The following is a 450,053-nucleotide window of genomic DNA, read 5'->3' on the forward strand; positions in this document are numbered from 1 at the left end:
CGTGATCTTCTGCTGGGGCTCCATCTTCGCCAGCCAGATCGTGCTGCGGCGCCGCAAGGGCGTCACTTCCACCCTGCCCATGCCCGGCTCGCCGTGGACCAGCTGGGCGGGCATGCTGGGCCTGCTCGCCATCACCGTGCTGATCGGGTTCGACACCATGACCAGCAAGGACGGCGAGGTGTTCTACTTGGGCCTGTGGACCCTGGCCACCATTCCGTTCTTCGCGCTGGTCCTGTGGCTGGGCTGGCAGAAGGTCAAGAACAACCAGCCCAAGAGCCAGCTCTTCAGCTAGCCCTTCCGGCCCCAGCAGCACGGACGACGGCGGGACTCCCCTTGGCGGGAGACCGCCGTCGTCCGCGTTTGGGCCACTTGGCCTCGCTCCGTCCAGCCAGGCGGCCCGTCAGCCGCGAAGGTACCTGGCGAAGTGGTCCTCAATGCGCTGCCAGGCTTCGGGCGAGGACTCCGGGTCCGGTCCCACGCCCATGACGCGCATCAAGGGCCGGAGGAGGACCGGACCCAGCTCTTCATCATTGAGGAAGGCGTGGCCGGCGGTAGGGAATTCCTTGACGCTGGCAGCCTGTCCGCGTGCCGGCGGGTCTGGTCATCCAGGCCGAACACCTCGTGGATCATGACGACGGCGGGAAAAGGGCCTTGGCCTTCAGGTACCGCCAGATAGCCGCGCAGGCCGGAGGAGCCGCCCGCGGCGGCGCTCCCTGGGCCCAGGTCAACGATGGTCATCGGCCAAGGCTAACCGGCCGCCCCGGGGAAATCCCGCCTTTTGCGTTCCAGCCCTGAAGGGATGCGGGAAAGATGGCCTGCGGCGCCCGGCCGGGGCAGACTGGGCATGTGAGCGAACCATGGGTGCTGCATGTGGACCTGGACCAGTTCATCGCTGCCGTCGAGGTGCTCCGCCGGCCGGAGCTTGCGGGCAAGCCGGTGATCGTGGGCGGCCGCGGTGATCCCACCGAGCGGGCGGTGGTGTCCACGGCGTCCTACGAGGCCAGGGCCTACGGCGTGGGCTCCGGCATGCCGCTGCGCATCGCCGCGCGGAAAGTGCCGGACGCGGTCATCCTTCCCGTGGACCACGAGGCGTACCTGGAGGCGTCGGAGAAGGTCATGGCAGTGCTGCGCTCGCAGCCCGGGGCAACGGTGCAGGTGCTCGGCTGGGATGAGGCGTTCGTTGGCGTCGAGACGACGGATCCGGAGGCCTGCGCCCGGCAAATCCAGCAGGCCGTCCTGGCGGAAACGCGCCTCCACTGCAGCATCGGGATTGGCGACACCCTGGTCCGTGCCAAGGTTGCCACCGGATTTGGCAAGCCCGCCGGCATCTTCCGGCTGACGGAAGGCAACTGGCTTGACGTCATGGGGGGCCGTCCCACGATTGAGCTGTGGGGCATTGGTGCAAAGGTCTCCCAGCGCCTGGCCAAGCTGGGCATCAAGACTGTCGAGGCGCTCGCAGCCGCGGACCCCGGTGACCTGGTCCCCGAGTTCGGTCCCAAGATGGGTCCCTGGTACGCCCAGCTTGGGCGGGGCGACGGCGCGCGGGTGGTCGACGATACTCCCTGGGTGGCCCGGGGGCACAGCAGGGAGACCACCTTCCAGCGCGACCTGACGGATGCGGCGGAAATTGACGACGCCGTTAGGGAGTTGGCCGCGCGGGTGCTGGCGGATGTTGCTGCCGAGGGGCGGCCGGTGATTGGCCTGACGTTGAAGGTGCGGTACGCCCCGTTCAGCACCACGACCTACGGACGGAAGATCCCCGCGACGTCCGATCCGGGCGAAGTACTGGCCCAGACCTTCGACCTCCTGGCGAAGATCGAGCCGGGCCGGCCCATCCGGTTGCTCGGCCTCCGGGCCGAGATGACCATGCCCGAGGATTCGCGAAAGGGGCACACGCCCACCCGCAGTGGATGGTGAGGGCTGGTGCAGCACGCCGTTTGCTGCGGCCGCACCAGCAAGGAACTAGTCCCGCTTGAACTCGTCCTTCACACTCTCGCCGACCTTCTTGGCATCGGCTTTGACCTGGTCGGCCTGGCCCTCTGCCTTCAGCCGGTCATTGTCGGTCGCGGTTCCTGCAGCTTCCTTGGCCTTGCCGCCAAGGTCCTCTGCCGCGTTACTGATCTTGTCTCCGAGGCCCATGGTTCCGGCCTCCTTTCGTTTCCGTCGATCAACCGTGCTCTCTCACAATATGCAAAGCTTGCTTACTATTTCAAGCCCCTGGCCCTGGGCGTGCTGTCCCTTGTCGGTGCCGGCCGTTAGGCTCGGGCCATGGATAAAGTGCGAGGCAAGGGGGTGGCCAAAGTGGCGCCGCCCCGGCTCTCCCCGGTGGAACTGCAGGGTCTTGAGGACCGCCCGGACCTCGAGTTCCGGCGTGGCGGGAGGCATGAGAACGCCCGGTTCAGCCGTCCCGCCGCCGACGGCCTGGACCTGGGCGGTGCCGTCTTTTCCGAGTGCGCCTTCGAGGCCGCGTCCTTCAATGAGACCCAGCTGCGCGGTGCCTCGTTCCGCGACTGCATCCTGGCCGAACTGTATGCGCCCGTCTTCCGGGGCGCGCGGAGCACCTGGCAGGAGGTGGAGTTCCGCAATCCGCGCCTGGGCTCTGCCGAGCTCTATGAAAGCGGCTGGCGGTCCGTCCGGATCGACGGCGGCAAGCTGGACTTCCTCAACCTCCGCGGCGCCAAGCTCACGGATGTGCTGATCACCGGCTGCATCATCAACGAACTTGACCTTGGTGCCGCCGTGGCAACCCGCGTGAAGCTTGTGGACTGCACGGTGGGATCGCTGGACCTGGCTGGAGCCAAGCTGAAGGACTTTGACCTCAGGGGCACGGAATTCCGCAAAATCAGTGGACTCGGCAGCCTGGCCGGCATGGTGATTGACGATTACCAGCTGGGACTCCTCGCGCCACTCCTTGCCGCCCACCTGGGGGTGACAGTCCTGTAACTGGATGCGCATGCACAGCATCGCCGTGTACCATTTACAGAACGAACGGTCGGTAAGTGGAGGATTCCGCTGTGCCGGCCGCCGATGACAGTGCTGTTTATCGCGTGAAGGGTGTTTCCATGGCTGCAACCGCAGGTCCGCAGGCTTTCCTTGTTGGCGGGGTCCGAACGCCCGTGGGCAGGTACGGAGGCGCGCTGTCCGCCGTGCGCCCGGACGACCTCGCCGCCCTGGTGCTCCGCGAGGCCGTGGAACGCGCCGGCCTGGATCCCGAGAGCATTGACGAAGTAATTCTCGGCAACGCGAACGGCGCGGGGGAGGAGAACCGGAACGTGGCCCGGATGGCCACCCTGCTTGCCGGGCTGCCGCTGCACATCCCGGGCATAACGGTCAACCGGCTCTGTGCCTCCGGCCTGAGCGCCATCATCCAGGCCAGCCATATGATCAAGGCCGGCGCCGCGGACATCGTGATTGCCGGCGGGGTTGAGTCCATGAGCCGGGCACCCTGGGTGCAGGAGAAGCCCACCGCCGCCTTCGCCAAGCCGGGCCAGATCTTTGACACCTCCATCGGCTGGCGGTTCACCAACCCCCACTTCCAGCACGGCGGGCTGTCCCGCGACGGCAAGATGACCTACTCCATGCCTGAAACGGCAGAGGAAGTGGCCAGGGTGGATGGCATCTCCCGCGAGGACGCCGATGCATTCGCCGTCCGCTCGCACCAGCTTGCCCTGGACGCCATCGAAGCCGGCCGCTTCAAGGACGAGATCGTTCCCGTGACCGTCAAGACACGCAAATCCGAAACGGTGGTGGATACGGACGAAGGCCCGCGCCCCGGCACCAGCATGGACGTTCTTGCAGCGCTGAAGCCGGTGGCGCACGGCGGATCCGTGGTGACGGCCGGGAACTCCTCGTCCCTCAACGACGGCGCCTCGGCGATCATTGTGGCGTCGGAGGCAGCCATCGAGCGGTTGGGCCTGACACCCCGGGCGCGCATCATCGACGGCGCGTCTGCCGGCTGTGAACCCGAGATCATGGGCATTGGTCCTGTCCCCGCAACCCAGAAAGTACTCAAGCGCAGCGGCCTGGGCGTCGGTGACCTGTCCGCCGTCGAACTTAATGAAGCCTTTGCCACGCAGTCCCTGGCCTGCATCCGGCGCCTGGGGCTGGAGCCGGAAATCGTGAACCGCGACGGCGGAGCCATCGCCCTGGGGCACCCGCTTGGTTCCAGCGGCTCACGGATTGCCATCACCCTGCTGGGACGGATGGAGCGTGAGGACGCCCGAATCGGCCTTGCCACCATGTGCGTGGGCGTCGGCCAGGGCACCGCCCTGCTGCTGGAGAAAATCTGATGGCGGCCTGGGTGGACTTGGCGGCGGAAGAGTTCACCGCCCTTTTGGTGGAGGAGCGGGACGACCGCGTGGTGGTGCTGCTCAACCGGCCCGAGGTGAAGAACGCAATTGACCAGCAGATGGTGGATGAGCTCCATGTTGTCTGCACAGCGCTGGAACAGAACCCCAAGGTGCTGATCATTGCCGGCGTGGAGGGTGTCTTCGCCTCCGGCGCGGACATCGCGCAGCTTCGCGAAAGGCGTCGGGACGATGCCCTGCAGGGGATCAACTCCACCATCTTCGTCCGGATCGCCAAGCTGCCCATGCCGGTCATTGCCGCACTGGACGGTTACTGCCTGGGCGGCGGGGCGGAGCTTGCCTACGCTGCGGACTTCCGGATCGGCACCCCCAACGTGCGGATCGGCAACCCGGAAACCGGGCTGGGAATCCTTGCCGCGGCCGGTGCCAGCTGGCGGTTGAAGGAGCTGGTGGGCGAACCGATGGCCAAGCAGATCCTGCTGGCCGGCTTTATCCTCGGCGCCGATGAGGCCAAAGCGGCCAACCTCATCACCGAAATCCACGATCCCGCGGAGCTTTTGGATGCAGCCCACGGCCTGGCCAACAGGATCGGGCGGCAGGACCCGCTGGCCGTCCGCATTACCAAATCCGTGTTCCACGCCCCTGCCGAGGCGCATCCGCTGATCGACCAGCTGGCCCAGGGCATCCTGTTCGAATCCCAGGCCAAGTTCGACCGGATGCAGGCGTTCCTGGACCGGAACGCAGCCAAGAAGGCCAACGCCGCCTCCGCCAATCCAGCCGACGGAAAGTAGACCATGAGCAACATTGAAGTCCCCGCCAACCTTCCCACTTACGTGGGAGTGCTGGGCGGCGGCCGCATGGGCGCCGGTATTGCCCACGCTTTCCTGATTAAGGGCGCCGACGTGCTGGTGGTGGAGCGCGACGACGTCTCCGCCCAGGCCGCCCGGGAACGGGTGGAGTCTGCGGCCGCGAAGAGCATTGAGCGCGGCGGTGTGGACGCCAACTTCGAAGAGCTGGTGTCGCGGCTCACCGTCAGCACCGACTACGACTCTTTTGCAGGCCGTCAGCTGGTGGTGGAAGCCGTCCCCGAAGACTGGGACCTCAAGGTGACGGCGCTGCGCGGGATCGAGGAACGGCTGACGGAGGATGCCTGCATCGCGTCCAACACCTCGTCGCTGTCCGTCAACGGCCTGGCCCGTGAACTGAAGCGGCCGGAGAACTTCCTGGGCCTTCACTTCTTCAACCCCGTGCCGGCCTCCACCCTCATTGAGGTGGTGCTGGGTGAGCGCACGTCTCCCGAACTTGCCGCCGCGGCGAAAACGTGGGTGGAGGCACTCGGCAAGACCGCCGTCGTCGTCAATGATGCCCCGGGGTTCGCGTCATCCCGGCTTGGCGTGGCCATCGCCCTCGAAGCCATGCGGATGGTGGAGGAAGGCGTGGCGTCCGCTGAGGACATCGACGCCGCGATGGTGCTCGGCTACAAACATCCCACCGGACCGCTCAGGACCACGGACATCGTGGGCCTGGATGTGCGGCTGGGCATCGCCGAATACCTGCACTCCACCCTGGGCGAGCGGTTCGCGCCGCCGCAGATCCTCAAGGACAAGGTGGCCCGCGGTGAACTGGGTCGCAAGACGGGCAAGGGCTTTTTCGACTGGCCCAGCTAGAGACGCTGCCTAGTCGAAGAAGCCCACAATGTAGCCGATGAAGTACAGGAGGCACAGCAGGACCACGACGCCGATAACGGCGATCCACAGGAACTGCGTGCCCTTCCCGGGCCCGCGCTCCTCATGGCCCTGCGGGCCGACGGTGGATGCTTCCCCCGGCGGAGTTTCGCCCGGCGGAACCCCGCCGCCCGGCTCGAGGCCGGTGATCTTGTCGTCCTCGGGATCCGGGTTGGTTCCTGACACAGTAACTCCCTCGCTCGACGCCGTGGTGCTGCCCCCAAGCGTAACCCGCCTACCGGCGGCCCTAGGCTGGTGCAGTGACTTTCCTTGAACCCCTTACCCTGACCGGCCGCTACGTAATCCTGGAGCCGCTCGCGGAGGAGCACCACGACGGCCTGGTGGATGCGGCCAGTGACGGCGAGCTGTGGAAGCTTTGGTACACGTCGGTCCCGGCTCCGGACGCCATGGCGGCAGAGATCCGGCGCCGCCTGTCCCTGCAGGAGCAGGGATCAATGCTCCCCTTCACCACCCGTATGATCGACGCCGCCAGCGGCGGGCCGGGCCGCATCATCGGCATGACCACCTACATGAACATCGACCCCGCCACGCCGCGCGTGGAGATCGGCTCCACCTGGAACGCCGCCTCCGCGCAGGGCACCGGCACCAACCCGGACTCCAAGCTCCTGCTGCTTCGGCACGCCTTCGAGGTGGTCGGTTGCCCGGCCGTGGAGTTCCGCACCCACTGGCTGAACCACCAGTCGCGGGAGGCCATCGCCCGGTTGGGCGCAAAGCAGGATGGCGTGCTGCGCAGCCACTCACGGACCAGCGACGGGAACCTGCGGGACACCGTGGTGTTCTCCATCCTGGACCATGAATGGCCTGCCGTCCGTGCCGGGCTTGAGTACCGGCTGGCCCGGCGGACGTAGTGGTTTGGCCTGATTACTGCACGGCCAACGGCGCCGAACTAATGGCGCTCCTCACCGCTGACGCATAAGCCCGGTGTCCGGCGGCGTTTGGGTGAAAGTTGTAGTCGGCAGCGAAGTTGTTTGGGTCCAGTCGAAGCCACGGATCCAGGGAGTTGGCGGCATGCCCTGCGAACCGTGCCGTGACGTCGACGTAGCGGGCGTTGGTGCCGTAAAGGCCATTAGCGGTGTCCACGGCACCGGAAATGGTGCCGTTGACCGTCAGCGTGGCCTGGTTGATCAGCATTTGGTTGGTAACGGGAATGGGAGCGAAAGCGCTCGACGGCTCGAAGAGCAGCGGATAACCCAGCACTACGATCCTGGCGTTTGGGGCTGCTTGATGAATAGCGGAGTATGCCTGCACCAGGCCTGTCGTCAGGAAGGCGAGTGCTGCCGGCGATGTGGCCTGCGCAATTGCGGCCTGGCACGCCGTATCCCCATAGAAGGCGCACACACCCAAAACCCGGGAGAAGCCCAAATCGTTGGCTCCGGCCGTGATGGAAACGAGTTCGGTATCAGGGCTGAGCTTGCCGGAGCTTACAAGGCCCTGGAGCTGCTCCTGGACGGTGGGCGTGTAGACAACAGGATCGTAGGTGGGGCTGGCCGTCGACAGGACGGCTCCATGGCAGGCGGCATTCTCCACAAGGTCAACACGGCCGATCTTCGCCACGATGTCCACGTAGCCCGGATGGCTCTGCCAACAGGACACGCCGGCAGGGCGGAGGGCTGCGCCCGCCCCTGTTCCAGCGGTATAGGAATCTCCCAACGCGACATAGTCGATTGGGGGAGGCGCTGCCTGCGCCGGAATGGCCGCAAGGCCCAACGCCATGGCCATGCTGGCAAGGCCGGCCGCTATAGCCGGGAGTCGGCGTCGTAGTACAGCATTTCCCACTGGGGTCCCCTTTGAACATCAGTCACATGAAGTAGCTAGTGCCCGCAACAGTATTGCCCAGCGGGTGGAAGCCAGGAGGCCTTTGTACCCTTCCCTGTTGTGACCTTTTGTGCTGCAGCATTCAGGAGCTTGTGGTTAGCTGTGCGGATGAGTGAGCGTGGCAGGCCCATGGACTGGGACGGAGCTGTCAACGCGTGGCACGTTTCCGGGGGCATCTACCGGATGGGCCGGCGTGAATGGCTGACCGGGGCGGGATGGAAGCAGGTGTTCGACGACGGCGTCCGCACGGTGGTGGATCTCCGTAACACCGCTGAGGGGCGGCGCCGGGACAACGACCCGGTGGTGCCGGAGGAGGCGTGGACGGGGATCGACATGGTGCAGGCACCCACGGAGGATCCGGATGACCCGCGCTTCACCGCGATTACCGGACCCTACCTGAATGATCCCGCGCATTACGCCGCGAATGCCCGTTTTTTCCCCGAGAAGCTGGTGGGCGTCTTCCGGAGCATCGCCCTGGCCGCGCCCAAGGGGAACGTCCTGCTGCATTGTGCCGCAGGCCGGGACCGCAGCGGGCTGGTGGCCGCCATGGTCCAGGACCTCGCGGGGGACTCCGACGACGCGATCGCCGAACGGTACCGGCGGGCTGCCCGCGGCATCAACGAGCGCTACCGCACGCACGGTCCGCCGCACAGCCGGGAACGCTGCCTGCCCGAATCGGAACTGGCTCCGCTGCTGGAGCAACGCGGGCTGGCGGTGGTCGCGTTTGTCCGCGGCCTGGACACCCGGAGCTATTTGCTGGCGAACGGATTGAGCCCTGCGGAATTGGATGCCGCTTCCGGCCTTGCACGCCAAAAGGATACTCTTGTGACTTGAGTGACAGGTGTGGTTGCTGTGACCTGTGCGACCGCGCCGTCATCCCAGCGCGTGTATACGCAGATGCGGACGAGCGGAACGGCGATCCCAATGAAAAGAATTACTGCCACAGGAACGGTAGCCGGCGTGGCACTGGCCTTGGGCCTCGCTGCCGGGCCCGCTGCGGCCTTCCCGGCACCCGCCGGCTCCGAAAACCCGTCGCCGGCTCCGGGAACCTCCGCAGGGACGTTCACGTCTTCCGGTGCAACACCAGGCGCGGGCACAACCACCCTGTCAGAGGCAGCGCTGGACGATGCGGTGCAGCGGGACCTCATGCTGACTCCCCAGCAGTTCGAGGCCGCGGGCGAGTTGGGTGCGCAGGCGGCTGCCGCGGCTGTTCAGTTGCGCCAGGTCCCGGGCTACGCAGGAATCCGGATCGACGGCCGCACCATCATCGTGACCGGATCCGGCGATGCGCTTGGGAGGGCGGTTGCCGCCCTTGCCGGCAATACATTCCCCATGTTGCTCGAAGCACCCGCGGCGGAGCCGCCCACGGCCGCGCCGGCTCCCTCACCCTCGACGGCTGCGGACGGCTCCAGGGCACAACTGGCAGTGAACACGGAGCAGCTGTTCCAGGCATACCTCCGCGACGTCGGCCCGCAGGGTTTGCAGGCCGTCATGTCCGCGGGGGGAAAATTCGTGATCCGAACCGGCGGAATCAACACGCCGGAGGCGCTTTCCGCCGTTTCCCCCGCAGCCGGGGCAGACGCAGCCGGCAAGAGCACCGGCAAGGTTTCCCCTGAACAGTTTGTGTCCCGTTACGCCAACGTGGAGCTCGACGGCGGGACTCCGCTGAAGCCCGAGGCGGACGTTCCCGGCGGCATTGGATACCAGACGGACATCGGCTTCGTCTGTTCCACAGGCTTCTCGGCATTCGACCCCGCCGGGCTTCCCACCGTCCTGACTGCCGGCCACTGCGCATCGGATGGTGCCGCCAAGACAGCAACCCTGGAATTCCAGGGGGTACCGGCCGGGCCCCTGGGAAAGTTCGGCTTCAGCCAGTTCGGTGGCCCGGGCAACTCACCGGTTCTTGATCCCAGTACGCCTTCAGGCCCTGATTACACCGCCATCACAGACCCCGGGAATGTCGGAACGGACATATCTGTCATCCAGTCACTAAGACAGGACATCGATCCGCTTCCTGCTGCCAGTACCTGGGGCGACCCTTCAGCGCCCGGGCCGGACGTGAAGATCATTGGTTCGGCGGACCCGGTGGTTGGGATGCCTGTTTGCCGGTCCGGCAGATCCTCAGGCTGGTCCTGCGGAACCGTCGACGCAGTGGGGATCTTCCTGGTGCCAGGACCTGACTATGAGAAGAACGCCAACGACATCCGGGCCTTTGATGGATTTCTGTCCTACGGAGTACAGTCCAGCGGCGGCGACTCCGGCGGACCATACCTCAGTGGGAACTACGCCCTGGGCACCCACTCCGCGGGGGATACGCCGGATGCGAATGGCAATGTGGTGCAGAATTTTGCTGTCGCAGCAACCCTGCGGGACAGCCTGGCTGTGCTGCCCGGCTACCAGCTGGAAGTGTTCCTCAACAAGCCTGCCATCACGGCACCAGCGCCCGGCGAAACCTACAAGCCCGGCCAGGTCCTTTCCGGCCAGGTTCCTGCCGCGCCCGCTTCGGCCGTCGCTGCCGGGTCCAGCGTCAGGATCACAATCCAGGGGAAGGACCCGTTCGACGTGCCCGTGGACGCGGCCGGAAAGTGGAGTTTCACGGCTCCGCAGGGTGCGGACACGCTACGGTTCACCGCTGAGACGGTCAATGGGTTCAGCCGGTCCGGGGTCAGCAGTTTCGAGTTCGCGGCCGCCACAACGGGACCGCCGACTCCAACGCCAAGCCCGACGCCGACTGCGCCGACAGCGAGCAATCCAGTGCCAAGCAGCCCTGCCCCTGCTCCAACCACACCTGCTCCCATCGCCCCTGCCCCCGCCGACCCGTCGCCTGCCCTGCCGACTGAAACTCCCGCCGTCGTACCTCCGCCGGCGGCCAGCCCGACTCCCAGCGCCCCACCTGCTGACCTTGCCAGCACCGGTGGACACGATGATCGTGGCGCCGGCGGCCTGGCCAACACCGGAGCGTCCGGATTGATTACCGCAGCGGCCTGGGCGGCGGGAGCCCTCGCCGTCGGAATCCTGCTCATGGTCCTTGTCCGCCGGCGGAACAGGCGTGCATCACGGTAACCGGACCCGGGCCTGCCCGCAGCCATAGCGCTGTGGATGGTAACTGCGTGGTTAGTCGTGCTCGTCGCACTTCTCCTTGCCGCCAACCACCTGGACGGCCAGTTTCAAGGTGTTGTCGGCCAGGCTTCCCCACGCGTAGACGATGGTGTTCTTCCCGGCTTCGACGTTGATGTCCGCTGGGCCGATCACGGGATCGGTGGTTCCGGCCGCGGCTACCGCTTCTGAAATGGTCCCGGCCTTCAGCTTCAGGGTGGCCTCGTCCGGGTTGCGGAGGTCCTCGATCACTGCCGATCCGCCGGCCAGCACATCCACGGCGGGGGCTGCGGCCACGTGCCGGACCGTCAGCTTGCCCTTCTTGTCGTTGCGGGGCGCCTTGGTGTCGTTCGTGAACAGCGATGCGGTGGGTGCCCCATCAGCGCTGAGGTGCGCCACGGCAGTGTAGTTGCGGCCCTCGTCGAGTTCCACGTCGACCGGCCCGATCACCGGGTTCTCCGCACTGGTGGCATCCGATGCCGTGACGGCGATCCGGTAGTCGCCGGCAGCCAATTCCAGCGGGCCGGCCAGGGTCCCTGGTGTGAAGTCATCGAGGGTGAGCTCGCCGTTCACCCACACGTCGACGGTCAGGCCGGGAACCCCATGCAGGACGGACAGCAGGGCGGGATCGTCATGGTGGTGCCGGCCGCCTGCCTGGGCGGGGGCGGCGAAAGCCAGCGAAGCGGCAAGGGAAAGCGCTCCAGCGGCGTAGGTCATTTTGCGCATGTCGAACTCCTTGAGGGAAGCCCGGTAGCCGGGCAGAGGATGCTTACGCGCTTACTACCGCCGCAACACCGTCCCTGGATGCACGGCCCGGCATCTTTTTTAAGTCAGCTTTTTCTTTTCATCAGCAGGTTGGTGATGCGCAGGGTGCACAGCCGCTGGCCCGCCTCGTTGGTGATCAGCACCTCGTGCGTGGCCAGGGTGCCGCCCAGGTGGATGGGGGTGGCGGTGATGGTGATCTGGCCTTCGCGTGCGGAGCGGTGGTGTGTGGCGGAAACGTCCACGCCCACCGCCGTCTTGCCCATGGTGCTGGCGTGGATGACGGCAGCCCAGGATCCCACGGCCTCGCCCACGGCAAGGGAGGCGCCGCCGTGCAGCAGTCCGAAGGATTGCCTGTTGCCCTCCACCGGCATGGTGGCCACCACGCGTTCAACGGACTCCTCCAGGATCTTCACGCCCATCTTTTCGTCCAGCTCGCCGAGCGTGATCTTCCACAGCTCGTGCGCATCGGGCTGGTTCCCGGCAGCATCCATGGGGGTTGGGGCGCTCATACGTTCTCCTTTGGGTGGCCGAATTCAGTCCCGGCCTTCTAGTGTGCAGCACGGCACTTCATGTATGGTGAATATATTACCGAACGGACGGTCAGTAATGACCCGTCCTGTTTGCCTGCCCCCTTGTTGGAAGGACCGTCAACGATGACCACCACCGCCACAGCTCCCCAGGCCACGGTCGACACCGTGGAGACAGTGCCCAGCTTCATCATGGATGCATGGTGGACGCCCGACGCCGGGTCGTCGGCTTCGGCAGTCCCCGTCCGTGATGCGAGCACCGGGGAGATCCTGGCGAAGGTGAGCACGGAGGGCCTGGACCTGGCCGCCGTCGTGGACTACGGCCGCACCACCGGCCAGGCCGAACTGGGCAAGCTGACCTTCCACCAGCGGGCGCTCAAGCTCAAGGAGCTGGCGCAGTACCTGCACGCCCGGCGCGAACACTTCTACACCTTCTCGGCCCAGACCGGTGCCACCAAGGTGGACTCCATGATCGACATCGACGGCGGCATCGGCGTCCTCTTCACGTTCGGGTCCAAGGGCCGGCGCGAGCTTCCCAATTCCCAGGTGGTGGTGGACGGGCCCATGGAGGTGCTGTCCAAGGACGGCTCCTTCGCCGGCGAGCACATCTACACCCGGATCCCCGGCGTCGCCGTGCAGATCAACGCGTTCAACTTCCCGGTCTGGGGCATGCTCGAGAAGTTCGCGCCCGCCTTCATCGCCGGCGTGCCCACCATCGTCAAGCCCGCCACGCCTACCGGCTACGTGGCGGCCGCCGTGGTCAAGGCCATCGTCGAGTCGAACATCCTGCCCAAGGGCTCGCTGCAGCTGGTCTCCGGTTCGGTCCGCGGGCTGCTGGACGTCCTGGACTACCGCGACCTGGTGGCCTTCACCGGCTCCGCGTCCACCGCACTTTCCCTGAAGTCCCACCCCAACGTGGTCCAGGGCGGCGTCCGCTTCACCTCGGAAACCGACTCCCTCAATGCCGCCATCCTTGGCCCCGACGCGGTGGAGGGCACACCGGAATTCGACGCCTTCGTCAAGTCCGTGGTCACCGAGATGACGGCCAAGGCCGGGCAGAAGTGCACGGCCATCCGGCGCGCCATCGTGCCGCAGGAACTCGTTCCGGCCGTCTCCGCCGCCATCGGCAAGCGCATCGCCGAGCGCGTCGTCCTCGGTGACCCCCGCGCTGACGGCGTCACCATGGGCGCCCTCGCCTCCGTGGAGCAGCTGAACGATGTGCGTGCGGCCGTGCAGTCCATGCTCGACGCCGGCGGTGAGCTTGCGTACGGAACGCTGGATTCGCCGTCGGTCACCTCAGCCGACGGAACCACCGGTGTGGTGGAGGGCGGGGCATTCATGGCGCCCGTCCTGTTGAACTGGCAGGACCCGGAAGCGGAGGAAGTCCACTCGCTGGAGGCCTTCGGTCCCGTTTCGTCCGTGATCGGGTACAAGGACATTGCCGACGCCGTCCGCCTGGCCGCCCGCGGCAGCGGCTCGCTTGTTGCCTCGGTGTGCACCAATGATCCTGACGTGGCTCGGGAACTGGTCACGGGAATCGCAGCGCACCACGGACGTGTCCTGATGCTCAACCGCGAGGACGCCCGCAGCTCCACCGGGCACGGTTCGCCCGTGCCGCACCTGGTGCACGGCGGTCCCGGCCGCGCCGGCGGCGGCGAGGAACTGGGCGGCATCCGTTCGGTGATGCACCACATGCAGCGCACCGCCATCCAGGGTTCGCCCAACATGCTCACCGCCGTCACCGGTGTGTGGCACACGGGCGCGGACCGCAACTTCACGGTGGAAACCGAGGGGACGCACCCGTTCCGGAAGTCCCTGGAGACGCTGCGGATCGGTGATGCCGTCCGCTCGGACCTGCGGCAGGTCACCCTCGAGGACATCACTGCTTTCGCCAACTCCACGGGCGACACGTTCTACGCGCACACCAACCGGGAAGCCGCCGAAGCCAACCCGTTCTTCCCGGGCATCGTGGCCCACGGCTACCTGCTCCTCGCCTGGGGAGCCGGACTGTTCGTCGAGCCCGCCCCGGGCCCGGTCCTGGCCAACTACGGGCTGGAAAACTGCCGCTTCACCACCCCCGTGGCCGCAGGTGATTCGATCCGGGTGACCCTGACCGCCAAGAAGATCACTCCCCGTGAAACGGACGAATACGGCGAGGTGGCCTGGGACGCCGTGCTCACCAACCAGAACGACGAGATCGTGGCCACTTACGACGTCCTCACCCTCGTGGAGAAGTAACCTCCAACGCCCCATCACCTGCTGCGGGTTTTTCCCCGACGCCCCATCACCTTCCGTCAGGAGGTGGTGGGGCGTTTGGGTTTTGGTGCGGGAGGTGATGGGGCGTTTTGGGTTTTGGTGCGGGAGGTGATGGGGCGTTTGGGGGAGGGTCTTTTCCGGCAGCCCGGGCGTAAGATTCTTCCCGTAGGAGGTGGCCCACATGAACCTTAAACTGAGCACAGCCACAACCATCCTGCCCGTCGATGATGCAGCCCGCGCCCGCAGTTTCTACACAGAAAAGCTCGGGCTCCCGCACCGCGGCAAGGCGGACGACGGAAGCGAATTACTCGGCACCGGCGGCGGCCCCCTGCTGCAGCTGATGCCGGTCGCGGACGGCAAGCACTCCGATCACGCTGCGCTGAGCTTTGAGGTCCCGGACATCGAGGCAACTGTCAGGGACATGGAAGCCAAGGGTGTGGTGTTCCAGGACTATGACCTGCCTACGCTGCGGACGGAGAACCACATCTGCACCACGGACTCGGAGAAGTGCGCCTGGTTCATGGACACGGAGCACAACATCCTGTGCGTCCACCAGAACCTCGGCAGCGCCCTCGAGTACCAGGTCTAGGCGAGTACCAGGTCCGGGCGCGGCAGCTGCAGGCAAGCCCAAACTGAAGCAGCAGAGGTGTCCCGGTCGGATCGGGGCACCCCTGCTGCTTGTCTTGGTTCGCCGGCGTCAGCTTTCGGCGCCGCCGTGCAGGCTGTCGTCGCTGCTGTCATCCTCGCGGCCGGTGCCGTGGCCGTCCTCGCTGCGGTCGGAGAGGTCCATGTTGCCGCGGGCCTCGTCCATGGTGGGGCCGCCGGAGGGAATGCTGTAGGTGTCCGGGCGGACGCCGTGCGACTGTTCCTCGATCAGGGCCTGCTCCTCGCTGAAGCGGATCACGTTGGCCTCGTCGCCGGCGTCGCCGGGAACGTCCTCGCGCATTTTTGAGGGGTCCGGGATGATGAATCCTGCGTCGGGCTCTTCCTTGGGGTGGCTCATATTCTTTTCCTTCCTATCGGGTGGTTGTGCTGGCAGGCCGGTCGCTCAGGTCCACCTTGATATCCAAACTTTGATCGCCGCGCTTGACCTTGAAGCCTACGGTGTCCCCTGGGTTGCGCTTGCGCAGTTCCCCCAGGAGCTTCTCCGGGGTGGTCAGCTCCACGCCCTCCATGGACTGCAGGACGTCGCCCGGCCGGATCCCCGCGCGCCCGGCAGGACCGTCACCGTCGGCAGCGAGCACCACGACGCCGGCCCCTTCCTGGATTCCCAGTTGGTCCGCAATCTGGGCCGTCAGCTCGCCGGGCGTCAGCCCCAGGTAGGCGTGTTTTGCGGTGCCGTTGGCCAGCAGTTCTTCGGCGACGTCCACGGCGGTGGCGGCCGGGATGGCGAAGCCAAGGGAGACCGCGCCGGCTGACGGCGGGATGTAGGCCTCGCTGATCCCGATCACCTCGCCGCGCATGTTGATAACGGCACCGCCGGAGTTGCCGGGGCTGATGGGTGCGTCCGTCTGGATGAGGTCCACCAGGGAGAGGCTGTTGGACGCGGAGCCGGGGATGGAGCGGTGGAGTCCGGAGATGATGCCGGCGGTGGCCGTGTTTTCAAAGCCGAGGGGTGAGCCCAGGACCAGGGCGCCTTCGCCCACCTTGGGCAGGTTGCTTTGATAGGTGGGCTTCGGCAGGCCGGTGCGTTTGGCCTGCACCAGCGCAAGGTCCGTCACCGCGTCGCTGGCCTTCACCGTTCCTTCCACCCGCTGACCGTCCGCGAACCCCACCTCAACCTTGGTGGCGCCGCGGATCACGTGCTCGTTGGTCAGGATCAGGCCGTCGGCCGAGTACACCACCCCGCTGCCCAGGCCGCCCTCCGTGAAGATGGTGACAACCGACGGCGACAGGTTTTCCACGAGTTGCGGCAGGTTTCCGGCCGCTGTCCCGGAGTTGCCGCCTTCCGTCCCGGTCGAACCGGAGGTGGAGGGAGCGGGCGTGGAGTTGGCGGAGGCCGACGGCGACGCCTGGCTTGGGGAGGTGCCGCTGGGGGCCGGGGGGCTTGGCGTACCGGTGCAGCCGCTGAGTGCCAAGGCGGCCGCCAGGGCGCCGCCGGCAAGCACTGTCCGGGGGCGCCGTGAACGCCGTGGATCTGTGGCCTGGCCCATCGGTACCTCCCTGCGGATGCTGGTTTTCTACCACCGTAGCCGGGGAGCAGGAAAATACCAAGCACACTTATTATTGATGCCTGGGCCGGCCCGGCTGCCGCCTACACGTCAGCATGCAGGCCGTCGAACGCCATGGTAATGACGTCGTCAGCCAGCCGCTGCGGGGACAGGGAGCCGCCGGGCTTGTACCACTCGACGATGGAGTTGATCATGCCGAACAGGAGCCGTGAGACGGTCCGCGGGTCGATGTCCTGGCGGAGCGAGCCTTCGTCGCGCGCGGCGGAGATCAGGGCCGCCACCTTGTGGTCGAAGGTGCGCCGGCGCTCCAGCGCATCCCGTTCGATGTCCGTATTCCCGCGGAGGCGCAGGAGCAGCGTGACGAAGGGCAGGCGGTCCACCAGCACCGCCACGGTCTGCCGCAGCACAAACTCCAGCCGTGCGTCGGCTGCCCCGGAGGTAGCCTGGGGCTGCTCCAGGATGGCCTCGAGGCCGCCCAGGGCGTGGTCCAGGGCAAGCTTGAGGAGGTCGCCCTTGGACGGTACGTGGTGGTAGATCGCAGACTTGGAGATGCCCAGGTTCTCGGCCAGGATGCCCATGGAGGTGGCATCGTACCCGTGGCGGTTGAATACGTCGACGGCAATCAGCAGCACCGACTGCTGGTCATACCCGGGCCGGCCGCGCTTTGCAGGAGCATCTGTGGAAGACATAGCCGCCATTTTCTCATGAACGTTCGGTAATCGGCCGGAGCCCGGCCGCCGGGTCCGGCAGCGCTGGAGCCGGTGGCAGCGGCCCCGGCCGACCGTGGAGAACTGACTCCTAGCCCTTTGGGCGCAGGTCGTAGATCCGGCGCAGCTTGCCGTTGGACCGCTCCAGCGACCCCGGCTCCACCACGTCCACCGTGCACGAAGAACCCACGTGGATCTTGATCTGCTCCTTCAAGGTGCGTGCCGCCGTCGTGCCCTGTTCAATGCTCACCGCGTCGCGGCGCTCGATGCGCACGGTCAGCTGGTCCATCCGCTGGCCTTCGGGGCGGGTGAGTTCGAGCTGGAAGTGCGGGCTGAGCTCAGGGATCCGCAGGGCGATTTCCTCGATCTGGGACGGGAAGAGGTTCACGCCGCGCAGGATGATCATGTCGTCGCTGCGGCCGGTGATGCGGCCCATCCGGCGGTGCGCTGGGCGGGCCGTGCCGGGCAGCAGGCGGGTGAGGTCTTTGGTCCGGTAGCGGATGATGGGCAGCGCTTCCTTGGTGAGGGACGTGAACACCAGCTCGCCGTGTTCGCCGTCGCGCAGGACGTTCTCCTTGCCCGCCACCGGGTTGAAGGGGTCGATGATTTCGGGGCGGAAGTGGTCCTCCCAGATGTGGCTGCCGTCCTGGGTCTCCACGGCCTCGCCGGCCACGCCCGGGCCCATGACCTCGGACAGCCCGTAGATGTCGCATGCCTTGAGGTTCATGGTGACCTCAAGTTCATGCCGCATCTCCTCGGTCCACGGCTCGGCGCCCAGCACCGCATACTTCAGCGATGTGGAGGCGGGATCGATGCCCATGTGGGCCATGGCGTCGGCGATGGTGAGCAGGTACGTGGGCGTGGCCAGGATGGCGTCCGGCTTGAAGTCCTGGATCAGCTGGATCTGGCGTTCGGTCTGGCCGCCGGAGATGGGGATGACGGTGCAGCCCAGGGCTTCGGCCCCGGCGTGGGCGCCCAGGCCGCCGGTGAACAGGCCGTAGCCGTAGGCGTTGTGGACCTTCATGCCCGGGCGGATGCCGGAGGCGCGGAAGCTGCGGGCCACGAGCTTCGCCCAGTCTGCCAGGTCCTGCTTGGTGTAGCCCACCACGGTGGGGCGGCCCGTGGTGCCCGAGCTCGCGTGGACGCGGGCCACTTCGTGCTGCGGTACCGCGAACATGCCGAACGGGTACTCCTTGCGCAGGTCGTCCTTGGTGGTGAACGGGAAGTTGCCCAGGTCGCTCAGTTCACGCAGGTCGTTGGGGTGGATGCCGGCGTCGTCGAACTTGCGCTTGTACAGCGGCACGCGCTCGTAGGCGTAGGCCACCGTGTGCTGCAGGCGGCTGAGCTGGAGGGCCTCGAGCTCATCGCGGGAGATGGTTTCCTCGCGGTCCAGGCCGGGGTCGATGCCGGCAGCGGCGGGGGTTTCGGGGGCATGCAGGGTCATGGTTTCCTACTTCTTGGGAATGGTGCGGCTGCGTCCGCGGAACTCGGCGATGAGCTCGCCCGGGGAACTGGGTTGGGTTTCGGAAGCCGGCGCGGCGGCGTCGGCCGCGAAGATCTGGATGTCGTACAGGCCGCTTCGCCCGGCACTGGAGCGGCGGTCTGCGACGGCGGTCAACACCTGGCCGCGGAAGGCGGGCTTGAGGAAGTTGATGTCGACGCCGGAGGCCACGGTGATGGTGCCTTCCTCGCCGGGTGCAGGGTGGATGGGGTTGCACGCGAGGGCGAAGGCGGTGTCCCCGAACGCGAAGATCATTCCGCCGTGGGCCATCCCGAAACCGTTGAGCATTTCCTGCCGGAGGGTCATCCGGATGGTTGCATGGCCGTCGCTGAGGGCGAGGACCTGGATTCCCATCCATTCGGAGGCGTAGTCGTTTTCCAGGATGGGGTGGGTGGCCCCGGAAAGTGTTGCTTCAGCCATGCGTCATTGCCTCCAGCTTTATTTACCGAATGTTCATTAGGTAATCCCATGAGGGGGTCCGGTGTCAAGGGCAGCGTGCGTTGGCCGGGAAGGCATCCGGGGTGGAATGCCCGACGGCGGCGCGCGCCACGGGGCCTGAAGTGCAAGGATGGGAGGACCTGCACCAGCAAGAACAGCAAAGGGCGGACCATGGCCAAAGGCATCTACGTCAGCGCAACCACCCCCGGCTCGGGCAAGTCCCTGGTAGCCCTGGGCCTGGCGGACACCCTGCACCGGCACGCGGACCGGATCGGCTTCTTCAAGCCCGTGGTCCACGGCCCCTCGGCAGCCGAGGACCCCATGGTGGCGCTGATGAAGTCCCGGTTCGCCCTGGACGAGGACCGGTGCCGCGGCGGCCTGACCTACGGGGAGGTCCGCACGCTGCTCGCGGAGGGAAACCGGGCCGAGATCGACGCCAGGTGCGTGGAGATCTTCGCCGACATCGCCCGCCTCTGCGACGTGGTGATCGTCGAAGGCACAGACCTGGTGGGCCAGGACTCCGCCGTCGAATTCGACCTCAATGCCCGGCTTGCCAACAACCTGGCCACGCCCGTGGTGGCCGTTGTGGGCGCCAAGGGGCGGACCGTTCCGGAGACCGCTGCCGCCGTCGAAGTGGCGCGCAAGGAACTTGCCGCGGAAAAGTGCTCACTCCTGGCCATCATGGTCAACCGGGCAAACGCCGATGACCTGGACGCCATTGCGGCGGCCCTGAAGCCCGGTGCCTCCGGCCGGCCCGTGTACATCCTGCCGGAACTGGAGGAGATCGCCCGGCCCACCACCGGGGAGGTGGCCATGGCGCTGGGCGTGCGGCAGATCGCCGGCACGCCGGACATGGAACGCGACGTCAGGGACATCAAGGTGGCCGCCATGAATGTGGGCAACTTCCTGAACGTGCTGGATGAAGGCGCCCTGGTGATCGTGCCGGGGGACCGGGCGGACGTGATGGTGGCCTGCCTGGCATCCTCCTTCTCACCCGAGTTCCCGGTGGCGTCGGCGCTCATCCTCACCGGCGGCCTGGCCCCGGATGCCAACATCTACCCGCTCCTGGCGCAGGCACCGTTCCCGGTGTTCGCCACCGGAGATGACACCTACCAGACCGCCCGCCGGGTCTCCGAGGTCCGCAGCGAGATCTGGTCCGGGCACCGGCGCAAGGTGGCCTCCGCCCTGGGGCTCTGGTCCCGGCGGGTGGATGAAGCCGAACTGGTGGAGCGCCTGCACCTGCCCAGGCCCGAGCGGATGACCCCGCTGCGGTTCCTGCACGACCTCATCGAGCGGGCCCGGTCGCAGCGCCGCCACGTGGTCCTGCCGGAGGGAACCGATGTCAGGATCCTGCGCGCAGCCGAAATCCTGCACCGCCGCGATGTCTGCGACCTGACGCTGCTGGGCCCCGAATCCGCCGTCCGGGAACTGGCCGCCGCGAACGGCATCGACCTCACCGGGATCAACGTCATTGACCCTGCCACCTCCGAGCTGCGGCAGAAGTTCGCGGAAAAGTACGCCGAACTGCGGGCGCACAAGGGCGTTGACCTGCCCAAGGCGCTGGAGATCATGCAGGACGTGAGCTACTTCGGCACCATGATGGTCCAGCTGGGCGTGGTGGACGGGATGGTCTCCGGCGCGGCGCACACCACGGCGCACACCATCCGCCCGGCCCTGGAGTTCGTGAAGACCCGGCCGGGCGTGAAGATCGTGTCCTCGGTGTTCCTGATGCTCATGCCGGACCGCGTGCTGGTCTACGGCGACTGCGCGGTGAACCCGGACCCCAACGTGGAGCAGCTGGCGGACATTGCCCTGGCCTCGGCCGAGACCGCCGCCCAGTTCGGCGTGGAGCCGCGTGTTGCCATGCTCTCCTACTCCACCGGAGGCTCAGGGTCGGGTGAGGCGGTGGACGAGGTGCGGCAGGCCACCGAGCTGGTCCGCCGGCGCCGCCCGGACCTTGCCGTGGAAGGCCCCATCCAGTACGACGCCGCCGTGGATGCCTCCATTGCCGCGTCCAAGATGCCCGGCTCCTCGGTGGCGGGGCAGGCCACGGTGTTCATCTTCCCGGACCTGAACACCGGCAACAACACGTACAAGGCGGTGCAGCAGAGCTCGGGTGCCGTTGCCGTGGGCCCCGTCCTGCAGGGGCTGCGGAAGCCGGTCAACGACCTCTCCCGCGGCTGCACGGTGGAGGACATCGTGAACACCGTGGCCATCACCGCCATCCAGGCGCAAAGTGCTGCGAAAGCCCAGGTGCAGGAACAGGCGCAGGTCTCTGCAGAGGCACCGGCCTCCTAGGGCACCACGCAGAAAACGTACGACGCCGGCACTTTGGTAAGTGCCGGCGTCGTACTTTTGCCTGGCGGCTGGGAAGGCCTAGGCGGCTGCCTTGACCTTCAGCGGCTCGATCTTGCCAATGACGAACAGGTAATTGGCTGCGCCAATGAGGGAGATCGCGCCGATGACGGCCAGCGGCGCCACGAAGGATCCGGTCTGGTCCACCAGCACGCCGATCAGGATCGGCGTGAAGATGCCGGCCAGGTTGGAGGCGAAGTTCTGCAGGCCGCCGATGGAGCCGACGTGCCGTGAACTTGGGGCAACGTCCGCCGGCAGGGACCAGATTCCGGTTGCCGCCACGGTGAGGCTGGAGTAGGCGACGGACAGGAGGGCAAGGGCCATCCAGGCTTCCGGGACCAGTGCGGCAAACATGATGACGGAGCCGCCTGCCAGGCCGCCGGCGATGGCCGTTTTGCGGACCTTGCTGACCGGGGACCCGGCGCGCACGGCACGGTCGGCCAGGTAGCCACCCAGCCAGCCGAACAGGACGGCGCAGATGCCGGGGATGGCGCCGAAGAAGCCGAGCTTGAGGAGGTCGAAGCCGCGTTCCTTGACCAGGTAGCTGGGGAAGAACGTGATGAAGAAATAGATGGCGCTGTTCAGGCAGAAGAAGCCGAACATCATGCTCAGGATGGTGCGGTACTTGAAGAGCGAACGCCAGGGGAGTTTGGCCGCGCTTTCGTCGTCGCTTGCCGCGCCGCGGGCGCCGCCGTCCTGGATGTAGCTGACTTCGGCGGCGTTGGCGCCGGCGTGCTCCTCCGGGCCGCGGTAGTACTTCCACCACACGGCGGCCCAGATGATTCCAAGGACACCGATGATGATGAACACCGCGTGCCAGGAGGTGAAGGCGACGATCAGGGTGACGATCGGCAGGGCGATGACGGCCCCGACGCGCGAGCCGGAGTCCCAGATGCTGGTGGCGAAGGCGCGTTCGCGGACCGGGAACCAGGTGGCCACCACCTTGGCGGCCGTGCTGGGCGCCGGGCTTTCACCCACCCCGAGGAGGAAGCGCGCCGCGAAGAGGGACCAGAAACTGGATGCGGCGGCGGTGACCATGGTGAAGACGGACCACCACACGGCGGCCAATGAGAACGAGCGGCGCGGGCCTACCTTGTCCACGTACCAGCCCGCTGCGAGCTGGAAGAAGTCGTAGGCCCAAAAGAAGGCGGCAAAGATCAGGCCCTGTTGGGTGGCGCTGAGTTCAAAGTCTTTGCCCATGAAGGGCAGTGCGACGCTGAGGCTGGAACGGTCCAGGTAGTTGATGCTGAGGCCTATGAAGGCAAGCCAGATGATCACCCAGCGTTTGCGGGTCATCAGGCGGGGCTGCCGGGCTGGAGTGCCAAGGGTTGTTTTACTTCCGAGCGTAGTCATGCGGTCTCCTTCGACATATACATGGCTTCGGGTGCGGTGCGCACGTGCGGGAGGGGGAGACGCGGAAGATATCTGCGCCAAAATCATATAGGAATCGGGTTAATCATATAGATTTTGTGATCCAGATCAAGTGTTGCTTTTGGAAAGCCTGCGGAGAAGCTGCCGGCGGCGGGTGGCTTATGATTCCCCCAGCAGCTTCACTCCAACCGGCGCCCGTGCAACCGGGTGCCCCGGTTCAACCCGGTCCACTCCAGTTCAAGAGGTAATTGCGTGCCCCCACGTCAACCATCCGAAGTTCCGCGCGGCAAAGCAGCCGTTCCCGACGTCTACACGGCCATGCGCGCCTCCATCCTGGACGGCGGGATTGCTCCGGGCACCCGCATCAACATTGATGCCGTGGCCCGCAGCCTTGGCGTCTCGCAGACCCCGGTCCGTGAGGTGCTCCAGCGGCTCGAGGGCGACAACCTGGTGGTGTACAACCCCGGCCGCGGCTACAGCACCACCCCGCTCCTGGACCTGCCGGAATTGCGCTCGCTGTTCGAGTTCAGGCTCCTGGTGGAGCCTTGGGCGGCACGGGCGGCGGCGGTGGACCGCCTTGCCAATCCGGCCGCCGCGCTGGAAAAGGAGCTGGCGGGCTTCCGGGGCACCATGAAGCGCAGCAAGGACCTGAGGCAGGATCTGGTGGCGCACGACACCCGCTTTCATGACACCATCCTGGCCGCCTCCGGAAATCCGGTGGTCCGGCACGCCTTTGCCCAGACGCACTGCCACCTGCACACCTTCCGGCTCTACCCCGCAGATGTGGACGGCGCCATCACGGTGGCTGAGCATACGGCCGTGCGTGAGGCGATCGAAGCCTGCGATCCGGAGCGGGCCGAGGCGGCCATGACCACCCATATCCGCAACTCCTTCGACAGGTTTGCCCAGGCCTTCGAAGGTGAACTTGCCCCCCTGGAGGACAGCGGTCCGCCGCGCAGGCGGATTATCACCGGCTAGCCCAGTGCGGCGCAGCCCCGGCCCCGCAGGGCCGGGGCTTTTGTGTGCCCGGGCAAGCGAACGCCTGCCGGGCAGGTCTTGACCTGGATCACATGTCCTATATGATTTTAGAAATTCGTATAGGAATCGAATCTTTCCCCTCCCAGCAGTCGTAAACCGAAAGTTGAGTTCCATGCCTTCCATCACGTCCATCAAGACCCAGGACGTACGTTTCCCCACATCCCTCGAACTTGACGGTTCCGATGCGGTCAACGTCGACCCTGACTACTCCGCCGCCTACGTTGTCATCCGCACCGACGCGGGCGATGAGGGCCACGGCTTCATCTTCAGTTGCGGCCGCGGCAATGAAATCCTCACGTCCGCGATTGACGCCTACGCACGCCTGCTGGTGGGCCGCGACATCGACGAGCTGATTTATGACCTGGGCGGCGCGTCCAGGCTCCTGGTCCACGACTCCCAGCTCCGCTGGCTGGGACCCGAGAAGGGCGTGACCCAGATGGCCTGCGGCGCCCTGGTCAGCGCTTTGTGGGACATCCGTGCCCGCCGTGAAAACAAGCCGTTGTGGCTCCTCCTTGCCGAAATGACACCGGAGGAACTGGTCAGCGTGGTGGACTTCACCCACATCCGTGACGCCCTCAGCCCCGAGGAAGCCCTGGAGATCCTCCGCGCCGGCCAGGAAGGCAAAGCCCAGCGCATCGAGTCGCTCCGGAACAACGGGTTCCCCGCCTACACCACCTCCCCGGGCTGGCTGGGCTACAGCGACGAGAAACTGGTCCGGCTGAGCAAGGAGGCGGCCGCGGAAGGCTTCTCCATGATCAAGCTCAAGGTGGGCGGCGACATCAACGACGACCGCAGGCGCATGGCCCTGGCCCGTGAGGCGGTGGGCGCCCTGCCCATCGCCATTGACGCCAACCAGCGCTGGGAAGTCTCCGAGGCCATCGAGTGGGTCAACCAGCTGGCCGAATTCAACCCCTACTGGATCGAAGAGCCCACCAGCACGGATGACATCCTGGGCCACGCCGACATCCGCAAGGGTGTCACCCCCGTACGGGTGGCCACCGGAGAGGCCGTGGCGAGCCGGATCGTCTTCAAGCAGCTCCTCCAGGCCGGCGCCATCGACGTCCTGCAGCTGGACTCCACCCGTGTGGCCGGTGTCAACGAGAACATCGCCATCCTGCTGCTGGCAGCCAAGTTCGGGGTCCCCGTCTGCCCGCACGCCGGGGGAGTGGGCCTGTGCGAACTGGTCCAGCACTTCTCCTTCTTCGACTACGCCGTGGTGGGCCGCAGCCAGGAAAACCGCATGATCGAATTCGTGGACCACCTGCACGAGCACTTTGCCGAACCCGTCCGGATCATCGACGGCCGCTATGCCGCCCCGGCACTGCCCGGCACGGGCGCCGAGATGCTCACCGCCTCCCGCGCCCGCTGGGAATTCCCCACCGGCGCAGGCTGGCAGGAAGTGGGCAACCGGGCCGCCGTCACCGGCGGATCCCTGGCCGCGGCGGCAGGAGCCGGCCGATGACCGCGGCTCCCCACGCAACGGCCGTCCTCGCCGGACCCACCACCGCAGGGGAGCTCGACGCCGCCGTCGGCGCCGCCCACCGTGCCTTCGAGCAGGCCCGTTTGGCGGACCCGCACCGGCGCGCCGGCTGGCTTGAAGCCATTGCCGCCGGCCTGGAGCAGGACGCTGCGGGACTTGTGCAGACCGCCGTGGCCGAAACACACCTGGGGACGGCCAGGCTGGAAGGGGAACTGAAGCGCACCGTGTTCCAGCTGCGGCTCTTCGCGGCGGAAATCCGCCTCGGGGAGCACTTCGACGCCACCATCGACCACGCCGACCCCAACTGGCCCATGGGCCCGCGCCCGGACCTTCGGCGCTACAACGTCCCGCTCGGCGTCGTGGGCGTCTTCGGCGCCTCCAACTTCCCCTTTGCGTTCAGCGTGATGGGCGGGGACAGCGCGTCGGCCCTGGCGGCCGGCTGCGCCGTCGTCCACAAAGCCCACGACGCCCACGCCGGGCTTGCGGCCCGGACCGCGCGGACCGTGATCGATGCGCTGGAAGGTGCAGGTGCGCCGTCGGGCCTGTTCTCCATGGTGACCGGGCGGCAGGCAGGCGAGGCGCTGGTGGACCACCCCCAGGTGAAAGCCATCGGTTTCACCGGCTCCACCGCGGGCGGCCGCGCCCTGCTCGACCGCATCGCTGCCCGCCCGGAGCCCATTCCGTTCTTCGGTGAACTGGGCGGCATCAACGCCGTCTTCGTCACGGGCAGGGCCTGGGCCGCGCGGCGGGCGGACATCCTCGCCGGCTATGCTGCCTCGTTCACCCTGGGCATGGGCCAGTTCTGCACCAAGCCCGGGTTGCTGTTCGTCCCCGCGGGGCAGGCCGATGACGTTCGCCGCGAACTGGCGCAGGCCCTGGCAGGTTTCACGCCCGCCCGGCTGCTCAGCCCCCGCCTGCACGACGGGTACTGCGATGCCGTCAGCCGGCTCCGGGACACCGACGGCGTGGACGTCCTGGTGGAAGGCGACTTTGCCGAGGAGCCGGCCCCCACCGTCCTGCTCACCACTGCCGACGAGGTCCGGAAGAATCCGGAGCTGCTCCGCCAGGAGATGTTCGGGCCGGCCAGCCTGGTGGTCGCGTACGACGACGAATCCGGGTTGCCGGACCTGGCCGGGCTGCTGGAAGGGCAGCTGACCACCACGCTCCAGGCGGAAGCGGACGACGACGTCGCCGCGCTCGCTGCCCGGCTGGCGGACATCAGCGGCCGGGTCCTGTGGAACGGCTGGCCCACGGGAGTTACCGTCAGCTACGCCCAGCACCACGGCGGGCCATACCCCGCCACCACCTCGGCCACCACGTCGGTGGGCACGGCGGCGGTCCGCCGGTTCCTGCGGCCGGTGGCATACCAGGACTTTCCCGCGGACCGGCTGCCCGAACCCCTGCAGGACAGCAATCCCTGGCAGGTTCCGCAAAGGGTGGATGGCGTCTGGCAGCGCCCATCCGGCGCCGCAGCCGGGGTTGTGGCCACCCAGGAGGACAAGCAATGAACGCCACAGGCCCGGAAGACGTCCACGCCATACTCCCCGAGGACGCGGACCAGGCCCTGCTGATCGGGCGGGTCTGGGATGTGGAGAGCGGGGGACCACGCGTTGTGGCCGTCAGCGGGGGCAGCGTCTTTGACCTGCACCGCCTGGCCGGAACGGTCGCGGATCTCCTGGAGCTGCCCGATCCCGCTGCCGCCGTCCGCTCAGCCCTGGCAGATCCCGGCCTGGCGGAACCGCGTTGGGACACGGCCGGCGTCGTCAAGGCGTCCCTGGAGGGTGACAGCACCCGGACCCGGTTGCTGGCCCCCGTGGACCTCCAGGTCATCAAGGCCTGCGGCGTCACGTTCGTGGACAGCATGATCGAGCGCGTCATCGAGGAGCGCTGCGCCGGCGACGCCGGACGCGCGGCCGGGGTCCGGGAACTGGTGGGCCGCGCCCTGGGTGGAAGCATTTCCGCCCTGCGGCCGGGATCGCCGGAAGCCGCCGAAGCCAAACGCGTCCTGATCTCCGAAGGCCTGTGGTCGCAGTACCTGGAAGTGGGGATCGGTCCGGACCCGGAAGTCTTCACCAAGGCCCCGGTCCTCTCCTCGGTAGGCCTGGGCGCGGGCATCGGCATCCCGGCCTTCTCGTCCTGGAACAACCCGGAGCCGGAGCTGGTCCTGATCGCCACCTCCGGCGGCACAGTGGTGGGTGCGACGCTCGGCAACGACGTGAACCTGCGTGATGTTGAGGGCAGGAGCGCGCTGCTGCTGGGCAAGGCCAAGGACAACAACGCCTCCAGCGCGCTGGGACCGCTGATCCGGCTGTTCGACGGCCAATTCACCCTGGATACGCTGCGCGGCGAGGAGATCCTGCTGCGCGTCGAAGGCCCGGACGGCTACCTGCTGGAGGGCCGGAACAGCGTGTCCCGGATCAGCCGGCCCTTCGAGGAGCTCGTGGCGGCGACGCACGGGAAGCACCATCAGTACCCGGACGGATTCGCACTGTTCACGGGGACCCTGTTTGCGCCCACACAGGACCGCGACGTGCCCGGACAGGGCTTCACCCACAAACACGGTGACCGGGTGACCATCCGCAGCCGGCACCTGGGTGCCCTGATCAACCGGGTGGGGCCCTGTGAGGAACTGCCGGAGTGGTCATTCGGCCTGCGCCGGCTGTTCGCATACCTGGCCGCGCAGCAGCAGGAGGCGCGGGCCTAGCTGTGGTGCAACAACGTACGACGCCGGCACTTTGGTGAGTGCCGACGTCGTACGTTGTTCATGGGGTGCTTTGGTGCCTGCGGTGCTTAGCTGTTGTCCGGCTTGGCCAGGCTCTCCTGATCCTCTTCCTTGGCAGGCTCGTCGGAGAGGCCCTGCGGGGTGAGGTCCAGGTCCTCCCGGTTCTCGGGCGCCTCCGGCGCTTCCCCGGTTTCTGCGGCCTTGAGGTTGCCCGTGTCGTCCAGGGCCGGATTGGCGCCCTCCACTCCCGTGGGATCACCCTTGCCGCCGGATCCCGTTCCGGCGTTGAGCGGGGCGGTGCTGCTGGATCCCGTGTTGGTGGGGTCGTTCTCGTCGATCGAATTGGGCTCGTTCGTCATGGAATTGTCCTCTCGGCGTGGTCCAGCCTTGTCCGCCGACCATAGTCACAGCGGGGCCTGATCCGCAAGGAAGGGCCCGACCCGATGTTCCCCTCGGCTAACATCGCTGGCATGCCCGGTACAGCCATCACCACTGCCTTCATCCCTGTCCGCAACCCACACGCCGCGGCCGACTGGTACCGCCGGTTTCTTGGACTCAGCGTCGCGGAGGCGAACACCTTCTCAGCAGTCCTCACCGCTGCGGGAACCGCGTCCGTCACGCTGATTGGCCCGGACAGCGGCATCAAGGCCGCCCCCGGGCTGGCGTGGGCAACCTGCAATTTCATGGTGGACGACCTGACTGGAACGCATGCCGTGCTGGCGGAAAGCGGTGTTCCGGTCGGTGCCATCGAGGGGTCTCCGGAGGTATGCCTCTTCTTCACGGCGCAGGACCCGGACGGCAACACGCTGCTGCTCACCGACCGATAGCGGCTCAACCTATAGTGGGGGTTGAACTGCAGACGCCAGGCTGAGGAGGCCCCGCATGCTCGTGCTCGTCATCAACTCCGGTTCGTCCTCCCTGAAGTACCAGGTCCGTGACGTGGCAGCCGGAACGGTCCTCACCGAGGGGCTGATCGAGAAGATCGGCATGGGCAACGGCGGCGGCGGGGACGGCGAGATCGAGGGCCCGCGGGACCACGCGGAGGCGCTGGAGCAGGTGGACGCGGCCATCCACCGGGAACTGGGCGGCCTTGAGCTCGGTGCGGTGGGGCACCGGGTGGTCCACGGCGGCGAGCGGTTCGCCGAACCCGTCCTGGTGGACAACGAGATCACCCGCGCCATCGAACGCCTCAACCCGCTGGCGCCGCTGCACAACCCCGCCAACGTGCTGGGCATCCGTGCCATCACCAAAAAGTGGCCCAAAATGCCGCAGGTGGCCGTGTTCGACACCGCCTTCCATCGCACCCTGCCCGAGCACGCGTGGCGCTACGCCGTCCCGGACGAGCTGTACACCAACCACGGCATCCGCCGCTACGGTTTCCATGGGACCTCCCATGAGTACGTGGCGCGCCGGTCGGCCGCCCTGCTGGACCTTCCCGCTGAGGAGTTCGACGGCGTCATCGCGCACCTGGGCAACGGTGCCTCCGTGACCGCCATCCGCGGCGGGAAGTCGGTGGACACCTCCATGGGCTTCACCCCGCTGGAGGGCCTGGTCATGGGCACCCGCTCCGGCGACCTTGACCCTTCCATCCTGGTGTTCCTTGGCCGCGCCGGCTGGACGCCCGAGGACATCGACACCATGCTCAACCGGGAATCGGGGCTGAAGGGCCTGGCCGGCAACAACGACATGCGCTCGGTGGTGGAAGCCTCCGAGTCCGGTGACGAAAAAGCCACGATGGCGCTCGCGGTGGCATCCTACCGGCTGGCCAAATACATCGGCGGCTACCATGTGGCCGTCGGTGGGGCCAAGGCTCTGGTGTTCACCGCGGGGATCGGCGAGAACTCCTCCCAGTTCCGGGCGCAGGTGGCGGACCGGCTGGGCGCCCTGGGCATCGAGCTCGACGGCGGCCTGAACTCCCGGCGGTCCAAGGAACCGCGCGTCATTTCCACGCCCTCGTCCGCGATTCCCGTCCTGGTGGTCCCCACGGATGAGGAACGCGCCATCGCAGAGGCAACAGCCGCCGTCGTCTCCGCCGGCCGATAAGCCCCATGCCTGACATTTCCCTGCCGATCCGCACCGAACGGCTGGTACTCCGCCGTTTTGACGGCGGTGACCTTGAAGCCTTCCACGCCTACCACTCGTTGCCGGAGACCGCCCGGTTCCTGCCCGGCCCGGCCAAGAGCTACACCCAGTCGATGGAGCGGGTGGGCCGGTACGCCAACTTTGCCTTCGAGAAGGAGGGCGACTGGGTGGCCCTCGCCATCGAGGCAGCGAATGAGCCCGGGCTGCAGGGGGAGGTGGTGCTCAAATGGCTGCCGGGACTCGGCCAGGGCGAAGTCGGGTGGACACTGGCGCCCGGAGCACGCGGCAAGGGTTACGGCACGGAGGCCGCCCGGGCCATGCTCCATCTGGGCTTCGGGGAACTGGGCATGCACCGGATTGAAGCCCGGCTGGATGAACTCAATGTGGCGTCGGCGTCAGTATGCGGCCGGCTGGGCATGCGGCTGGAGGCGCGGCACATCGACAAGTGGCATTACAAGGGCCAGTGGGCCACCGAGCTCATCTATGCCATCCTGGCCGATGAATGGCGCATCGGTTCCGGCGGTGAGCTTTAGGCCCTGCCCTTGAGGATCAGGTTCCAGTAGATCTTCGGGAACAGGTCCCGGTCCACAACCCATGACAACTTGCTTTCGTTCCAGGTGGGCACCCGCGGAATGGTGGGCATGGGGCGGTAACGGTCATCGAACTCGGCGAACACCACCGTGGCCCGTGACACCGTGAACGGGCACACCGAGTAGCCGTTGTACTTCGCCGGCAGCCGCTTGCCTTTCCGGGCTGCCACCAGGTTCTTGGCCACCACTTTGGTCTGCTTGCGCAGCGCCCCGCCGGATTTGGAGTTGGTGGTGCCTGCGGCATCGCCCAGGGACCACACGTTGGGGTAGCGGAGGTGCCGAAGGGTCTGCCAATCCACCTCCACGAAGCCGCCCGTGTCACCGGCGGCCGGCAGGTCCGTGGCCTTGAGCCAGTCCGGGGCCGACTGCGGCGGGACGGCGTTGAGGACGTCGTAGTGCAGGTTCTCCACGGTACCGGCGGCAAGATCCCGGATGGTGGCTGTTTGGCCTGCAGCATCCACGCCAACCAATTCGCTGTTGGTCCGCAGTTCGATGCCGTACTCCGCAATCTTGCGGTCCAGTTCGCGGTCCACCTCCGGGACCCCGAAAACGGTGGGGTAAGGCTGGACCATCACCACGCGGATCCGGTCCAGGAGGCCCTGTTCCCGCCAGTAGTCGCAGGCCAGGTACATGGGTTTCTGGGCAGCGCCGCCGCACTTGATGGGGCCCGCCGGCATGGTGAAAACGGCGGTGCCGGACGTCATGCTGCGGAGCAGCGTCCAGGCCTTGGACGCCAGTTCGAACTCGTAGTGGGAGGCGCCGGAGGGCGAGTGCACGGCCTCGGCCAGGCCCGGTACCGCGTCCCAGTCGTATTGCAGCCCGGGGCACACCACCAGCTGCCCGTAGGCCACGGTGGAACCGGACGCCAGGGTGACCGTGTTGGCGGCGGCGTCAATGCCCGCGGCGGCGTCATGGATCCACGTCACGCCCTGGGGCGTCACGGATTCCTGCGAGCGGATGGCTTCCTGCGCCTGGGCGCGGCCTCCTGCGATATGCGAAAAGAGCGGCTGGTAGAGGTGATGGTCCTTGGGCTCGATCACAGCCACGTCTTTAACGCCGTACCGCTGCAGCCGGGCCGCCAGGGAGATGCCGGCGTTTCCGCCGCCGATGATGACTACCTCGTGCTGGGCAGCCACGGCGCTACTTCTTCTCGGTCAGCGCGGATGCCTTGTGCGCCGCCCGCGCACCCGTCTTGTCCGACTCCACCACATACTGAGGTTCGTCCTCACTGGCGCGGTGCGTGTTGCCGTCGAGTTCAAAGTCGCTGGTCTTTTTTTCGACGATTTTGCCGTGCGTCTTGCCCTGCGAAGTGTTCCACTCCACGTGCGTTCCCTTGCTCAATGACATGCCTGCTCCTCTGGGATCCCTGCGGAAAACAAGTGCCCCCCAATAGTAAGCATGGTTAGCTTATGGGCGCATTGACAGGGAATTCCTCTGTCACCGCCTCTGAGCAGGTGGGCGGCGGTCCCGTCGCGAAGGGAACCAGCCCTGAAGCAGTGCCTGCCGCAGGGCTGGCGAAGGAAAGCGTACGACGGCGGGACGCGCCCGCCGTCGTACGTTTCAGTCCTGCTTCAGGCCGGCTCCGGGCAGCAGTTCTGTTGCGCCCAGGGAATCGGCGATGAAGGCGTAGTCCCAGGCCCTCTCGCGCCACTGCACGTACCGTCCGGACGCGCCGCCGTGGCCACCGTCCATCTCGATCTTCATCACGATAGGTTCGGACCCCGTGGTCTTGTTCCGCAGTTCCTGCACCCACTTGGCCGGCTCCACGTACAGGACCCGGGTGTCGTTGAAGGACGTCACCGCGGCGATCTTGGGGTAGGCCACCGCCCGCACGTTTTCGTAGGGGGAGTAGGACTTCATGTAGGCGTAGGCCAGCGGGTCCGTGATGGGATTGCCCCACTCCTCCCACTCCAGCGCGGACAACGGCAGGTCCGGATCCAGGATGCTGGTGAGCGGGTCCACGAACGGCACCTGCGCCACGATGGCCGCGTACTTCTCCGGTGCCATGTTGGCCACGGCACCCATCAGGAGTCCACCGGCCGAACCGCCCAGGGCGGCGATGCGGGAGGGATCCACCCAGCCCGAGTCCGCCAGCCAGTCGGTGGCGTCCACGAAGTCGGTGAAGGTGTTCTTCTTGGTGAGCTTCTTGCCGTCCTCGTACCAGTGCCGGCCCAGCTCGCCGCCGCCGCGGATGTGGGCGATCACGAACACCACACCGCGGTCCAGCAGGGACAGCCGTGCTACTCCGAAGCCGGGGTCCATGCTCATCTCGTAGGAGCCGTACCCGTACACCAGGCCGGCCGCCGTCGAATCCTGTTTGACGGCCTTGTGCCGCAGGACCGACAGCGGGATGCGCGTGCCGTCACCTGCGGTGGCCCATTCCCGGGTGGCCACGTAATCGCTTCCGTCATAGCCACCCAGCACGGGGCTCTCCTTGCGGAGCAGCAGTTCGCCGGTGGGCTGCTCCGGGGTGGGCAGGACGAAGTCGTAAATGCGGGACGGCGTGAAGTAGGACGTGTAGCCCAGCCGGATCACGGGTGCCTCGTAGTCCGAACCGCCCACCCCCGCCGTGTACAGCTCCTCGTCGAACGCCGGCTCCACCGGCGCCTGCTCCGCAGGCGTGCCCAGCCCGGCCAGCCCCATCACCTGGACGCGCTCGATGGTGTCCTTGCGGATGGACACGACCAGGTGCGTGGCGGTGACACCGGCGCCGTTGACGCGGACGTCGCCGGAATGTTCCACGACGGTCTGCCAGGTCTGTTCTGCCAGCGGCTTGTGGAGTTCTTCCGCGTCGGCCAGGGAGACCATGGAGTTGATGGCGCCGTGGTTGTGCGTGAGCAGGATTTTCTCGGTTTTCCCGTCGGGGCCGTCGAGCAGGAAGGGCTCGGCCTCATACAGGATGCGTTCATCCCGCGAGATCACCGTGCTGACGGTCCCGGTGGGGTCGTCGAAACGGAGCAGCCGGGTTTCGCTGTACTCCGAGCATCCAATGCCCAGCACCAGGTAGCGCCGGTCCGCCGAGAGCTCGAAGCCCAGCCACATGGCGGGGTCGTCCTCCTGGTACACCACAACGTCGTCGGCCACGGGTGTGCCCAGGACGTGCGCCTTCACCTGGTACGGGCGCCAGGACTCGTCCACCACTGTGTAGAAGATGCGGGTGCCGTCCGGGGAGAACGCCACGCCGTAGAAGATGTTTTCGATGGAATCCGGCAGCAGTTCACCGGTGCGGAGGTCCTTGATCCGGAGGGTGAAGCGTTCGTCTCCGGAGTTGTCCACTGCGTAGGCATAGAGGGTGCCGTCAACCGTGACGGCGGTGCCGCCTATGGAGAAGAACGGCTTGCCTTCGGCTTCCACGTTGCCGTCCAGCAGGATTTCCTCGCCGGGGATCTGCAGGCCGGGTTCCACGGCGGGCGGAGTCCAGTCCGCCACTTTGTCTCCGGTGTCCTGCGCCTTGACCCGGCAGTGGATGCCGTATTCCTTGCCCTCCGCGGAGCGGCTGAAGTACCACCAGCCGTCCTTGCGGTGTGGAACGGAGAGGTCTGTTTCCTGGGTGCGGCCCTTGATCTCCTGGAAGATGGCCTCGCGGAGCGGATCCTGGTGCGCGGTGACGGCTTCCTGGTACGCGTTTTCGGCCCGCAGGTGCTCCACGACCTCCGGCGATTCCTTGTCCCGCAGCCACTCGTAGTTGTCCACGAACGTCTCCCCGTGGTGGGTGCGTTCGGTGGGGATCTTCTTGGCAACCGGGGGCGCCGGGGTGGCAGTGCCGGTGGAATCCTGCAGGGAGGTGGAGGTCATGGATTCAATATATAGACCAGCCCGGACAAGTCGGCAGGCCGTTCGCTACCGGGGGAGAAGGGACGCCCCGAATGGGGCGAAAGACTCTGGGATCCTGCCCGCGGTTCCCGGCACCCTGAAAGGGTCCTGCAGGGAAAAGGAGAAACCATGACCCCCGAATCCGGACCGGCTCCCCGCGCCAAAGCATGGCTGGCGGTGACCCGCTGCATGGGAACGTCGTGCGTGATGCTGGTCCGCAGGCAGGTGCATTTTCCCAAGGAAAACGTGGGCCGGGTGCTGCGCTTCGCTGACGGCAGCACCTCGCGGGTCTACCGGGAGACCGCCGTCGACCGGCAGCCCGGCGAGCCCTGCATCCTGGTGGTGGCCTTCACGCTGCGCCTGGTCCGGGGCCGGGCGCACCGGCTATTCGAGGCGGAAAGCCTGCTGAACACCCCGCTCTTCGTCGGGTTCCCGGGCTTTGTTTCCAAGCTGTGGTGCGCCCACGACACCTTCGGCGCTTACCGCGGCCTGTACGAATGGGACGGTGCCGAGCGGGCGCGAAGTTATGCTGCGGCCCTCTGGCGCGTCCTGGAACTGGTGAGCGTCCCCGGGTCCATCAGCTACAAAGTGGTTCCCGGGCTGCGCCGCGACGAGGTGCTCGCAAACCCCGCCCGGATGCAGGAAGCAGCAGCCACCCAGGACCACGCCTGGTGGCGGCTTCTCGGCCCGGCATGACGGCCGGGCGGGTATGGCAGGCAGGCAACGCACGACGGCGGACACCGACCTTCTGGTGGTAGGCGCCGGTCCCGCCGGGCTCACCACGGCCCTCCAGGCGCACGCCCACGGAGCCACGGTCCGGGTGGTGGACCGGCGCGAACACCGTGTCAGGCCGTCCCGGGCGATGATGCTGCATGCACGGGCACTGGAGGGCCTTCGCCCGCTGGGCGTGACCGACGCGTTGCTGGACCGGGCCGACACCACGCCCCTGGCACGCATACACTTCGGCCGGCGCGTGGTCGAAGCCCGGTTGGGCCACGCGGACCTCCCGGATACCGCCTTTCCGCACCTGACCCTGGTCCGGCAGGCCGACGTCGAGGACGTGCTCTGGCAGGCACTGCAGGCCAGGGGCGTGCCGGTGGACTGGGGCGTGGAGTTCTGCGGACTGGGACCGGAGGGCACCCTGGATACCGGCGGTGGTCCGGGGCCTGGCCTGGTGCATGCGGAGCTTCGCGACGCCGGGGGCGGAGCCGGCGGCCACGCTTCCCGGTTCCTGGCCGGATGCGACGGGCAGTCCAGCACGGTCCGCGGCTTCACCGGCGCGCAGTGGCGGGGTGCCCCGTACCGGGTGGAGGCGGTCCTGGCAGACCTGGAGCTTGATGGCGCCCTGGACCCTGGCCTGCTGCACGTGGCCGTCGGGACCGGGGGACTGGCCTTCCTCTTCGCGCTGGGCGAGGGCGCCACCTGGCGGATGCTGGCCACCCGGCCGGCGCTGCCGCAATCCACCGCCGGCTTCGGCCAGCTGGGTCCGCCCGTTCCGCCGGATGAAGTGGCCCGCCTGATGGGGGAGTCGGAACTGGGTGCTGCGGTCCGGGACGTGCGCTGGTCGGCCCAAGTCCCGCTTCAACACCGCCTGGCCAGTACGTTCGGAAACACTCCGCTCTTCCTCGCCGGCGACGCCGCGCACGCCCACTCGCCTGCGGGCGGGCAGGGCATGAACAACGGCATCCTGGACGCGCTCAACCTCGGGTGGAAGCTCGGTTTCGCCTCGACGGCAGGCGGGCCGCTCCCGGAACTGCTGGCAACCTATGGGCACGAGCGGCGGCTCGCGGCCCGGCGCGTGCTGGCGCTGACGCACGTCATCTTCTTCGGCGAAGCCTCGCCGCACCCGGTGGCCCGCCTGGCCCGGAGCCTCCTGCCCGTCTTCGCTCCGGTCCTGCCGGTGCTGCTCCGCCGGCAGTGGCTCACCTCCCAGGGCATCAGGCTGTTGTCCCAGCCATTCGTTCGCTACCGGAACAGTGCCATCTCCCGGGACGGCACGCCGCGCGCCGCCGGGTGGCCGAGGCCCGGCGAGCGGCTGCCGGATGGGCCCGTGACGGTCGGCGGGCGGGCGGCCCGCCTTCACGAACTGACCGCCGTGCCCGGCGTCCACCTTTTGCTGGAACGCGACGCCGGCCCTGGTGCCTTTGGCGGGAGCCCCACCTTGCGGGCAGGGGCGGGACCCGGTTCCCTGCTCCATGTCCACCGCCTCGACAGCCACCCGGGCCGGGGCGTTGTGGCGGTCCGTCCGGACGGGTACGTCGGTTTCCGCTGCGGGGAGGCAGGCTCCGCCCAGCTGCGCGGCTGGCTGCGGCTGGTCGGCGCCGTCCCGGACCAATCAGCGCTGTACTAAACGGCGCCGGACTGGAGGGTAGTTGCCGGCGGGCCGCAGGCGTATTCTGTTCAGTTCAAGGCACATCCGCCCAGCGTGAGAGGGGAAGTTCCATGACCATCCCGCCAGTGCACGAACCCGAGCCGTTTCCGCCCGAACCCGGTCCGGAGCCCACATCGCCGGATCCCACCCAGCCGCGCCCGCCCGGCCCGCCGTCTCCCAATCCGTTCCCCGCACCGGCGCCCCCAGGCCCGCTGCCCGTCCCGGATCCAGGGCCCGCACCGCTGCGTCCGGACCCCACCAGGGACTGACCGGAGAAGCCAGAACCTAGTCCGGAAGGGGCCTCTTGCACAGCAGGAGCTGTGCAAGAGGCCCCTTCCGTGTGCCCGGGTAAAGGCGGAAATCCGAAGCCTGCAGGACCGAAAAATTCTTCAGGAATCGGCACCCAAACCCCTTGCGGACCTGCTTCCACGGTGCTAAAAAATCTATGTCAGCGAATATAGATCGACTGACGTGGATGTTGGATCAACTCTCACGAGGAGGGAAGCCATGTTGATGCGAACCGATCCGTTCCGCGAGCTGGACAGGCTAACCCAGCAAGTCCTCGGAACCACTGCACGTCCGGCGGCGATGCCGATGGATGCATGGCGCGAGGACCAGGAATTCGTCGTGGCCTTTGATTTGCCGGGTGTCACGGCGGACTCGGTGGACCTGGATGTCGAACGGAACGTCCTGACGGTGCGGGCGGAGCGGCCCGATCCCGCTGGCAAGGATACCGAGCTGATTGCCGCTGAGCGGCCGCGCGGCGTCTTCAGCCGCCAGCTGATTCTTGGCGACACCTTGGACACAGAGAAGGTGAAGGCCAGCTATGACGCCGGTGTCCTGACGCTGCGGATCCCGGTCGCCGAAAAGGCCAAGCCGCGCAAGATCGAAATCGAAACGAAGGGGGAAAAGCAGGAAATCGCTGCCTAGACCTTAAGGACCGGGAGGCGGCCATATCTGTTGACTGCCTTTTTGGGGCGAATCGCCATTCTGTGCACGCCACAGCGCCAAACAGCGCGACGGCAGCGTAGGCCCTGACCTCCCGACACGGCGGCCCCCGGCTTTGGCCGGGGGCCGTCCGCATGTCCGGGCGGTCCACGTCAAGGGTCAGGTGCCCAGTTCCAGCATCAGCGCCGGCAGTTCGTCGGCAAGTTCACGGGCCAGGAACCCCAACGGGCCCAGCCTGCTGGCCAGCCTGTCTGCCGCGGCTGCGTGCAGGTGGGTACCCCAACAGGCTGCCTGCGCGCTGCTGGTTCCCCGGGCACGGACCCCGGAAATGGCTCCGGCCAGCACGTCCCCGCTGCCGGAGGTGCCCAGTCCGCCGTACCCCGTGGTGATCTTCCACAGGTCCGGTTCGTCGGGGTTCAGCCCTGGCGGCTGGGTGATCAGCCCCTGGCAGCTGACCACGGCGTCGAACCGTTCGGAGATTTCGGCCAGGTCCTTCTCGAGGTCATCCGTGTCCCGCCCCAGCAGGATGCCGGCCTCCGTGGGATTCGGTGTGAGGATGAGGCGGCCGCGCCACGGGTCCAACTGGTCCTCCAGGTGTACCAGCGCGGCCAGCGCGTAGGCATCGAGGACGACGGCGGCGCCTTGCTTGCTGCCGGCGCCACCACCGGGGTTGCCGCCACCGCCGTGGTCGCCGCCGGCCTCGCGCTTAAGCAACGCCTCCAGCAGTTCACCGGCAAGGTCGGGGTCGTCCAGGCCGGGCCCCACCAGGAGGGCATCCGCCTGGTCCACGTAGGAGTGGATGCTGTCCAGTTCCGGTTTGACCGAGCCGCCGGCAGTCTCCGGCAGGCCGATGGAACCGCACTCGGGCAGCGCCACCCCCAGCTGGACGGCCACCGACCCGGCAACGGCCAGGGTCAGCTTTCCGGCGCCCGCGCGCAGCGCTGCCGTGCCGGCCAGCAGGGCGGCGCCGGGGGTGGCCCGGGCACCGCCCACCACCAGCACTGAGCCACGGGAATACTTGTCCGCGCCCGGTGCCGGCAGCGGCCAGTCCCGCAGGAGCGACGGCGTCACCAGGGTGGCGCCGGAGGATTCACCGCGGCCGGACACTGGTGTCTCCGGCATGCTCGGTGACGGTGACGCCCTGCTCGGCCAGGTGGTCGGCCACGTTGAAGCTCTCCAGCGTCCACGGCCCAACGCCGGAGGGGCGGACGAACCGGGTCACCGAGGCGTTGAGGATGGCCTCCGTGGCTGCCAGGTCCAGCAGTTCCTTCTCACTCAGCCCCTCCAGCACGTACCGGAACAGCATGATCACGGCGTCGTGGCACACCAGCATCACCCGCTGGCCGTTGCCCAGGCCGTTCAGCTCTGCCAGGACGGACCGCAGCCGCAGCGCCACGTCCGCCCAGGATTCCCCTCCCGGCGGCCGGTAATACAGTTTTCCCAGCCAATCCCTGCGTTCGGATTCCTCGGGGTAGCGGCTCTCCACGCCCAGCCGCGTGAGCCGGTCCAGGATGCCCAGTTCGCGGTCGCGGAGCCGCTCGTCCGTGCGCACCTGCAGCGGCCAGCCGGCTGTTTCCACCGCAATTTCAGCGGTCTGGCGGGCACGGGCATAGGGGGAGGACACCACGGCGTCAGGGCGGAACTCCCCGGCGGTCCGGCCCAGGGCGATACCCAGCGCCTTGGCCTGTTCCCTCCCGGTTGCCGACAGGTCCACGTCTGCATCACGGGCCGGAACCTCGATGACCTCCACTCCGGCCGCACGGGCCTCGGTGGCCGCCACGTTGCCCTCGCTCTCGCCGTGCCGGATCAGGAGCAGCTCCACGGCCCCGGCCTGCTGGACGGCCTCCGTCAGGCCGTCGTCGTTTGCTGATTCACCCTTCAAGAAACCACCCCGTCCTCGCCGTGCCCGAAATGCCGTGCCGATTGCAGGAACACTACCAACGGCGTACCCAGGGGGCGGCGGAAAATAACGGCCGCCGGCGGCCGCGCACCATGGGTGCGCGGCCGCCGTCGGCGCAGCAACAGTGCCGCGGGGGACCCGAAGCTACGGCTCCGGCGTCAGGACCTTGGAGAACACCGTGGCTCCGTTGGCGTTGCGAAGGCTCACGGTGAAGCTGTTGTCCGCATCCAACTGGACGTGCCCGAAGAACTGGTTTTCGCCGCCGCGCGGGGACTCCCCGGCAAAGCGCCCTGCCTTCGAGAACACCACCTCGGGCCCGAACGTGCCGTCCATCGTGTTGGGGCCGAATGATCCCGCGGCGATGGGCCCGGCCACGAACTCCCAGAACGGATCGAAGCCGGTGAAGGCTGCCCGTTCGGGGGAGTAGTGGTGGGCGGCGCAGTAGTGCACATCGGCGGTGAGCCACACCGTGTTCTTCACGCCGTTGCGCTTGAAGGCGCTCAACACCGCGGCAATTTCCAGCTCACGGCCCAACGGGGCGCCGGCGTCGCGGTTGGACAGGCTCTCCTGGTTGACCGGGCCGTCCGGCACCACGATGCCCAGCGGCAGGTCCGCGGCGATCACCTTCCAGGTCGCCTTTGACTTCGAAACTTCGCGGATCAGCCAGTCCACCTGCTCCTGGCCCAGGATGGAGGTGGCGTAAGGCTCCTTGCCGTCCGTGTTGGGCGATTTGAAGGTGCGCATGTCCAGGCAGAAGACGTCCAGCTGCGGTCCGCGGCTGATTTTCCGGTAGATCCGGGCGGGCTGGTACTGGCCGGCGTCGTCGAACGTTCCCGGGCGCCAGACGGCCGAGCTGTCCGCGATGGGCATGTTTTCCTGCCATGCCTGCCGGCCGCGGGCAGCCAGGGTGTTGACGTCCCGCACCGTGTATCGGGAGTCATCGATGATCTGGCCGGGGTACCAGTTGTTGTGGGTCTCGTGGTCGTCCCACTGGGCGATCACGGGGACGTCAGCGAACATGGCCCGCATGTTGGCGTCCATGGAGTTGTACCGGTGCCGGCCGCGGAACTCGGTGAGCGTTTCGGCCACCTTGGAGACCTCCTCTGTCACCAGGTTCCGCCACACCTGGCCGTCCTTTTCCACCACGCTTTCGGCGATGGGCCCGTCGGCGTAAATTGTGTCGCCGGAGTGGATGAAGAAGTCCGGGCGGGTCTGGTGCATGGCCCGGTAGCCGCGCATCCCGCCGATCTCCTCGTTGATGCCCCACCCCTGGCCAGCGGTGTCGCCGGTCCACACAAAGCTTTGCGCAGACGACGCCGGGACGTCGCCGCCGCTGCTGGTGCCACCGGTGCGGCCCGTGCCGTTGATCGTTCCGGCGTCCGGCGCCGTGCGGAAGCTGCCGCGGACCGTCTCGCCGGCCGCCCCGCCGTCGTCCTCGAAGCTGATTTCCAGTGCGAAGCGGGTGTTGGACGGCAGGTTTCCCGCATGGATCTTGGCGGTGAAATCGGACGCCTGGGTGGCCCGGGGCCCGCGGAGCACCCGCTCAAAGGCGCCGCGCCCGCGCAGGACCTGGCCGCCGTCGTCCACGGCCCGCAGGACTGCCGTCATCCGGCCTGCGCTGGACGCGCGGGACCACAGGACGGCTGAATCGGAGGTGACGTCGCCGGTGGCGATGCCGCTGGGCAGGGTCAGGCGGTTGCGGACCAGCGCAACGCCTGACGGTGTGGTGCCTGCCTGGGCAGCGGCCGGGACGGATGCGAGCGCGGCGGCCAGGACCGACCCCTTGACGACGGTGCGGCGTGAAACGGTGGCGCGGGAGTTCTCAGTCATGCCCTCAGGTTCGCTCCGGCGGGCGCACAGACTCTGTCCCGCCGGTGAACCCCGGGTAAGCCGCTGCTGAACAAGGCGTGGCGGCCGCGTCCGGAGCGTATTGCCGCAGTGGCGACGCGCAAATTCCGCTGCGACGCCCAAAGTCATCGGCGCACCCCAAATATTGCCGCGCCGGGGAATATGCGCGTCGCCAGTGACTAAGCGTGTCGCTGGCGTGCCCTAAGGCCTCGCGAAGTCGCCGATCCGGCCCTCCCGAAGTGCCGCCCCCACGGCCGCGATGCCTCCGTAGTCCGGAAACAGTACGGACTGCCCGGCAACGAATCCGGAGCCCGCCGTCGGAAGCGTCATGGTGCCGATGGCGTTAGTATCCAGATTGCGCAGGCTGTAGGCCAGGATCGCTGCCTGGACGGGATCGAAACCCTTGTCCACGGTGAGGCAGCAGGAGGCGAAATCAACCAGCGACCGCACCGCGTTGACGTCGTTCAGGGCACTGCCCCCGGTGAGGCGGGCCAGGATGGCACGGAGCATGATCTGCTGGTCGCGGACCCGTTGGAAATCGCCGTCGGAGAACGCGTAGCGCTCGCGGGAAAATTCCAGGGCGGCCTGTCCGTCCAGGTGGTTCATGCCCTGGGTGAAGACGTGCTGGGTTTCGATCGAGGACTGGAAGGACATCGGCACATTGACGTCGATGCCGCCCAGGCCGTCCACCAGGAGCTTGAACCCGCCAAAGTCGAGCATCAGGGTGTGGTCGATGGTAATTCCCAGCAGCTGCTGCACCGTGGCGGTTTGCAGGTCGATCCCGCCATACTGGAGCGCGGAATTGATCTTGGCGCTGCCGAAGCCCGGGATGTCCACCCAGTTGTCGCGGTTGATGGAGACGAGGTAGAGGTTCCGGCGGTCGGCAGGGACATGGACCACCATCAGGGTGTCCGCCCTCTGGTCTGAGGGTTCACCGGTGGCTGCAGTGTGGGCGGCGGCGTCGCGTGCGGGAGTGTCACGGATGTCGCTGCCGATGACGAGGATGTTCATCGGGGTGGCGGGCAGGTCCGGGATCGGGGCAGGCGGCGGTGGGGGAGCAGGAGCGGGCGGGGGAGTTTCAGAGGGGGCCGGGGTGGGCGTGGGCGTCGGCGTCGGGCTGGGCGACTCGGTTTGGGTGGCTGCAGGCTGTGCTTGCTGGCCGGAGCGGCTCAGGCTGAAGACCGCGACTCCGGCAGCCACCACAAGTGCCAGCACCACCAGGGCGGCGACCCAGCGGCGGCGGCCCAGAGCCGCCAGCCAGGCCGGCCGGTGGGAACCGGAGGAACCCGGCGGCAGGGAACCGGAGTTCCCGGAGTTGCCGGGCCCGGATGGATCAGAACCGCCTGGGATGCTCATGACGCCTCCACCTCATTGTGTTTGGTGGGTTCAGTGTGCGTCGGGCACGCCCCGGTTGGCTACAAGGTTATCCAAACTGTCACCTGCGAAGGTTCCATCCGGTTCGGCGTCGAGCTGCTGTAACGCTGTTCCGCTAGGGCGACTGGGGCGCGGTCCCGGGGACCGGGGCGTTAAGGCGGGCATGGCGCAGGATGGAGACAATGGCGGGGGCCAGTTGGTCCTCCATCTCCCGGTACACCTCCGGCGCACGGCGGTACGGGTCCACGATGTCGTTGTCTGCGGAGTCGGCGGGGAGCGAAAGGTGGCGCACCCCGGCGGCCCGTGCCGGCAAGCCGCGCCACAAGGCGGCGTTGGCAGCCAGCCGGGCGTCGCCGTCGGACGCGTCGCCGCCCGGAAGCGCACCTGGGGAAGATTCGACGGCGGCCCGCTGGGCATCTGTCCCCGCGTCCCGTTGGCCGTCTGTCCCGGAGGCCCGTTGGGCCTCTGTCCCCGCGGCCCGTTGGCCTTCTGTCCCGGAGGCCCGCTGGGCCAGGACATCAAGCATCCGGGCGAACTCGCGGATGGTGAACGTCCGCTTGAGCAGGGAGGCATCAAGCTGCAGGACCTCGCCGCGGTGCCCGGACGTCATGGTGAGCACCAGGTCAACGCCCCGCAGGATCCTGGGCGTGAGCTGCCGTGCCGCGAACCCTTCGGGATCACCGCCAAAGGTCCGCACGATGTCCGCTGAAATGGGCTGCATGGGTTCGCCCACCAGGGCGCGGGTGCCGGCGCTGGACACCTGGAAACCACCCGGCACCACCTGGTCGAGTCCTGCCTGCAGCAGCCGTTCGGCCACCGGCGAGCGGCAGATGTTGCCGGTGCAGACGGTCAGGATTCGTACTGGTGCGGAAGTGTCCAAGGAGATGTCTCTTTTCCCAGCTGCTGGCGGATCCGGTCCGGACCCGTGCCTTTCAACTTAACACGCAACGGCGCGGCGGCGGGCTCCCGAGGTCAGGTGCCGCCGCCGCGCCGCAGGACTGCCCGGCGGCCGGAAGTGCCGGTTACAGGGTGGTCAGCAGCTGCTTCATCTGCGTGATTTCCGCCTGCTGCGCGTCCACGATGTCGTGGCCCAGCTTCACGGCGTCCGGGAATTTGCCGGCGCTGATCTCCTGCTGGGCCATGTCGATGGCGCCCTCATGGTGCCCGATCATCTGCTCGAGGAACAGCCGCGCGGCCTCGGTACCGGTGGCAGACTTCAGCTTCTCGATGCCGTCGTCGTCCACCATGCCGGTCATGCCGTGTCCGGAGTGGTCGCTCATCATGGTGGGCACGTTCCACCCGCTGAGCCAGCCGGTCATCTGCGCGATCTCCGGTGCCTGCGCCGCCTTGATCTTGGTGGCGAGCGCGGTCACCTCTGCGGGCATGTCCGGCTTGGCCAGGATGATGCCGCTCATCTCCACCGCCTGGGCGTGGTGCGGGATCATCATCTGGGCAAACGTGATGTCCGCCTGGTTATGGTCGGCGTTGGCGCTGGGCATGGTGCCGGCGCTTGGCATCGTGCTGGACATGGGGTTGGAGCTGCCGTGGTCCATGGGCATGCCGTTGCCGGAGCCGGCATTGGCCGCGCATCCTGCCAGGCCGAGGGAAGCCGCCAGGGCAGCAGCAATGGACAGGGTTTTGATAGTGGTGTTCATGGGTCCTTCAGGGATCTAGTGGAACTGGGCCGGGGTACAGGGCGCAGTCCGGTTTACGTCCGGCTGATGGAGAGGTCGCACGGTGATGGGCTGGGCGGCAGGTACCCGTAGGAAGAGCCTGGGTTGCCGGCCGCCGGCAGCAACGGAAGGACGGCAAGGGTTGCCTGCGGCGGGAGGACCGTCACGGGGCCGCCGGGGACCGACGGCACGCAGGGCGCCCCCGACTCCTGCGCCCCCGGGCAGGAGTTGCCGCAGGTGCCCGGCGCCAGGGCCGGCGGGTCGGTGGAAGCCGGGGCGGCCGCGTGGCCGGGATGGTCCCCAACCGCGGAATGCACGACGGCGGCGGCCCCGGCCGGTGCCGCGGGGGAGTCAGCGCTGTGGGAGGCCATGCTGTGCGACGCCGCGCTGTGCGTATCCATGCCCTGGGCAACAGGCCCGTGCGAAGCATGCCCGGCGGTCAGCACGTGCATGCCCAGCAGCCCGGAGATGACGGCCAGGGTGGCGGCCAGCAGCCAGGCTGCGCGGAGGAAGGACGCCACGGCGCGGGTGGTCAAGGCTGTCCCTCCTTCCGATCTGTCCATGCTGTTCAACGTACCTCAGACGGGTTCAGTTTCAGGCGCCGGAGCAGCTGGGCGTTCAGGGCCACCACGATGGTGGACGCGGACATCATCACAGCCCCGGCAGCCGGGGACAGAACCACCCCGGCGAACGCCAGGACGCCCGCGGCCAGCGGCACGGACAGGATGTTGTAGCCCGTGGCCCACACCAGGTTCTCCCACATCTTGCGGTAGCTGGCCCGGGACAGGTCCACCATGGACAGCACTGCGCGCGGATCGTTCCCCGCCAGCACCACGCCCGCCGATTCCATGGCGACGTCGGTTCCGGCGCCAATGGCGATGCCCACCTCCGCGCGGGCCAGCGCCGGCGAGTCGTTGACGCCGTCGCCCACCATGGCCACCTTCAGCCCGCGGCCCTGCAGCTCGGCCACCTTCTTGTCCTTGTCCGCGGGCAGGACCTCGGCGAACACTTCGTCAATGCCCAGGTCCGCCGCCACGGCCTGCGCCACCTGGTGCGCATCACCGGTGACCATGGCCACCTTGACGCCCCTCCGCTGCAGGGCGGACACAGCCTGCCGCGACTCCGGCCGCACCGCGTCCTCCATGCTCACGGCACCCAGGACCGCGCCGCCGTCGACAACGTGGAGCACGGCGGCTCCGCGGTCCATCCACGCCCGGGTGCTTGAGGCCAGGGCCTCGGGTTCGACGACGCCGAGCTCGCGCAGGAGCGCAGGCCCGCCCACGTGCACGGTGCGGCCGTCCACGCTGGCCCGGACGCCCCGGCCCGGCAGCGAGGTGAAACCGGTGGCTTGGGGCAGTGGCAGGCTCCGGGCCCTGGCGGCGCGGACGATGGCCCGCGCCACGGGGTGCTCGCTGTCCGACTCGACGGCGGCGGCGAGGGCCAGCACGGCGTCCGCCTCGACGCCGCCGGCCACGGCAACGTCCTTCAGCTCCGGCTCACCGGTGGTCAGCGTGCCGGTCTTGTCGAACAGGACCACGTCGATGGTGCGCATCCGTTCAAGCGCCATCCGGTTCTTGATCAGCACCCCGGCCCGGGCCGCCTGCTCCGTGGAAATGGCGATCACCAGGGGTATCGCCAGACCCAGGGCGTGCGGGCAGGCGATGACCAGGACGGTGACGGTGCGGGTGACGGCGTCTGGAACGCTTCCCAGCAGTGTCCAGGCGATGAAGGTCAGGACACCGGCGCCGGCGGCGAAGTAGAAGAGGAAGGCCGCTGCGCGGTCTGCCAGTGCCTGGGCACGCGACGACGACGCCTGCGCCTCTTCCACCAGCCGCTGGATCCCGGCCAGGGCGGTCTGGTCGCCCACGGCGGTGACGCGCACCCGGACACTGCTGTCCGTGGCCACGGTTCCGGCCACTACCGGGTCGCCGGCGCCGCGTGCCACGGTTTTGGATTCCCCCGTGATCATGGACTCGTCGAACTCAGCCTGCCCGTCCACCACGGTTCCGTCCGCGGGCATGCGGGCGCCGGGGCGGACCAGGACCAGGTCGCCGGTCTTGAGGTGGGAAACGGGGACGGTTTCCGTGCCGCCGTCCGTAATGCGTTCGGCCTCGTCCGGGAGCAGAGCCGCGAGGGCATCCAGGGCGCCCTGTGCCGACCCGAGGGCACGCATCTCGATCCAGTGGCCCAGCAGCATGATGGCCACCAGCAGCGCCAGCTCCCACCAGAAGTCCAGGTCGAAGCCGCCGATGCGCAGGCTGGTGACCCAGGAAGCGGCAAAGGCCACCGTGATGGCCATGCCGATCAGCAACATCATTCCCGGAGCGCGGTCCTTGAGCTCCTGCAGGCCGCCTTTGAGGAACGGCTGGCCGCCGTACAGGAAGATGACGGTGCCCAGGACCGGCGGGATCCAGGCGGAACCGGGGAATTCGGGCGGCATGTAGCCCAAAAGGTCGCCCATCATGGGGCTGAAATAGACCACGGGAACGGCCAGGACCAGCGTCAGCCAGAACCGGTCCTTGAACATGGCTGTGCTGTGCCCGGCGTGCTGGCCGTGCGTGTGGACGGCATGGTCGTCGTCGCTGTGGCCGCCGTGTTGTCCATGCCCGGCGCCGTGCGCCGGCGGCTGGGTCAGGGTTCCGCTGGGTGGCTGGTGATGGTCGTGCGGGCCGCCCTGGTGCTGCATGTCGTGATGGTCCTGCATCATTCCTCCTTCGAGGAAGCCGCTGCCAGGCGATCGGAATTTCCGACGGCGGCAGGGCGCTTTTGTGCCTCAGGCGCGGGCAGGGTGGTGGCCGGTTCCGCGGCGCCGGCAGGGGCGCAGCAGCTGCAGCCGGAGGAGGCGAGGGGGAGCTCGGGGCGGTTCCCGGTGTTCATGTCAGTTCCAATCCGTTGAGGGAATCAAGGGGCGCTGGGGTTGAACGGCTGTGAAGGCCGGTGTGGGCACCAGCCGGGACATACCACTTCACTGACAACACCACCAATATACCCCCTAGGGGTATAAGTGGCAAGGGTTCCTACTCTATGTGTCCGGTGCATCCATAGGGCATCCCGCCCTACCTTCCGGCGCGCGGGGCGACCATACTGGGAGTAGTGACGAGAGCCCGCTCCCATAGGGGGGGCTGGCCGGTGTGCGGGAGGGTGGACCTGTGATGGAGCTCAGCAACCTATACACGTATTCGAGTGCGCTCAGAGACAGTGAAAGCGATGCGGGCATCTTCAGGGTGGAGATGGGGCCTGCAGGCCCAACCTTCCACTGGTCGGACGGGATGTTCCGGCTGCACGGCTACCAGCGCGGCGATGTTGTCCCCAGCATGGAACTGATCTTGTCCCACAAGCACCCGGATGACCGGGAGCGGTGCGAGGAGATCCTGGCGCAGGTATCGACCACCGGCGGGTTCTTCTGCATGTACCACCGGATCGTCGATGCCCGCGGCCGGACCAGGCGTGTGCTCACCTCCGGCGAGGCGATCCTGGCCGCTGATGGAACGCTGGCGGCGTTCGAAGGCGTGACGGTGGACCTCAGCCGGACGCTGCAGCGCGAAACTGAAGAGGCTGCGCGCGAGGCCGTGGTGGGTGCCACCGCAACCCGCACGTTGATCGACCAGGCCAGGGGCATCCTCATGGGGCAGCTGAAGCTCGGCTCCGACGACGCCTTCCAGATGCTGGTCAGCACCAGCAGCCACCGCAACGTCAAGCTGGTGGTGGTGGCAGCGGAGTTGGTGCAGCTGGCCAACTCCCCGGAGGCCCGGACTTACCTCGACCGGGCCGTGCGGGCCATCCAGTTGAACAGCCGGGCAGAACGCATGAACGGCCGGGCAGAGCGCGCCGGGGGCCGCCGCGCCGGGTAGCCGGTACCCGGTAGGATACGTGGAGGTGCGCCGGGAAGTCTGGTCGGCATGGATTTGCCGAACCCGGATTTAAGGACGCCTTCATGACCTCCACCCCGCCCACGCCCAGCAGGAACAAGTTTTTCGGCTCCACCGTCTTCGCCCGCGGCAGCTACGCCGAAGCCCTGCGCATCGGGGAGATCCTCCGCAAGGAAACCGTGGGTGGAGCCCTCCTGGTCCTGGCTGCCGTGATTGCCCTCATCTGGGCCAACTCCCCGGCGTCGAACAGCTACTTTGCCCTCCGGGATCTCAGGGTGGGTTATGAGCCGTGGCACCTGGACCTGAGCCTGGGGGCCTGGGCAGCGGACGGGCTGCTGGCCATCTTCTTCTTCCTCGTGGGCCTGGAACTCAAACGCGAATTCGTTGCCGGCGACCTGCGGCAAGTCAGCAAGTCCATCGTGCCCGTGGCGGCCGCCGTGGGCGGCGTGGCTGTCCCGGCGGTGATTTACGCCGTCGTCAACCTCGCCAGCCCGGAAACGCTGCGCGGCTGGGCCATCCCCACCGCAACGGACATTGCCTTTGCCGTGGCGGTCCTGGCCATCATCGGATCCCACCTCCCCAGCGCCCTGCGGATCTTCCTGCTGACGCTGGCCGTGGTGGATGACCTGATTGCCATCACCATCATCGCGTTCTTCTACTCCAGCGACATCCAGGCCGCGCCGCTGCTCCTGGCCCTCATCCCGCTGGCCGTCTACACCTTCCTGGCCCAGAAGTACCGCCGGTTCTTCGGCCGCCACGCAGTTGCCGCCTGGCTGATCCTGCTGCCGCTGGGTGCCGCGACCTGGGCGCTGGTGCACGCCTCCGGCATCCACGCCACCGTGGCCGGGGTACTCCTGGGCTTCGCCATTCCCGTGATCCGGTCCCGGGCCTCCGGCGGCCCGGAGGCAGGGCCCGGACTGGCCGAGATCTTCGAACACCGGTTCCGTCCGATTTCCGCCGGCGTGGCCGTTCCCATCTTCGCGTTCTTCTCCGCCGGCGTGGCCGTTGGCGGGTGGGAGGGCCTGGGCTCAGCCCTGACGGACCCGGTGGCGCTGGGTATCATCCTGGGCCTGGTCCTGGGCAAGCCGGTGGGCATCATGGGCACCACGTGGATCCTGACCAAGGCCACCAGGGCCAGCCTGGACAGCTCCTTCAAATGGATCGATGTGTTTGGCGTGGCGCTGCTGGCAGGGATCGGGTTCACCGTGTCCCTGCTGGTGGCGGAGCTCAGCTTCGGCCATGGCAGCCTCCATGACGACCACGCCAAGGTGGGCATCCTGGCTGCGTCACTGATCGCCGCGCTGCTGGCCACGGCTGTGCTGCGGACCCGGAACCGGCAGTACCGGGTCGCCGAAGAGCTTGAGAGGGTGGATTCGGACCACGACGGCGTCCCGGACGTCTACCAGGAACGCACCTGACCCTTCGCCGGGCTTCAGGCGGGGGCGAGTGGTTTTGCCTGGGTCTTGGCTGATACCTGGGTTCCCGTTTCGGCGGGGGCTTCCACGTGGCGGATCTCCAGGGCCTCGGGGTCCAGCAGCTTGCGGGTGCCGGTGCGGGCGTCCAGGATCCAGAAGAGTTCCAGGTGCGGGACGACGTCCGTCACCCGTCCCTTGTGGAAGAGCCTGCCGCGGTGCCATGCCTCAATCTGGTCCCCGATGCGGAGCTGGGCGGTACGTACTCCTTGTGCCTCCATGTGGGCTGCCTCCTGCTGTTGTATCCCCGTAAGCACAGCTTGCCCTGACGAGGTTGCCGGAGTGTTTCCGCCCGGTGTTTTTTCTGTGTCAGCAGGGGCGGGCGCACCGATCAGAAGCTTGTTCGTCCATCTGTGCCCTGTAGCTTCGGATGGGCGGACAAGCTTCTGATACGCCGCTGAGCGCGGCAGGCCGGAGCTCAGTCCTCGATCGGGAACGCGACGGCTTCGCCCACAACCCGCAGGCACAGCTCCATGCCGGGCCGCGCGATCGACGCGTTCCAGTGCCGGATGGTGATCACTTCGCCGCCGCCGGGGTAGCGGTGGTCGGCGTGCTCTGCCACTTCCTGGGGCACGTTCAGCTTCAGCCGCACCGTGGTTTCGGGCCCGAAGTAGTCGGTGTCCACCACCACGCCGCGGATGGGGCCGTCTTCGGCGATGCGGATCTGTTCCGGCCGCAGCATCAGCTGCACCCGTCCCTGCGCCGGCGGCCTGCGCACCGGGATGCCGCCCAGGGAGCAGGTGGCCAGGGACCCTTCCAGCCAGGCGTCCAGGATGACGGCGTCGCCCAGGAATTCAGCGGTGGCGCGGTCTGCGGGGCGGGTGTACACCACAAAGGGGTTGCCGATCTGGGCCAGCTTGCCGCCGCGCATCACGGCCACTTGGTCGGCGAAGGAGAGGGCCTCGGCCTGGTCGTGCGTGACCAGGATGGTGGTGACGCCGGCCTCGGCCAGCACCTTGGCCACGGCGCGGCGGGTGGCCACGCGGAGCCCGGCATCCAGGGCGGAGAAGGGCTCGTCCAGGAGCATCAGCTCCGGTTCACGGGCCAGCGCCCGGGCCAGGGCAACCCGCTGCTGCTGGCCGCCGGAGAGCTGGTGCGGCCGGCGCTTGGCCATGGCGGCATCCAGGGACACCATTTCCAGGAGTTCGGCAACGCGTGCTGCCACGGCCCGCCTGCCGCCTTCAAGCTTTGCCGCATCAAGGCCGAAGGCAACGTTCTGGCCAACGGTGAGGTGCGGGAACAGGGCACCGTCCTGCGCCACGTAGCCGATCTGGCGCTTGTGCGCCGGCAGCCAAGCGCCCTCACCCGCCACCAGAGTCCCGTTCAGCGAGATGCTGCCGGTGTCCGGATGCTCAAACCCGGCAATCAAGCGCAGGAGCGTGGTCTTGCCGGAGCCTGACGGTCCCACGATGGCGGTGGTTCCGCCCTTGGCCACGGACAGGTTGACGCCCCTCAGGACCGCCTGCGATCCGAAGTTCTTGGTAACGTCCGTGATCTGCAGGTGGCTGTTGGTGGTTGCGGCCACTGAGGGTGCCACCCGCGGCTCGGGCAGCCTGCGGGTCGATGGTGCTGTCACTGTCCGGCTACTTTCTTGGACTGTTGGAAGAGGAGATAGGTCATGGGTGCGGAAAGCAGGATCATCAGCAGGGCATAGGGTGCGGCGCCGGCGTAGTCGATTTCGCTGCTCTTGCTCCAGAACTCGGTGGCCAGGGTCCGGGTGCCGTTGGGGGACAGGAGCAGCGTGGCGGTAAGTTCGTTGGCGATGGCCAGGAACACCAGGGCAGCCCCGCCCGCGGCGGCCGGAGCCGTGAGCCGCAGGGTGACACGGATGAAGGCCAGCAGCGGCGGCTTGCCCAGGGCCTGTGCCGCCTCGTCGAGTTCCTTGGGCGCCTGTGCCAGGCCGGCCCGGAGGTTCACCAGGGCCCGCGGAAGGAACAGGAGAACATATGCGGCCACCAGCACTCCCGCCGTCTGGTAGATCCCCGGTACCAAGCGGATGCTGACGGTGACGAAGGCCAGGGCCACCACGATGCCGGGCATGGAGCTGGTGACATAGTTGGACAGTTCCAGGGACTTGCTGAACCAGCCGGGCCTCCGGACCGCGAGGTAGGCCATGGGGAAGGCGACCACGATGGTGGCTGCGGCGCCGAGGAGCCCGTACCAGAACGTGGCAAGTAGTGCGGGGAGGAATTCGGAGGCGGTCCAGGCCTCGGCCCCGCCGGCCAGGATCCACTTCAGCACGTAGAACAGCGGGAGGCCGAACGCCAGGGCGGTCAGCGCCAGCAGGAAGAGCTGGGCGGGGACGTGGTAGGCATGCAGGGGGAGCCGCAGAGCCTTGGCCTGCACGCCTGAACCGATCCTCGCGTAGCGTGCCGTGCCGCGGCTGCGGACTTCGGCCACCAGCAGCAGCAGGCAGAAGAACACCAGCACGCTGGCCAGCATGTTCCCGGCGGCGCCGTTGAACGTGGACCGGTACTGGGTCATGATCGCGGTGGTGAAGGTGTCGAAGCGGATCATCGCGAATGCGCCGTATTCGGCCAGCAGGTGCAGCCCCACCAGCAGCGCGCCGCCCGTCAGTGCGATCCGCAGCTGGGGGAGCACAACCCGGAAGAAGGCCCGCCAGGCGCCCAGTCCCAGCGCGGCGGCCGACTGCTCTATGGCCGGGTCCAGCCGGCTCAAGGTGGCTGCCGCCGGAATGTAGACCAGCGGGAAGTAGGAGAGGGTGGAAATCAGGATCCCCGAGCCCAGGCCGCCCAGCGACGGGATGGCCGACACCCAGGCGTAGCTGTTCACGAATGCCGGGACGGCCAGCGGCGCGGCCAGCAGGACTGCCCAGATTCGGTGGCCGCGCAGTTTGGTCCGTTCCACCAGCCACGCCCCCGCAACGCCAAGCAGCAGGCACAGCGGGATGGTGGCAGCCATCAGGAGCAGGGTGTTCAGCAGCAGTTCGCCCACCCGGGGGCGCAGGATGAGGCCGACGGCGGTGTCCCACCCGGTTGCCACCGTCATGTAGGCCACGTACCCCAGCGGGATGAGGGAGAAGAGGGCGATCAGCACCGCCACGACGGACACCGCGGAAACGCCGAAAGGCGGGCGGGGGCGTGTGCCCCGGCCCGCCGTCGTCGTGCTCCGCCGTGGGGGAGCCGATAGATCGGAGGTCACGGAATTACAGTAGTCCTGCCTGGGTCATCAGATCGCTGACCTTCTGGGAGTTGAGTTTCGCAGCGTCCACCTTGGGGGCCTGCAGGTCCTTGATGGGAACCAGCTTGTCGTTGGCAGGCACATCAGAGCCGATGGCGTACTCGAAGGACGTGCCGTTCTTCAGGACTTCCTGCCCCTTCTTGCCGGTGATGAACTTCAGGAAGGCCTGCGCGGCTGCAGCGTTCTTGGACGACTTGAGCACGCCGCCGCCGGAGACGGACAGGAACGCGCCCGGGTCCTCATTCTTGAAGTAGTAAGGCGTGACGTTGTTGGAGTTCTCGCCGGTCTTGGCCTGGTCGCCGTAGTAGTAGTAGTGGTAGATCAGCGCGGCATCCACTTCACCGGCGTTGACTGCCTTCATGGCCGTGCTGTTGCCTTTGTACGCCTTGGAGTTGTCCTTCATGGCCTTGAGCCAGTTCTCGGTGGCGGACTCGCCCTTCAGTTCCAGCAGTGCGGAGACAATGGCCTGGAAGTCCGCGCCGGTGGGCGACGCAGCCCAGCGGCCCTTCCATTCGGGCTTGGCCAGGTCAAGCATGGACTTGGGCAGCTGGTCCTCGGTGAGCTTGGTCTTGTTGTAGACCAGGACGGTGGAGCGTGCGGCGATGCCCGTCCACTTCCCGGTGGAGGGGGTGAATTCGGAGGGGACCTGGGCCAGGGTGTCCTTGTTGACGTCGGCGAACAGGCCGGCGTTCTCCACCTGGGTCATGGCGGGGGAGTTTTCGGTGAGGAACACGTCCGCGGGGGACGCCTGGCCTTCCTGGATGATCTGGTTGGACATCTCCGTGTCATCGCCCTGCCGGAGGGTCACCTTGATGCCGGTTTCGGCCGTGAAGGCATCCACCCATTCCTTGGTGAGGCTCTCGTGCTGGGCGTTGTACACCGTAATCCCGCCCGCGGCGGCGCCGCCGGAAGCGGAAGACGAGCCGTTGCCGGCGGGGGTGGCGCCGCCGCAGGCGGTCAGGCCAAGAGCGGCGGTGGCGGCGAGTGCGATGCCGGCCAGCGCGCTGTTGCGGATCTTCATTGAGGCTGCTTTCGGTGGGGAAAAAGTCTGCTTGAACCTAAGTCCTGATGGGCGCCGGTAAACGGTGCCTATGTCAGGAAACTGTAGGGTAGGCAAACCTAAGCTCCAAGCCGGAAAGCGCTTTAAGTGATGAGGTTCACATCAATTACGCAAACAAGGCGTGACGTAATTCTGATGGTCCACTAGGTGTTCGGGTTGGGGTCGTGGACGTCGTGCTCCCCGATGTCCGCGGCACCCAGGAGGCTCTCCCCGGGGGCGTTTTCGGACGGGTGGAGCCGGACGCTCAGCTCCGGGTGGTGCAGGTCCAGGGCGGGACGTTCCGAACGGATCCGGGGCAGCGAGGTGAAGTTGTGCCGCGGCGGCGGGCAGGAGGTGGCCCACTCCAGCGAAGCGCCGAAGCCCCAGGGATCGTCCACGGTGACCTTCTTGCCGGCGCGCCAGGTGATGTAGACGTTCCAGAAGAACGGGATGAGGGACGCTCCAAGGAGATACGACCCGATGGTGGAGAACTGGTTCATTCCGGTGAAGTTGTCCTCCGGCATGTAGTCCGCGTACCGGCGGGGCATGCCCAGGACACCCAACCAGTGCTGGATGAGGAACGTGGCGTGGAAGCCCAGGAACAGCATCCAGAAGTGGATCTTGCCCAGGCGCTCGTTGAGCATGGTGCCGGTGAACTTGGGCCACCAGAAGTAGAACCCGGCGAACATGGCGAACACCACCGTGCCGAACACCACGTAGTGGAAGTGCGCCACTACGAAGTAGGTGTCCGAGACGTGGAAGTCCATGGGCGGCGAAGCCAGGATAATCCCGGTGAGGCCGCCGAACAGGAACGTGGCCAGGAACCCCATGCTCCAGAGCATCGGCGTTTCGAAGGTCAGCGACCCGCCCCACATGGTGCCGATCCAGTTGAAGAACTTCACGCCGGTGGGCACCGCGATGAGCATGGTCATGAAGGCGAAGAACGGCAGGAAGATCGCGCCGGTGACGTACATATGGTGGGCCCACACCGTCACGGACAGGGCTGCGATGGCGATGGTGGCGTACACGATGCCCTTGTAGCCAAACAGGGGTTTGCGGCTGAAGACCGGGAAGATCTCCGACACGATGCCGAAGAACGGCAGCGCAATGATGTACACCTCCGGGTGGCCGAAGAACCAGAACAGGTGCTGCCAGAGGATGGCGCCGCCGTTGGCCGGGTCGAAGATGTGGGCCCCGAACTTGCGGTCCGCGCCAAGCGCGAACAGGGCGGCGGCCAGCGGGGGGAACGCCATGAGCACCAGGATGGCGGTGACGAGGGTGTTCCAGGTGAAGATGGGCATCCGCCACATGGTGAGCCCCGGGGCGCGCATGCAGATGATGGTGGTGATGAAGTTGACGGAGCCCAGGATGGTGCCGAAGCCGGACAGTGCCAGGCCGAAGACCCACAGGTCACCGCCGATGCCCGGGGTGAACGTCGTGTTCGACAGCGGCGCATAGGCGAACCAGCCGAAGGACGCTGCGCCCTGCGGGGTGATGAAGCCGGACACCGCGATGGTGGAGCCGAACAGGAAGAACCAGAAGGCCAGCGCGTTCAGGCGCGGGAAGGCCACGTCAGGGGCGCCGATCTGCAGCGGCATGATCACGTTGGCGAACCCGGCAAACAGCGGGGTGGCGAACATCAGCAGCATGATGGTGCCGTGCATGGTGAACAGCTGGTTGTACTGTTCCTTGGTCTGCAGGATCTGCATGCCGGGCTCGAACAATTCGGCACGGATCAGCAGGGCCATCACGCCCCCGGCGCAGAAGAACACGAAGGACGAGATCAGGTACATGTACCCGATGGTCTTGTGGTCGGTGGAGGTGATCCAGTTGACGATGATGGTGCCTTTGGAGCGCCGGACCACTGCCGGTGCCGCCGTGGCTGCGGTTCCGCCCATTCTTTGGCCTGTGGTGGTCATGTTCGGTGCTCTCCTTTACTGTGCTGCGTCCGGGGCCTGCGGTGACGGGGCCGACATCGGTGCCCTGTTGTAGTCGGCGCCCAGGTTGCCCGTGTTGCCCTTGGCCTTCAGGTCCGCGATGTGGCTGTCATACTCCTGCTGGCTGACCACCCGGACCTTGAAGAGCATCTCGGAGTGGTACTCGCCGCAGAGTTCGGCGCACTTGCCCATGTATTCGCCCACGCGGTTGGGGGTGATGTTGATGTAGGGGTTGTACTGTTCGTGGCCCGGATACAGGTCGCGTTTCTGCAGGAAATCCACCACCCAGAAGGAATGCTGCACGTCGCGCGACTGCAGGTGCAGTTCCACTTTCTTGCCCACCGGCAGGTAGAGGGTGGGCAGCCGGTCCGGGGTGCCCCAGTCGCCGGTCAGGTGGGCCTGCTGTCCGGCGTCCTCGTGGACCTGTTCCTTGACGTAGTTGAAATCCCAGGACCACTGCTTGCCGAAGACGTCGATCACCACGTCCGGGTTGGGGTAGCGTGCATCGATGGCCCGCTGTTCCCGGTCCGTGAAGACGAACAGGACGCCGATGACGATCAGCGGGATGGCCAGGTAGAACACTTCCAGCGGAAGGTTATAGCTCAATTGCGCGGGGAACCCTACGGTGTTCTTCCGGCGCCGGTAGGCAACGATGACCCAGATCATCAGTCCCCAGGTGATGATGCCCACCACCAGTGCAGCGATCCAGGAGTTGACCCACAGGTCCGTGATCAGCGCGGTGTTGTTGGTGGTGTCACGGTTGCCGGGCAGGAAGCCGCGGGACACTTCGGCGGAGCAGGAGGCCAGCAGCGGCAACACACCAAGGCCAGCGCCCAGTCCTGCCAGGCGCCGCATGCTTTGGTTTTTGAATGGTTTCCTACCCACCTGTGGTCCCTCCGGCATGCTCCAGAAGCCCAACTGCATGAGCCCACTGCTGGCCCCGGGACCAGCAGTTGTGTGCCCCACCCTACGCCGGGGCGGATGCTGATGGGAAGAGGTTTTCGGGGGGCTGCGCTAGCGGCTGCCGGCCCAAACGGACACTGCTCCCGAATGGCCGGTCACGATGCTTTGGTACACCAGGAACAGTCCCGCCAGTACGCCCAGCACCGAGGTGGCGGGGAGCAGCCAGCGGGACTCCAGGAGCCCGCGGAGACCGTGGAAGGCGGGCCGGCGTGTCAGGAGCGTGGGGAAGGCTGCGGTGATCTGGGCTCCCACGGCCACCAGGAACAACACTGTGACGTAGCGGAGGAAACTCCCCTGGTGGGCGTGCTCCTCAACCAGTTGTGACGCGCCCCTTGCCTTTTCCAGCTGTTCCCCCGCTTCGGCGGTAAGGACGGACAGCGGAACCAGCAGCAGTGCCAGGACTCCCATGGGCCAGGCCAGGTAACGCCTGGTGCGCCGGAGCAGGGCGAAAACCACTGCCGAGACCCCGGCCAGCGGAGCCAGGACCACCACGCCGTGGATCAACAGAATATGGGCCGGAAGGCCGGCGATCTCCAGCACGGGAAACTCCTGATCAGTAGCGGGCAGCGGAATGTGGGAAGTGGCTGGGTTCGATAAGGGCTAGGGCGTGTCTCCTAAAGCTGTCAGCCAGATGCTGATGGCCCGGAGGACTGCTCCGCCGCGGTAGGTGAGGGCAAGTTTGTCGTATCGGGTTGCCAGGGCGCGCCACTGCTTGAAGGTGTTGAAGTTTCGTTCGACGACGTTGCGGCCCTTGTAGTCCTCTTTGTCGAAGGCTGGAGGGCGGCCGCCGGTGGATCCTCGTCGTTTTCGATGGCCGATCTGATCGGATGGTTGCGGGATGACAGCGACAATGCCGCGGTCGCGAAGATGGGTCCTGATTGCTCTGGAGGAGTATGCCTTGTCACCGCGTACACGGTCCGGGCGGGTGCGCGGCCTGCCCGGACCTGCGCGGTTGATCTTCAGTTGGTCCATCAGGTGGGTGAACATGGGTGCATCCCCGCCCTGGCCGGGGGCAACGAGCAGCACCAGCGGCCTGCCTTTACCGTCGACCAAGGCGTGAATCTTGGTACTTAATCCACCGCGGGAGCGCCCGATGGCGTGGTCGTCGGGCTCAGCAAACAGATTCATGTAATTCGAGCAGGCCCCCTGTGGTGCGGGGAAGGTTGGTCCCGTGCTGGTGGGCACGGTTCACCGTCGAGTCGACCGAGACCGACCAATCCACTTCACCGCGGGCATCCGCAGTCGTCAGCAGCGCTGCCAGGATGGTGTCCCAGGTGCCGTCACCGCTGTAGCGGCGGTGCCGCTTCCAGATGGTCTGCCAGGGACCAAACTCCGCAGGCACGTCACGCCAGGCGATCCCGCACCGATATCGGTAAATGATGCCTTCGACCACCCGGCGGTCGTCCCGGAAAGGACGACCCCGGCGGCCAGCGGAGGACGGCAGCAACGGCTGAATTTGGGACCATTGCCCGTCAGTCAAAACAGAAGTACGAGACACTCATCAAGCATCTCGGCTAAAGAGCCTGAGATTTAGGAGACACGCCCTAGGCGATGCCGGTGGTGCCCAGGAGGCTTCCCACTGCGAACGTGAAGGCCATGGCAAGCGCCCCGCCAGCCACCAGCCGGATGGTGGCCTTGCGCTTGGAGCTGCCGCCGATTTTGGCGCTGACGGTGCCGGTCAGCGCGAGCGCCAGGATGACGGCGACGAACGTGACCGGGATACGCGCCCCTTCGGGCGGGAAGATGATGGCCAGCATAGGCAGCACGGCGCCGACGGTGAACGCGATGGCGGAGGCGAAGGCTGCGTGCCAGGGGCTGACCACTTCCTCTTCGTCAATGTTCAGTTCGGCAGACAAGTGTGCCTTCAGTGCGTCCTTTGCCGTCAATTCTTCGGCAACTGTCCGGGCCGTGGCTTCGCTGAGTCCCTTTGCCTGGTAGATGTGCGCGAGCTCTGCCAGTTCGCCGTCGGGATCGTCCCTGAGTTCCTGGCGTTCCTTTTCGATCAGTGCCCGCTGGCTGTCGCTCTGGCTGCTTACGGAAACGTATTCGCCCAACGCCATGGACACGGCGCCGCCCACCACCGCCGCGGTGCCTGCCACCAGGATTGGCGCGAGGTCGTTGGTCACCCCGGCCACGCCCACCACAGTTGCCGCCACGGAGACGATGCCGTCGTTCGCGCCCAGGACACCGGCCCGCAGCCAGTTCAGGCGGGATGCCACGCTGCTGTCGTGCGGTTCGTTGCGGCTCAGCTTGAGAGTTTCAGACATGCTGGCAGTAAAGCACTGCAGGGACCCCTCTGCCACGAAGGTTTGCATCCCCTAACCACACGGGCATGCCTGGCGCAGACCCTGTACCAACTGCAATCCTGGGCGTACCTTAAAACAAATAAGTTTACTTACTAGTCCTGAAAAGGCAGGATCCAGGCCTGGACGCTCCATGAGCAGGCAACGGGAGAAGGACGACGGCGATGGACACCTACGGCAATGACGGCAACGGAGGCGCGGGCGCAGGCAGGCGGACGTTCGGCGTCGAGGAGGAGCTGCTCCTGGTGGACCCCGCAAACGGGGAAGCCGTGCCGATGGCCGGAGCACTCCTGAACCTGTACGTCCGCCCCCTGCAGGCCGGAGCCGGGCCCGTCCTGGCCGCTGAGTTCCAGCAGGAAATGATCGAGGTGGTCACCCCGCCCCACGCCACCCTGGCACGGCTGGAACAGGACATCATTGCCGGGCGGGGTATCGCCCGGCAGGCGGCAGGGGACATCGGCGTCAGGGTGGCCGCGTTGGGCACCTCGCCGCTCCCGGCCGACCCGCATCCCGTACAGCTCCGGAGATTCAGGGCAATGACGGAGGAATACGGGCTGACCGCCAGGGAACAGCTCACCTGCGGGTGCCACATCCACGTTTCGGTGGAGTCGCCGGAGGAAGCCGTGGCCGTGCTGGACCGGATGCGTATCTGGCTGCCGGTGCTTATCGCGCTCAGCGCCAACTCACCGTTCTGGCACGGCCAGGACAGCGGCTACGCCAGCTACCGCTCCCAGGTCTGGAACCGCTGGCCCTCGGCCGGTCCGCTGGACATCCTGGGGACCCCGGACGCCTACCACCAGCTGGTGCACGACATGGTGAGCACCGGCGTCGCCCTGGACGAGGGCATGGTCTACTTCGATGCCCGCCTCTCGCGGCACTACCCCACAGTAGAGATCCGCGTGGCCGACGTGTGCCTGCGGCCGGAGAACACCGTCATGCTGGCGGGAATTGCCAGGGGCCTGGTGGAAACGTCCGCGCGGGAATGGCGCGAGGGCATCGAGCCGGTGTCGGCGCCCTCGGCGCTGCTTCGGCTGGCCGCCTGGAAAGCAAGCCGGTGGGGGCTGCGGGGAGAACTGCTGGACCCGCACACGCACCGCCCGGCGTCCGCGCTCGCCGTCGTGAATTCCCTGCTGAACCACATCCGTGGGGCGCTGGAAGACATGGGTGACCTGCCCCGGGTGGAGGCCCTGGTGGACGCGGTACTCAACACCGGCACCGGCGCCGTGCGGCAGATGGAGGTGCTGCACCGCACCGGCGACCTGGAGCAGGTAGTACAGGATGCGGCTGACTGCACTGCCGGCTCCTCCTAGGAGCCGCGTCCTGGACGCAGGCGTCAGTAGGTGGTGGCGTTGGGCAGGATCAATGGCGGCAGCGGTGTCTGGTTGAAGTCGAAGGCGTTGGCCAGATCGCCCAGTTGCGGGTTGTTCTCCCGGACCCCGGGGCGGTTGTCGGGCCGGCCGTCGGTGGCGGGGTCGATCCTTTCGCCGCCCAGGAAATCGTCCTCGATGAATTTGAAGTAGGCGTCCTGGCTGAGGATCTGATGGTCGATGTAGCCCTTCTTCGCGTAGGGGCTGATGACCATGGCGGGGACGCGCAGGCCGTAGCCGCTGTTGTCCACCGCAGGTGGCTGGACATGGTCATAGAACCCGCCCCAGTCGTCCCAGTTCAGGAAGATGGCGGTGCTGTCCCAGTCCGGGCCGCTCATGATCGCGTTGACCAGCCCGGCAACATACTGCTGGCCGGTGCTGACCTTGGCCGGGGGATGTTCGCTGACCTCGTCGCTGGGTGCCACCCAACTGACGGCCGGCAGCCTGCCCTGCCTGGCGTCGTCGTAGAAACCGGCAAGCGGTTTGATGTTGCCTTGCTCGCCGTCCTCCTTGACCGTGTCGAAGTACGGCAGCGGATTCCACCGCCCCGGCGTTTCGGCATCCTGCTCAACGGGGGCGCACGTGGCGGCATCGTTGCGGCAGTCCGGCTCGGTGCCGCTGAAGACGTAGTAGGCCCACGGCACATTGTGTTTGTGGAGCAGGTAGGTCAGGTCGGTCCAGGCGTAATTGGGCTGTTTCAGGTTCTTGGCTGCTGCTGCCAGCTTCTCCTTCAGCGCGGCCGGGAATGGTGCTGCGTCGACGGCGGCCTTGCAGGTGGCGTAGGAATCGGTGCGTTTGCAGCTGGCCGTTGCCAGCTGCTGGGTTTGGACGGCAAGGTCGGGGCCACTGCCTGCCTCCCCGAGGGCGTCGCGGCAGGTCTGCAGGTCCTGGTCTGCCTGGCATTCGCCGATCAGGCTGTCATCGAACTCCGCCTTTTCAGGTTCATTGTCCAGGCCATCCAGTGCATCCACGCACGACGACGGCTCCCCGGGCTTCGTGCACTTGGCCGACCACTCGGACACCATGTAGAGGTGGGCCTGCAGGCTTCCGGCTGCGGCGGAGGTGAACATGTGGTCCTGAAGCACGAAATTGTCGGCGTATGTCCAGTAGGTCGGCAGCTGTTTTCGGTCGTGGTAGCCCATCACGTCGGTGCGCCTGGTCTTGTACGTGCAGTCGGTGGCAGTCGCCTCGCAATGGGCAATGCCCTTTTCCGCCTGGGCCACGAACCCGTCCATGGCACCGTTGTTGATGTCTGCCGCCGCGTCGGCCGGACTGTGCGGGCCGCCGTCGTTGCTGTCTGATGAATCGTAGAACGGCGCAACGCAACCTCCGCGCGCCGGGTCCGGCAGGCAAACGGCAGGCTTGCCGTCCTGCATGGGAATGCCGTCGGCACCCGGGTAGGTGCCGAAGTAGCTGTCGAAGGACCTGTTCTCCTGGGTAATGATCACCACGTGCTTGATCTTGGAGATCCCTCCGTTGGTCCCGGACGAGGTCCCGGTGCGCAGGGCAACGGGAACCACGACGGCGAGCAGCACCAGGGCCGCCACGGTCAAGGCGGCGGCCGGGACACCGGGCCGTCGTCCCTGCCCCGGGAAGCCCATCTTAGGAAGCCTGCCGGAAGACATCGCCGCCAAAGGCCTGCACGCCGGGGTCGCCGGCCATCCCGAGCCGCGGCAGGTGGAAGATGTCCTCCATGGTGGCCAGCAGGCTGTAGTGGTTGTACGGCTGGTCCGATGTGGCCCCTGCCGGGCTGAACGGGGACAGCACCAGGGCACCCACCTTGCCGCCGGCTGCACCGCCTCCGGGGCTCCCGGCGTCTCCGGCGGACGGCCCGGCCGTGTCGCCCTCGGCCTCGTCGAACGTGATGACCAACACGCCGTCCTGCTTGTATGCGGGGGAGGACAGGATGGCCGGCACATGGGCCTTAAGCCACGAGTCCACGGCCCTCAGTCCGCCGCGGGTGCCGTCGGCGCAGGATTCGTCATGCCCGTCGTGGCAGAGGTTGGGCGTGATGTAGGCAAGGTTCGGAGTGGTGGCTGCGGATTTCAGGTCTTTTGCCAGCGCCGAAAAGTTCACCACGTTCTTCACGCAGTCCGGGGACGACGTGATGGCGTGGAAGTAGACGAAGGGGTTGTGGTGCGTGGAGTACATCTCGTCGGCGGTCGCCCGGATGTGGTTGTCGGGTTCGCCGGGGACCGGGTGCTCACAGGGCTGCTGCATGTCCTCCATGTACCCCTTCCACGTCTTGCCAGACGCGCTCAACTGCCCGGCGATGGTCTGCGCCTGGTCCGGGTAGAGGCAGCCGTTGCCCTGCAGGGTGCCGTCCCCGTCGCTGCCCGTGGTGTTGAACTCCGTGTAGGTGCGGCAGTCCTGCTCCGTATTGTCGTTGGGCCGCTGGCCGGAAATCTGGGCCAGGTAGTTGGGCAGCGAGTTGTGGGCGATGCCGTAGTAGTTCTGCAGCAGCACGCCCTTCTTCCGGAGGGTTCCGGACAGGTAAGGCGCGGCGGAGTTGCCACCCCACACGGAGTCGTAGCTCTTGTTCTCCAGGTTGATCACGAATACGTGCCCGGGGGCTCCGGCGGCCGTGGGGGTGCCCTGCGGATCGACGGCGGTGCCTGGGGTCTCTGTGGGTGTTGGTTCCGCCTCGGGGCTTTCGGATGGCGTGGCGCTTTGGGAATCGGGAGGCGATGCCGGTGCTGGACCCTGGCAGGCCACGAGCCCGAACAGCAGCAGGGCCAGCAGTGGCAGCAGCGCGGGTGAGGGCCGCCGCCGAACAGCGGTTGAGCGGGCTGATATTCGGTACACACGCGGCCCCTGTCGTCGGTCTCTACAGCGCCCCAGCGTTGACGCCACTCTTGCATACAGATGCCGAGTTGTGCAGGGGCAATCGCTGTGAGTTGGCAGTGAATCAGGTTCCGGGTTGCCGCCGGTGCCGGGTTCAGGTGAACTTTCGGCGGTACACGGCGGCGGCGACTGCGCTGGCTGCCACGAGAAGTCCCGCCAGCCAGGCCAGGGCCGTCCAAATGCCGCTGCCCACGGCTTCCTGCGCCAGCAGGGCACGGATGGCATCGACGATGGACGTCACCGGCTGGTTCTCGGCGAACCAGGCCACCGGGCCGGGCATGGAACCGGTGGGAACAAAAGCGGAGCTGATGAACGGCAGGAAAATCAGCGGGTAGCTGAAACCGCTGGCCCCGTCCACGGTTTTCGCCAGCAGCCCGGCGATCACGGCGATCCAGGTCAGTGCCAGCGTGAAGAGGGCGAGGATTCCGACGACGGCGAGCCAGGCGGCCACGGAGGCTCCGCTGCGGAATCCCATCAGCAGGGCAACGCCCACCACGGCGGCCAGTGCCCCGAAGTTGGCGGCCAGTGACGTGAGCACGTGGGCCCACAGGACGCTGCCCCTGGCTACCGGCATGGAGGTGAACCGTTCGAATATGCCGCCCTGCAGGTCCAGGAACAACCGGTAGGCGGTGTAGGCGACGCCGGACGAGATGGTGATGAGCAGGATCCCGGGGAGCAGGTAGTTGACGTACGGGCCGCCGGCGCCGGTGTTGATCGCACCGCCGAACACGTAGACGAACAACAGCATCATGGCCACCGGTGTGACGGCGGTGGTGATGATGGTGTCCGGGCTGCGCAGGATATGGCGGAGCGAGCGTCCGGCCAGGACCCGTGTGTCGCTAAGGACATGGGTGGTCATGGCATTTCCTTTCGTGCGCCGGTGGTGCTTTCGGAGCCGTCCTTGGCCGGGTCCCCGACGAGGGCGAGGAAGACGTCCTCCAACGAGGGCTGCTTCTCGACGTATTCCACCGTGGCGGCCGGAAGCAGCCGCTTGAGTTCGGCCAGGGTTCCGTTCCTGATGATGGTGCCCTGGTGCAGGATGGCTATCCGGTCGGCCAGGTGTTCGGCCTCCTCGAGGTACTGCGTGGTGAGCAGCACCGTGGTTCCGCGGGCAGCAAGTTGGCGCACGGTCTGCCAGACGTCAAGGCGGGCCTGCGGGTCCAGGCCGGTGGTGGGCTCGTCCAGGATGATGACCGGCGGGCTGCCAACCAGGCTCATGGCGATGTCCAGTCTCCGGCGCATCCCGCCGGAGTAGGTGGACACCCTGCGGTTCCCGGCCTCGGTGAGGGAAAACCTGGCAAGGAGCTGGCCGGCAATCTCCCCAGGGCTCCGCAGGTGCCGCAGCCTGGCCATCAGCACCAGGTTTTCCCGCCCGGTCAGCACGTCGTCCACCGCGGCGAACTGGCCTGTGAGGCTGATGGAGCCGCGCACGCCCTCCGGCTCCGCGCCGGCGTCGTACCCGTTCACCATGGCGGTGCCCGCATCCGCCCGCAGCAGCGTGGACAGGATGCGCACCAGCGTGGTCTTTCCGGCGCCGTTGGAGCCCAGGAGCGCGAAAATGCTTCCCGGCGGCACGTCGAAGTGGACGCCCCGGAGAACGCGCAGGCCCTTGAACGACTTTTCGATGCCCTGTACCCGGATGGCGGGTGCCGGGGCCTGGTCATGGGTCATGGCCGGTCCTTTCCCTTGGCGGTGGTCAGGCGCCGTCGGCGGCGGCCCGGTTGATGGAGTCCGTCAGGCGCTGCCGCTCCTTGTTGATCCACTGGCCGTCGGAGTAGTTGCTGATGAAGGTTTCGGCGAACTCCACCGGATCGTCCCCCACGATGTCCCGAATGGCCGTACCGTCAGCGGCGGCCCCTTCCATCAGGTCCGCCAGGTCTTCGAGCATTTGCATGAGGACGTCGCCCTTGACGATGGCCCCGGCATAGGTGAAATAGCGCTCAAGGGCGTCAATGGTGGTGCGGTAGCTGCCGGGCAGCTGCTCTTTGCGCGCCTTGTACTGGCGCCAGCGCTTCTTGTCGTCGAACGGGCCGGTGACTTTCTCGATCCATCCCTGCGTCATGGTTGTTCTCCTTTTTCCTGTGGCTGGTTCTTGTTGTGGTGAAGGTGCTCTATCCGTTCGGCGATGAAGCTCCAGGTGCTCCAGAACTCGTCCAGGTAGGCGCTGCCTGCCGTGTTCAGTGTGTAGACCTTGCGGGGTGGCCCCTTTTCGGATGGGACCTTTGCGACGTCCACGAGGCCGCGCTGTTCTAAGCGGACCAGCAGCGCGTACACCGTGCCCTCGACAATGTCGGCGAAGCCCTCCTCCCGCAGCCGGGCCGTTATTTCGTACCCGTAGGCGGGCTGCGCGGCGAGGATGGCAAGTACGATGCCCTCCAGGGTGCCCTTGAGCATCTCGGTCATTTGCTTGCCCATTGGGGGCTCCTCATTACTACTTAGTGGTGCTGACTACCAGTAGATAGTATCACTGAGTACCAGGAGCGCAAGGGCCTCGTAGGTCTTTCTGCCCTAGCACCCCGCTGTTGCCGGGCGTTGACTTAAACCGCGGGAAGCTGGGGCCTGCGGGGCGGACACGCACAGGGCGTGCCGCCCGCAACAGAAAGGAAAGTTCAGTGAAAAAGTGGTATCGGTGGCAGGACTACGTAACAGTCGCCGCCGGTCTCTTCACCGCTATTGCGGTCCTGTGGACGCGGCAGCAAAGCATGTCCACCACGCTCATGCTCCTCTTCGGCGGGCTCCTGGTGGTCAGCGGCGTCATCAACCTGGCCATGCCGGGAATGCCGGCGATGGAATGGGCACAGGCCGTGCTGGCCGCTGCGCTGGTCCTCTCGCCGTGGGTGGGGTCCTACACGGGCGCGACGGGCGCTGCATGGACATCGTGGATCGCCGGGGCAGTAGCGCTGGTGGTCACCGCGGTGGCCATTAAGCCCAGCACGGAAGCCCATCACAATCTCCGCATCTCGCATTAGCGGAGGCATCCGCCATGACTGAAGTGCTGCGTTACGAAGTGGGCTCCGGAACAGTGCTGGTTGAGACTGCGGACGACAGCTACGGCGTGGACCATCCTGCCCGCAATGAACAGGGGATCCTGGACACAGGCAGGCGGCTGGAAGACGCTCTTGCCAGCGTCCGCCCGGCCGCCCGCGCAGCACTGGAGGCCATGGCGGAACTCACCCCCGAACAAATAGAGATCGAGTTCGGGGTGAAGCTCGCGGGGGACGCAGGGGCGGTGATTGCAAAGAGCAGTTCCGACGCCCATTTTGTCCTTCGAATGTCCTGGAGCCCGGCGGCTGGAGCCCTGCCCGGGGAAGAAATCACGCATAACGGGTGATGGCTATGGTTGCGTTTCATGACAGGTCCGACGCCGGGCGGCGGCTGGGTAAACGGCTCGCCCCCCTGCGCGGAAAGGACGTTGTGGTGCTGGGACTGCCCCGGGGCGGCGTCCCGGTGGCGTTCGAGGTAGCCAAGGCCCTGGACGCGCCGCTGGATGTGATCGTGGTGCGGAAACTGGGGGTTCCGTTCCAGCCCGAGGTGGCCATGGGAGCCATCGGGGAGGGAAATGTCCGGGTCCTGGATCCGCGCACCATTTCCATGGCCCGGGTGACCCAGGAGGACCTGCAGCAGGTTGAACGGCATGAACGCGCCCTGCTGGAAAGCAGGGTGGCGCGGTTCCGCCAGGGGCGCCGGCGCATCGACCTCACCGGCCGCACGGCCATCATCGTGGATGACGGCATCGCCACCGGCTCCACCGCCAGGGCGGCCTGCCAGGTGGCCCGGCAACTCGGTGCGGCAAGAGTCATCCTTGCCGTTCCTGTTGCCCCCGCCCGCGCCGTCGTGGAGCTCAAGGAACCGGACGACGTCGTCTGCCTGCTTTCACCCCAAAACTTCCAGGCCGTGGGCTACTACTACCACGACTTCTCGCCCACGGAGGATGGCGAGGTGGTGCAGCTGCTCGACGCCGCCGCGTCCCCGCCCCGCCACCGCGCCGAGGAAGGGGAAGACGGGAGCCTGGAAGAGAATGTTGAGATTCCGGCGGGAACGGTGACACTGCGGGGCAGCCTCTACCTGCCCGCCAGGTGTGACGGCACGGTCCTCTTTGCCCACGGCAGCGGCAGCAGCCGGCACAGCCCGCGCAACCGCTTCGTGGCCTCCGTCCTGCATGGGGCCGGCCTTGGCACCCTGCTCCTTGACCTGCTCACACCCCAGGAGGAAGTCAACCGGGCCAACGTGTTCGATATCGCCCTGCTGGCCCAGCGCCTCTCCTCCGCCACCCATTGGCTGGAAGCGCGCCACGACGGATCCGCCGGCCGGATCGGCTACTTCGGCGCAAGCACCGGGGCCGGCGCCGCTCTGTGGGCTGCAGCCGAGCCCGGCGCCCAGGTTGAGGCCGTCGTCTCCAGGGGCGGCCGGCCGGACCTTGCCGGGCCGCGGCTTCCCGCCGTGAAGGCCCCCACCCTGCTGATCGTGGGCGGGGCGGACACCCAGGTGCTGGCCCTCAACCGCCAGGCCATGGCCCAGATGCATGCCCCCACGCGGCTGGAGATCGTTCCCGGGGCCACCCACCTGTTCGAGGAACCGGGCACCCTGGCCATGGCGGCCACCCTGGCCGCGGACTGGTTCCGGCAGTACCTCCTGCCGTCCCCGGTGGGGCGCGCCCGGCCGGAGGCCAGGGAATGACGGCGGCCCAGGGCAACCGGGATGAACACGGCGGGGAACGGGCGGCGGAAGAAGCCCAAATCCGCAGCCTCGCCCACCCGCTGGCCACCGCCGACGACCTCGAACCGCTGGTCCGCCTCGCCGCCCCGGCCCGTTTCGTGTGCCTGGGCGAGGCATCCCACGGCACCCAGGAGTATTACCACTGGCGGGCGCTGCTGAGCCGCCGGCTGATCGAAGAGTACGGCTTCACCTGGATCGGTGTGGAAGGCGACTGGCCGGACTGCTGGCGCATCAACCGCTGGGTCCGGGGGGAATCCGGACAGGAGATGGACGCGCGCCGGCTGCTGGCCGGATTCGAACGGTGGCCCACGTGGATGTGGGCCAACCACGAGGTGGCCGAATTCCTCACCTGGCTGCGCGAATGGAACCTCCGCCTGCCCGAACACCAGCGGACGGGCTTCTATGGCCTGGACGTCTATTCGCTGTGGGACTCGCTGCGGGAAATCTTCGCCTGGCTGGAGGCCAACGCCGCCGACGCCCTCCCGTCCGCCCTGCAGGCCTGGCACTGCTTTATCCCGTTCCGGGAGGACCCGCAGCGGTATGCCATGAGCAACCGGCTGGTGCCGCAGTCCTGTGAAGCGGACGTGGTGGCATTGCTGGCGGAAGTCCGGCGGCGGACGCTGGGCCGGATGCAGGACGATCCGGCGGCCTTCGACGCCATCCAGAACGCCATCGTGGCCACCAACGCCGAGCGCTATTACCGGACCATGGTGCGCGGCGACCAGCAGTCCTGGAACATCCGCGACCACCACATGAGCGACACCATCGAACGCATCGCCGCCCACCACGGGCCGGCATCCAAAGGGCTGGTGTGGGCGCACAACACGCACGTCGGCGACGCGCGGGCCACGGACATGGCGCTTGACGGCATGGTCAACGTCGGCCAGCTGGTCCGCCAGCGCCACCCGGGACAGGTGGTGCTGGCCGGGTTCGCGTCCTACTCCGGGTCCGTTACGGCCGCCGAATCCTGGGGTTCGCCGGAGTGGACCATGGATGTTCCGGCCGCAGTGCACGGGAGCCACGAGGACCTCCTCCACGAGGCGCTGGGCGAACCGTCGGTGCTGGTGTTCGGGCCGGAACGGGCCGGGCGGTGGCTGACGTCCTGGCGCGGGCACCGGGCCATCGGCGTGGTGTACAACCCACGCCGGGAGAGGGGCAACTATGTGCCCACCCGGATGGGCGACCGTTACGACGCGCTGTTCTGGCATCCGCGGACCGAGGCCCTGCGGCCGCTGCACCACGAGTACCAGCCCGGCGAACCGGAGCTCGAAACCGAGCCCTCGGGGTTCTAGCCCACAGCGGTTCCACCCATAACAAAGGAACATGATGGACCAGAGGAGCACCATGGCCACCGGAACCGAGGGGTCCACGCGCTGGCCTGCCATCACCAAGGACGTGGCAGCCTTCCCGGTCCAGCCCAATTTGGCCGATTATGATGCCGCCCGGCGGGACTTCAGCTGGGACCAGGCACGGCAGGCGCTGGCTGGGCTGCCCGGCGGCCGCGGCCTCAACATTGCCTACGAAGCCATTGACCGCCACGTTGCGGAAGGCCGCGGCGGCAAGGAAGCCCTGCGCTTTGTGCAGGCCGACGGCGGCACCCGGTCCCTGAGCTACGGCGACCTTGCGGACCAGACCAACAGGTTCGCCGCCGTACTTCGAAGCCTTGGGGTGGGGCGGGGCGAGCGGGTCTTCTCGCTCCTGGGCCGCAGCCCCGGGCTGTACGTGGCCGTGCTGGGCACCTTCAAGAACGGCAGCGTCTTCTGCCCGCTCTTTTCCGCCTTTGGCCCCGAGCCTGTCCGGCAGCGGCTGCACCTGGGGGCCGGCCGGGTACTGGTGACCACCAAAACGCTCTACCGCAAAAAGGTTGCGCCGCTCCGGGACACCCTTCCCGAACTCCGCCACGTCCTGCTGGTGGACGCGGACGGCAGCCCCGAACCGGGAACCCTGGACCTGGCCCGGCTCCTGGCTGGGGCTGACCCAATCGACGCGGTCGCGGACACCCAGCCGGAGGACATGGCCCTGCTGCACTTCACCAGCGGCACCACGGGCACGCCCAAGGGCGCCATCCATGTCCATGGCGCCGTCGCGGCCCACTATGCCACCGGCCTCTACGCGCTGGACCTGCACCCCGATGACATCTACTGGTGTACCGCCGATCCCGGCTGGGTGACCGGCACGTCCTACGGCATCATCGCGCCGCTGGTGCACGGGGTCACCGCCATCGTGGACGAGGAGGAGCTGGACGCCGACCGCTGGTACCGCATCCTCGCGGAGCAGCGCGTCACCGTCTGGTACACCGCCCCCACGGCCCTGCGGATGCTCATGAAGGCAGGCGCGGAACGAGCCGCCGGCCATGACCTCTCCGCGCTGCGCTTCATCGCCAGCGTGGGGGAGCCGCTGAACCCGGAGGCAGTGGTGTGGGGCCAGGACGTGCTGGGCCTGCCGGTGCACGACAACTGGTGGCAGACCGAAACGGGCGGGATCATGATCGCCAACTACCCCGCCATGGACATCCGTCCGGGCTCCATGGGCCGGCCACTGCCCGGCATCGAGGCCGCCCTGGTGGCCCGGGACGCCGACGGCAAGCCCGTGCTCCGGGACGGCCAGGCGGTCCTGGTTACCGAGCCGGACGCCATGGGGGAGCTGGCGCTGCGGCCCGGCTGGCCGTCCATGTTCCGCGGCTACCTCAACGAGGAGGAACGGTACCGGCGGTGCTTCGCGGGCGGCTGGTACCTCACCGGGGACCTGGCAAAGCGCGACGGCGATGGCTACTTCTGGTTCGTGGGCCGCGGCGACGACGTGATCAAGTCCTCCGGCCACCTGATCGGGCCCTTCGAAGTGGAAAGCTGCCTGATGGAGCACCCGGCCGTCGCCGAAGCGGGCGTGATCGGCGTGCCGGACCCCGTGGCCGGCGAAGTGGTCAAGGCCTTCGTGGAGCTCAAGCCTGGCAACGAGCCCACGGAGGAGCTGCAGCTGGACATCATCGGGTTCGCGCGGAAACGGCTGGGCGCCGCCGTGGCACCCCGGCTGCTCGACTTCACCGCCACCCTGCCCAAGACCCGCAGCGGCAAGATCCTGCGGCGGCTCCTCAAATCCCGCGAACTGGGGCTGCCCGAAGGCGACACCTCAACACTGGAATCACCGGCAGGACCGGCCGTGACACTGAAGGACCAGCCGTGAGTACCCTCAAGAACCAGGCCGTCCCGGACGCGGAGCATGCCCTCCACCTGCTGCGGCAGATGCTGCGGGTGCGCCGGCTCGAGGAAAAATGCATCGAGCTGTACAGCGCCGCCAAAATCCGCGGCTTCCTGCACGTCTACATCGGCGAGGAAGCCGTGGCGGCCGGGGTGATGGAAACCCTGGCACCCGAGGATGCCGTGGTGGCCACCTACCGGGAACACGGGCACGCCCTCCTGCGGGGCGTCTCCGCCGGAGCCATCCTGGCCGAAATGTACGGCCACGCCGAGGGATGCTGCCGCGGGCGCGGCGGATCCATGCACCTGTTCGACGCCGCCACCCGCTTCTACGGCGGAAACGCGATCGTGGCAGGGGGCCTGCCGCTTGCCGTCGGCCTGGCGCTCGCGGACCGGATGTCCGGGCGCCAGCGGGTCACCGTCTGCTTCTTCGGCGAAGGCGCGGTGGCCGAAGGCGAGTTCCACGAAAGCATGAACCTGGCAGCGCTGTGGCAGCTGCCGGTGCTGTTCTGCTGCGAAAACAACCTTTACGCCATGGGAACCGCGCTGGGCCGTTCCGAGTCCCAGACGGACATCGCGCTCAAGGCCGCCGGGTATGAAATCCCCGCCTGGGCCGTGGACGGCATGGACGTGCTCGCGGTCGAGGAAGCAGCCAGGCGTGCCGTGGACGCCGTCCGGTCCGGCGGCGGCCCGCACTTCCTGGAACTGCGCACGTACCGCTTCCGCGCCCACTCCATGTTCGATCCGGAGCTGTACCGGGAGAAAGCCGAGGTGGCGCAGTGGATGGAACGGGACCCCATCAGCCTGCTGCAGGGTGCCATGCGGGCGGCGGGACGGCTGCCGGAGAAGGACTGGGCCGCACTTACGGCGGACGTGGACGCGGAGATCAGCACCGCCGTCGGGTTCGCCGAGAACGGGACGCCGGAACCGGTGTCCGAACTGGCGCGGTTCGTGTACAGCGACCGGGCGGAGAGTGACAGTGGCGATGTCAGTGCCGGCGACGGGGCCGGGAAAGGCAGGGCGGAAGGATGAAAACCACCTACCGGGAGGCCATGCGTGCCGCGCTGCGCGAGGCCATGCAGCGGGACGAACGGGTGTTCCTGATGGGCGAGGACGTGGGCCGGTACGGCGGCAGTTTCGCCGTGAGCCTGGGGCTGCTTGAGGAATTCGGGCCGGAGCGGATCCGCGATACCCCGCTGTCCGAGTCCGGCTTCGTGGGGGCAGGGATCGGGTCTGCGCTGGGCGGGATGCGGCCCGTCGTCGAGATCATGACCGTCAACTTCAGCCTGCTGGCGCTGGACCAGATCATCAACAACGCGGCCACCCTGCTGCACATGTCCGGCGGCCAGTTCAACGTGCCCATCGTCATCCGGATGACCACCGGCGCCGGCCGTCAGCTCGGGGCCCAGCACTCGCACAGCCTGGAGGGCTGGTACGCCCACATTCCGGGGCTGCGCATCCTTGCCCCGGCCACCCTGGCCGACGCCCGCGGTATGCTCTGGACCGCGCTGCAGGACCCGGACCCGGTGCTGATCTTCGAGCACGGTTCCCTGTACAACATGGCCGGCGAGCTCGACGACGATGCCGGCGCCGTGGACATCGACAAGGCGGCGGTCCTGCGGCAAGGGAACGGAGGCGGGCAGGGCCTGACGCTCATCACCTACGGCGGCACCTTGCCCATGGTGCTGGACGCGGCCGGTCAGCTGGCCGGGGAAGGGATCGACGCCGACGTTATCGACCTCCGCTCCCTCCGCCCGCTGGACATGCACACCGTCCTCGCCAGCGTGGAAAAGACGCACCGCGCCGTGGTGGTGGACGAAGGTTGGCGCAGCGGCAGCATCTCGGCCGAGATCGCGGCCAGGATCGCCGAGCAGGCCTTCTTCGACCTGGACGCGCCGGTGGAGCGGGTGTGCAGCCTGGAGGTCCCTGTCCCGTACGCCAAGCACCTGGAGCAGGCCGCGCTGCCGTCCGTGGAGCGGGTCATGGCCGCCGCGCGAAGGGCCGTGGGCGCCGGTGGCTGAGTTCCGGATGCCGTCACTGGGCGCGGACATGGAACACGGCAAGGTGGTGGAATGGCTGGTCAAGCCCGGGGACTACATCCACAAGGGTGACCTGGTGGCGGCCGTGGACACCGACAAGACCGTGATGGACATCGAGTCGTTCCAGGAAGGCGTGCTGGCCGAGTTCCTGGTGGACATCGGCGACACCGTGGACGTGGGCACCCCCATCGCCCGGATCACCGCCACGCCCGCCGAACTCCCGCCAGCCCCGCCCGCGGACCGCGAGGCAAAGGCAGCACCTCCGGTCCGGCACCTTGCGCACACGCTGGGGGTCGACGTCGGACGCATCAGCGGCAGCGGCACGGACGGCGAGGTGACCAGGGCCGACGTCGAACGCGCGGCAGCGGCGTCCGGCACCAGGGCGCCGGAGCCGGCAACAGCACCCGAAGCGCACCGCATCCGGTCGTCGCCGCTGGCCCGGCGGCTGGCCGCCGAACTCGGCGTCCAGCTGTCCGCGGTCACGGGGACGGGCCCGGGCGGTGCCGTCACCGAGGAGGACGTGCTCGCCGCCGTTCCGCCCCGGGGGCGGCCAGCTAAGGAAGCCGGCGCGGAAAAGCCCGCGGCAGCACCGCCGTCGGAAGCCCAACCGGTGGAAGCCCCAACCGTCGAAGCGCCGCGCGGAACCCCGGAGGAGGAGCAGCCCGGGCGGAACCGGACGACGGCGGCCGGCGGCAAGGCGGAAACCCTGCGGCAGGCCATCGGCGCGCTGATGTCCCGCTCCAAGAAGGAAATTCCGCACTACTACCTGTCCACCACCCTGGACCTGGCGGCGGCGATGGCGTGGATGCAGGCGGCGAACCAGCAGCGGCCCGTGTCATCGCGGCTGGTGCCGTCGGCCCTGCTGCTGAAGGCCACCGCGCTGGCGGCGAAGGAGGAACCGGACATGAACGGGTTCTTCACCAAGGGCGCGTTCCATCCCAGCAGTGCCGTCCACCTGGGCGTCGCCGTTGCCCTGCGGCACGGCGGGATCGTGGCCCCGGCGGTGCACCACGCGGACACCCTCAGCCTGGACCAGCTGATGGACCAGCTGCGGGACCTGGTCGGCCGGGCCAGGGCGGGGCGGCTGCAGCGCGCGGAGATGGCCGATCCCACCATCACAGTGACCAACCTCGGGGACCTCGGCGTGGAAAGCGTGTACGGGGTGATCTACCCGCCGCAGGTGGCCATGGTGGGCTTCGGCAAGGTGCTGGAGCAGCCGTGGGCGCACAACGGGATGCTCGGCATCCGGCACGCCGCCATCGCCACCCTGTCCGCGGACCACCGGGTCAGTGACGGGCTGCGCGGCGGGCGTTTCCTGGCCCGCATCGACGAACTGCTGCAGGCGCCGGAAAAGTTGTGAGCAGCGGGAGCCGGACGGAGGAGGAGCCATGAACGAACAGGATGCGCGCCAGGCGGTGGAGGCCGCCATCGGCAAAGTGGCGCCCGACGTGGGTCCCGAGGACCTGGAGGGCAGCGCCAGGCTGCGCCAGGACCTGGAACTGGACTCGCTGGATTTCCTCCGCCTGGTGGAGGTCATCGCGGAGGGCACGGGAGTGGACATCCCGGAGGCCGACTACCCTGCGGTGGCCACCGTGGACGGCCTGGTCACGTATCTGGCAGGGCACGGATGAAGCTGGGGTTTGTCATCCCGCAGCGTGGTCGCTGCCACGCATCCGGACGGCAACCACGGCGCCGGAGGCTGCGGTAAGGACCGCGACGGCGGCGATCGCGGCGGGGATGCCGTAGAAGTCGGCGAGGACTCCCGAGAGGAGGGCACCGACGGCGAATCCGCCGTCGCGCCACAGCCGGTAGACCCCCACGGAGCGGGCCCGCCAGGCCGGGTGGGCCACGTCTCCGATGGCGGCCAGCAGGGTGGGGTAGACCATGGCGGTACCGAGGCCCAGCACGACGGCGGCGGCGAGCCACGGCCCGAAGCTGTGCGCTGATGCGACCACTCCCAGTGCCACGGCCTGCACCAGCATGCCGGCCGCGATGAACCATTTCCGTCCCCACCGGTCCGACGCGGCGCCGGTGGCCAGCTGGGCGGCACCCCAGGCGGCGGGGTACGCGGCCGCCAGGATGCCGATCTGGCCGAGGTCCAGGCCTGCGCCGGCGAACAGGACGGGGAAGAGGCCCCAGGCCAGGCCGTCGTTGAGGTTGTTGACCAGGCCGGCCTGGCTGGCTGCCGAAAGGGATCGGTCCCTGAAGCTGGTGAGGGTAAACACCTGGCCCGTGGAGAGGCCGGCATGGGCGTTGCTGTGGACGCCGACGTGTTGTGAGGCCTCAGCCATGGCATGGTGGTGGGTCTCCCGGACGGCCAGGACAGTCAGGCCCAGTCCCAGGGCAATGAACGCGGCACCCAGCAGGAACGGGGCCGGGCGGAGGCCGTAGGCAGTTGCCAGGTAGCCGGTGGCCAGCGCGGTGGCGGCGACGCCCAGGTAGCCCGCCGCCTCGTTGAAGCCCATGGCCAGGCCACGCTGCCTGGGGCCCACGAGGTCCATCTTCATGATCACGGCCGTGGACCAGGTGAGGCCCTGGCTGATGCCCAGCAGCACGTTGGCCGCCACGATCCAGCCCCACGATGGGGCGAAGATGAGCATCAGCGGTACGGGCACTGCCACCAGCCAGCCCGCCACGAGGACGGGTTTCCGGCCGTACCTGTCCGAGAGCGTGCCGGCGAAGTAGTTCGTCGCGGCCTTGGACAGGCCGAAGGCCAGGATGTAGGTCAGCGCGCCCGTGTACAGGTCCAGATGGAACGTCCGGGATGCGAGCAGGGGCAGGACGGTGCGTTCCTGGCCCAGGGTGCCGCCCACCAGCGCGTTGACAGCCACCAGCAGCATGAACTGCGCCAGGTTCTGCCGCAGGCCCAGCACGGCACCGGCTGTTCCGGTGGCATCGCGGGGGAGGGTCCTGCCCGGCATGGGGTGCTCCGTTCGTGGGGACGTAAGGTGGCCCGGGCGTGCGGGGGCACGCCCGGGCCGGGTCCGGACACGCGAGGACGCGCCCGGACCTGAACCCGGGCAGGAGGGGGGTCCTGCCCGGGTGGTCTTGGGTGGAGTGGCTAGGCGGCGGGGACGCTGTTCTGCCAGGCGTTCCAGGCGGCGTAGCTGCCATCGAGTTCGACGACGTCGTACCCGGCCCGGCGCAGGGCGCTGACGGCGACGGAGTTCCGGACGCCCGACTGGCAGTAGGACACGATGGTGCCGCCGGCCGGCAGTTCATCCAGGTGCCACATGAGGCGGCCGCCGCTGAGCTGGTACGCGCCCGGGACATGCCCGGCCTTGTACTCGGTCTTGTTGCGGACGTCCAGGAGCATCGCGGCGTCGAACTTCCCGAGTTCCTCCGGCTGGATCAGCTTGGGAGTGAAGGTGGGCAGGCCGTCCATGCCGGTGACGTAGCCGGCCACGTTGTCGATGCCCACCCGGACCAGATGGTCCCGCATGTCCTGGGCCTGGTCCCGGTCCTTGGCAAGGAGCACCAGCGGGTTCTTGTCCGTTTCCGGGTTGACCACCCAGGCGCCGTAGCTGGCCACGGACTTCCCGGCCGGGACGTTCAGGGAACGGGCCACAGTGCCGCGGTGGACTTCGTCATTGGAACGGGTGTCGATGAAGGTCAGCGTGTCCTCCGCCAGGCCCTTGGCCACGACGGCGGTGTCCAGTTCCTTCAGCGGAGCGCGTTCGCCCATGACGGCCGGCCCCACGCGGTTTTCGCGCTTCATGCGGCCGAAGTAGGCGTGGGCGTCGGGCTGGCCGTCCAGGAGTTCATCGATGAAGCCCTGCTCGTCATTGGCGGCGAGGTACGGGCCCCACCAGGCGTAGAGGCGTTCGTAGCCCACGGTGGAGGACGGGATGGCGCCGAGGGCCTTGCCGCAGGCGCTGCCCGCGCCGTGCGCGGGGTGGACCTGGACGTAATCCGGCAGGGTCAGGAACTTGTCGCGCAGGCTGGCGAAGAGCTGCCTGGCGCCCACGAAGCGGGTGTCCACGCCGCCGGCTGCTTCGTCCAGCAGGTCAGGCCGGCCCAGGTCGCCGGAGAACACGAAGTCGCCTGAGAGCAGGTAGCCGGGCTGGTTGCTGAACGCGCCGTCGGTCACCAGGAAGGACAGGTGCTCCGGGGTGTGGCCCGGGGTGTGGACCGCCTTGATGGTGATGTTGCCCAGGGTGATGGTGTCGCCGTCGTACAGCCGCTCGCCGTCGAATTCGTACTGCCAGTCCGGGCCGCCCTCGCCGGAGACGTAGATCCTGGCGCCGGTGGCAGCGGCAAGTTCGCGGGTGCCGGAGAGGTAGTCGGCGTGGATGTGGGTCTCGGTGACGGCCACGATCTTCATGCCGTTTTTCGCGGCGAGGTCCTGGTAGACGGCGATGTCGCGGCGGCCGTCCACCACGATGGCTTCACCCTTGGCCTGGCAGCCGATCAGGTAGCTGGCTTGGGCCAGGTCTTCGTCGTATATGCGTTCGATAAGCATCTGGTGCTCTCCTTCGGGTGAAAGGGGATGGAGGGGTTCTGAATCAAGTATAGATACCCCCCGGGGTATAACGCAACGAGGGGAACTGATGTGGCCGCCAGTGGCTCAGGCGTGCTGGTGGCCGGCTTCGGCGCGGAGTTTGTCCATGTCCAGGTTCTTGACGGCCTGGATGACTTCCTCGAGGCCGGTGGCGTTGAGTGCTCCAGGCTGGGAGAAGACGAGGGTCTTGTCCTTGAAGGCCATCAGGGTGGGGATGGAGGTGATGTTTGCTGCGGCGGCGAGGGCCTGTTCGGCGTCGGTGTCCACCTTGGCGAAGGTGAGGTCCGGGTGGCGTTCGGCGGCGGCGCCGTAGGTGGGGGCGAACATGCGGCACGGGCCGCACCATGCTGCCCAGAAGTCTACGAAGACGATGTTGTTGTCCTCCAGGGTCTGGGCGAAGGATTGCTCGGTGATGTCGATGGTTGCCATGGTCTGTCGTGTCCTTTCGGGCGGGTGGGGTTGTTGCCTCGCGGCAGGGCCTAGGTGGTGGGGAGTCCGGCGCGGGTCCACGCGGTCATGCCGCCGGCCATGGTGTCCGCCTTGTAGCCGACGCCGTTGAGGGCTTCAGCGACGGCGGCACTGCGGTTGCCGCTGCGGCAAATGGCGATCACGGGCACGGCCGGGTCCAGTTCGGACAAGCGGGCCTGCAGCTCGCCCATGGGGATGTGCAATGCGCCGGGGATCATCCCTTCGGCGACTTCGAAGTCCTCGCGGACGTCAAGGATCCGGGCGGTGGAGCGGCGCTGGTCGGTTTCGGTGATGGTGATTTCAGCCATGGTGGTTCTCCTTTGAAGTGGTTTCGGCTGGGTTGCCGGGTGGTGTTGCTTGCCTAGCGGACGGGCTCGCCGGCTTGGCGCCATGCGGCCATGCCGCCGCGTACCGAGTAGGCGTCGTACCCCTTGGCGGCCAGGAGGCGTGCTGCTGAGGCGGACCGTACTCCGGAGGCGCAGACGGCGATCACGGGGCGGGTCTTCTGGATCCCGGCGGTGCTGGCCTGCAGCCGGTCCAGGGGGACGTGCTTGGCCTGCGGCGCCCGGCCGGTCCGCCATTCCTGGGCTGACCTGACGTCGATCAGGGTGGCCCCCGAGCCCAGGAGTTCCTTGGCCTGCGCCACGGATACCGTCTTGTAGGGCTTGCTGAAGGCTTTTTTGAGGGAATCGATGAGTCCCATGGTGTTCTCCTCTTGGTGGGTCAGGCGGTGACCGTGCCGGCGGTGACCCATGCCGCGACGGCGAAGATGAGTACCGCGAATGAGATGCGGATGTGCTTGTCATGCAGGCGGCGGGCCAGCCGCGCGGCGACGACGGATCCCAGGATTGCCGGGACCGCGAACGCCAGGGTGGTGGCCCAGTCGACGGTGTAGCCGGCGGCGTGGGCGCTGAAGCCGGCAGCGGAGTTGACCACGATGATTGCCAGTGACGTTCCGACGGCCTGCTTCATGCGCAGGCCCAGGAAGATGGTCAGCGCCGGGGTGATGAGGAAGCCGCCGCCCACGCCGAGCAGCCCGGTGAGGAACCCGACGAGCAGGCCAACGCCTACGGCCTTCGGGGCGCAGGAGCGGAACGCCCGGTGCGGCCCCGTGCTGCAGGACCCTTCGGTTTCACGGGGTTTCATCAGCATCCGGATGCCTGCGGCCACCATGATTCCGGCGAACGCCAGCATCAGGAGGTTCGGGTCCAGCAGCTTGCCCACGGCCGCGCCGGCCCAGGCCGCCGGAATCCCGGCGCCGCCGACCAGGGCGATCACGGGCCAGTTCAGGCCCTCCCGGATCCTGGGGAGCAGGGCCGTGAGCGAGGATACGCCCACCACCAGCAGCGACGTCGGAATCGCCTGGGCGGGGCTCATGCCCACGCCGTACACCAGGGCCGGAACGGCGATGATGGAGCCGCCGCCGCCCACGACGCCCAGGACGATGCCGACGACAAGCCCCAGGCCCAGGGCCGGAATCATGCCGCGGCGTCCTCTTCTGCTGCCGGAACGGGAAGCTGGAGGATGGCGCTTTCGCGGGTGGGCTCCTTGGCGGCCTTGTTCCACGGCATGGCCGAAAGGGCCTTGCCCATGGCGCAGGTGTTGGTTGCGGCCGAGAACGTCAGGCCGGTTCCGATGGCGCCGGCAAGCATGCGGACCTTGGGGGAGACGAACTTGCCGCCCACCAGGCCCAGCATCACCAGGGAGCCGGCGGCCAGGCGGACCTGGCGCTCCAGGTCCCAGCGGTCCTTGCCCTTGACCACGTCGCCGCCCGCGGCGGCGAAGCCCGGAACGCCGCCGGTGAGGACGTAGGCGGTGTCGAGGCCGACGGTGGCCATCCGCTGCCGTGCCTGCTCGGCGCGGACGCCGGACTGGCACACCAGGACCACGCGTGAACCCAGCCGGGCGGCGAGCTCATCGGTGTGCTCCGAGAGCAGCGGCAGCGGCACGTTGTAGGAGCCGCGGATGTGCATGGACCCGAATTCGGCGGCGGAGCGCACGTCGATGACCACGAGGTCCTGGTGCTCCGTGAACCAGGACCGGAGGGTTTCGGGGGCAAGCGCTGTAACGGCGGTTGCTTTTGAAGGGGAAGTCATTGATGCCTCTCGGAGGGGATGGGCTGGATACCCCACCGAGTATCACAGATACCCCCGGGGGTAGTCAAAACACCCGGAGGGGTATACAGTTGACGGGAGCACCCCATCAATGGAGACCCTTCTTATGGAACTGAACCCAACCGAACTCACGCCCGTGATCAACCGCCTCAAGCGCGCCCAGGGACAGCTCGCCGCCGTCACCCGGATGCTTGAAGAAGGCCGGGACTGCAAGGACGTGGTCACCCAGCTGGCCGCCGTGTCCAAAGCCCTCGACCGCGCCGGCTTCGCCATCATTGCCACCGGGCTGGAGCAGTGCATCACGCAGAAGGACCAGACCATGGACCGGAAGGACCTGGAGAAGCTCTTCCTCTCCCTGGCCTAATCAGCCTGCAATATCAGCGGACCGTCGAATACCCCGAGGAGCACCATGACGTACACCCTGGCCACCACCGTGTCCCTGCCTTGGGCGGAAGCGCTGGAGCGCACCCGCGAGGCCCTTGCGGCACAGGGCTTCGGGATCCTGACGGAAATCAACGTCCGGTCCACCTTCGAAGCCAAGCTGGGCGCCGAGGCCGCGGACGCCGTCGGGGATTACGTCATCCTGGGCGCCTGCAATCCGGCCCTTGCCAGCCGTGCCCTCGCAGCCGAGCCGGAAATGGGTGCGCTGCTGCCCTGCAACGTGGTGGTGCGGCGTAAGGCCGATGCCACCGAGACCACCGTCGAGGCCATTGACCCGCAGGCCATGGTCCAGCTCAGTGACGCTGCCGCGGTCAAAGAGGTTGCGGACGACGCCGGCGCGCGCCTTCGGAAGGCCCTCGCCAGCCTGGGGTGAGGCAGGCGAAGTCCGCACCAGACTTCTTGTGGCGACGCGCTTGAACACCTGCGACGCGCATATTCCCTAGCGCTCGGGCTATTCGGGCAGCGCCGGGGAATGTGGGTGTCGAAAGTGAGCGTGGGCAGCGGGAAGCTCTCGGGAGCGGTGGCGGATCTCCAGCTGGACCACATCGCGCGTGAAGGAATACGTGAGCAGCGCCAGCGCCACCGCCGGGAAGGCGGCAGCCCACGGGATACCAGGGACAAGCGCCACCAGCAGCGCCAGCGGTTGGAAGGCTCCGATGGCCTTGCGGGAAACACTGGGCGGCAGCGGCTCACGCAGGTGCGGCCTGAAGAACGCGGCGGCCGTGAACACGTAGTACATGCCCCCGATCGCCAGTGTCCACGGGCCCGCCACCGCCGCGGCCGCGATGGACAGCACAAGCACCAGCGCGGCGTCGGTGGCGGCATCGAAGCGTGCTCCCGCCGGGGACGCTGTCCCGGTCCGCCGCGCCACGGCGCCGTCCAGCCCGTCCATCAGGAAGGCGACACCGCCCAGGACCGGCACCAGGAAACTGCTGCGCCCGGTGAACAGTTCCGGGACGGCCACCACGGCGCAGAGTGCCACCAGGACGGCACGGAGCAGGGTGACGCGGTCTGCCGGAGTTGAAAAGCGCGGGATGCGCCGCAGGACAGAGCCGACGGCGGCCGCGGTCACCAGGGCGCCTGCACACAGGCCGGCCATTTGGAGGACCGGTCCGGAGGCGGACAGGGATGACAGCCACAAGGCCGGGACCGCGTAGGCGGCCAGGGTTGCCACCGCGTCAGGCATCGCGTGCCCGGACATCGCCCATCCGGCTGCGCCCATCTGCCACCTCCCCCGCATGCTGGCAACGGCCCCGGCGATCGTCACGGCCGGCGACGCCCGGCACGGACCCCCGTGCCGTCGTCGGCCCTTCTCCCGCGGCCGCTACGGACCAGGCCCGCCAGAGCCAGCAGCGATCCCGCCCCTTCGGCGACGGCGCTGAGGGTTTTCGAGAAGAACCATACGGGATCGTACATTGCCGGAATCGGACCTATGGCCGGGATGTCCACGTATCTGTAGAGCATGACGGCGGCGAAGGCGCTCAGTGCCACCGCCAGGGCGAGTGCGTAGGCGGCGCGGCTGCCGCGGACCAGGACATAGAGGCCGGCCACCAGGGCCGCCGCGGCTTCGAGCAGGAACAGGGTGCCCTGGCTGATGGTGCCCGGCTGCGCGGCCTGGTAGCCCGGGGCCAGGAAGAGATGGACGCCGGCATCGATGAACAGCGCCAGGGCGGTCAATAAACGTAGAGCCACGTCTATGTATACGCCCGAAGTTCCCTCCCGGTTCACCCCGGACCCTTATATCTGCGGGTTTTATGGGGAATATTTAGGGGCATCCGCAGTCTTGCCCCTGTAGCGGGCAGCGAAGCCTGCGGCCCTACGAGTAAGGAGAATGACTATGACCCTTCCCCAGGAAATCACGCCGGGAACATGGCTCCTGGACATGTCCCACAGCGAGATCGGCTTCAGCGTTCGACATGCCGGAATCAGCAAGGTCCGTGGCCGCTTTACCCAGGCCAGCGCCGAAGCCAGGGTGGGGCGGTCCCTGGAGGAGTCCTCGGTGCATGCCACGGTGTCCACGGCAAGTTTTGACTCCGGTGACGCCAACCGGGACGCGCACGTGAAGGGCGCGGACTTCTTCGACGTCGAAAAGTATCCCGAAATGACGTTCCGCGGCACCCACATCGAAGGGGACGGGGAGGAATACACCCTGACGGGGGACCTGACCATCAAGGGCGTGACCCGGCCGGTGGAGCTTGAGGTTGAGTTCACCGGCGTCGCCGTGGATCCCTTTGGCGCCACGCGGGCAGGATTCTCCGCGGAAGCCGAAATCAGCCGCAAGGAGTTCGGGCTCACCTGGAACGCCGCGCTGGAAGCCGGCGGCGTGCTGGTCAGCGACAAGGTCAAGATCAACCTCGAGGCGGCGCTGGTCAAGCAGGGCTGACAGGCCGGACCGCGGCAAGGCAACGTCAGGCACCGCCGTGGACCTCCGCCTGGTCCCCCGTGTGCTGTTCCTCCGGGCTGCGTGGCGGAAACGGGACCGCTGGGACGCCGCCCGGATCGCCGCACACCAGGACCATGCCCTGACGGAACTGCGCCGGGCGGCCTACGCCGGCTCGGAGTTCTACCGCCGCCACCATGCCGGCCTGCACGACGCTCCGCTGGACCGGCTGCCGCCCGTGACCAAAGCAGACCTGATGGAGCACTTCGATGAGGCCATCACCACCCCGGACCTGACGCTGGCGGAAGTGGAAGGCCATCTGCAGTCGCTCGTCGAGAGCGGTGGAGACCCCGGACTGCCATGGAAGGGCCGCTGGTGGGCGGCGGCCACGGCCGGGACCACCGGCCGGCGCGGAACGTTCGTCTGGAACCGCGCGGAGTGGGCTACCGTCCTGGCCTCGTACGCCCGCGCGAACGACTGGGCAGGGTTTACCCTGGGGCTGACCCGGCCGCTGAAGGTGGCCCTGGTCAGCTCGCGGGTCCCCACCCACCAGTCAGCCGTCGTCGGCGCATCGGTGCGCTCCGGAGTGGTCCCCACCCTTCGCCTGGACGTCACCGCACCCATGGAGGAGAACGTCGCCGCCCTCAACCGGTTCCAGCCCCGGGTCCTCGTCGGTTACGCCTCAGCGCTCAAACCCCTGGCCGCGGAACAGCTGGCAGGGCGGCTGCACATCGCGCCGCAGGGGGTGATGTCAGCCTCCGAGGTGCTCAGCGCCCAGGCCGCAGCGGAACTGGAATCCGCGTGGGGCAGCGCCCCTTTCGACGTCTACGCCGCCACCGAAACGGCGGGGATCGCATCCCCCTGCACCTACCGGAACCGCCACGTTTACGAGGACCTCCTCATCATCGAACCCGTGGACCAGGCCGGCAACCCCGTCCCGGCGAGGACAACCGGGTCCAAGCTCCTGGTCACCGTCCTGTTCTCCCGGACCGTGCCGCTGATCAGGTACGAGATGTCGGACACCGTAAGGCTCGGCGGCAGGGGCTGCCCCTGCGGACGCAGTTTCACCGTCATGGAGGATATCGAGGGGCGCATCGAGGACGTCCTGCAACTGCCGGGCAGGACCGGCACCGTCAACGTGCACCCGAATGTCTTCCACCAGGTCCTGGACCAGGCGGCCGTCGCAGGCTGGCAGGTCATCCAGGAACCGTCCGGGCTGCGGGTGCTGCTGGCCGGACTCGCACCCGGGCAATCCGAGGAAGGCGTCCGGGCTGCGGTGACCGCCGCCCTTATGGCTGCCGGCGCGGCGCACATGCCCGTGGACATCCGGCTGGTGGAGCGGCTTGAACGGACCGCCCTGGGGAAAGCACCATTCGTGCGCGCCTGGAAAAACCGGCCGTAAGGTGCCCCCGGACGGAAGCAACCGGCCCGTTGACGCCCGGCCTACACCGGTTCCGGCCGCACCTTCACGTTGCCCAGCGAGCGGATCAGAGCGACGGCGGTGATGGACCCGGCCGCCATGATCGAGGCCAGCACCACCACCTGGAACCGGCCGGCCTCCAGGGGTGAGGCGCCGCCGAAGATCGCGCCGACGAATGCGCCGGGGAGGGTGACCAGCCCGGTGGTCTTGGTTTGGTCCGTGGACGGGATCAGGGCCGAGTGCACTGCCTGCCGCGCCTGGAGCAGGGTGGCCTGCCGGGGCGTCGCCCCCAGTGCCAGCCAGCCCTCCACCTGGTCCCACTGCTCCAGGACGGCCTCGAAGAAACGGCGTCCGGCCAGGGTGGCGATGGTCATCGAGTTGCCGATCACGATCCCGCCCACGGCCAGCAGGTACCGCGGCGCGAATTCGATGGCGCCCGTTCCAAACACGACGGCCACCGTCACCAGGATGCCGGCAGCCATTGTCACGGCCACCAGGGCGAAGCGGCGCCAGGACCAGGTGAGCCTTCGTGTTGCCGTCACGGACGCTACGGTGAACATGACCAGCAGGGCCACCCCCACCCATAGCGGGTTGCTGATGATGCCGCCCAGCACCAGGCTGATGGCAGCGAGCTGGGCTGCCCCGCGGAGGATGGCCAGGGCAGGGGAGAGGTACGACGGCGTCCGCGCGCCCCAGAGGATTCCCACCGTGAGTGCCGCCAGGATGGCAAGGGCCACCAGGGTGGGCAGCAGGGTGGAAAGGGCGGGCATGCCGCCAGCTTACTGAGCTACCGCGGCTGCCCCTGCCACGCCCGCTCACACCCGGCAGGTTTTGCTCGAGCGCCCGCCCACGTCTGACCCGCGGAGGCAGCGGGTTGGTCAGTATGGCCGGAGGGGATAAGACTGTGGGTATGGCACGGGGAACGCTTCGGATCTTCCTGGGTGCGGCAGCGGGTGCCGGCACCACGTACTCCATGCTGCGTGAGGCGCACCAGATCCTGGCCGGCGGCAGGGACGTCGTGGTCGGCATCGCCGCCGCACACGGGAGGCCTGACACCGGGCAGCTCCTTGACGGGCTCGACGTCGTGGCGCCGCGCCTTCTGCCCGACGGCAGCGGGGCGGAGGTACCCGAGCTTGACCTGGACGCTGTGCTGGCAAGGAAACCGGAGGTGGCCGTCGTCGACGAGTATGCGCACGTCAATGCTCCGGGCAGCAGGAATACCCGCCGCTGGCAGGACATCGAGGAGCTTCTGGCGGCGGGGACGGACGTGCTGACCACGCTTGCCGTCCAGCATGTGGCATCGCTGAAAGACGTCGTCGCCGCAATCACCGACGAACCAGACGGGGAACCGGTCCCGGACGCCGTGGTGCGGCGGGCAGACCACATCGAGCTGGTGGACATATCGCCCGAACTCCTGCGCCAGAGGGTTGCAGACGGGAAGGTTGTGCCCAAGGACAGGATCGACGCTGCCCTGGCCAACGAATTCCGGCTGGGCAATCTCATTGCCCTGCGTGAAATCGCCTTGATCTGGCTGGCGGACCGGGTGGACGAAGGGCTGGCGGGCTACCGGAAAAGCCAGGGGATCACCGCCACCTGGCCGGCACGCGAGCGGGTTGTCGTCGGACTCAGTGGAGGCCCCGAAGGGGAGCTGCTCATCAGGAGGGCGGCCCGGATCCTGTCCCGGGTCAACGGCGGGGACCTGCTGGCGGTTCACGTCCGGCGCGCCGAAAGCACGGCCGCGACGCGGGGGCAGCTGCTGGACGCGCAGCGGCGCCTCGTCGCCGACCTCGGCGGCACCTGCCATACGGTGTCCGGCGAGGACGCAGCGGGGTCCCTCCTGGAATTCGCCCGCAGCGTCAACGCCACCCAGATCGTCATCGGCGCCTCACCAGGGACGCTCCGGAGCAGGATCCTCGGTATCGGTGCAGGCGCCAAAGTGGTCCGGGGCTCGGGCGATATCGACGTGCACATCGTCTCCCTTCCCCAGGGCGGCCCTGGATTGCCGGGGCCATCTCCTGCGGCGCTCAGCGGCAGGCGCACGCTGATCGGCTTCGTCCTGGCTGTGGTCCTCCCGGTCCTGGTAACGGCGGCGCTGTCCCGCAATCCGGAGCTCAACCTCGCCACCCACGCACTGGTCCATCTGACCGGGGTGATGGCCGTGGCGTTCATCGGCGGCCTGTGGCCTGCGGTGCTCGCCGCCGTCCTGGACTCGCTGCTGCTGAACTACTTCCAGACGGACCCGGTGGGAACGCTCAATATCAGCGACCCGCAAAACGTCTTCGCGCTGCTGGTCTTCCTCAGTGCCGCGGTGGCCGTGTCACTGGTGGTGGGCCTGTCCGCAAGGCGCGCCCGGGAAGCCGCACGGGCCCGCGCGGAAGCCGCCACCCTCGCCGACCTCGCCCACGATGCCCTCCTGGCCGATGACACCGTTGCAGCGTTCATGGGCAAGGTCCGGGAAACCTTCCAGGTCCGTTCGGCCGGGCTCTTCACCACGTCCGGGGACAAAGACGCAGCATGGGAGCTCCAGGCGTTCTCCGGGGAGGCGCCTCCTCCCTCCCCGGACACGGCAGGGTTGACGGACAGCGTGGAACTCGCCGACGAGCGGACCGCCCTGGTCCTCTCCGGACGCACCCTCACCGCCGGGGACCGGCTCCTCCTGTCCGCCCACGGCGCCCACCTCCTGTTGCTGCGCCAGCGCCATGCCCTTCAGCGGACGCTGCAGAGCACCGCGAAGATGGCCGAGGGCAACAACGTCCGCACGGCCATCCTGCGGGCGGTCAGCCATGACCTGCGCACGCCGCTGGCGGGGATAAAACTGGCCGTGACGGCCCTGCGGCGCCAGAGCCGCAGGCTTCCCGATGAGGTGCAGGCCGAGATGCTCGAGACCGTCGAGTCCTACACCGAGCGCCTGGACGCCCTGATCGCCAACCTCCTGGACATGTCCCGGATCTCCAGCGGTTCGGCTGCGCCACTGACAGCGCCCGTCACGTGGCGTGATGCAATCGAGGACGCGCTGCGCGGCCTCCCGGCGGACCGGATCCGGGTGGAGCTTCCCCCGGACATGCCTGCGATCTATGCCGACCTGGGGATGTTGGAGCGGGTCATCGCCAACATCGTGGAAAACGCGCTTAAATACGCGCCGGCGTCCGACGTGGCCATCGTCGGCGTTTCGACGGGAACCAGGGGAGTGGTCGACGGCGGCGCCCCCTTTGGCGAGTTGCACATCGTCGATCACGGGCAGGGCGTGCCCGCTGCCGCCGTCGAGGGCATGTTCCAGCCCTTCCAGCGCCTCGACGACGCCCCCGCGGGACTCGGGATGGGGCTTGGCCTCGCCGTCGCGAAAGGCTTCACCGAGGCCATGGGCGGTCACCTGCTGGCCGAGCCGACCCCGGGCGGGGGACTGACCATGGTCATCCGCCTGCCCCAGGTTGCCGCACCGGACGTTTCTACCCCTCGCCGGAAAGCAGGCACCAGCACCTCATGAGGACCGTATTGATCGTTGACGACGAGCCGCAGTTCCTGCGTGCCCTCCAGGTCAACCTGGAGGCTGAGGGCTACCGGGTGCTGACCGCCCTGGACGGGGTGGCCGCCCTGAAGCACGCGGAAGGCGGCCATCCGGATGCCATGGTGCTGGACCTCGGACTGCCGGACATCAACGGCGTGGACGTGATCACCAGGATCCGCCGCACCAGCAGCATGCCCATCATCGTGCTTTCCGCCCGGCACGGGTCCGTGGACAAGGTCCGGGCCCTGGACGCCGGGGCGGACGACTACGTCACCAAGCCGTTTGGCCTGGACGAACTCCTGGCCCGGCTGCGCGTTGCCGGCCGCCGGAGCGGCACGCTGGACGTGGCGGACGGCGGGGCCGCCATCGATGTGGGTGACTTCCAGGTGGACCTGGCCAACCGGAAGGTGACCCGGGCGGGGGATCCGGTCCGGCTCACCCCCCGCGAGTGGGCCATCCTGGAAATGCTGGTGCGGAATCCCGGCCGGCTGATAACGCAACAGCAGATGCTCGCCAGGGTCTGGGGTCCCGGCTATGACAACGAGACCCACTACCTGCGCGTCTACATGGGCCAACTGCGGCGCAAACTGGAGGCGGATCCCGCCCGCCCCCGCCACCTGCTGACCGAGGCCGGCATGGGGTACCGCTTCGAGCCGTGACCTGCCGCCGGACCGCTCCGGCCGCCGTCGAACATCACGCGTAAAGGAAACATCAAGAATTCCTTTTCTGGCGCTTCCGCCAATTTCGCCGGTGCTAGCTTCGCAATGATCGCGGTGCAACGGGCAGCGCGGAAAGGCAGACATGACCACGTTGAGCAGGCCCCCGGCGGATCCTTCCGCCACCCACCCGCACGGAAGGGAGGCGCTGAAGGACTGGCTGCTGTTCGGGCTGCAGGACAGCAAGGGCACCCACCAGGGCCCCGGCGGTGTTCCCACCCAGCACGAAAAAAAGCACTCGTGGTGGCAGGTCATGTGCCTTACCGGCGTGGACTACTTCTCCACCCTGGGCTACCAGCCGGCCATCGCCGCGCTGGCAGCCGGCGTCATCTCCCCGCTGGCCACCCTGGTCCTTGTGGCCGTGACACTGTTGGGTGCCCTGCCGGTCTACCGCCGGGTTGCCGGTGAAAGCCCCCGCGGTGAGGGCTCCATTGCCATGCTGGAACGGCTGCTGCCCCGCTGGGGAGGAAAGCTCCTGGTGCTGGTCCTGCTCGGGTTCGCCGCCACCGACTTCATGATCACCATGACGCTCTCGGCCGCCGATGCCACCGCACACCTGATCGGCAACCCTGTTGCCCCCGGTTGGCTCCAAAACCAGAACGTCCCCGTAACGCTTTTCCTGCTGGCCCTGCTGGCTGCCGTGTTCCTGCGCGGGTTCAAGGAAGCGATCGGCGTCGCCGTCTTCCTGGTTGTCCTGTACCTGGGCCTGAATGCGGTGGTGGTGGTTGCCACCCTGATGCAGGTGGTCTCCCACCCGGTGGCGATGGGCGACTGGTGGACGAATCTGTGGGTATCCCACGGCAACCCCCTGATGACGGTGGCCATCGCACTGCTGGTGTTCCCCAAACTGGCGCTGGGCCTGTCCGGCTTCGAAACCGGCGTTGCCGTGATGCCGCAGGTCCGCGGAGCGGCGGATGACACGGAGGAGAACCCGGCCGGCCGAATCCGCGGAGCCCGGCGCATGCTCACCACGGCTGCGGCGATCATGAGCGTGTTCCTGCTGACCACCAGCTTCATTACCGTTGTCCTGATTCCGGAACAGGAATTCCAGCCCGGCGGCCAGGCGAACGGGCGTGCCCTGGCCTACCTGGCGCACGAATACCTGGGCGTGGGCTTCGGCAGCGTCTACGACATCAGCACCATCGGCATCCTCTGGTTTGCCGGTGCCTCGGCCATGGCCGGCCTGCTGAACCTGGTTCCCCGGTACCTGCCCCGCTACGGCATGGCCCCGGAGTGGGCCAAGGCTGTCAGGCCCCTGGTGCTTGTGTTCACCCTGGTCGGGTTCCTCATCACCTTCATCTTCAACGCCGACGTCGACGCCCAGGGCGGTGCCTACGCCACCGGCGTCCTGGTGCTGATGACCTCCGCCGCGGTGGCCGTCACGTTGTCGGCGCGCCGGCGCGGGCAACGGAACCTCACCTTCGGCTTCGGTGCCATCTCCGTGGTGTTCGCGTACACCACGGTGGCCAACATCTTCGAGCGGCCCGAAGGCATCCGGATCGCGGCGATCTTCATCCTGGGCATCATCGTCATCTCCCTGCTGTCCAGGGTCCGCCGGTCCTTTGAGCTGCATGCAACCCGGGTGCACCTGGACCAGCAGGCCCTGGAGTTCATGTCCAGCACCCTGGACGGCCCCATCGCGATCATCGCGCACGAGCCGCTGCGGATGTCTGCGGAGGCATACCGGGACAAGCTTGAGTCGGCCATCGAGGTCAGCCACCTCCCGCTGGCGGGCGATGCCCTGTTCCTGGAAGTGATCGTGGATGACTCCTCCGACTTCGAAACGGAACTGTACGTCCGTGGCGTGAACCGCCACGGGTACCACATCCTGGAAGTCCACGGGCCGGTTGTTCCCAATACCATCGCCTCGGTACTGCTGCATATCAGGGACGTCACGGGGCTCATGCCGCACATCTACTTCCGCTGGACTGAGGGAAATCCCATCACCAACCTGGTGCGGTTCCTGTTCCTGGGCGAGGGCGAAATCGCGCCGGTGACCAGGGAGGTGCTGCGTGAGGCCGTCCCGGACGTCACCCAGCGCCCGTGGGTCCACGTCGGCTGACCGGGGGATACGTCGTCGTCCCGTCCCTGTGCGCAGGGGCAGCCACGTGCGGCACTGTTGCCGCCACCCGCGCGGCGTCCGCCAGGCTGACCGGGACGTCCGCGCGGAAGGCGGCCTCGGCGTCGTCCTCCCGCACGCCCGCCGCCAGCACCATTACATGCACCATGTCGCCGTAGGAATCGTTGCAGGCAAGGATGTCGCCGGGCACTCTGTGCCCCTGCCCGCCCGTCGAAGGCCAAGGCTGGAAAATGACCCACCACCCCTCGCCGTCCTGGTCCGGGAAAAGGTAGCCGCCGGCCGGGTGGAGGGCGCGGCCGTTCAGTGCGCGCCCGCCGTAGCCCTCCACGGCCTCGGCTGCCGCGGCAAACCTGACCCTGCCACGGTCATCGGGCGCCTCATCCCACCGCATCTCCGCTCCTTGCCGTCGCGTGCGTGTGCTGACCTGCCTCCATCAAAGGACGGTGCACGCGCGGCCGGGGCGGCAGGGCCGTTTTATTGACGGAATATTTACAGCCTGTCCCGCCGGGGAGGTGCCTGGCCCACCACCGCCGTGGTCGGCCACCATAATGGAACCCATGCACAGCCCCGTCACCATCCGCCCCATGTGCCCCGAGGACTGGGACGCCGTCCACGCGATCTACGCCGCCGGCATCGCCACGGGGGAGGCGACGTTCGAGAGCGAGCCGCCCACCTGGGAGGCGTTCGACGGCGGCCGGTTGCCCGGGCACCGGCTGATCGCCGAGGACGCGGGCCGGGTTCTGGGCTGGGCCGCCGTGACGTCCGTTTCGTCCCGGGAGGTCTACCGGGGCGTCGTGGAGCACTCCATCTACGTGGCGCCGGAAACGCACGGCCGGGGCGTGGGCAGGCTGCTCCTCGGTGCACTGATCGATTCCACGGAGGTGGCAGGAATCTGGACCATCCAGTCCAGCATCTTCCCGGAGAACACGGCCGGCCTGGCGCTGCACCGGAAACTCGGCTTCCGGGTGGTGGGAACCAGGGAACGGATCGCGCGGATCAGCCACGGCCCCAAGGCCGGGCACTGGCAGGACACCCTGCTCCTGGAACGCCGCAGCGCGGTGGCCGGGACGGAGTAAGGCCTACCTCGAAGGCAGCGTCAGGATCTCGGCGCCGTCCTCCGTGATGGCGATGGTGTGCTCGGTGTGGGCCGTCCTGCAGCCGGTGGCGCTCCTTAGCGTCCACCCGTCGTCGTCCGTCACCAGCTGGTCCGTGTCCGCCATGATCCAGGGCTCCAGCGCGAGCAGAAGCCCGGGCCGCAGCTTGAAGCCGCGGCCGGGCCGCCCGGTGTTGGGCACGTGCGGGTCCTGGTGCATGGTGGAACCGATGCCATGGCCGCCGAACTGCGTGTTGACCGGATACCCCGCATCAATGAGGACGCGGCCGATGGCGTACGAGATGTCCCCGATCTTGGCTGCCGGCCCTGCGGCGGCGATCCCGGCTGCCAGGGCGCGTTCCGTCGCCTCGATCATGGCCACGCTCTCCGCCGGCCGTGATTCGCCCACGATGAAGCTGATGGCGGCGTCCGCGGCCATTCCGTTCTTGACGACGGCGAGGTCCAGGGTCAGCAGGTCGCCGTCGGCCAGTGCGTAGTTGTGGGGCAGCCCGTGCAGCACGGCATCGTTGACGCCCGTGCAGATGTAGTGGCCGAAGGGACCCCGGCCGAAGGACGGCGCGTAGTCCACGTAGCAGGATTCCGCCCCCGCGTCGGTGATCATCTCCTTGGTCCACTGGTCGATGTCCAGGAGGTTGGTGCCGACGGTTGCGCGGCTTTTCATCGCCTGCAGGATGTCAGCCACCAGGGCGCCGGTCTCCCGGGCGCGGGCCACCTCAGCCGGGGTGAGGATCTCGATCATGGTGCGCCCTTCGTGTGCGGCGGTTAGCTCCAGGTGCCATCCTATTTGCCCGTGCGCAGAAGGGTGCAAGGGGCTCTTTCGTACAGCGGAATGTTGGGGTTGCCAAAGACATAGATGAGTGTAAATATTTACGTGTGTCTATGTCTTTGGAGTTGACCCCGGTCCAGGCGGTGGCGTGCTGCGCGCCGCTGGCCCGGGAGCCTTTGTCCCTGCCGGAAGCTGAAGGGATCGCCCCCTTGCTGAAGGCCCTGGCGGATCCGGTCCGGCTGCGGCTGATGTCCATGGTCGCCTCGCATGAGGGCGGCGAAGCCTGCGCGTGCGACCTCAACGATGCCTTCGAGCTGTCCCAGCCCACCATCAGCCACCACCTGAAGATCCTGCATGAGGTGGGGCTGCTGGAGCGGGAAAAGCGCGGCGTGTGGGTCTACTACCGGGCCCGCACCGAGGCCCTGCAGAACCTGGCCGCCCTGATCGGCGGGCAGGCCGCATGACCGGTCTGGCCCGGCGTGCCACGGCAGAGTTACTCGGCACCGCGTTCCTGGTGATGGCAGTGGTCGGCTCGGGCGTGATGGCCTCCAGGCTGTCACCGGACGACGTCGGCCTGCAGCTTTTGCAGAACAGCCTCGCCACGGGTGCCGCGCTGGTGGCGCTGATCATGGCACTGCAGCCGGTGTCGGCGTCGTTCAATCCGGTGGTGACCCTGGTGGAGCGGGCGCTGGGGATGATCGACACCACCACGGCGGCCGGCCTGGTTGCGGGGCAGATCCTGGGCGGCCTGGCCGGCACGGTGGCCGCCAACCTGATGTTCGGGCTGGACGCCGTCAGCTGGTCCACGCACCAGCGCACCGGCGTCCCGCTCTGGCTTGGGGAAGTCATTGCCACGGTGGGCCTGCTGCTGGTCATCTTCGGCACCGTCCGGTCGGGCCGTGCTGACCGCGTGGCGTTCGCCGTCGGCGGCTACATCACGGCCGCCTATTGGTTCATTAGCTCCACCAGCTTCGCCAACCCTGCGGTGACCATGGCGCGCACCGTCACGGACACCTTTGCCGGCATCGCGCCGCCGTCGGCCCCTGCCTTCATCCTGGCGCAGCTGCTGGGCGGCGCCGCCGGATTCCTCCTGGTCCGCTTCCTCTACCCCTCCTTTGCTGCTGTTTCCGCCGCCCCGGCGGCCGACCGAAAGGTGCTCTCATGAGCCATAAGGCAAGTTCCGCATCCCTCCCCGTGGCCGTCATCGGCGCCGGGCCCGTCGGCCTGGCCGCGGCCGCGCATCTGCTGGAACGCGGACTGGAACCCGTCGTGCTCGAGGCCGGGCCCACGGTGGGTGCCGCCATCCGTGAGTGGGGCCATGTGCGCGTCTTCTCCACGTGGAAGTACAACCTGGATGCCGCCGCCGTGCGCCTGCTGGAACGGGCCGGCTGGGCAGCGCCCCGCCCCACCGCGCTGCCGTACGGCTCCCAGATCGTCTCCGACTACCTGGAACCGCTGGCCGCCACACCGGAACTCAAGGACCGGATCCGGACCGGGACGAAGGTAGTTGCTGTCAGCCGGCAGGGCATGGACAAGGGCCGCAGCCAGGGCCGCGACGCCGCCCCGTTCCTCCTGCGCATCCAGGACGGCAGCGGGGAAACGTCGGAGCTCCTGGCCCGCGCCGTGATTGACACCTCCGGAACCTGGACCACGCCGGCGCCCCTGGGAGCTTCCGGCCTGCCCGCCCCGGGTGAGACGGAAGCCCGGGCCGCCGGGCTGGTCACCGGGCCCCTGCCGGACGTGACCGGCGGCGGATTCGCCGGCCGCCGCACCCTTGTCATCGGCTCCGGACACTCCGCCGCCAACATGGTCCTGGACCTGGCCCGCGTGGCCCGCGCCAACCCGGGAACGGAAGTCTTCTGGGCCATCCGGGCCGCCACGCCTGCCCGTGCCTACGGCGGCGGGGACGCCGACCAGCTGCCCGCCCGCGGCCAGCTGGGCGCCCGGCTGCACACCGCCGTCGACACCGGTGCCGTCCAGCTCCTCACAAACTTCCACACCGGCCGCCTCGAAACCCGTGACGGCAAGGTCACCGTGCACGCAACGGATGGCCGCAGCCTCACCGTGGACAGGGTCATTCCGGCCACAGGGTTCCGGCCGGACCTGTCCATCCTGTCCGAGCTGCGGCTGGACCTGGACCCGGCCGTCGATGCCCCCAAGGCCCTGGGCCCGCTGATCGATCCTGACTTCCACAGCTGCGGCACGGTTCCGGCCCATGGCGCCAGGATCCTGGAACAGCCGGAAAAGGACTTCTACCTGGCCGGCATGAAGTCCTACGGCCGGGCGCCCACCTTCCTCATGGCCACGGGCTACGAACAGGTCCGCTCCATCGCCGCAGCCCTGGCAGGTGATACCGAAGCCGCGGACACCGTGGAACTCGAACTGCCGGAGACCGGGGTGTGCTCCACCAGCCTCCCTACCGAGGCCGGTGACGCCGCCGACACCGCCGGGGACTCCTGCTGCGGAACGTCCGCGCCGGTGCCCGTGACCATCGGCTTCGCCACGGGCCTGCAGCACGGACGCACCGCCGAACCTGCCAGCCTATGATGTGAACACCGGCTGATGTCCAAGGACGGGAGGCCCCGATGACGGAACGGGACAGTGACCCCGTGAAGGCGGACCTGCTGTGGATCGCGGCCGACTTCCGGAACATCGTCCTGGGCGCCAGCGATGACGAGCTGGACCTCCCGTCCATCGGAACGCGGTGGACCAACCGGCAACTGCTCTTCCACATGGTCCTGGGCCAGAACATCACGCTGGCGGGCATACCGCTCCTGGGGCTGTTCTCGCACCTGCCGCCCCCGGCCTCCCGGACCTGGAGCCGCCTCCTGGATTCGTGCGCCCGCCCGTACAACTGGGTGAACTGGGCCGGAAGCGCGGCCGGGGGCCGGGTCCTGAAGCCAGCCGGCATGCTCCGGATGATGGACCGGACTACGGCGGTGATCGTGAACTGGTACGGCCACGCTAACCAGGATGCGCTGGGCCGCGGCATGACGATGCCCACCGCGTGGGACCCCTATTTCATGCCGTGGATGAGCCGCCGGGACGTCCTGGAGTGGGCGCCCAAGCACTACCGTCACCACCGCGCGCAGCTCAGCCTGACCACGCTGCCGTCCCTGCCCCCAGGTAGGTAGCGCGAACTCACCCTCGCACCGGGCCTGCGCCGTTTTGCTGCGACGCGCCTCTTCATTTCCGACGCGCACATTCCCCTTCGCGGCCCTGATTTGGGCTGCGTGGGGGAATATGAGCCGCGAAGATGAAGTTGCGCGTCGCTGAAGCCAGCCCGGCCGGTGGCTGACCGGCTCAGTCCGTGATGTCGGTGCTCGTGCTCAGCTCCTGCCACTGCTCCAGCTCGGCGCGCTGGGCTTCGGCCACCTTACCGAACGCGCCGAAGGCGTCGGTGCCCAGGACCAGGAGGCCCGGCGGGTTGGCGGATTCGACGACGGCGATGATGGCCCGGGCGGCCTTGTCCGGGTCGCCGGGCTGGTTGCCGTGGGCGGTGTCGTGTTCCTTGCGGCGCTTGCCGGCCGTGTCCGCGTAGTCGTCGATCGCCGTCGAGGACTGGGTCAGCGAGCGGCCCGCAAAGTCCGTCCGGAAGCCGCCTGGTTCGATGGCGGTGACGTTGATGCCCAGCGGTTTCAGCTCGTTGCGCAGAGACCCTGACATGCCCTCCAGCGCCGCCTTGGTGGCCGCGTAGTAGCCGGAGCCGGCGGGGGTGATCCGGGCGCCGATGGATGAGATGTTCAGGATGGACCCGGCCTTGTTGGCACGCATGCCCGGGAGGACTGCCTTGATCATGTCCACGGCCCCGAAGAAGTTGGTGTCGAACAGGCGGCGGATGTCGCCGTCGTCCGCTTCCTCCACGGCGGCCCGGTAGCCGTAGCCGGCGTTGTTGACCAGCACGTCGATGCTGCCGAACTTTTCCTCCGCCGCCTTGACCGCCGCGCTGATCTGCGCCTTGTCCGTGACGTCCAGCGGGAGTGCCAGCGCGGTGTCCGGGAAGCCGGCGGTGACCTCCTGCAGCGTCTCCACCTTGCGGGCGGTGACGACGGCGTTGTGCCCGGACGCGAGCACGGCTTCCGCCAGTGCCCGGCCAAGTCCGGTGGAGCAGCCTGTGATGAGCCACGTTGCCATGGTTTTTCCTTTCATAGGGGGTTAAAAGGGTGAGGCGGGGCTCGGCAGCTAAGCCCGGTGCCGCCGTCGTGCCTGTGCCGTCAGTTCATGGGCGCCGTAGCTGTTGTCGTCGGGGTTGACGGTAACGCCGGGCGCCACCAGCTGGTCGATGCGGTCCAGCACCTCGGGCGCCAGCTTGGTGTCCGCCGCGGGGAGGTAGGACTCCAGCTGCTCCATGGTGCGCGGACCCACGATGGCGGAGGTAACGCCGGGGTGGTTGATCACGAACGCGATGGCCAGCTCGATCAGGGTGACGCCGGCCCATTCGGCCACCTGGGCGAGCTCCTCCACGATGTCCAGCTTGCGCTGGTTGGCGGGCTGGGTCATGTCGAACCGGGCGCTGGGGCGGGCACTGGAAGCGGGCCTGGATGCCGAGTCCTTCCGCCACCGGCCGGAAAGCCAGCCGCCGGCCAGCGGGCTGTAGGTGAGGGTGCCCATCCCGTGCCGCTGCACAGTGGGCAGCACATCCTCCTCGATGCCGCGGGTCAGGATGGAGTACGGCGGCTGCTCGGTGACGAACCGCTCCAGGTTCCGTTCGCGGGACGCCCACTGCGCCTCCACGATCTGGGACCCGGAGTAGGACGAGGAGCCGATGTAGCGCACCTTGCCCTGGCGGACCAGGTCGGTGAGGGCGCCCAGGGTTTCCTCCACATCGGTGTCAGGGCTGGGCCGGTGCACCTGGTACAGGTCGATGTAGTCGGTGTTCAGCCGGCGCAGCGAGTCCTCTACCGCGCGCATGATCCAGCGGCGGGAGCCGCCCCGGCGGTTGGGGCGGTCCTCATCCATGGGCATAAAGAACTTGGTGGCCAGGAAGACGTCATCGCGGCGCCCGGCCAGTGCCTCCCCGACAATCTCCTCGGAGGCCCCGGCGGAATAGACGTCCGCGGTATCGACGAAGTTGATGCCGGCATCCAGGGCGTGGTGGATGATGCGGGTGGCGTCGGCGCGGTCGTTGTTGCCCCACGGGCCGAACATCATGGCACCGAGGCAGAGGGGGCTGACCTGCACACCGGTGCGGCCAAGCGGGCGGTATTCCATGCTGGTTCCTTCTCTTCTTGGGCTTCTAGGTTTCGGGGATGACCATGGCGAACCGCTCGGGGCGGGCCACGTCCGGGTCGGGACCGCTGCGGACGCCGGTGTCCAGGGCGTCGATGGCGGCGAGCTCGGCCGCGGAAAGCTCGAAGCCGAACACGTCGAAGTTCTCCGCGATGCGGGCCGGGTTGGTGGACTTGGGGATGGCGGAGCGGCCCTGCTGCAGGTGCCAGCGGAGCATCACCTGGGCGGGGGTCTTGCCGTGGGCCTGCGCGACGGCGGCGATCGCCGGGTCCCGCATGACGTTCTTCCGGTTCTCGCCCCAGCCCGGGTAGAACGTGATGCCGCCGATCGGCGACCACGCCTGGGTGAGGATGCCGTGCTCGGCGTCCGCCGCCTGGACGTTCCGCTGGGCGAAGTAGGGGTGCAGTTCGATCTGGTTGACGGCCGGGACCACGTCGGTTTCCTCGAGCAGCTGCGCCAGGTGGTGAGGCATGAAGTTGCTGACGCCGATGGCCCGCACCCGCCCGTCCTTGAGCAGGGTCTCCAGTGCCTTGTACGCGGCGATGGTCTTCTCGAACCGGTCCGGGGCGGGCTGGTGCAGGATGAACAGGTCCAGCTGCTCCACGCCCAGCTTGCCGGCGGCCTTGTCCCAGGCGTGCAGGGTCCGGTCGTAGCCGTAGTCGCTCACCCAGACCTTGGTTTCGATGAATACGTCGGCCCGGTCCAGGCCGGAGCGGCGGATGCCCTCGCCAACCTCCCGCTCGTTGCCGTAGGCGGCGGCGGTGTCGATGTGCCGGTAGCCCACCTCGAGCGCTGTCTGGACCGCCGCCGTGGTCTCTTCCGGGGGACTCTGGAAGACGCCCAGGCCGAGCGCCGGCATTGTGATTTTGTTGTTGAGCGTGAGTTCCATAACCATGCCTTTCACGGTATTGGGGTGGACGGGTTTGTGGGAGGGGCTGGCAGTCCCTCCCTTGGGATATTTGCCCGGCGTAGCGTGGGTGCCATGACGAACAGCGATGACGTGCGGAAGTTCCTGACCTCCCGCCGCGCCAGGATCACACCGGACGACGCCGGGCTGCCCGCGTACGGCGGCAACCGGCGGGTTAAGGGCCTGCGCCGGGAGGAGGTGGCCATGCTCGCCGGAATGAGCATCGATTACTACATCCGGCTGGAGCGGGGAAATCTGTCCGGAGCGTCGGACAGTGTCCTGGAGGCCCTGGCCCGCGCCCTGCAGTTGGACGACGCCGAGACCGCCCACCTTTTCGACCTGGCCCGCGCGTCCACGGCTGCTCCGCGGGCACGGCGCAAGCGGAGCCCGCAGACGGTGCGGCCCAGCGTGCAGCGGGTGATCGATGCGATTACGGCGGCGCCGGCCTGGGTCCGCAACGACCGCGGCGATGTGTTGGCGTCCAATGAGCTGGGCCGGGCCCTGTACCTGGAGATGATGACCGACGGCGGCACCCCACCCAACAGCGCACGGTTCACCTTCCTGAGCCCGAAGGCGCGGGAGTTCTTCGCCGACTGGGAGCGCGCCGCTGACGACATCGTGGCCGTGCTGCGGTCCACGGCCGGGAAGAACCCGTACGACAAGGACCTGTCCGACCTGATCGGGGAGCTCTCAACGCGCAGCGGGGAGTTCCGCGTCCGCTGGGCCCGGCACGACGTGAAGTACCACCGCACCGGCCGCAAACGACTCCACCACTCGATCGTGGGGGACCTGGACCTGGCCTACGAGGCGATGGAGCTCCCCGCGGATCCCGGGCTGCGGATCAACATCTACACCGCCGAGCCAGGCAGTCCGTCCGAGGACGCGCTGAAGGTCCTCGCCAGCTGGGCGGCTACGCAGGCGGCGGCCGGGGTTCCGGCCCAGGAGAAGGCCACCTGAGCCAGCCCGCGCTGCGCAAACCCGTTCTCGACGCGCATATTCGGTTGTGAACCCCATATCCGTCCTCGACGCGCATATTCGTAAGCGCACCCCATATTTGGGCCGCGCCAGGGAATGTGCGCGTCGTCAGCGGCTTTGCGCGTCAGGACTGCGCGTTGATGAACCCAATGATGATCGCCGTCCACCAGCAGAGCTGCGAGACCACCAGGCATGACATCAGGTGGACGCGCTGGCCAGTGGATAGATCCTTGAACGCAGTCCTGGCAGGGAGCCGCGCGAGCCGCCGCATCAGGGGGATCAGCATGATTCCGTTCAGGCTGAGCACCAGGACCGCCGCGAGCTTGACCTCTGTCATCGGGCTGTCCAGGTGCGGACTCAGGAACACCCCGGTGGCAAGCATGCCCGCCAGACCACCCCAGATTAACGGTGTTGCTGCCCCATCGAGTCGAATGATTTCACCGAGTGTCCGCCGGCCGATCAGCCACAGGAATCCATGCCAGTCGACCAGGATGATGGCGCCGAAAGCCACAACGAGGAAAAGGTCATGCACCACCAGATCGACGTCGTGGACAAAGCCGTCAACGCTGACCGCGGCTGACAGCAACACGGACAATAGCCACGCCGCGATGGCAACACCGGACAGGGCAGCAACAAGGCGCCGCGTGGACCGCTCGGATTCACGGTGCAGCCTGATGGTGCGTCTGCTGACGGGGACATAACTCATGACATACCTCTGCGAGACCTGTCAGCGATGGCCGTCCCAGCCGGGCCCGGGCGTAGCTCCAACATAGCCCCGTCGCGTGGCCGTCAACAAGGAAAAATCACCCGCTGATGCACCGCTCCTGGCCCCGCTTCGGTGCACGGCTGCCGTTTTCGACGCGCATATTTGTCGTCGCCACGCATGCTCCCTTGCGACGCGCGTATACGGGGCGCGGGAAGGGATATGCGCGTCAGAGGCGGTTTTGCGCGTCGATAACGGCAGAGCGCGTCCGACGGCGGCCCACACCTGCCGCCGCCAGCTTCCGTTCCAGCGTCCCGGGCACCTTGAGGTCGGCCCAGTCCCAGCGCACCACGTTGCAGCCCAGGGCGCGGATCCGGTTTTCGCGCTGCTTTTCAGCCACAACAGCCTGGGATGCGGTCAGGCCCTTGAGGAACTCGGACTTGAGGTACTTTTCCTCGCCGTCGAATTCGCCAACAACCCTGGACTCCTTCCAGTAGAAATCCGAGTAACCAACCAGCCCGTCCGCGTCGGAAAACCGCTGTTGGAGGACCGGGGGTTCGAAGCGGGCCGCATGGATCAGCGCCCGGCTCCAGGACTCCCCGGCCGAGCCTGAAGCGGGATCGGCAAACTCGATGGCCGCCCGGATTCTCCGCGTGGCAGCGGCGGAGTAAATCGATCCCATCCCGCTCTCCAGCTCAGCCTTGGTGATGGCAGGCAGCTGCCGGCGCGGATCCGGCCGGAGCACATGGTCCAGCGGCGCAACGGCCTCGGCGAAGGGGCTGAAGGCCGCCAGGTCCAGGACAGTCCGGATGCGGTCGGTGACCAGGAGGCCCTCCAACCGGACCACCTTCAAATCCGCCCGCGCCGCAAAGTGCCGGCTGACCCCGGCACGTGACCGGCCGCCGTCGTTTTTCAATGTGAGTGCCTTGACCGGGTGATGAAAGCCGATGGTGGGGATTTCCCACACGCTTGCCGCGGAATGGCGGGCGAAAACTGTGGGCTTCTCGAATGCTTCCGCGGCCGCCTGGATGCGGACCCGGTACTGTTCCCACGGTTTCATGGCCCGCCACGCTGGGCCGTCGATGTAGATGCCGTGCCGCACCCGGACCAAAGCGCCGGACCGCACGCGTTTGGCGAGATCGTTGGCACTCAACCCGAGCAGGTTGCGGTCGCGCGACAACAGCAACGGTGGAAGATCGGTCATGCAACCACATTGCCCGGCACACCTTCGCTGCAGTAGTGGAGAGTGCCGCTATGTGGAAAAGCCCCGGCGACGCGGTCGCCCATTTTCGACTCGCATGCTCCCCGGCGCACGCAACATACGGTCTGCGCAGGGGAATCTGCGCGTCGAAAACCGGTCTGCGCCCAACCCGCTACACAGCGGCCGGCTCAACCGAGGCGCGGGAGAGGGACCGCCGCCGCTTGATCCACCGTTCCGCCGCACCCATGGCCCGGGCGGCCCCTGCCCAGTAGAGGACGCCGCAGGCCAGGGACGCCAGCACGGCCAAACCTTTGTCCGCCCGCTCGAAGAGGTCAACGGAATCAAACAGGGGATACACCAGCCAGTGGGTGACGTAGATGTAGAGCGAAGCGCTCGCCAGCAGCGCCATGATCCGGTGGAGTCCCCGGGGCACCCGCAGCGTGGGCAGCCAGAGCAGGATGAGGCATCCTGCCAGGATGGTGGCGCTGCGGTACGGGTTGTCGAAGGAGGCCGGAGCCGCCAGGACGGCGAGAACCGTAACGGCTGAACGCTGCCACAGGGTGCGGGACGCGGCGGCCGCCCAACCCAGCCCGAACAGCCACAGGACCGGCCCCTGCCCCGGATAGCGGCTCTCCACCAGGCCAAAAAGCAGGGGCAGATCCACCAGGACCAGGGCCACCCCAAACGCCCACGGCCAGCGCCGCACCGCCCGGTCAACGGCCGGTACCGCCAGCAACAGGGCCAGGCCCAGCAGGATGTGGACCAGGACCTCCACGAACCAGAACCGCGAGTAGTCGCTCCACCCCGCCGGCCCCACCAGTGAGTTCAACAGGAAAACGTTGTGCAGGGCGTACTTGTCCGTCACGGCGAAGGCCAGCGCGATCACGGCAACGCTCGGCACCACGATCCGCGCGACGCTGCGCAGGTGCCGCCGGAACCGTTCCGTACGCTCCCCCGACAGCTGGAAGCGGGCGAAGTTGTAGCCGGCCACCGCCATGAGCACGTGGGCCGTGCCTTGCCAGTGGAAGAACCCAATATGCGTGGAGACGATCGCGATGATGGCGACGGCGCGCAGCACTATCCCAGTCTCCATCGGCGCGAGCAGCCTCCGCCGGGCCCTGCGCACCCAATTGCCGGAAGCAGTGCCGGAAGGCCCAGCAGTGCCGGAAGGCCCAGCAGTGCCGGAAGGCCCGGCACTGCCGGGAGGCGCGACGGCGGCGGGCACCACGTGCGGCGATGGCGACAGTTCGCAGACCGGCATCAGGTGCCAGCCCCCGGGAAGGTAGCCCAGGGCCCGCTCCAGCCGGACGGACGCCGCCACATAGGACAGTGAATCGCCGCCCAGGGACACGAACGAATCGGTCCCGGCAACCTCGTCCACCTCCAGCACCTCGGCGAAGATGCGCCGCACGTCATCCGAGCCCGCGTCCACAACCCCGGCCGGGCCGCCGTCGTCCGCTTCTCCTCCACCGGCGAGCGCGGCGACGGCAGGATAGTCCGGCTTTCCGTTGCCCAGGCGCGGAATGGCTTGCACCGGGCAAAGGTCGACGGCGGCGCGCGGCAGGCCCAGGCCCTGCGCAAGGGTTTTGGCGAGCAGCGCCACGTCGTGGTCGCCTTCGACGGCGGCCACCACCGCGTCGTCGGAGCCCGCGGCCGCAGCCGTCACCCCCAGGTCCGCCAGCATCCGCTCCACCTGCCCAAGATCCACGCGGAGCCCAACGATCTTCACGAACCTGCTGCGCCGGCCCACAATCTCGTAGAGCCCGTCCGGGCCGCGGCGCGCCAGGTCGCCGGTGCGGAGGTCGGTGACCACCCGGCCCAGGCCGAGGTCCGCCGGCTGTTCGGCGTACCCCAGCATCACGTTGGGGCCGGAGTACACCAGCTCGGACGCGCCCAGGCCGGGCACCGGCTCAAGCCGGAAGGACCCGCCCGGGATGGGCACGCCGATGGCCTCCGGGCGCTCCAGGGCCTGGTCCGGCGGCAGGTAGGCCATGCGGGCGGTGGCCTCGGTCTGCCCGTACATCACGAACAGGTCCCACCCCTGCCGCCGGCCCAGCTCAGCGTAGGCGCGCACGCGGTCGGGGGCCAGCCGTCCGCCGGCCTGGGTGATGTAGCGCAGGCTTGGCACCTCCATGTCCTTGAAGCCCACGCGGTCCAGCAGGTCGAAGGTGTACGGCACTGCCGCGAAGGATGTCACGTGTTCCCTGCGGACCAGGTCCCAGAAGCAGGGGTCCACCACCGAGAGGTCGGTCAGCGCCAGGGATGCGCCCGCCAGGAGGTGGCTGTTCACCACGCTCATGCCGTAGCAGTAGGAGAGGGGCAGGGTGGTGGCCGCGGTATCGCTGGGGCGCAGCTGCAGGTACTCCGCGATCGCGGCTGCGTTGGCCTGGATGCTGTCGGCGGAAAGCCGGACGAGTTTGGGGGAGCCGGTGGACCCGGACGTGCTCAGCAGCAGCGCGAGTTCCGGGTGCAGGTCGTGCCGGGTCTGCTGCCGCCGGACATCCAGGACCGCTTCGCCGTCCGACGCGCTGACAACAACGTCGGGGTCGTAGGCGGCCACCAGTGCGGCCGCGGCTGAGTCCCCCGCGGGCAGGATCAGTAACGGATTGCCGGAGGACAGGGCCGCCAGGTACGACACCAGGGCCGGCAGGGTGTTCCCGGCTTCCAGCGCAATGAGGCGCCGGCCCGGCCCGAACGCCCGGACTATGTCCTCCACCTGCCGGGCCAGTTCCCGGTAGCTCAGCGACCGGCCGTGGGCGCTGACGGCTTGGCGGTCGCCGAAGCGGGCCAGGTCCGCGGCGAACGGAACCCCGGCGAGCTTTGTCTCTGTAGTCACCGGAGAACCATAGAAGGGTAACCTAACCTAACTCAAATGGATTAGGAAAGATTTTTGTGCCGTAAAGCCGTCGGTTAGTGGTGTTCCACCCAGCAGGCCAGGATCGTCGTCGAAAGCTGGTAGGCCAGGGCGTTGCGGGTGATGCTGTCCGGCCCCAAGGTGGGGGGAAGACCCGACGCGTCAACGTGCAGCACGAAGCTGTCCTTCTGGAAGACGGCGGATCCGTCGGCCGTTTCGTATGCCGGAAAACCAAGATTTGCCAGGCCGTCGATGGGTGTTGCGCCTTTTGCGAGGGCCTGCATTGCGGTGAAGTACTTGAGTGCCGATGCCTTGTCCGCCGTTTCCTGGACAGAAATGACAAGCGATCCCTCGGCCAGATGGTAGGTGCAGGTGAAGGTGCTGTCCGCCCAGCTGTCCACGGTGTGCGGGTTCGTAGCCAGGTCCAGGATGGACCGCAGCCTCTCCTTCGGCTGGTCGCCGCAAACCATCAGGGCAGCAGCGCTCGGCCCGCCCGCCGGCGGACCTGGGGATGCTGACCCCTGGGCGTGGTGGCCGCCGCCGTCGTGGCCCACCGCCGGTGACGTTGCCGGTGGGGCCGCCGTCGAACTGCCTGCTGCGGTGACGGATCCCGCCGCTGTTGCACAGCCGGAAAGCAGCAGGGTGCATAGGGCCACGGAGGCCAGCAAGGACTTGTGCTGTTTCACGGCGCATCCAATTCTGCCGGCCCCTGGGAGCGGGGTGCGCGGCTGTTGTCAGGCTTTGAGCTTGGCGTAGATCACGTAGTTGTCATCGAAGAGCCCCGTTGCGGGGTCGTAGCCGTCGCAGGTGATAAGCCGAAGCTCTGCACCGGCAGTGTTGCCGTAAACCTCGAGGGTGGGGAATTCGTTTTTGGAGTAAAGGGCCCCGTGGTCGACGGTGAAGACGGCAGTGCTGCCATCGGCCCGTGAAACGTTGACCTCGGCACCGGGCCCCAGCTTCCGGAGGTCAGCAAACACACCCTTGTGCCCTCCGAGGGCGTTGACGTGGCCCAGGATCACTGAGGGGCCCCGTTCGCCGGGCGTGGGGGAACCGTTGTACCAGCTGGCCGGTGCGCCATTGCCCACATCCTCCGGCACTTTCAGCGAACCGTTCTCCTCCAGTCCCAGGTGGAGAAGGTCCGTCCGCACCCCGATGGAAGGAATGCTCAGGACAGCAGGAGGCGAGGCATCCAGCACGGCCGGCGGCTGCGGCGCAGCCGTGGCCTCTGGTGGAGAAGGGGCTGCTGGTGGAACAGGGGGCGCCGGTGCTGTTGATGTAACCGCGGGGGAAGCAACTTGTGGTGCGGAGGCGGAAGGGGAAGGCCTGGGGTCTGAAGTAGCGGCGCTCCCGGCGGCACAGCCCGCCAGGGAAAGCGCGAGCAGAACCCCGGCCACCGCAGAGGCCCCGGGACCTCCACGGCGGCCGAAATTCCTTGATGTCACAGAATTGATCCGTTCAGCCTTGGCTATGCTGCCGCGTTCCGGCGGCGGACGGCGTAAGCTCCGCCTGCGAGGGCAACCAGGGCCAGGCCGCCGCCGATGGCGAGGGCGCCTGTGTCGGTGCCAGAGCCGGGTTCAGAGGGGATGCCGGTGTTGGCGCCGCCTGCAGGCATCTTCATTTGGCCGGCCGTCAGCGTTCCGCACAGGGCGGGGGACGTAGCCGCCAGCGGCAGTGATGGAACCAGATCACTCTTGGCGGCCTGGCCTGCGGCGCTGAGGGTGGCGGGGTCAAGGCCGTGGACCACAACCACTGCCGTTCCGGATTCCAGGGCCGCCTTGGTTTCGGCGTTCAGTTCGAACGTGCGGTCCACCGTATAGGAAGCGCCCTGTCCGGCGACCTTCAGGTCAAGGCCTGCTGCCTTACTGGTATCGCCGCTGGTGGAAAGGGTGGTGACGATGCCACCGTATGAGGGTGCGCCCTCGGTGGTGGAGATGACTTTGTCGCCGTCCTTGTCCGCAGAAGGGTCGGGGCAGACGCCCTTGGCCCCGCCGTGGATGTGCTGGACGTGGGGGTACGGCGCATCCATGAAGGTGGCGGGCAGGCCCGACACCTTGAGGACGACGTGGGCCTGGTTGCCCATGACATCAACTGTGACGGTGCCCGATCCGGCGCTGCCGTTGATCTGCTTCAGCGTTGACTGGTATGAGCCGTCGGCGGCCATTGCAGGGGAACCGGACAGGGCGAGTGCGGCGAGGGCAAGGGTGGGGACTGCCATAAAGCGAAGTGACTTATTCATTCGGAAAATCTCCTCATTCACGTCCGTGTGATGTTGGCGTCCCCAGAGAGGAGACACCGGTACTTCGCGGCGGCACCATCAGCGGATGGGTGTGGACGTGGCCTGATTCACTTTTTCCGTGTGGTCATTGCTCTTTTGATGGAGGCTGTGAAGGTCACTTCACTATCAACGTCCCGGTCATTCGGGAATGGAAGCTGCAGACGAACCGGTACTCCGCGGGTGAGTCGGGCGCTTTGAAAACTGCGGTTTCACCGGGATCGACTGCAACGTCGAACCCACCATTGTCCTTTGCCGTCACCGTGTGCGGGGCGCTGTCGGCGTTCGTCACCGTCACCATCGATCCCGGTTTGATTGTGGTGGGGACCTCGAACTTGAAATTCCGTATCGTGATCACCGAGGTGGCGGCTTGCGCCGATCCCTCCGCCGACGATTTGGGGGAACCAGTTGAAGGCGAGGCAGGAGTATTACCACTCCCGGCAGCGCACCCGGTGATCCCGATCATGGCGACGGCCACGGTGACGGCCCAGATCCGAGAAGCAGTTTTCATGGCAATACCTTTCAGGAGGGATGCGCCCGTTGCCCGCCGGATGGCGGGCCTTCCGGAAACTACCCCGTGCACCCTATTCGTTGCCCCCGGCCTCCGGGATGGTGTGTCAGTTGGACACGGTGAAGGGAATGACGGTGACCCCGGAGTTGGTGGAGCCCAGTTTGTTGTCGCGGCAGGACGTCCGGAGGTGAAGCTTATGGACGCCGTTGGCCAGTGCCCTGGTGTCAATCGCGATCGGAGCGGCCCCGAAGGGCTCCGGTCCGAAAGCGCCCGCGGAGTCCCAGAGGACCTGCCCCGGGTTGGCCGGAACCGCATGGAAGTCCGGATCGATCGAGATGAAGGAGTGGGTGGCCGGGAGGGAGTTGTTGGGGTGGGTGGTCAGGCCAACTACCGGCGCCCAGGTGCCCGACACCGGAGCATCGGGTATGGGGACGCTGCGGACCGACGACTCACAGTACCCTGCGTGCGTGTACCAGCCCTTGCCTCGCAGGAACGGGTACCGTGAGGCGTCGGACGGGGACTTGCCGTTTTGGATCTCCGTTTGCCAGTTCAGGCTGGCCCGCATTTCGTTGCCGTCCGGTTCAGGGACAAACGCGCGGAGATGGATCTCCTGCAGGCCTGAATGCTTGAACGCCGATATTGGGCGCGAGAACGTCAGCCAGCGCTCACAGGTCCCGGCGCACGTAAAGTCGCCTTTGCCTGAGCCGGACGGTCCGGGGCAGGTGAAGTTCGCTGCAGAAGCCCGCAGGTAGCACTTCTGGACGGCGATTTCGCCATCGGACGTGAGGAACACCATTGAGACGTAATTGGCCTTGCCGGGGTTGTCGTGAAGGATCACCCGGACGTTCACGGTGAGGTTGCCCGAGCTGATGGTTTCCCGTTCCGGGACGCAGGCCCCCAGGTGGAGGTGGCCGGTGTTGGTGACGGCGTTGTTGGCCTGGTCAGCGTCCGGCATCCACCACGACTGCGTATCCACGAACTGCCGGGTCTCCGCGTACATGGTGCCGTCGGCAGGCGGCGCACCCATGCACAGCCCGGCCGCAGCCCTGGCGGTACCGGGACTCAACCCGGTTATGGCAATGAAGGCCAGCGCAACAGCAGATACCAGGGCAAGGAACCGTCTCAAGAGCATCCATCCTTCACGGAGAAACTGCGCGCATTGCTGTCGCCGGCATCGGAACGCCGAACCATGGGATGTTTCGTTATTTTGGCCCGGTAGGGCGTGGAAAGTATATGACCGGACTCATCGCCAAAACCAGAGTTGACAGGCCATAACGACGGCGGCACGCACCTTTCGCAGGACCTGATGGGGCGTTTGGGGAAAGGGTGCAGGAAGTGATGGGGGATCGCGGGAAAGGGGGCAGGAAGTGATGGGGCGTCGCGAGGGGGGAGGGGGACGCTTGACGAGGTCCGGCGCTGCCGCATATCCTGAACGAACGGTCGGTAAATAATTCGGCACGTCCCAGACGGTCTTTGCATAGGAGCAACCATGGCAGCGCAGAACCTGCAGTCAGTGCCCGCTGAGCTAACCCCGGAAGAAGAAGCCGCAGGCCAGGCCCACTTCGACCGGATCATCGCCGAGGACTCGCGCATCGAGCCCCGCGACTGGATGCCCGCGGCCTACCGCAAGACCCTGCTGCGCCAGGTGTCCCAGCACGCGCACTCCGAGATCATCGGCATGCAGCCGGAAGCCAACTGGATCTCCCGCGCCCCCAGCCTGAAGCGCAAGGCCATCCTCATGGCCAAGGTCCAGGACGAGGCCGGCCACGGGCTCTACCTCTACTCCGCCGCCGAAACCCTGGGCCAGTCGCGGGACAAGATGATGGACGACCTCATCGCCGGCAAGGCCCGCTACTCCAGCATCTTCAACTACCCGGCCCTGACCTGGGCGGACATGGGCGCCATCGGCTGGCTGGTGGACGGCGCAGCCATCTGCAACCAGGTCCCGCTGTGCCGCGCCTCCTACGGACCCTACGGCCGCGCCATGGTGCGCATCTGCAAGGAAGAGTCCTTCCACCAGCGCCAGGGCTTCGAGATCCTCCTCGAACTCTCCAACGGCACCCCCGAGCAGAAGCAGATGGCCCAGGACGCCGTGAACCGCTGGTACGCCCCGGCCCTGATGATGTTCGGCCCGCCGGACGACGATTCGCCCAACTCCAAGCAGTCCATGGCCTGGAACATCAAGCGGTTCAGCAATGACGAGCTCCGCAGCCGCTTCGTGGGCATGATGGTGGAGCAGGTCAGGGTCCTGGGCCTCACCCTCCCCGATGACCAGGTCCGCTTCAACGAGGACACCAGGAAGTGGGAGCACGGCCCGCTGGACTGGCACGAGTTCCAGGAGGTCCTGGCCGGCCGCGGTCCCTGCAACGCCCAGCGCCTTGAGCGGCGGAGGGCAGCGCACGACGACGGCGCCTGGGTCCGCGAGGCAGCGGCGGCTTACGCAGCAAAAAAGTCAGCAAAGCAGCAGAAGGAATACGCAGCATGATCCCCACCGACGCCCCAACCTCGCAAGCTCGGCCGGGGACCCCGGTCGGCGTGGCCCCAGCCGGCAACCCGGAAACCCCGGCCAGCTCCGCCACCGAGATCAACCGCGAAGCCCCCAAGGCATCGCCAGCCCCGCAGGAGCACCATGACAAGAGCGCCTGGGGCCTCTGGGAGGTCTTCGTCCGGTCCAGCCGCGGCCTGAGCCACGTCCACGCCGGATCCCTGCATGCCCCGGATGCCGCCATGGCCCTGCGGAATGCACGGGACCTCTACACCCGCCGCAACGAGGGCGTCTCCATCTGGGTGGTCCCGGCGGACGCCATCGCCGCCAGCGATCCCGATTCCAAGGGCTCCTTCTTCGAGTCCCCGCAGGGCAAGGACTACCGGCACGCCACGTACTACACCAAGAGCGAAGGGGTGAAGCACCTGTGAGCACCCCCGAAACCAGCACCCACGAAACCACCGGCCACGGCGACATCTCCACCGGCGTGGCCGGCGGCGACTCCAACGCCTCCGCCACCCGCATCACCCCCGGCAACGCCCTGCGCCCGGAGGACATCGCCCTCGAGGTCCGCACCGGCCTGGTGAAGCCCTCGGAGGACATCGCCGAGTACGCCCTCCGCCTGGGCGACGACGCCCTCATCCTCGCCCAGCGCCTGGGCCACTGGATCTCCCGCGCCCCGGAGCTTGAGGAGGACATCGCCCTGGGCAACATCGCCCTGGACCAGCTGGGCCACGCCCGCAGCTTCCTCACCTACGCCGGCGCCGCGTTCACCAACGAGGATGGCTCGGCCAAGTCCGAGGATGACCTGGCGTACTTCCGCCGCGAGCACGAGTTCCGCAGCGTCCAGCTGTTCGAGCAGCCCAACGGCGACTTCGCGGCCACCATCGCCCGCCAGTTCGTGGTGAGCTACTACCAGTACGAGCTCTACCGCCGCCTCACCGGATCCACCGACGCAACCCTGGCCGCCATCGCCGCCAAGGCCGTCAAGGAAGTGGACTACCACCGGGACCACAGCGCCCAATGGGTGCTGCGCCTGGCCGGCGGCACCGAGGAATCCCGCAAGCGGATGATCCACGGCCTGCGCCTGATGTGGCCGTACGTCAACGAACTGTTCCAGGACGATGACCTGACGCAGCGCCTCGCTGAGGCGGGTGCCGCCGTCGCCCCTTCCTCGCTGAGGGAGGACTTTGACCGCCTCACCGCGGAAATCCTCACCGAGGCCGAACTGGAAGTCCCGGACGTGCCCGCAGCCCCGGGCGGCGGCCGGTACGGCAAGCACTCGGAGTACCTGGGCTACATCCTTGCGGAGATGCAGGTGCTGGCCCGCGAGCATCCCGGGGCCAGCTGGTGACAGCCATGTACATCTCGGACTTCGAAAGCCGCACCCGGACCCCGCAGCAGCGGGCCTGGGACATCGCGGCCACCGTGGTGGATCCGGAGATCCCGGTGCTCACCATCGCGGACCTGGGCATCCTGCGCAACGTGGACGTGCAGGGCAACAGCGTCACTATCACCATCACGCCCACGTACTCGGGCTGCCCGGCCATGGACGCCATCCGCGACGACGTCTACGCCGCCTTCAAGAAGGAGGGCTACGCGGACGTGCACGTGGACCTGGTCCTGGCCCCGGCCTGGACCACGGACTGGATGACGGAGGCCGGAAAGCAGAAGCTGCAGGAGTACGGCATCGCCCCGCCCACCGGGCACAGCAAGGCCGGCGGCCATTCCGGCCCGGTCCGGCTGAGCCTGGCCGTGAAGTGCCCGCAGTGCAACAGCCTCAACACCAAGGAACTCACCCGCTTCGGTTCCACGTCCTGCAAGGCCCTCTATGTGTGCCAGGACTGCAAGGAACCGTTCGACTACTTCAAAGTCCTGTAAGGAAGCCCCATGCCTGTTGTCCGCCAGACCGCCGCCGAAGAGGCTGAGCTGACCGGCCGCCGTCGTCCGTCCTTCCACACCCTCACGGTGAAGGAGGTGCGCCGGCTCACCGACGATGCCATCGAGGTCAGCTTCCATGTGCCGGCGGAGCTCGCCGGCAAGTTCGACTACCTGCCCGGCCAGTACGTGGCCCTGCGCACCACGCTGCCGGATGAGAACGGCGAGCCGAAGGAGATCCGCCGCAGCTACTCCATCTGCGCCGAGCCGCGCAGCTTCGCGGACGGCACCAGCGAGATCCGCGTGGCCATCAAGAAGGACCTGGGCGGGCTGTTCTCCACGTGGGCCAACGCCGAGCTGAAGGCGGGGGACACCCTGGACGTGATGAGCCCCATGGGCGCGTTCGTGTCCAAGCACGGCCGGGACGGTGTGGCCGTGGAGCAGAACGTCATGAACTCCATGAACCACCCGGAGGACCTGGCGGGGGAGCCGGGGAACTTCGTGGCCATCGCGGCCGGGTCCGGCATCACCCCGGTGATCGCCATCGCCCGGACGCTGCTGGCAGCCAACCCGGACACCCGGTTCGACCTGATCTACGCCAACAAGGCCGCCATGGACGTGATGTTCCTGGAGGAGCTGGCGGACCTGAAGGACAAGTACCCGCAGCGGCTGGCCATCCACCACGTGCTCTCGCGCGAGCAGCGGATCGCGCCGCTGCTGTCCGGCCGGATCGACGCGGAGAAGCTGCAGCAGCTGCTGGGCACCGCCCTGCACGCGGACGATGTGGACGAGTGGTTCCTGTGCGGGCCGTTCGAGCTGGTGCAGCTGTGCCGGGACACGCTGGACGAGCGCGGGGTGAAGCCGGAGAACATCCGGTTCGAGCTGTTTACGTCCGGCAAGCCGGACCGCCCGGAGGGGCAGGCCGGCCGTCCCGTGGTGGTGGATGAGTCCAAGGAGACGTACAAGATCACGTTCAAGCTGGACGGCCTGCAGGGCGAGGTGGCCAGCCCCACGCACGCCCGCGAGTCCATCCTCAACGCCGCGCTGCGGGTCCGCCCGGACGTGCCGTTCGCGTGCGCCGGCGGAGTGTGCGGCACCTGCCGCGCCAAGGTGGTCACCGGCAGCGTGACCATGGACGAGAACTACGCGCTGGAGCAGGATGAACTGGACAGGGGCTACGTCCTGACCTGCCAGAGCCACCCCACCAGCAAGGAAGTCACGGTCGACTTCGACGTCTAAGTTGTTACTCACCAAAGGAGCCCCATGATTTCCCTTTCCATCAGCAACGGTGTTGCAGAAGTCGTCCTGGACGCACCGCACAAGCTGAACTCGCTGGATGAGCAGGCGCTGCGGGATTTAGCACAGGCGTACGACGACGCTGCTGCCGCCGCCTCACGCGGTGAGGTGCGGGCGCTGCTGCTGAGGGGAGAGGGCCGCGCCTTCTGCGCGGGCAGGGACATTGCGGGGGTTACCCCGGAGAGCGACGACGCCGCAGCGTACCTGGGCGGGCTGGTGGAGCCGCTGCTGAAGAAGATGGCTTCTTTTCCCGCTCCCACCTTTGCCGCGGCGCAGGGGGCGTGCCTGGGCGTGGGGCTGGGGCTGCTGCTGGCCACGGACGTGGTGTACGTGGCGGAGAACGCCAAGTTCGGCTCGCCGTTCGCCAAACTGGGGGCCACACTGGACTCGGGCGGGCACTGGTACTTCACCGAGCGGCTGGGCATGCACCGCACGCTGGACCTGATCTACACCGCGGACCTGATCTCGGGTGCCGAGGCCGTGGCGCAGGGGATGTTCAGCCGCGCCATGCCGGCCGCCGAACTGCTGGACTCCACCAGGGCCATCGTGGAGCGCGTGGCCGCCGGTGCCACCGAGGCGTTCGTTGCCTCGAAGGAGCTGGTGGCGCACATCCGCGACCAGCGGCTGGGTCTGTGGCAGGCCATGCAGGAGGAGAACGAGGAGCAGGCTCGCCTCTGCAAAACCGACGACTATGCGGAGGGTTTCCGGGCCTTCCAGGAGAAGCGCGAGCCGAAGTTCACGGGGGGCAAATTGCCTTTGTCTGCCGCTGATTTGTAAGGTTCAGCTATGACTAAGGGGAAAGCTATTACCAAAGCCGTCATTCCTGCTGCCGGATTGGGGACACGCTTCCTGCCCGCCACCAAGGCAATGCCGAAGGAAATGTTGCCGGTGGTTGACCGCCCGGCCATCCAGTACGTGGTGGAGGAAGCGATTGACGCAGGCCTCACGGACCTGCTGATGATTACGGGCCGCAACAAGCGTGCCCTGGAGGACCACTTCGACCGCGAGCCGGGCCTGGAGGCCGCGCTCGAGGCCAAGGGGGACAAGGACAAGCTGGGCATGGTGGAGTACGCCTCCAACCTGGGCCCCATCCACTATGTCCGCCAGGGTGAGGCCAAGGGCCTGGGTCACGCTGTGCTCTGCGCCCAGCAGCACGTGGGTGACGAGCCCTTCGCCGTGCTCCTGGGTGACGACCTCATTGACGAGGCTGAGAACCTGCTGGGCACCATGATGGAGGTGCAGCAGAAGACTGGCGGTTCGGTGATCGCCCTGATCGAGGTTGACCCCTCCCAGATCAGTGCCTACGGCTGCGCGGACATCTCGGTTGTTGAAGGCGAGGACTACGTCCGCGTCAACAGCTTGGTGGAGAAGCCGGCGGTCGCTGACGCACCGTCCAACCTGGCCGTGATCGGCCGCTACGTGCTGCACCACTCGGTGTTCGGCGTCCTGGAGAATACCGCTCCCGGCCGTGGCAACGAGATCCAGCTGACCGACGCCCTGCAGACCCTCGCAGCCGGCGAGGGCGAAGGCTCAGGGGTGTACGGTGTGGTCTTCAAGGGCCGCCGCTATGACACCGGTGACAAGCTGAGCTACCTCAAGGCCGTCATCACGCTGGCTTCCGAGCGCGTGGAGTTCGGCGAGGACCTGAAGACCTGGATGAAGGGCTTCGTCGGATAGCCCTGGCGTTCTATTGTTTTTGGGAGGCCCGTTGCCGGAAGGCGGCGGGCCTCCCTTTTTGCACGGCCAGGAGTGCCACCAGGGCGCCGATGACAGCACCTGACGTATTGGTCATGACATCTGACGGGCTTGCAAAACGGCTGTGAAGAAACAGGAACTGTCCCAGTTCGATGCAGCCGGAAACGAGCATTCCGAAAGCGCCGATTTGCCACCATTTTTTGTTGGGAAATGCCAGGGCGCCCACAAAACCAACGGGAAGGAAAAGGCCAACGTTGGCGGATCGTTCCACAAAGTCGTAGTTAAACCAGCGGGGAATACCGTGGTGGTGGATGAAATTCAACACAATGGCTAGCTGCCCTGAGACGGGCTGGTCTACGGGTGTCGGCCAGAAGGCGAGAAGCGCCAACGGAACCACCATGGCCGCGAGGATTAGCTGCCACAGCCGGTGGTTGGTGAGGATTCTCAAAGGGGCCTCAGGACGTCCGTAGAAGGGCGAAGGTGGCGGTGGCGAAGGCACAGGCGGCGAGGAGAACGAGAAGGGCGTAGCCGAGCACCTGTGGGCGGGGGAGCGGGATAGAAAAGTCGTATTCGCGTGGTGCCCTGCGCCAATGTCTCCCCATAGATCAAATAGATACCACACAAAGCAGAAGGTGGGTGCATCTCCGTTTCCGGAAATGCACCCACCTTCGTTGGTGCTAAAAAGCCTTGGTGCTAGGCAGCGACCTCAGCCTTGGCGCGGCGGCGAACCACCACGACGGAGGTTGCACCGGCGGCCAGTGCGCCTGCGCCCACCAGGGTCCACAGGATCAGACCTGAGTCGGCGCCGGTGTTGGCCAGGCCGCCCGTGTTGGCCAGCGGAGCGCCGCCGGCGTTGCCTGCGACGGAGCCGGTGTTTGCCAGGGAAGCAGCCACGGTAACCGTGACGGGGCCAACGACTACACCGGAGGTGTTGCCCTTGGCCGTCAGGGAGTAAGTGCCGGCTTCGCTGATGGAGATCGGCAGGGAGAAGGCGCCCTGGGCGTCGGCGGTTGCGGACAGGGTCTGCGGTGCCTGGAAGACGGGAATCTTCACGGCAACGGAGCGGCCCAGGCCAGCACCGTTGGAGGCCGGAGCCTGGCCCGGCGTAACGGTGATGGTCAGGCCTTCGCCGGCAAGGAAGCCCTGGCCGCGGAAGACGAAGGTTTCACCCGGGCCAACGGTGCCGTCGGAAACGGCGGCCTGCGGCGGAAGCGCCGGGTAGGTTGCGGCCATGGCAGGCGCCGAACCGATGAGTGCGATGGAGCCCGCAAGTGCGAGAGCAGCGAGTGTTTTCTTCATGTATGTCCCCCCGGAGACGTTTAAGTTTTGATTACCCGATTTTGGGGAGATGCCCCCTCCGCACGAGACCATGTGCAGAACTACGGATAGATATCCCAGATAGAAGGTACCATCCCGGATAGGTTGTCACCAACCTCAATCCAGTCGGTTTACATAGTGTTAACGCGATCGTCACTGACCTTGATCACAGGACGCGTTTTCCGTCGGAAGGATAACGTCCTTTACATGCTGCACGGTCGGTGTGACAACCACGTTAGGTTCCATGTGCTGAACTATCTTTCCGAAGGTGAAGTCCACAGTCTTGCTTTCACCAGGCGCAAGCTGCTGAGCAACGACGCCTACCGGTCTGTTGGCATGGATGTAAGGAGCGAAGGGAGTTTTCCGGCCGTCAACCGTGGCTGACTCAACGTTTGCCTGGGCGGGGCCGTAGGCAACGACGTTCGTTTGAACCGTACCCGGGGCAACTCCGAAGGTACCTGCACCCGTGACATAAGCCGGAAGAGAAGTGGCAGCGTCGCTGGGTGCTGTATTAGTGCTGGTCACTCGAACCGTCGTTTGTTCGTAGCCGTCTGCCGGACACTCCTTAATGAGCTTGACCGTACGTTTGACGTAGTAGTCCATTTTCGCGCCAGTGCCGTCATTGAAATAGACACCAAATTGGGCTGGTGAAACACTCGGTCCGGAAATGGAGCCGCTTACGGCATATTTTGAGATTATGGATTGCTCGGCCGCTGCGGCGGACCAGATCAAGACCCGGCCTTCCTCCGTTCCGCGGGTAATGCCGCTGATAAGATCTTTAGTTTCGCCATTTCCGCTGGAAAGTGCTGAGAAGACTTCTTTTGCCACACCAGCGAAGTACGCGTCCTGCAACTTAGGTTGCTTTATTTTCGCGTACACGTCCGAAAGGAGCGTGGGAACCACATTGCTGCCGGTCAGTTCGGTGGGCAATCCCGCTGCCTTGACCCCTGCCAATTCGGAGCCATTGATTGAGACTGGTCCGGTGGACTGAAGGATGTAGCTGAGGACCACCGGATCGATAGAAAGGACTCCATCCACCCGTTGACCAGTCTTCCTTTCCCACATTGCTTGGGCACTACTTGCAGCAGTCGGAAAGTCTGGGGTGAGATTCACGTCTTGCAAATACTTTCCCAGCCGCGTCGAGTAGATCTGCTGCTGTTGCGGATCCACGGATATAGCAGGGGACATAATGCCCATGTCCCCTGCGCTGCCTTGAGCGCCTAAAGAGAGCTTCCCGTGATCCAGTGTGAGAACCGCTACGGCCCCAGGTATGCCTCCTGATGCACGAGCTTCCGCATTGTTTTGGATCATGAGGAGGTAGTTCTTGGAGCCGTCCGCGCCCATCATTGTGGGTAACAGTTGAGCCGCGTCGGAGGCCGATTCCAAAGTATCCGCTGCTGCTGCTAGCTGCTTTTGAGCCGTCTCCAACGGCCGCGCGATTGCCGGAAGAAGATCCATTGAGTTGATGTTGCTCAAACGGTTGGAAGATTCCCTAACGGCGTGGGTGGCAGCTGCCACTTTTGGAGCAGCACGCTGTATGGGCGCCAAATCCGCATCCAGCCGACCTGGGACAATGGATTCCCAATCAAGGGAGCTCAAGACGTCAACTAGTGGCCCGGCTCCCAACTCGACGACGTCATCAGCCGTACGCGCGATCTCAGAAGACGCTCCAAAATTCGCACCAATCCACGGCAGCGCAGATGCCAGACTCCAAATTGGGTCGTCGACAGTTGCCGCAGCGGAGGACGTATGGGCACGGAGGGCTTTGTATGCCGACTCAGCTCCAATCGGGTCCTTTGCTAGTACTCGCTCCTGCAATTGAGGCACCAATGCTGTGGAGGCCTCAAGATCGTTTTTTAGGGCCAAGGCTCTAGAGCCCAACCACGATCCGGTGGCTACGATTCCAACGATTACAAGAGCGCAGAAACCGAAAGTGATCCGCCTACGCCGGCGGAGTCTGCGCGAACTATGTTGCGAGACGCCATCATTGTCGCTTTTTTCCTGGCCTCGACTAACTCGTCTCGCTGCCCTAGTCATGGTCCAACTTCCTCACTTTGGTGGTGTCGCAAGCAGGGTTGCCCTTTTGGCGGGCAATATTCTTGCTGCAATAGACTGGCTACCCCCGGGCTTCCCTCACTGTGTCTCGCTTCGTGGAATTAGTAGGCGCCCGTGCTTCGGAAAACTGCCTGAGCAGTGCGAAGGATGATCATCAGGTCGCCTGCAAGGGACCAATTTTCTACGTAGTAAAGATCGAGGCGGACAGAATCTTGCCAAGACAAATTTGATCGACCGCTTACTTGCCATAGGCCTGTCAGCCCCGGCTTGACAAGCAGCCGTCTTCGGACATCGCGTTCGTACGAGGCCACCTCCCGGGGTAGAGGGGGGCGAGGGCCAACTAAGCTCATGCTCCCACAGAAGACATTGAACAGTTGCGGGAGTTCGTCGAGGCTGTATTTACGTATCGACCGACCAACTCTCGTTACTCTGGGATCGTTCTTCATCTTGAAAAGTACGCCATTACCCTGGTCTTGAAGTTTCAACTTCTCGAGCTGGTCTTCTGCATCGACAACCATAGAACGAAACTTGAGCATTTTGAATGACTGGCCGTTCATGCCCACTCGCTCCTGCCTGAAGAGAATAGGCCCCCTGCTGTCCATTTTAATTGCTAGGGCAACGAGAAACATCACCGGCGTAGCCAAGACAATAAGCAGCACGGATGCAAAAACATCAAAAAGCCGCTTGGCTACTCGTTGTCCACCTTCAAGCGTAGGAGTAGTAACGTGTATAAGCGGAAGTCCCGCTACCTGTTGAGTGTGTATCCGAGGCCCGGCAATGTCAGTGAGGGCAGGTGCCATGATGAGGCCAACGTTTCTCGATGCCAGCTCCCAACCTAAATGTCGCAGGGTTTGTGGGTGCAACTGGACACCTGCAGATATCGCTACGGCGTCGGCCTGGCAAGTCGTGATGGCATTGAGGATATGCTCCGCATCAGCCTGCCGTCCCAAAATGGGCAGTTCGGCGATGGTCTCGGTGACGTCTTCTGCGTTGCCGGGTACATATGCAGCGACAGGTAGGTATCCGGAGAATTTAGCGCCTCTCAGCGATTCCGCTAAATGGGCAACTGCACTGGGGCCCCCTAGTAGCATGAGTCGCGACATGCTTAGGCCACCTTCGCGGTGGACGTTGAGGTGCTGTCGCAGGAGCCACCGCCCGAGGAGTAGACCGAAAAGGCCAACGGGGAGAGCTATACCGACGTAGCCACGTGCTGTGTCGATTCGCAGAGCATACGAAAAAATAGCGACTAAGCCGAATAGCCAAAGAGAGGCTGCTGTAACGCGTTTGTATTCATCTGGACCGGCGCCTAGCACGCGACTTTGTCTGCTATTCCAGGCACCTAGCATCGCCCACCAGATAACTGCGAGTCCTATAGAGAGGCCAGCATAGTTCAGTTCTTTTCCTGAAATGTTCAGTTCTGGTTCGATGCCAAACCTTATTACATAAGCGCCTGCCACTGCCCAAACTATTACAAACGCATCAACGATCCGTAAGAGTCGAGATGTTCTTCGTCGCCAATCGTCTGTGCTCCCCAAATTGCACCCTCCACACCGTTACACGACTGCCAGCCGCGGCTAGCAGTTTTGACTAGAGCCGACTTCCGTTGTTGCTAAGACTAGACTCAGGTTGGCTGCTGCAACGTCCTCGCAGTCATCCGCTAATCGGCAACCGCGGCACGGAGCGACCGCTGGTGTCCGGGCCTAATTATGGACCTCCAGACTGTATCTCCCAACCCGCCAGGTTAATGACCGTGAGCAGCAGATCCAAGAATTGGGGGCGTCAAGCTTTGCTGCTAGGCTTCTGCCGGTCAATCTGGGCGATCTGCCGACGAAAATTGGGGGGAACGTCTCAATGACGGGACTTATAGTACATGAGTGGATCGAGCGCGCCGGCGGGGCTGAAAAGGTGTTGGACGCAATGGCGGACACATTCCCGGACGCGCCGATCCGCTGTCTTTGGAACGATGCTCCTGAACGTTTTGCACACAATCCGCCGGTGGAGTCGTGGTTAGCGCGAACGCCACTAAGGAGCCGAAAAGCCATGGCTGTGGGCTTCATGCCGTTTGCTTGGCGTAACATGCGTGTGAGCAAGCCCGTAGATTGGATGTTGGTTAGCTCTCACTTGTTTGCTCACCACGCCACTCTCCGCGGAGTGGAACGAGATACACCCAAATTTATCTACACCCACACACCCGCTCGGTACATATGGGAACCAGACTTGGACATGCGTGGGCAAGGCTTCGTCCCCCGCATGAGCTCCCCACTTTTTCGCGCGCTAGACCGGCGTCGGGCATCAGAGAACGAAAATATCGCCGCGAATAGCCGCTTCGTCCAAAAACGGATTGAGAACACATGGCAGATGGAATCATCCGTCATATATCCACCCGTGGACGTCGCCCGAATCCAGTCTGTTCATTCGTGGGCGGAGCGACTTACACCAACTGAGGAGAAGATTCTCCAGGGGCTACCCCCAGAGTTTGTTTTGGGAGCCTCCCGCTTTGTTTCCTATAAGCGGCTAGACCAAGTTATAGAATTCGGTAATAAGGCTAGAGTCGCAGTTGTCATCGCTGGCAGCGGCCCAGAGAGTGGGCACCTTAATGCACTGGCAGATAACGTCGACGTGCCTGTCACATTCCTTGATTCCCCGTCCGACGCACTTCTGTTCTCGCTCTATGAACGTGCACTGGCTTACGTATTCCCTGGTGTCGAAGATTTTGGAATAATGCCAGTCGAAGCTATGGCCGTCGGAGCCCCTGTACTCGTAAATAGAGTTGGCGGAGCACCAGAGACAGTGGTGAACGGGGTAACAGGCGTCCATTTTGATTTCACGGAAATGGATGATGCAAAAAATGCGTTATCGATGGTCCAGTCCATCGACCGCACTGCCTGCCGGAGTCGCGCAAAAGATTTTTCGCGCGAAATTTTTGCGGAGCAATTGAAGACCTGGATAGGTGCGCGATGAAAGACATCCTTGTAAATGGGGCCTTTCGTGGCCAGGTCGTAACAGGGCAGCAGCGTTACGCTGATGAAATTTCAAGAGAGCTGCTTCGACAACATCCCGATCGAGTTCGAGAAATTACGCCGCGGCTATGGTGGCAGGGTAAGTCCGAGCGAGCTTGGATTTGGTCTCAGACGCTCGCTTTCCGCACACGCAAGGCGCTTTTGATTTCGCTTACAAGCAGGAGCCCATTACTTGCTTATCGGCACATCCTCGTGGTACACGATATCTTCGTCTTGACGCACCCCGAATGGTACTCTCGCAAGTACGTTTTGACGCATGCTCCAGTACTCAGACTCCAGTTGCGGACGGCCTCGGCAATAATCACCGTTAGTGAACCGGTTTCACGCCAGGTGCTGTCGCTGACACGTAGCGAAACGCCAGTAATAGTCGCCCCCAATGCTCCCGCAGAGGTATTCAGTCGACACATCTGTAAGAGGACTTTGGATAGTATTCTGAGTCGGCTCGCGCTGGAGTCCGGCAGATATATACTTTCTGTGGCCAGCAAGGATCCGAGAAAGAACCTTGCGACCTTGGTTAGGTCTTATTTAGCGCTACCGCAGGATCTCCGCGACCGATACCCGTTGGTCTTGGTTGGAGGTTCCAGCTCGGTCTTCGCAAGCGTCGAAATTCCGATGGACGACTCAGTTCGACATCTAGGATATGTTTCTGATGAAGAATTGGCGGCTCTGTACTACGCCTCAAGCTTCGTTGCTTTCCCTTCATTGGATGAAGGTTTTGGGCTACCAGCGGTCGAGGCACTTAGTGCCGGGGCAAGACTTCTGGTTTCTGATGTCGAAGTAATGAGGTGGGTGTGCTCCGATTTTGCGGAGTACATTGATCCGCAGAATGAGGTCAGCGTGACAAAGGGTCTCAGGTCTATGCTGGAGACTCCGGATAGCCCGACATTGCGGGCGGCAAGGCGCGATTACGCCAACACACGCTTCACTTGGCAAGGCAGTGCAGCACACCTTGCGTCCAGTCTTAACGACCTATACCACCTTAACCTGCGAGACTCGAACCAAACCACAGGCGACTATGTGTAGGCGAAACTGGCGTCTTGTCGAAAGTAGATCAACTCTGCGATGGGTCCCTGTATTCGAAGCTGGCTGTAAAGGGTGAAAGCAAGCAGCAGAAATCCACGACGGATAGCTTGGGGATCGGAGACAAGTCTGAGCCGAGCATCTGTTCGCGGTGGCTTAGTAACGGCAGGGGCTTCATGGATTCGGTTCGGCATCCAGTTTGGGACAACAATTGCTCTCGCGCGACTTCTAGGACCAACGGAATACGGAGCAGCGGCCGTAATCGTGATTTTTGGTGCGGCAGCCGAGCTCCTGCGGGAGTCGGGGTTCTCGACACTCGTTCTACAACGAGCGAACCTCCGTAGAGAGCTGCTCGATTCCCTGCACTACGCCAATGTGATCATAGGTCTCATTCTGGGAGCGTCACTTGCACTGGCAGGGCCTGGTCTAGCACTGGTCTTTGGCAATGATAGATACAGACTTTTTGCTGTTCTGTTGGCGCCAGTCTTCCTCTTTGCCAGCCTGGGATCGATTCCAAACGCGCTTCTAGCTCGGAATTACGAATTTAAGAAGATGGCTTCCATAGAGTTGTTTTCAGTCTTGGTAGGCTGCGCAACGGGCCTGACCGCAGGCGCACTCGGTGCCGGCGCGCTTTCCTTGGTTCTCCAATCAGTAGTATTCATGATTTCACAAGCCGTGCTGACTATAGCCGCATGCCCGTGGAGAGCCCGTAAGTCTGGCAGTGTTCGAGTATTTAGGGCTTCTGTCCCGTTTCTGTGGAACGTTTCTTTTGTTCAGGTTCTCAACTACGTATCGCGTAATATTGACAACGTGCTTGTGGGTGCCTTTTTTGGCGCGCGTGCTGCCGGTCTTTACAATCAGGCCTACCAGCTCATGATTATTCCGCTTCAACAGGTTAACGGTCCCCTGCAGCGCGTCTTCGTTCCGATTCTAAGTCGTACATTTTCTGATCGGGCTCAATATCGTAAATTTGTTCGAACCATTGTGTTTACGGTTAGTTCCATTCTTTGGCCAGCCTTTGCCGTGCTCCTTGTATTCTCTGACGCGTTGATCGTTACTGTATTCGGCGATGCTTGGCGCGAGTCTTCGGCAATATTTGGGGCTCTGGTTTTCGCCGGTGTTGCACAAGCTTTAGGCTACGTGAACTCGTGGATTTTTGTTTCTTCCGGACAGGTACAGCGACAAATGGTATGGTCACTGCTAACCCGCGTACTCATAATAGGTTCTTTCTTTGTTGGCATACCTTGGGGCCCATATGGGATGGCACTCTCATACGCAACTGCCTCCTGCCTCGTAGTTGTACCGGGATTCTTAGTGGTTAGACGCCGCGCCCACTTAGCCCTCGCTGACCTGTTCCGGCCAATCATGTGGCCTGCTGTTCTTACGGGAATCACGGTAGCGGCCGGTTTAGGTCTTAGGCATATGCTTCCGCCAAGTGGAAATTTTCTTTTTCTTGGATTAGATGTCTTCGCTTTGGGCCTTATTCTTTTCGCCTTTGCTTCCTTTGTTCCGGCGTATCGGGTTATAGTTCCTAAAATAGTTTCGCACATTCGCGGCTCATGATGCAAAGATAGTTTTACCTATAGGAGAAGATGTGGAATTTTCGAAGAGGCGCCTCGTTTATTTAGGCTGGCAGGGGTTTAATAATTTTGGTGACGATCTATTGCATGAAGCTTGGAAATATGCGCTGGACGATAACCTTGATATAGAGGCGCCTTTATTTATTAGGGATTACATAAAACGCGGCTTTAGTTTTCTGAAGAGTCGCCTAAAACTGGTGGGATCCGAGTCGCTGATTCTTCTAGGCGGTGGCACAACTATAGGCTTTAGTAGTTGGGCTGGGCATGCACATAACGCGGTCAATTTCTATGGGTCGGCCGGGATTGTTTTGGCTGGTGCTGGAGCTGCAGCTGGGAATGATTCCTATGCGCTGGGCCTGCAGGAGTCGAATTGGAAGCGATGGCGCCAGGTTCCAGGGGCGGTCCTCTTTGGCGTGCGCGGTCCACTGACGGCAGTTGAGTGTGAACTGAATTGGCAGAAGCCGTGCCCCGTGATTGGTGACCCGGCCCTTATGTACCCGACTGTTGCCGGCGTGCTTGTCGACGGCGTTCGCGACCTGGGGACGGTTGGGGTCTGCCTCGGCTCGCAGACGTCCACGCGTTTCAGCGTAGAAACGGTGGCGGAGGGCATCAAAGCTGCGATTGCCAGTTCGAACGAGCTTGTTGAAGCCGTGGTATTCCAGCTAGCAGATAGTGATGCCGAGGTGGCCCAGGAGCTCAGTAAGGAACTTGGGGGTGCGAAGGTCGCTGTGTATAACGGCGACGTGAAGCAAATGCTCCTCCAAATTTCGGAATGTTCTGTTTTCGTTTCGGAACGATTGCACGGGGCTGTGGCAGCAGTCTCCGTTGGGGTTCCTGCCGTGCCGTTGTCCTATGCTTCAAAATGCGACGACTTCTGGCTCAGCGTGGCCGAATCGAAACCCTTAATTCAGGTAGGCCATACTGCGGAGGAACTGGCTTCAGAAATCCAAGCTTGTCAGCAGCCCGAGCGCGTTGCTCGGATTGCGGGCAACCGGGACAAGTTGATTCAGCATCTTCTCAAGTCGGCGTTGGCAATCAAGACCTGGAAGGAAGGAGCGATCTCGGTTTCCGAACTCGTGAAGCGGGCTTTTTTGATGCGTCACGAGGAAGATTTGGTCCGAGGCTCAGTCGTACCCTCGGAGACCTCTCGTTCAGACGATCAAGACCGCGCGGAGGCCACTTCGGCTGACATGGCAGTTGTCGTCCCTTACGGCTCCGGCCTTGAGCTGCTGCGTTTCCAGGTCAAGCGCCTCATGCAGCAGGACTATTCTGGTCGAATCGAGATAGTTGTGGCATGCAATGCTAGCTTTACGCCTGCCGGAGATATGTTCGAAGGGCCTCTCCCGGCAAACATCAGCCTCAGGTCGATTGATGCTACGAGTGTTCCGGGCCCGAGCTTCGCACGGAATGTTGGGTGGCGGGCTACCTCATCGCCAATAGTTGCTTTCTGCGATGCTGACGATGAAGTCGATATCCACTGGCTCTCGGGATTGGCTCGTGCGCTTGCCAAAGCTGATGTTGTTGGGGGGCGACTGAGTTACGATCTGTTGAATGATCCGCACGACGCCTCGTGGCACTATCAGACGACGCAGGGCCTTCCGCGGAAATTCAGGCACCTGGACTTTGTACCCAGCTGCAACTTGGGCGCGAAACGGACTGTCCTTGAGAAGCTTGAGGGCTTTGCTGAAGATACAAGGTTCGGCGAGGACATAGATTTTTGTTGGCGGGCTCAGTACGCAGGATTTCAGCTCTCCTTCGCGCCGGACGCCGTAGTTGAATATCGCTTGCGTACCGGTCTCCGCGAAATTTGGAACCAGTCGTTCAGGTATGGTGCTAGTGATGCCGCCCTTTTAGCCCGACACAGGCTCTTCGGTGCAAGGCGGCCCTTAGCAGACTCGATAGTTGAGGGCCTCGCGACGCCTTGGGCTGCCTTGGCCATGCTCCTCCGTCCTCGGCTTGTACGAAAATTCATCACTCGGGCTGGTAATCAGGCCGGTCGCATGGCGGGAAGGGTACGGGCCAAGGCTGGGGCGCTAGAGTCGCTAACAGACGATCTCGGCTTGTAGTCTCGACAAAACATAGGCGGTCAGACGAATGCATTTGTGCGTTGTTGTTTCCAGCATTGGCAAGACGGAGCGGTTAGCCGCTCTTTTTGAATCCCTCGCTCGTCAAAGCTATAAAGACTTCTCCGTAGGGGTGTGCGACCAAAGCGTAGATTCATCCGTAACCACATTGGCGAACGAGTTTCAAGGCCGGCTTACAATTTTCACGACAACATCTAGTCCTGGCCTTTCTTCAGGCCGTAATGCTGTAATTAGAGCCGCATCTTCTGACGTAAGCCATTTTATCTTTCCAAATGACACGAGTATTTTACCGGAAACTCTTGTTGCTGATCTTTGCCGCAAGCATCCAAAAACGGACTTAGTTGTACTTCGGTACATCGATAACGGGGTTCCTCGTTACCACTTCAAAGACGGCAATTACAGCCTAGATCTGGAAAACGTTTGGCGCGTGATTGAACCGGCCATGGTTCTGTCTCGGACAGCAACAGATGCTGCTGGCGGTTTTGATGAGCTTCTTGGTACCGGGTGCCCAACCCCTTGGCAGTCTGGTGAGGGTACGGACGTACTATTGAAGTTGATGCATAAAAATTTGACTGTGCACTGGGACAATGAGCTAAGTGTCATGGGCGTCTCGGAAAAGCACGGTCTGAGTCAGAAATACTATCTGGCTAAACTTCGGGGATACGGAAGGGGATACGGACGGGTGCATTCGAAGTGGTCTTACCCGATGCTCAAAAAAATAAAAATTTGCGTAACCCCTTGGGCTCGGTTTCTCATGCCCAGTTCGTCCATGAGCTTTACTGAGGCAGCTGCAGTATCACTAGGTAGGCTCGAAGGCCTGATTGGACGTACTGTCGGAAAATGACCAGTCCCATAAGCTCGACCACCACAAGCGGGGTCGGAGATGAATCACGCAAATTTAGGTTATTGCGGCCGCCCAAGGTGCCACTCGGTCGCATGTTAAATCTCAGTGCAGCTATTTTTTTGTATTTCGCACTTGGCCGTGACGCTATAGAAGTCGTCTTGCTTACGTGGTTATCCGTTCTTGCGGTCCAAATTTTCTTTCTGAGGTCTCGTCGTTTGGCGGCAGTACTGTTTCTATCGTTAACGTTGTACGCGTCAACCGCCTACTTGGCTCTCAAGTATGCGCGCCAAAACTTCGAACCTTGGCCCTCGCTTCAGGTAGTCCAATCCGTTACTGCTTTGGACCTGCGGTGTGTGTTCCTAGCCGTGATATTTGTCGAGGTTTTATTTGGGTTCGAGCGCATTGGGGCCGTAGTCTCACGGGCCGCTGGGGCGTGCAGAAATAGTATTGGCTCGGTGCAGTCGAGCCTGCCCGACTTTGTCGTTTCGATCATGTTCGTAACGATAGGCGTGTTTGACTGGCTTAAAATAGCGTCGATTGGATTCGGTAACGTGCTGAGCGGGGAGCGGCGACAGTATGCAACCCAGCTGCTTTTAGGTGGAAACCATAATGTCCAGGTGCTGGTCATGGCTGCCACAGTTTTCCTTGTATGTCGGATCTTCACCCGTTCGATTGGGTCGCTGCCCATCGTTTCGATCGCGATATTGTGGGCTCCATTTTTACTTGTCGGGAGTAGAAAGGAGGCCATTACTACGGGCGCTATTTGTATAATCATGTTGGGTGGGCTGTTGTCGAAGCGCGCAGTTTTGGCATTTGCATCTTGCTCAGTGTTCATTTTCCTTTCTCCATCGCTTAAATCCGGCAGCATTTATGATTCTTTGCATGAGTTTATACTCCCACAATATATGCATTTTTCGATGGCAATGGGATTGGTTCCGCCTGACCTGGGTGGTACGTTCTTGGAACGCTCCCAGTTCCTACTGCCTAATATATTGCGTATCACTGAGATAACCGACTTTGGCCGCGCTTTTTATCGTCTTGGCATCACTGGGGTCGGCCTTGGTGCAAGTCCATTCGGGGAGGCCCAGCTAAGCTATTTCTTTGGTAACACTGAGATCTCATTTGCTATCGTCTTCGTCGCAGCGGTTGCCCTGATGATTTTCTTTGCGCGGAGGGCGCCTATTTATACCGTAGTGGCTTTTGGTCTTCTAGTCGTATACGGTCGTAGCGACTTTTGGACTTATATGTTCTTTGTTTCTTACGTTTCTGCTGCTATATTTCTTTTGTCGAAGTTTCCCGCGTCTAGCAAGTTTCCTTTGGTCTCACCTCGCTACTCTGGCACGGAGTTAGTTTCTTAGCTGTCAGCTGTCAGCTGTGAGCAGTCAGGTCACTGCGATTTTGCGGGCAAGCATTGGCCGATAGTCGTGGTGTTTGGAAATGGCCCTGCAGCAGCATCGAAGTGAAAAGTACGGTGTGGCTGCTACGCAGTCTGCTCGCCGCTGTTACATGGCTATTCGCGGTTCGTGGGGAATTGAGCTGGTGTCGTTGACGACAAGGGGACCCGTGGCCCTGCCCGGATTAGTGTGTCTAGCATTCAACCTGGAACAAGACCACGAGCCGTGATCGAGCCTATCGGGGTCGCAGACGCTGCCACCATTGTTTTCAACCTGCCCGACTACCACGTCATTTCCACCGCTGTTATTGCCGTCCGCCGGCAGGTCATCGTCGAGACCGACCAGCCTCCGGGCTGCCCGAGTTGCGGGGTCATTGCATCCCGGCGGAAGGAACGGCGCCTTCAGCGACTTCGCGATATTCCGGTCGCCGGGCAGGTGGAAGTGCTCTGGTCTAAGTACCGCTGGTATTGCGAAGAGCAGGCGTGTGACGGGCCGTCGTTCTTTGAAGCCACGCCCCAGGTCCCGCGCCGCGTCCGCTCGACGGGCCAGCTGCGGGAGCAGTTCGTTGACGCAGTCATCCGCTCCGGCAGGGCCGTCTCGGAGACCGCCGCTGGCTTGACCGTGTCTGGTGGATGGCTCGGGCGGCGGTGACCGTGGCCTGCCTGCTGCAGCTGCCCGACGTGGACAACCTCAGTCCCCGGATTCTCGGCATTGATGAACACCGGTTCCGCTCCGTGCGCGACTTCCAGGACCCATCAATGAAGGCATGGAACCGAGTCGAACCCACAATGACGACCATCGTAGATCTGGACACCGGCCAAGTCCTTGGCATCGGTGGCGGCCGGAACCACAAGGGAGTCGTGGACTGGCTTTTCGCCCAGCCCATGGAATGGCGCCTGGCCGTGCAGGTCGTCGTGATCGATCCTTCCGCGGCGTTCCGCAAAGCGCTACGGATGTGGCTCCCAGGCACCGCTGTCGCGGTCGATCACTTCCATCTGATCTCCCTAGCCAACCAAGCCATGACCAAGACCCGGCAAAATCTGTCCCAACAGGTTAACGGCCGCCGCGGCCGGGCTATAGACGAGGCCTGGCCCCCGCAGGGACTGCCCCGGCTTTTGTTGACTCGGGGTCTTAGGTCGCTATGAGCGTGGTCCGGTTGAATGTTTCATATTCGATAGGCGTGAGTTTTCCCAGCCGTCTTTGCCGTCGTTGACGGTAGTAAGTTTTTTCGATCCGGGTTGTGATGGCCAGTCGGAGGTCCTGCCTGGTGAGCCACCGACGGTCCAGAACGTTCTCCTGCAGCAGCGAGAAGAACGATTCCATCGCGGCATTGTCCGCGCACGCACCGACCCTGCCCATCGATCCAGTGAGCGCGTGGTGCCGCAGGGATTCGACGAACCGGCGAGACCGGAAATGGAACCCGCGGTCTGAATGCACCACCGTTCCGGCCGGGCGGCGTGAACGAACCGCGGTCTCCAAAGCGGCTCTTCAGAATTGAGAGTGTAGTTTCGGTCTGAATCCGCCGGATTCCAGCAGCGATCTGGCGACATAGTTGGTGAGATTCCGGAAGCCGAGGGCAGATCCTCGTAGGTGTTCGAGTCTCCCATTGATCGCTTCACTTGGGCCGTTTGATGTGCCGGGTCGCTCGAAGTATGCCAGCACGTCCTGGGCCCGTCGTTTGAGGGTGCGCCCGAGAGTTCGGAGCTCGGTCAGCGCGGTGGGGACGCCGCTGCTGAGGGAGTCAATCACGGCTTGCATCATCTGCTGACCTTTGGCCCGGTCTGGTTCCCGGTAAGCGGCAACCATGCGCTGGTAGGCGCCCCAACTGGCTTCGACCTCAACATGCGTATCAGCGGTGAACAGGGTTTCCAGGCGTTGGCGTTGGTTCTCGGTGAGCAGGTCCGCGCCTGTGTGGATGGTCCGGCGAGCCGAATACAGCGGGTCCCCGGCCCGTCCGCGGTGCCCGCACGTCTGCTGCTGAACCCGCCGCCGGCACGAATCAAGGGCATCGCCGGCCAACCGGACGACGTGGAAGGGATCCATCACCGGGACCGCGTCGGGGAGTTCCTCGGCCGCGGCGCTCTTGAACCCGGAGAACCCGTCCATGGCCACGACCTCAACCCCGTCCCGCCATTCTTGGGGGCGTTCCTGGAGCCAGGTCGCGAAGGCTTGTTTCGAGCGGCCCTCGACCATGTCCAGCAGGCGGGACGGGCCCGTGCCATCGCGGATTGGGGTCAGGTCAATGATGACGGTGACGTACTTGTCTCCGCGGCGGGAGTGCCGCCACACATGCTCATCAACACCAATGACCTTGACCCCGTCGAAGCGGTGCGGATCATCGATCAAGACCCTCCGTCCTTCGGCCAGGACGGCCTTGTTCGCGGTATTCCAGGTGACGCCGAGTCCTTCGGCGATCCGGGCGACCGTGAGGTGCTGGCAGACGACGCCTTCCAACGCCCAGCGCAGCCCCCGGCGGGAGAGTTTCGCCCGCGGCTCGGCAGCCTTGGAAGTATCCTGCCGCCAGACGTGCCCGCACCCGGCGCAGCGGTAGCGGCGGATGCTGACCAGCAGTGTGGTCGGCCGCCACCCGAAGGGTTCATGGCCCAGCCGACGGGTCACCGTGTCACGGGGAACGCCCTGGCACCCGCACTTCCGGCACCAGTCATCAGGATCAACAACACGGCAGGCAAGGACGGCGCGGCCCGGGCGGACATGCTGCCCGGTCACTTCGAGTCCGAGTCCGTCGAGGCGGCAGAATGTGGTCAGGTCAGGGCTTTGGAAGGTAGCGTTAAACACGAGGGCCTTGCGGTAGAAAAATCACGATCTAGACAATCCGATTCTCTCCCAAGGCCCTCACCCCAGCCGAAACAACCTCCCCGCCCCGGACTTCTCACGCGGCAGCGCCGATTACACTCTCAATTCTGAAGAGCCTCCAAAGCGGCGACAGCAAGCGATGACTTCATTCGCGAGTCCATCGAGTAGCCAACGATCCTTCCGGAATATACGTCTTTCACCGCGCAGAGGTAGAGCTTGCCCTCTGCTGGTGGGGTGCTCGGTAATGTCCGTCAGCCACAGCTAGTTCGGCGCTGCGGCGGTGAAATCCCTCTCGACCAGGTCGTCGTGAACCGGTGGCCTGGGCTTCCGGTTAAGGCCCCGCTTCTTGGAGAAGACCGACCAGATGCCGTGGTCCCTGCACAGGCGCTGGACCCTGTTCTCACCCGCTGTGATGCCCTTCTCCGGGAGTTCGTCGGCGATGAAACGGTACCCGAAGGCCGGGTCGTCTGCGTGGATGTCCAGTGCGGCGTTGACCAGGTGCGCATCGGCCCAGTCGCGCTCTATCACCGGACTGGCTCGCCATCGGTAGTAGCCTTGCTTGCTGAACTTCAACACCCTGCAGGTCACCGCCACGGGAACACCGTCGGCGGCAAGATCCGTGACCAGCGGGTAGGTCATTTTGGGTTGATGTCTCTGGCCAGATAGTCCGCGGGCCGGCGGAGAATCTCATTCTGCTGTTCCAACAGGCGGTTCTGCTTCTTCAACTCCCGTATCTCGACCTACTCCGTCGTTGCCGGGCCGGCCCCGGCTTCTCTACGCTCGGCGATGGCAATCCAGCGCTTGAGCGTCGTGACCGACAGCCCGAAATCATTCGCAATCTTCGCCAGCGGCGCCTCGCCCTTGCGGGCCACATCTATAACATCCTGGCGGAACTCCGCCCCATAAGCCGTGGGAATGGTCAACATCCTTCCACGAGCACAAGCTCGCTAGGTCAAGGAGTCAACAAACCCGGGGGCAGTCCCTTGCCGGCAACAGCAAAAACGGCTCGGATTACTCACAGCCTTCATCAAGAATGGAACAACCAAGCGCACCGCTCTCTAGGCGCCCTACCGCCCCGAGCCAACAAAGCTGAGGGCAGTCCCATCCGTTAGCCGCTAAGCGTCCAATTCCAACGCAAGCGTCGCGACGACCCACGGAACTCGGCCGACTTCCAGCTGACCTCGTCTTTCAACATCCGCATCGGACAGCGGCATGCTGCTAGAGGCTTAGGTTGAAGGGGTTGGCCGAAGAAGAACCTGGCAGTGTCCGGGGTAAATCAGAGACAGCCTCGATTAGCGCCCCAAAACCTGAGAGGGCGGGTAAGCGACCCAGAGGCTCAGGACGGAGTGGAGTCGTAAAGTGTTAACCCGCCATTTTAGGGCCGGTTGGCATACAGAACTCAGTCGCCAGCTTCGAAGCGCTCCGTGGGAAATCTGTGGGGTGCACGTAAAGGAACAGGCTGTGTCAAATCATGTAGGTCCGACCTGAACTCGGTGAGCTGGTCCTGGCTGCCCCGTTGGCGGCCCGCGCGACGAGTTCGACCAGAAGTGTTGCCCGCGACGTTTTCGGGCCCGTAGGCACCGTAAGAGCCGTAGGAGTAAGCGTCCGGACCTTTCTGAGGTAGACGATTCATGACAACTCCGAGAATGTTGGACCCCACCATAGAAAGGGCACTTAGCGCCTTCTCCAAGTCGTGGTTCCGACTCCTCTGCGCATCGACGACCACAAGCACTCCACCTACATGCTGCGAGAGCACAGCTGCATCTGTGACCGGGAGTAGCGGCGGGGCGTCAATGACTATTGCGTCGAACATTTCCTCCAGGCGCGAAACGAGCTGTTTCATTTCATCAGAGCCAAGAAGTTCACTGGGGTTTGGTGGTATTTGCCCAGATGTCAGAACGTACAAATCACCTTCGCCCCATGGTTGGAGAACGTCGTTGACGTCCGTAGTACCCACTAGCGAGGTCGTTAGTCCGGCGGACATATCTAAACCAAGGTATTCCCCAACCATTGGTCGTCTCAGGTCTGCATCGATCAGACAAACGGACTGACCAGCCTGAGACATCGCAATTGCCAGATTCGTTGCAGTGGTGCTCTTTCCTTCACCCGGAAGGGACGAAGTGATTAGGACAGTTTTGCCATGACTTGAAACGTTGGCGAACTGGAGGTTTGTCCTAAGCTGACGGAACGACTCCGCGCGCGGGCTCTGGAGGCTGGTTTGAGTAAGGAGCGGTTTCTTACTTGTCTCTTGTTCGAAGTGTATTGCTCCGAGTAACGGCGCATCAGTTACTTGCCTAAGGTCAGCCACACTTCGGATCCGCGTATCCAGAATTGAACGCGCCACAGCCCCGGCAACGCCTAGGGCGAGACCGAGAACTAAACCGACGATTAGATTCTGTCGGGTGTTCGGTGCCGACGGCGTCGAGGGCGCTACAGCAGGTTTAATAACGGAGAGGCTGATGGGCGACGGGCCACCGTTCTTTGGTTCTTCCAGGCTCTCTACAGTCTTAATCAGGCTACGGGCGGTTGCCTCGGCGATTGCGGATGCCTGGACCGCTGACGAGTCCGTGACTGTGATGCTGATAAGCACCGTATTAAGTTCCGTTGAAGCTGTAACGCGCTGGGCGAGCTGGCCAGCGCTTGACGACAGTCCTAGCGTATCGATGACGGGTTGTAAGACCGCCGGGGAATCGACAATCTTGACGTAAGACTGTACTCGCGCCTGGCTGAAGGTATTCCCCTGCTGCAACTCTTGGACGGAACCTGAGTTTTGGATCGCAACGAAGAGCTGCGTATCGGCAGTGTAAGTAGGCTTAGTGAGCACCGCGAGTACGCCGCCGCTCAATAAACCCACCAAGGCCAGAGCTAGAATCAACATCCAGTTGCGCCTCAGGATGCGTAGGTACTCACTCAAATCCAAGCCGGAAACCCCCTGTGGCGGATGCTGGAAGCGCAATAGGCGGCTTCCAGGACGGCACTGGCGTGCGGTCCGCTCCATCATACCCGGGCGCTGGAGTCTCATATTCGTGGGTCTTCTACTGGCGTTGAATGCAGACTCCTTTGTTGTGGCTTTTGTTCCCTTCGCCGACACTGCGGACCGAAGTTGGTCGTGCTGGAGTGTGCGCCCGGACGTCCTTGAGGATCCCTCATGCGGAGGTGTAGCACGAGATGTGTGAGGGTCCGTATGGTGGTCCAGGGAGCAACTTTCCGCGTGGATATATCATGCGAGTATGCTCAACGTCGACTGGCATCCGCTCGGATGACTGCGGGCTATGCAACGACAAGTATTTGAGGGTGTCAAAAGCAGGTATTCACTACTCTTACTATCCTTGGGCGGGGCGGCCTAAGTTACTCGAATGGTCACTCGGGAAGCTTACCCAATCACGGTACTCAGGCTTTTTGCTAGCCGCCTCCATTCTCGGCGTAAAGGCGTAGAGGCGGTGCGAAAGGGGAAGGTCTGCGGCATGTGCGGGGTCGCGGAGGCTCGAGGAATATTCCATGGTCAGAGCTCGTGCAGTGCATGCAGAGCCGAGAATGAGAGGGCAAGGTTCGCTCCTCGCTTAGGTTCCTTCGACTAGTAATCTTCACGTCGTTTTTACATTGTTGCTTGGTGGATAAGCGTTCGGTTCGGCAGTCACTGGTCAGGCCAAGGCATGTTACGCTCTCCACCCGGTGGAAGATGACGTTTGTTAAGCTTCTCAGGCTTGAGGATTTCACGGGATTTGGTCAAGCGTTAGTCTCGCGCCGTGCGGAATCGAACCTTGACGAAACATCAGATCCCATCACGTCGGACGGCGCGTGTTCTGCAAAGTACTATCTAGGTCCTGGTGACCGACTGGTCTGTCGGCCTATTGAGGCGGACTGCCCGTCTGAACAGAAAGCTAGGGCTAATGCTGCCTCATCGCGTAATGATTCTTCTCGGTGAGTCCGGGTCGAGCAGGTTGTCCCCTGAACCTATTCTTTTATAAGACTTGCGGTGAACTTCCCGATTCGGGGTGGTCAATGCGAACAGGCGGATCATCTGATCCATGATCGGCCGAATGGACCAAAGGACTCCCTAGTCCTAAACCTCAAGATGACCAACTCCAGCTGAAAAGCGACAGGTATCGATTCGTCATCTTGATAGCGGCAACGTTCCGTTGGCAATCGCAGAGGCGGCTATGCGATTTGCTGGGTAGAATCGGTCACCTAGACGAACGCACACTTCTTGCCGGAGGTACGGAGAAACAATGTCGGAATGGCTCGAAGTCGGCACGGACAACTATTTATTGGTCACCGAAGGATCCCTCCTGAACACGGGCCTGATCGTCGGATCCGAACGCGCCATGGTCATCGACACTGGATGCGGCCCCCGCCAGGGGCGCGAAATCCTGGACGCGGTCAGGGAGAAGACAGACCTGCCGCTCGTGGTCGTCAACACCCACGCGCACTACGACCACTTCTTCGGCAACGCCGTCTTCGCCGAAGCCGGGGTGACAGAATTCTGGGCGCACCAGAACTGCGCCACCGAAATTGACCAGCGCGGTGACCTGCAGCGCCGGCACGTTGGAACGCTCGAGCCGGAGATGGCAGCCGGTGAAGGCGAGAACGTCGAACTCGTGGTCCCCAACGCCATCGTCAAAGACCAGCCCGTCCTGGTGGACCTCGGCGGCCTCACGGCAACCCTGTTCTACCTGGGCCGAGGCCACACCGACGGTGATCTCCTCGTGGGAACGCCCACCACTCTCTACGTAGGTGACCTGGTGGAACAAGGCGCCCACCCCTCCTTCGAGGACTCCTACCCCGAGGAATGGGCCGATGCCCTCAGGCACATCTCGGCTCTACGGCACCGTTACGAATTCCTGATTCCCGGCCACGGCAAGCCTTGCAGCGACCAGTTCGTCAAAACCATGGCCAACACCATGACCACCGCCGTCCGTCAGGCCCGTCAGTCCATCCGCGACACCCCCAACGACGCCACCAAAGCCATTCCCGTCCTGCCCTACGGCCCCGAACAGTCCCGGTGGTTCATCAAGCGGCTCCAGGAGAACTGGCGCAGCAGCCACGACGCCTCTTAACAAACGGCAGTTCCCGGCCAATCTTGAGGTTGGCGTCCTATGGTCAGCGCATGGGCCGCTACGGGGGAAGTTACGACGTTCGCTATTCGAAGCGGGATGCACGGCAGCGCAGGCTGAGGTTCATCTCCTATGTGGCACTGGCCGCCCTGGCCGTTGCCACTATCGGGGTGGTCCTGATGGCTGTGGAGCGGTAAGCGCGCCACCGGCACACAGAACCCTAAATGCAGTCCTGACCTGCACAAACACCCATTCTTGAGTCAACCTTGAGGGTGCACCGCAGGGTAAATTGAGTTCGCCCCGCCAAGGTGGAGGCATGCTCTCACGTCTCCGGGCAGGGAGCGTTGTTCTCACCTGTGCACTGCTTGCCGCCGTCCCATTCCAGCCCGCCACCGCCGCAGCCGCCGCTCCCACCGCAGCACCTGCGGAACGCGTCGCCGCCACCCACACCAACCCGGCCACCGCCCCCGCCAGCCTGGGCTCCGTCTCGGCCATGCCCGGCCAATCCGGCCAGCAGCTCGCCGTCCCGGTGGCCCACGGCCTGCAGCCCGCCCGCATCACCGGCAGCATCGCCGTCACCGGCCAGCCCACCACCGGCACCATCCGCGTCAGCGCCCAGGGCCGCCCCCTCCTCGAAGCACCCGCCAACGGAACCATCGCACTGGACGCCCCCGTCAGCGCGGCGGACTTCACCGACCACCAGCTGGTCCTGGCCCTCGAATACACCCCCGCCGTCCGGGACGTCTGCACCGCCACCCAGTCCACCGCCACCCTCAGCAGCCTCAGCCTCACCACCCAGGGCACCGAAACCGCGCCCACCACCGTGGCCGAATTCCTGGCCCCCTCCGTGCCCGCCATCCTCATTCCCGTCCCGGCCGAGCCCGCCACGGACGTCTCCGTCGGCATCCTCGCCGCCTCCGCCGCCATGGCCCACCGCTACCCGGACGCCGCACTCAAGCTCGTGCCGCCGTCGGACGTGGACGCCCAGGCCGCCGCCCTCCCCGCCGGCTCCCGCATCATCACCATCAGCAGCACGGACGGCGCCGCCAGCACCATGCTCGGCACCCAGGCCGGCCGCCCCGCCCTCACCATCACCGGCACCGGTGAGGGCCTCCGCACCGCCGCCCGCGCCCTGGCAGACACCAAATCCGCCCTGGCGGACGGCGCCACCGTCACCGGCATGACCGCCACCGTCCCCGCCGCCGCCGGACCCGAACAAACCTTCACGGACCTGGGCGCCCAGGCCATCCGGCTGGCCGGCTACGGAACCCAGGAAACCTACCTGGGCGTCAACCAGTCCCAGTTCGGCGGCCCCGTCTCCGCCATCAGCCTCCAGCTCCGCGGCACCCACACCGCCATCCCCACCGGCGGGCAGGCCGCACTCTCCGTCTACTGGAACGACTACCTCCTCAGCTCCCAAACCCTGGACGGTGACACTTTCGACATCACCGCCGACGTCCCCGCCGGCCACATCCAGTCCCGCAACGGGCTCCGCCTGCGCCTCACCGCCCTCCCCGCCGGCGGCGACTGCTCCGGCCCCGCGGGCCTGCTCCCCATGGAACTGACCGTGGACACCACCGGCAGCAAACTCACCGCCCAGCGCGGCCACTCCATTAAGCCCGGCTTCGCCCGCTTCCCCCAGGTCCTGGGCACCACCCTCCCCATCGCGTTCGACGCCGGCGCTACCGCCCAGGAAAACACCATCAACGCCGCCACGCTGGCGTTCTCCCTCCAACGCGACAACGACGCCCTCCTGGACGTCCGCCTCACCACCCCCGCCGCCCTGCTGGACTCCAGCCACTCCGGCCTCCTGGTGGGCGCCACCCCCGCCACCGCCGAACAGGCAGGCGCCCCGCTCCGGCTCGGCGGGTTCCGCACCGTCTCCAGCAAAGACATCGAATACGGCGTAGGCACCACCGCCCCCTACGGCGCCCTGGAAGCCTACGAACACAACGGCCGCAACCTCCTGCTCCTGGGCGGCTGGGCCCCGGACACCACCGGCGGCACGTCCGCGGCAACCGACACCCCCGGAACCCTGCAGGCCAGCCTGGCCAGCTACATCCAGCAGCAGCCCGGCGGCTGGAGCTCCCTGTCCCGCAACCTCCTGGTCACCCAGACCACCGGCAACCCCGTGCTGCTGGAAACCAACGCCATCACCCCCCAGGCCGAAGTCACCGACGGCTTCCGGCCGCTGGCACTCTGGCTCGCCGCCGCAGCCGCCGCACTCATCCTGGCCGCCGGCACCCGGGTGCTGCTCCGGCGTCGCCACCGCCGTGCCGCCCGCGCCCACGCCGACGCCCTGGAACAGGCCGCCGCGGACACCGCCCATGGCCAGTGACCTTCAGGCGGCCGCCGCACCCCTGACGGACGCGCCGGCCGGACCGGCCGCGCCGGCGGGGGAGCGGACCCCATGGCTGCGCCGCACCTGGACCGCCCTGGGGGCCCCGGCTGCCGGGCGCCGCGTCCCTGGGACGGCCGCCATCGCCGTGGTGGCGGCCGCCGTCGGCTTCCTCGCCTGCCTCTACACCACCGGGCAGGGCAGCAACCTGGACTACTCGGACGCGCAAAGCCACCTCACCATCGCCCGGCGCGTGTTCGACAGCAAAGCCCCCGGGTTCGAACAACTCGGCACCGTGTGGCTGCCCATGCCGCACCTGCTGCTCATGCCGTTCATCATCAACCTCTGGATGTTCAGCAGCGGCTGGGGCGCCTGCGTGCTGGGCATCATCGCCTTGGCCGCCACCGCCTCCGGGCTCTACCGGATCTGCGCCCGCGTGGGCTACGGACGCACCGGCCGGCTGGCCGCTGTTCTGGTCCTCTTGGCCAACCCCGCCATCCTCTACACCTACACCACCGCCCTCACCGAACCCGTGCTGCTCATGTGCCTGGTGGCCGGCATGGCAGGCCTGGCGCACTGGGCCACCAGCCGCCGCCGCATGAGCGCCGGCGAGCTGGCCGTGTTCGCCGGGATCCCGTCCGGCGCCGCCGTGCTCTCCCGCTACGAAGGCTGGGCGCTGGTACTCACCGGCACCCTGTTCGTCCTGGTCACCGAGCTGCGCCGCTCCCGCCAGTGGCGCGAGGCCACCAAGATGGCCGCCGCCTACGCCATGGTCCCCGCCGCCGCCGTCCTCTGGTGGCTCTCCTACAACTGGGCCATCTACGGCAACCCGCTGGAATTCATGTTCGGCCAGTACTCCGCCTACGCCCAGCAGAAGAACATCACCGACGGCGGCCTGCTCCCCACCAAGGGCAACCTGGGCCTGACCCTCTGGACGTTCCACTGGTCCTTGCTCGAAACCCTGGGCGTGGTGGTGCTCGCCGCCGCGGCCTGCGGCGCCCTGGTGGTGGTGTACCGGCGCGGGCTGGCCACCAGCACCCTGCTGGTGGCCGTCACCGGCAGCGCCTACGCCTTCGCCCTGGTCAGCCTCTACTTGGGCCAGACCGCCATCAACAACGACCATTCGCTCCCCAGCACCTGGTGGAACAACCGCTTCGCCCTCACCGCGCTGCCCCTGGCCGCCGTGCTGGTGGCGGCGTTCGTGCACCAGGTGACCCGCCGCCGTCGGACCCGTTCCTGGATGGTGGCGTTCCTCCTGCTCGCCCTGGCCGGGCAAAACGCGTGGTGGCTGCAGGACCCCGCCGGCAGGCTGGCCATCCTGGCCGAGGGCCGCATGTCCCACGACTCCAACACCTACTCCTTCGCCGCGGCCCGCTGGCTGAAACAGCATTACGACGGCGGCGGGATCCTCCTGGACGAAAGCGCCCGCGGGAACGCCGTGCTCCCCATGATGGGCATCCCGCTCGCCAACATCTACAACCGGGCCGCCGGCGACCACTTTGGCCCCGCCCTGCAGGACCCGGCCAAGTACGCCAAATGGGTGCTGGTGAACGTCGAAGGCGAGGACGCGCCCCTGGACTCCGGGTTCACGGACCTGGTGCACCAGGCCATCAGCGCCAGCCCCACGTTCAACGCCCGCTACGCCGTGGTGTTCTCCAGCCCCACGCACCGGATCTACGAAAGGACCGTCAACTGATGGCAGAGCAGGCCCCGGTCCTCTCCACCGCCCGCGCCGGTGGTCCCGCCGGTTCCTACGACGACGGCGTGGGCGTGCAGTCCGTGGCGCTGGGCCAGTCGCTGCTCATGGCCGGGCTGATCACCCTGGAGCAGCTGGACCGCGCCCTGGAACGCGCCAACACCGAAGGCGGCCTGCTGGGCCGGCACATCATCCTGGAAACCGGGCTGAACCGGCGGCACGTCTACCAGGTGCTGGCCGAGCAATGGGACGCGCCCCTGGTGGACCTGGTGCACCACCCCTCGGACGACGCCCTGCTGGAACAGCTGAGCTTCACCGAGGTGTCCGAGCCCGGCTGGCTGCCCTGGCACCTGGAAGACGGCGTCCTCACCGTGGCCACCGCCGTCAAACCCAGCGACGAGATCCGCCGCGCCGCCCTCCGCATCCCCGGGGCCGAACATGTGGTGTTCCGCACCACCACCGACTGGGACATCAACCACTCCATCCAGCGTGCCTTCCGCAACCACCTGCTCTACGAATCCGCCGAACGCCTGGCCGAGGAACAACCGGACGGCTCCGCCCGCACCGCCCTGAACCTGTGGCAGCGGCTCCTGCCCGCCGTCCTGCTCAGCTGCCTCCTGGGCGGGCTGCTCCTCGATGCGCAGCTGACCGTGATCGTGCTGCTCACCGCCGTGAACGTAGTGTTCCTGGTGAGCATCGGATTCAAGACTCTGGCCAGCCTCCGCCAGCCGTTCGACGCGCTGCATGACAGGGCCGCCGCCAAGGCACAAGCCCGGGAACTGGAACGGCGCGGCGTGGGGACCGGGGCTTTGGGTGACCCGTTCGGGCTGGCCGGGCGGATCCCCGACGGTGAACTGCCCGTGTACACCATCCTGATTCCGGTGTTCCGCGAGGCCAACATCATCAACAAGCTGCTCGCCAACCTGGAACAACTGGACTATCCGCGCTCCAAGCTGGACGTGCTGGTGCTGCTCGAAGAGGACGACACCGAAACCATCGAGGCCGCCAAGCGCTCCCGGCCGCCCGAATACGTGCGGATCCTGGTGGTGCCCCGCGGCGAGCCGCAGACCAAGCCGCGGGCCTGCAACTACGGCCTCACCTTCGCACGCGGCGAGTACGTGGTGATTTACGACGCCGAGGACCGGCCGGACCCGGGACAGCTCCGCGCGGCCATTGACGCGTTCCGGCAGGACGCCTTCGAACGCCGCTACCTGGCCCCGGACCGGCGGCCGCTGATCTGCGTGCAGGCCGCCCTGAACTACTTCAACGCGGACCAGAACGTGCTCACCCGGCTCTTCGCCATCGAATACACGCACTGGTTCGACTCCATGCTCCCCGGCCTGGACCGCTCCGGCATCCCGCTGCCGCTGGGCGGCACCTCCAACCACTTCGACACCCGGCTGCTGCGGCTCGTGGGTGCCTGGGACCCGTGGAACGTCACCGAGGACGCGGACCTGGGGCTCCGCGCCGCCGTCGAAGGCTACCGGGTGGGCGTCATCAACTCCACCACCTGGGAGGAAGCCTGCTCGCAGGTGCCGGCATGGATCAAGCAGCGGACCCGCTGGATCAAGGGATACATGGTCACCGCGGCCGTGAACACTCGCAACACCGTCCGGTACGTCAAGCGCACGGGGGTGGCCGGCGCCGTCGGCTTCCTGGGCCTGATCCTGGGCACCCCGCTGGCGTTCCTGGCCTACCCGCTGGTGCTCGGCTTCACCATCGTCACCTATGTGGGCTACAACTTTGTGGGCCTGGTGCTGCCCGAATGGCTGCTGCTGGGCGGGGTGGTGTCCATGCTGTTCGGCAACGCCATGATGATCCTGGTGTCCGGCATCGCCACCTGGCGGCGGCATGGCTGGCGGATCGCCATCTTCGCGCTGCTCAACCCGGCGTACTGGGTGCTGCACGCCGTGGCCGCGTGGCGTGCGGCCTGGCAGATGCTCTCCAGCCCGCACAAGTGGGAGAAGACCCCGCACGGCCTGGACGAGGAATACCACGACGACGGGCGGTGGTCCGCATGAACGTGCACCTTTCCGTGCTGGACCCCTCAACCCTGGAGCTTCCGGTCCTGGACCCACAGCGGGTCCGCCACCTGGGGGAGGAACTGGACAGCCCCGCCGGTGCACACGAGTTCCTGGGCGCCTACCTGGAGATGCTGCCGGACCGGCTGGCCAAGGTCAGCAACGCCGTGTGCGCGGCCGACGACGAGACTGCCATGGACCGGGCGCTCAGCCTCAAGGTCACCTCCACCATGGTGGGCGCCCTGCAGCTGGCGGCGCTCGCCGAGGCCATGGAGGCGCTGGTCTGCCGGGGCGACTGGGTAGCCGCGGAACCCCTGCTCGATGTGCTGGCACCCGCCGTCGCCGCCGTTCTGAAAGCCGGTACCGTCGTCGTCAACGGCCTGCTGCAGCCCTGAGGTCAAGCCCACAGGGGCCGGCTCCACCGGACCTTGGCCGGGCGCAACCGTTGTCCGGGACGCATCTGTACGATGTGCCCCGGACAACGTCCCGCCGCGGTTTCAGGCGGGCACGCCTTACCCTGCCAGCGCGTCCGCCACCAGGGTCAGGGTATCGGCGGCATAGTCACTGATGTGCTTTTGCCGCTGTGCCTTCAGTTCCTGGGTAAAGGCGGCCAGCGCATGGTCCTGAAGCTTGCTCACGAGGCTGTCCCGCAGGCCCTGGTTATCAATGTCTCCGGAGCTGCTGTAGGTGGTCACCAGCTTCTCCAGCGTCGCAAAGGGATCGCCCTTGTCCGCGAGGTAGCCCAACCCGTGCTCCTGCAGCGCGCTGCCAGCCACAGGCTTCATGAACGTCACGTCCGGGAGTGAGCCGTCCGCCTTCCTGGGAGCGGTCAGCTGCTGCATGTCCAGGCTCTCGAAGTCTCCGGCAGCCACGCTCAGGCCGCCATCAATCGTCCACGAATTGTTCGTCTCGTTCTCCGCCGGAGTGTTGTCGTTTGAGGTCAACGGGCCGGAGTAGGCCACGTTGTTGTGCAGGACCTCCCGGTAGCCCGGAATGTTCTCCGGGCTTGTTGGACTCACGCGCTCCAGCATGTTGAAATTGGCGCCGTACCCGGGCTTGTAGGCCGTGTTATTGATCCAATTCGCCGATTGTCCCGGCTGATGGTTGGCGTAGAAGTTGTTGGCGCCGTTATCGGCGGCCAGGCTGTTGATAACTGTGTGCAGTGGAATCGGATCGGGGAGCCCGGTGGTGCGGTATGCGTAGCCGCCCACCTTGAATCCGTTCTGGTCACCCACGCCGTTCTGGTTGCCGTGGTGGTCAAACGACCAGTCGTTGATGTAGGCCACCCGGCCTTCTGAGGTGATGCTGTCGAAGCCGTCATCACTGTTGTGCCACGCCCGGTCATTGATGAACCACACGTTCTTTGCGTGGGCACCGAAGCCGTCAGTATTTCCGGCCGACAGGGCGGTGGGGCCGATGTTGTTGTACGAGTCGCTGTTCAGGACAACGCCCGTTCCGTTGAGCGTGTAGTAGAAGCCGATTGCCTCGTTGTCATGGGCCGCCATGTTGAGGAAGTTGGCGCCGCCGGCAATCCTGAAAGCCTCCGATTGCTTTTGGGCGCCCACCTGGACTCCGGTCACATCGAATCCTACGAAGTTCACGCCGGTCACTGCCGTTTCGATGTAGAAGCCGGCCACGCGCTGATCGGTGGGCACGTTGCTGAAATCGAAAACCGGCCGGGCGTCCCCCGGGTATGCCGCGTAGGTGATCCCGCTCTTATAGATGTCATTGACGTAGTGGTACACGTCTTCGAACGGATTGTTAGTTTCGGGTATTTCGAACTGGTTGTAGATTCCGCCACGGATGTAGACGATGTCTCCGGCCGACGCTGCTGCCTGCCCTTTCATCAGCGTCTTGAAGGGAGCGCTCTGTGTTCCCGGGTTGCTGTCGCTTCCGCTCGGCGAGATGAAATAGGCGTGCGCATCCGGTGAGGGCGCTGCCGCCACCGCGCTGAGCATTGACAGGTCCGGGGCCGGAGGCTGTTCCGCCGGACTCGCGCTGGCGGGGTCAACGACGAACAATGCCCCCATCACACAGGCACCGGCCACTGCAGCAGCTATCCGCTTCGATTTTTTCACGCACATTACTCCTTTGTATGTATGTCGAATCATCTGGAAAAAATGCTCTGGGGGAGACCTTTAGGGATGTCCCTTTATCGATGTGACAAAGCGCTGTGCGCACCACAAGAAGGCCGGGAGTGGTGGCCATGGTTCTGGTGCGCCCGGGAAAGGATGGCGGCCCCGCAGCCCCGCTGACATGTCCCGAATCCCGAAGATGGAACGATTCAAACACGGGGAATGCGCTTTCACAAGGGCAATCCAAGGTTTGTTTCGGGGGTGAGGACGCGATTAGCCGGGGGTTTCTCTCCGATCCTAAGAGCCGCCGCGGTCCCCGTGCGGGTGCGGCGAAAAGGCGGCGTCTTGAGGAAACCTTGAGTTTTTGACGCAATTTGTCAATTACGTTCTTGTCTGGTTGGGTCTATACAGGGGGCTCACTATCACCAATGGAGACTGTTGTGGCTTTTGAAGACTATGCCCTGGCGCTCTGCGCACTGCTCGGCACCTTGTTGGTCCCCTTCGCAGTCCTCTACCAAATGCTGCGGCTCAAGCGCCGCGCACTCCGGATCCCCGTCCGGCCCGCACCCAGAGGTAATCAACGCTGACCATGCCGTACGTCGACATCAACCCCCACAAAGGCCGTCCCAAGTGGGTGGGGTACACCATTCTTGCCGTCCTCCTGGTCCTCACCGTCGCGGTGGTAGCGGCCGCCCTCACGCACCACTAACTAAACAGCCTGGCTGGGTAACCCGGTCCCAGCGCCTAGACTTACTGTTTGAACTAGTGCTGCATAACAGTTTGCCGATCGTCCGGGGGGACAGACATGCCAGAACCGGCGGATCAGAATGCAGGCGCCCCAGCAGAGGATGCAGGGCAGCCGCAACTGCGCCGACGCCGCGACCTTCGTCGTGCCGACGGCTCAGTGGACGATGCCTGGACAGGAACCATGCCAGCAGTAACCCCTTCCCCTTCCAGTTCCAACGGCGCCGGGACGCCAGCTACTCGCCGCACGTCCTGGGCGGCAGCGGCTGCCGCAGCCGATGCCACCAAGCCGTCGCGGGCACCATCACCTGCACCGGCCCCTCCTGCGCCACCCGCCGCGGATCCAATCGCGTCTGTTCCCTCCGCGCCGCCGGTCGATGTTTCAGGTGACGCTGCCCGCGAAGCTGCCGCGCCGCCGTCGGACGCTCCTGCCTTCCGCCGCAGCCGTCCTACCGTGGCGGACACGATCGCCGAAGTCCCCTTGCCGGACTTCATCAGTTCGCCGGGCCTGTTCGTCAAGGAGCAGAAGCCCCGACCCAAGGGTGGCATCCGTGGGGCGCTGTACAACCTGACCGGAGGCGCTTGGAACCTTGGCCCGGGGCCCAAGCAGCGGCAGGAGGACGAGCTGGGGCGCCGGATTTCCAGGCAGCTCCAGGGCAGCTACAACACCGCCATCCTCAGCCTCAAGGGCGGCATCGGCAAGACCTCCACCACCGTGGGCGTGGGCCTGACCCTGGCCGAATACCGCGGCGACGCGCCCTGCGCCATCGACGCCAACCCGGACTCCGGCGATTTGGTGGAGCGCGCCCTGGGTGAGGGCATCTACCAGCAGGCCAGCCCGCGGACTATCACGGACCTGCTGGAGAACATTGAATCCATTGACTCGCTGACGGCGCTTGCCCGGTACATGCACCACGCCGGCCGGCTGCACCTGATTGCGGGGGAGCAGGACCCGGAAGTTTCGGACTCGCTGACGGCCGAGGAGTACCTGCGGATCCGCAAGCTCATCTCCGGCTACTACTCGGTAGCGCTCACCGACTGCGGCACCGGCGTAACCCACAACGCGATGAGCGGCATCCTGCAGTCGGCCGACAACCTGGTGATCGCCGCCGGCTATGCGGTGTCCGGTGCCAAGCGGGCCCGCAGCACCCTGCACTGGCTGGCCAGCCACGGCTACGAGGACCTGGCCCGGAACGCCATTGTGGTGATCACGGACAAGGACGAGGTGTCCTCCCGGGTGGACAAGGACGCGATCGAAGAGCACCTGTCTGGGATCTGCCGCGAACTTATCGCCGTTCCTCACGACCGCGGTGTTGCTGATGGCGATCTGGTGACCCTTGACGTGCTGAAGCCGGAGACCCGGCGGGCGTACAAGGAAATTGCCGCTGCGATCGTGGACGGGTACCGGTAGGCCTTCTACCTTTCTGCGAAAGGTCCCGCGTCGGCGCGAGGTTCTGGGCCCCGGATACGCAGGCGACCCGCCGGCCCTAGGCGGTCCCAGCGTCCCATGTCCGAAACGTGACGGAGCCTATTGGTTGTACGGGCTGACATGACCCCATAATTTTGCCTAGCTGTAGGCAGAAACCTGATGGGGGACCTAAATGAACAATGAGTCGGCGCCGGTATATGTACCGCCGATGGGTGGGGATTCCCAACCGAGCCAGCGGAGGCCCCGGAAATGGCCGTTCGTCCTGGCTATCGTCGTGCTGGCTGTGCTCGTAAGCGTCCTCGGTGCAGCGTACGCTTACAGTACTAACTCCGCGGATAAGTGGCGGGCAAGCTCGGACAAGGCTTCACGTAGTCTTGCCTCAATGACCGCGGAGCGCGACGGCTTGTCGGCGAAAAACGCCTCCCTGACGGATCAGTTGAGGACAGCCAACGGTAAGCTGACCGACACCACGAACCAGCTAAACGACGCGAACGCCCGAATCCGCTCCCTAGCGAACGAGAAAGCGCAACTCGGGGACAGTACTGCATTTCTTGCGGAAGTTGTTGTTACGTCTCAAAACGTCAGCACGGAGATGTCCACCTGCATCCGCGACCTGCAAAAGCTGCAAACCTATCTCGTGAACTACACTGCCTACGAGCAAGCCTCGCTGGTTAGTTTCGTGCAGGGCGTGAATTCAGCATGCAACACTGCGCGGGCAGACAGCGACAGCCTTACACGGACCATCCAGGGCTTGAAATGAGTTTCAGGAGACTGCGCATTGCTTGCGCGGTCGTACTTGCTCTGCTGGTGATATCGGGCTGTGGTCTTGCCCCCGTGCCTCCGCCGCCCTCACCGATTCCCTCGCCAACTGTCGCGCCAATACAGTCGGTAGCCGCGCCAACTGCGCCGACCCCGGCTGGTAGCACGTCCGGATTCAGCACCTATGAGCGTGCTGCGCTGCGGGTTCGCAATGTGGGCTGTGGTGGAGTCTCCAGCGGATCAGGGTTCGCCATCGCAGACCATGTGTTCGTCACTAACCGCCACGTTGTTGGCGGGGCAGCGCTCCTGCAGGTGAGCACGTATGACGGCAGAGATCTCACGGTCAACGCGGTAGGCGCGGCCGTTGTCGCCGATCTTGCTCTGGTCTGGACGAAGGAGTCATTACCGGCCACGCTCCAACTCGCGCTATCAAACCCTCAGGCTGGGTCCGAGGTTACGGCGATTGGATATCCCCTTGGTGGCGAGCTAACCACCACGAACGGGAAGGTTCTGCGATACGGTAGCGACCCTCTAGGTTCGTCACCTCTGCAGATGATGTACAACAGCGCACCTATAGAGCACGGCAGCTCAGGCAGTCCCCTTGTCAACTCCTCAGGGAAGCTCGTGGGAGTTGCGTATGCCGGCGGGGGCGGCCAGTACATTGCGGTGCCGGTAGAGGCTCTCAACCAAGTACTCAAGGATCCTTCGAAGTTCTCGAACGAGGCTGGCTGTGATTAAAGATGGGAACCCAACAGGTCGTAGTCTCAGGAACTGCTGGAAGTGGACGGGTGTCTGCCGTCGTAATACTGAATACTGGAACGCTGCTGCCTCGTAACCTCAAATGAGGAAGCCCCCTGCGATCGGTGTCTAGCAGCACGGCCAGAGAACACAGCGCGCATTCGCAGTTCCTGCCCTTCGGTCTTGGATACTCGAAGCATGGTGATTCACATCAGGCTCAGCAGCCTGACTGCAGCGGAAAACGACGACCCGCTTGGGCGCGCATGGTACGGCTATAACCCGGACGCGACACCGGAGGAACTTTGGGATCACAACCGCGGAGATTACCGCTTGGACGCAGACCGCATCGCAAGTGAACGCTGGGCGGCGCTCAATTACCAAGGCATGGTTGTTCTGGTCGCTGCGTTGGACGACCCGAAGCACCAGGTGTTGACAGGCATGCCGGGGAGACCAAAAAAGGCGCTTCTCGGCCATGTCCTGCGTGCTGGAGATTACGTTCACGACGCCCTAATTGGAACACGCGTCACATACGACAGCAGGAACTCAATCCAGTACGGCCTGGACCCTGTGGCTGAGCGCCCCGACGAAGATCCTCTCGAGGCTTGGGACCGGCCCGGAGCAAGCGGCCAAGGGCTCCAAATGGATGCCGCCGCCCGACGAGCAATCGAGAATGCAGCGCAGGACCGCTTGATGCGCTACTACCGGGAGCGAGGCTGGACCGTCACCGATACGCGACTGAACCGTCCGTACGACGCCGTAGCAGTCAGGGGAACGGAAGTGATTTACCTCGAAGCCAAGGGCACACAGAGTGCAGGACAATCCGTTATCTTGACGCGCAATGAGGTGGACCATGCCCGCAAGCACCCCGGGCAGTGCCGAATAGGCGTGTGGTCAGGCATGCGTTTAATAGACGGGGTGGTGGATTTCGAGGCGGGATCATTCAGGGTTGTTGATCTTGCTCCAGAAGATCGGGACCTCCGTCCGCGAGACTTTGACTGGACTCTTCCCGACAGATTGAGCTGAAGGCACCCGTCGCAACGCGCTCGCAACCGGTGCGTGCCGCCGTCGTCCTTCTCCCGTGTCCAAACCCTCCGCCCTGCTGCCGTTTGTCCCGGGTGCATGGGAACAGCGGAAGTGCAGCCGCAGGCGCCTGCCTGCGGACGACGGCGGCGAAGGAACTGGACATGATGACGTCACACCCGAGCGAACGGCACGAGCCCGAAAACGAATGTGGAGCTGACCCCGTTATTCAGCGGGCCGGGGGAGTCCACCCTCTTTCCGCGCTTCACCATTCCGGACGGGGAGTCGCTGCCGGGCACCGCCTACCAGGTGGTGCACGACGAGGTGATGCTGGACGGCAACTCGCGCCTGAACCTGGCCACGTTCGTGGGGCCCGGATGGAACGGGAAGCCTCGCAGTTGTACGCGGAAGCCTTCGACGAGAACTGCCCGCCTCCCGTCGGGGAAGCGGGCAGTTACTGAAGACAGATTCATGCTTCTACACGAGCAGGCTCTCGGGCACGGCTGACGTGCTGCGCCCTGCAAAGATGCTGCTGTCCAGGTCCGCAACGGATGACTTGCCCACGAACCCCATCGCCCCCTTGAGCTCGTCCTGCAGGATGCCGAACACCCGGTCCACGGCAGGCTCCCCGCCCGTGGCGAGGGCGTAGGCAAACGGGCGCCCGGCCAGTGCCGCCTTGGCGCCCAGTGCCACTGCCTTGACGATGTCGTGGCCGCGCCGGATGCCGCCGTCGAGATAGATCTCCGCCCGGCCGCCGACAGCGTCCGCGATGGAGGGCAGCACATCGATGGTGGCGGGCTGGGAGTCGAACTGCCGGCCGCCGTGGTTGGAGACGAAGATGCCGTCCGCGCCCTCGTCCACGGCCCGGGCCGCGTCCTCGGCGTCCATGATGCCCTTGATCACCAGGTTCCCCTTCCACTCGGACCGGAGCCTGGCGAAGTCCTCCCAGGTGGCACCCGGGTTCTTGTTGGTTGCCATCCAGTTGTTCATCTCGTCCATGCGCAGCGGGCGGCCGTTGATCTGGTAGTTCCCGTAGGTCATTTTCCGGCCGGTGAGCCAGCGCCACAGCCAGGCCGGGCGGGTGGCGGCATTGAAGTAGTCCGCCACCGGAGGGCGCGGCGGCATGGACAGTCCATGGTGAAGGTCCCGTTCCCGCTTGCTCGATGAACCCACGTCACCCGCCACCACCAGGGTCTCCACCCCCACGGCCCGGGCCCGGTTGATGTAGCTGGCGGTTTCCTCCGGATCCTTCCAGAAGGCGATCTGCGCCCACAGGTTGTTGGGGGCCACCTTGGCCACCTCTTCCAGCGAGCAGCCGGCCCACGCGCTGTGGATGAAAATCGACCCCGCCCGCACTGCGGCCCGGGCAACGGCAGGATCCGAACCCGGGTGGAAGATGGTGAGCATGCCCATCGGTGCCACCATCAGCGGCAGCGCCAGGGAATGGCCCAGCACTGTGGTGGACGTGTTCAGTCCCCGGAGGTCCACCATTGACCGTTGGCGAAGCATCAGGGCATCGAACCGGTCCTCGTTGGCGCGCATGGTGGTCTCGTCCAGCGCGCCGCCCTCCAAATAGTCCGAGATCATTTTCGGAAGCTGTTTCCGGGAAGCCTTGCGGTAGTCATCGATGCTGACAATCCATTTGTTTCTCAAGGGTCCTGCTCCAATGTGAAGGTCTAAATTACTTTCGCCAAGAATTGTTTGGTGCGTTCATGCCGGGGGTCGCGCAGGACAGTCCGGGGGTCGCCCTGCTCCACGATGCCGCCCCCGTCCATGAAGATCAGGTGGTCGCCCACTTCCCGCGCGAAGCCGATCTCGTGGGTGACCACGATCATGGTCATCCCGCCGTCAGCGAGCTTGCGCATCACGTCCAGCACCTCGCCCACCAACTCCGGGTCCAGGGCCGATGTTGGCTCGTCGAACAGCATCAGCCGTGGCTCCATGGCCAGTGCCCTGGCGATGGCCACGCGCTGCTGCTGGCCGCCGGACAGGGACGCCGGGTAGGCGTGGACCTTCTCGGAAAGCCCCACCCGCTCCAGGAGGACGCGGGCCCGGTCCTGCACTGCCTTCCGGTTCTCCCTCTTCACCCTGACCGGCGCCTCGCAGATGTTCTCCAGCACCGTCATGTGGGGGAAAAGGTTGAAGCTCTGGAAGACCATGCCGATGTTCTCGCGCATCCTCGCCGCCTCGGCGTTGTTCTGCGCGTGCAGCCGGCCTTTCCTGATCTTCACGCCAACCGGCTGTCCGTCCACAAGGATGTATCCGCCGTCGAGCGTTTCCAGCTGGTTGATGCAGCGAAGGAACGTGGACTTGCCGGATCCGGACGGCCCGATAATGCAGGTCACACTGCCCTTGGGGATGGTGAGGTCGATGCCCTTGAGGACTTCGAGGTCGCCGAAACTCTTGGTGACCCCCTGCGCTTCGATCATCACGTCACTCATGGCCGGGCCTCCTCTGGTGTGGTGCGGGGGTTCGCCGCCTTGGGCTTGCGGGGCCGCCGGGGGATGCGTCCGGAAGTGATTCCGCCCCGGTTGAAGTGCCGTTCAATGAAGAACTGCCCAAGGCTCAGAACGCTGGTCACCAGCAGGTACCACATGCTTGCGGCGATAAGCAGGGGAATGGTTTTGAAGTTGGCGCTGTAGACCAGCTGCGCTGAATAGAGCAGCTCGGGGAAGGCCAGGACGCTCACGAGGGAGGTGGTCTTCAGCATGGAGATGGTCTGGTTGCCCGTTGGCGGGATGATGATCTTCATTGCCTGTGGCAGGACGATCCGGGAAAGTATCGCGAACCGGCGCATGCCCAGGGCCGTGGCCGCTTCCGTCTGTCCACGGTTGACGCTCAGGAGCCCTGCCCGGACGATCTCCGACATGTAGGCACCTTCGTTCAGGCCCAGGCCGAGGATTGCCGCCATGAAGGGGGTGATGAGCACGTTGGCATCCACCGAGAAGAACTCGGGCCCGAACGGCACGCCCACCGCAATCCGTGGGTAGATGGCGGCGATAAAACCCCAGAAGAGCAATTGGACGAAGACCGGCACCCCGCGGAAGAGCCAGACCAGGAACGCGGCGGTCCCGGCCACAATGGCGTTCGGGGCGAGCCTGGCCAGCGCCAGCAGGACGCCGACGACGATTCCCACAGCCATGGAGATGGCCGTGAGTCCCAGCGTCCGCAGAAGGCCCGTGAACAGCCGCTCCGAGGTGAACCAGCCGAAGACCACGTTCCACTCGAACCGCGGATTGGTGACGAGGGAGTAGCCCACCAGGAAGATCGCGAACAAGACGATTGCCGCCGTCAGCCACAACCCTCCGTGGCGCTGGTGCGGACGGCCCAGGAGAAGCTGGCGGTCCAGCGCGTCACCGGCGGGTGCCTTGGCGTCGGGTTCCGTGGCTGTGTTGGCCATGTGGCTACTGCGCTTTGTTGAAGGCGAAGTCAGAGATTGCACCGGTGCCCACGCCCCACTTGTCGAGGATCTCCTTGTACTTGCCGCTCTTCGCGAGAGACTCCATGCCCAGCTGCACCGCCTTTTCCAGGCCCGCGCCCTTCTTGAAGCCGATGCTGACGGGGGAGACGTCCTTTTCGCCGAGCAGTTCGATCTGGCCGCCCTGCTTGATGGCGTAGCCCAGGGTGGGTCCGTCGATGTAGACCGCATCGATGCGTCCGGCCGTCAGTGCGAGATTGGGGGCCTGCATATCGGGGTAGGTCATGGCCTCGATGGCTGGGCTGCCGGTGGCAGTGCACGCCTGGGACAGGGCAGGCAGGCGCTTGAGGTCCTGGAATGAACCCTTCAGCACGCCAACACGCTTCCCGCAGAGTGTGTCCAGCGTGAGGTGCTGCGGGTTGCCCGGAGCCACACCAATGCCGCTGCCTGACTGGTAGTAGTCCACGAAATCAAGCACTTTCATGCGTTCCGTCGAGGGGGACATCTGGGAAATGGCCATGTCGAACTTGCCGGCAGCAATACCGGGGATGATGCCGTCGAAGGGGCCGCTCTTGACCTCCGTCTTCAGGCCCAGCGTCTGGCCCAGGGCCATGGCAATTTCCGGGTCAATACCTTGAATGGTTGTCCCGTCGGCGGCCATGAAGTGCAGGGGAGGCGAGCTCTGGCTCATGGTGACGGTCAGGGTTCCCCTGTCCCGCGCCTCCTTGGGGAGGGCTGCGGCGGCGGCTTCGTCGACTTTGACGGCCTCCGCGGAGCTTGGGCTTTTAGGGGCATCGGACTGGGCTGAGCTGGTCATTTCGGGGTTGGAGCACCCGGAGAGAAGCACGCTCGCCATGGAAACTGCGGCGACGGTCACCAACATCGATCGAAACTGAATCATCTACACGCCTTCGGAAGTGGGGGAGGAGGGGTGGTAGGAGAGCTTCCAACCTTGATGGGCAGCTTGGCTGTGGTATAGATCACTTCGCTGTCCGGTATCATGTACCGTACATCATGCACGATTTTCTGCAAACACCCTTTTCGCCGTGTTTGGTTTGTGACGACGCGCTCGTGGAAGTGGTGTTGCGGCTGCATGCGACAGACCGAAAAATTCACATAGGATTCCGAAATGAACGCCGCTTCGCCTGAAGAAGAAGTCCTGATCCCCGGCAGGCCCATGCTGGTCGACCAGGTGTTCGAGGCCATCCTGTCCCTTTTGCTCGACGACAAGATCTCCACCGGATCGCCGTTGAGCATTGACGGATTGGCCAAGCGCTTTAAAGTTTCTTCGACTCCCGTGCGGGAAGCCCTGGCACGCCTGGAAACCACCGGCATGGTCAGGCGGGAAGCCCTGCGCGGCTACAAGGTAGCGCCGGAGCCCACCGCCAGCGACATCGCGGCGCTTCTGACGTCGCGTCAGATCCTCGAGCCTGCATGCACCAGCATCGCCTGCACCAACTCAACACAGGAGCTGGTGGCGGACCTGGAAGGGTTCCACCGCGACCTTGAGGCGTCACGCCATGGCGGCGACACCTTCGCGGGGTACCGGGCCTACTGGAAGGCCGACGAAAACTTCCACCGGCGGATCGTGGAGGCAACGGACAACGAGTTCCTGCTCCGGGCCTACGGGTCCATCGAGGGAAGCATCCAGCGCTTCAGGCTGATGGTGCACAACGACATGAGCGGTGACCACACGGTGCAGGAGCACCAGGTCATCATTGATGCCTTCAAGGCCGGGGACTGCGCAGCGGCGACGGCTGCGATGAACAACCACATCGAGGGGATCAGGTCCCGCTCGCTGAGCCTGAAGAAATTCGGCCGGCAGTAGGTCTCTCCCGGCCCATTGGTACGGTGCGGCCGGCTCCCTGGTGCGTGCCGCCGTCGTACTCCTGCCGCGCCCAAACCCGCCGCCCCTACTGCCGTTTGCTCCGGGTGCATGAATAATACGGAGTGCTGGGAACAGCGGAAGTGCGGCCGCAGGCGCCTGCCTGCGGACGACGGCGGGCGAAGGAACTGGACATGACGAGGTCACACCGGAGCGAACGGCACGAGCCCGAAACGAGCGTGGAGCTGAACCCGTTGTTCAGCCGGCCGGGGGAGTCCACCCTCTTTCCGCGCTTCACCATTCCGGACGGGGAATCGCTGCCGGGCACCGCCTACCAGGTGGTCCACGACGAGGTGATGCTGGACGGCAACTCGCGCCTGAACCTGGCCACGTTCGTGGGGACGTGGATGGAACGGGAAGCGTCGCAGCTGTACGCGGAAGCGTTCGACAAGAACATGATTGACAAGGACGAATACCCGCAGACCGCGCTGATCGAGACCCGGTGCTGGCGGATGCTCGCGGACCTGTGGAACGCCCCGGACCCGGCGGCGGCCATTGGAACCTCCACCATCGGCTCCTCCGAAGCCTGCATGCTGGCCGGCCTGGCCCTCAAACGCCGGTGGCAGCACCGCCGCCGCGCCGAGGGCAAGCCCACGGACGCGCCGAACATCGTCCTCAGCTCCGCCGTGCAGGTGTGCTGGGAGAAGTTCTGCAACTACTGGGAGGTGGAAGCCCGCTACGTTCCCGTGTCCAGGGAACACCCCACCCTGGACGGCCACGACCTGGACCGCTACGTGGATGAGAACACCATCGGCGTGGCGGCCATCATGGGCGTCACCTACACCGGCGCCTACGAACCCGTGGAGCAGATCTCCGCCGCGCTGGACCGCATCCAGGCCGCCACGGGCCTGGACATCCCCATCCACGTGGACGGCGCCTCCGGGGCCATGGTGGCGCCGTTGCTGCAGTCGAAGTGTGGGACTTCCGTCTCTCCACACCCTTACGACCAAGGTGTTGTCGACAGTGACCAATGACCCTTGGACATGCTGAAGCCGGAAACGCGGGCGGCCGCTAACGGGATTGCGGCTGCGAACGTGGACGCTTACCGGTAAGCCGGTAAGGGTGTTGCAGCTAGCGGTGCGAAACTATAAGGCTCCTAATCCGGACCTCTCCACTTGAGTCCGTCGCCTCTCCGGTATCCGAGCTTGTCTGTAAATACATGCCTGCTTTGAAATAGCATGACGAGCAATTCTTACGGTGCATCGCCTTCAGTTCGTCGTTGTAGTAAACGGCGACACTGCCGTCTCCGGCAACTATTTTCAATGTGAAATAGGTGCCGAGGCTGTAATCCCCGTTGAGGGTGTCCATCTTTCCATCTTGCATCCTCGCGTACAGGTGATTCCCGTCAAGCCGAATAATGAGCACGAACTTGGCCGAATCGTGAATTTGTCCGACGACGACGTCAGGCGTAGAACGCGGAAGAAGTGTCACCGCCTGCTCGACCACCATCTCATGTGTTCCGGTTCTAGTGGACCACTTGGCTTCGACCTGGCCGCGTCCGGTCATTTCCCGGAGTTCTGTGCGTGGAAAGTCCGAGCCCGGTTGTATCGTGCCGGCAGCCGGGGTCCGAAAAACTACATCCGTCTTCCCAGGACCAGTGAACATGAATTGGCTGCTGTAGCTATCTAGTGCCGGTTGCTGGACCTCTAACGGATGCCCCTCGTGGTTCGCCTCGACGGGTACCGACAACTTCCAGTTGCTTAAGTCGAGAATTGACGATGGCTTGTCTGGCTTGGGTTGAGCCGTGCAAGCCGATATAGACAAAAGTAACGCTATGGTAATTGCCAAGGGCCTGAGCATCGGGGTGGTCATAAGTTTTCAACGAGCTTCGGTGACCATAAACGCCGCCCCTGGTGAGCGATTCTTATCCAAGAAAATAATACACCGAATATAAGAAGAACCATCGCCACTCCAAACCAAATAAAAGAGAGGATCTGTATGTTCCACTGGCCACCATTGTCTTGAATCGAGTTGCTGCCGTCAAGATAAGCATTTTCAGAGGCTTTGTTGTTGCGGGTTAGAGAATTACCCGTGAGCACCGTATTCGGGGCATCAGATTTATCAATCCGAATGCCGACTCGATTCTCGTATATGCTATTCCGCAAAAATGTGTTGTCACTCGAGGCCGCAGTGACAAGTCCGTCGCCGATGTTATTGTGAACCGCGCTACTCTCAATGACGTTGTATGTTGATGACTGGTCCATCATGATGCCGTTTTCACCATTTGCGAATGCCGCGGAGTTCTTGATCACACTGTCGGTCACGTGATCGGAAAAAATGATCCCGTGAGCACCATTTCGTTCAGCGATTACATTGTCGATGGTCAGGTTTCGGCTATACGTATGTGGATCAAGACCGTATAAACGATTGTTGCGGAAGATGCAGCTAATGAAGCTCAACCTTTCGGCGCGACTCGTATAAACACCGATGAAGCTGTCTTCAAAAACCGATCCCGTGGCGCTCCCAGTCGATCCGTGTACCCAAGATACGCCGTAGCTTGCATTCCAATCCCAGCCCAAATTCGAAAATATGCTGTTACTAATCGTCATCTTAGCGCCGCCTGTAGCCATAACGAAGGGCTGGTACTGGTTATCACTCCTTTGGCCCGCATTGACCGCCCGGATAGTTACGTCTCTGAATTCAAATGTGCCACCTTGGACGCCGATGAATATGCTGGGCATATCGAGCAACTGCACCTCGCGAACTTGTGGAGAACCAATAGTGAAAGAAGATGGAGAGTAGGCGATCAGCGCAGCTTTGAGTGTATATACGCCGGCGCTACCCTCCTCGATCCATGCAGGATTGTTGACTAGGTCCTTCAGTTGTTTGAGGTCCGTGATGGGGTTGGTGAGTGAGATACTGCTCGTAATGACGCCAGCGGCGGTCAGGACAACCTTGTCCGAATATGTTGAAATTGTTCGCACTTCAGGGTTAGCGGGCAAGGCATTTGCGTTGCTCGAGTTTGGCGGCAAGCCCAGCTCCGCAAGGGCAATCGGATCATATGAATGGATGTAGGGACCGCGCTCAACAATCTCAAACCCCTCATCGTTTTGGGGATAGATAGCAATTGCCAGGGATAGATAAAAACCGATTCCTACTAGCAACACGGAAACGATAATCATCATTCCGATAGCTGCGCGCAGAACGTGATTTGTAGATCGTCCGGCCATGGTATCCGCCGCTAATGATGTCATCATTCCCTAGGCCGTCTTCTGCATTGCCTTGTTAGTTTTCTTGATCATGATGAATCGTTTTGGTCGCCCGCGAAGAACGCTATACGAAATGATGAATACGGGGGCTAAAGCGGTGAGGGGAGTAAGAACTGTCGCTATCAATGTCTGCGTGACGCGGAAGCCCCAGTATCTGAATGGATTTGTGCGAAGGCTCCTATTCGGTTCTCCCCCGGAATTGATCCATCCGGTAAAACCGTAGCTGACAAACCAGGATATCAGTGAAGTCCAGAACACCGTGTGGGCCTGAGGTGGAACTTTTGCTATTCCCATGAGCAGTAATACTGCGCCTGTGGTGGATGCGAATATGGACATAAAACCGAGGGCATACTTAGCGCCTTTGAAAATGGCTGCGCCGCGAGGCATGATCTCACGGTGTCCGATTGCATCGAAGTTCCCCCATGTCCAGCGCCATCTTTGGTTCAAGTTCTCCTTGAATGTCCAGGGAGAGACAAGCTGTATCGCCGCGTGGAAGTAGCCCCAGCTCATTCCGAGATGTGCAGCGTTCGTGCCGAAAACAAGATCATCAGACGCAATAATTGGCCTGTTCCACGTTACGATCTTTTCCGTCTTACCTGTGATGCAAAGTCCCTCACCGTGAACGAACAGAGGCTTCTGTGTCAAGCCCTGAGTGCATGAGCAATAGATGAGGCAGTTTCGTGTGCGGATGTTGTCCAGATGGCTGAGTATTATGTGCCGCATTCCGCCTACTGCATACCATCTGCTAGGTACCGTGATACCTTGGCACAAGTCGTAATCGCCCGCAAATGCGAGTTGGATATATCTTTTTGACGGCAATGTGTCGTCATCGACAAAAAGTATTTTGACGTCATCCCTGTCAAGATTCTCGCGGCTGCGCAGCATGCGCGTGTACTCCAGCGCCCGAGCCTTATCTACGGGTTTGCATTTGAAGGAGAGCGGTACAACTATCACCTTGTCAGCATTGACGTAAGCGGCGGGGTGGTTTGGTTCAATGACAACCCAGATCTGGTGCGGCATAGATAGACCGTAACTGCGGATTGTATTGACGGTTGATTGTACGAGTTCTGGCTCTTTTCCCACCGTTGTGATTTGGATGATCAGTTGCTTGAACTTCTCCGGGGATTTTACGTAGCCAAACTGGGCCCAGGCTGCGCCAAAAATTGCGAGCGTAACTTCGATGAGCGGTACCATAAAAAAGACGAGCAGTACCCATTGGAGTGTGTTGTAGAAGGGGTGGTCCGTCATTTGCATCTCATGCGCCTCCGTATTCGCGATTAATCATTTCTACCGCTTCCAGCAGTGACGTATCTACGCCCAACGATGAGGCAAATTTTTGTAACGCTCGTGTGTCTTTCGGCAGGCAAGCTCCGTCGTAAGGACCGAGGTTCTTCGTGCCGTACCTACTATTCCAGAGCCCCTCGGCGCTTAAGGCGCAGATGCTGAATGCTTCATCAATTTCTGCCTGCTCGAGGCCTATACGGACTCCAAGCGCTCGAAACCAGTTGTAGGTGCTGATCTTTATCGCATTCCCTACGTTACTTACGTACTTTTGGTACTCAGCTGCTTCCAGCGGAAGCCAATGCATTTCTGCGCCGAATTCGGACATAATTCCTGCCGCTGTCTTGTGCGCGCGATCATCTTTCTCAAAGCTGGCGAGTGTCACAACACGTGGATGTAGGAAATCTCGCTGCGCGGAAGCCGCGCGAAGATACTCCGGGTTGTAGGCGATGCCGAAGTTTTCTCCCACCGTCTTTCCGGAGGCTTTTCGGAGTATAGGCGCGAGGATGTTGCGCACGGTTCCGGGTACCATGGTGCAGCGGTAAATGATTACTGGATAACCGCTGTTGAGATGTTGAAGTTTGTGCCCGAGAGACTCTGTCGCCATGATCAGATGCGTTAGGTCGATCCCATCTTCGTTTGTAAGCGCTGTGACTGATACGAACACCGCATCGACGTCTTGCAAGACCATGTCATCCGTGGATATTGCGTTGTAGTTAGCAGAACGGAGATGCTCTACTGTTTCTTTCCTGACGTCCACGAACGTCACCTCGTGGCCATGACTGATCAAACCTAGGCCTGTTGCCTTACCTACGACGCCTGAACCGATCACTAAAATAGCTGCCATGTCGGGGGATCCTTAAGAGGTTTGTTCCTAACTGAACGGGAAGAGGTTCGTTCCTAACTGAACGGGCCCCTTACGTGTTGTCGCTCAGGGGTGCGATACGACCGCATACTGCTGTGGCGGTGCTGCTGTCGTAGAGGGGGTGCCGCTAGAAGAGTTCCCCCAAGGCCCCTATTAGGTCTGTGAGAGTCACACCGAGCGGCAAAATCGGTCTATTTCCCCTGTCGGGTCGTTTTTCTAGTGCCGCGGCTTGACACTTCCGTATTCCCGAGGCCTAAAGAGTAAGTCGACTGTCAGAGGTCTCACCCGGTACGAGGTACTCGCTTTTTGCGCGCCGGCCACTTACCTATGTCTACCTAACGGTTCCTTTTCGGCCGCCCGCCGGGACGACTTTGGGCTGAAACCGATTTCCGGGGCGCGCCCAAGTCGTTCTTGAATCTTGGGTCGGGCTAAGAAATTGGGTACCCCCATACGGCATATTCCCGTGCGGGGGCCGTATGACCTTGATTCCGCCGCCAGGGAACGTTTGGGCTTCGATGGCGGCGATGGGCTATCGAACAACCACTTCTCAAATGCATATGAGAGCTGTCGGGCGGTATGGGGTAATACCTTGGCCCGGGTGGTGTCGCCGGGGCGTCGATGGCGGCCTGGCAGCCAGCTTCCTGGCGTGCAGGGAAGGTTTCCTGGATACGAGCAATCCCGCGTGTGCGAATAGAGGCTCACCAGTCCACCGAATAGGAGAGTGGCATCTCCGATTCCAAAGAAGGGGGCAGGATTTGTTGACACGCACTCGTGCTCTGAGGATCCTCGAGCCTACTTAGTTTATGAGGATTGACACCGCTTCACTCCTACAGCACCGCGTCGATTTCGGCGCATCACGCGCGGGGAGGCATCTGACGCCCAAGCTCTATTGCCTGGGCATCCCCGACTAAATTCCAGCGCTTAGTCTCCGTTCGCCCGCCTTCTACGGGACTGGGCGACAGTCAGCAAAATGCTTGGTGAGCAACAGGAGTCATTTATGAGATCCGACCCACCCCTCCGTGAGCAGGCGCGACGTGGACAACGCCCGGGGGACCGTTCGTGGCGCTTTCATTGCAGCGGCAACGCTGGTCTTGTCCCTGTGCGGGCTGACCGTTCCCGCAGCAGCGGTCACCGCAGGTCCTGCGTGGAAAATTGAAGTCCTCATCTATCCATATACAGACATCACTTATTTGACAGCCGGTGTTTCCCACAGGCTCGTTGGGAGCCTCATGCCCGACGAAGTGACCAACATCAAGACCAGCATGATCGGATTCGTCGACACTGACGTTCCGGCCCTTTCCTCAGGTAAGCAGCACCCCAAGCTGACAGTCAAAACAGTCAACAAACCGCTGGACGCCGCGTCCCTCGTCGCGGATGGGGGAGGCGGCTGGACGCCTGATCCGTGGTCAACGAAAGCAGACCAGGATCCGGGATATAACTCGTATATCGTCTTCTGGCAGTCCTACGGTTGGGACTGGGGCATCAATGCGACAGACAATATCGGGCACTACGGAGGTCTCACATGGAACCTTGGCCCAGCCCCCACCTTTTCCGAGATCACTCTTTCCCAGCTTGACTACGGGGGACACAACGTAATCAAACACGAGTGGGGGCATGCAATAACCGGCTTCTACGACGCTACCGGTATTGCGCCGAAGCCCATGGCTGACAACCATCACCCCGAGTCGTCAGTGAACTGCAAGACGGGCAGGGGGTACGTGCTCTTGGACGAGTCAGCCTCGAACCCCATCCCAAACTCCATCTTCAACAACAATTCAGGTTTTACGCACGACTACTATTCGGGGCTAACAGCGCAGGCGAGCAACCCGAGGCACTGTATTGGAATTACGGCCAAGGCTTGGGCGAGTGGAGGGCCGGTATCAAAGCGGTAGCCGTCCGTATGGATTTAGCCCATTAAAACTCACTCGGCATCGCAGCTGGTAAGGATGCGATACACATCCGGCTTCCCAGGGAATTGATGTTCGTCGCCCATAGTGAACCGCAGCTCCGGTAAATTATTACTTGATCGGGGCTTCGGGCCCTTTGCTGGCTCTTCAGAATTGAGAGTGTAATCGGCGCTGCCGCGTGAGAAGTCCGGGGCGGGGAGGTTGTTTCGGCTGGGGTGAGGGCCTTGGGAGAGAATCGGATTGTCTAGATCGTGATTTTTCTACCGCAAGGCCCTCGTGTTTAACGCTACCTTCCAAAGCCCTGACCTGACCACATTCTGCCGCCTCGACGGACTCGGACTCGAAGTGACCGGGCAGCATGTCCGCCCGGGCCGCGCCGTCCTTGCCTGCCGTGTTGTTGATCCTGATGACTGGTGCCGGAAGTGCGGGTGCCAGGGCGTTCCCCGTGACACGGTGACCCGTCGGCTGGGCCATGAACCCTTCGGGTGGCGGCCGACCACACTGCTGGTCAGCATCCGCCGCTACCGCTGCGCCGGGTGCGGGCACGTCTGGCGGCAGGATACTTCCAAGGCTGCCGAGCCGCGGGCGAAACTCTCCCGCCGGGGGCTGCGCTGGGCGTTGGAAGGCGTCGTCTGCCAGCACCTCACGGTCGCCCGGATCGCCGAAGGACTCGGCGTCACCTGGAATACCGCGAACAAGGCCGTCCTGGCCGAAGGACGGAGGGTCTTGATCGATGATCCGCACCGCTTCGACGGGGTCAAGGTCATTGGTGTTGATGAGCATGTGTGGCGGCACTCCCGCCGCGGAGACAAGTACGTCACCGTCATCATTGACCTGACCCCAATCCGCGATGGCACGGGCCCGTCCCGCCTGCTGGACATGGTCGAGGGCCGCTCGAAACAAGCCTTCGCGACCTGGCTCCAGGAACGCCCCCAAGAATGGCGGGACGGGGTTGAGGTCGTGGCCATGGACGGGTTCTCCGGGTTCAAGAGCGCCGCGGCCGAGGAACTCCCCGACGCGGTCCCGGTGATGGATCCCTTCCACGTCGTCCGGTTGGCCGGCGATGCCCTTGATTCGTGCCGGCGGCGGGTTCAGCAGCAGACGTGCGGGCACCGCGGACGGGCCGGGGACCCGCTGTATTCGGCTCGCCGGACCATCCACACAGGCGCGGACCTGCTCACCGAGAACCAACGCCAACGCCTGGAAACCCTGTTCACCGCTGATACGCATGTTGAGGTCGAAGCCAGTTGGGGCGCCTACCAGCGCATGGTTGCCGCTTACCGGGAACCAGACCGGGCCAAAGGTCAGCAGATGATGCAAGCCGTGATTGACTCCCTCAGCAGCGGCGTCCCCACCGCGCTGACCGAGCTCCGAACTCTCGGGCGCACCCTCAAACGACGGGCCCAGGACGTGCTGGCATACTTCGAGCGACCCGGCACATCAAACGGCCCAAGTGAAGCGATCAATGGGAGACTCGAACACCTACGAGGATCTGCCCTCGGCTTCCGGAATCTCACCAACTATGTCGCCAGATCGCTGCTGGAATCCGGCGGATTCAGACCGAAACTACACTCTCAATTCTGAAGAGCCCCTTTGCTCGCTAAGGCGTTGGCTCAACCCGACCTCAAGAAGGAAGTGGCCTACCTGGACGCCCTGACGTCGCCCATGCCCACCGACAAGCACAAGGAGGCGTTCCACCACTAGCCTGTGTCCGCTGCCGCGTTCCGTGCCGCAGTGGCGGGCAAGTATCGCTGTCCGCAGATTGAAGTATCCGTTTACTGGTTCAATTTTCCGGGCAGGCGAATAGCCTTCATCCATGCTGAACACCGTGCTTCGGAGCCTTCGACCCAAGCCGAAATGCAGGCTTTGCGGCCAGGCCTTGCCTCCAACTCCCACCGCGCTATTTTGCTCCCGTGACTGCTACGACCGCTATCAGGCCATGGACCACACCTCCCGCCACTAGCCCTGCCGGGAGGAGCGCACCATGTGCCGGTTGTTCGGGCTGCACGCCGGATCCCGGCCGGTCCGCGCCACCTTCTGGCTCCTTGACGCCCCGGACAGCTTGTCCGAGCAGAGCAGGAAGGAGCCCGACGGCGCCGGGATCGGCACGTTCGATCCCGACGGCGGCCCGCGGGTCACCAAACGGCCGCTCGCCGCATGGGAGGACCATGCCTTCGCCCGGGAGGCGAGGGAGCTGCGGAGCACCACCTTCCTGGCCCACGTCCGGTATGCCAGCACAGGTGCGCACACCCTGGTGAACACGCACCCGTTCGAGCAGGACGGTCGGCTGTTCGCCCACAATGGCGCCTTCCACGGACTCGGCCGGCTCGACGCGCGGCTGCGTGAGTTCGGCGTGGCGGAACTGGTGCAGGGCCAGACCGACAGTGAGCGGCTCTTCGCCCTCATCACGGCAGAGAGCCGCAGGGCCGGCGGGGACGTGGCCGAGGGCATCTCCCGGGCGGTGGGCTGGGTGGCCGCCGAGCTGCCTGTCCTGGCGTTGAACATCATTGTCACGACGGCCACCGACCTCTGGGCGCTCCGCTACCCGGCAACCCACCCGCTGTACGTGCTGGAACGCGACCCCTTGACCGAACCCGCTCCGGTGGCACCGCTGGACGCCAGAAGCCCACGGATCCACTCGCGAAGCACCGAGCTGGCGGAGTCCCGCTCCGTCCTCTTCGCCACCAAACGGATGAACCAGAACCCCGGCTGGCGCCCCATGGCGCCGGGGGAGCTGGTGCATGTTGGCCCCAACCTGGTGGTGACGTCCACCTTCCCCTTCCCGGACCAACCGGCCCACCCGCTCACGCTCGCGGACCTGGAACCGTCCGCGGCGGCGTCGCAAATGCCCTGACGGTGTATCTCGGGAAGGCGCGGCTTACGTGGACGGCGCCGCGGCAGCCTTCTTCGCCAGCGCCTGGGCCATCTTCTGCACCTTGGCACCGTAGCCGCCGTTGATGGCGGTGTCCTTGATCTTGTTCGCCTGGGCATCCAGATCCGCCGGGGCGGCGTTCTTGAGTGCGGTCAGGTCCGCCTGGAGGTTGGCCGGGAGCTTGGCGAACAGCTTGGGGTGGTTGATGAGCTGGTCGGCCACCTTCTGGAGCCCGGCGCCGGGATTGTCGGAACCGAACGCGGTGCGCAGCTCCTGGCGCAGGCCGGCCAGGCCGGTGGCTGCCTTCTCCAGCGCTTCGGCACGCTTCTGGATCTCGGCACCGTACCCGCCGGACAGGGCGGTGGTCTTGATCTTGTAGGCATCCTTCACGCGGTCCGCAGGTGCGGCGTCCTTGAGGGCTGTCACGTCCGCCTGGAGGGCAGCGGGGAGTTTGGCGAAAAGCTTGGGATGGTTGACCAGCGCCGCGGCTGCTTCCGCCGCACGGTCCCCGGCCGCCTGTGGGCTGTCCGCGTTCAGGGTCAGGAAGGCCTTCAGGCCACCGGCGCCCTTTGCTGCCTTGACGTCGCTGGATGCTGTGGTTGAGGTTGCGGACACGGATGTTGGGCTGGGGGATGCGGACGCGGCACCCACGCCCGCGGCGGCCATGGCACCGGCGGCCAGGACTGCTGCCGCCCCGACGCCGATGCGGGCCCTCATTGACGGAATTGATGGCTTCACCACGGTGTGTTCCTCCAAATTTGCGCGTGGGTCCACCCGACGGGTTGGACCGGCAGGGTTCACTGTAGGACCGCAGGCTGGGGAAATGCTGAATGCCGCTCCTGCACCTTTGTCTCCACCTTTATCCGGGCGCGGATTATGCTCGGCCTATGAAGATGCGTGATCCCCAGGCGAAGCCTGTTCCTGCCGGCAAATTGGGTTTTTGGCAGCAGCGGACGTGGCTGTGGATTGTCGCCGCGGGATTCGACGTGTACATCCTTGGCTTCGTCATCGGGTTGCAGCCGTCCGGCCCGCTCTGCGGCAGCCCGTTGCTTCCCAACAGCCGCGCCGCCGAACTGGCTGACCTGGAAGAGGCCGGCAGAGGGGCCGCGGCCACGTGCTACCGGACCATCGACTCCGATTCCGTGCCCGTGTGGAGCCTCATGGCACTGGGAATTGGCCTGGTTCTGGTGGGAGTGGTGGTCCGGATAGTCCGCATCCGGCTTTTCGCCGGCGCTGCCGACGCCGTGAAGGCCGGCTAGGTGCGGTAGGCACCCAAACACACGAAAGCTCCCGGCCTGCGCCGGGAGCTTTCGTGTGTTTGCCGAAGGGACGGATGGTGCCCGCTACTCCGCGAGCTTGGCGACGGACTGCGCCCAGAGGAAGAACTTGTTGGTGCCCAGGTCCTTGACGGTCTTGATGTTCAGCGCCTCTTTGAGCTTCTGCGCGTCGCTTTCGGACAATCCCTTCAGCGCCTCCACGGGCGCCTTCGCCAATTCGTCGATGCCCTTGTCGAGGTACTCCTTGTCGAACTTTGCGTTGATTCCAGCCATAGTGTCCTCCTGGTGCTCGGATGGGTCCTGACTGTGCTCTGGGGCACAGTGGTCATTCAACCACGAACGGACGCACGCGCCGCCGTAGGCGGCTTCTTGACCGTGGCGAGCAGGAAAACGCCGGCGACGGCGGTGGCTCCTGACAGGAGGAACAGGACGATTGCCAGCGGGGGTGCTGCGTCCGCCTCGCCCAGGATGGTGATGCCGATGGCGACGGCGACGAGGGGATCGATGACGGTCAGGCCGGCCACCACGAGTTCGGGGGTTCCCCTTGTGTGGGCGTTCTGGACCAGGAAGCTGCCGGCCAGGGCGGCGATGAGCAGGCCTGCCAGGCATGTCAGCGACAACCACTCGAAGTCGCCCTGGAACAGCCGGGCGATGACGGTCTTGGCCAGGGCCGCGACGAACCCGAAGAGGATCCCGGCTCCGGCGGTGAACACCACGGCACCCGACCGGTGGCGCCACAAGGCGAAGGCCACGGCAACACCGGCCAGGACCACGGCGAGCACGATCAGGATGGTGATCAAGTGCCGGTCGCTGACCTCCACGTCCTCCGCGGACAGCGCCGCCACGGCAACGAACACACCCACGCCGCCAACGCATAACGCCACTGCGGTGAGGGCCCGCCGCCCGGGGGACCGGCGGGTCATCCGGGCCGTTGCCAGGGTGGTGACCACCAGGGCAATGGCGCCGATGGGCTGCACCACGATCAGGGGCGAAAACCGCAGGCTGGTGAGCTGGAGGAGGATGGCGGCGCCGAGCATCCCCGTCCCGGCCAGCCACACCGGCCTCCGGACCAGGGCCTGCAGGCGTCCGCCGCCCATGCTGCCCGCCGCGCGCCCGGCTGCAGCCGGCTGGTCTTCCACGGCACGGTGCTGGAACAGCGTTCCCAAGGCAAGCAGGACGGCGCCGGCCGCGGCAATCGGGATGCCCAGCCAGTGGTAGGACGACAGCGCGGACACGGCCGCAGCCTGCTGGATCATGATCAGACCTTACCCAACCCGGACCCGGCTACCCACCCGGGCGGCCACCCGCCGTCGTGCCTCTTGCCCTGTTACAGCCTGCCCGGTTACAGCAGGCTGGGCCGGCTGGCGAGGATGTAGTCCACGGCCGCAGGGCCGGTCATACACAAATCCGGCCACTCGTTCCGGCCGCCGCGGTGCTGCTGCAGGTACCCTTCCTGCCGTACGGCTGCCCACAGCGACGCGGTGGGGCCGGGCTTCCGGGCATTGAGCAGGCACCAGCTCAGGTACAGCCCGTACAACTCGTCGTCGCTGATGCCCGGCTGCTTTGCCGGGACGGGGACAAGGCATTCGGACAGGAATTGTCGATGATTCGGGGCGCTCATGTTTGGCCCTTCAGCCGGGTGCGGCCGTATGCTCACACATGCTGCATTCGTAGCCGCGGGTGCCCTGGATGGGTCCGCTCCCGGCATTCCTTTGGGCCCGGAAATCGGCCCATACCTCGCCGTGTGCCACGCCGCCCCCAGCTTGCTTATTACTGGGTCTACACCTAAAGTCTACAGTGTAGAGAAATTGTCGACATGGTTTTAGTCAAGGGATCAGAGTTTGCATGGCCGCTATGGCTGCTCACGCATTTCCCAGGAGAACTACATGGCCCCCCTTCTCCTCCCACCCCACGTTTGATTTTCCCTGCCGGGCACTCACAGCTCCCCGCAAACCCGCCCGGTGCACTGTGCAAGGCTCCGGGTTCGAACCGCTGTAGCCGAACGGCGAACAACTGCACCTTGTTTGAAAAGAGCCACCATGGCGCAATCACAGTTCGACCAGTTCCTCACCGAAGCCACCTGCCCGGACCACGAGTCCGGGAGCAGCCTTGACGACGACACCCTGTACGGCCTCTACACCAGCTGGTGCACCCTGTCCCAGCAGGAGCCGCAGGACGAGCACGTCTTCTTTGAGGCGATGAGCCGACGCGTCCGCCCCGACGCCTGCCTGCGCATGACCGGACCGGCGGCCGCCGACTACATCCTGTGCAGCTACCGGGCCGTGGTGTGACAGTTCTCGTCACCCAGGCCTCCAACAGCTACGTGCCCAGGCACACCCTCCAGCCCCACGGAAAACGCCCGTGGTGCGCCCACTGCGACACGGACTTCCACCTGTTCGTTGACTCGCCGCCCGTCCTGAACCGCCGCGCCTCAACAGTTGCCGTGGCCATCCACTGTTCCCAGTGCCGCCATTCCCGGGTCCTGGAGACCACGGCAGAGCACGTGGCGGCGCTTCCCGCGCACACCCCCATTCCGCATGAAACGCAAGGAATTTCACACCCATGATGAACAACACCCATACCCCGCACGGCCCCGCCGCCGCCCGCGAAGCCCGTGCCGCCGTCGAGCATTTTGACCTCACGCCCGCCGGCCTGGCCGACGCGCCTGCCCAGCAGCTGGACCTGGACAGCCTTGTCCACACCGGCAACAGCTAGGAACCGGCGCATGGGCACGCCGCGGACCTTCGACACCATCGCCATCATCTTCAACCCCAACAGCACCGGTGACGCCCCCGCGCTCGCCGAACAGCTCAAGGCCAGCCTCAGCGGCCTGCTTCCGTACGCCGCGGACATCCGGCTGCAGCCCACCAGCCATGCCGGGCACGCCGTCCAGCTGGCGCGCGAGGCTGCCGCCACCGGGCACGTCCTGGTGGTCTCCGTCAGCGGGGACGGCGGGTACAACGAGGTGGTCAACGGCCTCATGCAGGCCGGGAACCCGGACGCCGTGTGCGCCGTGCTGGCCGCGGGCAACGCCAACGACCACAGCCGCAGCACCGGCACCGGGCCGCTGGAACACGCCATTGCCGGCGGCGACGTCCGGCACATCGACCTCCTGCGCATCACCACGGGCCAGCCCGGGGACGCCCCGGACGAGTACGCACACTCCTACATCGGCTTCGGCCTGACGCCCATCATGGCCATCGGCCTGGAACAGGGCAGCAAGGGTGCACTGAAGGAGACGGTGTCCGTTGTGCGCACCTTCGCCAAGTTCAAGCCGTTCGAGATCCTGCCCGACGGCGGCAAGCGGCGGAAGTTCGACAGCCTGGTCCTGGCCAACATCGCCCAGATGGCCAAGTACGCCACCCTCAGCGACGCCGACAGCAAGCTGGCCGACGGCAAGTTCGAGGTGGTGGTCTTCCCCCACAAGTCCAAGCTGCGGGTGCTGCTCACCGCGCTCCGCGCAGCCACCAAGGGGCTGGGGGACCAGCCCAGCGTCAGCAGCTACGGGTTTATCACCCTTAAGCCCATCCCGTACCAGATCGACGGTGAGGTGAGGTCGCTCGACGCCGACACGCAGGTCACCGTCCATAGCGCACCTGCCGCGCTGGCCACTTTAGGGTAGGAACCGCTCGATGGATTTGAACTTGAAAAGGACTGCCGGTGCACGCCGCAACCGACCAACCACCCGCCGCTGAACCCGCGCGCCGCCCGATGCACCTGCCCGGCATGCGGCCCTGCCTTACGCCCCGGATTGTCGCCGCCGGCGGACTGACCTCACACGTGTACCTCCTTGCCGGCCCTGCGGGTTCCCCGCGACCGGTCTTCGTGCTGCTGCACGGCATCGGAATGTCGCACCGCTATTACCGGCGGCTGCAGGCGCTGCTGGCCCGGCACGGGGACACCTACGCCGTGGACCTCCCCGGCTTCGGCGGCACCCCCACCCCGGGCCGGCAGCTGTCCGTGGCCGACTACGCCGCACACACGGCTGCGGTGCTGGAAAAGATGGGTGTCTCCCGCGCAGTGGTGGTGGGGCACTCCATGGGCACCCAGTTTGCCACCGAGCTCGCGGTCCAGCGGCCGGACCTGGTGTCCCACCTGGCGCTGCTGGGCCCGGGTAGTGGACCCGACCCGCCGGACCGTCCTGGAGCAGTCCCTGGCCCTTGGCCTGGACGGGCTGAAGGAGAGCCCGCTGGGCAATGCCATCGTCTTCACCGACTACATCCGTTCCGGGCTCCGCTGGTACCTGACCGAGCTGCCCGTCATGATGGGCTACGACCTGGACGCGCGGCTGGCCCTGGTGAGCCAGCCGGTCCTTGTGGTCCGCGGTTCACGCGACCCCATCGCCCCGAGGGACTGGTGCGAGAAGCTGGCCGCGACGGTCCCCAACGGCACCTTCCTGGAAATTCCCGGCAAGCCGCACATCGTCCAGCACGGTGGCGCTGCCGGGACCGCGGCTGGGATCCTGGGGCTCGCCCGGAGTTAGCGCCTGGCGCCGGGCCACTCCCTCCCCGACGCGCAAGCGCATTTTCGACGCGCGGGTTCATTTTCGACTCGCATCTTCCCGGGCGCAGGCCATATATGGGCCGCGAAAATGGAACTTGCGCGTCGAAAACGTCGAGGTTGTCCCTTCGCAAAACTAATAATCATGCTTACTATTGTTGGGCGCGGGCTGTCCGCTGGGGGCAGAGCACCCGCGCCGCACCGGAGGTCTCTCAAGCATGGACAATGAAATGCGTCCCCTCACTGATGAAGAACTGATGTCGGAACAGGCCACCGCGCTTCCGGACAAGGAAGTGGCATCGGTCCTGGACCTGAACGCTGACCTGGACCTTGGCATCAACGCCGCAGCACCCATCGACCTGGCCGTAGCCGCCAACGCCAACGTGGCGGCACCGATCGACGCAGCAGCCTCGGCCAACATCCTCTCCTTCGGCTCCGACGCGCAGGCACTGTCCAGCCAGGACGCCGCCATTGACCAGGGCATCACTGCCGACGCGAATGCGGACTCCACGCAGGACAGCGTCATCGGCCAGGCTGATGGCACGGCGGACGGGGGTACCACCGACACCGGAACCACGGACGGGACCACGGACGGAACGTCCGGTTCGGTAACGGTCCCCTCCGGCACCGGCGGGCTGACGGATGCAGCGGGCGCCCTGAACGGCAACCTTCTGAACGTCGACGTAAACCTGGACGCCGACGCCGCCATCGCGGCACCCATCAACGGTGCCGTGGCCGCCAATGCCAACGTTGCCGCTCCCATCGACGCGGCGGTGGCCGCGAACATCGGCTCCATCGACAGCCAGGCCTACGCCATCTCGGACCAGAGCGCCACCATCTCGCAGCACATCGACGGCGAGGCCAACGCCACGGCCGATCAGCAGTCCGACCTGCAGCAGTAAGGCAGATGACCCAAACCCACGGCGGCCCGCCTCCCGAGGCGGGCCCGCCGTCGTCACGCGCCACCCTTGCCCAGGACCCCCCGGACCAGACCATTACGACGCCGGCCGGCCACCTTCCCGCCCTGGCCGACGGTGTGCAGCTGCTTGGCCCCGCCGAAGGATCCGGCTACCGCGAACCGCCCGCCCTGGTGCGGCGCGCCGACGGCCAGACCCTGCAGCTGACCAGGCTCCTGTATTTGGTGCTGGAGGCCGCCGACGGGACGCGGGACCTTGAGGGCATCGCCCGGCACGTCAGCGAAGGCTCCGGACGGCTGGTCAGCGCGGACAACGTGCGCACCCTGATGGACACCCAGCTGCTCCCGATGGGCCTGCTCCGGCTCGCCGACGGCACCCAGCCCGAAGTCAGGAAGGCCAACCCGCTGCTGGGCCTGCGGTTCCGCTACATCGTGTCCGACCCCCAACGCACCCGCAGGATCACCGCGCCGTTCGCTGTCCTCTTCAACCCGCTGATCGTGGTGGCCGTGACCGCGGCGTTCCTGGCCGCCTGCTGGTGGGTGCTCATGGTCAAGGGCCTGGGCTCGGCCACCCACGAGGCGTTTGCCCAGCCCGCCCTCCTGCTGCTGATCCTCGCCGTCACCATCCTCTCCGCCGGCTTCCACGAATTCGGCCATGCCGCCGCCACCCGCAAGGGCGGGGCTACTCCCGGGGCCATGGGTGCCGGGCTGTACCTTTTGTGGCCTGCGTTCTTCACGGACGTGACCGACTCATACCGGCTGGGCCGCGGCGGCCGGATCCGCACGGACCTGGGCGGCCTGTACTTCAACGCCATCGTGGCAGTGGCCATCATGGGACTGTGGTGGGCCACCGGCTTTGATGCGCTGCTGCTGGTGGTGGTCACGCAGATCCTGCAGATGGTCCGCCAGCTGATCCCGCTGGTGAAGTATGACGGCTACCACATCCTGGCCGACGCTACCGGCGTGCCCGACCTGTTCCAGCGGATCAAGCCCACCCTCCTGGGGATCCTTCCGTGGCGGTGGGGCAACCCTGAAAGCAAGGTGCTCAAGCCCTGGGCCCGGGCCGTGGTCACCGCCTGGGTCCTGGTGACCGTTCCGGTGCTGCTGTTCAGCATGGTGATGATGGTGCTTTCCCTGCCGCGGCTGCTGGCCACCGGGTGGGCGAGTGCGGTCAAGCAGCAGGAAATGCTGGCGGCGAGTCTGTCCTCCGGCGACGTTTTGGGCGCGGCGGTGCGGGCACTGGCGGTTGTTGTGGTGGCCGTGCCGGTGCTGGGCGTGCTGTACATCGTGGTGCGGCTGCTGCGGCAGCTGGTGACCGGGCTGTGGCAGAAAACGCGCGGCAAGGCGGTGCAGCGCACCGTTGCCATGGCCGCCGTCGCGGCTCTTCTGGCAGGGCTCGCCTGGGCATGGTGGCCCGACGGCGGGACGTACCGTCCGGTCCAGGCTTACGAACGCGGGACACTTGGGGACGCCACCCGGGCAATCCTTCCCCAGCGTGAGCGCGGGGCGCTCCGGCAGGGAGCAACCGGGCAGACCCTTGCGCTGTGGCCGGCCGGCGCCACCAAGCCCACACGGGACAACCCGCAGCTGAGCATGGTGCTGGTACCCGCAGATGCCTCTGGTACCGGGGCGTCCTCCACCGGCGGCGCTTCTTCCGCTGCGGCGCCGTCCTGGGTGTTCCCGTTCGACCGGCCCGCCGCCCCGGAGGGCGACGGAAACCAGGCGCTCGCGGTCAACACCACCGACGGCTCGGTGACGTACAGCGTGGCGTTCGCGCTGGTGTGGGCCGAGGACGGCAATCCCGTCACCACCACCAACGAGGCTTACGCTTTCGCCAACTGCACGGGCTGCGCCGCGGTGGCTGTCGGATTCCAGGTGGTCCTGGTGGTGGGGCAGGCGGACGTCATCGTCCCGCAGAACCTCTCCGCGGCGGCGAACTACAACTGCCTGGACTGCCTGGCCTACGCCCTGGCCAGCCAGCTGGTCCTGACCCTGGACGGGCCGCTGGATCCGGCCAGCAAGCAGCAGCTCGAGGCGTTGTGGGCGCAGATCGCCGAGTACGGCCGGAATCTCCAGGACGTGCCGCTCTCCGATATCCAGGCCACGTTGAACGGCTACAAGGAGCAGATTACGGCCATCGTTAAGGGCACTTCCGGGACGTCGTCCTCCGGGCCGACAGCTCCGGCATCAGCAGGACCCTCCCCGGGCCCCACGACTGCCAGTTCCCAAACCGAACCCACCGGCCCGGCCCAGCCGACGGCCCCGGCCGGCGCCCCCAACCCGGCTCCGACTGAGGTGGCCACAGCGCCGGCGGGCCAGTACGGGGAAGGCGGGCAGCCGACGTCGTCCGTTGACGAGGCAACGCCGGCATCCACCGTGGATTCCGGCGGAGGGGGGACCCCCGCACCAATCCCGACCTCAAGCGCAGGCTGAGCCGTTCACTTCAGGCCAGCATGCCTTTCCTTCAGCGGCATATTGCTATGGTGCGGGCCGTGCTGCAGCTGGAGGGCGCAGTGGATGAGCGGGAAATGGCTGAATGCCTGGGGCGTGTTGCCCAGCTGGCGGCTGTTGCGGGGGTCCCATTCCTCACTGAGCAGGCCCACGTCGTTGCGCAGCGAAAGCAGGCGTTCAAACAGGTCCACGGCCTCGTCCCGGCGGCCGATGCCCAGCAGCGCGTCGGCGAGCCAGAAGGAGCATGCCATGAAGACGCCTTCGGTGCCAGGCAGCCCGTCATTGCTGGCCTCGGGGTGGTACCGCAGGACGAACCCGTCCTCGGTCAGGTTCTTCTGGACCGCGTCCACCGTGCCCACGACGCGGGGATGGTCATGGGGAAGGAACCCGACGCGGGGGATCAGCAGCAGGCTGGCATCGAGTTCGCTGCTGCCGTAGGACTGGACGAAGGTGTTGCGTTTTTGGTCGAAGCCGTGCGTCATGACGTCGTCGTGGATCTGCTTGCGCAGTGCGGCCCAGCGCCCCCCGGGTCCGGGAAGGCCGGATTCCTGGACGGCCTTGACCATCCGGTCCGCGGCCACCCAGGCCATGACCTTGGAATGGGTGAAATGGCGCCGGGGCCCCCGCATCTCCCAGAGCCCGTTGTCCGGCTGGTCCCACGCGCCCTCCAGGAACTCCATCAACGCCACCTGGATATCCCAGGAATCATCCGTGGTGCCAGGGTCCGCGGCCCGGGTGAGGGCCAGGCCGTCCAGGACCTCTCCCCACACGTCCAGCTGCAGCTGCGGGGCCGCGGCGTTGCCGGTCCGGACAGGCTTGGAACCTTCGAACCCTCCAAGCCACGGCAGCTCGGCCTCGGGCAGCCGGCGTGTCCCGTCCAGCCCATACATAATCTGCAAATCCGCGGGGTTGCCGGCCACCGCACGCAGCAGCCATTCCCGCCACGCCGCTGCTTCATCCTTGTAGCCGCAGGCCAGCAGGGACTGCAGCGTCAGGGTGGCGTCCCGCAGCCAGCAGAAGCGGTAGTCCCAGTTGCGGCTGCCCCCGGGGTTCTCAGGCAATGAGGTGGTTGCGGCGGCCACGATGCCTCCGGTCGGGGCGAAGGTAAGTGCCTTGAGGGTGATCAGGGACCGTTCCACCGCGTCTTTGTAGTCGCCGGCCATGGAGTTCCGGCCGGTCCATTGCTCCCAATACTCCTGCGTGGAGGCCAGCGCCTTCTCCGGCTCGGTTTGGTCCGGGACGGCCTTGTAACTGTGTGCCCAGCGCAGGACGAACGGGATGCGGTCACCGGCGTTGACGGTGAATTCACTGACGGTCCGCATGTCCTTGCCCTCCAGCGGCGCGGGGGTGCTGAGGTAGGCGGCGTCAGGGCCCGCGATGGCGCTGATGCCGTGGCTGGTCCGCCGGACCCACGGAACGATCCGGCCGTAATCGAAGCGCAGGGACAGTTCGCCCTGCATGGCAACGCTCCCCTTCAGGCCCTCCACCATGCGCACCACGTCAGCGGAACCATCGCGGACCGGCATCAAGTCCGTTACCCTGACGCTTCCATCCGCCGTGTCCCATTCCGTCTCCAGGATCAGCGTGCCGGGCCGGTAGCGCCGCCGGGTGCAGTCACCGGCTCCGGCCGGGGCCAGCCGCCACCGCCCCGCCTCCGGCGAGTCCAGCAGGGCCGCGAAGCATGCCGGTGAATCGAAGTTTGGCATGCACATCCAGTCGATGGACCCGCTGCGGCCCACCAATGCAGCCGTGTGCAGGTCACCGATGATCGCATAGTCTTCGATCCTTGCCATCTGTTCCTCCGGGGTTTCGTATCCGACATGGTGCGGCTTCCCGCCAGTTGGGAAGCCGGGAAGCTATCCGCCCACCTGGTCCACGGTGAATGCCGCCAGGAATCCCGCGGCGGCGATCAGGCCGGTAAGCAGGTGATGCTCCTCGAAGGCCTCGGGAATCATTGTGTCGGCGAGCATCGCCAGGATGGCGCCGGCCGCAACGGCGGTGATGAAGGCGACCAGTTCCCCGGGGGCGTTCTGCAGGACCAGGAACCCGACCAGCGCGGCAAGCCCGGAGAGGACGGCGATGCCGCCCCACACGCCGAACACGTAGCCAGGCCCGCGGCCGGCCCTTTTCATCCCGGCTGTGCTGGACAGTCCCTCGGGGACATTGGAGATGAAGACGGCGGCCAGCATGGCAGGGCTGACCGCGCCCGCTGTCACCAGCCCCACCCCCAGGACCACCGATTCCGGGATGCCGTCCAGCAGCGCGCCGATGGCGATGGCCGTCCCGCTGCCCGGCTTTTCCTTTTCGGAGGGCTGCTTGCCGCCCGAACGCTTCCGATGCTTCGCGCCCTTGCTGGCCAGTACGGCATTGGCAGCCACATACACCAGGGCGCCGCTGGCGAACCCGGCGATGGTGGGCCACAGTCCGCCGCCGTTGACGGCCTCCTCCACGAGCTCAAACGACAGCGCAGAAATCAGCACACCGGCGCCGAACGACATCACAGAGGACACCACCTTTGGCGGGATCTTCCATTGCCACGCCAGCGCGCATCCCACCACCAGCGCCCCGCCGGCGATGGTGCCCCACATCCATGCCTGCAGCCATGCCGGCATTAGGCACCACCCGCCGTCGAACGTCCGCTTCTCCAGCGCCGTGCGTTCCTCGCCGCCCGGACCGCCGCAAAGGCCAGGCCCGCGGCCGCGCCTGACGCCGCCACGGCAAGCATCCGCCGCGCCGCACGGGTGCTTTCCAGCACGGCCCGGGCATCGGGGCCCGGCTCCGGCCTTCTGCCGGTGACATCGTTCTCATCCAACTCCCAGGCCGACGCGGGAGGAAAGATCCCCGGCGGCAGTTGTTCCTGCCGCAGCTCCCGGCGTACGGCCAGCCGCTCCCGTACCTCCTGGTTGGGGGCGGGCACTGCACCCTCCGCCGCCAGGGCTGCGGGGAGGTCGATGATGTACGGCTCTCCATAGAACGCCGCGGAAGCCACCGAGTCCAGCCATGCATTGGTAGGTGCCGCCACGCCGGCGCGCGCGAAACCTGACTGCAGCATGTCCCGGATATCCGCCAGCCCCCGGCCTTCGGTCTCCCGTGCGACCTCGAAGATCACCGCCTGCAGCAGCGCTTTCTGCCTCCCGCCGGGGTCCTCGGCGCTCGGATCCTGGCCTGTGGGGTCAGGGTCAAGTGGCTTTGCCCCGGAGGGGTTCGCGTTGCCTGGGCTGGTGCTCATGGGCTTCCTTTCGGTCCTGTCATGGTTGGCGGGTACCTGCTTTTACTGGACCCGGTAAGGGCGGGCGTCGGCAGCGCGGAAGGCCAGCCCGTTGCCGGGGACATCCGACGGACGGACCCACCCGCCGTCCGGGTCAAGCGTTCCGTCAAAGAGCATGTTTTCGATCCGGACGTGGTCGTGGAACCATTCCAGGTGCCGGAAATTAGGGGTGGCTGCGGCGACGGCGGCACTGAGGTGGGGTGCGCAGTGGCCTGAGATTTCCAGTCCGTGGGCGGCAGCGACGGCGGCCACGCGCAGCCATTCGCTGATCCCGCCGCACCTGCTGACATCGGCCTGGAGGCAGTCGACGGCGTCCGCGCTGCACATGCGCCGGAAGTACACCAGTCCCGTTCCGTACTCCCCGGCGGCCACGTCGGCGTCGACGGCGGCGCGCACCGCCCGCAGTCCGGCGAGGTCGTCGCTGGAGACGGGTTCTTCGAACCAAGTGACGTGCTCATCTGCTGCGTCCCGCATCACCCGGATTGCCTGCTTGGCGCTGTAGCCACCGTTGGCGTCCACGAACAGTTCCGTGCCGGGCCCGATGGCGGCACGCGCCTGGCGGATGCGCTCCAGGTCCCGCGCGACGTGCGTCCCGCCGTCCTGGCCGATCTTGATCTTCACCCGGGGGATGTGCTGGCCCTGGGCCCAGCCCTGGAGCTGGTCCCGCAGCTGGTCGTCGGAGTAGGTGGTGAACCCGCCGCTGCCGTACACGGCCACGGAATCCCGGACAGCGCCCAGGAGTTTATGCAGCGGCACCTCCAGCAGCCGGGCCTTCAGATCCCACAGGGCACAGTCGACGGCGGACACGGCATAGGATGCCAGGCCGGTCCGGCCAGGGTTGCGCACCGTCCGCGCCATCGCAGCTGCCGCGGCCGGCACGTCCAAAACGCCAATGCCCTGGACGGCCGGGGCCAGCAAGCCTTCCACCAGGGCCGCCGCCGGCACCGGGGCGTAGGTCCAGCCCAACCCGGTCTTCCCGCCGCCGTCCGCTTCCACCAGGACCAGGGTGGTGGAGTCCCAGCTGTAGGTGCCGTCCGCTTCGGGTGCGTCGGTTGGAACCGTGAAGGCGCTTGCCCGGATGGCGGTGACCGGGGTGGCGGCGGCGGACACGGTTCAGCCCTCCTTGTGCGGCAGGAATTCCTGGATCTTGGTCTTGACCCCTTCCTTCACCACGCCCCAGGCGCTGTCGTCACCCTTGACCATGGCCTCCGCAGTCTTCCGCGCCTGTTCAAAGGTGGCGTGCGGCGGGATCGGCGGAATATCGGGGTCGGTGCGGACGTCCAGGAGGGTGGGCCGGTCCGCGGCGAGGGCCTTCTCCCAGGCCGGCCCCACGTCGTCGGGGTCCTCAACGTGGATGCCCTGCAACCCCAGGCTCTCCGCAAAACCCGCGTAGTCGACGTCGGGCAGGGCCTGGGACTCGCGGAAGGCCGGCACCCCGCCCATGGCCCTCATTTCCCAGGTGACCTGGTTCAGGTCATTGTTGTGCAGGACGGCCACCACCAGCCGGGGATCATTCCATTCGCGCCAGTAGTGTTTCACCGTGATGAGCTCCGCCAGCCCGTTCATCTGCATGGCGCCGTCCCCGGCGAAGGCGATGGCGGGCCGGGCCGGAAAGGCGAACTTGGCGCCGATGGCGTAGGGCACACCGGGGCCCATGGTGGCCAGGTTACCGGACAGCGAGCCCCGGACGCCTTCCCGGAACTTCAGCTGCCGCGCGTACCAGTTGGCTGAGGAGCCGGAATCGGCGCTGAGCATCGCGTCCGCCGGCAACCGGGTGGAGAGTTCGGCGAACAGCCGCATGGGGTTGACCGGGTTGGCGCTGACCATGGCTTCGTCGTGCATGGTTTCCCACCAGCGGCTGATGTTCGATTCCAGGTTTTCCCGCCAGGACCGCTCCTGCTTGCGGGCCAGGTGCGGAATCAGGGCGCGCAGGGCGGCAGCGGCGTCGGAGACGATGTTGAATTCGTTGGTGTAGCGCAGCCCGATCATCTTGGGGTCGACGTCGATCTGCACGCCACGCGCCTGGCCCGGTTCAGGCAGGAACTGCGTGTACGGGAAACTGGATCCCACCGTGAGCAGGGTGTCGCAGTCCCGCATCATCTCGTAACTGGGGCGGGTGCCCAGCAACCCGATGGAGCCGGTGACGTAGGGAAGGTCATCGGGCAGGGCGTCCTTGCCCAGCAGCGCCTTGGCCACCCCTGCTCCCAGCAGTTCAGCCACTTCCCGGACCTCCGCGGCCGCGCCCCGCGCCCCTTGTCCGATCAGGATGGCCACCTTGGAGCCTTCATTCAGGAGTTGCGCGGCACCGCGGATCGAGTCGGTGTCAGGCTGGATGTCGGGCCAGCGGACACCGACGCTGGAAGGGACCATCTTGAAGTCGTGGGTGGGGGCGGCATACTCGAGTTCCTGCACATCGGCCGGGATGATCACAGCGGTGGGTGCCTGTTGGGCCTCCGCGATCCGGATGGCGCGGTCGATGACGTTGGGCAGCTGCTGGGGGACGGTCACCATCTGGACGTAGTCGGAAGCCACGTCCTTGAAGAGAGTCAGCAGGTCAACCTCCTGCTGGTAGGAGCCGCCCATGGCGCTGCGTGCCGTCTGTCCCACGATGGCCACCACCGGAACGTGGTCCAGCTTGGCGTCGTAGAGGCCGTTGAGCAGATGGATGGCTCCGGGCCCGGAAGTGGCCATGCACACGGCCACGCGGCCGCCGAACTTGGCGTAGCCCACGGCCTCGAACGCGGCCATCTCCTCGTGCCGTGCCTGGATGAATTTCGGCTGGTTGCCGGCCTTGCCAAAGGCGGCCAGGATGCCGTTGATACCGTCTCCGGGGAAACCGAAGACCTTGTCCACACCCCACTCACCGAGGCGTGCGAGCAGGTAGTCGGCCACTGTGGTTGCCATGATCAGTCTTCCTTTGCGCTCATCGTGGCGCCGCGGCGGGCGCCTTGGACCAGGACGCGGGCGGCGCGGGCCGCCAGCGCCATGATGGTCAGGGCGGGGTTGGCGCTCCCCTGGGTGGGCAGCACGCTGCCGTCCGTGACCAGGAGGTTGCGTACCGCGAAACTGCGGCAGTTCCGGTCGACCACACCGGCGTCCTGGGTGGCTGCCATCCGGGCCCCGCCCACCAAGTGGGCATAGCGGTTGATGGTGATGACTTCCTCTGCCCCTGCAGCGGTCAGGATTTCTTCCATGACCTGCTGTGCTGCGGACATCAGCTGCCGGTCGTTGTCGCACTGGCCGTAGCTGAAGCACGCCACGGGAATGCCGTGCCGGTCCGTCCCGTCAGCCAGCGTTACCCGGTTCTCCTTAAGGGGGAGGAATTCGCACAGGGCGCCCAGGCAGGCCCAGTGCGGGTAGTCGCTCATATAGCGGCGGAGGGTGGACCCCCAGTGCCCTTGCGCGGCAACATGCTCGGCCCAGGTAATGGGCAACGGGGACACGCACTGGATGGAGAATCCCCGCTTGTAGGGCTTTGCCGGGTCCGTTTCGTAGAAGTCCTCCGTGCTGACTTCGGGGGGAGGGGCCTTCCACATCCGCACCTCGGCCTGGAACCGCCCGGCGGTTTGGGGCGCGCCCTGGACCATCAGGTACCGTCCCACCTGGTCGAAGTCGTTGCACATCCCGTCCGGGAAGCGCGGCGTGGCGGAGTTCAGCAGCAGCCGCGGGGTTTCTATCGAGTAGCCGGCCACGGCCACCAGGCGGGCCCGCTGAAACTTCGTGACGCCGCCCTGGACATATTCGACGCCGGTTGCCAGCCCGCTGCGTTCGTCAAAGCCGATCCGGGTGGCCATCGAGTCGGGGCGGATTTCGGCGCCGTGGGCCAGCGCGTCCGGGACGTGCGTGATCAGCGGGGATGCCTTGGCGTTGACCTTGCAGCCCTGGAGGCAGAATCCCCGGTAGATGCAGTGCGGCCGGTTGCCGAACCTGCCGTTGGCGATGGCCACCGGACCCACCTTCGCGGTGATGCCGCAGGCGTTGGCGCCGCGCAGGAACAGCTCGCCGTTGCCGGACACAGGATGCGGCCGGTGCGGGTAGCCGTGCGGGTCGCCCCACGGCCAGCGCTCCCCGGCGACCGGCAGTTCCGCTTCGATGTCTTCGTAGAACGGCCGCAGTTCCGCGTACTCCAGGGGCCAGTCGGCGCCCACCCCATCAGCAGTGAAGGTCCGGAAATCGCTGGGGTGGAAACGTGGCGTGTACCCGGCGAAGTGGACCATGGAGCCGCCCACCCCCCGGCCCGAGTTGTTTGACCCCAAGGGCACGGGATCAGCCCCGGCAATAACCCGTGGTTCGGTCCAGTACAGATGGTGGGATCCGGCTTCATCGCTGACCCAGTCCTGCTCGGGTTCCCAGAACGGACCCGCCTCCAACGCCACCGCCCGCCACCCGGCCCGTGCCAGGCGCTGCAGCAGCGTGGAACCTCCTGCTCCGCAGCCCACGATGACCATGTCCACCTCATCGGTTTCGGCGTACCGCCGCATATTCTCCCGCAGCCGAAGGTTGCTGCCGGGTCCGGAAGGGAGCAGCCACGCGGACTCATTGCGTTCGCGGACCCTGTTCACCGGTCTGCCCCGTGGCCTGCGTCGTGGGTTGGCCCGTGGGTGGGGTCAGCATCGGGGCGGATGTCGCGCACCTCGAACGGCTCCAGGCGGTTCACACCCAGGTTCTTGTAGCCGCGCGGGTAGGCCGGTCCCGCGAAGCCGATTTCGTCCCAGGCCAGGGGATGCGAGTAGAAGGCGGTGCAGGCGTACCGGGTCCAGAGGCTCCACACCCGGTCCGCCGGCAGGCCGTGCCAGAGTTCCCGGTGCAGATTGCAGATGTCCTGCAGGAGCCCGGCCTGCTGCTCTGGATCCAGGCCGGCAAAGGTGGAGCCGGCACGGGAGTGCGCTTCACGGTCCAGCGCCGCGAGCGTTGCCCGCCACGCTTCGCCGTCCCTCGGCATGTTGTCATAGTGCCAGCCGTCGGTTTGCTCATCTGCCAGGCGGGCGTCCACCATGTTCACCACCGGCACCCGGGGCTCGCCCTGCTGGCCCAGTAACTGGTCGAAGAGGGCGCGCGCTGCGGCCTCCTCTGCGGGCGTGAAGAAACGGACGTCCGGCGGCATACCCAGGCGGGACTCGACGACGGCGGCAGTCGCCCGGTCCCAATGGCCCGCCTGGGCGCGGGTGCTGAAGCCGGGGTAGCGGCCGCCGCCGTCGGACATGTCCAGTGGGAGGCTGCTCATGGTTCCCGCCTCAGGACGGAGGCCAGCACCCCCATTCCGCCCACCAGGGTGACCAGCAGCGGCGCGAACAGCGGCGGACCCATCTCCAGGTTGTAGCGCAGGTTGGACAGGCCGCCCGGTTTCTGCCGGATGCCCTGCAGGTGCAGCCAGGTTCCTTGCAGCCCGTTGGCAATGATCGCGGCGCTGGCCAGCGGGAGGGCGGTCTTAGCCATGCGGCGGCTGAATACGCCGGCTACTCCCGCGGCGGCCCCCAGCGGGCCCAAGGCAACGGGAACCCACATCCACTTGTTGCCGAAACTGGCCTTGTCATGTTCCAGATAGATTTCCGCCGCCGTGACCAGGGCACCGGCAGCCGTCAGGCCTGACAAGGAGCGCTCAAACCTCCCCGTCTGCACATTCCGTACAAGCCGGTCGATGCCATTCACCGTGCTGCGGACCGGATCTGCCGGGTGTTGCGTCTTCATGATTCTCCTTCGGGCCGCCTGCGAACAGACGAGGGAAGCTGGCAAACTTTGCGGGACAGCAACCATTAGAGGAAACTGGTGCCCATGGATACATCTGCCGGATCTGCGTTGATCCCTGAACCTTCAAGTCGGGAAGTCGAAGCGGTGATGGGCGCCGCCGACACTCTTCTGCGCGTGGTGGCCCGCTCTGTTGCTGAGGTTGAGGACATCGTCAATACGCCACAGCTGCGGGTGCTGGTCCTTATCCATACCCGCGGACCACAAAACCTCGGCGGCGTCGCCGCAGAGCTTGGCGTGCACGCATCCAATGCCACCCGCATCTGCGACCGGCTGGTAGCGGCTGACCTGCTGCAGCGCCGTGAAGACCCCGCGGACCGCCGATACATCCGGTTGGAGTTGACCAGCAAGGGCAAGGAACTGGTCAACTCCGTGTTGGAGCACCGGCGGCAGGCCATCGCAGAGGTGATTTCCAGGATGCCTGCGGGCCGGCGTCCTGCGCTGGCCGCCGCGCTGGAGGCCTTCGCAGCCGCCGCCGGCGGCCAGGGTACCTCCGACGGTCGCTTTACGTTGGGAGCCGGTACGTGACGTGACCGGATCCTGGTGCGGCAAGCCATGTTTTCATTGAAACCCAATATTTGCGTTTGCGCAATAGTTGGCAAAAGTGGGATGTCTTCTCTGCTGGACCCGGATCGGCGGAGGGAATCCTTCAGGCTGGCTTGATGCCCCACTGTCCGGTGTGGGATTGCCCGGGGTCCAGGGTGATCAGGCCTTCGCCGGAGTTGAAGGCGTCAGGGGCGCACGTCATGGGCTCCACGCCCAGCCCGGTCCGGCGGCAGTCCCGTTGGGGGAGGGTGTCCCCGGTGAAGATCTCCAGGTAGGGGTATGTGTCGTCCACCCACAGCTCAACTCCTCCGGAGCGGTCCGGGCGCAGCAGCCTTACGCGGGCGCGCCCATCCCCGCCGCGGAGAAGGTCGGTGTAGGCCACGTCGATGTGCCGGCCACCAAGTTGCTGGAGTTCACGCAGGTCGTACTTTGTGCCGTCCACACGCTCGTGCCCGGTGGGGATGCCGCGTTCATCCACGGGCAGGTACGTCCGCCCCGGCACCTGGACCAAGGCGGTGTCGATAGCGCCCGCGCTCACCGTTCCTGTGCTGAGGTAAGGATGCGCCCCAGTCCCGTAGGGGCACGGCGAGTCGCTCCGGTTCACCGCCGTGCTCCGCACCGTCAATCCGTCCGGACCGAGTTGATAGTCCAGCCGGCAGTCGAGGACCCAGGGCCAGCCTTGGCAGGCGTGCAGGGTGTAGGCGAAGGAGATGGATTCGTCGGTCTGCTCCACAACCGGGGCATTCCAGTTCCGCCAGCGGGTCAGTCCGTGGATGGCCCCGCCTTTGTCCGGCTCGCTCAGGTCAAGCTGGAGCCGACGGCCTTCCCACTCATAGCTGCCGGCCTTGATCCGGTTCGGCCAGGGGATGAGCGACTGACCGCGTGCGCCCGTGCACATCTCATCCGGTCCATACCCGTCCAGCAAGGTGCGGCCGTCCAGCAGGTAGTCCCGCAATGCCCCGCCAACCTCCGTGAGGTGCGCGGTTTGCCCGCCGTACCGGATTTCGTACTGGAGCCCGGACGGGTGCCGGTGGTCGATGGTGGCTTCTGTTGGTTCCCGGCGGGGAATCATCGCTGGTCGCCTCTGCCGCCGCGGGACTTTTGCAGGTCCAGCACAACCTTGACGTCGTCAGGCCTGTGATGGAAGGCCTCAGCGTAGTTTTCGAGGGGTACCCGGCGGCTGATGAGGCGGCGCAGCCAGTCGGGGTTGGCAGAGGACAGGGCCTTGGCGCCGGCATCGTAGTGGCGCCGGTTGGCGTTGACACTGCCGAAGACCACGCCGTTCATCAGCACTTCCTCGCGGTTGAGGGCGCCGACATCCACTTCCGTTTGGTTCCCGGTTCCCGAGACGCCGGTCAGGCAGGTGATGGCGTCCTGGGCGCGGCAGCGCAGTGCGTCCAGGACCACGGGGGTGACGCCCGTGCACTCAACCAGGACGTTCGGTTTCAGGCCGGAGTCCGGCAGTGATTCGCTGTGGTAGATGGCTCCGAGGTCCCGGACCAGCTCCGGCTTGGGCCCGTCCTTGACGATGTCGAAGACGTGGACTTCCAGGCCCTGCTGGACGCCCAGAAGTGCGGCGAGCAAGCCAACGGGTCCGGCTCCGGTCACCACGGCGATATGAGGGTCGTAGAAAGCCCGCTGCCCGATCCTGGTGATCTGTTCCCAGGCCTTGGCCACGATGGTGGTGGGCTCCAGCAGCACACCCACGTCTTCCAGCCCCGCCTCCAGTTTCACTATGGACTGCGGGTCGGCGCGCCATTGCTGGCGCGCGAATCCGTCCAGGCCTTTGATGCCGTGCTCGGTGTACTTGCCGTTCAGGCACATGTCCCACTCGCCGGCGGCGCAGGCTTTGCAGGGTTCGGGATCGGGCCTGCGGACAATGCCCACCACCAGGTCTCCCTCGGCGAGGCCGGAATCCCGCGGAGCTTCCCGCACCCGGCCCAGGTTTTCATGGCCCAGCACCAGGTAGTCCTGGCCCGGCGGAGCCTCGCCGTAATCTGCCGCGATGATCTCGGCGTCGGTGCCGCAGAGGCCAACCGCCAAGGCATCCACCAGCACTTGTCCTTCACCCGCTGCCGGTTCCGGAATGTCGCGCAGGTGAAGGGAGTCCTTGACTCCCGGGGTCACTGTCAGCGCACGCATGATGTCTCCCTTTAGCCGAGGTTGTCCTGGCCAGTGTCTCGCTTTATTTGCGATGACGCAACAGTGTGGGGGAAGCAAGCGCTAACGTCCATCGAGCCCGCTCAGCAGCCGGGCAGCCAGTCGGCTTTCGCACTCATTGTTCTGCCGCATGGCCGCCGCGGTTGATATCCAGCATGATCACGACCGCGAGGAGAACCACGGAGATGGAGGCGGACGCGAGCGTATCTGTAAACCAGTGATAGCCGAGGTAAACGCGGCTTGCTGCTTCCAGTGTCAGGCCTCCGGCTGCAGCGCTGAAGGCAACGATCACGGAAACCGTGCGGGAGGAGCGGGAATAGAGCAGGTATGCGCCGATCAGCAGAAAGTTTGAGGCACCGACGACGTGCCCGGAAGGAAACGATGAAGTGGCATCGGCGCCCAGCATCATCAGTGCCGCTGGGGGACGGGAACGTCCCACGGCGTGGGCGATGACCTCCGTAATGATGACCCCCGTGAGCATCGACCCGGCGAGCAGCAAGGGGCGCCAAAGACGGCGGGTCAAAAGGGCCCAGGCCGTGGTGGCGAGCAGTGTTATCAGCGGAAGGGCGACCGGGCCGAACACAATGGCGAGTCCCGCCAGAACCATGGTGGCAGCACTGGTCCGGTGATTCACGAACCACTCGGTCATGGGCCCGTCAGCCGCTGTGACGCCATTGCCGTGAAGCACTTCCCCCAGCGTCAGCAAAAAGGAAGCGGCGCCGGCCAGGGCCAGCGCAAGTGACACTGCGCTCAGGACGAGGAACCGGCCTGGGGGAACAATGAATCCGTCGCCTAAGCGAAAAGCCAAGGATTGAGACTGCGACTCTTTTACATCAGGGCGGACATCGTCGTAATCGCTTGCCACGGCGGCACCCATTCCTCCTGCTGGACTGGTTCCTCGTCGTTGGGGAACTTTCGCGGTTTGGGAAGTGAAGCTCGTGAAAAAGCCACCGTTGCTTCACCGAGTATCAATGAACGATAGCGCAATAATTGTAATTGCGCAATGGAATACGGGGCTGGCCCGCCCCCGTCAGCGGAGCATTGACGGTGGTGGCGAGGGAAAAGGGCCGCCTGGGTATTTTGGGGCCGCGGCGTTCATGAGGTGGGCCCACTGGGTGCCGGCGATGTTTGCTCCGTCCAGACCGGCGTAGTACTTTCCGTTGATGGCGATGTGCTCATTTGCCCATTCCGGCCCGAATCCTTTGTAGCTTCCGAACCATGAGGCGGTGGCGATGCCTGTGGTGGCGCCAACGGTCCATGTCTGGGTGTGTCCGTCGGTGGTGCCGGTTTTGGCGAAGATGTCCTGTTCCTTGTTCACGGGAATGTTGTAGCCCGATCCTTTGGTCAGTACTGGCTTCAGGGCGTACGTGACGCCGGCAGCGACGTCCGGGTCGATGGTCTGGGTGCAGTCCGCGGCTGGCACCGGGTAGTGGTGTCCGCCGGGTCCGGTGACCGTCTCCAAGGCGACGGGTCTGCAGCGGATTCCTCCGGCCGCGAAAGTTGCGTAAGCGGTAGCCATGTCCAGCGGCGCGACATCCTGGGTGCCGATCAGGTTGGCGATACTGGAGAGGTCGTAGGGCTTGTTGGTGTGGCCGTCCTTGATGCCCGCCGCTGTGGCCATCTTCTGGATGTTGCAGAAATCCAGCTGCGTTGCTGACTGGAACGTGATGGTGTTGATGGAGTGGTACAGGCCTTCCAGGACACTCATCCGATAGTAGTGGTAGGGGTCGTCGTTGGGCAGGGGTGTCTGGCCGAGGGCGGGATCGTAGGACCCGGCCGTCGTGCCGCAGCTGTTTTTCCATGGGAAGCCGGCCTTGTAGGTGCGGACCGAGCCGTCCAGCCGGACAGCCATGGACCGGCCGGAATTGAGCCATTCAGCAAAGACGAATGGTTTCATCGTGGAACCGATCTGGAAGCCGCCGGCACCATGGAGCGGCTTACCGCGGCTGTCCGTTTCTGGGAGGGCGAAGTTGCCCGTGTAGTGTCCGGGCCCAGGCGCCGGGTTGTATATGGTGTTTTGGGCCATGGCGAGGATCTTGCCCGTCCGGGGCTGGACGCTGACAAGGGCGGCCCCGCGCTGCAGGGGATCCGCCGGGGGAAGCGAGGCATTGACCTGTCCCTGGGCCACTTTTTGCAGGTCCGGGTCCAGAGTGGTGTGGATGGACAGCCCACCCTGGTACAAAAGTCTGCGCCGGGCCGTCTCGTCGGCCCCGAAGGCGGTGTCGTTGAGGATCAAACGTTGGACGTAGTCGCAGAAGTATGGAGAAGTCGCCGCGGCGCATCCTTGGACGGTTGGCTGGACGTTCAAGGCGAGGGGCGCGGCGGTAGCCTTGTCGTGCTGGACCGTGGAGATGTAACCCTGTTGGAGCATTTGGTCCAGAACTTCATTGCGCCGGGCCACCACATGGCCTGGTTCGGTGATCGGATCGTAGTACAGGGGCCTGTTGACCACTCCTGCCAGGGCGGCGGCTTGGGTAAGGCTGAGGTCGCTTGCGGGGACGCCGAAATACTCTTTGGCTGCCGACTGGATGCCGTAGGCTCCGTTGCCGAAATACACCAGGTTCAGGTAGCCCTGAAGGATCTGGTCCTTGGAGTACTTGTCCTCGAGGCTGACGGCGAGTTTCATCTCCCGAAGTTTGTCGCCGATGGTCCTGGCCGCGCTGGACTTGACCTCGTCCGCCCTGCCGCTGGAGATCAGCGCCTGGATGAGCACGTTCTTGACGTACTGCTGGGTGATGGTCGATGCGCCCTGCCGGCCGCCCAAGGTGTCCACGTAGAGGGCCCGGAGAATGCCCGCTGGATCGATGCCGCCGTGCTCATAGAAACGGGAGTCCTCGATGGCCACGATCCCGTCGCGCATAAACGGTGATACCTGCTCCAGTTCCACCGGCACGCGATTCTGCGAATAGAACGTGGCGATGACCGACCCATCTTTAGCCAGCACCTCCGAGTTCCGGGCCGGGGTGTTCAGATCCAGCACTGAGGGCAGCTGCTCTAAAAGCTTGGTGGATGTAGCGGCCAGGGATGAGCCCAACGCCGCCGCGGGGACCAGGAGCCCGGTGACCAGGAAGCCGCCGATGACGCAGGCAGCCATGAAGGCGGCAGCCTTTCGCCACAGTTTGTCTCTAAGGAGCATGCAGGAGAATTCCTTGTCGTGTCGTCACTGCACTTCGATCAACGCGTCGCATGGACAGGGGTGCCTGGAAGCAACCCCTCCTGGGTCTAGTGCCGCTTGTCTCGGAATGATTGCCAATGTGCAAACAATGCTATGTCCCGAATCTGCATCGACAGGGCTGAATCCGATAACAGGAGGGCAACAATTCAGAAAAGTGGAACTTGCTAAGTGGATAGTGATTGCGTTGGCGCAAGTGCTGCGCCACACTGAGGGAGGGGATATATCGGGGAAGCCCACGGATGAAGCCCTAAAGCTAACCACGGTGGGGCAGGGGAAAAGCTGTACTGGGCTGCCAGGCGACCTGCGCCATCTCCGCCGCATTGTCACCTGCAGATCTCATGCAGGCTTCTGTTTTGACCAGCCGGCAGCATCTCAACGCCAGGGAAAGGAACATCCATGAAACCCGCCCACGGCACCATACGGTTTTTCCGCCTCCTGCCCGTCCTGGTGATCTCGGCCCTTCTGGCTACCGGCTGCTACAACCCTTCCGAAGGGGACCGCGATCCCATTGCGCTCGGTTCCGACTTGAACTTTGCCGGGCTGGAGTTGCGAAGCGTTCTGCTTGTGACATCAGGGCAAAATGAACCCGCACGCGTGTTGGGAACGATCATCAACACCACGGCTGCTGATATTGAGATGGTCCTGGCCGACTCCGACGAGCAAGTCCAGGTCAGGATCCCGGCAAGCGGGAACAAGGAGTTTGACCAGACGCCCCTCATTCTCAACAGTGCCGCGGAGGCTCCCGGTGCGCGCACTGACCTGACGGTAAGCGTGAAGGGGCAGGAAACCAGAATCAACGTCCCCATTCAGGACGGGACTTTTGACCAGTACCAGCCTTATGTTCCTTCGCCCAGCCCTTGACGCTGGCAGCAGCCCTGCTGGGCAAGACAGGCGACCGCCCCTCCCGGGCGATCTCTCAAAGAGGAGGTATCCCATGAGGTTAAGACTCTACGCGGCGGCTGGAATGACCGCAGCGGCGCTGACGCTGACGGGCTGTACGGGAAACCCGGCACCGGGGCCCGGTTCCTCCACTGCATCACCGGACGCATCCAAGGCAAGCCTGTCGGGCGGCGGCGGCCTGGCCGCGGTTCCCGGCGTGGTCAGGGAGGTCGAACCATCCGTGGTCACCATCAGGACTGCTGTCGGCCTTGGCAGCGGTGTCATCTACGACGGCAATGGATCCATTGTCACAGACGCCCATGTCGTGGAGGACCAGCAAAAACAGCCCTTTAAGAACGTTGAGGTCCAGTTCGCTGATGGCTCTCAGTCCCAAGGCACAATAGTTGGCGTTGACGACGTCACGGACCTTGCTGTCCTCAAGGTCGACCGCACCGGCCTTCCGGCCGCAAAATTTGCTGCAACAGATCCGGAGGTGGGTTCGATGACCGTTGTCATCGGAAGCCCGCTGGGGTTGGAGGAAACCGTCACTGCCGGAATTGTCTCGAGCCTGCACCGGAACATGCCGCCGTCGAAGGAATCACCCCACGGCGCCATCGACCTGCTGCAGACCGATGCGCCGATTTCCCCCGGTAATTCCGGCGGTGCGGTGGCGAATGCCGGCGGACAGGTAATCGGTCTTTCCGAGGCTTACCTTCCACCCAGCACCGGAGCCGTAGCCATCGGGTTCGTTACGCCATCCTCCACTGTCACCGACGTTGCAGACCAGCTGTTGGCCAGCGGATCGGTCAAACACGCCGCCCTCGGTGTGGTCCCCACCGACATCACGCCGCAACTCGCCCAACGGTTCTCCCTGCCCACGACGGCGGGGGCGCTGATCGTGAGCGTTTCGCAAGGAAGCCCAGCGGAACAAGCCGGCATGAAGGCAGGAGACATCATCACCAAGTTCGCCCAGGCAGACATTGGAAACGTGACGGACCTGCTGGTGGCCCTCAGGAAACAGGACCCCGGGCAGCAGGTGGACGTCATCGTGCAGCGCGGCTCAGCATCCCAGAACCTGCACGTCACCCTTGGCGACCTGGCTAAATGACTTATTGCGTTAACGCAATAGTTGCGTAAAAATAAGAAAATGCTGCTCGGGTAAGGATCGCCAACTCAAGGCGTAAAAGCCTGCAACGTCAGGTCCGCTCTATCCGAACAAGTCCCGCTCGTTCCGCCGCTTGGCGGAAAGCGAACCCCGACGAGGTCCGCGGGAGAGCAGTAGCTTTACTGGGGGGGGGCGGTCTGATCAGCCATATCGCGAAGGAGCATTTCCAATGGCACAGAACGTCAAATCAGCTACGGCAGTGGGCAATGCCCGGTGGAAGCGGTTGATTCCCGTCGCCATTGTCGTCTACATCATTTCGTTTATGGACAGGACCAATATCGGGTTCGCCCTGAACGGACTCCATCAGGACCTGGGCATCGACGCCGCCCAGCAGGGCCTGGCTGCAGGCATCTTCTTCATCGGCTATCTCGTCCTGCAAATTCCAGGCGGCCACCTCGCCGAGCACTGGAGCGCGAAGAAGTTCGTCGGAATCATGGTGCTCATCTGGGGCGTACTGGCCGTTCTTGCCGGATTCATCCAAGATTTCACGCAACTGCTGGTGGTGCGCTTTTTCCTGGGTGTCGCCGAGGCCGGAATCTGGCCTGCGATCCTTGTCCTGATCAGCCACTGGTTCCCGGCCGCTGAGCGGGCACGGGCCTACGCATTCTGGATGATGAACATCGCCATCGCCTCCATCATTACGGCCCCCTCTCCGGCTGGATTCTCTCCTTCTCGGACTGGCGGTGGCTGTTCATCATCGAGGGCATCTTCCCCTTCGTCATCGCCGCACCCCTGTGGTGGGCCCTGATCGCTGACCATCCGCGCGAGGCGGCATGGTGCTCGGTCCAGGAGCGTGAGTACATCGAGAATGGGCTTGCTGCGGATGCAAGGGAACATCCTCAGCAGGAGAAACTGGGCCTGCGCCACGTTATGTCCAACACGGTTGTGTGGCGACTGACCTTGGTGTACTTCCTCATCCAGATTGGCTTCTATGGCATCAACATCTGGCTGCCGCACGTGATCAAGACAATTACCTCCGGATCGTCTATGGAGGTGGGGCTCATCACCGCAGTTCCGTACGTGCTGGCGATGGTCGGCCTCTGGTACAACGCCAAAGCGGCCGACCGTTCCGGCCGCTACTCCACTCACGTGCTGCTGTCGATGGCAGTCGGTGCTGTTGCGCTGGTGGTCTCGGTAGCAACCGGAGACAATATGCCGTTCCTTGCGGTTACCCTCATTAGCATCGCCGTCGCCGGGGCCTTGGCCTACGACGGTCCATTCTGGGCTTCAGCGTCCCGGGCCATGCCGGTGGCCGTCGCCGGCACCGCTATGGGACTGATCAATGCGGTAGGAAACCTCGGCGGATTCGTTGGACCCTACGTTGGTGGTTTCCTGCAGGATGTGACGCACGGCAGTTTCCTGGCCACGTCCATCTTCCTGGCATGTTGCCTCCTGGCTGCAGGCCTGGTGATGCTGACATTGCGGCGAAGCGGTGACAGGCCGCTGTCCGGTGCCCGACTGCAGGGTGCCCTCTCCGGCGGGGCAGAGGCAGAAGCAACCAGGAAGAAAACATCCTGACGGGCGCCCTTGCAGCACGGGCAACTGCGCCGGTAGCGGGATGCCGGTCGCAGCCTCGTCACTGGTAGGCGCTCGTCACGGGAACTCAGCGGTGAGGGTGGGCCATTCCGAGACATGACCCACCCCCGCATCAGTTGCGCCAGTGCAACGGATTGTGGGTTTGTGGGGGAGAGGAGTCCGCATATCCACGCGAACAACTAAGGGCCGGAGAGGGGTCCGGAGGGGTGGGTGTTGGGGGATAAGCCTCCAGGAGGAGGGGATTTTCCTTTCGTTGCGTAGGCCCACCCCGCGCCCGTTCCCGGGATTGCGGGAGTCATGATTGGGTAGGCCGTGCTGCATAAGGGGTGCCCGGGACCCTTATGACGGCCCGGGCGGTTCATGTACTTTGGTCCTGCCGGAGAGTCCTGAGCTGGCAGGATTCGCATTTTGGGGAATCGGCTGGGGACCCAGTTGCGCTGGCCCTCGTCCAGGGCCGGCCGCCCGTCAATCTCCCTTGCCGAATCCAAGGAGCCCCCCGTTGCACAAGCGCACTGTCCCGGTCATCGCTGCCGTTTTTCCGGCACTCTTCCTCTCCGCAGGGCCAGCCCCGGCCACCGCGGGCTATGACGAGGAAGTCCTTAACACCTACGTGGATTGCCCGCTGGAGCGCATCGGCACCCAGCTGGTCCGCTGCGACAACCTTACAGGAGCGGGGGTGAATGCTCCCTTCTGGATACCCGAGCAGAAGTAGGCAGGCGATCTCAGCCGTCGTCATCTCTGCCGCTCCGGGTTGGCGAAGACGCCTGCGCAACCGATGGTTGCGCTTCGGGTGCTGCGTCGTTTAGGCTCTTAGCAACCAATGGTTGCGAAAGGAACTGGACATGCACAACAGCATTGAGCGGGAAATCCACATTGAAGCGGCGCCGGAGATTGTTTTCGAGGTCATCAGCACCCCCGAACACCTGCGCCAATGGTGGCCCGATGAGGCCGCCTTTGACCCCACCGCGGGTTCAAGCGGGGACATAGTCTTCGGCGACCGGACGGCGGCAGATGCAAAAGTGGTGAAGCTGACGGTTGTGGAGGTCGAGCCGTCGCGGCGCTTCTCCTTCAGGTGGGTTTACGACGAAGCCGCGGCATCGCCGGAAAACTCCCTCCTGGTGACTTTTGAGCTGATTCCGCAGGGCTCGGGGACACTGCTGCGCTTTACGGAGGCAGGGTTCCAGGACAAGGGATGGGAGCAAGCTGACGTCGAGCTTAACTACAATGACCACGTCCGGGGCTGGGACTACTTCCTGCCACGGCTTGTGGCCTACATCGGCCGGCTGGTCGCTGCGCAATGACCATCGCTATCGACGACGATCTCTGGTCCGCGGTGGGTGATCCCACCCGGCGGAAGATGCTCGACCTGATCCTGTCCGAAGGCGGCGGCACGGCCACGGGCCTGAGCACCCGGCTGCCCGTGACCAGGCAGGCGGTGGCGAAGCACCTGGAGGTACTGCACCGTGCGGGGATGGTCTATGTCAGGCCCGCAGGCCGGCAACGCGTTTATGAGGTGAACCAGGCAGAGCTTTCCCGCGCCGTTGCCCAGTTGTCGTCGGTCAGCGCTGCATGGGATGCCCGGCTCCAGAGAATCAAGAGCATGGCCGAAGCCATTCAACGAAGCAGCCGGGATCGGGAAAGTCAGCGGCCCCTGCCCTGAAGCAGAATGGCTCCTTCGCCGGTCAGCTCGGCTGCGGATCCCTGCCGCCCCGCAAGGGTGGAGATCAGGGCCGACGCGCTGCCCAGCACCTGAGCGCCGGTGCCGTGCCTCCAGCCCGTGTCCTGGGTGGAGAAGGCAAGCCCATCGATCAGGCCCGGTTTCAGTGAACGCTGGGCCTGGGGCGTGGTGAGCTGGTCCAGGACGATGTTGGCACTCTCCGGCTCTATCACATGGTCGATCTTCAGGGGCCTGTAGATGTCCTCCGCATGTATGACAAGGTGGCTCAGCGGTGCTTCAGGGCCGGCGCCTGGAACCCCGAAACGCTCCGCCTTCGTGCGCCGAAGGGCTGACAGCAGTTCATCCTTCGGGCGGGTGTCCCGGGTGGCCCAGCGGTCCGCCATCCTGTCGAACGCGAACCCGGCTGCGGCCATATTGATGAAGAACCGCGGTAGGGACATTTGGTAGGGCATCAGGAGATGGACGACGACGTCCCTCACCCGCCAGCCACCGCACAGGCTCGGTGAGTTCCAGCGTTCGTCGTCGAGCCTTTCCAGGGCGCCGATGAGGCGGTTCCGTTCGGCGTCGATCAAGGCATCAAAGTCCGTCATTACGTTGGGTTCCTGTTCCCTTGGGCGGTCCGGGGGTGCTTGATCACGCGCCCCTTTGCTGGATCCGCTAGCCAAAGTGTATGTGGGGTGTGTCGTAAGGAGCGTGAACCACACCCCGGCCGGACACGCACCGGCTCCCCGCCGAATAGTCGGTGGGGAGCCGGTAACGCGTCACCTATCCCAGTCCTGAGGAGAGGGTGTCTCTGAACGAGACAGTACCGATCAGGTTCCCCGCCACGTCGGTCAAGCTCTGTGGTGGGGCGTACGCCGGCAGGCCCGCAGGGACACCCGCGTTGAGTGTGCCCGCGCCTGAGCTGCCGTTAGGCGCATTGCCGAGTTTGATAACCAGGGCGTTGTTGGCGGCATCCCAGTTGAGGGTTGAGCCTGTTCCCTGGGCTCCAAAGGTGGCCGCGGCGCCGTTGAGGTAGTCCCCGCCGAGGGATACCGTGCCGACGGAGCAACCGGGGATCGTGACACCCAGTGTGTCATTGCCCGCATTATCAGTGATCGTTGCGGTGCCCGACAATTGGGAGCCGGTCCAGTTGGTGCACACCTTGGCCAGGTCCAACTTTTCCGAGAATTTGAGGGTAATGGTGTCGCCAGCGTCCGCTGAGGCCTGGCGGGTATTGGTCGAGCCGCCGTTGAGCAGCTTGACTGAGGTAACCGTGGGCCCCTGGGTGTCCTTGACCGCTGTGGCCGTGACCGTGCTGCTGTTCCCTGCCGCATCGCTGGTGGTGGCAGTGATGGTGACCGTGACTACCGGAATAACGGTGGACGTCTCCTTCAGGCCCGCCAGGTTGAGGCCGTTGGTTGTCCACTGCGTGCCTGATGCCGTTGCCGGGACACTGGTGGTTGAATCGCTGACGCTCAGGCTGACGGTCAGGCCAGGATCATTGGTGCCGCTGACCTTATAGCTGCTCACGTTGCCCGAGTAGATGTACGCCGGGGTGTCAATGGTCAGCTTCGGTGCCAAAGTGTCTTTCAAACTGGTGGGGCTCGGTGTCACGGCCGAACTGCTGTTGCCTGCGGCGTCCTTGACGGTGACGGTGTAGGTGACCGTTCCATCCTTGAGCGGCGTGAGGTTCAGGTTCAGTGACCAACCCGTTCCGGGGTCAGTGGCCGTGCCTGTGACCGGAGGGGCAGTAGTGGTGTCAGTGGCCGCAACCGTCACAGTGGTCCCGGTTTCGGCGCTTCCGAAGACCCGAACGGAGGAAACGGTGGTGCTGTTGACGTATACCGGCACGCCCACGCCCTGCGCTGGCGCAGGAGCAATGGTGTCCTTGATGCTCGTCGTCGTCCTGGCCGTGCTGGTGTTTCCGGCAACGTCCGTGGCCACCGCCGAGTAGGTCACTGTGCCCTGGTTCAGGCTGGTCAAGTCCAGGCTCGCGGTCCAATTTCCGGTCGCGTCAGCCGTGGCGGTCGCGGGGGGAGCGGAATGGGCGGAGCCGGTATCGCTGGCAGTAAGGGTGATCTTGGCCCCCGCCTCCGCCGTTCCGGTGACGGGTACGGCGGCAACGTTGGCGGAGTTCACAAAGCCGGGAACGCTGAGCCCCGGCCCGGCAGGCGCCTGGGTGTCGATCCGCACCGTCTGGCTCTGCGCCGTGCCGGCATTGCCGGCGTTGTCGGTGGCGAAGTAGGAGACCGTGTGCGTTCCGTCGCCGCTCACCGGGATGCTGGTGACGCTGCCGCCCACAGTCTGCTTGGCGCCGCCGTCGACCGCGTAGGTAATGGAGGCGACGCCGGATCCAGCCGTCCCGTCGTCGGCGGTGATGGTCACGGTGACCGGGCTGGTGCTGTTCCAGCCGGCGGCGTTGGGGGTGGGCGAAATGCCGGACACCGAGGCCACCGGGGCGGTGGAGTCACTGCTGACGCCGGTGCTGCGCGGGCTTTCCGAACCCGTCCACAGCGCGATGGTGGGGGTGACCGTGTAGTACCAGATGCCGCCCGGGACATTCTGTTCGGTGCAGGTGAGCGTGGTGACGGTCCCCGCGCAACCACCTGTTGCCGGTGTTCCGGTGCCGCCCGTGGCCGCCGCGTACCTGGTGACGGTGTACCCGGTGGCCGCCCGGCCGTTGACCGTGGTGCCGGCTGCCCAGCTGACGCTGAGCGAGGCACCGTTGGCGGTGACGGCGGGCTTGGACCCGGCGGACAGCGCGTCGGCAGCGGCGGCCGCGTTGTTGCTGCTGGTGGTCGAGGCCCAGAAGGCATAGGCAGCGGTACCCGTGCCCAGCAGGAGCAGGAGCGCGGTGATGATCCAGGGCACCCGGCGCGACGGGCGGCCGAACAAAGCACGGATGGCGAGGCTCATTTGCGCACCTCCGCCGTGACGGGAAGGTGGAAGGTGGCGCCCTGGCAGGCTGCGAGAGAGGTGGTATCCATGGCGGCCGATCCTGGAAGGGTGAGCAGGGTGGACGAGTTGGCCGGAACGAAGGTGGCCGGGGACAGTGGCGCCGCGCTCCCCACGAAGCTGACTCCGGTGGTGGTGCAGCCGGGGTGTGCCGCGTCCGCGGTGGCGGCCCCGTTGGCCGTGACGCTGTAGACCTGCACGGCGTAGGGGTTGGGGTTGGTGAGGCGGAGGACGACGTCGGCAGTACCGCCGGGAACAAGCGCCGCCTTCGGGCTGTCCCCGGCGACCAGCGCGTCCACGGTGACGGCCTGCATGGTGGCCGCGGCTGCGGACCCGGTGCCGGTGCCCGCGGTGCCCCAGTACCCGTAGGCGGTTCCGGCGCCGGCAGCGGCCAGGAGTCCGGCGAGGGCCGCTGCCCTAACCGCACGACGGCGGGTGGTTGGGTTGGCGGTCATCTCAGTTCCCCTGTCCTGATCCTGAGTAGCTGAGCTGGAGCGAGGCACCCTTGCAGCCGTCCTGGTTGGCGGAGGTGTCCAGCATTCCCACCCTGGGCCACACCGACGGTGCCAAACGGAGCCCGGAAAGGGAGCTGCTGCCCGCCGGAACGGAGACCGGGTAGGGGCCGCTGTACTGCGAGACCACGAAGTCCGCTGCGGTGCAGGAAAGGTTCCTGGCCACGGCGTCCGCGCTGCGGGTGACGCCTGCCACCGCCACTGACATGTTGGTCAGCGACAGCGCCTTGTTGTTGGGGTTGCTGATCTGCAGGTCCAGGCCGGCCGACGTGCCGGGGGACAGGGTGCCGGGGACGTTTCCGGAGAGGACGAACTGCTTGATGGTGGAGTCCAGGACCAGTTGCACGTTGGCGTAGGCGAACTGGGCCTTCCCGGCGGCATCCTTGCCCGTGCCCATGAGGTAGAGGCTGTAGCTTCCGTTCGGCGACGCGGCCGTGGTTGCCACCTGCAGGGTGGTGGAGGTCCCGGTCACCGGATTGGGCGAGAACGTTGCGGCGGCGCCGGAGGGCAGTCCGCCCAGGACGCTGAAGGTGACCGGCCCGGACAGGTTGTTCCGGGTGATCTGCAGGGTGTACACCGCGGTGGAACCGGGCGGGACGGTGAGGGAATCAGGGGAGGCGGCGACTGTCAGGCCGGAGGAGATCTTGTAGTTCACGGTGAGGCCGGCGGTGACGCTGCCATAGACCTTGCCGCTGGTGCCAGTGATGGTCAACGAGCTGGTGCCCGCCGGGGTGGTGGCTGCCGTGCTGACATTCAGGGTGGAGGTTGACGTGGTGCCTGAGCTGAGGGTGACGGACGACGGCGTGAAGGCACCTGCTGCTCCGGCCGGCAGTCCCGCGGTGGTCAGGTTGACCGCACCGCTGAAGCCCCCGGTGGACGTCACCGTCACCGTGTACGCCGCGGACTGCCCCTGCTGGACCGACTGGCTGGCGGGCGAGACCTGGACCGTGATGCCCGCTTTGGTGCTTTGCGTTGCGGCGAACAGCGCCCCCGCGCTGGCCAGCATCACCACAAGCCCGATCAGCGCCACCTTGATGGCCTGCCGCAGGCGATGCCGCGGTTGCCCGTCTTTGTTGTGCACCCCGTGCCCCTTCCACTTTGGTGCGGTTGACGACGAACCGGGGACGGGGTTTTCACCCGTCCCCGGCCCGCTCGTTTGTTAGTTGCTGCCGACGGTCACAGTGATCATGGCGCCCTTGCAGGCGTTTTGGTCCGTGTCAGGGAGATCGCTGAGCGTCAGCGTTCCGGTGCCAAGGCCGGTGGTTGCGCCGGCGAGGACTGTGGTGGGGCCGGCCGGGACTGTGGCCAGGAACCAACCCGGCAGGCACTTTGCGTCGCTGGTTGAGACCTGTGGGTTGACCAGTGTCACCGGGGTGCTGCTGGTGTTCGGGTTGGTGGCCGTGTAGGTGATGCTCTTGGGGGTGCCCGGGGCGACGCCCTGTTCCACCGTCACGGTGATTGAGACCGGCTGGGTAGTGGACGCCGCCGTGGCTCCGCCGGTGCCGGAGCCCGTGGTGCTCCAGTAGGCGTATGCAGCGCCGCCGCCAACAGCCACCAGGGCGGCGGATGCGGCGACAGCGGCGATCTTGTTCTTCTTGGTCATTGGGCGCATGGAAAGACTCCTTGTGAATGTGATTGAGAACCCGTTCCCCCATGAGCGGCCCCATCCTGGTGCCTTTCGGTGGATCGATGACCCAATGTTTTCGGCTGGAGCTCTGCCCAACAACACGTACCGGTACTCGAATTTTCAGGGGAGTGTGAATTCCACTACTGGGATTCGTGCGCCGCTACTCGGGTGGCCAAAGTCAATGCCGGGCCAACGCACTTCAGCCCGCTGTCCGCAGCGGGCGGGGCGACGACGACGGACGGACGTATGCTGTTGGCGTCAGTAACGATGTCTCGCTGGAGAGGAGTTCCGGCATGCTTGACGGTCCTACGGCAGGGGTCAGCATCGGCGCGTTGGTGGCGGTGGCCGTTGCCCTGTACATCGTGCTGGTGGTGCGCCGCAGGAAGTGAACTTCGACGCGCTTCGTGATTTTCGACGCGCATATTCCGTGGCGTGGCTCGAATGTGGGCGGCGAAAGGGAATGTGCGCGTCGTGGGCGAATATGCGCGTCAATCAACGCAGGGACGCGAGCGTACGACGGCGGCGCGTCCCGCCGTCGTACTTCCCGCTTGGGGTGCGGGGGCCGGCGGCTTTTTCGGATCGACGCTGATCCGTGCCTCCGCCGCAGGCCCCTGGTCTTGTGTGGAACGTTAAGTTGGATGCCTGGCGGCGCCCTTGCTTAGCGCCGCCAGGCTTCTGAGACCGTCGGTGTTATCCGACGCAGGCGCGGGTTGACTGGGACCCAGTACCCAGGTGCATCAGCGATGCGCTCCCGTCCTTCACGCATCACTTTGGAGGGAACGCATCAAGGACGTCCCCGGATCCGGTCAAGAATTCATCAAGGTCGGCTCAATATTGGCCGCTTAATTTCGGTGCGCGGCAGCGAGGAAGGCCGGCTTACCGCGTATCCACGTCCTCGAACACCAGGAACGTCTGCGTGTCCAGCACGCCGGGCATGGTCTGCAGCTGGTCGAAGATGACGCGGCGCAGGTCGATGTTGTCCACGGCCCGGACCAGCAGGATCACGTCGAAGTCGCCGCCCACCAGCGCGATGTGGTGCACCTCCGGGATGGCGCCCAACTGGTCGCGGAGTTCCCGCCACGAATCCTGCTTCAGCTTCAGCGTCACGTAGGCGGAGGACTTCAACCCTGCCTTGATGGGATCCACCAGCGCGGTGAACCGGGTGAGCACGCCGTCACCGGTCAGCCGGGCAATGCGAGAATAGGCATGCGCCCGGGAAATGTGCACGTTTTCCGCCACCTGCGTGACGGACATACGGCCGTCCCGGGTGAGTTCGCTGATGATGCGCCGGTCGATCTCATCCAGCGGAACCTCGGCCGCCACATCCTTGCCCGCCATTGTGCACTCGGCTCCCGTCGGTACTCCACCTCACGAATACAAATCGTCTTCCATAGTAGGCAGATTTGAAGAGAGTCTCCGTGGCAGGAGCGCGCGGGAATACAAAACCGCAGCAGGAACGCCGCTGGAACGAATGATGCTCGGCCGGTCGGCCTTTCCCGGGCCGTCCGGGGTGTGGATCAGGACCCGTGGTGGCGGGTCCCGGTCCCCTCCGCTGCGCCGCGGATGAAGTCGCAGTCGCCGGGCGAGAGCACGGTTTCGCCATGCCGGTCCTGTTCGAATTCGACTCCGGTGCTCTTCATGATGGCCGCCGCGACGGTGCGCGGAAGGATCTTGCAGCCGGGATTATCAACCAGCCATTGCCGCGTGTCCGGGTCGAGCCTGTCCCACAATTTGGCTATTTCCATAGCTAACGCCCCCGCCTGTCACTGCTGTTAGGAAAATGCCGCAGTCCCGGATGTCCCGGGACGGTGCGTACCCGCATCATCCGAGTGTGGGCCTTCGGGAGACAGGGGTCAATGCACTTCTTTCCGTTGGCCGCCAGGCTTTCGCGCCCGGATGGAAGCAGGTGCAGTTTCCCTGCCCGGCATTTTGTCCACGGCTCCGGTCGGTAATCCACGTCACAGTTACAAATCGTCTTCCAAAGCAGGCACTTCAGGGCAGCTTCTCCACGATTTGCGCAGGTGCTGGATACGAAACCTCGCCCGGGACAATACTGGGAGGGAATAGTGGCTACCGAAGGACGGACCAATGACGATCTCCGCAGACCACACCGCGCCGGACACCGCCAGCACCGAGCCCGCAGACGATGCGCTCACGGAAGCTGTAAAGAAGTTCGGCATCACGGTGGAGGACTACATGCTCCCCGCCCGGCACCAGATCCAGATGGTGGATCCGGACGGCCGGCTCATCCCGGACAGCGAGCAGGGCACCCAGCCCGGCCACGAATACCCTGTGCCCGGCGATGACGAACTGCTGGCAGCGTACGAACGCCTCGTTGTCGGACGCCGCGTCAACGACCAGAACTCCGCCCTGGTCCGGCAGGGCCGCATGGCCGTCTACCCCTCCAGCCACGGCCAGGAAGCCTGCCAGGTGGCCGCCGCCCTCTGCCTGTCCGAGCATGACTGGATGTTCCCCACCTACCGCGACGCCGTGGCCGTGATGACCCGCGGCGTGGACCCGGTACAGGTGATGACCATCTTCCGCGGCGACTGGCACGGCGGCTACGACCCCCTCAAATACAAGGTGGGCATCCAGTGCACGCCGCTGACCACCCAGTTGCTGCATGCCGTGGGCGTGGCGCACGCCGCCAAGCTCCGCGGCGAGGACACCGTGGTGCTGGCCATGTGCGGTGACGGTGCCACCAGCGAAGGCGACTTCCACGAAGCCCTGAACTTCGCTGCCGTCTTCCACCTGCCGGTGGTCTTCTTCGTCCAGAACAACAAGTACGCCATCTCGGTGCCCCTGGCGCACCAGTCCGTGGCGCCGTCGCTGGCGCACAAGGCCGTGGGCTACGGCATGGCCGGCGAACGCGTGGACGGCAATGACGTGGTGGCCCTCCTCGCCGTCCTGGACCGCGCCGTGAAACTCGCCCGTGAAGGCTCCGGCCCGCTCCTGGTGGAAGCCAACACCTACCGCATGCAGGCCCACACCAACGCCGACGACGACACCCGCTACCGGGAAAACAGCGAGGTTGCGGAGTGGCGGGCCAAGGATCCCGTCAACCGGATGCGGACGTACCTGACGGACCGGGGGCTGCTGGATGACGACGCCGAAGCACGCATCGCTTCCCACGCTGAAGCGGTTGCCGCCCAGCTGCGCGAGGGCCTGAGCGAGGACGTGCAGGTGGACCCGCAGGAACTGTTCCGCCACGTCTTCGCCCGGCAGACGCCGCAGTTGAAGGAACAGTCCGCCATGCTCGCCGACGAGCTGGCCCGCGACGCAGCAGCTACTGATTCACAGGAGGCCGGCAAGTGAGCCCCACCATCACCACCTCGTCCGAAGCCAACGGCAACGTCAGTGCCGCCACCGCCCGGGCCGCAGCCTCGGCCGCCGCGTCCGCCGAAGCCGCGGGTCCCCAGCCCGTCACCATGGCCAAGGCCCTCAACACCGCCCTGGCGGACGCCATGCACGCCGACTCCTCCGTCCTGGTGTTCGGCGAGGACGTGGGCATGCTGGGCGGGGTCTTCCGCATCACCGACGGCCTGACCGCCACGTTCGGCGAGCAGCGCTGCTTCGACACCCCGCTGGCCGAATCCGGAATCGTGGGAATGGCCGTGGGGATGGCCATCAACGGGATGCGCCCGGTGATCGAGATGCAGTTCGACGCGTTCGCCTACCCTGCGTTCGAGCAGATCGTCAGCCACGTGGCCAAGATGCACAACCGCACCAAGGGGGCCGTGAAGCTGCCCATGGTGATCCGCATCCCCTACGGCGGCGGCATCGGGGGCGTGGAGCACCACTGCGACTCCTCCGAGTCCTATTACGCCCACACCGCCGGCCTGAAGGTGTACACCCCCGCCACGGTGGCCGACGGCTACCGGATGCTGCGCGAAGCCATCGACTCCGACGACCCCGTCGTCTTTATGGAGCCCAAGAAGATGTACTGGACCAAGGACTCCGTGGACCTTGCCGAGCTCCGCCGCCTTCACGAGGAAGGTGCTCCCGCGGAAGGCACGACGGCGGGACGCACCTCCGAAGGCCGTGCCGCCGTCGCACGTCCCGGCACGGACGCCACGCTGATTGCCTATGGCCCGTCCGTCCCCACCGCGCTCGCCGCCGCCGAAGCGGCCGCGTTGGAAGGCCGCTCGCTGGAGGTCATCGACGTGCGGACCATCGTCCCGTTCGACGACGACACCGTGTGCGCGTCCGTCCGCAAGACCGGCCGGGCCGTGGTGATCGCCGAGGCGCACGGCTTCGCGTCCGTGTCCTCCGAGATCGTGGCCCGGGTCCAGGAACGCTGCTTCCACTACCTGGCCGCCCCCATCCGCCGCGTTACCGGATTCGACGTCCCCTACCCGGCACCCAAACTCGAGAAGTACTACCTGCCCGGCGTGGACCGCATCCTCGACGCCGTTGACGACCTTCAGTGGGAGAACTGACCATGAGCGAACCACGTGTGTTTTTGCTGCCCGACCTCGGCGAGGGCCTTACCGAAGCTGAACTCGTCTCCTGGCACGTTGCCGTGGGCGACGAGATCGCCGTCGACCAGCCGATTGCCGAGGTGGAGACCGCCAAGTCCGCCGTGGAGGTACCGTCGCCGTATGCCGGAATCGTCACCGAACTGCACGGCCAGCCCGGCGAGACCCTGGACGTGGGGAAGCCGCTGATTACGGTGACGCCTGTTGGTGCTAATGCCGGGGCCGCCGCGGATGATGCCGCCCCCGCCCCTTCGCCGGCCCAGCCGGAAGTCCAGCCCACAGAGACCGAGCTTGCCGAGCCCAAGCCGGCCAATGCGGCAGCCGAAGCCTACCGGGAAGAAGAGAAGGCCGGATCCGGCAATGTGCTGATCGGTTATGGGACTCCCGGCGGACACGGTGTTGCCCGGCGCACCCGTGCCCGGAAGACCGCCGTCGCCCTCGCTGAGCCGGCTGAACCGAAGCCCACCGAGGACGACCTCACCCTCCTGCGCACCCGCGTCCCCGGCAAGCTCGGCGCGGTGATCTCGCCGCTGGTCCGGCGCATGGCCCGGGAGCACGGCGTCGACCTCGGGGACATCTCAGGCTCCGGCGACAGCGGCCTGATCATGCGGCGCGACGTTGAGGCTGCGCTGCGGACCACTGCACCGGTGGAAGCCCCCGCAGCCAAGCCCGAGGAGGCCAAGCCCGCCGAAACGCGGCCGGCCACGGCGCCCCGGGAAGCCGCCCCGGCCAACGGCGTGGACGCCCGCACCGGGCTTGGCATTGCCGCCCGCACCCCGGTCCGTGGGGTCCGCAAGGCCGTGGCCGCCAACATGGCCCGCAGCCGGTCCGAGATCCCGGAAGCAACCGTATGGGTGGATGTGGACGCCACCGCATTGCTGGAGCTCCGCGAGGGACTTAAGGCCAACGGCGCCGAGGCTCCTGGCCTGCTGGCATTCATCGCCCGTTTCGTCACCGCAGGGCTGAAGAAGTACCCGGAGCTGAACACCCGGATCGAAGCTGCGGAGGACGGGTCGCAGGAGATCGTCGCGTTCGACGGCGTCAACCTGGGCTTCGCGGCGCAGACCGACCGGGGCCTGGTGGTCCCGTCCGTCCGCGGCGCCGAGAAGCTCAGCGCCAGGGAGCTCGACGGCGAGATCCGCCGCCTCACCCAGGTGGCCCGGGACGGGAAGGCGACGCCCACCGAGCTGGGCAGCGGCACGTTCACCCTGAACAACTACGGCGTGTTCGGTGTGGACGGGTCCGCGGCGATCATCAACCATCCGGAGGTGGCCATCCTCGGCGTCGGCCGGATCATCGACAAGCCGTGGGTGGTCAACGGTGAGCTGGCGGTCCGCAAGGTCACCGAACTCACGCTGACCTTCGACCACCGCGTCTGTGACGGCGGCACCGCCGGCGGCTTCCTCCGCTTCGTGGCAGATGCCATCGAAAACCCCACGTCGCTGCTGGCCGACATTTAGTGGCCGCTGTTTGAGGGATGAATTCTTGGTGCAATTCGTGGCGCCATTTCCCCTAGTGAAAATCTGAATTAGGGTAAGAGGCACCACGCGGTAAACCTTTGTGGGCCTTTCCAGGGGCCGCCCCTGGCGGGGGTATATATGTGCCATCTGGAAACGAACCAAGGAGATTCTGATGTTGCTTTGGATAGCCATTATCATCGCGGTCCTCTGGCTTCTGGGCCTGCTCGCCAATATCGGCGGGGGACTGATCCACATACTTCTGGTTGTCGCCGTGGTGGTCCTGATCTTCCATTTCCTGCGTGGCAGGACCCGCGCCTGACATTCCTGCAAAGGCCCGTCCGTCACACAAAGGCCCGGTCCCGGTAGTCGGCTAGCACCCGCGATCCAGGGCCGGGCCTTTGCGTGGGCTCGTGCGGGGCCCCGCACCCAAAATGTCAGGGAATCATCATCCTGTAGACACCCGGCAGTCAGCTTGCGCAGGAAAGATATGAGACAGGGGGATCTGTAAGCCAAGAGAAAGGATGAGTCGTGACAAGTCTTGACCCCCATGTCGTTGGATCCTGCAGTGAGCTCGTTTCCGGCGATGCGATTGAAGCTTTCTACCAGAACACGTTGATTCATCGGGGCCCGGTGACGGACACAGACCCGGAATACGGGCGGTTTTGGATTCTGGACACATTGACGGGAAGCAGGTGTCTGCTCGATATCTTTGAACTCGAAATTGTCCGTATTCCGCCGCCTATGGCCGAGTCAGGGACAGGGCTTTTTTCCCGTAACGCGCACCAAAAGGAAACCGGCGCAACCTCATACTGGCGCACGGTATCCCCATTGGGCTGACGCTCCTCCCCGTAATCAACCTAACGCGTAGCCCCCTCAAGGCCCTGAACGGAAATATGAGTACCCACTACTCGTGACCGAATGCGCGGCTTGTCCGTAGGCTGAATTGACTAGGGGGACCAGGCTCCCGTCCAAGGTCTTCTGGGAGGAGCGAAACTCTTGAAGAGGATTCAGCATCGTGCATGGACTTGCGTCGTCCTCGTCTTGGTTATGACGCTTTTATCAGCTGTGGCATGCGGCGACCTCAGGCGTGCTCCAGGTTCATCGCCGCCCCAGGGAGCCGAACCGGAGAGCACGGTCTCCGATTCAGCGCAGGCGGCGACGGACGTCCCTTCCGCGGCCTCTGAGTCAGCACAGCCACCAACAGAGGAGCCCTCGCCTGGTTCGGTACCGCCCCTTGTCCTCGATCGACCCTCAGACCCTTCTGCAGCCTCCCTGTCCGTGCCAGTGGGAGACCTGCCTGGCTGGAGGCAGGTCTTTGTTGAGGACTTCGCCGAAGGAGACGTTGGCACTGGCGGATTCCCGGGCCCCGTCTACGGCACGCGCTGGAGCGCCAACTACGCGGACGGCACGCCGGACACAGCCGCCCAGCAGCAAAACAAGGGCGAACGGACATCCGGGTATTTCCCGTCGAAGGTCCTGAGTGTCCACGATGGCGTCCTGGACTTCTACCTGCATTCTGAAAACGGTGTGGCAATGGGTGCTGCTCCGTCACCGAAACTGGATGGGGCCAGCCAGCGGCCGTACAACAGCTTGGTGTACGGGCGCTATTCGGTCCGCTTCAAGGCCGATGTCCTGCCGGGATTCAAACTGGCTTGGCTGCTGTGGCCGGACAGCAAGCGATGGCCCGAGGACGGCGAGATCGATTTTCCCGAGGGAGACCTGTCAAAGCTCATCTACGCAGCCGTACACGGCGTGGAGAACGGCGTGCACCGTTGGGACGCCCTACGTCCGGAAGTACCGTACGGGGACTGGCATATCGCTACTACTGAGTGGCGTGCCGACGGCATCGAATTCTTCCTTGATGGAAATTCGATCGGCGTGTCCAGGTCGTTCGGACTGAACACACCCATGCACTACATCCTGCAGACCGAGTCCTGCTCGCCAAAATGCCCGCTGCCCGAGACCAGCGGCCACGTCCTGGTCGACTGGGTGTCCATCTGGGCTAGGTCCTAGCCACGGCGAAGGCTTGGACTGACCCAACCAGCCATGGCACGACGGCGGCCCCGCGCCGTCGTCATTCCTTTCAAGTTTTTCGGCACAAGGGTCTTTACGCACTGGCCACATGTTATTAAAGTGGGTTGGGTCATAGTCCGGATGGGCGCCGGGGGCGTCCGGGAAGGGGGAGTGCATCACCACTGACCGTTACCTACAGACAAATGACCACTACGTTGAAAGCCCCTCCTAGGAGGGGCTTTCCCTTTGCCCGGAACAGGACAGGAACCGGCGATGGCTACTCCACGAGTTGACCCAGGCGGGCCCGGAGGGAACGCCGCTCCGCCTCATTGCCGGTGAGGATCAGGGCTTCCTGGAACGCCACCCGCGCCTCCTCCGGGTGCCCAAGCCGGGCCAGGAAGTCTGCCCGCGCCGCGGCAAGATACGGGTACCGGGCGAGCTGCGGCTCGGCACCGAGCGCATCCAGCTCCGCCTGGCCTTCCGCATAACCCACGGCGAAGCCCAGCGCGACGGCCCTGTTGAGCTGGACCACCGGGGACGGCCACCTTTCCATCAGCAGGTCATACAGGACCAGGATCTCCTGCCAGTCGGTGTCGGACCAGGATCCGCTTTCATCGTGCACAGCGGCAATCGCGGCCATCAGGGCGAACCTGCCCGGAGGCCGCGAAACCAAGGCCTCCCGCAACAGCCCAACACCTTCCGCGATGGCACGCCGGTCCCATTTCGACCGGTCCTGGTCCTCGAGCAGAACCTGGTCGTCCTGCTTGTCCACCCGGGCGTCCCTGCGGGCGTCCGTAAGCAGGACCAGGGCCAACAGGCCGGCAACATCGGGGTCAGCGGGGAGCAGGACCCGCAGTGTCCTGGCCAGCTCCAAGCCGCGTTCGGCAAGGTCGCGGCGCATCAGGTCCGAACCTGACGGGGAGGTGTGCCCCGTCGTGTACACCAGGTACACCACCGACAGCACGCCGTCCACGCGTTCGTGCAGCTCAGACACCGGCGGTACCCGGTAGGGGATGCCGGCGGCGGCAATCTTCTTTTTCGCGCGGGTGATCCGTGCCGCCATGGTGGCTTCCGGGACCAGGAACGCGCGCGCCACATCGGCGGTGGACAGTCCGCACAGCAGCCGCAGCGTCAGCGCCACCTGGGCTTCGAGCGCCAGGGCGGGATGGCAGCAGGTGAAAATCAGCCGGAGCCGGTCGTCCGGGATGTCATCAGCGTCCGGCACGTCGTCGCCATACTCCTCAGGTTCCAGCAGCTTGGGCAGGGCCCGCTGGAGGGTGGCCACGCGGCGCCGCATGTCCAGGGCACGCCGTCGTGCCGTAACCGTAAGCCAGGCCCCCGGATTCCTGGGGATTCCGTTCACGCCCCACGTGGACAAAGCACTGGCATACGCGTCCTGGACCGCCTCTTCGGCGGCGTCGATATCCCCGGCAACACGCACCGTGGCCGCCAGCACGAACCCCCATTCGCGCCGGTGGGCGTCGGCCACTGCCGCGGCGACCTCGGAGCTGGCGGCGTGCGGCATCAGCTGACCACCCGAACGGGCCAGACCTCGACTCCAACCCCGGCGGGTACCTCCTTGGCGATTTCGAGGGCTTCATCCAGGTCGGCTGCCTCCACCAGGTAATAGCCGCCCAGGGTTTCCTTCGACTCCGCGAACGGACCATCCGAGACCAGGAACCCGCCCGACCCATCACGCCGGACGGACGTCACGGTCGAGGATGGCTGCAGGGCGGCCCCGTTGATCAGGTTGGAACCGCGCCGCTGCATGAACTCCTGGTAGCTGGCGCTGATCGACTCGCCTTCGGCCTGCCGCGCTACCGCCTCATCCTGGAAAATCAGGATCAAATACTTGGACATGTCGTGCTCCCTTCGCTGTTGGCCGGAGCCCTTCAGTGGAGCCCCTACCCATACGACGCGCACCGGAAGCGAAAATCGACAGCAGCGCGGGAATCCCCTTCCATTTCCAAGGTACCCCGCCGCGGGGGCCTTGCCGCAAGGCCCCGGGGGTGCCGCATACTGGCGATCGACTATTCGTGGATTGAGGGGGACGGCATGCATGACGTGGTGATTGTGGGGAGTGGGCCCACGGGGTTGATGCTGGCGGGCGAGCTGCGGCTGGCGGGGGTGGACGCCGTTGTCCTTGAACGGCGGGAGTCCCAGGAGTTGGCGGGCTCCCGCGGGGGCGGAATCCATTCCCGCACCCTTGAACTGCTGGACCAGCGCGGCATCGTGGACAGGTTCCTTGCCGAGGGCAAAACGATTAACGCGGCCACGTTCGGCAACACACCGCTGGACCTGGGCGGGCTGCCCACCCGGCATCCATACACGCTGGCGCTGTTCCAGAACCACATTGAGCGGCTGCTGCTTGAGTGGGTGGAGGAGCTGGGCGTGCAGGTCCGGCGCGGCGTGGAGGTCACCGGCGTGGAGGCGGACGACGGCGGCGTGGCCGTTCATCTTGGCGCCGGCGGATCGCTGCGGGCCCGGTATGTGGTGGGCACCGACGGGGGCCGCAGCACGGTGCGGCGTTCGGCGGGCATCACGATGGCGGGCCCGGACGCAACCCGGAGCAGCCTGATTGCCGAGGTGAAGGTGGCGGGGGAGCCTGTCCAGCAGGGAAAGGTGGACGCCCGCGGCATCCACGGCCTCTACCCGATGGGGGACGGCACGGTCCGCGTGGTGGTGACCGAGGCTGTGCTCGGTCCAACCACCGAGCCCACCCTGGCGGACCTGCGGCAGGCGCTGACCGACGTGTTCGGCACCGACTTCGGCGTGCACAGTCCCACCTGGCTGTCACGGTTCACCGACGCCACCCGCCAGGCGGAGACCTACCGGAAGGGCCGGGTGCTGCTGGCCGGCGACGCGGCGCATGTCCACTCACCGACAGGCGGGCTCGGTATTGGCCTCGGCGTGCAGGACGCGGTCAACCTTGGGTGGAAGCTGGGGCAGGTGGTGCGGGGCCTCACCGGCGAGGAACTGCTGGACACCTACCACGCGGAGCGCCACCAGGCGGGGGAGCGGGCGCTGAAGTACACCATGGCGCAGTCGCTTTTCCAAAAATCAGACCCCCGGCAGGAGGCGCTGCGCGACCTGCTGGGCGAGGTGCTCCGCGTGGAGGGGGCCGGGGTTCCCATCGCGGCGCTTGTGACAGGGCTCGACGTGGCCTACGACCTGGGCGCCGGCCATCCGCTCCTGGGTCGCCGGATGCCGGACCTGGAAGTCACCACTGCCGAAGGTCCCATCCGGGTCTTCGAACTGCTGCACCAGGCGCGGCCCCTGCTGCTGGACTTCAGCGGGCAGGAGTTGGGTGCGGGCCTTTCCAACGGCAGGGTGCGGCATGTTCCGGCCACGTACGACGGCGGCTGGCAGCTTCCCGTGCTGGGTGCTGTGGGTGCGCCCGCCGCAGTCCTGGTGCGGCCGGACGGGTACGTCGCCTGGGTGGGCGCGGGCTCAGCAGACGGGCTTGCCGAGGCCCTGGACACCTGGTGCGGCAGGGCCGGCGGCTGACCTCTCAGCGCAGGTTACTGCTTCGGCCCGGCGATGTTCACCAGCCACTGGACACCGAATTTGTCGGTGCACATGCCAAAGGTGTCACCCCAGATGGCTGTGTTCAACGGCATTGTCACCGTGCCGCCGTCGGACAACTTCTCCCAGTAGCCCCTGAGTTCCGCGTCGTCACCGCCGCTGAGGGAGATGCTGAACGTGTTTCCGGGCGTGTAGTCCATCCGCTGCGGGGTGTCCGACGCCATCAGGGTCAGCCCCGTTGGGGTATCGAGTTGTGCGTGCATGACCAACTGGTCTTCGGAGGGATCCTGGCTGGCCTGGAATTCCGCGAACGTGCCGATGTTCAGTTCACCGCCAAAGACGTCTTTGTAGAATTCCATGGCTTCACGGGCATTGTTTCGAAAGCTCAGATAGGGATTGAGCCGGGTGGGCATACGGGGACTCCTTTTGTGAGCGGGACTTCGTTGTCGGCACGCGTCATGCTAACAGGGCCCTCCCCAAGCGGGAAGGGGTTGGGGTGAAGCCTCAGTCGTCGAAGTGGGCCTCAGCTGTTCCAGGGCCCGAGAACCGGTCCACCAGCGTTTCGGCGAGTTCGTTGAGCTTTTGGTTCCGGGTGCTGGAGGCGTTGCTGAGAAGGCCGAAGGCGGCATCCTTGCTGCAGTTGTTCTGGGCCATAATGATGCCGCAGGCCAGGTCGATGGCGGTCCTGGTGTCCATGGCCGACTTCAAGTGCTCGGCCCGCTGTTCCGCAGCCACGATCCGGACTGCGAGCCGCAGGGCCTTTCCCGCCATTTCGGCGAACCGGAGCCCATCAGACACCGCCTGCTCAGTGAAGCACCCCGTGGAGGGGGCAAAGAAATCCAGGACTGCCCCGGCGTCGTCATCCATCTTCATGGGGATGCCAAGGGCACTGGTAACCCCCGCGGCAGAAAGGGCGCTCCGGTATTCCGGCCACCGCAGGTCGGACGAAACGTCTCCCAACAGGACGGGAACTCCGCTTTCCAACGCTTCCACGCAGGGCCCGTCTCCCAGCGTTTGTTCAATCCGGTCAAGCACCGCGGCCCTGCCGCTGCTGCCGCCGATGGTGGCCGTACGCTTGCGCCGGTGCAGGGTGACAGCGCATTCGATGGGCACTCCGGTAGTGCTGGTCATGCTGGCTGCCGCGAAGCCGGTGAGTCCATCCAGCACCGACTTGATGTCCTCCGTCCCGGCGATCAGATCCACAATCCCTTCAAAGTCGTCCGCCATGTCCTGGTCCACCATCTTTTCAATGTAGAAGCAGCAGGAATCAGCCACAAGGGCGGGATCAGCGCACCGATACCAGCCTTCTCCAAGCCCGCGCACAGCGCAGTTATGGAAACGTTATATATGCTTGCTTAGTGGTTTTTAGGTCCAGCAGCGGAAATTTGTCAGTATCGGAACGCCCGTCGGCGCCCCAAACGGGGCTGATCGCGGGGCGCAAGCATGCCCTGGATGGGCTCCGGAGCATCGCCGTGGCGGGCGTGTTCTTTTTCCATACCGCCACCGACTCCATGCCGGGTGGATCCATCGGTGTTGACGTGTTCTTCACGCTGAGCGGCTTCGTGATCACGCTGCTGATCATGAAGGAACGGATCGCCACCGGCCGGCTCCACCTGGGCGTCTTCTACGCCAAGCGCCTGGCCCGGCTTTGGCCGGCGCTCCTGGCACTCTGCGCGGTGATCGTCGCCGTCGGCCTTCTGTTCCCGGCGTCAGGCTGGGGCGGCCAGGCGGGGTTCGTCCTTCCCGCTGCCGCGTACGTGATGAACCTGGCGCACTTTGGCATGTTCGGCGAGTCCATCGCGGGTGAAACCCTCGGCCCCACCTGGACCCTCGCCGTGGAAGAGCAGTTCTACCTGGTGTGGCCGCTGCTCCTGCTGCTGATGCTCCGCTTCTGGAAGGTCCGTACCTCAGCCTTGGCCACCGTCGCCCTGGCCGCCGTCTTCGTACTGAACCGGTTCCTGCTGGTGAACGCGGGCGAGCCGCTGGACCGCATCTACAACGGACCGGACACCCGGGCGGACGAACTGCTGATCGGCTGTGCGCTCGCCTTGATGTTCACGGCCGTGCGGGACGGTTCCCGGCTGCACCGCGCACTGGTGTCCGCTGCCCGCTGGGCTGCACCGCTGGCCGGCATCTCCCTGGTGGCAGCGCTGTTCCTGCTTAAGGAGCCGGACACCCCCGGCGACTGGTTCAACCTGTTTTGGACGTGGGGGCCCGCGGCGCTCGCGTTGTTGTCCGCGGTACTGATCGGTTCCCTGGTGCTCCAGCCGGCCGGGTTCCTTTCCCGTATCCTCAGCCACCCCTGGCTGGCCCGCCCCGGCCGCGATCTGTCCTACGGCCTGTACCTCTGGCACCTGCCGGTCTACCTGCTGCTGATGCCCCTGATCCCGGCGCTGCCGCTCCGCATCGCACTGACCGCAGCCCTCACGGTATTGCTGGCGTACGCGTCGTTCCGCTTTGTTGAGCGGCCGCTCCGGGGATGGGCGAACAAAAGGCTGGAGCCCGCCGTCGACCGTTCAACGCCTGCAGGTTCCACTCCCGGGACTCCGGGCCGCGCGCCTTCCGCGCCTAATGCTTCCAAGCAACCAGCGCAGGAACCCGAGCCTGCCGGCCAATTGATCAACTGACGCCTGACCAACCGACGCCTGAAGCTGCAGGTCAGTCCTTTCGGATGCCGGGCATACCCATGGACTCCGGTTTGGCGGCGCTGTAACAGTCCGGGCAGCACGCAGTGTTTTCGGCTTCGTCAGCCACCACGTGGGGAACGGCGCAGCAGGCGTCCCCGCGCCACGCGTTGACGCCTTCACGCACCGCAATGCCGGCGATCACCAGCGCCGCGCCGGCGTCTGCCCACCACCAGCCCAGGGTGCTGTTCAGGACCAGGCCAACCAGCAGCACGGCGGAGAGGTAGGTGCATAGCAGCGTCTGCTTGGAATCGGCCACCGCTGTCCGTGATCCCAGTTCCCGCCCAGCCCTGCGCTGGGTCCAGGACAGGACCGGCATGACGGCCAGGCTCAACGCCGCGATCACGATGCCGGGCACTGAGTGCTGGGCTTCTCCCGCACCCGCCAAAGAGCGGATGGCATTCACAGCCACGAATGCGGCCAGGGCGAAGAATGAGATGGCGATGATCCGCAGGGTCAGATGCTCACGCCGCTCCGGGTCCTTGGCGGAGAACTGCCAGGACAATGCCAGTGCGGAGGCTACTTCGATCACCGAATCCAGGCCGAAGCCGATCAGCGCCGAGGAGTCGGCCGCGCCGCCCGCCCACAGGGACACGACGGCCTCGATGACGTTGTAGGTGATGGTTGCTCCCGCCAGAAGCCGGATTCGCCGGCTCAGCACCCTGCGGCGTTCCACGGTGGGGGAGTTAAGCGCAGCGGTCATGCGAAGCATTCCCCATCAGGGGCGCAGCAGGCTGGGTCCACCGCGAGGACAACATTGATGAGGTCCTTGATAGCGTGGCCGATCCGGGCGTCCGCCAGTTCATAACGGCTCCGCCGCCCGTCCCGCACCGCAACCACCAGTCCGCAGCCGCGCAAACAGGTCAAGTGATTGGACATGCTCTGCCGGGACACCCCTAAGTTGTCCGCCAGGTCGGAAGGATAGGAGGGGGCATCTGCAAGTGCCAGCAGGACTCGGGCGCGGGTAGGGTCCGACACCGCATAGCCAAAGCGGGCCAGCACAGGGGCGTGGGTGAGGGTCTGGATGGGCTCGAGGGTTTGCATGGTCTTAGAGTACATCCATCACTGTATTCAGGTGAAGATGAACTGTAATCCCAGTCCCCGCGACAAGTTTTTCGGCTTGAACAACCGCCGCTGCAGTGGAGGGGGCGGTTCACTTTCGGTGGCCCACCGGCAATTGTCAGACCCCCTTGTCATGATGGGTTTATGGGGAAGGCGGCGGTGGTGAGGGCGTTCGAGGAGATTCGCGCTGCCCTTGCTGTGCTTCAGGCTGAGGTGGACGGGGCGGGTTCGTTGCCGTTCTCGGATATTGATCCGCTGGCCGGTCTGGCCGATGGCTGCCTGGACATCCTCGCCGGGGCCCGGGAGGTCGAGGCGCGGGTTGCGGGGGTGAAGGCGAAGGCTGCGGTGGGGTACGCGGAGGCTGCGCATGCTGTGGCGGGGCCGGAGGTGCCGGTGGTGGCGCAGGAGATGGCGGTCGCGGCGGAGATCGGGTGCGTGCTGGCGTTGGGTCCGCGGGCGGCGGCGTCGTTCCTGGCCACCTCCCACGCCCTGACTGTTTCATTGCCGCGGACTTTGGAGGCGTTGCAGTCCGGGACCCTGTCATGGCAGCACGCGATAGTGCTGGCCGACGAAACGGCGTCCCTTGATGCGGCCGGGGCGGCGGCGTTGGAGGCGCATTTCCTGCCACCCGATACACCGGACCCGGACGCCCCTAACCCGGCTCGCGGCTGCCCGGTTGGGGAGCTGCCGGCGCACCGGTTCCGGGTCAAGGCCCGGACCTGGCGGGAACGCCACCACGCCGAATCGATGGAGAAGCGGCACGCCAGGGGTGTGGCGGAGCGGCGGGTGGAGTTCCGGGCGGACCGGGACGGGATGGCGTGGCTGGGCGCGTACCTGCCCGCGGACCAGGCCATGGCTGGGTGGAACCGGCTCACCGCTGCCGCACGAGGTTTGCAGGGGCCGGGCGAGGACAGGACCATGCCCCAGCTGCGGGCTGACAGTTTCGCCGCCGCGATCCTCGGCAGCGGTAACACCCGGGGCGGCAGTACCAGTCTCAGCCGTGCCAGTGCCAGTGCCAGTGCCACTGCCGGCGTCTTGGCTGCTGCCGGGCCGGGCGCCGGCACCAGCGGCAGCGGGACCAGCGCCGCATCCGGAAAAGGCCACCAGCCGCCATCGGTCCGCGCCGAGGTCCTGGTTACGGTTCCGGTGTTCGCGCTGATGGGCCTGACCGATGAACCGGCGATGCTGGACGGGTATGGTCCGGTGCCGGCGTCGATGGCGCGGCGACTGGTCGCGGACGGGGCGGGCTCGTTCTACCGGGTCCTGGTGGACCCCCGGGACGGGGCGCCGTTGGAGATCGGCCGGAAGAGTTACCGGATTCCCAAGGCGATGCGGGCCTGGCTGCGGATGCGGGACGGGAAATGCCCGTTCCCGGGCTGCAGCAACACCTCCCTGGACACGGAGGCCGACCATCTTCTCGCCTGGCACCACGGCGGCACCACCGGAATCAGCAACCTGGGACAGCCCTGCCCGAAGCACCACCGGCTCCGGCACACCACCGGCTGGAAACCCACCCCGGCCAGCACGAACGAACCACCCGGCTGGACCTCACCCACCGGCCGCCACTACACAAGCGAACACCAGGACTGGGAACCACCAAAGTGGCCGCCAGGGTTCTTGCCCGGCGAACGAAGCCAGTCCCGCCAACGAAGCCTGCCCGGCGAACGATGCCGGACCCGCGAACGAAGCCTCCTGGGGAAGCACGCCTTCAGCCCCATGCCGTGTGAGCCGCCGCGCCGGTAGACCGGCCTGTAGTCCTGCTACCCCAGGGGGTTGGCCGATTGGCAGGTCTGGTCGCTGCCCGTCTGGGCCACCACGCCGCCTGAGGAGTCGGCGGGCGACGGCGGTGCGGCGGGTTTGGTGCCGGCGGCAAAGTCCGTGCCCGCGTACAGTTGCACGCCCTGGATGTTCGCCACCTGCTGCACGTTGCCTGCGGGCAGGCCGAACAGCGCTGCCACGTCCGCGGCCACGTCCTCGAACCCGGCTGAGTAGTAGACCATGGTCTTCTCCTGCGCCTGGGCCTGCAGCTTGGTCAGGTTGGTGAAACCGGCCTCAGAGAGCAGCCCGGCAATGGCATTGCTCCGCCCCGTCACGCCGGTGCCGTTGGCAATGGAGACGGGCTGCAGTGACTTGTCGTAGGCGGGTGCCGCGGGAGTTGCGGGCGCCTCCGTGGGGGAGGCGGAGGAGGGCTGGCTCAGGTCCGGGCTGCTTCGGAGCGCGGCGAAGAAGTTGGAGGCTGTCGGCTCATTCAGTGCCAGCCGGTTGGGGTCCGCCGGCGCCGGCACCGTGGGCGTGGTGATGAAGTTGATGTTGGCCGGGTCGATGTTCTTCAGCCGGTTGGCGATGGTCAGCAGTGATGGGATGGAGGACAGGCCCGAGTCAACGGTCAGGTTCCTGGTGATGGTATCGGCAATGGTCAGGGTCTTCTGCGGATTGCCCAGCGTGCCCTCGGACTTGAGCTTCCGGCTGAGCGAAGCCAGGAAGCCCTGCTGGGCCTGGATGCGCCCCAGGTCCCCGCCGTTGGCAAAAGCGTGCCGGGTCCGCAGGAACGCCAGCGCCTGTTCGCCCTGCACCTGGGACGTTCCGGCAGGCAGGTTCAGCCCGCTGTCCGGATCGTGCACGGCATCGCTGACGCAGACCTCCACGCCACCCACGGCATTGGACAGTTCCTTTACCGCGTTGAAGTCGGCCATCATGAAGTGGTCCACCTCCAGGCCGGTCAGTTTGTTCACGGTGTCCACGGCGCAGCCGATGCCGGCCTGTGCCATGGCGCTGTTGATCATCACGTCCTGGCGGGCGGGATATGCCTGCTTGGTTTTGGGGTCCGTGCACGCCGGCACGTCCACCAGCAGGTCGCGCGGGAAGCTGACCACGTTGACGTGCTTGTTGTCCGCGGAAATGTCCAGCAGCATCATGACGTCGGACTGGCCGTAGCCGGAGGAGTCCTCCGCGCTGCCGTACTGGCTGTTGCTGCCGTCCCGGGTGTCGGAGCCCAGGACCAGGATCTGCATCCGGTCAGTGCTGTCGTTCACGGTCCCTTCGGTCCGCTCTCCACCCGCCGTCAGTTCAGACGTTGTGATGTTCGACTGCAGGCGCCACGCCCAGTAGCCGCCGAAGGCCACGGCACCGACGAGCAGCGCGGACACCACGGCGGTAACGGCCTTGAGCCAGCGCGGGACACGGCGTACAGGCCGACGGCGGCGCAAACTGGCGGCGTACAGCTCGCCTTGGCCGGGGTAGGCGCCGGGGGCGGAGCCAACCTGATCCGGGCCGGGGGATTTTCTGGAACCGAACACGAAAAGATGACCTTCGGGAGGGGACAGGTTTCGGCTACCCTACAGGCCCAAGCTGGCAATTCCCCAAGAACGGCAGCCTGCAGCCGCGCCGTCCCGGTCCTGGCGGCGGCAGAGGGCGTACTCTTTTTTCTCGGCGGGTACCCGCCCCGGAGATGGGCCCGGCCATGGGGGAAGCCCTGCTGTGCAGGCTGAGGAACGGACAGATGAATACAGGACAAAAGCAGCGCGTGGCGGGCCGTCCTGCCCGGCGCGGGCTGGGCAAAGTGGCGGTGTGGCTGGTGGATGACTCCCCGGGACGCCTCCGGCCGCTGATCCTGGCGGTGGTCCTCACGCTCTCGGCGATCGGACTCGTGGAGGTGGCATCGGCGTCGTCCGTGGAATCTGTGGCGGCAGGAAACAATCCGTACGACCTGCCCCTGAAGCAGGCCATGTGGACCGTGGCTGGCGTGGTGATCATGATGGTGCTGGCCCGGATGCCCGTGCGGCGGATCCGATGGCTGGGTTGGCCGCTGCTGATCGGCTCCCTTGTTGCCCTGGTGCTGGTGTTCACACCGCTGGGAATGTCCGTCAACGGCAACCGGAACTGGCTGAGCGTGGGAGGTTTCACCGCGCAGCCCTCCGAGTTCGCAAAGCTCTCGCTGATCGTCTGGGCCGCCGCCATCCTGGACCGCAAGCAGGCCCTCCTGGGGCAGTGGAAGCATGCGGTCATTCCGTTGGCACCCGCCGGGGGACTGATCATGCTGATCGTGGCGCTGGGGCACGACCTGGGCACCACCATGATCATCATGATGATCCTCGCCGCCACCATGTTCTATGGCGGAGTCCGGATGAAGGTGTTCTCGGTTGCGGGGCTGGTCTGCGCGGTGGCAGCGCTGCTGCTCGCGGCCACCAGCGGCAACCGGATGGGGCGGATCTCATCCTGGCTGGGCATGGGATCCGACGAGGACGCGCAGGGAATGGGCTACCAGGCGCAGCACGGCGCGTACGCCCTGGCCTCCGGCGGCTGGTTTGGCGTGGGCCTGGGACAGAGCCGGCAGAAATGGAACTGGATCCCGGAAGCCCACAACGACTTCATCTTCTCCATCCTCGGCGAAGAACTCGGCCTGGCCGGAACCCTGCTGGTGCTGGGGCTGTTCGCCATCCTGGCCATCGCGGTGTTCAAGACCATTGCCCGCACCACGGACACCTTCTCGCGGATCGTGGCCTGCAGCGTGATCACCTGGATCCTGGGACAGGCCGTGATCAACATCGCCATGGTCAGCGGACTGCTGCCGGTGATCGGCGTGCCGCTGCCGTTCATCTCCTATGGCGGATCGGCCATGGTCTCCTCACTGGCCGGCATCGGGGTGATCCTGGCGGTAACTCGTCCGGAAGGTGTACACCCTCACCCCACCCGGTCCCGTCGCGCCGGACCCGGCCGTCCCGTGTCAGCCCGGCCCGTGTCAACCCGAGCTGTGTCCGGCCGGGGCGTTAAGCAGGCCCGGGAGCATGCGTACCAGCGGTAGCGCCGGCGGGACAGCTCCTCCGGCGCCCATGACTGCCATCCGCTTCATCCTGGTCTTCGGGGTGGTCAGTGCGCTGATGGACATGGTCTACGAAGGGGCGCGGAGCGTCACCGGCCCTTACCTGGGTGCGCTGGGCGCGTCCGCGCTCCTGGTCAGCGTGGTCACGGGGGCTGGTGAAGCGGTGGCCTTGGTGCTCCGCCTGGTGTTCGGGCGGCTGGCCGACCGGCCGGCGCTGCGATGGACGCTCGCACTCAGCGGTTATGCCCTGACCGCGCTGTCCGTGCCGTTGCTGGGGATCACCGATGCGCTGTGGATAGCCTGCCTGCTGGTCCTGGCGGAAAGGCTGGGCAAGGCGGTGCGGAGCCCGGCGAAGGACACCATGCTGGCCGAGGCCGGTTCAGCGATGGGGCAGGGCAAGGCGTTCGCGCTGCACGAGGCGCTGGACCAGGTGGGGGCACTGGTGGGGCCGCTGCTGGTGGGGGCGGCCCTGGCGCTGTCCGGCAGCTACGGTCCCGGGTTCCTGCTCCTGGCTGTTCCAGGGCTTGCTGCCATGCTGATTCTGTTCCGCCTCAGGCGACGCGTTCCCGACCCCGGTGTCTACGAGCCTTCCGCCGCGCCGCCAGCCCCACCCAGTCCCGCTCCCGCCAGCCCCGTTCCCGCCCAGGACACAATTGCTGGGAAGCCGGCCCCAATGCCGCGCCAGTACTGGCTCTACGCAGCCTTCAGCAGCCTGACCATGTTCGGCTATGCCACGTTCGGTCTGCTGTCGTTCCATCTGGTGGCCACCGGACTCCTGCCGCCCTCATTGGTCCCGGTGCTTTACGCCGCGGCCATGGGAGTGGATGCCGTGGCGGCATTGGTTTCCGGCTGGCTTTTTGACCGGGTGGGGTTGAAGGTTCTCCTGGCCCTTCCGGTCCTGGCCGCCGCGGTCCCGTGGCTGGGCTTCAGCAACAGCACGGCGCTTGCGGTGGCGGGGGTGCTGCTGTGGGGAGCAGCGATGGGTGTCCAGGAAAGCACCATGCGGGCCGGGGTGGCGGGCCTCGCTCCGGTGGCCCGGCGGGGGAGTGCTTACGGGATGTTCACTGCCTGCTACGGCCTCGCCTGGCTGGCCGGCAGTTTCGTCATCGGCCTGCTCTACGAGATCTCAGTTCCTGCACTTGCGGTTACCGTCACGGTGGTCCAGGCCGCGGCCCTGGCGGTCTTCGCCGTCGTGCGTCCGCACGCCTCCGGCATGGAAGGCCAACCGCCGTCTTCGGGGAACGAAACTACCTAGGCGACCGCCCCGGCAATCTCGGGGCACTCAACGCAGCGGACGTCCGCAACCAGGGACCCGGCGTCGTCCTTTTGGAAATGGGTGACGTGATTGGTGGTCCTGCCGCAGGTGGGGCAGAAGCTCTGGCTTTGTTTTGTCCACATGCATGAATAATACGGAACGCCCCCACAAAGAGAAGATCGCGGGCCAAAGTATGTGGATCGCCGCAGTTTTCCTTTACCGGATCTTGACCAAAGCTGCTGGCGATCCTTCAGGAAATGCTGAGTTTCGCCGCATAGCTTGGGCTCATCAGGCAGTACGGAAGGAGCGCAGGACAATGACCATTACCGATTACTTTGTGGCTCTCGGCGGCATGCTGGCTTCACTCGGAGGTGCAGGGCTGGTGGCGGCCGGCCTTATCAGGGCACGGGCACGGCACTAGGATTTTCGCCGCAGTTCCTACGCGATTGCCGGGGGCTCGAACCGTGTTCCGGGCGTGCCGCTGGGCAGTGACCTCAGGATGTTCTCCGCAACGCTGCGGACCTTCAGGTTCCGGTGCCGCGAGGTGCCGGCAAGCTTGCTGAACGCCTCCGTGTATGAGCAGCGGTTCTGCGCCATGAGCACGCCGCACGCCACGTCGATGCTGGTACGGCTCTCCAGGACCTGTTTCAGGTTGTCCCCGGCGCGGATGACGCCGTGCACGTCGAGGGCCAGCTTCAGGCTGTGCGATGCCACCTCGCCAAACCAGGCTGCCTCGTTGATCACCTTGGCGTTGAAAACGTAGTTTGCCGGTCCCAGGAACACGAGGGCTCCAGCCGAGCCCGGCTGCAATTCCAGGGGAACGGCAAGCGCTGAGCCGAAGCCTTTGTCCAGCAGCCGCCTGCGGTACGCCTCCCAGCGGGCGCCGGCCTGGTTGATCACTGCCGGCGCCATCAGCGGCGAACCAAGAGCGGTGGGGCTGTCCCCGTGCTCGTCCTCCGATGCCACGCTGGCCGCGGCCGGAGTGCTGCCGGCGGTGGCAAAACAGGACCGCTGCCGGTGCAGGACGGCGGCGCACTCCAGTGCCCTTCCGGCGGAAGTGCTGATCCAGCGGGCGGCAGCATCGGTGAGCTTCTGCAGGGACCCTGCATCGCCGTCGGCCCCTGTCACCAAATCCAGCAGGAACCCCTGCCGTTCGGGCTCCACATTGTCTGCCGGGCCAACCGCCACCCTGCACCCCCGTCTCGTCACGCCCCTTGGCCGTGGCGCCGCGGGTTGGAAGAAACTTATTGGGCCGGGACGGTGTGCGGCACGAGTAGCCGGTACTCTACTTTTCCCGTGCCGCCCGCCCGGGTACTTGCCTGCTGCTTCAACGTTGTGGAGGTGGCGGGGGAACAAGTGGGCTACCATGGGTTTGTTAGACAGCCAAGCAAGTAGGATATCGAAGGAATTCGCATGAACCCGCATGGTGCAAGCGAAGGCTACTGGTACCCACCCGTTGAGGGCGTCGAGCCCGGGGCTGTTGATGTCATCAACGCGCTCCGCGAATTCCGGACCTCGGAGAGCGCTATGAGAAGGCGCACCCGCTCGTCCGCCGCAATGGGGGAGACGGACCTCCTGGCGCTGCGGTACCTCATCGATGCAGAGGCTGCCGGCGTGGGAATCCGACCCACGGAACTTGCAGCCCGCCTGTGCATCACGTCCGCCTCCATGACCAGTCTTGTGGACCGCCTGGTGTCCGGCGGCTACGTCACCCGGGAGCCCCACCCCTCGGACCGCCGCGCCGTCATCCTGCGGCCTACTCCCGGCGCCGACGAGGAAGTCCGGCACAACCTGAACCAGATGCACAAGCGCATGCTGGAAGCCGCCGAATCGTTGTCTTCCGAAGAAATCAAGGCCGTCATGCACTTCCTGGTGCGCATGCGGGAAGCAGTGGACGCCGTCAACTCCGGCCCCGGCATTACCGGCCGGTAGACAAAGAGATAATCCTAGTTAGACTAGCTACATTGTTAGTTAACTACCGGACGGCGGATTGCATGACTGCAGTACTTGAACCTCAGGCGCCGGGGCAGTCGACCCGCGTTGAGCATTACGAAGAACTCCCGCTTCAGCCCGCGCCCTCTGTGATTGGCGACCCCGCGGCACCCTTTCACTGCGGCGCAGCGATGGCGGCCGGCCCCGTACCGATAGCGTCGCTGGGGTGGGCACCATTGGAGCTTGGCTCGGCGGAATGGTCCTGCGCATGCGGTTACAGGATCGTCGACGGCGGCACTGCCGGTGATCCGCTGGAGGCCGTCCAATTGGCTTCCGCAAGGGTGGAGAGCCTCCAGTGGGAGCTGGATGCGGCGCAGGAGCGGTTTGAGCATGCAGTCCAGAGCGCCGCGAGGCTGGGTGCAGGGCAGGAGGACCTGGGCAGGGCCGCCGGCCTCACCGTTGAGGAGCTTCAGGACATCCTGGTTGCCAAGGACCAGCTCCGGTAAAACAAAAACTGCTCCACCATCCCGAAGTGCAGCCATCCGTTTGTTCAGATGCAGCTGCACTTCGGGCTGTTGGAGCGGAAAGAGAAGCGGTGGTCGGCCTGCCCTGGCCCGAAAAATGGGCGCGGCGAGCGGCCGGGAAATTTATGCGGCCAGGCGGCCGGCCGTGTGACGCGGATGTCGGCGGTCAGCCAGCACGCTGATGGTGCAGGGAGCCTGTTCCGGATCGATTTTGGCTGGAAGGTGCCTTGTTTCAGAGGCGGCGCGGAGCATTTCCAGTGCTTCCTCGTCCACCCAGGCGCTGGAAACGTCCAGTTCCAGGTCCAGGCCTCCCCTGAGGGAGTTGGCACGCTTTGCCACTACATAGAGGGCGTTGACGCTGTGAATGGTGATATGCCCCGTTGCAATCACCTTGGCCTTGCTGTGGTCCAGATCCACCCGGACTACGATGTTCAGCTTAGAGTTCAAGTTGTAAAGCCTTCCCCGGCATTGGCTGCGACGCTGCAGCTTCTTGCATGGCCCGTTTGCATGAGCCTCAATTAGATTAGGCAACAAATGTGACCTGCGCAACACGGGGGGCCTTTATTACACCGAACGTAGTTTCCTACCAGTTTGAGGAGTGCCATGAGCATCGACCCCGCAGGAAAGCCTTCCGTCCTCTTTGTCTGCGTCCACAACGCCGGCCGGTCCCAGATGGCGGCAGCGTTCCTCACATCCTTGTCCAGGGGAGCCGTCGAGGTGCGCTCCGCCGGTTCCCAGCCGGCCGACAAGGTCAATCCGGCGGCGGTGGAGGCCATGGCCGAGGTAGGCATCGACATGTCCGCAGAGGTCCCCAAGGTACTCACCACCGAGGCAGTGAAAGAATCGGACGTGGTGATCACCATGGGCTGCGGTGACGAGTGCCCGTTCTTCCCGGGCAAGCGCTACGAAGACTGGGTCCTGGAGGACCCGGCAGGCAAGGGCGTTGAGTCCGTCCGTCCAATCCGTGATGAGATCAAGGCACGCGTTGAACAACTGATCACCGAACTCCTGCCCGCGCAGCACGCGGACGCCCAGTAGTACCGCCACCGAAGGACAATCCATGAGCAAAGAACAGCTGATCATCATCGGCTCCGGCCCCGCCGGCTACACCGCCGCCATCTACGCCGCCCGCGCGGGCTTGAACCCCCTGGTCCTGGCCGGCTCCGTCGCCGCCGGCGGCGCGCTGATGAACACCACTGAAGTGGAAAACTTCCCGGGCTTCCCCGGCGGCATCCAGGGCCCTGAGCTGATGGACGGGCTGCAGCAGCAGGCGGAAAAGTTCGGCGCGCGCATTGAGTACGACGACGCCACGTCCGTTAACTTGAGAGGTTCCGTTAAGCGCGTGGTCACCGGCGGCGGGGAGACTTACGAGGCTACGGCCGTCATCCTGGCCACCGGCTCTGCGTACAAGGAACTCGGCCTGCCTGAGGAGAAAAAGTTCAGCGGCCACGGTGTTTCCTGGTGTGCCACCTGCGACGGGTTCTTCTTCCGTGACCAGGACATCATCGTGGTTGGCGGCGGCGACTCCGCCATGGAGGAAGCCACCTTCCTGACCCGGTTCGGCAAGACCGTGACCGTGGTGGTGCGCAAGAACGAGCTGCGCGCCTCCCGCATCATGGCGCAGCGGGCCAAGGACAACCCCAAGATCCGCTTCGCCTGGAACTCTGCCGTTACCGCCATCCACGGCGACGGCAAGGTCACCGGCGTAACCCTCACAGACACCCGTTCCGGTGAGACCCGGCACCAGGACGCCACCGGCATCTTCGTGGCCATCGGACACCTGCCGCGGACCGAACTGGTGGCGGGCCAGGTGGACCTGGACGAGGAAGGCTACATCAAGGTGGACGCCCCCACCACGTGCACAAACCTGCCGGGCGTCTTTGCCTGCGGCGACGCCGTGGACCACCGTTACCGGCAGGCCATCACCGCCGCCGGCACCGGCTGTGCCGCCGCCCTGGACGCAGAGCGGTTCCTGGCCGCACTGGAGGACGCGGCCAGCATCGCCACCGCCCTCGTGGAAGAACCCACGCACAGCTAAGTACTCCTGCCCGGGCACTCACTGTTGCCCGGGCAGGCTTCATTCCGCGGGTCAGACGACTTCGGGAAGCCGTCCGGTTAATACTGAAACTGGAGCTGCGGACCAGCGTTCACGCTCCGGCTCGTAGGAGATCACCATGGACGCGTCGTTCTCGCGCGCCTCGTCGATGGCCAGCAGCAGGGCGTCTTCCATATGCCTGGCATATTCCAGCCGTTCGGGCAGGGACCCCTGCAGCCCGCCGTCGTCAATCAGCACGTGGCCCTTGCCGTCCACGATCACTTTCAATGAATACCCGCTGTCCTCATGCAGGGACCCGCGGGTAGATGAAATCTCCGTGACTCGATCTGCCCGGACCAGCCCGTTGCCCAGCGTGCGGATCCACACTTCGCCCATGAATTGACCTCCCCTTGGCTGCGGGCGCGGATCAGCGCCCATAAGGCGAACGCTACTCCTCCGCGCGGCTTTTGTGACCCCCCGAATCCGCCTGCTGCGCCAGCGGATATGGCAACCAGCGGCCGCCGGATTCAGCTATTGTTGTGCGAGAAAACCCGCACTGGGTATGTGAGTTTTGGAGGAATGCATGTGGTCGAAGTTGGATGCGTACCTCTTTCCGCTGCCGATCACTGCCGTCTGTCCGTCGGGGACCTTTGAGCTGGACGTTGCCTCAGGAAGCATGAACTGGTCCGAGGGCATGTTTGGCATTCACGGGCTGCAGCCAGGTGAGGTGGTGCCCACTTTTGACGTGCTGATGGCCCACAAGCACCCGGGGGACCGGGAACCGGTGCGCGCGCTGTGGGCGGACCTCCTTGAGGGCGGTGGCCAGGGTGCCCTGCTGCACCGGATCATTGACGTCCGCGGCAGGGAGCGGCGCGTCTTTTCTGCGATCCAGGCCGTCGCCGCGCCTTCCGGGCGCGTAGAGCTGGCCCGCGGCTTCATGGTGGATGTGACCCAGAGCCTGCGCATCGAGTCCCAGCATGCCGCGACGGAGGCCATCGAGGGTGCGTTCGGGCACAAGGCGGTCATTGAGCAGGCGAAAGGCATTGTCATGGCCCTGCACAGTGTGGATGCCGAATCGGCGTTCCGGGTGCTGGCCGCCAGAAGCCAGCACGCCAACGTCAAGCTGCACCTCGTGGCGGAGGAATTGACCAGCGCGGCGGCAAACGGGAAGGCCAGGGAAGTCCTGGAGGGTTACTGATTCCCGGTTATCCCATGACCTGCTGGTTCACCCACCGCTCCAGCGACGGGACCAGCAGCAACACCGCGACGCCGGCCACCATCAGGACGTGGACGAACACATTCCACGCCGTGGTCCCGACAGTTTCGCCCCCGCCGATGGCTGCGAACCAGAAGGGCACCAGGGCCACAAGCCCAAGTGCAGCCGACGCGAGGGCCGCATTTTCCCACCAGCTCCACCGGGCAAACAGTCCCCACGTGGCCACCAGGAACCCCAAGACGGTCAGCAGCGCAAGCACCATGGTGATGTTCCACCAGATACCTGACGTGTTGACCCCGCGGGTGGCGAAGGTGGGCGTAATCCACAACCAGCTGCTCCCGGCCATCAAGAGGGCGATGCCGCCCAGGGTGCGAAGCGTAAACATCTTCCACCACCTCCTTCAGCCAGCGTGGTTGCCCTGGGCGTCGGCGAAACAGGGCCGAAGGGCCCGCCGTTGTCCGGTTCGTGGGTCCATGGGTTCTCGGCGGCTGGGCGGTAGGGCCGGGCGGTGGCAGGAAGGCGCCGCCGGGGGACCTTCGGCACTTTCGGGCATGGTCCCTATGCCAGACCCTGTTGCCATGGCGGACAGGACAACCACCAGCCGCAGCGGCAACCTTGGCTCAGCCATCGTCAACGCCCTGCTGCTGTACGGGATCAACATGTGGCCTGGGTGGCAGGTGCTGCCGTTCCTGACAGCCGACATGTCCCGCGTCCTTGACCTCATCAACGCGTCCCTGATCGCGGGCATCATCGTCAACCTCGTCTGCGTGGTGATCCACGCACGTACCCTCGTGGCGCTGGGCAACCTGGTGGTCATAGGCTTCGGGGTTGCCGCCATGCTGCGCCTGTGGGAGGTATTTCCCTTCGACTTCGGCACCGGCTGGTCCGGCTGGCCGGTGCTGGTGCGGGTGCTGCTGGTGCTCGGCATCGTGGGCTCGGCCATCGGGGCGGTGGTGGAAGTCGTCAACCTGTTCCGCGCCCTGGCCGGGTTGGAACCAAGGGCCCGTTGATCCACTCTCCGCGGAGGCCACTGTGAGTCCCTGTCCGCTGCGTCACACTGCAGCCTCCCCAGGGAGGGGGCGGCCATAGGATAAATCTGATGACTTCCCTGGACCCCTCCCAGCCCTTCAGCCTGCGCAGCATTGCGGTCGCCGCTTTCGGACCCACACTGCTCTTCGGAATTGGGCAGGGCGCCATCCTTCCGGTGGTGGCATTATCTGCCCGCGAGTTGGGCGCTTCGGTGGCAGTGGCGGCCCTGATCGTCACCCTCATCGGACTGGGATCCTGGTTCTTCAACCTGCCGGCGTCGCTGGTAACCCTTCGATTCGGTGAACGCTGGTCCATCGTGGGCGCCGCCGTCGCCGGTGGCCTGGCGCTGGCAGCCGCCGCCACCTCCGCCCTGGCCCCGAACGGACTGTGGCTGCTCGCCGTGGCGATGGCCGTCGTCGGGATGTCCGGGGCGGTGTTTGGCCTGGCCCGCCAGAAGTACCTGACGGAGGCGGTGCCGGTGGCCTTCCGCGCCCGGGCGCTGTCCACGCTGGGCGGCGTGAACCGCATCGGCGTGTTCATCGGCCCGTTCGCGGGCGCGGCGGTGATGCAGTTCTTCGGCATCGCCGGCGCCTACTGGGTGGGGGTGGTGGCCATGGCGGGCGCCGCGCTGCTGTCCCTCACCATTCCGGACCTTGCGACGCCGGATGGCCCCTTGGGCGGGGACGCGGGCCCCCAGCCCACGCTTCGGAGCGTCGCGGCGTCGCATGCCGGCGTGTTCCTTTCGCTGGGCGTGGGCATCCTGCTGCTCAGCGCGCTGCGGTCCTCCCGGCAGGTGGTGATCCCGCTCTGGGCCGACCACCTGGGCATGGACGCCACCTCCGCATCCCTGATCTACGGGCTCTCCGGTGCCATCGACATGCTGGTGTTCTATCCCGCCGGGAAACTGATGGACCGGAAGGGGCGGCAGTGGGTGGCGATTCCCTCCACGCTGCTCATGGGGACTGCGCTGCTCCTGATCCCGCTCACCGGTTCCTTTGTGGGACTGCTGCTGGCGGCGCTGCTGATCGGCTTTGGCAACGGCATCAGCTCCGGCCTGGTGATGACGCTGGGCGCCGACTTCTCGCCGGACCGGGGCCGCGGCCAGTTCCTGGGCCTCTGGCGGTTCATGGCGGATGCCGGCTCCACAGGCGGCCCGGTCCTGCTGTCCGGGGTGACCGCCCTGGCCTCCCTGGGCCCGGGGATCTCAGCCACAGGCCTGCTGGGGTTCGCGGCGGCGGCCGTGTTCGGCGTCGTCATTCCCCGCCTGAAGCACCGCCGCAACTACTGACCGCAGGAACTGCTGACCGCCGCAACTGCTGACCGCCGGGACGCCACCCCAAGGCTGGCGTCCCGAACCGGTTCCCCGGGTCAGCGAACGATCTTGAAGTTGAACTCGGGCGTGCCGAGGGCGCCCCAGAGGCGAAGCCAGACAGGGAGGAGCATCTCCGTGCCACGGGCGGTCGAGATGTCCCCGAGGTCGATGACGTCCTGGTGGCCGAAATCCTTCAACAGTTCCGTGACCATGTGCTTGGCGTCCGCGTCGTTTCCGGAGACGAAGACAGTGCTGGCCTCGGGAAGGGTGTCCGGACGCGCCATGAGGTCGGCATTGAGGGTGTTGAGGGATTTCACCACGCGGGCGGTGGGGAAAGCGCGCTGGATCTGCTCACCGAGTGAATCGGTGTCCTTGACGAACAGGGTTGGCGGTATGCCCTGGCTGAAATCGAGCGGGTTGGCGATATCCAGAATGACCTTGCCGTCAAGGTTCTCCGCGCCTACCTGTGCCAGGGCATCCAGGGATCCGTTGCCGTTGGTGGCGTTGACGATGAGCTCTGCCCCGACGGCGGCCTCTGCGTAGCCGGCCAGCGTGACGCCCGGGTTTGCTGCAGCCCAGGTGGCGAAGGGTGCGTTGCCCATGACGTCGGCCTCAGTGCGGCCGAGCGTGGCTTCGGGGCTGCGGGTGCCAATGGTCACGGTATGTCCGAGCTCTGCCAGGCGGGTGGCGATGGTGCGGCCGACAGTGCCGGTTCCGAGGACAGCAGTCTTCATGGTGGTTCCCTTAGCTTCTTATTTATCGGGTCGGATCCGATGTGACGGATCGTTCTCATTAGTTTGTGACGGATCGATCCGTCTGTCAAACTAAAGGCGGTACATTTTTTGGCTTTGGTTTTGGAAGGGTGGGGTTTGCCGTGGCGCGCAAGAGCGGCGAGGAGAACCGGCGCAATGTGCTTGAGGTGGCCACGCGCCTGTTCTACCAGCGGGGAATCCGCGCGGTCGGGATGGATACGGTGGTCAAGGAATGCGGGGTGGGCAACGCCACCATCTACCGCCAGTTCCCCACCAAGGACGCTCTCGCCACAGCGTTCGTTCAGGGACGCGCGGACGCCTGGTTCGAGCGGATGCGGCAGGCGGCCGGGGAACGCGACGACGCCCGGGAGAAACTCATTGCCGTTTTTGAGGTGTTGGCCGGAGATACCGCCGGTGCTACCTACCGCGGCTGCCCGATGCTGAACACGAACACCGAGTTCCCGGAGGGCAACCACCCGGCCCATCTGGTGGCGGCAGCGCACAAGCAGCAGGTGCGGGACTGGTTCCAGTCGCTGGCAGCCGACGCCGGTGCGCAGGACCCTGGCGAGCTGGCCGAGGAGTTGCTCATCGTCCTCAACGGGGCCTATGCAACAGGCGCGGTTCTCGACGGCGCCCGCTACGGCAAGCGTGCCCTGAACCTGGCCCGGCGCCTCGTGGACGACGCCTGCACCCAGCGCTAGTCACGGTGAGGCTGGTCGGGGCTAATACGCCAGGTCCAGCTGCGGCTCCACTTTCCCCCGGACCGTCATTGCGGGAAGTGTCGCAGGAGCGCGTTATTCTCGACACATGAGTGATCCCGGCGCTGAAGCCCGCATCAGCCCGCTGCAAAAAGCCGTGTGGTGGGCGCAGGACTATGTTTATGCCGCGGGCTGGCAGGTCCGCGGATTCCTGTCGCGCGTGCAGCCGGAGTCCTTCCGCAACGGCACCCGGCAGCCCGTGCTGATCATTCCCGGTGTGTACGAAAACTGGCAGTTCATGATGCCGCTCATCCAGGCCATCCACGACGCCGGGCATCCCGTGCACGTGGTCACGGTGCTGCAGCGCAACAAGATGAAGGTCCCGGACGCTGCAAAGCTGGTGGCCCAGCACCTGGAGGAGGCGGGACTGCGCGATGCCATCCTGGTGGCGCACAGCAAGGGCGGCCTGATTGGGAAGTACGCCATGCTGTCCCTGGACCCGGAGCACCGGATCGACCGGATGATCGCCGTGTGCGCACCGTTTTCCGGCTCGCGCTACGCCCGGTACATGCTGCTGCCCAGCCTCCGGATCTTCTCGCCGCGCAACGCCCTGACCCTCCAGATGTCCCGTGAACTGACCATCAACAGCCGCATCACGTCCATCTACGGGCCGTTTGATCCGCACATTCCGGAGGGGAGCGTCCTTCCCGGTGCCACCAACATTGAACTCCCAGTGGCGGGGCACTTCAGGATCCTGGGCGACCCCGGAACCGCGCGGATCATTGTGGAGCAGCTGAACCTTCCGGCCTGACGCCGGCCGGTGTCTGTGTTGCCGTGGATGCCCTGGTTGCTGCGATGCGCCTGGCGATGAACGCTGCGTCCGTGCCTACGCCGTGGACCATAGAGGACGCCAGCGACTGCTGGAAGATGGCGCCCAGGAAGTAGAGCCCCGCCTGCGCTGTAACGCCGCGGTCCTGCTCCGGCTCGCCGTCCGGGCCGAACACTGGCAGACGGATCCACTCCAGCGCGGGCCGGAAGCCGGTGCACCACATGACGTTGGCGACCTCAAGGGTCCGGCCGTCCGCCAGCAACGGGCGGCCGTCCTTGACGCCCTCCGTCCTGGGGACGCGTTCGACGCCGGCACGCACCAGGTCCCGGTTTTTCACCCTGACCAGTGGTCCGCTGTGCGCAAGGATTTGTGGGCGGGCCTTGCGGCCCATCGGCGTGTTGAGCGTCAGGACGTGGGAGAAAGCGAAGAAGACCGCGAGGGTCAGTGGCCTTGCTGCCACGGCGTCGATGGGCCAAGGAATCTCGCCGGGATGCCTGCCGGAGAGATATGTCGTGCGGCTGGTGGCCAGCTCCAGGGCAATGTCCGCGCCCGAATTGCCCGCGCCGACCACCAGGACCGGGCCCGGGGCGAGGTCTCCTGGGTTCCTGTAGCTTGCCGCCGTGAACTGCTGGATGTCCGGGTTCAGGTGATGTGCGAATGCCGGGACTTTAGGCTTCCGGTCCCAGCCGGCGGCCACCACCACGTTGTCCGCCTCGAACTGCCGGCCGCTCTCGGTTTCAATGACGAAGTGATGTCCGCTGCGGCTGAGGCTGGTGACCCGGACGTTGTTCCGGATCGGCAGCGCGAATCTTTCCGCGTAGCTGCTCAGGTAACCGGCAAACTCCTCCCGGGACGGGTAGGACCACGGGGGAGCCGGGTAGCGGCTGCCGGGAAGGGCGTCGTACCGGGCCGGGGTGAACAGCCGGAGGGAGTCCCAGCGGCTGCGCCAGCTGTCCCCGGTACTGGCGTTCTCATCCAGGATGACGTAGGGACGCTTGAGGCGGGACAGGTGGTAGCCCATGGCCAAACCCGCCTGGCCGCCGCCGATGACGACCGTATCGAAGTGCCCTGACATGACGCCTGCCCTTCCGCCCCGGACTGCTGTGAGCCTGCCACGGCGTTGCGGCTTTTGCCGCCGCCTTGCGGGTTCGCTACTGCCTGTCCGGGCTTCCTGCTAAGATTCATCCGAATATACTTCGGATGAAATTAGGGTAGGCCTCCCGATGGATGCAGTCAATGCCCCGGCCCGCCGCTATCACTCGCCGCTCCGGAAGGAACAGGCGGCGGCCACCCGCGACGCCGTGTTGGCTGCTGCCCGTGAACTTTTTGTGGGGGAGGGCTACCGTTCCAGCACCGTGGCCGGCATCGCACGGAGGGCTGGCGTCGCCGTCGACACCATCTATGCCACCATCGGCCGAAAACCGGACCTCCTGCGGGAAGTGGTGGAAACGGCCATCTCCGGGACCGGCCAGGCGGTGCCCGCCGAGCGCCGCGACTATGTAATCCGAATGCGGGAGGCGAAGGCTGCAGCCGAAAAGATTTCCATATACGCCCATGCTCTGGCCCGCATCCAGCCGCGCCTTGCTCCGGTATACGTGGCGTTGCGCGATGCCGCCGGCACGGATCCCGACTGCGCAGCACTGTGGAAGGAAATCTCGGACCGGCGCGCGGCCAACATGCTGAAGTTCGTTGAGGACCTTGCCTCCACCGGGGAACTGCGGACGGACCGGCCTGCCGAAGAGCTTGCCGACGCCGTATGGAGCATGAACGGGCCCGAATACTGGGTGCTGCTGGTGGACCAGCGCGGGTGGAGTCCGGAACGGTTCGCAGACTGGCTGACCGATGCCTGGTGCCGGCTATTGCTGGAGCAGAAATAAGCTGCATTCCGATAGAAGTGCAGGTCAGGTGCTGGTTGAAATTTCAAATAACTTGAGCTTTCGTTGACGTTTTACCCCCTCACTTCCTGAGCTTGGCACGGCAATGTTGTCCCCAGCTAGACAAAACGCACACACAAAAAGTCTGAGGGGACATCATGAAGAACAGCACTCTGATTAAGGGAACCGCAGCCATCGCCGTTGGCGCAGCACTGTTGCTGGGCGGCGGGGGAACCCTGGCCAACTGGAACGCGGCAGATGCCGCGACTCCCGGCATCATCGTGGCCGGTGACCTCAATGTTAAGGCTGGCGCCGGCGTATGGACGGACCGCAACGGTGCCACCATTGACATCAGCACTTACAAAGTGGTCCCGGGTGACAAGCTCACCTTCACCCAGGATCTGACCGTAACCCTGGTCGGCAACAAGATGGCCGCCAACGTTGTTCTCGCCGATGTTCCCACCAGCACTTTCACCACCGACAACGTCATCGTTTCACCGCTCAAACTCACCAACAGCGCGGGCGATGTAACGTCCAGCACTGTCTTGAAGCCCGTTACCGGAAGTACCACCCAGACGGTCACGGCAACAACCGTTTTCGAATTCAAAGGCGCCACGACCGGCCGCAGTGATGTCACCAAGAACTACAACCTCGGAAACGTGAGCTACACCCTGACCCAGGTGAACTCCGCTAACGACGGTCTTTCCTAGCCTTGCGCAGGCGGGTGGCCTCAAGGTCACCCGCCTGGATTGACCGAAGCCAGGAATCAGGACCAGGAGGAACCATGCGCACCAAGCGCAGGCTGCAGGCGGCAGCGCTGACCGCCGTTGCAGTGGTCCTGGGACTGTTCACCGTTCAGGGAACCTACGCGTTGTGGAGCGCGGCGGCATCAGCCTCCCCTGGGACCATCACGTCGGCGTCGTTCGATACGGCGCTGACGGCGGTCAACACGGGACAAACAACCACAATGACCCTTGCTGACGGTTCGGCTGCCACCTTGACCCTTTCTCCCGCAGGGACACTGGGCCCGGGCACCTCGGTCTACGGCGGAGTGGTGGTCACCAACAACACCAATGCCGGCGGCCAGTTCAACACGGCGATCACGGCAGGCCAGCCCACCATCGCAAACGTCAGCGGCGGAACCCTCGCCAGTTACGTCAGCGTCAACGCCAAAACTGCGGCTTCCTCCGCAGAATGCAGCACCGCCACAGGCTTCGGGTCAATCAGTACCGCAGGGCTTGTCTCGCCCACGGTTGCCAAAGGCGGTTCCACCGTCTTCTGTTTCCAGGTGAGCCTGAGCACCAGCGCCCCCTCCACAGTGAAAGGACAGGCAGTGAACATCTCGCTCCAACTCACCGCACGTCAGCTCTGCGGGGTGCCCAGTGGCTGCTGACCTGACCGAACGCCTGCTGGGCGGCGAAGCCGACCCGACAGAACCGCGGAGCGGGACTCCGGCAACCACCCGGCAGCGTGGACGAAGGCGCACTGCCGCCTGGGCCGTCGTCGGACGTTTCCTGAGCATGGCAGCCATGCTGGTGTCACTGTTCGCCGCCCTGGTCCTCATCGTGGTTCCGGTGGCGACGGGTTCGCAGACCTACACGGTGCTGACCAAATCCATGGCGCAGAAGTACCCGCCGGGCACGTTCATGGTGATGAAACCTGCCCCGTTTGATGAGCTGAAATATGGTGACGTCATCACTTTCCAGCTCTACTCAGGCCGGCCCGATGTGGAGACGCACCGGATCGTGGGGTTCGGGTCCACCCAGCAGGGCGAGAAGACACTGATCACCAAGGGCGACAACAACGGCGCCAACGATGAGAACCCCGTCCGCGCCATCCAGGTCAAGGGCAAGCTGTTCTACGCAGTCCCGTACGTGGGTTTCGTGGCCAACTTCCTGGGGAATTCCGACCGTGGGACCTGGACAGTCGTCGCTGCCGTGGCACTCATCGGCTACGGAGCCATCACCGTGTACAGGTCGGTCCGCAAGACCCGTTCCCGGGACAACGCGGCCGCCGGGGCGCAGTAGATGGCACGGATCCGGAATGCTCCCGGTGCGGGCCTCGCCGTCGGGGCCTTCATCCTCACGGTGCTGCTGGGCATAGGCGGCGCCTCGGCCTCGGCCCTCTGGCAGCAGAGCGCCACGGCCACCATGACCGTCACTGCCTCCGGCGCGTGGCCGAACCAATTCTCGGGATTCACCTGCACCAATGACAACCCGCGGCAAACCGCAACCTTGTCAGCGGTGGGGACGACGGCGCCAACGACACTTACCTACGCCGCACTCCAGTCGAACGGCACGTATGGGCCCTCCTACAACGAGTCCGTAAGCCTGGGAACAACCAGCACCATCACCCTGACCATCAACTCGCAGATCGTGCTGGCCAACAGGACCACCACCCCACTGACCATCCGTGTCACAGCGACATACGCGAACCAGGTGCAGACCACCGCGTCAGCCACCGTGTCACTGGAACAAGGAAACAACAGCAACAAAGTCACCTGCTTGTCCACAACCTTCTAGGCGCCGGTCCACCGCCAGCCCGACGGAAGAAGGCGCCGCTGCTAACACCCCCCACGCAGCGGCGCCGCCTCCCGCCGGGCTGGGGCTTGCCCGTCCAGCGGTGGTTCTGCCCGCCCTCGTCACGACGCGCATATTCACTTTCGACCCGCAGTTACCTTTGCGTCCCGGATATTTGGGCCGCGGAGGGGAGTATCCGTGTCGAGAACAACCCTGCGCGTCGAGAACAACCCTGCGCGTCGAAGGCGAGTTGCCGCGCGAGGTGCGTGCCGCCGTCGTGCCTTCCGGTCCGTGTCCGCCCGCACGCAGCCGCGGCCCGTCCGTACACTGGCACCATGTCATGCCGTATCAGCGAACTGGTCCTGAACTGTGCCGACCCGGAACTGCTTGCGCGGTTCTGGAGCGGGGTCCTGGGTTATGTGGAGATCGACCGGGAGGATGGTGCGATTGAGATCGGACCGCCCGATGCCGGCTTTGGCGGTCTGCAGCCCACCATCTTCCTGAGCCCCAGCAGCAATCCGCGGGTGGGGAGGCTTCCGCTGCATATCGACGTCAACCCCGTGGACCGGGACCAGGACGCGGAGCTGGAACGCCTGCTGGCCCTCGGCGCACGGCCGGCCGACGTGGGGCAGACCGGCGACGAGCAGTGGCACGTGCTGCAGGACCCGGAAGGCAACGAGTTCTGCCTCCTGCGCAAGCGGCTCGATCCCTGAGACCTCCGCCGGAGAGGCTGCAAGCGGGAGAACAGTGGGGGTACCGGGCGGCGCCCACTTCAAGACGCCGCCCGGGCACCTGCAACTATCCCGGGCATGGCTCAAGCCAGGGGGTATCAATTCCTCAAGATTTGCTCAAAACCCCGCTGCCGGCGGCCGCTCCGTGCTACTGGGCGCGTCCCGCCGTCGTGCCGCGTAGGCGAACAGGGAGGTTGTGGCAACGGTGGCCAGGTATCCCGCGATCACAATCAGGGAGATGCCTGCCCAGAAGTAGTTGGTGGTGCTGGCCTCCTGCCACGGACTGGGCGCAATCCGGATCAACGAATACACCGCCACCACGGCCGAGGCCAGCCCGATCAGCACCGGCAGCGTAAGCCAGATCCGGGCGGATCCCACGTGCTCGCCGAACCCGTCCCATTCGTTCCATGAACCACGGCGGAGGATCAGCCAGCCGGCAGGGATCATGAACGCCCCCACCAGCAGGAACGCTGCCACCACGTCGGCCGGCCGGTGCCATTGGTTGATCAGCGTGGACACCCCCGAGGCGATGGCAAAGGTGCCGCCAATGAAGCCGGCCATGGGGCGCCAGCGCGGCGACGCCATCAAAAACACCGCAGCCGCCGCGGACGCGGCCAGGGTGGTGTGCCCCGACGGCAGCGAATTCAGCTCCAGCGTCAACACGCCTTTGTCCGGGCGCGGCGGCAGGAGGTCCTTCAGTACCTGGGTTGCCACGTTGGCGCCGACGCACGCGGCCACGGCGATCCCTGCCTCCGTCCAGTGCCGCCGGATCACCGTCACAAAAAGGACCACGACGGCGGCCATCACCAGCGAGATGGTGGGCAGCAGGTCCAGGAACCGGGTGGCGGCCTTGCCGGCGGGGCCGTGGATCTCCACGGCCTCCACCAGCGCGGACTCGTCAATGAACTGTCCGGTGGTGGTCTGGACGAAGAAGTAGTAGGTGGCAACCAGCCCGGCAATGCACGCCAGGGTGGACAGCACGAACAGGAACGCCGAGCCCGGGGCAGGCCGGGCCGGGGTCCTGGTGGGTAGTTGCCGTGAAGAAGTCATCGCGGTTAAGGGTGACACAGAAAGCTGGAAGACCTCTCAAGCGTTGAAACTGGCTCGCACTAACTGTCGTTTTCAGGGCTCAAAACGACAGTTACTGCGAGCTAGTTGGGCCGCGGGGGGTTGATTGGGCCGCGGTGGGTGGGTTGGACCGGGTCCAGCCGGGGGATGCTCGCCGCGGCCGCCAGCAGCGCCAGCACACCCAGCCCGAACGGAAGCGCCGTGGCCGTGGCGATGCCGCCCACCAACAGCGGCCCGCCGGCGTCGCCCAGTTCGCGTCCCAGTTCCGCCGAGCCCATGGTCCTGCCCATCCGTTCGGGGGGTGTGGTGTCCGCCAGGTGGGCGAAACCGAGGGGGGTCACCGCGCCGATCCCAACCCCGATGAACGCCGCGGCAACGAAGATGGTGACCACTCCCGGGGCGGCCGCCACCAGGCCGACGCCCGCGGCAATCAGCAGCAGGCCCGTCGTCGTGCCCCTGTTGTCCGTGACGGCGTGCCGGTCCCGCAGCCGCCCGATCCACGGCTGGGTCAGCACCGAGCCCAGCGCCACCACGCTCACCGCCGCCGTCCCGGCGAAGGCGTCCAGGCCGTGCCGGGTGGCCAGCGCCGGAAGGAAGCCGACGGCGGCACCCAGCGCACCCGTTGAGGCAGCCAGCACCAGCGTGGGGACCAGGAACCGGCGCTCGCCCACCTGCCGCGCCAGGTCCAGCACCGTGTACCGCTTCCGCGGCAGCGGCGCCAGATGCGGCACGGACACCAGCACCCACACCGCAGTGACAGCGGCCAGCGCCGACAGCGTGCCGAACAGCAGCGGGAAGCCGCCGGCCAGGATCAGGCCGGCACCCAAAGGCGGCCCGATGATGTAGCCCAGGCTCTTCCAGGACCCGTACCGGCCAAAGTAGGTTCCCGCCTTCCCGCCGCGGGCCATCCTTGCCACCATGGCGGACGACGCCGGCGAGAAGGCCGACGCCGCCGCCCCCTGTCCCAGCCTGGCCAGGGCAAGGATCAGCGGGTCAGCTGCGCCAAGGCCGATCAAGGACAGGGCGGCAAAAGCGAAGAGGCCGCCGACGACGACGGGTTTGGCGCCGATCCGGTCGCTGAGCGCACCGAAGACGGGCTTCAGGAAGACCTCGGCAACGTCGTAGAGGGCCAGCAGGATGCCCAGGTTCAGCAGGGTCAGCCCGATGTTTCCGCTCTGCGCGCCCAGCCCGGCCGCGATGCTGTGGGCACCGAAAGCGGTGACGAACCCCGCGGCATACAGCGGTGCCGAGGACGAGCTGGCGGCCTTGCCGCTGGACTGGGGGTGGCCGGTGCTCATAGTGGGGACTTTAGTACCTTCATAAATTTGTGAAAACTTCGAAGACTTGAACCATGAACACCGTTGTCCACACAGCGAACCTGCACAAGCACTTTGGGCACGTCAGGGCCCTTGACGGCCTCGACCTGGAAGTCCAGCGCGGTGAGATCCACGGTTTCCTGGGTCCCAACGGCGCCGGGAAATCCACCACCCTGCGCATCCTGCTGGGGCTGGCCAGGCCCACGTCCGGCTCCGCGTCCGTCCTGGGTTTCGAGCCCTGGACACAGGCGGTGGAGCTGCACCGCCGGCTGGCCTACGTTCCCGGGGACGTCCGGCTCTGGCCCAACCTCTCCGGCGGGGAAACCATCGACCTGCTGTCCCGGCTGCGCGGCGGCACCGCCGACGGCGGTGCGTACCGGCGTCGAAAAGACCGGCTCTGCCATATCTTCGACTTCGATCCCGCCAAGAAGGGACGCGCCTACTCAAAAGGCAACCGGCAAAAAGTGGCCCTGATCGCGGCCCTCGCCACCGAAGCCGAGGTGTACCTGCTCGACGAACCCACCAGCGGCCTTGACCCGCTCATGGAGGAGGTCTTCCGCAGGGAGCTGCTCACCGCCGTCGACCGCGGAGCCACCGTGCTCCTCTCCAGCCACATCCTCTCGGAGGTGGAGGTGCTGTGCCACCGGGTGAGCATCATCCGCGCGGGCAGGATTGTCGACGGCGGGACGCTGGACTCCCTGCGGCACCTCACCAGGTCGGAGGTGTCGTTCGCCGCTGACGGTTTGGACCCCGAGGCCCTGGCCCGCCTGGGGGCTGTGCATGACCTGACGGTCGACGCCGGGCGGATCCGGTTCAGCGCCGACACCGACCGGATCGCGGAGGTGCTTCCCGCCCTGGGCGCCCTGGGCGTTCAGGGCCTGACGATTGTTCCGCCGTCCCTGGAGGAACTGTTCCTGCGCCACTACGGCGACAGCGCCGGTACCGCCGGGCCACAGGCTGATGCGCCCGACGGCGGACATGGCTCCCGGCGCCACCTGCTCGGCGCGAGGGGGCGGGGCTGACATGGCCGTCCTCCTGGTCCTCTGGGGCCAGCGGCTGCGCCGGGACCGCTGGCAGCTGCTGAGCTGGGTGGCAGCCATCGGGGCGTTCGCCTGGTTTGCAGCGGCCGCCGTGACCCAGACCTACGGCAACGTGGCCAGCCGCACGGAGATCCTGCAGGTGGCCATCGCCACGCCCGCCATCCTGATGCTGCGCGGCCTGCCCCGTGGCGCCGACCAGGGGGCCTTCACGTTCTTCCTGATCTACGCGTTCCTTGCCCTGCTGGCAGGTCTGATGAGCACCTTCCTCGCGGTCCGCCACACCCGGGCGGACGAGGAAACCGGGACGGCGGAACTGGTGGCCGCCACGCCTGCCGGCCGCCTGCTGCCCAATTCCGCCACCCTGCTGCACGGCGTCACAGCCAACATCCTGGTGGCGCTCGCGGTGTTTGGCGGATTCGCCGCCCAGGGGCTGGACGCGCAGGGTGCCCTGACCGCCGGAGCCGCAACGGGCGCCGTCGGCCTCGCCTTCCTTGGCGTGGGACTGCTGGTGGCCCAGTTCATGGGGACTTCGCGCGGTGCGAACGGGGTCTCGGCCGCGCTGGTTGTCCTGGCCTATGTCCTGCGTGGGATCGGGGACGCCACCGGGACGCCCGGCGCTGACGGGACCACTATGACTGAAGGGGCAGCCAGCTGGTTCTCACCGATCGGCTGGGGCCAGCAGACGTTCGCGTTCTCCGGCAACCGCACCTGGCCGCTGCTGCTGCCGGTGGGGCTCGCCGCCGGCTGCCTCGCCGCCGCCTGGCTCATCCTCCGCACGCGGGACAGCGGGGCCAGCGTCTGGGGTGCCAGGCCGGGACGCGCCGCCGCCCGGCCGGGGCTGCGAAGCCCGGCAGCCCTGGCGCTGCGGCTGCAGTCCGGGTCGATCATCGGGTGGGGGCTCAGCGGGCTGGCCCTCGGGCTGCTGGCGGGGTCGCTCGGAAAGGCGATTGCCGCCGTCGACACCCCTGACACCAACATCACTGCCGTGATGCGGGCCATGCTCCAGTCGCAGGGCACATCACTGACCCAGCTCATGGTGTCGGTACTCTTCTCGATGGCCGGGGTCCTGGCGGCGGCGTGCGCCCTCCAGGCGGTGATCAGGCTGCGGCAGGAGGAAGCCGCCGGAACCGCCGAACTCTTGCTGGCCGCACCGGTGGGCCGGGTCCGGTGGCTGGCCGGCTACCTGCTGCTGGGCGCGGGGGCTGTGGTGCTGGTGGTGGGCCTGGCCGGGGTGGGGGCGTGGGCCACGCTCACCGGTTCCGGGGATACCTCAATGCCGGCCGATGCGCTGTGGGAAACCGCGTTGGCCCAGCTGCCCGCAGCGTTGATCTACCTTGCCGTTCCGGCGCTGGTGTTCGTCCTGTGGCCTGCCGGGACCACCGCCACCAGTTGGGCGTTGCTGGCCCTGGGCGTGATGCTGGGAATCTTCGGGGGCATGCTGGGGCTGGACCAAAGCCTGCGCGACCTGTCCCCGTTCACCCACACACCGGTACCGCACGGGGACGCCACGGACTGGAGCGGCGCATGGTGGATGTTGGCCATCGCCGCGGCTGCCGCCGCGCTGGCCATTGCGGGCATGCGGCGGCGGGAAGTGGGGTCGGCATGAGCACCCGAGCTGAGGTGGCGGCTGCCCGGGACACGCTGGCCGCCGCGGCTTCCACCGCCGCCGCTGCCGAAATAACTGCCGCTGCCTTCGCCGCCGCCGGTTTCCCCAAGATGCCGGCACGGACCCTGCTGGCACTGGTGTCCTCCGAGCAGGGGAGCCTCACGGCTGCGGAACTTTCGGAGCGGCTGGGGGCCAGCGCCGCGGCGGTCTCCGGGGCTGTGCGGTACCTGCAGACGGTGGGCTTCGTCCATCGCGTCTCCCAGCCCGGCAGCCGCCGCGACCTCTACGCCCTGCATGAGGACGAGTGGTACGTGGTGTCCATGCGGAACAGCCCCATCTACGAAAAGCTGGCGGCCCTGACCGACGCCACGGCGGAAACCCTCCCGGAGGGATCAGCGGCCCGGGCCCGGGTGGCGGACATGGCCCGGTTCTACCGGTTCCTCAATGCGCGGATGCCGGCCCTGCTGGACGACTGGGAGCGCGAACGGGCCAGGGAGGCCACGCCGTGACCATCATCGACAACGCCGTGTACGTAAACGGGCTGCGCACCGAGGACCCGGAAGACCTTGACGAGACCTACTTCCTGCTCCGCCAGCGGGAGGGGATGGCGTGGATAGGGCTGTACCGGCCTGACGCAGAGGAACTGCAGTCGGTCGGCGAGGAATTCGACCTCAACGCGCTGGCCATCGAGGACGCACTTGCCGGCCACCAGCGGGCCAAGCTGGAGCACTACGGCGAGTGCCTGTTTTTGGTGCTGAGGCCAGCCCGGTACCGTGACGACGAGGAAAGGGTGGACTTCGGCGAGATCCACGTCTTCGCGGGCGACGAGTACGTGGTCACCGTCCGGCACGCCGAGTCCCCGGATTTGGCCAAGGTCCGCCGCCGGATGGAGTCCATGCCGGAATTCCTGGCCCTGGGACCGGACGCGGTGCTCTACGGGATCCTGGACCAGGTGGTGGACGAATACGAGCCGGTGGTGGCGGGCCTGGAAAACGACATCGACGAAATTGAGGATGACCTGTTCGGTGCGGATCCGGACGTATCCCGCCGCATCTATGAACTGTCCCGGCAGGTCATCACCTTCCAGCGGGCCACGAGTCCGCTGGCGGGGATACTGCAGGCCCTGATCGCCGGAGCCCCGGACCGCGAACAGTCAACCGAGCTTCGGGACCACTACCGCGATGTCCTGGACCACGTCCTCAGGATCAATGAACGCGTGGCATCCTTCCGGGCCCTGCTCCAGAACGCGCTCGCCGTCAACGCCGCCCTCGTGGCCCAGCGGCAAAACGATGAAATGCAGCGGATGACAGAGTCCAGCTTTGAGCAGAACGAGCAGGTCAAGCGCATCTCCTCCTGGGCTGCCATCCTGTTCGCCCCCACGCTGGTGGCGTCCATCTACGGCATGAACTTCGTCAACATGCCCGAACTGGCGTGGACCTATGGCTACCCCTATGCGCTGGGTGTGATGGCGGCCATGGGGCTGGCCCTTTACCTGTCGTTCAAGCACAACAAGTGGATCTGACTTTCCTTCGCTGGCCCTGCGCCTCCTCGACGCGCAAAATTCGCAGTGAGGTGCGGCTACAGTAAACGGCATGCTTGACGAACTCCTGGCCAGCGCGCATGTGGTCAGCCTGCCCATGCGCGTGAAGTTCCGGGGAATCATGGAACGCGAGTCCCTCCTGCTCCGCGGGCCGGCGGGCTGGGGCGAGTTCTGCCCCTTTCCCGAGTATGGCGACGCCGAGGCATCGCACTGGCTGGCCGCCGCCATCGAGGCGGGCTGGCAGGGGTTCCCGGCCCCGCTGCGGGACAGCATCCCGGTCAACGCCACCGTGCCGGCTGTTGCCGCCACCCGGGTGCCGGACGTTCTGGCCCGGTTCGGCCGCGTGGACGCCGTCAAAGTCAAGGTGGCGGAGCAGGGCCAGTCGCTTGACGACGACGTCGCCCGGGTCCGTGCTGTGCGCGCCGCTTTGCCGGACGCGGCCATCCGCGTGGACGCCAACGGCGGCTGGGACGTGCCCGGCGCCGTGGAGGCGTTGACCCGGCTGGCGCCTGTTGGGCTGGAATACGCAGAGCAGCCGGTGCCTTCCATCGAGGGCCTTGCCGAGGTCCGGTCCCGGCTTCGGGACGCCGGGACGCCGGTGTTGATCGCGGCCGACGAAAGCGTCCGCAAGGAAACCGATCCGCTCCGGGTGGCCCGGGCGGGTGCGGCGGACCTGATCGTGGTCAAGGTGGCACCGCTTGGGGGAGTGCGGCGCGCCCTGGACATCGTGGCACAGGCCGGACTCCCCGCCGTGGTCAGCTCCGCGCTGGACACCTCCATCGGCATCCGCGCGGGCCTTGCCCTCGCCGCCGCCCTGCCCGAGCTGCCCTACGCCTGCGGCCTGGGAACAGTGTCGCTGTTTGACTCGGACATCACCACGGACCCCCTAGTGGCCGACGACGGCGCCATCCGCCTGCGCGACGTTGCCGCCGACGCCGGGCTGCTTGAGCGGTTTGCGGCTCCTGCGGAACGCCGCGACTGGTGGCTGGCACGGCTCCGCCGCGTGCACGCCCTCCTCACCCGAGCGACTGCTGAGTAGCTGCCGTTTTCACGCCCCAAACGGCAGTGCCGGCATTGGATGTCGCTGCAGGGTGGCGTCCTGCGGGTGATTGCCGGAGGGTTGCGTGGCTCCTATCATGGTTCCACCGGTTCCTCCCTGCACCGAACAGGGACGTTATTTAAGGTCGCGAGTGCCATGGTGAAGATACCTTTCAGGCATCAGGCGGATGAATCGAAAAAGCGGGAAAACTCCGGGGAGCATCACCGGCTGCACCTGGCGGAATGGCTGAGGCGGGAGGACGAGGGCATCGAGCGTGCCTCCAGCAGTATCTTCCTCAGCAGCCATGACCGGCCACTTGCCCCGCAACGGACCTGCATCCAGGGGCATGAGATCCTGCCGGGGGAGGACCTCTGCTCGCACGGGCATCCCGTGGGTTGAGGAAGACGGCCACCAATCGGGGAGTGTTGTTTCCTCATTTGGCCGGCGCGCACAGCCGGTCAAGGGCCTCGTTAAGGGTTGACTCGATTTGGCCGACCAGGAGTTCGCGCATGTTCTGGGTGGACTCATCCTCCAGCTCTGTCGGAAGCGGCGGGGTGGTGACGGTCATCGCGGCCTGGTAGCGCCCGTCGCTGCTGCTGATCGCCACAGTCTGATAGTCCCAGAAGAGCCCCCTGCCCGCGTAGCGCGGCTGGGGCGAGCAGCCATCTGCGTGTTCCCAGAGGCCCAGCCCGTACGGCGAGAAGACGGTCTTCGCCGTCATCGCGCCCAACGACGCGGCGGAGATTGCCCGGCCCTGGAAAAGGGCCGCCATGAAGTGGTTCATGTCCTCCACTGTCGAAACGGCGCCCACGGCCGGCGAACCGGCACTGAAGATGTTGTCAGTGGTATCGATCCGCTCACCCCGGAGGGTCACATAGCCGTGGAGAAGCCCGGATTCGAGCGGGTCGAGGTGGTCCAGGGTGGTGCTCTTCAAACCAAGCGGACCAAAGATCTCCTCACGCATGACGCTGGTGAAGGGCTTATGCCGCAGTTCCTGGATAAGCAGTCCGAGTGCGAGGTAGTTCGTGTTCGAGTACCTAAAGGAGCCGACGCTGGACCCATCCCACGGGAGGGTGCGGGCCAGCTGCAAACCCCGCTCCATCGTCATCGTCCGGGAAACACTTGGGCGGAAGTCGACGTCGCGCGGCAACGCATCGTTGGCCTCCGGCATGCCAGACGTGTGGCTGAGCAGCTGTCTCACCGTGATGGGGCCCGGAGGATTGAGTGCTGTGAAGCCGGGGATGACATCGTTTACGGGGTCGTCCAGGCCGATGAGGTGGTCGTCGACGAGTTTGAGTACTGCCACGGCCGTCATCGTTTTGGTGACGCTGGCGATCTGCACACGGTCGGTGGCCTGTGCCGGGGTCCTCGTTTCAAGGTCGCGCATGCCAAAGGCCTTGGACCACTCACCTTCCGGCCATTTGACCTGCACGACGGTGGCCACCGCGCCGTCGTTCATGAACAGCTTCACCTGGTTCTCAAGGGAACCGAAGGGGTTGGGGGAGCTTGGGGAGGGGACGGGCTCGTCCGGGGTGTAGGTGCAGCCGGTCACGGCGAGGACGGCGGCGAAGACCGCCCGCCGCCAGGCAGGTCTGTTCGTGCTCATGCCGGGGCATCCGCTCTGGACAGGGTGACGTGTTTGGGCCGCCTGCAGCGCCGTGTCCGGCCAAACCTCTGATGGCGCCGTCCGCCCAGCACTCCAATTTTAAGTCCGCCCACCGCCAGCGGGAAGCAGCCGCGGCATGCTCAGCCAACCCACGGAACGGGCGGTACCACCTGCATTGACGGATGAAACGTTCCTGCAGGTCACGGGCGGTTCACCATAACTTCATCCAATTGATGGCTTCCTGTAGGAACCGGCTGGAAGGGTGATCGGGCACCCCAGCGAGAATTCTTGGAAGGTTCCCATGTCTGAAACTGCCCGCAAGTTCACCCTGCTGCCCATGCTCGGCCATACCAAGGGCAAGCGCAGCCCCGTCACCTGCGCGCTCAAGTGCGACAACGCCTGCGCCGGTGACGTCTGCAACACCAGCTCCAACAGCTACTTCCGCGACATCGCCTCCGCCACCCTGTCCCGCCGCGCCGCCCTGGGCATGGGAGCCGCCGGTGCACTCGCCGTCGTCCTCGGTTCCGCGGTGAGCTCCGCCGAACCCGCCTCCGCTGCGGGCCTGTCCAAGGCCGCCAAGGAAGGCTTCGGCAACTCCAAGCTGCAGTTCACCGCCATCAAGCCCGTGGACAAAGCCGTCGACGCCTTCACCGTTCCGGAAGGTTTCACATGGCAGCCGATCATCCGCTGGGGCGACCCGCTGTTCGCTGACTCGCCGGACTTCGACCTCAACAACCAGACTGCCGCAGCCCAGGCCCGCCAGTTCGGCTACAACAACGACTACACGGACATCGTGGAAATCCCGGGCAGCAAGGGCCGCCGCGCGGTACTGTTCACCAACCACGAATACACCAACGAGAACATCATGGTCCCGGCCGGCTACGACGCCGCCGAAACCCGTGCCATCGGCCGCGCAGCGCACGGCCTGGCCGTGGTGGAACTCGAGCGCAAGAACACCACCAAGCCGTGGAGCTACGTCAAGGGCGCCCCGCTGAACCGCCGCTACCTCTCCGATACCACCTTCGAACTGACCGGCCCCGTCGCCGGCTCGGCCCTCGTCAAAACCGTCGCCGATCCCTCCGGCCGCGCCATCAAAGGCACGTTCGGCAACTGCTCCGGCGGCACCACCCCCTGGGGCACCATCCTCTCCGGCGAGGAAAACTTCAACGGCTACTTCGTGGCCGGCGGCACCTCCGCCAGCGACAAGCGCTACGGCCTCACCGCCAAGCCCACCGCCCGCAAGTGGGAGCTGGACGATCCCCGCTTCGACACCCGCAACGCCGGCTACGAAAACGAAACCAACCGCTTCGGCTGGATCGTGGAAGTCGACCCCTTCGACCCCACCTCAACGCCCAAGAAGCGCTCCGCGATGGGCCGCTTCAAGCACGAGGGTGCCAACGTGATCGTGGCCGAATCCGGTCACGTGGTGGCCTACATGGGCGACGACGAAAAGTTCGACTACCTCTACAAGTTCGTCTCCGCGGAGAAGTACCGTGAGGGCGACCGCAGGCACAACATGGACCTGCTGTCCCAGGGTGACCTCTACGTTGCCAAGTTCACCGGCAACTCTCCCGCGGCAGAAATCACCGGAACCGGGGCGCTCCCCTCCGACGGCGCGTTCGACGGCACCGGAGATTGGCTGCCCCTGGTGGTCGGCGGCAAGTCAGCCGTGCCCGGCATGTCCGTCGAGGAGGTCCTGGTGTACACCCGCCTGGCAGCGGACAAGGTGGGACCCACCAAGATGGACCGGTGCGAGGACGTCCAGCCCAGCCTGCACACCGGCAAGGTCTACGTGGTCTGCACCAACAACTCGGACCGCGGCACCGGCACCAAGGAGGGCGCCACCGAAGTCAACCCGCGCACCCAGAACCGCGACGGGCACATCGTGGAAATCACCGAAACCGGCGACCAGACCTCCACCAAGTTCAACTGGACCCTCCTGATGGTCTGCGGCGACCCGGCGCAGGGCGATGTCACCTACTTCTCCGGCTACCCGGCGGACAAGGTCTCGCCCATCTCCTGCCCGGACAATGTGGCCTTCGACTCCGTGGGCAACCTCTGGATCTCCACCGACGGCGCGCCGTCCGGCATCGGCTACAACGACGGCCTCTTCAAGGTCACCCTGGACGGCGCCGAGCGCGGCAAGGTGGAGCAGTTCCTCTCCGTTCCCCGCGACGCCGAAACCTGCGGCCCGGTCATCCACGACGACGAGCGCATGGTGTTCGTCTCCGTGCAGCACCCCGGCGAGGACGGCACCTTCGAAGCGCCCAACTCCTTCTTCCCGGACTACGTCCCGGCAGGCACGACGCCGGCACCCGGCCAGGTGCGCGCGCCCCGTCCCGCGGTGGTCCAGGTGTTCCGCGGCTAGTCTTCCTTAAGACTGGAAACGCCCGCTCACCTTTGACGGGTTTTCTGGAAACGCCCGCTCACCTTTGACTCCTAATGGGGCCCGGAGGTGAGCGGGCGTTTGGTTTTGGGCGACCAAAGGTGAGCGGGGGTTGGGAGATTGTTTGCCATACATGAGCGGGCGTCGCGGGGTGGCAGACTGGTTGGGTGACTTTGCCGAACGAACCTGCCCCGGAGGCCACCCCTGGATTCCCCGACCAGGATGACCCGGAAGCCCAGTTGAGCGCCCTGGCCGCGGCGCGGATCGCCGTCGACGTCCTGCTCGACGGCGGCGTGCGGCACGTGGTGGTGTCGCCTGGTTCCCGGTCGGCCCCCATGGCGTACGCCCTGGCCGAGGCCTCCGCGGCCGGCCGGGTGGACCTGCTGGTCCGGATCGACGAACGGTCCGCCGGGTTCACGGCCCTGGGCCTGGCCCTGTCCACCGGTTCGCCCGCAGCCGTGCTCACCACGTCCGGGACCGCCGTCGGAAACCTGATGCCGGCGGTGATGGAGGCCAACCATGCTGCCGTCCCGCTCATCGTCCTGTCCGCGGACCGGCCGGAGGAGTTGCGCGGAACCGGCGCCAACCAGACCACCGTGCAGCCGGACCTGTTTGGTGACCAGGTCCGGTTCGCGGCCGACATACCCGCCGGAACCAGTCCGGAGCGGGCCATTCAAACCGGGCTTTCCGCGGCAACCGGCGCCTTCCCGGACCTGCCGCCGGGCCCGGTCCAGCTGAACCTCGCGTTCCGCGACCCCCTGGTCCCGTCCCCCGAAGAAGGTCTGCCGGAGGCGGTGGAACGGACGCGCTACCGGGTGGGCACCGAGCCCTTGGTCATGAACCTGCCCCCGGCAGCGGACAGCCTGCCGGAGCGGCGCACCGTGGTGCTGGCAGGGCACGACGCCGGCCCGGTCGCCGAGGCGTTCGCCCGCGCCCACAACCTGCCGCTGCTCGCCGAACCGTCCTCCAATTCCCGGTTCGGACCCAACGCCGTGGGCCCGTACCGGCTGCTGCTGGAGCATTTCGGACCCAGCTCGGCGCAGCCGATTGAGCGCGTGGTGCTGTTCGGCCGGCCCACCCTGTCCCGTCCCGTGGCCGCGCTGCTGGCCCGCGACGATGTTGAATCCGCCCTGTACCAGCCGGTTCCGGTCGCGTGGTACGAGCCTGGCCGGCGCACCGAGCTGCCGCTGGAGAACCTGGCCGACCTTGCCGATTTCGCCGGCCGGGGCACCTCCGCCTGGCTGGACACCTGGCTCCTCGCCGGCTCGGCTGCCCAGCATGCCCTGGACCAGGTGGTCTCCGCAGAGGCCGCCGCCACCGGCCCCTCCGTTGCCTCACAGGTCTGGAAGCATGCACGCGGCCAGCTGCTGCTCGGGTCCTCCAATGGCATCCGGGATGTGGACCTGGCCGGCGTGCCCGCCACTGATCCGTCCGCCACCGTCTACGCAAACCGGGGCCTTGCCGGGATCGACGGCACCATTTCCACAGCAACCGGCATTGCCCTGGGCGGCCGGCAGGAGACCACCGCCCTCATGGGCGACGTGACCTTCCTCCATGACGCCGGCGGACTCCTCCTCGGCGCGGGGGAGGAGCAGCCGGACCTGCGGATCGTGGTCCTCAATGATTCCGGTGGCGCCATCTTCGGGCTGCTGGAGCACGGGGGAGTCGAGGAGGGCGGCCGGTACGGGGACGTCGTCGAGCGCCTCTTCGGTACCCCGCACTCAGTGGACATCGCGGCACTCGCCGCAGCGTACGGCGTCGCACATTCACTGGTAAGTACGACGGCGGGACTCGCCGAAGCGCTGGCCCGCCCTGTGCAGGGGCGCAGCATCGTGGAGGTCCGGACGGACCGCCGGCAGCTGCGGCAGCTCCACGCCCGCATCAAGGAAGCGGTGGCCGCGGCAGTTGAGGGCGTGCTGGCCGGCCGGTAAGCGCCTGGGGGGCGTGCGCACGTCCTCGACGCGCATATTCCCTCTGGAAGCACAAATTCCCTGGCGCTACCGAGATAACGGCAGCGCCAGGGAATTTGGGCTTCGAAAGCGGACGAAGCTACAGCACGCGGCTGAGGAACTCCTTGGTGCGCGCATGCTGGGGGTTGGCGATGATCTCGCGGGGATCGCCCGACTCCACCACCACGCCGCCGTCCATGAAGGTCAGGGTGTCGCCCACTTCGCGGGCGAAGCCGATCTCGTGGGTCACCACGATCATGGTCATGCCGGACTTTGCCAAGTCCTTCATCACGTTCAGGACGTCGCCCACCAGCTCCGGGTCCAGGGCCGAGGTGGGCTCATCAAAGAGCATGAGCTCAGGCTCCATGGCCAGCGCCCGGGCGATGGCCACGCGCTGCTGCTGGCCGCCGGAAAGCTGGGACGGGTAGTGGCCTGCCCGGTCGCCCAGCCCCACACGGTCCAGCAGCTCAAGCGCCCGCTTCTGGGCCTCGGCCTTCGGCTGGCCCTTCACATGCACCGGTGCTTCCATGACGTTCTGGAGCGCGGTCTTGTGCGGGAACAGGTTGAACCGCTGGAACACCATGCCGATTTCCCGGCGCTGGGCGGCGATTTCCTTGGTCTTGAGGTCGTGGAGCCGGCCGTTGACCTCGCGGTAGCCGATCAACTGACCGCCCACGGAAATCCGCCCGGCACTGATAGTTTCCAGGAGGTTCACGCAGCGCAGCATGGTGGACTTGCCCGAACCCGAGGGCCCGATCACCACTGACACTTCGCCCTGGTTGACGGTCATGTCGATGCCCCGGAGCACATGGTGGTGCCCGTAGTACTTGTGCAGGCCTTCGATCTTGACCAGCGGCTTTTCGGCTGTGATCGTCATCGTGCACTCTCCTCGGGGAAGTCCGTCTTCATTGAGTGGTGCGCGTCAGCACCCGCACCGGCGGCTTTGGCAGCAGCCGGGTTGACGCCGGCTGCCGGGGCCTGGTTGTCCACGCCCCTGCCGTAGTAGGCCTCAAGGTAGTGCTGGCCGACCATCAGGATGCTGGTGACCAGGAGGTACCAGAAGGCGGCAACGATCAGCAGCGGGATCGGCAGGTAGATGCGGTTGGCGAGGGCGTTGGTGGCGAAGGTCAGGTCCAGGGTGAACGGGACGGCGAGGACCAGCGAGGTGGTCTTCAGCATGCCGATCGTTTCGTTGCCTGTGGGCGGCACGATGATCCGCATGGCCTGCGGCAGGATGATCCGCCACATGATCTTGCCCTTGGACATGCCGAGCGCCTCCGCGGCTTCCTGCTGGCCCCTGTCCACGGACTTGAGGCCGGCCCGGAAGATTTCCGCCAGGTAGGCCGACTCGTTCAGGCCGAGGCCGAGGATCGCGGGGATCAGGCCTTTGCTGGGATCGGAGAGCGCATAGCTGAACAGTTCAGGACCAAACGGGATCCCCAGCGTGAAGGCCGGGTAGAGAACCGTAACAAGGCCCCAGAACACCAACTGCGTGTAGACCGGTGTTCCGCGGAAGAACCACACCCAGACCCAGCTGGACCAGCGGAACACGGGGTTGTCGGACTGCCGCATGACTGCCAGCAGGATGGCCAGGACAATCGCCAGAACCATCGACGCCACGGTCAGCAGCAGGGTCCAGCCCACGCCCTGGACAACCTTCACGTCCAGGATGTAGGTGCCCACAATGTCCCAACGGAAGTTGGGGTTGGTGAACAGGCTCTGAAGAAGGCCTGCGACCAGGAGGAGGATGATGGCGGCGCTGATCCACCGGCCGGGGTGGCGCACCGGTACTGACTTGTTCAGTACCGGTGTGTCCCGGTGTTGATGATGTTCCATATGCACGCCTGACTTGTCGTCGGAAACGCGAGAACTCAAGACTTGACCGCCGGGTTGACCTCGGACTTGGTAATGGCGCCCTCAGAGTTGCCCCAGCCCTCCAGGATCTTCTTGTAGGAGCCGTCCTCCATCAGCTTGGTGACGGCTTTCTGGATGACCTCAGCCCAGGCGGTGTCAGCCTTGGCCACGGCGATGCCCTGCGGAGCGGAGTCATAGACGTCGCCCAGCTTTTCCAGCTGTCCATTGGTCTGGGTCAGCGCGTAGCCGATGATGGGGGAGTCGGCGGTCATGGCGTCGATGCTGCCGTTTACCAGGCGGGTGGTGACATCCGTCTGGTTCTTCAGGGTGACGATGTCAATGGGCTTCTTGCCGTCTGCGACGCACTTCTTGTTGCGGTCGGAAAGATCGGGGTCTTCCTGGACGGTGCCGGTCTGCACACCGATGGACTTGCCGCAGACATCGTCCAGGGAGAACTTCTTGGGGTTGCCCTTCTGCACGGCCCAGGCGGTGCCGGCGTTGAAGTAGCTGACCATGTTCACGGCGCCCAGTCGCTCCGGGTTGATGGTGAACGAGGAGATGCCCAGATCGTACTTGGGGCCGAGGGCCGGAAGGATGCCGGTGAATTCGGCAGTCTGGACCTGGACCTTGAGGCCCAGCGTGGCGCCGATGGCCTTGGCGATGTCCACGTCGTAGCCCACGGGAGTCTGGCCGTCCGGACCCAGGAATTCGGCCGGTGCGTAGCTGGTGTCGGAGCCTACCGTGATGGTGCCCTTGGACTTGATGGTGTCCGGGACCATGGCAGCGAGGGCGTCGTCCTTCTTAACCGTGGACGGATCAAAGCTCGCGCTGGCCTTGCCTGAGGACGTGGCCGCGCCGGAGGGACCCGTTTCCGAGGCGTTCGTGCATGCTGAGAGGGCCAGGGCGCTGATGGCGATCATGGTGGCAGCGGTCAGCTTGGAAGTGCCCAGGAGGGTACGGGGAGTCTGCATTTCTTACCTTTTGTTGCAGGGGCTATGAGGTACTAACGCGGCTTATAGTGTAACGCTCAACAAGAGAGGTACGTCACACGCAACTAAGTTTCACTATTGGATAACTGTAGCGGGGGCAAAAGCAAGCCTTTAGGAGCGGGAAGAGTCTGTGATCCCAGACTTCGTGCCCAGTCCGGAGAAGAATCAGCTCTTGATGCCCAGCGATTCCAGCATGGGCCGGAACTTGGCCCACGTTTCGGCCAGCTCGGCTTTGGGCTGCGAGCCGTCAACGATGCCGCAGCCGGCATATAGCCTCACGGTGTCGGTCGACTCGATGACCGCACCGCGCAGGGCGATGCCCCATTCGCCGTTCCCGGCGGCATCCAGCCAGCCCACCGGCCCGGCATAGGGGCCGCGGTCAAGATGTTCCAGCTTCCGGATCAGTTCGCCCGCCGCCAGGGTGGGGGTTCCGCAGACAGCTGCCGTGGGATGCAGGGCGTTGATCAGGGCCAGGCAGGTGGGCACGTGGCCCTCCACCTCGGTGAGTTCCGCCTTGACGTCCGAGGCCAGGTGCCACACGTTGGGCAACTCCAGGATGAAGGGCTCATCATGCGCATTCATGGCCTCCGAGAACGGCGCCAGCTGCCTGGTCAGGGACTGGATGGCAATCTCGTGCTCATGCCGCTGCTTCTCGGAGCCGGCGAGCACGCGCGTAGCGTAATCCATGGGCGGACCGTCCTCGCCGTGCGCGTCGCGGCGGTCCAGGGTGCCGGCCAGCACGCGCGCCTGCGCGGTGCGGCCCTCCACCTGGATCAGCATCTCGGGCGTGGCCCCCACCAGCCCGTCCACGCCGTACGTCCAGCATTCGCGGTACCGTGCGGCAAGTTCGCGCAGCACGTCCGCGGCATGTACGCCGGAAGGAATAGTAGCCACAACGTCCCGCGCCAGCACCAGTTTCTCCAGTGCCCCCGTGCGGATCTCGGCAACACCGGCGGCCACGGCCTCCATCCAGGCTTCCTCACTGAGGGAACCGGTGTGCAGCGTTGCGCCAGCCGCCAGGGGGAGGGGGCGTACGACGGCGCCGCGGGCTTTGCCGGGTACGCCGCCCAGGGAAGCGTCCCCGGCGGAGTCCGCTGCCGCCGTCGTGCCTTCCACGTCCGGGTCTTCGGCGGGAGCACCGCTGAGCCAGCGGTCCAGTGCGGCGAGGGCTGACTCTTCGGTGAGCTGGCCGTCGTCGAACGTCAACTGCGTGAGCCATGCCTGGTTGTCCCGCACGCCCACCACGATCTCCGGCACGATCAGCCGCGACTCGTGGGCGGAAGTCTTGGAAAAGGCAAAGGAGCCGAAGGCGACGGGGCCGGTGCCGGGCAGCTCCACGGAGTCCGCGACCTCAGCCTCAAGGACCAGGTGCCGCCACCAGATGTCCGCCTCCAGGAACCGGTCCGGCCCGGTGGCAGTGAAGCGCGCAATCTCGCCAAACCCGGCCAGCCCGGCTTCCCTGCGGGTCCAGCACAGGACATCGTCCCTGACCAGAAACGAAGGCAGCCCCCCGGGGAACGCTTTGCCATCCAGGGGGACTGTCAAGGTGCGGAACGTGCTCGTCATGATGAGACAACACTACTCCCGCGTACACGGTGGCCTCCCCGGCACCCTGATGCAGGCTTGAGTGGGCAAAAAAAGGGCTGGTCAGCACGCACGGGAACATTTGAGACAATGTCATGGTGAACCGAGCATCCTTGGATAAGCGTCCGGACGAAGTAGCCACGATGTTTGACGACGTCGCACCGAAATACGACGTCGTCAACGATGTCCTCTCCATGGGGCAGACCCGCCGCTGGCGGAAGATCGTGGTGGACGCGATGGAAGTCTCCAAGGGCCAGCGCGTCCTGGACCTCGCGGCCGGAACGGGGACCTCCAGCGAGCCATATGCCGACGCCGGCATAGACGTGGTGGCCTGCGACTTCTCCCTGGGCATGCTCAAGGTGGGAAAGCGCCGCCGCCCGGACATCAACTTCATTGCCGGTGACGCCACCAACCTGCCGTTCGCTGACAACACGTTCGATGCCACCACCATTTCCTTCGGCCTCCGCAACGTGAACGAGCCCAAGAAGGCGCTGCTGGAGATGCTGCGCGTCACCAAGCCGGGCGGCCGGCTGGTCATCGCCGAGTTCTCCCAGCCCGTGGTCCCGCTGTGGCGCACCATGTACACCGAATACCTGATGCGGGCCCTGCCGGCCATCGCGGTCAAGGTCGCCTCCAACCCCGACGCCTACGTCTACCTGGCCGAGTCCATCCGTGCCTGGCCGGACCAGGACCACCTGGCCGCCTGGCTGCAGGAGGCCGGCTGGGAGAATGTCACCTACCGCAACCTGACCGGCGGCATCGTGGCAGTCCACCGCGCCTTCAAGCCCGCCTCGCCGTCCAACGGCGGCGCTGCCGCCATCGCCGCGCACAAGGGCCCGGTGGCCAAGCTGCGCCGCAACATCGTCCGCTGACCTGTGAAGGTACTGATTGTCGGCGCCGGCCCTGCCGGGTCCACCGCCGCGTACTACCTCGCCAAGGCCGGCCTCGATGTCACGGTCCTGGAGAAAACCAGCTTCCCGCGCGAGAAAGTCTGCGGCGACGGGCTCACGCCCCGGGCCGTCCGCGAGATCCAGAAGCTCGGCCTGCCGCACCCTGAGAACGACGGCTGGCGGCGGAACAAGGGCCTGCGCCTGATCGCCGGCGGCCGCACCATCGAACTGCCCTGGCCCGAGGTGTCCGACTTCCCGCAGTACGGCCTGATCCGCACCCGGCTTGGCTTTGACGAGGAACTGGCCCGGCACGCCCAGGCCGCGGGTGCCACCATCCTCGAGCGGCACAGCGTCACCGATGCCCTCCGGGACGACGACGGCCGGGTCACCGGGGTCCGCGCAGCGCTCCTTGACGAGTCCGGACGGAAGACGGGCCAGACGCACGACTTCAGTGCCGACGTCGTCCTGGCCGCCGACGGCAACTCCACCCGCACCGCTGTCTCACTCGGCATCCAGAAGCGCGACGACCGGCCGCTCGGCGTCGCCGTCCGCACCTACTTCACCTCGCCGCGCACCGACGACGACTGGATGGAAGGCTGGCTGGAACTTCCCGGCCGTGACGGCAAGCTGCTGCCCGGCTACGGCTGGGTGTTCGGCGTGGGCGACGGCACCTCCAACGTGGGCCTGGGCATCCTGAACTCCTCCAAGGAATTCGGCAAGCTCGACTACAAGCAGGTCCTGCGTGAATGGACCGCCGGCATGCCCGCCGACTGGGGCTTCACACCGGAAAACCAGGTGGGGGAGATCCGCGGCGCCGCGCTGCCCATGGGCTTCAACCGCACCCCGCACTACTCGCCGGGACTCCTGCTGCTGGGCGACGCCGGCGGCATGGTGTCCCCGTTCAACGGTGAGGGCATCTCCTACGCGATGGAGTCGGCGCGTTTTGCCGCGGAGTTCATCATCGACGCCTCCTCGCGCTCCATGGCAGCAGGCGGAACGTACGACGCCGACGCGCACCTTTCGCGGTACGCGGACTACGTGCGGGACCAGTGGGGCTCGCACTTTACCCTCGGCCGGGCCTTCGCCGCGCTGATCGGCAAGCCGGCCGTCATGAAACTCGCGCTGCGGACAGGCATGCCAATCCCAGTGCTGATGCGGTTCGTGGTCAGGCTCCTTGCCAACCTCACGGACCCCACCGCCAAAGGCTTCGAGGACCGGGTGATCCGCGTCCTGGAATCGCTGGTTCCGGCCACGTCCAATACCCCGTCAGCTCCGAATCAGCGGTATCCGCAACAAAAAGTTAGGGTTAACCCGTGACCAAATCCGCAGACCACAGCTGGACGCACGCCGGGCACGGCCTGCCGGACTCCGAACCCAGCCTCAACACCACCGCCATTGCCACGGGCCTCCAGCTGCCGGCAGGCTTCGCGGCCATCGCGGGGGACGCCGAGCTGGGGCCGGCCATCACCAACAACCTGGCCAAGGTGGAGAAGAAACTCCGGGAAGCCATCGCCAACTCGGATCCGCTGGCTGACGCAACGTCGCGCCACTTGGTGGAAGCCGGCGGCAAGCGCATCCGGCCGCTGCTGACCCTGCTCTGCGCCCACCTCGGGGACGCATCCCTGCCCGCAGTGGTGCAGGCCGCCGTCGTGGTGGAACTGACGCACCTGGCAACCCTGTACCACGACGATGTCATGGACTCGGCCCCGTTCCGCCGCGGCGCCCCTACGGCCCACGAAGTATGGGGCAACTCCGTGGCCGTCCTGACGGGCGACCTGATCTTCGCCAGGGCCTCCATCCTGGTGTCCGAACTCGGCGGGCGTGCGCTGGGCATCCAGGCCCGCACGTTTGAGCGGCTGTGCCTGGGCCAGCTGCACGAAACGGTGGGGCCCCGCCCTGACGAGGATCCGGTGGAGCACTACCTCTCCGTGATCGCGGACAAGACCGGCTCGCTGGTGGCAGCTTCCGGCCAGTTCGGTGCCATCTTCTCCGGCGCCGACGAGGCCTTTGAGGACATCCTGGTGGAGTACGGCGAGAAGGTGGGCGTCGCGTTCCAGCTGGCCGACGACGTCATCGATGTAACCGGCGTGAAGGTGAAGTCCGGCAAGTCGCCCGGAACGGACCTGCGTGAAGGCGTTCCCACCCTGCCCGTCCTGCTCCTGCGCAAGGCTGCCGCTGACGGTGACCAGTCCGCCGTCGACCTTTTGACGCTGATTGACGGTGACCTGTCCTCTGATGATGCACTGGCTGCCGCTGTGGCCGGGCTGCGCGAGCACCCTGTCACTGCTCAGTCCTGGGTGGTGGCACGCCGCTGGGCCGACGAAGCCATCGCTGCCCTGGCCCCGCTGCCCGAGGGCGTGGTCAAGGAGTCACTGTCCAACTTCGCGCTGGCCGTGGTGGACCGCGCCAGCTGATCCTTGGTTTTTAGGAGCCCGGTTCCCCTGGTTCATCCAGTTGGTGCCGGGCTTCTTCTTGTGCCCCCGCTTAACGGGACAGCCCCGGTCCTCAACAACCGAAGCTGCTGTGAACCGGGGCCATCTCTCCGTTCGCATCAGACCCGCCGGAGGCGTTTAGCGGATCCGTGAATAGCTTATGACAGCTTTGTCATAACGCGCAAGTCCCTTGTTACTGCAGGTGTCAAAGATTTTTCAGGGCTGCCTTTGCGGCCGTCGTGGGGCACATCGAAGGCCGCCCCCTGCATACAGGGCTGAACCCGCGGCGGGTCCGTGTCGAAGTGCCCCACGACTGCAGGTTCTCCACATGGCGCGGCCCGGAACTGTCGCTTGCGGCAAGGTGCAGGGGACTGTGGAGCCATGGATATTGAGGCTTTTCTCCGTCGCCGGGGAGGGGTGGCCCGGACTGCAGCACTGCACCGGGCGGGATTTTCCAGAACGCGGGTGGACAAGTTCCTGGCAGCAGGCCTCATCGTGAGGGTCCGGCGGGGTGTTTATGGCCTGCCGGTGGAAGGCGGCGTGCTCGGTTTGGCGCTGCAGCACAATGCGCTCGTGACCTGCCTTTCCGCTGCCCCCGTTTATCAGCTGTGGACCCTGGAGAAGGCGGGTGTGGTCCATCTGAGCCCTGGGCACAGGAAGACAGTGCGGGGCACCCTCACCCACGGCCGGATCCGCCACCCTGTCCATCCCTGGCTGCCGGTGGCAGGCCTGGCCGACGTCCTCATCCATGCCCTGCACTGCCTGCCGGAACTGGAGGCGCTGGTAATGGTCCAGTGCGCCGCGCAACGCGGAGATGTGACGGTGGACTTCCTGCGGCGCAAGCTTCCCGGGAACCGCAACGCCCGTGCCCGGTCAGTCCTGGATCACGTAATTCCGCGGGCGGACTCGCTCCTGGAAGTCTTGGCCAACTACCACTTCCACAGGGCCGGCCTCCATGTCCGCCGGCACGTGGAGCTCCCGGGCGTGGGGGAAGTGGACTTCCTGATTGAGGATTTCCTGGTGGTGGAAACCGACGGCGCCAGCCACCTGGAGGCAAAGCAGGTTAAGAAGGACAGGGCACGCAACAATGCCACAGTGATTGGCGGGCGTCTCTGCCTGAGGTTCGGCTATGCGGATGTGGTCCACCATCCCGGGGTGATGGTGGACCAGGTCCTGGCGGTGCTGGAACAGAGCCGGCGGGGATCATTCAGTGCGCGGTGAGTTCCCGCGGCCGCGGGGCACTTTGGCCGCGACAGTTGGCAAAACAGGCTGGGATCACGGCGTGTCCGTGTCAAAGTGCCCCAGGACCGCAGCAGTGCCCCAGGACCGCAGCAAGGCAGCCCAGCCGAAGCGGGGAGTCCCTACTCTTCCTCTTCGTCCTCGAACGCCCACTCGAACATGTCGAAGACGAATTCGGAGAAGGTGCCTTCCTCGGACTTCCACTGGCCGCGGGCATTGTTGCGGCGGTACACGATGGGATCGGGGACGCTGAGGTCTCCTACGCGGAAGCCCCAGGTGAACTGTTCCTCTTCGTCCTCGAGGAACATGAGGAAGCCCTCGTCGTCGACCTCGAGCTCTTCGGGGTCCCAGAAGTAGTGGTAGGCCTCCATGAGGTCCTCGCAGCCGCCAAGGGCCAGGTAGAACTCGCGCAAAACCAAGGGGATCTGGAACTGGTGCCCGGCGAGGGCCTTATCCAGTTCCTCAGGGGTCAGGCCGTCCTCTTCCTGCCATTCATCCTCGAGATACTTCGGAACAAGCGCACGGAACTTCTCGAGGAACATGTCAGTCATGCTCATATCCTAGCCAATGCGGAGCACCCCAAAATGACACCGGGGCAGCACTCACAGCCCTGGATCGGTGCCGCGCCGGTGCCACCCGCGGACTGCGAGGGGGGCCTGCCAGGAACGCCGCCACGCCAGGACCCGGAACGTGAAAACCACTGCCGCGATGGCGGCCGCCGTGAGGACGTTGAACACGCCAAAGACCCAGAGCACGGCAGTCATGGCAGCCCCTACAAAAGCCGGCAGCGCGTAGATGTCCTTGGGGTTGAACAGTTCGGGAACCTCATTGGCGGTGATATCCCGCAGCAGCCCTCCGCCCACCGCCGTCGTCACCCCCAGCAGCACGGACGCCACCGGGTTAAGGCCCGTGGCCAGCGCCTTGAGCGTGCCGGTCATGCAGAACAAGGCCAGGCCGGCGGCGTCGAACAGGATCAGCAGGGACGTGTAGCGCTGCACGCTGGAGAACAGGAAGAAGACCAGCACGGTGGCCAGCAGCGGCGGGGCCAGGTACGCCGGATTGGTGAAGGCCGCCGGAACAATGGCCAGGATGATGTCCCGGATGACGCCTCCGCCGAGCCCCACCAGGGAAGCGAGCAACAGCGATCCCACAATGTCGATCTGCTTCCGCGCCGCCAGCAGCGAGCCCGAGACGGCAAAGAAAAACACGCCCAGCAGATCCAGCCACACCGGGGAGTTGTCAAAGGCGAATGTCATGGGGCGTCCCCGGTATTTCAAAGAGGGCGGACAGGGCGGCTCCAACGTTACGCTAGCCCCTATGAACAGCCCCATCATGATCGCCTGTGCCCATGGGACGTCCAACACACAGGGGGCCGCGGAGGTCAACGCCCTGCGCGCCGCCATTGCTGAACTGCGGCCAGGCCTCGACGTCCGGGAAGCCTATGTGGACGTCCAGCAGCCGGATCTGGTGGATGTGGTGGCGGGCCTGCCGGAGGGGGAGGCCGCCGTGGTGGTTCCCTTGCTGCTCAGCGTTGGTTACCACGTGAAGGTGGACATCGCGCGGGCCGTGAAGAGCCGTCCGGGCAGTGCGGCCGCCGCACCGCTGGGCCCCGACCCGCGGCTCGCCAGACTGCTGGACCAGCGGCTGCGCGAAGCCGGGACCACGGACAACGACGTCATCGTCCTTGCCGCCGCCGGCTCGTCCAACCCCAACGCCGCCGACAGCGTGGAGGAGTTGCTGCGCCAGCTTCAGGAGCTCCGGTCCAACCGGATCGTGGCCGCCTACGGTGCATCGGCCAAGCCCTCAGTGCCCGACGCCGTCGCGATGCTTCGGGAGGAACTTGAAGGAGGTGCCGGGGCGGGGGAGTCCGCCGGGGCCGTCGACGTCGGCGGAAGGGTGGTGATTGCCTCCTACCTCCTGGCGCCGGGCTTCTTCCACGACCAGCTGGCCAAGGCAGGAGCCGACGTCGTGACCGAACCCCTGCTGCCGTCCCCCGTGCTCGCCGAGATCGCGCTGGACAGGTACGACGCCGCCGTCGCAACGATGAACGGGACCCCTGCGGAAGCACCGGCAGCGGCACCCCTGGAAGCCGCCGCACCGGCCCCGGCCGCACCCGCCACGGATGCACAGGAGGGTGGCATCTTCAAGGCCCTCCGGCGTTTCGTGACGAAATATTTCCCTAGGTGACTTAGCGTTTCCGGCCCTTTGTGACGCAATTCGGGCGGGACCTACAGTCGATGCATGACTGATACAGCTCTAGCCGGAGCGTCCGCGGACTCCGCTGCCACCAAGCGCCCCGCCCGCCCGTCCCGTCCTGCTGCGAAGCCGCACGGGCAGTGGAAGGTGGACGGCAAGACGCCCCTGAATGCCAACGAAACCTGGAAACAGGAAGACGACGGCCTGAACGTGCGCGAGCGTATCGAGACCATCTACGCCAAAGAGGGCTTCGACGCGATCCCCGGCCAGGACCTGCACGGCCGGTTCCGCTGGTGGGGCCTGTACACCCAGCGCAAGCCCGGGATCGACGGCGGCAAGACCGCAACGCTTGAGCCGCACGAGCTCGAGGACAAGTACTTCATGCTGCGCGTGCGGATCGACGGCGGCGCCCTGACCACCGAGCAGCTGCGCGTCATCGGCCAGATCTCCGTGGACTTCGCCCGCGACTCCGCCGACCTCACCGACCGCCAGAACATCCAGCTGCACTGGATCCGCGTGGAGGACATCCCCGAGATCTGGAACCGCCTGGAAGGCGTGGGCCTGTCCACCACCGAGGCCTGCGGGGACGTTCCCCGCGTCATCCTGGGCTCGCCCGTGGCGGGCATCGCCAAGGACGAGATCATCGACCCCACCCCGCTCATCGAGGAGCTGGGGGAGCGGTTCATCGGCAACCCGCTGCTGTCCAACCTCCCGCGCAAGTACAAGACCGCCATCACCGGCCACCCCAGCCAGGACGTGGTGCACGAGATCAACGACTGCGCCCTGGTTGGCGTGAAGCACCCCGAATTCGGCGCCGGCTACGACCTGTGGGTGGGTGGCGCGCTGTCCACCAACCCGATGCTCGGCAAGCGCCTGGGCGCGTTCGTGAAGCCGGAGCAGGCCGCGGAAGTGTGGCTGGGCGTCACCAGCATCTTCCGTGACTACGGCTACCGCCGCATGCGCACCAAGGCCCGCCTGAAGTTCCTGCTGGCTGACTGGGGTCCGGAGAAGTTCCGCCAGATCCTCGAGGACGAATACCTGGGCTACAAGCTGGCCGACGGTCCCGCCGCGCCCAAGCCCACCGCACCGGGCGACCACATCGGCGTGCACGAGCAGAAGGACGGCAAGTTCTTCATCGGCGCCACCCCGCTGGCCGGCCGGCTGTCCGGGGCCCAGCTGGTTAAGCTCGCGGACACCCTTGAGGCCCGCGGCTCCCGGCGCCTGCGCACCACCCCGCACCAGAAGCTGGTGGTCCTGGACGTCGAGAAGGAACAGGTTGAGCCCCTGGTGGCTGAACTGGACGCCCTGGGCCTGTCCGCCCGCCCGTCCGTGTTCCGCCGCGGCACCATCGCCTGCACCGGCATCGAGTACTGCAAGCTGGCCATTGTGGAGACCAAGCACACCGCCGCCACGGCCGTGGCCGAGCTGGAGCGCCGCCTGGCCGACCTCGCAGGCTCGGGCCAGCTGCCGCAGGCACTTTCGCTGCACATCAACGGCTGCCCCAACTCCTGCGCCCGCATCCAGACGGCGGACATCGGCCTGAAGGGCATGATGCTGCCAACGCCCGACGGCGACCCCTCCCCGGGTTTCCAGGTCCACCTGGGCGGCGGCCTGGCTTCCAACGACCGCGAGGAAGCAGGGCTGGGACGCACCGTCCGCGGCCTGAAGGTGTACGTGGACGACCTGCCCGACTACGTGGAGCGGGTGGTCCGCCGGTTCGTGGCCGACCGTGCCGAAGGCCAGACCTTCGCCGAATGGGCCCACGCAGCAGACGAGGAGGCATTGCAGTAATGGCAAAACACCTGGCACCCGCACCCGCCAAGCGTCCCGTCGAGGAGCTCAAGGCGCTGGCTGAAGCCGGCGCGGCCGAACTCGGCTGGGACGCCCCTGCCCGCGATGTCATCGCCTGGGTGGAGCGCAACTTCGAACTGCCCGCCGTCGCCGTCGCCTGCTCCATGGCCGACGCCGTCCTGCCCGCCCTGGTGGCGGACCAGATGCCCGGCGTCGACGTCCTCTTCCTGGAAACCGGCTACCACTTCCCGGAAACCTACGCCACGCGTGACGAGGTGGCCGCGAACCTCCGCGTCAACGTGGTGGACGTGCTCCCCGAAAACACTGTGGAGCAGCAGGACCGGCTCCTGGGCAAGGACCTCTTTGCCCGCGACGCCGCCCAGTGCTGCGCCCTCCGCAAGGTGGCCCCGCTGCAGCGCACCCTGGCCGGCTACGAGCTCTGGTTCACCGGCGTCCGCCGCGACGAAGCCCCCACCCGGACCAACACGCCGCTGATCGGCTGGGACGAGAAGAACGGCCTGGTCAAGGTCAACCCCATGGCCGCCTGGACATTCGACCAGCTGGTCCAGTACTCCGACGACAACCTCCTGCCCGTCAACCCGCTGCTTTCCCAGGGCTACCCCTCCATTGGCTGCCAGCCCTGCACCCGCAAGGTGGCACCCGGCGAGGACCCCCGCGCCGGCCGCTGGGCAGGAACCGACAAGACAGAATGCGGACTACACGTATGAGCACTTCACTTACCGAGGAGACCCAGGTGACTGACGCCGCCGTATCCACGCGCCTGTCCAGCCTGGACACCCTGGAGTCCGAGGCCATCCACATCATCCGCGAGGTTGTTGCCGAGTTCGAGAAGCCTGCGCTGCTGTTCTCCGGCGGCAAGGACTCCGTGGTGATGCTGCACCTGGCCACCAAGGCGTTCTGGCCCGGCAAGGTGCCGTTCCCCGTGCTGCACGTGGACACCGGCCACAACTTCCCCGAGGTCATCGACTTCCGCGACCGCACTGTTGAGCGGCTGGGCCTGAAGCTGGTGGTGGGCTCCGTCCAGGAGTTCATCGACCGCGGCGAGCTGGCCGAGCGCGCCGACGGCACCCGGAACCCGCTGCAGACCGTCCCCCTGCTGGACGCCATCCAGCAGAACAAGTTCGACGCCGTGTTCGGCGGCGGCCGGCGCGACGAGGACAAGGCCCGCGCCAAGGAGCGCATCCTGAGCCTCCGCGACGAGTTCGGCCAGTGGGACCCGCGCAACCAGCGCCCCGAGTTGTGGAACCTCTACAACGGCCGCCACACCGTGGGCCAGCACGTCCGGGCCTTCCCCATCAGCAACTGGACCGAGCTGGACATCTGGCGCTACATCGAGCGCGAGAACATCGAGCTGCCGGGCCTCTACTACGCCCACGAGCGTGAGGTCTTCGCCCGCGACGGCATGTGGCGCGCGGTGGGCGAAGTGTCCCAGCCCCGCGACGGCGAGGAAGTCATCACCAAGACCGTCCGCTACCGCACAGTGGGGGACATGTCCTGCACCGGCGCTGTGGAATCCAACGCCTACACCGTGTCCGACGTCGTGGTGGAAGTCGCCGCCTCCACCCTGACCGAACGTGGCGCCACCCGCGCAGATGACCGCATCTCCGAGGCCGCCATGGAAGACCGCAAGAAGGACGGGTACTTCTAATGACCACCGAAGCAGTTCTCCCGGCAGACCTGGAAACGGCCCTGCCCACCACGCTCTTCCGCTTCGCCACGGCAGGATCGGTCGACGACGGCAAGTCCACTCTGGTGGGCCGCCTCCTTCACGATTCCAAGGCCATCCTGGCTGACCAGCTCGACGCCGTCGCCCGCACCTCGGCCGACCGCGGCTTCGGCGGCGACAAGGGCGGGATCGACCTGGCCCTGCTGACGGATGGCCTGCGCGCCGAGCGCGAACAGGGCATCACCATCGACGTGGCCTACCGCTACTTCGCCACCGACCAGCGCAGCTTCATCCTGGCCGACTGCCCCGGGCACGTGCAGTACACCAAGAACACGGTGACCGGCGCGTCCACTGCGGATGCCGTCGTCGTGCTCATTGACGCCCGCAAGGGTGTGCTGGAGCAGACCCGCCGGCACCTGTCCGTGCTGCAGCTGCTGCGCGTGGCGCACGTGATCGTGGCCGTGAACAAGATCGACCTGGTGGACTTCAGCGAGTCCGTGTTCCGCGGGATCGAAGCCGACGTGCAGCAGGTGGGCCGCGAACTGGGCCTGGGCTCCGACGGCATCAGCGACCTCCTGGTCATCCCGGTCTCCGCTCTCGACGGCGACAACGTGGTGGAGCGCTCCGAGCGCACCCCTTGGTACACCGGCCCCGCACTGCTTGAGGTCCTGGAGACCCTGCCCGCCGCCGATGAACTGGAAAGCCACCTGGAAAGCTTCCGCTTCCCGGTGCAGCTGGTCATCCGGCCGCAGGGCGCCCTGGCCCCCGACGCCGTCGCCGCCGGCCTGGATGTGGAGGCCTTCCGCGACTACCGCGCCTACGCCGGCCAGATCACCGAAGGCTCCGTGAAGGTGGGGGACCAGGTGTCCGTGCTGACACCGGGCCAGGCACCGCGGACCACCACCGTGGTGGGCATCGACTTTGCCGGGGCTTCCCTGCAGGAAGCCGCCGCCCCGCAGTCGGTGGCCATCCGGCTGGCGGACGAGTTCGACGTCGCACGCGGTGACACCATCGCGGCCGCCGGCACCGTCCGCGAGGCTTCCGCCGACCTGTACGCCGCCCTGTGCTGGCTGTCCCCGAAGCCGCTCCGCGAAGGCCAGAAGGTGCTGGTCAAGCACGGCACCCGGACGGTGCAGGCGATGGTCCGCAGCGTCTCCGGCAAGCTGGACCTGGCCACCTTCAAGCTTGAAGGCGCCTCCAGCCTGGAACTGAACGACATCGGGCACGCGCAGCTCCGGCTCGCCGCCCCGCTGCCGCTGGAGAACTACCTGCACCACCGCCGCACCGGCGCATTCCTGGTGATCGACCCGCTGGACGGCAACACGCTGGCCGCCGGCCTGGTCAAGGACCACCCGGGCGACCACGAGGACGAGCGCTACAGCATCTAGGTACTCCTTTCGAAACCGCGGCTTGTTCGCAGATCCGGACCGTGAAGGTTCTGACGCGCGAACAAGCCGCGGTTTTGCCGTCTCGTAAGGTTGTCAGAGGAGGCGAAAGCATGGAGACCATCAGCCCGAAGCTCCTCAACTGGGCGTCCATCCTGGATGACAAGACCCGCGAGCAGGCAGTGATGACCGCGGCCCTGCCGTTCATCTACCCGCACCTGGCGCTGATGCCGGATGCGCACCTGGGCATGGGCGCCACCGTGGGCTCCGTCATCCCCACGCTGCGCGCCATCATTCCGGCCGCGGTTGGCGTGGACATCGGCTGCGGCATGATCGCGGTCCGCACCCAGTACTCCGTGAAGGACCTGCCCAAGGACCGCAAGCGCCTCCGGGAGGACATCGAGCGGGTCATCCCCTTATCGGCAGGGCATAACAACAGGCAGGTCCTTCCCACGGCGCAGCCGCGGATCGCGGAGCTGAAGCAGCGGGCCGCGAAGGCCGGTTTCAACCCTGCCCAGTACGTTCCCAAGTGGGAGCTGCAGCTGGGGTCCCTGGGCTCGGGGAACCACTTCATCGAGGTGTCCGCAGATGAGGACGACGGCGTGTGGCTCTTCCTGCATTCGGGCTCGCGGGGCATCGGCAACAGGATCGCCCAGCACCACATCGGCGTCGCCCGGCTTATCAGCCGCAAGAACCAGATATACCTGCCGCACCCGGACCTCGCGTACCTGGACGAGGGAACCCCGCAGTTCGAGCGGTACATTGCCGAGCTGCGCTGGGCCCAGCACTTCGCCCTGCTGAACCGGGAGGAGATGATGGACCGCGTAAGAACCCAGTTCAGCCACTGGGTGGGCGGGCCGGTCCGCGAACGCGAGCGGATCAACTGCCACCACAACTTCACCGAGCAGGAAACGCACTACGGCAAGTCCGTGTGGGTGTCCCGCAAGGGCGCCATCAAAGCCGCCCCCGGAGATCCCGGACTTATCCCCGGGTCCATGGGAACGGCGTCGTATGTTGTGGTGGGCCGTGGCAACCCGGCGTCGCTGAACTCCTCACCGCACGGGGCGGGGCGTGAGTACTCCCGGAACGCTGCCCGGAAGGCCTTCACGCTGGAGGAGCTGAAGCGGGCCATGCGGGGCATCGAGTTCCGCGCCTCGGAGGCCTTCATTGACGAAATCCCGGCCGCGTACAAGCCGATCGACCAGGTCATGCAGGATGCCGCGGACCTGGTCACGGTGCGGCACAAGCTGCGGCAGCTGGTCAACGTCAAAGGCAACTGAATCTGCGAAACAGGGCAGGAGTGCGGCCAAATGTGACGCTAGATGAACGTGCGTGACCCCCCGTTTCCGCGTCGTTGAACGCGTTTGGGCCACTCCCTATGGTGAAACAATGACTAGTTCCAAGCCCGGGATGACCCGCATCGTGGCAGGCGAAAGCGCGGTTCCCACGCGCAGGCGCGCCGTCGAGGCTGCCTTGGCCATCGGGCTGGTCCTGCTGATCGCCGTCGGCGCCATCGTGGCCTCGAACATTTCCCGCAACAGCGAGGCGCAGGCCGCCGAGCCCACCCCGGCCGCGGAACTGAAGCTGGGCTACTTCGGCAACGTCACCCACGCCGCGGCCCTGGTGGGCATCAAAAAGGGGTTCCTCGCGCACGCCCTGGGCAGCACCAGGCTCAGCACCGAAACTTTCAACGCCGGCCCGGCAGCCATCGAGGCCCTGAATGCCGGTGCCATCGACGCCGCCTACATCGGCCCCAATCCGGCCATCAACTCGTTCGCCAAGAGCCAGGGCCAGTCCGTGCGGGTGATTGCGGGCGCCGCGGCGGGCGGTGCACAGCTGGTGGTCAGGCCTGGGATCAACTCCGCCGCCGACCTCAAGGGCAGGACGCTCGCGTCGCCGCAGCTCGGCGGCACGCAGGACGTGGCCCTCCGGGCCTGGCTTGCCACCCAGGGCTACAAGACCAACGTGGACGGCAGCGGCGATGTCGCCATCAACCCCACAGACAACGCCCAGACCCTCAAGCTGTTCCAGGACGGAAAGCTCGACGGCGCGTGGCTGCCTGAGCCGTGGGCCTCACGATTGGTGCTCCAGGCCGGCGCCCAGGTGCTGGTGGACGAAAAGGACCTGTGGGACGGAACCGGCACCGGCAAGCCGGGCGAGTTTCCCACCACCATCCTGATCGTGAACCAGAAGTTCGCCGCGGACCACCCGGACACGGTCAAGGCGCTGCTGAAGGGGAACGCGGAATCGGTAGCGTGGCTCAATTCGGCGCCGGCCGGCCAGAAGGCGGAGCTCATCAACTCCGCCCTGCAGGAAACCGCCGGGGCAGCACTGCCGGGAGATGTCCTTACCAGGTCGCTGGCCAACATCACCTTCACCCTGGACCCCCTGGCCGGCAGCTACTCCAAGCTCCTCCAGGACGGCGTGGAGGCCGGCACCACCAAGAAGGCCGACATCAACGGCCTCTTCGACCTCCGTGCCCTCAACCAGGTCACCGGCGGTACCGACAAGATTTCTGCGGCCGGACTCGGCCAGGGCTGACCCACCCCCACTACCTAAGGACGGCACCATGCCAGTCGTACTGGAACACCTGGGCAAGCGCTTCGGCGACGGCGCCCCGGTACTGGACGACGTCAACGCCAACATCAAGCAGGGCGAGTTCGTTGCCCTCCTCGGTGCCTCCGGCTGCGGCAAATCCACCCTCCTGAACATCATCGCGGGACTCGAAGCGCCGACGTCGGGCGCCCTGGAAGTACCTAGCGACGGCGCCGCCTTCATGTTCCAGGACGCCGCCCTCTTCCCGTGGCTCACCGCCCGGGAAAACATCGAGCTGGCCCTCAAGCTCCGCGGGGTGGGCAAGGCCGAGCGCAAGGCCAAGGCCCAGGAGCTCCTGGAACTGGTGCACCTGGGGACGGCGGGGGACAAGCGCCCGCACGAGCTCTCCGGCGGCATGCGGCAGCGCGTCTCGCTGGCACGTTCGCTGGCCCAGGACCGGCAGCTGCTGCTCATGGACGAGCCGTTCGCCGCGCTGGACGCAATCACCCGCGACCTGCTGCACGACGAGCTGGAACGCATCTGGAAGGAAACCGGGCGCACCATCGTCTTCGTCACCCACAACGTCCGCGAGGCCGTCCGGCTGGGCCAGCGCGTCCTGCTGCTGTCCTCGCGCCCCGGCCGCGTGGACCAGGAATGGGCCGTCACCGAGGAACACCGAACCGACGCCGGGCTCGCCGGCCAGCTGACCGGGGTCATCACCGCCCGGCTGCGGGAGGAGATTCGCCGCCATGCCAAGTAAGTCCCTGTCCGGCTCCGCGCCGGTGGTTGAGCCCGACGAAACCAAAACCCGCGAGCCAGTCCATGCCGCCCTGACCCGGACGTCCACCGGCAACGAGGACCTCCGGGAGCTGGAATCCGGCCTTGACTCGCTGCAGTCCGACGCCGACCGCAAACACCGGATCGACTGGAGCCGCATCCTCCTGCCCGTAGCCGCGCTGCTGGTGCTGGTGCTGGTCTGGCAGTTCTACGTGTCCCTGGGCGTCAAACGGCGCGACCTGGTTCCCGGGCCGCTGGACGTCCTTGGCCAGCTGGGCGTTCTCTGGGGCGACGGCAAGTTCCAGGAATCAGTCTGGACGTCGCTGCAGCGCGGCGTGGTGGGCTTCCTGATTTCGGTGGCCATCGCCACGCCGGTCGGCCTGCTGCTGGCCCAGGTGGCACCGCTGCGGCGCGCGTTTGGACCGCTCATTTCGGGACTGCAGGTCCTGCCCTCCGTGGCCTGGGTCCCCGCGGCCATTATCTGGTTCGGCCTTACCGACGCCACCGTGTACTTCGTGGTGTTCATGGGCGCCATCCCGTCCATCATCAACGGGCTCATCTCCGGCGTGGACCAGATCCCGCCGCAGTACCGCCGGGTGGGCACGGTGCTTGGCGCGTCCCGGCTGCAGATGGCCCTGCAGATTGTCCTCCCGGCCGCGCTGCCAGGCTACCTGGGCGGCCTCAAGCAGGGCTGGGCCTTCTCCTGGCGCTCCCTCATGGCCGCGGAGATCATCGCTGTGGGCGGCACCATCGGCTTCGGCCTGGGGTCGCTGCTGGACCAGGGCCGGACCCTGTCCGATATGGGCGTGGTCATGGCCGCCATCCTGCTGATCCTCGCAGTCGGCATCCTGATTGAGCTTCTGGTGTTCGGCCCCATCGAGAAGCGGCTCCTGCGCCGCCGCGGCCTCCTGGCCGGCAGCACCCGCTAAGTCAGCCCGCACCCAGGCACCCTGAGAGCCCGACGGCGAGTCCCGCCGTCGGGCTCTCTGCTGTCCTGTGCTCTTCTGTCCTGTGCCCTGACTGTTCTGCGCCCTGCTGTCCTGGGCCCTGACTGTCCTGTGCCCTGACCTGACGGAACCGGGGCACTTTGACACGGACACGCCGGGTTTCAGGGCCGGTTCGACGCCGGAACGCGCCAAAGTGCCCCGGGACCGCCGGCGCCCACCAGGACGGGCCGTGGCAGACTGGCCGGATGACCGCCAGCTTCGAGTGCCGCACCGCGTCCCCGCTCCCCGTGGAGCAACTCTTCGACCGGGCGCGCAGCATTGACATCCACTTGGAGTCGCAGCGGTCAGCGGGCGAGCGGGCGGTGGGAGGGGTGACAACCGGGCTTATCGGGGAAGGCCGGGAAGTAACGTGGCGAGCCAGGCACCTCGGCATACCGCTCACCATGACCAGCCGCATTACCGCCTTCGATTACCCGCGCAGTTTTACCGACGAACAGGTCAAGGGCCCCTTCAAGGCCTTCCGGCACGTCCACGAATTCGCGCCTACTGCCACGGGAAGCCTGATGGTTGACCGGGTGGAGTTCACCGCCCCGCTGGGGGTCCTGGGCCGCGCCGTCGAGCGCCTGTTCCTGGCCCGGTACCTGGAGCGCCTCATCGTCCGCAGGGGCAGGTTCCTCGCCGCCGCGGCTAAACGTTTGTGACGCAGCATTACCTTACGTGAACTGGTGTTGCTCGGCCTTTGTGGGCGAATGTGACGCGGACCTACCGTTGATTCATGGCAATTCAGGACATTTACCCCACGGCGCTGCGGCTGCTCGGCCGCCCGGTGCTGGTGGTGGGCGGCGGCCCCGTTGCCGCCCGCCGCGCCAAGGGGCTGCTCGACGCCGGGGCCGTGGTCACCGTCGTGGCTCCGGTTGCCTCGCCCGCGCTGCTGGAGATGGCCGGCGCCGGCCTGCTCACCTGGGAAGCGCGGCCCTACCTTTCCAGCGACGTCGACGGCGTGTGGTTCGTCCAGACCGCCACCGGCGATTCCGCCGTGGACGCCCAGGTGTCGGCCGACGCCGAGGCACAGCGCGTTTGGTGCGTCAACGCCTCCAACCATGAAGCTTCCGCCGCCTGGACTCCCGCCGTTGCGGAGGTCGACGACGTCAAGATCGCCATCAACGCCGGCGGCGACCCGCGGCGGGCCATGGCCGTGCGCGATGCCGTGGCCACCGCCCTCGAAACCGGCGACCTGCCGCTGCGCCGCCGCCGCGCACACCAGGGATCCGTCGCGCTGGTTGGCGGCGGTCCCGGCGATACGGGCCTCATCACGGTCCGCGGCCGCCGTCTCCTGGGCCAGGCCGACGTCGTGGTCGCCGACCGCCTGGGCCCCCGCGGACTGCTCAACGAACTCGCCCCGGACGTCCGGATCATCGAAGTCGGCAAGACCCCCGGCCACCACCCCGTTCCGCAGGCTGGGATCAACCGGATCCTCGTCGAGGAAGCCCTCAAGGGACACCGCGTTGTCCGGCTCAAGGGCGGGGACCCCTACGTGCTGGGCCGCGGCGGCGAGGAAGCCGAATACTGCCGCCAGCACGGCGTCGAGGTTGAAGTGGTCTCCGGCGTCACCTCGGCAATCTCCGTTCCCGCAGCAGCCGGCATTCCCGTCACCCACCGCGGCCTGGCCAAGGGCTTCAGCGTGGTCACCGGCCACGAGGAACTCTCCGAGGTACCCGCCCGTCCGGACCACACGATCGTCCTGCTCATGGGCGTCGGCCAGCTGCGCGAATCCGCGTCCGCGCTGGGCGAAGCCGGCCTGCCGCAGGACACTCCGGTTGGTATCGTGGAAAACGGCTATTTGCCGGACCAGCGCGTCACCATTGGCACGCTCGGTTCCATCGCCGACCAGGCCCAGGCGGCCGGCGTCGCAAATCCTGCCGTGATTGTCATCGGTGACGTGGTGCGCGTAAGCCCCTTCGCGCCGTCGCACTTCAAAACCGCTGACTACAGCACCACCACCCCGAACAGCCCCCGCAAGACCGTCCTCACCACCTAGCCCCACCCAACTGACTGGCAGTTGTTGTCGTTCTGAGCCGTCAAAACGACAACAAATGCGAGCCAGTTGGGCCGGAACGAAGAAAAGGAACACAGCCGTGTCATCCAGCACCACCGTAGGATCTGCTGCGCGTCCGCTGCGCGTCGCCGTCGTGGGCTCCGGCCCGGCCGGCGTCTACGCCGCCGACATCCTCACCAAGAGCGAAGCCGTCAAAAGCGGCGAGCTGACCGTCAGCATCGACCTCTTTGACCGCTACCCGGCACCCTACGGCCTGATCCGCTACGGCGTGGCCCCGGACCACCCCCGCATCAAGGGCATCGTGAACGCCCTGCACAAGGTGCTGGACCGCGGCGACATCCGCTTCTTCGGCAACGTGGACTACGGCACGGACCTCACCATCGAGGACCTCCGGACCCATTACGACGCCGTCATCTTCGCCACCGGCGCCATCAAGGACGCGGACCTGAACATCCCCGGCATCGAGCTGGAGGGCTCGTTCGGCGGCGCCGACTTCGTCTCCTGGTACGACGGCCACCCCGATGTCCCGCGCGAATGGCCGCTCGAGGCCAAGGAAATCGCGGTGATCGGCAACGGCAACGTGGCCCTGGACGTGGCCCGTGTTTTGTCCAAGCATGCCGACGACCTCCTCACCACCGAGATCCCGGACAACGTCTACGCCGGCCTGAAGGCTTCCCCGGTCACCGACGTGCACGTCTTCGGCCGCCGCGGCCCCGCCCAGGTCAAGTTCACCCCGCTGGAGCTGCGCGAGCTGTCCCACTCCAAGGACGTAGACATCATCCTGTACCCGGAGGACTTCGAGTTCGACGAGGAATCGGACCGCCAGATCCAGACCAACAACCAGACCAAGACAATGGTGGGCACGCTCACCAACTGGATTGCCGAGCAGCCCGAGGACGTCTCCGAGCTCAAGGCGTCCCGCCGCCTGCACCTGCACTTCCTGCACAGCCCGGTGGAGATCTATGACGACGCCGAGACCCCGGGCAAGGTGGCCGGCATCAAGTTTGAGCGCACCGAGCTGGACGGCACCGGCAACGCCCGCGGCACCGGCGAGTACGTGGACTACCCGGTCCAGGCCGTCTACCGAGCCATCGGCTACTTTGGTTCCGCCCTCCCGGACGTGGAGTTCGACCACAAGAAGGGCGTTGTGGTGAACGACGGCGGCCGCGTCCTGGACTCCGACGGCAACCACGTCCCGGGCATCTACGCCACCGGCTGGATCAAGCGCGGGCCGGTCGGCCTCATCGGCCACACCAAGGGCGACGCCCTGGAGACGGTGACCTACCTGCTGGAAGACCGCGAAAACCTTCCCGTCGCTTCGGCACCGGAGGAGGACGCCGTCACCGAACTCCTCGACGCACGCGGCGTGAAGTTCACCAGCTGGGAAGGCTGGCTGGCGCTGGACGCGCACGAACTCGCACTGGGTGCAGCTGCCACTGAGGCCGGGGGATCGCACGGCGTGGAGGTCAAGCGTGAGCGCATCAAGGTGGTGCCGCGCGAGGACATGGTGGACATCTCCCGCGACGGTGTGGCCGCGCAGGTCTAACGCACCGATTCAACGCACCATCAGACAGGAACCGCGGGGCCATTGGTCCCGCGGTTCCTGCTTTAATATGCCCTAACCCTGTTGCTTACCAGCGCCGCCAACGGCCATCAGCTCCAGGCGACGCAGGGTCTCGCGGTTCCGCGCCGAAATCAGCGGGTCCCGCAGGAATTTCGGCATCAGCTTGCCGGGGCCGCGGATGGCATCCTCGGCGATGGTCACCAGGCACTGGTCGCCCCGGTCCTCCAGCGTGATCTCCACCTTGGCCTCGCCCATCGGCCAGCCCCGCGCCACCAGTTCCAGCGAGCGGCCTGGCTCGACGGCCGCCACGCTGGTGCTGTCATCTATCACCAGCGGCCAGGCGCCCACGGAGTGGTGCAGCCGGGAACCCTGCCGGGGCCATTCGGCGTCCACGTCCCTGATCCGGGATGCGCCCACCACCCAGCCGGAATACAGCCAGCCGTCGGCGATGACCCGCCAGACGTCGGCCGCGGGGGAGGTGAACAGCCGCGAGACGGTGGACATGGAGTTCCTTCCGGTTCCGGTCATGCTTTGGTGGGGTGCTTCGGCGGACCCCGTCGGGTGTCCGGGGTCCTTCAAGTGTCCGACGGCGGGAGGTGCGGGCCGCCGTGCGGCCCGGTAGGACGGCTTCCGCAGGCGGCGGGTCCAGGCGTACGTCCGGGCGCCCGGCGGCTGGTTCTCAAGAGGGTCGAAACGCAGCGGGATGTCCGCGGGGTCCGCACCCGCGTTCAGCCGCAGTTCACCGCACGCCCGCCACGGCCCTCCGGGTCTGGCCCAGGACAGTCCCAGCACCCATTCGCCGGAGGCCGGCGACCCCGAAGGTAGGTTCAGCGTCCGCAGTCCCAACAGCACCGGGCCCGTCCGGCCGCGGTACGGCATCAGCGTGGTCAGGGTGGCTCCCGCAATGTCCAGCCGCGGCATCAGGAGGAACCTGCCCGGCAGTCCCCAGCCGGTGGAGGCAAACAGGACGTCCGCGGGGTTGGTACCGGAGGCAGCGGCAGGGGTCGAGGAACCGGCGGAAGCACTGGTCGGCGAAACCCGGAGCGCCAGGCCCAGGATGTCCGGCAGCGCCTGCGGCAGGCCCAGGGACCGTGAAAAGCGGGCCACCACCGGGTCGGTCCCCGGGGAATCGAGCCAGTCGATGCCGCTGGGCTGTGCGGGGTTGCCGGTCCTGGTGAGCTGTCCGGCCAGGCCCAGGCCCTGGGGGTGGATAGGCCGGTCCGGCCGCGCGAGTTTGAGGAGCCGGAAGAGGGCGGCAAAGGCCTGCCCGGCACTCCCGGTGACGGTGGAAAGAACGCGCGGCTGCTGGGTCATACTTCCTTCCTACCCATAAAGCGGCGGACTACATGCGCCCGAACCGGGCCCGGATCAGCGCGAAGATCCCGTAAGCGATGAAGCCGGCGCCAATGGCCACCAGGAGGGTGGGCCCGAACGGGTGGTGCTGCAGGGCCTTGAGGCTGCCGTCCAGGCCGGTGGATTCCTCGGGCCGGTGCTTGGCCGCGGCGATCACGAACAACAGGCCCGTGAGGTCCAGCGCTATCCCTTTGGCCACATGGCCGGTGACGCCCAGGCTGTCGATAAGCCTGCCGCGCCGGGTGCCGTCGAAGTGGAACAGCTCCTCCTTGAAGCCGCGACGGATTCCCTTGACGATGAAGTAGATGCCGATGCCCAGGATGGTCAGGCCCAGCGCCACCAGGACCCACGGCCCCAGGGGGTTGGCCATCAGGCTGGCACTGAAGTCCCGGGTGTTGTCTCCCGAGTCGCTGCGCTGGCCCAGGGCGAAGCCGGCGAACGTAAGGCCCACACTGCCGTATGCGATGGCCAGGAATCCCGAGGAGACCAGCTTGGCCAGCCGTTCCTTGCGGGCCAGGCTCCGTGCGCGCAACGTCGCTTCGCTGGCCTGCCACAGGGCAAGGCCCAGGCATGCCGCCACGCACCCCCACATGACCACGGGTCCCCACGGGTTGTCCGCGAGCTGGGCGATGGCGCCGGTGGGTTCGGCATCGCCCGGATGGCCGAGGGCGATGGCAACGGCGATGGCCCCAACGATGATGTGCAGCACCGCCATGACGGCAAATCCGGTGCGGGCCAGGACGTCCAGGGCCTTGTGGTTGGACGCCTCCTCGACAGCGTCTGCTGCCTGGCTGAGGGTGGAATCGCCGTCGGACATGGTTCAGCCGTTCATGGGCCCTTCGGCCCTCAGCTTCTCCGCGCCCGGTCCCTCCACGTGCACGGTGCAGCGGACCACCAGCTGGCCCGGGGCGTTGTCCAGTTCCACCAGGGAATCGTCCGCGCTGAGGACGGTGAACACCTCGGACCCGGTGACCGCCTCCACGCCCTTGGCTTTGGCGGTTTCCCGCGCATTCCTGAGCGCCTCGCGCTGCAGGCCGTCCACGTAGCCGCCGTCACTTTCACGGGCGGGGTCCCCGAAGGCCCAGCCGAACAATGTTCCTGTTTTTCCCATGGCGACGATATTACGCGGTTGCCCCCGCCCGGGACGGGGTTTCGTAATATTAGTAAGTGTGCTTACCATGGGCGCACCATACCTCGATGGAACAGGCAAGCGAAGTCCGCTGCACAGCGGCAAAACCCGGAACCAGTTCACAACGTTAGGAACGCACATCATGGCAGGAAACCTCATTGCCCGTTCAGTTCACGACCTGACCGCGGCAGCATGGTTTGGCGGATCACTCATGGGCGCCATCGGACTCAACGGCGCGGCGGCCCAGGCCAAGGACCCCGCCGAGCGCACCCGGCTTTCCAGTGCCGGCTGGATGAAGTGGGCGCCGTTCCAGACGGCGGCTTTCGCCTCCCACCTGGTGGCGGACCTCGCCATCGCCTGGGAGAACAAGGGCCGCATCGCCAAGCAGGAGGGCGTGGCCCGCGACACCGTCATCAAGACGGCGGTCACCGTGGTGGGCGCCGCGGTGACCCTGTACTCGGGCATCCTGGGCAAGAAGGTGGAAAAGCTTGCCGGTGAAGGCGCCGAAGGCGCAACGGAGCCGCACGGCGCGGCCTCGGACGAATTGAAGACGGCCCAGCAGCAGCTCAAGCTCCTGCAGTGGGCCATCCCCGGCTTCGCAGCCCTGGTGATCATCCTCGGCGCCAAGCACGGCGAGATGCAGCGGCCCAAGAACGTCTTTGCAGGCCTCCGCGGCGAGTAGGGCGGACACGCAGTAAGAAGCTGACGACGGCGGCCCGGCACGTAAGTGCCGGGCCGCCGCCGTGTCCGGGGTGCTTGGGGCGGAGTCCGCTAGACCGGTTGCGTATTGGCCGGGGGCAGGTCCGGGTTCATGTCCTTCAGGTCCGGGTCCTCGGCTGTCCACACTTGGATGATGGCCCAGGCCACCGCCGCCAGCGGCACGGACAGGACCGCGCCCACGATCCCTGCCAGGATGGTGCCGGCAGTCAATGCCATGAGGATCACCAGGGCATGGAGCTGAAGTGACTTGCCCATGACGACCGGCTGCAGGAGGTCGCCCTCCAGCTGGTTGACCGCGACGACGACGGCCACCACAATGAGGGCCACCACCGGCCCGTTGGCAACAAGCGCCACGAGGGCGGCCAGGATGCCTGCGACCGTTGCCCCCACCAGCGGGATGAAGGCGGTAATGAAGACGATGATGGCCAGCGGAATGGCCAGCGGTACCTGCATGATCAGCAGCGCCGCACCGATGGCCACGGTATCCACCAGGGCCACGATCGCGGTGCCGCGGACGTAGCCGCCCAAGACCTCGAGCGTGCGGCGTCCGGACCGGCGCAGCTTGGCTTCACGCTGGCCGGAGAAGGGGCGGAGAAAGAAGTCCCAGATCTTGGCGCCGTCCTTGAGGAAGAAGAACAGGATGACCACCATGAGGCTGGCCCCGGCAATAAATTCGGTCACCACGGACAGCCCGGTGACCGCGCCGGAGCGGACCTGGCTGCTGGTGGCAAACTGCACCACCGCCTCCCGTGCCTGGTTGAGCTGTTCCTGCTCGATGGGGATGGGCCGCGTCAGCAGGAACTGCTCCAGCTCGTCGAGGCCGGAGGAGGCCTGCGCCGCCAGTTCGCCCCACTGGTTCCGGACGGAGAAATAGATGACGGTGGACACGCCGGCCAGGATCACCAGCAGCGCCACGAACGCCATGCCGGTGGCCAGGCCGCCCGGTATCCCGCGGCGGCGGAGCATGTTCACGAACGGGCCGATCGCTGCTGCCAGGATCAGGGCGATCAGGGCGGGGATCACCAGGAGCTTGATCTGCATCAGCGCGAAGACGGAGACGGCGACCACCAGCACAACCAGCAGAACCTGGGCTGCGCGGGTGCCTGCCCTGCCCAGGCCGTCAGACCAGAGCGCGCCCGGCGGCCTGGAGCCCGATGCTTTCCCGATGGTGCCTGCGCGCTGACCCTGGCGGGCTGCACCGCCCGGCCGCCCGGCATCGGCATGTGCCCCATCGGCAGCCGCTGCACCGTCCTGCGCCTGCCGGAGGGGCTCGTTGCCCAGCTTTTGATCACTAAGGCGTGTTGATCGCGCCATGGGTACTCCTCATCGTCCGGAGGGTGCCCTGCGCCACGGGATGCGGCGCAAGGCAGAACAACCTTCGTCAGATGGTAAGCCTACTGATGGTTTGGGGGGTGCGGAAACCCCGGAGCGGGCCCTTCCCCGCAGGGTGTGCCGCCGGGACTACTCGGCCAGCCACTCCGCGCAGGAGTTCAGGTTCCGGTTCACCGTGGCGACGGCAGCGTCCTCATCGCGCCGCTCGATCGCAGCGAGCAGCGTCTCGTGGCCGTCCCGCGGAAGCCCGTTGAAGCCGGGCCGGCCCTGCTGCTTGAGGAGATCCTGGTGGAACGCGGTTCCGAAGCTGGCGTAGAGCTCGTGCAGCAGCGGGTTCCCGGACGCCCGGGCGATGCCTTCGTGGAAGTGCCAGTCGGCGTCCGCCCAGGCGTCGACGTCCCCGTTGTTCCAGGCCTGGTCCCGGCTGGCGAGCAGGGCACGCAGGGCCGTGACGTCGTCGTCCGTGGCATTGCGGGCGGCCAGCCGGGCCGCCTGGGTGTCCAGGCCCAGCCGCACCTCAAGGATGTGCTGCTCGGTGTGGTCCTGGTACATCCGCTGCGCGGCGCCGGACATCTCGCTTGTGGCGCGCACATAAGTGCCGTCCCCGCGCCGGACCTCCAGCATGCCGCCGTGGGCAAGGGCCTTCACCGCTTCACGGAGGGTCCCGCGGGAGACGCCGAGCCGGGCCATGAGTTCCGGTTCGGGCGGGATGCGCTGGTTCAGGGCCCACTCGCCGGAGTGGACCATCCCGCGCAGCTTGGCCGTGACTTCGGCGGCGAGCGGCGGCCGGACTGACGGGCTCAGGGACATGGCGTTACTTCCTTCCGTCCGCAGCCCGGACCGGAGCTGCCCCTGCGGGCTTTCCGGTCATGGCGCGGCCGGTAATCAGGTGGGATACCACAATCTGTACCAAGGCCAGTGCCAGCAGCAGCACCAGCGGCAGGATCCAGCCGCCCGTGGCGCTGTGCAGCAGGCCCATGCCGAACGGGCCCACCGTGGCCAGCAGGTAGCCCGACGACTGGGCCAGCGTGGACAGTGCAGTGGTTTCGGCGGTGCTGGTGCCGCTGCGGCTGATCATGACCATCACCAGCGGGAAGATGCCCAGGCCAAAGCCCAGCAGGACGGCGGGCACGGCCGCCAGCCCCACGGGAAGGACCAGGAGCGCCAGGATTCCCACGGCCATGGTGATGCTCACCAGGTAGAACGCCGGGCGCAACATCCGCGGGCGGGAACCGATGGCGATCAGCACCATGCCCGCCGGAACGGAGACCAGCTGCATGAGCCCGAACATCAGTCCGCTGTCCGAGGCACTCAGGCCCATGGTGGTGAGCATGTACGGAAACCAGCTGAGCAGGGCGTATGCGAGCAGGGCCTGAAGGGCAAAGATCGCGGTGAGGAGTTGACCTTTGCGGGTCCGCAACAGCGGCCAGGGGGACACGCGCAGGCCCGTGGCCGGGGCGGCGTTGCGGTGCGCGTGCAGTGCCACGGGCAGGAACCCCAGGAAGGCGGCCACGGCAGCGATGCCCACGGCGCCCACCGCGGCGGACGGGGATCCGAGGGCTTGGGCCAGGGGTACGACCAGGACGGAGGTCAGGGTGCCACCGGTGGTCATGGTCACGGTGTAGACGGCGGTCATGAGCGAGGTGCGGGAGGCGAAGTGCTCGCGGATGAAGGACGGCATGGCCACGTTGCAGATGGCCAGTCCGGACATGCCCACCACGCTGCCGGCCACGAGCATGCCGGTGGCGGGGATGCCGCGCAGCAACAGGCCGCCGGCCAGCAGGGCCAGCGACAGCAGGATGGCTTTCTCCACACCCACCTTGCCGCTGAGCCAGGACGTCGCGGCGCCGGCCACCGCGAAGCAGAGTGTGGGAATCGACGGAATGATGGCCGCCACCAACGCCCCGTAGCCCAGTACCGACTGGAGGTCGTGCAGCAGGGCTGACGCCCCGGTGATGCCCGCGCGGAGGTTCAGCCCGATCAGCACCAACGCAATGACACCGAACACGACGGCGGAGCGTGGCTTGGCAGGCGCCATGCCGGGTGCCGGCGCGGCGGGGGCTGCGGTGGGCGCCTGGATGCTTGCGGGCGGGGAAGCGGGGGGAGTGGCGGACATACCCTCCACACTAAAGGTTAGACGTTTGATGTTTGCGCTTTTGTGGCCAACCTCTCCCGGTCCGGCGCCGCTGCAATAGACTGCCAACGGACTGTCGGAGGGCCTGGCGCGGACCAGGTGGCGCGGAAGGACGGCTGTGGAGGCTTCCCGGGGACTCGAGATCGAGAAAAAATACGACGTCGACACTGGCGCCGCAGTGCCCGCATTGGAGCAGGCGGCAGGGGTGGCCCGCACGGGCAAGCCGCATACCGATCTCCTTGAAGCGGTCTACTTCGACACGCCAAAGCATTCCCTCGCCGCCCGGCGCATCACCCTCCGCCGGCGCACGGGCGGGAAGGACGCCGGGTGGCACCTGAAGCTGCCACCCCAGGCCGCCGCCGCAGCCGGGGAAGGCCCGCAGCAACGCACGGAACTGCACGCACCCCTGGGCCGCCCGGACGTGGTCCCGGACGCCCTGCTCACCCACCTGCATGCCTACCTCAGGGGTGCCGTCCCGGTGCCGGTGGTCCGACTGCACACGCGGCGCACCACCTACCCCCTGTACGGTGACGACGGCGTGCACCTCGCCGACCTCGCCGACGACCAGGTCACCGCCGAACGGCTGCAGGATGGGGCCGCAGCCACCCGGCAGCAGTGGCGCGAGTGGGAACTGGAACTGGTCCACGGCGACCCAGGCCTCTTTGGCCCGGTGGAGGAACTGCTTGCCGCTGCCGGCGCCCGCCCCGCAGGCCACGCCTCCAAGCTGGCCCGCGCACTGGGGCCGGGCAAGGCGGCCGGAACGCGGTCCCCCGGCGGCGGGGACGCCGCCGGCCCCGCCGGCGACGAAGGCAGCCCGGCGCTGCTGGCCGGAAAGCGCGCCCCCGCAGCCGCCGTCGTCACCGTGTACGTGGGGGCGCAGATTGAGCAGATCCTTGCCACCGACGCCGCTGTCCGGGGCGAGGAGCCGGAGGCGGTCCATGCCATGCGCTCGGCAACGCGCCGGATCCGCTCGGTCCTGGGCGCCTACGGGAGGCTGTACCGGGCGTCGCCGGTGCGCAAGCTGCGGAGCGAGCTGAAGTGGCTGGGCCAGTTGCTGGGCCGGCCGCGCGACGCTGAAGTCCTGCGGGAGCAGCTCCGCGGAGAGCTGGCCGGGCTGCCGCCCGGGGACGGTGTTGCGGGAGCAACGGCAGGGCTGGAACAGCGCACGGTCGCCGATTACGACGACGCGTACCGGCTCCTGCGCGAAGCCCTGGGAACGGAGCGCTACTTCCGGCTCCTGGACAAGCTCGAGGACTTCCGGGACAACCCACCGGTGCGGGCCGAAGCGGTTACGCCCGGCCGGCGGGCGGCGGCAAAGGCGGTGGACAAGGCCGCCAAACGGCTGCGCCGCTCACGCAAGGCTGCCAAGGGGGCACGGCGCGGCAGGGAACAGGAACTTGCCCTCCACCGTGTCCGCAAGGACGCCAAGCGGCTGCGCCACGTGGCCGAATCAGCCGCGCTGGTGCATGGCAAGCGTGCGGGCAAGGTGGCAAAGGCCGCCCGCCGGCAGCAAAAGATCCTGGGCAGGTTCCAAGACGCCGCAGTGGCCCGCGACCTGCTTGCCGGTGTCGCCGCCGACAACACCGACGCGGCCGCCGCAGGCATCTATGCCCACCTGCTCAGCCGGCAGGAAGAACGGATGTTGGCAGCCCGGGCCGGCTTCCGGAAGGCCTGGAAGAAATCCCGCGACCTGTTGGGGCACGGCGTCATCTGACCCGGCAGCAGGGCGCTGCCGGCCCCTTTTTCCGCCTCCCTGCCTACCGGCCCTGGCGGGCCGACAACCGGGCCACGGCCAGGGCGAGCCACAGCTGCACGCGGTCGGCGGTGACGGCGGGGTCGTACCCCGTCAGTTCGGTGATCTGGGCCAGCCGGTAACGGACGGTGTTGCGGTGCAGCGTGAGCTCCTCCGCCACCGCGGCCACCGAGCCGTTGTTGTTCAGGTAGCTCTCCAGCGTGGCCATCAGCTCAGAGCCGTGTGCGGCATCGAAGGACCGCAGGGGGTTCAGTGATTCGTGGGCCATATCCGCCAGCGGCACATCCTCGCTGGCCAGCAGCAGCGACGTCAGGCTGAGCCGCTCGGGTTCGTTGACGGGCAGGCCGTGGCTGGCGGCGTCCCGGGCCTCGAAGTAGCTCCAGCGCAGGCCGTTCGGCTTGGTGTACGCCCCGCCGATGCCGATCGTGGCGTGGATCCCGGCTTCGGCGAGGTGGTCGCTGAGCTTCCGTGCCAGCGCCGGCGCCGTCCCGCCGTCGTCATTGACCACCAGTACCAGGTCCTTGCCCACGACGGCGGCAACGGCCTTTTCCAGTTCCAGCGGCACCGAGGTGCTCCCCAGGGCCTTGCCGTGGGCGGCCGATACAGCGAGCAGCACCACGTTCTTGCGGGTGCTGTTCACGCCCACGCCGGCCAGGCGGCGCTGCGCCTCGCTGGTCTCCAGCGCGCCGTGGATCACGTCCTCCAGCACCTGGCCGCAGAGGGCACGCTGGGCCTGCCGCTGCTTGACCATGTTGTTCAGCTCCACGCTGATCAGGTTCTGCGCGTAGCCAATGATCCCTGTGTCCTCGAACGGCTGGCGCACCCACAGCGTGCACGCATCGCGCCGCCCGGTAGGGACGGGATAGCTGGACCAGGTCTCCGCCGACGGGCTGGCGGTGCTGCTGTTGTACAGCTGCGCCGTGAACTGCGTGAGCGCGATGTCGGTACGCAGCATGCCCCCCAGGTTCTTCAACAGCTCGGAAAGTCCGCCGCCGGTCAGCAGCGCCCGCGCCAGCACCTGGTGCCCTGCGATCAGCCGTTCCAGCTTGGCGTAGTGGTCCGCCGACTGGGCGTCCGCCACCAGCTTGGTGATGGCGATGAAGGGGGTCTCGTACGGCACCTCCACTACGGGCAGGCCCCAGCGGTTGGCCTCCGCCAGGAGGGCCGGCGGCACCGCCTCATGCGAAAGGCCCACGCCGAAACCGATGCCCACCGCGCCGGCGCGCTGCACCTGGCGGACAAAACGGCGCTGCTCAGGGGCGGAACGCAGCCGCAGGCCGGTAGTGAGGACCAGCTCGCCGCCGTTGAGGAACCGCTGGGGATCCTCCAGCTCCGTGACGGCAACCCAGTTGATGTCCTGGTTCCAGGTAGTCTCCGCCACGCCCGCCTTGGACAGCTTCAGGGAGGACACGCCCACCAGGGCAGCAAGGGAAATGGCCATGAAGCAAGGATAAACGTGAGCTGGGCAACCGCACTAAACCTCTTTGGCAAGGGTGTGCAGGTGGCTATTCACCCCGCTTGGGCGCTGGCATAGGCTCAAGGCAGTTCCATCCATCCGTCGTGGTCTCCGCCCGGCCGCCGATGGCCCTTACGAAAGAGGTTGCACACCGTGGTCCAAACCTTGCAGAACTTCATCAACGGGAAGTTCGTCACCCCCGCCGGCACCACCCTGCTGGACGTGGTCAACCCCACCAACGGCGACGTGGTGGCGCAGGCCCCCGTTTCCGTGCAGGCGGACGTCGATGCCGCCATGGCGGCTGCCAAGGACGCCTTCAGGACCTGGAAGCATGTCACCCCGGGCCAGCGCCAGCTGATGCTGCTCAAGCTCGCCGACGCCATCGAGGCCAACAGCGACGAGCTCGTCGAAGCCCAGCACCGCAACACCGGCCAGGTCCGCTCCCTGATCGCCTCCGAGGAAGTGGCTGCCGGCGCCGACCAGCTCCGCTTCTTCGCCGGCGCCGCCCGCATCATGGAAGGCAAGTCCGCGGGCGAGTACTTCGAGGGCCACACCTCCTACGTCCGCCGCGAACCCATCGGCGTAGTGGCCCAGGTGGCGCCCTGGAACTACCCGTTCCTGATGGCCATCTGGAAGATCGGCCCCGCGCTCGCGGCCGGCAACACCGTGGTCCTGAAACCGTCGGACACCACCCCCGAATCAACCCTGGTCCTGGCACGCCTGGCCGGCGGCATCTTCCCGGCCGGCGTGCTGAACGTGGTGCTCGGCACCGGCGAAACGGGCGCCATGATGGTGGAGCACAAGGTCCCCGGCCTGGTGTCCATCACCGGTTCCGTGCGCGCCGGCATCGCCGTTGCCTCCGGTGCCGCAAAGGGCCTGAAGCGTGCACACCTGGAGCTCGGCGGCAAGGCGCCGGCCATCGTGTTCAAGGACGCCGACATCAAGAAGAGCGCCGCGGCCATCGCCGAGTTCGCCTTCTTCAACGCCGGCCAGGACTGCACCGCCATCACCCGCGTGCTGGTGGAGGAGTCCGTGCACGACGACGTCGTGGCCGCCATGGTGGAGCACACCAGGACCCTGCACACCGGCTCGCAGAACGACGAAGACAACTACTTCGGCCCCCTGAACAACGTGAACCACTTCAACGCCGTCACGTCGGTGGTGGAGAACCTGCCGGCCAACTGCCGGATCGAAACCGGCGGCCACCGAGCGGGGGAGAAGGGCTACTTCTTCGAACCCACCATCATCACCGGAGCAAAGCAGACCGACGACGTGGTGCAGAAGGAAACCTTCGGCCCGGTCATCACGGTGCAGAAGTTCAGCACCGAAGAAGAGGCAGTGGCCATGGCCAATGACGTGGACTACGCCCTGGCCTCCAGTGTCTGGACCACCAACCACGGCACCGCCATGCGGCTGAGCCGCGACCTGGACTTCGGCGCCGTCTGGATCAACACCCACATCCTGCTCACCGCCGAAATGCCGCACGGCGGCTTCAAGCAGTCCGGCTACGGCAAGGACCTCTCCATGTACGGCGTGGAGGACTACACGCGCATCAAGCACGTGATGTCCGCCCTCGACGCGTAAAACCACCCACCGCCAGGCTTCAAAGAAAGGCCTTCCCATGACCACCACCGCATCAGACATCACCTACCGCCTGGAGCAGAAGCGCAACGTCCAGGCCGACTTCCCGGGCCCCAAGTCCGTGGCACTGACCGAACGCCGCAAGTCCGTGGTGGCTGCCGGGGTCGCCTCCAGCGTCCCGGTCTACGTTGCAGACGCCGACGGCGGCATCATCCACGACGTCGACGGCAACTCCTTCATCGACCTCGGCTCGGGCATCGCCGTGACCAGCGTGGGAGCGTCCGATCCCGCCGTCGTCGGCGCCGTCAAGGAAGCGGTGGAGCACTTCACCCACACCTGCTTCATGGTCACCCCGTACGAAGGCTACGTGGCGGTCGCCGAGCAGCTGAACCGCCTCACCCCGGGCGACCACGAAAAGCGCACCGTCCTCTTCAACTCCGGCGCGGAAGCAGTGGAAAACGCCGTCAAGGTGGCCCGCCTGGCAACCGGCCGGGACGCCGTCGTCGCCTTTGACCACGCCTACCACGGCCGCACCAACCTGACCATGGCGCTGACCGCCAAGGCCATGCCGTACAAGACCAACTTCGGACCGTTCGCTCCCGAGGTCTACCGCATGCCCATGAGCTACCCGTACCGCGAGGAAAACCCCTCCATCACCGGTGCCGAGGCCGCCAAGCGTGCCATCACCATGATCGAGAAGCAGATCGGCGGCGACCAGGTGGCCGCGATCATCATCGAGCCCATCCAGGGCGAGGGCGGCTTCATCGTTCCCGCCGAGGGGTTCCTGCCCGCGCTGGCCGCCTGGGCCAAGGAAAAGGGCATCGTCTTCATCGCGGACGAGGTCCAGTCCGGCTTCTGCCGCACGGGCGAATGGTTCGCAGTGAACCACGAGGGCGTCGTCCCGGACATCATCACCATGGCCAAGGGCATCGCCGGCGGCATGCCGCTGTCCGCCATCACCGGCCGCGCCGACCTGCTGGACGCCGTCCACCCCGGCGGCCTGGGCGGCACCTACGGCGGCAACCCGGTGGCCTGCGCCGCGGCGCTGGCCTCCATCGGCTCCATGGAGGAGTACGACCTGAACGGCCGTGCCCGCCACATCGAGGAACTCGCGCTGGGCCGGCTCCGCGGCCTGCAGACTGAACTGGCCGGCTCCGGCACCGCCGTGATCGGCGACGTCCGCGGCCGCGGCGCCATGCTCGCCGTCGAACTTGTCCAGGCAGGGTCCAAGGAGCCGAACCCGGAACTGACCAAGGCTGTTGCCGCCGCCTGCCTCAAGGAAGGCGTCATCATCCTCACCTGCGGCACCTACGGCAACGTCATCCGCCTGCTGCCGCCGCTGGTCATCACCGACGAACTGCTGAACGACGGCCTGGATGTCCTCGCCGCCGCCATCAAGGCCAACGCCTAACCGGAACGACTCCCTCCGGCAACGCAAAGAAGGTGGGCTCCCGGTTGGGAGCCCACCTTCTTTGTCATCGGACGCTTTCTAGGCGGCCTGGCGGAGCGCTGCCCGGCGGGCCACCGAGTTTCTGCGCGCCGTCCGCAGCATGTCCAGGGTCAGCAGGAGCAGTGCCAGCCACACCACCCCGAACCCCATCCAGCGCTCCACGGTCATGGCCTCCCGGAACACCAGCAGCGCTACCAGGAACTGCAGCACGGGGGCAAAGTACTGCAGCAGCCCGATGGTGGTCATGGGCAGCCGCCGCGCGGAGGCGCCGAAGAAGAACAGCGGAACGGCGGTGATCACGCCGGACGCCAGCAGCAGCCAAAAGTGCCCGGGCCCCTGGGAAGTCAGCGTGGAGCTGCCGTTCGCGGCCAGGACCACCATGGCCACGGCGGCCAGCGGCGCCAGCACCATGGTCTCCACGCTGAGGCTGGTGATGGCGTCCACCCTCGACCCCACCCGGTTCTTGACGAAGCCATACAGGCCGAAGCTGAACGCCAGCGTCAGCGCAATCCACGGCAACTTCCCGTAGGAGTAGGTGAGGACGCCCACGGCCACGAAGCCCACGCCCACCGCGGCCCACTGGAGCGGACGCAGCTTTTCCTTCAGGACGAGCACGCCGAGGAGCACCGAGACCAGCGGGTTGATGAAGTAGCCCAGTGACGTTTCCACCGCCTGCCCGGTGGTCACGCCGTAGGTATAGGTCAGCCAGTTGATGGCGATCAGGAAAGCAGCCAGCGCCAGGGAACCAAACACGCGGCGGTCCTTCAGCGCCGCAGCCAGCACACCCCACGCCCGGGTGACCGTGATCAGGAGGGCGCAGAACAGGAGCGACCACACCACGCGGTTGGCCACGATCTCGACGGCGCCGGCCGGCATCAGGATGAAGAAGTACAGCGGGAGCAGCCCCCACAAAACGTACGCGCCGATGCCGAACAGCATTCCCGCCGTCGAATCCCCGGCGACTGCCTTGGGACCCGCGGGCACCGCATCACCTGCCGTGGAGCGTGACGTGGGGGAGGTGGCTACGGGGGTTCCTTCTGGCATGGGCACGCTTTCCATAACAGCAGCCCGCGGGCAGGTATTCCGGGAGGCAGGCGGGAAAACCCGAAAATAGTCAGTAGGCTTTCTTTCATGACATGTGCCCGTACCCCGCAGCCGGCCCCATGAGGCTCCGGCGCAGCAACGCCTCGGGCCGCGGCTACCGCAGGGTACCGGCAGGCAAAGGCTTCAGTTACCGGGACCTGGACGGCTCCACCCTGCCGCCCGGTCCCGTCCGTGACCGGCTGGAGAGCATCGGCATCCCGCCCGCGTGGACGGACGTCTGGATTGCCCCGTTTGAGAACGGCCACATCCAGGCCACCGGGGTGGACGCGGTGGGCCGTCGCCAGTACATCTACCACCCGGAGTGGCGTGAGCGTAAGGATCGGGTGAAGTTCGACCGGTCCCTCCAGCTGGCCGAATCGCTGCCCGCGGCACGCCGCATGGTCACCATGGACCTGCGCAGCGATGGCTTCACCCGCGAGCGGGTCCTGGCGGCCGCGTTCCGGATGCTGGACAGCGGATCCCTGCGCGTGGGGTCCGAACGCTACACCAATGAAAACGGCAGCCGGGGCCTGGCTACCCTGCTGTGCGCCCACGTCCAGGTCCGCAAGGACCGCATCCTGCTGCGCTTCCCGGGCAAGAGCGGCAAGGACTGGGAATCGGAGATCCGCGACCCGGACCTCGCCGTCGTGCTGCGCCTCCTCAAGCGCCGCGGGCCCAACGCCCGGCTCCTGGCCTACAAGGAGGGCAGGACCTGGCGTCCGGTCACCAGCGCGGACATCAACGCCTACGTGAAGGAGCGGACCGGATCGGACTTCACCGCCAAGGATTTCCGCACCCTTCGCGGGACGGTGGCCGCGGCGGCAAGCCTTGCCCGGACCGGCCCCCAGCGCACGGCGGCCAAACGGAAACGGGCCATCAGCCGGGCCATGCACGAGGCCGCGGAGACGCTGGGCAACACACCCTCCATCGCCCGGAAGAGCTACGTGGACCCCCGCGTCCTGGACCACTTCCATGACGGCGAAACCATCGATCCAAAGCGCCTGGACTCGGCGGAGGCCGAACTCCGGGCACTCCTGTACCGCGAAGGCAAGGTGGTGGCCCTGGCCGCCAACTAGAATGGGGGACTGTGCGCTGCATGACGCGGCGCAGTCTCATAAAACGTGAGCAGGACCAGTTCAGAAGGGCTCCCGGTGTCCAACAAGAGCGAAACCGCCAACCGTCCCCTCCGCGTCGCCATCGTCGGCGCAGGACCGGCAGGAGTCTATGCTGCGGACATCCTCACCAAGTCCAGCGGGGTGAAGGACGGCGACTTCCAGGTCAGCATCGACCTCTTCGAGGCCTACCCCGCGCCCTACGGACTGATCCGTTACGGCGTGGCCCCGGACCACCCCCGCATCAAGGGCATCGTGAACGCCCTGCACAAGGTCCTGGACCGCGGGGACATCCGGTTCCTGGGCAACGTGACCTACGGCCGGGACCTTACCCTGCACGATTTCCGGGCCTTCTATGATGCCGTGATCTTTTCCACGGGCGCCGTGAAGGACGCGGACCTGGACATTCCCGGCATCAACCTCCAGGGCTCGTTCGGCGGCGCCGACTTCGTGTCCTGGTACGACGGGCACCCCGATGTTCCCCGGGAATGGCCGCTCGAGGCCAGGGAAATCGCCGTCATCGGCAACGGCAACGTGGCCCTGGATGTGGCCCGCATGCTGATCAAGCACCCCGAGGAGCTGCTGAGCACCGAGATTCCGGACAACGTCTACCAGGGCCTGAAGTCCTCGCCCGTCACGGACGTCCACGTTTTCGGCCGCCGCGGACCGGCCCAGGTTAAATTCACCCCGCTGGAACTGCGCGAGCTGAGCCACATGGACGACGTGGACATCGTCCTGTATCCGGAGGACTTTGAATTCGACGAGGCCTCGGATGAGGCCATCCGCAGCAACAACCAGGTCAAGACCATGGTGAACACGCTCACCAATTGGCTGGTTGAGGAGCACGCGGAGTCGGAGAGCCCCTCCTCCCGCAGGCTGCACCTGCACTTCCTGCACAGCCCCGTGGAAGTGCTCGACGACGGCACGGGCAGGGTGGGTGGCATCAAGTTTGAGCGCATGCAGCTGGACGGGACCGGCAACGCCAAGGGCACCGGGGAGTACGTCGAATACAACGTCCAGGCTGTCTACCGGGCCATCGGCTATCACGGCTCCGCCCTGGACGAACTGGAGTACGACGCCAAGCGCGGCGTCATCCCCAATGAGGGCGGACGCGTCCTGGATGCCGACGGGAACCCCGTCCCGGGCATCTACACTACGGGCTGGATCAAGCGCGGACCCGTCGGGCTCATCGGCCACACCAAGGGCGATGCGCTGGAGACCATCGGCTTCCTGCTGGAGGACCGGCCGAACCTCCCCGCTGCACAAAACCCGGACCCGCTGGCCATCATCGACTTGCTCGAGGAACGCGGTATCGAATACACCACCTGGGAAGGGTGGAACAAGCTCGACGCCCATGAGGCTGGACTCGGGGCCGCTTGGACCGGACCCGAAGGCCTGGACCACGTGGTGCGCGAACGGATCAAAGTGGTGCCGCGCGAGGACATGATCCGCATCTCCCGCGGCTGACTCCGGCCGCACTCCACCAGCAGGTGGTTACTTAGGGAGGGCCATGAGCAGGAACGTCATTCAAACCACTTTTGACGGCTTCATGAAGGGTGCGGGATTCTCGAAGCACAGCGGATCCTGGTACCGCGACACCGATGACGTGATCACTGTGGCCGAATTGCAGAAATCGCAGTATGGACTGCAGTACTACGTGAACATTGCACTGTGGCTGCGCCCTCTGGGAGAGGCGAAAACCCCCAAAGAGCAGGCCTGCCACTTTCGCAGCCGCCTCTCACTGCTTGTTGGAAGCGCGGACGGGCAGCTGGAGGCTCTGGCCGTGAAGGGGCCATCTGATGGGTCGGGCGGGCCCTGGTTGTAAACCTGGCCCTGTGACCTCTGGCCTCAGAGCCGTATTCAAGTTAGTCTGATTAACATGAATATGGCGGGAACCCGTGCCTACGACTCCCGGAAGCGTGCGGCCTCTGCCGCCGCAACCGGGCGCCGGATCCTGCAGGCAACGCTGGACCTCTTCATGGAGGGGCCGCTCGCCGGCGTGACGCTGAACGCCGTTGCTGAACGGGCCGGGGTGACCGTCCAGACCGTCATCCGCCGCTTCGGCGACCGCCCGGGCCTGATCCACGCCACGGCGGAATTCGCGTCAGCGCAGGTTGCCGGCCAGCGCGGTGCCGCTCCTCCCGGCGACGTACCCGCCGCCGTCGACAATCTCCTGGAACACTACGAAACCACCGGCGCCCTGGCCCTGAAGATGCTGGCCGAGGAGGAAACGTCCCCTGTCCTCGCAGAGATCACCGAAGGCGGCCGGCAGCTCCACCGGCAGTGGTGCGAACGCGTCTTCGCGCCCTTCCTCGCAGATGACTTCCTGCCGGACGGGGTAGAGCGGAAGCGCCGCCTTGCCCAGTTCGTCGCCGTCTGCGACGTCTACACCTGGAAGCTGCTCCGCCTCGATGCCGGGCTCAGCCGCGACCACGTGGCCCACTGCCTGCTCGAAATGCTGGAACCCTTCATCCGGAGGCCCTGATGTCCACCGTCCTTGCCTACACCTCTCCCGCCATCGGCCACCTTTTCCCCATGGTCCCGCTGCTCCAGGAGCTGAAGGCCCGCGGCCATGGTGTCCACGTCCGTACCCTGCGCCGGCAGGTCCCGCTGCTCATGGAGGCGGGGTTCCATGCCGGACCGGTGGATGACCGGATACTTGCGGTCGAGGCCACTGACTACCGCGCCAACAACGCGAAGGCGGCCCTGGCTTCCAGCGTGGAGACCTTCACGGCCCGCGCCCGGTTCGACGCCCCGGACCTGCAGCAGGCCATTGATGACGTTCGCCCGGACCTGCTGCTCATCGACATCAACGCCTGGGGAGCCCGCATCCAGGCCGAATCCTCGGGGCTGCCGTGGGCCACCTTCAGCCCCTACACCCCGCCGCTCCAGTCGAGGGGAACGCCGCCGTTCGGACCCGGGCTTGCCCCCATGTCCGGCCCGCTGGGGAGGGCCCGTGATGCACTGGCCCGCCGCCTGGTGACCGGCGCCGTGGAAAAGCTGATGCTGCCGCACATCAACGCGCTGCGGGCTGAGCTGTCCGCCGGCCAACTGCCACCCGTCAGCGGTGCGGACGAGATGTTCCGCACCGCGCTGCTGATGCTTGTGGCCACGTCGCAGCCGTTCGAGTATCCCCATCCGGACTGGGGGCCGGACGTGCGGATGATCGGCGCGCTCGGCTGGGAACCGCCCGCGGAGCCTCCCTCCTGGCTCGGGGATGGCCAGGACCCCGTGGTCCTGGTGACCACATCCTCCGAATACCAGGCCGACGAAGCCCTGGTACGGGCGGCGCTGGCCGGCCTGGCCGCTGAACCCTTCACCGTGGTGGCCACCCTGCCGGCAGCGGACACCGGGTCCGCCGGGGCGCACCGGGCATCCGGCGCCGAAGCCTTTGCGTCCGTCCCGGCCAATGCCCGGCTGGAACACTTCGTGCCGCACGGTCCCGTCCTTGACCGCGCCGCCGTCGCCATCACGCACGGCGGCATGGGGGCGACGCAGAAGGCGCTCGCCAAAGGGGTGCCCGTGGTGGTGGTTCCGTTCGGCAGGGACCAGCACGAGGTGGCGGCGAGGGTGGTGGCCGCCGACGCCGGGGTGCGGCTGAGCCGGAAGCACCTCACCCCGGAAAGGCTCCGCGCCGCCGTCCACCAGGCCCGGACCAAGGCGCCGGGGGCGCGGCGGGTTGCGGAGGGCTACGCTGCCGCGGGTGGAGCAGTGGCAGGGGTGGATGCGCTGGAGGAACTGGTACGGCTAGACTAGCCGCGCCAGAAGCCTGCACTTTCCGGGAGTTCGATGACGAACCTGCTCCAGCCTGAACCGCGCCAGCGCGCCGCGCTGGCAGGTCACGAGCGCCTGGACGGTGCCATTCCAGAGATGCCGGGCCTGGGCGATGCCACGCCCGAAATCCCCGGCCTGCGCAAACTCATCAGGGAATCGTGGCTACGGTCCGCCGGCTTCAAAGCCAATCCTGACAATGCGGCCGCGCCGCTTGCCTTCGACTGGGACGAGCTGGAGGACTACCGCCGGCAGCACCCCCTTGCAGCGATCATGCCGGTCATCAACAAACTCCTGGTCCAGCCCAGCCATGACAGCGGCCTCCTGGTGGCCGTAGGCGATGAGGTGGGCAGGCTCCTGTGGGTGGACGGCGACCCCACGCTCCAGCGCCGCGCCGAAGGCATGATGTTCGTCCCCGGTGCCGACTGGTCCGAGGCCAGTGTTGGCACCAGTGCCCCGGGAACGGCCCTGGCCCTGGGCAAGGGGATCCAGATCGCCGGCGCCGAGCACTACCAGCGGGCCGTCCATCCCTGGAGCTGCACCGCCGTCCCCTTCCACGACCCCGATTCAGGCGCCGTGCTGGGCGTCGTGGACATCACCGGGACAGCCACCGCGGTGGCGCCGCATACGCTGTCGCTGGTGGAGGCCACCGTGGCGGCCGCGCAGGCGCAGCTGCGGGTGGAGCGCCTGCAGCGCGCGGCGGAGCTGGCCAGGAAGCCCGTACGACGGCGGTCCCCGGCGTCCGCCGGCAGGCAGGGCCAGGGTGCCAAGGAAGGCAGCCTCTACCGGAACAGCCTGCAGCTGCTGGGCCGCGACCAGGCGCTGCTCAGCCTGGGCGGCAGGACGGTTTCGCTGTCCGCCCGGCACAGCGAGATCCTGGCCCTGCTCAGCACCCACCCGGACGGGCTCACCGCGGAGGAACTCAGCTCTCTGCTGTATCCCGGGGACGGCCCTACCATGACGCTGCGCGCCGAGATGGTCCGCCTGCGCAAGGTCATCCAACAGCTTTCCCCGGACGCTGTTCCCGGCTCGCGCCCCTACCGGCTGCCTGTCGACCTGGTGCCGGACACCGGCCAGGTGCTTAGTTGCCTGCAGCGCGGTGCACACCGGATTGCCCTGGAGATTTACCGCGGCGGCGTGCTCCCGCGCTCCGAGGCGCCCGGCATCATCGAGCTGAGGAACAGGGTCTCGTCCCTGCTCCGGGAGGCCGTCCTCACGGATGGAAGTGCCGAGTCCCTGCTCAAGTACGCCGCGCTTCCCGAGGCAAGTGACGACGTCGGAATCCGCCGCGCCGCGCTCCGCCTCCTGCCTCCGCGCTCACCCAAGCGGGCCGCCGTCGTGGCCGACCTGGAACGGCTGGAAGCCGAACTGCGCGCCTGACAACGCCCCCCTGTGACACCGGCCACAGGCCTGCAACCTGGCTGCAACCTGCCAACTCCTACGCTGTCTCCAACGGCGAACGGCCCCTGGGGCCCGCCTTCTGCACAGCAAAGGAGCTAAGCACATGACCGTTTACGCACAGCCGGGAACCGACGGTTCGAAGGTCACCTTCAAGGATCGGTACGAAAACTGGATCGGCGGGGAATGGGTGGCCCCCGTGAAGGGGCAATACTTCGACAACATCACTCCGGTGACGGGCAAGGCGTTCTGCCAGGTGGCCCGCGGCACGGCCGAAGACATCGAACTGGCGCTGGACGCGGCGCACAAGGCGGCACCGTCCTGGGGCAAGACCTCAGCAGCGGAACGTGCCGCCATCCTGAACAGGATCGCCGACCGCATCGACGAAAACCTGGAAATGCTCGCCGTCGCCGAAACCTGGGACAACGGCAAGCCGGTCCGGGAGACCCTGAACGCGGACCTGCCGCTGGCGGCGGACCACTTCCGCTACTTCGCCTCAGCCGTCCGTGCCCAGGAAGGCAGCCTCTCCCAGCTGGACGAGAACACCACCGCATACCACTTCCACGAACCGCTCGGCGTGGTGGGCCAGATCATTCCCTGGAACTTCCCCATCCTCATGGCCGTCTGGAAGCTGGCACCCGCGCTCGCCGCCGGAAACACGGTGGTGCTCAAGCCCGCCGAACAGACGCCAAGCTCCATCCTGGTGCTGGTGGAACTCATCGGGGACCTGCTGCCCGCCGGCGTGCTGAACGTGGTCAACGGCTTCGGCGTGGAGGCCGGCAAGCCGCTGGCCTCCAGCTCCCGGATCCGGAAGATCGCTTTCACCGGCGAGACCACCACCGGCCGGCTGATCAGCCAGTACGCCAGCCAGAACCTCATCCCCGTCACCCTGGAACTGGGCGGCAAGAGCCCCAACATCTTCTTCAACGACGTTGCCCAGGAGAACGACGCGTTCTACGACAAGGCCCAGGAAGGTTTCGCGCTGTTCGCCTTCAACCAGGGCGAAGTCTGCACCTGCCCGTCCCGGGCGCTGGTCCAGGAGGACATCTACGACTCCTTCATGGCGGACGCCGTGGCCCGGGTGGAAAAGATGGTCCAGGGCAACCCGCTGGACACCGATACGCAGGTTGGTGCACAGGCCTCCAACGACCAGTTGGAGAAGATCCTGTCCTACATTGACATCGGAAAGCAGGAAGGCGCCAGGATCCTCACCGGCGGCGCCCGCGCCGAACTCCCGGGCGATTTGGCGGGTGGCTTCTACGTCCAGCCCACCGTGTTTGAGGGCCACAACCGGATGCGGATCTTCCAGGAGGAGATCTTCGGGCCCGTGGTGGCGGTGACTAAGTTCAGCGACTACAACGACGCCATGGGCATCGCCAACGACACCCTCTACGGGCTGGGCGCCGGTGTCTGGTCCCGCAACGGCAACGTGGCCTACCGCGCCGGCCGGGAAATCCAGGCCGGCCGTGTCTGGGTCAACAACTACCACGCCTACCCGGCGGGTGCCGCCTTCGGTGGCTACAAGTCCTCGGGCATCGGCCGTGAAAACCACGCCATGATGCTGGACCACTACCAGCAGACCAAGAACCTGCTGGTCAGCTACGACGAAAACAAGCTGGGCTTCTTCTAGGCCAGCACTACCCCCCGCTACAACGACGCAAGGATTTCGCCAATGACGACGACAATGCAAGCAGCAGTAGTAAACAAATTCGGTGCCGACCTGTCCGTCCAGGACGTCGCCATGCCGGTACCCGGGCCCGGCCAGGCACTGGTCAAAGTCTTGACCACCGGCGTATGCCACACCGACCTCCACGCAGCAGAAGGGGACTGGCCGGTCAAACCCGCCCCGCCGTTCGTTCCCGGCCACGAGGGCGTGGGGGAGGTGGTGGCACTGGGTGAAGGCGTCACCGACCTCCGCATCGGAGACGTGGTGGGCAACGCCTGGCTGTGGTCCGCCTGCGGTGACTGCCAGTACTGCCGCACCGGCTGGGAGACCCTCTGCGAGGCCCAGCAGAACGGCGGCTACACGGTGGACGGGTCCTTCGGGGAGTACATGCTCGTGGACTCACGCTTCGCGGCGCGCATACCGGCGGGATCCGACCCCGTCGAGGTGGCGCCGGTGCTCTGTGCCGGCGTCACCGTCTACAAGGGCCTGAAGATGACCGAGACCCGGCCGGGGCAGTGGGTCACCATCTCCGGCATCGGAGGGCTGGGGCACATCGCCGTCCAGTACGCCGTCGCCATGGGCCTGCGGGTGGCCGCCGTGGACGTCGCCGACGACAAGTTGGCCCTGGCCAGGACCCACGGAGCGGAAGTGACCGTCAACGCGCTGCATGAAGATCCGGTAGAGGTGATCCAGCGTGAAACAGGAGGGTGCCATGGGGTGCTGGTTACGGCGGTGCATCCGTCAGCATTCGGACAGGCCATTGGCATGGCCCGCAGGGGCGGCACCATCGTGTTCAATGGACTGCCTCCGGGGGACTTTCCGGCGCCGATCTTCGACATCGTGCTCAAGGGGCTGACGGTCCGCGGTTCCATCGTCGGAACCCGGCAGGACCTTGAGGAAGCGCTGGATTTCTACGCCAGGGGAAAGATCCGCCCCACAGTGTCCGTCCGGGAGCTCTCCGAGGTCAACGCCGTCTTCGATGAGATGAAGCACGCCAAGATCGACGGCCGCGTGGTGCTGAGGTTCTGATGCCGGACCACGGGATGGACGCCGCCGTGACGCTGCCCGGGGAAGACTTTTCCCGGGTGGCGCTCACGCCGGCGGCCGTGGACCTGCTGCGGATGCTCTGGGACCGGCACGGACCGCTCATGTTCCACCAGTCCGGAGGCTGCTGCGACGGGTCCTCACCCATGTGTTACCCGGCAGGGGACTTCATCACGGGGGACTCGGACGTCCTCCTGGGGCTGTTCGACCTGTCCGACGGCCTGCAGCCACTTCCGCTGGAGTTCTGGATGTCCCGGGAACAGTTCAATTACTGGAGCCACACCCACCTGACCGTGGACGTTGTACCGGGCCGGGGGAGCGGCTTTTCGGTGGAAGCGCCGGAGGGCAAACGCTTCCTGATCCGGTCAACGCTGATGGACTGGCCTGCCTAGCAAGTTCGATGCATTACGCCTCGGGGCTCTCCATTAGGAGGGCCCCGAGCGCGTTGGCGGAAGAATATTCGGCGCAGAGGCCGTCTCACTATTCGGGACGATTGGGGCCGTCCAGTGGATGGACACTATCGTTGATAGGTCTGTTTCCATCACAAACCAGGATTGTGACCCCCCTTATGAATCTTCTGCGGACAAAATCCATCGAGCAGTCGATTGCCGACGCCGATGAGCCAGGGCGCAAACTCAAGCGTTCCCTCAGCACCTGGGACCTCATGATCATGGGCGTCGCCGTTGCTGTGGGCGCCGGTATCTTCTCGGTGGGCGCCAAGGCCGCTGCCAACTTCGCGGGCCCCGCCGTCACCGTCTCCTTCGCCATCGCCGCCGTCACGTGCGCGCTGGCCATCATGTGCTACGCCGAGTTCGCCACCGCCATCCCCGTGGCCGGATCGGCCTACGTCTTCACCTACGCCACCATGGGCGAACTCCTTGCCTGGATCATCGGCTGGAACCTGATCCTCGAGCTGTTCACGGCCGCCGCCGTCATCGCCAAGTACTGGGGCATCTACCTCAGCAAGGTGTTTGCCCTCACGGGCCTCGACATCCCGCCGGCCCTCTCGCTGGGCGGCGTGGACCTCTACTGGGGCGCCTTCCTGATCGTGGCCATCTTCACCGTGCTGCTGGTGCTGGGCACCAAGCTGTCCGCCCGCGTGGGAAACATCTTCACCCTGATCAAGATCGGCGTGGTGCTGTTCGTGATCGTGGTGGGCTTCACCTACGTGAAGCTGGAGAACTACAGCCCGTTCGTTCCCGCCGCCCAGCCCACGGCAGGCACCGGCGCCGCGGACGTCCTGAAGCAGTCCTTCTTCGGCTTCCTGACCGGTGCCGCGCCCGCCCAGTACGGCACCATGGGCATCTTCGCCGGGGCCGCACTGGTGTTCTTCGCCTTCATCGGATTCGACGTGGTGGCCACCTCCGCCGAGGAAGTCAAGAACCCGCAGAAGACGCTGCCCCGCGGCATCTTTGGCGGCCTGGCCCTGGTGACGCTGCTCTACATCCTCGTGTCCCTGGCCCTGACCGGCATGGTGTCCTACACCCAGCTGGCCGAGGCCAAGAGCCCCACCCTCACCACTGCCTTCGAGGCCGTGGGCGACACGTCCGCCGCCAAGGTCATCGCCTTCGGTTCCCTGGTGGGCCTGACCACCGTGATCATGGTGCTCCTCATGGGCCTGTCCCGCGTGGTGCTGGCCATGAGCCGCGACGGACTGCTGCCCCGGTCGCTGTCCAAGACCAGCGACAAGCGTTCCACCCCGGCGCGCCTCCAGATCATCTGCGGCGCCGCGGTTGCCCTGGTGGCAGGCCTGACCAACGTGGACCTGCTCGAGGAAATGATCAACATCGGCACTCTGTCCGCGTTCGTGGTGGTCAGCCTGGGCATCCTGGTGCTCCGCAGGAAGCGCCCGGACCTGAAGCCCGCCTTCCGCGTCCCGTTCGGCAAGGTACTGCCGGTTGTCTCCGCGGTGCTGTGCCTGTACCTGATGACCAACCTCGCCGTGGAGACCTGGATCTTCTTTGCCTTCTGGCTGGTCATTGGCCTGGCGATCTACTTCGCGTACGGACAGCGGCACTCCCGGCTCAACGAGCGCTTCGCCGAGGCCAACACCAGCGTCAACGGCGCGGCCGGCGCCGCTGCAGCCCCCGCCGCTGAACGGGACGAGGATGAGCTGAGCCGCACCTGACGGCCTGCCACCCACGCCTCCTGAACTGCCCGCCCGGCCTGTGCCTGGCGGGCAGCCGCAGTTAAGGCAGCCACGTTTCAGGGTGCGGCGTACCGGCCCACCCATTCCACGAGCGGCCGGAGCTGCCGCCACCGTTCCGCGATCCGCTCCTTCGCGGCGGGTGTGGAGACCCACTCCGGCCGGCCCACCTCGACTCCGGCGGAGAGCGATTTGTGCTTGAGCAGTTCGGCGCGGGGATGGTCTTTGTCGAATCCCCGCGGGACGGTTTTCAGCGTCTCGCCCTCGATGGCAAAACCGGCGCCGGCCACGGCATCAACAATGGCCTGAAGGGCGGCGCCGCTGGCGGAAGCGTCGGCGGCCGCGCGGAACCGTGCCAGCTGGGCGGGAGTGTGGGAGTGGTAGCCCCCACCGATCAACAGCCCGTCAGCATTGATTTGGAGATAGAAACCCACGCCTTCCTGGCGCGCAGCGAATGCTCCCTGGGCAGTTTTGTAGGGCGACTTGTCCAGTGAGAAGCGGACGTCGCGGTTGGGGCGGAAAAGCTTGGCCGGTCCGAACTCGGGTTCCAGCTCGGAGAGCAGGAGGGTGAGTGGTGCCTTGACTGATTCCTCGTACGTTGCCTTGTGTGCCAGCCACCAGTCGCGGTTGTTGTTGTCCTCCAGCTGTGCGTAGAAGCGGAAAGCTTCGATGGGGATGCCTGCGAAAGTGTTCATCTACGGAGCGTAGGGCTGCCGCCCGCAACCAGCCAGATCTACGCCGCCGTATGTGCAAAAGCGGCCCGACAGCAGAACACCCCGCCACGGAGGCCCGTGACGGGGTGTTCTTTCGGTTCAGCCGGCAGGAAGCCTGGTCAGCCGACCTTGTTGGCGGACTCTGCGGCCGACGTCGGAGCGGAGGGGGCATCCCCTGCGCCGAGGTTGGCGCGCAGCTTGGCGCCGAGTTCGGCGTCGACGTTGGTCCAGTACTGGATGGCCCGTTCCTTGATGTCGGCGCTCTTGACGCCGCCCACTGCACCGGAGATGGTCTCCAGGAACCGGGCCTTGGCGGCCTCGTCGTAGACCTCGCGGTACAGCGCACCGGCCTGCACGAAGTCGCTGTCCTCCGCGTGGAGGGAGTGCGCGGCAAGGGTCAGCTCGCCGTCGTTCTCCCAGCCGCCGGCCGGGTTCTGCGGCTCAACCGCAGCGGGGCCGCCCACGGAGTTCGGTGCATAGACCGGAACCGACGGGGCGTTGAACAGGTAGCGACCGGCGCCGTCCTGGCTGTAGTTGTTGACCTGGTTCTTGGGCTGGTTCACCGGGATCTGGGCGTGGTTGGTGCCCACGCGGTAGCGGTGCGCATCGGCGTAGGAGAAGATGCGGGCCTGCAGCATCTTGTCCGGCGAGGCGGCAATGCCGGGGACGAAGTTCGACGGCGCAAAGGTGGCCTGCTCGATCTGCGCGAAGTAGTTCTCCGGATTGCGGTTCAGTTCCATGGTGCCAACCTTGATCAGCGGGTAGTCGCCGTGCGGCCACACCTTGGTCAGGTCGAAGGGGTTGAACCTGTAGGTCTTGGCGTCCTCGTACGGCATCACCTGGACGTGCAGGTCCCAGGAGGGGAAGTTGCCGGCGGCGATGTTCTCGGACAGGTCGCGGATGTAGAAGTCTGCGTCGGAACCGGCCAGCTGCTCAGCCTGCTCGCTGGTCATGGAGTTCACGCCCTGGTTGGACTTGAAGTGGTACTTGACCCAGAAGCGCTCGCCTGCGGCGTTGATCCACTGGTAGGTGTGCGAGCCGTAGCCCTGCATTTCGCGCCACGAGGCAGGCAGGCCGCGATCACCCATGAGCCAGGTGACCTGGTGTGCGGACTCGGGGGACAGGGTCCAGAAGTCCCACTGCATGTCGGCGTCACGCAGGTGCGTGCCCGGGAGGCGCTTCTGCGAGTGGATGAAGTCCGGGAACTTGATGCCGTCGCGGATGAAGAAGACGGGGGTGTTGTTGCCCACGAGGTCGTAGTTGCCCTCGGTGGTGTAGAACTTCACGGCAAAACCGCGGGGATCGCGCCAGGTGTCCGGGGAACCGTTCTCGCCGGCGACGGAGGAGAAGCGGATCAGCATCTCGGTCTCGGCGCCCGGCTGCAGGAACGCGGCCTTGGTGTACTTGGAGATGTCCTCAGTGGCCTTGAACGTGCCGAAGGCGCCGCCGCCCTTGGCGTGCACTACGCGCTCCGGAACCCGTTCGCGGTTGAACTGGGCAAGCTTTTCGATGAGGTAGTGGTCGGTCAGGATGATGGCACCGTCGGCACCAACTGACTTCGAGTGAGCGTCGGACGTAACCGGCGCACCTGACTGGGTTGTGGAAACGGCAGTCATTGTTCTCCTATTTCTCTTTTTCTTGCGAGGGACTATGGGGAGGAAGTTGCTGGGCCCGCTGGCAGTCCTGGCAGATGCCCTGGTACATGACATCCGCGATCTGGATGGTCATGGGCTTGGCGTCAGGGTTCCAGTGGGGCGTGAGGCACGGGGCATGGCCGACGGCGCAGTCCACGTCCTCCACCCGCCCGCAGCTGATGCAGATGGCGTGGTGGTGGTTGTCGCCCACGCGTGTCTCGTACAGCGCGGGGGAGTGCGGGGGCTCGAAGCGGCGCAGCATGTGCAGGTCCGTCAGGTCGCCCAGGACCACGTAGACAGACTGGGCCGTCAGCTCGGGCAGTTCGGCCCGGGCGGCGGCCAGGATGCTTTCGGCAGGTGAATGCGGGTGGCGTTCGACGGCGGCAAGGACGGCCAGCCGCTGCTTGGTCACCCTGCGGCCGTGGGCGCGCAGGGCTGCAGCCCACGCTTCCTGGCCGTCAAAGTGCTCCATCATGGCTCCATTGAAACACTTATTTTTAGCAACTCACAATAAGGCGTGGCTTACCTTCCCGTGTCGCCCGCTAGTGTTACGGGGGTGGGGAAACTGCTTGCCGATGTCACGCCGCTCAGGGAAAGCCCGGCATTCCGCCGGTTGTGGCTCGGATCGGCGGTGTCCGCCGTCGGCAGCCAGCTCACCCTGGTGGCAGTGAGCCTCGAGGTGTACCGCCTGACGCAGGACAGCTTCTACGTGGGCCTGCTGGGCATCTTCGCGCTGGTTCCCCTCGTGATCGGTGGCCTGATGGGCGGCTCCATCGCCGACGCCCACGACCGCAGGCGGATTGCCCTGCTGGCCACCACCGTGCTCTGGCTGACCACCGGCCTGATCGCACTGCAGGCCTGGGTGCAGCTCGGCAACGTGTGGGTGCTGTACCTGCTGGTGGCACTGCAAAGCGGGGCCCAGGCCATCAACCAGCCGGCACGCAGCGCCATCATCCCCACGCTCATCCGCAAGGAACTCCTGCCGGCCGCCAACGCGCTGAGCATGCTGACCCTGGGCCTTGCCATGACCGCGGGGCCGCTGCTGGCCGGCCTCCTGGTGGCGTGGCTCGGGTTCGGCTGGACCTACACCATCGACTTCGTGAGCTTTGCCTTCGTCTTATGGGCTGTCTACCGGCTGCCACCCATGCCGCCCACCGGTGGACACAGCAAGGCGGGGATCCGCTCCGTCATCGAGGGGTTCCGGTTCCTTGGTACGCGGCCCAACCTCCGCATGACCTTCATCATCGACCTCATCGCCATGGTCCTTGCCCAGCCGCGGGCGCTGCTGCCCGCCGTCGCGGCCCTCATGATCGGCGGCGGCGAGGCAACCGTGGGCATCCTGCTGGCCTGCACCGCCGTCGGGGCCTTCCTGGCCGGCTTGTTCTCCGGTCCGCTGGGCAGCGTGCGCCGCCAGGGGACCGCCGTCGTCGTTTCGGTGATGGGCTGGGGCGCGTCCATCGGGGCGTTCGGCCTGGTGGTGCTGCTGGCCGGTCCCGCGCCGGCCGGGGCGGTGACCCTGTGGCTCCTGCCCGCCGCCGTCTGCTGTGTCCTTGCAGGCATTGCCGACTCCATCAGCAGCGTCTACCGCAACACCATCCTGCAGGCCGCGGCCCCTGACCACCTCCGCGGCCGGCTGCAGGGCGTGTTCATCGTGGTGGTGGCCGGCGGCCCTCGAATCGGGGACGTGCTGGCGGGTGGCGCGACTAAGATTTTGAATGAGGGCTGGGTCCTGCTGCTCGGCGGTGCGCTGTGTATTGCGGGGGCCTTGCTGGCGGCGAAACTGCAGCCGGGCTTCCGGACGTACGATGCGCGGAACCCGGTTCCCTAGCCGGCCGTTCCTTTTAACGAGGAGGAAACGTGCACAACCATCACAACGGACTGAAGACCGCGGCACTGTTCGGGGTGCTGTGGGCGGTGCTGCTGGGCCTTGGCGGGCTCATCGGCGTGGGGACACGCAGCTCGGCCCCCATCTGGATCATGGCCCTGATCGGCGTCGGCACCACCTTCTACGGGTACTGGAACAGCGACAAGATTGCCATCCGGGCCATGCAGGCCATCCCGGTCTCCGAAGCCCAGGCGCCGCAGCTCTACCAGATTGTCCGCGAGCTTTCGATGCGCGCCAACCAGCCCATGCCGCGCATCTATGTGTCGCCCACCATGAACCCCAACGCGTTCGCCACCGGACGCAATCCGCAAAATGCCGCGGTCTGCTGCACCGAGGGCATCCTCCAGCTCCTGGACGCCCGTGAACTCCGCGGCGTCCTGGGACACGAACTGATGCACGTCTACAACCGGGACATCCTCACCTCATCCGTGGCTGCCGCCGTCGCGGGCGTCATCACGTCCGTGGGGCAGATGCTGCTGTTCTTCGGCGGCGGTGACCGGCGCAACGCCAACCCCCTGGCCATGATCGCCATGGCACTGCTGGCGCCGTTCGCGGCGTCGCTGATCCAGATGGCCATCTCCCGCACCAGGGAGTACGACGCCGACGAGGACGGTTCGCAGCTCACCGGCGATCCGCTGGCGCTCGCCTCGGCCCTGGCCAAGATCGAACGCGGCGTCACCATCGCGCCCCTGCCGCAGGACCAGCGGCTGGTCAACGCCTCCCACCTCATGATCGCCAACCCCTTCCGCGGCGGCGCCATGAACAAGCTGTTCGCCACCCACCCGCCCATGCGGGACCGGATCGCCCGGCTGGAGCGGATGGCCGGCCGGCAGCCGTAGCCGGTTGCCCGCCGTCGGACCTGTATGCCGACGCCCTGCCTTCAGCAGCGACCCGCGCCTTCGCCGGCGACGCGCACCTTCATTTTCGCTGCGCAGATTCCTTGGCGCCCCTGGTATTTCGGGTGCGCCAAGGAACCTGCGCAGCGGTTAGCCTTTGGCGCGTCGGGAACGACGGCGGGGCGGGGCCGGCATGGGCGGTCCCGCTACGCGAAGAGGCCTTCGCCGATGAAGCCGCCGGGCTTCACCCCGCCCGGCACCGCGAAAAGTCCGGAGCCCGTGTGCTTCAGGTACTCCACCGCCAGGGTGTCGCCCTTGGCCATCGCCATCTGCATGGGGACATAGTGGGTCCGTGGATCGGTGACGAACGCAATGAAGAACAGCCCGGCGTCCAGGTGCCCCAGGCCGTCGGAACCGTCGGTGTAGTTGTAGCCCCGGCGCAGCATCCGCACCCCGCTGTTCTGGCTGGGATGTGCCATCCGCATGTGGGAATCGAGGGGGATCAGGGGTTTTCCGCCCTTGCCCTGCCGCGCGAAATCGGGCTCGGTGAACTCCCCGCCGCCGGACAGGGGCGCACCCGTTCCCTTGGTCCGGCCGATCAGGCCTTCCTGTTCGCCCAGGGACGTGCGGTCCCAGATCTCGATGTGCATGCGGATCCGGCGGGCCACCAGGTAGCTGCCGCCTGCCATCCAGGCATCCTGGGGCCGGGCGGCCGCTGCCCACACATGCTGGTCCAGCAGTTGCTGGTCCTCCACCTTCAGGTTGTTGGTGCCGTCCTTGAACCCGAAGAGGTTCCGCGGGGTCTGCTGCGTGCGGGACGTGGACGAGGTCCGGCCGAAGCCCAGCTGGGACCACCTGACCCGCACCTTGCCGAAGCCGAGCCGCGCCAGGTTCCGGATGGCGTGCACCGCCACCTGGGGGTCATCCGCGCAGGCCTGCACCACCAGGTCGCCGCCGCTGCGGGCGGGGTCCAGGTCGTCGCCGGGGAAGTGCGGCAGGTCGGCCAGGGCCTCGGGCCGGCGTCCTTCCAGTCCGAAGCGGGCCACGCCGTCCTTTTCGAACAGGCCGCCGCCGAAGCCGAAGGTCAGGGTCAGCTTTCCCGCGTTGAGGTCCAGCGCCTCGCCGGTGTCCTCCGGAGGGGCGCCATAGGGTCCGTCCACGGCGCCGGTTGCGCCCGCCGGGCGGCCCTCGGTCAGTGCTTCCGCAGCCCGCGTCCAGTCCTTGAGCAGCTGGACCAGTTCCTCACGCTTCGTCGTGGTGACGTCGAACGCGGCCATGTGCAGGCGGTCCTGGGCGGGGGTGGTGATGCCGGCCTGGTGGTCGCCGTGGAAGGGGACCACCGGGCTGTCGGCGGCCGGCGGCGCGGCAGAGGCGGCCACGGCGTCGTGCCCCAGGAAGCCTGCGGCGAGCCCCGCTGCCGCACCGCCCAGTCCGGCGATGCCAAACAGGCCGCGCCTGCTCAGGCGGGCTCCCGCCGTCGGCTGTTCCCGGTCCCCGCCATCCTGCGCCGCCCCAGGTGAAGCGGCAGGTTCATCCGGCGCGGAGGCCTCCGGCGGCCGGCCGCCAAAGGGGCAGCCGGTCACAGGACCACCGCCGCCGTCAGCCGGGACAGCGGTTCGCCGAGCGCGTCAACCAGTGACGCCAGCCGCTGGACCTGCTCAGGGGCCAGCTTGTCGTAGGAGGCGAAGCCGGTGCCCTGGGCGTGCGTGGCCAGCTCCGCCTGCAGTGCGGCGAATTTCTCATCCAGGGAGGCGGCCAGGGCAGCGTCCTTCCGAAGCAATGCGGGCTTCAGGCTTTCGAAGGCGATGCGGGCGCCGTCGACGTTCGCCTGGAAGTCCCAAAGATCCGTGTGCGACCAGATCTCCTCCTCCCCGGTCACCTTTCCGGTGGCAACCTCGTCCAGCAGTTCCTTGGCGCCGTTGCCCAGCATGTCCGCGGAAATCTCCAGGGTGCGGGTGCGCTCCACCAGGTCCTTGGTGTCGGCCACCATCCGGTCTGCGATCGAGGACCGTTCCGCTGCCGTCAACGCCGTGTAGTCCGCCGGCGGGAACAGGTCCTTCTCGGCACGGTGCCAGCCGGTCCACTCCTGGCCCGGTTCGAGATCGGCTTCACGGGCATCAAGTTGCGGGTCCAGGTCCCCAAAGGACTCGGCCACGGGCTCGATCCGTTCCCAGTGCTGGCGCGTTGCGGCGTACAGGGAGCGCGCCTCCTGCGCGTTGCCGGCCGCGAAGGCGGCGGCGAACTGCTGGGTGCCGGTGAGCAGTTGCTCGCTCTGGTCCTTGACGTAGGAGGCGTACTGCCCGGTGGCGGTGTCCAGGAGGTGCTGGAAGTCCGTGTCGGCCGACGGCTGGTTTCCGGACTGGGTGACTTCCAGGGCGCCCCTGATCCCGTCGCCTTCCATGCCCGGCTTGCAGGCTGTCGTATAGGTGCCTGCCGGGGCGGTGACCACCAGGTTGCGGGTCAGGCCGGGGCCGATGTTCTCCACCTCGCCCAGGATGCGCAGCCCGTCCGCTGCCAGCAGGTAGAACTCGGTGACCTCCGTGCCCTCGTTCTTCACGGAGAAGCTGAGGTTTCCGCTGGGCACGCTGCCGGCCGAGACCTTGCACTCGGTGTTTGAGCTGACAACCTCGATGGCGCCACCCGAGGTGTCCGCTGCCTTGGTGTTGTCCGTGCAGCCGGTGAGGAGCAGAGGGACGGCCACGACGGCGGCAGCAAGGGCGGCGGGCTTGTTTCGGAAGACGTACCGGGGTGTTTTGGGCAGGGTGAAGCCGGGCATTGGGTTGTCCTTTGGGTGCGGGTGCGGAGGTCTTTGGGGGTCAGGCAGGCCGTCAGGCAGCGGCCGGGGCTTTGGCGGTGTGGTTGTTGCCGGCCATGGTCCTGCCTGGCGGCACCGACGTGAAGTGCGTGCGCAGGTAGAGGAACAGCACGGGCAGTACGTACACAAGCCACGCCGCGGCTTCCAGCCAGGTGGTAGCCGGGGAGAAGTTCAGGGTGCCCTTGAGCAGGGTGCCGTACCAGGACGACGGCGGTACCGCGGCGCTGATATCGAACGCCAGGGAGTGCAGGCCCGGAAGGAGCCGGGCCTCCTGGAGATCATGGACGCCGTAGGACAGCACGCCGCCGGCGATGACGATGAGGGCGGCGCCGGTCCAGGTGAAAAAGCGGGAGAGATTGACCTTCAGGACGCCGCGGTGCAGCAGGTAGCCCAGGCCGGCCGCGGTTGCCAGGCCAAGCAGGGCGCCCAGCAGTGGCTGGGTGGTCTCACCGGTGGCCTTGGCCGCCGCCCACAGGAAGAGGGCCGTTTCCAGGCCTTCCCGTCCCACGGCGATGGCTGCCACCACGGCCAGGCCCCAGCCGGCTCCGCCTGCGGAGCGGTCGACCCGCGACTTCAGGTCGCTCCCGAGTGTCCGGGCGGTGCGGGCCATCCAGAAGACCATCCAGGTGACCAGGCCGACGGCGAGGATGGACAGGCTGCCGCCAATCGCCTCCTGCGCCTGAAACGTGAGGCCCTTGGGGCCGAAGGTCAGGAGGGCCCCGAACCCGACGGAGACAGCCACGGCCGCCGCAACGCCTGTCCACAGCCGGGGGATGAGGTGGCGGCGGTCCGTCTTGGCCAGGTAGGCCATGAGGAGGACCACCACCAGGGTGGCTTCGAGTCCTTCGCGCAGGCCGATCAGGTAGTTGGCAGTCATGGAGGTTCTTTCGCTCAGGTAAGCCTTACTTAGGCAGGCCTAAGGATGAGATTACCCGGCGCTGGCAATTACGCAAACTAAACGTGCTGTAATCTCGCGTTCGTTACGCATGGCGGGGCCGCAGCGGAATCGGCGACCGGCTCCGCCGTCCGCAAGACGCAAAGCCGCCCGCGACACGCAAGGCCGTCCGCAAGACGCAAAGCCGCCCGCGACACGCAAAAAGGCCGGCGCCCCCCGTATATCGGGTGCGCCGGCCGTTAGGCGTAGCGGAGGAAATTATCCGCGTCGAAATCGACGGCGGGGAGGGCTAGCTGCGGAAGTTCACAAACTGCAGGTCGGCTTCCTCGAAGTCCTTCAGCAGCGCCATGGTGGCCTGCAGGTCATCGCGGGACTTGGAGGAGACCCGCAGTTCGTCGCCCTGGATCTGGGACTTCACCGATTTGGGCGCCTCGTCCCGGATCAGCTTGTTGATCTTCTTGGCCAGGTCCTGCGCAATGCCTTCCTTGATGGAGGCTTCCAGTCGGAACTCCTTGCCGGATGCGTAGGGCTCGCCGGTATCCAGCGACTTTAGTGAGATTCCGCGGCGGATCAGCTTGGACTGCAGTACGTCCAGGACCGCCAGGACGCGTTCCTCGGAGTTGGCCTTCATGAGGATCTTCTCGCCGCTGAAGTCCACCTCGGCCCCGACGCCCTTGAAGTCGTAGCGCTGGGCGAGTTCCTTCTGGGCCTGGTTGAGCGCGTTGGCCACTTCCTGCTTGTCCACTTTGCTTACGACGTCGAACGTTGACTCGCCTGCCATGACTCTCCTTTGTTGATGGGGCGCCCCGCGCGGAACAGGGCCAGGATCACTGGAATCCAGCCTAGTACGGATGCCCGGACCGGTGGGGGCCGCGGATTCACAGTTCCCTCTCAGCGGACGCACCGGGGGAACGAAGGCGCGCTGGCGAGAGTTGGAGCAGTTGTACTGAAGTTCGAGAGGAACACCATGCACCGCAAGGCCGCCCGTTATGTCACCCGGACCACATCAGCAGCAGCGGGGGCGGTGGCCACGGCGGCGACCTCGGTGGCGGCGGCAGCGCTGGCAGCCTCCATCATCTTCAGCCCGGTGGCCGACGCCTCCTCCCGCATGGATGGGGTACGGGCGGACCTTCAGCGGGCCGTGCAGCTGAACCAGATCACCGAGGAGCAGGCCCTGAGCTTCGAGGCCAAGCTGGCCGGACGCATCCTGGGCCAGGAGGCATAAAACAGCGGTTTTCCGGCGCTGTTTCGCGGCTTTTGGGGCTGCCCGGGACTCGATTCGATTCTTCGGCGGAAGTTCTGTAAAGTTGTCTTGCCCGCGGTTACTGAAGCGGAACGGACGGAAACGGACGCTCCGAACACTGCATCAGCGGGTACTTCTTTTGAAGTTCGGCAGATTACCCGAGCGGCCAAAGGGGGCTGACTGTAAATCAGCTGGCAACGCCTACGGGGGTTCGAATCCCTCATCTGCCACCCAAGGAAAGCCTCCGGAACCACCATGAACTGCTCCCCGGAAGTTGGACTGAGAAATTCAGTTCCGACTTCCGGGGAGCAGTTTTATGCATGCACGTAGTTCGTTGTCTGAGGTTCAGCGTGAGGCCGCTGTAGCGTGGTTTGAGAAGGGCATCGCGGATAGTGCGGCGGCGACGTTGCTAGGGGTGTCCCGCCCGCCGATAAGGGTTCTCTATCGGCGGTGGAAGATCCATGGTCGAGGAGCGCTGGTGGCCAAGCCGACGAAACAGGTGTACTCGTTCGAATTCAAGCTCGCGCTGGTTGAACGGTTTATCGCCGGTGAGACTGCCCCGGATCTCGCGGCGGAGGTGGGTTTGTCCTCGCCCACGCTACTGAAGACGTGGGCCCGGGCGTATCGCCGCGAGGGCCCGGACGCATTACGTCCCAAGTCCAAGGGCAGGCCTAAGGCACCTGATGCCCCGCAGCCGGCCGAGGTATCGGAACTGGAGCGGTTACGGCGGGAGAACGAACGGTTGCGGGCGGAAGTGGCTTACCTGGGAAAATTGCGGGCCTTGAGGGCGCAGGAACGACGGTGAAGGTCCAAGCCCTCATCGCTCTCAAGGCTGACTTCCCGCTTCCGGTCCTGCTGCAGGCAGCATCTCTTGCCAGATCGACGTTCTTCTATCATCAGGCACGCATCCAAGGCCCTGATCCGCAGGAGTTCATCAAGGCCGCTGTCAGGGAAATTTTCGAGAAGAACCATGGCCGGTACGGGCACCGGCGGGTCCACACCGAGATGGTCAAGCAAGGGTGGACGGTCGCGAAAAAGACCGTTCTGAAGCTCATGCGGTCCCTGAATCTGGTGTGCAAGGTCCGGCGGAAGAAGCGTTATAACTCCTACCAGGGCGGGCAGGGCCGGGTTGCTCCGAACGTGTTGAACCGGGAGTTCGAGGCTGATGCCCCGAACCGGAAGTGGGTAACGGATGTGACGGAGTTCAGCGTCGGCGACCGTAAGCTCTACCTTTCGCCGGTTATGGATCTTTTCGACCGGCAGATCATCTCCTACTCGATCAGCCCGTCTCCGAATCTGGAGCTCACCAATAATTCGCTGCGCCAGGCCCTTGCCTGCCTTGAGGATAACCAGCAGCCACTCGTGCATTCGGACCAGGGCTTCCAGTACCAGCACGTCTCGTGGCGAAAACTCTTACAGGAAGCCGGCGCGAGCCAGTCGATGTCACGCAAGGGCAACTGCTACGACAACGCCGTGATGGAAAACTTCTTCGGCCACCTTAAGGAAGAGCTCTTCCACCACGTGCGATACCTCAGCACCGACGCCTTGGCAGGGGCACTGCACGAATACATCCGCTGGTACAACACCGAAAGAATCTCGACAAAGCTCAAGGGCCTGAGCCCGGTGCAATACCGGACCCAGACCCTCGCGGCTTAGGCTCTTATTTAGTCAGTCCAACTTCCGGGGAGCAGTTCACCAGGTTCCGGGGGCTTTTTCGTGTCTTCAGGCAGGGTCGGAGGCCGCCTGGAAACGGTGCCAAACCGTCGTCGACACCATGGGGGTGCGGGCGTAGTCTGACAGAATCGGCGCACGTGCCCCGATGCCCTGCGTCGATAAATCCATCGATGAAGGAGGATTCAATGAGTGCTGTACGTGAATTCATGACCACGGATGCGCGATGTATCCGTGAAGGCGAGTCCCTTGTGGACGCCGCCCGGATGATGCAGGACCTGGACTGCGGCGCCCTCCCCATCTGCGGGGATGACGGCAAGTTGAAGGGCATGATCACCGACCGCGACATTGTGCTCAAGTGCGTCGCCGCCGGCCGTGACCCGGGCCAGATGATGGCCCGCGACCTCGCCTCCGGCAAGCCCTACTGCGTCGACGCCGACGCCAACGTCGATGCAGCCATCGACATGATGGAAAAGCACCAGGTCCGCAGGCTCCCGGTGATCTCCGACCACAAACTGGTGGGCATCATCAGCCAGGGCGACATTGCGCGCAACTACTCCGAACAGCGCGTAGGCGAACTGGTGGAGCACATCTCGGAGCGCCACGGGATATAGCGCCGGCAATGCGGCATGGCCTTGTCCGCGGATCCAAGCCGTAAAGGTTCGGACCCGCGGACAAGCTTTTGATAACCCGGCTCAGCTCCCGGGTTCACGTGCCTTCAGTTCAGTGCGATCAGCAGCATCTGGCTTGTGCCCGGGATGCAGGTCTGCAGGATCGCCCGGGGGAAACCGCCGAACACCGCAATCACGTCGTTGGTGGTTCCGGGATTGGGGACCGTCCCGCGCCCCGTTACCGTGAAGGTTCCATAGCCCGGGATGCTCACCGTCTCACCCACGCTGATCCCGGAGAACCGGGCCCAGCCGCCGCAGAAATCATGCTCGGTGATGAACAGCGAATAGCCGTCATTGGGGGTGAAGTGGATGGGCCCGATGCAGGCGTCCACCATGGACTGGCCGCCGGAGCCGGCAACGTAAATGGTCCGGATTGCAGGCGCTGCGGGGACGGGAGCCGGAGCAGGTGCCGGTGCGGCCGCTGGAGCCGGGGCCGCGGCAGGTGCCGCGGCCGGAGCCGGGGCGGGTGCGGCCACTGCGATGGCCGGACCGGTCAGCAGGAGCGTCTGGCCAGGGTAGATGATGCTGTAGGCGCTGAGCCCGTTGGCCGCGAGCATGGCGTTCATGTCCACGCCATGGCCGGCAGCAATCGCGCCCACGGTGTCGCCCGGGACCACGGTGTACACGTTGGGGTCACCGGCAGGCGCGGGGGCCAGTGCGGGCGCAGGTTCCGGCGCAGGTTCGGCTGCTGCCGGTGCGGGGGCAGGCGCCGGGTCGGCGGCCGGCGCAGCAGCCTGTGCCGCCACCGCCGATGCCGCACCCGGATCGCTTTGTCCGGATGCCACGGCGTCCGTGGCTGTTTCGGCTGCGGCGCTTGGCGACGGTGGTGAGGCGGCCTCTGCCACCTGGGCCGCCGCCGTCGTGCTTCCGCCGAGGGTAGCGGGCGGCGCTGCCATGGCGCCCACGCCTACCGCGGCCACAACGGCCGCCGTGGCCATGCCGGCCCATAACTTGTTGCTGATGACCGGCCGGCCGGTGTTGAGGTCAGTCCGTGGTTCGTCGGTGGCGAAGCTTCTGCTGGTGCCCTCGGGGGAGGGAATGAAAGGCTGTTTCATGGAGTTGGCCCATCTGGGTTCGGTCCAGCCAGGTTGTGCTGCTGCACACCGGTGCGCCGGACGGATGGCGAAGTCATGGCACCGCCGGCCCCGGCAGTTGCCGGAGCCGCAGGCGGCACAGGGTGGAGGCATCCGCATACCCAGAAAATGCGGAACTCCGCGTGAAGGCAGGAACGTCCGGAAGCCACCCGGGGGACCTGCCAGTGCGTGTTGGTCCTAGGAATCCCGAGTCTAGGAATCGCCCCAAGGCCGGGGCACCAGTAGGAATTACCCGAGTTTTCGGGGCCGGTACCCGCCCGCGGCAGCGAAGCTACTCAGCATCCGGAAGCCCAATACTTGCCACCGGCCGTGACCTGGAGGGCGCAGGCCAACCACCAAACGGAATCTCTCAATCCCCGCTTCTACGGCGTCCGGCGTTCCCGCAGCTCGGCGATTTCCCGGCGCAATGAGGCAATCTCGGCCACCAGTTCCGTCACTTCAACCCGCAGCGGCTCTTCCACGGCCTCCGCCACCGTTTCCGCTGTATCCTCAACCCGCTGGACGAGCCAGGAGGCAATGGACGCCGTCACGACACCCAGCACGGCGATGCCGCTCATCATCAGCGCCGTGGCCACCAGCCGGCCGATGGGCGTCACCGGGTACATGTCCCCATAGCCCACCGTGGTGATGGTTGCGGTGGCCCACCACAGGGCATCGCCGAACGTGGTGATCTTGGCGTCCGGCGCCCATTGTTCGACGTCCAGCACAGCCAGCGCACCGACAAAAACCAGCAGCGCCGCGGACCCCGCCACATACGTGACCACGCGGCCGCGCAGCGTTTCGCCCACGGTACGGTGCAGGACGGACAACAATGTGACCAGGCGCAGCAGGCGCAGCGGCCGGAAGAACGGCAAGGCCACGATCACCAGCTCGTGCAGGTTCCGGATGAACCACTGCCGCCGGTCAGCCGAGAGCCACAGGTTTGCCGAGTAGTCCAGGACGAAGACGAACCAGGTCACCCACATGACCGCCTCAAGCCAGTCCGCCCCACTGCCCTCGACCCTGCCGATGACCTGCCAGGCGTACGCGCCGAGAAATACCAGTGCCGTCGCCATCAGGGGCCACTCCGCCAGGGCCCGGTAGCGTTGCTGCGTCATGCAGAAAATCCTAAGGGGATGGACCGCGGCACAGCAGGCCAAAAGATGTTACCGGCGGGTAACATTGAGGTATGCACCTGCTCCTGAGAACACTGCTTCTGCTTTTCCGGTCGAAACGGCGGCCGCCGCTCACCGTATGGGAACCGGCATCCCTGCCATTGCGCGTCCTGCCCACGGACATCGACATCGCCATGCACGTCAACAACGGCATGTACCTGTCCCTGATGGACCTGGGCCGGTTCGACCTCATGGTGCGCAGCGGCGTCTGGAAGCGGATGCGCCGCCGCGGCTGGAGCCCGGTGGTGTCGGCGGAAACCATCTCCTTCCGCAAATCCCTGCAGCTGTGGCAGGACTACGCCATCGAGACCCGCATCATCGGGCTGGACACCAAGGCGATCTTCTTCGAGCAGCGCATGGTGGCCGACGGCGAGATTTACGCACGTGCCTACATCGCCACCCGGCTGGTCACCAAGACCGGCCCGGTCAGCCAGGAGGAGATCATCGCGGAGTTCGGGACACCGCCCGGGGACCTGGTGCTGCCCGAGTGGATCCATGAGTGGCGCGCCTCCAGCGCCCTGCCCGGCAGCCGCACGCCTTCCCCGCACCTGTGGGATGCCAACCGCTGAACCCCCGTGCCGGCGTCGTCCTTCCCCTATTCCCGATGACGCGGGGAGCGAACACGGGCGACAGCCGGGGCCCCGGCGCGTAGCGTGGACACATGGCTACCCTCGACATCACAGGTGAACAGTTCGCATCCACGATCGAAGGCAACGACATTGTCCTGGTCGATTTCTGGGCAGAATGGTGCGGCCCCTGCAAGCAGTTCGGCCCCACCTACGCAGCAGTTTCCGAGAAGCACCCTGACGTCGTGTTCACCAAAGTGGACACCGAAGCAGAGCAGCAGCTGGCGGCGGAGGCAGGCATCACCTCCATCCCCACCCTGATGGCCTTCCGTGAAAAGGTGCTGGTGTTCTCGCAGCCCGGCGCCCTGAACGCCCAGCAGCTGGAACAGGTGGTGGACGCGGTGAAGGCACTGGACATGGACGAGGTCCACGCCCACGTGGCCCGCCAGCGGGAAGAAGCGGCAGCGGCGGCCAGCCAGCCTGCCGGCCCCCGGGACGGTACGCAGGACGGCACCCAGATCCCCGACTTCTAAGACTCTGACAGCACAAAAAATGCGGGACCTCCCACTGGAGGTCCCGCATTTTTGCGTTCAGGCTGCGTCAGACGCGTTCCAGCTTGACCGGTTCGGCCAGCAACGCGCTCAGCGACTCGTTCAGGTCCTGCACAGCGGTGCCCTTGGAGTGCTTGTCCAGATCCTCCTCGGACGCCCACTGTTCGGTCAGGACCAGCTTCTCCTCCGTGGCTTCGGTCAGCTCGTAACGGATGCAGCCTGGCTCGTTCACCACCTCATCGATCGCGATTTCCAGGGCCAGCTTGACGCGGAAGAACTCGCCGTCGTTGGGAATGAACGTTGCTATCAGGTCAATGGGTGCACTCATGCGTTTCACAATACCGGGGCTGCAGGTGGCGCCCCGTTGTGTTGCGCCCGTTTCCCCGCCTGTCTTCCTTCTCCTGCAGGGATCCTGTTGGTAGCGTGCCATCATGCGTGCTTATACAGCCGGGGACACTGACGTCCCGCTCCTGGAGGAAACCATCGGCGCGAACTTTGAGCGCGTGGCCGCCCAGTTCCCCCTCCATGACGCCTTGATTGAGGCCGCACCGGTGCCGGGCGCCGATGCCCGCCGCTGGAGCTACACAAAGATGAACGACGACGTCGACCGGCTGGCGCGTGCGCTCCTCGCCCTGGGCATCGCCAAGGGGGAGCGGGTGGGCATCTGGAGCCCCAACTGCGCCGAATGGACGCTGCTGCAGTACGCCACCGCCAAGGCCGGCGCCATCCTGGTCAACGTCAACCCGGCCTACCGCAGCCATGAACTGGAATTCGTGGTCAAGCAGAACGGCATGCGCATGCTGTTCACGGCGCCGTCGGACAACAACAGCGACTACGTGGCCATGGCGCGGCAGGCCCTGCTGACTTGCCCGGACCTGCGGGAGCTGGTCTTCCTGCCGGACCACGGCCTGGAGGGGCTGACGGCCGGGAGCCCCCAAAGCGATGCCGAACTGACGTACGCCGAACTGCTCAAGCGGGCGGACGACGTGAGTCACGCTGCCCTGAAGGCCCGCATGGCCGAACTCCACCCGCACGATCCCATCAACCTGCAGTACACGTCCGGCACCACGGGCTTTCCCAAAGGCGCCACGCTCACGCACCACAACATCCTGAACAACGGCTACGCCATCGGTGAGCTGCTGGGCTACACGGACCATGACCGGGTGGTCATCCCGGTGCCCTTCTACCACTGCTTCGGGATGGTGATCGGCAACCTCAATGCGCTCAGCCACGGCGCCGCCACCATCATCCCTGGCCGCGGCTTCTCGCCGCCGGCCGCGCTTGAGGCAGTGCAGGACTTCGCCGGAACATCCCTCTACGGGGTTCCCACCATGTTCATCGCCGAGCTCGCGCTGCCGGACTTCGCCTCCTATGACCTGTCCACGCTCCGCACGGGGGTGATGGCCGGTTCGCTGTGCCCCATCGAGGTGATGAACCGGGTGATCTCCGAAATGAACATGGTGGATGTGGCCATCTGCTACGGCATGACCGAGACCTCGCCCGTGTCCACGATGACCCGCAAGGGGGACACCCTCCAGCAGCGCACCGAGACCGTGGGCAGGACCATGCCGCAACTGGAGAGCCGGATCGTTGACCCTGCCACGGGGGAGGAACTGGAGCGCGGGCAGATCGGTGAGCTCTGCACCCGCGGCTACGCGGTGATGGCCGGGTACTGGAACCAGCCTGACAAGACGGCCGAAGCCATCGACGCCGACGGGTGGATGCACACCGGCGACCTCGCCCGGATGGACGACGACGGGTACGTGGTGGTGGAGGGCCGGATCAAGGACATGGTGATCCGGGGCGGGGAGAACATCTACCCCCGGGAAATCGAGGAGTTCCTGTACACGCACCCTGCCATCCAGGACGTCCAGGTGATTGGGGTTCCTGATCCCACATATGGGGAGGAGCTGATGGCCTGCATAATCCTCAAGCCGGGCGCGGAACGGCTGGACGCCGCAGCGGTGGCCGAGTACTGCCGGGGGAGGCTGGCCCACTACAAGATCCCGCGCTACGTGGAGGTGCGCGAGAGTTTCCCCATGACGGTCTCCGGGAAGGTCCGCAAGGTCCAGATGCGCGAGGAAGCGGTGGCCCGGCTGGGGCTCTGACTAGCGGGGCTGCTGCACCAGGTCGAATCGGACTTCGCCCTCGCAGATCGAGGTGATCCGGATGGTGTAGCCGTCAAATGTGGCTTCCTGCCCGAGTGCCAACCCCGGAAAGTCTTTCGATGCCGGGCTGCTGACCTCGAACAAGGCTACCGACAGGTCCACCGTCGGCGGGTCATTCTTCAGGTGTGTGCTGGACAGTCGCACGAGCGGTGTGGCATCCGAGCCCCGCGGGGAATCCGGCAGAAGCGGAAAAGAGCCATTTGCAGACGGGATGATCCGGTAAATTCCAGTGTTGGTGCAGCTTGCCGTTGACGTCATGGCTGGCTCCTTTGATGCTTGGGGTGAGTGCTGTTGGGACGGCTCTGCGGAGGGGGAGCAGCCGCTCAGAGAGAGTGCCAGAGGCAAAACCGTGCAAGAGAGAATGCGGCCACGAAGCCGCAGGGCTGGACGCGGCATCAGCGCGCCACCGTGGCATCGCTGAAGAGCTTGGTGAATTCGTCCTGCGAGATGTACATGCGCGGCTCGGAGGGGCCCCATGGGTTTTGAAGGATGATGTTCCCCCGCTCGTCAACTCCGGTAACGAAATAGGCGTGGCCGGCATGGTATCCGTTGGGCGCCTCCTCCGGCGTTTCACCCAGTGTTGTGACCAAGGCCGGACGTCCCCGGCCGGCCGCCTCCCACAGCTTCCCGGCGTCGTCGGTGCGTTCCACGTCCGGTCCTGCCAAAAACTGGAATGCGTCGGGACCCCAGTTGCCTTCAAGGGCGCGGTAGTTGCCTGGCGGATACGCCTGGTCCGGGGGCGCCCCTTCCGCTGTCCCGTCGTTTCTGTCGTCCTCGGTGTAAACCTGTGCCAGCGCTTTCTCGACATAGGCAGGCCAGTTGCCGCCAAACCCTGCTTTGGCTCCCATCTGTGCGCCCTTGCTGTTTGCCGGCAGGTCCGAGGTGACGGTGACCCACTGCTCCTCTCCGTTCTTGTCGAACAGCAGGACGGAAACCGTGCCGTTGCCGTTGTCCGTTACGTGCTCGCGGGCCCAACCCGAATCGGCATTGATCATGGCCCCGGCGGCGGCCAAAACCACGCAGTCCCCGTACTGCCCCTGCCTGATGTCGTCAGTGCCCGGGCGTTGTCCGATCACCGGCCACTTGGGTTCCATCCACCGGTTCGTGCTGCTGGCGTCAGGGCCATCAGGCCTCGCTGCATCTCCCATGGCCTGCCCGTCCGGCTGGGCCCACGGTATGAGGTCCTTCAGGCGCCCCACCTGCTCTGCTGACGCCTTGGACAGGAGCTGGTCCAGCAGTTGCTGACGTTCGAAAGGCGTGGTTCCCTCCCAGTTGAACAGTCCCTTGCCGTCGGTCGCCGCGCCGCTGCCCAGGCTTCGGAGCTCATCATCGGTTAACGACTCCAGCAACTGGTTCAGCTGGGCAGGTTTGAGCCCGGTCAAGGCGTCGCGGAGCTTGTTGACGTCCGAATCGTTGCCCACAAAGAAGTTGTCGCCCGAAGCAGCGTTTCTGACCAGGCCCTGTAGCCTGTCCAGTTCGGGCGCGGCAAGGTTCGCTTCGCCGCGGTCGGGGTGGCGCGCCACAGAATGCTCCCCGCCGGTCAGGTAATCGGACGTCGCATCCCCGGCGGCCTTGCCGGGAGGGCCCCCGGCCGTACTGGTCCGGCCTGACGCGCCACCGGCGCCGCTGGCGCGTTCCTGCTCGTCCGCGTGCCGTGCGGCTGCCTTCCCTGCGTCCGCAAGGGCCTCAATGACGCGGCCCAGCAGGAGGCTGTGCGTGCCATTCCAGTCGTTCCGGAACCTCTCGGCGTCGGCCCCTTTCCAGGTGCCCGGCTCGCCCACGTTCCTCGACAGCGCCGTGGCAGTGGACATCAAGCGCGCGGAAGAGGCGGTAAGGGCCTTTCCCAGGGCGCGAAGTTGGGCGACGTCCGCCCCATAAATGCCTGCCATTATTCCCCCAAATATCCAGGCTCAAGCTTACGCGAGGCGCGCCGCCGGAGGCATGGGGAGAACTGCCCGCTAGCTACTGCGGCCGGTTGGGCGGCGGGATAGCCGTAGCGCCACAACGGCCACGACGGCGCCCGCCGCCAGTGCGACCAAGGCCAGGACCGCTGCCCCGTTCCTTCCGGCCATGGTGGCCTGTCGCGTCCTGCCGCCGGTGACCTCGTTGGCGGGAATGTGCCACTCGGACGGAGCCGGAAGGATCCCCTGCGGCAGTTGGGTCTCGCGCAGTTTCCGTCGGGCGGCCAGCCGCTCCCGCACCGTCTCATCGGGGGCAGCCTCCAGATCGTCGGCGGCGATGGCTGTTGGGTAGTCGATGATGTAGGGCTCACCGTAGAACGCCGACGACGCCACGGACTCCACCCAGGTGAACGGTGGTGGGGCAACGTCCCGCGCGGTGAACGCGGTCAGCAGCATCTCCCGGATTTCCTCAAGGCTCTTGCCCGTGGCCCCGCGGCGAGTCACGTCGAAGATGGCCAGTTGCAGCTTCAATTTGGCATCCCCGTCAGGATCGTGCGCCTCCGGGTCCACCACCGCGGGGTCTTGCCCGGTTGGATCCACGTCCAGGGGTTCCCCGCCGGCGTAGTTGGTGCGTCCAGGATCGGAGCTCATGGATTCCTCTCAATCGTGGTCCGGCCGTGCCTGGCTGGACGCCACACCGTAGCCTTACCCATCGCGGTCCGGATCAAGCACCCGTTGACCTGCCGTGGCAAGCCTCAGTGCCCCCGGTGGTCCTGGATGGTCATCCGCGGGCCAAAAGTGGGCTTGCGGTAACCGGTGCTCTGGATCATCCGGACCACGCGCTGCCGGTGCCCCCGCCAGGGTTCCAGCAGCCGGAGCATCCCGGCGTCGTCCGTCCTGCGTCCGGTGAGCGCCGCCCCCACGTAGGCGGCGAGGTGGTAGTCGCCCACGGAGATCGAATCCGGGCAGCCGTGGGTGCGCTGCACAACCTCGGCGGCGGTCCATACCCCGATGCCCGGAATGACCTGCATCTTCCCGGCAGCCTCCGCGGCCGGCAGCGCGGCGAGCCGTTCAAGTGCGGCGGCGGAGCGCAGCGCGCGCATGACGGTGGCTGAGCGCTGGGGACCTACGCCGGCCCTGTGCCACTCCCAACTGGGAACCTGCAGCCACTGCGCTGCCGTTGGCGCCACCACCAGCCCGGCCGGGGTGGACGTACCGGCCCGGGGCGCCGGGGTTCCGTACCGGTGCACCAGGTAGCGGTAGGCGCGCCGCGCCTCAATGACCGTCACCTTCTGTTCCAGGATGATCGGCACCAGCTGGTCCACCATGCGGCCGCTGGACGGCAGCCGCACCGCCAGGCTGCGCCGCCGGGCCTCCCGGACCATGTGGGGCAGTGTGGCATGGAAGGAGGGTTCGTCGAAACCCCGCCAGTCGTCGTCGTCCCCCAGGAGCCGGGGCGCTGCCCTGACGGCGGCCGCGGCACCGGGACCCCAGGCCTGGATGTCCACCAAGGGGCCGTCTGCTGCCTCGCCGCCCGCCGGGGCGAGCCGCATTGTTGCCGGACCGGCCGGCGTCGTAAACGCATTCCAGATAACGTCGCCTTGAACGCAGAAGGAAGGATCACTGCTGCCCCGCAGAAGAGGCGCAAGCGTGCGGGAAAGGCTGTACGGGGCCTCCGGATACCACCGCAGGGACACGTCCGCCGCGGCTGCCACCCGGGGAGGTGCCTCTGCGATCGTCATGCCTTCAATCGTCCCACGGACCACTGACAGCGGCGGGACAACCAGCCGGCCCATAAGCCAGCCGGGGGAGGAAAACGGCCGGAAGCAAAGGTAGAACGGCCCTAATTCGCCGCCCGGGCAAAACCTAGAATCCACCCTGTGGCGCGGAACAGACTGCGCCGCAACCCGACACGGCAGGAGGGCCATGATGGGCGGAGTGGTGCATTTCGAAATCCCCGCGGACGACCAGGACCGGGCCAGCAAGTTCTACCGGGAAGCCTTGGGCTGGCGGATCGAACCAGTGCCAGGGATGGACTACAGCATGGTCATCACCGCGGACATGGATGACAACGGCCAGCCAGTGGCCGCCGGTGCCATCAACGGGGGCATGATGGCCAGGGAGGGGGAGATCACCAACCCGGTGGTCACGGTGGACGTCCCGGACATCAGTGCCACCCTCAAGAGGGTGGAGGAACTGGGTGGATCAGTGGTGGTACCGAAGAACGAAATTCCCGGCATGGGCTACACGGCCTACTTCAGGGATTCCGAGGGCAACGTGATGGGCCTCTGGGAGAATCTCCCGGCCGAAGGGGACGCCCAGGGCGGCTGACAGCCTTCGCTGTACGCTGCCGTTTCACGGGTGCCGGTCCGGGGCTGCCGTTTCACGGCGGCCCGGAGGTTTACGGCGTGCCGGAAACCAGCCACAGCGCCAGGACGGCCAGCGGCACCGTCAGCACCACGGCCACCAGGCCCGCCAGGGCGAACCCGCCCCACCGGATGGGGACGTTCAGCACCCGCAGCCGCTCATGCCAGAGCAGGGTGGCCAGCGACGCCCACGGAGTCACCAGCGGCCCAAGGTTCACTCCGATGAGCAGTGCCGCAAGCCTTGCCGGCGATCCCGCCACCGGTTCCAGTGCCAGGTAGGCGGGCAGGTTGTTGGCGGCGTTGGCGGCACCGGCACCCAGCCCGGCCAGCTGCAGGAGCGCAGGCAGGCTCTCACCGGAACCGGCAACACCCGCCAGCAGTGCGGTCAGGCCGTGCGCGTGCAGCGCTTCCATGAGCATGAACAGGCCCACCGTCAGCATCAGCGGCCGCCAGGGCACCATTGACCACCGCAGGACGGACGGCCGGCGGCGCAGGAAGACCACCAGGAGGACGGCCGCGGCTGCTATTGCCGGGTACTGCACCGGCACTCCGGACACCAGCGCAGGCAACAGGACCAGGAGCGTGACGGCAGCAGCCTTCAACAGGGTGCGGTCGCGGATGGGATGCGCAGGCTGCGGCCCGTATGTTCCGCGCAGGTCCCGCCAGAAAGCCAGCCACAACAGGACCAGGGGGACCAGCATGCCCATCAGGGCGGGCGCCCACACCAGCCCCGCAAAACGCCAGGGGCTCAGGCCCAGCCGGTCCTGGGCCAGGAGGTTGGTGAGGTTGGAAACGGGAAGCAGCAGTGAAGCGGTATTGGCCAGCCAGATGCTGGTCAGCGCAAACGGCAGCGGCGGGATCCGGGCATGGACGGCCAGCAGGACCACCACGGGCGTCACCAGCACCGCCGTCGTATCCAGGGACAGGAACACGGTGGACACCGTGGCCACCGCCACCACCAGCAGCCACAGCTGGAAGACCCGGCCACGGCCCAGGGCCGCCAGCCTGTCCGTCACCACCCGGAACAGTCCTGCCTCGTCCACCAGTTCGGTGACCAGGGACATGGCCAGCACGAAGGCCAGGATGGGAATGGTCCGGGAAGAAAGCTCCCCGAACGCGGGCAGGGGGAGCGCACCGAGTGCCAGGGTGGCTATACCTGCTGCCAGCGTTCCGCCGGGCAGCAGGTAGCTCCGGGCGGCTTTCAGCCATGCGAACTGCTTCACCGGCCTATCCTCGCATCCCGCACCGGGGCGGGCGCGCAGGAAGCGGTAGCTTAGTACCTATGAAGTACGCCCAGTCCATCCTGGACCTCATCGGCAATACCCCGCTCATCAAACTCAACCACGTGACCGACGGCCTCAAGGCCACCATCCTGGTCAAACTTGAGTACCTGAATCCGGGCGGATCCATCAAGGACCGCATCGCCGCGCAGATGATCGAGGACGCCGAGCGCGAGGGCAAGCTGAAGCCCGGCGGCACCATTGTGGAGCCCACCTCCGGCAACACCGGCGTGGGCCTGGCCCTGGTGGCGCAGCAGAAGGGCTACAAGTGCATCTTCGTGGTCCCGGACAAGGTGGGCGAGGACAAGCGTGCGGTGCTGCAGGCGTACGGCGCGGAAGTGGTGGTCACGCCCACCTCCGTTCCGCCGGACAGCCCGCAAAGCTACTACGGCGTCTCGGACCGCATCACCCGGGAGACGCCGGGCGCCTACAAGCCGGACCAGTTCTCCAATCCCGCCGCCCCGGGCAGCCACTACAAGACCACCGGCCCGGAGATCTGGCGCGATACCGACGGCAAGGTAACGCACTGCGTTATCGGCGCGGGCACGGGCGGCACCATCACCGGCACCGGGCGGTACCTCAAGGAGGTTTCGGCGGACCGGCCGGAGTCCGACGGCGGCGTGGTCAAGATCATCGGCGCGGACCCCGCGGGCTCGGTCTACTCCGGCGGGACCGGGCGCCCCTACTTCGTGGAGGGCGTTGGCGAGGACATGTGGCCGGCCAACTATGACAAGTCGGTCCCGGACGAGGTGATCGCCGTCAGCGACGCCGATTCCTTCGCCATGACCCGCCGGCTGGCGCGGGAGGAGGGACTGCTGGTGGGCGGCTCCTCCGGGATGGCCGTAGTAGCCGCGCTGCAGGCGGCCCGGGACCTGCCGGAAAGCGCCGTCGTCGTGGTCATCCTCCCAGACTCAGGACGCGGCTACCTGGCCAAGATCTTCAACGACCAGTGGATGCGCTCCTATGGTTTCCTCTCCGGCGGCGAGGAAACCTCCGTGGGGGAGGTCATCAAGTCCAAGAACGGCGAACTGCCGGACCTGGTGCACATCCACCCCAACGAGTCTGTCCGCGACGTCATCAACATCATGAACGAGTTCGGCGTCAGCCACATCCCGGTCCTGTCCCAGGAACCGCCCGTGGTCATGGGCGAGGTCCTCGGCGCCGTGGACGAGCGCACACTGACTGCCAAACTGTTCCGGGGCGAGGCCAAGCTGACGGACAAGATCTCCGAGCATATGGGACCCAAGTTGCCCGTCATCGGATCGCTGGAAACCATCTCTGCCGCCAGGGAACTGCTGTCTGACACGGACACCCTGATGGTCACGTTCGTGGGTGCGCCCGTTGGCATCCTCACCCGGCACGACCTGCTGGCCTACCTCAGCAACTGATCTGCGTTACCCGCAAAGGAGCACCATGTCCCTGCCTGAAAACCAAGGTTTCAACACCCGCGCCGTCCACGCCGGCCAGGACTTCGAGCCCCGCACCGGAGCCGTGGTGCCGCCGCTGCACTTCAGTTCCACCTATGCCCAGGACGGGATCGGGGGACTGCGCAGCGGCTACGAATACGGGCGCGGCGGAAACCCCACCCGGGACGCGCTGCAGGAACAGCTCGCGTCGCTGGAACTGGGCACCTCCGCCTACAGCTTCAGCTCCGGCCTGGCCGCGGAGGACGCCCTGATCCGCGCGCTGACCCGCCCCGGGGACCACATCGTGCTGGGCAATGACGCCTACGGTGGCACGTACCGGCTGATCAGCCGGGTGCTCGGCGACTGGGGAATTGGCAACACCCCCGTGGACATGGCCAACCTGGACATGGTCCGCGACGCCGTGGCCTCCCATAAGACCCGCTTCCTGTGGGTGGAGACCCCCTCCAATCCGCTGATGAAGATCACCGACATCGCAGCGCTCGCGGACATAGCGCACGACGCCGGGGCCCTCCTGGTGGTCGACAACACCTTCGCGTCCCCCTACCTGCAGACCCCGCTCGCCCTGGGTGCGGACGTGGTGGTCCACTCCACCACCAAGTACATCGGCGGCCACTCCGACGTGGTGGGCGGCGCCGTCGTGGTGAAGGACGCCGAACTGGCGGAAAAGATCGGCTTCGTCCAGTTCGCCGTGGGCGCCGTGTCCGGGCCCATGGACGCCTTCCTGACCACCCGCGGACTGAAGACCCTGGGCGTCCGCATGGACCGGCACAGCGAGAACGGGCAGGCCGTGGCGGAGTGGCTGCTGGAACGCCCGGAGGTTGAGGCCGTCCTGTATCCGGGCCTGCCCAGCCACCCCGGCCATGAGCTCGCCAAAAAGCAGATGCGGAAGTTCGGCGGCATGGTCTCGGTGCAGTTCAAGGGCGGTGAGGCGGCGGCCCGGAAGGTGGCGGAGTCCACGTCCGTGTTCACGCTCGCCGAATCCCTGGGCGGGATCGAGTCGCTGATGAACTACCCCTCCGAGATGACCCACGCGTCCGTCAAGGGCACCGAGCTGGCCGTCCCGGTCAACCTGCTGCGGCTGTCCTGCGGCATCGAGGACGTGGAGGACCTGATCGCGGACCTGGACCAGGCGTTCTCGGCCATCCCGTAACCACGAAAGGGTCTGGCTTTCTTGAGGAAAGCCAGCTAGGGTTTTCCCTATGCCTCTTCGATCCGACTGGTCCCAACGCAGCTGCAGCATGGCCCGCGGCCTGGACATCCTGGGCGACCCATGGAGCATCCTGGTGCTGCGCGAGGTCTTCTTTGGGAATGGCCGCTTCGACGCCATGAAAAGCCGGCTGGAAGTGGCGGACTCGGTGCTCACCAAACGCCTGGCAGGCCTGGTTGAGTCCGGGCTGCTGGCCAGGAAGGCCTACGACGACGGCGGCCGCACACGCCAGGAGTACGTCCTCACCCCCAAGGGTGAGGACGCCCTGCCGGTGCTGAACGCAGTCACCATCTGGGCGGAAAAACACCTGCCCGCGCCGTCGGACCAGGCCCACCTTTACGTGATCCACACCGGCTGCGGGAAACCCACCACCTCGGCGGACACCTGCACCGAATGCGGCGCGCGGCTGACGGCGGCCAACACCAGCTGGCACAGCCGGTCCAGGTCCGATCAACCCATCCGGCTGTCCACCGCATCCGGGAAGGGAGCGGCATCGTGAGCACCCTGCCCGAGGAAACGGCCGGAACTCCCTCGCAGACCACCGTTCTTCAGGCGCCCGGACCTCGACGCCGCCTGCACCCGGCCTGGATCGTCGCCGCCGTGGCATTCCTTGCCTTGGTTGGGGCAGCCGGATTCCGGGCCGCCCCTGGCGTCCTCATGGTGCCGCTCCAGCAGGAGTTCGGCTGGTCCACCACCGTGCTCTCGGCGGCCGTCAGCATCAACCTGGTGCTGTTCGGCCTCACGGCTCCGTTTGCCGCCGCCCTGATGGAGCGGTTCGGCATCCGGGCCGTCACATCAACAGCCCTGGTCCTGATCGGCATGGGCAGCGCGCTGACCGTGCTGGTCAACCAGTCATGGCAGATCCTCCTCACCTGGGGGCTGCTGATCGGGCTCGGCACCGGCTCCATGGCACTGGTCTTCGCCGCCACCATCGCCAACACGTGGTTTACGAAAAGCCGGGGCCTGGTCATCGGCATCCTGACGGCCGGCAGCGCCGCCGGCCAGCTGGTCTTCCTGCCCTTCATCGCCCTCCTCGCGCAGGATCCCGGGTGGCGCCAGGCCTCCCTGCTGATCGCTGCCGGGGCGCTTGCCGTGGTCCCGCTGGTGCTGAAGTTCCTCAAGAACTCGCCGGCCGACGTCGGGGTGCTGCCCTACGGCGCGGAAGGGCCAGCCATTGAAGAACAGGCTGGTTCCCAGGCAGCGGCTCCGGAAGGCGCCCCGCGCAGCAACGCCGCCGTCCGGGCGCTCCAGGTCCTCAAGCGCGCCAGCAGGGTGCGCACGTTCTGGGCGCTCGCGGCCGGTTTCGCCATCTGCGGCGCCACCACCAACGGCCTGATCGGCACCCACTTCATCCCCTCCGCCCATGACCACGGCATGCCCGAAACCACGGCCGCGGGCCTGCTGGCCGTCGTCGGAATCTTCGACATCATCGGGACCATCGCCTCGGGCTGGCTGACGGACCGCTTCAACCCCCGCGTCCTGCTCGCCGTCTACTACCAGTTCCGCGGCATCGGGCTGCTGGTGCTGCCGCTGCTGCTGAATGCAGACGTGCAGCCCAGCATGATCGTGTTCGTGGTGATCTACGGATTGGACTGGGTGGCCACCGTTCCGCCCACGGCCGCCATCTGCCGTGAAACGTTCGGTGCTGACGGCAGTGTGGTGTTCGGATGGGTCTTCGCCGCCCACCAGCTGGGCGCCGCCGCGGCGGCCATCGCGGCCGGGGCCCTGCGGGATGCCACCGGCCACTACACCTACGCCTGGCTGGGAGCCGCAGCCATGTGCACCATCGCTGCGGTCATCAGTGCCACCATCCGCCGGCACCACAGTTCGCGGGAAGCGGAGCCGGCAGCGGCTTGATCTGGGGCGCGGCTAGGCTGGTCGGATGGAACCCGTCGCACCCGCCCCTGTCCGTCCCGTTGCCCTGGTCACCGGCGTGGGACGGCTTGCCGGCATTGGGGCCGGCATTGCCCGGCAGCTCGCGGCGGACGACTGGGACCTGGCCCTGTCCTACTGGGCCGACTACGACGCCCGCATGCCGTGGGGGAGCGAACCCGAGGACGTGGTCCGCCTCACCGCCGAGCTGGAAGCGATTGGCGCCAAGGTCCAGGTCTTGTCGGCAGACCTCCAGGATCCCGGCGTCCCGGACAGGCTGGTGGCCGAGGCCAGGCAGCTGGCGGGCCCGCTTCAGGGCCTGGTGCTCAGCCACGCTGAATCGGTGGATTCGGGCGTGCTGGACACCAGTATCGAATCCTTTGACCGCCACTTCGCCGTCAACACACGCGCCAGCTGGCAGCTGATCGCCGCCTTTGCGCGGCAGGCACCGGACGACGGCGGCGCGATCGTTGCGCTGACCAGTGACCATACGGCGTTCAACCTTCCGTATGGTGCCTCGAAGGGTGCCCTGGACCGGATTGTCATCGCCGCCGCCCGCGAGCTGGGTCCGCAGGGGATCTCGGCCAACGTGCTCAACCCGGGGCCGGTGGACACCGGCTGGATGTCCCCGGAGGTCCGCCGGGAGCTCACCGCGCGCCAGCCCACCGGGAGGCTCGGCACCCCGGCCGATGTCGCCGGCACCGTCGCGTTCCTCCTGTCCCCGGCCGGCCGCTGGGTATCCGGGCAGCTGATCAAGGCGGACGGCGGCTTCTCGGCCTGAGTGCCCTGTACCCCTCTCCCCACGCCCTCCCAACTGACTCGCAGTAGATGCCGTTTTGGGCCCCCAAAACGGCATCTACTGCTAGCTGGTTGGGGGAGGGGTCAGTGGAAGGCGTCCAGGCCGGTGATGTGCCGGCCAAGGATCAGGGTGTGCACCTCGTCCGTGCCCTCATAGGTGCGGACCGACTCCAGGTTCGCGGCGTGCCGAAGCGGTGAATAGTCCGTGGTGATGCCGTTGCCGCCCAGGATGGACCGCGCCTCCCGGGCCACGGCAATCGCCTCGCGGACGTTGTTCAGCTTGGCCAGCGAAATCTGCTCCGGCCGGATGCTTCCGGCGTCCTTCAGCCGGCCCAGGTGCAGCGCCAGCAGGGTGCCCTTCTGGATTTCCACCAGCATGTTCACCAGCTTCTCCTGCGTGAGCTGGTAGCCGGCCAGCGGCCTGCCGAACTGCAGCCGCTCCTGCGAGTACGCCAGGGCGGCTTCGTAGGAATCCCGGGCGGCGCCCATGGCACCCCAGGCGATGCCGTACCGGGCCTCGTTCAGGCAGGTGAACGGCCCACGCAGCCCCCGCGCTCCCGGGAGCAGGGCCTCGGGACCCAGCCGGACGTCGTCGAACACCACATCGCACTGGATGGAGGCGCGCATGGACAGCTTCTGCCGGATAGGCGTGGCAGTCACGCCGGGGGTGCCCGCCGGAACCAGGAAGCCGTGGACGCCGTCGTCCGTCATGGCCCAGACCACCATCACCCCGGCCACTGAGGCGAGCCCGATCCAGCGCTTGGCACCGTTGAGCACCCAGCCGGCGTCATCCCCGCTGCCATCCCGCTCCGCGAAAGTGGCCATGGAGGCGGGATCTGAACCCGCCGTTGGCTCGGTCAGGGCGAAGCACCCGATGGCCTCCCCGGCCGCCATCCGGGGCAGCCACTCCTGCTTCTGCTCCTCGGATCCCCACGTATGGATGGCCGTCATGGCCAGCGAGCCCTGGACGGACACGAAGGTGCGGATGCCGGAATCGCCGGCCTCCAGTTCCATGGCCGCCAGGCCGTATTCGACGGCGGACCGGCCCGGGCAGCCATAGCCGTCCAGGTGCATCCCCAGGACGCCCAGCTCACCCAGTTCCGTCGCGAGGTCGAGGGGAAAGACGGCGTCCTCATACCAGCGGGCGATGTCCGGTTTGATCCGCTGCCGGGTGAAGTCGCGGACCTTTTGCCGGAGCTCCAGTTCCTCCGCGGACAGCAGGGAGTCGAGGTCCAGGACGTCCGACGGGCCCGCGGTCACGGCTTCACCCGGCATTTTTTCACCAGTCATTTCTTCACCTGGAAGTATCCGCGGGTGGACGGCATGAAACGGCAGGCGGCCGCGAGGACCACGCCCAGCGCCAGCAGCAGCACCCCGCTCACAAAGGCGCCGCCGACACCGAAGATTTGGGTGTCGCCGTACGCCGGGTCCCACATCTGGACCGCCGAGATGAAGAAGGCGGCGGTCAGGAGCAGCGCGCCGGCGAGGGGGAGGATGCCGCGGAACCAGAGGTTGCGCGCCGATGCCCGCAGGGTTCCGCGGAAGTACCAGAAACAGGCGAAGCCGGTCAGGGCGTAGTAGAACGCGATGAAAAGGCTGATGGCACTGATGGAGTCCGCCAGCAGGTTCTCGCTCAGGAAGCTCATGGCCACGTAGTAGGCCGCGGCGGCGCCTCCCATCACCTGGGTGGAAAATCCCGGGGTCTGATTGCGCGGATGCACCTCTGCGAACTTTGCCGGCAGCGCGCCGTGGACCCCCATGGAGAGGGTCCCGCGGGCCGTGGGCAGGATGGTGGTCTGGGTGGAGGACAGCACCGAGGCAAGAACCGCGACGACGATCAGCCAGCCCCACGGGCCCAGCACCACGTCCTTCATGGCCAGGAACACATCGTCCTGGTTGGCCTCGTTGCCCAGGCCGATCCCTTCCGAGCCCACGGTGGCGTACATCATCACCAGCAGTGCCACGGAAACGTAGATTGCCACCAGGACGAACGCCGAGATCACGGCGCCGCGGCCGGGTGTGGTGGACGGGTTCTCGGTCTCCTCGTTCACGGCCAGGCAGGTGTCCCAGCCCCAATAGATGAACAGGGCAAGGAGGGCGCCGTGTACTACGGCGCCGGGGTCGGCAAAGGCGCCGGCCGGGTTGAACCATTCCAGGTCAAAGGCCTGCCCTTCTGGTGCCCCGCCCACGATCCGCACCACGATGGCCAGTGCGAAAATGCCCAGCGCAATGTACTGCACGTAGGTCAGCACGCGCTGGACGTGCTCGCCGAGCCGGATCCCGCGGTAGTTCACCAAGGTCATGAGGATGATGAACAGCAGCCCCGTGCCGGTGACCAGCAAGGTGTTCTCCGCCAGCGATCCGTCGCCCACCAGCAGCCAAAGATACTTCCCCGCTACCTGGGCGAGGTTGGCCAGGACCACGATTCCGGCCAGGGCCACGCCCCAGCCGCCCAGCCAGCCCGCCCAGGGGCCGAAGGCCTGGCGGGACCAGGTGAAGGTGGTGCCGCAGTCCGGGATGGCGCTGTTCAGCTCGCGGAACGCGTAGGCGATGAACAGGACCGGGATGAAGCCCAGCAGCAGGATCAGGGGAGTGTAGTTGCCGTTGACTGCAACGATCAGGCCCAGGGTGGCGGCGAGGGAGTACACCGGCGCGGTGGAGGCCAGCCCCAGCATCACGGAGTCGCCCAAGTCCAGGATGCCGGCCCGCAGTCCCTTGGCCGGCACGGTGGTGCCGGTCCCGCGCCCGGGGCCGCCCGTCGTCGTCATGTCCGTGCTCATGCTGTCACCGGTTTCATAGAACGATTCCTGCCTTGGTGGAGTCCGCCACCGCCGAAAGCGGCGCCGGCGCGTCAATGGTGTTGGGGACGAAGCGGCAGAAGTAGTCCGTGACCGGCCCGTCCGATTCCCGGATGCCGCAGCCCACGGACTCGCCGTCCACCACCCAGAGGCCCAGCACCGGATGGTTGCCGTCGAAGTCCGGCAATGGGTGGTACTGCTGGTAGCACCAGCCCTCCCGCCCGTAGCCGCCGGGCTGCTCCAGGCTGATCCCGTCCGCGTGGATCCGGATGTTGTCGCCTTCACGGCCGTGGAGGGGCTTGCCCACCCACTCCTTCAGCGGCCCCGGATCCGTGAGGTACGCGGGCAGCAGGTTGGGATGGCCGGGGTACAGATGCCACAGGGCGGCCAGCAGGGCTTTGTTGGAGAGCAGCATCTTCCAGGCGGGTTCCACCCAGCGCGGGTTGTGCGCCCGCTCCAGCAGGCGGGGCCCGAACTCCTCCTTCATCATCAGCTCCCAGGGATAGAGCTTGAAGATGGTGTTGATCAGGAAGTTGTCCAGGTCCACGAAGCGGTTCAGGTTCGGGTCCCAGCCGATATCGGACATGTTGATCCCGATGGTGGTCCACCCCGCCTGGCCGGCGACGTCGCGCATGTACGCGGCGGTCATCCAGTCCTCGCCGGATTCCTCCACCTCGGAGTGGGCCACGTGGAGGGTGCTCATGCCGGTGCGGTACTGGAATTTCTTCCACTGCCGGATGAGGGCCTCGTGGATGCCGTTCCACTGGTCCTTCTCCGGAAACACGTCCTGGAGCCAGAACCATTGGGCGACGGCGGCCTCGATGAGTCCGGTGGGGGTGTCGGCGTTGTATTCGAGCATCTTGGCCGGCCCGCCCCGGCCGTCGTAGATGAAGTCGAACCGGCCGTAAACATCCACGTCGCCGGCCTGCAGCGATGCGGCCGCCAGTTCCAGTGCCTGGGGACCGATGCCGATGCTGCCCATGGCCCCGGTGGCCAGGAACTTCGCGGCTTCCAGGCACATCCGGTGCATCTCCTCGGCCGCCACTTCAAGGGTCTCCACCTCGTCCATGGTGAACTCGTAGTACGCGGATTCGTTCCAGTACTCGATCCGGCGCCCGTCGTCCATGGTGGTGGTGGAGAACACCAGGCCCTGCTCTTCGATCTTCTGCTTCCAGCCCGGCCGGGGTTCGGACAACATCCTCTTCATCCGTCAGCCCCCCGAGACCTTGCCGCCGCCACCGCTTGAGCCGCTCTTGGCGCTGGAGCCGAAACCGCCGCGGCTGACCGTGCCGCCCTGGCTGCTGTACCCCGTGGAGGCCTTTGCGCCGCTGGGGACGGTCCGCGTGTAGTTGGGCGCGGTGGACCGGTTCTGGCCAATGGGCGGAACACTTGCCCCGCGGGAGTAGAAGTACCAGGCGTAGATGCCGCCCCCGCGGCCCGCAGAGCTATCGCAGTTGGTGTCCGCCACGCGCTCGCCGGTTTCGTCGTTGAAGCACACCTGCGCGTACTCGGGATCATCCTCATTGCTGGCCACCACGGCTGTGATGGTCCCGGCCAGGAGGGCTGTCACGCCCAGGCCCACCACCACGGTGCGCCGCTGGGAACGCTTCTTCCGTGCGGCCGCGTCATTGAGCTGCTTTTCCCGCTCCCGCGCGAACGGGTCGACAGGGGTGACGGGCTCATTGAGGAGTTCGGGGCGCAGGTCCGGCTTGGGGACCTGCCAGGGCGGAGGCTTGGCGGTGCTGCTGCCGGTTCCCGGTTGCGGCCGGCCGGACGCGCCGTGCTGCGCCTCGGAAGCGTTGTCCGGCTCCTTGCTGGGATCCTCGTTCGGGTCCATGGTGTTTGAATCCACAGCGTCCCCTTCAGTTGTCCACGTGAATTGGGCACAGCGCTGCACCCCCAATTGCAATCCTCGGATCAGCGTAATCCCTGGGCAGGCCGGCTGCGAGTAAAACCGCGCTCGACGGCAGGGGAGAACTGCCCATCCCCGCGCCGCAGGGAGCCAGGGCGCGGGAACCCTAGACTGGATGCCATGGAATCTGGTTCTGTCCTTGCTGTCTGCCGCGTCCACCAGCTCATCGCGGACCAGGGAAACGTTGGCGTGACGGCCATCGACAAGCGCCCGGCGGACGGTCCGGTGAAGGTCCACAAGCTGGGCCTGCGCGGAGACATCCAGGCCAACCGGGTGCACCACGGCGGAGAGGACCAGGCCGTCTACGCCTATTCCCAGGCCGACGCCGACTTCTGGGCGCGCACCCTGGGACGCGAACTGCCGCCGGGCATGTTTGGTGAGAACCTGCGGGTGGCCGGCATCGAAGCCACCCACGCCGTCATCGGGGAGCGCTGGAAGGTGGGGGCCGACGTCGAACTCGAGGTCACCTCCCCGCGCGTCCCCTGCGCCACGTTCCAGCGCCGGATGAAGGAACCGCAATGGGTGAAGCGGTTCACCGAGGAGGGCCGGGTGGGGACCTACCTGCGCGTCATCCACACCGGCAGCATCCGCGCCGGCGACCCCATCCAGCGGACCTTCGTGCCGCGCCACGGCATCACGATCGGCCAGTGGTTCAGTGAGCCGGACGCGGAGGTCATCGAGGCGCTCCGCAGTGCAGAGGCCGACGGCGAGATCCGGCTCCAGGACGAATACCACACCAAGTTTGGGCTGCTGCTGCGGCGGCTGGGGCAGTAGCACCCCTGCCCAGGGCGGGCTGTGTGCGCAAGCTCACCGCCGTCGTCGGGCATTGAATTGGCGGTCAATGGCGTCCGTACCTTACACTTGAAATATCCCCCACTCCGGAAATCCCTTATTCCTGCCCAATTTTTGAGGCAGGACTGGCAAGTGTTGGGGCCTGCACAAGCGATGCGGGCATTTTCATAGGGAGAGCCGGCTAAAGAAAACGCTGTACAGACTGCTGGGATAGCAGCCAAGAGATGCAGCGCGAAGTCCTGCCACGGGATTGCGAAAGCGCCGGACTTCTGTGACCGGCCGGTCAACGTTTGCCCGGCATCAATCGGCACGCGTACTGCGGCTCCGCTCACCTCGGGTAGTGCCGCCTGGCCCCCTATGGATGAGGAATATCCCCCTATGCCCGAAAACCAGAACGAAACCACCGCCGTTGTTGAGGATGCCCCCGTGGCTCCCGCAACCGCTCTCGCCGCCGAGGCTCCTGCCGCTGCGGACGCCCCTGCCGCTGAGGCAGAAGAAAACACCGTGAAGTTCGCCGACCTTGGCATCGACGGCCGCGTCCTGGCCGCCCTGCAGGACGTTGGCTACGAAAAGCCTTCCCCCATCCAGGCAGCAACCATCCCGCTGCTGCTTGAAGGCCGCGACGTCGTGGGCCTCGCCCAGACCGGCACCGGTAAGACTGCAGCATTCGCAGTACCGGCACTGTCCCGCCTGGCCGAGCTCCACGACCTCAACGGCCCGTCCCGCAAGACCCAGGCCCTGGTCCTGGCACCCACCCGCGAGCTGGCCCTCCAGGTGGCCGAGGCCTTCACCTCCTACGCCAAGCACATCGACGACTTCACCGTCCTGCCCGTCTACGGCGGCTCCGCCTACGGGCCCCAGCTGGCCGGCCTGCGCCGCGGCGCCCAGGTGGTTGTTGGTACCCCCGGCCGCGTGATCGACCACATCTCCAAGGGTTCCCTGGACCTGTCCGAACTCCAGTACCTGGTGCTGGACGAGGCCGACGAGATGCTGCGCATGGGCTTCGCCGAGGACGTTGAGCAGATCTTCCAGCAGACGCCGTCGGACCGCCAGGTGGCACTGTTCTCCGCCACCATGCCGAGCCAGATCCGCCGCATGTCCAAGCAGTACCTGAACGATCCCGCCGAGATCTCCGTCAAGTCCAAGACCACCACCGGCGCCAACACCCGCCAGCGGTACCTGCAGGTCATGGGCCCGCACAAGCTCGACGCCATGACCCGCATCCTCGAGGTGGAAGACTTCGACGGCGTCATCGCCTTCGTGCGCACCAAGATGGCCACCGAGGACCTTGCTGACAAGCTGAAGTCCCGCGGTTTCCAGGCCGCCGCCATCAACGGTGACATCCCGCAGCAGCAGCGCGAGCGCACTGTTGACGCGCTGAAGGAAGGCCGCATCGACATCCTGGTGGCCACCGACGTCGCCGCCCGTGGCCTTGACGTGGAACGCATCAGCCACGTCATCAACTACGACATCCCGCACGACACCGAGTCCTACGTGCACCGCATCGGCCGCACCGGCCGTGCAGGCCGTTCCGGTGACGCCATCCTGTTCATGACGCCGCGGGAGAAGTACCTGCTGCGTTCCATCGAAAAGGCCACCCGCCAGCCGGTGGAGCAGATGCACCTGCCCACGGCCGAGACCGTCAACACACTGCGCCTGGGCAAGTTCGCCGAGCGCATCACCGAGACCCTCGCCTCCGAGGACGTCGCGGCGTTCCGGGACCTCATCGCCTCCTACGAGGAGGAGCACAACGTTCCCGCAGCAGAGATCGCTGCCGCCCTTGCCGTGATGGCGCAGGGCGGGCAGCCGCTGCTGGTCAAGGAACTGCCTGCCGCTCCTGAATTCCAGAAGCGCGAGCGCTCCAAGGACGGCTTCGGCTCCCGTGGGCCGACCCGTGCGCTGACCGAGGGCAATGCCACCTACCGGATCGCGGTCGGACGCCGCCAGCGCGTCATGCCCGGCTCCATCGTGGGCGCCATTGCCAACGAAGGCGGCATCTCCTCCGCGCAGATCGGCGGCATCGACATCCGTTCGGACCACTCCCTGGTGGAGCTGCCCGCGGACCTGAGCCCCGACCAGCTGAAGGCCCTGTCCCGCACGCGGATCGGCGGCGAGCTGATCCACCTCGAACTGGACAACGGCCGCAAGCCGTCCGGTGACCGCGGCGCTTACCAGGGCAGCCGCGGCGGCGACCGGGGAGGCAACTTCAAGGGCAACGGCGGGTTCAAGAAGGAATTCCGCAAGAACGACGGCGAGCGGTCCTCCGCTGACCGCGGCGGCCGTTCGTACAGCGAGCGCTCCTTCAGCGACCGCGGCCAGTCGGGCGACTCCCGCTTCGGCGGCCACGGTGACGGCTCCCGCAAGCCCCGCAGCGGCAGCGAGGGCGGGCACCGCGACTTCAACCGCAAGGGCAAGTGGTAAACCCCCGGCGTTGAGGAATTGACGACGGCGATGGGCCGGCTTTCGAGCCGGCCCATCGGCGTTTAACCGCACGGGTGTGGGACTCGCCACATTCGGGCTTCGGCGCGGTGGCGAGGGGCCCTGGGAAGGCGCCTGCCGCCGTCGTCCGCCCTGCTTCCCATCACCCCTCCAGCCCCGGAATTCCGCGGAAAAACACGCTTCCGCAGCCCGGAAAAGCACTTGCCCGACCGTCCGGAAGGGGCTCCGGGCGCCGATTTGTTGGTGCGTAAATCTTCCGGTAGAGTATTTACTCGTTGCCCCCCTAGCTCAGTGGTAGAGCGCGTTCTTGGTAAGAACGAGGTCACCGGATCGATTCCGGTGGGGGGCTCTGAATGAGGGCCTGCGTCAAGGCGGTTTGACCGGCTTGACGCAGGTTTTTCTCATTCGTGGCGGTGTAGCTCAGTTGGTTAGAGCGCACGACTCATAATCGTGAGGTCGGGAGATCGAGCCTCCCCACCGCTACAGGCTAAGCCCCCGTGATCCATGGATCCCGAGGGCTTTCCTGTTTCCCGGATCCGCAGTAGCTTGGCAGCAATTGGCGGACGGGGGATCGGTGGACTTTTTCACGGCGGTGATGGAGCCGTTCCGGTGGCCGGTGTCCGCCGTCATGGTGGCTTTCCACGACGGGCTGGCCGCCGTGGGCATGCCGGCGGCGGGCGGCTGGACCTGGACGCTGTCCATCATCGGGCTGGTCCTGGTCATCCGCGCAGCACTAATCCCGGTGTTCCTGGCCCAGGTGAGGGCCCAGCGCAGGATGCGGCTCCTGCAGCCGGACCTGAAGGAGCTCCAGGACAGGTACAAGGGCAGGACAGACCCTGCGTCCCGGCAGGCCATGGCCCAGGAACAGATGGCCCTCTACAAAAAGCACGGCACCAACCCGTTCTCTGCATGCCTGCCGCTGTTGATCCAGGCACCGTTCTTCCTGGCGCTTTTCCAGGTGCTGTCCGGAATTTCCAACGCCTCGCGGCAGGGCGAAGGCATGGGCGTGATGGGACACGACCAGGTGGTCCAGTTCGATTCCTCCAGCATCTTCGGGGCACCACTGTCCGCCTCCCTGCTGCACGGCGCAGGCGACCCGGCCGCCGTGGCTGTGCTCGCCGTCGTCATGATCCTGGTGATGATTGCGAGCCAGTTCCAGACGCAGAAGCTTGTTGCCTCACGGACCATGGTCGGGCAGGATCCTGACAGCCCGATGATGCGCCAGCAGCAAATCCTTCTGTACGTCCTGCCCGTGGTTTTCGGTGTGGGCGGGATCTTCTTCCCCATCGGAGTCCTGGTCTACTGGACGGTGTCCAACCTCTGGACGCTGGGCCAGCAGTTCATGGTGTCGCGGCAGCAGTAAGGCTTTGCCGGATGCTGCGGTCCTAGCCTTGTTCGCAATGACCCGCGTAGAAGGCACGGATGTGCGAACAAGCCCAGGAATGCCGCAAGCAGCGCCGAAGGCCTATGCGGGCCTGATATCCGGCGGCAGAATGGGGCCATGGCGAAGCTGATCTACTCCGCAATCATGTCCCTCGACGGCTACACGGCAGACAAGGACGGCAACTTCAACTGGTCCGCGCCGGATGTGGAGGTCCACGCCTTCATCAACGACCTGGAGCGGGATGTGGGCACCTACCTCCTGGGGCGGCGGATGTACCAGGTGATGTCTGTGTGGGAAACCATGGGCACGTCCGGGGATCCTTCGGTGATCCAGGACTATGCCCGGATCTGGCAGGGGGCGGACAAGGTGGTGTACTCGACGACGCTGGCCATCGCTCCCACGCCCCGCACCAGGCTGGAGCGGCAGTTCCGCCCGGAGACGGTGCGGGACATGAAGGCCGGCACGGACAGGAACATCAGCATCGGCGGCCCCACGCTGGCGGCACACGCCCTCAACGCCGGCCTGGTGGACGAATGCCAGTTCTTCATCACCCCGGTTGCCGTTGGCGGCGGCCTGCGCTTCCTGCCGGACGGACTGGAGGCTCGGCTGGAACTGCTGGAGGAACGCCCGTTCGGAAACGGCGTGGTGTACCTGCGCTACGGATGTCTTGCCTAGACGGCAGAATGGGTGCATGACACGCATCGCCATCATCGGCGGCCACGGGAAAGTGGCCCTCCTCCTGTCCCAGCTCCTCACCGGCGAGGGCCACTCCGTCACCTCGTTCATCCGCAATCCGGACCATGCGGACGACGTCGCCGCCACTGGCGCCACGCCGTCGGTCCTGGACGTGGAAAATGCCACGACGGCGGCCATCGCCGATGCCTTGGCCGGGCATGACGCCGTGGTCTGGTCCGCCGGGGCTGGCGGCGGCAACCCCGGCCGCACCTACGCGGTGGACAGGGACGCTGCCATCCGCTCCATGGATGCGGCGGCCCAGGCAGGGGTGGACCGGTACGTGATGGTGTCCTACTTCGGTGCGGGCAAGGACCACGGAGTGCCGGAAGACAACAGTTTCTTCGCCTACGCCGAAGCCAAGGCGGCCGCTGACGAGTACCTGCGCGGCAGCGGGCTGGCGTGGACCATCCTGGGGCCCGGGGCACTGACCGACAAGCCGGGGACCGGGCTGATCGACGTGGACCCGTCGCCGGATGGGGACCGTGACACGTCACGTGCCAACACGGCGATCGTGGCCGCGGCGGTGCTGGACCTGCCCCAGACCGCAGGCCGGACCATCGAGTTCCGCGACGGCACGCTGCCGGTGGCAGCGGCCCTGGAACCGGGCGCGTAGACCCCGGCGGGCAAGGGGCGCGTGGCCTCGGTTATGCCGGGGCGACCGGCGCGGCCAGCTCCAGGTCCAGGTCCAGGGAATTCTGCTCCACGTAGTCCAGGGCGCAGCGCACGGCACCCACCGTGACGATTGAGTCGCCCAGCGGGGAGACCGCCACCCGCGCGGGGGTGGCGGTGAAGTCTTTCAGGCGCTCGCTGATGGGTGCAAGGAGTACGCCCGCGGAATCGGCCACCCCGCCGCCGATCACCACCAGCTCCGGATTGAGCAGGGTGGCTACGGTTCCCACCACCCGTGCCATCCTGTCCGCCAGCCGGTCCATGATGCCAAGAGCCACGGCGTCGCCCTGTTCCGCCGCCGCAAAGACCTGCTCAGCTTCCAACCGCCCGTGGGGGACGGAGCGGAGGGCGGTGGGGACCGGGGTGGCCAGGGCTTCGGCGGCCCAGGTCCGCGCCAGGTGGGCGATGCCGTAGGTGTCGCCCACGCCTTCCACCAGGTCCAGGTACGCCAGCTCCCCGGCGCTGCCCCGCGTTCCGTGGACCAGCCGGCCGCCCTCCACGATGCCCGAACCCAGCCGTTCGCTGGCCAGGATCACCACCACGTCGTCAATTCCCGCGGCCGCCCCCTGCCAGCGTTCGCCCAGGGCCGCAAGGTTGGCGTCGTTTTCCAGCAGCACCGTCCAGCCCCGGGTTTCCTTGAGGGCCGCCCCCAGTCCCAGGTCGAACAGCCCCCAAAACTTCTGCGTGGCCACCACCTCCCCGTGCCGGTCCACGGGTGCGGCAACTCCGGCGCAGACGGCCAGTACCCGGCCGGGCTCCGTTCCTGCGGACCGCAGGGCCGCCTGGGCTACGCCGTCGATGAAGGCTATGCGTTCCCGGGAACCAACGTCCCCCGCATGGAAAGGCCGGCTGGACCGTCCCAATGTCTTGCCCCGGAGGTCGGAAACCACCACGATGACCTTTGAATAGCCGATGTCCATGCCCAGGACCACGCCTGCGCGCTCGTTGAGTTCGAACCGGCGGGCGGGGCGGCCCTTGTGGTACCCGCCGAATTCGCGCTGGTTTTCCCGTTCCAGGACCCAGCCGCGCCGGACCAGGTCCTCGCAGACGGCGATGGTGGTGGCGCGGGTCAGGCCCGTGGCGGCCATGACGTCCGTGACGGTCACCGCGGCCGAGGCGCGGAGGAATTCGAGGACCGCGCCGGCACTGACCCGCCGCAGCAACTGGGGAGTCGCCGGAACCAGTTCAGGCATGCTGTTGACCTTCCTGAGCAAAGCACCAGATAATACTTGGGGAAGTAAATTTAGATTCAATATAAATGTACCTGCTGCAAAGAAAAGGACCACCCCTTGTCCACCACTGCCACGCTGGCAACCCTGTCCGACTCCGACCGTCCGGCCGACCCCAACTGGTGGCGCCAGGCCTCCGTATACCAGATCTACCCGCGCAGCTTTGCCGATTCCAACGGCGACGGCATCGGTGACCTGAAGGGCATCACCGCCAAGGTCCCGTACCTGAAGTCGCTGGGCATCGACGCCGTCTGGCTGAGCCCGTTCTACCCCTCCGCGCTCGCCGACGGCGGCTACGACGTTGACGACTACCGCGACGTGGATCCCAAGCTGGGCACCCTGGACGACTTCGACGAGATGGCCAAGGCCCTCCACGAAGCCGGCATCAAGCTGATTGCGGACATTGTCCCCAACCACTCCTCCAACCGGCACAAGTGGTTCCAGGAAGCGCTGGCCTCGCCGAAGGGTTCGCCGGCCCGCGACCGCTACATCTTCCGTGACGGCAAGGGCCCCAACGGCGAGTTCCCGCCGTCGGACTGGGACTCTGTGTTCGGCGGCCCCGCCTGGGAGCGCATCACCGAACCGGACGGCACCCCGGGCCAGTGGTACATGCACATCTTCGCCAAGGAGCAGCCGGACCTGAACTGGTCCAACCGCGAAATCCGGGATGACTTCCTGAAGACGCTGCGGTTCTGGTCCGACCGCGGCGTGGACGGTTTCCGCGTCGACGTTGCCCACGCCCTCACCAAGGACCTCACCGAGCCGCTGCTCTCCAAGCTGGAACTGAGCGCCGCCAACACCGGAGTGGACGGATTCGACGACGGGACGCACCCGTTCTGGGACCGCGACGAAGTGCACGAGATCTACGCCGAATGGCGCGCGGTGTTCAACGAGTACAACCCGCCGCGCACCGCCGTCGCCGAAGCCTGGGTGCACGCCACCAGGCGTGCCCGCTATGCCAGCCCCCAGGGCCTGGGCCAGGCGTTCAACTTCGACCTGCTGCAGGCCGACTTCGACGCCGCCGAGTTCAAGGAGATCATCACCCGCAACCTGGCCGAGGCTGCCGCCACCGGCGCCTCCTCCACGTGGGTGTTCTCCAACCACGACGTGGTACGGCACGCCACCCGCTACGGGCTGCCGCAGGTGGCCAAGGAAAAGGCCGGCGCCAAGGGCCAGGACGGCAAGGACTGGCTGCTGTCCGGCGGCCCCAAGGACCAGCTGGACGTTGAACTGGGCGAGCGCCGTGCGCGGGCCGCCACCCTCCTGATGCTCGCCGTTCCCGGCTCCGCGTACCTGTACCAGGGCGAGGAACTGGGCCTGCAGGAAGTGGCCGAGATTCCCGAATCGGAACGGCAGGACCCGTCCTTCTATCGCAACAAGGGCGTGGAGATTGGCCGCGACGGCTGCCGCGTGCCGCTGCCCTGGAAGGTGGAAGGCACCTCCTTCGGCTTCGGCGACGGCGGCTCCCACCTGCCGCAGCCGGATTGGTTCAGCAAGTACGCCGTGGAGGCCCAGGACGGCACCGAAGGTTCCACCCTGGAGCTCTACCGCGAGGCCCTGAAGCTCCGCCGTGAACTGCAGACGGACGAGGACCTCGAATGGGTTGCCACCGGCAACCGGGACGTCCTGCACTTCAAGCGCCCCAACGGGTGGCAGTCCGTGACCAACTTCGGGAACACCGCCGTCGACCTTCCGGCCGGCAAGGTGCTGGTCAGCAGCGGCCCGCTGGAGGACGGCAAGCTGCCGGCCAACACCACCGCGTGGTTGCGCTGATGGGCGTGAACCGCCGGCGTGGGCGGGCCTGATGCAGGAGGTCATCTACGGATGCATGGGACTGGGCGGCAGCTGGACTGACGAACCACATGGCAGCCACCATGTGGACCAGGCCGCCGCTGCCGTCCAGGCCGCCCTGGACGCCGGGATCACCCTGTTCGACCACGCGGACATCTACCGCAGCGGCAAGTCCGAGGCGGTGTTCGGCGAGGTCATGGCCGCCACTCCGGGTCTGCGGGAACGGATCCGGCTGCAGACCAAATGCGGCATCCGGCTGAACGAACGCGGCCTTCAGACCCACTACGACCTGAGCCGGGACGCCATCCTGGAACGGGTCAACGGCAGCCTGGAACGGCTCCGGACGGACTACGTGGACATCCTCCTGCTGCACCGCCCGGACCCCCTGGCGGACCCCGCGGAGGTGGCCTCCGCCGTCGGGCAGCTCATGGACGAAGGCAAGGTCCGGCAACTGGGCGTGTCCAACATGTCCGCAGCGCAGATCGAGGCGCTGCGGGACCGGCTGGAGACCCCGGTGGTTGCCAACCAGCTGGAAATGAGCCTGCTCAAGCGGGCATGGCTGGAAAGCCAGGTCCTGGTCAACCACCCGGAGCACCTGGACTACAGCTTCCCGCACGGGACGCTTGAGTATTGCACCCGGAACAACGTCACCCTGCAGGCGTACGGCGCCCTGGCCCGCGGCGTCTACACCGGCGCCGAACCGGACAGTCCCACCTCAGCCGATGCGGCAACGGCCGAACTCGTGGCGGGGCTTGCGGGGGAGTACGGCACCTCCGGCGAGGGTGTCCTGCTGGGCTGGCTGATGAAGCACCCGGCCGGAATCGCGCCGGTCATCGGGACCGTCAACCCGGACCGCATCCGGGCCTGCGGCGACGCAGCCCGGGTGGCGCAGGCCCTCACCCGCGCCGACTGGTACAAACTCTGGGTCACGGCTCGCGGGAGCAACATCCCCTGACCCTTCCCATGCGGGCAGCAGCAAGGGCCGTTGTGCAGGTCACAACGGCCCTTTCTGCTGCCCGCATTTAACCGGAGACACAGTCATATCCCGTTTAGTTCGTATTGATCCTCACAAGCTGGCCGATTTCTTCGCCTTGCCGCTTGCGGGGCGGATACTGTAGAAAGCATGACGTCTACCATCGCCGCCGAAACTGTTAGGCCGGAACGCAATATCCCCGCAGAGATCGCCCGTTCCTGGCTGCTGGTCAATGCCATGAAGCCGGAGCTGTTCGACCAGTCGGCCGTTTCCCGCGCCGATTCGATCATCCTGGATATTGAAGATGCGGTGGACCCGTCCCAGAAAGACCAGGCCCGCGCCAACGTGATCGACTGGCTGACCGGCGGCGGCAAGGCCTGGGTGAGGATCAATGACGCCACCAGCCCGTTCTGGGCTGATGACCTTGCCGGGCTGCGCGGCACCCCGGGCCTGCTGGGCGTCATGCTCGCCAAGACCGAATCCGCGGACCAGGTCACCGAGAGCTTCCACCGCATGGACGGCAAGACCCCCGTGATCCCGTTGGTGGAATCCGCCCTGGGCATCGAGGAAGCCAACCATATCGCCAAGGCCCAGGGTGCGTTCCGCCTGGCCTTCGGTTCCGGCGACTTCCGCCGCGACACCGGCATGGCCGCCACCCCGGAGGCCATGGCCTACCCCCGCGCCAAGCTCGTGGTCGCCAGCCGGGTGGGCAACCTGCCGGGCCCCATCGACGGCCCTACCGTCGGCACCAACCACCCCATCCTGCGCGAGCAGACCGGCATCACCGTGATGATGGGCATGACCGGCAAGCTGTGCCTGGCCATTGACCAGACGCCGGTGATCAACGAGGTCATCAGCCCCACGCCGTCGGACGTCGCGTGGGCCACCGACTTCATGAACGACTTCGAAGCCAACGGCCGCGTCATCCGTGACGGCTCCGACCTGCCCCGCCTTGGCCGCGCCGAGAAGATCATGAAGCTCGCCGTAGCCTTCGGGGTGCAGCCCGCGCTGTAGCACCCACCCGCCACTTCAGGAGACCCCGTGACCGATACCCGCTATCTGGTCCACGGGGTCTTTTGGGATGCGCTGCCGGGTTCCGGGGCGCCGGAGGGTTCCAGGGCGCCGGAGGGCTCCAGAGCCGCGGACGACGGCGGCGGCGCGGTTTTGCGCCTCCAGTCACCGGAGGGGGACTTCCGTCAGTTCAGCCTCAGCCCCGGCCGGCGCCTCGGCTTCGAGGTGGTGGAACCGGGCAGGTCCTGCCTGGGCCACATCCGGGTCCAGTCGGCAACCTCGCGGAGCCACGTCCTCTGCGCCTCCGCTGCCCCGGCCCTGCGGGGAAAGCAGTGCGAGCGGTGCTTTGTGCTGGACGAGTCCCGGCTCATGCACGACTTCCACCGGGGCGGCAGGGTCACTCCGGGCCTCCGTGACTACCTGATGCAGGAACACTGGCTGTACGTTGCCACGTTCGCGGGCGGTGCCACCAAGGTGGGAACGGCCTCCGGCCCGCGGAAGTGGAACAGGCTCGCGGAGCAGGGGGCCGCTGCGGCCGCTTATGTTGCCCGGGCCCGGGACGGCCGGGTGGTGCGGATCCTGGAGGACCTGGTGACAGCCGAGGTGGGCCTGACGCAGCAGGTGCGGTCCGCAGCCAAAGCGGACGCCCTCCTGCAGCCGCTCCCGGAACGGGACCTACAGGCCGCCAACGTCCGCGCGGCCGGCGAGGTGCGCACACTGCTGGCACGCACCGCCGTCGACGGTTTTGTAACTGTGGAGGAGCAGTGGGCGAGGCCGGCGCACGCTGAAGCCCTCTACGGGCCCTCCCAACGCCATGCCTACCCGCACGCGCTGGACCAGGGGCAGCACGGCTTCACGGTCACTGCCCTGAGCGGGGCAAATGCTCTGGCCCGGCTGGATGGAACGGACGCCGCGTTCGTGGTCAACCTCTCCCAACTGGCCGCCCGGACCATCATCCTGGGCGGCTACGCCTCGGAGGTCCCGGCGGTGCAGGAATCCCTGTTCTAGCGGGATCCGGCAGGCCCGGCGGGTAGACTTGCACGGTGCTGAACGAATTCTGGGCCACCGCGCCAACCCGTTACAAAGTCCTGGTCTTCAGCGCGATGGGACTGATCGCCGTCGGCATCATCCTGAACATCATCGGCAACACCGGCGGCAACCAAACGCTGGCCTGGGCCTCCCTGCCGCTGATCGGACTGGGCCTTGTCCTGCACGTCGTGGGCATCGTGGTCCGCGGCCAGGCCATCCGGAAGAACCTGCGCCGGTAGCGCCCGCCGTAACGGTTGCGGCGGGCCTTTTCTGCCCGCCAACACGCGGGCGATAGGCTGGAATCCATGACTATCAATCCGGATCTGCAGGGCCGAAGCTACCCTGCCGCAGAGGTGTACGACGTTGGCCGCGAGAAAATACGCGAGTTCGCCCGCGCCGTGAAGGCCACCCACCCCGCGCATTTCGACGTCGACGCCGCCGAGGCGCTGGGCCACACGGACCTGGTGGCGCCGCCCACCTTCGCGATCATCATCGCCCAGCGGGCCGACGCCCAGCTCATCGAGGATCCGGAATCCGGCATCGACTTCTCCCGCGTGGTCCACGCGGACCAGCGCTTCACCCACCACCGGCCCATCATTGCCGGGGACCGCCTCGTCGCGGAACTGCATGTCGACGGCGTCCGGGCCATGGGCGGCGGTGCCATGATCACCACCCGCTCGGAGATCTTCGCCCTCGGTTCCGGCGATTCACGGGAACCGGTCACCACCACCACGTCATCCATCCTGGTCCGCGGAGAGGGACAGTAACCATGAGCCCCAGCTTCAATGAACTCAGCGCCGGCCAGGAAATCGGGAGCCGCACCATCGAGGTCAACCGCACGGACCTGGTCAAGTACGCCGGTGCCTCCGGCGACTTCAACCCCATCCACTGGAACGAGGCCTTCGCCACCAGCGTGGAGCTGCCGGGCGTCATCGCACACGGCATGTTCACCATGGGCTCAGCCGTCCAGCTGGTGACCGACTGGGCAGGCGACCCCGCCGCCGTCGTCGATTTCCAGACCCGCTTCACCAAGCCGGTCCTGGTCGCGGACACCACCGGAACGGACCAGTCCGGCGCCACTATCGAAGTCAGCGGCACCATCGGAAAGCTCGACGCCGACGCACGCACCGCCCGCGTTGACCTCACCGTTGTCTCCGCAGGGCAGAAGGTCCTGATGAAGGCCCAGGCCCTCGTCAAGCTGTCCTGATGCGCGCTTGGTGATGATGGGCAGCACCCGTTGACCTCCGCTCCCAAAACCGAGGCTACCGCCGCCCAGGTCACCCACTGGCGCAACGCCGTCGTGGTGGCCTACGGCGCCAGCGGCCTGGCGTTCGCCTCCTGGGTGTCCCGGCTGCCCGCCATCCGGGACGCGCTGGACCTGAGCCCGGGCAACATCGGCGTGATCCTGCTGTGCATGACGCTGGGCTCGTTCGCCTCTGTCTCGGCTTCCGGGCTGATCGTCCTGCGGTTGGGGTCCAAATCGACCATCCGCACCGGCAGCATCATGGCGGGGGCCGGGCTGCTGACCGCCGGTTTTGGCACAACCGTGCTGGCAAGCCCGGTGGCAACGGCCATGGGCCTGGCCATCATCGGCCTGGGGACGGGGAGCTGGAACACCGCGTCCAATGTGGAAGGCGCAGCCGTGGAACGTGCAGTGGGCCGCCACATCATGCCCCGGCTCCACGGTGCCTTCAGCCTTGGCACGGTGGCGGGTGCGGGTCTTGGTGCCGCTGCGGCGGCAGTGTCCCTGCCAGTGTTCTGGCACCTTGCGGCGGCGGGGGCCGTGGTGGCCGTGTCGGTGGCGACGGCGGCGTCCTGGTTCCGCGCCGACGTCACCCCGGTGGCGGGGGAGCGCACCTACTCCCCGGACAACTTCGAAGACCCCATCACGGGCCCCATCCCCCTGATCCGCGCCGGGAACACGGCGGAGGCGCCGCTGGACAACAAGCGCAAGATCGCGCAGGCGTGGCGGGACCGCCGGACGCTGCTGCTGGGCGTCCTGGTGCTCGGCCTCGCCCTTGCCGAAGGCGCCGCGGGGGACTGGGTGGCCCTGGCCCTGGCGGACGGCCACGGCCAGAGCGATGCCGCCGGCGCCGCCGGATACGGCCTGTTTGTCACGTTCATGACCATCGGCCGGTTCGCCGGGACGCCGCTGCTGGACCGGTTTGGGCGGGTACCCGTCATGCGCTGGTGCGCTGCGATGGCTGTCCTGGGCCTGGCCGTCTTCGTGTTCGCTCCGGCGCCGTGGCTCGCCTATGTTGGCCTCGCCGCGTGGGGCCTGGGTGCGTCCCTGGGCTTCCCGGTGGGCATGTCCGCAGCAGCCGACGATCCCGCGAAGGCAGCGGCCCGGGTATCGGTGGTGTCCACCATCGGCTACGGGGCGTTCCTGTGCGGGCCGCCGCTGCTGGGCCTGCTGGCCGAACACGTGGGCATCCTGCACTCGCTCCTTGCCGTGGTGGTGATGCTGGCCGTGAGCTTCGTGCTGTCCCCGGTGGCCCGGAAGCCCGCCTAGGTTTCCCTAGTATTGTTGATGGGTGACTCCCACCCTGCTTTCCTCCCTGACCACGTCCGCCGTCGGCGGCCCCGCCGGCAAGTTCATTGAGGCCCGGAGCGAGGCAGAGATCATCGACGCCGTCCGGTCCGCGGACGCGGCCGGCGAGCAGGTTCTGATCATCAGCGGCGGGTCCAACCTCCTGGTGTCCGACGACGGGTTCCCCGGGACCGTTGTCAGGATCGCCTCGGAGGGGTTCACGGTCAACGCCGAGGACTCGTGCGGTGGCGTGGCAGTGGTGGTCCAGGCCGGCCATAACTGGGACAAGCTCGTGGAGCACGCCGTCCGCCACGCGTGGTCCGGGATTGAGGCATTGTCCGGGATCCCCGGCTCAACGGGTGCCACGCCGGTCCAGAACGTGGGGGCGTACGGCTCTGAGGTCTCGCAGACCATTGCCGCCGTGCGCACCTGGGACCGGGAACGCAACGCCGTGCAGACCTTCACCAACTCCGAACTGAAGTTCGGCTACCGGGATTCCATCCTCAAGCAGACCACCGTCAACGGCTCGCCCCGGTACGTGGTGCTCACTGTGGAATTCCAGCTGCCGCTGGGACGGATGAGCGCGCCCATACGCTACGCCGAACTGGCCCGTTCCCTCGGGGTGGAGGTGGGCAAGCGCGCCTACGCCAACGACGTCCGCCGTGAAGTGCTCCGGCTGCGTGCCTCCAAGGGCATGGTGTGGGACGCCGCCGACCGTGATACGTATTCCACGGGTTCCTTCTTCACCAACCCCATCGTCCCGGCCGCTGTCGCGGACACGCTGCCCGAAGCAGCGCCGCGGTATCCGGCAGGCCAGGACGGCCTGGTGAAACTTTCTGCCGCGTGGTTGATCGACCAGTCTGGGTTCGGCAAGGGCTTTGGCCTGGAACCGGATGGCGTGGCCGGTGGCCGCGCCTCACTGTCCACCAAGCACACCCTGGCCATCACCAACCGCGGCTCAGCCAGCGCCGCCGACATGGTGGCTGTGGCGCGGGAGGTGCGGGCCGGCGTCGAACGCCGCTTTGGCATCCAGCTGCACCCGGAGCCGCTGCTCATCGGACTGGAACTGTAGGCATCCCGGAACTGTAGGCGCGCTGGAACTGTAGGCATCCCGCCACCGCGGTCCCCGGCCTAGGATGGGCGCATGGCTGCATCTGGTTCCGTGCGCGACCACAGGATGATCGGCAGGCTCCGGCTGGTGTCGCAGCGTCTCACCGGGGACGGTGCCGCCTCAGTACCGGAACTGGTCCGGTGGATGACCGCCATGCAGGCGCAGGACCTGCCGGCGGCGCTGTGGGCAGTGGGGGTCCGGGTACCCGGTGCGGGGATCGCCGACGTCCGCACTGCCATCGATTCCGGGAGTGTGGTCCGGTCGTGGCCCATGCGTGGAACGCTGCACCTGGTTGCCCCCGAGGACCTGCGCTGGATGCTGGACCTCACCGCCGAGCGGCTTACCCGGAGCATTGCGGCCAGGCACCGGCAGCTGGAGATTGCCTGGGCTGATGTTGAGAAGGCGCGCGACCTGGCGCTGGACCGCATCCTGGCCGATGGTCCCGTCAGCCGTTCCGGCCTGTTCAAGGTTTTCGACGCCGGCGGCCAGCCAACGCAGGGCCAGCGCGGCATCCATCTCCTGGGTACGCTGTGCCGGCACGGCTGGCTGGTTCCGGGGCCGCTTTCGGGTAACCAGCAGCTGATCGCGGCTTTCGACGAGTGGATTCCGGCGTCACGCCTTCCCGGGCGCGAGGAGGCCATCGGTGAGTTCATGGTTCGGTACTTCCGGAGCCATGGCCCGGCCACCGTGCGCGACTTTGCCTGGTGGACCCAGCTGCCGCTGACCGAGGTGCGCGCCGCGTTCCAGCACGTGCAGGGCCAACTGGTGGAGCTGGACATCGATGGCACCAGCTACTGGCTCTCACCGGAGGTGGCATCCCTCCTGGATTCCGGTGTTCCCGGAGGCCGCTCCCTTCACCTGCTGCCCGGGTTCGATGAGTTCGTCCTCGGCTACACGGACCGGACTCCCGTCCTGGCGCCGGAGCATTCGGACCTGATAGTTCCCGGCGGCAACGGAGTCTTCAAGAAGACGGTGGTTGCGGCGGGGAAGGTGGTGGGCACCTGGGCGCTCCAGGGCACGGGCAGCAGTGCCGCCGTCGTGCCCGAACTCTTCGACGAGACCCGGCAGCTGGGGCCGGCAGCCCGGGCAGCCCTCACCAGGGCCGCCCGGCGGTATCTAACGTTCCTTGCCACGTGAGCGGTGCTGCCCCGCATAACCGGTGCTGGGCAGCAACGGTATTGCGGGCAAGGGCCGCTCAGGCTACCGACAATGCACATGGCGGTGGGGGCGGCTGTCACCATGCCTGCACGCCAGCGACGCTTGAACGATGAAAGCCGAGACAGTACGTGCCCTGGTTCACGATCGCTGGCCTGAAGGAGCCGTTGCCTCCACCGCACAGCTGGCCGCTGCCGGGCTGGATGACCGGGTGGTGACAGCAGCAGTGAAGAGCGGTGCCCTGCTCCGCGTGCGGCGGGGAGCATATGTCCTTGCCGCACACTGGAACACCATAAAGCCGTGGGACCGGGACCAGCTACGCATCATGGCGCATTTTGAGTCAACCTCGGGACGGGCCCGGTACAGCCATGCGAGCGCGGCACGGCTGCACGGCTGCCATGTGTGGAACGCCGGATCCCTGGTCCACGTGACAACGCAGTACTCCAATTCGCGGGCCAGCGCCGGCAAGGACGTCCAGACCCACCGGCTCCCGCTCACAGAAGAAGAACTGGCTTCGTTGTGGACCCCCGACGGACGCGAAATCCTGGCCACTTCCATCGAAAGGACCGTGCTGGACTGCGCCCGGACCATGCCCCTCGACAAGGCTGCCGTCATCGGCGACCACGCCCTCCGCAAGGGCGCATCATTGGCCACCATGCGGCGGCTGCTGGAGAAAAGCCATGTCACGCGCGGGGGCAGGCGCGCTTCGGACCTGCTGCAGGTTCTGGATGCGAGATCGGAATCGGCCGGGGAGACCAGGACCAGGCTGCTGCTCTGCTCGTTCGGTCTGGCCACATTCAAGCCACAGGTGGAGATCACGACGACTGCGGGCCTCTTCCGGGCAGACTTCGCCGATGCTGAAACCCGGGTGATCGTCGAATTTGACGGCGCCGTCAAATATACGGACCACAAACCGACGCAGGAGGTGCTGCTCGCGGAGCGTTGGCGGGAAAATGCGCTTGTGGAGGCCGGGTGGCGGGTCTTCAGGCTGCACTGGAATCACTTGGACCGGCCTTGGGAGCTCCGTGCCCGACTGGCGGCGTTCCTCGGACAGCCCGGAACACACAAACGGCCCCTGCCCGCATGAACGGCGCTGGGGAGCACCGTTTATGCGGGTAGAGGCCGCTCGTGGGCAGCTCTACGGCTTACAGGTTGCCGGTGGCGATGTTGAGCATGCGGCGCAGCGGCTCGGCAGCGCCCCAGAGGAGCTGATCGCCCACGGTGAAGGCGCTGATGTACTGCGGGCCCATCTCCATCTTGCGGATGCGGCCCACCGGGATGTCCAGGGTGCCGGAGGCGGCCACGGGGGTCAGCTCCGCCATGGAGGCTTCCTTGGTGTTCGGAATGACCTTGGCCCACTGGTTGTCCTCGTCCAGGAGCTTTTCGATTTCGGCGACGGACAGGTCGTCACGGAGCTTGAGCGTCAAAGCCTGGGAGTGCGAACGCATGGCGCCGATGCGGACGCACAGGCCGTCCATGATCACGCGATTTTCCTCGGAAGTGCCCAGGATCTTGTTGGTCTCCACCCCGGCCTTCCACTCTTCCTTGGACTGCCCGTTGCCCAGATCGGCGTCGATCCAGGGGATCAGGGACCCGGCCAGGGGAACGCCGAACTGGGTCGCGTCGATGTCCGTGCGCTGGTGGGCCAGGACCTTGCGGTCAATGTCCAGGATGGCCGACGCCGGGTCGTCCAGTTCCGTGCTGACCTCGGCGTTGAGCGTGCCGAACTGGCTGAGCAGCTCACGCATGTGCCGGGCACCGCCGCCGGACGCCGCCTGGTAGGTCATGGAGGTGCCCCACTCCACCAGGCCGTTCTTGAACAGGCCGCCGAGGCCCATCAGCATGCAGGAAACGGTGCAGTTGCCGCCGATGAAGTCCTTGGTGCCGTTGACCAGGCCCTTGTCGATGACGTCGCGGTTGATGGGGTCCAGCACGATGATCGAATCGTCATTCATGCGCAAGGTGGAAGCGGCGTCGATCCAGAGGCCGTCCCAGCCGCGGCTGCGCAGTTCGCCGTGGACCTGCTTGGTGTAGTCGCCGCCCTGTGCGGTAACGATAATCGGCAGCTTGGCCAGGGCGTCGACGTCGAACGCGTCCTCGAGCTTGCCGGCGCCTTCAGCGAAGGAAGGCGCGGCACCTCCCGCGTTGGAGGTGGAGAAGAACACCGGGTTGATGTTGGCGAAGTCGCCCTCGTCCTGCATGCGCTGCATCAGGACGGAACCGACCATGCCGCGCCATCCGACCAGGCCGACGGAAGGGGTAGCTGCTGTAGTCATTGGTCCAGTTTAGACTTCGGAACCGGCAGGTCGCAGTCGGTTACGTCACGCCGCCGGCAGCCCGGAAAGGTACGACGGCGGCCTGCGTGAGGGGCCCGTTGTCCCGGCTACGCCTTGCGGGTCATTTGCTGACGTGTCCTGCTCCAGGTTCGGGTGCCTGCCGCTCCTTGCGCAGCTCGTTGGCCTGGTCCCGGCAAGCGGCCGGGAAAGTTCGGTGTATCAAGGAACTGCCAGCTCCTAGAATCAGTGGGTGAACCTTTCGCATCTCGGCGCGCCGATCGGGCCGATGATTCGCGTCCACGGCGGGTTCGCCAACCGGGTGTACCGACTCGACACTGACCAGGGGTCGTTCGCGGTGAAGGAGTTGAACCTCGTCGACCGCCGCTGGACCTATCGCGTCGAGGATGTGTTCAGGTTTGAGCGGGCTGCGTTCGCTGCCGGCATTCCGATGCCAGAGCCGATCTCGGCCAGCCACCATACACTCGTTCACCGATGGGTCGAAGGTGAGAAGCTGCCCGAAGCGCCGGTGTCGGCGGAGTTCGCGTTTGAGATCGGTGAGATCCTCGCGCGCATCCATGCACTCGACATCCCATGGACGCAGGTGCCGGTCGAGGACCCGGTGCCACGGGACTGGCCCGAACTCGCAGCGCGGGCGGCGGCGACCGGACAACCGTGGGCCGACGAGCTCGCTTCTCACGTCGAGACGTTCCTCGAGATTGCCCGCTTCGTCGACACCTGCGAACGGCCAGGCCCCGTCGTACTGACCCACGGGGACATCCAACCATGGAACCTGCTCACTAGAGAGCGTCGGCCGGTGGTGCTCGACTGGGAGCTCTCCGGCATGCTCGACCTGTCCGGTGAGCTCGGCTCGACCGCGCTGAGCCTCGCGAAGGGGTGTGGTTTCGACGACATCAAGCCCAGCATTTTCCACTCGGTTCTCGACGGCTATGTCGCGGGGGACGGAACCCTGCCGCCTTCAGGTCCAAGCTGGTTTGTATTCATGATCGGCGGCTGGCTGGGGCACACAAGGTGGAACATCCTCCGGTGCCTCGCCGGTGTCGAGGCGGGCACCGGCCCTGACCTCCCGCTGTCGCACCAGGCTGTGCGCAACGGGGTGCGCGGCCTCCCCGACCTGTTCGGCCGACTTCCGGAGCTCGAGGCGCTGCTCGTTTGACAGCAACCTGCGTGGGTCCGTGGTACGCGGCGTAAGGCGCGCTCCGGATTCCGCTCGGTGCCACCGGCCCCTTGCGGGCAGCACCAAGTCAATGAAGTGAGCGGCGCCGACGCCACTTCTTTTTTCGCGGATGAAGATCTTCACGGCAGACAACCAGAGGCATCGCCTACTCGCCGCTGTGCCGGGACCGCTTTCAGGGCTCCCGCTGCAACTCACAACCCTGGCATAACCGAGCTTGTGGAGCGCATCGCGATTCCTCGCCACACCTAAACCACTTCCTCGCCGCCCCAGCGTGCCAGCGCGACGATCGCCTCGCGCAAGGCGAGCCCCCGGTCGGTCAGCGCATAGGCCCGGGTGTTGTGCCGGAGGGGCAGACGGGACAGTACGCGGGCGGCCTCAAGCTCGCGCAGGCGGGTCGCGAGAATGTTGGTCGGCACTCCGAGGTCGCGCTGCAGATCGCCGTAGCGCTGTGGCCCGTCGAGCAGCCGCTCCACGATGAGCAGGGCCCACCGTGCTCCGACGACGTCGAGGGCCGCGGCGAGGTCGCTCACTCGGTCGGGTCGGTGTCCGGCTTCATCCAAAACGGCGAGTAGTGGTAGCCGTCGGGGTCGTCGAACTGGCGCTGGTACATGAAGGGGTAGTCGTCGGTGTCACCGATCCGCCCGCCGGCTGCGCCGGCGCGTTCGGTGAGCTGGTCGACCGCCTCGCGGCTGCCGAGGTCGAATGAGACCGTGATCTTCGAAGGAGTGTCGGGTCCGCCGACCAGCTCCTCGGCGCCGCCGACGCTTGCGTACATCTCGCGGCTTCCGAGCATGACGTACTGCTCGGGCGCAATCTGGAAACATGACACGTTGTGATCGGACATCTCGGCGTTAAGGGTCCAGCCCAAGGCGGTGTAGAAGGCGGTTGCGCGCTCGACGCTCTCAACCGGGCAGGTGATGAAAAGGCTCATGCGGCTCATACTTGCAAAATGCAAGTACATCGTCAAGCCTCTATGTGTGGAGATAGTGGTCCATGATCCGTCGCCGCCATTCTTCACGGAAAGGGTCTGTACGGTGGGATCCTCGCGGCGGGCGAAGAGTGACGCCGCCCTCTAGGTTGCTGCCAAGGTGCTGCTTGATAACCATGAGGTTGGCTTCGGGATCAGTGAGCCAGTCCGCGCCTTTCCACGCCGGAATGTTGTTGATCTGGCTGCCCAGCTGTGTCGATTGCTGCTGCAGCAGGTCCGCGGTTTTGCTGAAGTGCTGCGCGAGGGTGCGCAGTGGATCGACGTCGGCACCCCACAAAGTCCCTGCCACCAGGATTCCCCCAATTTTCATCCCGCAGCAGTTCAGCGCGCTGCAGGCCCCAGCCTAAGGCAGGATCACTACGGCCGCGTTGGGTTGTCCTGCCCATGCACGGCAGTATGCACTAACCCCGGTCCGACTCCTCCAGCACGGCAGCCTTCCGTGCCCGCAGCGCGAAGAACGCGCCGAAGGCGAAGGCTTGGGTGACGACAACCAGCACGATTGCACCGGCGATCTTGTTGCCGCCCAGGATCATGGTCAGGCCGACGATCGCGGACAGGAGCGCCAGCAGGGGCAGCAGCATGTAGCCCAGGACAAACAGGGTTTCGGGTTTCTTCAGCATGTTCCTAGCCCTCGGTCCGTGACCATTTGGTGAATCGGTAGCGCGTGCCGTTGGCGGCTGTCAGCCAGCCGTCCGGCGGGACGGAGGCGGACGCCACCCAACTGGGACCAAGCTCGGGAGCGAACGTGTCGCCGTCGGCCTTCATGTCGATGGTGGTGACCACGGCAACGTTGGCGAGGTCCGTGGACTGGCGGAAAACATCGCCGCCGCCCAGGATCCAGACCGTTTCGCCGCCGTCGACAAACTGCGACTCAAGGAGCGCGTCATCCAGCGAGGGAACCACGACGGCGCCCTCCGCCTCAGGCGTACTGGCCCAGCTTTTCTGCCGGGTGATGACGATGTTCGTGCGGCCGGGCAGGGGGCGGTACTTGTCCGGGAAGGACAGCCAGGTCTTGCGGCCCATGATGACCGGGTGCCCGGTGGTGAGGCGGGTGAAGTGCTTCAGGTCCTCGGGCAGGTGCCAGGGCATGTCCCCGTCCTTGCCGATGACGCCGTCGGACGTCTGAGCCCAGACCAGGCCGACGCCGGTGATGGAGGCGGCGAGCTCCTCCGTGAAGGACTGGGGATCGGTGAAGTTTTCGGTGCTCATACGGCGATCGGTGCCTTGATCGTGGGGTGGTGCTTGTAGCCCACCACCTCAAAGTCCTCCAGCGTGTAGTCGAAGATCGAGGCCGGCTTGCGGGTGATCTTCAACTGCGGGTATTCGTACGGCTCGCGTTCCAGCTGCTTGAGGACCTGGTCCATGTGGTTCTCGTAGATGTGCACGTCGCCGCCGGTCCAGATGAATTCGCCGGGCTCAAGCCCCACCTGCTGGGCCACCATGCAGGTGAGCAGTGCATAGGAGGCGATGTTGAACGGGACGCCCAGGAACATGTCCGCCGACCGCTGGTAGAGCTGGCAGGAGAGCTTGCCGTTGGCCACGTAGAACTGGAAGAAAGCGTGGCAGGGTGGCAGCGCCATGTCGTTGAGTTCGGAGACATTCCAGGCGGACACGAGGTGCCGCCGGGAGTCCGGGTTGGACTTGAGGTTCTCGATCAGTTCGGCGATCTGGTCGATGTGCCCGCCGTCCGGTGTGGGCCAGCTGCGCCACTGCACACCATAGACCGGGCCCAGGTCGCCGTCCTGGTCTGCCCATTCGTTCCAGATGGTGACGCCCTGGTCCTGCATCCACTTGATGTTGGTTTCACCGCGCAGGAACCACAGGAGTTCAACGGCAACGGACTTGAAGTGGACCCGCTTGGTGGTGATCAGCGGGAAGCTCTTGGCCAGGTCAAAGCGCATCTGGCGGCCGAAAACGCTGGTGGTTCCGGTTCCCGTGCGGTCCGACTTATGGGTGCCGGCGGCCAGGACATCGCGCAGGAGGTCTTCATAGGGAGTAGGGATGCTCACGCCCCAAGTCTACTGGCTGCCTAGTCGTCGAAGGGCTTGAACTGCTCCACCGCCACGACCCGTTTCTTTCCGCCGTTGGCCACGTGGCACACCACCACCTCGCCGGGGGACAGGTAGGGCTCGCGGCCGGGCAGGAGCTTCGCCAAGGGTGCCGGCGTATGGGTGGCCACCTGCTTGAGGACGGTGGGCAGTGCCGGCCGGTGCGTGCAGACAACCACGGGCCGCTGCTTGTCGAAAAGGGATTCGATGACGGCCGCGGTCTTCTTGGGACTGCGCTGGTGCTTGTGTTCGGTCAGGCCTTCCGCCAGCTTCACTTTGGCCCCCGCCGCCCGCGCGTAGGGGGCCACGGTTGCCACGCAGCGCAGCCATGGGCTGGTGACCACCCGCATGGGCTTCCACACATCCAGGAGCCGGCCGACGGCCTGTGCCTGGCGGTTGCCTGTGGCCGCAAGCGGACGCTCGCCCTCTGCCTTGCTCCAGGATGAGCGCGGCTTGGCTTTGGCGTGCCGGAGCACCAGCAGGGGCCACGTGTCCAGGGTGCCCGCTTCGTGCGCGTCCCGCAGGTGTTCAAGGGGCGCGACGTCGGAAGGGTTGGACAGAAGGCCGGCCGCCTTTTCTGGGGCGCACCACATGACGCTGTCCACCTCCTTGCCGTCCGGAACCAGGGTGTTGCCGTTGACTTTGACCGCCCAGTAGTAGACCTTCTTGAGGCCCGACGCCACGTGGTAGTGGATAGGCGGCAGCGGTATGCCCAGGGGCGCGCGGAGGCCGATCTCCTCCCACACCTCACGGACGGCGCATTCGGGAATGGTCTCGCCGTTGTCGATCTTTCCCTTGGGCCAGGACCAGTCGTCATAGCGCGGGCGGTGGATCAGCGCGACTTCCAGGAGGTCCTTGTTGACCCGCCACGGGATGGCGCCCGCAGCGGTTACGGCTACGGGTTCCCCCGGGTGGTCAGTCTGGTCGGCTACGAGTGCATCGCTCGACAACGCGGCTGCCTATCGCCGGCTCAGGCTGCGTTGACGCGGCCGGGACGCCAACAACCAGGACTGGACATCCTCAAGCGGCTTCCCGTCCTCGGACAGGTGGTGCCGGTTCCAGCGGCCCTCGTTGTCCAGGTGCCAGCTGGATGTTTCCGGCGCCATGTAGCGCTTCATGAGGTCCAGGACATAGGCGATGTCGTCCGCGCTGGCCAGCTGGACAAGCGCCTCCACCCTGCGGTCCAGGTTGCGGTGCATCATGTCGGCCGAACCGATGTACACCACGGGATCCCCGCCGTTGGCGAAAGCGAACACCCGGGAGTGCTCCAGGAACCGGCCCAGGATGGACCGGACAGTGATGTTGTCGCTCAGCCCGGGAACGCCGGGGCGCAGCGAGCAGATGCCGCGGACCACCACATCCACCTTGACCCCCGCCTGCGAGGCGCGGTAGAGGGAATCGATGATGGCCTCATCGACCATGGAGTTCACCTTGATCTGCACATGTCCCGGCACGCCGGCCCTGGCGTTGCGGATCTCGGTCTCGATCCGGTCGATAAGTCCCGACCGGACGGAACGGGGTGCCACCAGGAGCCGTTTGAAGGTCGATTTCGGTGCGTAGCCGGAAAGCTGGTTGAACAGCTTGGACAGGTCCTCGCCCACCTGTTCGTTCGCCGTCAGCAGGCCCAGGTCCTCGTAGTAGCGGGCGGTCCGCGGGTGGTAGTTGCCGGTGCCGATGTGGCAGTAGCGGCGGAGCCCGTCCACTTCCTGGCGGACCACCAGCGACAGCTTGCAGTGCGTCTTCAGGCCCACGATCCCGTACACCACATGCACGCCGGCCTGCTCCAGTTTGCGGGCCCAGGAGATGTTGGCCTGCTCATCGAAGCGCGCCTTGATCTCCACCAGGGCCAGGACCTGCTTGCCGGCCTCGGCGGCATCAATCAGCGCGTCAACGATGGGGGAGTCGCCGGAGGTGCGGTACAGGGTCTGCTTGATGGCCTGCACCTTGGGATCCGCCGCGGCCTGTTCCAGGAACGCCTGCACCGAAGTTGAGAACGAATCGTACGGGTGGTGCAGCAGGATGTCGCGGCGGCGCATGGCGGCAAAGACGTTCGCTGCTTTGGAGGTCTCGGACTCATTCAGGTACCGGGACGTGTGCGGCACGTGCTTGGGGTAATGCAGGTCCGCGCGGTCGATTCCGGCGATGACGGACAGGCCGCGAAGGTCCAGTGGAGCCGGCACCGAGTAGACCTCGGATTCCTCCACGCCCAGCTCGCGGATCAGCAGGGCCCTGATGTTGGGGTTGATGTCGTTGGCCACCTCCAGCCGGACGGGCGGGCCGAAGCGGCGGCGCAGGAGTTCCTTCTCCAGGGCCTGCAGGAGGTTTTCGGCGTCGTCCTCCTCCACCTCCAGGTCCTCGTTGCGGGTGACCCGGAAGGTGTGGTGTTCCAGCACCTCCATGCCCGGGAACAACTTGTCCAGGTGGACGGCGATGACTTCCTCCAGCGCAATGAACCGGGCCACCCGCCCGGGCACCGCGCCGGCGCGGGGGCCATCGATGGAGATCAGGCGGGGCAACTGGTCCGGCACCTTCAGGCGGGCGAAGAGCTCCTTGTCGCTGACGGGGTTCCGGACCACCACGGCCAGGTTCAGTGACAGGCCCGAAATGTAAGGGAAGGGGTGGGCAGGGTCAACGGCCAGCGGGGTGAGGATGGGGAAGACTTTTTCCGCAAACATCACGCTCAGCTGCTGCTTGGCGGCGTCGTCCAGTTCGTCCCAGTGCATGAGGTGGATGTGCTCGTAGGCCAGGGCCGGGCGGATCTGGTCAGCGAACACCTGGGCGTGCCGTGCCTGGAGCCGGTGGGCTTCCTCGCTGATCCGCTCCAGCACCTCGACGGGGCTCAGGCCGGCGGGGGAGGGGACGGCGAGTCCCGTGGCGATACGGCGCTTGAGGCCGGCCACGCGGACCATGAAGAACTCGTCCAGGTTGGACGCGAAAATGGAGAGGAAGCTGACGCGTTCCAGCAGGTGCAGGGTGGGGTCCTCGGCCAGTTCCAGGACCCGCGAATTGAACGCGAGCCAGCTCAGCTCGCGGTCCAGGAACCGGTCAGGCCGGATGTCGCCTTCCGGCTGCAGGTTCGGCGCGAATTCAGGGATGTCAATGCGGTCCTGGGTGGCCCTGGAGGCCGGTACCTCGGAGGAGCCGAAGCGTGCCCGTACAGGCGCCGCAACATCCTGGGACGTAGCTGTTCCGGAGGGTTCCGGGTTCATGGCTTCTCCTTTAGCTGGCGCGTTGGTGCCGGCGCTTCCGCCCCGCGCGGTTCCCTTCAACCTTACAAGCATTCACCCACGCCACGGCCCCTGTTTCACGCGGGCGGGGGATTCTTCCGGCTGTCCTGCCTACCCCGCCGCCGGGCCATACATGATGTCCATGTCCCAGCGCGTAAAGCCGAGCCGCCGGTAGAGGGCGACGGCCGCGGCATTGTCGGCGTCCACATAGAGCATGACCCCGTTCAGCCCGGAGTCGCGGAGGTGCCTGATGCCGGCGATGGTCAATGCCTTGCCCAGGCCCATGCCCTGGGCTTCGGGTGTCACGCCCACCACGTACACCTCGCCGATGGCTGGGTGCGAGCCGTGCCGGGGGTGGACTTTGGTCCAGTGGTAGCCCAGCAGGCGGCCGGCCCGGTCCTCCGCCAGGAAGAACCCGGCCGGATCGAACCAGTCCTCCGCCATGCGCGCCTCGAGGTCCGCCCGGGTGAGGTTCCCCTGTTCCGGATGGTGGGCGAAGGCGGCCCTGTTGGCGGCCAGCCAGGCGTCCTCATCCTTGCCCGGCACGAAGGTGCGGATGGCCACCCCGTCCGGGAGGCCGGCGTCGGGAAGCTCCGCGCCCGCCGTCGTCATCCGCATCTTCCACAACTCACGCACCGGCGCGTAGCCGTACCGCGCAGCAAGGTGGGCAGCTGCCTCGTGGTTGCCGTGGGACCAGGCGTTCAGCCCGCCAAAGCCCCGGACCTCCTTGAGGGCCCCCACCAGGCGGTCCGCCACGCCCTGGTTCCGGTAGGAGGGGTGGACGGCGATCTCCAGGATGCCGTGGCCGTCCGGCTCCTCAACCACGACGGCGAAGCCCGCCAGGTCCTGTCCGGTCGCCGGATCGGAGTCCTCGTCGGGTGCATACAGGGCCAGCGTCAGCAGGGTGTGCTCCGCGGAGTCCCCGGCGCGCATGGTCACCAGGGTCTGCTCGGAGATGGAAGGGTTTCCATCCGATTCCTCAGCCGCGGCCAGGAGGTCGCGGCAGTCCTTCAGGAGTTGCTGGTCAACTCCGCCCCGGACGACATGGACGGGCCACTTCTGCGGATGCGCTGGAGTCATGAGCCAAGGCTATACGTCAATGGCGCGCCGGGGCTCAGGCCTCGGTGAGTTCGTCTTCCTGCTGCCGGACGAGGGTGAGGCGGTAGCCGACGTTCCTGACCGTGCTGATCAGGTTCTCGTGGTCCGCGCCGAGCTTTGCCCGGAGGCGCCGGACGTGGACGTCCACGGTGCGGGTGCCGCCGTAGTAGTCGTAGCCCCAGACTTCGGTGAGGAGCTGCTGCCGGGTGAACACGCGGCCTGGATGCTGGGCCAGGTATTTCAGGAGCTCGAACTCCTTGAACGTCAGGTTCAGCGGGGCGCCGTTGACGCGTGCCGTGTAGCTTGCCTCGTCGATGATGACGCCGGCGGCGCGGATCTCACTCGGAGCGTCTTCCTGCTCGGGGACTGCCCGGGCAACGGACAGCCGGATACGCGCCTCCACTTCGGCGGGCCCGGCGGAATCGAGGACGATGTCGTCAACGGCCCACGCGGAGGAAACGGCGGCCATGCCGCCTTCTGTGAGGATCAGGACCAGGGGGGCGCTCAGCCCGGTGGCTTTCAGGAGCTGCGTGAGTGAACGGGCGCCCACCAGGTCCTTGCGGGCATCCAGCAGGACGATGTCGCAGGGGTCTGTCTCAAGGAGGGCCGTGGGCTCGGCCGGGAGGATGTGGACCCTGTGGTTCAGCAATTCGAGGGCAGGCAGGATGTCCACCGAAGAACCGGTGCTGTTGGTCAGTAACAGGATGTGCGACATTGTTCCTCCAAGGGCCGTCCGCGCATCATTGGGCGACTGAACCGGATTCTCACCGGCCGGTACTGGCTTCCTGCACGAGGCTCTGGGCCGTCAGCACGCCGCCGGCCAGCTACCTCAGCAGGGAGCGTAGCTGAACCTTGAGTATACCCGGCGGCCTCCTCCAGGCCACAGATCCAGGCCGCGGACGGGAGCGTTTTGCGACATATGCCCTTCACATAAGGCAGGATTGAAGCAGGGCGGACCAGCCCTGCCATGAGGGGGCGGACCAGCCTTCCGGCCAACGCCAGGATGGGAAAACAGCGCAGTGAGTGCACCGACGAAGCACAGGCCGGGCCCTGCATGACGGCGGACCTGCAGGCACCCGTGCGTTCGCTGGGTTTCTGGACCATCGGCGTTGTCGGCATCGCCGGCCTGGCCGCCATCATCGCCGGGGTCTATGCCTCGCCTGAAGCACTCGTCGCCGTCGGTGTCGCCATCGCCGCCGCAGTGGGGATCGGGTGGCCGCATTTCCTCCGCATCCCCGCCAAGAAGACCCTTGCCGCCGTCATCGCCCTGCCGGGCGCAGGCGCTGCCGTGGCGGCCGGCGTGGCGCCGGCCCCGGGCTACCTGGACTGGACGCCGGCCTTCGTGGCGCTGGGAATGATGGCGGTGTTTGTGGTGCAGTTGGTCCGCGGTACGGGACAGGCCCAGCGGCTGGAGTCCACACTGGGCTGCTGCGCCGGTGTCCTGCTGTCCTGCCTCGGCGCCGGCTGGGTTGCCGGAGCGCGGTTCAACGGCGTCCGCGAAATGCTGCTTGTGGCGGCAATCAGTGCCGCGGTGGCCCTGCTGGCCGGCCTTATCCGCTGGCCGGACAGCATCATTGCTCCGCTGGGCATTGTCCTGGCGGGCCTGGCCGGGCCGCTCGCCGGACTGGTCCTGTCGGACATCGCCGTCCTGCCGGCCGCGGTCTTCGGCGTGGTGGTGGGCGCGGTCCTGGCAAGCTTCCGCAGACTGGCCACGCTCCGCGGCGCCCCGCTGAATTTTGCGGCCGCACTGAGCATGGGCCTGGCCCCCGTCTCAGCGGTGGGATCCCTCGCTTACTTCATAGACAAACTACTCATCTACTAACGGGTTAGGATGGCACCATGTCCGTACTTGCTTTTGAAATCTTCTTCCTTGTCCTGCTCGGCATCGCGAGCCTGTCCATGGCCTGGTTCGCCGGATTCGTGGTCTACCGCCTCTTCAAGGGCCAGAAGTAGCCACCCCTCTTCCGGAGCCGGCCGTATCTCGAGGTAGAACAAATGCCCATTGAGATTCCTACAGATCTGACCCCTGAACTCGTCCCCCTTTCGTGGCTCATTGGCGAGTGGGAGGGCCGCGGCCGGCTGGGCAGCGGCGACGAGGATTCGGAACACTTCCTGCAGCACGTCTCCTTCACCCACAACGGCCTGCCGTACCTGCAGTACCGGGCCGAGAGCTGGTTGACCGACGACGAGGGCACGCGCCTGCGGCCGCTCACCGTTGAGACCGGCTTCTGGGCGCTTGAACGCAAGCAGCTGGATGCCGACGGCGGCCCGGGCCTGGTGCCTGCCGACATCGTCCCGGTGTTGAAGAGTGCCGATGAGGTGGAGGCGCTGCGCAACAAGGACGGCGGCTTCGACATCTCGGTGTCCATCGCCCACCCAGGCGGCATCACCGAGCTGTACTACGGCCAGATCAAGGGCCCGCAGATCCAGTTGACCACCGACATGGTGATGCGTGGCAGCCACTCCAAGGAGTACAGTGCGGCCACCCGGATCTTTGGCCTGGTGGACGGCAACCTCCTGTGGCGGTGGGACGTGGCGACAGGCGGCGAAACCGGCAAGGGCCTTGAAGCCCACGCCTCCGCGTTCCTGCATAGAGTCTCCTGAACAGGAAAGAAACCTCATGGAAGACGGCACGGATCAAGCACGAAAGCCCAGCGGCTACGGCGACCTCAAGGCCGTCTTCTTCAACGGCACCCTGAAGAAGTCGCCGCAGACATCCAACACGGACGGGCTGATTGCCATCAGCCGCCGCATCATGGAAAAGCAGGGTGTCAGCACCAGGGTGATCCGTACCGTGGACCACGACATCGCCAGCGGTGTCTACCCGGACATGACCCAGTACGGGTGGGCCACGGACGAGTGGCCGGATCTCTATCCCGCTGTCCAGGAAGCTGACATCGTGGTGGTGGCGGGCCCCATCTGGCTCGGTGACAACTCGTCGCAGACCAAGAAACTTATCGAGCGCCTCTACGCCCACTCCGGCCAGCTCAATGACAGGGGCCAGTGGGCCTTCTATCCAAAGGTGGGCGGCTGCCTGGTCACCGGCAACGAGGACGGCATCAAGCACTGTTCCATGAACATCCTCTACAGTCTTCAGCACATCGGCTTCAGCATCCCGCCGCAGGCCGACGCGGGTTGGATCGGGCCGGTTGGTCCGGGCCCAAGCTACCTGGATGAAGGCTCCGGCGGCCCGGAGAGCGACTTCACCAACCGCAACACCACCTTCATGACCTGGAACCTCCTGCACCTGGCAAGGATGCTGAAGGATGCGGGCGGCTACCCGGCCTACGGCAACCTGCCCAACGAATGGAACGCCGGTACCCATTTCGATTTCGAAAATCCGGAATACCGTTAGCCTCCAAGGACTTCTACTTCATATGACTACGCCCAGCCCCTTGTTGTCGCGCCCCGGCGCCGTCGAGGCCGGCGGCCCTGACGCCGGAGTCGCCGCCCACTACGGCGAGCCGCTGCGCGAGCAGCGCGCGCTCGCTGCCGGAACCGCCGTCGTCGACCTTTCCCACCGCGGCGTGGTCACCGTCACCGGCCCGGACCGGCTGAGCTGGCTTAATACCCTGTCCTCCCAGCAGGTGGCCGCGCTGAAGCCGGGGGAGTCCAGCGAGCTGCTGCTCCTCAGCGTCCAGGGCCGCATCGACTTTGACGCCCGGGTTGTCGACGACGGCGGGACCACGTGGCTGATCGTTGAGGCCGCCGAGGCAGCGCCGCTGGCGGAGTACCTCAACCGGATGAAGTTCATGCTGCGGGTGGAAATCGCCGACGTCTCGTCCGACTGGGCAGTCGTGGGCAGCACCCGGGCCGTCCCGGAGTGGTCCGGCCGCCTCGCCTGGCAGGACCCGTGGCCGCACGTATCCGCCGGCGGATACTCCTATGCCACCGTGTCGGAGGAGAACCATCCGGGGCTGGAGCGCCCCTGGTTCGAGTACCTCATCCCGGCCGCCGAACTGGAAGAGGCCGTCGCGGGGCGGTCTCTGGCCGGTGTCCTCGCCGCGGAAGCCCTGCGGGTCGCCGCCTGGCGCCCCCGGATCGGTGCCGAGACGGATGACAAGACCATCCCGCACGAGCTTGACCTGCTGCGCACTGCGGTGCACCTGGCCAAGGGCTGCTACAAAGGCCAGGAGACCATCGCCCGCGTCCACAACCTGGGCCACCCGCCCCGCCGGCTGGTCTTCCTGCAGCTGGACGGCTCGCAGCACACCCTCCCCGCCGCCGGCAGCCCGGTCATGGCAGGGGACCGGAAAGTCGGGACCGTCACCTCCGTGGCGCAGCACTACGAGATGGGTCCTGTGGCCCTGGCAGTCATAAAACGTTCCGTGGCCGCGGATGAGATACTGACCGTCCTGGACGGCGATGAGCCGTATGCCGCCGTCCAGGAAATCATTGTTGCCCCCGATGCCGGCCAGGTGGTGGGGCGCCAGACCGGATTCCTGAGGGGGCCACGCTGATGACCGAGCACACCGGGACCACGCCTGCCGGCGTTGGGACGACGGCAGCGGAAGGGCACGACGACGACGCGCTGGCTTTGGCGCAGGCGCTCTTCGAGGCTGCGCGTGAGGGGAGCGACGCCCTGCTGGGTGCCTACCTGGACGCCGGGGTTCCCGCCACCATGACCAACTCCGCCGGTGACTCCCTGCTCATGCTGGCCGCCTACCACGGCCACGCCGGCACCGTTGGGCTGCTCCTGCAACACGGCGCCGACGCCAACGCCGCCAACGACCGGGGCCAGACCCCGCTCGCAGGCGCCGTATTCAAGGGCTACACGGACGTGGCCCGGGTCCTGCTTGACGCCGGAGCGGATCCGGACGCCGGTGCGCCCTCGGCACGCGCCGCGGCGCAAATGTTTGCCCGCACGGAGATCCTGGACCTGCTGGGCTAGCTCTGCCCGGGTTCCGCCCGGCACCAACAAAAACTCCTGAAGGATGACCGAGTGGAAAACGTAGCAAAGCCCTGGCCGGCACTGTGGTCCCTGGTGATCGGGTTCTTCATGATCCTGATCGACACCACCATCGTGTCCGTGGCCAACCCCCGCATCATGGAGGGGCTGGACGCCGACATCAACTCGGTCATCTGGGTGACCAGCGCCTACCTGCTGGCCTACGCCGTCCCGCTGCTCATCACCGGCAGGCTGGGCGACAGGTTCGGGCCCAAGAAGCTCTACCTCTCCGGCCTGGTGGTCTTCACCCTCGCCTCGCTGTGGTGCGGCCTCTCAGGCGACGTCCGGATCCTGATCGCCGCCCGTGTCCTCCAGGGCCTTGGCGCCGCGATGATGACGCCCCAGACCATGGCCGTGATCACCCGGATCTTCCCGCCGGACCGCCGCGGCTCAGCCATGGCGGTCTGGGGCGCAACAGCGGGCATGGCGACGCTCGTCGGGCCCATCCTTGGCGGCGTCCTGGTGGACGGCCTGGGCTGGGAGTGGATCTTCTTCATCAACGTGCCCATCGGCGTCGTGGGCTTCATCCTGGCGCTGCGCAACGTCCCGGCCCTGAGCACCCATCCGCACCGCTTCGATATTCCCGGCGTCCTGCTGAGCGCCGTCGGGCTGTTCCTTCTGGTGTTCGGGATCCAGGAGGGCGAAACCTACAACTGGGGCACCATCACCGGGCCCATCAGCGTGTGGGGCCTGATAATCGCCGGCATCGTGGTGCTGGCTGTCTTCGTCCTGTGGCAGCGGTTCAACAAGGGCGAGCCGCTGCTGCCGCTGGCGCTGTTCCGGGACCGCAACTTCTCGCTGGCCAACATCGGGATCACCACCGTCGGCTTCACGGTGACCGCCTTCAGCCTGCCGCTGATCTTCTACTACCAGCTGGTCCGGGGCCTAACCCCCACACAGTCCGCCCTCATGATGGTGCCCATGGCACTGATCTCCGGCGGGCTTGCACCCGTGGTGGGCAAGCTGGTGGACCGCGTGAACCCGAAGTTCATCACGGCCACCGGGCTGGTGCTCATGGCGGTGGCGCTGCTGTGGAACTCGGTCCTGATGCAGCCGGATACGCCCATCCTGATGTTCCTGCTGCCCAGCGCCGTCCTGGGCTTCGCCAACGCCGGCATTTGGGCCCCGCTGAGCACCACTGCCACCAGGAACCTGCCGCCGCGCCAGGCGGGTGCCGGTTCGGGCGTGTACAACACCACCCGCCAGATCGGCGCGGTGCTGGGCAGTGCGGCCATCGCTGTGTTGATCCAGTCGCGGCTGGCCGCCGAGCTTCCCTCGGGAGGGCCGGGCGGGTCCGCCGGGGAAGGACTGGCAATGGGTGGCTCGCTGCCCGGGTTCCTGCACGCCGGATTCTCGACCGCGATGGGCCAGTCCATCCTGCTGCCCGCCGGAGTGATCCTGGTGGGGGCGGCGGTGGCACTGTTCTTCGCCAAGCCGCAGCCGGTCCAGGGCTGGGGGACGCAGGGCCAGGACCAGGCGTCAGCGAAGGTGGACGCTGGTCTGGATTCCGCCGGCTGAGAGGCCAAGCTGCCTGGCCAGTGCCAGGCAGCCGGTGTTGCTGACGTCCGCACGCCACTGCAGCGTCAGCCCGGCGGCGAGGGCCTCGTGCGCCGCGATGGACGCGGCCAGCGAGCCCAGGCCGCGCCGCCGCCATTCCGGGTTCACCAGTACGCCCATGTTGGCCAGCAGGCCCTCCCATTCGCCGTACGCACCGCAGGCCAGGGGCACGCGCCTGCCGTCCTGCTCATGCACGATGGTGTAGCGGTTTTCGAGGTCGGAGAGCCCCACTTCGTTGACGTCGTCCGGCGGGCAGCGGCCCTCCAGTTCAATGGCCTCCGGGTTCCCGTGCGAGACCGTGAGTTCCCCGGAGGGCTGCTGCAGCGGCAGGTCGTCGGCGAAGAACAGGGCGGCAGCGCCGAGCCCATGGCCGCCCCGGTCCCTGGTCAGTTTCAGCAGCGTGACGTGCTGGGCCATCTCCTCGTCCGGAATGTCCGTTGCGGCTTCGATGACGCTCTGCGGGCCCACCAGCGCGGAACTGCCAAACAACCGGACGAACTCGACGGTCCGGGCCGATTCGTCCGCCCGGACGATCCTTGCCCCGGAGACCAGGGCGTCCCCGAACGCGTCGTCGTCAAGGCCCAGCCGGCGTGCCCACGCCAGCTGGATGATGGCCGCTGAGCCGGGATCGAGTGTCATGGTCCCAGCCTAGGGCGGCCCACTGACTTAGCCGAACAGGACCGCGGCTTCGTCGTAGCGGTTTTGCGGGACGGTCTTCAGCTGGCCCAGGGCCTCTTCGAAGGCAACGTGCCGGATGTCGGTGCCCTTGAGCGCCACCATGGTGCCCCAGTAGCCTTCCACCACGGAATCGATGGCAGCCATGCCAAGCCGGGTGGCCAGGACCCGGTCGAAGGCCGACGGGACGCCGCCGCGCTGGATGTGGCCCAGGATGGTGGCGCGGGTTTCAATGCCGGTGCGTGCCTCCAGTTCGGGGGCGAGCTGGTCCGCGATGCCGCCCAGCCGGGGACGGCCGAAGGTGTCCAGGCCGCGCTCGGAGTGCGGGCTTTCCATGTGCTCGGGTACGAAGCCTTCGGCCACCACCACCAGGGGCGCGCGGCCACGATGATGGGCTTCCTTGACCCATTCGGTGATCTGCTCGATGCTGACCTTCTGCTCCGGTATCAGGATGGCGTGCGCGCCTGCGGCCATGCCGGCGTGCAGGGCGATCCAGCCCACGTGCCGGCCCATCACTTCGGCGATCATGCAGCGGTGGTGGGATTCGCCGGTGGTGCGGAGCCGGTCAATGGCTTCGGTGGCGATCTGCACGGCAGTGTCGAACCCGAAGGTGTAATCGGTGGCGTCAAGGTCGTTGTCAACGGTCTTGGGGACGCCGACGATCTTGAGTCCGGCGTCGGTCAGGCGCTTGGCGGCGGCGAGTGTTCCCTCACCACCGATGGCGATGATGGCGTCGATGCCCAGCCGGTCCATGTGGGCCTTGATGGCCTCCGGGCCGCCGCCGTTTTCGAACGGGTTGGTGCGGGAAGTGCCAAGGATGGTGCCGCCCTGCTTGGCGATGCCGCGGACCATGGTGCGGGGGATGTCGATGATGTCCCCCTCCACCACACCCCGCCATCCATCGCGGAATCCGACGAATTCCTGGCCGTGGACGGCGATGCCCTTAAGCACTGCGCCTCGGATCACGGCGTTCAGTCCGGGGCAGTCGCCACCGCTGGTGAGGATTCCAATTTTCATGTTCGGCTCAAATCCTGGAGAGAAGGTTTACAGGCAGAGCGCCACGCTGAGCTCACCTAGAAGTGTAATGGGGTGTGTGGGGTACGACACAAACCGGTTACATGGGGGTGCCCGGGCCGGGCAGTGCCGGGACAGGAAAGGCCCCTGCTGTCGGAGAGTGTCCGCGAAAGCAGGGGCCGTGGTCCTGGCCGATTTCTGGTGCCGGCGCCAGTGTGTCCGGCGCCGGCGACTTGGCTGGTCAGGGCCGGTTGAGCGACCGGCGGTCCAGGAACGTCTGGAGCAGGATCTCGTTGCGCTGGTCCGGGAGGATCACCCAGGCCAGGAGGTAGAAGATCACGGCAGGTCCGGGGAGCAGGCAGAACAGCAGGAATGCGATGCGGACGTAGGCGACGTCGACGTTGAGCTTGGCCGCGATGCCGCCCAGCACTCCGCCGAGCCACCGCTGTGGGCCGCGCTGCAGGCCAAGGCCCCTGACAATGCTGAAGAACTTATCCATGGTTCAAGACTTCCCTGTAGTTGATGCGTTGTCACGTTTGCGGGCTGAGAGCAGGCCGCCGGCCACCAGGGCCACACCTGCGCCGATCATGAGGCCGATCAGGACGTAGGTGCCATTGAGTGTCACGATGCCCAGCTGCGCCACGATGATGAGTGCGGCCAGCGCCAGGACGATCAGTCCCCACACCACCGTCCCCACCCTCGCCGGTGCCGGTCCGGCGGGGTCTTGGCCCGCCGTCGTCGGAATGTTGCTGCTGTCCATGTCAGTTGCCTTCCTGGATTGTGACGTTGCTGAACGTGCCGTCGATCCGCACCACCAGGTGGTTGCCGGGCTTGTCCGCGTTGTAGCTGCTTTCGCGGGTGGTGGTGCCGCCGCGCTGGCCGGTGGCCTCGTTAAGGTTTCCCATGGTCATGTCCGCCTTGATGTCGACGGGCAGGTTCTGCGGGATCACCACGGTCACGTTGCTGGCGGTGATGTCCAGGGGAACCACGACGTCGGACGTCAGGGGGGCGGTGGGTGACAGGCCCGTGAGGTCCACGGTGCCCCGCCCGGCGGTGATGTCGATGCCGCCGCGTGCCTCCTCAATGCTTGCCGGGTTCCAGTCCACCTGCTGGAAACGCATCCGGCCGTCGTCCAGCGTGTTGTAGATGCCGCCGGTAACCAGGGCGATTACGGCAAAGAGGCTCAGGACGCCGGAGGTGCGGCCGCGGAAACCCGCCACCAGGATGCCCAGGCCTAGCACTGCTGCCGCGCTGGCCCACACGATGGCGTTGGCGGAGCCGCCCAGGTCGATGATGTTTGCGGCATCCAGCGCCTTGAGGCCACCGCCCACTACCAGGGCCGAGCCCGTGGCGATGGCGACGGCGGGAGCGCCGGGGCCGGACGGCCGGGGCTTTGGCGGTTGCGGGGGCACCCACGGTGCGGGGTAGCTGCTTCCACCGGGAACGCCGCTGCCCGGCCCGCCTGTGCCCGGCCCGCCTGGGCCTGTGCTGCCTGAACCGGTGCCGTTTGGGCCGGCGGAGGTGCCTCCGACACCGGTTCCGATAGGAGTGCTGTGTCCGCCCGGGCCATAGATGCCGGTGGATGCTGAGCTGGTGGGGCCGCCGCTGTACCGCGGCGCCGCCGGGAAGCCGGGCGCCGGCCCGGAGGGCGTGCCTGCGGAGAACGACGAGGTGTAGTCCGCGCCCGGGCGTCCGGCCGGGTGGCCTGCGCCGGGGGCTGCCGGCGTGTGGCCGGCCATGGTGGGGTGGGACTTGTTGCGCTGGGAAAGGTAGTAGACCAAATAGATTGCGCCGGCCACCCAGAAGACGGTCCAGAGCAGTCCGCTGAGTCCGTTATGGCTCCAGCCCCAGAAGCCTCCGCCCAGGCCGGTGAGACCCAGGACCGTGGCAATCAGGGAGCCCGTCATGCCACTGGACCAACGTCCGGCGCCGGCTTCCTGGACGTGGATCCGGCCGTCCGGTTCCGGCAGGAACGCCCATGCCAGGCCATAGAAGAACACGCCAATGCCGGCCAGGAGGGTGAGGACAATGAAGGCGCCGCGGATGATGATCGGGTCCACGTTCAGCCGGTGGGCGATGCCGCTGCAGACGCCGCCGACCCAACGGTCGTTGCCCCGGTAAATGCCGTTGCTGCGGATCCAGCCGAAGAAGTCGGTGGAAGGAGTTGGGGCGGTGGGGCTGCTGCGGTAGGCATAGCCCTGGGTGTTATCAGCGGGATCAGGGCCCGGTCCGGCACCGGGATCAGCTGAGGGACCGGCGCCAAGACCGCCTGACCGGCCGGCCGCGGGACCGGCACCCGGGCCAACCTCAGGCTCCGGAGGCGTTGCAGGGGAGGACGGCAGCGGCTCCGTGGGCCGCTCGCTGTCGGATCCGGGGATGGCCCCGGCAGGGTGTTCGTCGTCAGGGGAGGGGGTCTGCGAGTTCATACCTCGATCCTCCCGTCCGGGCGGGTCGCCGCTCTACTGGGGGATACCCTGAACGGCCCCTGAGCTGTCCCCGGTAAGCGGCCGGATACGGTCCGGGCAACCCTGATCCGTGTTTGGATTGATCCATGACAACCCTCCCGGTGCGCCCGCCCCTGGCACGGAGCAGCGACCGTGTCATCGCCGGCGTCTGCTCCGGCCTCGCCGCGCACCTGGGCTGGCCGGTCAAGAATGTCCGGCTGGGCATGGTCCTCGCCTCCTTCGCCGGCGGGGCCGGCCTGGTCTTCTACGCATGGCTCTGGATCATGGTGCCCACCGCGGATGAGGCCGCGCGCCGCAACGCCCGCCGGCCGGCGTCGCCCATTGCTCCCGCCGTCAGCCAGCTGGGACCGGGCCAGCAGCAGCAGGCCCAGCCGGCGCAGGAGACGGCGTCCGACGGCGGAACACCAGCAGGTGCCGATGGGCCCGTTCCGGCCGGAGCGGGAGCCTCCGGAGAGCCCCCTTGGTTCCGGGCGCGCGGGATGCGGTACGGCAAGGAAATCCTGCTGGGCTGCGGGCTCCTGCTGGTGGCCGGCATCATGATTGCGCAGATGCTGGGCGTGGACGTGTCCCTGGGGACGCTGATCCCGGCTGCAGCTGTGCTGGGCGGCGCGTCGATCGCCTGGATGCAGCTGGATGAGACGCGCCGCGCAGGGCTGGTGGACAAGACCAAAGCGGACCAGGCCGGCGGGTGGGGCAGGCTCGCTGCAGGACTGGCGCTGGTGGTGGCAGGGGTCCTGGTGATGGTGTCCGGCTCGGGCTCCTGGGAACAGACCTGGCTGGCGCTGTTGGCGTCCGTGGCCGTCCTGGGCGGCGTGGTGCTGGTCCTGTTGCCGTGGGCGCTGAAGTTCTGGCGGGACCTGGAATCGGAACGAGCCGGCCGGATCCGGGAGACGGAACGGGCGGAGATCGCTGCCCACCTCCACGATTCCGTGCTGCAGACACTGGCCCTGATCCAGCGGCGCGCCGGCAACGAGCATGACGTGGTCCGCCTGGCCCGTGCCCAGGAACGCGAGCTGCGCGGCTGGCTGTTCCAGGACCCCGGCCGTGAAAGCGGTCAGCTTTCAGACCGGATCAAGGCTGTTGCGGCGGAGGTGGAGGACCTGCTTGGCAACGCCGTGGAGGTGGTCACCGTGGGTGACGCCGCCATGACCGAGGCGCACGAAGCAATGGTCCAGGCAAGCCGGGAGGCCATGCTCAACGCCTCGCGGCACGGCGGCGGAACCGTCTCGGTCTACCTTGAGGCATCGGACGGGCAGGCTGAGATCTTCATCAAGGACAGGGGACCCGGTTTCCAGCTGGGGGACGTCCCGGCGGACCGCCTCGGTATCAGGGAATCGATCATCGGCAGGATGAAACGGCATGGCGGCTCGGCGGCCATCCTCAGCACGGGGGATGGTACCGAGGTCCGCCTGAGGCTGCCGGCTGCAGCAGAACACGCGGAAGGAAAATCATGAACACGACCCAGGGGACAAGTACCGGAAGCGCCCGGCCGGCAAACTCCGTGAGGGTGGTCATCGTGGACGATCACGCCATCTTCCGGTCCGGGCTGAAAGCTGACCTCGACGCCGGCATCCAGGTGGTGGGGGAGGCCGCCACCGTTGAACAGGCCATTGCCGTGATCGCCCAGCAGCGGCCCGACGTCGTTCTTCTCGATGTCCACCTGCCCGGAGGACTGGGCGGCGGCGGCCGGGAAGTCATCGCCGGCTCCGCCGCGCTCCTGTCCACCACCCGTTTCCTGGCATTGAGCGTCTCCGACGCTGCGGAGGACGTGGTGGCCGTCATCCGCGCCGGTGCCCGCGGATACGTCACCAAGACCATCTCCGGTGCCGAGATCACCGACGCCGTGTTCCGGGTGGCCGGCGGCGACGCGGTCTTCTCCCCACGCCTTGCCGGGTTCGTCCTGGACGCCTTCGGCACCGCTCCTGCGGATATTGCCGATGACGAGCTGGACAAGCTCTCCGCCCGGGAACTTGAGGTCATGCGCCTCATCGCCCGCGGCTACAGCTACAAGGAGGTGGCCAAGGAGCTCTTCATCAGCATCAAGACGGTGGAGACCCACGTGTCAGCCGTGCTGCGCAAGCTCCAGCTCTCAAGCCGCCACGAACTGACCAAGTGGGCAGCCGAGCGCCGCCTCCTCTAGACGCCCCATCAGATCCTGCGCCTTAAACCCAAACGCCCCATCATCTTTCGGGCCTTAAAACCAAACGCCCCATCAGATCCTGCGCCTTAAACCCAAACGCCCCATCACCAGGTGATGGGGCGTTTGGGTTGTTCCTGCGGAAGGTGATGGAGCGACTACTGGGCCTTGCCCAGGAAGTCCTGCAGGCGCTGGACGCCCGTGGCGAGGTCGTCGTCGCCCAGGGCGTAGGACAGGCGCAGGTAGCCCGAGGGGCCGAAGGCTTCGCCGGGAACCACTGCCACCTCAACCTCGTCAAGGATGAGCGAGGCCAGTTCCGCGGAGGTCTGCGGCGTGGCCGTACCGGACGCGGTCGGGAATTCCTTGCCCAGCAGGGCACGGACGTCCGCGTACACGTAGAAGGCGCCCTTCGGCGTCGGGCATTCCACTCCGTCGATCGCGTTCAGTCCTGCCACGATCGCCTTGCGCCGGCGGTCGAACGCAACCTTCATTTCGTCCACGGCGGTCAGCGGACCCGACACGGCGGCGAGGGCGGCGATCTGCATGATGTTGGACACGTTGGAGGTGGCGTGCGACTGCAGGTTGGTGGCAGCCTTGATGACGTCGGCCGGGCCGATCATCCAGCCCACGCGCCACCCGGTCATGGCGTACGTCTTGGCAACGCCGTTGAGGATGACCACCTTGTCGCCCAGTTCGGGGGCCGCGGTGGCGATCGACGTGAACGGCACGCCGTCGTAGGTCAGGTGCTCATAGATTTCGTCCGTGACCACCCACAGGCCCTTGGCGGCGGCCCACTTGCCGATTTCCGCCACCTGCTCAGGGGAGTAGACGGCGCCGGTGGGGTTCGACGGCGAGACGAACAGCAGGATCTTGGTGCGGTCCGTCACGGCTGCTTCGAGCTGTTCGACGGTCACCAGGTAGTCCTGTTCGGGGCCGGCGAAAACCTCCACGGGGACGCCGCCGGCGAGCCGGATAGCCTCCGGGTATGTGGTCCAGAACGGGGTGGGAACGATGACTTCGTCGCCCGGATCCACCAGGGTGGCGAAGGTGTTGTAGACGGCCTGCTTGCCGCCGTTGGTGACCAGGACCTGGGAGGGGTCCACCTGGTAGCCGGAATCGCGGAGGGTCTTCTCGGCGATGGCCTTCTTCAGCTCGGGCAGGCCGCCGGCGGGGGAGTAGCGGTGGAACTTGGGCTGCCCCGCAGCCTCGATTGCCGCCTGCACGATGTAGTCCGGGGTGGGGAAGTCGGGTTCACCCGCGCCGAAGCCAATAACGGGCCGGCCAGCTGCCTTCAGCGCCTTGGCCTTGGCATCGACGGCCAGGGTTGCGGATTCGGCAATTGCGGAAATGCGTTGGGAAACGCGGGCGGCAGACATGGCAGGTCCGTTCTTCGCTTGCAGCCGGGTGGCTGGAATGTGGGATTCGACGAGTTCTACTCTATGCTGTTCACCGGACCCTCCGGGGAGCCGGTTTTGATTTATGACTGCCCTGCGCAGAACCTTTCAGGCCGGACTTCGGACGGACCGGGCCGGGCTGGTTTTACCTACGCGAAGTTCTTGCGTAGACTGGTTCACCGGTGTTGAAACACGGATGATGACGTGCGCCCCAGTTCAAGCTGGTGTTGGGTCGTCAAAGAGTGGAATTCACTCCATAGGGTAGTGGCGCAATTGGTAGCGCAGCGGTCTCCAAAACCGCAGGTTGCAGGTTCGAGTCCTGTCTGCCCTGCGCAAGCTGCTCCGGGCGAAAGCCCGGGGCAGGCGCAGCAACCATGGTTCTGATCAGGGCCGGGTAATCCACCATTGCAAAGATGAGCGAGGACCAGGTGACCGAAACAGCTGCCAGCAGCTCCAAGGGCCGCCCAGCTAAGAAGGAAGCCAAGGCAAACTTCTTCGCCCGCATTGCACTCTTTGTCCGCCAGATTATCGGCGAACTGAAGAAGGTTGTTGCCCCCACCCGCAAGGAACTGATCAACTACACGCTCGTGGTGCTGGTGTTCGTGGCCATCATGATGGTCATCGTCAGCCTGCTGGACATTGGTTTCGGAACCGCTGTCAGCTGGATCTTCGGCGGTACCGGCCCCAAGGACAGCTAAGGCTGCACAGTCCGCAGGCCGCGTGTTCCATCCGGAAAACCGGAAGGGATGCGCCGGTGTGCGGGATTGAGCCATTTAAATAGGCATGTTAGGCAATGAGGAAGCAGGAGACCAAGTGTCTGAGCAGGAGCTCGAGGTAACCGAGACGGGGCTGGAAGAATCCCCGGACGTCACGGCAGAAGCCGGTGAAGAGTCCGAGGTTGAGTCCTCCACGCCCGAATCCGACGACGCCGCCTCCGACGTGGTAGTTGCTGCCGAAGGCGATGCATCAGACGCTGACGGGGAAGACGAGTCCGCCGACGCCCTCGCCGCCGCGGCAGCAGCTGCAGCCGTGGATCCCGCTGAGGAGTTCAAGGCCAAGCTGCGCCGCCAGGAAGGTGACTGGTACGTCATCCACTCGTACGCAGGTTACGAAAACCGCGTGAAGGCCAACCTTGAAACCCGCATCCAGACCCTGGACATGGAAGATTACATCTTCGAAATCCAGGTGCCCATGGAAGAAGTCGTGGAGATCAAGAACGCCCAGCGCAAGGTGATCAACCGCGTCCGCATCCCCGGCTACGTCCTGGTCCGCATGGACCTGACCGACGCCTCCTGGGGCGCCGTCCGCCACACCCCCGGCGTCACCGGATTCGTGGGCAACGCCCACAACCCGGTCCCGCTGCGCCTTGACGAGGTCTTCTCCATGCTCGCCCCTGTCTTCGAAGAGGAACAGGCCGAGAAGGGCAAGCCGGTCAACAAGCAGAACCAGGCTCCCGTGGCCGTCGACTTCGAGGTCGGTGAATCCGTCATCGTCAAGGAAGGTCCCTTCGAGACCCTTCCCGCCACGATCTCCGAGATCAAGCCCGAGTCCCAGACCCTCGTGGTGCTGGTCTCCATCTTCGAGCGCGAAACGCCCGTCACCCTGGCGTTCAACCAGGTCACCAAGATCTGAGAATCCTAGAATTCGTCCCGGCGCCGCCCGCTTAGCTGCACCGGAACGGCCGGCCGCCTTGCCATGGCGGCCAAAAACCTGAGGCACGCTCCTGTGCCCCAGGACGTTATTGAGAGAAGGACCCTACATTGGCTCCCAAGAAGAAGGTCACCGGCCTCATCAAGCTGCAGATCCAGGCAGGTGCCGCCAACCCGGCCCCGCCGATCGGTCCTGCGCTTGGCCAGCACGGTGTCAACATCATGGAATTCTGCAAGGCGTACAACGCTGCGACGGAAGCCCAGCGCGGAAACGTCATCCCCGTGGAAATCACGGTCTACGAAGACCGTTCCTTCACGTTCATTACCAAGACCCCGCCGGCTGCAGAACTCATCAAGAAGGCTGCAGGCGTCGCCAAGGGTTCAGCAACTCCGCACACCGTCAAGGTTGCCAAGCTGACCCAGGCCCAGGTCAACGAGATCGCCTCCACCAAGATGGAAGACCTCAACGCCACCAGCCTCGAAGGCGCAGCGAAGATCATCGCCGGCACCGCCCGCTCCATGGGCATCACCGTCGAGGGCTAACCACCCTTCCCGCTGTCCAGCGTCAGGTAGTTGACGACGACGGGCGGCACCGCCGGGACACCGGCACCAAACACATTGAAATGTTGGTCATCCGGGCCGGATAACGAACCGGATCACCGACTGTGGCAGGGCCCAGCGCGGTCCGCAGACCACAACTGCACAAGGAGAAATAAGCAGCATGGCAAAGCGCAGCAAAGCATATGAGGCAGCAGCCGCCAAGATCGACGCGGAGAAGCACTACGCGCCGTTCGAGGCAGTAACGCTGGCCAAGGACACCAACCCGTCCAAGTTCGACGCCACGGTTGAGGTTGCCTTCCGCCTCGGCGTTGACCCCCGCAAGGCCGACCAGATGGTCCGCGGCACCGTCAACCTGCCCCACGGCACCGGTAAGACGGCCCGCGTCCTGGTCTTCGCCACGGGCGACAAGGCTGAGGCCGCAATCGCAGCCGGCGCCGACTTCGTTGGTTCCGACGACCTGATCGAAAAGATCGCCGCCGGCTGGACCGACTTCGACGCCGCCGTTGCCACCCCTGACCTCATGGGCAAGGTTGGCCGCCTCGGTAAGGTCCTGGGTCCGCGTAACCTGATGCCGAACCCCAAGACGGGCACCGTGACCCCCGACGTCACCAAGGCCGTCAACGACATCAAGGGTGGAAAGATCGACTTCCGCGTCGACAAGCACTCCAACCTGCACTTCATCATCGGCAAGGTTTCCTTCGACGCCGTGAAGCTGGCCGAGAACTACGCAGCCGCACTGGAAGAGGTCCTTCGCCTCAAGCCGTCCGCATCCAAGGGCCGCTACATCCAGAAGGCCACCGTGGCCACCACGTTCGGCCCGGGCATCTCCGTTGACCCCAACGTCACCAAGGTGCTCACCGAGGCGTAAATCCTCAGCAGCGTCCCGTGCCTTCCGGCACTTCTGAAGGGACCGTCCGGCTACCAGCCGGGCGGTCCCTTCAGGCGTTAAACGCCGCTTGCGCACCCTCGACAGCCGTCCACGGCTGGCTACGCTTGGGGAATGACGCAGCCGAACGCCCTGGTGATTTCCGCCGTCGTTGTTCCTCCGTCAACCGAGGGCGGCAGCGACTTTCAGGACTTCAACGACTGCCGGTCAATGCGGGAAGCGCACGAACTGCAGACATGGGGCGACCTTGACCGTGGCTACACCTACGCGGAGGAGGTGGAACACTGGCGCGGCACCGCATACGAGGCGCGGCACCTCTTTGTCGCCCGGCTGGGCAAGGAACCGGTGGGCATGTGTTCGGTGACGCTGCCCCTGCGGGAGAACACCGCCACGGCAGGGATCAACGTCCTGGTGGCGCCGGCCTTCCGGCGGCGCGGGCTGGGGCGGCGGCTCCTTGACCACGCGGAGAAGGTGGCCCGCGCCAACAACCGGACGTCGCTGGATGGCTACTTTGAACTCCCTGCCCGCCTGGTGGATGACGCGGGTCCGCTGGTACCTGCCATGTCGGGGGCCGGGGGACTTCCTTTGGCTGACCCGGCCACCTCCTTCGCCCTGTCCGCCGGGTACCGGCTGGAACAGGTGGAGCGTTCCAGCCGGCTCGCCCTCCCCGTTCCGGGACAACTGCTGGCGCGGTTGGAGGCTGATGCCCTCAGCCACGCCCGCGATTATGGGCTGACGGCCTGGGACGTGCACTGTCCGGACCCGTTGATCGCCCAGTACGCCGCCCTGCGGGCACAAATGAGCACCGATGCGCCCACCGCCGGGATGGACTGGGAATGCGAGGACTGGGACGCCGCCCGCGTGCGGGACGATGAGCAGGTGCTGGCCAGGAGCGGCGTGCACTCATCCGTGGCGGCGGCCCTGCACCGCCGCACCGGTGAGCTGGTGGCCTATACCGTCCTGACCTGGCGGCCGCTGGTGCCGGGGTCGCTGCTCCAGCAGGACACCCTGGTGTCGGAGGAACACCGCGGCCACCGGCTGGGCATGCTGGTCAAGGTGGCCAACCTCCGCCGCGCACAGGAAAAGTGGCCCCGGGCGCGCTCGGTCCTGACATGGAATGCCAGCGAAAACCAGCATATGCTGGCGATAAATACCGCACTTGGATTCAGGCCCGCTGGCTATGAAGGTGAGTGGCAGAAACGGCTGGGATGATGCCCGAATGGCAATAGACGTAAAGATCGAGCAGCTTTGGATCCCCGACTCACTGGACACCCCCGACGCAGCGGACTTCCTTGCCGCCGTCGAAGTCGGCCGCAAGGTGCGGATGGCCACGTGGGGCAGCGACGATCTGGCTTACGGTCCACTGGAGAAGCTGCTTGAGTTCGCGGATCCGTATGAGCGCCAGCTGATCCTCGTGGCCAAGGTGGATGGCACCATTGTGGGAACGGTGGACATTGCACTGCCGCTGACTGACCACCTGGACCTCGCCGAACTCACTTTGGACATCCTCCCCGAGTACCAGCGGCAGGGCGTGGGACGGCGGCTGCTGGAGGCAGCCGAACAACTGGCAAGGGGGGAAGGGCGCAGCATGATCCTGGTGGACACCAACCACCCCGGCGCGTCCCTGTCTGAGTTTGAACAGGCCCTGCTGGTTCCCGGTACCGGCCAGGGGTTCGTGCCGCTGGAGAGCCGCGAAGTGGAGTTCGCGCAGAAGACCGGATACACGCTGCAGCACATCGAGCAGTTCAGCTCCTGCCGCTTGCCGCTGGACAGCAAGCTGGTGGCGGACCTCCAGGCTGAGGCCGACGAAGCAAACAACGGCAGGTACAGGCTGCACCACTGGACCGACCGCTGCCCGGAACGCTGGCTGGAGGCCGTGGCCGTCCTGGAAAACCAGGCCGGGGCCGATTTGGATCCCTCGCTGGACGCGCCCGTTGAGCAGGAGATGGTGTTCGACGGCGGCATCCTGCGGGAGGCGGAGGACGTCGCCATCGCGCAGGGCCGCAGAACGGTGGTCACCGCCGTCGAGCACATCGCCACCGGAGCCCTGGTGGGACTGACCACCATCACCGTGCTGGCGCACCGGGCCGACGTCGTGTTCCAGGACGACACCCTGGTGCTGCAGGAACACCGCGGCAACAAGCTGGGCCTGCTGATTAAGGTGGCCAACATGGAGCGGCTCAGCGAGCAGTTTCCTGACGCCCGCATCATCTACACCTGGAACGCGCCGGAGAACCGGTACCTCCTGACCGTCAACAGGCAGCTCGGATTCCAGACGGCCGGGGTCACCGGGATCTGGCAAAAGGAGCTCCCCACGTTGCACGCCAGTACCAGCTGAGTCCCCGATTTGGCGGACCGGCAACGCCTCGCGTAAGCTGGGAGTACCAAAGACCGTCGGTTGTTGGAAATCCACTCTCCTGAACATGGCTCAACTCTGTAGTTGTGCTCCGGGGACCACAGTGGTTTTCCGGACGAAGGACCCTCAACGCAGGGCGGCCGGCGCAGGTGAACGAAGCAAAGCTCCGCGGTACAGCCGTGTTGAGCCAAGCCCCGTGCATCTGCGCGGGGCGTTTTTAGTTTTAGCTCTCTTGAGCGGGGACCGTCGAATACCGGCACTATCCCCGGAAGGAGGGTTATGGCAACGCCTACCAAGGTTTCAGCAGTAGCTGAGATCACTAACGATTTCAAGGAATCGAACGCCGCTGTCCTGACCGAATACCGCGGGCTCACCGTTGCACAGCTCAAGCAGCTGCGTGTTTCTCTCGGCCAGGACACCAAGTTCGCGGTCGTCAAGAACACCCTGACCGCCATTGCAGCCAAGGAAGCCGGCGTCGAAGCATTCGACGGCCAGCTTGCCGGCCCCACTGCAATCGCGTTCATCAAGGGTGACGCAGTTGCCGCTGCCAAGAGCCTGACGGATTTTGCCAAGGCCAACAAGCAGCTGGTCATCAAGACCGGTTACTTCGAGGGCAAGGCGCTGGACGCCACCGAGGTTGCCGCACTTGCTGCCCTCGAGTCCCGTGAGCTGCAGCTCGCCAAGGTTGCAGGTGTCCTCAAGGCACCGGCCGCCGCAGCTGCACGCATCATCGACGCACTGCGCCTCAAGCTTGAAGAAGAGAACGGTGCACCGGCAGCTGCCGAAGCGCCCGCCGCTGAAGAAGCCCCCGCCGCTGAAGCTGAAGCTGCCGCTGAAGCTCCCGCTGCCGAAGAGAACTGATTCTCTTACCCCCACCAGACTCCGGTGCCACTCAGGCCATGCGCCATTGCGGACACCACAACAGGAAGGACGCCTACCATGGCGAAGCTCAGCAACGAAGAGCTCATTGAAGCTTTCAAGGAACTGACCATCATCGAGCTCTCCGAGTTCGTCAAGCTCTTCGAAGAGACCTTCGAAGTTACCGCCGCTGCTGTTGCAGTTGCCGGCCCCGCCGGTGGCGGAGCTGCTGAAGAGGTTGAAGAGAAGACCGACTTCGACGTCATCCTCGAAGCTGCCGGCGACAAGAAGATCGCAGTCATCAAGGAAGTTCGCGCCATCACCTCCCTCGGCCTCAAGGAAGCCAAGGACCTGGTTGACGGTGCCCCCAAGGCTGTCCTCGAAGGCGCCAACAAGGAAGCTGCCGAGAAGGCCAAGGAGCAGCTCGAGGCTGCAGGCGCCACCGTTACCCTCAAGTAACAACGCCTTTTCCTCAGGAAACCCCGTCCACTCCGGTGGGCGGGGTTTCCTGCTTTAAACGGGTCTCCCGCGTTACGCGGGGTCGCTGATATCCGCCACAACCGCGTCCAGGGCTGCGGTCAGGGCATCGGCGTCAACGAACGCACTGTAGCCATGGGCGCCGGCCCCCATGGAGATCCGTCGCCCAGTGATCGTGGCATCGGCATAGACCGGCCAGGCGGTGGTGCTCCCCAGCGGAGTGATCGCGCCCCGCTCATAGCCGGTTGCCTCCAGCGCGGCAGCGGCGGGCGGGAGGGACAGCTTATTGACGCCTACCAGGGCGCGGAGCTTGGGCCAGGAGATCTGCCGGTCGCCCGGGACCAGGGCGAACAAAAAGGTGCCGTCCTTGTGCTTGACCACCAGGGATTTGACGATGTCGGCCGGGCTGATGCCCAGGATGCCGGCTGCCTCTTCGAGGCTCTTTGCTGCCGGGCGCTGCACCACGTCAACCTGCAGGCCGCGGGCCGCGGCGTCGGCCAGGAAGCGTTCCCGTCCGACGCCGTCCGTTCCGTTTCCGGATGCGCCCGCCATCAGTCGCGGTACAGCAGGAGGGCCTCGCCCTGCCCGCCCCCGCCGCAGAGGGACACGGCGGCTTTGCCCGTTCCGCGCCGTTTCAGCTCATGGGCCGCATGGGCCGCCAGCCGTGCGCCCGAGGCCCCGATCGGATGTCCCAGCGCGATGGCACCGCCGTGTATGTTGCACTTTTCCAGGGGGTAGTCCAGGTCCTTCAGAGACTGTACCGCCACGGACCCGAAGGCCTCGTTGATCTCGATGAAGTCAAGGTCCGCAGTGCTCCACCCGGCCTTGCCCAAGGCGTTCATGATGGCGTTTGACGGCTGGGAATGCAGCGAGTTGTCAGGGCCGGCCACCTGTCCCGGCTTTCCCACCACGGCCAGGTACTCCAGCCCGTTCTCCTCCGCGTAGCCTCGGGATGCGAGCACCAGGGCGGCGGCGCCGTCGGACAGGGGAGAGGAGTTACCGGCGGTGATGGTGCCATCGGTGACGAACGCTGCGCGCAGGCCTGCCAGCGACTCCACCGAGGTGTTGGGGCGGACGCCCTCGTCGGAATCCACCACCAGGGGCTCGCCCTTGCGCTGCTTCACACTGATGGGTGCGATCTCGCCGTCGAACGTTCCGTTCTTTGCCGCCAGCGCCGCCCGCTGGTGGGACTGGGCGGCAACGTTGTCCTGCGACGTGCGGTCAATGCCCAGCGTGAGGTTCCGTGTTTCCGTGGACAGGCCCATGGACTGGCCGTCGAAGGCATCGGTCAAGCCGTCATGGGCGGCAGCGTCCAGCGCCTGGATGGAGCCGTACGTCCATCCTTGGCGGGACCCCGGGAGCAGGTGCGGCGCCCGGCTCATCGACTCCTGGCCGCCGGCCACCACCACCGCGGCCTCGCCGGCACGGATCATCCGGGCGGCGTCGATCACCGCCGTCAGGCCTGAAAGACACACCTTATTGACTGTGACCGCGGGGACGTTCCAGCCGATGCCGGCGCCGACGGCGCTCTGCCGCGCTGGATTCTGCCCCGCACCGGCCTGAAGCACCTGGCCCATGATCACGGCCTCCACGTCGCCGGTGCCGACGCCGCTGGATTCCAGTGCGGCTTTGATGGCGTGGGCGCCAAGGTCCACGGCGGTGAGACTCGAGAGCTGGCCGTTGATCCGGCCCTGCGGAGTCCGTGCTGCCCCGAGGATGACAACGTCACTGTTGTCGGGAGAGTTGCCCATGGTTTTCACTTTCAGTCCAGTTCCGGTGTAAGCCACCAAGGCTATCGTGACCCTGGTCACCCAACTATTCAAACGCTGGAACCCCTATGTGCATTCCTGAATCAGTTCGTTCCACACGCGGCAGGGGAGAGGTACCCATCGGCAGCGTTGTGCACGACGGCGGCCTCTTGCGTAGGGTGGACGGCGAGGCTTTGCAGGGGCACATGCTTTGCAGGGGGACAGATGGTCCGGAGCCGGGACGGACGGAGCGACACAGTGAAGACGACATCTATCGCGGCAGCCACGGCCGCCACGGCCTTACTGGCGGGCGGAATGATGGCAGGCTGCTCGGTGTCCACCCCGGCGCCGGCGGAATCGGTCCAGTCGACCGCATCGCCGGAGCAGACCCGGGATGCGGCCGGAAGCGGCCCCCTGGCCACCGACGGCACAAGCCAGGGTGCCAGGGCAGGCGGAACCCGGGAAGCCTGCGAGCTCTTCAACAGGCTGGTGGCGGATTACTCCTCTGTTTCACCCACTGATTCCAAGGGCTATGAGGACGTGTACCTGAAGGCCCAGGACGCCAAGGACACTGTCTCCGGGGATCTGCAGGGACTGTTTGCCTCCCTGAGCCTGCTGGCCATCGACCACTCATCCGCGGCGGAGGCCGGAGCCAAGCCGGCGCCGGAGTCCCAGGACGCGGTGCGGGACGCCGTCTTCGCCAACTCCGCGGCTTGCACGGCGGCGGGCGTCACGCTCAGGCTCTAGCATCCGGGGGGGGCGCCCTAGGGGTCCCCAAAAATCAGGTGCTTGCAATCCGGCCGGATGTGGGGTAGACACGTAGATTATTTTGCCGTATCGTAGATATTTGCGTCTTCCCTGTTTACCTTCAGCCTTCATATAGCGGTGGGCTTTGCCTGGCAGCTGGCAATCAACGTGCCGTAACAACGGTCACAGCATAGTCAGTATCAGGTCCCGGGTCATATAGCGGAACCGGATGGTAGCGCTGCGGAGTCACTCCGCAGGGTGCACAGCGGGGGAGATCTGAAAACGCCTGAAGGTCTGTGGAAGGATCCCTCTTGGTCGCCTCGAGCACCTCTAATAACGAAACCGCTAACACTGCCGACAGCACTGATGGTGCCACTCGCCGGCTCTCATTCGCAAAGATTCACGAACCTCTTGACGTTCCGAATCTGCTTGCCCTGCAGACGGACAGCTTTGACTGGCTGGTCGGCAATGAGCGCTGGCAGGCACGCGTGGCAAAGGCTGTCGAAGAAAACGATCTCAGCGTCGCCACCACGTCCGGCCTGTCGGACATCTTCGAAGAGATCTCCCCGATCGAGGATTTCCAGGGCACTATGTCCCTGAGCTTCTCCGATCCGGAGTTCGCTGACCCCAAGTACACCATGGCCGAATGCAAGGACCGGGACGCAACGTACTCGGCTCCGCTGTACGTCAAGGCCGAGTTCATGAACAACAACACGGGCGAAATCAAGCAGCAGACCGTGTTCATGGGTGACTTCCCGCTGATGACCGAGAAGGGCACCTTTGTCGTCAACGGCACCGAGCGTGTCGTCGTCTCCCAGCTGGTCCGTTCCCCGGGCGCCTACTTCGAGCGCGCCGCTGACAAGACCAGCGACAAGGACATCTTCACCGCGAAGATCATCCCGTCCCGCGGTGCCTGGTTTGAGCTCGAGATCGACAAGCGCGACCAGGTCGGCGTCCGCCTCGACCGCAAGCGCAAGCAGTCCGTCACCGTCCTGCTGAAGGCCCTTGGCTGGACAGAAGGCCAGATCCTCGAAGAGTTCGGCCAGTACGACTCCATGCGGGCAACCCTGGAGAAGGACGCCACCGAGACCCGCGAAGACGCCCTGCTGGACATCTACCGCAAGCTGCGTCCGGGCGAGCCGCCCACCGTCGAGGCTGCCCAGTCCCTGCTGGACAACCTGTACTTCAACTCCAAGCGCTACGATCTGGCCAAGGTTGGCCGCTACAAGATCAACCGCAAGCTGGGCATCGACCGCTCCCTTGGCGACAAGGAAGCTTCTGTCCTGCACGTTGAAGACATCGTTGCCATGATCAAGTTCCTCGTCGCGCTGCACGCCGGCGAGAAGACCATCAAGGGCACCCGCGATGGCCAGGAAGTGGACCTGCGCGTCGAAATCGACGACATCGACCACTTCGGTAACCGCCGCATCCGCGCCGTTGGCGAGCTCATCGAGAACCAGGTCCGCACGGGCCTGTCCCGCATGGAGCGCGTTGTCCGCGAGCGTATGACCACCCAGGACGTCGAGGCCATCACGCCGCAGACCCTGATCAACATCCGCCCCGTGGTCGCAGCCATCAAGGAGTTCTTCGGAACCTCCCAGCTGTCGCAGTTCATGGACCAGAACAACCCGCTCTCGGGCCTGACCCACAAGCGCCGCCTGTCGGCCCTTGGCCCCGGTGGTCTGTCCCGTGACCGCGCAGGCATGGAAGTCCGTGACGTGCACCCGTCCCACTACGGACGTATGTGCCCCATCGAAACCCCTGAAGGCCCCAACATCGGCCTGATCGGTTCGCTGGCATCCTACGGACGCATCAACCCGTTCGGGTTCATCGAAACCCCGTACCGCCTGGTCAAGGACGGCGTCGTGTCCGACGACGTCCAGTACCTGACAGCCGACGACGAGGCCGAGGTCCTGATCGCCCAGGCCAACGCGCCGCTGGACGAGAACAACAAGTTCGCTGAAGACACCGTGCTGGTCCGTGCCCGTGGTGGTGGGGGCGAGCCCGTTCTGGTTCCGGCCGCGGACGTTGAGTTCATGGACGTCTCCCCGCGCCAGATGGTGTCCGTGGCTACCGCCCTGATCCCGTTCCTGGAGCACGACGACGCCAACCGCGCACTCATGGGTGCCAACATGCAGCGCCAGGCTGTGCCGCTGGTCCGTTCCGAGGCCCCGTTCGTGGGCACCGGCATGGAGCGCGCTGCCGCCGTCGACGCCGGTGACGTTGTCATCGCCAAGAAGGCCGGTGTGGTCACCGAGGTTTCCGCCGAGCTCGTCATCATGCTCAACGACGACGGCACCGAGACCAATTACCGCATCAACAAGTTCGCCCGCTCCAACCAGGGCAACTGCTACAACCACCGCGTCCTGGTGAACGAAGGCCAGCGCCTGGAAGTTGGCGGCATCATCGCCGACGGCCCGGCAACGGACCAGGGCGAGCTCGCACTGGGCAAGAACCTGCTCGTGGCATTCATGTCATGGGAAGGCCACAACTTCGAGGACGCCATCATCCTCTCGCAGCGCATCGTTGCCGAGGACGTCCTTTCCTCCATCCACATCGAGGAGCACGAGATCGATGCCCGCGACACCAAGCTTGGTGCCGAGGAGATCACCCGTGACATCCCCAACGTGTCCGAGGAAGTCCTTGCAGGCCTGGACGAGCGCGGCATCATCCACATCGGTGCCGAGGTTGAAGCAGGGGACATCCTGGTTGGAAAGGTCACCCCGAAGGGTGAAACCGAACTGACCCCGGAAGAGCGCCTGCTGCGCGCCATCTTCGGTGAGAAGTCCCGCGAAGTCCGCGACACCTCCCTGAAGGTGCCCCACGGCGAGTCCGGCACCGTCATCGGCGTCCGCGTCTTCGACCGCGACAACGACGACGAGCTGCCCCCGGGCGTGAACCAGCTGGTCCGCGTCTACGTGGCCGCCAAGCGCAAGATCACCGACGGCGACAAGCTCGCCGGCCGCCACGGCAACAAGGGTGTTATCTCCAAGATCCTCCCCGTTGAGGACATGCCCTTCCTTGCCGACGGCACCCCCGTTGACATCGTCCTGAACCCGCTGGGTGTTCCGGGCCGTATGAACGTGGGCCAGGTGCTCGAAACCCACCTTGGCTGGGTTGCCAAGACCGGTTGGAAGATCGAAGGCGAGCCGGAGTGGGTCAAGCAGCTGCCGAACCTGCCGCGCGAGAGTGGTCCCACCACTGTTGCGACGCCGGTGTTCGACGGTGCCCGCGAAGAGGAAATCACGGGCCTGCTGGATTCCACCAACGTGACCCGCGATGGTGAGCGCCTGATCAACTCCTCCGGCAAGACCCGCCTGTTTGACGGCCGCTCCGGCGAGCCGTTCCCGGATCCGATCTCGGTCGGCTACATGTACATCCTGAAGCTCCACCACCTGGTGGACGACAAGATCCACGCACGCTCCACCGGCCCGTACTCCATGATCACGCAGCAGCCGCTGGGTGGTAAGGCACAGTTCGGTGGCCAGCGCTTCGGTGAAATGGAAGTGTGGGCGCTCGAAGCTTACGGCGCCGCCTACACGCTCCAGGAACTCCTCACGATCAAGTCGGATGACATCCACGGTCGTGTGAAGGTCTACGAAGCGATCGTCAAGGGCGAGAACATCCCCGAGCCGGGCGTTCCCGAATCCTTCAAGGTCTTGATCAAGGAAATGCAGTCGCTGTGCCTGAACGTGGAAGTCCTTTCCACGGACGGAACCACAATTGAAATGCGTGACTCTGATGACGCAGTCTTCACGGCTGCGGAGGAACTGGGCATCGATCTGTCTCGCGCAGAGCCCAGCTCCGTAGAAGAGGTCTAGCAGGAGGTTTGCGACGGCGGGTGACCACCCGCCGTCGTACGCCCCCTCCCTCATCCCGCACCAAGACTTCAGAATTTAGAGAACAAGAGAGAACAGGGACCATATGTCCAGCGAATCCTCCTTCGGCCTCATGCAGATCGGCCTCGCCACCGCGGAAGACATCCGCGGCTGGTCGTACGGCGAGGTTAAGAAGCCGGAAACCATCAACTACCGCACGCTCAAGCCCGAGAAGGACGGCCTCTTCTGCGAGAAGATCTTCGGCCCGTCCCGGGACTGGGAATGCTACTGCGGCAAGTACAAGCGCGTGCGCTTCAAGGGCATCATCTGTGAGCGCTGTGGCGTTGAAGTCACCCGCGCCAAGGTCCGCCGTGAGCGCATGGGCCACATCGAACTGGCCGCCCCCGTCACGCACATCTGGTACTTCAAGGGTGTTCCGTCCCGCCTGGGCTACCTCCTTGACCTGGCCCCGAAGGACCTCGAAAAGGTCATCTACTTCGCCGCCTACATGATCACCAGCGTCGACGAAGCTGCCCGCCACGAGGAACTGCCCAACCTGCAGGTTGAGCACGACATCGAGAAGAAGCAGCTGATCGACAACCGCGATGCCGACATCGCCGCGATCGCCCGCGACCTCGAAGGCGAAATCGCACGCCTCGAAGGCGAAGGCGCCAAGGCTGCCGACAAGAAGAAGGCCCGCGACTCCGCCGACCGCCAGATGGCCAACGTGCGCAAGCGTGCCGACGCCGACATCGAGCGCCTCGAGCAGGTCTGGGACCGCTTCAAGAACCTGAAGGTCGCCGACCTCGAAGGTGACGAAGGCCTGTACCGCGAACTGCGGGACCGCTACGGCATGTACTTCGAGGGCTCCATGGGTGCCGAAGCCATCAAGAAGCGCCTTGAGAACTTCGACATGCAGGCCGAATCCGACCTGCTGCGCGACGTCATCGCCAACGGCAAGGGCCAGCGCAAGACCCGCGCCCTCAAGCGCCTGAAGGTGGTCAACGCGTTCCTGACCACCAACAACAGCCCGCTTGGCATGGTCCTCGACGCCGTCCCGGTGATCCCGCCGGAACTGCGGCCCATGGTCCAGCTGGACGGTGGCCGCTTCGCGACCTCCGACCTCAACGACCTGTACCGCCGCGTGATCAACCGCAACAACCGCCTCAAGCGCCTGCTTGACCTGGGTGCTCCGGAGATCATCGTCAACAACGAGAAGCGCATGCTTCAGGAAGCTGTTGACAGCCTCTTCGACAACGGCCGCCGCGGCCGTCCGGTCACCGGACCGGGTAACCGTCCGCTGAAGTCCCTGAGCGACATGCTCAAGGGCAAGCAGGGCCGTTTCCGCCAGAACCTCCTCGGCAAGCGCGTCGACTACTCCGGCCGTTCGGTCATCGTCGTCGGCCCGCAGCTGAAGCTGCACCAGTGCGGCCTGCCCAAGCAGATGGCCCTGGAGCTCTTCAAGCCGTTCGTGATGAAGCGCCTGGTTGACCTCAACCACGCCCAGAACATCAAGTCGGCCAAGCGGATGGTGGAGCGCTACCGCCCGCAGGTCTGGGACGTGCTCGAAGAGATCATCACCGAACACCCGGTGCTGCTCAACCGTGCACCTACCCTGCACCGCCTGGGCATCCAGGCGTTCGAGCCGCAGCTTGTCGAAGGCAAGGCAATCCAGCTGCACCCGCTGGTTTGTGGCGCGTTCAACGCCGACTTCGACGGCGACCAGATGGCAGTGCACCTGCCGCTGAGCCCCGAGGCGCAGGCTGAGGCCCGCATCCTGATGCTGTCCTCGAACAACATCCTGAAGCCCTCCGACGGACGCCCGGTCACCCTGCCTTCGCAGGATATGATCATCGGCCTTTACCACCTGACCACAAAGCGTGTCGGTTCAGCCGGCGAAGGCCGCATCTTCGGTTCGGTTTCGGAAGCCATCATGGCGTTCGATGCCCGCGAGCTGCACCTGAACTCGCAGGTCAAGATCCGCCTCGAAGGCTTCGTGCCCTACGCCGGCTGGGAAGCTCCGGAAGGCTGGGAGCCGGGTCAGCCCGCACTCGTCCAGACCTCCCTGGGCCAGGTCCTCTTCAACGAGACCCTGCCCGAGGACTACCCCTGGGTTGAGGCTGTTGCCGACAAGGGCGAACTGTCCCGCATCGTCAACGACCTTGCCGAGCGCTACCCGAAGGTCGTCACCGCAGCAACGCTGGACAACCTGAAGGATGCCGGTTTCTACTGGGCCACCCGTTCGGGCGTCACCGTCGCCATCTCCGACATCGAGGTCCCGGCCGCCAAGCCGGAAATCCTTGCCGGGTACGAAGAGCGGGCCGCCAAGATCCAGGGCCAGTACGACAAGGGCCTGATCGACGACGACGAGCGCCGCCAGGAACTGATCGAGATCTGGAACAAGGCCACCAACGACATCGCCTCGGTGATGCGCGAAAGCCTGTCCCCGATGAACACCATCAACCGCATGGTGTCCTCAGGTGCACGTGGTAACTGGATGCAGGTCCGCCAGATCGCGGGTATCCGTGGCCTGGTGGCCAACCCGAAGGGTGAGATCATCCCGCGCCCCATCAAGTCCTCCTACCGTGAGGGCCTGTCGGTGCTGGAATACTTCATCGCCACGCACGGTGCCCGTAAGGGCCTGGCCGATACCGCTCTGCGTACCGCCAACTCGGGTTACCTGACCCGTCGTCTGGTGGACGTCTCGCAGGACGTCATCGTCCGTGAAGAAGACTGCGGCACCGAGCGTGGCCTGGTCACGCCGATCGCCGTCGCCGACTCCAACGGTGAGCTCGTCCTGGACGAGAACGTCGAGAACAGCGCCTACGCACGTACGCTGGCCGTCGACGTCGTTGACTCCGAGGGCAACGTCCTCGCAGCCGCCGGCACCGACTGCGGCGACGTCGTCATCGCCGAGCTCTTCAAGGCAGGCATCACTGAGGTCAAGGTCCGTTCCGTGCTCACCTGTGAGTCCAGCGTGGGCACCTGCGCCCTGTGCTACGGCCGTTCGCTGGCCACCGGCAAGACCGTGGACATCGGCGAGGCCGTGGGCATCATCGCCGCACAGTCCATCGGTGAACCCGGTACCCAGCTGACCATGCGTACGTTCCACACCGGTGGTGCAGTTTCCGCCGGTGGTGGCGACGACATCACCCAGGGTCTGCCCCGTATCCAGGAGCTCTTCGAAGCCCGTACTCCGAAGGGTGTCGCCCCGATTGCTGAAGCAGCCGGCCGCATCACCATCGAAGAGTCCGAGCGCCAGATGCGCCTGGTCATCACCCCGGATGACGGAACGGAAGAGATCGCTTACCCGGTCCTGCGCCGTTCACGCCTGCTGATCGAAGACGGCGACCACGTCTCCGTCGGACAGAAGCTGATCAACGGCCCGGTGGACCCCAAGCAGGTCCTGCGCATCATGGGTCCGCGTGCGGCACAGAAGTTCCTGGTGGACGAGGTCCAGGGCGTGTACCGCAGCCAGGGCATCGGTATCCACGACAAGCACGTCGAGGTTATCGTCCGCCAGATGCTGCGCCGCGTCACGGTCATCGAGTCCGGCGAATCGGACCTGCTGCCCGGCGAGCTCGCCGAGCGCAGCCGGTTTGAGGAAGCGAACCGCCGCGTTGTGTCCGAGGGCAAGACTCCGGCTTCCGGACGTCCGGAGCTCATGGGCATCACCAAGGCGTCGCTGGCCACCGAGTCCTGGTTGTCCGCAGCTTCCTTCCAGGAGACCACCCGCGTCCTGACGCAGGCGGCCATGGAAGGCAAGAGCGATCCGCTGCTGGGCCTGAAGGAGAATGTCATCATCGGTAAGCTGATCCCGGCCGGCACGGGCCTCCCGCGCTACACCGAGGTCACCGTCGAGCCCACTGAGGAAGCAAAGGCCAACCTGTTCACCGGCCCCAGCGCATTCAGTGACTTCTCGTACGACACCCTGGGCGGTGACGGAGCTCCCGAGTTCCACGCCATCCCGCTGGATGACTACGACCTGGGCAACGACTTCCGGTAACCAACTCCGGTAGAGCCTTACGAGGGGATGGTCCCGCACCGAAAGGTGGGGGACCATCCGCTTTAACCCCCCGATTAAGGCATGGAGCCTGTCCGTGCTAGACTTGTTACCAATTGTTATTGTGGCAGTGGATGAGAGCGCCGGTATCAGCTGAAAAGCTGGACCAGAGCGACGTTTCCGGTTTGCAGGGTTCTTGTGCAACGTATGCCACATTTTTGCATGCCTAGGGACTTGTCCGACGCCAGTCGCCCCCGGGAATGCGATCCGACTATTAAGGCTTCGCCTTCGCCGCCCTGGAGATCTTCTTCAAGGCCCGGGCGGCGGGGCAACGCAACAGGAGAGTGGCCGGAAACAGCCACTCCGGATAAAACGGAGAACACGAGAGTGCCTACGATTAACCAGCTGGTCCGCAAGGGCCGCACGCCTAAGGTCTCAAAGACCAAGGCTCCCGCGCTTAAGGGCAGCCCCATGCGCCGCGGTGTCTGCACCCGCGTCTACACCACCACCCCGAAGAAGCCGAACTCGGCTCTGCGTAAGGTGGCACGTGTGCGCCTCAACGGCGGCGTGGAAGTTACCGCCTACATCCCCGGTGTTGGCCACAACCTGCAGGAGCACTCCATTGTGCTCGTTCGCGGTGGTCGTGTGAAGGACCTCCCGGGTGTCCGCTACAAGATCGTCCGTGGCGCCCTCGATACCCAGGGTGTGAAGAACCGTAAGCAGGCCCGCAGCCGCTACGGCGCAAAGATGGAGAAGAAGTAATATGCCTCGCAAGGGTCCGGCCCCCAAGCGGCCGCTCGTTTCGGATCCGGTATACGGTTCCCCGCTGGTAACCCAGCTCATCAACAAGGTGCTCGTTGACGGCAAGAAGTCCACGGCAGAGCGCATTGTCTACGGTGCACTCGAAGGCGCACGCGCCAAGTCCGGCGGCGACCCCGTAGCAGCACTCAAGAAGGCGATGGACAACGTCAAGCCTTCCCTCGAGGTCCGCTCCCGCCGTGTCGGTGGCGCCACCTACCAGGTTCCGGTTGAGGTCAAGCCCGGCCGCTCCACCGCACTCGCCCTGCGCTGGCTGGTTGGCTACTCCAAGGCCCGCCGCGAGAAGACGATGACCGAGCGTCTCCAGAACGAAATCCTGGATGCGTCCAACGGTCTCGGTGCCGCTGTGAAGCGTCGCGAAGACACCCACAAGATGGCCGAGTCCAACAAGGCCTTCGCACACTACCGCTGGTAATACTCCCCGGACGCCGCCGGCTCAACAGAGCCGGCGGCGAACGCGTAGTCCATCCCAAAAGGAGACCCCGTGGCACAGGACGTGCTTACCGACCTTAGTAAGGTCCGCAACATCGGCATCATGGCCCATATTGATGCCGGCAAGACCACCACCACCGAGCGCATCCTGTTCTACACGGGTGTGAACCACAAGATCGGCGAAACGCACGACGGCGCTTCGACCACCGACTGGATGGAACAGGAAAAGGAACGCGGCATCACCATCACGTCTGCCGCCGTGACCTGCTTCTGGGAAAACAACCAGATCAACATCATCGACACCCCCGGCCACGTTGACTTCACGGTTGAGGTTGAGCGCTCCCTGCGCGTCCTCGACGGTGCAGTCGCCGTCTTCGATGGCAAGGAAGGCGTTGAGCCGCAGTCCGAGACTGTTTGGCGCCAGGCTGACAAGTACAACGTTCCGCGTATCTGCTTCGTCAACAAGATGGACAAGCTCGGTGCTGACTTCTACTTCACCGTAGACACCATCATCAGCCGCCTCGGTGCCAAGCCGCTGGTCATGCAGCTGCCCATCGGTGCCGAGAACGACTTCATCGGCGTCGTTGACCTGCTCTACATGCGCGCCCTGGTGTGGCCCGGCGATGCCAAGGGTGACGTGACCATGGGTGCCAAGTACGAGATCCGCGAGATCCCGGCTGACCTCCAGGAAAAGGCTGAGGAATACCGCGCGACCCTCGTTGAGACTGTCGCTGAGTCCTCCGAGGAACTCATGGACAAGTACCTCGAGGGTGAAGAGATCTCGATCGACGAGCTCAAGGCCGGCATCCGCAAGATGACCATCAACTCCGAGCTGTACCCGATCTTCTGCGGTTCCGCCTTCAAGAACCGTGGCGTTCAGCCCATGCTCGACGCAGTTGTGGACTACCTGCCGAACCCGCTCGACGTCCCCCCGATGGTCGGCCACGATCCTCGCGACGAAGAGAAGGAACTGACCCGCAAGCCTTCATCGGAAGAGCCTTTCTCGGCTCTGGCGTTCAAGATTGCTGCGCACCCGTTCTTCGGCCAGCTCACCTTCATCCGCGTGTACTCCGGTCACGTGGAGGCAGGCGCCCAGGTGGTCAACTCCACCAAGGGTAAGAAGGAGCGCATCGGCAAGCTGTTCCAGATGCACGCCAACAAGGAAATGCCCGTTGAGGGCGCTACCGCAGGCCACATCTACGCAGCCATTGGCCTGAAGGACACCACCACGGGTGACACCCTGTGTGATGCCAACAACCAGATCGTGCTCGAGTCCATGAGCTTCCCGGAGCCCGTGATCTCGGTTGCCATCGAGCCGAACACCAAGGGTGACCAGGAGAAGCTCTCCACGGCCATCCAGAAGCTCTCCGCTGAGGACCCCACCTTCCAGGTGTCCCTCAACGAAGACACCGGCCAGACCATCATCGCCGGCATGGGCGAGCTCCACCTGGACATCCTGGTGGACCGCATGCGCCGCGAGTTCAAGGTCGAGGCAAACGTGGGCAAGCCCCAGGTCGCCTACCGCGAAACCATCAAGCGCGCCGTCGAACGCCACGACTACACGCACAAGAAGCAGACCGGTGGTTCGGGCCAGTTCGCAAAGATCCAGATCGCCATCGAGCCGCTGGACACCGCCGAAGGCGAGCTGTACGAGTTCGAGAACAAGGTCACCGGTGGCCGCGTTCCGCGCGAGTACATCCCGTCCGTTGACGCGGGCATCCAGGATGCACTGAACGACGGCGTCCTGGCCGGCTACCCGGTTGTAGGCATCAAGGCCACGCTGATCGACGGCGCGTACCACGATGTTGACTCTTCGGAAATGGCGTTCAAGATCGCCGGCCGTATGGCTTTCAAGGAAGCTGCACGCAAGGCGAACCCGGTTCTGCTCGAACCACTGATGGATGTCGAGGTCCGCACCCCTGAGGAATACATGGGTGAAGTTATCGGTGACCTCAACTCCCGCCGTGGCCAGATGCAGTCCATGGAAGATGCACAGGGCGTCAAGGTCATCCGTGCGCACGTTCCGCTGTCCGGCATGTTCGGCTACATCGGTGACCTGCGCTCCAAGACCCAGGGCCGCGCTGTGTACTCCATGACGTTCAACAGCTACGCCGAGGTCCCGAAGGCAGTTGCCGACGAGATCATCCAGAAGTCCCGCGGCGAGTAGTCCTTCCGGACTTTCAAAGCGAACACCTCGGTTGGGCAGTCCGCCAGCGGACAGCGCAGCCGGTGCAGGTGGCCGGGCCGGCCGGATTTATCCGGCAAGCCGGTCCGGCCCCTGCACGAACAGGCTCAGGGGATTAGTATTAGTTCCTGAATCTGCAATTTCACCAATCCAAAGCCCCCCAAGTAGACTTGCCTGAGTTCTACCGCGATAAGCGCGGCTGGAGGGCAAGCTATTTGAAAACGTTCTAGGAGGAACCTGTGGCAAAGGCAAAGTTCGAGCGGACTAAGCCGCACGTCAACATCGGCACCATTGGTCACGTTGACCACGGTAAGACGACGCTGACGGCCGCCATTTCCAAGGTGCTGTACGACAAGTACCCGGATCTCAACGAGAAGCGTGACTTCGCGTCGATTGACTCTGCACCCGAAGAGCGTCAGCGCGGTATTACCATCAACATCTCCCACGTGGAGTACCAGACCGAGAAGCGTCACTACGCACACGTTGACGCCCCCGGCCACGCTGACTACATCAAGAACATGATCACCGGTGCTGCCCAGATGGACGGCGCAATCCTCGTGGTTGCCGCTACCGACGGCCCGATGGCTCAGACCCGCGAGCACGTTCTGCTCGCCCGCCAGGTTGGTGTTCCCTACCTGCTGGTCGCGCTGAACAAGGCTGACATGGTTGAGGACGAGGAACTCCTCGACCTCGTCGAAATGGAAGTTCGTGAGCTCCTGAGCTCGCAGGGCTTCGATGGCGACAACGCTCCGGTTGTCCGCGTTTCCGGCCTGAAGGCCCTGGAAGGCGACCCCGAGTGGGTCAAGTCCGTTGAGGACCTGATGGCTGCTGTGGACGAGTCCGTTCCGGACCCCGTACGTGACCGCGACAAGCCGTTCCTGATGCCGATCGAGGACGTCTTCACCATCACCGGTCGTGGCACCGTTGTTACGGGCCGCGCCGAGCGTGGAACCCTCGCCATCAACTCCGAGGTCGAGATCGTCGGCATCCGCCCGGTCCAGAAGACCACGGTTACCGGTATCGAGATGTTCCACAAGCAGCTCGACGAAGCATGGGCCGGCGAGAACTGTGGCCTCCTGCTCCGCGGTCTGAAGCGCGACGATGTCGAGCGTGGCCAGGTTGTCGTCAAGCCGGGTTCCATCACCCCCCACACCGACTTCGAGGCCAACGTCTACATCCTCTCCAAGGACGAAGGCGGACGTCACAACCCGTTCTACTCCAACTACCGCCCGCAGTTCTACTTCCGCACCACGGACGTAACCGGCGTTATCACCCTGCCCGAGGGCACGGAAATGGTTATGCCTGGCGACAACACTGAGATGACCGTTGCGCTCATCCAGCCGATCGCTATGGAAGAGGGCCTCGGCTTCGCAATCCGCGAAGGCGGCCGCACCGTTGGTTCGGGACGTGTTACCAAGATCATCAAGTAGTACTTGCTGACCTGAAGGACAGCCCCGCTGCAGTAGCAGCGGGGCTGTCCTTTTTCGTTAAGGGACCACTGGTACTGTTGCACCACTGAAAGGAGTTCATCATGGGATGGCTTATTTTCCTGATCATCGCGGTGGCCGTTGTAGCCGGGGTGTTCTGGACCAGGAAGTACTTCCGGCGCGAGATTGACCGGGCCAAGCGGATCAACAGGGCAAACAAAAACCAGTAGCAACAGGGGCAGCACGCCGATCTGCCGGTACTCCTTACTCCTACTTTTCGGTATACCTAAATTCGGGGTATCCTCGTCATATCGACGCCCGCAACGACGAGGACACGCAATGGCTGTTTCAACAATGACGGCGGAATCCGCCACCCCCAGGATCTGGTCCCGCCTGCTCCTGCTCGGGCCGGCATTCGTTGCTGCCATTGCCTACGTCGACCCGGGAAATGTCGCCGCCAACCTGACCGCCGGCGCCAGCTTCGGCTACCTCCTGGTCTGGGTCCTCGTTGCAGCCAATGGCATGGCCGTACTGATCCAGTACCAGTCAGCCAAGCTGGGGCTCGCCACCGGCATGAGCCTGCCCGAAATCCTCGGGAAGCGCCTGGGCACGCGGCGCCGCCGCGCCTATTGGGTGCAGGCCGAGATCGTTGCCGGGGCCACTGACATGGCCGAGGTTATCGGTGGGGCAGTGGCACTGAACCTGTTGTTCGGCCTGCCCCTGCTGACCGGGGGCGTCGTTATCGGCCTGGCGTCCATGCTGCTGCTGGCGCTCCAGTCGCACCGCAGCCAGAAATCCTTCGAATTTGCCATTCTTACCCTGCTGGGCGTCATTGCTGTCGGGTTCGTTTCGGGCCTCTTCGTCGCACCGCCTGACGCCGGCGGCGCCCTGGCCGGACTGGTGCCCCGGTTCGAGGGGACCGACACCGTGCTGCTCGCGGCGAGCATGCTCGGGGCCACGGTTATGCCGCATGCCATCTACCTGCATTCCGCCCTTGCCCGCGACCGCCACGGATTCTCGGAAGATCCGGCGGTCAGGACCCGGCTGATCCGAACCACGCGCGTGGATGTCGCCGGCGCTTTGCTGCTCGCCGGCGTCGTCAACATTGCCATGCTGCTGCTGGCTGCCTCCAGCCTTCGCGGCGTGGAGGGTACTGACACCATTGCCGGCGCGCACGCTGCCGTGACGTCCGCACTGGGCCCTGTGATCGGCGTCGTTTTCGCTGTGGGCCTGCTGGCCTCCGGCCTGGCGTCCACCTCGGTGGGATGCTACGCCGGGGCCACCATCATGGGCGGCCTCCTCAAGGTGCGGATTCCCCTGCTGGTCCGGCGGACCGTCACCCTGATTCCCGCGCTGGCGGTCCTGGGCGCAGGGATTGAACCGACGCTGGCGTTGGTCCTGAGCCAGGTCCTCCTGAGTTTCGGCATCCCGTTCGCGCTGATCCCCCTGATCCGGCTCACCGGCAGCCGCAAGGTGATGGGCATCCACGCCGATTCAAAGCCGCTCAAGATCGCCGGTTGGACCAGCGCCACCCTGATCGTGGGCTTGAACTGCGTGCTGATCTTCCTCACGGTGTTGGGACACGGCTGAACCCGCGGCCGCCGCTACGGTGCTGGTGGCGCGCCACTAACCTGGCCGGTGGCGCGCCACTAATGTGGCCGGTGGCGCCGGGCCCTGGACAACGCCTGGTACCAGTAGAAGGACCGCTTGGGCGTCCGCTCCAGTGTCTCGAAGTCCACGTGCACCAGCCCAAAACGCTGCGAGTAGCCGGCCGCCCACTCAAAGTTGTCCATCAGCGTCCAGACGTAGTAGCCCCGGAGATCCACGCCCTCGGCGTGGCCGCCGGGGGCGGTGGCGTCAAGCGCTGCCGTCAGATGTGCGGCAAGGTACTCAACGCGGTCGGTATCTTCCAGTGTGCCGGCGATACGGTCGGGTTCGGGGAAGCTGGCACCGCCCTCGGTGATGTACACCGGCGGGAGGGCCGCTCCGTACCGGTCCCGCATTTCCCGCAGCAGGATTCCCAGATGGTCCGGTGCCACGGGCCAGCCGAATCCTGTGCTGTCGAACTCGGAGTAGCCAACCTCGTGGAAGGGCAGCTTGGCGAGTTGCTTGTGCATATCCGCAGGCAGGGGAGTGATGCCCGGCCCCAGGGCCACCTTGACGGGGAAGTAGTAGTTCAGTCCGTAGAAGTCCAGCGGCTGGTGGATGGTCCGGAGGTCCGCATCGGAAATCCTCCCGATTGATCGCAGCCAGGGCTTAGCGTACAGCGGCAGCGAGGGGTATTGGCCCAGCAGGACGGGGTCGGCATAGATCCTGTTCATGAGCAGGTCGTAGAGATGGGCCACCAGCCGGTCGCCAAGCTTCCTGGTGGCGGGCCTGACGGGGGAGTGCAGGTTGGTCAGGCCGATGCCGCCCGCCACGCCGGCGGCCCGCAGTGCCTGCACGCCGAGCCCGTGCGCCAGGAGCTGGTGATGGATGGCGGGAAGGGCGTCAAACATCAACCGGCGCCCCGGTGCGTGCACTCCAAGGGCATAGCCGTTCAGGGTGACCGAGACCGGTTCGTTGAGGGTGACCCACTGCGCCACACGGTCGCCGAACCGCTCGCCGGCAGCCCTGGCATACTCGCCAAACCGCTCCGCGGTGTCACGGTTCAGCCAGCCGCCGCGGTGTTCCAGGGGCAACGGGGTGTCCCAGTGGTAGAGCGTTGCCATGGGGGAGATGCCGGCCTCAAGGAGTTGGTCGATCAGCCGGTCGTAAAAGTCCAGGCCCTCGGGATTGAAGCCGCCCTGGCCATCCGGCTGGATGCGTGGCCAGGACAGCGAGAACCGGTATGAGTCAACGCCCAGTTCCTTGAGCAGCGCCACATCCTCCGGCAACCTGTTGTAATGGTCGCAGGCCACGGCGGGGGAGTGTCCGTCCTGGATGGCGCCGGGCTTCTCCGCAAAGGCATCCCACCCCGATGGCCCACGGCCCCCGGCCTTGAGTGCGCCTTCAATTTGGAACGCCGCCGCCGCGACGCCAAGCGTGAACGACGGCGGAACGCGTCCGGCCAGTTCGGTCACCGATTCAGTGCCTTCCAGGGTCATGCTCCCTATCATCCAGCGCGTTCGGGTCCGCGGCAATGGCCGGTGACCAGCCCGGACCCGGAGCCGATTCGCATCTGCCGCGGATTTCCGGCATACTAGATGAGTTGTTCAAGCGCTTCTTCGCGTCCCGATCCGGATAATGCCGGGTGCAGGGTCCAAGCTGAAGACCAAACATAACCCACCCCCATGGAACTGCGGATTTATATGTGCGCCCAGCGCGACACGCCCGACCGCGGGGGTCGGTTACGCCGGCAAGGTGAGGAACCCGGATTCATCCGGATTCAGTTTGTGCGGCGGATGGTGGTTACGACCTCAAATGCTTCGGCAGCCATACAACGAGTAAGTGAACAGGGCAGCCCTAAACCGGGGAAGCACAGACTGAAAGAGAGTCAGGCGACATGGCGGGACAAAAAATCCGCATCCGGCTGAAGTCATACGACCACGAGGTCATTGACGTTTCAGCACGGAAGATCGTTGAGACGGTCACGCGCGCAGGCGCAACGGTAGTCGGCCCCGTGCCGCTGCCGACGGAGAAGAACGTGTACTGCGTGATCCGCTCTCCGCACAAGTACAAGGACAGCCGCGAGCACTTTGAAATGCGCACGCACAAGCGTCTTATCGACATCATCGATCCCACGCCGAAGGCTGTTGACTCGCTCATGCGTCTCGACCTGCCGGCTGACGTGAACATCGAAATCAAGCTGTAGGGAGGTGCTGAGAAACTATGACCGCAACCCGTAACGTAAAGGGCCTGTTGGGCACGAAGCTCGGCATGACCCAGGTCTGGGACGAGAACAACAAGCTCATCCCCGTCACTGTGGTCCAGGCAGACTCGAACGTCATCACCCAGCTGCGCAACGCTGAGACCGATGGCTACGTCGCCGTTCAGATCGGCTACGGCCAGATCGATCCCCGCAAGGTCACCAAGCCGCTGGCTGGTCACTTTGAAAAGGCAGGCGTCACGCCTCGCCGCCACGTCGTCGAACTCCGTACCGCAGATGCTGCCGAGTACGAGCTGGGCCAGGAGCTCTCCGTAGAGGTCTTCGAAGCCGGCCAGAAGATCGACGTCATCGGCACCACCAAGGGTAAGGGCTTCGCCGGTGTTATGAAGCGTCACGGCTTCCACGGTGTTGGAGCTTCCCACGGTGCCCACAAGAACCACCGTAAGCCCGGTTCAATCGGTGGCGCATCCACCCCGAGCCGCGTCTTCAAGGGCATGAAAATGGCCGGCCGCATGGGCGCCGTTCGTCACACCACGCTGAACCTCACGGTCCACGCGGTTGACGTCGAGAAGTCGCTGCTCCTGATCAAGGGTGCCGTTCCCGGCGCCCGCGGCCAGGTCGTACTCGTACGCACCGCCGTGAAGGGAGCCTAGTTCAATGGCTAACACTGTCCAGGTTGACCTGCCTGCAGAGATCTTCGACGTTCAGACCAACGTGCCGCTGCTGCACCAGGTTGTCGTTGCCCAGCTCGCTGCTGCCCGCCAGGGAACCCACAAGACCAAGACCCGCGCTGAAGTTTCCGGTGCAGGACGCAAGCCGTTCAAGCAGAAGGGCACCGGCCGCGCCCGTCAGGGTTCCATCCGTGCTCCCCACATGACCGGCGGTGGCATCGTCCACGGTCCCACTCCGCGTGACTACAGCCAGCGCACCCCCAAGAAGATGATTGCTGCTGCACTGCGCGGCGCACTGTCTGACCGGGCACGCAACGGTCGCATCCACGTTGTCGCAGAACTGGTTGAAGGCACCAAGCCCTCAGCCAAGACCGCACTGGCAACGCTCCGCGGTGTGTCCGACCGCAAGAACCTGCTGGTCGTCATCGAGCGCGATAACGACGTTGCCGCACTGTCCGTGCGCAACCTCGCCGGCGTTCACGTTCTGTACGTAGACCAGCTGAACACCTACGACGTTCTCGTCTCTGATGACGTTGTCTTCACCAAGGCTGCCTACGACGCATTCGTTGCCGCTAAGGCAGCTAAGAACGAGGAGGATGCCAAGTGAGTGCAGCCACCATCAAGGATCCCCGCGACGTCGTGCTTGCACCCGTCGTGTCGGAAAAGAGCTACGGCCTGATCGACGAGGGCAAGTACACCTTCCTGGTGGACCCCCGTTCGAACAAGACCGAGATCAAGCTGGCCGTGGAGAAGATCTTCTCCGTCAAGGTCGAATCGATCAACACCATCAACCGTGCCGGTAAGCGCAAGCGCACCAAATTCGGATGGGGTACCCGCAAGAACACCAAGCGTGCGATTGTCACCCTCAAAGAAGGCACCATCGACATCTTCGGCGGTCCGCTCGCGTAGCGGAGACCACTTTAACGAGGAAATAAATTATGGGAATCCGTAAGTACAAGCCGACTACCCCGGGCCGTCGTGGCTCGAGCGTAGCGGACTTCATCGAAATTACGCGGTCGACGCCGGAAAAGTCGTTGGTACGTCCGCTGCCCAAGAAGGGCGGCCGTAACAACACCGGTAAGATCACCACCCGTCACAAGGGTGGTGGGCACAAGCGCCAGTACCGTCTGATCGACTTCCGTCGCCACGACAAGGACGGCGTCAACGCCCGCGTTGCCGAAATCGAGTACGATCCGAACCGCACGGCTCGCATCGCCCTCCTGCACTACGTTGATGGCACCAAGCGTTACATCATCGCTCCCAACAAGCTCTCCCAGGGTGACGTTGTCGAGGCAGGTGCCGGTGCTGACATCAAGCCCGGTAACAACCTGCCCCTGCTCAACATCCCGGTGGGTACCGTTATCCACGCAGTGGAACTGCGTCCGGGTGGCGGCGCCAAGATGGGCCGCTCCGCCGGCGCATCCATCCAGCTTGTTGCCAAGGAAGGCCGCTTCGCCCAGCTGCGCCTGCCTTCCGGTGAAATCCGCAACGTTGACGTGCGCTGCCGCGCAACCGTCGGCGAGGTGGGCAACGCCGAGCAGTCGAACATCAACTGGGGCAAGGCCGGCCGTATGCGGTGGAAGGGCGTCCGCCCGACCGTCCGTGGTGTTGCCATGAACCCGGTTGACCACCCGCACGGTGGTGGCGAGGGTAAGACGTCCGGTGGACGTAACCCCGTCAACCCGAACGGTAAGCGTGAAGGCCGCACCCGCCGCCCCAACAAAGAGAGCGACAAGCTTATTGTGCGTCGCCGTCGTACTGGCAAGAACAAGCGATAGGAGCCTGGACACATGCCACGCAGCCTGAAAAAAGGTCCTTTCGTTGACCAGCACCTCTTTGTGAAGGTAGCCAGGGAAAACGAAAAGGGCACCAAGAACGTCATCAAGACCTGGTCCCGCCGTTCGATGATCATCCCCGACATGCTCGGACACACGATCGCCGTACACGACGGACGCAAGCACATCCCGGTGTTTGTCACTGAGTCGATGGTCGGGCACAAGCTCGGCGAATTCGCTCCCACGCGGACATTCCGCGGCCATGTCAAGGACGACCGTAAGGGCAAGCGCCGCTAGGCGCCTGCGTTTACGTCAAAGACGAGAGAAGGAAAGCAATGGAAGCCAAGGCAATTGCGCGCCACATCCGCGTAACGCCTATGAAGGCCCGGCGCGTCGTCAACCTTGTTCGTGGATTGCAAGCGAATGAGGCTCTGGCAATTCTGAAGTTTGCCCCCCAGGCAGCTTCGGAGCCGGTATTCAAGGTAGTTCAGTCGGCAATCTCCAACGCCCGGGTCCTCGCGGACCGCGACGGCGTGGCGTTTGACGAAGGCGACCTCATCATCAGCGAAGCGTTTGTTGATGAAGGCCCGACCATGAAGCGGTTCCAGCCGCGTGCCCAGGGTCGTGCATTTCAGATCAAGAAGCGCACCAGCCACATCACCGTGGTAGTCGCTACCCCGGAGAAAGAGGAGGCTCGCTAAGTGGGACAGAAAGTAAACCCGCACGGGTTCCGACTCGGCATCACCACCGATCACGTATCGCACTGGTTCGCTGACAGCACCAAGGCAGGCCAGCGGTACAAGGACTTCGTCCGCGAAGACATCCGCATCCGCCAGCTCATGTCCACGGGCATGGAGCGCGCCGGCATCGCCAAGGTCGAGATCGAGCGCACCCGTGACCGTGTCCGCGTGGACATCCACACGGCACGTCCCGGCATCGTCATCGGCCGCCGTGGAGCAGAAGCAGACCGCATCCGCGGCGAGCTCGAAAAGCTCACCGGCAAGCAGGTCCAGCTGAACATCCTCGAGGTCAAGAACCCCGAGATGGAAGCCCAGCTTGTTGCCCAGGGCGTTGCAGAGCAGCTGACTTCCCGCGTGGCATTCCGCCGTGCGATGAAGAAGGCCATGCAGTCCGCTCAGCGTGCAGGTGCCAAGGGCATCCGTATCGCCTGCTCGGGCCGCCTGGGTGGCGCTGAAATGTCCCGCTCGGAGTTCTACCGCGAAGGCCGTGTGCCCCTGCACACCCTCCGCGCGAACATCGACTACGGCTTCTACGAAGCCAAGACCACCTTCGGCCGTATCGGCGTGAAGGTCTGGATCTACAAGGGTGACGTCACCGCCAAGGAACTGGCAGCACAGGCTGCTGCAGCTCCGTCCCGCGGTAACCGTGGCGACCGTCCCGGCCGCCCGGGTGGCGCTGACCGTGGTGACCGCCGCCGTCGCACCGACCGCCCGGCCGCTGACGCAGCTCCTGCTGCCGAAGCACCGGCAGTTGAAGCAGCACCTGCTGCTGCAGAAGGAGGACAGGCTTAAATGCTTATCCCACGTCGAGTAAAGCACCGTAAGCAGCACCACCCGGGTCGTTCCGGCGCTGCTACGGGCGGTACCCAGGTCTCCTTCGGTGAGTACGGCATCCAGGCCCTGAGCCCGGCATACGTCACCAACCGTCAGATCGAGTCCGCTCGTATCGCGATGACCCGCCACATCAAGCGTGGCGGTAAGGTCTGGATCAACATCTACCCGGACCGTCCCCTGACCAAGAAGCCGGCCGAAACCCGCATGGGTTCCGGTAAGGGTTCACCGGAATGGTGGGTCGCCAACGTCAAGCCGGGCCGGGTTCTGTTCGAACTCTCCGGTGTCAATGAAGAGGTAGCTCGCGAGGCCCTGCGCCTGGCAATCCACAAGCTGCCGTTGAAGGCACGCATTGTGCGTCGCGAGGGTGGTGAATAGAAATGGCAGTAGGATCCAAGGATCTGGCTCCCGCACAGCTGGACGGTTTCGACAACGAGCGTCTCGTTGAAGAACTCCGCAAGGCCAAGGAAGAGCTGTTCAACCTGCGTTTCCAGTCCGCCACCGGACAGCTGGAGAACCACGGTCGCCTGCGCGCGGTAAAGAAGGACATCGCCCGCATCTACACCGTTCTCCGCGAACGCGAGCTGGGCATTCGTGCCGAGGTTGCCGCACCGGTTGTGGAAGCCAAGGAAGAGAAGAAGTCCAAGAAGGCTTCAACCAAGAAGGCCGACAAGGCTGAAAAGGCTGAGACCGAGGAGGACGCCAAGTGAGTGAAAAGGACCAGAACGTGACCGAAACTGCTACCGCAGCCAAGGCTGGGCAGCGCGGTTACCGCAAGACCCGTCGCGGCTACGTGGTCTCTGACAAGATGGAAAAGACCATCGTCGTCGAGGTTGAAGACCGCGTGAAGCACGCACTGTACGGCAAGGTCATCCGCCGCACTTCCAAGGTCAAGGCACACGACGAAGAGAACACCGCCGGCATCGGCGACCTCGTAGTCATCGCCGAGACCCGTCCGCTGTCCGCCACCAAGAACTGGCGGCTCGTGGAAATCCTCGAGAAGGCCAAGTAGCACCTGCTGCTTAGCTGTTGCCCCTGCTCCCTCCCGGGAGCGGGGGCTTCCTCGTTTAACGGACAGCGGGCGTGGCCGTCCGTCCCACACAGACGCCCCATCACTTCCTGCACGCTTTTCGGAAACGCCACATCACTTGCCGAAACGTACCAGCGGGAGGTGATGGCGCGTTGGAGGATTTCCTGCAGGTAGTGATGGGGCGTAGTGGACTGCCGGACGACGGCGGCGCCTGGACTGGCGGGGGAGTGGCACCTTTGGTGGGCCGAAAGGCTGCCCTGCGTGACGCCGTCGTCCGTCTTGCGGGGTGGTGGGCGGTGGTGATATGGGGACCGGCGAAAAACGTGCTAGGATATTGAGTTTGTATGGCGCCTTTCGCGCGCCGTCATCAACCTCGTAAACAAGCGTGCCACAGCATAGTGCCCCTGTGCGCCCGGGATCCGTCCCGGACCGGATGGGAGCAACTGCTTCTGGCACGGGCGTTTAGGCCTGGTCTGGCAAAATCCAGGCAGGTCAAGAGACACCCCGATCAACCGTTCCGCAAGGCTCATTCCGTAGCAAGATCACGGCCTGAGAACCGGCGCGACGCAAGGAGTAAATAGTGATTCAGCAGGAGTCGCGACTCAAGGTCGCCGACAACACGGGTGCTAAGGAAATCCTTACCATTCGCGTTCTCGGTGGATCCGGCCGTCGCTACGCAGGCATCGGTGACGTCATTGTCGCCACCGTCAAGGATGCAATCCCGGGCGGCAACGTAAAGAAGGGCGATGTGGTCAAGGCCGTCATCGTCCGTACCAAGAAGGAACGCCGCCGTGCGGATGGTTCCTACATCAAGTTTGACGAGAACGCAGCTGTGATCCTGAAGAACGACGGTGACCCCCGCGGTACCCGTATCTTCGGACCGGTTGGTCGTGAACTGCGTGACAAGAAGTTCATGAAGATCGTTTCTCTGGCTCCGGAGGTGCTCTAGTCCATGGCTGCAAAGATCAAAAAGGGTGACCTGGTTCAGGTCATCACTGGCGCCAAGGCTGAGCGCGGCGGCGACCGCGGCAAGCAGGGCAAGGTTCTGCGCGTATTCACCGACACCAACCGCGTGCTGGTTGAGGGTATCAACCGCGTCACCAAGCACACCCGGGTTGGACAGTCGCAGCGCGGCACCAAGACCGGTGGCATCGAGGTCGTAGAGGCCCCGATCCACATTTCCAACGTGGCCCTGGTTGACCCGTCGACCAAGAAGCCGACCCGCGTGGGCTTCCGCCTCGACACGGTGGAGAAGAACGGTGTCAAGAAGACCGTCCGCATCCGCGTGTCCAAGAGCTCCGGGAAGGACATCTAATGACTGAGACTCTCGAGACTCCGGCAACGAAGATCGTTCCTCGTCTGAAGACCAAGTACGCCGAATCCATCAAGGCAACGCTCCAGGATGAATTCAAGTACGAGAACGTGAACCAGGTACCCCGCCTGGTGAAGGTTGTTGTGAACATGGGTGTTGGAGATGCCGCCAAGGACTCCAAGCTGATCGACGGCGCTGTCCGCGACCTCACCCAGATCACCGGCCAGAAGCCGCAGGTTACCAAGGCCCGCAAGTCGATCGCACAGTTCAAGCTGCGCGAAGGCATGCCCATCGGTGCACACGCAACCCTGCGTGGCGACCGCATGTGGGAATTCGTGGACCGCCTGGTCACCCTGGCCCTGCCCCGTATCCGCGACTTCCGCGGCCTCAGCGGCAAGCAGTTCGATGGCAACGGCAACTACACCTTCGGTCTGACCGAGCAGGTTATGTTCCACGAAATCGACCAGGACAAGATCGACCGCGTCCGCGGTATGGACATCACGGTTGTGACCACCGCCAAGACCGATGACGAAGGCCGCGCGCTGCTCAAGGCGCTTGGTTTCCCGTTCAAAACCGAAGCTTAATTAACTACGTAAAAGGTCCGGCCGCTCCGCTCCATCAAGGAGGGAACGGCGGAAACCGTTACGAGGAAGGGCATGAGCCCACATGACAATGACAGATCCTGTCGCAGATATGCTTACGCGCCTGCGTAACGCAAACTCGGCATACCACGACTCCGTGTCTATGCCTTACAGCAAGCTCAAGGCACGCGTTGCCGACATCCTCAAGGCCGAAGGTTTCATCGCCGGCTGGAAGGAAGAGGACGCTGAGGTTGGCAAGAAGCTGACCCTCGAACTCAAGTTCGGTCCGAACCGCGAGCGTTCCATCGCCGGTGTACGCCGCATCTCCAAGCCGGGTCTCCGCGTTTACGCGAAGTCCACCAACCTGCCTCACGTGCTCGGTGGCCTGGGTATCGCAATCCTGTCCACCTCTTCCGGCCTCCTGACTGACAAGCAGGCCGGCAAGAAGGGCGTGGGCGGCGAAGTCCTCGCGTACGTCTGGTAACGGGAAAGGAAGAGAATAATGTCACGTATTGGACGTCTCCCCATCACCGTTCCTGCCGGCGTTGAGGTCAAGGTTGACGGCTCTGTCGTCAGCGTCAAGGGTTCCAAGGGGGAGCTGACCCACACTGTGGCCAGCCCCATCGAGGTTGCCCTGGACGAGAACACCCTGACCGTCAGCCGCCCGAACGACGAGCGCGCCTCCCGTTCGCTCCACGGCCTGACCCGCACCCTGATCGCCAACATGATCCAGGGCGTCACCGCAGGCTACGAGAAGAAGCTTGAAATCGTCGGTACCGGTTACCGCGTTCAGGCCAAGGGATCTGACCTTGAGTTCGCTCTCGGCTACAGCCACCCGGTCAGCGTTTCCGCTCCGGCCGGCATCACCTTTGCAGTAGAGGGACCGACCAAGCTCTCTGTCTCAGGTATCAATAAGCAGCAGGTCGGCGAAGTTGCTGCCAACATTCGTAAGCTGCGGAAGCCGGACCCCTACAAGGGCAAGGGCATCCGTTACGCCGGCGAAGTCATCCGCCGCAAGGTCGGAAAGGCTGGTAAGTAACCATGGCCATCTCCATTAACAAGAAGCGTACGAACAAGAGCAAGGCTGCTGCCCGCAGCCGCCGCCAGCTTCGTATCCGCAAGCGCATTGCCGGTACGGCTGCCCGCCCCCGCCTGGTGGTCAACCGCTCCGCACGCCACGTATTTGTCCAGGTTGTCGATGACAGCATTGGCCAGACCGTAGCAAGCGCGTCCACCCTGGAAGCTGACCTCCGTGCATTCGACGGTGACAAGACTGCCAAGGCCAAGCGCGTCGGCGAGCTCGTTGCCGAACGTGCCAAGGCTGCCGGCGTCGAGGCTGTCGTGTTCGACCGTGGTGGTAACAAGTACCACGGCCGCATTGCCGCCGTCGCTGACGGTGCACGCGAAGGTGGGCTGTCACTGTGACCGAAGCAAACAAGGAAAAGGACACTGTGTCTGCAGATCAGAAGGCGCCCGAAGCCGCAGCTGCTGAGACCACTGCCCCCGCTGCCGAGGACCGCCGTGGTGGCGCCCGTCGCGGCGAGCGTGGCGACCGCGGCCAGGGCCGCGGCGACCGCGGTGGCCGTGGCGGCCGCGACGGTGGCCGTGAAGCCGAGAAGAACCAGTTCGTAGAGCGCGTTGTCACCATCAACCGCGTTTCCAAGGTCGTCAAGGGTGGTCGTCGCTTCAGCTTCACCGCACTCGTCGTCGTTGGTGACGGTAACGGCATGGTCGGCGTGGGCTACGGCAAGGCCAAGGAAGTTCCCGCTGCTATCGCCAAGGGCGTTGAAGAGGCCAAGAAGTCCTTCTTCCGCGTTCCCCGCGTTGGCAGCACCATCCCGCACCGCGTTCAGGGTGAAGCCGCTGCAGGCGTTGTAATGCTGCGTCCGGCCTCCGCCGGTACCGGTGTTATCGCCGGTGGTCCGGTCCGTGCAGTACTGGAGTGCGTGGGTATCCACGACATCCTCTCCAAGTCGCTCGGTTCCTCCAACGCCATCAACATCGTTCACGCGACTGTTGATGCCCTGAAGCGCCTCGAAGAGCCGGCAGCAGTGGCAGCACGCCGCGGCCTGCCCCTCGACGAGATCGCTCCGGCGGCACTGGTGAAGGCCCTCCTCGCCCCTAAGGCAGGTGTTTAGTCATGGCTAAGAACCTGGTCCCCTCCGACGCTCAGTTGGAGATCACTCAGATCAAGTCCGCCATTGGCGGCAAGCAGAACCAGCGCGACACCCTTCGGTCCCTCGGCCTGAAGCGGATCGGACACACCGTTGTCCGCACCGCCGATGCCGTGACCGTTGGAATGCTCAACACGGTTCCGCACCTGGTAAAGGTAGAGGAGGCGAAGTAAATGGCAGAGAACACTGCTGATAAGGCACAGGCTGCTGAGAAGCAGAACGCCCTGAAGGTTCACCACCTGCGTCCCGCGCCGGGTGCCAAGACCGCCAAGACCCGTGTTGGTCGTGGTGAGGCATCCAAGGGTAAGACTGCCGGCCGTGGTACCAAGGGTACGGCTGCCCGCTACCAGGTGAAGGCTGGCTTTGCCGGCGGCCAGTTGCCGCTGCACATGCGCCTGCCGAAGCTGCGTGGCTTCAAGAACCCGTTCCGGGTTGAGTTCCAGGTTGTAAACCTGGACAAGCTCAACGAGCTGTTCCCGGAAGGTGGCGCAGTCACCGTGGAGAACCTGGTCGAAAAGGGCGCAGTTCGCAAGAACCAGCCCGTCAAGGTGCTGGGCACCGGCGACATCACCGTCAAGGTTGACGTCACCGCCCACGCATTCTCGGCCAGTGCCGCTGAAAAGATTGCTGCAGCAGGCGGAAGCACCACCGCCCTCTAAGGGACGGCGCCAGCTGTTGAACTCCCGGTATCCGCGGGCTTCGGCCCCGGATACCGGGAGTTTTTCACATCCGCCGGGCGATATTTTCCTGCCATCCGGCGCATGCGCGCTGGCGCGGATTGTTCGCACGGCACATTCAACCGTTAGACTCGGTTGTCGGGATTTATCAAGTTCCGCACCCCCACTCTTATTGACACCACAGGAGGACGCTTGCTTAGCGCATTTGGCCGGGCCTTTCGCACGCCTGATCTGCGACGCAAGTTGTTGTTCACGCTGGGAATCATCACCATATTCCGCTTGGGTGCTTTCATTCCCTCGCCAGGTGTGAACTACCAGAATGTCCAGCAATGCTTGCAAAACGGTCAGACCGCCGGCGGGCTGTACCAGCTCGTTAACCTCTTCAGCGGCGGTGCGCTGCTCCAGGTGTCCATCTTCGCCCTGGGCATCATGCCCTACATCACGGCCAGCATCATCGTCCAGCTGCTCCGGGTGGTCATTCCCCGGTTCCAGCAGCTTTACGACGAGGGCGCGTCGGGACAGTCCAAGCTGACCCAGTACACCCGCTACCTCACCATCGCGCTGGGCCTGCTCAACGCCACCACGCTGGTGTCCCTGGCCCGCTCCGGGCAGCTGCTTCCCGGCTGCCAGCTGCCGGTGATCCCGGACAACAGCATCATCACCACCATCCTGATCATCATCACGCTGACGGCCGGCACCGGCCTGATCATGTGGATGGGTGAGCTCGTCACCGAGAAGGGCGTGGGCAACGGCATGTCGCTGCTCATCTTCACGTCCATCGCTGCGCAGTTCCCCACCTCGCTGGGTGCCATCTGGACCTCGCAGGGCCCCGGGACCTTCTTCATTGTCCTGGCCGTTGGCCTGCTCACCGTCGCGCTGGTGGTCTTCGTGGAACAGTCCCAGCGGCGCGTTCCGGTCCAGTACGCCAAACGTATGATCGGCCGGCGCACCGTGGGCGGCACCAGCACCTACATTCCCATCAAGGTGAACATGGCCGGTGTCATTCCGGTGATCTTCGCCTCCTCCATGCTCTACATTCCCGGGCTGATCGCACAGTTCAACCAGCCCCGGAACGGCGAGTCGATGCAACCGTGGGTTGAATGGATCAACAACAACCTCACCCGCGGTGACCACCCGATCTATATGGCGGTTTACTTCGTCCTGATCGTGTTCTTCACCTACTTCTACGTCGCGATTACCTTCAACCCTGAAGAAGTCTCAGACAACATGAAGAAGTACGGCGGCTTCATCCCAGGTATCCGCGCCGGCAGGCCGACCGCTGATTACCTGCAGTACGTGCTCTCTCGGATCACCCTGCCCGGCGCCCTCTACCTGGGCTTCGTGGCGCTGATCCCGTTGGTTGCACTGGTACTGATCAACGCAAACCAGAACTTCCCGTTCGGTGGCACCTCGATCCTGATCATGGTGGGCGTTGGGTTGGAGACCGTAAAGCAAATTGATGCGCAGCTACAACAACGTCACTACGAAGGGCTTTTGCGATGACGAGAATGCTGATTATTGGACCTCCCGGTTCCGGAAAAGGAACGCAGGCGGAGCGGATCTCAGAACGCCTCGGCGTTGTGGCCATCTCCACCGGTGACATCTTCCGGGCCAACGTGAAGGGTGAAACCCCTCTGGGCATCGAGGCCAAGAAGTACATGGACAACGGTGACTTTGTTCCGGACAGCGTGACCAACAAGATGGTCCGCGACCGCCTGGGCGAGTCCGACGTCGAGAACGGCTTCCTGCTTGACGGCTACCCGCGCACCACCGCGCAGGTGGACTACCTGGACGAGATCCTCGCCGACGGCGACGAGAAGCTCGACGTGGTCCTGCAGCTGACCGCCGATGACGAGGAACTGGTCCACCGCCTCCTGGGCCGGGCCAAGGAAACAGGCCGGAGCGACGACAACGAAGCCGTCATCCGCCACCGCCTTGACCTGTACCACGAGCAGACCGAAGCCGTGGTGGCAAAGTACGCCGAGCGCGGCATCCTCACCCAGGTTGACGGGATCGGTCCCATCGACGAAGTCACCAACCGCGTAATGCAGGCCATCAAGGCCGCACAGGCAGCCTGACCCCAGGCGCCCGGTTTATCGAGGCTCCTCCCGGCATCCGGGAGGAGCCTCAGCCATTTGAAAGGACACACCATGGCCTTCGGCCAGCCCCGCATCGAATTCAAGAACAACGCCCAGATGCGCACCATGCATGAGGCCGGCCTGGTCCTCAGCCGTGCACTGGATGCCGCCGTTGCCGCCGCGGTGCCGGGGGTCACCACCAAGCACCTGGATGACGTCTTCGCCGCAGTCCTCAACGAGGCAGGTGCCAAGTCCAACTTCCTGGGCTACCACGGCTTCCCCGCTACCATCTGCACGTCCGTCAATGAGGAAGTGGTGCACGGCATCCCCGGCAGCCGCGTCCTGCAGGACGGCGACATCATCTCCATCGACGGCGGCGCGATCGTCAACGGCTGGCATTCGGACTCCGCCCGCACTGTGATCGTGGGAAACGCGGACCCCGAGGACCAGCGGCTGTCCGACGTCACCCATGCAGCGATGTGGCGGGGGATCGCGGCACTGGCAACCGGCACTCATGTGGGAGACATCGGAGCCGCCATCGACGACTACGTTTCATCTGTGCCGGGCAAACCGCTTGGCATCCTGGAGGACTACGTGGGCCACGGCATCGGCTCCGAGATGCACATGGCACCGGACGTCCTGAACTACCGCACCAACCACCGCGGGCCCAAGATCAAACCGGGCCTGTGCCTGGCCATCGAGCCCATGCTGGTCCGCGGCAGCATTGACACGGCAGTCCTGGATGACGACTGGACGGTGGTCACCACCGACGCCAAGCGTTCCTGCCAGTGGGAGCACTCCGTGGCCGTGCACGAAAAAGGCATCTGGGTGCTTTCAGCTCCCGACGGCGGCGCGGAGCACCTGTTGCCCCTCGGCGTCACCCCCGTGCCGATCCCGTAGGCGACGCGCCGATTCCGTAAGCGACGCGCGCCTTCAGGCACGACACGCAAAAGCCCTGGCGACACCTGTAAATGGGTGTCGCCAGGGCTTTTGCGCGTCGGCCAGGTGCTACGACTTCAGTTTCGGCTTCACGTCGCGGTCGTAGATGCTCTGCAGCGTGTTCTTCAGGTCCGTCATGGTGGACTTGACGTCGCCCTGCTGGGTGAGGATCTTGGCGGCGGCCTTGGCCATTTCCTGGTCGGCGCCCGGCAGGAACACCCGGGCGTTGTCCTGGACTTTGGTCACCGCCAGCTGGTCCATGGCGGTCTTGATCTGTGGCGTCTTGGCCAGGACGGCCGCCATGTCCGCGGACTTGCGGGTGGGCATGTAGCCGGTGGCTGCCGAGAACTCCGCCGTGCTCTCCGGCTGGGTGACGAAGTCCAGGAACTTGCCGGCGGCCAGCTGTTCCTCCTTGGTGATCCCGCTGGGGATGCCCAGCCCGGCGCCGCCCGTGGGGCACACGTTCGACTGGGATTTGGGACCGCCCGGCAGGAAGCCAACACCAACGTTGAACTTGGCCGACTTCAGGATCCCCAGCAGCGAACCGGTGGACGAAATGGTGGTGGAGGTCAGCCCGGCCGAGAAGTCATCCGCCGCTTCCTTGGACGAAACACCGGCCCACTTGTCCTTGTAGATGGAGTCCTGCGCCCACTGCAGGGCCGCCACGGAATCGGTGGAGTCGCACGTGATGTTCCATTCCTTGGACCAGCCGCCGCCCCAGCCCCACAGCATGTTCTGCAGCGTCCAGCCCGCGTACCCGGCGAGTGCGGGGTAGATATAGGCGTACTGCGCGCCCGAGCTTGCCTTCAGCTTGGGTGCCCACTGACTGAACTCGTCCCAGGTCTTCGGGGCACGGTCGGGAATTCCAGCCGCCGCAAAGTGGTCCTTGTTGTAGTAGAACAGCGGCGTTGACCGGCCGTAGGGCAGTGCCCACTGCTTTCCGTCGTATTTGTAGTCATTGACCAGCGACTGCTGGAAGTCGTCCATCTTCATGTCCAGCTGCTTGATAAGGCCGTCAACCGGAATGATGCTGCCGTTGGTGTAGTAGCGGAACCACCAGACATCGGACAGGACCACCACGCCCGGCAGGCCCGACTTAGCGGCCTGGGCGGTCTGGAACTTCTGGGCAATTTCCTCGTAGTTGGCACCGGCGGTGACCAGGTTGACGGTGATGTCCGGGTTCTTGGCGTGGAATTTGTCGATCAGGCTCTTCTCCACCTCCTGGGACTGGCCAGGGTGGCTGGACCAGAAGTCGATCTTGGCGGCGGGCTTCACGCCGTTGAAGTCGATCTCGGCTGCCTGGGAGGTAGCCTGGCCGCCGCCGGTTGTTGATGGTCCGCCGCATGCGGCCAGGGCAGCTGCAGAGGCGGATACCCCTGCCAGGCCCAGGAAATGCCTCCGGTCCAGGTGCAGTGTCATGACGGTTCCTTTCGGTTGTTGCCTTGGTAAAGGTTGGAAAGTACGACGGCGGCCGGCAGCTTAGCCGGTTACGCTGCCCTGGGTGAGGCCCGCAACGATGTAGCGCTGGAGGGCCGCGAAGATGATCAGGATGGGAACGATGACCAGGACCGCCCCGGCCATGAGGACGCCCCAGCCGGCGGCGTTGCTTTCGTTGTTCTGCAGCAGGGTGAGACCCACGGGCAGGGTCATGGTTTCGGGGCGGTCCGTGATGATGAGGGGCCAGATGTAGTCATTCCATTCGGTCACGATCGTCACCAGCGCCACGGTGGCGATGGACGGGACCGAGACGGGAACCACGATCTGCCAGAGCCGGCGCCAGTGGCCGGCACCGTCCACCTCGGCCGATTCCAGGATGGAGGCGGGAAGCGTGCGGAAGTGCTGGCGGAGCAGGAACGTTCCGAACGCGGTGCCAAGGCCGGGGAGGATGATGCCCCACAGCGTGTTCTTCCCGCCGATGCCGGCGATCAGGATGAAGTTGGGCAGGATGGACACCTGCGGCGGCACCATGAGGGCCACCAGGATCAGCAGGAAGATGAAGTTCCGGAACGGGAAGCGGACAAACACCAGGGCATAGGCCGTCAGGATCGCCAGCAGCACCTTGATGGTGGCCCCGGCCAGGGTAACGATGGTGCTGTTCAGGAAGAACTGCCCAAACGGCACCGTGGTCATGGCGGTCCGGTAGTTCTGCAGGTCCAGGCTTTCAGGGAGGATCTTCAGGTCCGTGGTGACGATCTCGCCGGACGTCTTGAAGGAGCTCAGGACCATCCACAGGAGGGGCAGGAACACCACCAGGGTGGCCACGAGCAGCGGCAGGTAGCCGGCCACCACGGTCCGGATGAGGTTGCGGCGGGAGAACGGCCGGTCACGGTGGAGGCTTGGCTCCGGTCCGGCAATGGCGGGAGCTGCGGGGTCGGGGCTGACCGGGGAAAGGGAAGTCACGAGTAATGCACCTTTCGTTCCACGAACCGCAGCTGCAGCACGGTGATCACCAGGAGGATTGCGAACAGGACCACGGAAATGGCTGCCGAGTAGCCGGCCCTGTTGTACGCCCCGAAGGCCTGCAGGTAGGCCTCGTAGATCAGGGTGCTGGTGCCGGTGCCCAGCGGCGTCATGATCCGGATGAGGTCGAAGGCCTGCAGCGAGCTGAGCATGGTGGTGATCAGGAGGAAAAACGTGGTGGGGGACAGCAGCGGCAGCGAGATGCTGACAAAGCGGCGGAATCCGTTGGCGCCGTCCAGGGACGCGGCTTCCATGACATCCGCCGGGAGGGACTGGAGCCCCGCAAGGTACACCACGGCGCAGTAGCCCAGGTTTTTCCAGACGTAGACCAGGATCACCATGACCAGCGAGAGTTGGGGGTCGTTGATCCACTGCGGGCTCTGCTGCCCGATGCCGCGCAGCAGCCAGGCCAGGACGCCGTAGCCGGGGTCGAAGATGAACAGCCACACCAGGCCCACGCCGACGCCGGAGAGTACGTACGGGGCAAAGACGGCCGAACGGGCGAAGGTGGTGCCGCGGACCTTCGCGTTCAGTGCCAGCGCCACCAGCAGGCCCAGCACCATGGAGCCGCCCACCGTGACCACGGTGAACACAGCCGTGGTCCCCAGGACTTTCGGCGCATCATTGCTGGTGAAGAAGGTGACGTAGTTGCTGAGGCCAACCACGGTGGCCGTGGGGGAGCCAAGGGTCCAGTCGAGGGTGGAGTAATAGATATTGCTGAACAGCGGCCGGTAGGTGAAGACGGCGATCAGCACCAGGTTGGGCAGCGCCATGGCCAGGAAGACAAAGAAGTCCCTGCGGGTCCGTGCAGTCCACCGGCGCTTAGGGATTTTCGCGGACCGCCCCGGAGGCCTCTTGGGTTTGGCGGCGGGGTGGGGGGCGAGTTGACGGGTCATGCGTGTCTCTCCCGGGTTGGGAGCCTGCTCGTGGCCGGCCCTGGCTTGATCTAGGGACTACTACACCAGACCGTCAGGGGGCTGAAACCCGCATATGCCCTTGTCAGGGGACTGTTATCCAAGGCTTCGTCGCCCGTTAACGCTGTGTTGAATGCAGTCTCGCACAAAGTCCCGCGATGCGGCAGGGGCGCGCTCACAGAGGGGAGAATAGGGGAATGGGAACCATCACCGACGTGCCGGGCATCCGGGTAGGCCAGGTCCACAAGGACAGCGGGGGCTGGCTGACCGGCGTCACCGTGGTCCTGCCGCCGCCGGGCTGCGTGGGTTCGGTGGAGGTCCAGGGCGGCGGCCCTGCCACACATGAAACGGACGCCCTTGACCCCACCACCCTGGTCAGGGCGGTGGACGCCGTGGTGCTGACCGGCGGCAGCGCCTACGGGCTGGCGTCCGCGGCCGGTGCCCAGCGCTGGTGCGAGGAGAATGGGCGGGGGTTCGCCGTTCCCGGGGGCGTCGTGCCCATCGTCCCCGCTGCCGCGATCTTCGACCTTGGCAGGGGCGGCGACTTCAAGGCACGGCCGACGCCGGACATGGGCTACGCGGCAACGGCCGCCGCGGCAGCACAGAAGGAAGGGCACGTCGTCGAACGCGGCAACGTGGGTGCCGGAACCGGGGCACTTATTGGCAGGGGGCAATACAAAGGGGGAGTTGGCACGGCGTCGGTCACGCTGGAGAACGGGGTAGTGGTCGGCGCGCTGGCCATAGTCAACGCGCTCGGGCTCCCGTTCGACCAGACCAAACCTGGCTTTCCAGCGCCAATCAAAGCAGCGGCCACGACGAACACCACCCTTGCCGTGGTGGCCACGAACGCCGTCCTTGATGCGGCCGAGTGCAAGCGCACGGCGGCTGCCTCGCACGCGGGGATTGCCCGTGCCTTGAATCCCAGCCACACCCTCGCCGACGGGGACACCGTTTTTTGCCTGGCGACCGGTGCCGTGGCACTGGACCGCTCGGACGAAGCTGCCCGGCAGGTCAGCCTTATTACGCTGCAGAGTGCGGCAGCCGACGTCGTCCGCCTGGCCATCCTGGACGGCGTGGCCAGCGCTGCAGGCGTCAGCACTCCAGCAGGCGAATATGGTGCCTACCGCCCGGCGTAGGCTACTATGGCCGATTTAACTTTTACCGGCCAACGGGGTAGTGTTGTTTGTTGGTTGTCTGGACTGCCACGCCCTTTTGGGCCTGGAGGCGGCAATCGATCCAACAAAAACGTTCGTGGTCATGCCCGGTGCATTCCGGCGGGACTGCGGCAACAACAGTTAGCGGAGGGTATGGCCAAGAAGGACGGGGTCATTGAGATCGAAGGCGTTGTGACCGAGGCGCTGCCTAACGCGATGTTTCGCGTTGAGCTCACCAACAAGCACATCGTTCTGGCACACATCTCTGGAAAGATGCGTCAGCACTACATCCGAATCCTCCCCGAGGACCGCGTAGTGGTGGAGCTGAGCCCGTACGACCTCACCCGTGGTCGTATCGTCTACCGCTACAAGTAAATTGCTGGGCGGCTTCAGCACAAGCTGACCGCTGCTCCAGTTGACCACACTGCTACACGCAAAGGAACGCCATGAAGGTCAAGCCGAGCGTCAAGCAGATCTGCGAAAAGTGCAAAGTGATCCGCCGTAATGGCCGGGTCATGGTGATCTGCGAGAACCCGCGCCACAAGCAGCGCCAGGGCTAATTTCCTTCCCTGAAGGAAATCCTGGGTTGCTAACCCACGCAAGTAAATAAAGGCAGCACAAGCTGATCTGGAACATTGAGCTCGAAAGAGTCCGGACAGCTAACCCCCGGTCGGAGGCTGGGGCCGCATGGAACATGCGGGTGTACTGCCTACGACCTCCGGTTTATCAAGGAGTACTGCCACTATGGCTCGTCTCGCTGGCGTAGACATTCCCCGCGAAAAGCGGCTGGAAATTGCGCTTACTTACATCTACGGCGTGGGCAAGACCCGTGCACACGAAACCCTGGCTGCCACGGGCATCAGCGCTGACGTTCGCGTCAAGGACCTGACTGACGCCCAGTTGGTTGAGCTGCGTGACTACATTGAAGGCAACTACAAGGTTGAGGGTGACCTTCGCCGCGAAGTAGCAGCAGATATCCGCCGCAAGGTTGAAATCGGCAGCTACGAAGGCCTGCGCCACCGCAAGGGCCTGCCCGTACGCGGTCAGCGTACGAAGACCAACGCACGTACCCGCAAGGGCCCGAAGCGTACCGTCGCCGGCAAGAAGAAGGCCCGTTAAAATCCCCGCTCGGGATTTACGGACTTTCCCCAATAACTTTCTGTAGGAGAAAAAATGCCCCCGAAGACTCGTGGCGCGGTTCGCAAGCCGCGTAAGAAGGACAAGAAGAATATCGCGCTTGGCCAGGCGCACATCAAGAGCACCTTTAACAACACCATCGTTTCCATCACGGATCCGAACGGCGCTGTTATTTCCTGGGCTTCCTCCGGTGAGGTTGGCTTCAAGGGCTCGCGCAAGTCCACCCCGTTCGCTGCACAGATGGCTGCCGAAGCCGCTGCCAAGCGTGCGCAGGAGCACGGCATGCGCAAGGTAGACGTTTTCGTCAAGGGACCGGGTTCCGGTCGCGAGACGGCAATCCGTTCGCTGCAGGCCGCAGGCCTCGAGGTTGGCTCCATCCAGGACGTCACCCCCGCAGCCCACAACGGCTGCCGCCCGCCGAAGCGCCGCCGCGTCTAATTCTTTTCCGCAGCAGGAGCTTGCCCGGACCAGCGATGGTCCGGGCAAGCCCAGCGCGTTAAGTCTTCAGACCGAATTTCCACCACCTGTGTTGCGTCATATAGCGGATGCTCGCCGAAAGGAAACCTAAGTGCTCATTGCACAGCGCCCCACCCTCTCCGAAGAGGTAGTCTCCGAAAACCGTTCGCGTTTCATCATCGAACCGCTGGAACCGGGCTTCGGCTACACCCTCGGAAACTCCCTCCGCCGTACCCTGCTCTCCTCCATCCCCGGTGCTGCCGTAACCAGCATCCGGATCGATGGTGTGCTGCACGAGTTCACCACGGTTCCGGGTGTCAAGGAAGATGTCACCGAGATCATCCTTAACATCAAGAGCCTGTCGGTTTCCTCCGAGCACGACGAGCCCGTCGTGGCTTACCTGCGCAAGCAGGGCCCCGGAGTCGTCACCGCCGCGGACATCGCTCCGCCGGCCGGCGTCGAATTCCACAACCCGGATCTGCACATCGCCACGCTGAACTCGAAGGGCAAGTTCGAACTCGAACTGACCATCGAGCGCGGCCGCGGCTACGTTTCGGCAGCTCAGAACAAGTCCGGCGATGCAGAGATCGGCCGTATCCCGGTCGACTCCATCTACTCGCCGGTGCTGAAGGTTACTTTCCGCGTGGAAGCAACCCGTGTTGAGCAGCGCACCGACTTCGACAAGCTGATTGTCGACGTCGAGACCAAGCAGGCCATCGCCCCGCGCGATGCCGTCGCTTCCGCAGGCACCACCCTGGTGGAACTGTTCGGTCTGGCCCGTGAGCTGAACACCGCAGCTGAAGGTATCGAGATCGGCCCGTCGCCCACCGACGCTGCCCTGGCAGCCGACATGGCACTGCCGATCGAGGATCTGGACCTCACCGTCCGTTCCTACAACTGCCTCAAGCGTGAGGGCATCCACACCGTGGGTGAACTCGTTGCCCGCTCCGAGGCTGACCTGATGGACATCCGCAACTTCGGTGCAAAGTCCATTGACGAGGTCAAGGCAAAGCTGGTTGAACTGGGCCTGTCCCTCAAGGACTCGCCTCCCGGTTTTGACCTCGCAGCACGCGCCGCAGCAATCGAAGAGGACGACGCCGCCTTCGGCGACGACGAACTCTAAACCAGACCTTGGCCGGAGGGCAGCACCACGGTGTGCCGCCCACGGCTTCCACATGAGGAGAAACAATTATGCCTACCCCCACTAAGGGTCCGCGCCTCGGAGGCGGCCCGGCTCACGAGCGCCTCATGCTCGCGAACCTGGCAGCATCCCTGTTCGAGCACAAGCGGATCACCACCACGGTGACCAAGGCCAAGCGCCTGAAGCCGTACGCAGAGCGCCTGGTGACCTTCGCCAAGCGTGGCGACCTCGCTTCCCGCCGCCGCGTTCTCGGCCTGATCAGCAACAAGGGCATCGTCCACGAGCTGTTCACCGACATCGCCCAGGCTGTGGAGAACCGCGATGGCGGCTACACCCGCATCACCAAGATCGGCAACCGTAAGGGCGACAACGCTCCCATGGCTGTCATCGAACTGGTCCTCGAGCCGGTTTCCGCCAAGCAGGCCGTCGTAGCCGAGGCTACCTCCGCTGCCAAGCGCGATGCCGACAAGAAGGAAGCTGCTGCTGCACCCGTTGCAGAAGAAGCTCCCGAGGCTGAGGCCGTGGAGACCGAAGCTGCTGAGGCTCCGGCTGAAGAGGCTGCAACCGAAGAGGCTCCCGCCGCTGAGGAAGCTCCCGAGGCTCCCGCCGCCGAAGAGAAGGACGCGAAGTAATTCGCTGATTCTCTTCGCATAGACTTAGGTCTGTGAACCACCAAAAACCCGCGGCCCCCGTTCCAGGGGGCGGCGGGTTTTTGCGTATCCGGCTTGACCTTTCGTACGACGGCGGCCCGTTCAGCGGGTGGGCACTGCAACCGGGACGGCGCACCATCCAGGGCGTCCTGGAAGAGGCGATCGCCCTGTTGGTACGCCGTCCGGTGCGTGTCACCGTGGCGGGACGGACCGACGCCGGCGTGCACGCCCGCGGCCAGGTGGTCCACCTGGACCTCACCGAAGACGAGTGGCAGAACCTGCCGCGCGGGCACGAACTGGATCCCGCCGTCGCCATGCTGCGCAGGCTCCGCGGGGCATTGAACCGGGCCCTGGGCGATCTTCACGGGGCCGTGGAAGTGCATGACATCTCGTTGGCACCTGTGGGCTTTGACGCCCGCTTCTCGGCTCTCTGGCGCCGCTACAGCTACCGGATCGCAGACGGGCCCGCCCTGTGGGATCCGTTGGAGCGGTATTTCACGTTGTGGCACAAGAATCCGCTGGACGTGGGACTGCTGAACGAGGGCGCCTCGCAGCTGCTGGGCCTGCAGAACTTCCTGTCTTTCTGCAAGCCGCGCGAAGGCGCCACCACCATCCGGGAACTCCAGCGGTTTGAGTTCAGGCGCGGCGAGGACCGTGTCATTGTCGCCACCGTCCAGGCTGATGCGTTCTGCCACAACATGGTGCGCGCCCTCATCGGCTCCGCGCTGTACGTGGGTGAAGGCGTTGTGGAGCCGGGCTGGCTGCACGAACGGCTGCTGCTGCAGAAGCGGGACGCCAAGTCGGTCTTGGCCGCCCCGCATCCGTTGGTGCTTGAGGAAGTGGCCTACCCCTCGGACAGCGAGCTCCTGGCCCGCGCCGAACAGACCCGGGCGCTCCGCGAGCCCTGACTAGAACGCCGGGGGTGGGCCCTCGGCCGGCAGCGTCACCGTAAACGTGCTGCCTTGGCCCTCGCCGCTCTCGCAGGCGATCGTCCCGCCGTGCCGCTCCACAATCATTCGGGTGATTGACAGACCCAGACCTGCGCCCGGGATGGCGGCCTTCCGGGCGGTCTCGGCGCGGAAGAACCGGTTGAAAGCCCTCGCCGCGTCCTCGCTGGACATGCCCATCCCGGTGTCCGTGATGCTCAGCCGGACCCACTGCCGGTCCGCGTCCGCGCTGATGCTGACCTTGCCGCCGTCGGGCGAGTACTTGATGGCGTTGGAGACCAAGTTGTCCAGCACCTGTCCGATCCGGAGCGGATCCGCGTAGGCCCACAGCGGCGAGGGGACGTCGGCGGCGATCTCCACGTGGGAGCGTTGCGCCAGGGCTTGGGCGGAACCCAGGCTGGTCTCCACCAGGCTGGCCAGGTCGGTCCGCTTTGGGTGGACGTTCAAGGTGGTGGAGGCGGAGGCCGTCAGGTCGGCCACCAGGTCCAGCAGCCGTTCCGCGTTGCGCTGCACCACGAGCAGTCGCTGGGCCACCTGCCGGGGCAGGCTGTCGGCGTCGTCCAGGACCAGGTCCACGTTGCCCAGAATCGAGTTCAGTGGGTTCTTGAACTCGTGCGAGACGTTGGACACCAGCTCCTGGTTCGCGGCCAGGGACTCCACCCAGCCGGTGACGTCCGTGTAGACCACCACTGCCCCGGTCAGCCGGCCGTCCTCGCCGACCAGCGGGCGGGCGGCGGTTGATATGGCGCGCTGCTCCGGGCCTTCGCCGGCCCACACCAGGTAGTCGGCGAAGGACTCACCTGCCATGGCCCTGTTGATGGGCCGCCGGTCCCGGGGGAGCAGCGTGCGCCGGTCCTGTCCAAAGATGAGCTGGTGCCCCTGGCCGGGGAGGGCGTCGTCAGCGCCTGTGACACGGCGGAAGTTGCGCTGGCGGCTGTTGGACACCAGGAAGTGGCCGGAGCGGTCGACGGCGGCAATTCCGACGTCGGTGGCCTCCAATACAGTTTCGAGCAGCTTCTCCCGTTCCCGGCTTGCGGCCAGCAGTTCGCGGAGTTCACGGTCCTTGTCCGCCAGTTCACGCTGCTGCTGCCGGAGGCTTACGCTCGCGAAGCGGATGGCCAGGGATACGGCGAGCATCATCACGGGAAAGAGCAGGACGGTGGTGAGGTCCGAGGCCGTGACGGTGGGGAGATGGCCCACGGCAGATGGAACCATGATCAGGAAGGGCCCCACAAAACTGAGCACCAGGCTGCTGCGCGCCAGCATGCCGGAGGCGGAAAGCCAGATGACCGGGAAGACCACCAGTACCGCGAGGCCCGGCAGGAGCGGAGCGGCGCCGTTGCGCAGGAACCCGATCAGCGCGAAGTCCAGCACGGGGATCAGCAGGTATGGGCGGTGCGCCAGGCGTTCCCAGGGAACCAGGAAGCAGCCCAGGAACAAAACCGCGTTCAGGGCAAGGCCGGCCACGTACAAGGGGGAGTGCATGAGCGAGGGCCAGGCGAAGGGGGTGGCCACGGCAATGACAAGCACAAGGAAGGTAAGGGGGAGCTGGCACAGCGCCACTTGGGCGCGGGTTCCCAGCCGCCGGAAGATGCGTCCGGGTCCACGCTGGAACAACGGCTCGGCCATGTTTCTGACTCGTACCCCTTTAGGTCCGGAAAGCAGGCGCCGCCAAGATGTAGCAATTCCCCCCAGTTACCTTGGCCAGCACCCTTTCCCTTGGATAATGCACATGTCTTGTCATAGTAATTGACTTTTCAATTTTCAGTGTCGATTCGTATGTGAACAGCCGGGCTTACTAGTAGCGTATAAATTGTTGGAGCGGGAATGGCATTGGCGCTGGGCCAATGGGGGGCCATCTCCGCCTGGCGCAGGGGTAGCAATGGACGATCTTGGTGTAGCGGTGGTTATCGAGGACGACGACGACGTACGCAACCTCCTCGAAGGTGTCTTGACCCAGGCGGGCTTCGAAGTTCATACGGCGGCTGACGGACGGGCCGGGGTTGAGGTGGTCCGCACTAAGCAGGCCAACGTTGTGACGCTGGATATCGGCCTGCCGGATATCGACGGGTTCGAGGTTTTGCGGCGAATCCGGAATTTCAGCAACGCGTACGTGGTCATGCTGACTGGCCGGACCGACGAACCGGACCTGCTGTCAGCACTGAATGCGGGCGCGGATGACTATATCGCCAAGCCGTTCAGGCCCAGGGAACTCCGGGCAAGGGTGGCAGCCATGATGCGCAGGCCGCGCCACGAGGTGAACGAGCAGCATGAATCCGCGTCACACGGGGGCCAGGCACCGGTTCCTGCCGCCACGCAGTCCGAGCCCGGCGTCCTGCGGCACAACGGACTCCTGTTGAACCACCGGACACGCACCGTGGAGGTTAAGGGCGAGCCGCTGGGCCTGACCCGCAGCGAGTTCGACCTGCTCCACGTGTTGCTGAAGGGCGGTGGTGCCGTGTGCACCAGGGCGGACCTGGTGCGGGCGGTGCGGGGCGATTTCTATGACCGGGACACCTACATCAGCGAGGCGGACGAGCGGGCGGTGGAGGTCCACGTGGGAAACCTGCGGCGCAAGCTCAAAGAGGACCAGTTGTCCCCGCGCTGGCTGCAGACAGTCCGTGGGGTGGGTTACCGGCTGGCGCCGAGGCGGCCGGACGATGCTTAACTGCTAGCCGTTCTCCATGATGTAGGTTGACTGCAGTTCGGACACGGTGCGTGCCCCGTCCTGGGCCACGCCTGCCATCATCGCCTGCCCCTGGACAAAGTCACCCCGCCGGATCAGGCCCTCCAGGAGTTCGGCGAGCTTTGCCAGCCGTACCCCGCCCACCATGGCGGAACTGATTTTGAGGCTGATGACCGCGTCCAGGGCAGAGTCCCCGTCCCGGCTCAGCACCGCTGTTCCCAGCCGGGCCAGCCGCACGTCCCACATGGCCGCGTAGTCCCTGGCGAAGCGCTGCGCCAGTCCGGACCCGGCCAGCTCATCTTCGAGTTCCGCCAGCACTGCGGCATCAACCAACGGCAAGAGAGCGGCCGCTTCCAGTGAGGGGTCCACGCCGGCGGGAGCGGGAGCGGGAGGAAAACCGACCCCGGACAGCGGGAAGTCCGCAGCGGGGCTCTTTCCGCTGGAACCGGGATCGGGACTGTTCATTGTTCAAGGCTACTTCCTGGAAATGCTTCGGGGTCCTGTTTTTCATCATTCTGTGTAAACCTTGAGACAACCTTGCCGCCGCGCTGAGCATCTTTACTGGCCGCTGAAGGTCACCACTGTATTGATCACGGCCGGCCCCAGAATGGCAATGAAGAGGACCGGAAAAATAAAGAACAGCAGCGGGAAAAGGATCATGACGGGCAGCTTCATGGCCTTTTCCTCGGCCCGCTGGCGCCGTTTGACCCGCATGACCTTCGCCTGGACGCGCAGGACCCGGCTGATGGCGATTCCGTACGTGTCCGCCTGCACCACGGCCTGCACAAAGCTGCGCAGTTCCGGGATGCTGGTCCTCTCGGCCAGGGCGATGTAGGACTCGCGGCGGCTGCGTCCCACCTGCATGTCCTGCAGGGTGCGGACCAGCTCCTCTGCAAGGGGGCCCTTGCCGTTCTCGCCTGCCCGGGCCATGGCGCCTTCAAAGCCCAGCCCAGCCTCAACCGAAATGAGCATCTGGTCCAGGGTGTTGGCGAGTTCCAGCTGCATGGCCTTCTGCCGTTCCTTGCCCTTGCTGTATAGCAGAAGGTCCGGGATGAAGTAACCAAGGAAGAGGACGAAGAGTCCCGCGAGTTTCATCATCGGGCTGCTTCCCACCGCCGCCAAGTAGCCGCCCAAGGCCACCCCGACCAGGCCGAGGCCCAGCTTGGACCCAAGCACCTTGCCCAGCGGCATCGTAACGGGCCTGCCGGCGAGGGACAGCAGCCGGTCCAGGAATGCGACATAGGCCGGGGGAGTCACGCGCCTGCCCAAGGTTTCGAGTAGCCCCGGTGCTCCCACTGGTGCAGCGGTGACTGCCGGTGCGCCGCGCGAGAGTAGCTCGGCGGCGGAGGTCCGGCCCTGCTTGTCCACGGTCAGGACAGACCAGGCAAGCCCCGCAAGGGGCAGGCAGACCAGAAGGACTGAGAGCAGGATGGTCAGGTTCATGTGTCCTCAGAACTTCAGGTCGATGATCTTGCGCATCCAGAGCGCGCCGATGGTCATCAGGACGAACGAGGCTCCGATCATCACCCAGCCCAGGGGATGGGTGAACATCGAATTCATGTAGTTGGGGCTGACGGAAAGCAGCATGGCAACGATACCGAACGGCATGGCTATGAGGATGTAAGCCGAGAACTTGCCCTCGGCGGCGAGTGCCTTAATGTGGCCTTTGATCTCCCCACGCTCGCGGATGGTCTCGTTCACCTGGTCCAGCACCTCGGCCAGGTTGCCGCCGACCTCCCGGTTGATTTGGATGGCCTGCGAGATCCACACGAAGTCCTCGTTCTTCATCCGCTCGGCGGTGTCGTTGAGGGCGGCCAGCAGGTCGCGGCCCAGGCTGGTTTCGGTGATTACACGGCGCATCTCTTCCGACGTTGGCTTCTGCGATTCCACGGCGGCGGCATCGATGGCGCGCAGGATGCTGTGGCCGGCACGGAGGCCGCCGGAGAGCAGTTGCAAGGTGTCGCCGAGTTGGCCGTCGAACGCTGCACGACGCCTGCCGCTCAGGAACCCGAGGACAAGCTTCCCCACGAACGGAGCGAGCAGCGCGAGCAGCAATCCGAGCAGTGGGCCCACAATCACGGCTCCCACCAGCATCCCGACGCACGCGCCGATGCCCACCAGCAGGAAGAATTCGGCCTGGCTTTGGCGCAGGCCCGCATTCTCCAGCTCCGCGCGGGAGAATAGCCTGACGTTGCGGCCACCGAGCAGCCGTTCGAAGGACCTGACGCCTGACAGTGCCAGCCGGGACAGGGAGGATGGCGGTTCCGGTTCAAACGGACGACGGCGGTCCAGCGGCACTGTAGGGGCGCTTGGCAGAAGGATGGCCACGCCGAGGAGGCAGATAGCAGCCAGGAGAAAGACGCTTCCAATGGCGATGATCATGGCCGCGTCCCTACTTGGCGCCCGGGGACAGCGGACCGGCAAAGACGCCCGGCGATACGTGGATTCCCAAGTCCTCGAAACGGTCAATGAACCGGGGCCGGATGCCGGTGGCCACGGGCCTCCCGAGGAACCGCCCCTGGGCGTCCACGCCGGCCGAGTAATCGAAGACGAACGCGTCCTGGAGGGTGACAATGTCGCCTTCCATCCCCTGGACCTCGGTGACGTGCGTGATCCGGCGGGACCCGTCACGGAGCCTGGAGATCTGCACGATCAGATTCACCGCGGAGGCGATCTGTTCGCGGATGGCCCGCAGCGGGAGGTCCATGCCAGCCATCAGCACCAGGGTTTCAAGGCGGGCCACGGCGTCGCGGGGGGAGTTGGAGTGAACCGTGGACAGGGAGCCGTCGTGGCCGGTATTCATGGCCTGGAGCATGTCCAGTGATTCGCCGCCACGGACCTCACCAACCACAATCCGGTCAGGACGCATACGAAGCGAGTTGCGGAGGAGCTCACGGATGGTCACCGCGCCCTTGCCTTCGGTGTTGGGCGGACGGCTTTCCAGCCGAACGACGTGCTCCTGTTGGATCTGTAGTTCCACGGCGTCCTCGATAGTCACGATGCGTTCGTCAGCCGGCAGGAAGGATGACAGCACGTTCAGCAACGTCGTCTTGCCGGTTCCGGTACCGCCGGAAACGATAATGTTGAGCTTGGCCTTGACACAGGCGTTTAGCAGCTCCGCCATCTCCGGCGTCAGGGTGCCAAAGTTTATGAGGTTTTGAACGGTCAGCGGAGTTTTGCTGAACTTACGGATGGTCAACGAGGAGCCCCCCACGGCAAGGGGCGGAATGACGGCGTTGACACGCGAGCCATCCTCCAACCGGGCGTCCACAAGCGGCGAGGACTCGTCGATGCGGCGGCCTACCTTGGACACGATGCGTTCGATGACCTTGCGCAGGTGCTCTTCGGAACTGAACCGGGACTCAGTGAGAACCAGCTTCCCTTTGCGTTCCACGTAAATCTGGTCCATGCGGTTAACCATGATTTCGGTGACTGCGGGATCGTCCAGCAGCCGCTGGAGGGGGCCGTAGCCCAGCACGTCGTCTGCGACGTCCTGGACCAGCCTGGTCCGCTCCTCCGGCGTCAGCGGTACCTGTTCCGCGTCAATGATCCGGGTAAGCTCCTCTTTGGCTGTGCTCCGGAGTTCCTGCTCAGTGACTGCACCATCATTGAACCGGGTGCCCATCCGCTCGAAAAGTGCGGTTGCGGCCCTGAGCTTCATTGCTGCGAAGACATCCACGCCCGGTGCCTTAGGCACAAAGGAAGTGCCGGCCTCGTGCGTTGGATGCGCGACGGCGGTGATGCCGGGAGAGCGAGCTTCCGCACGTTCGGCGGGGGACGGGGAAGGCGCGGTCGCAGGACGCGGCTGCTCGAGCAGCGCGGTGCCGGGTACGGATCCCGGGCTGGTGGAGGATACGTTGCGGCCTTGGACCGCGTTGATGCGCTCGGAGAGTTTCATCAGATAACCACCCTTCGGTGAAGCTTCCGCTGTGCTTGTGCTCGCCAGGCCGGATTAAAGCGCTCCACAAGCTGGCGGAGGCTTTTGACGGCGGGGTCCTTCTTCGAGTCCTGCAGGACAGGGATGCCACGGTTCGTGGACAGGGCCACCGCGCGCGACCTGGGGATGCTGACGTCAACCGGGGCGCCGATGGTGGATTCGACGTCCTGCACGTTCAGGCCTGCCTTGGCGTCCGCCATGTTCAGGACCACGTGCCGGGATTCCGGCATGATTTCGAGTTGGCGGAGGACTTCCAGGCCGGAGCGGAGTCCGCGCAGGCTGGGGATGTCCATGGCGCTCACCCAGACCACATCGGTGCATTTCTCCATTGCGGCGAGTCCGATTTCCGGCATGCCGGGGGCGGTGTCGATGACCACGTACTGGAACTCCTGGGCCAGTTGCTCCAGCAGCCGGCTGACCTGGTCCGGGGTGATGTGGTCCGCGTCCACCGGGTTGGGCGGTGCGCACAGGGCGTAGATGCCGGCCGGATGCACGGTAAGGAAGGCCTTGAGGACCAGGGAGTCCTGGGCGGCGGCGGGGGTGACGGCGTCCGTGACCGTGTGTTCGGGGTTGAGGTAGAGGCCGGAGGCGACGTCCCCGAACTGGAGGTCCAGGTCCACGATGACCACGCTCATGGGGGCGATCCGCCCGAGTCCAATGGCGATGTTCGTGGCCAGTGTGGTTTTGCCCACGCCGCCCTTGGGGGAGAACACGCCGATGACCAGGCCCTTGCCGTTCCCCGACTGTTGTGCCTCGGGGCCGCGGTGCCGGGTGGCGAAGGACTGGCAGGCGCGTTCCAGCAGCACCCGGATTTCGGCGGCGTCCGCCTGGGGGCTGAGGATGTCCCGGATGCCCGCGCGCATAGCGTGCAACAAGCCACCGGGGTCAATGTCACTGACCAGGACCAGGCTGAGGCCGGGCAGTTGGACATCGAAGACCTTGGCGAACCGGAGTGCTTCCTCGTAGGGGACGTCCGGGCCGATGATCAGCACCTCCGGCTGCTCCTGGTTGAGGAGGGCGAAGAGTTCCGCGGGGCCCGCCGGGAGGATGTCCGAGGCGATGGTCTGGACGCTGCCGCGCAGGCCGTTGGCGACGGCGGAACGCAGCTTCAGGTCGAAGTCGCCGTTGGGGGAAAGGAGGACGAAGCGGCTCACTTATACACCGTGTCCTTCTTGGCGATGAAGCCGCCGTTGTCCTTGGCGTCGAGGGGTTCTTTGGTGAGCCAGAGATCGCCGTTGTTTGAGGAGTAAATGATCTTGGTTGCGTCGATGTCGCTCACGGCAACCGTGACCATGAGCGAACCTTGCGGAAGCGTTGTGTCCTGGGGATTGGTGCCGTCCGTGGGCTTCGCGCTTGGTAGTGCCTGCGGGGCCCGCTGGACGGCGGTAACCAAAACCTTTCGGAGGGTGAGTTGGGTGGTTGGCTCGCCTGCTTTTGCTTTTTCCGCAGCGAAGCTGAACCCGATGCCCACATGGTCGCCGGCGTCAATCCTGCCGCCCACCACACGCTTGGGTTCGAGCTCGAAGGTTACTTCCTGCATCCCTATAGGCACTTTGATGGCACCACTGGACTTGGCGTCCACCGGGTCAACCAACCGTTCGGCGAGAAGTTGCTCGCCGGGGACGAGGTCCACTGCGGCGACTTTGCCGGCGGAGGCCTCAAGGGTTTTCAGAGCGGTCTTTGAAACAGCGGTTGCTGGCACCTGCTGTTCAGTAACGGACGCCTTTACGATGTCGAGGGAAGCGCCTGCCGGTACGGCCTTGGTCACCACGAGTACCCCGATGGGATCCAGGTCCTTCATGGCGCGCTGGTCGGCACCCTGGGCGTAGGCGACGATGAGAAGCGCCCCAATGATGGCCAGCACCACTGCTGATACACCGGCCAACATACGTGACTTCAATGACTGCTCCTGTTGCTTTTAGCTATGGGGTGAGGCGCACAACTGAGGCCCCAAAGTTTGGGACGTTACCAAGTTCAAATGCTTGGGCGAGGGATACGAATTTTACGAAGTATCCACGAATCGTCTTGTTTTGGACGTTTCCGCCCGTGCTCCAGGAAATGTCGGCAAAGTGGTAGCCAGTTACATGAAATGCCGCAAAGCCTTTGACGTAGTACTTGCCGGAGGAACCCGTACCGGTGGCCACGTCATAGAGAGGGAGTAGAACTGTCTGGTCGTTCATCTGGTTGAAATCGGCAGCGCTACAGATCGTTGGGGCGCTGGCCCCGGGATCGCTCGCAAACCAGATACCCGCATTGTCGGACTGGCCGGCCGTCATCGTGACGGAGCATTTTGTTCCCGAGGTGGTGATCCACCCGAACCCGCCCGGCAAGCCACCACAACCATTCACCGCCTGCTCGAGAACCTGTACGGCGCCTTGGCTTCCGGCTGGTGGAATGTCCAGTTTGCAGTAAGCAATGGCCAAGGGAAGAATAGCGGGCCCCTTGGACGGGGTACCCCATTGCGCCGAAGCGGCAGCGGTCACTTCTGCTGAAGAGATTCCGAATATTTGAGCGAAAAAGAGGGTGACCTGGTTTGGGCTATTCCCCGTCTGCTGTGATCCTGTCGTAACGGTTACAGTCTGACTGGCCGTATCGGGCGTGGCGGACTTGATGTTACTCAGCCCGTCGGTGGCGTTGCTATTCGCAAGGCTGGCGGCGAGCGGGGAGGTACCCGTGCAGTCCGGGTCAGCGGTACTCTTAGCGCACTTCTGAGCGATGGCAAGCGCAGCCGCGTCAGCGCCGTTCCGAACCTGGGTACGTTCTGAGTACATCATCGAGACATCAACCGCCACGGCGGCAAAACCAAGCAGGGCCACCATCATTATTGCCACGATGACACTCACGGCGCCCTGTTCGGAACGGGAATTTCTGCTGATCTTCTTCAGCCGCCGCACAACATGGCTCCTTGGCCAGTCATAGTGAATGGTCCGGCGATACCCGTCAGCGTGGAGAGTGTATATGTGATTGTGACCGCAATGCGGTTGCCCGATGAGCAGGTTGTAGTGCCCGTGTCGAGGTTCTTGAAGGTGATGTTTGAATCAGCGAGAAGGGGATTTAGGGAGACAGCCGTGTTTTCGGCTGCCGTCCGAGACGCCGCCGGATCATTGGTGATGGCCATTACCCGGACCCCCTCGCGGGCCGCGGCCGAAAGCGATGCCTGGGCGTTGTAGGCCCGGCTGAATTCCATGATGCCAAGGAGCAAACTGATGAGGACAGGCACGACGATGGCGAACTCAACGGCCGCCGCCCCGCGTTCTGATGGCCTCAGCATCTGCTGCGTTCCTCTCGAGTCTGTGTTGCGATGAGTGGATTTGTACACGTGAAACAGCTTGTGCGGTGCAGTTGAGCTGCACCGCACAATAGCCGGGCGCGCTGGGCCTCGGGTCTTGCTGTAGGGGCCGGGTTTTAGAGATTGGCAGTCACATTTGTAAACATCGAGTTGAGCTGGCCACCCAAGGTGGTTACAGCGACGATGATGACGACTGCAATGAGTCCGACCATGATGCCGTATTCGACAGCTGTTGCGCCCTCTTCTTCGTGGAGACGGTTCTTGATGTTGAAGCCGAGGGTCTGAAGGGTGGCGATGAGAGACCGCATTGTGAACTCCTGAGCGAGTGGGTTTGGCTGGCCCTGCACCAGCATTAGGACGAAGTTAGCAAGGCTTGGAACGGTTGACCGGGTCTTGCAGGATTCTGTATTTTGCCGAACCCGCTGTTGTTTGCGGTCACGCCGGCGTTCGCCATGAGGAGCTGTGGCCCGGACGGTGTTCGTCGCGGGAACCCGAGCTCTTTTCGTCCCAGCTAGAGCTTGGCCGTGACGCTGGTGAACATGGTGTTCAACTGGCCGCCCAAGGTGGTTACAGCGACGATGATGACGACTGCGATGAGGCCGACCATGATGCCGTATTCGACAGCTGTTGCGCCCTTTTCGTCGTGGAGGCGGTTCTTGATGTTGAAGCCGAGGGTCTGAAGGGTGGCGATGAGAGAAAGCATTATGAACTCCTGAGCGAGTAGGTTTGGCTGGCCCTGCACCAGCACTAAGACGAAGTTAGCAAGCCTTGATGCGGTGTTGACCGGGTCTTGCAGGATCCTGTGCAAAGGCTTTTCAAGGTGTACCTTTCCTGCGCAATTGCGTGGAAAACCTTGCGGAACTGGAAGGCTTGCAGACTGGGAAGGCGAAGGCGAAGGTGGCACCAGGAATGGATGTGTTGTTTGCTGTATTCGGTGTTGTTGGGTCACACCGGCGTTCGCCATGAGGAGCCGTCGCCTGGACGGTGTCCGTCGTGGAACCCGAGCTGTTTCCACGGTGAAAGTCCTGCGCAAGTACAGGTGGTCAACGCGACAGATTCTCCGCTTGAGTCACTTCGACGGGGTGGCTGGCGTATTCGCAAAGGCTTTTCAAAGTGCATGTTTGGTGAGCAATCACCCGGCAAACCCTGCGATATCGGAAGGATGGCCCAGTTCCGAAAAGGACAGAAGCTGTGCGGCCACTGTCCGCCGTTACGGCAGCAACTTGTAAAACTGGGCACTCCCGATTTGTTCGGCCCGGTAATGGCCTCTCACCCAGTCCACGATTCTTGCCGACTCTCCGCGGCCCTCAAGGGTCAATGGTGGCAGGTCCTGTATGACTACGGACGCCACCTGGTGGTCGGTGACCATACGCTGAAACTGTTCCAGGGTCGGGAAGGGATCAGTACCATCGAAACCGCCAAGCGGCAGCACGGAGCGTAAGCTTGCCAGCTGATAGTTAGCCGCTGTCTCGGAGCCCACCATGGCCGCCGACCACTTGCTGGTGGCCGGCGTGGCACGGAGGCGCGAAACGATTCCGGATTCTGGCAGGTTTCCGAACATGACAGCCATGAAACTGGGTGGCACGTCCGAACCCATCTGCTGACGGTCGGGGTGGTCGGTGCGCACGCCGAGGATACTGGGGCCAGCCACGACGCCTGCACCCTCGTGGGGACTCAGGACTGTATTGACGGACCAAACGGAAGGACCGGCCAATAGCGCGACAGCCAAGAGGCTCGCTGGCACGTTCCGGAGGGCTGGAAACGGGGGCGGGACCGCCAGAAGGGTGATGGCCAACGACCAGACCAGGAGCGCCACAAGAGGACCTTGCGGAAAATCAGCGGTTGAACGATTCGCCGAGAGGAAGGCCAGAACCATCGTTGCCAGGAGCGTCCCGGCCAGCACCCAGCGTGCGTTTGGCTGGTCACGAAGCCGGTACAAGTGCAGCAGACCCGTCCCTGCGAGGCAGCATAACGGTGGTACAACAGTTAGGCAGTAATACGGATGGACAATACCGGACATGAATGCCAACACCGTTGAGGCGGAGAGAAACCAGAGAACGCACAGACTGAGGAACGCCCGATATCGCCGGCTACCGCTCCGCCGCTTGATGTGCCAGATGGCAATGCACATGCCTGCTACGGCCAGAGGCAGGAACCAGCCGAACTGGCCAGAGAATTGCGGTTGCAGGAAACGCTGAAATCCTGGATCGAGTTTTTCCGCCAGGCTCGCGGTGCTGGGAGACATAGTCCGGCTGGCGTCCTCACCGGTCAGGCGGTCCAGGCCGTTGTAGCCCAAGCTCAATTCCACCGCGCTGTTAAGACGGGATCCTCCGACGAAGGGGCGGCTGGCCGCCGGGACCATCTGCACAAGGACAAACCACCAGCCGCCCGTAACCAATGCTGTTAACAGGGCAGCCGCGACGTGCAGCACGCGTTTCACAAGTGGACCGGTGGCAAAAGCGAGATAGGTAACAGCAACCGCAGGCAGGACCAGTGCGATTTGAAGCTGCTTCGTCAGCAAAGCAGCACCGGTGAGGCCACCGGCCAATATCAGCCACCGAACCTTGTCGCTGCGGATAGACGCCAACGCAGCATAGGCCACGCCGATCATCAGCAAGGTGAGCAATGCATCCGGATTGTTATAGCGGAACATCACCACTGCAACCGGGGTTATGGCGAAGAATGTCGCTGCGAGAAACCCCGCGGTGCTTCCGACATAAGTGCGGACCATGCGGTACATCAGGAAGACGCTCGCGACGCCCATCAATGCCTGCGGCACCAAGATGCTCCAGGGATTCAGACCGAAGGCCCAGACGGAAGCCGACATTAGCCAGAGGCTGAGAGGAGGTTTATCGACGCTAATGGCGTTGCCAGGATCCGAGGATGAAAAGAAGAATGCCGTCCAATCCTGTGAGCCTGCCATGGCAGCCGCTGAATAGTACGAATTCGCCCATCCGTTGCGGTCCAGGCCCCAAAGGTAGAGCACCGCTGTCAGGGCCAGGAGGGCCCACAGCATCCAAGTCTCCCTCCGGCGCCCCGAGGATGCCCGATGTGCCGCAAGGGGGGTTTGGCGTGATTGAAGCACCTGCGCTCGAAGCTCAGCGGGGTCCGACGGGTCGGGTGTCAACGCCGTCAAGAGGCGCGTACCGCTTGCGCGCTGGATGCCACAACGCGGCGGGCTGGATCAGTGCCGGGAACACGGAAAACCCAGACGCGCAACATGACGAAGCGCATGAGGGTCGCGAGGATATTAGCCCCTGTCAGTGTCACGAGCTCCATGGTAGGGGAAGCGTGCGGTGCGGAAGTGTGCAATATCAGCAGCGACGATGATGTTATTGACCAGGCCAGCGTAAAAACAACAAGTCCCTGAAACTGCTGGGTAAAGAGCCTGTCCGGGCCGTTCATGCCGAACGTAAAACGGCGATTAGCGGCTGTATTACCCACCGCCGTCAGGAGGAGGGCGAGAAAGTTGGCGGGTTGGGGGCCAAGAGGCTCCTGGAACAGCACATATAGCAGTGCAAAGGCCACAGTGGATATGGCTCCGACAATGCCGAACCGGATAACTTGCCCAAAAAAGCTGGGCCTCGACTGTGCGACCATGGGGCGCCGCCCCAGCTCGGCATATATCGCTTGGACGGGAATGGACCCTTTCACAAGGGAGCCAGCAACGCGGACCAGTCCGCGAATGTCGTCAGCTGCTGTCTGCATGATGTCAACCCGACTGTCCGGGTCGTCGACCCAGTCCACTGGGATCTCGTGGATCCGAAGGCCCGAGCGCTCCGCGATTATCAGCAGTTCCGTGTCAAAAAACCATCCGTTGTCCTCAATATGGGGAAGGAGTTTCTTGGCGACTTCAGCCCGGACGGCCTTGAAACCGCACTGGGCATCGGAGAAACGAACCTGCATAGTGCGTTTAAGCAGAAAGTTGTATGAGCGCGAAATGAACTCACGCTGCGGCCCGCGGCTTACGCGGGAGCTCTGGCCAAGCCTCGTGCCAATGGAGATATCGGAGTGGCCTGACAGCAACGGGGCGACAAGCGGCGGCAGTGCCGCGAGGTCCGTGGAGAGGTCGACGTCTACATACGCCAGGACTTCCGCGGCGGAAGAAGTCCAGGCATCACGGAGCGCCCATCCGCGGCCCTTCACATCAAGCCGCCGGTAAGCGACATTTGACATACTGGCGGCCAGGCCAGCCGCAATGACTGGTGTCTCGTCAGTGCTTGCGTTGTCGGCGATGGTAATCTGCCACGTCACTGACATTTCGTGACGCAGATAATTTGCGAGTTTAGTGATGCTCTTTTCGAGTACGGCTTCCTCATTGAAAACCGGTACAACAATTTCAAGCGCCAGGCCCCCGTGGCTAAGTTTCATGTTAGGTATGCTATAGGCGCACAGGGAGGGCTTCCGGGCAGAATGTCGAAACTTGGGGAATACTGATGAACTACTTGGGGAATCCTTGAACTCTTGGCTTACTGCTCTGCCGGGCTTTGGAATGGCGGCGGCGGTGCTCTTGTTGCCAGGGCTGCTTCTCGGCTGGACGCTGGGGTTGCGGCGTATTTGGATGATGTCACTTGCGCCGGTCCTGACTGCGTCACTTGTTGCAGTCTCCACCTTGGTTTGCTGGTGGGTGCACATTGACTGGCAGTTGGGCGTGTTCACCGTATCCGTCGTGGTGTGCGCCGGAGTTGCGCTTGTCCTTGTCCGCGTAACGGCCAGGCTTTGGCCGAAGTACTTTAATTGGGATCCCGCAGAGAATTCGGCAGGCGCTGCATACTGGCTTGCCTTACTCGCCAGCGGGATCCTTCTGACCCTGCGCTATGCCCAGATTGTCGAGGACCCGGCCAACATCAACCAAGGCATAGACACGCCATTTCACCTTAACCTCGTCCAGCAGATCATTGATTCCCAAGACGGTTCACCCTTCTCTGTGAGGGAGCTGATGGGGGAAGGAGGCGGTTTTTACCCTCAAATATGGCACGCGCTTGCTGCCCTTGTGGCAGAGGCGGCAGGGTTGCCCGTGGTCGAGGCATCGAATGCCCTAAACTTCGCCGTCGTAGCCTTGGCATGGCCGAGCGGTGTACTTCTCCTGGTCCATGTCGTGGTTGGTCCTAAGATGATCGCCTTGCTGGCTGCCGGTACTGCGAGCGCAGGATTTTTCGCTTTTCCTTTTACTGTCATGCAGAGCCAAAAGAGCGACTTCGGTCCGCTGTTCCCGTATATGCTCGCTGTCACTTTCCTGGCTCCCCTGCTGACGGTATCGGCCTCGTTACTTGGGTTCGGCCGGACACCGATGCCTTGGCCGCTAGGCCTCACGACACTGGTTGCCGGACTGCCCGGTCTTGTGGTCACACACATGTCGGCGCTGGTAGCCCTTGTTGCGCTTACATCGGGTTTCGCTGCCATGGCCGCCGTACGTTCGTTCCGGCAACTCAAACAGAGGAAGTCCGATCCTCTTGCCTACCTCCAATGGACAGCACTTTGGACGAGCGTATTTTCCCTTGGCCTGGTGGTCTGGGCCGTGGTGCGGCCGTGGACCACCACCTGGGATCCGATTGACACCCCAGCGGCGGCCATAGGCAGTGTCCTCGTAGTGGCTCCTACACACGGGGACGTCAGCTGGAGCCTTGCGGTGGTCACACTGCTGGGAACCGCCATCATGTTCAGACGCCCAACCGGACGGTGGTTTCTGGCCGCGTACGGAGGCGCCGTCACGCTTTACCTGGTGGCGGCCTCATTACCACAGCCGCTCGCGAGGCAAATCATTATTGGTGCGTGGTACGGGGACCCACCCCGGCTCGCTGCCCTTCTGCCGATGTTCTGGGCTGTGTTTGTCGGTCTGGCAGCGACGTGGCTCTTTGAAGACATCGCCTCCAGCTACCGTGTCAGATGGTTTGTTGCCGCTGGCATCGCAGCCGCGGCCGCTACTACCGTGATGTGGCCAACAAATTCTCAAACCACGCCGGGGAGGGAACGAACCTACGCTCTTACAGCAGACTCACCCTTGCTGAGCCCCGATGAACTTGAATTGCTGGGCCGTCTTAGTGCCGAAGTCCCGGAGGGTGCGGTGATGGCCAACAACCCGTGGGATGGTAGTTCCACAGCCTTCGCCATCGCGAACCGCCGGGTACTCTTCCCGCACGCATACACAGGTTCGAATCCGGACCGTTTGCTGGTGGCCAAGACACTAAATCAAGCCACGGCCGGCTCAGAGGCTTGTGCGGCTGCAAAGAGGGAGAATGTTGGATTCCTCCTTGATTTTGGCGAGCACTACATTGATCCGCTGCGCACCGAGGTGAATGATTTTCCGGGCATTAGCGTTCCCCCGGATTCGTCGGCATTCGTCAAAGTCGACCAACAAGGCTCCGCCATCTTGTATAGATTCGTGGGCTGCGACCTCTAGTCCGCGATCTCCATGGAAACGATCCGAAGAGGAAACCGCCCTCCTATGGTTTCTGTCGGTAAGCCAGCTGCTCGTTTCACCGACTCGGCTGGCCTCTTTGGACGGCAACAACGGACCCCCTCGGTTCTGGGTGCCGAGGGGGTCCGGTCTATGGGGCGCCAGAGGCGCCGGGCTTACGGCCGCTGCTAGGGGATGCCGAGCGCAGTCTTGATCCCGGAGGTGAGATGGTCAAAGAAGCCGTTAAGTGAGAACCCAAATAAGCCGACTCCGGCCACGATGACGACAGCAACGAAACCAACGGTGATTCCATATTCTGTTGCGGTGGCGCCGTCTTCCTCGCACCTTATTCGCCGTGCGAAATTACGGATCAGGAATAGGGACTGTGCAGGATTCCTCATGACTCCTCCTAGGAGAACGCGGCGATGATGTTCATGACTGCCGGCCCCAGCAGGATGATGAAGAGGGTCGGGAAGATGAAGAAAATTAGTGGAAAGAGAATCTTCACTGGTATCTTCATGGCGTGTTCCTCGGCACGCTGTCGGCGCTTCATCCGCATTTCGTGGGCCTGGACTTTCAGCACCTTGGCGATGGCAATTCCGTATGCATCCGCTTGAACAATCGCGCGGATGAATGAGCGCAGGTCGGGGACGTCAACTCGGTCAGACATAGCCAAATAGGCTTCCTTTCGGGAACGCCCCACTTGCATGTCCTGCAGCGTTCGCATCATTTCGTCAGCCAGTGGGCCGCCCCCATTTTGCGCTGTGCGCGCCATAGCGGCTTCAAACCCAAGACCTGCTTGGACAGAGATCAACATCTGGTCCAGGGTGTTCGGCAACTCCAGCCGAATCTTGTCTCTCCTCTTCTCAGCCTTACTGCGAATCAGCAGGTCCGGTGCGAAATAGCCAAACGCAAGAGCGGCAATGAGGAACGCGAACCGTGCCGGCTCAGGCGAGGCGAGGAAGTAGAAAAGAGCCAGAAGTCCGGCACCGAGAGCCAGTAGCGGTTTCGTCACCAGGAGTCGTTCAAGGGGCCACTCCTTGGGGCGTCCCAGGGCAGCGAGCTGTTTGTCCAGCCAAGCGACGTAGCGAACTGGAGTCACTTTGCGGGCCACTGCGCTGAATTCCAGGGTCAAGCTTTGCGGAGCTGCGTTCCTGGCCCGTTGACCGAGGTTCGTTTGGATGTTTCGAAGGGCGAGCCTATCTACGGCTGCTACCGACCACACGAGGTATGTGACAGGCAAAACGATGGCAAGTATGGCTCCGAGTGCAATGGGTGACATGTTGCTCTCCTAATACTTTGGCTTGATAAGCCGGCTGAGCCAGAAGCCACCGGCAGTGAGCATTACAGCCGCAGCGCTCAGCATCAGGTAACCAGGAACGGTGCTCGTGAACGTTTTCGCATATTGACCGTTGATCAGGATCAGGGCGAAGAACAAAACAACGGGCAGTCCCATGAGCACGGCAGCCGACATCTTGCCTTCGGCACTAAGCGCCTTTACCTGGCGGCGTATCTGGTTACGGTCACGGATGGTTTCGCCGACGTGGTCGAGCACTTCCGCCAAATCCCCGCCCACCTCACGGTGGATCTCAATGGCTTGGGAGATCCAGCTGAAGTCCTCGCTGCCGGTGCGAGAAGAAACCTCGTTCATTGAATCCCCAAGGTCGCGGCCGATCCTCGTTTCGTTGACGATCCTGCTGAGTTCTTCCGACATGGGTGCGTCACTTTCACGTGCTGACGCGTCGATAGCTCGCAGGAGGGAATGACCAGCACGCATGCTTCCGGTGAGCATTTGCAGGGTGTCCGGCAGTTGCTCATCGAACTTGCCCTTCCGTCTGGAGGTTAGTACCGAAAGGTAGACGAGCATTCCGGCCGGAACAACTGCGAGCAGAATGATCGCGAAGAAGAGGCCCCCAAGCAGGAAACCGAAGACACTTCCCGCCAGCGCGCCCGCGCCCATCATGAGCAGGAAGTCGGCTGGCTGGGTCTTCAACCCGGCCTGTTCCAGCTTTTCGCGGCTAACCAGAAAGTCTTTTCTTCCTTTCATACGTTTGTTGATGGCGCCAACTGCAGTATCGGTGAGGACAGTCAGCCTGGAAGCACCTGCGGGCACATCCGGGCGGCGTCGTGAGAGCGGAATCGCATGACGGGGTTTCAGTACGACAATGAAAGTGACAATGATCGACGTGAAGATCATTAGCACCCCCGCAACCAACATCATGACCGGAGCTTCTGGAGTTTCCATCTATCGACTCCTTGGCCCTTGCGCACCAAAAACAGCAGGGGAGATTTTGATTCCCAGTTCCTCGAACCTGTCCGTGAACCGGGGCCGGACTCCGGTAGGAATAGGCTTCCCAAGGAATCGGCCGTTCGCGTCAATGCCCGCGGAATAGTCGAAGACGAAGGCATCCTGAAGCGTGACGATGTCTCCTTCCATGCCCTGCACTTCAGTTATGTGTGTCACCCGCCGTGATCCGTCCCTGAGCCGCGAGATATGCACGATCAGGTTTACCGCGGACGCAATCTGCTCCCGGATTGCCCTGAGCGGTAGGTCCATCCCTGCCATGAGGACAAGTGTTTCCAGGCGGGCCACTGCGTCACGAGGTGAGTTGGCGTGGACGGTCGAGATCGAGCCGTCGTGGCCGGTGTTCATTGCCTGGAGCATATCGAGTGATTCGCCGCCACGGACCTCACCGACAACAATGCGGTCAGGCCTCATACGAAGAGAGTTACGGACCAGATCACGAATAGAGACCTCGCCCTTACCTTCAATGTTCGCTGGCCGGCTTTCGAGTCTGACCACGTGGTCCTGCTGAAGCTGCAGTTCGACGGCGTCCTCGATGGTCACGATGCGGTCCGTAGCGGGGATGAAGGAGGAAAGCACGTTCAACATCGTCGTCTTTCCGGTGCCCGTACCACCGGAAACGATGATGTTCATCCGTGCCAATACGCATGCCTGGAGCAACTCGGCCATTTCGGGAGACAGGCTTCCGAAGCTGACCAGTTTTTGTACTGTCAGCGCCTCGCGCCCAAACTTACGGATTGTCAGCGACGCGCCGTTCACGGCCAACGGAGGGATGATCGCGTTAACACGGGATCCATCGGCCAAGCGAGCATCAACAAGTGGGGACGATTCATCGATTCGGCGCCCAATCCGGGTGACAATCCGCTCAATGACCCTACGAAGCGCATCCTCACTACTGAACTTGGTGTCGGTGAGGAAAAGGTGCCCATTTCGCTCGACGTATATCTGGTCAGCCCTGTTCACCATAATTTCTGTGACTGACGGGTCGTCCAGGTACCGCTGCAGCGGTCCATGTCCCAGGACATCGTCGATGATCTCCCGTGTGAGACGCTGTCGCTCACCCTGTGACAGAGGGACCTGTTCCTCATCAACGACTGCCTTCAGCTCATCCTTGACAAACTGATGGAGCTCAGCCTCCTCAAGGGATGAGTCCGTGATCCGGGAGCCCAGCCTCTCATAGAGTGCCTGACTGGCCCGTTCCTTGAGGCCTGTGAGCGCCTCGCTCGCAGTTCCACCGGTTACTTCTATCGTCACCGGGGCTTGGGCCTGCTCAGCTGCTTGAGCCTGTTGAATAGAACCCAAGGTAGATGCGAGGTATGGGGCAGCTTCGGAAGCGGGAGCATCGGACTCGCCACGCAACTTTGCAAAACGGTTGGAGAGACTCACTGCACTACCGCCCTTCTGTGGACCTTCTTGCGTGGCGCTTCCCAATTCGGTTTGAAACGCTCGACCAATTTGCGTAGCCCCTTGGCTGCTCCATCCCGGCTGCCATCCTGAAGCAGCGGGACGCCCTTGTTCGTCGAGAATGGCACCGCGCGGGACTTGGGAAGAACGACATCTACAGGCGCGCCAATGGTGGCCTCAACGTCTTGGACTGTCAGGCCCGTCCGCCGATCCGCCATGTTAAGCACCACGTGCCGGTTATCCGGGAGCAGATCGAGTTCCGAAAGGATCTGGAACCCGGTTCGCAAACCACGAATACTCGGAACGTCCATTCCGCAAACCCAAACAGCGTCCGTGGCCTGCTCCAGTGTGGCCAGCACGTGCTCGCCAAGGCCGGGTGCGGTATCGACCACCACATATTGGAACTCTGCTCTCAGCTGGTGAAGTAGGTGGCTTATATTTTCGCCGGATATCCGGTCCATATCGATTGGATTGCGGGGCGCGCACAGGACGTAAATGTTGCCTGGGTGGAGAGACAGATAGGTCTTGAGCACCATTGCATCCTGGCTCGCTGCACCCACCACAGCCTCCGTGATCGTGAATTCAGGCTCAAGCATCAGGCCGCTTGCTATGTCCCCGAACTGGAGATCCAGGTCGACAACCACGACGCTCATGGGTGAAACCTGTCCCAGACCGATCGCAAGGTTGCTGGCCACCGTCGTCTTACCCACGCCGCCTTTGGGAGACATAACGGCGATGACCCGCCCTCCTTCAGCGGCCGGACGCTCGGCAGTGTTTGGTGCCAAACCGCGCCGGCGTCCGGCGGCCGCAAGGCTCGCCCGTTCCACCAGTGCTCGAATCTGGTCTGAATCTGCTGCGGGCGGGATCAGATCACGAATACCGGAACGCATCGCATTCAAGGCAAGGTCGCCGTCGTCATCCGCTGCCAATACGATGCTGATTTCTGGATATTGCAGGTCCATGACCGCGGAGAATTTCAGGGCTTCCTCCTGCGGAAGCCCAGGGCCAAGTATGAGCACCTCTGGAGGTTCGCCTGCTTGTTGCCGAAGGAGATCTTCAGGGGACTCGGGAAGGTAAGCGGCTTGGAAAAACTGCAATGATCCGCTGAGCGGGGCTACAGATGCCCGAACCTTGCGCTCGTAGTCAAGGGATGGGGAGATCAGAATGAACCGACTCATTTGAATACCTTTGTTTGGTTGACTACACCGTTGGTGCCTTCAGTGGCGTCAGCCGGTTCTTTCGAGAGGTAGACCTTCCCAAATTCGGCGGCATAAACGAGCTTTTCGGTGTCGACTGCATTCCGGGCGAACGTGATCAGGTACGAATCGCTTGTGGCTGGCTTGTTCTCGCTAGCCGCGTTGAGGGCACCCGATGAGCTCCCTTGAGTTGATTGCGCCTGCGTTTGCGCTGCGGCTCCCGAACTGAACTGAACGGCCGTGACGAGAACCTTGTGGAACGTGAGCTGGGTTCCGTTGCCGCCGCCCGAAGGATCTGCCATGGAGATGAACACCCCCACTGTGTCGCCGGCCTGGATCTTGCCGCCGACGACCCGCTCAATCCCCAGACGAAGAGTGATTTCCTGGAGCCCGGTTGGCACCGCAACCCGTGACGGGCCGAGGTAGGCATTTGCGTCTACGAGGCGGCTGCTGAGGAGCTGCTCGCCAGGCACCAGTGCGACGGCGGTGACTGTCGATCCCAACGAGCCCAGATCATGGACTCCATCGGCTGCCACCGCGGTGCGTGGCACTGCTTTGGTAGTAACGTACTGCGAGAGTTGGTTGGCCGGCGTTCCGGCCGGGACGTTCTGTTTGACGACCAGTACGTCCTCTGTTTCGGTGTTTGCCAAGGCGCGTCGATCCGCTCCTTGGACGTAATTGAAGAGAAGGACTGTGCCAAGAACTGCTACCACCAGTGCGGCTATGCCTCCCAGTAGGCGTGCTTTCATTACTTTCCCCTTAGTTGGAACTATTTGATGAGCCGGATTTCCGACGTGCCCAGATTTTGGCCTCCAGGAATGTAGCCACCGGAGCCGATAACCGTGTATTTGACGAATTGGCCGATGACACAGCGGTCGTTTCCGCCTGAGCAGGCTAGGGAGCTTGTCATTCCGGGGTCGTTGGCAGTGTTGCGGAACTCGTAAACTCCGTTGTTGCCGAACTTCCAGCCCCAGATTTTGAATGTTGCGTAACCAATAATGTGGAACGAACCACCCTGCCCCGTGCCAGAGGACGTGTCGAACACGGGGAATTCGACTTTGACTTCCCCTCCTGCTTGGATCGTGGTTTTCCAGGTGCCGAGAATTGTTGCGCAGCCACTTGGCGGGTTATTGCCGGGATCCGAGCCCATATCGTTCGTTCCCACTTGTGTGTCAGCGACACAGGGTGAGTCCTGGTCAAGCCAGCCCCAACCTCCTGGAATTTGTGTTCCGGAGGGGCCTGTGCATGTCCCTCCCGGTTTGTATGACATCTTCTGGACTTCCGCCGTCTGGCTCGCTGAAGTCAGGTTGTAGCAGTTGTTGGACAAAGCCAGCGGGAATCCGGAGCCGCCACCGGGGGGGCCTGCAGCTGCTACGGCTTGGGCGCCAACCGTCACCGGGCCAGCGTTGATTGCATTCGCGAATAGGTTCGTCAGAAAACTGGACGAACCATTTTTCGTGGACGTAGTGACTGTCACTTGACCCGGCGTCGAAAGATCAACGGAAGCCGTGCTGGCGCCATCGTTTGAGTTTGAATTTGCCAAATCATTCGCAAGGGCAGGAGTACAGGAGCCGGCCTGGCAACTGAGAGCAACGGCTAGGGCGCTTGCGTCGGCGCCATTTTGCAGTTGCGCGCGCTCGGCATAAATCTGCCCGACATCAACCGCCATTGCACCAGCGCCTATGAGGACGAGCATCATCACTGCGACTGTCACACCAGCTGCTCCGCGTTCACCCTCGTTCGCACTCCTTGCCTCTTTGACTAGCCGCCACATTGCATAGCCCCTTTACCTGTAACTGTGAGACTCGGGCCGAAAAACCGGCTCTTCAGAATTGAGAGTGTAATCGGCGCTGCCGCGTGAGAAGTCCGGGGCGGGGAGGTTGTTTCGGCTGGGGTGAGGGCCTTGGGAGAGAATCGGATTGTCTAGATCGTGATTTTTCTACCGCAAGGCCCTCGTGTTTAACGCTACCTTCCAAAGCCCTGACCTGACCACATTCTGCCGCCTCGACGGACTCGGACTCGAAGTGACCGGGCAGCATGTCCGCCCGGGCCGCGCCGTCCTTGCCTGCCGTGTTGTTGATCCTGATGACTGGTGCCGGAAGTGCGGGTGCCAGGGCGTTCCCCGTGACACGGTGACCCGTCGGCTGGGCCATGAACCCTTCGGGTGGCGGCCGACCACACTGCTGGTCAGCATCCGCCGCTACCGCTGCGCCGGGTGCGGGCACGTCTGGCGGCAGGATACTTCCAAGGCTGCCGAGCCGCGGGCGAAACTCTCCCGCCGGGGGCTGCGCTGGGCGTTGGAAGGCGTCGTCTGCCAGCACCTCACGGTCGCCCGGATCGCCGAAGGACTCGGCGTCACCTGGAATACCGCGAACAAGGCCGTCCTGGCCGAAGGACGGAGGGTCTTGATCGATGATCCGCACCGCTTCGACGGGGTCAAGGTCATTGGTGTTGATGAGCATGTGTGGCGGCACTCCCGCCGCGGAGACAAGTACGTCACCGTCATCATTGACCTGACCCCAATCCGCGATGGCACGGGCCCGTCCCGCCTGCTGGACATGGTCGAGGGCCGCTCGAAACAAGCCTTCGCGACCTGGCTCCAGGAACGCCCCCAAGAATGGCGGGACGGGGTTGAGGTCGTGGCCATGGACGGGTTCTCCGGGTTCAAGAGCGCCGCGGCCGAGGAACTCCCCGACGCGGTCCCGGTGATGGATCCCTTCCACGTCGTCCGGTTGGCCGGCGATGCCCTTGATTCGTGCCGGCGGCGGGTTCAGCAGCAGACGTGCGGGCACCGCGGACGGGCCGGGGACCCGCTGTATTCGGCTCGCCGGACCATCCACACAGGCGCGGACCTGCTCACCGAGAACCAACGCCAACGCCTGGAAACCCTGTTCACCGCTGATACGCATGTTGAGGTCGAAGCCAGTTGGGGCGCCTACCAGCGCATGGTTGCCGCTTACCGGGAACCAGACCGGGCCAAAGGTCAGCAGATGATGCAAGCCGTGATTGACTCCCTCAGCAGCGGCGTCCCCACCGCGCTGACCGAGCTCCGAACTCTCGGGCGCACCCTCAAACGACGGGCCCAGGACGTGCTGGCATACTTCGAGCGACCCGGCACATCAAACGGCCCAAGTGAAGCGATCAATGGGAGACTCGAACACCTACGAGGATCTGCCCTCGGCTTCCGGAATCTCACCAACTATGTCGCCAGATCGCTGCTGGAATCCGGCGGATTCAGACCGAAACTACACTCTCAATTCTGAAGAGCCGAAAAACCCTGTCAGAGAAGCGCCGCTGTACTTGACCGTTACTACTGCAGTCGATGCTGGCGTTGCTGCCGGGCAGGTCGCTGACGAGAAGTCGAAGGTGAGCAGAGAGGAGTTGATTGAAGGTGCGCCGGCCTTGCCAGCTGCTGTTGCTTTCGTCGCGTCCTTGGTGATGGCCATCGTCCGGGCGGCCTCGCGTGATGCTTGTGTGACAGAGACCTGAATGTTGTATGCATTTGAGAACTCGACGATGGCAATGATCAAAGCGACCAGAATCGGGGCGACTAGCGCGAATTCGACTGCAACGGCACCCCGTTCACCGTTATCAGAAGTTCTGTTGCTGCGTTTCAAAGGGTCCCCCTGGACGGTTGCAGCTTGAAAAGGGACGGTGTGCCGTGCTCGAGAGCACGGCACACCGTTCTTTGGTTGACCTACCAGCCTCCGACGGTGGTGCCGAGGCTGCTGAAGAAGGTGTTCAGGTTTGCGCCGAAGAGCGTGACGCCCGCAACGATAACCAAGGCAATAAGCCCCACCAAGAGTGAGTACTCGGTCGCCGTAGCGCCTTTTTCGCTAGAGAAAATGGAACGAACGGCCACTACCAGCTGGTGAAGAGATACGCTAAATGCCGACATCGCTATGTACCTGGCTTTCTGTGTCTGCCGACCCTTACCAGGCCCCGACCTTCGTGGCGAGGCTGCTGAAGAAGGTGTTCAGGTTTCCGCCGAAGAGCGTGACGCCCGCAACGATAACCAGGGCAATCAGTCCGACAAGCAGAGAGTACTCTGTTGCCGTTGCGCCCTTTTCGGAAGAGACGCGATCCTTGACGCCGGCGACGAAAGCCATCATCGAGACCATGAGAGAAGTCATTGTATTTTCCTTAATTCGGTGAAATTGAATTGATTTTTTATTTCAACGAATTTCCAGCTGCCCCCATAAATCCTTAGCGGCTGGACTTCGCTAAGAAGAGATTGTCATTCAAGCCAACGGGCAACAATGCGTAGTAGTACTCGAATTTTTCGTGGCACGCTGAACTGACGTACTCGAATACTCGGAAAGGTACCTAGGGTGCGATCCGAATGTTCTCTTTACCACTTGGATGGCTGCGCTTCCCTAAAGGGCGGGAGGCGTCCGTAGGGGAGGGTTCCGGCTATGGGATGAGCAGTGCTGTGATGGCCAGGGCGCCCAGCATGGCGGGGCCATGTGCCACTTCCGTGGCCGTACTCCCGCGCTTTCCGCTAATGAGGACAGCTGTGGTGATGCCGTTGACGATGAATCCCAGAAGGCCGCCGTAGAGCAACTGGGTCCAACCTAGGTACCCCAGGTAAAGGCCGACAGGCGCCGCCAGCTTCACGTCGCCCATACCGATGCCACCGGGCGAAATCAACGCCAAAATAAGGTATGCGGCGAACAAAATCGCGGCGCTGAGAAGCGCGCGCAGAAAGTCATCAGCCTGCTGACCAAATATCAAGGGTGCTGCCAACAGGAAAATGCCGGCGATGAGCAGAATCAATACGAGCTGGTTGGGCAATAAATGCAGCGCAATATCCACCCTGGCAAGCTGAACCCCAAGTACGGCCAGAAGTATCAATGCCGGCAGCGCGGCAATATTTCCGAAGCGCAAGACGAAGGCGACGCAGGCTGCGCCGGTGATTGCCGCTGTCGTAATCCGAACCCGCAACGTAGGAAGGCCACCCAGCCGCGGGAGCAGCCGCGCAATCAGGAACTCGGCCGCGGGGGAGAGGATGAACCCCAGGAGGCCGATGGCAACGACCATGAGCCCAGCGAACGGACCGTTGCCCCCTGCTGATACCACTGCGGCCCCCTAAGTAGCTTGGGCCGGCGCGCGATGTACCAGCCGCCGGCTACCCCATTTTGACCCTGAACCCCTTGACGCGCTAATCTTGGTAGTCGTTGTGCGTGTCCTATTCCGATGGTGCGTGCCCGCTTGAGAATCCGGTTGCAGGATAACTACTCAACGTGCACATTCGGAACTTCAGGATGACTGGTTACATGGAGCCCTCACCTCTGTTCCGGTAGCGCGCAGACAGTAGGTGCGCGAGCTAGCGACACCTAAACAAGAACGCCAGAACAAGAACGAGGCAAACACCGTGCGTACGTACACCCCGAAGCCCGGCGATATCAACCGCCAGTGGCACGTCATTGACGCCACCGACGTTGTCCTTGGTCGTCTTGCAAGCCAGACCGCAATCCTGCTGCGCGGCAAGCACAAGGCCACTTTCGCATCCCACATGGATATGGGCGACTTCGTCATCATCATCAATGCTGAAAAGGTAGCCCTGACCGGCGCCAAGCTGGAGCAGAAGCGCGCATACCGCCACTCCGGCTACCCGGGCGGCCTGACCTCCGTCAACTACGCGGAACTGCTGGAATCCAACCCGGTCCGCGCCGTTGAGAAGGCCATCAAAGGCATGCTCCCCAAGAACTCCCTTGCTGCCCAGCAGCTCGGCAAGCTGAAGGTGTACCGCGGTGCTGAGCACCCGCACGCCGCCCAGCAGCCCAAGACTTTCGAAATCACCCAGGTCGCCCAGTAGTCCTGGCCACCAAACAACTTATCTATACAAGGAGAATCGTGGCTCAGAACGAAGAGACCACCGAGGTCGTCGAGGCCGAGGAAAACCTGACCAGCTACACCTCTGAGAGCTCAGCTGCTGAAGCTGCTCCCAAGAAGGAGCGCCCGGCCCTGACCGTTGCCGGCGCAGCTGTTGGCCGCCGCAAGGAAGCCGTTGCACGCGTCCGGGTTGTGCCCGGCTCCGGCAAGTGGACCATCAACGGCCGCGAGCTGGCGAACTACTTCCCCAACAAGTTGCACCAGCAGGACGTCAACGAGCCCTTTAAGATCCTCGATCTCGAAGGTGCTTACGACGTCATCGCCCGCATTCACGGCGGCGGCATCTCCGGTCAGGCAGGCGCCCTGCGCCTCGGCATCGCCCGTTCCCTGAACGAGATCGACGTCGAGAACAACCGCGCCACCCTGAAGAAGGCCGGTTACCTGTCCCGCGACGCCCGTGTCATCGAGCGTAAGAAGGCTGGTCTCAAGAAGGCCCGTAAGGCTCAGCAGTACTCCAAGCGCTAAATCCGCTTGCATGGAAGCCCGTCCCGCCGTTTGGCGGGGCGGGCTTCTTATTTCCTGTAGTGTAGCCGCCGCTCAGAACTGCGAGCCGGCCCGAAATGAAAGCTACTCGCTCAATTCCGAGATCTCAGGTCAAAAACTGTTACTCCATCCACCTCGAAGGAGTGAAACTCGGATTTGACCCAAGCCGAGATCTCGATCAAAGTGGGACTTCTGCCCGGCAGGTCAAGATGGTCCTGATGCCAAACCAGGAAACAGATCTTGCCATTCGTTACCTGGTCCCGAAATTGCTGCAATGAAGGGGCGGGATCCGTCCCCGCGAATCCGCCAAGCGGCAGCACAGGCTTTGCCGCAGCGAGTTGAAGCTTCGCCGCCGATTGTGAGGGGTATGTTGCCGCTGCCCAGACGCACGAGGAACCAGCCTTCGTGAGAGCAATCAGATTTGGGCTCGGATCAAATCCAAAACCCATGTCGTAGGCCCACCCCGGCCCACCCGTGCTTACGCCCTCGAGGAATCGACTTACTGATGCCGGGCTGGTGGTAATTCGACCCGACAAGGGGTTCGAGCCGCTGTGTGCAACGGATGACGTATAGATCGATGTCGCCAGCGGTCCACCCAAAAGGCCCGCTGCTGCAAGGCTGAAGGCCACCGCATTGAGCCACTTTGCGGGCGGCGGGACCACGGTTAGAACGGCTCCGCCGATACCTGCCGCGAGAACCCCGTTCACGAGGACGGGCGACCAGCCTACGACAGAGCCTAAGAGAACCCAAGCGATGAGAGACCCGATGAGGACTGTCAAAGAGGCCAGAAGACGCGCTTTCTGCTCAGACCTCATTACGAGCAGAGCTTCGAGTCCTAGCCCGATTACTAGGGCGAGCGGCGGAGCCAAGGTTGCTGTGTAGTACGTGTGGATTCCATCGCCCATGAAGGAGAGCATGAGGTAGGTTGTCAAGAACCAGCTGACGGAGACAATGACCGTGGATTTCCGCACGGAGCTTGTATGCAGCCCTTTGTTCCCGACGCAAATCCAGATGCAGCATAAAAGTGCAACGGCGAGAAGCCAACTTGCCTCCTGAGCAAAGTTGGCGTTGAAAAGTCGAAAGATGCCTTCATCGCTTTCCGCCGCGCGGTATTGAGCAGGAATCAGACCTACCGTAGGGTCTTTGGTCGCGGGGATCAATCGATTGAGGCCGTTGTACGCCA

448 protein-coding genes, 4 tRNA genes and 4 pseudogenes (2 of these 456 running past the window's edge) are annotated in these 450,053 nt (G+C 65.5%); 254 read left to right on the forward strand and 202 right to left on the reverse strand.

Translation table 11 applies throughout. The features are described from left to right. Positions 1–292, forward strand: partial view of an amino acid permease gene (locus AC6JAM_RS12705; RefSeq protein WP_497934812.1) — the 3' portion only. The gene continues 1,169 nt to the left of window position 1, outside the view; only the last 292 of its 1,461 coding nucleotides appear in the window; its start codon lies off the left edge, out of view; the stop codon is at positions 290–292. 200 nt (positions 293–492) lie between these two features. On the opposite strand, the gene AC6JAM_RS12710 is transcribed toward AC6JAM_RS12705, so the two are convergent. Beyond that, on the reverse strand, positions 493–738 hold the full coding sequence (locus tag AC6JAM_RS12710; RefSeq protein ID WP_497934813.1) for a dienelactone hydrolase family protein: 246 nt from the start codon (positions 736–738) through the stop codon (positions 493–495). A 72-nt stretch (positions 739–810) separates the two neighbouring features. Here AC6JAM_RS12710 and AC6JAM_RS12715 point away from each other — a divergent pair, with 72 nt between their 5' ends. Beyond that, on the forward strand, positions 811–1,917 hold the full coding sequence (locus AC6JAM_RS12715; RefSeq protein WP_497934815.1) for a DNA polymerase IV: 1,107 nt from the start codon (positions 811–813) through the stop codon (positions 1,915–1,917). A gap of 45 nt (positions 1,918–1,962) precedes the next feature. On the opposite strand, the gene AC6JAM_RS12720 is transcribed toward AC6JAM_RS12715, so the two are convergent. Beyond that, positions 1,963–2,139 (reverse strand): CsbD family protein, encoded by a 177-nt coding sequence (locus AC6JAM_RS12720; RefSeq protein WP_018768872.1) that lies wholly within the window; start codon positions 2,137–2,139, stop codon positions 1,963–1,965. Positions 2,140–2,268: 129 nt separating this feature from the next. Between AC6JAM_RS12720 and AC6JAM_RS12725 the strand changes: the two genes are divergently transcribed. The 4 genes from AC6JAM_RS12725 to AC6JAM_RS12740 all read left to right on the forward strand — a co-directional run bounded on the left by AC6JAM_RS12725 (position 2,269) and on the right by AC6JAM_RS12740 (position 5,974). Beyond that, positions 2,269–2,943 carry a pentapeptide repeat-containing protein gene (locus AC6JAM_RS12725; protein WP_497934816.1) on the forward strand — a complete coding sequence of 225 codons (675 nt, stop codon included), beginning with the start codon at positions 2,269–2,271 and terminating at the stop codon, positions 2,941–2,943. Positions 2,944–3,062: 119 nt separating this feature from the next. After that, positions 3,063–4,289, forward strand: coding sequence for a thiolase family protein (locus tag AC6JAM_RS12730; RefSeq protein WP_026265702.1), 1,227 nt, complete (start codon positions 3,063–3,065; stop codon positions 4,287–4,289). Continuing rightward, on the forward strand, positions 4,289–5,098 hold the full coding sequence (locus AC6JAM_RS12735; protein ID WP_497934818.1) for an enoyl-CoA hydratase/isomerase family protein: 810 nt from the start codon (positions 4,289–4,291) through the stop codon (positions 5,096–5,098). The genes AC6JAM_RS12730 and AC6JAM_RS12735 overlap by 1 nt, the downstream gene beginning before the upstream one ends. Before the next feature lie 3 nt (positions 5,099–5,101). After that, positions 5,102–5,974 carry a 3-hydroxyacyl-CoA dehydrogenase family protein gene (locus tag AC6JAM_RS12740; protein WP_018768868.1) on the forward strand — a complete coding sequence of 291 codons (873 nt, stop codon included), beginning with the start codon at positions 5,102–5,104 and terminating at the stop codon, positions 5,972–5,974. 9 nt (positions 5,975–5,983) lie between these two features. Here the strand turns inward: AC6JAM_RS12740 and AC6JAM_RS12745 are convergent, their stop codons facing one another. Further along, the gene (locus AC6JAM_RS12745) at positions 5,984–6,217 is read right to left on the reverse strand and encodes a DUF6480 family protein (RefSeq protein WP_018768867.1); all 234 of its coding nucleotides are present in this window, start codon (positions 6,215–6,217) and stop codon (positions 5,984–5,986) included. 74 nt (positions 6,218–6,291) lie between these two features. Here AC6JAM_RS12745 and AC6JAM_RS12750 point away from each other — a divergent pair, with 74 nt between their 5' ends. Next, the gene (locus tag AC6JAM_RS12750; RefSeq protein ID WP_056392686.1) at positions 6,292–6,900 is read left to right on the forward strand and encodes a GNAT family N-acetyltransferase; all 609 of its coding nucleotides are present in this window, start codon (positions 6,292–6,294) and stop codon (positions 6,898–6,900) included. 13 nt (positions 6,901–6,913) lie between these two features. On the opposite strand, the gene AC6JAM_RS12755 is transcribed toward AC6JAM_RS12750, so the two are convergent. Further along, positions 6,914–7,771, reverse strand: coding sequence for an SGNH/GDSL hydrolase family protein (locus AC6JAM_RS12755; protein ID WP_134164099.1), 858 nt, complete (start codon positions 7,769–7,771; stop codon positions 6,914–6,916). 204 nt (positions 7,772–7,975) lie between these two features. Between AC6JAM_RS12755 and AC6JAM_RS12760 the strand changes: the two genes are divergently transcribed. Both AC6JAM_RS12760 and AC6JAM_RS12765 read left to right on the forward strand, forming a co-directional pair. Further along, positions 7,976–8,701: a tyrosine-protein phosphatase gene (locus AC6JAM_RS12760; RefSeq protein WP_497934824.1), complete on the forward strand. Its 726-nt coding sequence runs from the start codon at positions 7,976–7,978 to the stop codon at positions 8,699–8,701. Between the two features lie 90 nt (positions 8,702–8,791). Next, on the forward strand, positions 8,792–10,930 hold the full coding sequence (locus tag AC6JAM_RS12765; protein WP_497934825.1) for a S1 family peptidase: 2,139 nt from the start codon (positions 8,792–8,794) through the stop codon (positions 10,928–10,930). A 51-nt stretch (positions 10,931–10,981) separates the two neighbouring features. Here the strand turns inward: AC6JAM_RS12765 and AC6JAM_RS12770 are convergent, their stop codons facing one another. Both AC6JAM_RS12770 and AC6JAM_RS12775 read right to left on the reverse strand, forming a co-directional pair. Then, positions 10,982–11,689, reverse strand: a complete 708-nt coding sequence (locus tag AC6JAM_RS12770; RefSeq protein WP_497934826.1) for a DUF4397 domain-containing protein — start codon at positions 11,687–11,689, stop codon at positions 10,982–10,984. Positions 11,690–11,793: 104 nt separating this feature from the next. After that, positions 11,794–12,237, reverse strand: coding sequence for a PaaI family thioesterase (locus AC6JAM_RS12775; RefSeq protein WP_051081334.1), 444 nt, complete (start codon positions 12,235–12,237; stop codon positions 11,794–11,796). Positions 12,238–12,381: 144 nt separating this feature from the next. Here AC6JAM_RS12775 and paaZ point away from each other — a divergent pair, with 144 nt between their 5' ends. After that, complete coding sequence (gene paaZ, locus AC6JAM_RS12780) at positions 12,382–14,493, forward strand: phenylacetic acid degradation bifunctional protein PaaZ (protein ID WP_018768860.1); 2,112 nt, start codon at positions 12,382–12,384, stop codon at positions 14,491–14,493. Positions 14,494–14,692: 199 nt separating this feature from the next. Beyond that, positions 14,693–15,100, forward strand: a complete 408-nt coding sequence (locus AC6JAM_RS12785; protein ID WP_497934828.1) for a VOC family protein — start codon at positions 14,693–14,695, stop codon at positions 15,098–15,100. Positions 15,101–15,208: 108 nt separating this feature from the next. On the opposite strand, the gene AC6JAM_RS12790 is transcribed toward AC6JAM_RS12785, so the two are convergent. The 5 genes from AC6JAM_RS12790 to AC6JAM_RS12810 form a co-directional block, all read right to left on the reverse strand. Continuing rightward, the gene (locus tag AC6JAM_RS12790) at positions 15,209–15,514 is read right to left on the reverse strand and encodes a hypothetical protein (RefSeq protein WP_018768858.1); all 306 of its coding nucleotides are present in this window, start codon (positions 15,512–15,514) and stop codon (positions 15,209–15,211) included. Between the two features lie 13 nt (positions 15,515–15,527). Next, positions 15,528–16,664 (reverse strand): S1C family serine protease, encoded by a 1,137-nt coding sequence (locus AC6JAM_RS12795; protein WP_497934831.1) that lies wholly within the window; start codon positions 16,662–16,664, stop codon positions 15,528–15,530. 101 nt (positions 16,665–16,765) lie between these two features. Further along, a complete protein-coding gene (locus tag AC6JAM_RS12800; RefSeq protein WP_478222944.1) occupies positions 16,766–17,371 on the reverse strand; it encodes a TetR/AcrR family transcriptional regulator in 606 nt (201 codons plus the stop codon). Positions 17,372–17,480: 109 nt separating this feature from the next. Continuing rightward, positions 17,481–18,833: a phenylacetate--CoA ligase PaaK gene (gene paaK / locus AC6JAM_RS12805; protein WP_497934833.1), complete on the reverse strand. Its 1,353-nt coding sequence runs from the start codon at positions 18,831–18,833 to the stop codon at positions 17,481–17,483. A 6-nt stretch (positions 18,834–18,839) separates the two neighbouring features. Next, on the reverse strand, positions 18,840–19,310 hold the full coding sequence (locus tag AC6JAM_RS12810; protein ID WP_018768854.1) for a hotdog fold thioesterase: 471 nt from the start codon (positions 19,308–19,310) through the stop codon (positions 18,840–18,842). Positions 19,311–19,499: 189 nt separating this feature from the next. Here AC6JAM_RS12810 and pta point away from each other — a divergent pair, with 189 nt between their 5' ends. Beyond that, positions 19,500–21,626, forward strand: coding sequence for a phosphate acetyltransferase (pta, locus tag AC6JAM_RS12815; RefSeq protein ID WP_497934834.1), 2,127 nt, complete (start codon positions 19,500–19,502; stop codon positions 21,624–21,626). A gap of 78 nt (positions 21,627–21,704) precedes the next feature. Here the strand turns inward: pta and AC6JAM_RS12820 are convergent, their stop codons facing one another. Next, entirely contained in the window at positions 21,705–23,036 is a 1,332-nt protein-coding gene (locus AC6JAM_RS12820; protein ID WP_018768852.1) for an MFS transporter, read from the reverse strand. A gap of 270 nt (positions 23,037–23,306) precedes the next feature. Here AC6JAM_RS12820 and AC6JAM_RS12825 point away from each other — a divergent pair, with 270 nt between their 5' ends. From AC6JAM_RS12825 to AC6JAM_RS12840, 4 genes are all read left to right on the forward strand, one after another. Further along, a complete protein-coding gene (locus AC6JAM_RS12825) occupies positions 23,307–24,032 on the forward strand; it encodes a GntR family transcriptional regulator (RefSeq protein WP_043424825.1) in 726 nt (241 codons plus the stop codon). 172 nt (positions 24,033–24,204) lie between these two features. Beyond that, positions 24,205–25,554: an L-fuconate dehydratase gene (locus tag AC6JAM_RS12830; RefSeq protein WP_497934835.1), complete on the forward strand. Its 1,350-nt coding sequence runs from the start codon at positions 24,205–24,207 to the stop codon at positions 25,552–25,554. Next, positions 25,551–27,080: an aldehyde dehydrogenase (NADP(+)) gene (locus tag AC6JAM_RS12835; RefSeq protein WP_223992597.1), complete on the forward strand. Its 1,530-nt coding sequence runs from the start codon at positions 25,551–25,553 to the stop codon at positions 27,078–27,080. The genes AC6JAM_RS12830 and AC6JAM_RS12835 overlap by 4 nt, the downstream gene beginning before the upstream one ends. Beyond that, entirely contained in the window at positions 27,077–28,276 is a 1,200-nt protein-coding gene (locus AC6JAM_RS12840) for a fumarylacetoacetate hydrolase family protein (protein ID WP_056392711.1), read from the forward strand. Before AC6JAM_RS12835 ends, AC6JAM_RS12840 begins: the two co-directional genes overlap by 4 nt. Before the next feature lie 86 nt (positions 28,277–28,362). Here AC6JAM_RS12840 and AC6JAM_RS12845 read toward each other — a convergent pair whose 3' ends face one another. Next, positions 28,363–28,653 (reverse strand): hypothetical protein, encoded by a 291-nt coding sequence (locus tag AC6JAM_RS12845; RefSeq protein WP_018768847.1) that lies wholly within the window; start codon positions 28,651–28,653, stop codon positions 28,363–28,365. 111 nt (positions 28,654–28,764) lie between these two features. On the opposite strand from AC6JAM_RS12845, the gene AC6JAM_RS12850 reads away from it, so the two are divergent. From AC6JAM_RS12850 to AC6JAM_RS12860, 3 genes are read left to right on the forward strand one after another with little or no spacing between them, the layout of a single operon-like run. After that, on the forward strand, positions 28,765–29,121 hold the full coding sequence (locus tag AC6JAM_RS12850; RefSeq protein ID WP_497934837.1) for a VOC family protein: 357 nt from the start codon (positions 28,765–28,767) through the stop codon (positions 29,119–29,121). A gap of 55 nt (positions 29,122–29,176) precedes the next feature. Continuing rightward, positions 29,177–30,337, forward strand: a complete 1,161-nt coding sequence (locus tag AC6JAM_RS12855) for an acetate kinase (RefSeq protein ID WP_497934838.1) — start codon at positions 29,177–29,179, stop codon at positions 30,335–30,337. Between the two features lie 5 nt (positions 30,338–30,342). After that, positions 30,343–30,909 (forward strand): GNAT family N-acetyltransferase, encoded by a 567-nt coding sequence (locus AC6JAM_RS12860; protein WP_018768843.1) that lies wholly within the window; start codon positions 30,343–30,345, stop codon positions 30,907–30,909. On the opposite strand, the gene AC6JAM_RS12865 is transcribed toward AC6JAM_RS12860, so the two are convergent. The 3 genes from AC6JAM_RS12865 to AC6JAM_RS12875 form a co-directional block, all read right to left on the reverse strand. Then, complete coding sequence (locus AC6JAM_RS12865) at positions 30,906–32,102, reverse strand: NAD(P)/FAD-dependent oxidoreductase (protein ID WP_497934839.1); 1,197 nt, start codon at positions 32,100–32,102, stop codon at positions 30,906–30,908. The genes AC6JAM_RS12860 and AC6JAM_RS12865 overlap by 4 nt on opposite strands. 4 nt (positions 32,103–32,106) lie before the next feature. Further along, a complete protein-coding gene (locus tag AC6JAM_RS12870; protein WP_056392720.1) occupies positions 32,107–32,313 on the reverse strand; it encodes a hypervirulence associated TUDOR domain-containing protein in 207 nt (68 codons plus the stop codon). 213 nt (positions 32,314–32,526) lie between these two features. Then, positions 32,527–34,761 (reverse strand): S9 family peptidase, encoded by a 2,235-nt coding sequence (locus AC6JAM_RS12875; protein ID WP_497934840.1) that lies wholly within the window; start codon positions 34,759–34,761, stop codon positions 32,527–32,529. 147 nt (positions 34,762–34,908) lie between these two features. Between AC6JAM_RS12875 and AC6JAM_RS12880 the strand changes: the two genes are divergently transcribed. The 3 genes from AC6JAM_RS12880 to AC6JAM_RS12890 all read left to right on the forward strand — a co-directional run bounded on the left by AC6JAM_RS12880 (position 34,909) and on the right by AC6JAM_RS12890 (position 38,080). After that, a complete protein-coding gene (locus tag AC6JAM_RS12880; RefSeq protein WP_497934841.1) occupies positions 34,909–35,475 on the forward strand; it encodes a hypothetical protein in 567 nt (188 codons plus the stop codon). A 13-nt stretch (positions 35,476–35,488) separates the two neighbouring features. Continuing rightward, positions 35,489–37,129 carry an FAD-dependent monooxygenase gene (locus AC6JAM_RS12885; RefSeq protein WP_497934842.1) on the forward strand — a complete coding sequence of 547 codons (1,641 nt, stop codon included), beginning with the start codon at positions 35,489–35,491 and terminating at the stop codon, positions 37,127–37,129. A gap of 528 nt (positions 37,130–37,657) precedes the next feature. After that, complete coding sequence (locus tag AC6JAM_RS12890) at positions 37,658–38,080, forward strand: Hsp20/alpha crystallin family protein (protein WP_018768837.1); 423 nt, start codon at positions 37,658–37,660, stop codon at positions 38,078–38,080. A gap of 177 nt (positions 38,081–38,257) precedes the next feature. Here AC6JAM_RS12890 and AC6JAM_RS12895 read toward each other — a convergent pair whose 3' ends face one another. The 9 genes from AC6JAM_RS12895 to AC6JAM_RS12935 all read right to left on the reverse strand — a co-directional run bounded on the left by AC6JAM_RS12895 (position 38,258) and on the right by AC6JAM_RS12935 (position 47,770). After that, positions 38,258–39,205: an NAD(P)H-hydrate dehydratase gene (locus AC6JAM_RS12895; protein WP_495635723.1), complete on the reverse strand. Its 948-nt coding sequence runs from the start codon at positions 39,203–39,205 to the stop codon at positions 38,258–38,260. Continuing rightward, positions 39,189–39,980, reverse strand: coding sequence for a histidine phosphatase family protein (locus AC6JAM_RS12900; protein WP_134164083.1), 792 nt, complete (start codon positions 39,978–39,980; stop codon positions 39,189–39,191). The genes AC6JAM_RS12895 and AC6JAM_RS12900 overlap by 17 nt, the downstream gene beginning before the upstream one ends. A gap of 162 nt (positions 39,981–40,142) precedes the next feature. Further along, positions 40,143–41,828 (reverse strand): alkaline phosphatase D family protein, encoded by a 1,686-nt coding sequence (locus AC6JAM_RS12905; protein WP_497934844.1) that lies wholly within the window; start codon positions 41,826–41,828, stop codon positions 40,143–40,145. 219 nt (positions 41,829–42,047) lie between these two features. Beyond that, a complete protein-coding gene (locus AC6JAM_RS12910) occupies positions 42,048–43,202 on the reverse strand; it encodes an LCP family protein (RefSeq protein WP_497934846.1) in 1,155 nt (384 codons plus the stop codon). A 133-nt stretch (positions 43,203–43,335) separates the two neighbouring features. Then, the gene (locus AC6JAM_RS12915; RefSeq protein WP_497934847.1) at positions 43,336–44,100 is read right to left on the reverse strand and encodes an arsenate reductase/protein-tyrosine-phosphatase family protein; all 765 of its coding nucleotides are present in this window, start codon (positions 44,098–44,100) and stop codon (positions 43,336–43,338) included. A gap of 142 nt (positions 44,101–44,242) precedes the next feature. Then, the gene (locus AC6JAM_RS12920) at positions 44,243–44,875 is read right to left on the reverse strand and encodes a DUF305 domain-containing protein (protein WP_223992573.1); all 633 of its coding nucleotides are present in this window, start codon (positions 44,873–44,875) and stop codon (positions 44,243–44,245) included. Between the two features lie 53 nt (positions 44,876–44,928). After that, positions 44,929–45,429: a hypothetical protein gene (locus AC6JAM_RS12925; RefSeq protein WP_497934848.1), complete on the reverse strand. Its 501-nt coding sequence runs from the start codon at positions 45,427–45,429 to the stop codon at positions 44,929–44,931. Between the two features lie 32 nt (positions 45,430–45,461). After that, on the reverse strand, positions 45,462–47,597 hold the full coding sequence (locus tag AC6JAM_RS12930; RefSeq protein WP_497935958.1) for a heavy metal translocating P-type ATPase: 2,136 nt from the start codon (positions 47,595–47,597) through the stop codon (positions 45,462–45,464). Further along, entirely contained in the window at positions 47,597–47,770 is a 174-nt protein-coding gene (locus AC6JAM_RS12935) for a hypothetical protein (protein ID WP_018768828.1), read from the reverse strand. The genes AC6JAM_RS12930 and AC6JAM_RS12935 overlap by 1 nt, the downstream gene beginning before the upstream one ends. A gap of 275 nt (positions 47,771–48,045) precedes the next feature. On the opposite strand from AC6JAM_RS12935, the gene AC6JAM_RS12940 reads away from it, so the two are divergent. Both AC6JAM_RS12940 and nhaA read left to right on the forward strand, forming a co-directional pair. Beyond that, on the forward strand, positions 48,046–48,744 hold the full coding sequence (locus AC6JAM_RS12940) for a PAS and ANTAR domain-containing protein (RefSeq protein WP_056392745.1): 699 nt from the start codon (positions 48,046–48,048) through the stop codon (positions 48,742–48,744). 83 nt (positions 48,745–48,827) lie between these two features. Further along, a complete protein-coding gene (gene nhaA, locus AC6JAM_RS12945) occupies positions 48,828–50,180 on the forward strand; it encodes a Na+/H+ antiporter NhaA (protein WP_056392746.1) in 1,353 nt (450 codons plus the stop codon). A 14-nt stretch (positions 50,181–50,194) separates the two neighbouring features. Here the strand turns inward: nhaA and AC6JAM_RS12950 are convergent, their stop codons facing one another. The 9 genes from AC6JAM_RS12950 to AC6JAM_RS12990 all read right to left on the reverse strand — a co-directional run bounded on the left by AC6JAM_RS12950 (position 50,195) and on the right by AC6JAM_RS12990 (position 59,641). Continuing rightward, positions 50,195–50,455: a hypothetical protein gene (locus tag AC6JAM_RS12950; protein ID WP_018768825.1), complete on the reverse strand. Its 261-nt coding sequence runs from the start codon at positions 50,453–50,455 to the stop codon at positions 50,195–50,197. A 197-nt stretch (positions 50,456–50,652) separates the two neighbouring features. After that, a complete protein-coding gene (locus AC6JAM_RS12955; protein WP_186447816.1) occupies positions 50,653–51,810 on the reverse strand; it encodes an ABC transporter ATP-binding protein in 1,158 nt (385 codons plus the stop codon). Beyond that, complete coding sequence (locus tag AC6JAM_RS12960) at positions 51,807–53,396, reverse strand: ABC transporter permease (RefSeq protein WP_026265696.1); 1,590 nt, start codon at positions 53,394–53,396, stop codon at positions 51,807–51,809. Before AC6JAM_RS12960 ends, AC6JAM_RS12955 begins: the two co-directional genes overlap by 4 nt. Before the next feature lie 4 nt (positions 53,397–53,400). Beyond that, positions 53,401–54,456 (reverse strand): iron ABC transporter substrate-binding protein, encoded by a 1,056-nt coding sequence (locus AC6JAM_RS12965; RefSeq protein WP_497934849.1) that lies wholly within the window; start codon positions 54,454–54,456, stop codon positions 53,401–53,403. Positions 54,457–54,638: 182 nt separating this feature from the next. Beyond that, positions 54,639–56,393 carry an aa3-type cytochrome oxidase subunit I gene (ctaD, locus tag AC6JAM_RS12970; protein WP_186447817.1) on the reverse strand — a complete coding sequence of 585 codons (1,755 nt, stop codon included), beginning with the start codon at positions 56,391–56,393 and terminating at the stop codon, positions 54,639–54,641. 15 nt (positions 56,394–56,408) lie between these two features. After that, on the reverse strand, positions 56,409–57,266 hold the full coding sequence (ctaC, locus tag AC6JAM_RS12975; RefSeq protein ID WP_018768820.1) for an aa3-type cytochrome oxidase subunit II: 858 nt from the start codon (positions 57,264–57,266) through the stop codon (positions 56,409–56,411). Positions 57,267–57,425: 159 nt separating this feature from the next. Next, a complete protein-coding gene (locus AC6JAM_RS12980) occupies positions 57,426–57,914 on the reverse strand; it encodes a hypothetical protein (RefSeq protein WP_018768819.1) in 489 nt (162 codons plus the stop codon). Between the two features lie 60 nt (positions 57,915–57,974). Then, a protein-coding gene (locus AC6JAM_RS12985) for an IS5 family transposase (protein ID WP_497934850.1) occupies positions 57,975–58,872 on the reverse strand; the annotation gives its coding sequence in 2 pieces (ribosomal slippage) (positions 57,975–58,520 and positions 58,522–58,872; 897 coding nt in all). 46 nt (positions 58,873–58,918) lie between these two features. After that, positions 58,919–59,641, reverse strand: a complete 723-nt coding sequence (locus AC6JAM_RS12990; protein WP_497934851.1) for a VIT1/CCC1 transporter family protein — start codon at positions 59,639–59,641, stop codon at positions 58,919–58,921. 200 nt (positions 59,642–59,841) lie between these two features. Here AC6JAM_RS12990 and AC6JAM_RS12995 point away from each other — a divergent pair, with 200 nt between their 5' ends. Continuing rightward, positions 59,842–60,987, forward strand: a complete 1,146-nt coding sequence (locus AC6JAM_RS12995; protein ID WP_497934852.1) for a carboxylate-amine ligase — start codon at positions 59,842–59,844, stop codon at positions 60,985–60,987. Between the two features lie 23 nt (positions 60,988–61,010). On the opposite strand, the gene AC6JAM_RS13000 is transcribed toward AC6JAM_RS12995, so the two are convergent. The 6 genes from AC6JAM_RS13000 to AC6JAM_RS13025 form a co-directional block, all read right to left on the reverse strand. After that, a complete protein-coding gene (locus tag AC6JAM_RS13000; protein WP_018768816.1) occupies positions 61,011–62,645 on the reverse strand; it encodes a phospholipase C in 1,635 nt (544 codons plus the stop codon). Position 62,646: 1 nt separating this feature from the next. Continuing rightward, positions 62,647–63,849 carry an alkaline phosphatase family protein gene (locus tag AC6JAM_RS13005; RefSeq protein WP_224084106.1) on the reverse strand — a complete coding sequence of 401 codons (1,203 nt, stop codon included), beginning with the start codon at positions 63,847–63,849 and terminating at the stop codon, positions 62,647–62,649. A gap of 133 nt (positions 63,850–63,982) precedes the next feature. After that, positions 63,983–64,747 (reverse strand): ABC transporter permease, encoded by a 765-nt coding sequence (locus tag AC6JAM_RS13010; RefSeq protein WP_495634770.1) that lies wholly within the window; start codon positions 64,745–64,747, stop codon positions 63,983–63,985. Beyond that, entirely contained in the window at positions 64,744–65,559 is an 816-nt protein-coding gene (locus AC6JAM_RS13015) for an ABC transporter ATP-binding protein (protein WP_018768813.1), read from the reverse strand. Before AC6JAM_RS13015 ends, AC6JAM_RS13010 begins: the two co-directional genes overlap by 4 nt. 25 nt (positions 65,560–65,584) lie before the next feature. Further along, positions 65,585–65,950: a DUF1048 domain-containing protein gene (locus AC6JAM_RS13020; RefSeq protein WP_497934853.1), complete on the reverse strand. Its 366-nt coding sequence runs from the start codon at positions 65,948–65,950 to the stop codon at positions 65,585–65,587. Then, positions 65,947–66,303 carry a PadR family transcriptional regulator gene (locus AC6JAM_RS13025; RefSeq protein ID WP_223992555.1) on the reverse strand — a complete coding sequence of 119 codons (357 nt, stop codon included), beginning with the start codon at positions 66,301–66,303 and terminating at the stop codon, positions 65,947–65,949. The genes AC6JAM_RS13020 and AC6JAM_RS13025 overlap by 4 nt, the downstream gene beginning before the upstream one ends. Positions 66,304–66,500: 197 nt before the next feature. Between AC6JAM_RS13025 and AC6JAM_RS13030 the strand changes: the two genes are divergently transcribed. The 9 genes from AC6JAM_RS13030 to AC6JAM_RS13070 are packed head-to-tail and all read left to right on the forward strand — an operon-like array spanning position 66,501 to position 75,468. Further along, positions 66,501–66,857 (forward strand): SPW repeat domain-containing protein, encoded by a 357-nt coding sequence (locus tag AC6JAM_RS13030; protein ID WP_144601347.1) that lies wholly within the window; start codon positions 66,501–66,503, stop codon positions 66,855–66,857. A 14-nt stretch (positions 66,858–66,871) separates the two neighbouring features. Continuing rightward, positions 66,872–67,219, forward strand: coding sequence for a CU044_2847 family protein (locus AC6JAM_RS13035; RefSeq protein WP_018768809.1), 348 nt, complete (start codon positions 66,872–66,874; stop codon positions 67,217–67,219). Positions 67,220–67,224: 5 nt separating this feature from the next. Further along, complete coding sequence (locus tag AC6JAM_RS13040; protein ID WP_018768808.1) at positions 67,225–68,565, forward strand: phosphoribosyltransferase; 1,341 nt, start codon at positions 67,225–67,227, stop codon at positions 68,563–68,565. After that, positions 68,562–69,896, forward strand: coding sequence for an erythromycin esterase family protein (locus tag AC6JAM_RS13045; RefSeq protein WP_497934854.1), 1,335 nt, complete (start codon positions 68,562–68,564; stop codon positions 69,894–69,896). The genes AC6JAM_RS13040 and AC6JAM_RS13045 overlap by 4 nt, the downstream gene beginning before the upstream one ends. Positions 69,897–69,948: 52 nt before the next feature. Further along, positions 69,949–71,784: an acetate--CoA ligase gene (gene acsA / locus AC6JAM_RS13050; RefSeq protein WP_497935959.1), complete on the forward strand. Its 1,836-nt coding sequence runs from the start codon at positions 69,949–69,951 to the stop codon at positions 71,782–71,784. Continuing rightward, a complete protein-coding gene (pdhA, locus tag AC6JAM_RS13055) occupies positions 71,781–72,830 on the forward strand; it encodes a pyruvate dehydrogenase (acetyl-transferring) E1 component subunit alpha (RefSeq protein ID WP_056392764.1) in 1,050 nt (349 codons plus the stop codon). Before acsA ends, pdhA (AC6JAM_RS13055) begins: the two co-directional genes overlap by 4 nt. Further along, positions 72,827–73,819 carry an alpha-ketoacid dehydrogenase subunit beta gene (locus tag AC6JAM_RS13060; protein ID WP_018768804.1) on the forward strand — a complete coding sequence of 331 codons (993 nt, stop codon included), beginning with the start codon at positions 72,827–72,829 and terminating at the stop codon, positions 73,817–73,819. The genes pdhA (AC6JAM_RS13055) and AC6JAM_RS13060 overlap by 4 nt, the downstream gene beginning before the upstream one ends. Then, positions 73,812–75,197 carry a dihydrolipoamide acetyltransferase family protein gene (locus tag AC6JAM_RS13065; RefSeq protein WP_497934855.1) on the forward strand — a complete coding sequence of 462 codons (1,386 nt, stop codon included), beginning with the start codon at positions 73,812–73,814 and terminating at the stop codon, positions 75,195–75,197. The genes AC6JAM_RS13060 and AC6JAM_RS13065 overlap by 8 nt, the downstream gene beginning before the upstream one ends. 28 nt (positions 75,198–75,225) lie before the next feature. Beyond that, the gene (locus AC6JAM_RS13070) at positions 75,226–75,468 is read left to right on the forward strand and encodes an acyl carrier protein (RefSeq protein ID WP_056392768.1); all 243 of its coding nucleotides are present in this window, start codon (positions 75,226–75,228) and stop codon (positions 75,466–75,468) included. A 12-nt stretch (positions 75,469–75,480) separates the two neighbouring features. Here the strand turns inward: AC6JAM_RS13070 and AC6JAM_RS13075 are convergent, their stop codons facing one another. The 7 genes from AC6JAM_RS13075 to AC6JAM_RS13105 all read right to left on the reverse strand — a co-directional run bounded on the left by AC6JAM_RS13075 (position 75,481) and on the right by AC6JAM_RS13105 (position 80,902). After that, the gene (locus AC6JAM_RS13075) at positions 75,481–76,758 is read right to left on the reverse strand and encodes an MFS transporter (protein WP_495634764.1); all 1,278 of its coding nucleotides are present in this window, start codon (positions 76,756–76,758) and stop codon (positions 75,481–75,483) included. Between the two features lie 140 nt (positions 76,759–76,898). Further along, the gene (locus AC6JAM_RS13080) at positions 76,899–78,299 is read right to left on the reverse strand and encodes an MBL fold metallo-hydrolase (protein WP_497934856.1); all 1,401 of its coding nucleotides are present in this window, start codon (positions 78,297–78,299) and stop codon (positions 76,899–76,901) included. A 105-nt stretch (positions 78,300–78,404) separates the two neighbouring features. Next, positions 78,405–78,767: a thioredoxin gene (gene trxA, locus AC6JAM_RS13085; protein WP_134164065.1), complete on the reverse strand. Its 363-nt coding sequence runs from the start codon at positions 78,765–78,767 to the stop codon at positions 78,405–78,407. A 50-nt stretch (positions 78,768–78,817) separates the two neighbouring features. Continuing rightward, the gene (locus AC6JAM_RS13090; protein WP_018768797.1) at positions 78,818–79,114 is read right to left on the reverse strand and encodes a rhodanese-like domain-containing protein; all 297 of its coding nucleotides are present in this window, start codon (positions 79,112–79,114) and stop codon (positions 78,818–78,820) included. A gap of 53 nt (positions 79,115–79,167) precedes the next feature. Continuing rightward, positions 79,168–79,509 carry a rhodanese-like domain-containing protein gene (locus AC6JAM_RS13095; RefSeq protein ID WP_056392779.1) on the reverse strand — a complete coding sequence of 114 codons (342 nt, stop codon included), beginning with the start codon at positions 79,507–79,509 and terminating at the stop codon, positions 79,168–79,170. A 20-nt stretch (positions 79,510–79,529) separates the two neighbouring features. Further along, on the reverse strand, positions 79,530–80,288 hold the full coding sequence (locus AC6JAM_RS13100; RefSeq protein ID WP_018768795.1) for a sulfite exporter TauE/SafE family protein: 759 nt from the start codon (positions 80,286–80,288) through the stop codon (positions 79,530–79,532). Next, a complete protein-coding gene (locus AC6JAM_RS13105) occupies positions 80,285–80,902 on the reverse strand; it encodes a rhodanese-like domain-containing protein (protein WP_134164064.1) in 618 nt (205 codons plus the stop codon). The genes AC6JAM_RS13100 and AC6JAM_RS13105 overlap by 4 nt, the downstream gene beginning before the upstream one ends. A gap of 124 nt (positions 80,903–81,026) precedes the next feature. Between AC6JAM_RS13105 and AC6JAM_RS13110 the strand changes: the two genes are divergently transcribed. Both AC6JAM_RS13110 and AC6JAM_RS13115 read left to right on the forward strand, forming a co-directional pair. Next, positions 81,027–81,284: a metal-sensitive transcriptional regulator gene (locus tag AC6JAM_RS13110; RefSeq protein WP_018768793.1), complete on the forward strand. Its 258-nt coding sequence runs from the start codon at positions 81,027–81,029 to the stop codon at positions 81,282–81,284. Between the two features lie 45 nt (positions 81,285–81,329). After that, positions 81,330–81,734 carry a DUF302 domain-containing protein gene (locus AC6JAM_RS13115; protein ID WP_134164063.1) on the forward strand — a complete coding sequence of 135 codons (405 nt, stop codon included), beginning with the start codon at positions 81,330–81,332 and terminating at the stop codon, positions 81,732–81,734. A gap of 78 nt (positions 81,735–81,812) precedes the next feature. Here the strand turns inward: AC6JAM_RS13115 and AC6JAM_RS13120 are convergent, their stop codons facing one another. Together AC6JAM_RS13120 and AC6JAM_RS13125 are read right to left on the reverse strand one after the other, a co-directional pair. Further along, positions 81,813–82,583, reverse strand: coding sequence for a CDP-alcohol phosphatidyltransferase family protein (locus AC6JAM_RS13120; protein WP_223992546.1), 771 nt, complete (start codon positions 82,581–82,583; stop codon positions 81,813–81,815). A gap of 41 nt (positions 82,584–82,624) precedes the next feature. Beyond that, positions 82,625–83,053, reverse strand: a complete 429-nt coding sequence (locus tag AC6JAM_RS13125) for a hypothetical protein (protein ID WP_134164181.1) — start codon at positions 83,051–83,053, stop codon at positions 82,625–82,627. A gap of 145 nt (positions 83,054–83,198) precedes the next feature. Between AC6JAM_RS13125 and AC6JAM_RS13130 the strand changes: the two genes are divergently transcribed. Then, positions 83,199–83,744, forward strand: a complete 546-nt coding sequence (locus AC6JAM_RS13130; protein WP_497934857.1) for a YceI family protein — start codon at positions 83,199–83,201, stop codon at positions 83,742–83,744. A 37-nt stretch (positions 83,745–83,781) separates the two neighbouring features. Then, positions 83,782–85,143: a phenylacetate--CoA ligase family protein gene (locus tag AC6JAM_RS13135; RefSeq protein WP_018768788.1), complete on the forward strand. Its 1,362-nt coding sequence runs from the start codon at positions 83,782–83,784 to the stop codon at positions 85,141–85,143. Between the two features lie 41 nt (positions 85,144–85,184). Here AC6JAM_RS13135 and AC6JAM_RS13140 read toward each other — a convergent pair whose 3' ends face one another. Continuing rightward, positions 85,185–85,931 carry an ABC transporter permease gene (locus tag AC6JAM_RS13140; RefSeq protein WP_144601357.1) on the reverse strand — a complete coding sequence of 249 codons (747 nt, stop codon included), beginning with the start codon at positions 85,929–85,931 and terminating at the stop codon, positions 85,185–85,187. Between the two features lie 140 nt (positions 85,932–86,071). On the opposite strand from AC6JAM_RS13140, the gene AC6JAM_RS13145 reads away from it, so the two are divergent. From AC6JAM_RS13145 to AC6JAM_RS13155, 3 genes are all read left to right on the forward strand, one after another. After that, a complete protein-coding gene (locus AC6JAM_RS13145; RefSeq protein WP_497934858.1) occupies positions 86,072–88,645 on the forward strand; it encodes a DUF4118 domain-containing protein in 2,574 nt (857 codons plus the stop codon). Beyond that, positions 88,642–89,325 carry a response regulator gene (locus AC6JAM_RS13150; protein WP_144601359.1) on the forward strand — a complete coding sequence of 228 codons (684 nt, stop codon included), beginning with the start codon at positions 88,642–88,644 and terminating at the stop codon, positions 89,323–89,325. The genes AC6JAM_RS13145 and AC6JAM_RS13150 overlap by 4 nt, the downstream gene beginning before the upstream one ends. Before the next feature lie 142 nt (positions 89,326–89,467). Further along, positions 89,468–91,444: an APC family permease gene (locus tag AC6JAM_RS13155; protein ID WP_018768784.1), complete on the forward strand. Its 1,977-nt coding sequence runs from the start codon at positions 89,468–89,470 to the stop codon at positions 91,442–91,444. Here AC6JAM_RS13155 and AC6JAM_RS13160 read toward each other — a convergent pair. After that, on the reverse strand, positions 91,413–91,853 hold the full coding sequence (locus AC6JAM_RS13160) for a hypothetical protein (RefSeq protein WP_056392795.1): 441 nt from the start codon (positions 91,851–91,853) through the stop codon (positions 91,413–91,415). The two genes, AC6JAM_RS13155 and AC6JAM_RS13160, sit on opposite strands and share 32 nt — an antisense overlap. A 166-nt stretch (positions 91,854–92,019) precedes the next feature. On the opposite strand from AC6JAM_RS13160, the gene AC6JAM_RS13165 reads away from it, so the two are divergent. Then, the gene (locus AC6JAM_RS13165; protein WP_497934859.1) at positions 92,020–92,538 is read left to right on the forward strand and encodes a GNAT family N-acetyltransferase; all 519 of its coding nucleotides are present in this window, start codon (positions 92,020–92,022) and stop codon (positions 92,536–92,538) included. Positions 92,539–92,541: 3 nt separating this feature from the next. On the opposite strand, the gene map (AC6JAM_RS13170) is transcribed toward AC6JAM_RS13165, so the two are convergent. Beyond that, positions 92,542–93,315: a type I methionyl aminopeptidase gene (gene map, locus AC6JAM_RS13170; protein WP_018768780.1), complete on the reverse strand. Its 774-nt coding sequence runs from the start codon at positions 93,313–93,315 to the stop codon at positions 92,542–92,544. A 140-nt stretch (positions 93,316–93,455) separates the two neighbouring features. Here map (AC6JAM_RS13170) and AC6JAM_RS13175 point away from each other — a divergent pair, with 140 nt between their 5' ends. From AC6JAM_RS13175 to AC6JAM_RS13190, 4 genes are read left to right on the forward strand one after another with little or no spacing between them, the layout of a single operon-like run. Next, positions 93,456–93,806, forward strand: a complete 351-nt coding sequence (locus AC6JAM_RS13175) for a metalloregulator ArsR/SmtB family transcription factor (protein WP_497934860.1) — start codon at positions 93,456–93,458, stop codon at positions 93,804–93,806. Beyond that, complete coding sequence (locus tag AC6JAM_RS13180; protein WP_497934861.1) at positions 93,803–94,507, forward strand: aquaporin; 705 nt, start codon at positions 93,803–93,805, stop codon at positions 94,505–94,507. Before AC6JAM_RS13175 ends, AC6JAM_RS13180 begins: the two co-directional genes overlap by 4 nt. Continuing rightward, positions 94,504–95,889 (forward strand): FAD-dependent oxidoreductase, encoded by a 1,386-nt coding sequence (locus AC6JAM_RS13185; protein WP_497934862.1) that lies wholly within the window; start codon positions 94,504–94,506, stop codon positions 95,887–95,889. The genes AC6JAM_RS13180 and AC6JAM_RS13185 overlap by 4 nt, the downstream gene beginning before the upstream one ends. Before the next feature lie 38 nt (positions 95,890–95,927). Continuing rightward, positions 95,928–96,476 (forward strand): DinB family protein, encoded by a 549-nt coding sequence (locus tag AC6JAM_RS13190; protein ID WP_497934863.1) that lies wholly within the window; start codon positions 95,928–95,930, stop codon positions 96,474–96,476. A 169-nt stretch (positions 96,477–96,645) separates the two neighbouring features. Here the strand turns inward: AC6JAM_RS13190 and AC6JAM_RS13195 are convergent, their stop codons facing one another. From AC6JAM_RS13195 to AC6JAM_RS13205, 3 genes are read right to left on the reverse strand one after another with little or no spacing between them, the layout of a single operon-like run. After that, positions 96,646–97,476, reverse strand: a complete 831-nt coding sequence (locus tag AC6JAM_RS13195; protein ID WP_497934865.1) for an oxidoreductase — start codon at positions 97,474–97,476, stop codon at positions 96,646–96,648. Between the two features lie 48 nt (positions 97,477–97,524). Further along, positions 97,525–98,553, reverse strand: a complete 1,029-nt coding sequence (locus tag AC6JAM_RS13200) for an aldo/keto reductase (protein WP_497934867.1) — start codon at positions 98,551–98,553, stop codon at positions 97,525–97,527. 25 nt (positions 98,554–98,578) lie between these two features. Further along, positions 98,579–99,460: an aldo/keto reductase gene (locus AC6JAM_RS13205; RefSeq protein WP_497935960.1), complete on the reverse strand. Its 882-nt coding sequence runs from the start codon at positions 99,458–99,460 to the stop codon at positions 98,579–98,581. A 93-nt stretch (positions 99,461–99,553) separates the two neighbouring features. Here AC6JAM_RS13205 and AC6JAM_RS13210 point away from each other — a divergent pair, with 93 nt between their 5' ends. After that, positions 99,554–100,435: a helix-turn-helix transcriptional regulator gene (locus tag AC6JAM_RS13210; RefSeq protein ID WP_497934869.1), complete on the forward strand. Its 882-nt coding sequence runs from the start codon at positions 99,554–99,556 to the stop codon at positions 100,433–100,435. A 142-nt stretch (positions 100,436–100,577) separates the two neighbouring features. On the opposite strand, the gene AC6JAM_RS13215 is transcribed toward AC6JAM_RS13210, so the two are convergent. From AC6JAM_RS13215 to AC6JAM_RS13250, 8 genes are all read right to left on the reverse strand, one after another. Next, a complete protein-coding gene (locus tag AC6JAM_RS13215; protein WP_018768771.1) occupies positions 100,578–101,159 on the reverse strand; it encodes a hypothetical protein in 582 nt (193 codons plus the stop codon). A 226-nt stretch (positions 101,160–101,385) separates the two neighbouring features. Further along, positions 101,386–102,360, reverse strand: coding sequence for a hypothetical protein (locus tag AC6JAM_RS13220; RefSeq protein WP_497934871.1), 975 nt, complete (start codon positions 102,358–102,360; stop codon positions 101,386–101,388). A 169-nt stretch (positions 102,361–102,529) separates the two neighbouring features. Beyond that, positions 102,530–105,193: an AMP-binding protein gene (locus AC6JAM_RS13225; protein ID WP_497934873.1), complete on the reverse strand. Its 2,664-nt coding sequence runs from the start codon at positions 105,191–105,193 to the stop codon at positions 102,530–102,532. A 74-nt stretch (positions 105,194–105,267) separates the two neighbouring features. Beyond that, positions 105,268–105,897 carry a hypothetical protein gene (locus AC6JAM_RS13230; RefSeq protein WP_478222978.1) on the reverse strand — a complete coding sequence of 210 codons (630 nt, stop codon included), beginning with the start codon at positions 105,895–105,897 and terminating at the stop codon, positions 105,268–105,270. A 48-nt stretch (positions 105,898–105,945) separates the two neighbouring features. Beyond that, positions 105,946–106,407: a sortase domain-containing protein gene (locus AC6JAM_RS13235; protein ID WP_223992519.1), complete on the reverse strand. Its 462-nt coding sequence runs from the start codon at positions 106,405–106,407 to the stop codon at positions 105,946–105,948. Positions 106,408–106,676: 269 nt separating this feature from the next. Continuing rightward, positions 106,677–107,447: a CHRD domain-containing protein gene (locus AC6JAM_RS13240; protein ID WP_026265692.1), complete on the reverse strand. Its 771-nt coding sequence runs from the start codon at positions 107,445–107,447 to the stop codon at positions 106,677–106,679. 154 nt (positions 107,448–107,601) lie between these two features. Further along, complete coding sequence (locus AC6JAM_RS13245; protein WP_497934881.1) at positions 107,602–107,994, reverse strand: cupredoxin domain-containing protein; 393 nt, start codon at positions 107,992–107,994, stop codon at positions 107,602–107,604. A 106-nt stretch (positions 107,995–108,100) separates the two neighbouring features. Further along, positions 108,101–109,126, reverse strand: coding sequence for a hypothetical protein (locus AC6JAM_RS13250; RefSeq protein WP_497934886.1), 1,026 nt, complete (start codon positions 109,124–109,126; stop codon positions 108,101–108,103). 357 nt (positions 109,127–109,483) lie between these two features. Between AC6JAM_RS13250 and paaA the strand changes: the two genes are divergently transcribed. The 7 genes from paaA to galU are packed head-to-tail and all read left to right on the forward strand — an operon-like array spanning position 109,484 to position 115,330. Then, positions 109,484–110,479 (forward strand): 1,2-phenylacetyl-CoA epoxidase subunit PaaA, encoded by a 996-nt coding sequence (paaA, locus tag AC6JAM_RS13255; protein WP_497934891.1) that lies wholly within the window; start codon positions 109,484–109,486, stop codon positions 110,477–110,479. 50 nt (positions 110,480–110,529) lie between these two features. Then, entirely contained in the window at positions 110,530–110,910 is a 381-nt protein-coding gene (gene paaB, locus AC6JAM_RS13260) for a 1,2-phenylacetyl-CoA epoxidase subunit PaaB (protein WP_488315952.1), read from the forward strand. Then, a complete protein-coding gene (gene paaC, locus AC6JAM_RS13265; protein WP_497934893.1) occupies positions 110,907–111,833 on the forward strand; it encodes a 1,2-phenylacetyl-CoA epoxidase subunit PaaC in 927 nt (308 codons plus the stop codon). Before paaB ends, paaC begins: the two co-directional genes overlap by 4 nt. A 5-nt stretch (positions 111,834–111,838) precedes the next feature. Beyond that, entirely contained in the window at positions 111,839–112,360 is a 522-nt protein-coding gene (paaD, locus tag AC6JAM_RS13270; protein ID WP_497934896.1) for a 1,2-phenylacetyl-CoA epoxidase subunit PaaD, read from the forward strand. Positions 112,361–112,369: 9 nt separating this feature from the next. After that, on the forward strand, positions 112,370–113,596 hold the full coding sequence (gene paaE, locus AC6JAM_RS13275) for a 1,2-phenylacetyl-CoA epoxidase subunit PaaE (RefSeq protein WP_497934901.1): 1,227 nt from the start codon (positions 112,370–112,372) through the stop codon (positions 113,594–113,596). A 24-nt stretch (positions 113,597–113,620) separates the two neighbouring features. After that, positions 113,621–114,430 carry an enoyl-CoA hydratase/isomerase family protein gene (locus AC6JAM_RS13280; RefSeq protein ID WP_497934903.1) on the forward strand — a complete coding sequence of 270 codons (810 nt, stop codon included), beginning with the start codon at positions 113,621–113,623 and terminating at the stop codon, positions 114,428–114,430. Positions 114,431–114,439: 9 nt separating this feature from the next. Beyond that, entirely contained in the window at positions 114,440–115,330 is an 891-nt protein-coding gene (gene galU / locus AC6JAM_RS13285; RefSeq protein ID WP_497934905.1) for a UTP--glucose-1-phosphate uridylyltransferase GalU, read from the forward strand. Positions 115,331–115,340: 10 nt separating this feature from the next. Here the strand turns inward: galU and AC6JAM_RS13290 are convergent, their stop codons facing one another. The 4 genes from AC6JAM_RS13290 to AC6JAM_RS13305 all read right to left on the reverse strand — a co-directional run bounded on the left by AC6JAM_RS13290 (position 115,341) and on the right by AC6JAM_RS13305 (position 120,255). Next, the gene (locus tag AC6JAM_RS13290) at positions 115,341–115,748 is read right to left on the reverse strand and encodes a VanZ family protein (RefSeq protein ID WP_497934907.1); all 408 of its coding nucleotides are present in this window, start codon (positions 115,746–115,748) and stop codon (positions 115,341–115,343) included. A 293-nt stretch (positions 115,749–116,041) separates the two neighbouring features. Next, positions 116,042–116,647, reverse strand: a complete 606-nt coding sequence (locus AC6JAM_RS13295) for an LPXTG cell wall anchor domain-containing protein (protein ID WP_497934910.1) — start codon at positions 116,645–116,647, stop codon at positions 116,042–116,044. Between the two features lie 171 nt (positions 116,648–116,818). After that, positions 116,819–118,141, reverse strand: a complete 1,323-nt coding sequence (locus AC6JAM_RS13300; protein WP_497934912.1) for a DUF4012 domain-containing protein — start codon at positions 118,139–118,141, stop codon at positions 116,819–116,821. A gap of 680 nt (positions 118,142–118,821) precedes the next feature. Next, entirely contained in the window at positions 118,822–120,255 is a 1,434-nt protein-coding gene (locus AC6JAM_RS13305; RefSeq protein WP_497934914.1) for a sugar transferase, read from the reverse strand. Between the two features lie 715 nt (positions 120,256–120,970). Here AC6JAM_RS13305 and AC6JAM_RS13310 point away from each other — a divergent pair. From AC6JAM_RS13310 to AC6JAM_RS13345, 8 genes are all read left to right on the forward strand, one after another. Continuing rightward, positions 120,971–121,681 (forward strand): glycosyltransferase, encoded by a 711-nt coding sequence (locus AC6JAM_RS13310; RefSeq protein WP_497934916.1) that lies wholly within the window; start codon positions 120,971–120,973, stop codon positions 121,679–121,681. Beyond that, complete coding sequence (locus AC6JAM_RS13315; protein WP_497934919.1) at positions 121,678–122,763, forward strand: glycosyltransferase family 4 protein; 1,086 nt, start codon at positions 121,678–121,680, stop codon at positions 122,761–122,763. The genes AC6JAM_RS13310 and AC6JAM_RS13315 overlap by 4 nt, the downstream gene beginning before the upstream one ends. Positions 122,764–122,835: 72 nt before the next feature. Beyond that, positions 122,836–124,323: a lipopolysaccharide biosynthesis protein gene (locus AC6JAM_RS13320; protein ID WP_497934924.1), complete on the forward strand. Its 1,488-nt coding sequence runs from the start codon at positions 122,836–122,838 to the stop codon at positions 124,321–124,323. Between the two features lie 31 nt (positions 124,324–124,354). After that, the gene (locus AC6JAM_RS13325; protein ID WP_497934929.1) at positions 124,355–126,406 is read left to right on the forward strand and encodes a polysaccharide pyruvyl transferase family protein; all 2,052 of its coding nucleotides are present in this window, start codon (positions 124,355–124,357) and stop codon (positions 126,404–126,406) included. 28 nt (positions 126,407–126,434) lie between these two features. Next, positions 126,435–127,268 (forward strand): glycosyltransferase family 2 protein, encoded by an 834-nt coding sequence (locus AC6JAM_RS13330; protein ID WP_497934934.1) that lies wholly within the window; start codon positions 126,435–126,437, stop codon positions 127,266–127,268. Between the two features lie 455 nt (positions 127,269–127,723). Next, positions 127,724–128,626, forward strand: coding sequence for a hypothetical protein (locus tag AC6JAM_RS13335; RefSeq protein ID WP_497934939.1), 903 nt, complete (start codon positions 127,724–127,726; stop codon positions 128,624–128,626). A 261-nt stretch (positions 128,627–128,887) separates the two neighbouring features. Continuing rightward, entirely contained in the window at positions 128,888–129,313 is a 426-nt protein-coding gene (locus AC6JAM_RS13340; protein ID WP_497934943.1) for a transposase family protein, read from the forward strand. Then, positions 129,295–129,807, forward strand: a complete 513-nt coding sequence (locus AC6JAM_RS13345) for an ISL3 family transposase (protein WP_497934948.1) — start codon at positions 129,295–129,297, stop codon at positions 129,805–129,807. The genes AC6JAM_RS13340 and AC6JAM_RS13345 overlap by 19 nt, the downstream gene beginning before the upstream one ends. Here AC6JAM_RS13345 and AC6JAM_RS13350 read toward each other — a convergent pair. The 4 genes and pseudogenes from AC6JAM_RS13350 to AC6JAM_RS13365 all read right to left on the reverse strand — a co-directional run. Continuing rightward, positions 129,794–130,147, reverse strand: a pseudogene (locus AC6JAM_RS13350) (integrase core domain-containing protein); the annotation flags it as partial. The gene AC6JAM_RS13345 and the pseudogene AC6JAM_RS13350 overlap by 14 nt on opposite strands. A gap of 3 nt (positions 130,148–130,150) precedes the next feature. Beyond that, entirely contained in the window at positions 130,151–131,458 is a 1,308-nt protein-coding gene (locus AC6JAM_RS13355) for an ISL3 family transposase (RefSeq protein ID WP_497934032.1), read from the reverse strand. A gap of 134 nt (positions 131,459–131,592) precedes the next feature. Continuing rightward, positions 131,593–132,393, reverse strand: a pseudogene (locus AC6JAM_RS13360) (IS3 family transposase); the annotation flags it as partial. 482 nt (positions 132,394–132,875) lie between these two features. Further along, entirely contained in the window at positions 132,876–134,477 is a 1,602-nt protein-coding gene (locus AC6JAM_RS13365; protein ID WP_497934951.1) for a tyrosine-protein kinase domain-containing protein, read from the reverse strand. A 1,228-nt stretch (positions 134,478–135,705) separates the two neighbouring features. Here AC6JAM_RS13365 and AC6JAM_RS13370 point away from each other — a divergent pair. The 6 genes from AC6JAM_RS13370 (at position 135,706) to AC6JAM_RS13395 (ending at position 142,980) form a co-directional block, all read left to right on the forward strand. After that, entirely contained in the window at positions 135,706–136,533 is an 828-nt protein-coding gene (locus tag AC6JAM_RS13370; protein ID WP_497934953.1) for an MBL fold metallo-hydrolase, read from the forward strand. A gap of 50 nt (positions 136,534–136,583) precedes the next feature. Continuing rightward, on the forward strand, positions 136,584–136,727 hold the full coding sequence (locus AC6JAM_RS13375) for a hypothetical protein (protein WP_497934957.1): 144 nt from the start codon (positions 136,584–136,586) through the stop codon (positions 136,725–136,727). Positions 136,728–136,846: 119 nt separating this feature from the next. Next, positions 136,847–138,868: a hypothetical protein gene (locus AC6JAM_RS13380; RefSeq protein WP_497934963.1), complete on the forward strand. Its 2,022-nt coding sequence runs from the start codon at positions 136,847–136,849 to the stop codon at positions 138,866–138,868. After that, the gene (locus AC6JAM_RS13385) at positions 138,858–140,564 is read left to right on the forward strand and encodes a glycosyltransferase family 39 protein (protein WP_497934967.1); all 1,707 of its coding nucleotides are present in this window, start codon (positions 138,858–138,860) and stop codon (positions 140,562–140,564) included. The genes AC6JAM_RS13380 and AC6JAM_RS13385 overlap by 11 nt, the downstream gene beginning before the upstream one ends. After that, positions 140,564–142,585 (forward strand): glycosyltransferase, encoded by a 2,022-nt coding sequence (locus tag AC6JAM_RS13390; RefSeq protein WP_497934972.1) that lies wholly within the window; start codon positions 140,564–140,566, stop codon positions 142,583–142,585. The genes AC6JAM_RS13385 and AC6JAM_RS13390 overlap by 1 nt, the downstream gene beginning before the upstream one ends. Next, entirely contained in the window at positions 142,582–142,980 is a 399-nt protein-coding gene (locus tag AC6JAM_RS13395; RefSeq protein WP_497934976.1) for an Hpt domain-containing protein, read from the forward strand. Before AC6JAM_RS13390 ends, AC6JAM_RS13395 begins: the two co-directional genes overlap by 4 nt. 117 nt (positions 142,981–143,097) lie before the next feature. Here AC6JAM_RS13395 and AC6JAM_RS13400 read toward each other — a convergent pair whose 3' ends face one another. Next, on the reverse strand, positions 143,098–144,663 hold the full coding sequence (locus tag AC6JAM_RS13400) for a right-handed parallel beta-helix repeat-containing protein (RefSeq protein WP_497934978.1): 1,566 nt from the start codon (positions 144,661–144,663) through the stop codon (positions 143,098–143,100). Positions 144,664–145,100: 437 nt separating this feature from the next. Between AC6JAM_RS13400 and AC6JAM_RS13405 the strand changes: the two genes are divergently transcribed. The 5 genes from AC6JAM_RS13405 to AC6JAM_RS13425 all read left to right on the forward strand — a co-directional run bounded on the left by AC6JAM_RS13405 (position 145,101) and on the right by AC6JAM_RS13425 (position 149,353). Further along, positions 145,101–145,247, forward strand: coding sequence for a hypothetical protein (locus AC6JAM_RS13405; protein WP_497934980.1), 147 nt, complete (start codon positions 145,101–145,103; stop codon positions 145,245–145,247). Between the two features lie 341 nt (positions 145,248–145,588). After that, the gene (locus AC6JAM_RS13410; protein ID WP_497934982.1) at positions 145,589–146,815 is read left to right on the forward strand and encodes a MinD/ParA family ATP-binding protein; all 1,227 of its coding nucleotides are present in this window, start codon (positions 145,589–145,591) and stop codon (positions 146,813–146,815) included. Between the two features lie 400 nt (positions 146,816–147,215). After that, positions 147,216–147,593 carry a hypothetical protein gene (locus AC6JAM_RS13415; RefSeq protein WP_134164023.1) on the forward strand — a complete coding sequence of 126 codons (378 nt, stop codon included), beginning with the start codon at positions 147,216–147,218 and terminating at the stop codon, positions 147,591–147,593. After that, on the forward strand, positions 147,590–148,330 hold the full coding sequence (locus AC6JAM_RS13420) for a S1 family peptidase (protein ID WP_497934985.1): 741 nt from the start codon (positions 147,590–147,592) through the stop codon (positions 148,328–148,330). Before AC6JAM_RS13415 ends, AC6JAM_RS13420 begins: the two co-directional genes overlap by 4 nt. A 198-nt stretch (positions 148,331–148,528) precedes the next feature. Further along, the gene (locus AC6JAM_RS13425) at positions 148,529–149,353 is read left to right on the forward strand and encodes a protein NO VEIN domain-containing protein (RefSeq protein ID WP_497934988.1); all 825 of its coding nucleotides are present in this window, start codon (positions 148,529–148,531) and stop codon (positions 149,351–149,353) included. Between the two features lie 474 nt (positions 149,354–149,827). Here AC6JAM_RS13425 and AC6JAM_RS13430 read toward each other — a convergent pair whose 3' ends face one another. From AC6JAM_RS13430 to AC6JAM_RS13445, 4 genes are read right to left on the reverse strand one after another with little or no spacing between them, the layout of a single operon-like run. After that, complete coding sequence (locus tag AC6JAM_RS13430) at positions 149,828–151,003, reverse strand: alpha-hydroxy acid oxidase (RefSeq protein ID WP_134164020.1); 1,176 nt, start codon at positions 151,001–151,003, stop codon at positions 149,828–149,830. A 23-nt stretch (positions 151,004–151,026) separates the two neighbouring features. Then, positions 151,027–151,791: an amino acid ABC transporter ATP-binding protein gene (locus tag AC6JAM_RS13435; RefSeq protein WP_144600897.1), complete on the reverse strand. Its 765-nt coding sequence runs from the start codon at positions 151,789–151,791 to the stop codon at positions 151,027–151,029. Next, on the reverse strand, positions 151,788–152,750 hold the full coding sequence (locus tag AC6JAM_RS13440) for an amino acid ABC transporter permease (protein ID WP_497934992.1): 963 nt from the start codon (positions 152,748–152,750) through the stop codon (positions 151,788–151,790). Before AC6JAM_RS13440 ends, AC6JAM_RS13435 begins: the two co-directional genes overlap by 4 nt. Positions 152,751–152,754: 4 nt before the next feature. Next, entirely contained in the window at positions 152,755–153,669 is a 915-nt protein-coding gene (locus tag AC6JAM_RS13445) for an ABC transporter substrate-binding protein (RefSeq protein WP_497934994.1), read from the reverse strand. Between the two features lie 228 nt (positions 153,670–153,897). Here AC6JAM_RS13445 and AC6JAM_RS13450 point away from each other — a divergent pair, with 228 nt between their 5' ends. Next, on the forward strand, positions 153,898–154,596 hold the full coding sequence (locus tag AC6JAM_RS13450; RefSeq protein WP_497934998.1) for a GntR family transcriptional regulator: 699 nt from the start codon (positions 153,898–153,900) through the stop codon (positions 154,594–154,596). 191 nt (positions 154,597–154,787) lie between these two features. Next, positions 154,788–155,584: pseudogene (locus AC6JAM_RS13455) on the forward strand (pyridoxal-dependent decarboxylase); the annotation flags it as partial. 140 nt (positions 155,585–155,724) lie between these two features. Here the strand turns inward: AC6JAM_RS13455 and AC6JAM_RS13460 are convergent. Genes AC6JAM_RS13460 through AC6JAM_RS13475 form a run of 4 tightly spaced genes read right to left on the reverse strand, consistent with a single transcriptional unit; the run spans position 155,725 to position 159,990 of the window. Continuing rightward, positions 155,725–156,465, reverse strand: a complete 741-nt coding sequence (locus tag AC6JAM_RS13460) for a polysaccharide lyase family 7 protein (RefSeq protein ID WP_224084072.1) — start codon at positions 156,463–156,465, stop codon at positions 155,725–155,727. Beyond that, positions 156,462–157,850 carry a right-handed parallel beta-helix repeat-containing protein gene (locus tag AC6JAM_RS13465; protein ID WP_224084071.1) on the reverse strand — a complete coding sequence of 463 codons (1,389 nt, stop codon included), beginning with the start codon at positions 157,848–157,850 and terminating at the stop codon, positions 156,462–156,464. The genes AC6JAM_RS13460 and AC6JAM_RS13465 overlap by 4 nt, the downstream gene beginning before the upstream one ends. 3 nt (positions 157,851–157,853) lie before the next feature. Then, complete coding sequence (locus tag AC6JAM_RS13470) at positions 157,854–159,110, reverse strand: glycosyltransferase family 2 protein (protein ID WP_224084070.1); 1,257 nt, start codon at positions 159,108–159,110, stop codon at positions 157,854–157,856. A 7-nt stretch (positions 159,111–159,117) separates the two neighbouring features. Next, positions 159,118–159,990 (reverse strand): NAD(P)-binding domain-containing protein, encoded by an 873-nt coding sequence (locus AC6JAM_RS13475; RefSeq protein WP_224084069.1) that lies wholly within the window; start codon positions 159,988–159,990, stop codon positions 159,118–159,120. A 1,052-nt stretch (positions 159,991–161,042) separates the two neighbouring features. Here AC6JAM_RS13475 and AC6JAM_RS13480 point away from each other — a divergent pair. The 3 genes from AC6JAM_RS13480 (at position 161,043) to AC6JAM_RS13490 (ending at position 164,769) form a co-directional block, all read left to right on the forward strand. Then, the gene (locus tag AC6JAM_RS13480; RefSeq protein ID WP_497935002.1) at positions 161,043–161,900 is read left to right on the forward strand and encodes a hypothetical protein; all 858 of its coding nucleotides are present in this window, start codon (positions 161,043–161,045) and stop codon (positions 161,898–161,900) included. 291 nt (positions 161,901–162,191) lie between these two features. Then, on the forward strand, positions 162,192–163,499 hold the full coding sequence (locus tag AC6JAM_RS13485; protein ID WP_497934032.1) for an ISL3 family transposase: 1,308 nt from the start codon (positions 162,192–162,194) through the stop codon (positions 163,497–163,499). A gap of 400 nt (positions 163,500–163,899) precedes the next feature. Further along, positions 163,900–164,769, forward strand: coding sequence for a class II glutamine amidotransferase (locus tag AC6JAM_RS13490; protein ID WP_497935004.1), 870 nt, complete (start codon positions 163,900–163,902; stop codon positions 164,767–164,769). A gap of 24 nt (positions 164,770–164,793) precedes the next feature. On the opposite strand, the gene AC6JAM_RS13495 is transcribed toward AC6JAM_RS13490, so the two are convergent. Next, on the reverse strand, positions 164,794–165,504 hold the full coding sequence (locus AC6JAM_RS13495) for a hypothetical protein (RefSeq protein WP_224084066.1): 711 nt from the start codon (positions 165,502–165,504) through the stop codon (positions 164,794–164,796). A gap of 170 nt (positions 165,505–165,674) precedes the next feature. On the opposite strand from AC6JAM_RS13495, the gene AC6JAM_RS13500 reads away from it, so the two are divergent. Further along, a complete protein-coding gene (locus AC6JAM_RS13500; protein WP_224084065.1) occupies positions 165,675–166,046 on the forward strand; it encodes a hypothetical protein in 372 nt (123 codons plus the stop codon). 84 nt (positions 166,047–166,130) lie between these two features. Here AC6JAM_RS13500 and AC6JAM_RS13505 read toward each other — a convergent pair whose 3' ends face one another. The 3 genes from AC6JAM_RS13505 to AC6JAM_RS13515 all read right to left on the reverse strand — a co-directional run bounded on the left by AC6JAM_RS13505 (position 166,131) and on the right by AC6JAM_RS13515 (position 167,685). Beyond that, positions 166,131–166,337: a hypothetical protein gene (locus tag AC6JAM_RS13505; protein WP_214944708.1), complete on the reverse strand. Its 207-nt coding sequence runs from the start codon at positions 166,335–166,337 to the stop codon at positions 166,131–166,133. A gap of 56 nt (positions 166,338–166,393) precedes the next feature. Beyond that, positions 166,394–167,320, reverse strand: coding sequence for a multidrug DMT transporter permease (locus tag AC6JAM_RS13510; RefSeq protein ID WP_134164007.1), 927 nt, complete (start codon positions 167,318–167,320; stop codon positions 166,394–166,396). An 86-nt stretch (positions 167,321–167,406) separates the two neighbouring features. After that, positions 167,407–167,685 (reverse strand): hypothetical protein, encoded by a 279-nt coding sequence (locus AC6JAM_RS13515; protein ID WP_224084064.1) that lies wholly within the window; start codon positions 167,683–167,685, stop codon positions 167,407–167,409. A 418-nt stretch (positions 167,686–168,103) separates the two neighbouring features. On the opposite strand from AC6JAM_RS13515, the gene AC6JAM_RS13520 reads away from it, so the two are divergent. From AC6JAM_RS13520 to AC6JAM_RS13550, 7 genes are all read left to right on the forward strand, one after another. Next, positions 168,104–168,355: a hypothetical protein gene (locus AC6JAM_RS13520; protein WP_224084063.1), complete on the forward strand. Its 252-nt coding sequence runs from the start codon at positions 168,104–168,106 to the stop codon at positions 168,353–168,355. Then, positions 168,352–168,630, forward strand: a complete 279-nt coding sequence (locus tag AC6JAM_RS13525) for a hypothetical protein (protein WP_018768716.1) — start codon at positions 168,352–168,354, stop codon at positions 168,628–168,630. Before AC6JAM_RS13520 ends, AC6JAM_RS13525 begins: the two co-directional genes overlap by 4 nt. Then, positions 168,627–168,779, forward strand: a complete 153-nt coding sequence (locus AC6JAM_RS13530) for a hypothetical protein (protein WP_018768715.1) — start codon at positions 168,627–168,629, stop codon at positions 168,777–168,779. Before AC6JAM_RS13525 ends, AC6JAM_RS13530 begins: the two co-directional genes overlap by 4 nt. Before the next feature lie 10 nt (positions 168,780–168,789). Beyond that, complete coding sequence (locus AC6JAM_RS13535; protein ID WP_224084062.1) at positions 168,790–169,686, forward strand: diacylglycerol/lipid kinase family protein; 897 nt, start codon at positions 168,790–168,792, stop codon at positions 169,684–169,686. Positions 169,687–169,910: 224 nt separating this feature from the next. Next, positions 169,911–170,822, forward strand: a complete 912-nt coding sequence (locus tag AC6JAM_RS13540) for an alpha/beta fold hydrolase (RefSeq protein WP_497935962.1) — start codon at positions 169,911–169,913, stop codon at positions 170,820–170,822. Next, positions 170,795–171,466 (forward strand): hypothetical protein, encoded by a 672-nt coding sequence (locus tag AC6JAM_RS13545; RefSeq protein WP_018768710.1) that lies wholly within the window; start codon positions 170,795–170,797, stop codon positions 171,464–171,466. Before AC6JAM_RS13540 ends, AC6JAM_RS13545 begins: the two co-directional genes overlap by 28 nt. Positions 171,467–171,471: 5 nt before the next feature. Next, positions 171,472–173,913, forward strand: a complete 2,442-nt coding sequence (locus AC6JAM_RS13550) for a zinc metalloprotease (RefSeq protein WP_224084060.1) — start codon at positions 171,472–171,474, stop codon at positions 173,911–173,913. 5 nt (positions 173,914–173,918) lie between these two features. On the opposite strand, the gene AC6JAM_RS13555 is transcribed toward AC6JAM_RS13550, so the two are convergent. From AC6JAM_RS13555 to AC6JAM_RS13590, 8 genes are all read right to left on the reverse strand, one after another. Beyond that, the gene (locus AC6JAM_RS13555) at positions 173,919–175,724 is read right to left on the reverse strand and encodes a glycoside hydrolase family 15 protein (RefSeq protein ID WP_224084059.1); all 1,806 of its coding nucleotides are present in this window, start codon (positions 175,722–175,724) and stop codon (positions 173,919–173,921) included. Positions 175,725–175,787: 63 nt separating this feature from the next. Beyond that, positions 175,788–176,543, reverse strand: a complete 756-nt coding sequence (locus AC6JAM_RS13560; protein ID WP_224084058.1) for a ZIP family metal transporter — start codon at positions 176,541–176,543, stop codon at positions 175,788–175,790. Then, positions 176,543–177,160, reverse strand: a complete 618-nt coding sequence (locus tag AC6JAM_RS13565; protein ID WP_224084057.1) for a hypothetical protein — start codon at positions 177,158–177,160, stop codon at positions 176,543–176,545. Before AC6JAM_RS13565 ends, AC6JAM_RS13560 begins: the two co-directional genes overlap by 1 nt. 42 nt (positions 177,161–177,202) lie before the next feature. Then, complete coding sequence (locus AC6JAM_RS13570) at positions 177,203–178,309, reverse strand: enolase C-terminal domain-like protein (RefSeq protein WP_224084056.1); 1,107 nt, start codon at positions 178,307–178,309, stop codon at positions 177,203–177,205. A gap of 3 nt (positions 178,310–178,312) precedes the next feature. Continuing rightward, on the reverse strand, positions 178,313–180,103 hold the full coding sequence (locus tag AC6JAM_RS13575; protein WP_224084055.1) for a thiamine pyrophosphate-requiring protein: 1,791 nt from the start codon (positions 180,101–180,103) through the stop codon (positions 178,313–178,315). A gap of 2 nt (positions 180,104–180,105) precedes the next feature. Beyond that, positions 180,106–181,761, reverse strand: coding sequence for a GMC family oxidoreductase (locus AC6JAM_RS13580; protein WP_224084054.1), 1,656 nt, complete (start codon positions 181,759–181,761; stop codon positions 180,106–180,108). Further along, positions 181,758–182,423 carry a gluconate 2-dehydrogenase subunit 3 family protein gene (locus tag AC6JAM_RS13585; RefSeq protein WP_134163994.1) on the reverse strand — a complete coding sequence of 222 codons (666 nt, stop codon included), beginning with the start codon at positions 182,421–182,423 and terminating at the stop codon, positions 181,758–181,760. The genes AC6JAM_RS13580 and AC6JAM_RS13585 overlap by 4 nt, the downstream gene beginning before the upstream one ends. Then, positions 182,420–182,887: a hypothetical protein gene (locus tag AC6JAM_RS13590; protein WP_018768701.1), complete on the reverse strand. Its 468-nt coding sequence runs from the start codon at positions 182,885–182,887 to the stop codon at positions 182,420–182,422. The genes AC6JAM_RS13585 and AC6JAM_RS13590 overlap by 4 nt, the downstream gene beginning before the upstream one ends. A gap of 84 nt (positions 182,888–182,971) precedes the next feature. Here AC6JAM_RS13590 and AC6JAM_RS13595 point away from each other — a divergent pair, with 84 nt between their 5' ends. Further along, positions 182,972–183,472 carry a MarR family transcriptional regulator gene (locus tag AC6JAM_RS13595; RefSeq protein ID WP_051081332.1) on the forward strand — a complete coding sequence of 167 codons (501 nt, stop codon included), beginning with the start codon at positions 182,972–182,974 and terminating at the stop codon, positions 183,470–183,472. Between the two features lie 121 nt (positions 183,473–183,593). On the opposite strand, the gene AC6JAM_RS13600 is transcribed toward AC6JAM_RS13595, so the two are convergent. From AC6JAM_RS13600 to AC6JAM_RS13615, 4 genes are all read right to left on the reverse strand, one after another. Continuing rightward, on the reverse strand, positions 183,594–184,562 hold the full coding sequence (locus AC6JAM_RS13600) for an aldose 1-epimerase family protein (protein WP_224084053.1): 969 nt from the start codon (positions 184,560–184,562) through the stop codon (positions 183,594–183,596). Further along, complete coding sequence (locus AC6JAM_RS13605) at positions 184,559–185,632, reverse strand: glucose 1-dehydrogenase (RefSeq protein ID WP_224084052.1); 1,074 nt, start codon at positions 185,630–185,632, stop codon at positions 184,559–184,561. Before AC6JAM_RS13605 ends, AC6JAM_RS13600 begins: the two co-directional genes overlap by 4 nt. Before the next feature lie 133 nt (positions 185,633–185,765). Beyond that, on the reverse strand, positions 185,766–186,458 hold the full coding sequence (locus tag AC6JAM_RS13610) for a phosphatase PAP2 family protein (RefSeq protein WP_235509848.1): 693 nt from the start codon (positions 186,456–186,458) through the stop codon (positions 185,766–185,768). A gap of 222 nt (positions 186,459–186,680) precedes the next feature. Next, entirely contained in the window at positions 186,681–188,786 is a 2,106-nt protein-coding gene (locus tag AC6JAM_RS13615; RefSeq protein ID WP_497935013.1) for a transglycosylase domain-containing protein, read from the reverse strand. 435 nt (positions 188,787–189,221) lie between these two features. Between AC6JAM_RS13615 and AC6JAM_RS13620 the strand changes: the two genes are divergently transcribed. The 6 genes and pseudogenes from AC6JAM_RS13620 to AC6JAM_RS13645 all read left to right on the forward strand — a co-directional run bounded on the left by AC6JAM_RS13620 (position 189,222) and on the right by AC6JAM_RS13645 (position 194,065). Beyond that, entirely contained in the window at positions 189,222–189,686 is a 465-nt protein-coding gene (locus tag AC6JAM_RS13620; protein ID WP_018768695.1) for a hypothetical protein, read from the forward strand. 73 nt (positions 189,687–189,759) lie between these two features. Continuing rightward, positions 189,760–190,812 carry a S1C family serine protease gene (locus tag AC6JAM_RS13625; RefSeq protein WP_223992434.1) on the forward strand — a complete coding sequence of 351 codons (1,053 nt, stop codon included), beginning with the start codon at positions 189,760–189,762 and terminating at the stop codon, positions 190,810–190,812. A gap of 319 nt (positions 190,813–191,131) precedes the next feature. Continuing rightward, positions 191,132–192,387 (forward strand): annotated as a pseudogene (locus AC6JAM_RS13630) (MFS transporter). Positions 192,388–192,904: 517 nt separating this feature from the next. After that, positions 192,905–193,117 (forward strand): hypothetical protein, encoded by a 213-nt coding sequence (locus AC6JAM_RS13635; protein WP_018768692.1) that lies wholly within the window; start codon positions 192,905–192,907, stop codon positions 193,115–193,117. 130 nt (positions 193,118–193,247) lie between these two features. Then, positions 193,248–193,706, forward strand: coding sequence for an SRPBCC family protein (locus AC6JAM_RS13640; RefSeq protein ID WP_018768691.1), 459 nt, complete (start codon positions 193,248–193,250; stop codon positions 193,704–193,706). Continuing rightward, on the forward strand, positions 193,703–194,065 hold the full coding sequence (locus AC6JAM_RS13645) for an ArsR/SmtB family transcription factor (protein ID WP_018768690.1): 363 nt from the start codon (positions 193,703–193,705) through the stop codon (positions 194,063–194,065). Before AC6JAM_RS13640 ends, AC6JAM_RS13645 begins: the two co-directional genes overlap by 4 nt. Here AC6JAM_RS13645 and AC6JAM_RS13650 read toward each other — a convergent pair. From AC6JAM_RS13650 to AC6JAM_RS13680, 7 genes are all read right to left on the reverse strand, one after another. After that, positions 194,047–194,673: a maleylpyruvate isomerase family mycothiol-dependent enzyme gene (locus AC6JAM_RS13650; protein ID WP_018768689.1), complete on the reverse strand. Its 627-nt coding sequence runs from the start codon at positions 194,671–194,673 to the stop codon at positions 194,047–194,049. The two genes, AC6JAM_RS13645 and AC6JAM_RS13650, sit on opposite strands and share 19 nt — an antisense overlap. 175 nt (positions 194,674–194,848) lie before the next feature. After that, positions 194,849–196,981 carry an OmpL47-type beta-barrel domain-containing protein gene (locus AC6JAM_RS13655; protein ID WP_497935019.1) on the reverse strand — a complete coding sequence of 711 codons (2,133 nt, stop codon included), beginning with the start codon at positions 196,979–196,981 and terminating at the stop codon, positions 194,849–194,851. After that, the gene (locus AC6JAM_RS13660) at positions 196,978–197,475 is read right to left on the reverse strand and encodes a hypothetical protein (RefSeq protein ID WP_497935022.1); all 498 of its coding nucleotides are present in this window, start codon (positions 197,473–197,475) and stop codon (positions 196,978–196,980) included. Before AC6JAM_RS13660 ends, AC6JAM_RS13655 begins: the two co-directional genes overlap by 4 nt. Before the next feature lies 1 nt (position 197,476). Beyond that, positions 197,477–198,613, reverse strand: coding sequence for a COG1470 family protein (locus AC6JAM_RS13665; protein WP_497935026.1), 1,137 nt, complete (start codon positions 198,611–198,613; stop codon positions 197,477–197,479). Positions 198,614–198,691: 78 nt separating this feature from the next. Continuing rightward, positions 198,692–199,144 (reverse strand): hypothetical protein, encoded by a 453-nt coding sequence (locus AC6JAM_RS13670; protein ID WP_488315751.1) that lies wholly within the window; start codon positions 199,142–199,144, stop codon positions 198,692–198,694. An 891-nt stretch (positions 199,145–200,035) separates the two neighbouring features. Further along, the gene (locus AC6JAM_RS13675; RefSeq protein ID WP_018768683.1) at positions 200,036–200,497 is read right to left on the reverse strand and encodes an Lrp/AsnC family transcriptional regulator; all 462 of its coding nucleotides are present in this window, start codon (positions 200,495–200,497) and stop codon (positions 200,036–200,038) included. A gap of 179 nt (positions 200,498–200,676) precedes the next feature. After that, positions 200,677–200,904 carry a hypothetical protein gene (locus tag AC6JAM_RS13680; protein ID WP_056392926.1) on the reverse strand — a complete coding sequence of 76 codons (228 nt, stop codon included), beginning with the start codon at positions 200,902–200,904 and terminating at the stop codon, positions 200,677–200,679. Between the two features lie 343 nt (positions 200,905–201,247). Here AC6JAM_RS13680 and pdhA (AC6JAM_RS13685) point away from each other — a divergent pair, with 343 nt between their 5' ends. The 6 genes from pdhA (AC6JAM_RS13685) to AC6JAM_RS13710 all read left to right on the forward strand — a co-directional run bounded on the left by pdhA (AC6JAM_RS13685) (position 201,248) and on the right by AC6JAM_RS13710 (position 207,110). Continuing rightward, positions 201,248–202,474, forward strand: a complete 1,227-nt coding sequence (pdhA, locus tag AC6JAM_RS13685) for a pyruvate dehydrogenase (acetyl-transferring) E1 component subunit alpha (protein ID WP_056392928.1) — start codon at positions 201,248–201,250, stop codon at positions 202,472–202,474. After that, the gene (locus AC6JAM_RS13690) at positions 202,471–203,598 is read left to right on the forward strand and encodes an alpha-ketoacid dehydrogenase subunit beta (RefSeq protein ID WP_497935031.1); all 1,128 of its coding nucleotides are present in this window, start codon (positions 202,471–202,473) and stop codon (positions 203,596–203,598) included. The genes pdhA (AC6JAM_RS13685) and AC6JAM_RS13690 overlap by 4 nt, the downstream gene beginning before the upstream one ends. 2 nt (positions 203,599–203,600) lie before the next feature. Continuing rightward, positions 203,601–205,097 (forward strand): dihydrolipoamide acetyltransferase family protein, encoded by a 1,497-nt coding sequence (locus tag AC6JAM_RS13695; RefSeq protein ID WP_497935033.1) that lies wholly within the window; start codon positions 203,601–203,603, stop codon positions 205,095–205,097. A gap of 172 nt (positions 205,098–205,269) precedes the next feature. Continuing rightward, the gene (locus AC6JAM_RS13700) at positions 205,270–205,416 is read left to right on the forward strand and encodes a lmo0937 family membrane protein (protein WP_018768678.1); all 147 of its coding nucleotides are present in this window, start codon (positions 205,270–205,272) and stop codon (positions 205,414–205,416) included. Between the two features lie 209 nt (positions 205,417–205,625). Next, entirely contained in the window at positions 205,626–205,934 is a 309-nt protein-coding gene (locus tag AC6JAM_RS13705) for a hypothetical protein (protein WP_186447800.1), read from the forward strand. A gap of 441 nt (positions 205,935–206,375) precedes the next feature. After that, a complete protein-coding gene (locus AC6JAM_RS13710; RefSeq protein ID WP_497935036.1) occupies positions 206,376–207,110 on the forward strand; it encodes a family 16 glycosylhydrolase in 735 nt (244 codons plus the stop codon). A gap of 277 nt (positions 207,111–207,387) precedes the next feature. On the opposite strand, the gene AC6JAM_RS13715 is transcribed toward AC6JAM_RS13710, so the two are convergent. Both AC6JAM_RS13715 and AC6JAM_RS13720 read right to left on the reverse strand, forming a co-directional pair. After that, entirely contained in the window at positions 207,388–208,635 is a 1,248-nt protein-coding gene (locus tag AC6JAM_RS13715; RefSeq protein WP_497935039.1) for an RNA polymerase sigma factor, read from the reverse strand. Further along, positions 208,635–208,970: a YciI family protein gene (locus tag AC6JAM_RS13720; protein WP_018768675.1), complete on the reverse strand. Its 336-nt coding sequence runs from the start codon at positions 208,968–208,970 to the stop codon at positions 208,635–208,637. Before AC6JAM_RS13720 ends, AC6JAM_RS13715 begins: the two co-directional genes overlap by 1 nt. A gap of 195 nt (positions 208,971–209,165) precedes the next feature. Between AC6JAM_RS13720 and AC6JAM_RS13725 the strand changes: the two genes are divergently transcribed. Then, positions 209,166–210,617 (forward strand): FAD-dependent monooxygenase, encoded by a 1,452-nt coding sequence (locus AC6JAM_RS13725; protein WP_497935041.1) that lies wholly within the window; start codon positions 209,166–209,168, stop codon positions 210,615–210,617. A gap of 14 nt (positions 210,618–210,631) precedes the next feature. Here the strand turns inward: AC6JAM_RS13725 and AC6JAM_RS13730 are convergent, their stop codons facing one another. Both AC6JAM_RS13730 and AC6JAM_RS13735 read right to left on the reverse strand, forming a co-directional pair. After that, a complete protein-coding gene (locus AC6JAM_RS13730) occupies positions 210,632–211,048 on the reverse strand; it encodes a VOC family protein (protein ID WP_056392939.1) in 417 nt (138 codons plus the stop codon). 91 nt (positions 211,049–211,139) lie between these two features. Beyond that, positions 211,140–211,877 carry an ANTAR domain-containing protein gene (locus AC6JAM_RS13735; protein ID WP_497935044.1) on the reverse strand — a complete coding sequence of 246 codons (738 nt, stop codon included), beginning with the start codon at positions 211,875–211,877 and terminating at the stop codon, positions 211,140–211,142. A 143-nt stretch (positions 211,878–212,020) separates the two neighbouring features. Between AC6JAM_RS13735 and AC6JAM_RS13740 the strand changes: the two genes are divergently transcribed. After that, positions 212,021–213,262: an acyltransferase family protein gene (locus tag AC6JAM_RS13740; RefSeq protein ID WP_497935046.1), complete on the forward strand. Its 1,242-nt coding sequence runs from the start codon at positions 212,021–212,023 to the stop codon at positions 213,260–213,262. 31 nt (positions 213,263–213,293) lie between these two features. Here the strand turns inward: AC6JAM_RS13740 and AC6JAM_RS13745 are convergent, their stop codons facing one another. Continuing rightward, positions 213,294–214,022, reverse strand: a complete 729-nt coding sequence (locus AC6JAM_RS13745; protein ID WP_497935048.1) for a cation diffusion facilitator family transporter — start codon at positions 214,020–214,022, stop codon at positions 213,294–213,296. Next, positions 214,019–214,363 carry an ArsR/SmtB family transcription factor gene (locus AC6JAM_RS13750; protein ID WP_018768669.1) on the reverse strand — a complete coding sequence of 115 codons (345 nt, stop codon included), beginning with the start codon at positions 214,361–214,363 and terminating at the stop codon, positions 214,019–214,021. The genes AC6JAM_RS13745 and AC6JAM_RS13750 overlap by 4 nt, the downstream gene beginning before the upstream one ends. Positions 214,364–214,525: 162 nt before the next feature. On the opposite strand from AC6JAM_RS13750, the gene AC6JAM_RS13755 reads away from it, so the two are divergent. Continuing rightward, positions 214,526–216,124, forward strand: a complete 1,599-nt coding sequence (locus AC6JAM_RS13755; RefSeq protein WP_497935051.1) for an HNH endonuclease signature motif containing protein — start codon at positions 214,526–214,528, stop codon at positions 216,122–216,124. A gap of 17 nt (positions 216,125–216,141) precedes the next feature. On the opposite strand, the gene AC6JAM_RS13760 is transcribed toward AC6JAM_RS13755, so the two are convergent. After that, positions 216,142–217,677: an LCP family protein gene (locus AC6JAM_RS13760; protein WP_497935053.1), complete on the reverse strand. Its 1,536-nt coding sequence runs from the start codon at positions 217,675–217,677 to the stop codon at positions 216,142–216,144. A gap of 203 nt (positions 217,678–217,880) precedes the next feature. On the opposite strand from AC6JAM_RS13760, the gene ftsW reads away from it, so the two are divergent. Both ftsW and AC6JAM_RS13770 read left to right on the forward strand, forming a co-directional pair. Continuing rightward, positions 217,881–219,182, forward strand: coding sequence for a putative lipid II flippase FtsW (gene ftsW / locus AC6JAM_RS13765; protein ID WP_497935055.1), 1,302 nt, complete (start codon positions 217,881–217,883; stop codon positions 219,180–219,182). Then, on the forward strand, positions 219,166–220,455 hold the full coding sequence (locus AC6JAM_RS13770; protein WP_497935057.1) for an MFS transporter: 1,290 nt from the start codon (positions 219,166–219,168) through the stop codon (positions 220,453–220,455). Before ftsW ends, AC6JAM_RS13770 begins: the two co-directional genes overlap by 17 nt. Here AC6JAM_RS13770 and AC6JAM_RS13775 read toward each other — a convergent pair. Continuing rightward, entirely contained in the window at positions 220,452–220,598 is a 147-nt protein-coding gene (locus AC6JAM_RS13775) for a hypothetical protein (protein ID WP_155845532.1), read from the reverse strand. The genes AC6JAM_RS13770 and AC6JAM_RS13775 overlap by 4 nt on opposite strands. Positions 220,599–220,893: 295 nt before the next feature. Continuing rightward, on the reverse strand, positions 220,894–221,643 hold the full coding sequence (locus tag AC6JAM_RS13780; protein ID WP_018768663.1) for an ANTAR domain-containing protein: 750 nt from the start codon (positions 221,641–221,643) through the stop codon (positions 220,894–220,896). Positions 221,644–221,868: 225 nt separating this feature from the next. Between AC6JAM_RS13780 and AC6JAM_RS13785 the strand changes: the two genes are divergently transcribed. Continuing rightward, positions 221,869–222,387 (forward strand): MarR family winged helix-turn-helix transcriptional regulator, encoded by a 519-nt coding sequence (locus AC6JAM_RS13785; protein WP_018768662.1) that lies wholly within the window; start codon positions 221,869–221,871, stop codon positions 222,385–222,387. Between the two features lie 62 nt (positions 222,388–222,449). Further along, on the forward strand, positions 222,450–222,893 hold the full coding sequence (locus AC6JAM_RS13790; RefSeq protein WP_224084048.1) for a hypothetical protein: 444 nt from the start codon (positions 222,450–222,452) through the stop codon (positions 222,891–222,893). Between the two features lie 141 nt (positions 222,894–223,034). Here AC6JAM_RS13790 and AC6JAM_RS13795 read toward each other — a convergent pair whose 3' ends face one another. Beyond that, the gene (locus tag AC6JAM_RS13795) at positions 223,035–223,358 is read right to left on the reverse strand and encodes an aminoacyl-tRNA hydrolase (protein ID WP_018768660.1); all 324 of its coding nucleotides are present in this window, start codon (positions 223,356–223,358) and stop codon (positions 223,035–223,037) included. A gap of 156 nt (positions 223,359–223,514) precedes the next feature. On the opposite strand from AC6JAM_RS13795, the gene AC6JAM_RS13800 reads away from it, so the two are divergent. Together AC6JAM_RS13800 and trxB are read left to right on the forward strand one after the other, a co-directional pair. After that, positions 223,515–223,949 (forward strand): arsenate reductase ArsC, encoded by a 435-nt coding sequence (locus AC6JAM_RS13800; RefSeq protein ID WP_134163971.1) that lies wholly within the window; start codon positions 223,515–223,517, stop codon positions 223,947–223,949. 22 nt (positions 223,950–223,971) lie between these two features. Next, a complete protein-coding gene (trxB, locus tag AC6JAM_RS13805) occupies positions 223,972–224,949 on the forward strand; it encodes a thioredoxin-disulfide reductase (RefSeq protein ID WP_497935060.1) in 978 nt (325 codons plus the stop codon). A gap of 51 nt (positions 224,950–225,000) precedes the next feature. Here the strand turns inward: trxB and AC6JAM_RS13810 are convergent, their stop codons facing one another. Beyond that, positions 225,001–225,342 carry a thioredoxin domain-containing protein gene (locus AC6JAM_RS13810; RefSeq protein ID WP_018768657.1) on the reverse strand — a complete coding sequence of 114 codons (342 nt, stop codon included), beginning with the start codon at positions 225,340–225,342 and terminating at the stop codon, positions 225,001–225,003. A gap of 187 nt (positions 225,343–225,529) precedes the next feature. Here AC6JAM_RS13810 and AC6JAM_RS13815 point away from each other — a divergent pair, with 187 nt between their 5' ends. Then, positions 225,530–226,144 (forward strand): PAS and ANTAR domain-containing protein, encoded by a 615-nt coding sequence (locus AC6JAM_RS13815; protein WP_056392957.1) that lies wholly within the window; start codon positions 225,530–225,532, stop codon positions 226,142–226,144. A gap of 7 nt (positions 226,145–226,151) precedes the next feature. Here AC6JAM_RS13815 and AC6JAM_RS13820 read toward each other — a convergent pair whose 3' ends face one another. Next, positions 226,152–226,547, reverse strand: a complete 396-nt coding sequence (locus tag AC6JAM_RS13820; protein ID WP_134163970.1) for a hypothetical protein — start codon at positions 226,545–226,547, stop codon at positions 226,152–226,154. Between the two features lie 193 nt (positions 226,548–226,740). Here AC6JAM_RS13820 and AC6JAM_RS13825 point away from each other — a divergent pair, with 193 nt between their 5' ends. Beyond that, positions 226,741–227,172: a hypothetical protein gene (locus tag AC6JAM_RS13825; protein WP_056393166.1), complete on the forward strand. Its 432-nt coding sequence runs from the start codon at positions 226,741–226,743 to the stop codon at positions 227,170–227,172. Positions 227,173–227,261: 89 nt separating this feature from the next. Beyond that, positions 227,262–228,479 carry an MFS transporter gene (locus AC6JAM_RS13830; protein WP_497935064.1) on the forward strand — a complete coding sequence of 406 codons (1,218 nt, stop codon included), beginning with the start codon at positions 227,262–227,264 and terminating at the stop codon, positions 228,477–228,479. Positions 228,480–228,559: 80 nt separating this feature from the next. Here the strand turns inward: AC6JAM_RS13830 and AC6JAM_RS13835 are convergent, their stop codons facing one another. Beyond that, entirely contained in the window at positions 228,560–229,237 is a 678-nt protein-coding gene (locus AC6JAM_RS13835; protein WP_497935066.1) for an NADPH-dependent F420 reductase, read from the reverse strand. A gap of 140 nt (positions 229,238–229,377) precedes the next feature. Between AC6JAM_RS13835 and AC6JAM_RS13840 the strand changes: the two genes are divergently transcribed. Together AC6JAM_RS13840 and AC6JAM_RS13845 are read left to right on the forward strand one after the other, a co-directional pair. Then, entirely contained in the window at positions 229,378–229,956 is a 579-nt protein-coding gene (locus AC6JAM_RS13840) for a TetR/AcrR family transcriptional regulator (protein WP_043424836.1), read from the forward strand. Between the two features lie 106 nt (positions 229,957–230,062). After that, entirely contained in the window at positions 230,063–230,764 is a 702-nt protein-coding gene (locus tag AC6JAM_RS13845) for an esterase/lipase family protein (protein WP_018768650.1), read from the forward strand. Here the strand turns inward: AC6JAM_RS13845 and AC6JAM_RS13850 are convergent. Further along, the gene (locus tag AC6JAM_RS13850; protein WP_497935068.1) at positions 230,733–231,857 is read right to left on the reverse strand and encodes a flavin-containing monooxygenase; all 1,125 of its coding nucleotides are present in this window, start codon (positions 231,855–231,857) and stop codon (positions 230,733–230,735) included. The two genes, AC6JAM_RS13845 and AC6JAM_RS13850, sit on opposite strands and share 32 nt — an antisense overlap. A 148-nt stretch (positions 231,858–232,005) precedes the next feature. On the opposite strand from AC6JAM_RS13850, the gene AC6JAM_RS13855 reads away from it, so the two are divergent. The 6 genes from AC6JAM_RS13855 (at position 232,006) to AC6JAM_RS13880 (ending at position 235,888) form a co-directional block, all read left to right on the forward strand. Next, entirely contained in the window at positions 232,006–232,659 is a 654-nt protein-coding gene (locus tag AC6JAM_RS13855; protein ID WP_478223046.1) for a TetR/AcrR family transcriptional regulator, read from the forward strand. A gap of 155 nt (positions 232,660–232,814) precedes the next feature. After that, positions 232,815–233,366 (forward strand): alternate-type signal peptide domain-containing protein, encoded by a 552-nt coding sequence (locus AC6JAM_RS13860; protein WP_488315767.1) that lies wholly within the window; start codon positions 232,815–232,817, stop codon positions 233,364–233,366. Positions 233,367–233,440: 74 nt separating this feature from the next. Continuing rightward, complete coding sequence (locus tag AC6JAM_RS13865; RefSeq protein ID WP_488315768.1) at positions 233,441–234,049, forward strand: hypothetical protein; 609 nt, start codon at positions 233,441–233,443, stop codon at positions 234,047–234,049. Further along, on the forward strand, positions 234,039–234,683 hold the full coding sequence (locus tag AC6JAM_RS13870) for a signal peptidase I (RefSeq protein WP_497935071.1): 645 nt from the start codon (positions 234,039–234,041) through the stop codon (positions 234,681–234,683). Before AC6JAM_RS13865 ends, AC6JAM_RS13870 begins: the two co-directional genes overlap by 11 nt. Next, positions 234,684–235,178, forward strand: coding sequence for a hypothetical protein (locus AC6JAM_RS13875; RefSeq protein WP_018768644.1), 495 nt, complete (start codon positions 234,684–234,686; stop codon positions 235,176–235,178). Between the two features lie 332 nt (positions 235,179–235,510). Further along, positions 235,511–235,888: a VOC family protein gene (locus AC6JAM_RS13880; RefSeq protein WP_018768643.1), complete on the forward strand. Its 378-nt coding sequence runs from the start codon at positions 235,511–235,513 to the stop codon at positions 235,886–235,888. A 135-nt stretch (positions 235,889–236,023) separates the two neighbouring features. Here the strand turns inward: AC6JAM_RS13880 and AC6JAM_RS13885 are convergent, their stop codons facing one another. Further along, on the reverse strand, positions 236,024–236,956 hold the full coding sequence (locus AC6JAM_RS13885; RefSeq protein WP_134163960.1) for a phosphatase PAP2 family protein: 933 nt from the start codon (positions 236,954–236,956) through the stop codon (positions 236,024–236,026). Between the two features lie 101 nt (positions 236,957–237,057). Next, positions 237,058–238,272: an MFS transporter gene (locus tag AC6JAM_RS13890; RefSeq protein WP_497935075.1), complete on the reverse strand. Its 1,215-nt coding sequence runs from the start codon at positions 238,270–238,272 to the stop codon at positions 237,058–237,060. Between the two features lie 53 nt (positions 238,273–238,325). Here AC6JAM_RS13890 and AC6JAM_RS13895 point away from each other — a divergent pair, with 53 nt between their 5' ends. The 6 genes from AC6JAM_RS13895 (at position 238,326) to AC6JAM_RS13920 (ending at position 243,914) form a co-directional block, all read left to right on the forward strand. Further along, complete coding sequence (locus tag AC6JAM_RS13895; RefSeq protein WP_056392978.1) at positions 238,326–239,312, forward strand: ABC transporter ATP-binding protein; 987 nt, start codon at positions 238,326–238,328, stop codon at positions 239,310–239,312. Between the two features lies 1 nt (position 239,313). Then, positions 239,314–240,936: an ABC transporter permease gene (locus tag AC6JAM_RS13900; protein WP_497935078.1), complete on the forward strand. Its 1,623-nt coding sequence runs from the start codon at positions 239,314–239,316 to the stop codon at positions 240,934–240,936. Beyond that, entirely contained in the window at positions 240,933–241,445 is a 513-nt protein-coding gene (locus tag AC6JAM_RS13905; RefSeq protein ID WP_134163956.1) for a GbsR/MarR family transcriptional regulator, read from the forward strand. The genes AC6JAM_RS13900 and AC6JAM_RS13905 overlap by 4 nt, the downstream gene beginning before the upstream one ends. Next, positions 241,442–242,458, forward strand: a complete 1,017-nt coding sequence (gene corA / locus AC6JAM_RS13910; RefSeq protein ID WP_497935081.1) for a magnesium/cobalt transporter CorA — start codon at positions 241,442–241,444, stop codon at positions 242,456–242,458. The genes AC6JAM_RS13905 and corA overlap by 4 nt, the downstream gene beginning before the upstream one ends. A 70-nt stretch (positions 242,459–242,528) precedes the next feature. Then, positions 242,529–243,515: an o-succinylbenzoate synthase gene (locus AC6JAM_RS13915; protein WP_497935083.1), complete on the forward strand. Its 987-nt coding sequence runs from the start codon at positions 242,529–242,531 to the stop codon at positions 243,513–243,515. Between the two features lie 156 nt (positions 243,516–243,671). After that, entirely contained in the window at positions 243,672–243,914 is a 243-nt protein-coding gene (locus AC6JAM_RS13920) for a hypothetical protein (protein ID WP_478223053.1), read from the forward strand. Between the two features lie 34 nt (positions 243,915–243,948). Here AC6JAM_RS13920 and AC6JAM_RS13925 read toward each other — a convergent pair whose 3' ends face one another. Further along, positions 243,949–245,121, reverse strand: coding sequence for a serine hydrolase domain-containing protein (locus tag AC6JAM_RS13925; RefSeq protein ID WP_497935087.1), 1,173 nt, complete (start codon positions 245,119–245,121; stop codon positions 243,949–243,951). A 301-nt stretch (positions 245,122–245,422) separates the two neighbouring features. Here AC6JAM_RS13925 and AC6JAM_RS13930 point away from each other — a divergent pair, with 301 nt between their 5' ends. Together AC6JAM_RS13930 and menD are read left to right on the forward strand one after the other, a co-directional pair. Then, the gene (locus AC6JAM_RS13930; protein WP_497935089.1) at positions 245,423–247,489 is read left to right on the forward strand and encodes a PhoX family protein; all 2,067 of its coding nucleotides are present in this window, start codon (positions 245,423–245,425) and stop codon (positions 247,487–247,489) included. Between the two features lie 191 nt (positions 247,490–247,680). Then, complete coding sequence (menD, locus tag AC6JAM_RS13935; protein WP_497935963.1) at positions 247,681–249,438, forward strand: 2-succinyl-5-enolpyruvyl-6-hydroxy-3-cyclohexene-1-carboxylic-acid synthase; 1,758 nt, start codon at positions 247,681–247,683, stop codon at positions 249,436–249,438. A gap of 118 nt (positions 249,439–249,556) precedes the next feature. Here the strand turns inward: menD and AC6JAM_RS13940 are convergent, their stop codons facing one another. The 4 genes from AC6JAM_RS13940 to AC6JAM_RS13955 form a co-directional block, all read right to left on the reverse strand. Then, positions 249,557–250,333 carry an amino acid ABC transporter ATP-binding protein gene (locus AC6JAM_RS13940; protein ID WP_497935091.1) on the reverse strand — a complete coding sequence of 259 codons (777 nt, stop codon included), beginning with the start codon at positions 250,331–250,333 and terminating at the stop codon, positions 249,557–249,559. Further along, a complete protein-coding gene (locus tag AC6JAM_RS13945) occupies positions 250,330–251,292 on the reverse strand; it encodes an amino acid ABC transporter permease (RefSeq protein ID WP_497935094.1) in 963 nt (320 codons plus the stop codon). The genes AC6JAM_RS13940 and AC6JAM_RS13945 overlap by 4 nt, the downstream gene beginning before the upstream one ends. A gap of 35 nt (positions 251,293–251,327) precedes the next feature. After that, a complete protein-coding gene (locus AC6JAM_RS13950; protein WP_478223056.1) occupies positions 251,328–252,281 on the reverse strand; it encodes an ABC transporter substrate-binding protein in 954 nt (317 codons plus the stop codon). Between the two features lie 183 nt (positions 252,282–252,464). Next, a complete protein-coding gene (locus tag AC6JAM_RS13955) occupies positions 252,465–253,865 on the reverse strand; it encodes an isochorismate synthase (protein WP_497935097.1) in 1,401 nt (466 codons plus the stop codon). Positions 253,866–253,981: 116 nt separating this feature from the next. Between AC6JAM_RS13955 and AC6JAM_RS13960 the strand changes: the two genes are divergently transcribed. From AC6JAM_RS13960 to AC6JAM_RS13975, 4 genes are all read left to right on the forward strand, one after another. Further along, positions 253,982–254,755 carry a demethylmenaquinone methyltransferase gene (locus tag AC6JAM_RS13960; protein WP_377204606.1) on the forward strand — a complete coding sequence of 258 codons (774 nt, stop codon included), beginning with the start codon at positions 253,982–253,984 and terminating at the stop codon, positions 254,753–254,755. A 3-nt stretch (positions 254,756–254,758) separates the two neighbouring features. Beyond that, positions 254,759–256,090: a geranylgeranyl reductase family protein gene (locus AC6JAM_RS13965; protein WP_018768626.1), complete on the forward strand. Its 1,332-nt coding sequence runs from the start codon at positions 254,759–254,761 to the stop codon at positions 256,088–256,090. Then, a complete protein-coding gene (locus AC6JAM_RS13970; protein ID WP_056392994.1) occupies positions 256,087–257,187 on the forward strand; it encodes a polyprenyl synthetase family protein in 1,101 nt (366 codons plus the stop codon). The genes AC6JAM_RS13965 and AC6JAM_RS13970 overlap by 4 nt, the downstream gene beginning before the upstream one ends. A 399-nt stretch (positions 257,188–257,586) precedes the next feature. After that, positions 257,587–258,426, forward strand: coding sequence for a type IV toxin-antitoxin system AbiEi family antitoxin domain-containing protein (locus AC6JAM_RS13975; RefSeq protein ID WP_497935100.1), 840 nt, complete (start codon positions 257,587–257,589; stop codon positions 258,424–258,426). A 140-nt stretch (positions 258,427–258,566) separates the two neighbouring features. On the opposite strand, the gene AC6JAM_RS13980 is transcribed toward AC6JAM_RS13975, so the two are convergent. Both AC6JAM_RS13980 and AC6JAM_RS13985 read right to left on the reverse strand, forming a co-directional pair. Next, positions 258,567–258,995, reverse strand: coding sequence for a hypothetical protein (locus AC6JAM_RS13980; protein ID WP_056392997.1), 429 nt, complete (start codon positions 258,993–258,995; stop codon positions 258,567–258,569). A gap of 51 nt (positions 258,996–259,046) precedes the next feature. Continuing rightward, positions 259,047–259,700: a trimeric intracellular cation channel family protein gene (locus AC6JAM_RS13985; RefSeq protein ID WP_018769000.1), complete on the reverse strand. Its 654-nt coding sequence runs from the start codon at positions 259,698–259,700 to the stop codon at positions 259,047–259,049. Between the two features lie 61 nt (positions 259,701–259,761). On the opposite strand from AC6JAM_RS13985, the gene AC6JAM_RS13990 reads away from it, so the two are divergent. The 12 genes from AC6JAM_RS13990 to AC6JAM_RS14045 all read left to right on the forward strand — a co-directional run bounded on the left by AC6JAM_RS13990 (position 259,762) and on the right by AC6JAM_RS14045 (position 273,364). Then, the gene (locus AC6JAM_RS13990; RefSeq protein ID WP_497935104.1) at positions 259,762–260,631 is read left to right on the forward strand and encodes a sirohydrochlorin chelatase; all 870 of its coding nucleotides are present in this window, start codon (positions 259,762–259,764) and stop codon (positions 260,629–260,631) included. Positions 260,632–260,685: 54 nt separating this feature from the next. Beyond that, positions 260,686–262,431 (forward strand): nitrite/sulfite reductase, encoded by a 1,746-nt coding sequence (locus tag AC6JAM_RS13995; RefSeq protein WP_497935106.1) that lies wholly within the window; start codon positions 260,686–260,688, stop codon positions 262,429–262,431. Then, positions 262,431–263,159 carry a phosphoadenylyl-sulfate reductase gene (locus AC6JAM_RS14000; protein ID WP_018769003.1) on the forward strand — a complete coding sequence of 243 codons (729 nt, stop codon included), beginning with the start codon at positions 262,431–262,433 and terminating at the stop codon, positions 263,157–263,159. The genes AC6JAM_RS13995 and AC6JAM_RS14000 overlap by 1 nt, the downstream gene beginning before the upstream one ends. Next, entirely contained in the window at positions 263,156–264,100 is a 945-nt protein-coding gene (gene cysD / locus AC6JAM_RS14005) for a sulfate adenylyltransferase subunit CysD (RefSeq protein WP_018769004.1), read from the forward strand. Before AC6JAM_RS14000 ends, cysD begins: the two co-directional genes overlap by 4 nt. After that, the gene (locus AC6JAM_RS14010) at positions 264,100–265,506 is read left to right on the forward strand and encodes a sulfate adenylyltransferase subunit 1 (RefSeq protein WP_497935110.1); all 1,407 of its coding nucleotides are present in this window, start codon (positions 264,100–264,102) and stop codon (positions 265,504–265,506) included. Before cysD ends, AC6JAM_RS14010 begins: the two co-directional genes overlap by 1 nt. A gap of 110 nt (positions 265,507–265,616) precedes the next feature. Continuing rightward, a complete protein-coding gene (locus AC6JAM_RS14015) occupies positions 265,617–266,783 on the forward strand; it encodes an RtcB family protein (protein WP_018769006.1) in 1,167 nt (388 codons plus the stop codon). Between the two features lie 130 nt (positions 266,784–266,913). Beyond that, positions 266,914–268,044, forward strand: coding sequence for an ABC transporter substrate-binding protein (locus AC6JAM_RS14020; RefSeq protein ID WP_497935964.1), 1,131 nt, complete (start codon positions 266,914–266,916; stop codon positions 268,042–268,044). Between the two features lie 28 nt (positions 268,045–268,072). Further along, positions 268,073–268,798, forward strand: a complete 726-nt coding sequence (locus AC6JAM_RS14025; protein ID WP_497935112.1) for an ABC transporter ATP-binding protein — start codon at positions 268,073–268,075, stop codon at positions 268,796–268,798. Beyond that, positions 268,788–269,744 carry an ABC transporter permease gene (locus AC6JAM_RS14030; protein ID WP_018769009.1) on the forward strand — a complete coding sequence of 319 codons (957 nt, stop codon included), beginning with the start codon at positions 268,788–268,790 and terminating at the stop codon, positions 269,742–269,744. Before AC6JAM_RS14025 ends, AC6JAM_RS14030 begins: the two co-directional genes overlap by 11 nt. Positions 269,745–270,007: 263 nt before the next feature. Beyond that, a complete protein-coding gene (locus AC6JAM_RS14035) occupies positions 270,008–270,463 on the forward strand; it encodes an SRPBCC family protein (RefSeq protein WP_268001785.1) in 456 nt (151 codons plus the stop codon). Between the two features lie 74 nt (positions 270,464–270,537). Continuing rightward, complete coding sequence (gene cobA / locus AC6JAM_RS14040; RefSeq protein WP_018769011.1) at positions 270,538–271,800, forward strand: uroporphyrinogen-III C-methyltransferase; 1,263 nt, start codon at positions 270,538–270,540, stop codon at positions 271,798–271,800. 97 nt (positions 271,801–271,897) lie between these two features. Then, positions 271,898–273,364: an FAD-dependent oxidoreductase gene (locus tag AC6JAM_RS14045; protein WP_134163943.1), complete on the forward strand. Its 1,467-nt coding sequence runs from the start codon at positions 271,898–271,900 to the stop codon at positions 273,362–273,364. Positions 273,365–273,436: 72 nt separating this feature from the next. On the opposite strand, the gene AC6JAM_RS14050 is transcribed toward AC6JAM_RS14045, so the two are convergent. From AC6JAM_RS14050 to AC6JAM_RS14060, 3 genes are read right to left on the reverse strand one after another with little or no spacing between them, the layout of a single operon-like run. After that, positions 273,437–274,696, reverse strand: a complete 1,260-nt coding sequence (locus AC6JAM_RS14050; protein WP_018769013.1) for an SRPBCC family protein — start codon at positions 274,694–274,696, stop codon at positions 273,437–273,439. A 28-nt stretch (positions 274,697–274,724) separates the two neighbouring features. Beyond that, the gene (locus tag AC6JAM_RS14055; RefSeq protein ID WP_018769014.1) at positions 274,725–275,552 is read right to left on the reverse strand and encodes a DUF1206 domain-containing protein; all 828 of its coding nucleotides are present in this window, start codon (positions 275,550–275,552) and stop codon (positions 274,725–274,727) included. Positions 275,553–275,555: 3 nt separating this feature from the next. Then, positions 275,556–275,846 (reverse strand): hypothetical protein, encoded by a 291-nt coding sequence (locus tag AC6JAM_RS14060; RefSeq protein WP_026265726.1) that lies wholly within the window; start codon positions 275,844–275,846, stop codon positions 275,556–275,558. A 160-nt stretch (positions 275,847–276,006) separates the two neighbouring features. On the opposite strand from AC6JAM_RS14060, the gene AC6JAM_RS14065 reads away from it, so the two are divergent. Then, positions 276,007–276,546, forward strand: a complete 540-nt coding sequence (locus AC6JAM_RS14065) for a hypothetical protein (RefSeq protein WP_018769016.1) — start codon at positions 276,007–276,009, stop codon at positions 276,544–276,546. Positions 276,547–276,635: 89 nt separating this feature from the next. On the opposite strand, the gene AC6JAM_RS14070 is transcribed toward AC6JAM_RS14065, so the two are convergent. From AC6JAM_RS14070 to AC6JAM_RS14080, 3 genes are all read right to left on the reverse strand, one after another. After that, the gene (locus AC6JAM_RS14070) at positions 276,636–277,898 is read right to left on the reverse strand and encodes an AI-2E family transporter (RefSeq protein WP_497935125.1); all 1,263 of its coding nucleotides are present in this window, start codon (positions 277,896–277,898) and stop codon (positions 276,636–276,638) included. A 147-nt stretch (positions 277,899–278,045) separates the two neighbouring features. Then, a complete protein-coding gene (locus AC6JAM_RS14075) occupies positions 278,046–278,726 on the reverse strand; it encodes a FadR/GntR family transcriptional regulator (protein ID WP_497935129.1) in 681 nt (226 codons plus the stop codon). 4 nt (positions 278,727–278,730) lie between these two features. Continuing rightward, a complete protein-coding gene (locus tag AC6JAM_RS14080) occupies positions 278,731–280,032 on the reverse strand; it encodes an MFS transporter (RefSeq protein WP_018769019.1) in 1,302 nt (433 codons plus the stop codon). Between the two features lie 136 nt (positions 280,033–280,168). Between AC6JAM_RS14080 and AC6JAM_RS14085 the strand changes: the two genes are divergently transcribed. Continuing rightward, positions 280,169–281,764 (forward strand): CYTH and CHAD domain-containing protein, encoded by a 1,596-nt coding sequence (locus AC6JAM_RS14085; protein ID WP_497935133.1) that lies wholly within the window; start codon positions 280,169–280,171, stop codon positions 281,762–281,764. A gap of 43 nt (positions 281,765–281,807) precedes the next feature. Here AC6JAM_RS14085 and AC6JAM_RS14090 read toward each other — a convergent pair whose 3' ends face one another. Then, positions 281,808–283,244, reverse strand: coding sequence for a PucR family transcriptional regulator (locus AC6JAM_RS14090; RefSeq protein ID WP_018769021.1), 1,437 nt, complete (start codon positions 283,242–283,244; stop codon positions 281,808–281,810). 168 nt (positions 283,245–283,412) lie between these two features. Here AC6JAM_RS14090 and AC6JAM_RS14095 point away from each other — a divergent pair, with 168 nt between their 5' ends. Next, positions 283,413–284,843, forward strand: a complete 1,431-nt coding sequence (locus AC6JAM_RS14095; RefSeq protein WP_056393178.1) for an aminobutyraldehyde dehydrogenase — start codon at positions 283,413–283,415, stop codon at positions 284,841–284,843. Positions 284,844–284,880: 37 nt separating this feature from the next. After that, positions 284,881–286,251 (forward strand): 4-aminobutyrate--2-oxoglutarate transaminase, encoded by a 1,371-nt coding sequence (gabT, locus tag AC6JAM_RS14100; protein WP_018769023.1) that lies wholly within the window; start codon positions 284,881–284,883, stop codon positions 286,249–286,251. A gap of 78 nt (positions 286,252–286,329) precedes the next feature. Here gabT and rarD read toward each other — a convergent pair whose 3' ends face one another. Then, positions 286,330–287,334: an EamA family transporter RarD gene (rarD, locus tag AC6JAM_RS14105; protein WP_497935134.1), complete on the reverse strand. Its 1,005-nt coding sequence runs from the start codon at positions 287,332–287,334 to the stop codon at positions 286,330–286,332. Between the two features lie 119 nt (positions 287,335–287,453). On the opposite strand from rarD, the gene AC6JAM_RS14110 reads away from it, so the two are divergent. From AC6JAM_RS14110 to AC6JAM_RS14155, 10 genes are all read left to right on the forward strand, one after another. Then, entirely contained in the window at positions 287,454–288,449 is a 996-nt protein-coding gene (locus AC6JAM_RS14110) for a DNA topoisomerase IB (RefSeq protein WP_134164166.1), read from the forward strand. Between the two features lie 75 nt (positions 288,450–288,524). Beyond that, positions 288,525–289,952 carry an FAD-dependent oxidoreductase gene (locus AC6JAM_RS14115; RefSeq protein ID WP_268003423.1) on the forward strand — a complete coding sequence of 476 codons (1,428 nt, stop codon included), beginning with the start codon at positions 288,525–288,527 and terminating at the stop codon, positions 289,950–289,952. 43 nt (positions 289,953–289,995) lie between these two features. Further along, positions 289,996–290,310 carry a DUF4304 domain-containing protein gene (locus AC6JAM_RS14120; protein ID WP_268001775.1) on the forward strand — a complete coding sequence of 105 codons (315 nt, stop codon included), beginning with the start codon at positions 289,996–289,998 and terminating at the stop codon, positions 290,308–290,310. Between the two features lie 54 nt (positions 290,311–290,364). Then, the gene (locus AC6JAM_RS14125; protein ID WP_134163934.1) at positions 290,365–290,970 is read left to right on the forward strand and encodes a TetR/AcrR family transcriptional regulator; all 606 of its coding nucleotides are present in this window, start codon (positions 290,365–290,367) and stop codon (positions 290,968–290,970) included. Continuing rightward, the gene (locus AC6JAM_RS14130) at positions 290,970–292,241 is read left to right on the forward strand and encodes a glycosyltransferase (protein WP_268001774.1); all 1,272 of its coding nucleotides are present in this window, start codon (positions 290,970–290,972) and stop codon (positions 292,239–292,241) included. Before AC6JAM_RS14125 ends, AC6JAM_RS14130 begins: the two co-directional genes overlap by 1 nt. Before the next feature lie 33 nt (positions 292,242–292,274). Beyond that, a complete protein-coding gene (locus AC6JAM_RS14135; protein ID WP_056393038.1) occupies positions 292,275–293,636 on the forward strand; it encodes a helix-turn-helix domain-containing protein in 1,362 nt (453 codons plus the stop codon). A 124-nt stretch (positions 293,637–293,760) separates the two neighbouring features. Beyond that, a complete protein-coding gene (exaC, locus tag AC6JAM_RS14140) occupies positions 293,761–295,284 on the forward strand; it encodes an acetaldehyde dehydrogenase ExaC (RefSeq protein ID WP_018769031.1) in 1,524 nt (507 codons plus the stop codon). A 42-nt stretch (positions 295,285–295,326) separates the two neighbouring features. Then, positions 295,327–296,349: an alcohol dehydrogenase AdhP gene (gene adhP / locus AC6JAM_RS14145; protein WP_497935135.1), complete on the forward strand. Its 1,023-nt coding sequence runs from the start codon at positions 295,327–295,329 to the stop codon at positions 296,347–296,349. Further along, positions 296,349–296,756 (forward strand): DUF779 domain-containing protein, encoded by a 408-nt coding sequence (locus tag AC6JAM_RS14150; protein ID WP_026265729.1) that lies wholly within the window; start codon positions 296,349–296,351, stop codon positions 296,754–296,756. The genes adhP and AC6JAM_RS14150 overlap by 1 nt, the downstream gene beginning before the upstream one ends. 176 nt (positions 296,757–296,932) lie before the next feature. Beyond that, positions 296,933–298,492: an amino acid permease gene (locus AC6JAM_RS14155; protein ID WP_134163931.1), complete on the forward strand. Its 1,560-nt coding sequence runs from the start codon at positions 296,933–296,935 to the stop codon at positions 298,490–298,492. Between the two features lie 77 nt (positions 298,493–298,569). On the opposite strand, the gene AC6JAM_RS14160 is transcribed toward AC6JAM_RS14155, so the two are convergent. The 3 genes from AC6JAM_RS14160 to AC6JAM_RS14170 all read right to left on the reverse strand — a co-directional run bounded on the left by AC6JAM_RS14160 (position 298,570) and on the right by AC6JAM_RS14170 (position 301,332). Beyond that, the gene (locus tag AC6JAM_RS14160) at positions 298,570–299,205 is read right to left on the reverse strand and encodes a DUF2461 domain-containing protein (protein WP_497935136.1); all 636 of its coding nucleotides are present in this window, start codon (positions 299,203–299,205) and stop codon (positions 298,570–298,572) included. Positions 299,206–299,342: 137 nt separating this feature from the next. Beyond that, a complete protein-coding gene (locus AC6JAM_RS14165) occupies positions 299,343–300,839 on the reverse strand; it encodes a catalase (protein WP_018760545.1) in 1,497 nt (498 codons plus the stop codon). Positions 300,840–300,846: 7 nt separating this feature from the next. Then, positions 300,847–301,332 (reverse strand): Fur family transcriptional regulator, encoded by a 486-nt coding sequence (locus tag AC6JAM_RS14170; protein WP_497935137.1) that lies wholly within the window; start codon positions 301,330–301,332, stop codon positions 300,847–300,849. 81 nt (positions 301,333–301,413) lie between these two features. Here AC6JAM_RS14170 and AC6JAM_RS14175 point away from each other — a divergent pair, with 81 nt between their 5' ends. Next, the gene (locus AC6JAM_RS14175; protein ID WP_497935138.1) at positions 301,414–302,685 is read left to right on the forward strand and encodes an MFS transporter; all 1,272 of its coding nucleotides are present in this window, start codon (positions 301,414–301,416) and stop codon (positions 302,683–302,685) included. Between the two features lie 29 nt (positions 302,686–302,714). Then, entirely contained in the window at positions 302,715–303,581 is an 867-nt protein-coding gene (gene htpX, locus AC6JAM_RS14180; protein ID WP_056393047.1) for a zinc metalloprotease HtpX, read from the forward strand. 203 nt (positions 303,582–303,784) lie between these two features. Here the strand turns inward: htpX and efeB are convergent, their stop codons facing one another. The 4 genes from efeB to AC6JAM_RS14200 form a co-directional block, all read right to left on the reverse strand. Beyond that, on the reverse strand, positions 303,785–305,161 hold the full coding sequence (gene efeB / locus AC6JAM_RS14185; protein WP_497935139.1) for an iron uptake transporter deferrochelatase/peroxidase subunit: 1,377 nt from the start codon (positions 305,159–305,161) through the stop codon (positions 303,785–303,787). Beyond that, positions 305,158–306,354, reverse strand: coding sequence for an iron uptake system protein EfeO (efeO, locus tag AC6JAM_RS14190; RefSeq protein ID WP_497935140.1), 1,197 nt, complete (start codon positions 306,352–306,354; stop codon positions 305,158–305,160). Before efeO ends, efeB begins: the two co-directional genes overlap by 4 nt. Positions 306,355–306,406: 52 nt before the next feature. After that, the gene (gene efeU, locus AC6JAM_RS14195; RefSeq protein WP_497935141.1) at positions 306,407–307,270 is read right to left on the reverse strand and encodes an iron uptake transporter permease EfeU; all 864 of its coding nucleotides are present in this window, start codon (positions 307,268–307,270) and stop codon (positions 306,407–306,409) included. A gap of 307 nt (positions 307,271–307,577) precedes the next feature. Then, on the reverse strand, positions 307,578–308,069 hold the full coding sequence (locus AC6JAM_RS14200) for a YajQ family cyclic di-GMP-binding protein (RefSeq protein ID WP_018769043.1): 492 nt from the start codon (positions 308,067–308,069) through the stop codon (positions 307,578–307,580). A gap of 186 nt (positions 308,070–308,255) precedes the next feature. On the opposite strand from AC6JAM_RS14200, the gene AC6JAM_RS14205 reads away from it, so the two are divergent. From AC6JAM_RS14205 to AC6JAM_RS14225, 5 genes are all read left to right on the forward strand, one after another. Beyond that, a complete protein-coding gene (locus tag AC6JAM_RS14205) occupies positions 308,256–308,513 on the forward strand; it encodes a hypothetical protein (protein WP_018769044.1) in 258 nt (85 codons plus the stop codon). 166 nt (positions 308,514–308,679) lie between these two features. Continuing rightward, positions 308,680–308,761, forward strand: a tRNA-Tyr gene (locus tag AC6JAM_RS14210). Between the two features lie 248 nt (positions 308,762–309,009). Continuing rightward, positions 309,010–309,336: a helix-turn-helix domain-containing protein gene (locus AC6JAM_RS14215; protein WP_018772270.1), complete on the forward strand. Its 327-nt coding sequence runs from the start codon at positions 309,010–309,012 to the stop codon at positions 309,334–309,336. Continuing rightward, positions 309,333–310,187: an IS3 family transposase gene (locus AC6JAM_RS14220; RefSeq protein ID WP_018772269.1), complete on the forward strand. Its 855-nt coding sequence runs from the start codon at positions 309,333–309,335 to the stop codon at positions 310,185–310,187. Before AC6JAM_RS14215 ends, AC6JAM_RS14220 begins: the two co-directional genes overlap by 4 nt. Before the next feature lie 203 nt (positions 310,188–310,390). Beyond that, on the forward strand, positions 310,391–310,816 hold the full coding sequence (locus AC6JAM_RS14225; protein WP_018769045.1) for a CBS domain-containing protein: 426 nt from the start codon (positions 310,391–310,393) through the stop codon (positions 310,814–310,816). Between the two features lie 104 nt (positions 310,817–310,920). Here the strand turns inward: AC6JAM_RS14225 and AC6JAM_RS14230 are convergent, their stop codons facing one another. Both AC6JAM_RS14230 and AC6JAM_RS14235 read right to left on the reverse strand, forming a co-directional pair. After that, positions 310,921–311,928: a LysM peptidoglycan-binding domain-containing protein gene (locus tag AC6JAM_RS14230; protein ID WP_497935142.1), complete on the reverse strand. Its 1,008-nt coding sequence runs from the start codon at positions 311,926–311,928 to the stop codon at positions 310,921–310,923. Positions 311,929–312,329: 401 nt separating this feature from the next. Beyond that, positions 312,330–313,064 (reverse strand): ion channel, encoded by a 735-nt coding sequence (locus tag AC6JAM_RS14235; protein WP_018769047.1) that lies wholly within the window; start codon positions 313,062–313,064, stop codon positions 312,330–312,332. A 71-nt stretch (positions 313,065–313,135) separates the two neighbouring features. Between AC6JAM_RS14235 and AC6JAM_RS14240 the strand changes: the two genes are divergently transcribed. Then, positions 313,136–313,690: an acyl-CoA thioesterase gene (locus tag AC6JAM_RS14240; RefSeq protein WP_056393057.1), complete on the forward strand. Its 555-nt coding sequence runs from the start codon at positions 313,136–313,138 to the stop codon at positions 313,688–313,690. A 92-nt stretch (positions 313,691–313,782) separates the two neighbouring features. Further along, positions 313,783–314,220, forward strand: a complete 438-nt coding sequence (gene trxA, locus AC6JAM_RS14245; protein ID WP_018769049.1) for a thioredoxin — start codon at positions 313,783–313,785, stop codon at positions 314,218–314,220. Between the two features lie 67 nt (positions 314,221–314,287). Here trxA (AC6JAM_RS14245) and AC6JAM_RS14250 read toward each other — a convergent pair whose 3' ends face one another. Further along, positions 314,288–314,566: a putative quinol monooxygenase gene (locus AC6JAM_RS14250; RefSeq protein ID WP_018769050.1), complete on the reverse strand. Its 279-nt coding sequence runs from the start codon at positions 314,564–314,566 to the stop codon at positions 314,288–314,290. A 103-nt stretch (positions 314,567–314,669) separates the two neighbouring features. Between AC6JAM_RS14250 and AC6JAM_RS14255 the strand changes: the two genes are divergently transcribed. Further along, positions 314,670–316,346, forward strand: a complete 1,677-nt coding sequence (locus AC6JAM_RS14255; protein ID WP_478223076.1) for an AMP-binding protein — start codon at positions 314,670–314,672, stop codon at positions 316,344–316,346. On the opposite strand, the gene AC6JAM_RS14260 is transcribed toward AC6JAM_RS14255, so the two are convergent. The 4 genes from AC6JAM_RS14260 to AC6JAM_RS14275 form a co-directional block, all read right to left on the reverse strand. Beyond that, the gene (locus AC6JAM_RS14260) at positions 316,347–316,664 is read right to left on the reverse strand and encodes a hypothetical protein (protein ID WP_018769052.1); all 318 of its coding nucleotides are present in this window, start codon (positions 316,662–316,664) and stop codon (positions 316,347–316,349) included. 137 nt (positions 316,665–316,801) lie between these two features. Continuing rightward, positions 316,802–318,295 (reverse strand): calpain family cysteine peptidase, encoded by a 1,494-nt coding sequence (locus AC6JAM_RS14265; RefSeq protein WP_497935143.1) that lies wholly within the window; start codon positions 318,293–318,295, stop codon positions 316,802–316,804. A 69-nt stretch (positions 318,296–318,364) separates the two neighbouring features. Next, positions 318,365–318,958, reverse strand: a complete 594-nt coding sequence (locus AC6JAM_RS14270; RefSeq protein ID WP_223992354.1) for a hypothetical protein — start codon at positions 318,956–318,958, stop codon at positions 318,365–318,367. 104 nt (positions 318,959–319,062) lie between these two features. Beyond that, positions 319,063–320,049 carry a DNA-3-methyladenine glycosylase family protein gene (locus AC6JAM_RS14275; RefSeq protein WP_497935144.1) on the reverse strand — a complete coding sequence of 329 codons (987 nt, stop codon included), beginning with the start codon at positions 320,047–320,049 and terminating at the stop codon, positions 319,063–319,065. Between the two features lie 184 nt (positions 320,050–320,233). On the opposite strand from AC6JAM_RS14275, the gene AC6JAM_RS14280 reads away from it, so the two are divergent. Beyond that, positions 320,234–320,638, forward strand: coding sequence for a VOC family protein (locus AC6JAM_RS14280; protein ID WP_497935145.1), 405 nt, complete (start codon positions 320,234–320,236; stop codon positions 320,636–320,638). 70 nt (positions 320,639–320,708) lie between these two features. On the opposite strand, the gene AC6JAM_RS14285 is transcribed toward AC6JAM_RS14280, so the two are convergent. Further along, entirely contained in the window at positions 320,709–321,896 is a 1,188-nt protein-coding gene (locus AC6JAM_RS14285; protein WP_497935146.1) for an ArsB/NhaD family transporter, read from the reverse strand. A gap of 59 nt (positions 321,897–321,955) precedes the next feature. Between AC6JAM_RS14285 and AC6JAM_RS14290 the strand changes: the two genes are divergently transcribed. Genes AC6JAM_RS14290 through AC6JAM_RS14310 form a run of 5 tightly spaced genes read left to right on the forward strand, consistent with a single transcriptional unit; the run spans position 321,956 to position 327,240 of the window. Further along, the gene (locus AC6JAM_RS14290; protein WP_018769058.1) at positions 321,956–323,341 is read left to right on the forward strand and encodes a cystathionine beta-synthase; all 1,386 of its coding nucleotides are present in this window, start codon (positions 321,956–321,958) and stop codon (positions 323,339–323,341) included. 25 nt (positions 323,342–323,366) lie between these two features. Next, the gene (locus tag AC6JAM_RS14295; RefSeq protein WP_018769059.1) at positions 323,367–324,530 is read left to right on the forward strand and encodes a cystathionine gamma-synthase; all 1,164 of its coding nucleotides are present in this window, start codon (positions 323,367–323,369) and stop codon (positions 324,528–324,530) included. A gap of 49 nt (positions 324,531–324,579) precedes the next feature. Continuing rightward, positions 324,580–325,086, forward strand: coding sequence for a winged helix-turn-helix transcriptional regulator (locus AC6JAM_RS14300; protein WP_026265732.1), 507 nt, complete (start codon positions 324,580–324,582; stop codon positions 325,084–325,086). Then, positions 325,083–326,444: an MFS transporter gene (locus tag AC6JAM_RS14305; RefSeq protein ID WP_497935147.1), complete on the forward strand. Its 1,362-nt coding sequence runs from the start codon at positions 325,083–325,085 to the stop codon at positions 326,442–326,444. Before AC6JAM_RS14300 ends, AC6JAM_RS14305 begins: the two co-directional genes overlap by 4 nt. 25 nt (positions 326,445–326,469) lie before the next feature. Beyond that, complete coding sequence (locus AC6JAM_RS14310) at positions 326,470–327,240, forward strand: SDR family oxidoreductase (RefSeq protein ID WP_497935148.1); 771 nt, start codon at positions 326,470–326,472, stop codon at positions 327,238–327,240. A gap of 101 nt (positions 327,241–327,341) precedes the next feature. Here the strand turns inward: AC6JAM_RS14310 and AC6JAM_RS14315 are convergent, their stop codons facing one another. From AC6JAM_RS14315 to AC6JAM_RS14330, 4 genes are read right to left on the reverse strand one after another with little or no spacing between them, the layout of a single operon-like run. After that, the gene (locus AC6JAM_RS14315; RefSeq protein WP_497935149.1) at positions 327,342–328,547 is read right to left on the reverse strand and encodes an acyl-CoA dehydrogenase family protein; all 1,206 of its coding nucleotides are present in this window, start codon (positions 328,545–328,547) and stop codon (positions 327,342–327,344) included. Then, the gene (locus tag AC6JAM_RS14320; RefSeq protein ID WP_134163668.1) at positions 328,544–330,037 is read right to left on the reverse strand and encodes an APC family permease; all 1,494 of its coding nucleotides are present in this window, start codon (positions 330,035–330,037) and stop codon (positions 328,544–328,546) included. Before AC6JAM_RS14320 ends, AC6JAM_RS14315 begins: the two co-directional genes overlap by 4 nt. A gap of 13 nt (positions 330,038–330,050) precedes the next feature. Then, positions 330,051–331,262 (reverse strand): glutathionylspermidine synthase family protein, encoded by a 1,212-nt coding sequence (locus AC6JAM_RS14325; protein ID WP_026265733.1) that lies wholly within the window; start codon positions 331,260–331,262, stop codon positions 330,051–330,053. Positions 331,263–331,265: 3 nt separating this feature from the next. Then, positions 331,266–331,907, reverse strand: coding sequence for a Tat pathway signal protein (locus AC6JAM_RS14330; RefSeq protein WP_134163669.1), 642 nt, complete (start codon positions 331,905–331,907; stop codon positions 331,266–331,268). A gap of 180 nt (positions 331,908–332,087) precedes the next feature. On the opposite strand from AC6JAM_RS14330, the gene AC6JAM_RS14335 reads away from it, so the two are divergent. The 7 genes from AC6JAM_RS14335 (at position 332,088) to AC6JAM_RS14365 (ending at position 337,930) form a co-directional block, all read left to right on the forward strand. After that, a complete protein-coding gene (locus tag AC6JAM_RS14335) occupies positions 332,088–332,741 on the forward strand; it encodes an MOSC domain-containing protein (RefSeq protein ID WP_497935150.1) in 654 nt (217 codons plus the stop codon). A gap of 396 nt (positions 332,742–333,137) precedes the next feature. Beyond that, complete coding sequence (locus AC6JAM_RS14340) at positions 333,138–335,180, forward strand: DEAD/DEAH box helicase (RefSeq protein ID WP_497935151.1); 2,043 nt, start codon at positions 333,138–333,140, stop codon at positions 335,178–335,180. Positions 335,181–335,475: 295 nt separating this feature from the next. Continuing rightward, positions 335,476–335,547 (forward strand) — tRNA-Thr (locus AC6JAM_RS14345). A gap of 60 nt (positions 335,548–335,607) precedes the next feature. Continuing rightward, positions 335,608–335,681, forward strand: a tRNA-Met gene (locus AC6JAM_RS14350). A gap of 91 nt (positions 335,682–335,772) precedes the next feature. Continuing rightward, entirely contained in the window at positions 335,773–336,561 is a 789-nt protein-coding gene (yidC, locus tag AC6JAM_RS14355) for a membrane protein insertase YidC (protein WP_497935152.1), read from the forward strand. A gap of 138 nt (positions 336,562–336,699) precedes the next feature. Next, positions 336,700–337,257, forward strand: coding sequence for a dihydrofolate reductase family protein (locus AC6JAM_RS14360; RefSeq protein ID WP_497935153.1), 558 nt, complete (start codon positions 336,700–336,702; stop codon positions 337,255–337,257). A gap of 16 nt (positions 337,258–337,273) precedes the next feature. Next, positions 337,274–337,930, forward strand: coding sequence for an SDR family oxidoreductase (locus AC6JAM_RS14365; protein WP_018769078.1), 657 nt, complete (start codon positions 337,274–337,276; stop codon positions 337,928–337,930). 31 nt (positions 337,931–337,961) lie between these two features. On the opposite strand, the gene AC6JAM_RS14370 is transcribed toward AC6JAM_RS14365, so the two are convergent. Further along, on the reverse strand, positions 337,962–339,179 hold the full coding sequence (locus AC6JAM_RS14370) for an ROK family protein (protein WP_497935154.1): 1,218 nt from the start codon (positions 339,177–339,179) through the stop codon (positions 337,962–337,964). 96 nt (positions 339,180–339,275) lie between these two features. Here AC6JAM_RS14370 and AC6JAM_RS14375 point away from each other — a divergent pair, with 96 nt between their 5' ends. From AC6JAM_RS14375 to AC6JAM_RS14425, 11 genes are all read left to right on the forward strand, one after another. Further along, the gene (locus AC6JAM_RS14375) at positions 339,276–340,988 is read left to right on the forward strand and encodes a glycoside hydrolase family 13 protein (RefSeq protein WP_144600785.1); all 1,713 of its coding nucleotides are present in this window, start codon (positions 339,276–339,278) and stop codon (positions 340,986–340,988) included. Between the two features lie 31 nt (positions 340,989–341,019). After that, positions 341,020–341,961, forward strand: coding sequence for an aldo/keto reductase (locus AC6JAM_RS14380; protein ID WP_497935155.1), 942 nt, complete (start codon positions 341,020–341,022; stop codon positions 341,959–341,961). Positions 341,962–342,129: 168 nt separating this feature from the next. Continuing rightward, positions 342,130–342,993, forward strand: coding sequence for an HpcH/HpaI aldolase/citrate lyase family protein (locus AC6JAM_RS14385; protein ID WP_134163680.1), 864 nt, complete (start codon positions 342,130–342,132; stop codon positions 342,991–342,993). A 27-nt stretch (positions 342,994–343,020) separates the two neighbouring features. After that, positions 343,021–343,998 (forward strand): DUF2797 domain-containing protein, encoded by a 978-nt coding sequence (locus AC6JAM_RS14390; protein ID WP_497935156.1) that lies wholly within the window; start codon positions 343,021–343,023, stop codon positions 343,996–343,998. A 35-nt stretch (positions 343,999–344,033) separates the two neighbouring features. Beyond that, entirely contained in the window at positions 344,034–344,258 is a 225-nt protein-coding gene (locus AC6JAM_RS14395) for a DUF3188 domain-containing protein (RefSeq protein ID WP_018769084.1), read from the forward strand. A gap of 66 nt (positions 344,259–344,324) precedes the next feature. Further along, positions 344,325–344,786 carry an FAS1-like dehydratase domain-containing protein gene (locus tag AC6JAM_RS14400; RefSeq protein WP_056388879.1) on the forward strand — a complete coding sequence of 154 codons (462 nt, stop codon included), beginning with the start codon at positions 344,325–344,327 and terminating at the stop codon, positions 344,784–344,786. A gap of 2 nt (positions 344,787–344,788) precedes the next feature. Then, positions 344,789–345,226, forward strand: coding sequence for a MaoC family dehydratase (locus AC6JAM_RS14405; protein WP_497935157.1), 438 nt, complete (start codon positions 344,789–344,791; stop codon positions 345,224–345,226). A gap of 30 nt (positions 345,227–345,256) precedes the next feature. Continuing rightward, the gene (locus tag AC6JAM_RS14410; protein ID WP_497935158.1) at positions 345,257–346,531 is read left to right on the forward strand and encodes an MFS transporter; all 1,275 of its coding nucleotides are present in this window, start codon (positions 345,257–345,259) and stop codon (positions 346,529–346,531) included. Positions 346,532–346,553: 22 nt separating this feature from the next. Continuing rightward, on the forward strand, positions 346,554–347,621 hold the full coding sequence (locus AC6JAM_RS14415; RefSeq protein ID WP_018769088.1) for a UDP-N-acetylmuramate dehydrogenase: 1,068 nt from the start codon (positions 346,554–346,556) through the stop codon (positions 347,619–347,621). Between the two features lie 72 nt (positions 347,622–347,693). After that, the gene (locus AC6JAM_RS14420) at positions 347,694–348,797 is read left to right on the forward strand and encodes a winged helix DNA-binding domain-containing protein (protein ID WP_497935159.1); all 1,104 of its coding nucleotides are present in this window, start codon (positions 347,694–347,696) and stop codon (positions 348,795–348,797) included. 130 nt (positions 348,798–348,927) lie between these two features. Beyond that, entirely contained in the window at positions 348,928–349,902 is a 975-nt protein-coding gene (locus tag AC6JAM_RS14425) for a type IV toxin-antitoxin system AbiEi family antitoxin domain-containing protein (RefSeq protein ID WP_497935160.1), read from the forward strand. 58 nt (positions 349,903–349,960) lie between these two features. Here AC6JAM_RS14425 and asd read toward each other — a convergent pair whose 3' ends face one another. After that, positions 349,961–351,091, reverse strand: a complete 1,131-nt coding sequence (gene asd / locus AC6JAM_RS14430) for an aspartate-semialdehyde dehydrogenase (protein WP_497935161.1) — start codon at positions 351,089–351,091, stop codon at positions 349,961–349,963. A gap of 250 nt (positions 351,092–351,341) precedes the next feature. On the opposite strand from asd, the gene AC6JAM_RS14435 reads away from it, so the two are divergent. Beyond that, positions 351,342–352,265 (forward strand): phosphotransferase family protein, encoded by a 924-nt coding sequence (locus AC6JAM_RS14435; protein ID WP_497935162.1) that lies wholly within the window; start codon positions 351,342–351,344, stop codon positions 352,263–352,265. 266 nt (positions 352,266–352,531) lie between these two features. Here the strand turns inward: AC6JAM_RS14435 and AC6JAM_RS14440 are convergent, their stop codons facing one another. The 10 genes from AC6JAM_RS14440 to AC6JAM_RS14485 form a co-directional block, all read right to left on the reverse strand. Continuing rightward, complete coding sequence (locus tag AC6JAM_RS14440; RefSeq protein WP_018769093.1) at positions 352,532–352,816, reverse strand: winged helix-turn-helix transcriptional regulator; 285 nt, start codon at positions 352,814–352,816, stop codon at positions 352,532–352,534. Next, the gene (locus AC6JAM_RS14445) at positions 352,813–353,217 is read right to left on the reverse strand and encodes a VOC family protein (RefSeq protein ID WP_488315819.1); all 405 of its coding nucleotides are present in this window, start codon (positions 353,215–353,217) and stop codon (positions 352,813–352,815) included. The genes AC6JAM_RS14440 and AC6JAM_RS14445 overlap by 4 nt, the downstream gene beginning before the upstream one ends. 40 nt (positions 353,218–353,257) lie before the next feature. Continuing rightward, positions 353,258–353,584 (reverse strand): WXG100 family type VII secretion target, encoded by a 327-nt coding sequence (locus AC6JAM_RS14450; RefSeq protein ID WP_268001745.1) that lies wholly within the window; start codon positions 353,582–353,584, stop codon positions 353,258–353,260. 91 nt (positions 353,585–353,675) lie between these two features. Next, a complete protein-coding gene (locus tag AC6JAM_RS14455) occupies positions 353,676–353,894 on the reverse strand; it encodes an NF038396 family protein (protein WP_018769096.1) in 219 nt (72 codons plus the stop codon). 4 nt (positions 353,895–353,898) lie between these two features. After that, positions 353,899–354,483: a dihydrofolate reductase gene (locus AC6JAM_RS14460; protein WP_018769097.1), complete on the reverse strand. Its 585-nt coding sequence runs from the start codon at positions 354,481–354,483 to the stop codon at positions 353,899–353,901. After that, positions 354,480–355,283 (reverse strand): thymidylate synthase, encoded by an 804-nt coding sequence (locus AC6JAM_RS14465; RefSeq protein WP_497935163.1) that lies wholly within the window; start codon positions 355,281–355,283, stop codon positions 354,480–354,482. The genes AC6JAM_RS14460 and AC6JAM_RS14465 overlap by 4 nt, the downstream gene beginning before the upstream one ends. 20 nt (positions 355,284–355,303) lie before the next feature. After that, on the reverse strand, positions 355,304–356,272 hold the full coding sequence (locus tag AC6JAM_RS14470) for an NUDIX hydrolase (RefSeq protein ID WP_134163692.1): 969 nt from the start codon (positions 356,270–356,272) through the stop codon (positions 355,304–355,306). 9 nt (positions 356,273–356,281) lie between these two features. Beyond that, the gene (locus AC6JAM_RS14475; RefSeq protein WP_018769100.1) at positions 356,282–358,531 is read right to left on the reverse strand and encodes an RNA degradosome polyphosphate kinase; all 2,250 of its coding nucleotides are present in this window, start codon (positions 358,529–358,531) and stop codon (positions 356,282–356,284) included. 129 nt (positions 358,532–358,660) lie between these two features. Then, entirely contained in the window at positions 358,661–359,629 is a 969-nt protein-coding gene (gene mshD, locus AC6JAM_RS14480) for a mycothiol synthase (RefSeq protein ID WP_497935164.1), read from the reverse strand. A 34-nt stretch (positions 359,630–359,663) separates the two neighbouring features. After that, a complete protein-coding gene (locus AC6JAM_RS14485; protein WP_018769102.1) occupies positions 359,664–360,362 on the reverse strand; it encodes a winged helix-turn-helix transcriptional regulator in 699 nt (232 codons plus the stop codon). A gap of 339 nt (positions 360,363–360,701) precedes the next feature. Here AC6JAM_RS14485 and AC6JAM_RS14490 point away from each other — a divergent pair, with 339 nt between their 5' ends. The 6 genes from AC6JAM_RS14490 (at position 360,702) to AC6JAM_RS14515 (ending at position 366,113) form a co-directional block, all read left to right on the forward strand. Further along, positions 360,702–361,469, forward strand: coding sequence for a permease (locus AC6JAM_RS14490; RefSeq protein ID WP_497935165.1), 768 nt, complete (start codon positions 360,702–360,704; stop codon positions 361,467–361,469). A gap of 173 nt (positions 361,470–361,642) precedes the next feature. Then, a complete protein-coding gene (locus AC6JAM_RS14495) occupies positions 361,643–362,251 on the forward strand; it encodes a nitrobindin family protein (protein ID WP_018769104.1) in 609 nt (202 codons plus the stop codon). Positions 362,252–362,267: 16 nt separating this feature from the next. Further along, positions 362,268–363,002, forward strand: coding sequence for a flavodoxin family protein (locus AC6JAM_RS14500; RefSeq protein WP_497935166.1), 735 nt, complete (start codon positions 362,268–362,270; stop codon positions 363,000–363,002). 22 nt (positions 363,003–363,024) lie between these two features. After that, the gene (gene ygfZ, locus AC6JAM_RS14505) at positions 363,025–364,107 is read left to right on the forward strand and encodes a CAF17-like 4Fe-4S cluster assembly/insertion protein YgfZ (protein ID WP_056388904.1); all 1,083 of its coding nucleotides are present in this window, start codon (positions 363,025–363,027) and stop codon (positions 364,105–364,107) included. Continuing rightward, positions 364,107–364,538 (forward strand): ankyrin repeat domain-containing protein, encoded by a 432-nt coding sequence (locus tag AC6JAM_RS14510; protein ID WP_018769107.1) that lies wholly within the window; start codon positions 364,107–364,109, stop codon positions 364,536–364,538. The genes ygfZ and AC6JAM_RS14510 overlap by 1 nt, the downstream gene beginning before the upstream one ends. 51 nt (positions 364,539–364,589) lie before the next feature. After that, entirely contained in the window at positions 364,590–366,113 is a 1,524-nt protein-coding gene (locus AC6JAM_RS14515) for a DHA2 family efflux MFS transporter permease subunit (RefSeq protein ID WP_018769108.1), read from the forward strand. Here the strand turns inward: AC6JAM_RS14515 and AC6JAM_RS14520 are convergent. The 5 genes from AC6JAM_RS14520 to AC6JAM_RS14540 all read right to left on the reverse strand — a co-directional run bounded on the left by AC6JAM_RS14520 (position 366,075) and on the right by AC6JAM_RS14540 (position 370,267). After that, positions 366,075–366,791: a GNAT family N-acetyltransferase gene (locus AC6JAM_RS14520; protein WP_497935167.1), complete on the reverse strand. Its 717-nt coding sequence runs from the start codon at positions 366,789–366,791 to the stop codon at positions 366,075–366,077. The two genes, AC6JAM_RS14515 and AC6JAM_RS14520, sit on opposite strands and share 39 nt — an antisense overlap. Before the next feature lie 27 nt (positions 366,792–366,818). Next, complete coding sequence (locus tag AC6JAM_RS14525; protein WP_018769110.1) at positions 366,819–367,844, reverse strand: ATP-dependent 6-phosphofructokinase; 1,026 nt, start codon at positions 367,842–367,844, stop codon at positions 366,819–366,821. 238 nt (positions 367,845–368,082) lie between these two features. Continuing rightward, a complete protein-coding gene (locus tag AC6JAM_RS14530) occupies positions 368,083–368,340 on the reverse strand; it encodes a PspC domain-containing protein (RefSeq protein WP_018769111.1) in 258 nt (85 codons plus the stop codon). 3 nt (positions 368,341–368,343) lie between these two features. Continuing rightward, entirely contained in the window at positions 368,344–368,601 is a 258-nt protein-coding gene (locus AC6JAM_RS14535) for a hypothetical protein (RefSeq protein WP_018769112.1), read from the reverse strand. Between the two features lies 1 nt (position 368,602). Continuing rightward, positions 368,603–370,267, reverse strand: coding sequence for a PspC domain-containing protein (locus AC6JAM_RS14540; protein ID WP_497935168.1), 1,665 nt, complete (start codon positions 370,265–370,267; stop codon positions 368,603–368,605). Between the two features lie 125 nt (positions 370,268–370,392). Between AC6JAM_RS14540 and AC6JAM_RS14545 the strand changes: the two genes are divergently transcribed. Then, the gene (locus AC6JAM_RS14545) at positions 370,393–371,760 is read left to right on the forward strand and encodes an ATP-binding protein (protein WP_488315824.1); all 1,368 of its coding nucleotides are present in this window, start codon (positions 370,393–370,395) and stop codon (positions 371,758–371,760) included. Further along, a complete protein-coding gene (locus AC6JAM_RS14550; RefSeq protein WP_018769115.1) occupies positions 371,757–372,446 on the forward strand; it encodes a LuxR C-terminal-related transcriptional regulator in 690 nt (229 codons plus the stop codon). Before AC6JAM_RS14545 ends, AC6JAM_RS14550 begins: the two co-directional genes overlap by 4 nt. A gap of 155 nt (positions 372,447–372,601) precedes the next feature. Here the strand turns inward: AC6JAM_RS14550 and AC6JAM_RS14555 are convergent, their stop codons facing one another. Continuing rightward, entirely contained in the window at positions 372,602–373,819 is a 1,218-nt protein-coding gene (locus tag AC6JAM_RS14555) for a pyridoxal phosphate-dependent aminotransferase (RefSeq protein WP_018769116.1), read from the reverse strand. Positions 373,820–374,095: 276 nt separating this feature from the next. Here AC6JAM_RS14555 and AC6JAM_RS14560 point away from each other — a divergent pair. The 9 genes from AC6JAM_RS14560 (at position 374,096) to rplL (ending at position 380,606) form a co-directional block, all read left to right on the forward strand. After that, positions 374,096–374,168 (forward strand) — tRNA-Trp (locus AC6JAM_RS14560). A gap of 82 nt (positions 374,169–374,250) precedes the next feature. Next, positions 374,251–374,535 carry a preprotein translocase subunit SecE gene (secE, locus tag AC6JAM_RS14565; protein WP_056388913.1) on the forward strand — a complete coding sequence of 95 codons (285 nt, stop codon included), beginning with the start codon at positions 374,251–374,253 and terminating at the stop codon, positions 374,533–374,535. A 115-nt stretch (positions 374,536–374,650) separates the two neighbouring features. Further along, positions 374,651–375,469, forward strand: coding sequence for a transcription termination/antitermination protein NusG (gene nusG, locus AC6JAM_RS14570; protein WP_018769118.1), 819 nt, complete (start codon positions 374,651–374,653; stop codon positions 375,467–375,469). A gap of 128 nt (positions 375,470–375,597) precedes the next feature. Then, positions 375,598–376,029, forward strand: a complete 432-nt coding sequence (gene rplK / locus AC6JAM_RS14575) for a 50S ribosomal protein L11 (RefSeq protein WP_003803853.1) — start codon at positions 375,598–375,600, stop codon at positions 376,027–376,029. 178 nt (positions 376,030–376,207) lie between these two features. After that, positions 376,208–376,915: a 50S ribosomal protein L1 gene (gene rplA, locus AC6JAM_RS14580; RefSeq protein ID WP_018769119.1), complete on the forward strand. Its 708-nt coding sequence runs from the start codon at positions 376,208–376,210 to the stop codon at positions 376,913–376,915. 132 nt (positions 376,916–377,047) lie between these two features. Further along, positions 377,048–378,145 carry a GNAT family N-acetyltransferase gene (locus AC6JAM_RS14585; protein WP_497935169.1) on the forward strand — a complete coding sequence of 366 codons (1,098 nt, stop codon included), beginning with the start codon at positions 377,048–377,050 and terminating at the stop codon, positions 378,143–378,145. Between the two features lie 7 nt (positions 378,146–378,152). Next, complete coding sequence (locus tag AC6JAM_RS14590; protein ID WP_223992301.1) at positions 378,153–379,271, forward strand: GNAT family N-acetyltransferase; 1,119 nt, start codon at positions 378,153–378,155, stop codon at positions 379,269–379,271. Positions 379,272–379,568: 297 nt separating this feature from the next. Then, positions 379,569–380,150 (forward strand): 50S ribosomal protein L10, encoded by a 582-nt coding sequence (rplJ, locus tag AC6JAM_RS14595; RefSeq protein WP_018769122.1) that lies wholly within the window; start codon positions 379,569–379,571, stop codon positions 380,148–380,150. A 78-nt stretch (positions 380,151–380,228) separates the two neighbouring features. Beyond that, positions 380,229–380,606 carry a 50S ribosomal protein L7/L12 gene (rplL, locus tag AC6JAM_RS14600; protein ID WP_018769123.1) on the forward strand — a complete coding sequence of 126 codons (378 nt, stop codon included), beginning with the start codon at positions 380,229–380,231 and terminating at the stop codon, positions 380,604–380,606. Positions 380,607–380,678: 72 nt separating this feature from the next. Here rplL and AC6JAM_RS14605 read toward each other — a convergent pair whose 3' ends face one another. After that, positions 380,679–381,176 (reverse strand): aminoacyl-tRNA deacylase, encoded by a 498-nt coding sequence (locus AC6JAM_RS14605; RefSeq protein ID WP_497935170.1) that lies wholly within the window; start codon positions 381,174–381,176, stop codon positions 380,679–380,681. Further along, the gene (locus AC6JAM_RS14610) at positions 381,176–382,375 is read right to left on the reverse strand and encodes an acetyl-CoA C-acetyltransferase (protein ID WP_026265738.1); all 1,200 of its coding nucleotides are present in this window, start codon (positions 382,373–382,375) and stop codon (positions 381,176–381,178) included. The genes AC6JAM_RS14605 and AC6JAM_RS14610 overlap by 1 nt, the downstream gene beginning before the upstream one ends. Before the next feature lie 255 nt (positions 382,376–382,630). Between AC6JAM_RS14610 and AC6JAM_RS14615 the strand changes: the two genes are divergently transcribed. The 9 genes from AC6JAM_RS14615 (at position 382,631) to AC6JAM_RS14655 (ending at position 397,393) form a co-directional block, all read left to right on the forward strand. Further along, positions 382,631–383,119: a hypothetical protein gene (locus AC6JAM_RS14615; RefSeq protein ID WP_497935171.1), complete on the forward strand. Its 489-nt coding sequence runs from the start codon at positions 382,631–382,633 to the stop codon at positions 383,117–383,119. 311 nt (positions 383,120–383,430) lie between these two features. Then, positions 383,431–386,940: a DNA-directed RNA polymerase subunit beta gene (rpoB, locus tag AC6JAM_RS14620; protein ID WP_018769127.1), complete on the forward strand. Its 3,510-nt coding sequence runs from the start codon at positions 383,431–383,433 to the stop codon at positions 386,938–386,940. A 103-nt stretch (positions 386,941–387,043) separates the two neighbouring features. Continuing rightward, entirely contained in the window at positions 387,044–390,943 is a 3,900-nt protein-coding gene (locus AC6JAM_RS14625; protein WP_223992294.1) for a DNA-directed RNA polymerase subunit beta', read from the forward strand. A 384-nt stretch (positions 390,944–391,327) separates the two neighbouring features. Next, positions 391,328–391,702 (forward strand): 30S ribosomal protein S12, encoded by a 375-nt coding sequence (gene rpsL, locus AC6JAM_RS14630; protein WP_009358312.1) that lies wholly within the window; start codon positions 391,328–391,330, stop codon positions 391,700–391,702. Between the two features lies 1 nt (position 391,703). Continuing rightward, entirely contained in the window at positions 391,704–392,174 is a 471-nt protein-coding gene (rpsG, locus tag AC6JAM_RS14635; RefSeq protein WP_003803829.1) for a 30S ribosomal protein S7, read from the forward strand. A 69-nt stretch (positions 392,175–392,243) separates the two neighbouring features. Continuing rightward, positions 392,244–394,358, forward strand: coding sequence for an elongation factor G (gene fusA / locus AC6JAM_RS14640; protein ID WP_018769129.1), 2,115 nt, complete (start codon positions 392,244–392,246; stop codon positions 394,356–394,358). A 257-nt stretch (positions 394,359–394,615) separates the two neighbouring features. After that, entirely contained in the window at positions 394,616–395,806 is a 1,191-nt protein-coding gene (gene tuf, locus AC6JAM_RS14645; protein WP_013601835.1) for an elongation factor Tu, read from the forward strand. A gap of 101 nt (positions 395,807–395,907) precedes the next feature. Continuing rightward, complete coding sequence (locus tag AC6JAM_RS14650) at positions 395,908–396,033, forward strand: hypothetical protein (RefSeq protein ID WP_018769130.1); 126 nt, start codon at positions 395,908–395,910, stop codon at positions 396,031–396,033. A gap of 109 nt (positions 396,034–396,142) precedes the next feature. Further along, positions 396,143–397,393, forward strand: a complete 1,251-nt coding sequence (locus tag AC6JAM_RS14655) for an Nramp family divalent metal transporter (protein ID WP_497935172.1) — start codon at positions 396,143–396,145, stop codon at positions 397,391–397,393. A gap of 59 nt (positions 397,394–397,452) precedes the next feature. On the opposite strand, the gene AC6JAM_RS14660 is transcribed toward AC6JAM_RS14655, so the two are convergent. Continuing rightward, entirely contained in the window at positions 397,453–398,889 is a 1,437-nt protein-coding gene (locus AC6JAM_RS14660; protein WP_018769132.1) for a GH1 family beta-glucosidase, read from the reverse strand. A 398-nt stretch (positions 398,890–399,287) separates the two neighbouring features. Here AC6JAM_RS14660 and rpsJ point away from each other — a divergent pair, with 398 nt between their 5' ends. The 23 genes from rpsJ (at position 399,288) to map (AC6JAM_RS14775) (ending at position 412,380) form a co-directional block, all read left to right on the forward strand. Further along, positions 399,288–399,596 (forward strand): 30S ribosomal protein S10, encoded by a 309-nt coding sequence (rpsJ, locus tag AC6JAM_RS14665; RefSeq protein ID WP_003803825.1) that lies wholly within the window; start codon positions 399,288–399,290, stop codon positions 399,594–399,596. A gap of 17 nt (positions 399,597–399,613) precedes the next feature. Continuing rightward, the gene (gene rplC, locus AC6JAM_RS14670) at positions 399,614–400,264 is read left to right on the forward strand and encodes a 50S ribosomal protein L3 (protein ID WP_018769133.1); all 651 of its coding nucleotides are present in this window, start codon (positions 399,614–399,616) and stop codon (positions 400,262–400,264) included. Between the two features lie 4 nt (positions 400,265–400,268). Continuing rightward, a complete protein-coding gene (gene rplD, locus AC6JAM_RS14675; RefSeq protein WP_018769134.1) occupies positions 400,269–400,889 on the forward strand; it encodes a 50S ribosomal protein L4 in 621 nt (206 codons plus the stop codon). Further along, positions 400,886–401,191: a 50S ribosomal protein L23 gene (gene rplW / locus AC6JAM_RS14680; protein WP_011692807.1), complete on the forward strand. Its 306-nt coding sequence runs from the start codon at positions 400,886–400,888 to the stop codon at positions 401,189–401,191. Before rplD ends, rplW begins: the two co-directional genes overlap by 4 nt. A gap of 29 nt (positions 401,192–401,220) precedes the next feature. Then, entirely contained in the window at positions 401,221–402,060 is an 840-nt protein-coding gene (gene rplB / locus AC6JAM_RS14685; RefSeq protein WP_026264302.1) for a 50S ribosomal protein L2, read from the forward strand. A 12-nt stretch (positions 402,061–402,072) separates the two neighbouring features. Then, positions 402,073–402,354 carry a 30S ribosomal protein S19 gene (gene rpsS, locus AC6JAM_RS14690; protein ID WP_003803803.1) on the forward strand — a complete coding sequence of 94 codons (282 nt, stop codon included), beginning with the start codon at positions 402,073–402,075 and terminating at the stop codon, positions 402,352–402,354. Between the two features lie 38 nt (positions 402,355–402,392). Beyond that, the gene (gene rplV, locus AC6JAM_RS14695; protein ID WP_009358304.1) at positions 402,393–402,758 is read left to right on the forward strand and encodes a 50S ribosomal protein L22; all 366 of its coding nucleotides are present in this window, start codon (positions 402,393–402,395) and stop codon (positions 402,756–402,758) included. Next, positions 402,759–403,589, forward strand: coding sequence for a 30S ribosomal protein S3 (gene rpsC / locus AC6JAM_RS14700; protein ID WP_134163700.1), 831 nt, complete (start codon positions 402,759–402,761; stop codon positions 403,587–403,589). After that, on the forward strand, positions 403,590–404,006 hold the full coding sequence (rplP, locus tag AC6JAM_RS14705; protein WP_043454603.1) for a 50S ribosomal protein L16: 417 nt from the start codon (positions 403,590–403,592) through the stop codon (positions 404,004–404,006). A 2-nt stretch (positions 404,007–404,008) separates the two neighbouring features. Beyond that, positions 404,009–404,338, forward strand: coding sequence for a 50S ribosomal protein L29 (gene rpmC / locus AC6JAM_RS14710; RefSeq protein ID WP_018769136.1), 330 nt, complete (start codon positions 404,009–404,011; stop codon positions 404,336–404,338). Beyond that, entirely contained in the window at positions 404,335–404,640 is a 306-nt protein-coding gene (gene rpsQ / locus AC6JAM_RS14715) for a 30S ribosomal protein S17 (protein ID WP_018769137.1), read from the forward strand. Before rpmC ends, rpsQ begins: the two co-directional genes overlap by 4 nt. A 598-nt stretch (positions 404,641–405,238) precedes the next feature. Further along, a complete protein-coding gene (gene rplN, locus AC6JAM_RS14720; protein ID WP_003803789.1) occupies positions 405,239–405,607 on the forward strand; it encodes a 50S ribosomal protein L14 in 369 nt (122 codons plus the stop codon). Positions 405,608–405,610: 3 nt separating this feature from the next. Then, a complete protein-coding gene (rplX, locus tag AC6JAM_RS14725; protein WP_015937845.1) occupies positions 405,611–405,973 on the forward strand; it encodes a 50S ribosomal protein L24 in 363 nt (120 codons plus the stop codon). Continuing rightward, a complete protein-coding gene (gene rplE, locus AC6JAM_RS14730; RefSeq protein WP_018769138.1) occupies positions 405,973–406,554 on the forward strand; it encodes a 50S ribosomal protein L5 in 582 nt (193 codons plus the stop codon). The genes rplX and rplE overlap by 1 nt, the downstream gene beginning before the upstream one ends. A gap of 82 nt (positions 406,555–406,636) precedes the next feature. Continuing rightward, a complete protein-coding gene (gene rpsH, locus AC6JAM_RS14735) occupies positions 406,637–407,035 on the forward strand; it encodes a 30S ribosomal protein S8 (protein WP_018769139.1) in 399 nt (132 codons plus the stop codon). An 18-nt stretch (positions 407,036–407,053) separates the two neighbouring features. Next, positions 407,054–407,590, forward strand: coding sequence for a 50S ribosomal protein L6 (gene rplF, locus AC6JAM_RS14740; RefSeq protein WP_018769140.1), 537 nt, complete (start codon positions 407,054–407,056; stop codon positions 407,588–407,590). 2 nt (positions 407,591–407,592) lie between these two features. Continuing rightward, positions 407,593–407,976 (forward strand): 50S ribosomal protein L18, encoded by a 384-nt coding sequence (gene rplR / locus AC6JAM_RS14745; protein ID WP_018769141.1) that lies wholly within the window; start codon positions 407,593–407,595, stop codon positions 407,974–407,976. Then, on the forward strand, positions 407,973–408,689 hold the full coding sequence (rpsE, locus tag AC6JAM_RS14750) for a 30S ribosomal protein S5 (protein WP_018769142.1): 717 nt from the start codon (positions 407,973–407,975) through the stop codon (positions 408,687–408,689). The genes rplR and rpsE overlap by 4 nt, the downstream gene beginning before the upstream one ends. Before the next feature lie 2 nt (positions 408,690–408,691). Then, complete coding sequence (rpmD, locus tag AC6JAM_RS14755; protein WP_009358731.1) at positions 408,692–408,898, forward strand: 50S ribosomal protein L30; 207 nt, start codon at positions 408,692–408,694, stop codon at positions 408,896–408,898. Then, positions 408,899–409,384 (forward strand): 50S ribosomal protein L15, encoded by a 486-nt coding sequence (rplO, locus tag AC6JAM_RS14760; protein WP_013601817.1) that lies wholly within the window; start codon positions 408,899–408,901, stop codon positions 409,382–409,384. A 210-nt stretch (positions 409,385–409,594) separates the two neighbouring features. Then, positions 409,595–410,905, forward strand: coding sequence for a preprotein translocase subunit SecY (gene secY / locus AC6JAM_RS14765; RefSeq protein ID WP_026265742.1), 1,311 nt, complete (start codon positions 409,595–409,597; stop codon positions 410,903–410,905). A 5-nt stretch (positions 410,906–410,910) separates the two neighbouring features. After that, the gene (locus AC6JAM_RS14770; RefSeq protein ID WP_018760442.1) at positions 410,911–411,480 is read left to right on the forward strand and encodes an adenylate kinase; all 570 of its coding nucleotides are present in this window, start codon (positions 410,911–410,913) and stop codon (positions 411,478–411,480) included. A gap of 72 nt (positions 411,481–411,552) precedes the next feature. Beyond that, positions 411,553–412,380, forward strand: a complete 828-nt coding sequence (gene map / locus AC6JAM_RS14775; protein ID WP_144600745.1) for a type I methionyl aminopeptidase — start codon at positions 411,553–411,555, stop codon at positions 412,378–412,380. A gap of 108 nt (positions 412,381–412,488) precedes the next feature. On the opposite strand, the gene AC6JAM_RS14780 is transcribed toward map (AC6JAM_RS14775), so the two are convergent. Genes AC6JAM_RS14780 through AC6JAM_RS14790 form a run of 3 tightly spaced genes read right to left on the reverse strand, consistent with a single transcriptional unit; the run spans position 412,489 to position 415,775 of the window. Further along, positions 412,489–413,838: an ABC transporter substrate-binding protein gene (locus tag AC6JAM_RS14780; protein ID WP_018769145.1), complete on the reverse strand. Its 1,350-nt coding sequence runs from the start codon at positions 413,836–413,838 to the stop codon at positions 412,489–412,491. Between the two features lie 60 nt (positions 413,839–413,898). Further along, the gene (locus AC6JAM_RS14785) at positions 413,899–414,819 is read right to left on the reverse strand and encodes a carbohydrate ABC transporter permease (protein ID WP_018769146.1); all 921 of its coding nucleotides are present in this window, start codon (positions 414,817–414,819) and stop codon (positions 413,899–413,901) included. Continuing rightward, positions 414,816–415,775, reverse strand: coding sequence for a carbohydrate ABC transporter permease (locus AC6JAM_RS14790; RefSeq protein WP_026265743.1), 960 nt, complete (start codon positions 415,773–415,775; stop codon positions 414,816–414,818). The genes AC6JAM_RS14785 and AC6JAM_RS14790 overlap by 4 nt, the downstream gene beginning before the upstream one ends. 215 nt (positions 415,776–415,990) lie before the next feature. Here AC6JAM_RS14790 and AC6JAM_RS14795 point away from each other — a divergent pair, with 215 nt between their 5' ends. The 8 genes from AC6JAM_RS14795 (at position 415,991) to AC6JAM_RS14830 (ending at position 421,239) form a co-directional block, all read left to right on the forward strand. Continuing rightward, positions 415,991–416,929: a P1 family peptidase gene (locus AC6JAM_RS14795; RefSeq protein WP_223992285.1), complete on the forward strand. Its 939-nt coding sequence runs from the start codon at positions 415,991–415,993 to the stop codon at positions 416,927–416,929. 171 nt (positions 416,930–417,100) lie between these two features. Further along, positions 417,101–417,322 (forward strand): translation initiation factor IF-1, encoded by a 222-nt coding sequence (infA, locus tag AC6JAM_RS14800; protein WP_009358723.1) that lies wholly within the window; start codon positions 417,101–417,103, stop codon positions 417,320–417,322. Between the two features lie 71 nt (positions 417,323–417,393). Continuing rightward, positions 417,394–417,507: a 50S ribosomal protein L36 gene (rpmJ, locus tag AC6JAM_RS14805; RefSeq protein ID WP_009358722.1), complete on the forward strand. Its 114-nt coding sequence runs from the start codon at positions 417,394–417,396 to the stop codon at positions 417,505–417,507. Between the two features lie 184 nt (positions 417,508–417,691). Continuing rightward, a complete protein-coding gene (gene rpsM, locus AC6JAM_RS14810) occupies positions 417,692–418,066 on the forward strand; it encodes a 30S ribosomal protein S13 (RefSeq protein ID WP_003803743.1) in 375 nt (124 codons plus the stop codon). A 54-nt stretch (positions 418,067–418,120) separates the two neighbouring features. After that, on the forward strand, positions 418,121–418,522 hold the full coding sequence (rpsK, locus tag AC6JAM_RS14815) for a 30S ribosomal protein S11 (protein WP_018769149.1): 402 nt from the start codon (positions 418,121–418,123) through the stop codon (positions 418,520–418,522). Positions 418,523–418,652: 130 nt separating this feature from the next. Continuing rightward, on the forward strand, positions 418,653–419,663 hold the full coding sequence (locus tag AC6JAM_RS14820; protein WP_013601812.1) for a DNA-directed RNA polymerase subunit alpha: 1,011 nt from the start codon (positions 418,653–418,655) through the stop codon (positions 419,661–419,663). A gap of 68 nt (positions 419,664–419,731) precedes the next feature. Next, a complete protein-coding gene (rplQ, locus tag AC6JAM_RS14825) occupies positions 419,732–420,313 on the forward strand; it encodes a 50S ribosomal protein L17 (RefSeq protein ID WP_026265744.1) in 582 nt (193 codons plus the stop codon). A gap of 32 nt (positions 420,314–420,345) precedes the next feature. After that, on the forward strand, positions 420,346–421,239 hold the full coding sequence (locus AC6JAM_RS14830) for a tRNA pseudouridine synthase A (protein ID WP_223992282.1): 894 nt from the start codon (positions 420,346–420,348) through the stop codon (positions 421,237–421,239). Here AC6JAM_RS14830 and AC6JAM_RS14835 read toward each other — a convergent pair whose 3' ends face one another. Continuing rightward, the gene (locus AC6JAM_RS14835; RefSeq protein WP_497935173.1) at positions 421,240–422,907 is read right to left on the reverse strand and encodes a sensor histidine kinase; all 1,668 of its coding nucleotides are present in this window, start codon (positions 422,905–422,907) and stop codon (positions 421,240–421,242) included. It lies immediately after the preceding gene. 253 nt (positions 422,908–423,160) lie between these two features. On the opposite strand from AC6JAM_RS14835, the gene AC6JAM_RS14840 reads away from it, so the two are divergent. Continuing rightward, the gene (locus AC6JAM_RS14840; RefSeq protein WP_223992278.1) at positions 423,161–423,946 is read left to right on the forward strand and encodes a response regulator transcription factor; all 786 of its coding nucleotides are present in this window, start codon (positions 423,161–423,163) and stop codon (positions 423,944–423,946) included. Between the two features lie 3 nt (positions 423,947–423,949). Here AC6JAM_RS14840 and AC6JAM_RS14845 read toward each other — a convergent pair whose 3' ends face one another. From AC6JAM_RS14845 to AC6JAM_RS14900, 12 genes are all read right to left on the reverse strand, one after another. After that, positions 423,950–424,429 (reverse strand): Hpt domain-containing protein, encoded by a 480-nt coding sequence (locus AC6JAM_RS14845; protein WP_018769154.1) that lies wholly within the window; start codon positions 424,427–424,429, stop codon positions 423,950–423,952. A gap of 93 nt (positions 424,430–424,522) precedes the next feature. Next, positions 424,523–425,407, reverse strand: coding sequence for a type II secretion system F family protein (locus AC6JAM_RS14850; protein ID WP_056388950.1), 885 nt, complete (start codon positions 425,405–425,407; stop codon positions 424,523–424,525). 6 nt (positions 425,408–425,413) lie between these two features. After that, positions 425,414–426,346, reverse strand: coding sequence for a type II secretion system F family protein (locus AC6JAM_RS14855; protein WP_056388953.1), 933 nt, complete (start codon positions 426,344–426,346; stop codon positions 425,414–425,416). Positions 426,347–426,356: 10 nt separating this feature from the next. After that, positions 426,357–427,862 carry a TadA family conjugal transfer-associated ATPase gene (locus tag AC6JAM_RS14860; protein ID WP_056388956.1) on the reverse strand — a complete coding sequence of 502 codons (1,506 nt, stop codon included), beginning with the start codon at positions 427,860–427,862 and terminating at the stop codon, positions 426,357–426,359. After that, positions 427,862–429,055, reverse strand: coding sequence for a CpaE/TadZ family protein (locus AC6JAM_RS14865; protein WP_056388961.1), 1,194 nt, complete (start codon positions 429,053–429,055; stop codon positions 427,862–427,864). The genes AC6JAM_RS14860 and AC6JAM_RS14865 overlap by 1 nt, the downstream gene beginning before the upstream one ends. Then, positions 429,052–429,801: a Flp pilus assembly protein CpaB gene (cpaB, locus tag AC6JAM_RS14870; RefSeq protein ID WP_263422480.1), complete on the reverse strand. Its 750-nt coding sequence runs from the start codon at positions 429,799–429,801 to the stop codon at positions 429,052–429,054. The genes AC6JAM_RS14865 and cpaB (AC6JAM_RS14870) overlap by 4 nt, the downstream gene beginning before the upstream one ends. A 22-nt stretch (positions 429,802–429,823) precedes the next feature. Further along, positions 429,824–430,795: a pilus assembly protein TadG-related protein gene (locus AC6JAM_RS14875; RefSeq protein WP_223992276.1), complete on the reverse strand. Its 972-nt coding sequence runs from the start codon at positions 430,793–430,795 to the stop codon at positions 429,824–429,826. Then, complete coding sequence (locus AC6JAM_RS14880) at positions 430,783–431,172, reverse strand: TadE/TadG family type IV pilus assembly protein (RefSeq protein WP_056388966.1); 390 nt, start codon at positions 431,170–431,172, stop codon at positions 430,783–430,785. The genes AC6JAM_RS14875 and AC6JAM_RS14880 overlap by 13 nt, the downstream gene beginning before the upstream one ends. 134 nt (positions 431,173–431,306) lie before the next feature. Further along, entirely contained in the window at positions 431,307–431,498 is a 192-nt protein-coding gene (locus AC6JAM_RS14885; protein ID WP_056388968.1) for a Flp family type IVb pilin, read from the reverse strand. Between the two features lie 203 nt (positions 431,499–431,701). Beyond that, the gene (locus AC6JAM_RS14890; RefSeq protein WP_056388971.1) at positions 431,702–431,893 is read right to left on the reverse strand and encodes a Flp family type IVb pilin; all 192 of its coding nucleotides are present in this window, start codon (positions 431,891–431,893) and stop codon (positions 431,702–431,704) included. A 507-nt stretch (positions 431,894–432,400) separates the two neighbouring features. Next, positions 432,401–434,206: a glycosyltransferase family 39 protein gene (locus AC6JAM_RS14895; RefSeq protein ID WP_497935174.1), complete on the reverse strand. Its 1,806-nt coding sequence runs from the start codon at positions 434,204–434,206 to the stop codon at positions 432,401–432,403. Between the two features lie 116 nt (positions 434,207–434,322). Next, on the reverse strand, positions 434,323–435,561 hold the full coding sequence (locus tag AC6JAM_RS14900) for a bifunctional glycosyltransferase family 2/GtrA family protein (protein WP_497935175.1): 1,239 nt from the start codon (positions 435,559–435,561) through the stop codon (positions 434,323–434,325). Positions 435,562–435,646: 85 nt separating this feature from the next. Between AC6JAM_RS14900 and AC6JAM_RS14905 the strand changes: the two genes are divergently transcribed. Beyond that, positions 435,647–437,590 (forward strand): DUF6541 family protein, encoded by a 1,944-nt coding sequence (locus AC6JAM_RS14905; protein ID WP_497935176.1) that lies wholly within the window; start codon positions 435,647–435,649, stop codon positions 437,588–437,590. Between the two features lie 185 nt (positions 437,591–437,775). On the opposite strand, the gene AC6JAM_RS14910 is transcribed toward AC6JAM_RS14905, so the two are convergent. The 7 genes from AC6JAM_RS14910 to AC6JAM_RS14940 all read right to left on the reverse strand — a co-directional run bounded on the left by AC6JAM_RS14910 (position 437,776) and on the right by AC6JAM_RS14940 (position 444,266). Continuing rightward, positions 437,776–437,988, reverse strand: coding sequence for a Flp family type IVb pilin (locus tag AC6JAM_RS14910; RefSeq protein ID WP_056388982.1), 213 nt, complete (start codon positions 437,986–437,988; stop codon positions 437,776–437,778). Positions 437,989–437,996: 8 nt separating this feature from the next. After that, the gene (locus AC6JAM_RS14915) at positions 437,997–438,869 is read right to left on the reverse strand and encodes a type II secretion system F family protein (RefSeq protein WP_056388985.1); all 873 of its coding nucleotides are present in this window, start codon (positions 438,867–438,869) and stop codon (positions 437,997–437,999) included. Between the two features lie 9 nt (positions 438,870–438,878). After that, positions 438,879–439,832 (reverse strand): type II secretion system F family protein, encoded by a 954-nt coding sequence (locus AC6JAM_RS14920; RefSeq protein ID WP_497935177.1) that lies wholly within the window; start codon positions 439,830–439,832, stop codon positions 438,879–438,881. Continuing rightward, on the reverse strand, positions 439,833–441,146 hold the full coding sequence (locus AC6JAM_RS14925) for a TadA family conjugal transfer-associated ATPase (protein ID WP_497935178.1): 1,314 nt from the start codon (positions 441,144–441,146) through the stop codon (positions 439,833–439,835). A gap of 128 nt (positions 441,147–441,274) precedes the next feature. Next, positions 441,275–442,474: a CpaE/TadZ family protein gene (locus AC6JAM_RS14930; RefSeq protein ID WP_497935179.1), complete on the reverse strand. Its 1,200-nt coding sequence runs from the start codon at positions 442,472–442,474 to the stop codon at positions 441,275–441,277. Next, positions 442,471–443,142: a Flp pilus assembly protein CpaB gene (gene cpaB, locus AC6JAM_RS14935; protein WP_497935180.1), complete on the reverse strand. Its 672-nt coding sequence runs from the start codon at positions 443,140–443,142 to the stop codon at positions 442,471–442,473. Before cpaB (AC6JAM_RS14935) ends, AC6JAM_RS14930 begins: the two co-directional genes overlap by 4 nt. Positions 443,143–443,261: 119 nt before the next feature. Then, complete coding sequence (locus AC6JAM_RS14940) at positions 443,262–444,266, reverse strand: pilus assembly protein TadG-related protein (RefSeq protein ID WP_497935181.1); 1,005 nt, start codon at positions 444,264–444,266, stop codon at positions 443,262–443,264. Positions 444,267–444,447: 181 nt separating this feature from the next. On the opposite strand from AC6JAM_RS14940, the gene AC6JAM_RS14945 reads away from it, so the two are divergent. After that, on the forward strand, positions 444,448–445,755 hold the full coding sequence (locus AC6JAM_RS14945) for an ISL3 family transposase (RefSeq protein ID WP_497934032.1): 1,308 nt from the start codon (positions 444,448–444,450) through the stop codon (positions 445,753–445,755). Here the strand turns inward: AC6JAM_RS14945 and AC6JAM_RS14950 are convergent. The 4 genes from AC6JAM_RS14950 to AC6JAM_RS14965 all read right to left on the reverse strand — a co-directional run bounded on the left by AC6JAM_RS14950 (position 445,738) and on the right by AC6JAM_RS14965 (position 447,532). Beyond that, positions 445,738–446,109, reverse strand: coding sequence for a TadE family protein (locus AC6JAM_RS14950; protein ID WP_497935182.1), 372 nt, complete (start codon positions 446,107–446,109; stop codon positions 445,738–445,740). The genes AC6JAM_RS14945 and AC6JAM_RS14950 overlap by 18 nt on opposite strands. A gap of 80 nt (positions 446,110–446,189) precedes the next feature. Then, positions 446,190–446,390 carry a Flp family type IVb pilin gene (locus AC6JAM_RS14955; RefSeq protein WP_497935183.1) on the reverse strand — a complete coding sequence of 67 codons (201 nt, stop codon included), beginning with the start codon at positions 446,388–446,390 and terminating at the stop codon, positions 446,190–446,192. 34 nt (positions 446,391–446,424) lie between these two features. Further along, the gene (locus tag AC6JAM_RS14960) at positions 446,425–446,625 is read right to left on the reverse strand and encodes a Flp family type IVb pilin (RefSeq protein ID WP_497935184.1); all 201 of its coding nucleotides are present in this window, start codon (positions 446,623–446,625) and stop codon (positions 446,425–446,427) included. Between the two features lie 280 nt (positions 446,626–446,905). Beyond that, positions 446,906–447,532, reverse strand: a complete 627-nt coding sequence (locus AC6JAM_RS14965; protein WP_497935185.1) for a prepilin peptidase — start codon at positions 447,530–447,532, stop codon at positions 446,906–446,908. A gap of 334 nt (positions 447,533–447,866) precedes the next feature. Between AC6JAM_RS14965 and rplM the strand changes: the two genes are divergently transcribed. Together rplM and rpsI are read left to right on the forward strand one after the other, a co-directional pair. Continuing rightward, the gene (gene rplM, locus AC6JAM_RS14970) at positions 447,867–448,310 is read left to right on the forward strand and encodes a 50S ribosomal protein L13 (protein ID WP_015937805.1); all 444 of its coding nucleotides are present in this window, start codon (positions 447,867–447,869) and stop codon (positions 448,308–448,310) included. Positions 448,311–448,348: 38 nt separating this feature from the next. Continuing rightward, the gene (rpsI, locus tag AC6JAM_RS14975; RefSeq protein ID WP_018769171.1) at positions 448,349–448,852 is read left to right on the forward strand and encodes a 30S ribosomal protein S9; all 504 of its coding nucleotides are present in this window, start codon (positions 448,349–448,351) and stop codon (positions 448,850–448,852) included. 110 nt (positions 448,853–448,962) lie between these two features. Here rpsI and AC6JAM_RS14980 read toward each other — a convergent pair whose 3' ends face one another. Beyond that, positions 448,963–450,053, reverse strand: partial view of a glycosyltransferase family 39 protein gene (locus tag AC6JAM_RS14980; protein WP_497935966.1) — the 3' portion only. 865 nt of this gene lie beyond the right edge of the window; 1,091 of the gene's 1,956 nt are visible here — the last part of the coding sequence; the start codon falls outside the window, past its right edge; it ends in the stop codon at positions 448,963–448,965.

This window comes from Arthrobacter sp. GmRoot5-12, from assembly GCF_059739365.1.

Bases quoted from the DNA above. Each gene is read 5' to 3' on its own strand.
- AC6JAM_RS13835 (WP_497935066.1), bottom strand. From the start codon at position 229,237: ATGAAGACTGCTGTCCTCGGAACCGGCACTGTCGGCCGCACCATCGCC.
- AC6JAM_RS13415 (WP_134164023.1), top strand. From the start codon at position 147,216: ATGACCGCGGAGCGCGACGGCTTGTCGGCGAAAAACGCCTCCCTGACG.
- AC6JAM_RS13945 (WP_497935094.1), bottom strand. From the start codon at position 251,292: ATGGAACATCATCAACACCGGGACACACCGGTACTGAACAAGTCAGTA.
- AC6JAM_RS13115 (WP_134164063.1), top strand. From the start codon at position 81,330: ATGACGTACACCCTGGCCACCACCGTGTCCCTGCCTTGGGCGGAAGCG.
- AC6JAM_RS14940 (WP_497935181.1), bottom strand. From the start codon at position 444,266: ATGTGGCGGCTAGTCAAAGAGGCAAGGAGTGCGAACGAGGGTGAACGC.
- AC6JAM_RS13720 (WP_018768675.1), bottom strand. From the start codon at position 208,970: ATGTCCAAGTATTTGATCCTGATTTTCCAGGATGAGGCGGTAGCGCGG.
- AC6JAM_RS14795 (WP_223992285.1), top strand. From the start codon at position 415,991: ATGGGAACCATCACCGACGTGCCGGGCATCCGGGTAGGCCAGGTCCAC.
- AC6JAM_RS14335 (WP_497935150.1), top strand. From the start codon at position 332,088: ATGGAATCTGGTTCTGTCCTTGCTGTCTGCCGCGTCCACCAGCTCATC.
- AC6JAM_RS14000 (WP_018769003.1), top strand. From the start codon at position 262,431: ATGGCAAAACACCTGGCACCCGCACCCGCCAAGCGTCCCGTCGAGGAG.
- AC6JAM_RS13145 (WP_497934858.1), top strand. From the start codon at position 86,072: ATGGCACGGGGAACGCTTCGGATCTTCCTGGGTGCGGCAGCGGGTGCC.
- AC6JAM_RS14780 (WP_018769145.1), bottom strand. From the start codon at position 413,838: ATGACACTGCACCTGGACCGGAGGCATTTCCTGGGCCTGGCAGGGGTA.
- AC6JAM_RS14090 (WP_018769021.1), bottom strand. From the start codon at position 283,244: ATGGCCATTTCCCTTGCTGCCCTGGTGGGCGTGTCCTCCCTGAAGCTG.
- AC6JAM_RS13615 (WP_497935013.1), bottom strand. From the start codon at position 188,786: ATGCTCCTTAGAGACAAACTGTGGCGAAAGGCTGCCGCCTTCATGGCT.
- AC6JAM_RS14910 (WP_056388982.1), bottom strand. From the start codon at position 437,988: ATGAGGAATCCTGCACAGTCCCTATTCCTGATCCGTAATTTCGCACGG.
- AC6JAM_RS13920 (WP_478223053.1), top strand. From the start codon at position 243,672: ATGGTGAAGATACCTTTCAGGCATCAGGCGGATGAATCGAAAAAGCGG.
- AC6JAM_RS13190 (WP_497934863.1), top strand. From the start codon at position 95,928: ATGACGGAACGGGACAGTGACCCCGTGAAGGCGGACCTGCTGTGGATC.
- AC6JAM_RS13790 (WP_224084048.1), top strand. From the start codon at position 222,450: ATGACTGCAGTACTTGAACCTCAGGCGCCGGGGCAGTCGACCCGCGTT.
- AC6JAM_RS13080 (WP_497934856.1), bottom strand. From the start codon at position 78,299: ATGCTTATCGAACGCATATACGACGAAGACCTGGCCCAAGCCAGCTAC.
- AC6JAM_RS14110 (WP_134164166.1), top strand. From the start codon at position 287,454: ATGAGGCTCCGGCGCAGCAACGCCTCGGGCCGCGGCTACCGCAGGGTA.
- AC6JAM_RS13560 (WP_224084058.1), bottom strand. From the start codon at position 176,543: ATGCCGGCATGGCTGCAGGCATGGATGTGGGGCACCATCGCCGGCGGG.
- AC6JAM_RS14250 (WP_018769050.1), bottom strand. From the start codon at position 314,566: ATGAGTGCACCCATTGACCTGATAGCAACGTTCATTCCCAACGACGGC.
- AC6JAM_RS13645 (WP_018768690.1), top strand. From the start codon at position 193,703: ATGACCATCGCTATCGACGACGATCTCTGGTCCGCGGTGGGTGATCCC.
- paaZ (WP_018768860.1), top strand. From the start codon at position 12,382: ATGACCACCACCGCCACAGCTCCCCAGGCCACGGTCGACACCGTGGAG.
- AC6JAM_RS14490 (WP_497935165.1), top strand. From the start codon at position 360,702: ATGACGGCGGACCTGCAGGCACCCGTGCGTTCGCTGGGTTTCTGGACC.
- AC6JAM_RS14655 (WP_497935172.1), top strand. From the start codon at position 396,143: ATGGCTGTTTCAACAATGACGGCGGAATCCGCCACCCCCAGGATCTGG.
- rplC (WP_018769133.1), top strand. From the start codon at position 399,614: ATGACCGCAACCCGTAACGTAAAGGGCCTGTTGGGCACGAAGCTCGGC.
- AC6JAM_RS12735 (WP_497934818.1), top strand. From the start codon at position 4,289: ATGGCGGCCTGGGTGGACTTGGCGGCGGAAGAGTTCACCGCCCTTTTG.
- AC6JAM_RS13290 (WP_497934907.1), bottom strand. From the start codon at position 115,748: ATGGTGGTTCCGTTGGCGCTTCTCGCCTTCTGGCCGACACCCGTAGAC.
- AC6JAM_RS13890 (WP_497935075.1), bottom strand. From the start codon at position 238,272: ATGAGCACCGGCCACCCCCAGTCCAGCGGCAAGGCCGCCAGCTCGTCC.
- rpsK (WP_018769149.1), top strand. From the start codon at position 418,121: ATGCCCCCGAAGACTCGTGGCGCGGTTCGCAAGCCGCGTAAGAAGGAC.
- map (WP_018768780.1), bottom strand. From the start codon at position 93,315: ATGATCGAGATCCTCACCCCGGCTGAGGTGGCCCGCGCCCGGGAGACC.
- AC6JAM_RS13895 (WP_056392978.1), top strand. From the start codon at position 238,326: ATGAACACCGTTGTCCACACAGCGAACCTGCACAAGCACTTTGGGCAC.
- galU (WP_497934905.1), top strand. From the start codon at position 114,440: ATGACTAAGGGGAAAGCTATTACCAAAGCCGTCATTCCTGCTGCCGGA.
- AC6JAM_RS13345 (WP_497934948.1), top strand. From the start codon at position 129,295: ATGGCTCGGGCGGCGGTGACCGTGGCCTGCCTGCTGCAGCTGCCCGAC.
- AC6JAM_RS14510 (WP_018769107.1), top strand. From the start codon at position 364,107: ATGACCGAGCACACCGGGACCACGCCTGCCGGCGTTGGGACGACGGCA.
- AC6JAM_RS14790 (WP_026265743.1), bottom strand. From the start codon at position 415,775: ATGACCCGTCAACTCGCCCCCCACCCCGCCGCCAAACCCAAGAGGCCT.
- AC6JAM_RS14885 (WP_056388968.1), bottom strand. From the start codon at position 431,498: ATGCGGTCTCTCATCGCCACCCTTCAGACCCTCGGCTTCAACATCAAG.
- AC6JAM_RS13040 (WP_018768808.1), top strand. From the start codon at position 67,225: ATGGTTGCGTTTCATGACAGGTCCGACGCCGGGCGGCGGCTGGGTAAA.
- AC6JAM_RS14590 (WP_223992301.1), top strand. From the start codon at position 378,153: ATGGCAATAGACGTAAAGATCGAGCAGCTTTGGATCCCCGACTCACTG.
- AC6JAM_RS13930 (WP_497935089.1), top strand. From the start codon at position 245,423: ATGTCTGAAACTGCCCGCAAGTTCACCCTGCTGCCCATGCTCGGCCAT.
- AC6JAM_RS14420 (WP_497935159.1), top strand. From the start codon at position 347,694: ATGGCTGCATCTGGTTCCGTGCGCGACCACAGGATGATCGGCAGGCTC.
- AC6JAM_RS13925 (WP_497935087.1), bottom strand. From the start codon at position 245,121: ATGAGCACGAACAGACCTGCCTGGCGGCGGGCGGTCTTCGCCGCCGTC.
- AC6JAM_RS12710 (WP_497934813.1), bottom strand. From the start codon at position 738: ATGACCATCGTTGACCTGGGCCCAGGGAGCGCCGCCGCGGGCGGCTCC.
- AC6JAM_RS14260 (WP_018769052.1), bottom strand. From the start codon at position 316,664: ATGACGTCAACGGCAAGCTGCACCAACACTGGAATTTACCGGATCATC.
- AC6JAM_RS14170 (WP_497935137.1), bottom strand. From the start codon at position 301,332: ATGATGGAGCACTTTGACGGCCAGGAAGCGTGGGCTGCAGCCCTGCGC.
- efeU (WP_497935141.1), bottom strand. From the start codon at position 307,270: ATGACTGCCAACTACCTGATCGGCCTGCGCGAAGGACTCGAAGCCACC.
- AC6JAM_RS14530 (WP_018769111.1), bottom strand. From the start codon at position 368,340: ATGGATAAGTTCTTCAGCATTGTCAGGGGCCTTGGCCTGCAGCGCGGC.
- AC6JAM_RS14030 (WP_018769009.1), top strand. From the start codon at position 268,788: ATGCCAAGTAAGTCCCTGTCCGGCTCCGCGCCGGTGGTTGAGCCCGAC.
- AC6JAM_RS13280 (WP_497934903.1), top strand. From the start codon at position 113,621: ATGATTTCCCTTTCCATCAGCAACGGTGTTGCAGAAGTCGTCCTGGAC.
- secE (WP_056388913.1), top strand. From the start codon at position 374,251: ATGAGCGAGGACCAGGTGACCGAAACAGCTGCCAGCAGCTCCAAGGGC.
- AC6JAM_RS12760 (WP_497934824.1), top strand. From the start codon at position 7,976: ATGAGTGAGCGTGGCAGGCCCATGGACTGGGACGGAGCTGTCAACGCG.
- AC6JAM_RS14540 (WP_497935168.1), bottom strand. From the start codon at position 370,267: ATGAACTCGCAGACCCCCTCCCCTGACGACGAACACCCTGCCGGGGCC.
- AC6JAM_RS13980 (WP_056392997.1), bottom strand. From the start codon at position 258,995: ATGACTGACATGTTCCTCGAGAAGTTCCGTGCGCTTGTTCCGAAGTAT.
- AC6JAM_RS14605 (WP_497935170.1), bottom strand. From the start codon at position 381,176: ATGGCGGGCGCATCCGGAAACGGAACGGACGGCGTCGGACGGGAACGC.
- AC6JAM_RS13140 (WP_144601357.1), bottom strand. From the start codon at position 85,931: ATGCCCGCCCTTTCCACCCTGCTGCCCACCCTGGTGGCCCTTGCCATC.
- AC6JAM_RS13420 (WP_497934985.1), top strand. From the start codon at position 147,590: ATGAGTTTCAGGAGACTGCGCATTGCTTGCGCGGTCGTACTTGCTCTG.
- rplO (WP_013601817.1), top strand. From the start codon at position 408,899: ATGGCAGAGAACACTGCTGATAAGGCACAGGCTGCTGAGAAGCAGAAC.
- rplV (WP_009358304.1), top strand. From the start codon at position 402,393: ATGGAAGCCAAGGCAATTGCGCGCCACATCCGCGTAACGCCTATGAAG.
- AC6JAM_RS13735 (WP_497935044.1), bottom strand. From the start codon at position 211,877: ATGGTGGACCAGGACATGGCGGACGACTTTGAAGGGATTGTGGATCTG.
- AC6JAM_RS14025 (WP_497935112.1), top strand. From the start codon at position 268,073: ATGCCAGTCGTACTGGAACACCTGGGCAAGCGCTTCGGCGACGGCGCC.
- rplF (WP_018769140.1), top strand. From the start codon at position 407,054: ATGTCACGTATTGGACGTCTCCCCATCACCGTTCCTGCCGGCGTTGAG.
- AC6JAM_RS14010 (WP_497935110.1), top strand. From the start codon at position 264,100: ATGACCACCGAAGCAGTTCTCCCGGCAGACCTGGAAACGGCCCTGCCC.
- AC6JAM_RS13640 (WP_018768691.1), top strand. From the start codon at position 193,248: ATGCACAACAGCATTGAGCGGGAAATCCACATTGAAGCGGCGCCGGAG.
- AC6JAM_RS13990 (WP_497935104.1), top strand. From the start codon at position 259,762: ATGAACAGCCCCATCATGATCGCCTGTGCCCATGGGACGTCCAACACA.
- AC6JAM_RS12860 (WP_018768843.1), top strand. From the start codon at position 30,343: ATGCCTGACATTTCCCTGCCGATCCGCACCGAACGGCTGGTACTCCGC.
- AC6JAM_RS12875 (WP_497934840.1), bottom strand. From the start codon at position 34,761: ATGACCTCCACCTCCCTGCAGGATTCCACCGGCACTGCCACCCCGGCG.
- AC6JAM_RS12990 (WP_497934851.1), bottom strand. From the start codon at position 59,641: ATGTCTGAAACTCTCAAGCTGAGCCGCAACGAACCGCACGACAGCAGC.
- AC6JAM_RS13105 (WP_134164064.1), bottom strand. From the start codon at position 80,902: ATGACTTCCCCTTCAAAAGCAACCGCCGTTACAGCGCTTGCCCCCGAA.
- AC6JAM_RS14365 (WP_018769078.1), top strand. From the start codon at position 337,274: ATGACACGCATCGCCATCATCGGCGGCCACGGGAAAGTGGCCCTCCTC.
- AC6JAM_RS14340 (WP_497935151.1), top strand. From the start codon at position 333,138: ATGCCCGAAAACCAGAACGAAACCACCGCCGTTGTTGAGGATGCCCCC.
- AC6JAM_RS12810 (WP_018768854.1), bottom strand. From the start codon at position 19,310: ATGGCTGAAGCAACACTTTCCGGGGCCACCCACCCCATCCTGGAAAAC.
- AC6JAM_RS13590 (WP_018768701.1), bottom strand. From the start codon at position 182,887: ATGAAGACGCAACACCCGGCAGATCCGGTCCGCAGCACGGTGAATGGC.
- AC6JAM_RS13330 (WP_497934934.1), top strand. From the start codon at position 126,435: ATGCATTTGTGCGTTGTTGTTTCCAGCATTGGCAAGACGGAGCGGTTA.
- rpsH (WP_018769139.1), top strand. From the start codon at position 406,637: ATGACAATGACAGATCCTGTCGCAGATATGCTTACGCGCCTGCGTAAC.
- AC6JAM_RS13460 (WP_224084072.1), bottom strand. From the start codon at position 156,465: ATGACCACCCCGATGCTCAGGCCCTTGGCAATTACCATAGCGTTACTT.
- AC6JAM_RS14835 (WP_497935173.1), bottom strand. From the start codon at position 422,907: ATGGCCGAGCCGTTGTTCCAGCGTGGACCCGGACGCATCTTCCGGCGG.
- AC6JAM_RS13195 (WP_497934865.1), bottom strand. From the start codon at position 97,476: ATGGCAACGTGGCTCATCACAGGCTGCTCCACCGGACTTGGCCGGGCA.
- AC6JAM_RS12800 (WP_478222944.1), bottom strand. From the start codon at position 17,371: ATGTCTTCCACAGATGCTCCTGCAAAGCGCGGCCGGCCCGGGTATGAC.
- rpsJ (WP_003803825.1), top strand. From the start codon at position 399,288: ATGGCGGGACAAAAAATCCGCATCCGGCTGAAGTCATACGACCACGAG.
- AC6JAM_RS13800 (WP_134163971.1), top strand. From the start codon at position 223,515: ATGAGCATCGACCCCGCAGGAAAGCCTTCCGTCCTCTTTGTCTGCGTC.
- AC6JAM_RS13730 (WP_056392939.1), bottom strand. From the start codon at position 211,048: ATGCCCACCCGGCTCAATCCCTATCTGAGCTTTCGAAACAATGCCCGT.
- AC6JAM_RS13025 (WP_223992555.1), bottom strand. From the start codon at position 66,303: ATGGGCAAGCAAATGACCGAGATGCTCAAGGGCACCCTGGAGGGCATC.
- map (WP_144600745.1), top strand. From the start codon at position 411,553: ATGGCCTTCGGCCAGCCCCGCATCGAATTCAAGAACAACGCCCAGATG.
- rpsS (WP_003803803.1), top strand. From the start codon at position 402,073: ATGCCACGCAGCCTGAAAAAAGGTCCTTTCGTTGACCAGCACCTCTTT.
- AC6JAM_RS13045 (WP_497934854.1), top strand. From the start codon at position 68,562: ATGACGGCGGCCCAGGGCAACCGGGATGAACACGGCGGGGAACGGGCG.
- AC6JAM_RS13070 (WP_056392768.1), top strand. From the start codon at position 75,226: ATGAACGAACAGGATGCGCGCCAGGCGGTGGAGGCCGCCATCGGCAAA.
- rpmC (WP_018769136.1), top strand. From the start codon at position 404,009: ATGGCAGTAGGATCCAAGGATCTGGCTCCCGCACAGCTGGACGGTTTC.
- AC6JAM_RS13675 (WP_018768683.1), bottom strand. From the start codon at position 200,497: ATGGCGGGCAAGGATGTGGCGGCCGAGGTTCCGCTGGATGAGATCGAC.
- AC6JAM_RS13160 (WP_056392795.1), bottom strand. From the start codon at position 91,853: ATGCGGTGGGATGAGGCGCCCGATGACCGTGGCAGGGTCAGGTTTGCC.
- AC6JAM_RS13185 (WP_497934862.1), top strand. From the start codon at position 94,504: ATGAGCCATAAGGCAAGTTCCGCATCCCTCCCCGTGGCCGTCATCGGC.
- ftsW (WP_497935055.1), top strand. From the start codon at position 217,881: ATGAATACAGGACAAAAGCAGCGCGTGGCGGGCCGTCCTGCCCGGCGC.
- AC6JAM_RS13905 (WP_134163956.1), top strand. From the start codon at position 240,933: ATGAGCACCCGAGCTGAGGTGGCGGCTGCCCGGGACACGCTGGCCGCC.
- rarD (WP_497935134.1), bottom strand. From the start codon at position 287,334: ATGCCAGAAGGAACCCCCGTAGCCACCTCCCCCACGTCACGCTCCACG.
- AC6JAM_RS13060 (WP_018768804.1), top strand. From the start codon at position 72,827: ATGAAAACCACCTACCGGGAGGCCATGCGTGCCGCGCTGCGCGAGGCC.
- AC6JAM_RS13175 (WP_497934860.1), top strand. From the start codon at position 93,456: ATGTCTTTGGAGTTGACCCCGGTCCAGGCGGTGGCGTGCTGCGCGCCG.
- AC6JAM_RS13110 (WP_018768793.1), top strand. From the start codon at position 81,027: ATGGAACTGAACCCAACCGAACTCACGCCCGTGATCAACCGCCTCAAG.
- AC6JAM_RS14850 (WP_056388950.1), bottom strand. From the start codon at position 425,407: ATGAACCTGACCATCCTGCTCTCAGTCCTTCTGGTCTGCCTGCCCCTT.
- AC6JAM_RS13465 (WP_224084071.1), bottom strand. From the start codon at position 157,850: ATGATGACATCATTAGCGGCGGATACCATGGCCGGACGATCTACAAAT.
- cysD (WP_018769004.1), top strand. From the start codon at position 263,156: ATGAGCACTTCACTTACCGAGGAGACCCAGGTGACTGACGCCGCCGTA.
- AC6JAM_RS13495 (WP_224084066.1), bottom strand. From the start codon at position 165,504: ATGAGGGCCCGCATCGGCGTCGGGGCGGCAGCAGTCCTGGCCGCCGGT.
- asd (WP_497935161.1), bottom strand. From the start codon at position 351,091: ATGACTACAGCAGCTACCCCTTCCGTCGGCCTGGTCGGATGGCGCGGC.
- pta (WP_497934834.1), top strand. From the start codon at position 19,500: ATGGCCAAAGGCATCTACGTCAGCGCAACCACCCCCGGCTCGGGCAAG.
- AC6JAM_RS14230 (WP_497935142.1), bottom strand. From the start codon at position 311,928: ATGAAACAGCCTTTCATTCCCTCCCCCGAGGGCACCAGCAGAAGCTTC.
- AC6JAM_RS14370 (WP_497935154.1), bottom strand. From the start codon at position 339,179: ATGCCTGAACTGGTTCCGGCGACTCCCCAGTTGCTGCGGCGGGTCAGT.
- AC6JAM_RS13365 (WP_497934951.1), bottom strand. From the start codon at position 134,477: ATGATGGAGCGGACCGCACGCCAGTGCCGTCCTGGAAGCCGCCTATTG.
- AC6JAM_RS13940 (WP_497935091.1), bottom strand. From the start codon at position 250,333: ATGACGATCACAGCCGAAAAGCCGCTGGTCAAGATCGAAGGCCTGCAC.
- AC6JAM_RS14525 (WP_018769110.1), bottom strand. From the start codon at position 367,844: ATGAAAATTGGAATCCTCACCAGCGGTGGCGACTGCCCCGGACTGAAC.
- AC6JAM_RS14880 (WP_056388966.1), bottom strand. From the start codon at position 431,172: ATGCTGAGGCCATCAGAACGCGGGGCGGCGGCCGTTGAGTTCGCCATC.
- AC6JAM_RS13015 (WP_018768813.1), bottom strand. From the start codon at position 65,559: ATGACCCATGACCAGGCCCCGGCACCCGCCATCCGGGTACAGGGCATC.
- AC6JAM_RS14455 (WP_018769096.1), bottom strand. From the start codon at position 353,894: ATGCTGAAGAAACCCGAAACCCTGTTTGTCCTGGGCTACATGCTGCTG.
- AC6JAM_RS12795 (WP_497934831.1), bottom strand. From the start codon at position 16,664: ATGGGCCAGGCCACAGATCCACGGCGTTCACGGCGCCCCCGGACAGTG.
- AC6JAM_RS12725 (WP_497934816.1), top strand. From the start codon at position 2,269: ATGGATAAAGTGCGAGGCAAGGGGGTGGCCAAAGTGGCGCCGCCCCGG.
- AC6JAM_RS13505 (WP_214944708.1), bottom strand. From the start codon at position 166,337: ATGGCTGGAATCAACGCAAAGTTCGACAAGGAGTACCTCGACAAGGGC.
- AC6JAM_RS13520 (WP_224084063.1), top strand. From the start codon at position 168,104: ATGGCGCAATCACAGTTCGACCAGTTCCTCACCGAAGCCACCTGCCCG.
- AC6JAM_RS14205 (WP_018769044.1), top strand. From the start codon at position 308,256: ATGCACCGCAAGGCCGCCCGTTATGTCACCCGGACCACATCAGCAGCA.
- AC6JAM_RS13595 (WP_051081332.1), top strand. From the start codon at position 182,972: ATGGATACATCTGCCGGATCTGCGTTGATCCCTGAACCTTCAAGTCGG.
- AC6JAM_RS13625 (WP_223992434.1), top strand. From the start codon at position 189,760: ATGAGGTTAAGACTCTACGCGGCGGCTGGAATGACCGCAGCGGCGCTG.
- AC6JAM_RS13210 (WP_497934869.1), top strand. From the start codon at position 99,554: ATGACGAACAGCGATGACGTGCGGAAGTTCCTGACCTCCCGCCGCGCC.
- AC6JAM_RS14325 (WP_026265733.1), bottom strand. From the start codon at position 331,262: ATGAAGAGGATGTTGTCCGAACCCCGGCCGGGCTGGAAGCAGAAGATC.
- AC6JAM_RS13475 (WP_224084069.1), bottom strand. From the start codon at position 159,990: ATGGCAGCTATTTTAGTGATCGGTTCAGGCGTCGTAGGTAAGGCAACA.
- AC6JAM_RS14450 (WP_268001745.1), bottom strand. From the start codon at position 353,584: ATGAAAATTGGGGGAATCCTGGTGGCAGGGACTTTGTGGGGTGCCGAC.
- AC6JAM_RS14660 (WP_018769132.1), bottom strand. From the start codon at position 398,889: ATGACCCTGGAAGGCACTGAATCGGTGACCGAACTGGCCGGACGCGTT.
- AC6JAM_RS14460 (WP_018769097.1), bottom strand. From the start codon at position 354,483: ATGAGCACCGAAAACTTCACCGATCCCCAGTCCTTCACGGAGGAGCTC.
- AC6JAM_RS13215 (WP_018768771.1), bottom strand. From the start codon at position 101,159: ATGAGTTATGTCCCCGTCAGCAGACGCACCATCAGGCTGCACCGTGAA.
- AC6JAM_RS13310 (WP_497934916.1), top strand. From the start codon at position 120,971: ATGAGCTCCCCACTTTTTCGCGCGCTAGACCGGCGTCGGGCATCAGAG.
- trxB (WP_497935060.1), top strand. From the start codon at position 223,972: ATGAGCAAAGAACAGCTGATCATCATCGGCTCCGGCCCCGCCGGCTAC.
- AC6JAM_RS14545 (WP_488315824.1), top strand. From the start codon at position 370,393: ATGACAACCCTCCCGGTGCGCCCGCCCCTGGCACGGAGCAGCGACCGT.
- AC6JAM_RS14425 (WP_497935160.1), top strand. From the start codon at position 348,928: ATGAAAGCCGAGACAGTACGTGCCCTGGTTCACGATCGCTGGCCTGAA.
- AC6JAM_RS14050 (WP_018769013.1), bottom strand. From the start codon at position 274,696: ATGACCCAGCAGCCGCGCGTTCTTTCCACCGTCACCGGGAGTGCCGGG.
- AC6JAM_RS13775 (WP_155845532.1), bottom strand. From the start codon at position 220,598: ATGTGGACAAAACAAAGCCAGAGCTTCTGCCCCACCTGCGGCAGGACC.
- AC6JAM_RS13985 (WP_018769000.1), bottom strand. From the start codon at position 259,700: ATGACATTCGCCTTTGACAACTCCCCGGTGTGGCTGGATCTGCTGGGC.
- AC6JAM_RS13540 (WP_497935962.1), top strand. From the start codon at position 169,911: ATGTCGCACCGCTATTACCGGCGGCTGCAGGCGCTGCTGGCCCGGCAC.
- AC6JAM_RS13680 (WP_056392926.1), bottom strand. From the start codon at position 200,904: ATGGAAATAGCCAAATTGTGGGACAGGCTCGACCCGGACACGCGGCAA.
- AC6JAM_RS14320 (WP_134163668.1), bottom strand. From the start codon at position 330,037: ATGAGCACGGACATGACGACGACGGGCGGCCCCGGGCGCGGGACCGGC.
- AC6JAM_RS13770 (WP_497935057.1), top strand. From the start codon at position 219,166: ATGCGTACCAGCGGTAGCGCCGGCGGGACAGCTCCTCCGGCGCCCATG.
- AC6JAM_RS14015 (WP_018769006.1), top strand. From the start codon at position 265,617: ATGGAGACCATCAGCCCGAAGCTCCTCAACTGGGCGTCCATCCTGGAT.
- AC6JAM_RS14315 (WP_497935149.1), bottom strand. From the start codon at position 328,547: ATGACTGGTGAAAAAATGCCGGGTGAAGCCGTGACCGCGGGCCCGTCG.
- rplR (WP_018769141.1), top strand. From the start codon at position 407,593: ATGGCCATCTCCATTAACAAGAAGCGTACGAACAAGAGCAAGGCTGCT.
- AC6JAM_RS14405 (WP_497935157.1), top strand. From the start codon at position 344,789: ATGAGCCCCAGCTTCAATGAACTCAGCGCCGGCCAGGAAATCGGGAGC.
- AC6JAM_RS14275 (WP_497935144.1), bottom strand. From the start codon at position 320,049: ATGACGATCGCAGAGGCACCTCCCCGGGTGGCAGCCGCGGCGGACGTG.
- AC6JAM_RS13450 (WP_497934998.1), top strand. From the start codon at position 153,898: ATGAACGCCGCTTCGCCTGAAGAAGAAGTCCTGATCCCCGGCAGGCCC.
- AC6JAM_RS14400 (WP_056388879.1), top strand. From the start codon at position 344,325: ATGACTATCAATCCGGATCTGCAGGGCCGAAGCTACCCTGCCGCAGAG.
- AC6JAM_RS13955 (WP_497935097.1), bottom strand. From the start codon at position 253,865: ATGACGAGCACGTTCCGCACCTTGACAGTCCCCCTGGATGGCAAAGCG.
- AC6JAM_RS14120 (WP_268001775.1), top strand. From the start codon at position 289,996: ATGAGCAGGAACGTCATTCAAACCACTTTTGACGGCTTCATGAAGGGT.
- ctaD (WP_186447817.1), bottom strand. From the start codon at position 56,393: ATGACCACCACAGGCCAAAGAATGGGCGGAACCGCAGCCACGGCGGCA.
- paaA (WP_497934891.1), top strand. From the start codon at position 109,484: ATGGCAGCGCAGAACCTGCAGTCAGTGCCCGCTGAGCTAACCCCGGAA.
- AC6JAM_RS13880 (WP_018768643.1), top strand. From the start codon at position 235,511: ATGTCATGCCGTATCAGCGAACTGGTCCTGAACTGTGCCGACCCGGAA.
- AC6JAM_RS14555 (WP_018769116.1), bottom strand. From the start codon at position 373,819: ATGTCTGCCGCCCGCGTTTCCCAACGCATTTCCGCAATTGCCGAATCC.
- ygfZ (WP_056388904.1), top strand. From the start codon at position 363,025: ATGACTACGCCCAGCCCCTTGTTGTCGCGCCCCGGCGCCGTCGAGGCC.
- AC6JAM_RS13440 (WP_497934992.1), bottom strand. From the start codon at position 152,750: ATGGCCAACACAGCCACGGAACCCGACGCCAAGGCACCCGCCGGTGAC.
- AC6JAM_RS13900 (WP_497935078.1), top strand. From the start codon at position 239,314: ATGGCCGTCCTCCTGGTCCTCTGGGGCCAGCGGCTGCGCCGGGACCGC.
- AC6JAM_RS13585 (WP_134163994.1), bottom strand. From the start codon at position 182,423: ATGAGCAGCCTCCCACTGGACATGTCCGACGGCGGCGGCCGCTACCCC.
- AC6JAM_RS13725 (WP_497935041.1), top strand. From the start codon at position 209,166: ATGCATGACGTGGTGATTGTGGGGAGTGGGCCCACGGGGTTGATGCTG.
- AC6JAM_RS12850 (WP_497934837.1), top strand. From the start codon at position 28,765: ATGCCCGGTACAGCCATCACCACTGCCTTCATCCCTGTCCGCAACCCA.
- AC6JAM_RS14855 (WP_056388953.1), bottom strand. From the start codon at position 426,346: ATGATCATCGCCATTGGAAGCGTCTTTCTCCTGGCTGCTATCTGCCTC.
- AC6JAM_RS12880 (WP_497934841.1), top strand. From the start codon at position 34,909: ATGACCCCCGAATCCGGACCGGCTCCCCGCGCCAAAGCATGGCTGGCG.
- AC6JAM_RS14200 (WP_018769043.1), bottom strand. From the start codon at position 308,069: ATGGCAGGCGAGTCAACGTTCGACGTCGTAAGCAAAGTGGACAAGCAG.
- AC6JAM_RS14070 (WP_497935125.1), bottom strand. From the start codon at position 277,898: ATGGCGCGATCAACACGCCTTAGTGATCAAAAGCTGGGCAACGAGCCC.
- AC6JAM_RS14550 (WP_018769115.1), top strand. From the start codon at position 371,757: ATGAACACGACCCAGGGGACAAGTACCGGAAGCGCCCGGCCGGCAAAC.
- trxA (WP_018769049.1), top strand. From the start codon at position 313,783: ATGGCTACCCTCGACATCACAGGTGAACAGTTCGCATCCACGATCGAA.
- AC6JAM_RS14160 (WP_497935136.1), bottom strand. From the start codon at position 299,205: ATGAACACTTTCGCAGGCATCCCCATCGAAGCTTTCCGCTTCTACGCA.
- AC6JAM_RS13855 (WP_478223046.1), top strand. From the start codon at position 232,006: ATGGATGCAGTCAATGCCCCGGCCCGCCGCTATCACTCGCCGCTCCGG.
- AC6JAM_RS14840 (WP_223992278.1), top strand. From the start codon at position 423,161: ATGGACGATCTTGGTGTAGCGGTGGTTATCGAGGACGACGACGACGTA.
- rplD (WP_018769134.1), top strand. From the start codon at position 400,269: ATGGCTAACACTGTCCAGGTTGACCTGCCTGCAGAGATCTTCGACGTT.
- AC6JAM_RS14155 (WP_134163931.1), top strand. From the start codon at position 296,933: ATGAATCTTCTGCGGACAAAATCCATCGAGCAGTCGATTGCCGACGCC.
- AC6JAM_RS13375 (WP_497934957.1), top strand. From the start codon at position 136,584: ATGGGCCGCTACGGGGGAAGTTACGACGTTCGCTATTCGAAGCGGGAT.
- AC6JAM_RS14915 (WP_056388985.1), bottom strand. From the start codon at position 438,869: ATGTCACCCATTGCACTCGGAGCCATACTTGCCATCGTTTTGCCTGTC.
- AC6JAM_RS14495 (WP_018769104.1), top strand. From the start codon at position 361,643: ATGCCCATTGAGATTCCTACAGATCTGACCCCTGAACTCGTCCCCCTT.
- AC6JAM_RS14060 (WP_026265726.1), bottom strand. From the start codon at position 275,846: ATGGGAAAAACAGGAACATTGTTCGGCTGGGCCTTCGGGGACCCCGCC.
- AC6JAM_RS14585 (WP_497935169.1), top strand. From the start codon at position 377,048: ATGACGCAGCCGAACGCCCTGGTGATTTCCGCCGTCGTTGTTCCTCCG.
- AC6JAM_RS13670 (WP_488315751.1), bottom strand. From the start codon at position 199,144: ATGCGCCCAATGACCAAGAAGAACAAGATCGCCGCTGTCGCCGCATCC.
- AC6JAM_RS13620 (WP_018768695.1), top strand. From the start codon at position 189,222: ATGAAACCCGCCCACGGCACCATACGGTTTTTCCGCCTCCTGCCCGTC.
- AC6JAM_RS13240 (WP_026265692.1), bottom strand. From the start codon at position 107,447: ATGAATAAGTCACTTCGCTTTATGGCAGTCCCCACCCTTGCCCTCGCC.
- AC6JAM_RS14300 (WP_026265732.1), top strand. From the start codon at position 324,580: ATGCCTCTTCGATCCGACTGGTCCCAACGCAGCTGCAGCATGGCCCGC.
- rpsG (WP_003803829.1), top strand. From the start codon at position 391,704: ATGCCTCGCAAGGGTCCGGCCCCCAAGCGGCCGCTCGTTTCGGATCCG.
- AC6JAM_RS13650 (WP_018768689.1), bottom strand. From the start codon at position 194,673: ATGACGGACTTTGATGCCTTGATCGACGCCGAACGGAACCGCCTCATC.
- AC6JAM_RS13200 (WP_497934867.1), bottom strand. From the start codon at position 98,553: ATGGAATACCGCCCGCTTGGCCGCACCGGTGTGCAGGTCAGCCCCCTC.
- AC6JAM_RS13370 (WP_497934953.1), top strand. From the start codon at position 135,706: ATGTCGGAATGGCTCGAAGTCGGCACGGACAACTATTTATTGGTCACC.
- AC6JAM_RS13755 (WP_497935051.1), top strand. From the start codon at position 214,526: ATGGGGAAGGCGGCGGTGGTGAGGGCGTTCGAGGAGATTCGCGCTGCC.
- AC6JAM_RS12920 (WP_223992573.1), bottom strand. From the start codon at position 44,875: ATGAACACCACTATCAAAACCCTGTCCATTGCTGCTGCCCTGGCGGCT.
- AC6JAM_RS14610 (WP_026265738.1), bottom strand. From the start codon at position 382,375: ATGGGCAACTCTCCCGACAACAGTGACGTTGTCATCCTCGGGGCAGCA.
- mshD (WP_497935164.1), bottom strand. From the start codon at position 359,629: ATGACTCCAGCGCATCCGCAGAAGTGGCCCGTCCATGTCGTCCGGGGC.
- AC6JAM_RS13165 (WP_497934859.1), top strand. From the start codon at position 92,020: ATGCACAGCCCCGTCACCATCCGCCCCATGTGCCCCGAGGACTGGGAC.
- AC6JAM_RS13715 (WP_497935039.1), bottom strand. From the start codon at position 208,635: ATGCCGCACGCCGCCAGCTCCGAGGTCGCCGCGGCAGTGGCCGACGCC.
- AC6JAM_RS14895 (WP_497935174.1), bottom strand. From the start codon at position 434,206: ATGCTGTGGGCCCTCCTGGCCCTGACAGCGGTGCTCTACCTTTGGGGC.
- AC6JAM_RS13975 (WP_497935100.1), top strand. From the start codon at position 257,587: ATGGATATTGAGGCTTTTCTCCGTCGCCGGGGAGGGGTGGCCCGGACT.
- AC6JAM_RS14235 (WP_018769047.1), bottom strand. From the start codon at position 313,064: ATGACGCAGCAACGCTACCGGGCCCTGGCGGAGTGGCCCCTGATGGCG.
- AC6JAM_RS13220 (WP_497934871.1), bottom strand. From the start codon at position 102,360: ATGACCGATCTTCCACCGTTGCTGTTGTCGCGCGACCGCAACCTGCTC.
- AC6JAM_RS13810 (WP_018768657.1), bottom strand. From the start codon at position 225,342: ATGGGCGAAGTGTGGATCCGCACGCTGGGCAACGGGCTGGTCCGGGCA.
- AC6JAM_RS13860 (WP_488315767.1), top strand. From the start codon at position 232,815: ATGAAGAACAGCACTCTGATTAAGGGAACCGCAGCCATCGCCGTTGGC.
- AC6JAM_RS13425 (WP_497934988.1), top strand. From the start codon at position 148,529: ATGGTGATTCACATCAGGCTCAGCAGCCTGACTGCAGCGGAAAACGAC.
- AC6JAM_RS12965 (WP_497934849.1), bottom strand. From the start codon at position 54,456: ATGAAGATCCGCAACAGCGCGCTGGCCGGCATCGCACTCGCCGCCACC.
- AC6JAM_RS13825 (WP_056393166.1), top strand. From the start codon at position 226,741: ATGGCGGACAGGACAACCACCAGCCGCAGCGGCAACCTTGGCTCAGCC.
- AC6JAM_RS13075 (WP_495634764.1), bottom strand. From the start codon at position 76,758: ATGCCGGGCAGGACCCTCCCCCGCGATGCCACCGGAACAGCCGGTGCC.
- AC6JAM_RS12930 (WP_497935958.1), bottom strand. From the start codon at position 47,597: ATGCAGGACCATCACGACATGCAGCACCAGGGCGGCCCGCACGACCAT.
- AC6JAM_RS13850 (WP_497935068.1), bottom strand. From the start codon at position 231,857: ATGTCAGGGCACTTCGATACGGTCGTCATCGGCGGCGGCCAGGCGGGT.
- AC6JAM_RS12935 (WP_018768828.1), bottom strand. From the start codon at position 47,770: ATGAACACCGGGAACCGCCCCGAGCTCCCCCTCGCCTCCTCCGGCTGC.
- AC6JAM_RS14065 (WP_018769016.1), top strand. From the start codon at position 276,007: ATGGCAGGAAACCTCATTGCCCGTTCAGTTCACGACCTGACCGCGGCA.
- AC6JAM_RS14890 (WP_056388971.1), bottom strand. From the start codon at position 431,893: ATGCTTTCTCTCATCGCCACCCTTCAGACCCTCGGCTTCAACATCAAG.
- AC6JAM_RS14240 (WP_056393057.1), top strand. From the start codon at position 313,136: ATGCACCTGCTCCTGAGAACACTGCTTCTGCTTTTCCGGTCGAAACGG.
- AC6JAM_RS14955 (WP_497935183.1), bottom strand. From the start codon at position 446,390: ATGTCGGCATTTAGCGTATCTCTTCACCAGCTGGTAGTGGCCGTTCGT.
- AC6JAM_RS12885 (WP_497934842.1), top strand. From the start codon at position 35,489: ATGGCAGGCAGGCAACGCACGACGGCGGACACCGACCTTCTGGTGGTA.
- AC6JAM_RS12770 (WP_497934826.1), bottom strand. From the start codon at position 11,689: ATGCGCAAAATGACCTACGCCGCTGGAGCGCTTTCCCTTGCCGCTTCG.
- AC6JAM_RS12910 (WP_497934846.1), bottom strand. From the start codon at position 43,202: ATGAGCATCCCAGGCGGTTCTGATCCATCCGGGCCCGGCAACTCCGGG.
- AC6JAM_RS13035 (WP_018768809.1), top strand. From the start codon at position 66,872: ATGACTGAAGTGCTGCGTTACGAAGTGGGCTCCGGAACAGTGCTGGTT.
- AC6JAM_RS13995 (WP_497935106.1), top strand. From the start codon at position 260,686: ATGACTGATACAGCTCTAGCCGGAGCGTCCGCGGACTCCGCTGCCACC.
- AC6JAM_RS14500 (WP_497935166.1), top strand. From the start codon at position 362,268: ATGGAAGACGGCACGGATCAAGCACGAAAGCCCAGCGGCTACGGCGAC.
- AC6JAM_RS13830 (WP_497935064.1), top strand. From the start codon at position 227,262: ATGACTTCCCTGGACCCCTCCCAGCCCTTCAGCCTGCGCAGCATTGCG.
- AC6JAM_RS13205 (WP_497935960.1), bottom strand. From the start codon at position 99,460: ATGGAACTCACGCTCAACAACAAAATCACAATGCCGGCGCTCGGCCTG.
- rpsM (WP_003803743.1), top strand. From the start codon at position 417,692: ATGGCTCGTCTCGCTGGCGTAGACATTCCCCGCGAAAAGCGGCTGGAA.
- acsA (WP_497935959.1), top strand. From the start codon at position 69,949: ATGGCCACCGGAACCGAGGGGTCCACGCGCTGGCCTGCCATCACCAAG.
- AC6JAM_RS14165 (WP_018760545.1), bottom strand. From the start codon at position 300,839: ATGACTGCCGTTTCCACAACCCAGTCAGGTGCGCCGGTTACGTCCGAC.
- AC6JAM_RS13410 (WP_497934982.1), top strand. From the start codon at position 145,589: ATGCCAGCAGTAACCCCTTCCCCTTCCAGTTCCAACGGCGCCGGGACG.
- AC6JAM_RS13010 (WP_495634770.1), bottom strand. From the start codon at position 64,747: ATGACCACCCATGTCCTTAGCGACACACGGGTCCTGGCCGGACGCTCG.
- AC6JAM_RS14150 (WP_026265729.1), top strand. From the start codon at position 296,349: ATGCCGGACCACGGGATGGACGCCGCCGTGACGCTGCCCGGGGAAGAC.
- AC6JAM_RS13915 (WP_497935083.1), top strand. From the start codon at position 242,529: ATGCTTGACGAACTCCTGGCCAGCGCGCATGTGGTCAGCCTGCCCATG.
- AC6JAM_RS12785 (WP_497934828.1), top strand. From the start codon at position 14,693: ATGAACCTTAAACTGAGCACAGCCACAACCATCCTGCCCGTCGATGAT.
- AC6JAM_RS14650 (WP_018769130.1), top strand. From the start codon at position 395,908: ATGGGATGGCTTATTTTCCTGATCATCGCGGTGGCCGTTGTAGCCGGG.
- AC6JAM_RS14535 (WP_018769112.1), bottom strand. From the start codon at position 368,601: ATGGACAGCAGCAACATTCCGACGACGGCGGGCCAAGACCCCGCCGGA.
- AC6JAM_RS12940 (WP_056392745.1), top strand. From the start codon at position 48,046: ATGGAGCTCAGCAACCTATACACGTATTCGAGTGCGCTCAGAGACAGT.
- AC6JAM_RS14965 (WP_497935185.1), bottom strand. From the start codon at position 447,532: ATGGTCGTTGCCATCGGCCTCCTGGGGTTCATCCTCTCCCCCGCGGCC.
- AC6JAM_RS14055 (WP_018769014.1), bottom strand. From the start codon at position 275,552: ATGTCCGACGGCGATTCCACCCTCAGCCAGGCAGCAGACGCTGTCGAG.
- AC6JAM_RS14265 (WP_497935143.1), bottom strand. From the start codon at position 318,295: ATGGCAGGCATTTATGGGGCGGACGTCGCCCAACTTCGCGCCCTGGGA.
- AC6JAM_RS14520 (WP_497935167.1), bottom strand. From the start codon at position 366,791: ATGACACTCGATCCCGGCTCAGCGGCCATCATCCAGCTGGCGTGGGCA.
- AC6JAM_RS12740 (WP_018768868.1), top strand. From the start codon at position 5,102: ATGAGCAACATTGAAGTCCCCGCCAACCTTCCCACTTACGTGGGAGTG.
- AC6JAM_RS13750 (WP_018768669.1), bottom strand. From the start codon at position 214,363: ATGCAAACCCTCGAGCCCATCCAGACCCTCACCCACGCCCCTGTGCTG.
- AC6JAM_RS13555 (WP_224084059.1), bottom strand. From the start codon at position 175,724: ATGGCAAGGATCGAAGACTATGCGATCATCGGTGACCTGCACACGGCT.
- AC6JAM_RS12855 (WP_497934838.1), top strand. From the start codon at position 29,177: ATGCTCGTGCTCGTCATCAACTCCGGTTCGTCCTCCCTGAAGTACCAG.
- AC6JAM_RS13950 (WP_478223056.1), bottom strand. From the start codon at position 252,281: ATGCAGACTCCCCGTACCCTCCTGGGCACTTCCAAGCTGACCGCTGCC.
- AC6JAM_RS12715 (WP_497934815.1), top strand. From the start codon at position 811: ATGGCCTGCGGCGCCCGGCCGGGGCAGACTGGGCATGTGAGCGAACCA.
- AC6JAM_RS13385 (WP_497934967.1), top strand. From the start codon at position 138,858: ATGGCCAGTGACCTTCAGGCGGCCGCCGCACCCCTGACGGACGCGCCG.
- AC6JAM_RS13745 (WP_497935048.1), bottom strand. From the start codon at position 214,022: ATGACCGCTGCGCTTAACTCCCCCACCGTGGAACGCCGCAGGGTGCTG.
- AC6JAM_RS14075 (WP_497935129.1), bottom strand. From the start codon at position 278,726: ATGTCCCTGAGCCCGTCAGTCCGGCCGCCGCTCGCCGCCGAAGTCACG.
- rplB (WP_026264302.1), top strand. From the start codon at position 401,221: ATGGGAATCCGTAAGTACAAGCCGACTACCCCGGGCCGTCGTGGCTCG.
- AC6JAM_RS13380 (WP_497934963.1), top strand. From the start codon at position 136,847: ATGCTCTCACGTCTCCGGGCAGGGAGCGTTGTTCTCACCTGTGCACTG.
- AC6JAM_RS14770 (WP_018760442.1), top strand. From the start codon at position 410,911: ATGCTGATTATTGGACCTCCCGGTTCCGGAAAAGGAACGCAGGCGGAG.
- rpmJ (WP_009358722.1), top strand. From the start codon at position 417,394: ATGAAGGTCAAGCCGAGCGTCAAGCAGATCTGCGAAAAGTGCAAAGTG.
- AC6JAM_RS14225 (WP_018769045.1), top strand. From the start codon at position 310,391: ATGAGTGCTGTACGTGAATTCATGACCACGGATGCGCGATGTATCCGT.
- AC6JAM_RS13130 (WP_497934857.1), top strand. From the start codon at position 83,199: ATGACCCTTCCCCAGGAAATCACGCCGGGAACATGGCTCCTGGACATG.
- AC6JAM_RS13250 (WP_497934886.1), bottom strand. From the start codon at position 109,126: ATGCTCTTGAGACGGTTCCTTGCCCTGGTATCTGCTGTTGCGCTGGCC.
- AC6JAM_RS14080 (WP_018769019.1), bottom strand. From the start codon at position 280,032: ATGTCCGCCACTCCCCCCGCTTCCCCGCCCGCAAGCATCCAGGCGCCC.
- AC6JAM_RS12995 (WP_497934852.1), top strand. From the start codon at position 59,842: ATGGACACCTACGGCAATGACGGCAACGGAGGCGCGGGCGCAGGCAGG.
- AC6JAM_RS13435 (WP_144600897.1), bottom strand. From the start codon at position 151,791: ATGAGTGACGTGATGATCGAAGCGCAGGGGGTCACCAAGAGTTTCGGC.
- ctaC (WP_018768820.1), bottom strand. From the start codon at position 57,266: ATGCGGCGCCTGGCAGGACTGGGCGCTGGCCTTGGTGTGTTGCCGCTG.
- AC6JAM_RS12830 (WP_497934835.1), top strand. From the start codon at position 24,205: ATGCCTTCCATCACGTCCATCAAGACCCAGGACGTACGTTTCCCCACA.
- AC6JAM_RS13530 (WP_018768715.1), top strand. From the start codon at position 168,627: ATGATGAACAACACCCATACCCCGCACGGCCCCGCCGCCGCCCGCGAA.
- AC6JAM_RS13445 (WP_497934994.1), bottom strand. From the start codon at position 153,669: ATGATTCAGTTTCGATCGATGTTGGTGACCGTCGCCGCAGTTTCCATG.
- AC6JAM_RS14360 (WP_497935153.1), top strand. From the start codon at position 336,700: ATGGCGAAGCTGATCTACTCCGCAATCATGTCCCTCGACGGCTACACG.
- AC6JAM_RS14900 (WP_497935175.1), bottom strand. From the start codon at position 435,561: ATGAAACTTAGCCACGGGGGCCTGGCGCTTGAAATTGTTGTACCGGTT.
- AC6JAM_RS12905 (WP_497934844.1), bottom strand. From the start codon at position 41,828: ATGACTGAGAACTCCCGCGCCACCGTTTCACGCCGCACCGTCGTCAAG.
- AC6JAM_RS13550 (WP_224084060.1), top strand. From the start codon at position 171,472: ATGACCCAAACCCACGGCGGCCCGCCTCCCGAGGCGGGCCCGCCGTCG.
- AC6JAM_RS13095 (WP_056392779.1), bottom strand. From the start codon at position 79,509: ATGGGACTCATCGATTCCCTCAAAAAAGCCTTCAGCAAGCCCTACAAG.
- AC6JAM_RS14475 (WP_018769100.1), bottom strand. From the start codon at position 358,531: ATGAACCCGGAACCCTCCGGAACAGCTACGTCCCAGGATGTTGCGGCG.
- AC6JAM_RS13700 (WP_018768678.1), top strand. From the start codon at position 205,270: ATGTTGCTTTGGATAGCCATTATCATCGCGGTCCTCTGGCTTCTGGGC.
- rplA (WP_018769119.1), top strand. From the start codon at position 376,208: ATGGCAAAGCGCAGCAAAGCATATGAGGCAGCAGCCGCCAAGATCGAC.
- AC6JAM_RS14270 (WP_223992354.1), bottom strand. From the start codon at position 318,958: ATGAGCTCCGATCCTGGACGCACCAACTACGCCGGCGGGGAACCCCTG.
- AC6JAM_RS14255 (WP_478223076.1), top strand. From the start codon at position 314,670: ATGCGTGCTTATACAGCCGGGGACACTGACGTCCCGCTCCTGGAGGAA.
- exaC (WP_018769031.1), top strand. From the start codon at position 293,761: ATGACCGTTTACGCACAGCCGGGAACCGACGGTTCGAAGGTCACCTTC.
- AC6JAM_RS13120 (WP_223992546.1), bottom strand. From the start codon at position 82,583: ATGGGCGCAGCCGGATGGGCGATGTCCGGGCACGCGATGCCTGACGCG.
- AC6JAM_RS12775 (WP_051081334.1), bottom strand. From the start codon at position 12,237: ATGAGCGCCCCAACCCCCATGGATGCTGCCGGGAACCAGCCCGATGCG.
- AC6JAM_RS13865 (WP_488315768.1), top strand. From the start codon at position 233,441: ATGCGCACCAAGCGCAGGCTGCAGGCGGCAGCGCTGACCGCCGTTGCA.
- efeO (WP_497935140.1), bottom strand. From the start codon at position 306,354: ATGCCCGGCTTCACCCTGCCCAAAACACCCCGGTACGTCTTCCGAAAC.
- AC6JAM_RS14295 (WP_018769059.1), top strand. From the start codon at position 323,367: ATGTCCCTGCCTGAAAACCAAGGTTTCAACACCCGCGCCGTCCACGCC.
- AC6JAM_RS12845 (WP_018768847.1), bottom strand. From the start codon at position 28,653: ATGACGAACGAGCCCAATTCGATCGACGAGAACGACCCCACCAACACG.
- AC6JAM_RS14860 (WP_056388956.1), bottom strand. From the start codon at position 427,862: ATGAAACTCTCCGAGCGCATCAACGCGGTCCAAGGCCGCAACGTATCC.
- infA (WP_009358723.1), top strand. From the start codon at position 417,101: ATGGCCAAGAAGGACGGGGTCATTGAGATCGAAGGCGTTGTGACCGAG.
- AC6JAM_RS14035 (WP_268001785.1), top strand. From the start codon at position 270,008: ATGACCGCCAGCTTCGAGTGCCGCACCGCGTCCCCGCTCCCCGTGGAG.
- AC6JAM_RS14920 (WP_497935177.1), bottom strand. From the start codon at position 439,832: ATGGAAACTCCAGAAGCTCCGGTCATGATGTTGGTTGCGGGGGTGCTA.
- AC6JAM_RS14625 (WP_223992294.1), top strand. From the start codon at position 387,044: ATGTCCAGCGAATCCTCCTTCGGCCTCATGCAGATCGGCCTCGCCACC.
- AC6JAM_RS13605 (WP_224084052.1), bottom strand. From the start codon at position 185,632: ATGCGTGCGCTGACAGTGACCCCGGGAGTCAAGGACTCCCTTCACCTG.
- AC6JAM_RS13020 (WP_497934853.1), bottom strand. From the start codon at position 65,950: ATGACGCAGGGATGGATCGAGAAAGTCACCGGCCCGTTCGACGACAAG.
- paaD (WP_497934896.1), top strand. From the start codon at position 111,839: ATGTACATCTCGGACTTCGAAAGCCGCACCCGGACCCCGCAGCAGCGG.
- pdhA (WP_056392928.1), top strand. From the start codon at position 201,248: ATGACGATCTCCGCAGACCACACCGCGCCGGACACCGCCAGCACCGAG.
- AC6JAM_RS13655 (WP_497935019.1), bottom strand. From the start codon at position 196,981: ATGAGCCTCGCCATCCGTGCTTTGTTCGGCCGCCCGTCGCGCCGGGTG.
- AC6JAM_RS13575 (WP_224084055.1), bottom strand. From the start codon at position 180,103: ATGGCAACCACAGTGGCCGACTACCTGCTCGCACGCCTCGGTGAGTGG.
- AC6JAM_RS13695 (WP_497935033.1), top strand. From the start codon at position 203,601: ATGAGCGAACCACGTGTGTTTTTGCTGCCCGACCTCGGCGAGGGCCTT.
- AC6JAM_RS13660 (WP_497935022.1), bottom strand. From the start codon at position 197,475: ATGACCGCCAACCCAACCACCCGCCGTCGTGCGGTTAGGGCAGCGGCC.
- AC6JAM_RS13390 (WP_497934972.1), top strand. From the start codon at position 140,564: ATGGCAGAGCAGGCCCCGGTCCTCTCCACCGCCCGCGCCGGTGGTCCC.
- AC6JAM_RS13490 (WP_497935004.1), top strand. From the start codon at position 163,900: ATGTGCCGGTTGTTCGGGCTGCACGCCGGATCCCGGCCGGTCCGCGCC.
- rplQ (WP_026265744.1), top strand. From the start codon at position 419,732: ATGCCTACCCCCACTAAGGGTCCGCGCCTCGGAGGCGGCCCGGCTCAC.
- AC6JAM_RS13875 (WP_018768644.1), top strand. From the start codon at position 234,684: ATGGCACGGATCCGGAATGCTCCCGGTGCGGGCCTCGCCGTCGGGGCC.
- AC6JAM_RS12730 (WP_026265702.1), top strand. From the start codon at position 3,063: ATGGCTGCAACCGCAGGTCCGCAGGCTTTCCTTGTTGGCGGGGTCCGA.
- rplX (WP_015937845.1), top strand. From the start codon at position 405,611: ATGGCTGCAAAGATCAAAAAGGGTGACCTGGTTCAGGTCATCACTGGC.
- AC6JAM_RS14385 (WP_134163680.1), top strand. From the start codon at position 342,130: ATGACGTCTACCATCGCCGCCGAAACTGTTAGGCCGGAACGCAATATC.
- AC6JAM_RS12890 (WP_018768837.1), top strand. From the start codon at position 37,658: ATGTTGATGCGAACCGATCCGTTCCGCGAGCTGGACAGGCTAACCCAG.
- rplP (WP_043454603.1), top strand. From the start codon at position 403,590: ATGCTTATCCCACGTCGAGTAAAGCACCGTAAGCAGCACCACCCGGGT.
- AC6JAM_RS14380 (WP_497935155.1), top strand. From the start codon at position 341,020: ATGCAGGAGGTCATCTACGGATGCATGGGACTGGGCGGCAGCTGGACT.
- AC6JAM_RS13845 (WP_018768650.1), top strand. From the start codon at position 230,063: ATGAGTGATCCCGGCGCTGAAGCCCGCATCAGCCCGCTGCAAAAAGCC.
- adhP (WP_497935135.1), top strand. From the start codon at position 295,327: ATGACGACGACAATGCAAGCAGCAGTAGTAAACAAATTCGGTGCCGAC.
- AC6JAM_RS14310 (WP_497935148.1), top strand. From the start codon at position 326,470: ATGGAACCCGTCGCACCCGCCCCTGTCCGTCCCGTTGCCCTGGTCACC.
- AC6JAM_RS13885 (WP_134163960.1), bottom strand. From the start codon at position 236,956: ATGACTTCTTCACGGCAACTACCCACCAGGACCCCGGCCCGGCCTGCC.
- gabT (WP_018769023.1), top strand. From the start codon at position 284,881: ATGACCACCACCGCATCAGACATCACCTACCGCCTGGAGCAGAAGCGC.
- AC6JAM_RS13820 (WP_134163970.1), bottom strand. From the start codon at position 226,547: ATGTTTACGCTTCGCACCCTGGGCGGCATCGCCCTCTTGATGGCCGGG.
- AC6JAM_RS13295 (WP_497934910.1), bottom strand. From the start codon at position 116,647: ATGAAGAAAACACTCGCTGCTCTCGCACTTGCGGGCTCCATCGCACTC.
- AC6JAM_RS14130 (WP_268001774.1), top strand. From the start codon at position 290,970: ATGTCCACCGTCCTTGCCTACACCTCTCCCGCCATCGGCCACCTTTTC.
- AC6JAM_RS13315 (WP_497934919.1), top strand. From the start codon at position 121,678: ATGAAAGACATCCTTGTAAATGGGGCCTTTCGTGGCCAGGTCGTAACA.
- AC6JAM_RS13785 (WP_018768662.1), top strand. From the start codon at position 221,869: ATGAACCCGCATGGTGCAAGCGAAGGCTACTGGTACCCACCCGTTGAG.
- AC6JAM_RS13535 (WP_224084062.1), top strand. From the start codon at position 168,790: ATGGGCACGCCGCGGACCTTCGACACCATCGCCATCATCTTCAACCCC.
- AC6JAM_RS13500 (WP_224084065.1), top strand. From the start codon at position 165,675: ATGAAGATGCGTGATCCCCAGGCGAAGCCTGTTCCTGCCGGCAAATTG.
- AC6JAM_RS14020 (WP_497935964.1), top strand. From the start codon at position 266,914: ATGACCCGCATCGTGGCAGGCGAAAGCGCGGTTCCCACGCGCAGGCGC.
- AC6JAM_RS12820 (WP_018768852.1), bottom strand. From the start codon at position 23,036: ATGACTACGCTCGGAAGTAAAACAACCCTTGGCACTCCAGCCCGGCAG.
- AC6JAM_RS12790 (WP_018768858.1), bottom strand. From the start codon at position 15,514: ATGAGCCACCCCAAGGAAGAGCCCGACGCAGGATTCATCATCCCGGAC.
- paaK (WP_497934833.1), bottom strand. From the start codon at position 18,833: ATGACCCTGCATGCCCCCGAAACCCCCGCCGCTGCCGGCATCGACCCC.
- AC6JAM_RS13150 (WP_144601359.1), top strand. From the start codon at position 88,642: ATGAGGACCGTATTGATCGTTGACGACGAGCCGCAGTTCCTGCGTGCC.
- AC6JAM_RS12720 (WP_018768872.1), bottom strand. From the start codon at position 2,139: ATGGGCCTCGGAGACAAGATCAGTAACGCGGCAGAGGACCTTGGCGGC.
- rplE (WP_018769138.1), top strand. From the start codon at position 405,973: ATGACTGAGACTCTCGAGACTCCGGCAACGAAGATCGTTCCTCGTCTG.
- rplJ (WP_018769122.1), top strand. From the start codon at position 379,569: ATGGCAACGCCTACCAAGGTTTCAGCAGTAGCTGAGATCACTAACGAT.
- AC6JAM_RS13510 (WP_134164007.1), bottom strand. From the start codon at position 167,320: ATGATCCAGCAGGCTGCGGCCGTGTCCGCGCTGTCGTCCTACCACTGG.
- AC6JAM_RS12950 (WP_018768825.1), bottom strand. From the start codon at position 50,455: ATGGAGGCACAAGGAGTACGTACCGCCCAGCTCCGCATCGGGGACCAG.
- cobA (WP_018769011.1), top strand. From the start codon at position 270,538: ATGGCAATTCAGGACATTTACCCCACGGCGCTGCGGCTGCTCGGCCGC.
- AC6JAM_RS13545 (WP_018768710.1), top strand. From the start codon at position 170,795: ATGCGTCCCCTCACTGATGAAGAACTGATGTCGGAACAGGCCACCGCG.
- paaE (WP_497934901.1), top strand. From the start codon at position 112,370: ATGCCTGTTGTCCGCCAGACCGCCGCCGAAGAGGCTGAGCTGACCGGC.
- AC6JAM_RS13395 (WP_497934976.1), top strand. From the start codon at position 142,582: ATGAACGTGCACCTTTCCGTGCTGGACCCCTCAACCCTGGAGCTTCCG.
- AC6JAM_RS14135 (WP_056393038.1), top strand. From the start codon at position 292,275: ATGACGAACCTGCTCCAGCCTGAACCGCGCCAGCGCGCCGCGCTGGCA.
- AC6JAM_RS14125 (WP_134163934.1), top strand. From the start codon at position 290,365: ATGAATATGGCGGGAACCCGTGCCTACGACTCCCGGAAGCGTGCGGCC.
- AC6JAM_RS13515 (WP_224084064.1), bottom strand. From the start codon at position 167,685: ATGAGCGCCCCGAATCATCGACAATTCCTGTCCGAATGCCTTGTCCCC.
- rpmD (WP_009358731.1), top strand. From the start codon at position 408,692: ATGGCTAAGAACCTGGTCCCCTCCGACGCTCAGTTGGAGATCACTCAG.
- AC6JAM_RS13565 (WP_224084057.1), bottom strand. From the start codon at position 177,160: ATGAGCACCAGCCCAGGCAACGCGAACCCCTCCGGGGCAAAGCCACTT.
- trxA (WP_134164065.1), bottom strand. From the start codon at position 78,767: ATGGCAACCATCGACATCACCGAGCAATCCTTCGCCCAGACCCTGGAG.
- AC6JAM_RS14930 (WP_497935179.1), bottom strand. From the start codon at position 442,474: ATGAGTCGGTTCATTCTGATCTCCCCATCCCTTGACTACGAGCGCAAG.
- AC6JAM_RS13180 (WP_497934861.1), top strand. From the start codon at position 93,803: ATGACCGGTCTGGCCCGGCGTGCCACGGCAGAGTTACTCGGCACCGCG.
- AC6JAM_RS13100 (WP_018768795.1), bottom strand. From the start codon at position 80,288: ATGATTCCGGCCCTGGGCCTGGGGCTTGTCGTCGGCATCGTCCTGGGC.
- AC6JAM_RS14960 (WP_497935184.1), bottom strand. From the start codon at position 446,625: ATGACTTCTCTCATGGTCTCGATGATGGCTTTCGTCGCCGGCGTCAAG.
- rplL (WP_018769123.1), top strand. From the start codon at position 380,229: ATGGCGAAGCTCAGCAACGAAGAGCTCATTGAAGCTTTCAAGGAACTG.
- AC6JAM_RS14485 (WP_018769102.1), bottom strand. From the start codon at position 360,362: ATGTCGCACATCCTGTTACTGACCAACAGCACCGGTTCTTCGGTGGAC.
- AC6JAM_RS14290 (WP_018769058.1), top strand. From the start codon at position 321,956: ATGAAGTACGCCCAGTCCATCCTGGACCTCATCGGCAATACCCCGCTC.
- AC6JAM_RS12870 (WP_056392720.1), bottom strand. From the start codon at position 32,313: ATGTCATTGAGCAAGGGAACGCACGTGGAGTGGAACACTTCGCAGGGC.
- AC6JAM_RS13600 (WP_224084053.1), bottom strand. From the start codon at position 184,562: ATGATTCCCCGCCGGGAACCAACAGAAGCCACCATCGACCACCGGCAC.
- AC6JAM_RS12835 (WP_223992597.1), top strand. From the start codon at position 25,551: ATGACCGCGGCTCCCCACGCAACGGCCGTCCTCGCCGGACCCACCACC.
- AC6JAM_RS13815 (WP_056392957.1), top strand. From the start codon at position 225,530: ATGTGGTCGAAGTTGGATGCGTACCTCTTTCCGCTGCCGATCACTGCC.
- AC6JAM_RS13000 (WP_018768816.1), bottom strand. From the start codon at position 62,645: ATGGGCTTCCCGGGGCAGGGACGACGGCCCGGTGTCCCGGCCGCCGCC.
- AC6JAM_RS13245 (WP_497934881.1), bottom strand. From the start codon at position 107,994: ATGAAAACTGCTTCTCGGATCTGGGCCGTCACCGTGGCCGTCGCCATG.
- AC6JAM_RS13470 (WP_224084070.1), bottom strand. From the start codon at position 159,110: ATGACGGACCACCCCTTCTACAACACACTCCAATGGGTACTGCTCGTC.
- AC6JAM_RS12765 (WP_497934825.1), top strand. From the start codon at position 8,792: ATGAAAAGAATTACTGCCACAGGAACGGTAGCCGGCGTGGCACTGGCC.
- AC6JAM_RS12840 (WP_056392711.1), top strand. From the start codon at position 27,077: ATGAACGCCACAGGCCCGGAAGACGTCCACGCCATACTCCCCGAGGAC.
- AC6JAM_RS13090 (WP_018768797.1), bottom strand. From the start codon at position 79,114: ATGGCTGAAATCACCATCACCGAAACCGACCAGCGCCGCTCCACCGCC.
- AC6JAM_RS14280 (WP_497935145.1), top strand. From the start codon at position 320,234: ATGATGGGCGGAGTGGTGCATTTCGAAATCCCCGCGGACGACCAGGAC.
- AC6JAM_RS13155 (WP_018768784.1), top strand. From the start codon at position 89,468: ATGACCACGTTGAGCAGGCCCCCGGCGGATCCTTCCGCCACCCACCCG.
- AC6JAM_RS14845 (WP_018769154.1), bottom strand. From the start codon at position 424,429: ATGAACAGTCCCGATCCCGGTTCCAGCGGAAAGAGCCCCGCTGCGGAC.
- AC6JAM_RS12755 (WP_134164099.1), bottom strand. From the start codon at position 7,771: ATGGCCATGGCGTTGGGCCTTGCGGCCATTCCGGCGCAGGCAGCGCCT.
- AC6JAM_RS14445 (WP_488315819.1), bottom strand. From the start codon at position 353,217: ATGAGCCTTTTCATCACCTGCCCGGTTGAGAGCGTCGAGCGCGCAACC.
- nhaA (WP_056392746.1), top strand. From the start codon at position 48,828: ATGACCTCCACCCCGCCCACGCCCAGCAGGAACAAGTTTTTCGGCTCC.